The 461373-nt window shown below is 62.9% G+C and carries 395 protein-coding genes, 3 tRNA genes, 3 pseudogenes and 1 riboswitch (2 of these 402 only partly in view); of the genes and pseudogenes, 161 read left to right on the top strand and 240 right to left on the bottom strand.

The window, feature by feature from the left end:
• Positions 1-1850, top strand: partial view of an exo-rhamnogalacturonan lyase family protein gene (locus JM946_RS12980; RefSeq protein WP_203167702.1) — the 3' portion only. The gene continues 889 nt to the left of window position 1, outside the view; only the last 1850 of its 2739 coding nucleotides appear in the window; its start codon lies off the left edge, out of view; it ends in the stop codon at positions 1848-1850.
• Between the two features lie 61 nt (positions 1851-1911).
• Here JM946_RS12980 and JM946_RS12975 read toward each other — a convergent pair whose 3' ends face one another.
• The gene (locus JM946_RS12975; protein WP_203167701.1) at positions 1912-3186 is read right to left on the bottom strand and encodes a PQQ-dependent sugar dehydrogenase; all 1275 of its coding nucleotides are present in this window, start codon (positions 3184-3186) and stop codon (positions 1912-1914) included.
• A gap of 69 nt (positions 3187-3255) precedes the next feature.
• Here JM946_RS12975 and JM946_RS12970 point away from each other — a divergent pair, with 69 nt between their 5' ends.
• Positions 3256-5394 (top strand): spermidine synthase, encoded by a 2139-nt coding sequence (locus JM946_RS12970; RefSeq protein ID WP_218042787.1) that lies wholly within the window; start codon positions 3256-3258, stop codon positions 5392-5394.
• Here the strand turns inward: JM946_RS12970 and JM946_RS12965 are convergent, their stop codons facing one another.
• The 6 genes from JM946_RS12965 to JM946_RS12940 all read right to left on the bottom strand — a co-directional run bounded on the left by JM946_RS12965 (position 5395) and on the right by JM946_RS12940 (position 12724).
• A complete protein-coding gene (locus tag JM946_RS12965) occupies positions 5395-6405 on the bottom strand; it encodes an ATP-grasp domain-containing protein (protein ID WP_203167699.1) in 1011 nt (336 codons plus the stop codon).
• A gap of 180 nt (positions 6406-6585) precedes the next feature.
• Positions 6586-7362: a BON domain-containing protein gene (locus JM946_RS12960; RefSeq protein ID WP_203167698.1), complete on the bottom strand. Its 777-nt coding sequence runs from the start codon at positions 7360-7362 to the stop codon at positions 6586-6588.
• 133 nt (positions 7363-7495) lie between these two features.
• The gene (locus JM946_RS12955) at positions 7496-8662 is read right to left on the bottom strand and encodes a glycosyltransferase family 4 protein (protein WP_203167697.1); all 1167 of its coding nucleotides are present in this window, start codon (positions 8660-8662) and stop codon (positions 7496-7498) included.
• A 28-nt stretch (positions 8663-8690) separates the two neighbouring features.
• The gene (locus tag JM946_RS12950) at positions 8691-9845 is read right to left on the bottom strand and encodes a DegT/DnrJ/EryC1/StrS family aminotransferase (protein WP_218042786.1); all 1155 of its coding nucleotides are present in this window, start codon (positions 9843-9845) and stop codon (positions 8691-8693) included.
• A 149-nt stretch (positions 9846-9994) separates the two neighbouring features.
• Positions 9995-10996 (bottom strand): glycosyltransferase family 2 protein, encoded by a 1002-nt coding sequence (locus JM946_RS12945; RefSeq protein WP_203167695.1) that lies wholly within the window; start codon positions 10994-10996, stop codon positions 9995-9997.
• 108 nt (positions 10997-11104) lie between these two features.
• Positions 11105-12724 (bottom strand): amidase, encoded by a 1620-nt coding sequence (locus JM946_RS12940; RefSeq protein ID WP_203167694.1) that lies wholly within the window; start codon positions 12722-12724, stop codon positions 11105-11107.
• A 228-nt stretch (positions 12725-12952) separates the two neighbouring features.
• On the opposite strand from JM946_RS12940, the gene tfpZ reads away from it, so the two are divergent.
• Positions 12953-13711 carry a TfpX/TfpZ family type IV pilin accessory protein gene (gene tfpZ, locus JM946_RS12935; protein ID WP_203167693.1) on the top strand — a complete coding sequence of 253 codons (759 nt, stop codon included), beginning with the start codon at positions 12953-12955 and terminating at the stop codon, positions 13709-13711.
• An 86-nt stretch (positions 13712-13797) separates the two neighbouring features.
• Here the strand turns inward: tfpZ and JM946_RS12930 are convergent, their stop codons facing one another.
• Complete coding sequence (locus tag JM946_RS12930; protein ID WP_203167692.1) at positions 13798-15237, bottom strand: esterase-like activity of phytase family protein; 1440 nt, start codon at positions 15235-15237, stop codon at positions 13798-13800.
• Between the two features lie 130 nt (positions 15238-15367).
• Positions 15368-16837 carry a porin gene (locus tag JM946_RS12925; protein ID WP_203167691.1) on the bottom strand — a complete coding sequence of 490 codons (1470 nt, stop codon included), beginning with the start codon at positions 16835-16837 and terminating at the stop codon, positions 15368-15370.
• 272 nt (positions 16838-17109) lie between these two features.
• Here JM946_RS12925 and JM946_RS12920 point away from each other — a divergent pair, with 272 nt between their 5' ends.
• A complete protein-coding gene (locus JM946_RS12920) occupies positions 17110-17865 on the top strand; it encodes a TonB-dependent receptor plug domain-containing protein (RefSeq protein ID WP_203167909.1) in 756 nt (251 codons plus the stop codon).
• Positions 17866-17874: 9 nt separating this feature from the next.
• Here the strand turns inward: JM946_RS12920 and JM946_RS12915 are convergent, their stop codons facing one another.
• Positions 17875-19518, bottom strand: coding sequence for a GAF domain-containing sensor histidine kinase (locus JM946_RS12915; RefSeq protein WP_203167690.1), 1644 nt, complete (start codon positions 19516-19518; stop codon positions 17875-17877).
• Positions 19519-19696: 178 nt separating this feature from the next.
• Between JM946_RS12915 and JM946_RS12910 the strand changes: the two genes are divergently transcribed.
• On the top strand, positions 19697-20599 hold the full coding sequence (locus JM946_RS12910; RefSeq protein ID WP_203167689.1) for an ROK family protein: 903 nt from the start codon (positions 19697-19699) through the stop codon (positions 20597-20599).
• A gap of 3 nt (positions 20600-20602) precedes the next feature.
• Here the strand turns inward: JM946_RS12910 and JM946_RS12905 are convergent, their stop codons facing one another.
• Positions 20603-21244 carry a glutathione S-transferase family protein gene (locus JM946_RS12905; RefSeq protein ID WP_203167688.1) on the bottom strand — a complete coding sequence of 214 codons (642 nt, stop codon included), beginning with the start codon at positions 21242-21244 and terminating at the stop codon, positions 20603-20605.
• A 221-nt stretch (positions 21245-21465) separates the two neighbouring features.
• Between JM946_RS12905 and JM946_RS12900 the strand changes: the two genes are divergently transcribed.
• The 13 genes from JM946_RS12900 (at position 21466) to JM946_RS12840 (ending at position 33155) form a co-directional block, all read left to right on the top strand.
• A complete protein-coding gene (locus tag JM946_RS12900) occupies positions 21466-21789 on the top strand; it encodes an STAS domain-containing protein (protein ID WP_203167687.1) in 324 nt (107 codons plus the stop codon).
• A complete protein-coding gene (locus JM946_RS12895; RefSeq protein WP_203167686.1) occupies positions 21786-23774 on the top strand; it encodes a chemotaxis protein CheA in 1989 nt (662 codons plus the stop codon). The genes JM946_RS12900 and JM946_RS12895 overlap by 4 nt, the downstream gene beginning before the upstream one ends.
• A gap of 21 nt (positions 23775-23795) precedes the next feature.
• Positions 23796-25502, top strand: coding sequence for a methyl-accepting chemotaxis protein (locus tag JM946_RS12890; RefSeq protein ID WP_203167685.1), 1707 nt, complete (start codon positions 23796-23798; stop codon positions 25500-25502).
• Positions 25503-25511: 9 nt separating this feature from the next.
• Positions 25512-26033 (top strand): chemotaxis protein CheW, encoded by a 522-nt coding sequence (locus JM946_RS12885; RefSeq protein WP_203167684.1) that lies wholly within the window; start codon positions 25512-25514, stop codon positions 26031-26033.
• 10 nt (positions 26034-26043) lie between these two features.
• Positions 26044-27060 (top strand): methyl-accepting chemotaxis protein, encoded by a 1017-nt coding sequence (locus tag JM946_RS30315; protein ID WP_322110930.1) that lies wholly within the window; start codon positions 26044-26046, stop codon positions 27058-27060.
• 12 nt (positions 27061-27072) lie between these two features.
• Positions 27073-27438, top strand: a complete 366-nt coding sequence (locus JM946_RS12875) for a response regulator (RefSeq protein WP_203167683.1) — start codon at positions 27073-27075, stop codon at positions 27436-27438.
• Positions 27438-28235 carry a CheR family methyltransferase gene (locus JM946_RS12870; protein ID WP_203167682.1) on the top strand — a complete coding sequence of 266 codons (798 nt, stop codon included), beginning with the start codon at positions 27438-27440 and terminating at the stop codon, positions 28233-28235. Before JM946_RS12875 ends, JM946_RS12870 begins: the two co-directional genes overlap by 1 nt.
• Positions 28235-29362: a protein-glutamate methylesterase/protein-glutamine glutaminase gene (locus JM946_RS12865; protein ID WP_230979605.1), complete on the top strand. Its 1128-nt coding sequence runs from the start codon at positions 28235-28237 to the stop codon at positions 29360-29362. Before JM946_RS12870 ends, JM946_RS12865 begins: the two co-directional genes overlap by 1 nt.
• Before the next feature lie 51 nt (positions 29363-29413).
• On the top strand, positions 29414-30442 hold the full coding sequence (locus tag JM946_RS12860; RefSeq protein ID WP_203167681.1) for an ABC transporter substrate-binding protein: 1029 nt from the start codon (positions 29414-29416) through the stop codon (positions 30440-30442).
• A 20-nt stretch (positions 30443-30462) separates the two neighbouring features.
• Positions 30463-31038: an SCO family protein gene (locus JM946_RS12855; protein ID WP_203167680.1), complete on the top strand. Its 576-nt coding sequence runs from the start codon at positions 30463-30465 to the stop codon at positions 31036-31038.
• Between the two features lie 34 nt (positions 31039-31072).
• Positions 31073-31522: a cupredoxin domain-containing protein gene (locus JM946_RS12850; RefSeq protein ID WP_203167679.1), complete on the top strand. Its 450-nt coding sequence runs from the start codon at positions 31073-31075 to the stop codon at positions 31520-31522.
• A 33-nt stretch (positions 31523-31555) separates the two neighbouring features.
• Entirely contained in the window at positions 31556-32314 is a 759-nt protein-coding gene (locus JM946_RS12845) for an ABC transporter permease (protein ID WP_203167678.1), read from the top strand.
• 64 nt (positions 32315-32378) lie between these two features.
• Positions 32379-33155: an ABC transporter ATP-binding protein gene (locus JM946_RS12840; protein ID WP_203167677.1), complete on the top strand. Its 777-nt coding sequence runs from the start codon at positions 32379-32381 to the stop codon at positions 33153-33155.
• Between the two features lie 15 nt (positions 33156-33170).
• Here the strand turns inward: JM946_RS12840 and JM946_RS12835 are convergent, their stop codons facing one another.
• The gene (locus JM946_RS12835) at positions 33171-34547 is read right to left on the bottom strand and encodes a serine hydrolase (protein ID WP_203167676.1); all 1377 of its coding nucleotides are present in this window, start codon (positions 34545-34547) and stop codon (positions 33171-33173) included.
• A gap of 187 nt (positions 34548-34734) precedes the next feature.
• Here JM946_RS12835 and JM946_RS12830 point away from each other — a divergent pair, with 187 nt between their 5' ends.
• On the top strand, positions 34735-36102 hold the full coding sequence (locus JM946_RS12830) for an alpha/beta hydrolase family protein (protein WP_203167675.1): 1368 nt from the start codon (positions 34735-34737) through the stop codon (positions 36100-36102).
• Here JM946_RS12830 and JM946_RS12825 read toward each other — a convergent pair.
• The 3 genes from JM946_RS12825 to JM946_RS29995 all read right to left on the bottom strand — a co-directional run bounded on the left by JM946_RS12825 (position 36099) and on the right by JM946_RS29995 (position 40225).
• Positions 36099-36644 (bottom strand): porin family protein, encoded by a 546-nt coding sequence (locus tag JM946_RS12825; RefSeq protein ID WP_203167674.1) that lies wholly within the window; start codon positions 36642-36644, stop codon positions 36099-36101. The two genes, JM946_RS12830 and JM946_RS12825, sit on opposite strands and share 4 nt — an antisense overlap.
• A gap of 151 nt (positions 36645-36795) precedes the next feature.
• Positions 36796-38772 carry an acyltransferase family protein gene (locus tag JM946_RS12820; protein WP_203167673.1) on the bottom strand — a complete coding sequence of 659 codons (1977 nt, stop codon included), beginning with the start codon at positions 38770-38772 and terminating at the stop codon, positions 36796-36798.
• 175 nt (positions 38773-38947) lie between these two features.
• Complete coding sequence (locus JM946_RS29995; protein ID WP_322110936.1) at positions 38948-40225, bottom strand: HNH endonuclease signature motif containing protein; 1278 nt, start codon at positions 40223-40225, stop codon at positions 38948-38950.
• A 627-nt stretch (positions 40226-40852) separates the two neighbouring features.
• On the opposite strand from JM946_RS29995, the gene ccmA reads away from it, so the two are divergent.
• The 17 genes from ccmA to JM946_RS12725 all read left to right on the top strand — a co-directional run bounded on the left by ccmA (position 40853) and on the right by JM946_RS12725 (position 56171).
• The gene (gene ccmA, locus JM946_RS12805) at positions 40853-41500 is read left to right on the top strand and encodes a cytochrome c biogenesis heme-transporting ATPase CcmA (RefSeq protein WP_203167672.1); all 648 of its coding nucleotides are present in this window, start codon (positions 40853-40855) and stop codon (positions 41498-41500) included.
• Positions 41501-41526: 26 nt separating this feature from the next.
• Positions 41527-42198 (top strand): heme exporter protein CcmB, encoded by a 672-nt coding sequence (ccmB, locus tag JM946_RS12800; RefSeq protein WP_407700543.1) that lies wholly within the window; start codon positions 41527-41529, stop codon positions 42196-42198.
• A 7-nt stretch (positions 42199-42205) separates the two neighbouring features.
• Positions 42206-42943, top strand: a complete 738-nt coding sequence (gene ccmC / locus JM946_RS12795; protein ID WP_203167671.1) for a heme ABC transporter permease CcmC — start codon at positions 42206-42208, stop codon at positions 42941-42943.
• Positions 42940-43125 carry a heme exporter protein CcmD gene (gene ccmD / locus JM946_RS12790; RefSeq protein ID WP_203167670.1) on the top strand — a complete coding sequence of 62 codons (186 nt, stop codon included), beginning with the start codon at positions 42940-42942 and terminating at the stop codon, positions 43123-43125. The genes ccmC and ccmD overlap by 4 nt, the downstream gene beginning before the upstream one ends.
• Positions 43122-43580, top strand: coding sequence for a cytochrome c maturation protein CcmE (gene ccmE / locus JM946_RS12785; protein WP_203167669.1), 459 nt, complete (start codon positions 43122-43124; stop codon positions 43578-43580). The genes ccmD and ccmE overlap by 4 nt, the downstream gene beginning before the upstream one ends.
• Positions 43581-43588: 8 nt before the next feature.
• Positions 43589-45544, top strand: a complete 1956-nt coding sequence (locus JM946_RS12780; RefSeq protein WP_203167668.1) for a heme lyase CcmF/NrfE family subunit — start codon at positions 43589-43591, stop codon at positions 45542-45544.
• Positions 45545-45557: 13 nt separating this feature from the next.
• Positions 45558-46091, top strand: a complete 534-nt coding sequence (locus tag JM946_RS12775) for a DsbE family thiol:disulfide interchange protein (protein ID WP_203167667.1) — start codon at positions 45558-45560, stop codon at positions 46089-46091.
• Positions 46088-46519, top strand: a complete 432-nt coding sequence (locus JM946_RS12770; protein WP_203167666.1) for a cytochrome c-type biogenesis protein — start codon at positions 46088-46090, stop codon at positions 46517-46519. The genes JM946_RS12775 and JM946_RS12770 overlap by 4 nt, the downstream gene beginning before the upstream one ends.
• A complete protein-coding gene (locus tag JM946_RS12765) occupies positions 46516-47607 on the top strand; it encodes a tetratricopeptide repeat protein (protein WP_203167665.1) in 1092 nt (363 codons plus the stop codon). Before JM946_RS12770 ends, JM946_RS12765 begins: the two co-directional genes overlap by 4 nt.
• 78 nt (positions 47608-47685) lie before the next feature.
• The gene (locus tag JM946_RS12760; protein ID WP_203167664.1) at positions 47686-48573 is read left to right on the top strand and encodes a MaoC family dehydratase; all 888 of its coding nucleotides are present in this window, start codon (positions 47686-47688) and stop codon (positions 48571-48573) included.
• 10 nt (positions 48574-48583) lie between these two features.
• Positions 48584-49126, top strand: a complete 543-nt coding sequence (locus JM946_RS12755) for a nitroreductase family protein (RefSeq protein ID WP_203167663.1) — start codon at positions 48584-48586, stop codon at positions 49124-49126.
• A gap of 156 nt (positions 49127-49282) precedes the next feature.
• Positions 49283-51010 (top strand): M61 metallopeptidase family protein, encoded by a 1728-nt coding sequence (locus JM946_RS12750; RefSeq protein WP_203167662.1) that lies wholly within the window; start codon positions 49283-49285, stop codon positions 51008-51010.
• Positions 51011-51273: 263 nt separating this feature from the next.
• On the top strand, positions 51274-52248 hold the full coding sequence (locus tag JM946_RS12745) for a pyridoxal-phosphate dependent enzyme (RefSeq protein WP_203167661.1): 975 nt from the start codon (positions 51274-51276) through the stop codon (positions 52246-52248).
• A 133-nt stretch (positions 52249-52381) separates the two neighbouring features.
• Entirely contained in the window at positions 52382-53095 is a 714-nt protein-coding gene (locus tag JM946_RS12740; RefSeq protein WP_203167660.1) for a class I SAM-dependent methyltransferase, read from the top strand.
• Between the two features lie 264 nt (positions 53096-53359).
• Positions 53360-53650, top strand: a complete 291-nt coding sequence (locus JM946_RS12735) for an MbtH family protein (protein WP_203167659.1) — start codon at positions 53360-53362, stop codon at positions 53648-53650.
• The gene (locus JM946_RS12730) at positions 53647-54402 is read left to right on the top strand and encodes a thioesterase II family protein (RefSeq protein WP_203167658.1); all 756 of its coding nucleotides are present in this window, start codon (positions 53647-53649) and stop codon (positions 54400-54402) included. The genes JM946_RS12735 and JM946_RS12730 overlap by 4 nt, the downstream gene beginning before the upstream one ends.
• A gap of 119 nt (positions 54403-54521) precedes the next feature.
• Positions 54522-56171, top strand: coding sequence for a galactose-binding domain-containing protein (locus JM946_RS12725; protein WP_203167657.1), 1650 nt, complete (start codon positions 54522-54524; stop codon positions 56169-56171).
• Positions 56172-56189: 18 nt separating this feature from the next.
• Here the strand turns inward: JM946_RS12725 and JM946_RS12720 are convergent, their stop codons facing one another.
• A complete protein-coding gene (locus JM946_RS12720) occupies positions 56190-56852 on the bottom strand; it encodes a methyltransferase domain-containing protein (RefSeq protein ID WP_203167656.1) in 663 nt (220 codons plus the stop codon).
• A 45-nt stretch (positions 56853-56897) separates the two neighbouring features.
• Positions 56898-57725 carry a 3-methyl-2-oxobutanoate hydroxymethyltransferase gene (gene panB, locus JM946_RS12715; protein WP_203167655.1) on the bottom strand — a complete coding sequence of 276 codons (828 nt, stop codon included), beginning with the start codon at positions 57723-57725 and terminating at the stop codon, positions 56898-56900.
• A 126-nt stretch (positions 57726-57851) separates the two neighbouring features.
• Between panB and JM946_RS12710 the strand changes: the two genes are divergently transcribed.
• Positions 57852-58781, top strand: coding sequence for a LysR family transcriptional regulator (locus JM946_RS12710; RefSeq protein ID WP_203167654.1), 930 nt, complete (start codon positions 57852-57854; stop codon positions 58779-58781).
• Positions 58782-58789: 8 nt separating this feature from the next.
• Here JM946_RS12710 and JM946_RS12705 read toward each other — a convergent pair whose 3' ends face one another.
• On the bottom strand, positions 58790-59188 hold the full coding sequence (locus JM946_RS12705) for a DCC1-like thiol-disulfide oxidoreductase family protein (RefSeq protein WP_203167653.1): 399 nt from the start codon (positions 59186-59188) through the stop codon (positions 58790-58792).
• A gap of 1 nt (position 59189) precedes the next feature.
• Positions 59190-59348: a hypothetical protein gene (locus JM946_RS12700; protein WP_203167652.1), complete on the bottom strand. Its 159-nt coding sequence runs from the start codon at positions 59346-59348 to the stop codon at positions 59190-59192.
• Positions 59349-59604: 256 nt separating this feature from the next.
• Here JM946_RS12700 and JM946_RS12695 point away from each other — a divergent pair, with 256 nt between their 5' ends.
• The gene (locus JM946_RS12695; RefSeq protein ID WP_203167651.1) at positions 59605-61098 is read left to right on the top strand and encodes a hypothetical protein; all 1494 of its coding nucleotides are present in this window, start codon (positions 59605-59607) and stop codon (positions 61096-61098) included.
• 3 nt (positions 61099-61101) lie between these two features.
• Here the strand turns inward: JM946_RS12695 and JM946_RS12690 are convergent, their stop codons facing one another.
• Positions 61102-61734: a LysE family translocator gene (locus JM946_RS12690; protein ID WP_203167650.1), complete on the bottom strand. Its 633-nt coding sequence runs from the start codon at positions 61732-61734 to the stop codon at positions 61102-61104.
• 531 nt (positions 61735-62265) lie between these two features.
• Between JM946_RS12690 and JM946_RS12685 the strand changes: the two genes are divergently transcribed.
• From JM946_RS12685 to JM946_RS12600, 18 genes are all read left to right on the top strand, one after another.
• Positions 62266-63090, top strand: coding sequence for a formate/nitrite transporter family protein (locus tag JM946_RS12685; protein WP_203167649.1), 825 nt, complete (start codon positions 62266-62268; stop codon positions 63088-63090).
• 9 nt (positions 63091-63099) lie between these two features.
• The gene (locus tag JM946_RS12680; RefSeq protein WP_218042783.1) at positions 63100-64839 is read left to right on the top strand and encodes a bifunctional protein-serine/threonine kinase/phosphatase; all 1740 of its coding nucleotides are present in this window, start codon (positions 63100-63102) and stop codon (positions 64837-64839) included.
• A gap of 611 nt (positions 64840-65450) precedes the next feature.
• Entirely contained in the window at positions 65451-65786 is a 336-nt protein-coding gene (locus JM946_RS12675; RefSeq protein ID WP_203167648.1) for a hypothetical protein, read from the top strand.
• 399 nt (positions 65787-66185) lie between these two features.
• Positions 66186-67544 carry a replication endonuclease gene (locus tag JM946_RS12670; protein WP_203167647.1) on the top strand — a complete coding sequence of 453 codons (1359 nt, stop codon included), beginning with the start codon at positions 66186-66188 and terminating at the stop codon, positions 67542-67544.
• 280 nt (positions 67545-67824) lie between these two features.
• Positions 67825-68193: a hypothetical protein gene (locus JM946_RS12665; protein ID WP_203167646.1), complete on the top strand. Its 369-nt coding sequence runs from the start codon at positions 67825-67827 to the stop codon at positions 68191-68193.
• A 4-nt stretch (positions 68194-68197) separates the two neighbouring features.
• On the top strand, positions 68198-68629 hold the full coding sequence (locus tag JM946_RS12660; RefSeq protein ID WP_203167645.1) for a hypothetical protein: 432 nt from the start codon (positions 68198-68200) through the stop codon (positions 68627-68629).
• A complete protein-coding gene (locus JM946_RS12655) occupies positions 68607-69263 on the top strand; it encodes a hypothetical protein (RefSeq protein WP_203167644.1) in 657 nt (218 codons plus the stop codon). The genes JM946_RS12660 and JM946_RS12655 overlap by 23 nt, the downstream gene beginning before the upstream one ends.
• A gap of 337 nt (positions 69264-69600) precedes the next feature.
• Positions 69601-70449: a major capsid protein P2 gene (locus tag JM946_RS12650; protein ID WP_203167643.1), complete on the top strand. Its 849-nt coding sequence runs from the start codon at positions 69601-69603 to the stop codon at positions 70447-70449.
• Between the two features lie 6 nt (positions 70450-70455).
• The gene (locus JM946_RS12645; protein ID WP_203167642.1) at positions 70456-70743 is read left to right on the top strand and encodes a hypothetical protein; all 288 of its coding nucleotides are present in this window, start codon (positions 70456-70458) and stop codon (positions 70741-70743) included.
• Positions 70740-70982: a hypothetical protein gene (locus JM946_RS12640; RefSeq protein ID WP_203167641.1), complete on the top strand. Its 243-nt coding sequence runs from the start codon at positions 70740-70742 to the stop codon at positions 70980-70982. The genes JM946_RS12645 and JM946_RS12640 overlap by 4 nt, the downstream gene beginning before the upstream one ends.
• Before the next feature lie 3 nt (positions 70983-70985).
• Positions 70986-71357, top strand: coding sequence for a hypothetical protein (locus JM946_RS12635; RefSeq protein WP_203167640.1), 372 nt, complete (start codon positions 70986-70988; stop codon positions 71355-71357).
• Positions 71344-71934 (top strand): hypothetical protein, encoded by a 591-nt coding sequence (locus tag JM946_RS12630; RefSeq protein ID WP_203167639.1) that lies wholly within the window; start codon positions 71344-71346, stop codon positions 71932-71934. The genes JM946_RS12635 and JM946_RS12630 overlap by 14 nt, the downstream gene beginning before the upstream one ends.
• On the top strand, positions 71931-72515 hold the full coding sequence (locus JM946_RS12625) for a hypothetical protein (protein WP_203167638.1): 585 nt from the start codon (positions 71931-71933) through the stop codon (positions 72513-72515). Before JM946_RS12630 ends, JM946_RS12625 begins: the two co-directional genes overlap by 4 nt.
• The gene (locus JM946_RS12620; protein WP_203167637.1) at positions 72515-73060 is read left to right on the top strand and encodes a hypothetical protein; all 546 of its coding nucleotides are present in this window, start codon (positions 72515-72517) and stop codon (positions 73058-73060) included. The genes JM946_RS12625 and JM946_RS12620 overlap by 1 nt, the downstream gene beginning before the upstream one ends.
• A gap of 1 nt (position 73061) precedes the next feature.
• Positions 73062-73658 (top strand): lytic transglycosylase domain-containing protein, encoded by a 597-nt coding sequence (locus tag JM946_RS31250; RefSeq protein ID WP_218042781.1) that lies wholly within the window; start codon positions 73062-73064, stop codon positions 73656-73658.
• 23 nt (positions 73659-73681) lie between these two features.
• Positions 73682-74047: a hypothetical protein gene (locus JM946_RS12610; protein WP_203167635.1), complete on the top strand. Its 366-nt coding sequence runs from the start codon at positions 73682-73684 to the stop codon at positions 74045-74047.
• Positions 74044-74232, top strand: a complete 189-nt coding sequence (locus JM946_RS12605; RefSeq protein ID WP_203167634.1) for a hypothetical protein — start codon at positions 74044-74046, stop codon at positions 74230-74232. Before JM946_RS12610 ends, JM946_RS12605 begins: the two co-directional genes overlap by 4 nt.
• Before the next feature lie 2 nt (positions 74233-74234).
• Positions 74235-74450 (top strand): hypothetical protein, encoded by a 216-nt coding sequence (locus tag JM946_RS12600; protein WP_203167633.1) that lies wholly within the window; start codon positions 74235-74237, stop codon positions 74448-74450.
• Between the two features lie 367 nt (positions 74451-74817).
• Here the strand turns inward: JM946_RS12600 and JM946_RS12595 are convergent, their stop codons facing one another.
• A complete protein-coding gene (locus tag JM946_RS12595) occupies positions 74818-75303 on the bottom strand; it encodes a sigma-70 family RNA polymerase sigma factor (protein WP_203167632.1) in 486 nt (161 codons plus the stop codon).
• Between the two features lie 160 nt (positions 75304-75463).
• On the opposite strand from JM946_RS12595, the gene JM946_RS29990 reads away from it, so the two are divergent.
• On the top strand, positions 75464-75757 hold the full coding sequence (locus JM946_RS29990; protein WP_218042779.1) for a hypothetical protein: 294 nt from the start codon (positions 75464-75466) through the stop codon (positions 75755-75757).
• Here JM946_RS29990 and JM946_RS12590 read toward each other — a convergent pair.
• A complete protein-coding gene (locus JM946_RS12590; RefSeq protein WP_203167631.1) occupies positions 75754-76275 on the bottom strand; it encodes a DUF3653 domain-containing protein in 522 nt (173 codons plus the stop codon). The genes JM946_RS29990 and JM946_RS12590 overlap by 4 nt on opposite strands.
• Before the next feature lie 687 nt (positions 76276-76962).
• On the opposite strand from JM946_RS12590, the gene JM946_RS12585 reads away from it, so the two are divergent.
• Positions 76963-77334, top strand: a complete 372-nt coding sequence (locus JM946_RS12585) for a UrcA family protein (RefSeq protein ID WP_203167630.1) — start codon at positions 76963-76965, stop codon at positions 77332-77334.
• A gap of 91 nt (positions 77335-77425) precedes the next feature.
• Here JM946_RS12585 and JM946_RS12580 read toward each other — a convergent pair whose 3' ends face one another.
• A complete protein-coding gene (locus JM946_RS12580) occupies positions 77426-78181 on the bottom strand; it encodes a glycine zipper 2TM domain-containing protein (RefSeq protein ID WP_203167629.1) in 756 nt (251 codons plus the stop codon).
• A gap of 328 nt (positions 78182-78509) precedes the next feature.
• On the opposite strand from JM946_RS12580, the gene JM946_RS12575 reads away from it, so the two are divergent.
• From JM946_RS12575 to JM946_RS12555, 5 genes are all read left to right on the top strand, one after another.
• A complete protein-coding gene (locus JM946_RS12575; RefSeq protein WP_203167628.1) occupies positions 78510-79235 on the top strand; it encodes a DUF899 family protein in 726 nt (241 codons plus the stop codon).
• A gap of 211 nt (positions 79236-79446) precedes the next feature.
• A complete protein-coding gene (locus tag JM946_RS12570) occupies positions 79447-79956 on the top strand; it encodes a response regulator (protein WP_203167627.1) in 510 nt (169 codons plus the stop codon).
• Positions 79957-80102: 146 nt separating this feature from the next.
• Positions 80103-80750, top strand: coding sequence for a hypothetical protein (locus tag JM946_RS12565; protein ID WP_218042775.1), 648 nt, complete (start codon positions 80103-80105; stop codon positions 80748-80750).
• Positions 80751-80787: 37 nt separating this feature from the next.
• Positions 80788-82482: an OFA family MFS transporter gene (locus tag JM946_RS12560; protein ID WP_203167625.1), complete on the top strand. Its 1695-nt coding sequence runs from the start codon at positions 80788-80790 to the stop codon at positions 82480-82482.
• 170 nt (positions 82483-82652) lie between these two features.
• On the top strand, positions 82653-84008 hold the full coding sequence (locus JM946_RS12555; protein WP_203167624.1) for an alkaline phosphatase family protein: 1356 nt from the start codon (positions 82653-82655) through the stop codon (positions 84006-84008).
• A gap of 32 nt (positions 84009-84040) precedes the next feature.
• On the opposite strand, the gene JM946_RS12550 is transcribed toward JM946_RS12555, so the two are convergent.
• Positions 84041-84307: a DksA/TraR family C4-type zinc finger protein gene (locus JM946_RS12550; protein ID WP_203167623.1), complete on the bottom strand. Its 267-nt coding sequence runs from the start codon at positions 84305-84307 to the stop codon at positions 84041-84043.
• 348 nt (positions 84308-84655) lie between these two features.
• On the opposite strand from JM946_RS12550, the gene JM946_RS12545 reads away from it, so the two are divergent.
• On the top strand, positions 84656-84994 hold the full coding sequence (locus tag JM946_RS12545) for a hypothetical protein (RefSeq protein WP_203167622.1): 339 nt from the start codon (positions 84656-84658) through the stop codon (positions 84992-84994).
• Between the two features lie 25 nt (positions 84995-85019).
• Here the strand turns inward: JM946_RS12545 and JM946_RS12540 are convergent, their stop codons facing one another.
• Positions 85020-85478, bottom strand: coding sequence for a TIR domain-containing protein (locus tag JM946_RS12540; RefSeq protein WP_203167621.1), 459 nt, complete (start codon positions 85476-85478; stop codon positions 85020-85022).
• A gap of 118 nt (positions 85479-85596) precedes the next feature.
• Between JM946_RS12540 and JM946_RS12535 the strand changes: the two genes are divergently transcribed.
• The 3 genes from JM946_RS12535 to JM946_RS12525 all read left to right on the top strand — a co-directional run bounded on the left by JM946_RS12535 (position 85597) and on the right by JM946_RS12525 (position 89571).
• Complete coding sequence (locus tag JM946_RS12535; RefSeq protein ID WP_203167620.1) at positions 85597-86355, top strand: endonuclease/exonuclease/phosphatase family protein; 759 nt, start codon at positions 85597-85599, stop codon at positions 86353-86355.
• Between the two features lie 8 nt (positions 86356-86363).
• On the top strand, positions 86364-88403 hold the full coding sequence (locus tag JM946_RS12530; protein ID WP_203167619.1) for a 3-hydroxyacyl-CoA dehydrogenase NAD-binding domain-containing protein: 2040 nt from the start codon (positions 86364-86366) through the stop codon (positions 88401-88403).
• Between the two features lie 103 nt (positions 88404-88506).
• On the top strand, positions 88507-89571 hold the full coding sequence (locus JM946_RS12525; protein ID WP_203167618.1) for a cyclic nucleotide-binding domain-containing protein: 1065 nt from the start codon (positions 88507-88509) through the stop codon (positions 89569-89571).
• Between the two features lie 40 nt (positions 89572-89611).
• On the opposite strand, the gene JM946_RS12520 is transcribed toward JM946_RS12525, so the two are convergent.
• The 11 genes from JM946_RS12520 to rrtA all read right to left on the bottom strand — a co-directional run bounded on the left by JM946_RS12520 (position 89612) and on the right by rrtA (position 99261).
• Positions 89612-89962: a PilZ domain-containing protein gene (locus JM946_RS12520; RefSeq protein ID WP_129648570.1), complete on the bottom strand. Its 351-nt coding sequence runs from the start codon at positions 89960-89962 to the stop codon at positions 89612-89614.
• A 46-nt stretch (positions 89963-90008) separates the two neighbouring features.
• Complete coding sequence (holB, locus tag JM946_RS12515; RefSeq protein ID WP_203167617.1) at positions 90009-91073, bottom strand: DNA polymerase III subunit delta'; 1065 nt, start codon at positions 91071-91073, stop codon at positions 90009-90011.
• 3 nt (positions 91074-91076) lie between these two features.
• Positions 91077-91727 (bottom strand): dTMP kinase, encoded by a 651-nt coding sequence (tmk, locus tag JM946_RS12510; RefSeq protein WP_203167616.1) that lies wholly within the window; start codon positions 91725-91727, stop codon positions 91077-91079.
• A 7-nt stretch (positions 91728-91734) separates the two neighbouring features.
• Positions 91735-92751: an endolytic transglycosylase MltG gene (mltG, locus tag JM946_RS12505; RefSeq protein ID WP_203167615.1), complete on the bottom strand. Its 1017-nt coding sequence runs from the start codon at positions 92749-92751 to the stop codon at positions 91735-91737.
• Positions 92752-92766: 15 nt separating this feature from the next.
• Positions 92767-93576 carry an aminodeoxychorismate lyase gene (gene pabC / locus JM946_RS12500; RefSeq protein WP_203167614.1) on the bottom strand — a complete coding sequence of 270 codons (810 nt, stop codon included), beginning with the start codon at positions 93574-93576 and terminating at the stop codon, positions 92767-92769.
• Entirely contained in the window at positions 93573-94937 is a 1365-nt protein-coding gene (locus JM946_RS12495) for an aminodeoxychorismate synthase component I (protein ID WP_230979601.1), read from the bottom strand. The genes pabC and JM946_RS12495 overlap by 4 nt, the downstream gene beginning before the upstream one ends.
• 67 nt (positions 94938-95004) lie before the next feature.
• Positions 95005-96249, bottom strand: coding sequence for a beta-ketoacyl-ACP synthase II (gene fabF, locus JM946_RS12490; protein WP_203167613.1), 1245 nt, complete (start codon positions 96247-96249; stop codon positions 95005-95007).
• A 157-nt stretch (positions 96250-96406) separates the two neighbouring features.
• Positions 96407-96649, bottom strand: coding sequence for an acyl carrier protein (gene acpP, locus JM946_RS12485; RefSeq protein WP_066920125.1), 243 nt, complete (start codon positions 96647-96649; stop codon positions 96407-96409).
• 159 nt (positions 96650-96808) lie between these two features.
• The gene (gene fabG / locus JM946_RS12480) at positions 96809-97561 is read right to left on the bottom strand and encodes a 3-oxoacyl-ACP reductase FabG (RefSeq protein ID WP_203167612.1); all 753 of its coding nucleotides are present in this window, start codon (positions 97559-97561) and stop codon (positions 96809-96811) included.
• A complete protein-coding gene (fabD, locus tag JM946_RS12475) occupies positions 97558-98517 on the bottom strand; it encodes an ACP S-malonyltransferase (RefSeq protein ID WP_203167611.1) in 960 nt (319 codons plus the stop codon). Before fabD ends, fabG begins: the two co-directional genes overlap by 4 nt.
• 96 nt (positions 98518-98613) lie before the next feature.
• On the bottom strand, positions 98614-99261 hold the full coding sequence (rrtA, locus tag JM946_RS12470; RefSeq protein WP_203167610.1) for a rhombosortase: 648 nt from the start codon (positions 99259-99261) through the stop codon (positions 98614-98616).
• 19 nt (positions 99262-99280) lie between these two features.
• Between rrtA and gspH the strand changes: the two genes are divergently transcribed.
• The 7 genes from gspH to JM946_RS12435 are packed head-to-tail and all read left to right on the top strand — an operon-like array spanning position 99281 to position 104726.
• Complete coding sequence (gene gspH, locus JM946_RS12465; RefSeq protein WP_230979600.1) at positions 99281-100030, top strand: type II secretion system minor pseudopilin GspH; 750 nt, start codon at positions 99281-99283, stop codon at positions 100028-100030.
• A complete protein-coding gene (gspI, locus tag JM946_RS12460) occupies positions 100017-100571 on the top strand; it encodes a type II secretion system minor pseudopilin GspI (RefSeq protein ID WP_203167608.1) in 555 nt (184 codons plus the stop codon). The genes gspH and gspI overlap by 14 nt, the downstream gene beginning before the upstream one ends.
• Complete coding sequence (gene gspJ, locus JM946_RS12455) at positions 100568-101176, top strand: type II secretion system minor pseudopilin GspJ (RefSeq protein WP_203167607.1); 609 nt, start codon at positions 100568-100570, stop codon at positions 101174-101176. Before gspI ends, gspJ begins: the two co-directional genes overlap by 4 nt.
• Complete coding sequence (gspK, locus tag JM946_RS12450) at positions 101173-102198, top strand: type II secretion system minor pseudopilin GspK (protein WP_203167606.1); 1026 nt, start codon at positions 101173-101175, stop codon at positions 102196-102198. The genes gspJ and gspK overlap by 4 nt, the downstream gene beginning before the upstream one ends.
• Positions 102198-103472 carry a type II secretion system protein GspL gene (gspL, locus tag JM946_RS12445; RefSeq protein WP_203167605.1) on the top strand — a complete coding sequence of 425 codons (1275 nt, stop codon included), beginning with the start codon at positions 102198-102200 and terminating at the stop codon, positions 103470-103472. The genes gspK and gspL overlap by 1 nt, the downstream gene beginning before the upstream one ends.
• Entirely contained in the window at positions 103472-103969 is a 498-nt protein-coding gene (gspM, locus tag JM946_RS12440; protein WP_203167604.1) for a type II secretion system protein GspM, read from the top strand. The genes gspL and gspM overlap by 1 nt, the downstream gene beginning before the upstream one ends.
• Before the next feature lie 7 nt (positions 103970-103976).
• Positions 103977-104726: a type II secretion system protein N gene (locus JM946_RS12435; protein WP_203167603.1), complete on the top strand. Its 750-nt coding sequence runs from the start codon at positions 103977-103979 to the stop codon at positions 104724-104726.
• Positions 104727-104733: 7 nt separating this feature from the next.
• On the opposite strand, the gene JM946_RS12430 is transcribed toward JM946_RS12435, so the two are convergent.
• From JM946_RS12430 to JM946_RS12410, 5 genes are all read right to left on the bottom strand, one after another.
• Entirely contained in the window at positions 104734-105273 is a 540-nt protein-coding gene (locus JM946_RS12430; protein ID WP_203167602.1) for a TerB family tellurite resistance protein, read from the bottom strand.
• 120 nt (positions 105274-105393) lie between these two features.
• Positions 105394-108747 carry a UvrD-helicase domain-containing protein gene (locus JM946_RS12425; protein ID WP_203167601.1) on the bottom strand — a complete coding sequence of 1118 codons (3354 nt, stop codon included), beginning with the start codon at positions 108745-108747 and terminating at the stop codon, positions 105394-105396.
• A complete protein-coding gene (locus JM946_RS12420) occupies positions 108740-111370 on the bottom strand; it encodes a PD-(D/E)XK nuclease family protein (RefSeq protein ID WP_203167600.1) in 2631 nt (876 codons plus the stop codon). The genes JM946_RS12425 and JM946_RS12420 overlap by 8 nt, the downstream gene beginning before the upstream one ends.
• Positions 111371-111417: 47 nt before the next feature.
• Positions 111418-112689 carry an aminotransferase class I/II-fold pyridoxal phosphate-dependent enzyme gene (locus JM946_RS12415; protein ID WP_203167599.1) on the bottom strand — a complete coding sequence of 424 codons (1272 nt, stop codon included), beginning with the start codon at positions 112687-112689 and terminating at the stop codon, positions 111418-111420.
• A gap of 106 nt (positions 112690-112795) precedes the next feature.
• Positions 112796-113542, bottom strand: coding sequence for a maleate cis-trans isomerase family protein (locus tag JM946_RS12410; protein WP_203167598.1), 747 nt, complete (start codon positions 113540-113542; stop codon positions 112796-112798).
• A 272-nt stretch (positions 113543-113814) separates the two neighbouring features.
• Here JM946_RS12410 and JM946_RS12405 point away from each other — a divergent pair, with 272 nt between their 5' ends.
• Both JM946_RS12405 and JM946_RS12400 read left to right on the top strand, forming a co-directional pair.
• Positions 113815-114564: an electron transfer flavoprotein subunit beta/FixA family protein gene (locus JM946_RS12405; RefSeq protein WP_218042771.1), complete on the top strand. Its 750-nt coding sequence runs from the start codon at positions 113815-113817 to the stop codon at positions 114562-114564.
• Positions 114564-115505, top strand: a complete 942-nt coding sequence (locus tag JM946_RS12400) for an electron transfer flavoprotein subunit alpha/FixB family protein (RefSeq protein WP_203167597.1) — start codon at positions 114564-114566, stop codon at positions 115503-115505. Before JM946_RS12405 ends, JM946_RS12400 begins: the two co-directional genes overlap by 1 nt.
• Before the next feature lie 71 nt (positions 115506-115576).
• On the opposite strand, the gene JM946_RS12395 is transcribed toward JM946_RS12400, so the two are convergent.
• From JM946_RS12395 to JM946_RS12345, 11 genes are all read right to left on the bottom strand, one after another.
• Entirely contained in the window at positions 115577-116101 is a 525-nt protein-coding gene (locus JM946_RS12395; RefSeq protein ID WP_230979696.1) for a nucleotidyl transferase AbiEii/AbiGii toxin family protein, read from the bottom strand.
• Positions 116102-116207: 106 nt separating this feature from the next.
• Positions 116208-116711 carry a helix-turn-helix domain-containing protein gene (locus JM946_RS12390; protein ID WP_203167595.1) on the bottom strand — a complete coding sequence of 168 codons (504 nt, stop codon included), beginning with the start codon at positions 116709-116711 and terminating at the stop codon, positions 116208-116210.
• A 57-nt stretch (positions 116712-116768) separates the two neighbouring features.
• Complete coding sequence (locus JM946_RS12385; protein WP_203167594.1) at positions 116769-117938, bottom strand: TIGR02679 family protein; 1170 nt, start codon at positions 117936-117938, stop codon at positions 116769-116771.
• Between the two features lie 106 nt (positions 117939-118044).
• On the bottom strand, positions 118045-122181 hold the full coding sequence (locus tag JM946_RS12380) for a TIGR02680 family protein (protein ID WP_203167593.1): 4137 nt from the start codon (positions 122179-122181) through the stop codon (positions 118045-118047).
• On the bottom strand, positions 122178-123398 hold the full coding sequence (locus JM946_RS12375; RefSeq protein WP_203167592.1) for a TIGR02678 family protein: 1221 nt from the start codon (positions 123396-123398) through the stop codon (positions 122178-122180). The genes JM946_RS12380 and JM946_RS12375 overlap by 4 nt, the downstream gene beginning before the upstream one ends.
• 3 nt (positions 123399-123401) lie before the next feature.
• Positions 123402-124910: a TIGR02677 family protein gene (locus JM946_RS12370; protein ID WP_203167591.1), complete on the bottom strand. Its 1509-nt coding sequence runs from the start codon at positions 124908-124910 to the stop codon at positions 123402-123404.
• An 83-nt stretch (positions 124911-124993) separates the two neighbouring features.
• Entirely contained in the window at positions 124994-125479 is a 486-nt protein-coding gene (locus JM946_RS12365; RefSeq protein ID WP_203167590.1) for a peroxiredoxin, read from the bottom strand.
• A gap of 69 nt (positions 125480-125548) precedes the next feature.
• Positions 125549-126181 carry a GntR family transcriptional regulator gene (locus JM946_RS12360; protein ID WP_203167589.1) on the bottom strand — a complete coding sequence of 211 codons (633 nt, stop codon included), beginning with the start codon at positions 126179-126181 and terminating at the stop codon, positions 125549-125551.
• A gap of 229 nt (positions 126182-126410) precedes the next feature.
• A complete protein-coding gene (locus JM946_RS12355) occupies positions 126411-127331 on the bottom strand; it encodes a hydroxymethylglutaryl-CoA lyase (RefSeq protein ID WP_203167588.1) in 921 nt (306 codons plus the stop codon).
• A gap of 11 nt (positions 127332-127342) precedes the next feature.
• Entirely contained in the window at positions 127343-129067 is a 1725-nt protein-coding gene (gene ilvD, locus JM946_RS12350) for a dihydroxy-acid dehydratase (protein ID WP_203167587.1), read from the bottom strand.
• Positions 129068-129148: 81 nt separating this feature from the next.
• Positions 129149-130534: a class II 3-deoxy-7-phosphoheptulonate synthase gene (locus JM946_RS12345; protein ID WP_203167586.1), complete on the bottom strand. Its 1386-nt coding sequence runs from the start codon at positions 130532-130534 to the stop codon at positions 129149-129151.
• Between the two features lie 202 nt (positions 130535-130736).
• Here JM946_RS12345 and JM946_RS12340 point away from each other — a divergent pair, with 202 nt between their 5' ends.
• The 3 genes from JM946_RS12340 to JM946_RS12330 all read left to right on the top strand — a co-directional run bounded on the left by JM946_RS12340 (position 130737) and on the right by JM946_RS12330 (position 134504).
• Positions 130737-131897, top strand: coding sequence for a saccharopine dehydrogenase family protein (locus JM946_RS12340; protein ID WP_203167585.1), 1161 nt, complete (start codon positions 130737-130739; stop codon positions 131895-131897).
• Positions 131898-131903: 6 nt separating this feature from the next.
• The gene (amaB, locus tag JM946_RS12335) at positions 131904-133427 is read left to right on the top strand and encodes an L-piperidine-6-carboxylate dehydrogenase (RefSeq protein ID WP_407700542.1); all 1524 of its coding nucleotides are present in this window, start codon (positions 131904-131906) and stop codon (positions 133425-133427) included.
• 102 nt (positions 133428-133529) lie between these two features.
• Positions 133530-134504 (top strand): ketopantoate reductase family protein, encoded by a 975-nt coding sequence (locus tag JM946_RS12330; protein WP_203167583.1) that lies wholly within the window; start codon positions 133530-133532, stop codon positions 134502-134504.
• On the opposite strand, the gene JM946_RS12325 is transcribed toward JM946_RS12330, so the two are convergent.
• From JM946_RS12325 to JM946_RS12280, 10 genes are all read right to left on the bottom strand, one after another.
• Positions 134501-134983, bottom strand: a complete 483-nt coding sequence (locus tag JM946_RS12325; protein WP_203167582.1) for an anthrone oxygenase family protein — start codon at positions 134981-134983, stop codon at positions 134501-134503. The genes JM946_RS12330 and JM946_RS12325 overlap by 4 nt on opposite strands.
• Before the next feature lie 303 nt (positions 134984-135286).
• Positions 135287-136657: a serine hydrolase domain-containing protein gene (locus JM946_RS12320; RefSeq protein WP_269140999.1), complete on the bottom strand. Its 1371-nt coding sequence runs from the start codon at positions 136655-136657 to the stop codon at positions 135287-135289.
• A gap of 304 nt (positions 136658-136961) precedes the next feature.
• On the bottom strand, positions 136962-140876 hold the full coding sequence (gene hrpA / locus JM946_RS12315) for an ATP-dependent RNA helicase HrpA (protein ID WP_203167580.1): 3915 nt from the start codon (positions 140874-140876) through the stop codon (positions 136962-136964).
• A 173-nt stretch (positions 140877-141049) separates the two neighbouring features.
• Positions 141050-142414: an ATP-binding protein gene (locus JM946_RS12310; protein ID WP_203167579.1), complete on the bottom strand. Its 1365-nt coding sequence runs from the start codon at positions 142412-142414 to the stop codon at positions 141050-141052.
• A gap of 20 nt (positions 142415-142434) precedes the next feature.
• Positions 142435-143124, bottom strand: a complete 690-nt coding sequence (locus tag JM946_RS12305) for a response regulator transcription factor (RefSeq protein WP_203167578.1) — start codon at positions 143122-143124, stop codon at positions 142435-142437.
• 3 nt (positions 143125-143127) lie between these two features.
• Positions 143128-143424 carry a PepSY domain-containing protein gene (locus JM946_RS12300; protein WP_203167577.1) on the bottom strand — a complete coding sequence of 99 codons (297 nt, stop codon included), beginning with the start codon at positions 143422-143424 and terminating at the stop codon, positions 143128-143130.
• Positions 143425-143526: 102 nt separating this feature from the next.
• Positions 143527-144084: a glycine zipper 2TM domain-containing protein gene (locus JM946_RS12295; protein WP_203167576.1), complete on the bottom strand. Its 558-nt coding sequence runs from the start codon at positions 144082-144084 to the stop codon at positions 143527-143529.
• A 136-nt stretch (positions 144085-144220) separates the two neighbouring features.
• Complete coding sequence (mazG, locus tag JM946_RS12290; RefSeq protein ID WP_203167575.1) at positions 144221-145072, bottom strand: nucleoside triphosphate pyrophosphohydrolase; 852 nt, start codon at positions 145070-145072, stop codon at positions 144221-144223.
• A gap of 17 nt (positions 145073-145089) precedes the next feature.
• Positions 145090-145728, bottom strand: coding sequence for an NUDIX hydrolase (locus tag JM946_RS12285; RefSeq protein ID WP_203167574.1), 639 nt, complete (start codon positions 145726-145728; stop codon positions 145090-145092).
• Positions 145728-147131, bottom strand: a complete 1404-nt coding sequence (locus JM946_RS12280; protein WP_203167573.1) for a class II fumarate hydratase — start codon at positions 147129-147131, stop codon at positions 145728-145730. Before JM946_RS12280 ends, JM946_RS12285 begins: the two co-directional genes overlap by 1 nt.
• A gap of 57 nt (positions 147132-147188) precedes the next feature.
• Between JM946_RS12280 and purB the strand changes: the two genes are divergently transcribed.
• The 5 genes from purB to JM946_RS12255 all read left to right on the top strand — a co-directional run bounded on the left by purB (position 147189) and on the right by JM946_RS12255 (position 154090).
• The gene (gene purB / locus JM946_RS12275; protein ID WP_203167572.1) at positions 147189-148568 is read left to right on the top strand and encodes an adenylosuccinate lyase; all 1380 of its coding nucleotides are present in this window, start codon (positions 147189-147191) and stop codon (positions 148566-148568) included.
• Between the two features lie 103 nt (positions 148569-148671).
• Positions 148672-149187, top strand: coding sequence for an NUDIX hydrolase (locus JM946_RS12270; RefSeq protein ID WP_203167571.1), 516 nt, complete (start codon positions 148672-148674; stop codon positions 149185-149187).
• Between the two features lie 27 nt (positions 149188-149214).
• The gene (mnmA, locus tag JM946_RS12265; RefSeq protein WP_203167570.1) at positions 149215-150303 is read left to right on the top strand and encodes a tRNA 2-thiouridine(34) synthase MnmA; all 1089 of its coding nucleotides are present in this window, start codon (positions 149215-149217) and stop codon (positions 150301-150303) included.
• A 248-nt stretch (positions 150304-150551) separates the two neighbouring features.
• Positions 150552-153245 (top strand): aconitate hydratase AcnA, encoded by a 2694-nt coding sequence (gene acnA / locus JM946_RS12260; RefSeq protein ID WP_203167569.1) that lies wholly within the window; start codon positions 150552-150554, stop codon positions 153243-153245.
• A 68-nt stretch (positions 153246-153313) separates the two neighbouring features.
• A complete protein-coding gene (locus JM946_RS12255; RefSeq protein WP_203167568.1) occupies positions 153314-154090 on the top strand; it encodes an enoyl-CoA hydratase-related protein in 777 nt (258 codons plus the stop codon).
• Positions 154091-154129: 39 nt separating this feature from the next.
• On the opposite strand, the gene JM946_RS12250 is transcribed toward JM946_RS12255, so the two are convergent.
• On the bottom strand, positions 154130-154450 hold the full coding sequence (locus tag JM946_RS12250) for a hypothetical protein (protein ID WP_203167567.1): 321 nt from the start codon (positions 154448-154450) through the stop codon (positions 154130-154132).
• 41 nt (positions 154451-154491) lie between these two features.
• Here JM946_RS12250 and JM946_RS12245 point away from each other — a divergent pair, with 41 nt between their 5' ends.
• Entirely contained in the window at positions 154492-155358 is an 867-nt protein-coding gene (locus JM946_RS12245) for a GFA family protein (RefSeq protein WP_203167566.1), read from the top strand.
• On the opposite strand, the gene creD is transcribed toward JM946_RS12245, so the two are convergent.
• Positions 155324-156649 carry a cell envelope integrity protein CreD gene (creD, locus tag JM946_RS12240; protein ID WP_203167565.1) on the bottom strand — a complete coding sequence of 442 codons (1326 nt, stop codon included), beginning with the start codon at positions 156647-156649 and terminating at the stop codon, positions 155324-155326. The two genes, JM946_RS12245 and creD, sit on opposite strands and share 35 nt — an antisense overlap.
• A 207-nt stretch (positions 156650-156856) precedes the next feature.
• On the opposite strand from creD, the gene msrP reads away from it, so the two are divergent.
• The 3 genes from msrP to JM946_RS12225 all read left to right on the top strand — a co-directional run bounded on the left by msrP (position 156857) and on the right by JM946_RS12225 (position 159532).
• A complete protein-coding gene (msrP, locus tag JM946_RS12235; protein ID WP_203167564.1) occupies positions 156857-157822 on the top strand; it encodes a protein-methionine-sulfoxide reductase catalytic subunit MsrP in 966 nt (321 codons plus the stop codon).
• A gap of 14 nt (positions 157823-157836) precedes the next feature.
• Positions 157837-158526, top strand: a complete 690-nt coding sequence (locus tag JM946_RS12230) for a protein-methionine-sulfoxide reductase heme-binding subunit MsrQ (protein WP_203167563.1) — start codon at positions 157837-157839, stop codon at positions 158524-158526.
• A gap of 88 nt (positions 158527-158614) precedes the next feature.
• A complete protein-coding gene (locus JM946_RS12225; RefSeq protein ID WP_203167562.1) occupies positions 158615-159532 on the top strand; it encodes a class I SAM-dependent methyltransferase in 918 nt (305 codons plus the stop codon).
• Between the two features lie 10 nt (positions 159533-159542).
• Here the strand turns inward: JM946_RS12225 and kynA are convergent, their stop codons facing one another.
• The 3 genes from kynA to JM946_RS12210 are packed head-to-tail and all read right to left on the bottom strand — an operon-like array spanning position 159543 to position 161988.
• On the bottom strand, positions 159543-160412 hold the full coding sequence (gene kynA, locus JM946_RS12220; RefSeq protein WP_203167561.1) for a tryptophan 2,3-dioxygenase: 870 nt from the start codon (positions 160410-160412) through the stop codon (positions 159543-159545).
• A 33-nt stretch (positions 160413-160445) separates the two neighbouring features.
• Positions 160446-161180 (bottom strand): M48 family metallopeptidase, encoded by a 735-nt coding sequence (locus JM946_RS12215; RefSeq protein WP_203167560.1) that lies wholly within the window; start codon positions 161178-161180, stop codon positions 160446-160448.
• A 37-nt stretch (positions 161181-161217) separates the two neighbouring features.
• Positions 161218-161988: a tetratricopeptide repeat protein gene (locus JM946_RS12210; protein WP_203167559.1), complete on the bottom strand. Its 771-nt coding sequence runs from the start codon at positions 161986-161988 to the stop codon at positions 161218-161220.
• Between the two features lie 27 nt (positions 161989-162015).
• Here JM946_RS12210 and JM946_RS12205 point away from each other — a divergent pair, with 27 nt between their 5' ends.
• Both JM946_RS12205 and JM946_RS12200 read left to right on the top strand, forming a co-directional pair.
• Positions 162016-162849, top strand: a complete 834-nt coding sequence (locus tag JM946_RS12205; protein ID WP_203167558.1) for a TatD family hydrolase — start codon at positions 162016-162018, stop codon at positions 162847-162849.
• Between the two features lie 21 nt (positions 162850-162870).
• The gene (locus JM946_RS12200) at positions 162871-164295 is read left to right on the top strand and encodes a M20 family metallopeptidase (RefSeq protein WP_203167557.1); all 1425 of its coding nucleotides are present in this window, start codon (positions 162871-162873) and stop codon (positions 164293-164295) included.
• Positions 164296-164760: 465 nt separating this feature from the next.
• Here the strand turns inward: JM946_RS12200 and JM946_RS12195 are convergent, their stop codons facing one another.
• The 5 genes from JM946_RS12195 to JM946_RS12175 all read right to left on the bottom strand — a co-directional run bounded on the left by JM946_RS12195 (position 164761) and on the right by JM946_RS12175 (position 171611).
• Positions 164761-165342: an NERD domain-containing protein gene (locus JM946_RS12195; RefSeq protein ID WP_203167556.1), complete on the bottom strand. Its 582-nt coding sequence runs from the start codon at positions 165340-165342 to the stop codon at positions 164761-164763.
• 3 nt (positions 165343-165345) lie between these two features.
• Positions 165346-166647, bottom strand: a complete 1302-nt coding sequence (gene thrC, locus JM946_RS12190) for a threonine synthase (RefSeq protein ID WP_203167555.1) — start codon at positions 166645-166647, stop codon at positions 165346-165348.
• Between the two features lie 59 nt (positions 166648-166706).
• The gene (locus JM946_RS12185; RefSeq protein WP_203167554.1) at positions 166707-167639 is read right to left on the bottom strand and encodes a homoserine kinase; all 933 of its coding nucleotides are present in this window, start codon (positions 167637-167639) and stop codon (positions 166707-166709) included.
• Positions 167636-170110 (bottom strand): bifunctional aspartate kinase/homoserine dehydrogenase I, encoded by a 2475-nt coding sequence (thrA, locus tag JM946_RS12180; RefSeq protein ID WP_203167553.1) that lies wholly within the window; start codon positions 170108-170110, stop codon positions 167636-167638. Before thrA ends, JM946_RS12185 begins: the two co-directional genes overlap by 4 nt.
• A 187-nt stretch (positions 170111-170297) precedes the next feature.
• Positions 170298-171611, bottom strand: a complete 1314-nt coding sequence (locus JM946_RS12175) for an AAA family ATPase (protein ID WP_203167552.1) — start codon at positions 171609-171611, stop codon at positions 170298-170300.
• A gap of 220 nt (positions 171612-171831) precedes the next feature.
• Here JM946_RS12175 and JM946_RS12170 point away from each other — a divergent pair, with 220 nt between their 5' ends.
• Both JM946_RS12170 and JM946_RS12165 read left to right on the top strand, forming a co-directional pair.
• Positions 171832-172770: a 2-hydroxyacid dehydrogenase gene (locus JM946_RS12170; RefSeq protein ID WP_203167551.1), complete on the top strand. Its 939-nt coding sequence runs from the start codon at positions 171832-171834 to the stop codon at positions 172768-172770.
• Between the two features lie 71 nt (positions 172771-172841).
• Positions 172842-173096, top strand: a complete 255-nt coding sequence (locus tag JM946_RS12165) for a hypothetical protein (RefSeq protein WP_203167550.1) — start codon at positions 172842-172844, stop codon at positions 173094-173096.
• Positions 173097-173416: 320 nt separating this feature from the next.
• Here the strand turns inward: JM946_RS12165 and JM946_RS12160 are convergent, their stop codons facing one another.
• The 3 genes from JM946_RS12160 to JM946_RS12150 form a co-directional block, all read right to left on the bottom strand.
• Entirely contained in the window at positions 173417-173659 is a 243-nt protein-coding gene (locus JM946_RS12160) for a hypothetical protein (protein WP_218042768.1), read from the bottom strand.
• 144 nt (positions 173660-173803) lie between these two features.
• On the bottom strand, positions 173804-174625 hold the full coding sequence (locus JM946_RS12155; RefSeq protein ID WP_203167548.1) for a metallophosphoesterase family protein: 822 nt from the start codon (positions 174623-174625) through the stop codon (positions 173804-173806).
• Positions 174622-175563: a diacylglycerol/lipid kinase family protein gene (locus tag JM946_RS12150; protein WP_203167547.1), complete on the bottom strand. Its 942-nt coding sequence runs from the start codon at positions 175561-175563 to the stop codon at positions 174622-174624. The genes JM946_RS12155 and JM946_RS12150 overlap by 4 nt, the downstream gene beginning before the upstream one ends.
• A 162-nt stretch (positions 175564-175725) precedes the next feature.
• Here JM946_RS12150 and ligD point away from each other — a divergent pair, with 162 nt between their 5' ends.
• From ligD to JM946_RS12135, 3 genes are all read left to right on the top strand, one after another.
• Positions 175726-178464, top strand: a complete 2739-nt coding sequence (gene ligD / locus JM946_RS12145; protein WP_203167546.1) for a non-homologous end-joining DNA ligase — start codon at positions 175726-175728, stop codon at positions 178462-178464.
• Positions 178465-178534: 70 nt separating this feature from the next.
• Positions 178535-179407: a non-homologous end joining protein Ku gene (gene ku / locus JM946_RS12140; protein ID WP_203167545.1), complete on the top strand. Its 873-nt coding sequence runs from the start codon at positions 178535-178537 to the stop codon at positions 179405-179407.
• A gap of 79 nt (positions 179408-179486) precedes the next feature.
• A complete protein-coding gene (locus JM946_RS12135) occupies positions 179487-180326 on the top strand; it encodes a tetratricopeptide repeat protein (RefSeq protein WP_203167544.1) in 840 nt (279 codons plus the stop codon).
• Positions 180327-180332: 6 nt separating this feature from the next.
• Here the strand turns inward: JM946_RS12135 and JM946_RS12130 are convergent, their stop codons facing one another.
• From JM946_RS12130 to JM946_RS12105, 6 genes are all read right to left on the bottom strand, one after another.
• Complete coding sequence (locus tag JM946_RS12130; RefSeq protein ID WP_203167543.1) at positions 180333-181292, bottom strand: TIGR03885 family FMN-dependent LLM class oxidoreductase; 960 nt, start codon at positions 181290-181292, stop codon at positions 180333-180335.
• A 24-nt stretch (positions 181293-181316) separates the two neighbouring features.
• Entirely contained in the window at positions 181317-182984 is a 1668-nt protein-coding gene (locus JM946_RS12125; RefSeq protein WP_203167542.1) for an alpha-amylase family protein, read from the bottom strand.
• A gap of 18 nt (positions 182985-183002) precedes the next feature.
• Positions 183003-183377, bottom strand: coding sequence for a sensory rhodopsin transducer (locus JM946_RS12120; protein WP_203167541.1), 375 nt, complete (start codon positions 183375-183377; stop codon positions 183003-183005).
• A gap of 2 nt (positions 183378-183379) precedes the next feature.
• Positions 183380-184591 (bottom strand): D-arabinono-1,4-lactone oxidase, encoded by a 1212-nt coding sequence (locus JM946_RS12115; protein ID WP_203167540.1) that lies wholly within the window; start codon positions 184589-184591, stop codon positions 183380-183382.
• 361 nt (positions 184592-184952) lie between these two features.
• Positions 184953-186581: a methyl-accepting chemotaxis protein gene (locus tag JM946_RS31245; protein ID WP_203167539.1), complete on the bottom strand. Its 1629-nt coding sequence runs from the start codon at positions 186579-186581 to the stop codon at positions 184953-184955.
• 104 nt (positions 186582-186685) lie between these two features.
• Positions 186686-187570 carry an NAD(P)-dependent oxidoreductase gene (locus JM946_RS12105; RefSeq protein ID WP_203167538.1) on the bottom strand — a complete coding sequence of 295 codons (885 nt, stop codon included), beginning with the start codon at positions 187568-187570 and terminating at the stop codon, positions 186686-186688.
• Between the two features lie 185 nt (positions 187571-187755).
• Between JM946_RS12105 and JM946_RS12100 the strand changes: the two genes are divergently transcribed.
• The 3 genes from JM946_RS12100 to JM946_RS12090 are packed head-to-tail and all read left to right on the top strand — an operon-like array spanning position 187756 to position 192604.
• Positions 187756-189744 carry a TonB-dependent receptor plug domain-containing protein gene (locus JM946_RS12100; RefSeq protein ID WP_203167537.1) on the top strand — a complete coding sequence of 663 codons (1989 nt, stop codon included), beginning with the start codon at positions 187756-187758 and terminating at the stop codon, positions 189742-189744.
• A gap of 3 nt (positions 189745-189747) precedes the next feature.
• The gene (locus JM946_RS12095; protein WP_203167536.1) at positions 189748-190299 is read left to right on the top strand and encodes a YfiR family protein; all 552 of its coding nucleotides are present in this window, start codon (positions 189748-189750) and stop codon (positions 190297-190299) included.
• A 16-nt stretch (positions 190300-190315) separates the two neighbouring features.
• Positions 190316-192604 (top strand): ATP-binding protein, encoded by a 2289-nt coding sequence (locus tag JM946_RS12090; protein WP_203167535.1) that lies wholly within the window; start codon positions 190316-190318, stop codon positions 192602-192604.
• Positions 192605-192629: 25 nt separating this feature from the next.
• On the opposite strand, the gene JM946_RS12085 is transcribed toward JM946_RS12090, so the two are convergent.
• The 3 genes from JM946_RS12085 to JM946_RS12075 are packed head-to-tail and all read right to left on the bottom strand — an operon-like array spanning position 192630 to position 193552.
• Positions 192630-192902, bottom strand: coding sequence for a DUF5985 family protein (locus tag JM946_RS12085; RefSeq protein WP_203167534.1), 273 nt, complete (start codon positions 192900-192902; stop codon positions 192630-192632).
• Between the two features lie 3 nt (positions 192903-192905).
• A complete protein-coding gene (locus JM946_RS12080) occupies positions 192906-193166 on the bottom strand; it encodes a DUF5985 family protein (RefSeq protein ID WP_203167533.1) in 261 nt (86 codons plus the stop codon).
• Positions 193166-193552 (bottom strand): hypothetical protein, encoded by a 387-nt coding sequence (locus tag JM946_RS12075; protein ID WP_203167532.1) that lies wholly within the window; start codon positions 193550-193552, stop codon positions 193166-193168. Before JM946_RS12075 ends, JM946_RS12080 begins: the two co-directional genes overlap by 1 nt.
• A gap of 532 nt (positions 193553-194084) precedes the next feature.
• On the opposite strand from JM946_RS12075, the gene JM946_RS12070 reads away from it, so the two are divergent.
• The 3 genes from JM946_RS12070 (at position 194085) to JM946_RS12060 (ending at position 203166) form a co-directional block, all read left to right on the top strand.
• The gene (locus JM946_RS12070; protein ID WP_456115331.1) at positions 194085-200696 is read left to right on the top strand and encodes a HAMP domain-containing protein; all 6612 of its coding nucleotides are present in this window, start codon (positions 194085-194087) and stop codon (positions 200694-200696) included.
• 128 nt (positions 200697-200824) lie between these two features.
• Positions 200825-202489 (top strand): response regulator, encoded by a 1665-nt coding sequence (locus tag JM946_RS12065; RefSeq protein ID WP_203167530.1) that lies wholly within the window; start codon positions 200825-200827, stop codon positions 202487-202489.
• Positions 202490-202521: 32 nt separating this feature from the next.
• Positions 202522-203166, top strand: coding sequence for a nitrogen regulation protein NR(II) (locus JM946_RS12060; protein ID WP_203167529.1), 645 nt, complete (start codon positions 202522-202524; stop codon positions 203164-203166).
• Positions 203167-203177: 11 nt separating this feature from the next.
• Here JM946_RS12060 and JM946_RS12055 read toward each other — a convergent pair whose 3' ends face one another.
• From JM946_RS12055 to JM946_RS12045, 3 genes are all read right to left on the bottom strand, one after another.
• Positions 203178-204437 carry a phospholipase D-like domain-containing protein gene (locus tag JM946_RS12055; protein WP_203167528.1) on the bottom strand — a complete coding sequence of 420 codons (1260 nt, stop codon included), beginning with the start codon at positions 204435-204437 and terminating at the stop codon, positions 203178-203180.
• Between the two features lie 6 nt (positions 204438-204443).
• Positions 204444-206015 carry a M48 family metalloprotease gene (locus JM946_RS12050; RefSeq protein ID WP_203167527.1) on the bottom strand — a complete coding sequence of 524 codons (1572 nt, stop codon included), beginning with the start codon at positions 206013-206015 and terminating at the stop codon, positions 204444-204446.
• A gap of 84 nt (positions 206016-206099) precedes the next feature.
• On the bottom strand, positions 206100-209384 hold the full coding sequence (locus JM946_RS12045) for a LamG-like jellyroll fold domain-containing protein (protein ID WP_203167526.1): 3285 nt from the start codon (positions 209382-209384) through the stop codon (positions 206100-206102).
• A gap of 177 nt (positions 209385-209561) precedes the next feature.
• On the opposite strand from JM946_RS12045, the gene JM946_RS12040 reads away from it, so the two are divergent.
• The gene (locus JM946_RS12040) at positions 209562-210122 is read left to right on the top strand and encodes a hypothetical protein (RefSeq protein ID WP_203167525.1); all 561 of its coding nucleotides are present in this window, start codon (positions 209562-209564) and stop codon (positions 210120-210122) included.
• Between the two features lie 8 nt (positions 210123-210130).
• On the opposite strand, the gene JM946_RS12035 is transcribed toward JM946_RS12040, so the two are convergent.
• Positions 210131-210484, bottom strand: coding sequence for a DUF6152 family protein (locus JM946_RS12035; RefSeq protein ID WP_203167524.1), 354 nt, complete (start codon positions 210482-210484; stop codon positions 210131-210133).
• A 54-nt stretch (positions 210485-210538) separates the two neighbouring features.
• The gene (locus tag JM946_RS12030) at positions 210539-211099 is read right to left on the bottom strand and encodes a hypothetical protein (protein ID WP_230979595.1); all 561 of its coding nucleotides are present in this window, start codon (positions 211097-211099) and stop codon (positions 210539-210541) included.
• Positions 211100-211156: 57 nt separating this feature from the next.
• Between JM946_RS12030 and JM946_RS12025 the strand changes: the two genes are divergently transcribed.
• Positions 211157-211306 carry a hypothetical protein gene (locus JM946_RS12025; RefSeq protein ID WP_203167523.1) on the top strand — a complete coding sequence of 50 codons (150 nt, stop codon included), beginning with the start codon at positions 211157-211159 and terminating at the stop codon, positions 211304-211306.
• Between the two features lies 1 nt (position 211307).
• On the opposite strand, the gene JM946_RS12020 is transcribed toward JM946_RS12025, so the two are convergent.
• The 15 genes from JM946_RS12020 to JM946_RS11950 form a co-directional block, all read right to left on the bottom strand.
• Positions 211308-213341 carry a carbon starvation CstA family protein gene (locus JM946_RS12020; protein ID WP_203167522.1) on the bottom strand — a complete coding sequence of 678 codons (2034 nt, stop codon included), beginning with the start codon at positions 213339-213341 and terminating at the stop codon, positions 211308-211310.
• Positions 213342-213375: 34 nt separating this feature from the next.
• Positions 213376-214680, bottom strand: a complete 1305-nt coding sequence (locus tag JM946_RS12015; protein ID WP_203167521.1) for a c-type cytochrome — start codon at positions 214678-214680, stop codon at positions 213376-213378.
• Positions 214681-214741: 61 nt separating this feature from the next.
• Positions 214742-215164: a CHRD domain-containing protein gene (locus JM946_RS12010; protein WP_203167520.1), complete on the bottom strand. Its 423-nt coding sequence runs from the start codon at positions 215162-215164 to the stop codon at positions 214742-214744.
• A 199-nt stretch (positions 215165-215363) separates the two neighbouring features.
• Entirely contained in the window at positions 215364-215834 is a 471-nt protein-coding gene (locus tag JM946_RS12005) for an Lrp/AsnC family transcriptional regulator (protein ID WP_203167519.1), read from the bottom strand.
• A gap of 291 nt (positions 215835-216125) precedes the next feature.
• Positions 216126-216596 (bottom strand): Lrp/AsnC family transcriptional regulator, encoded by a 471-nt coding sequence (locus JM946_RS12000; RefSeq protein ID WP_203167518.1) that lies wholly within the window; start codon positions 216594-216596, stop codon positions 216126-216128.
• 22 nt (positions 216597-216618) lie between these two features.
• Positions 216619-218022 (bottom strand): dihydrolipoyl dehydrogenase, encoded by a 1404-nt coding sequence (lpdA, locus tag JM946_RS11995; RefSeq protein ID WP_203167517.1) that lies wholly within the window; start codon positions 218020-218022, stop codon positions 216619-216621.
• Between the two features lie 3 nt (positions 218023-218025).
• Positions 218026-219474: a dihydrolipoamide acetyltransferase family protein gene (locus JM946_RS11990; protein WP_203167516.1), complete on the bottom strand. Its 1449-nt coding sequence runs from the start codon at positions 219472-219474 to the stop codon at positions 218026-218028.
• 2 nt (positions 219475-219476) lie between these two features.
• Entirely contained in the window at positions 219477-220490 is a 1014-nt protein-coding gene (locus JM946_RS11985) for an alpha-ketoacid dehydrogenase subunit beta (protein ID WP_203167515.1), read from the bottom strand.
• Positions 220491-220492: 2 nt separating this feature from the next.
• Positions 220493-221770 (bottom strand): thiamine pyrophosphate-dependent enzyme, encoded by a 1278-nt coding sequence (locus tag JM946_RS11980; protein ID WP_203167514.1) that lies wholly within the window; start codon positions 221768-221770, stop codon positions 220493-220495.
• 163 nt (positions 221771-221933) lie between these two features.
• Entirely contained in the window at positions 221934-223088 is a 1155-nt protein-coding gene (locus JM946_RS11975; RefSeq protein ID WP_203167513.1) for a hypothetical protein, read from the bottom strand.
• 26 nt (positions 223089-223114) lie between these two features.
• Positions 223115-224518, bottom strand: coding sequence for a COG4315 family predicted lipoprotein (locus JM946_RS11970; RefSeq protein ID WP_203167512.1), 1404 nt, complete (start codon positions 224516-224518; stop codon positions 223115-223117).
• 24 nt (positions 224519-224542) lie between these two features.
• Positions 224543-225880: a DUF1552 domain-containing protein gene (locus JM946_RS11965; RefSeq protein WP_203167511.1), complete on the bottom strand. Its 1338-nt coding sequence runs from the start codon at positions 225878-225880 to the stop codon at positions 224543-224545.
• A gap of 37 nt (positions 225881-225917) precedes the next feature.
• Positions 225918-227672 (bottom strand): DUF1588 domain-containing protein, encoded by a 1755-nt coding sequence (locus tag JM946_RS11960; RefSeq protein WP_203167510.1) that lies wholly within the window; start codon positions 227670-227672, stop codon positions 225918-225920.
• A gap of 247 nt (positions 227673-227919) precedes the next feature.
• Positions 227920-228879: an MBL fold metallo-hydrolase gene (locus tag JM946_RS11955; protein WP_203167509.1), complete on the bottom strand. Its 960-nt coding sequence runs from the start codon at positions 228877-228879 to the stop codon at positions 227920-227922.
• A 57-nt stretch (positions 228880-228936) separates the two neighbouring features.
• Entirely contained in the window at positions 228937-232008 is a 3072-nt protein-coding gene (locus JM946_RS11950) for a TonB-dependent receptor plug domain-containing protein (protein ID WP_203167508.1), read from the bottom strand.
• 444 nt (positions 232009-232452) lie between these two features.
• Here JM946_RS11950 and JM946_RS11945 point away from each other — a divergent pair, with 444 nt between their 5' ends.
• Positions 232453-233439, top strand: a complete 987-nt coding sequence (locus tag JM946_RS11945) for an aldolase/citrate lyase family protein (RefSeq protein WP_203167507.1) — start codon at positions 232453-232455, stop codon at positions 233437-233439.
• Positions 233440-233512: 73 nt separating this feature from the next.
• Here the strand turns inward: JM946_RS11945 and JM946_RS11940 are convergent, their stop codons facing one another.
• The 14 genes from JM946_RS11940 to JM946_RS11875 all read right to left on the bottom strand — a co-directional run bounded on the left by JM946_RS11940 (position 233513) and on the right by JM946_RS11875 (position 248079).
• On the bottom strand, positions 233513-234163 hold the full coding sequence (locus tag JM946_RS11940) for an outer membrane beta-barrel protein (RefSeq protein WP_203167506.1): 651 nt from the start codon (positions 234161-234163) through the stop codon (positions 233513-233515).
• Positions 234164-234177: 14 nt separating this feature from the next.
• Positions 234178-234687 (bottom strand): GNAT family N-acetyltransferase, encoded by a 510-nt coding sequence (locus tag JM946_RS11935; RefSeq protein ID WP_407700540.1) that lies wholly within the window; start codon positions 234685-234687, stop codon positions 234178-234180.
• 47 nt (positions 234688-234734) lie between these two features.
• Positions 234735-237917 carry an efflux RND transporter permease subunit gene (locus JM946_RS11930; protein WP_203167504.1) on the bottom strand — a complete coding sequence of 1061 codons (3183 nt, stop codon included), beginning with the start codon at positions 237915-237917 and terminating at the stop codon, positions 234735-234737.
• Between the two features lie 10 nt (positions 237918-237927).
• On the bottom strand, positions 237928-238923 hold the full coding sequence (locus JM946_RS11925) for an efflux RND transporter periplasmic adaptor subunit (RefSeq protein WP_203167503.1): 996 nt from the start codon (positions 238921-238923) through the stop codon (positions 237928-237930).
• Positions 238920-240206 (bottom strand): TolC family protein, encoded by a 1287-nt coding sequence (locus JM946_RS11920; protein WP_203167502.1) that lies wholly within the window; start codon positions 240204-240206, stop codon positions 238920-238922. The genes JM946_RS11925 and JM946_RS11920 overlap by 4 nt, the downstream gene beginning before the upstream one ends.
• A gap of 72 nt (positions 240207-240278) precedes the next feature.
• On the bottom strand, positions 240279-240626 hold the full coding sequence (locus JM946_RS11915; RefSeq protein WP_218042765.1) for a hypothetical protein: 348 nt from the start codon (positions 240624-240626) through the stop codon (positions 240279-240281).
• A gap of 68 nt (positions 240627-240694) precedes the next feature.
• Positions 240695-244099 (bottom strand): DUF4450 domain-containing protein, encoded by a 3405-nt coding sequence (locus JM946_RS11910; RefSeq protein WP_322110935.1) that lies wholly within the window; start codon positions 244097-244099, stop codon positions 240695-240697.
• Between the two features lie 70 nt (positions 244100-244169).
• On the bottom strand, positions 244170-245738 hold the full coding sequence (locus tag JM946_RS11905) for a S10 family serine carboxypeptidase-like protein (protein WP_203167499.1): 1569 nt from the start codon (positions 245736-245738) through the stop codon (positions 244170-244172).
• A gap of 109 nt (positions 245739-245847) precedes the next feature.
• The gene (locus JM946_RS11900) at positions 245848-246363 is read right to left on the bottom strand and encodes a DUF1801 domain-containing protein (RefSeq protein WP_203167498.1); all 516 of its coding nucleotides are present in this window, start codon (positions 246361-246363) and stop codon (positions 245848-245850) included.
• Between the two features lie 11 nt (positions 246364-246374).
• The gene (locus JM946_RS11895) at positions 246375-246590 is read right to left on the bottom strand and encodes a hypothetical protein (RefSeq protein ID WP_203167497.1); all 216 of its coding nucleotides are present in this window, start codon (positions 246588-246590) and stop codon (positions 246375-246377) included.
• Between the two features lie 11 nt (positions 246591-246601).
• Positions 246602-247033 (bottom strand): SRPBCC family protein, encoded by a 432-nt coding sequence (locus JM946_RS11890; RefSeq protein WP_203167496.1) that lies wholly within the window; start codon positions 247031-247033, stop codon positions 246602-246604.
• On the bottom strand, positions 247030-247359 hold the full coding sequence (locus JM946_RS11885; protein WP_203167495.1) for an ArsR/SmtB family transcription factor: 330 nt from the start codon (positions 247357-247359) through the stop codon (positions 247030-247032). Before JM946_RS11885 ends, JM946_RS11890 begins: the two co-directional genes overlap by 4 nt.
• A 141-nt stretch (positions 247360-247500) precedes the next feature.
• Positions 247501-247692, bottom strand: a complete 192-nt coding sequence (locus tag JM946_RS11880; RefSeq protein WP_203167494.1) for a hypothetical protein — start codon at positions 247690-247692, stop codon at positions 247501-247503.
• 24 nt (positions 247693-247716) lie between these two features.
• Positions 247717-248079 (bottom strand): hypothetical protein, encoded by a 363-nt coding sequence (locus JM946_RS11875; protein ID WP_203167493.1) that lies wholly within the window; start codon positions 248077-248079, stop codon positions 247717-247719.
• 287 nt (positions 248080-248366) lie between these two features.
• Between JM946_RS11875 and JM946_RS11870 the strand changes: the two genes are divergently transcribed.
• On the top strand, positions 248367-251081 hold the full coding sequence (locus tag JM946_RS11870; RefSeq protein WP_203167492.1) for a serine/threonine-protein kinase: 2715 nt from the start codon (positions 248367-248369) through the stop codon (positions 251079-251081).
• 61 nt (positions 251082-251142) lie between these two features.
• Here the strand turns inward: JM946_RS11870 and JM946_RS11865 are convergent, their stop codons facing one another.
• The 6 genes from JM946_RS11865 to JM946_RS11840 all read right to left on the bottom strand — a co-directional run bounded on the left by JM946_RS11865 (position 251143) and on the right by JM946_RS11840 (position 259727).
• Entirely contained in the window at positions 251143-252684 is a 1542-nt protein-coding gene (locus tag JM946_RS11865) for an amidohydrolase (RefSeq protein ID WP_407700518.1), read from the bottom strand.
• A gap of 70 nt (positions 252685-252754) precedes the next feature.
• Positions 252755-255634 (bottom strand): TonB-dependent receptor plug domain-containing protein, encoded by a 2880-nt coding sequence (locus JM946_RS11860; RefSeq protein ID WP_203167490.1) that lies wholly within the window; start codon positions 255632-255634, stop codon positions 252755-252757.
• A 165-nt stretch (positions 255635-255799) separates the two neighbouring features.
• A riboswitch (glycine riboswitch) is annotated at positions 255800-255897 on the bottom strand.
• A gap of 324 nt (positions 255898-256221) precedes the next feature.
• The gene (locus JM946_RS11855) at positions 256222-257532 is read right to left on the bottom strand and encodes a S41 family peptidase (protein WP_203167489.1); all 1311 of its coding nucleotides are present in this window, start codon (positions 257530-257532) and stop codon (positions 256222-256224) included.
• Positions 257532-258029, bottom strand: coding sequence for a MarR family winged helix-turn-helix transcriptional regulator (locus JM946_RS11850; protein WP_203167488.1), 498 nt, complete (start codon positions 258027-258029; stop codon positions 257532-257534). Before JM946_RS11850 ends, JM946_RS11855 begins: the two co-directional genes overlap by 1 nt.
• Before the next feature lie 103 nt (positions 258030-258132).
• Complete coding sequence (locus tag JM946_RS11845; RefSeq protein ID WP_203167487.1) at positions 258133-258777, bottom strand: response regulator; 645 nt, start codon at positions 258775-258777, stop codon at positions 258133-258135.
• Complete coding sequence (locus tag JM946_RS11840) at positions 258774-259727, bottom strand: ATP-binding protein (RefSeq protein ID WP_203167486.1); 954 nt, start codon at positions 259725-259727, stop codon at positions 258774-258776. Before JM946_RS11840 ends, JM946_RS11845 begins: the two co-directional genes overlap by 4 nt.
• 190 nt (positions 259728-259917) lie before the next feature.
• On the opposite strand from JM946_RS11840, the gene JM946_RS11835 reads away from it, so the two are divergent.
• Positions 259918-262296: a TonB-dependent receptor gene (locus JM946_RS11835; protein WP_203167485.1), complete on the top strand. Its 2379-nt coding sequence runs from the start codon at positions 259918-259920 to the stop codon at positions 262294-262296.
• A 9-nt stretch (positions 262297-262305) separates the two neighbouring features.
• Here JM946_RS11835 and JM946_RS11830 read toward each other — a convergent pair whose 3' ends face one another.
• The gene (locus JM946_RS11830; protein ID WP_203167484.1) at positions 262306-262806 is read right to left on the bottom strand and encodes a hypothetical protein; all 501 of its coding nucleotides are present in this window, start codon (positions 262804-262806) and stop codon (positions 262306-262308) included.
• A 425-nt stretch (positions 262807-263231) separates the two neighbouring features.
• On the opposite strand from JM946_RS11830, the gene JM946_RS11825 reads away from it, so the two are divergent.
• Positions 263232-263630: a hypothetical protein gene (locus JM946_RS11825; RefSeq protein WP_203167483.1), complete on the top strand. Its 399-nt coding sequence runs from the start codon at positions 263232-263234 to the stop codon at positions 263628-263630.
• A 14-nt stretch (positions 263631-263644) separates the two neighbouring features.
• Here the strand turns inward: JM946_RS11825 and JM946_RS11820 are convergent, their stop codons facing one another.
• Both JM946_RS11820 and JM946_RS11815 read right to left on the bottom strand, forming a co-directional pair.
• Positions 263645-265012, bottom strand: coding sequence for a BNR repeat-containing protein (locus JM946_RS11820; RefSeq protein ID WP_203167482.1), 1368 nt, complete (start codon positions 265010-265012; stop codon positions 263645-263647).
• Between the two features lies 1 nt (position 265013).
• Positions 265014-265709, bottom strand: coding sequence for a DUF6445 family protein (locus JM946_RS11815; protein ID WP_203167481.1), 696 nt, complete (start codon positions 265707-265709; stop codon positions 265014-265016).
• An 83-nt stretch (positions 265710-265792) separates the two neighbouring features.
• Between JM946_RS11815 and JM946_RS11810 the strand changes: the two genes are divergently transcribed.
• Positions 265793-267310, top strand: a complete 1518-nt coding sequence (locus JM946_RS11810; protein WP_203167480.1) for a phospholipase D family protein — start codon at positions 265793-265795, stop codon at positions 267308-267310.
• Positions 267311-267388: 78 nt separating this feature from the next.
• On the top strand, positions 267389-267826 hold the full coding sequence (locus JM946_RS11805) for a response regulator (protein WP_203167479.1): 438 nt from the start codon (positions 267389-267391) through the stop codon (positions 267824-267826).
• 21 nt (positions 267827-267847) lie between these two features.
• Here the strand turns inward: JM946_RS11805 and JM946_RS11800 are convergent, their stop codons facing one another.
• Positions 267848-268813, bottom strand: coding sequence for an SOS response-associated peptidase family protein (locus JM946_RS11800; RefSeq protein ID WP_203167478.1), 966 nt, complete (start codon positions 268811-268813; stop codon positions 267848-267850).
• A gap of 188 nt (positions 268814-269001) precedes the next feature.
• On the opposite strand from JM946_RS11800, the gene JM946_RS11795 reads away from it, so the two are divergent.
• Genes JM946_RS11795 through JM946_RS11780 form a run of 4 tightly spaced genes read left to right on the top strand, consistent with a single transcriptional unit; the run spans position 269002 to position 274601 of the window.
• Positions 269002-269274: a hypothetical protein gene (locus tag JM946_RS11795; protein ID WP_203167477.1), complete on the top strand. Its 273-nt coding sequence runs from the start codon at positions 269002-269004 to the stop codon at positions 269272-269274.
• A gap of 3 nt (positions 269275-269277) precedes the next feature.
• Positions 269278-269928, top strand: a complete 651-nt coding sequence (imuA, locus tag JM946_RS11790) for a translesion DNA synthesis-associated protein ImuA (RefSeq protein ID WP_203167476.1) — start codon at positions 269278-269280, stop codon at positions 269926-269928.
• Positions 269929-269930: 2 nt separating this feature from the next.
• Positions 269931-271523: a Y-family DNA polymerase gene (locus JM946_RS11785; RefSeq protein WP_203167475.1), complete on the top strand. Its 1593-nt coding sequence runs from the start codon at positions 269931-269933 to the stop codon at positions 271521-271523.
• A 3-nt stretch (positions 271524-271526) separates the two neighbouring features.
• Positions 271527-274601 (top strand): error-prone DNA polymerase, encoded by a 3075-nt coding sequence (locus JM946_RS11780; RefSeq protein WP_203167474.1) that lies wholly within the window; start codon positions 271527-271529, stop codon positions 274599-274601.
• 4 nt (positions 274602-274605) lie between these two features.
• Here JM946_RS11780 and JM946_RS11775 read toward each other — a convergent pair whose 3' ends face one another.
• Together JM946_RS11775 and JM946_RS11770 are read right to left on the bottom strand one after the other, a co-directional pair.
• Positions 274606-275466: an aldo/keto reductase gene (locus JM946_RS11775; protein ID WP_203167473.1), complete on the bottom strand. Its 861-nt coding sequence runs from the start codon at positions 275464-275466 to the stop codon at positions 274606-274608.
• Between the two features lie 97 nt (positions 275467-275563).
• On the bottom strand, positions 275564-275776 hold the full coding sequence (locus JM946_RS11770) for a hypothetical protein (protein ID WP_203167472.1): 213 nt from the start codon (positions 275774-275776) through the stop codon (positions 275564-275566).
• 164 nt (positions 275777-275940) lie between these two features.
• On the opposite strand from JM946_RS11770, the gene JM946_RS11765 reads away from it, so the two are divergent.
• Positions 275941-276435 (top strand): hypothetical protein, encoded by a 495-nt coding sequence (locus JM946_RS11765; RefSeq protein ID WP_203167471.1) that lies wholly within the window; start codon positions 275941-275943, stop codon positions 276433-276435.
• On the opposite strand, the gene JM946_RS11760 is transcribed toward JM946_RS11765, so the two are convergent.
• Positions 276420-278528, bottom strand: coding sequence for a TonB-dependent receptor (locus tag JM946_RS11760; protein WP_203167470.1), 2109 nt, complete (start codon positions 278526-278528; stop codon positions 276420-276422). The two genes, JM946_RS11765 and JM946_RS11760, sit on opposite strands and share 16 nt — an antisense overlap.
• Positions 278529-278552: 24 nt before the next feature.
• Positions 278553-279824, bottom strand: a complete 1272-nt coding sequence (locus JM946_RS11755) for a PepSY-associated TM helix domain-containing protein (RefSeq protein ID WP_203167469.1) — start codon at positions 279822-279824, stop codon at positions 278553-278555.
• A gap of 232 nt (positions 279825-280056) precedes the next feature.
• Here JM946_RS11755 and JM946_RS11750 point away from each other — a divergent pair, with 232 nt between their 5' ends.
• Positions 280057-280260 carry a hypothetical protein gene (locus JM946_RS11750; protein WP_203167468.1) on the top strand — a complete coding sequence of 68 codons (204 nt, stop codon included), beginning with the start codon at positions 280057-280059 and terminating at the stop codon, positions 280258-280260.
• A 152-nt stretch (positions 280261-280412) separates the two neighbouring features.
• Complete coding sequence (locus tag JM946_RS11745) at positions 280413-281549, top strand: mechanosensitive ion channel family protein (RefSeq protein ID WP_203167467.1); 1137 nt, start codon at positions 280413-280415, stop codon at positions 281547-281549.
• Here the strand turns inward: JM946_RS11745 and JM946_RS11740 are convergent.
• From JM946_RS11740 to JM946_RS11735, 3 genes and pseudogenes are all read right to left on the bottom strand, one after another.
• Positions 281524-282135 carry a GyrI-like domain-containing protein gene (locus JM946_RS11740; RefSeq protein WP_203167466.1) on the bottom strand — a complete coding sequence of 204 codons (612 nt, stop codon included), beginning with the start codon at positions 282133-282135 and terminating at the stop codon, positions 281524-281526. The two genes, JM946_RS11745 and JM946_RS11740, sit on opposite strands and share 26 nt — an antisense overlap.
• Before the next feature lie 106 nt (positions 282136-282241).
• A pseudogene (locus JM946_RS31915) lies at positions 282242-282504 on the bottom strand (hypothetical protein); the annotation flags it as partial.
• A 4-nt stretch (positions 282505-282508) separates the two neighbouring features.
• Positions 282509-283984, bottom strand: a complete 1476-nt coding sequence (locus JM946_RS11735; RefSeq protein WP_218042764.1) for a serine hydrolase domain-containing protein — start codon at positions 283982-283984, stop codon at positions 282509-282511.
• Between the two features lie 149 nt (positions 283985-284133).
• On the opposite strand from JM946_RS11735, the gene JM946_RS11730 reads away from it, so the two are divergent.
• Positions 284134-284787 carry a glutathione S-transferase family protein gene (locus tag JM946_RS11730; RefSeq protein ID WP_203167464.1) on the top strand — a complete coding sequence of 218 codons (654 nt, stop codon included), beginning with the start codon at positions 284134-284136 and terminating at the stop codon, positions 284785-284787.
• 87 nt (positions 284788-284874) lie between these two features.
• Here JM946_RS11730 and JM946_RS11725 read toward each other — a convergent pair.
• The 13 genes from JM946_RS11725 to ruvC form a co-directional block, all read right to left on the bottom strand.
• Positions 284875-284950, bottom strand: a tRNA-Lys gene (locus JM946_RS11725).
• A gap of 94 nt (positions 284951-285044) precedes the next feature.
• Positions 285045-285725 (bottom strand): 7-cyano-7-deazaguanine synthase QueC, encoded by a 681-nt coding sequence (queC, locus tag JM946_RS11720; protein WP_203167902.1) that lies wholly within the window; start codon positions 285723-285725, stop codon positions 285045-285047.
• A 75-nt stretch (positions 285726-285800) separates the two neighbouring features.
• Positions 285801-286493 carry a 7-carboxy-7-deazaguanine synthase QueE gene (gene queE / locus JM946_RS11715; protein WP_203167463.1) on the bottom strand — a complete coding sequence of 231 codons (693 nt, stop codon included), beginning with the start codon at positions 286491-286493 and terminating at the stop codon, positions 285801-285803.
• Positions 286494-286567: 74 nt separating this feature from the next.
• Positions 286568-287335 carry a tol-pal system protein YbgF gene (gene ybgF / locus JM946_RS11710; protein ID WP_203167462.1) on the bottom strand — a complete coding sequence of 256 codons (768 nt, stop codon included), beginning with the start codon at positions 287333-287335 and terminating at the stop codon, positions 286568-286570.
• 23 nt (positions 287336-287358) lie between these two features.
• Positions 287359-287883, bottom strand: coding sequence for a peptidoglycan-associated lipoprotein Pal (pal, locus tag JM946_RS11705; RefSeq protein WP_230979594.1), 525 nt, complete (start codon positions 287881-287883; stop codon positions 287359-287361).
• 161 nt (positions 287884-288044) lie between these two features.
• Positions 288045-289346, bottom strand: coding sequence for a Tol-Pal system beta propeller repeat protein TolB (tolB, locus tag JM946_RS11700; RefSeq protein ID WP_203167461.1), 1302 nt, complete (start codon positions 289344-289346; stop codon positions 288045-288047).
• Between the two features lie 41 nt (positions 289347-289387).
• A complete protein-coding gene (gene tolA, locus JM946_RS11695; protein WP_203167460.1) occupies positions 289388-290302 on the bottom strand; it encodes a cell envelope integrity protein TolA in 915 nt (304 codons plus the stop codon).
• Positions 290303-290350: 48 nt separating this feature from the next.
• Positions 290351-290800, bottom strand: coding sequence for a protein TolR (tolR, locus tag JM946_RS11690; RefSeq protein ID WP_218042763.1), 450 nt, complete (start codon positions 290798-290800; stop codon positions 290351-290353).
• A 5-nt stretch (positions 290801-290805) separates the two neighbouring features.
• On the bottom strand, positions 290806-291522 hold the full coding sequence (gene tolQ / locus JM946_RS11685; protein ID WP_203167900.1) for a protein TolQ: 717 nt from the start codon (positions 291520-291522) through the stop codon (positions 290806-290808).
• A gap of 8 nt (positions 291523-291530) precedes the next feature.
• On the bottom strand, positions 291531-292007 hold the full coding sequence (gene ybgC / locus JM946_RS11680) for a tol-pal system-associated acyl-CoA thioesterase (RefSeq protein ID WP_203167458.1): 477 nt from the start codon (positions 292005-292007) through the stop codon (positions 291531-291533).
• An 8-nt stretch (positions 292008-292015) separates the two neighbouring features.
• Positions 292016-293047 (bottom strand): Holliday junction branch migration DNA helicase RuvB, encoded by a 1032-nt coding sequence (gene ruvB, locus JM946_RS11675; protein WP_407700539.1) that lies wholly within the window; start codon positions 293045-293047, stop codon positions 292016-292018.
• 57 nt (positions 293048-293104) lie between these two features.
• The gene (ruvA, locus tag JM946_RS11670) at positions 293105-293710 is read right to left on the bottom strand and encodes a Holliday junction branch migration protein RuvA (protein ID WP_203167456.1); all 606 of its coding nucleotides are present in this window, start codon (positions 293708-293710) and stop codon (positions 293105-293107) included.
• The gene (gene ruvC, locus JM946_RS11665; RefSeq protein WP_203167899.1) at positions 293707-294210 is read right to left on the bottom strand and encodes a crossover junction endodeoxyribonuclease RuvC; all 504 of its coding nucleotides are present in this window, start codon (positions 294208-294210) and stop codon (positions 293707-293709) included. The genes ruvA and ruvC overlap by 4 nt, the downstream gene beginning before the upstream one ends.
• Before the next feature lie 254 nt (positions 294211-294464).
• Between ruvC and JM946_RS11660 the strand changes: the two genes are divergently transcribed.
• Both JM946_RS11660 and JM946_RS11655 read left to right on the top strand, forming a co-directional pair.
• Positions 294465-296627, top strand: a complete 2163-nt coding sequence (locus JM946_RS11660; RefSeq protein WP_203167455.1) for a RelA/SpoT family protein — start codon at positions 294465-294467, stop codon at positions 296625-296627.
• A 44-nt stretch (positions 296628-296671) separates the two neighbouring features.
• Positions 296672-297154 (top strand): WbuC family cupin fold metalloprotein, encoded by a 483-nt coding sequence (locus JM946_RS11655; protein WP_203167454.1) that lies wholly within the window; start codon positions 296672-296674, stop codon positions 297152-297154.
• Between the two features lie 50 nt (positions 297155-297204).
• Here JM946_RS11655 and JM946_RS11650 read toward each other — a convergent pair whose 3' ends face one another.
• The 12 genes from JM946_RS11650 to JM946_RS11595 all read right to left on the bottom strand — a co-directional run bounded on the left by JM946_RS11650 (position 297205) and on the right by JM946_RS11595 (position 313171).
• The gene (locus tag JM946_RS11650) at positions 297205-297963 is read right to left on the bottom strand and encodes an ABC transporter ATP-binding protein (RefSeq protein ID WP_203167453.1); all 759 of its coding nucleotides are present in this window, start codon (positions 297961-297963) and stop codon (positions 297205-297207) included.
• Between the two features lie 8 nt (positions 297964-297971).
• Positions 297972-298388: a type II toxin-antitoxin system VapC family toxin gene (locus JM946_RS11645; protein ID WP_203167452.1), complete on the bottom strand. Its 417-nt coding sequence runs from the start codon at positions 298386-298388 to the stop codon at positions 297972-297974.
• A gap of 2 nt (positions 298389-298390) precedes the next feature.
• Entirely contained in the window at positions 298391-298612 is a 222-nt protein-coding gene (locus JM946_RS11640) for a FitA-like ribbon-helix-helix domain-containing protein (RefSeq protein WP_203167451.1), read from the bottom strand.
• Positions 298613-298680: 68 nt separating this feature from the next.
• Entirely contained in the window at positions 298681-299742 is a 1062-nt protein-coding gene (locus tag JM946_RS11635; RefSeq protein WP_203167450.1) for a hypothetical protein, read from the bottom strand.
• The gene (locus JM946_RS11630; RefSeq protein ID WP_203167449.1) at positions 299715-301052 is read right to left on the bottom strand and encodes an APC family permease; all 1338 of its coding nucleotides are present in this window, start codon (positions 301050-301052) and stop codon (positions 299715-299717) included. Before JM946_RS11630 ends, JM946_RS11635 begins: the two co-directional genes overlap by 28 nt.
• A gap of 127 nt (positions 301053-301179) precedes the next feature.
• Positions 301180-302616 (bottom strand): dihydrolipoyl dehydrogenase, encoded by a 1437-nt coding sequence (gene lpdA, locus JM946_RS11625; protein WP_203167448.1) that lies wholly within the window; start codon positions 302614-302616, stop codon positions 301180-301182.
• A gap of 108 nt (positions 302617-302724) precedes the next feature.
• Positions 302725-303945, bottom strand: coding sequence for a 2-oxoglutarate dehydrogenase complex dihydrolipoyllysine-residue succinyltransferase (gene odhB / locus JM946_RS11620; RefSeq protein ID WP_203167447.1), 1221 nt, complete (start codon positions 303943-303945; stop codon positions 302725-302727).
• A 22-nt stretch (positions 303946-303967) separates the two neighbouring features.
• Positions 303968-306847 (bottom strand): 2-oxoglutarate dehydrogenase E1 component, encoded by a 2880-nt coding sequence (locus tag JM946_RS11615; RefSeq protein ID WP_203167446.1) that lies wholly within the window; start codon positions 306845-306847, stop codon positions 303968-303970.
• A 280-nt stretch (positions 306848-307127) separates the two neighbouring features.
• Complete coding sequence (locus tag JM946_RS11610; RefSeq protein ID WP_203167445.1) at positions 307128-308612, bottom strand: hypothetical protein; 1485 nt, start codon at positions 308610-308612, stop codon at positions 307128-307130.
• 149 nt (positions 308613-308761) lie between these two features.
• Positions 308762-310114 carry an undecaprenyl-phosphate glucose phosphotransferase gene (locus JM946_RS11605; protein ID WP_407700538.1) on the bottom strand — a complete coding sequence of 451 codons (1353 nt, stop codon included), beginning with the start codon at positions 310112-310114 and terminating at the stop codon, positions 308762-308764.
• Positions 310115-310473: 359 nt separating this feature from the next.
• Positions 310474-311331 (bottom strand): IclR family transcriptional regulator, encoded by an 858-nt coding sequence (locus JM946_RS11600; protein WP_218042761.1) that lies wholly within the window; start codon positions 311329-311331, stop codon positions 310474-310476.
• A gap of 160 nt (positions 311332-311491) precedes the next feature.
• Positions 311492-313171 (bottom strand): long-chain fatty acid--CoA ligase, encoded by a 1680-nt coding sequence (locus JM946_RS11595; protein ID WP_203167442.1) that lies wholly within the window; start codon positions 313169-313171, stop codon positions 311492-311494.
• Positions 313172-313474: 303 nt separating this feature from the next.
• Between JM946_RS11595 and JM946_RS11590 the strand changes: the two genes are divergently transcribed.
• Together JM946_RS11590 and JM946_RS11585 are read left to right on the top strand one after the other, a co-directional pair.
• Positions 313475-314674 carry an acyl-CoA dehydrogenase family protein gene (locus tag JM946_RS11590; RefSeq protein WP_203167441.1) on the top strand — a complete coding sequence of 400 codons (1200 nt, stop codon included), beginning with the start codon at positions 313475-313477 and terminating at the stop codon, positions 314672-314674.
• Between the two features lie 180 nt (positions 314675-314854).
• Positions 314855-315997, top strand: a complete 1143-nt coding sequence (locus JM946_RS11585) for an acyl-CoA dehydrogenase family protein (RefSeq protein WP_203167440.1) — start codon at positions 314855-314857, stop codon at positions 315995-315997.
• A 35-nt stretch (positions 315998-316032) separates the two neighbouring features.
• On the opposite strand, the gene JM946_RS11580 is transcribed toward JM946_RS11585, so the two are convergent.
• Positions 316033-316695, bottom strand: coding sequence for a DUF6134 family protein (locus tag JM946_RS11580; RefSeq protein WP_203167439.1), 663 nt, complete (start codon positions 316693-316695; stop codon positions 316033-316035).
• Positions 316696-317303: 608 nt separating this feature from the next.
• On the opposite strand from JM946_RS11580, the gene JM946_RS11575 reads away from it, so the two are divergent.
• The gene (locus JM946_RS11575; protein ID WP_203167438.1) at positions 317304-318050 is read left to right on the top strand and encodes a coiled-coil domain-containing protein; all 747 of its coding nucleotides are present in this window, start codon (positions 317304-317306) and stop codon (positions 318048-318050) included.
• Between the two features lie 264 nt (positions 318051-318314).
• Entirely contained in the window at positions 318315-318611 is a 297-nt protein-coding gene (locus JM946_RS11570; protein ID WP_203167437.1) for a hypothetical protein, read from the top strand.
• Here JM946_RS11570 and aac(3)-IV read toward each other — a convergent pair.
• On the bottom strand, positions 318551-319384 hold the full coding sequence (aac(3)-IV, locus tag JM946_RS11565; RefSeq protein WP_322110929.1) for an AAC(3)-IV family aminoglycoside N-acetyltransferase: 834 nt from the start codon (positions 319382-319384) through the stop codon (positions 318551-318553). The two genes, JM946_RS11570 and aac(3)-IV, sit on opposite strands and share 61 nt — an antisense overlap.
• A 245-nt stretch (positions 319385-319629) precedes the next feature.
• Here aac(3)-IV and JM946_RS11560 point away from each other — a divergent pair, with 245 nt between their 5' ends.
• Positions 319630-320184: a response regulator transcription factor gene (locus JM946_RS11560; protein WP_203167436.1), complete on the top strand. Its 555-nt coding sequence runs from the start codon at positions 319630-319632 to the stop codon at positions 320182-320184.
• A 172-nt stretch (positions 320185-320356) separates the two neighbouring features.
• Positions 320357-321379 (top strand): LacI family DNA-binding transcriptional regulator, encoded by a 1023-nt coding sequence (locus tag JM946_RS11555; protein ID WP_203167435.1) that lies wholly within the window; start codon positions 320357-320359, stop codon positions 321377-321379.
• Between the two features lie 103 nt (positions 321380-321482).
• Here the strand turns inward: JM946_RS11555 and JM946_RS11550 are convergent, their stop codons facing one another.
• Genes JM946_RS11550 through JM946_RS11535 form a run of 4 tightly spaced genes read right to left on the bottom strand, consistent with a single transcriptional unit; the run spans position 321483 to position 325999 of the window.
• Complete coding sequence (locus JM946_RS11550) at positions 321483-322331, bottom strand: MurR/RpiR family transcriptional regulator (RefSeq protein ID WP_218042759.1); 849 nt, start codon at positions 322329-322331, stop codon at positions 321483-321485.
• A 5-nt stretch (positions 322332-322336) separates the two neighbouring features.
• Positions 322337-323428, bottom strand: a complete 1092-nt coding sequence (locus JM946_RS11545) for a dipeptide epimerase (RefSeq protein WP_203167433.1) — start codon at positions 323426-323428, stop codon at positions 322337-322339.
• A gap of 7 nt (positions 323429-323435) precedes the next feature.
• Complete coding sequence (locus JM946_RS11540; protein WP_203167432.1) at positions 323436-324836, bottom strand: C40 family peptidase; 1401 nt, start codon at positions 324834-324836, stop codon at positions 323436-323438.
• On the bottom strand, positions 324833-325999 hold the full coding sequence (locus JM946_RS11535; RefSeq protein ID WP_203167431.1) for a DUF819 family protein: 1167 nt from the start codon (positions 325997-325999) through the stop codon (positions 324833-324835). The genes JM946_RS11540 and JM946_RS11535 overlap by 4 nt, the downstream gene beginning before the upstream one ends.
• A gap of 278 nt (positions 326000-326277) precedes the next feature.
• Here JM946_RS11535 and JM946_RS11530 point away from each other — a divergent pair, with 278 nt between their 5' ends.
• From JM946_RS11530 to JM946_RS31605, 4 genes and pseudogenes are all read left to right on the top strand, one after another.
• A complete protein-coding gene (locus JM946_RS11530; RefSeq protein ID WP_203167430.1) occupies positions 326278-327717 on the top strand; it encodes a transglutaminase-like domain-containing protein in 1440 nt (479 codons plus the stop codon).
• A gap of 46 nt (positions 327718-327763) precedes the next feature.
• Complete coding sequence (locus tag JM946_RS11525; RefSeq protein WP_203167429.1) at positions 327764-330766, top strand: TonB-dependent receptor; 3003 nt, start codon at positions 327764-327766, stop codon at positions 330764-330766.
• 80 nt (positions 330767-330846) lie between these two features.
• Positions 330847-331992, top strand: a pseudogene (locus JM946_RS31610) (serine hydrolase domain-containing protein); the annotation flags it as partial.
• Between the two features lie 390 nt (positions 331993-332382).
• Complete coding sequence (locus JM946_RS31605) at positions 332383-333480, top strand: serine hydrolase domain-containing protein (protein ID WP_456115330.1); 1098 nt, start codon at positions 332383-332385, stop codon at positions 333478-333480.
• Here the strand turns inward: JM946_RS31605 and JM946_RS11515 are convergent.
• Positions 333416-334552 (bottom strand): NAD(P)H-dependent flavin oxidoreductase, encoded by a 1137-nt coding sequence (locus JM946_RS11515; protein WP_203167427.1) that lies wholly within the window; start codon positions 334550-334552, stop codon positions 333416-333418. The two genes, JM946_RS31605 and JM946_RS11515, sit on opposite strands and share 65 nt — an antisense overlap.
• Before the next feature lie 52 nt (positions 334553-334604).
• Positions 334605-334952, bottom strand: a complete 348-nt coding sequence (locus tag JM946_RS11510) for a DUF2200 domain-containing protein (protein ID WP_203167426.1) — start codon at positions 334950-334952, stop codon at positions 334605-334607.
• Positions 334953-335179: 227 nt separating this feature from the next.
• Between JM946_RS11510 and JM946_RS11505 the strand changes: the two genes are divergently transcribed.
• From JM946_RS11505 to JM946_RS11490, 5 genes are all read left to right on the top strand, one after another.
• Positions 335180-335500, top strand: a complete 321-nt coding sequence (locus JM946_RS11505) for an EthD family reductase (RefSeq protein WP_203167425.1) — start codon at positions 335180-335182, stop codon at positions 335498-335500.
• 225 nt (positions 335501-335725) lie between these two features.
• The gene (locus JM946_RS11500) at positions 335726-336985 is read left to right on the top strand and encodes an SGNH/GDSL hydrolase family protein (protein ID WP_203167424.1); all 1260 of its coding nucleotides are present in this window, start codon (positions 335726-335728) and stop codon (positions 336983-336985) included.
• 81 nt (positions 336986-337066) lie between these two features.
• On the top strand, positions 337067-338527 hold the full coding sequence (gene pdxR, locus JM946_RS11495) for a MocR-like pyridoxine biosynthesis transcription factor PdxR (RefSeq protein WP_203167423.1): 1461 nt from the start codon (positions 337067-337069) through the stop codon (positions 338525-338527).
• 32 nt (positions 338528-338559) lie between these two features.
• Positions 338560-338703: a DUF5996 family protein gene (locus JM946_RS31600; protein WP_407700517.1), complete on the top strand. Its 144-nt coding sequence runs from the start codon at positions 338560-338562 to the stop codon at positions 338701-338703.
• A gap of 70 nt (positions 338704-338773) precedes the next feature.
• Positions 338774-338971 carry a hypothetical protein gene (locus tag JM946_RS11490; protein WP_203167422.1) on the top strand — a complete coding sequence of 66 codons (198 nt, stop codon included), beginning with the start codon at positions 338774-338776 and terminating at the stop codon, positions 338969-338971.
• A gap of 2 nt (positions 338972-338973) precedes the next feature.
• Here the strand turns inward: JM946_RS11490 and JM946_RS11485 are convergent, their stop codons facing one another.
• Positions 338974-341811 carry a TonB-dependent receptor gene (locus JM946_RS11485; RefSeq protein ID WP_203167421.1) on the bottom strand — a complete coding sequence of 946 codons (2838 nt, stop codon included), beginning with the start codon at positions 341809-341811 and terminating at the stop codon, positions 338974-338976.
• 222 nt (positions 341812-342033) lie between these two features.
• Here JM946_RS11485 and JM946_RS11480 point away from each other — a divergent pair, with 222 nt between their 5' ends.
• Complete coding sequence (locus JM946_RS11480; RefSeq protein ID WP_203167420.1) at positions 342034-342978, top strand: DUF808 domain-containing protein; 945 nt, start codon at positions 342034-342036, stop codon at positions 342976-342978.
• Positions 342979-342994: 16 nt separating this feature from the next.
• Here JM946_RS11480 and JM946_RS11475 read toward each other — a convergent pair whose 3' ends face one another.
• The 4 genes from JM946_RS11475 to JM946_RS11460 all read right to left on the bottom strand — a co-directional run bounded on the left by JM946_RS11475 (position 342995) and on the right by JM946_RS11460 (position 351617).
• Positions 342995-344623, bottom strand: coding sequence for a cellulase family glycosylhydrolase (locus JM946_RS11475; RefSeq protein ID WP_203167419.1), 1629 nt, complete (start codon positions 344621-344623; stop codon positions 342995-342997).
• 41 nt (positions 344624-344664) lie between these two features.
• Complete coding sequence (locus JM946_RS11470) at positions 344665-346926, bottom strand: rhamnogalacturonan lyase family protein (RefSeq protein WP_203167418.1); 2262 nt, start codon at positions 346924-346926, stop codon at positions 344665-344667.
• A gap of 328 nt (positions 346927-347254) precedes the next feature.
• Positions 347255-348559, bottom strand: coding sequence for a hypothetical protein (locus JM946_RS11465; protein WP_203167417.1), 1305 nt, complete (start codon positions 348557-348559; stop codon positions 347255-347257).
• 82 nt (positions 348560-348641) lie between these two features.
• Positions 348642-351617 (bottom strand): TonB-dependent receptor plug domain-containing protein, encoded by a 2976-nt coding sequence (locus tag JM946_RS11460; RefSeq protein ID WP_203167416.1) that lies wholly within the window; start codon positions 351615-351617, stop codon positions 348642-348644.
• A gap of 294 nt (positions 351618-351911) precedes the next feature.
• Between JM946_RS11460 and JM946_RS11455 the strand changes: the two genes are divergently transcribed.
• Entirely contained in the window at positions 351912-354902 is a 2991-nt protein-coding gene (locus JM946_RS11455) for a TonB-dependent receptor (RefSeq protein WP_203167415.1), read from the top strand.
• A gap of 104 nt (positions 354903-355006) precedes the next feature.
• Here the strand turns inward: JM946_RS11455 and JM946_RS11450 are convergent, their stop codons facing one another.
• From JM946_RS11450 to JM946_RS11435, 4 genes are all read right to left on the bottom strand, one after another.
• Positions 355007-356863: a TonB-dependent receptor plug domain-containing protein gene (locus JM946_RS11450; RefSeq protein ID WP_203167414.1), complete on the bottom strand. Its 1857-nt coding sequence runs from the start codon at positions 356861-356863 to the stop codon at positions 355007-355009.
• Positions 356864-356875: 12 nt separating this feature from the next.
• Positions 356876-357304, bottom strand: coding sequence for a hypothetical protein (locus JM946_RS11445; protein WP_203167413.1), 429 nt, complete (start codon positions 357302-357304; stop codon positions 356876-356878).
• A 119-nt stretch (positions 357305-357423) separates the two neighbouring features.
• Complete coding sequence (locus tag JM946_RS11440) at positions 357424-357864, bottom strand: type II toxin-antitoxin system VapC family toxin (RefSeq protein ID WP_203167412.1); 441 nt, start codon at positions 357862-357864, stop codon at positions 357424-357426.
• On the bottom strand, positions 357861-358181 hold the full coding sequence (locus tag JM946_RS11435) for a type II toxin-antitoxin system Phd/YefM family antitoxin (protein ID WP_203167411.1): 321 nt from the start codon (positions 358179-358181) through the stop codon (positions 357861-357863). The genes JM946_RS11440 and JM946_RS11435 overlap by 4 nt, the downstream gene beginning before the upstream one ends.
• A 151-nt stretch (positions 358182-358332) precedes the next feature.
• On the opposite strand from JM946_RS11435, the gene JM946_RS11430 reads away from it, so the two are divergent.
• Entirely contained in the window at positions 358333-359280 is a 948-nt protein-coding gene (locus tag JM946_RS11430) for a helix-turn-helix domain-containing protein (protein WP_203167897.1), read from the top strand.
• 16 nt (positions 359281-359296) lie between these two features.
• Here JM946_RS11430 and JM946_RS11425 read toward each other — a convergent pair.
• From JM946_RS11425 to JM946_RS11400, 6 genes are all read right to left on the bottom strand, one after another.
• Positions 359297-359372, bottom strand: a tRNA-Arg gene (locus tag JM946_RS11425).
• A 32-nt stretch (positions 359373-359404) separates the two neighbouring features.
• A complete protein-coding gene (locus JM946_RS11420) occupies positions 359405-359644 on the bottom strand; it encodes a hypothetical protein (RefSeq protein WP_230979589.1) in 240 nt (79 codons plus the stop codon).
• 296 nt (positions 359645-359940) lie between these two features.
• On the bottom strand, positions 359941-360957 hold the full coding sequence (mgrA, locus tag JM946_RS11415; protein ID WP_203167410.1) for an L-glyceraldehyde 3-phosphate reductase: 1017 nt from the start codon (positions 360955-360957) through the stop codon (positions 359941-359943).
• Between the two features lie 51 nt (positions 360958-361008).
• Entirely contained in the window at positions 361009-362301 is a 1293-nt protein-coding gene (locus tag JM946_RS11410; RefSeq protein ID WP_203167409.1) for a putative porin, read from the bottom strand.
• A gap of 105 nt (positions 362302-362406) precedes the next feature.
• Positions 362407-362691 (bottom strand): Lrp/AsnC family transcriptional regulator, encoded by a 285-nt coding sequence (locus JM946_RS11405; RefSeq protein WP_203167408.1) that lies wholly within the window; start codon positions 362689-362691, stop codon positions 362407-362409.
• Between the two features lie 42 nt (positions 362692-362733).
• Entirely contained in the window at positions 362734-363189 is a 456-nt protein-coding gene (locus JM946_RS11400; protein WP_203167407.1) for an Lrp/AsnC family transcriptional regulator, read from the bottom strand.
• A 146-nt stretch (positions 363190-363335) separates the two neighbouring features.
• Here JM946_RS11400 and kynU point away from each other — a divergent pair, with 146 nt between their 5' ends.
• Together kynU and JM946_RS11390 are read left to right on the top strand one after the other, a co-directional pair.
• The gene (gene kynU / locus JM946_RS11395) at positions 363336-364610 is read left to right on the top strand and encodes a kynureninase (RefSeq protein WP_203167406.1); all 1275 of its coding nucleotides are present in this window, start codon (positions 363336-363338) and stop codon (positions 364608-364610) included.
• Between the two features lie 10 nt (positions 364611-364620).
• The gene (locus tag JM946_RS11390; RefSeq protein ID WP_203167405.1) at positions 364621-366264 is read left to right on the top strand and encodes an AMP-binding protein; all 1644 of its coding nucleotides are present in this window, start codon (positions 364621-364623) and stop codon (positions 366262-366264) included.
• 65 nt (positions 366265-366329) lie between these two features.
• Here the strand turns inward: JM946_RS11390 and JM946_RS11385 are convergent, their stop codons facing one another.
• The 9 genes from JM946_RS11385 to JM946_RS11345 form a co-directional block, all read right to left on the bottom strand.
• A complete protein-coding gene (locus JM946_RS11385) occupies positions 366330-368144 on the bottom strand; it encodes a bifunctional metallophosphatase/5'-nucleotidase (protein ID WP_203167404.1) in 1815 nt (604 codons plus the stop codon).
• 102 nt (positions 368145-368246) lie between these two features.
• On the bottom strand, positions 368247-369665 hold the full coding sequence (locus tag JM946_RS11380) for an FAD-binding oxidoreductase (protein WP_203167403.1): 1419 nt from the start codon (positions 369663-369665) through the stop codon (positions 368247-368249).
• A 90-nt stretch (positions 369666-369755) separates the two neighbouring features.
• Positions 369756-369941, bottom strand: coding sequence for a hypothetical protein (locus tag JM946_RS11375; protein WP_203167402.1), 186 nt, complete (start codon positions 369939-369941; stop codon positions 369756-369758).
• A gap of 32 nt (positions 369942-369973) precedes the next feature.
• Complete coding sequence (locus JM946_RS11370; RefSeq protein WP_203167401.1) at positions 369974-371884, bottom strand: mechanosensitive ion channel family protein; 1911 nt, start codon at positions 371882-371884, stop codon at positions 369974-369976.
• Between the two features lie 140 nt (positions 371885-372024).
• Positions 372025-372100 (bottom strand) — tRNA-Ala (locus JM946_RS11365).
• A 90-nt stretch (positions 372101-372190) separates the two neighbouring features.
• Positions 372191-372745, bottom strand: coding sequence for a SixA phosphatase family protein (locus tag JM946_RS11360; protein ID WP_203167400.1), 555 nt, complete (start codon positions 372743-372745; stop codon positions 372191-372193).
• Between the two features lie 55 nt (positions 372746-372800).
• Positions 372801-373451, bottom strand: a complete 651-nt coding sequence (locus JM946_RS11355) for a YkgJ family cysteine cluster protein (RefSeq protein WP_203167399.1) — start codon at positions 373449-373451, stop codon at positions 372801-372803.
• 65 nt (positions 373452-373516) lie between these two features.
• A complete protein-coding gene (locus JM946_RS11350) occupies positions 373517-374623 on the bottom strand; it encodes a DUF3187 family protein (RefSeq protein ID WP_203167398.1) in 1107 nt (368 codons plus the stop codon).
• A 178-nt stretch (positions 374624-374801) separates the two neighbouring features.
• Entirely contained in the window at positions 374802-375032 is a 231-nt protein-coding gene (locus tag JM946_RS11345; RefSeq protein ID WP_203167397.1) for a DUF6356 family protein, read from the bottom strand.
• A gap of 104 nt (positions 375033-375136) precedes the next feature.
• On the opposite strand from JM946_RS11345, the gene JM946_RS11340 reads away from it, so the two are divergent.
• Both JM946_RS11340 and JM946_RS11335 read left to right on the top strand, forming a co-directional pair.
• A complete protein-coding gene (locus JM946_RS11340; protein WP_407700536.1) occupies positions 375137-375607 on the top strand; it encodes an Lrp/AsnC family transcriptional regulator in 471 nt (156 codons plus the stop codon).
• Positions 375608-375639: 32 nt separating this feature from the next.
• Entirely contained in the window at positions 375640-377115 is a 1476-nt protein-coding gene (locus JM946_RS11335) for a flavin-containing monooxygenase (RefSeq protein ID WP_203167395.1), read from the top strand.
• On the opposite strand, the gene paaZ is transcribed toward JM946_RS11335, so the two are convergent.
• From paaZ to paaA, 7 genes are read right to left on the bottom strand one after another with little or no spacing between them, the layout of a single operon-like run.
• Positions 377093-379123, bottom strand: a complete 2031-nt coding sequence (paaZ, locus tag JM946_RS11330; protein WP_203167394.1) for a phenylacetic acid degradation bifunctional protein PaaZ — start codon at positions 379121-379123, stop codon at positions 377093-377095. The two genes, JM946_RS11335 and paaZ, sit on opposite strands and share 23 nt — an antisense overlap.
• 20 nt (positions 379124-379143) lie before the next feature.
• Positions 379144-379935 (bottom strand): 2-(1,2-epoxy-1,2-dihydrophenyl)acetyl-CoA isomerase PaaG, encoded by a 792-nt coding sequence (gene paaG / locus JM946_RS11325; RefSeq protein ID WP_203167393.1) that lies wholly within the window; start codon positions 379933-379935, stop codon positions 379144-379146.
• Between the two features lies 1 nt (position 379936).
• Positions 379937-381031 (bottom strand): 2Fe-2S iron-sulfur cluster-binding protein, encoded by a 1095-nt coding sequence (locus tag JM946_RS11320; RefSeq protein WP_203167392.1) that lies wholly within the window; start codon positions 381029-381031, stop codon positions 379937-379939.
• Between the two features lies 1 nt (position 381032).
• Positions 381033-381554, bottom strand: coding sequence for a 1,2-phenylacetyl-CoA epoxidase subunit PaaD (gene paaD, locus JM946_RS11315; protein ID WP_322110928.1), 522 nt, complete (start codon positions 381552-381554; stop codon positions 381033-381035).
• Positions 381555-381557: 3 nt separating this feature from the next.
• A complete protein-coding gene (paaC, locus tag JM946_RS11310) occupies positions 381558-382346 on the bottom strand; it encodes a 1,2-phenylacetyl-CoA epoxidase subunit PaaC (RefSeq protein ID WP_203167391.1) in 789 nt (262 codons plus the stop codon).
• The gene (gene paaB, locus JM946_RS11305; protein ID WP_203167390.1) at positions 382343-382636 is read right to left on the bottom strand and encodes a 1,2-phenylacetyl-CoA epoxidase subunit PaaB; all 294 of its coding nucleotides are present in this window, start codon (positions 382634-382636) and stop codon (positions 382343-382345) included. The genes paaC and paaB overlap by 4 nt, the downstream gene beginning before the upstream one ends.
• Positions 382637-382647: 11 nt before the next feature.
• Positions 382648-383643 carry a 1,2-phenylacetyl-CoA epoxidase subunit PaaA gene (paaA, locus tag JM946_RS11300; protein WP_203167389.1) on the bottom strand — a complete coding sequence of 332 codons (996 nt, stop codon included), beginning with the start codon at positions 383641-383643 and terminating at the stop codon, positions 382648-382650.
• Positions 383644-383757: 114 nt separating this feature from the next.
• On the opposite strand from paaA, the gene paaX reads away from it, so the two are divergent.
• Positions 383758-384729, top strand: coding sequence for a phenylacetic acid degradation operon negative regulatory protein PaaX (gene paaX / locus JM946_RS11295; RefSeq protein WP_203167388.1), 972 nt, complete (start codon positions 383758-383760; stop codon positions 384727-384729).
• Between the two features lie 18 nt (positions 384730-384747).
• On the opposite strand, the gene JM946_RS11290 is transcribed toward paaX, so the two are convergent.
• The gene (locus JM946_RS11290) at positions 384748-386019 is read right to left on the bottom strand and encodes a dihydrolipoamide acetyltransferase family protein (protein ID WP_203167387.1); all 1272 of its coding nucleotides are present in this window, start codon (positions 386017-386019) and stop codon (positions 384748-384750) included.
• A 15-nt stretch (positions 386020-386034) separates the two neighbouring features.
• Positions 386035-388146, bottom strand: a complete 2112-nt coding sequence (locus JM946_RS11285) for a transketolase C-terminal domain-containing protein (protein ID WP_203167386.1) — start codon at positions 388144-388146, stop codon at positions 386035-386037.
• A 161-nt stretch (positions 388147-388307) separates the two neighbouring features.
• On the opposite strand from JM946_RS11285, the gene JM946_RS11280 reads away from it, so the two are divergent.
• A complete protein-coding gene (locus tag JM946_RS11280) occupies positions 388308-388781 on the top strand; it encodes an Lrp/AsnC family transcriptional regulator (RefSeq protein ID WP_203167385.1) in 474 nt (157 codons plus the stop codon).
• 22 nt (positions 388782-388803) lie between these two features.
• Positions 388804-389604, top strand: coding sequence for a DUF72 domain-containing protein (locus JM946_RS11275; protein WP_203167384.1), 801 nt, complete (start codon positions 388804-388806; stop codon positions 389602-389604).
• Position 389605: 1 nt separating this feature from the next.
• Here JM946_RS11275 and JM946_RS11270 read toward each other — a convergent pair whose 3' ends face one another.
• The 9 genes from JM946_RS11270 to JM946_RS11230 are packed head-to-tail and all read right to left on the bottom strand — an operon-like array spanning position 389606 to position 405763.
• Complete coding sequence (locus JM946_RS11270; protein ID WP_203167383.1) at positions 389606-390601, bottom strand: FHA domain-containing protein; 996 nt, start codon at positions 390599-390601, stop codon at positions 389606-389608.
• On the bottom strand, positions 390591-391421 hold the full coding sequence (locus tag JM946_RS11265) for a PP2C family protein-serine/threonine phosphatase (protein ID WP_203167382.1): 831 nt from the start codon (positions 391419-391421) through the stop codon (positions 390591-390593). The genes JM946_RS11270 and JM946_RS11265 overlap by 11 nt, the downstream gene beginning before the upstream one ends.
• A gap of 12 nt (positions 391422-391433) precedes the next feature.
• Positions 391434-392741, bottom strand: a complete 1308-nt coding sequence (locus tag JM946_RS11260; RefSeq protein ID WP_203167381.1) for a multiheme c-type cytochrome — start codon at positions 392739-392741, stop codon at positions 391434-391436.
• An 18-nt stretch (positions 392742-392759) separates the two neighbouring features.
• A complete protein-coding gene (locus JM946_RS11255; RefSeq protein ID WP_203167380.1) occupies positions 392760-396521 on the bottom strand; it encodes an LVIVD repeat-containing protein in 3762 nt (1253 codons plus the stop codon).
• A gap of 24 nt (positions 396522-396545) precedes the next feature.
• Positions 396546-398513 carry a hypothetical protein gene (locus JM946_RS11250; RefSeq protein WP_203167379.1) on the bottom strand — a complete coding sequence of 656 codons (1968 nt, stop codon included), beginning with the start codon at positions 398511-398513 and terminating at the stop codon, positions 396546-396548.
• A gap of 1 nt (position 398514) precedes the next feature.
• On the bottom strand, positions 398515-400581 hold the full coding sequence (locus JM946_RS11245; RefSeq protein WP_218042756.1) for a heme-binding protein: 2067 nt from the start codon (positions 400579-400581) through the stop codon (positions 398515-398517).
• Entirely contained in the window at positions 400578-402347 is a 1770-nt protein-coding gene (locus JM946_RS11240) for a cytochrome c3 family protein (RefSeq protein ID WP_203167377.1), read from the bottom strand. The genes JM946_RS11245 and JM946_RS11240 overlap by 4 nt, the downstream gene beginning before the upstream one ends.
• 15 nt (positions 402348-402362) lie before the next feature.
• Entirely contained in the window at positions 402363-403235 is an 873-nt protein-coding gene (locus JM946_RS11235; RefSeq protein ID WP_203167376.1) for a hypothetical protein, read from the bottom strand.
• Positions 403232-405763, bottom strand: coding sequence for a cyclic nucleotide-binding domain-containing protein (locus JM946_RS11230; protein ID WP_203167375.1), 2532 nt, complete (start codon positions 405761-405763; stop codon positions 403232-403234). Before JM946_RS11230 ends, JM946_RS11235 begins: the two co-directional genes overlap by 4 nt.
• Positions 405764-406122: 359 nt before the next feature.
• Between JM946_RS11230 and JM946_RS11225 the strand changes: the two genes are divergently transcribed.
• Positions 406123-408108 (top strand): S8 family peptidase, encoded by a 1986-nt coding sequence (locus JM946_RS11225; RefSeq protein ID WP_203167374.1) that lies wholly within the window; start codon positions 406123-406125, stop codon positions 408106-408108.
• On the opposite strand, the gene gabT is transcribed toward JM946_RS11225, so the two are convergent.
• From gabT to gyrA, 13 genes are all read right to left on the bottom strand, one after another.
• Positions 408058-409368: a 4-aminobutyrate--2-oxoglutarate transaminase gene (gene gabT, locus JM946_RS11220; RefSeq protein WP_203167373.1), complete on the bottom strand. Its 1311-nt coding sequence runs from the start codon at positions 409366-409368 to the stop codon at positions 408058-408060. The genes JM946_RS11225 and gabT overlap by 51 nt on opposite strands.
• 75 nt (positions 409369-409443) lie before the next feature.
• Complete coding sequence (galU, locus tag JM946_RS11215) at positions 409444-410349, bottom strand: UTP--glucose-1-phosphate uridylyltransferase GalU (RefSeq protein WP_322110927.1); 906 nt, start codon at positions 410347-410349, stop codon at positions 409444-409446.
• Between the two features lie 158 nt (positions 410350-410507).
• On the bottom strand, positions 410508-410834 hold the full coding sequence (locus tag JM946_RS11210) for a ComEA family DNA-binding protein (RefSeq protein WP_203167372.1): 327 nt from the start codon (positions 410832-410834) through the stop codon (positions 410508-410510).
• Positions 410835-410982: 148 nt separating this feature from the next.
• Entirely contained in the window at positions 410983-412182 is a 1200-nt protein-coding gene (locus JM946_RS11205; protein ID WP_203167371.1) for a tetratricopeptide repeat protein, read from the bottom strand.
• The gene (locus tag JM946_RS11200) at positions 412172-412462 is read right to left on the bottom strand and encodes a LapA family protein (RefSeq protein ID WP_203167370.1); all 291 of its coding nucleotides are present in this window, start codon (positions 412460-412462) and stop codon (positions 412172-412174) included. The genes JM946_RS11205 and JM946_RS11200 overlap by 11 nt, the downstream gene beginning before the upstream one ends.
• A 99-nt stretch (positions 412463-412561) precedes the next feature.
• Entirely contained in the window at positions 412562-412912 is a 351-nt protein-coding gene (locus JM946_RS11195; protein ID WP_269140967.1) for an integration host factor subunit beta, read from the bottom strand.
• A gap of 51 nt (positions 412913-412963) precedes the next feature.
• Positions 412964-414640 (bottom strand): 30S ribosomal protein S1, encoded by a 1677-nt coding sequence (gene rpsA / locus JM946_RS11190; protein WP_203167368.1) that lies wholly within the window; start codon positions 414638-414640, stop codon positions 412964-412966.
• A 307-nt stretch (positions 414641-414947) separates the two neighbouring features.
• The gene (gene cmk, locus JM946_RS11185; RefSeq protein ID WP_203167367.1) at positions 414948-415634 is read right to left on the bottom strand and encodes a (d)CMP kinase; all 687 of its coding nucleotides are present in this window, start codon (positions 415632-415634) and stop codon (positions 414948-414950) included.
• On the bottom strand, positions 415627-416970 hold the full coding sequence (gene aroA / locus JM946_RS11180) for a 3-phosphoshikimate 1-carboxyvinyltransferase (protein ID WP_203167366.1): 1344 nt from the start codon (positions 416968-416970) through the stop codon (positions 415627-415629). The genes cmk and aroA overlap by 8 nt, the downstream gene beginning before the upstream one ends.
• Positions 416971-417012: 42 nt before the next feature.
• Positions 417013-418203, bottom strand: a complete 1191-nt coding sequence (gene pheA, locus JM946_RS11175) for a prephenate dehydratase (RefSeq protein ID WP_203167365.1) — start codon at positions 418201-418203, stop codon at positions 417013-417015.
• A 115-nt stretch (positions 418204-418318) separates the two neighbouring features.
• Positions 418319-419485 (bottom strand): phosphoglycerate dehydrogenase, encoded by a 1167-nt coding sequence (locus JM946_RS11170; protein ID WP_203167364.1) that lies wholly within the window; start codon positions 419483-419485, stop codon positions 418319-418321.
• A 46-nt stretch (positions 419486-419531) separates the two neighbouring features.
• A complete protein-coding gene (gene serC / locus JM946_RS11165; protein WP_203167363.1) occupies positions 419532-420611 on the bottom strand; it encodes a 3-phosphoserine/phosphohydroxythreonine transaminase in 1080 nt (359 codons plus the stop codon).
• 35 nt (positions 420612-420646) lie between these two features.
• Entirely contained in the window at positions 420647-423301 is a 2655-nt protein-coding gene (gene gyrA, locus JM946_RS11160; protein WP_203167362.1) for a DNA gyrase subunit A, read from the bottom strand.
• Positions 423302-423380: 79 nt separating this feature from the next.
• On the opposite strand from gyrA, the gene JM946_RS11155 reads away from it, so the two are divergent.
• From JM946_RS11155 to JM946_RS11135, 5 genes are all read left to right on the top strand, one after another.
• A complete protein-coding gene (locus tag JM946_RS11155; RefSeq protein ID WP_203167361.1) occupies positions 423381-424667 on the top strand; it encodes an amidohydrolase family protein in 1287 nt (428 codons plus the stop codon).
• Between the two features lie 83 nt (positions 424668-424750).
• Complete coding sequence (gene ubiG, locus JM946_RS11150; protein WP_203167360.1) at positions 424751-425461, top strand: bifunctional 2-polyprenyl-6-hydroxyphenol methylase/3-demethylubiquinol 3-O-methyltransferase UbiG; 711 nt, start codon at positions 424751-424753, stop codon at positions 425459-425461.
• A 25-nt stretch (positions 425462-425486) separates the two neighbouring features.
• On the top strand, positions 425487-426782 hold the full coding sequence (locus JM946_RS11145) for a DNA recombination protein RmuC (RefSeq protein ID WP_203167359.1): 1296 nt from the start codon (positions 425487-425489) through the stop codon (positions 426780-426782).
• A 5-nt stretch (positions 426783-426787) separates the two neighbouring features.
• On the top strand, positions 426788-427621 hold the full coding sequence (locus JM946_RS11140; RefSeq protein ID WP_203167358.1) for a squalene/phytoene synthase family protein: 834 nt from the start codon (positions 426788-426790) through the stop codon (positions 427619-427621).
• Between the two features lie 49 nt (positions 427622-427670).
• Positions 427671-428420, top strand: coding sequence for a YciK family oxidoreductase (locus tag JM946_RS11135; protein ID WP_203167357.1), 750 nt, complete (start codon positions 427671-427673; stop codon positions 428418-428420).
• Between the two features lie 9 nt (positions 428421-428429).
• Here the strand turns inward: JM946_RS11135 and JM946_RS11130 are convergent, their stop codons facing one another.
• The gene (locus tag JM946_RS11130) at positions 428430-428702 is read right to left on the bottom strand and encodes a hypothetical protein (RefSeq protein WP_203167356.1); all 273 of its coding nucleotides are present in this window, start codon (positions 428700-428702) and stop codon (positions 428430-428432) included.
• A gap of 162 nt (positions 428703-428864) precedes the next feature.
• Here JM946_RS11130 and JM946_RS11125 point away from each other — a divergent pair, with 162 nt between their 5' ends.
• Positions 428865-429284 carry a VOC family protein gene (locus JM946_RS11125; protein ID WP_203167355.1) on the top strand — a complete coding sequence of 140 codons (420 nt, stop codon included), beginning with the start codon at positions 428865-428867 and terminating at the stop codon, positions 429282-429284.
• Between the two features lie 50 nt (positions 429285-429334).
• Here the strand turns inward: JM946_RS11125 and JM946_RS11120 are convergent, their stop codons facing one another.
• From JM946_RS11120 to JM946_RS11100, 5 genes and pseudogenes are all read right to left on the bottom strand, one after another.
• Positions 429335-430189 (bottom strand): S4 domain-containing protein, encoded by an 855-nt coding sequence (locus JM946_RS11120; protein WP_203167354.1) that lies wholly within the window; start codon positions 430187-430189, stop codon positions 429335-429337.
• Positions 430190-430228: 39 nt separating this feature from the next.
• Complete coding sequence (scpB, locus tag JM946_RS11115; RefSeq protein WP_203167353.1) at positions 430229-431293, bottom strand: SMC-Scp complex subunit ScpB; 1065 nt, start codon at positions 431291-431293, stop codon at positions 430229-430231.
• A 1715-nt stretch (positions 431294-433008) separates the two neighbouring features.
• Positions 433009-433782: pseudogene (locus tag JM946_RS31595) on the bottom strand (segregation and condensation protein A); the annotation flags it as partial.
• Between the two features lie 95 nt (positions 433783-433877).
• Positions 433878-435095 carry a tryptophan--tRNA ligase gene (locus tag JM946_RS11105; protein ID WP_203167352.1) on the bottom strand — a complete coding sequence of 406 codons (1218 nt, stop codon included), beginning with the start codon at positions 435093-435095 and terminating at the stop codon, positions 433878-433880.
• Positions 435096-435235: 140 nt separating this feature from the next.
• Positions 435236-435859, bottom strand: coding sequence for an L-threonylcarbamoyladenylate synthase (locus JM946_RS11100; protein WP_203167351.1), 624 nt, complete (start codon positions 435857-435859; stop codon positions 435236-435238).
• A 66-nt stretch (positions 435860-435925) separates the two neighbouring features.
• On the opposite strand from JM946_RS11100, the gene JM946_RS11095 reads away from it, so the two are divergent.
• The 3 genes from JM946_RS11095 to JM946_RS11085 are packed head-to-tail and all read left to right on the top strand — an operon-like array spanning position 435926 to position 437649.
• A complete protein-coding gene (locus tag JM946_RS11095) occupies positions 435926-436504 on the top strand; it encodes a septation protein A (protein WP_203167350.1) in 579 nt (192 codons plus the stop codon).
• Positions 436501-436782: a BolA family protein gene (locus tag JM946_RS11090; protein WP_203167349.1), complete on the top strand. Its 282-nt coding sequence runs from the start codon at positions 436501-436503 to the stop codon at positions 436780-436782. Before JM946_RS11095 ends, JM946_RS11090 begins: the two co-directional genes overlap by 4 nt.
• Before the next feature lie 48 nt (positions 436783-436830).
• The gene (locus tag JM946_RS11085; RefSeq protein WP_203167348.1) at positions 436831-437649 is read left to right on the top strand and encodes a peptidylprolyl isomerase; all 819 of its coding nucleotides are present in this window, start codon (positions 436831-436833) and stop codon (positions 437647-437649) included.
• 86 nt (positions 437650-437735) lie between these two features.
• Here JM946_RS11085 and ligA read toward each other — a convergent pair whose 3' ends face one another.
• From ligA to smc, 3 genes are read right to left on the bottom strand one after another with little or no spacing between them, the layout of a single operon-like run.
• On the bottom strand, positions 437736-439754 hold the full coding sequence (gene ligA / locus JM946_RS11080; RefSeq protein ID WP_203167347.1) for an NAD-dependent DNA ligase LigA: 2019 nt from the start codon (positions 439752-439754) through the stop codon (positions 437736-437738).
• Between the two features lie 6 nt (positions 439755-439760).
• Positions 439761-440738 carry a cell division protein ZipA gene (locus tag JM946_RS11075; protein WP_203167346.1) on the bottom strand — a complete coding sequence of 326 codons (978 nt, stop codon included), beginning with the start codon at positions 440736-440738 and terminating at the stop codon, positions 439761-439763.
• 3 nt (positions 440739-440741) lie between these two features.
• Complete coding sequence (gene smc, locus JM946_RS11070; protein WP_203167345.1) at positions 440742-444245, bottom strand: chromosome segregation protein SMC; 3504 nt, start codon at positions 444243-444245, stop codon at positions 440742-440744.
• Between the two features lie 284 nt (positions 444246-444529).
• Here smc and dksA point away from each other — a divergent pair, with 284 nt between their 5' ends.
• Genes dksA through phaR form a run of 3 tightly spaced genes read left to right on the top strand, consistent with a single transcriptional unit; the run spans position 444530 to position 447115 of the window.
• Positions 444530-445477 carry an RNA polymerase-binding protein DksA gene (gene dksA, locus JM946_RS31240; RefSeq protein WP_322110925.1) on the top strand — a complete coding sequence of 316 codons (948 nt, stop codon included), beginning with the start codon at positions 444530-444532 and terminating at the stop codon, positions 445475-445477.
• 46 nt (positions 445478-445523) lie between these two features.
• Positions 445524-446486 (top strand): tRNA glutamyl-Q(34) synthetase GluQRS, encoded by a 963-nt coding sequence (gene gluQRS / locus JM946_RS11060; protein ID WP_407700535.1) that lies wholly within the window; start codon positions 445524-445526, stop codon positions 446484-446486.
• Between the two features lie 53 nt (positions 446487-446539).
• Positions 446540-447115 carry a polyhydroxyalkanoate synthesis repressor PhaR gene (gene phaR, locus JM946_RS11055; RefSeq protein ID WP_203167343.1) on the top strand — a complete coding sequence of 192 codons (576 nt, stop codon included), beginning with the start codon at positions 446540-446542 and terminating at the stop codon, positions 447113-447115.
• A gap of 83 nt (positions 447116-447198) precedes the next feature.
• On the opposite strand, the gene pnp is transcribed toward phaR, so the two are convergent.
• From pnp to rimP, 7 genes are all read right to left on the bottom strand, one after another.
• The gene (gene pnp / locus JM946_RS11050) at positions 447199-449286 is read right to left on the bottom strand and encodes a polyribonucleotide nucleotidyltransferase (RefSeq protein WP_407700516.1); all 2088 of its coding nucleotides are present in this window, start codon (positions 449284-449286) and stop codon (positions 447199-447201) included.
• A 203-nt stretch (positions 449287-449489) separates the two neighbouring features.
• Positions 449490-449759: a 30S ribosomal protein S15 gene (rpsO, locus tag JM946_RS11045; RefSeq protein WP_203167341.1), complete on the bottom strand. Its 270-nt coding sequence runs from the start codon at positions 449757-449759 to the stop codon at positions 449490-449492.
• A 145-nt stretch (positions 449760-449904) separates the two neighbouring features.
• The gene (truB, locus tag JM946_RS11040) at positions 449905-450852 is read right to left on the bottom strand and encodes a tRNA pseudouridine(55) synthase TruB (protein WP_203167340.1); all 948 of its coding nucleotides are present in this window, start codon (positions 450850-450852) and stop codon (positions 449905-449907) included.
• A gap of 17 nt (positions 450853-450869) precedes the next feature.
• Entirely contained in the window at positions 450870-451520 is a 651-nt protein-coding gene (gene rbfA, locus JM946_RS11035; RefSeq protein WP_203167339.1) for a 30S ribosome-binding factor RbfA, read from the bottom strand.
• A 6-nt stretch (positions 451521-451526) separates the two neighbouring features.
• Entirely contained in the window at positions 451527-454256 is a 2730-nt protein-coding gene (gene infB, locus JM946_RS11030) for a translation initiation factor IF-2 (RefSeq protein WP_203167338.1), read from the bottom strand.
• 37 nt (positions 454257-454293) lie between these two features.
• On the bottom strand, positions 454294-455799 hold the full coding sequence (gene nusA / locus JM946_RS11025; RefSeq protein ID WP_203167337.1) for a transcription termination factor NusA: 1506 nt from the start codon (positions 455797-455799) through the stop codon (positions 454294-454296).
• Positions 455800-455843: 44 nt separating this feature from the next.
• A complete protein-coding gene (gene rimP, locus JM946_RS11020; RefSeq protein ID WP_203167336.1) occupies positions 455844-456293 on the bottom strand; it encodes a ribosome maturation factor RimP in 450 nt (149 codons plus the stop codon).
• Between the two features lie 748 nt (positions 456294-457041).
• Here rimP and JM946_RS11015 point away from each other — a divergent pair.
• From JM946_RS11015 to JM946_RS11005, 3 genes are all read left to right on the top strand, one after another.
• Positions 457042-457767 carry an Abi-alpha family protein gene (locus JM946_RS11015; protein WP_218042754.1) on the top strand — a complete coding sequence of 242 codons (726 nt, stop codon included), beginning with the start codon at positions 457042-457044 and terminating at the stop codon, positions 457765-457767.
• A gap of 746 nt (positions 457768-458513) precedes the next feature.
• Complete coding sequence (locus JM946_RS11010; RefSeq protein ID WP_203167334.1) at positions 458514-459206, top strand: UPF0149 family protein; 693 nt, start codon at positions 458514-458516, stop codon at positions 459204-459206.
• 244 nt (positions 459207-459450) lie between these two features.
• Complete coding sequence (locus JM946_RS11005; RefSeq protein ID WP_203167333.1) at positions 459451-460224, top strand: MerR family transcriptional regulator; 774 nt, start codon at positions 459451-459453, stop codon at positions 460222-460224.
• Positions 460225-460289: 65 nt separating this feature from the next.
• On the opposite strand, the gene JM946_RS11000 is transcribed toward JM946_RS11005, so the two are convergent.
• On the bottom strand, positions 460290-461207 hold the full coding sequence (locus tag JM946_RS11000; protein WP_203167332.1) for an AraC family transcriptional regulator: 918 nt from the start codon (positions 461205-461207) through the stop codon (positions 460290-460292).
• 104 nt (positions 461208-461311) lie between these two features.
• Here JM946_RS11000 and JM946_RS10995 point away from each other — a divergent pair, with 104 nt between their 5' ends.
• Positions 461312-461373 carry the 5' end (the start) of an SDR family oxidoreductase gene (locus JM946_RS10995; protein ID WP_203167331.1) on the top strand. Its footprint extends 763 nt past the window's final position, so the window shows 62 of its 825 coding nt (coding positions 1-62); its start codon is at positions 461312-461314; the stop codon falls past the right edge of the window.

The following is a 461373-nucleotide window of genomic DNA, read 5'->3' as shown; positions in this document are numbered from 1 at the left end:
TTGCCGAAGCGGTGCGCGGCCTCACCGGCTTGCGGCGCAATCCGGGAGCCGAGGCGCGCGCAGCGCAGATCGACGGTCGCGCCGTGACTTCCATCGCGGCGAACGTCGAGAAAGGCCTCGATCTCATCCCTGCCTTTGGCGACTGGACCTTGCTTCAAGCCGGCGCGGACTCGTTTCAGATCCGCAAGCGAACCGCGGCAGGGCATGCCTGGCTGGATTCGGCCCGCGGGCGTCGCGCCTCCGGCTTGGGCTATATCGGCGGACCGGGCGGCGGCGTCGCTTTCGGCATTCAGAACTTCTGGCAAAGCCATCCCGCGCAGATCGACATTCGGGACGCTCGTACAGATCGAGCTGCGGTCACTTTGTGGCTATGGGCGCCGGACGCGCGGCCGATGGATCTGCGCTTCTATCACGATGGTCTGGGTCAGGACACGCACGAGAAGCAGCTGCAGGGCCTCAACATCACCTACGAAGATTATGAGCCCGGATTCGGCACGCCGATGGGCGTCGCGCGGACCAGCGAGATGCGTTTGTGGCTGCTTGAATCCACGCCTGGTCGCGAGCGTCTGGTGCAGCTGGCGGAGGCGGTGCGCGCGCCTGCCGTCATGGCGGCCGTCCCGCAAACGATTCATCGCGCCGGCGTCTTCGGCGGTACGTTTGCATTGCCTGATCGATCGACCCGCCAACGCGCGCGACTGGAACAACAACTGGATTGGTTGTTCGAGTTCTACGAGCAACAGCGCGATCAGCACGGCTGGTACGGCTTCTGGAACTATGGCGACGTCATGCACACCTACGATCCGGATCGCCACACATGGCGCTATGACGTGGGTGGCTATGCCTGGGACAATTCCGAGCTGTCGACCGACATCTGGCTCTGGCTGTATTTCCTGAGAACCGGGCGCGCGGACGTCTATCGATTCGCCGAGGCCATGACGCGTCACACCGGCGAAGTCGACGTGCATCATCTGGGCAGATTTGCGCCGCTGGGCTCCAGGCACAACGTGATGCATTGGGGCTGCAGCGCCAAGCAGCTGCGCATCAGCACGGCGCTGAACCGTCGTTATTACTACTTCCTCACCGCCGATGAGCGCGTGGGCGATCTGTTACGTGAGCAGCTGGAAGCGGCGCGCACGCTGCGCGCTATCGTGCCCGAAAGGAAATTGCCGAAGATGCAGGGCAGGCGAAAAGAAACGCCCGACGGGGAGCACGCGCGGCTCGGCTTCGGCACCGATTGGGGTTCGATCGCGGGCGCCTGGCTCACCGAATGGGAACGCACCAGGTCGCGGCCGATGCGCGATCGGTTGCTCGCCAGCATGCGAACCATCGGTGCGCAGCCCAGAGGCTTCTTCACGGGCGGCGGCCGAATGAATCTGCAGACCGGCGCGTTCGAGATCGCGACCGACCGAGCCATCAACGTCTCTCACCTGAGCGCCGCGTTCGGCTTGCCGGAGGTGTGCGCGGAGTTGATTCAGCTGCTGGATGTGCCGAAGTTCAAGCAGGCGTGGCTGCAATACTGCATCTTGTACAACGCGCCGGCCGAACAGCAGCGCGCCGAGTTGGGAGAGCCGCTTGGCGAGCTCAACTTGCAGCAGGGTCATTCGCGCCTGACGGCTTACGCCGCCAGCATCCTGCGCGATGACGAGCTTGCGCGTCGAGCCTGGAAAGAGTTCTTCGAAGGACGGGCGGGCTTCGCGCCCGATCAACGCTTCGAATCGCAGCGAATCTCTGGACCCGCGGTATTGAATCCGGTAGACGAGGCGGCCTGGGTCTCCACCAACGAGGCCGCGCAGTGGAGCCTCGCTGTCATTCAATGCCTGGCGTTCGCGCCGCAAGGGTTGCAGGGCTAACGTCAATGACTCCCGAAAAGCGTGCGCCGGCAGCGTCACCGCCGGCGCACCGGATCGCTCTTTAGCTCTTGCGAGAGATCTTCAGCAACTCACCGTCCGCCGCTTCGGTGACGACGTAGATCGCGCCATCAGGACCCTGGCGCACGTCGCGAATGCGACGGCCGCGATCCTGCAACAGCCATTCTTCGCCCGCGACTTTGCCGTCCTGCATTTGCAGGCGCACCAGCCTCATGCTGGCCAGACCGCCCACGAAAATATTCCCTTGCCATTCCGGAAACATGCTGCCGTCGTACACGATCATGCCGGAAGGAGCGATCACCGGATCCCAGTAGTACACCGGCTGCTCCATGCCTTCCTGGGCGGTGAGCCCCTCGCCGATCTTCGGGCCCGAGTACTCGATGCCGTAGGTGATGACCGGCCAGCCATAGTTCAAACCGGCTTGCGGCTGATTCAACTCATCGCCACCGCGCGGGCCATGTTCGATGACCCACAGCGTGCCGGACGCATCCAGCGCCGCCGCCTGGATGTTGCGATGACCGTACGACCAGATCTCGGGCTTCGCGTCGTTGCGGCCGACGAACGGGTTGTCCTCGGGCACGCTGCCATCGAGGTTCAGTCGCACGACCTTGCCGAAGTGGCTGTTCAGATCCTGCGACTGCACGCGCGCCTCAGGCACCGAGCGCTCGCCCAAGGCCAGGAACAATTTGCCGTCGGGCGTGAACACGATGCGCGAGCCGAAGTGCAGGTTCGATTCGAACGTGGGCATCTGCCGGAAGATGACCTGCACCTTCTCGACGGCGCTGTCGTCGGCCGACAGCACGCCCTTGGCGAGCGCGGTGCCGTTGCCGCCTTCGCGCGGCTCGGCATAGGTCCAATAGATGGTCCGGTTGCTGGCGAACTGCGGATCGATGGCCACATCGAGCAAGCCGCCCTGGCCTTGGAAATAGACTTTCGGCAGACCTTTGAGCGGCGCCGACACCGCGCCGTCCTTTCCGACGATGCGCAGGTTGCCCTCACGCTCGGTGACCAGAATGCGCTCATCGGGCAGGAACTCGAACGCCCATGCCGACTTCAAATCTTTCGCCACCACGGTCACGTCAATCGCCACGTCGCTCTTCACTCCGGGCGCGCGAGTCTGGCCCGCAAACGCTGGCTTGTAGTCTTTGCCGTTGGCGTCGCGAGTCTCCAATGGCGCGCCGGCCGGTGCGTCGGCGGACGCAGCGCCGTTGCCAGCCGGCGCAGGGGAGGCAGCCTCGCGCGAACAGGCGGCACAAAGAGCGAGCAGCGACAAGGTGGCGACTTTCAGCAGCGATGAGTGCGTGTACGTCAGTTGCATACGATGTCCGTCGAATGTCTCGTGGCGTGGGTAGGTCTGGGCGGCAAGTATATGCGTTATCCTGGCGCGATGAGCGCCCCGTCCCTCGACCCACAGCCCGTCACTGCCGAATCCTGGTCCGTCACGCAGCCGCGCTGGACGCCGCTCTACGCCGTGACAGTGATCGTCGGCGCCTGTCTGTTGTTCCTCGTTCAGCCGCTGATCGCAAAAATCATCTTGCCCTGGTTCGGCGGCACGTCCTCGGTCTGGAGCGCAGCGCTGGTGTTTTTCCAGGCATGCGTGCTGGCTGGCTACAGCTACGCCCATTGGCTCACGACTCGCATTTCGCCGCGGCGGCAAAGTCTGATCCACGTCGCGTTGCTGTTGGGCAGTTGTCTGATGATGCCCATTCTGCCCGCGGATGCCTTGCGGCCGGACGCGACGGACGATCCCACCTGGCAAATCCTGCTGTTGCTGACGGTGACCGTGGGCCTGCCATCGATCGTGCTCAGCTCGACCAGTCCCTTGCTGCAAGTGTGGTACATGCGGCGCACGGGCAGCGAGCCGCCTTATTGGCTGTTCGCACTCTCCAACGCCGGCTCGCTGCTTGCGCTGCTGAGTTTTCCCCTGGCGCTGGAGCCTGCGTTCACCTCGCACGCGCTTGCCATCGGCTGGAGCGCGGTGTTCGTCGTGTTCGCCGTGCTCTGCGCCGGCGCCGCCTATTTGAACAGCAAACAAACGCGCTCGGATGCCGAGCAATCCATGACCGCCACCGCCGAGCAAGGCGCCGCCGCGCCAAGCGTGGGTCACATGGCGCTCTGGCTGTTGTTATCCGCATGCGCCTCAGGGCTGCTGGTCGCGGTGTCCGCCAATCTCAGCGCCAACGTGGCGCCGATTCCGCTGTTGTGGGTGGTGCCGCTCGCGCTGTACCTGCTCACATTCATTCTGGCCTTCGGACATCACCGGGTGTATCACCCGACATGGTTCTTTCCACTGGTGGCGCTGTCGCTCGGCTGCCTTGCGTATCTGTACACGCAACGGATCGAGAATCATCCGATTCAGTACGTGATTCCGTTGTATCTGGCGAGTCTGTTCGTGCTGTGCATGGCCTGCCACGGCGAGTTGGTGCTGCGGCGACCGGCGGGGCCGTATCTGACGCGCTTCTATCTGCTGATCTCGCTCGGTGGCGTCCTGGGCGGCGCTTTCGTGGGGTTGATCGCGCCCGCCGTGTTCACCACCTACATCGAGCTGCCCGTGCTGCTGGTCGTCATCGCGGAGCTGTACGTGCTCTTGCAATGGCACCGGCGCGGCTCGCGCCGGACGTTATGGTTGGTGAGAGCCACCATGATTGCGGGCGTCATCACGCTGTTCATCCATCTCACGCTCTCGGAGATCCAGACCCGCCGGGAGAGCGAGCTGGTACAGAGAAACTTCTATGGCGTGTTGAGCGTGCAGGACGATCCGCCGCTCAGCGAGCTGGCCCGTCGCTATCTGATCCACGGCACCATCAGCCATGGCTATCAATATCTGAACACCAAGCATCGATTCACGCCGGCATCGTACTTCTCCAGGCAATCGGGCGTGGGACTTGCGATCACGGCGCTGCAGTCGGAGAAGCCGGTGAGAATGGGCGTCGTCGGCCTGGGCGTGGGGGTGCTCTCGGGCTATGTGCGTCCGGCCGACTACATGAGGTTGTATGAAATCAATCCCGACGTGGTCAGCATCGCCGAAAGTCACTTCTCCTTCCTGCCGGTGGCCAGACAAACGGGCGCGGACGTGGACGTGCTGCTCGGCGATGCGCGACTCACGCTGGAGCGACAGGCCCCACAGCAGTTCGATCTGCTCGCCATTGACGCCTTTTCGAGCGACGCGATCCCGACGCATCTTTTGACCAAGGAAGCCTTCGATCTGTACTTCAAACACCTGAAGCCCGACGGCGTGCTGGCCGTGCACATCTCGAACCGATTCGTCGATCTGGCGCCGGTATGCGCGCGCTCGGCCGAGCATGTGAATCGAACCGCCCGCGTGGTGCACAGTATGAGCGATGGGACGTACGACACCAGCGTGTGGGTCATCGTCACTTCGAACGACGCGCTGTTGGCCCGGCCGGAATTTCAGAACCGCAACACCTACGAAGCCGTCGCCGACCAGTCGTTTGCCGGCTGGACGGATCAATACAGCAGCATCTGGCCGCTGCTGAACATCGGCGGCTCGGCCAAGGCTCAGTGATCAGCTCGGCTCGCGCACCGTGGTCGGCGCCGCCCGGCTGTCGAGCCTCACGGCATTGCGTAGCGAGTCGAGCAGGCGCTGCCAGGAGGTGCGGCGACGAGTGCTGGCGGGCAGGCCGAGCCGCTCGCGCATGGCGCTGAAGATCGCATCCGGCACGCTGATGCGGCAGGCCCTCTCCAGTCCCTGGAAGCCAGGCGAGGAGTTGGCTTCGCAAATGCGGTAGCCCTCCGCATCGAGCAGGATGTCGACGCCGGCCACGTCCAGCCCGAGCACATTGGCCACGCGCACGGCCAACTCCGCCATCTCCGGCGGGGGTTCGAACGCCACGCCGACGCCGCCCAAAGATATGTTCGATTTGAAGCTGCCATCGCTCGAGCGGCGCTCCATGGCGGCGACAGCGCGGCCGTTGATTACGAGCACGCGCACGTCGCGACCATGACTCGCTTTGATATATTGCTGAAAAATGAAATCGGAGCTGGACTGCGCGCCACCCAACAGGTTGGCCAGATCGTGAAACTGCTCCCGATTCACGCACAACAACACGCCATTGCCGCGAGTACCACGCAAAGTTTTCACGACCACCGGGAAGCCGAGCTCGCGCTCGATCACGCTCACATCCACCGGGAACTTGCCCAGGATGGTTTTGGGAATGGGAATGCCCGCGCCAGAGAGGATCTGCAAAGTTTGCAGCTTGTCGGCCACCGCTTCGACGGCCGCGGGGCTGTTCACCATGGCGATGCCCTGGCGTTCGAAATGGCGCAACACCGCCAGGGTGAAATAGCTGGTCTCACTGCCGGTGCGAGGAATGATCAGATCGGGCTTGGCGAGCTTGCGCCCCTGATACACCGCCGACCAGCCTTCGGTGGAGTCGACGATGAGCTCGAAGTCGCGTGGGTTCAACACCTCGAGGCGAATGCCAGCTTGCGCCGCGGACTGCTGAAAGCGAAACACTTCGGCCGCTTCCGGAACGTCGCGGCGCAATTCCCGATGAAACAGTAGCCAGCAATGCATGCGACGGACCCTCGTCGTTGAGGAGACGAAGGCGCATGCTGCACTCGTGCGCGCGCCATGTCTATTTCGGAGTGGTTATATCAAGGTCGGCGCGGACGAGGGCGGCGCTGTTCTTGATTTAGGTTAGCGAACCCGAGCTGGACGCGCGCTATGCGCGCGCCCAGCTCGCATGCTCATCGCTCAACGGTACGTGCCACCCAACCGCGTGGTCGACTGAGTGCCTTGCGACTGAGCTCCTTGCGTCTCGGTCTGGACACGCAGGCTGTTGATCACATCACGAACGCCAGGCAAGCGCTCGATGATGTCTTCCGCGTGACGCTTCTGCATGCGAGAAGACACTGTGCCCGTCAACATCACTTCGCGATCGTTGACGGTCACTTCGATGTTGCTGGCGTCGATGTGCTCATCGTCAGTGAGGCACTGACACACATCCTCCTTGATACGTTCGTCAGAGCGGCGATAGCCGCGCGGTCCGCGACCGCTGAACTGGCCGCGACGCTGAGTGGAAGAGGCATCGGCGTCGAAGGAGCGGCCGCCGTACACCAGTTCCTCGATCTCCTCGTTCTCGCTCTCGTTGCGCCAGGGCTTCATGGGCAGCCCGTACTTGGAGCCGAAGTAGCTCGAATCATAAGTGGAGCCGGCGTTCATCAGCGGACGATCGCCGTAGAACGGATTGCCGGTCGAGCCACCATAGCGCGTCTCACCGCGGTCCTCCTCGAAGGATCGGCGACCCCGATCCTCATCGGAGAATCTGCCGTGGCCCGCGCCGGAATAGGAATTCTCCCAGCGATCGTTGAACTGCTGCCGCTCGTCGTCGAAGTCCCGATAAGCGTGTGCGCCGTAGCGTGCCTCGGATTCGTCGCGCCATGAGTCCCGCGACAGCGGGTCCAGCGGATAGCGCTGACGGTCTTCGTCGCGCTCGCGGCGTCCGCCTCGAAATAAATCTCTCAGTGCCATGGTTGTACCCTCGCTCTTCGGTGTTTTTCCGACGGCCGCGCCGAGAGCGGCGCGACTGAACAAGGAACAAACGGGTCGGCTTTCCTACAGTTCCGTGCCCGTGCCACCGAGCGAGACGGCGGCGCCGAACGCGTCAGCCCTGGCGAGCGCGAAGCAGCAGCTCTTCGTAGATCTCTTTCAGTCGCGCGGCGCTCACGCGCTCATCGAAGTAGCGCACGACGTGCTTGCGACCTTGCGCCGCCTGAGTATGCAAGCCTTCCAAGTCATTGACCGCCGAAGTCATCGCCGCACTCAGCGCAGGCACCGAGTCTTCGCGGGTGAATTGCAGATAGGGCGCCACGCCATTGGATTGGTACGCCGGCAACGGGTTGGTGATGACCGGCACGCCACACGCGAGGCTCTCCAGAATGGTCACGGGGAATGCGTCCATCTGTGGGAAATTCACCGCGACATCGGCGGCGACATACAAGCCGGGCTGCAACTCGTAGGCCATGCTGTCCACCCAGCGCACACGCGCAGCCACGCCGAGCTCTTCGGTCGCCCGCTGCAGCGACGGCAGAGAAGTTCCTACACTGTGGCCGAAGGTCCTCATGAGCAGATACGAACGCTCACGCGCGCTTGCGGGCATGGCGGCGAAGGCGGCGATGATCTCGCCGGGCCGATAGATCGCGCCCAATTGGCGTGCTGACAGGAAGACGACGGCGTCCGGCTCGATCTGCAGTCGCTCGCGCCATTGACGTCGTTCCTCGGGCAGCTCAGGCCGAAACAATTTCGTATCGATGCCGATGGGCAGCATGGCCGTAGGGATCTGCGTGCCCGCGAGTTGATTCGCGGTTGCGGCGATGTCATCGCAATCGACGATGAGAAGGTCCAGCTCACGCAGCGCTGCGCCAATGCGCCGACGCCCCGGATCCTCGGGCGGCGATTGTGCGGGTACATTCAAGTCGCTACCCCAGGCCGTCGCGATGAGCGGACGGGCGCCGGTTCGACTCACATCGAGGACGCGCTCGTCCAGCCATTGCACATGACACAGATCGGACTGCGCCCGACGCAGCAATGGACCGAGTCGCTGCTTGTGAAGAAACGACAGCACCGTCCCCGTCAACGGACCGTCGAGACGTCGCATGCGACGCGGATATCTCAACTGCACGACGCCCGGAATCGGATCGGATTGAAAGCCGCTGTGCTCGACCAGGGTGATGGCGCAGCCGGCTAGCTGCAGTAACCGGATGTAGCGGCGACAGTGGATGTGCATCTGACCGCCCTGGCCGAAGGGGGCTGCGAACATGGTGACTTTCATGGCCGGGCGCGCTCCTTGCGAGCGTGCGTTACTGGACCGCACGCAGGGTGTGCACGATCTCGTCGACGTGCTCGACGGACAGATTGGGATGCAGCGGCAAAGTGATCGCGCGCCTGGCGAATTGCCGAGTGATCTCCAGGTGCGCGGTGAATCGCTCGCGATAGCCGCTGAACTCCAGAATGGATGGGTAGTGCATGCTCGTTTGCACGCCGATCGCCCGCAATGCCTCGATGCCTGCGCTGCGAGTCTCCGAGCAATCCGCGACCACGACCATCAGGTGCCCGGCGGAATGTTCCACTTGCCCGGCGAAGACCATGGTCCAACGCTCGGCGCCTGCCAGCCCATCACGATAGCGGGCCAGCAACTGGCGGCGACGCGCATTGCCATCGAGCAGTTTGACCAGCTGCGCCCGACCGATCGCGGCATGCAGCTCATCCAGTCGATAGTTGAAGCCGGGCAGGGCGATGTCATAGGAGCCAGCGCGGCCATGCCGCTCCCAGGATGAGCGCGTCATGCCATGACTGCGCAGCATCTGGATGCGCGTCGCGAGATCGTCACGGTCGGTGACCAGCATGCCGCCTTCTCCGCAAGCCAGATTCTTGTTGGCATAGAAGGAGAAGGTGCCGATGTCGCCGATGCTGCCGGCCATCGTTCCATGCGGAGTGCGGCCTTGTCCGTCGTGGTACGAGGCGCCCACCGCGTGACATGAATCTTCGATCATCACGAGGCCGTGGCGTTTGCATATCTCCAGCAGCTCGCTCATGCGAGCGAGATTGCCGCCGTAGTGCATGGGCACGATCGCCTTGGTTCGCGGCGTGATGAGCTGTGCGACGTGCTGTGGATCGATGGTCGGCTCATCGAGGCTGCAGATGTCCGCGAACACGGGCGTCGCGCCGGCGAGCAAGGTCATGTTGGCGGACGCGACGAAGTTGATGGCCGGCTGGATGACTTCATCGCCCGGACCGATGCCGACCGTATGCATCGCCAGGTGCAGGGCGGCTGTGGCGTTGGACACGGCAAAGGCATGTTTCGAGGACTGCAGGGTGGCGAACTCGCGCTCGAACGCCAGCACTTCAGGCCCCATCGACAACCACCGATGGCCGATGACGCGTTGCGCGGCTTCGGCCTCTTCGACGCCGTAATCCAGCACGGACAACGGCACGCGCCAGTCACTCAAAGGCAATGCTCCCCATTATTTGTTCAACCGCCACGGCTCAATGCCGCACCAGCGTGGTTGGTTGCGTCGTCGAGGTCAATTCGAAACAGCCGCGACAATGGATGGGGGCCGCGGCTTGCGGCAACCGGAGGGTGCCTGGCGCTAGTTTGTCGGCCCTAGTTTGTCGGATTGGGGCTGGCAAGACCGCGGGGGAGGCAGAGGGCCATGCGCATCGATCCCTTCAGCTTGCGCCACCGGGAGCCTGGCACGCTGAACGTTTCTCGATAGGTGCGCAGTCCGGCGCGCACCCGGCCATGCCGGGCTTGATAAACGGCGGCGTCGATGTGCGCTCTTATCAGCCGGTCGCGGTACGCGCGCAGGTCGCTTTCGCGCGTCACGTGCGGCGCGAGCGCCTTCAAACCGTTCAGATCATGAATGACCATTTCGTCGGGATGGCGGGTGGCGTTGGCGTCATGACGACGCACGTCGGCCAGCACCACATCGGTGAATATCACGCCGCCCGCGAGATACGCCTTGAGCACGAAATTGGTGTCCTCGCCCAAGCTCAAGGTGGGCTCGAAGCGCAGGTGCTCGATCATGCTTCGTCGAAACATCATCACCTGCGTGTAGGCCGGGATGTCGCTGCAGGCGACCAGGGCGCTGAACGCTTTCTCTCTGGGGATCCGGCCGTGCGCATAGGGCGCGCCCTCGAGCAGCTTCGGACGTTTGATCTCGGGATAGGACCGAAACTGATCGCCCAGCAATTCTCCGCTCGGATGTTGGAAGCGCACGAAATTGCCGAACACCGAGGCGGCGGTCGGATCGTCCGACAGAAACGCATGCATCATCTCGAGGAAGATCGGCCGCCAGCGATCGTCCGCATCGAGAAAGCTGATGTACTCGCAACGCGCGGCGTCCAAGCCGACGTTACGAGCGCTCGCGACGCCGGCGTGCTCGGTTCGGATGTATTGAATGCGTCGATCGTTATGACGCAGGACCACCTCCGCAGTGCCATCGCTCGAGCCGTCGTCGACCACGATGATCTGCTCGGGCTGCAACGTTTGCGCGAGGATGGAATCGAGCGCCTCGCCGATGAAGCGAGCGGCGTTGTAGCTCGGCACGATGACGCTGATGGACGCGCGCGGCGCGTGCGGAACTGACTTGGCAGGGGCGGGCATCCGGGAATTCTGGCGTAGATGCAGCCCGAAAAGAAGATGGGCAGCAAGCCCGGATGGTGCGGGCGCAGGGATGCCCAGGAGCATCCAGGCCGGTGAGCCGCGAGCGCCCTATGGCGAGGCCATCGCCGGCGCGAACGCCTTCTCCTGCGCTTCGATCGAAGGAATGAACTTCGGCGTCACTCGCGCCTTGGCGCGCTGCTCGAACGCATAGCCCGCGGCGAGCAGCACATCCTCCGACCAGGGCGCGCCGATAAAGGAGATGCCGAGCGGCAGGCCCTTCAACTCACCCATCGGGACGGTGAGATGCGGATAACCGGACACGGCCGGCAACGAGCTGAAGGAGCCGGGCGAGCGCGTGCCATTGATGGAGTCGACGCGGGGCGCGACACCCGTGGTCGGCGCGACGATCAGATCGAGCTTATGCTCGGCCAGATTGCGCATGATGCCTTCGACCCCCGCCAGACGTTTGGCGTCGGCTCGCGCCGTAAGGTATTTGGTATCGCTCAGCGGCGGCATGGCGTTGGCTTTCTCGAATGTCTCCTGACCGAACAGCGCCAGCTCCGCGGGCGTACGTCGATTGAACTGGATGAGCTGCTCCAGCGTTCGCGCCGCAATCTTGGCGGGAGTAGCGGCCAGGTAGGCATTGAGATCCGCTTTGAACTCCGCATGCAAAACGATGTCCTCGGCCTCATCGACTCGGGCCACCTTGGGAGTCGGCACTTCGATCAGCGTTGCACCCGCTTCCTTCAGGTGCTTGAGGGCACGTTCGTAGACGGGATCGAGATACGCATTGCGACCCGGCTCGAAGCGCCACACGCCGATGCGCTTGCCATTCAACGCCGTGGGCACGAGACCCTTGGTGTAATCGGATTTGGCGCACCCGGCGGAGGGCGGATCGCACGCTGGCGCTTCGCCCACCAGCGCCGTCAGCAACAACGCCGCGTCTTTTACGTTGCTGGTCATCGGCCCCGCGGTGTCCTGGCTGTGGGCGATGGGAATGATGTACTTGCCCGAGAGCAGGCCCAACGTCGGCTTCAAGCCGACGATGCCGTTCATCGCCGATGGACAGACGATGGAGCCGTCGGTCTCGGTGCCGATGCTCACGGGCGCGAGCCCCGCGGCGACCGCAACGCCGCTGCCTGCGCTCGATCCGCAAGGTGTGCGATCGAGCACGTGCGGATTGCGGGTCAGCCCGCCGATCGCGCTCCAACCGCTGATCGAACTGCGCGAACGGAAGTTCGCCCACTCGCTCAGGTTGGTCTTGCCGAGGATGATTGCGCCGGCCTTGCGCAGATTGGCGATGATGGGGGCGTCGCGCTTGGTCACGTTGCCGATCAGCGCGAGCGAACCGGCGGTGGTCGGCATGGGATCGGCGGACTCGATGTTGTCCTTCACCAGCACTGGGATGCCGTGCAGTGGGCTGCGTGCGCCCTTGCTTTGCAGCTCCTTATCGAGCGCACGCGCTTGATTCAGGGCGTCGGGATTGATGGCGATGACCGAGCGCAGCTGCGGACCGTTGCGATCGATCGCCTCGATCCGTCGGGTCAGCGCCTGGACCAGCTCGACGGACGTGGTTTTCCGGGCATCCAGATCGGCGCGCAGCTCGCTCAACGAGCGCGTGTCCGCCTCGTCGGCGGTGGCCAGCGGTGCTGCCGCCAGCGTCATCGCGATCAACATCCGCAGACAACTGCGTAACGGCGCCCCGAGGTCGTTGGTCGCAGCGAGCATTCTTTATCGTCCCCCAGCGCCTGAATGGGCGTCGCTGGTGTATATCCAACCTGCCGCCTCGGGACAAGTAACCCTCCAGATGTCGGTAAACCGTCCGGAGCCCGGGCGTCCTCGCCTCGGATGTGATCCATCGCACAAGCCGCAGCGCTGCGCGAGGCCGGAAACTTCCCGTGCGCCGCTCGAGCATCGGATAATTCGCGGCTGGCAGGTTATAGGAGCCGATGTCCGATGATTGCCTGGCGCGAAAAATTTCGTGCTGTGCTGTTGCACTTCCTGGTGACCCTGGCGATGGCCGTCGCCGCCGCCGCGCTGATCTTCGTGGTCTGGTACCCCGATCCGTTCCAGGCCATGCTGGGCGGCACGCGCTTCTTTGTGCTCATCACGGTCTGCGACCTGGTGCTCGGACCGCTGACTTCGCTGATCATCTACAACAGCAAGAAGACGCGGCGAGCGCTGATCTTCGATTACACCGTGGTCGGCATCGTGCAGGTGGCGGCGTTCGTTTACGGCGTCATGTCGATTTCGAACGCGCGCCCGGCGTACATCGCGTTCGTGAAGGATCGCTTCGAAGTGGTGATCGCGGAGGACCTGGCCGACAAAGATCTGCAGGACGCTCGGGCGCCGTACCGCACCCGGCCGAAGTGGGGACCGATCCTGATCGGCACACAGCGCCCGACCGATCGGGAAGAGCTGAACAACCTGATCTTCGCCGCCATGGAAGGCAAGGACCTGCAGAATTTCCCGCGCTATTTCGTGCCTTACGAGCAGGTCGCCGCCGCGGTCAAAGAGATCGGCAAGCCCATGGCGGCGCTATACAAACGTCATCCGGAAGCCCGGCGGCTCATCGAGGATGAAAACATCAAGGCGCCGGACGAGCAACTGCGCTGGCTGCCGATCCGCGGCACCCGCTCGTTCTGGACGGTGCTGCTGGACGCCGACACCGGCGAATTGCTCGGCTACATTCCCGTCGATCCATACGAGACGTGAGCCGGCCAGCTGGCAACCTCTGATCGACTGGCTGCCGGGGAGGTTCATCCTCCCGGCAGCCGCCGAGCCGCGCGTGATCGAACGCGCTACTCCTTCGCCGGCCGACACTCCTTATCGTCACGGCCACGACCATCCTTCCAGCCGTACTCGCGATCGGCGCGATCGGGCTTGCGTCCGCCATCGCAGTCGAGCAGCGGCGCCGTGTGAATCACGATGAACTCATTGTTGTCGGGCACGCCGAACTCACGCCCCGCCGAGCCCGGGTAGTTGTTGTCGTTGATGACCAGCAGGCGATTGTTATCGAGCACCAGCACATCTTCGATGGTGGTGAAGGGGAAGGTGAAGACGGTATCGGTCTTGCCGTCACCGGCCACATCCCGCGGATCATAGATGTTCATCAGATCGGCCACTTCTTCCTTGATCAAAAAGCCGTTGCCATCGACGCGCTTCAGGTCGATCTTGTAGATCTTTTTGAAGCGCGCTGGATTGCTGAAGCGGGGGTCGGTGGCCACACCCTGGCCGCTGTCACGCTCGATGATCAGGAACTGCGTGTCGGTTAGCGCGGTGAAATCGCCGATGGCGTGGTTGGCGCTCTCCATGGGATAGGCGAACGTCTTGCCCGTGTACTTACGCTCCTTGAGGCTGAACTCGTTGATGAGCAGACGCTCACGTACGGGATCGCCGGTGACCGCCTTCTCGAGCAACGCATACAGCTTGGTGCGGCTCGCGTTCAATGCCATGCCTTCGAAGCCGCCGGAATCGGCGAGATTCGCCGGCAACGTGCGTTGCGGATTGCTCACCGCCTGGATCAGCGGATTCACCTCGGAGCCGCCGAGCGTGCTGGGCAGCTTGCGGAAATTGGGCAGCGGAATCGGCGCTTCGAGCACGCGCCCCTTGCTGTCGGTGTGAATCAGATACGGGCCGAACTCGTCGCCGAACCAAAGCGTGCCGTCGGCGGCGCGACGGATGGACTCGATGTCGAAGTCCGAGCCGGTCAGCAGACGATGGGCCTTGATCGTGGGATCGACAGGGATCGCGGCGCCACCGCCCACCGGCGTGCTCGGATACACATCGCCGTCCGCGACGATGGCGAAAGGCACCTTGTGCCAAGGGTCGCTCAGCGTGATGTAACTTTCGGAGGTGAAATCGCTCAGTTCTTCGCCCGTGAAGCGATTCACCGGCGTCACCGTGCCTTCCTTGAAGTTCGGCCGAACCGCATACACGCGCAACAGCGCATCGTTGGAATTGGCTTTGTTGCCGAAGCCATTGTCGGACATCACGAGAAAGGTGCCGTCCTGTGCGCCGGGCAGCACGGCCGAGAAGCCCTGCACCGGTTGTTTGTTGATGAACGGTGTGACGACGCCGTTGCCGCCGGTGGCGAACTGCCCCGAGGTGGGGCCGGTGGAGAAGCTGGCGCTCGGCAACACCGCGCGCTCCAGCAGCTCCGCGGCATGCGCTTGCAAGAGCGGAGCGCCAACGGCGAGCATCGCCAGGGCGGACCGCAGCGGGTGGTTCAGACACTTCATCGTTGTTGACTCCGGCACGCTCACGCACCGACCTCGACGCGTTAGGGACGAGCGGCGGGCGACATAATCGTGCCGGGGTATTTCTATTGCATGACTGAAATGCGACGGTTCGTCGCCGGCGCATCCCACATCAGAAGTTCATCTGCAACTGCAGGCGCAACGCCTCGGCATCGAAACGTTCGTAGTCGATCCGGCCGGCGCGGTTGCCGGTGACGAGGTTGTTGCGCTTCATGCGATGGTAGATGGCGGCGAGCTCGAGCGGCGCCGCGATCTGCCATTCGACGCCGATCTCCAGATCGTTCACCTCGTTGATCGGGGCGTTGTTCTCGGCCTTGTTGGCGCCGTCGAAATACTGCCATTTCACGAACGGCAGAAACGTGCCGAACGAGTGATCGAATTTGTACATCGCCTGCACGTAGCCGCCGTTGAGGCTCTTCTCGACGATGCTGTTGCTGGCAAGGTCGAGCGCGGGGGTCGTGCCCCAGTTCCATTCCGCCTGCAGGCCGAAAGGCTGTGGATACCAGATGGCGCTCACACCCACGCGCTCATCTTCGTAACCACGGCGGAATTCACTGGCGATGGTGGGCGTGAGACTCACATCACCCACGGCTCGATACGCGGCGGTGCTGGGCACGTATTCGCCGCTGTAGGCCTGAATGCCGGCCTCGAAGAACTGGCCATTCGACAACTGCCACGGATAGTTCAGGCGGGCCACGACGTGCTGATTGTCGTTGCGATCGCCGCGGTTCGCGCCCTGGCCGTTGTACAGACCAAGTCCGAACATGCCGTAATTGCCGCTGTGCTTGAGGCCGAGCTTGTTGATCTCGCTGAAGCGCTCCTGCACCTGTTCAGGCGTGAAGTAATAGAACACGCCCAGGTCGCGTTCATCGCGCACGCCGCTGTTGATGGCGTCGGCGCGATCGAGCGCGAGTCGATTGGAGCTCGATTGCAGGTTCTCCCAACCGAAGGGCACTTTCGACTGGCCAACGCGCAGGCGGTGCACGCGATCGGTTGTGAGATAGACATCGCCATAAGCGTCGCGCATCTGGACCACGTTGCCCGTGGTGCCGGCAGAGCTTGCAAGGTCGGGTTGGATGTAGAAGGAGAGACGATCGCCCACGTCGCCCTGGAACACCAGACGAGCGCGGCGGATCAGGTAATTTTTATCGGCATCGCCCAGGGAGTTCTGGTCGCCGACCGAGCGGTCCGACCAGAGATTGATGCCGTCATCGCCGCCGAGCATCTCGGTGTAGCGGGTCTGCAGATAACCGCGAATTTCGAATCGATCGGTGAACGGACTGCGTGACTCGTCGTCGTTGTGCTTTTCGAGCTCGGCGAGCTTCGCCTCGCTGCGCTCCAGTCGCTGCTCCAAGGCTTCCGGTCGTGGGGGCGTCTCAGCCGGCGCTTGGGCGGTGGCTTCGGGGGCGGATTCATCGATCGAGCGGAATCTACCCAAGCGGACGCGGTTCGGACCGGGCTCGGCATAGAGCTGCTTGGTCTGCATATCCATGTAGAGCTCGAGCGTCTCGGCCGATTCGGACGGTGTGGCGGCGGCCAGGACCAGCGCCACGATGGGCGCGAGCGGAGCGTGTTTTTTCATCGGGTATCGATCCCCAGGCTTCGACCGGCGGCATCCTATGAAGCTTTTGTTACGTTTTTGTGACGCGAGGCGAAAAAGATTGCAATCTCGTTAAACCGCGCAGCGCCCGACGGCCTTGCGCGCCTGGACGCCAATAGCCCGTCGAACCGCCGGCCGACCCAATAACAGCCCCGCACTCACGAAGTTCCACCACGGTTACGGCGATCGCGCCGAAGGCTTGCAGGTAACGATCCAAGCGGCTTCAGGTCGTCGCCCGGTTAGAAAGCGATCACATCTTTCTCGAGCGCCTATCAGCGCTCCCGTCCCCCATCCAACTGCGTGCCGGCATCATCGCCGCTGCACACGTCGAACAGCTGCGTGAGTCGGGAGCGATCACAACCAACCAGGCATTGTCGAAGCTCCATCCCTCGTTCAACTTTCCCCAAGGCCAGAATGCAGTGAAGGGGCAGGGCGTGCGCTCTGCATCGCTGCGTGGCGTCGGACCCGCATACACCATGGTGCTGGTGAACGGCAAGCGACGTCACCTGTCCGCACAGCTCTCGGGCACCGACCCGTGGCCGGCCGCACAGGTGGTCGACATCAACACCATTCCCGTGAACGCCATCGAGCGCGTCGAGGTGCTGCGCGATGGCGCCGCGGCTCAGTATGGCTCGGACGCCATCGCCGGCGTGATCAACATCGTATTGCGTAAAGATGCGTCGCACAGCGAGCTCGGTGGCCGCTACGGCGGCTACTCCGATGGTGGCGGCGAAACGCATCAGCTACTCGGAAACATCGCGACTGGCCTCGGCGACGACGGTTTCGTGAACGTCAGCATCGACCGCCTGAAGAACGATAACGGTCGATCGCAGCGAAGCCGACTGAAGATGCTGCTGTTGTTCGTGGCCGTCGTACTGCAGCTGTCGCTGTTTCGAGAGACCGCCTCGCAGACTTCGGCGAGCCCGGCGCTCGCCCGCGCCAGCGTGGGCATCTCGCTTGCGATGTGGTTCAGTGTGGCGATGGGCGGGCGGATGATCGGCTTCATCTGAAGCCGATGCTCACAGCACCGGCAGATCGAAATAGAATGTCGAGCCGATGCCGAGCTTGGTATGGAAGGAGAGGGTGCCGCCGTGGTGGGCGATGATGGCTCGGCTGATGTGCAGGCCGAGGCCGGAGCCGCCCTTGGGGTTGGTGGCAGTCCAATTGGCCTGGGCGAACTTCTCGAAAATATGGCGGCGGAACTCTTCCGGGATGCCTTCGCCGTAGTCAGTGACACTCACTCGCAGATGCTGCGCGGTGCGGCTCACGTGCACGTCGACCTTGCCGCCCGGCCGTGAGTATCTCACTGCGTTGGAGAGCAGGTTCGCGAGGACCTGCATCAAGCGATCCGCATCGGCATGCAGATACGCCCGGGGCAGATCGGAGCGAACCTCGATCTGCACCTGGTATTGATCCGCATACGCCTTGAGCTCGAGCGCTGCCTGCGCGACCAGTTGATTCAAATCCAGATCCACATAGCGGAAGGCAAACCCGCCGGCCTCGAGCTTTTCGATATCCACGATGTCGTTCACCAGGCGATGCAACCGCTCGGCATTGCGATCCGCCAATGCGGTCAGCGCCTGGGCCTTGGGAGGCAACTCACCCGCGGCGCCCGCCGTCAGAATTCCGAGCGCGCCGCGCAGCGCCGTCACGGGCGTGCGCAACTCATGGCTCACCATGGTCAGGAACTCCGCCTTGGCCTGCTCCATGGTCTTGCGTTCGTGAATGTCCTGGATCTGCGAAATGAAATACAGCGGCCGCTGTTTGTCCCACACCAGCGACACGCTCAGCTGCGTCCAGACCGGATGGCCGGCCTTGTGCAGATATCTCTTTTCCATCTGATAGCTGCGCAGCTCGCGCGCCAGCATCTGCCGGACCTGCTGCAGATCCTTCTCCAGGTCCTCCGGATGGGTGATGGCCTGAAACGTCGTGCGCGTGAGCTCTTCGGCCGAATAGCCCAGCAGGTCGCACAACGACTGGTTGACCCGCAGCCAGTCACCGTCCGGCGACACCAGCGCAATGCCGATGGGCGCATTCTCATACGCCTCGCGAAACAAAATCTCACTGCGCGTCAGTGCCTGCATCGCCACACGCAGTGCCGTCGACGTCCGGCGCTCTTCGAGCAGCGCCATGACCTGCCGTGACAACGCCTGCAGTGCTTCCGTCTGATGTTTCTTAAGCTGTCGCGGCTCGCGATCGATGACGCACAACGTGCCGAGCGCATGGCCGTCGGGCGAGACCAGCGGTGCGCCGGCGTAAAAGCGCACATGCGGTTCGCCAGTTACGTATGGGTTGGTCGCGAAGCGTGGGTCCAGCCTCGTGTCAGGCACGGTAAGCACTTCATCTGGAACCAGGATGGCGTGCGGACAGAACCCCCAGGCGCGCGGCGCTTCGGAGCCAGTCAGGCCCACCTTGGATTTGAACCACTGCCGGTGCTCATCGACCAGGGTGATCAATGCGATCGGTGCGTCACAGATGCGGGATGCAAGCAGTGTGATGTCGTCGTAGCGCGACTCTGCGTGACTGTCGAGCACTTCATAAGATTGCAACGACAACAGCCGCGCGTGCTCATTGGCCGGATGAGGCGCAGGCGTGCAACCCAGCTCTTGCGCCAGGGCGAGGGGATCCAGATCGGGCGCTGGAGCGGGAATGCGGGCAGACATGCTAACTTTTCGGCAGCAAGGGGCAGCGCTGAAATTGTGGCCGGGCGCGTATTGCTGAACTGAGAGGCTCATCACCTCAAGTGAGGGATTCCCGAAATGCGCCGAGCGCGAGCTTCAGGGACACCCCGAACGCCCCGACACGCTATATTGAGAACGTCAATCTAAGGTGGGACGTGCAGTGTTCTACGGAGCCATCGAAGGCGGCGGAACCAAGTTCGTGTGCGCGGTGGGCACATCGCCTGCCGACGTGCAGGACAGTGTCGTGCTGCCAACCTCGAGCGCTACCGTCACGCTCGCCGCGTGCGTTGAGTTCTTCAGCACCGCGGAGCGTAGATTCGGACCCATCGATGCCTTCGGCTTTGGCTGCTTCGGCCCGATCGATTTGCGCTCACACCAGCCCGGTTACGGGCAGATGCTCGCCACGCCCAAGGCCGGCTGGTCCCGCGTCGATCTGCTCGCACCACTGCGCGCTCGATTCAAGGCGCCGATCCTCCTGGACACTGACGTCGGCGCCGCATCGCTTGCCGAATGGCGATTGGGCGCCGGACGTGGCTTGGGCTCGATCGCGTATGTCACGGTCGGCACCGGAATCGGCGGCGGCGTGGCGCCCAACGATCTGGCGACGCGCCGCCTCATGCACGCTGAGATGGGACATATCTTCGTACGACGCGATGCGCGCGATAAGGACTTCGGTGGCGTGTGTCCATTTCACGGCGACTGTCTGGAAGGACTTGCCAGCGGCCCGGCGATTCAGGCGCGCTGGCGCTGTCAGCTCGATGCCTTGCCGCCGCACCACGAAGCGTGGTCCATCATCGGCGGTTATCTCGGGCAGCTGGCGGCCTCGATCGCACTCATGCTTTCCGTCGAGCGCGTGGTGTTTGGCGGCGGCGTGATGGCGAACGGGCTATTGCTGCCTCACATTCGGGCGGCAGCCGCCAACGCTCTCAAAGGCTATCTGGAGCCGCTCAGCCAACCCGGCGTGCTGGATGAATACATCCGCACGCCGGAGTTGGGCGTCAGTGCGGGCATCACCGGCGCATTCCTCCTGGCCGAGCAAGCCGCGCGCACTTTGCGAGTGTGACGATCAGCCGCTCGCAGGTGGCACTTCCAATTGGTACGGCGTGCGCTGCGCGGACGGCCGGGCAGCAAACGAGCGTACGAACGCCTGCAACGCTGAGTGATGCTCGACCGGCACCGTCTTGCGAAAGTGCAGATGGTCGATCATGCAAAACAACGAAGCCTCGAACAGGCTGAGTCGCCGATTCGCCGGCAGCGCATCCAACGCCTCACCGACGTGCTCGTCCAACCACGCAAGCGCCCCCTCGAAGCCGTTGCGCGCCTTCTCGAAATAAGAATTGTCGTCGGGCAGCTTGCACACCTGCGCGCCGAACACGATCTGCACCTGTGCTGTCATGCAATGCCAGACCATTTCCTGCGCGTTCCTCGATACCGTCGACCGTAACCGCTCCGGCCAGACGATCTCCTCGCCGGCGCCCGCACGGTCGGCGAGGGCGCGACAAATGTTCTCCGTTCCGAAGACGACTTCCTCGCCTGCACGCAGAATCGGCAGCTTGAGCGCCGGGTTGTTGGCATAGATCTGCGGCGTGCGCGCGGTCATGTCGTAGACGGGTTGGATCTCGTAAGCCACGCCGAGCTCCTCGGCGAAGATGCGTGCGAGTCGTGTGAAATGCGAGCTGCGTCGCCCGACGAGTTGCAACTGGGTCATGTGCTGTTCCGTGATCTAGGTCCGGCCAAAGGTACCTCAGCCGACGCCCCGAATAGAAGAACCAACTACAAGCGCAACTCGGCAGCACAGTGCTCGATCAAGCTCAGGGCAATGTCTTAGGCGGACCTACACGACCTGCCCGAGAGACATTCAGGGATTGTCCGCACTTTATATCGCATCGCGCGCAGCCGATACGGGCCGTGCTGACAAAGGAACGATTCATGCTCTCGCAACAAACGAGCTCACCGCGTGGCGAAGTCCGCATCGATGGTGAGATGACCATCTATCGGGCTAGCGAGGTCGCACAGACCTTGTTCGCCGCCGTGCGCACGCAGGACGGCGACGTGCGCCTCGATCTGTCGAATGTCACCGAGTTCGACACGGCGGGTTTGCAGGTGGTGTTGATGGCTCGTCGCATCGCAGCGGCGAGCGGGCATCGCCTCGATGTGGTGCGGCCGAGCGAAGCTGTCATGGACGTGCTGAAGCTGTGCAACGTTCCTCAGCACGCCGAGCAGAGCATGGATTCGGAGCGAGCGACGGCATGACGGATACAGCACTGCCCACTTTCATCGCGGAGAGCCGCGAGTTGCTTGCCGAGATGGAGGTGGCCCTGCTCGAGTGCGAGCAGGGCAACGCCGGCCCGGAAGCGGTGAACGCCATTTTCCGCGCAGCTCACACGATCAAGGGCTCCTCCGGCCTGTTCGGCCTCGACGGCATCGTCGCCTTTACGCATGTGGTGGAAAGCGTGCTGGATCGAGTGCGCGCCGCCGCGCTCCCAATGGACCGAGCGCTTGCAGCCATATTGCTCGAGTGCCGCGATCATATCGAGCGGCTGGTCGGCGTCGTTGCCGATGGCAAGGCGGACGATGGTGATCTCATTGCGGCGGGCGAGCGCCTGTTACAGAAGTTGAATATGCACACCGGCGGCTCGAGCGCTTCGGCTGCAAACACTGATGTCGTGGCGACAGCCGCCTATGCAGCGGCGCCCGGCGAGCGCTGGCACATCTCGGTGATGTTCCACACGGAAGTGCTTCGCAATGGCATGGACCCGCTGTCCTTCATTCGCTATCTGAGCACGCTCGGCGAGATCACGCATCTGCAGCTGAACACCGAGCGGTTGCCGTCGCCGGAAGACTTCGATGCCGAAGCTTGCTATCTCGGTTTTGAAATCGAGTTGGCGAGCCAGGAGGGTCGGCAGCGCATCGAAGGCGCTTTCGAATTCGTGCGTGAAGACTGCACGCTGCAGATCCGTTCCAAGGCTCAGGCCGCCTACGAAGCCACCGCCGGGCGTGAGGCCGAGACCCGGGACGCGAGGAGCGCCAGGGACATCAAAAGCGCCGACAACCGATCGCTGCGCGTCGACGGTGACAAGCTCGACAAGCTCATCGATCTGATCGGCGAGCTGGTGACCGCAGGCGCTGCGACCACGATCACCGCGCGCAAGGCCGGTCTGTCCGAGCTCAACGAATCGACGTTGCGTCTGGCGCGGCTCGTCGAAGAGGTGCGCGATCAAGCGCTGAAGCTGCGCATGGTGCAGATCGGCCCGACGTTCTCGCGCTTCCAGCGCGTCGTTCGCGATGTCGCTCGGGAGATCGGCAAGGAGATCCGCCTGGAGATCGGCGGTGCCGAGACCGAGCTGGACAAGACGCTGATCGAGAGCATCACCGATCCGTTGACCCACCTGGTGCGCAACGCCATCGATCACGGCATCGAGACAGCCGACGTGCGCCGTGCCCGTGGCAAGGGCGCAGAAGGCGTGGTCCGCCTGGAGGCCTATCACGACTCGGGCTCCGTGGTCATCGAAGTCGCCGACGACGGTGGCGGACTCAAGCGTGAGCGGATTCTCGCGAAGGCGATCGAGCGCGGTTTGATCACCGATGGCAGCTCGCTCACCGACAGCCAGGTGTTCGCGCTCATCTTCGAGCCGGGCTTCTCGACCGCCGAGCAGGTCACCAACCTGTCAGGTCGCGGCGTCGGCATGGATGTGGTCAAGCGCAACGTCAATGCATTGCGCGGCACCGTCGAGCTCGACAGCAAAGAAGGCGAAGGCACCACCGTGCGCATTCGCCTGCCGCTCACGCTCGCCATCATCGATGGCTTCCTGGTAGGCGTCGGCGGCTCCTCGTTCGTCATTCCGCTGGAGCTGGTGGAGGAGTGCGTCGAGCTGGGCGACGAGCATCGTTCGACCGACGGCGAGCAGCGTTACATCAACCTGCGCGGCGCGGTCCTGCCGTTCATCCGGCTGCGTGAAATGTTTGCTATTCGATCCACTGCGGCCCGACGCGAAAGCATCGTGGTGATCCGCTGCGCTGGCCAGCGCTTCGGCATCGTCGTCGATGAGCTGCTCGGCGAGCTGCAGACCGTGATCAAGCCCTTGTCGCGGCTGTTCAGTCGCATCCGGGGCATCGGCGGCTCGACCATTCTCGGCACGGGCCAGCTGGCGTTGATTCTGGATGTGCCGAGCCTGCTCGATCTATGCCTGAGTTCGTCTCAGGCGCCAGTTGCGCCGCGCATCGCGCTCGCTGATTAAATCGTTGTCTCTGGAGCACCCATGTTTCGTAATCTGAAGATCGGAGTTCGGCTCGCCATGAGCTTCGGACTCATTCTGGCCCTGCTGGGGGCCGTGACCTATATCGGTATCGACGGTTTCAAGCTCATGAAGGCGAGCACCGACGACATCGTCGAGAATCGCACGCCCAAGATGGAGATGGCGCTCGAGCTGCAACGTAACTCCGAGATCCTGGGCCTGGTGGCGCGCGATCAGCTGCTCGCGAGCGACGCCAAGACGCTCGAGAAGTTCGTGCAGCAGATGAATGCCGTCCGTGAGCGCAACAACCAGATCCTCGACACGTTGACCAAGACCGTCACTACCGAACGCGGCAAGGCCAAGCTTGCGGACGTGCTCAGCGTGCGCGAGAACTACAAGAAGGCGCAGGACACCATGGTCGAGCTGTTGCAGGCGGGCAAAAAAGACGAAGCCCTGCGCTGGCTCCGCAACGAGCAGCGTGAAGCGCGCGAAGCCAGCATCGCAGCCACCGACGCCTATTTCGAGCATGAAAAAGCCTCGGTCGCCGAAGCCGGCCAGATTGCCGAACAGACCTATCTCGACGCACGCAGACTGATGCTGGCCGGCGCGGCCATTGCAGCCGTGCTGGCGCTCATCGCCGGCGTGTGGGTGACGTTGTCCATCACTCGCCCGATCGGTCTTGCGGCGGCCGTCGCCAATCGCATGGCCGAAGGCGATCTGACCGCGCGCGTCACGGCGAATTCGCGTGACGAGGCCGGCATGCTGCTGCTCGCGATCAGCACCATGACCGAGCGGCTGTCGCAGGTGGTCGGTGAAGTGCGCTCCTCGGCCGATACCTTGAGCAGCGCATCGGAAGAAATGTCCGCGACCGCGCAGTCCCTGTCGCAGGCCTCGACCGAGCAGGCCGCCAGCGTCGAGGAAACATCCGCCTCGGTGGAGCAGATGACGGCGTCGATCGGACAGAACACCGACAACTCGAAGATCACCGATCAGATGGCGAGCAAAGCCGCCTCCGAGGCTGCCGAAGGCGGTCAAGCCGTGCGCCAGACGGTGGAGGCGATGAAACAGATCGCGCAGAAGATCTCAATCATCGACGACATCGCCTATCAGACCAACTTGCTGGCGCTGAACGCAGCCATCGAAGCGGCGCGCGCCGGCGAGCATGGCAAGGGATTCGCGGTGGTCGCGGCCGAAGTGCGCAAGCTCGCCGAACGTTCGCAAGTGGCCGCGCAGGAGATCGGCGAAGTCGCCGGCTCCTCGGTGGAGTTGGCCGAGCGCGCGGGCAAATTGCTGGACGAAATCGTCCCTGCGATCCGCAAGACTTCCGAGCTGGTGCAGGAGATCACCGCGGCGAGCCAGGAGCAATCCTCGGGCGTTGGCCAGATCAACACGGCGATGACGCAGCTGTCGCAGCTGACTCAGCAGAACGCCTCATCCAGCGAAGAGCTGGCGGCGACCGCCGAAGAAATGAGCAGTCAGGCGCAACAGCTGCAGTCCGCGATCGGCTTCTTCAAGGTCGAAGGCTCGGGCACGCCCAAGGTCGCTGCGAAGCCAGCGGCGCGTGTGAGCCGCGCGACTGCTAGCTGGTCGCCAAGATCGCAGCCGGAGATGCCGGTGGCGCCCGCGATGCCGATGGCTGCGCATGCTCACTCGCATGGTTCGGGCAACGGCAAGGCGAATGGCAACGGCCACGATCACAGCGTGTCGCTGGATCAGTTCGTGCGCTTCTAGGAGCAGACGATGACGATTCCTGCCGACAACGAACGCCGCCACGACCAGAATCAGTATCTGACTTTCGTGCTGGGCCGGGAAACCTTTGCGCTCGGCATTCTGTCGATCAAAGAGATCCTGGAATATTCGGCGCCCACCGAGATTCCGATGATGCCGGCATTCATTCGTGGCGTCGTCAATCTGCGGGGCGCCGCCGTGCCGGTGGTCGATCTGTCCGCGCGCTTCGGTCGACCGAGCACACCGGTCACCAAGAAAACCTGCGTGGTCATCATCGAAACGACCGTGGCCGAGGAAAGTCACATCATCGGCGTGGTGGTCGATGCCGTGAACGAAGTGCTGGAAATCCCGGACACCGAGATCGAGCCTGCACCGGGTTTCGGCGCCTCGATCCGGGCCGATTTCATCCAGGGCATGGGCAAGGTGCGCGGCAAGTTCGTGATCATCCTCGATGTGAACCGCGTGCTGTGCATCGACGAAATGGAGATGCTGACCCAGGCAGCCACGGGCGATGCCGTGCCGTCGGCTGCATAGGAACCCCGTAGTGCAAAAGGTAGTGAGATTGTTCAAGCGAGTCAGCGTCGACGTTCCGGTCCGGCCGGAAGTGAACGTCGCCGACGCCGTTTGCGTTCAGGCGCTGCCGATCTGGAGCAAACAGATCGAGACGGCGCGCTTGCAGACCGAAGAGGCCATCGTCGCGCTCAGTGCCCGCTTTGCGGGCATCGTGAACAGGCTCGATCTGGCGCTCGACGCATCCCAGCACCACTCCGGCGATGCGGATCTTGCGCAGGCGCTCGAGGCAGGCCGGCGTGAGCTGGCGCGTGTGATGGAGTCGCTCACCGAAATCCATCAGAGCCGCTCCACGCTCGCCACTCAGATCCGTTCTCTGGCCGCGCACAGCAGCGAGCTCGCGAAGATGGCGAGCGAGGTCGAGCAGATCGCGTTTCAGACCAACATGCTGGCGCTCAATGCTGCGATCGAAGCGGCTCACGTCGGCGAGGCTGGGCGTGGATTTGCGGTCGTGGCGCATGAAGTGCGGAATCTTGCGACCGCATCGCGCGAGACCGGCAAGGGCATCACCGAGAAGATCGCACTCGTCAATGAGTCGCTCGCGAAGATCATCGACACCAATGAGACCGTGTCGGTGCGCGAAGGGAAGGCGTTGCACGATTCGGAGAATCGAATCCAGAACGTGCTCGGCCAGTTCGGCGACATGAGCGCGAGTCTGTCACGCTCGTCCGAAGATCTGCGTCGCGAAAGCGGCGTGATCAAGGACGAGATCGCCGAGTCGATGGTTCAGCTGCAATTCCAGGACCGAGTGGGCCAGATCATGTCTCAGGTGGTCGGCAGCATGCGCGATCTCGACCAGCGCGCCAGCGCAGTCGTGCGTGGCGAGCAGCCGGCGCTCGACGCCGAAGCCTACATGACGCAAATGATCAACACGTACACCACCGACGAGCAGCGTCGCAATCACCAATCCGGCATCAGTCACACCGGCCCGGTCAACGAGCCGACCGGCACGCTCAAGGTCCAGGGCGGCTCGGACATAGAATATTTTTGAATGGAGTAACTCATGGCTAAGCGAATTCTGATCGTCGACGACTCCGCCTCGGTGCGGCAGGTGTCGAACATGGCGTTGACCCGCGCGGGCTATGAAGTCATCGAGGCCACCGACGGCCAGGATGCGCTTGGCAAGCTCGCCGGCAAGATCAACCTCATCATCAGCGATGTGAACATGCCACGCATGGACGGCATCTCGTTCCTGAAGGCCGTGAAGGCACACCCGAACTACAAGTTCACGCCGGTCATCATGCTCACCACCGAGGCCGGCGAGGACAAGAAGAACGAGGGCCGCGCCGCCGGCGCCAAGGCGTGGATCGTGAAGCCTTTCCAACCGCAGACCATGCTGGACGCGGTCGCCAAGCTCTGCCTGGCCTGATGATCGGCATCACTGACCAGGAGTTTGCGCTGTTCCAGCGTTTCATCCTGGACGCAGCCGGCATCACGCTGTCCGAGTCCAAGAAGGCGTTGGTCACCAGCCGCCTTTCGCGGCGACTCGACCTGCGCAAGCTGAGCACCTTTGCCGAGTACTTCAAGGTGCTATCGAGCGGCCAGGACGCCGAGGAAGTGCAGATCGCGATCGACCTGTTGACCACCAACGAAACCTATTTCTTCCGCGAGCCCAAGCATTTCGATCTGTTGAGAGAGCAGGCGCAACTGGCGCGCGGCCGCGGCCCATTTCGAGTGTGGAGCGCCGCCTGTTCGTCGGGCGAGGAGACATACAGCATCGCCATGGTGCTGGCCGCGACGTTGCAGGCCACGCCATTCGAGCTGATCGGCTCGGATATCAGTTCGCGCGTGCTTGAACGAGCGCGGACCGGCCACTACCCCGCGTCCCGCACGACTCACATTCCTAAACCCTATCTGCATCAGTTCTGTCTGCGCGGCACACGGGAACAGGAAGGCACGTTGCTGGTCGACCGCGCGCTGCGCGATCGTGTGCGTTTCATGCAGATCAATCTGAACACGACGCTGCCCAGAATCGGACCGTTCGACATGATTTTCCTGCGCAATGTGATGATCTATTTCAGCCCGCAGACCAAGCGTCAGGTGGTGGAGCGGGTGCTGTCGGTGCTCAAGCCCGGCGGCCATCTGCTGATCGGCCATTCGGAGACCTTGAACGAACTTCGGCTCAACGCTGTCGCGGTGGCACCCTCGATCTATCGCAAGCCGTGATGAGCATGCGCGGATATCAAGCGAGCGCCGTGCGGCGGGTACAGGTGCTGATCGTCGATGACTCAGCGGTGGTGCGCCAGACCTTGACCGAGGCGCTCAATGCCGATCCCGGCATCGAAGTGCTGTGCGCCGTGGCCGATCCCATACTCGCCATGGAGCGCATGAAGACGCGCTGGCCGGAAGTCATCGTGCTCGATGTCGAAATGCCGCGCATGGACGGACTGACCTTCCTTCGCAAGATCATGAGCGAGCGGCCGACGCCCGTCGTCATCTGCTCGACGCTCACCGAAGCAGGCGCGGCCACGACGCTTGAAGCGTTGGCGGCGGGCGCGGTGAGCATTGTCACCAAGCCGAAGCTGGGGCTGCGGCGTTTCATCGAAGATGCTTCTGCGGATCTTGCTTCGGCCGTCAAAGCAGCCTCGCTTGCGAACGTGAACAGGTTGCGGCCGGCGGCTCGCCCTGACCCTGCCCTCGGCGTCGCACCGAAACTGACGGCCGATGCCGTGCTAGCGCCCCATGGTCCCAGGGCTTTGCAACAGACGACCGAACGCATCGTTGCGATCGGTACGTCGACCGGTGGCACGCAGGCGCTGGAGCAGGTGTTGACTCGCTTGCCGCGCGTGAGTCCGGGCATCGCCGTCGTACAGCACATGCCAGAAAAGTTCACCGCGGCCTTTGCGAGCCGGTTGAACAGCCTGTGTGAAATCGAAGTGCGCGAGGCGAAGCATGGCGATCGTCTGCTGCCGGGGCAGGCGCTGATCGCACCCGGTGGCAAACATATGATGCTCAAGCGCAGCGGCGCCTACTATTACATGGAAGTTGTCGATGGCCCGCTGGTGAATCGGCATCGCCCGTCGGTCGACGTGTTGTTTCGTTCGGTGGCCAAGTGTGCGGGCGCGAACGCGCTCGGCGTCATCATGACCGGCATGGGTGATGATGGCGCGCGCGGTCTCAGAGAGATGCGCGAGGCGGGTGCCAGCACCATCGCGCAAGATGAAGCGAGCTGTGTCGTGTTTGGGATGCCGAAAGAAGCGATCCGCATGGGTGGGGCACAGCGCGTCCAGCCCCTGCACGAACTGCCACGCGCCTTGCTGGAGTTCAGCGCGGGCAAACGCTTCGAAGGATGATCAGCTCCTGCTTTGAGCTACAATCCGGGCCGCATCTTCACGAGTCAGGCGATGTCCGGTTCCCACTCATTTCAGCGTCGGCAACTGCTCCAAGCCATGGCCGCGGCCGCCATGCCGCTGGGTCTTCTGTCCTGTGCGGACGACTCGGCGTCGGAAGCGCTGGTGGTCGGCGGCCTGCCGGTCACCTGCAACCTGACCTTGCCGGTGGCCTGCGTCGCCCGATCCAAGGCGCTGCCAGCCACCGGCGCGGCGTCGCTCCCATTCGAGTACAGCAAGTACAGCGGCTGGCCGGAGATCAAAGAGTCCCTGATGGCCGGTCGCATTCAGGCGGCGTACATGCTGGCGCCGCTGGTGATGGATCTGGCCGACAAGAAAATCCCGGTGAAAATCGTTTCGCTGGGTCATCGCTCGGGCGCGGTCATCATGGTGCGGACCGATTCGCCCTATCAGAAGTTTCGCCAGCTCGCCGGCAAGCGCATCGCCATTCCCAGTCGTTTCGCCGTGGATTTCCTGTTCCTGCGCAAGATGCTGCAACAGGAGGGCATGACGCCGGACGATATCGAGATCTTCGAAATGCCGCCGCCCGACATGCCGGCCGCGCTGTATGCGAACGCCGTGGATGCTTATTGCACGGGAGAACCTTTCGGAGCGGCGGCCCAGCATGCGGGCTATGCGCGGCCGCTGCGCATGACACGCGATGAGTGGCGCAACTATATTTGCTGTGTGCTCACCGTGCGTGAGGAGCTGATTCAGACGAATCGTCCGCTCGTGCAGGACCTGGTGAACTATGTGCTCGGCGCCGGACGCTGGCTGGACGAGCAGCAGGCCAATCGCGACAAGGCCGTGGCCATTGCCGCCGGGCGGCAATATTTCAATCAGGATCCGAACATCATCCGCTTCGTGATGGAGAATCCGACGGATCGTGTGACGTACGGCGACTTGCGCATGATTCGCAGCGAGTTCGAGGAACTGATGCAATTGTCCATCGAAGCGGGCACCCTCAAGCATCCGGTCTCCTACGAAACGTACATGGATGAGAGCTTCGCGAAGGCGGCCCAACCTGCGGCAATCAATCTCTGATGCGCGCCATGGAATCGTATATGTCGATCGGGTCGGCGATCGCCGCGGCACTACTGTGGTCGATCTGCGCCGTCGCAGCCGATCGACCCGCGCTCAAGGCAGGCGTGTTTGAACCGCCGCGGCCGGCGCCGGAGCTCTCGCTGGAGGCTTCGACGGGTGGCACGCTTTCGCTGGCCGACTATCGCGACAAAGTGGTGCTGCTGGGCTTTGGCTTTACATCGTGCCCCGAGGTTTGCCCCACGACCCTTGCGGTGCTGGCGCAAGCTCGCAAGCGCCTGGGCGCTCAGGCAGATCAAGTTCAGGTGGTGTATGTCACCGTCGATCCGCAGCGTGACACCGCCGAGCGGATGCGCGCCTACCTGAAAGGCTTCGATCCCACTTTCCTCGGCGGCACTGGCACGCCGGCGCAACTCGAAGCGGTCCGCAAGAACTACGGCGTGATGGCCGAGCGCAAGAACATCGGCAACAGCTACACCGTCGGGCATTCTTCTTCGGTGTACCTGATCGATCGCAAAGGGCTGCTGCGCGCGATGATGCCGTACGGGCGGCTGCCCGACGACTATGTGCACGACTTGCGGGTCTTGCTGAGCGAATGAGACTGCTCCACGCCGACGAAGTCCGGTGAGAGGCATGAGCCGGCGTAAGTGGCCATTGATTCCGGCTATCGCCTTGGGCGTCGCCATTGCTTGGGCCGCATTGGCCCCCATGCCAGAATCCCCACGTCGCGAGCAGCCATTCGTCATTCCCGAAGGCACCTGGGCGCGCCGGATGTCAGGGGATCAGGTCGATATCCTGCCGCAGCAGATCCGGCTGACCCTCGGCGTGAACGACGTCCTGTTCCTGAAGAATCTGGATACGGTGCCGCAGACGTTCGGCCCGGCGCTGTTGATGCCCGGGCAGAGTTTTCGTCTGCCGTTCGAGCTGGCCTCGGAATATCAGTTTGCCTGCAGCGCGCACAGCAGCGGACAAATGACTGTGATCGTCGATCCCTATCCTGCGTCGCCGTGGGGCAGGCTGCGCTGGCGGACCTTGAACCTGGTGGAAGCCTTCGGCAATAAAACTCATGAACCGAAGAGTTGAAGATCGCTCCAATCGCAGTGGGAGTTCTGGCGCATGAGCCGGCTGCGGCAATCGCTGCCCGGCATCGCCGTTATCGCCGTGTTGCTCGCCGCCTGGTGGGCGATCGTGACTGCCACTCGCAGCGTCATCTTTCCCACGCCGTGGCAGGTGGTCACCGGCACCCTCGAGCTGATTCGCGACGGCACCTTGTGGCTACACATCGGTGCGTCGTTAGGTCGCGTGGCCGCTGGCTTTTCGCTGGCGGTGCTGGTCGCCGTGCCGCTGGGCTTGTGGATGGGCTGGATGCGCGGCGCTTACGACACGCTCAATCCGTTGTTTCAGATCCTGCGGCCGATCTCGCCCATCGCGTGGATTCCGATCGCCATTCTGTGGTTCGGCGTCGGTAACGCTTCGCCCATCTATCTCATCTTCATCTCTTCGGTGTTCCCGATGATCGTGCAGACCGTGGCCGGCGTGCACACCATCGAGAAGCGTTATCTGCGGGCGGCCGAGAACTTCGGCGTCACCCGTTACAAACTGTTCACGCAGGTGGTCATTCCAGCCGTGCTGCCGCAGATCATCGTCGGCATGCGCATCGGCTTGGGCGTGGCGTGGCTGGTGGTGGTCGCCGCGGAAATGATCGCGCTGCGCTCCGGGCTCGGCTATTTGATCATCGACTCGCGCAATGCCGGCAACCGCTACGACCTGGTGATCGCCGGCATGATCATCATTGGCTTGATCGGGCTGTTGCTGGATGGGCTGATGCGCTTGCTGGAAGGCTTGAAAGTCGTGCGGTGGCGCTATGCTCACTAATGAGGGGCTCACTGAACATGGACTCACTAAACATGGGCCCGCTGAACGGAGGCGCACTGATTCCGTGCTCACCAATGCTCTGCCCACCAAAATCGACGTCGCGAATCTGCGCAAGAGCTTTGCCACCGACAAGGGCACGCTTGCCGTCGTCGACGATGTCAGCTTGCAAGTGGGCGAGGGCGAGTTCATCGCCATCGTGGGGCCCTCGGGCTGCGGCAAGTCCACGTTGATGCGAATGATCGCCGGTTTTATTCCACCCGACTCGGGCCAGGTCGTCATCGACGGCGCCACACGCTTGCAGCCGAGTCCGCAGGGCATCCTGATCTCACAACATGGCTCAGTCTTTCCGTGGCTGACCGTCCAACAGAATCTGATGTTCGGACTCAATGGCACGCAGTCGATGAGCGAGAAGATCGCCATCGCCGACCACTACGCGAACATCGTCGGCCTCAAAGGTTTTGAAGCTGCGTATCCGCATGAGCTGTCCGGCGGCATGTTGAAGCGCGTCGAGATCGCTCGCGCGCTCGCCGTGAAGCCCGCCATTTTGTACATGGACGAGCCGTTCTCGGCGCTCGATGCGCTCATGAGCCTGCGGATGCGCAATGAGTTGCTGAAGATTCTGGGGCAAGAGCGGCACACGGTGCTGTTGATCACGCACGATGTGGAGGAGGCGATTCATCTCGCCGATCGCGTGATGGTGCTGTCGCCGCGTCCCACCCGGATTCAGGCGACGTTCGAAGTGAAGCTGCCGCATCCTCGCAAGCTCACCAGTCCGGAGGTGCAGCGGCTGCGTATGGCGATCTTGAAAGAGCTGGGCGTGGACGCGGACGCTGTGGCCTGATTCGATCCTGGCCGTTTATTTCACACGCTCGGCTTTGAAGCTCAGACCGTTCTGCTCCAGAGTCACGGCGTTGGCCTTGCCTTCGACCGGCAGCTCGAACACCAATCTCGCTTCCACGTCATCGAGATTGAACACGCGCTCGCTTTCGGGATGGATGAGGCTGGCCCCTTGATCCTCATCCTGTTTGGATCGCCATTGGCTGACCATCAGATCCCCGTCGCGTACAATGCGTAGCTTGGCGCCGTCTTCGAAACGGTAGTCGCCCAGATATCGCTCCAGCAGCGACGCCGACAACTCGATACGCGGGTGTCGACGTAACGGTTGCTGGCGCGGATCGAGCACGTGGCGGCCGATGTCATCCGCGCCCGCATTGGTGGCCGCATTGGCCAGCGCCACTACGCCGATGCGCGTCCTCGGGTTGAAACCCATGAAAGCGCGCGAGCCGTCGGAACGACCGTTGCTCCAGACGATCTGCTCATCCTGATCGGTGGTGATGCGCCAGCCGAGGCCCATTTGCGTGCTCGGGTCGTCGCCGGCCCGGCGGGGCGTGAGCATCCTGCTCATGGCCGGCGCCAGCGCCGTTTGTTTGCGGCCGACAAATGATTCGATGAGCACGAGCAGATCGTTTGCTGTGGAAAACAGACCCGCGGCGCCCACCAGCGCTCCCATGTACTGCGGGCCGACGGGCTCGAATTGTTCATTGTGGCCCGTGGCCATGCGCGACTTCATCTGTGCTGAAAGCGCAATCTGCGTATCGCTCATTCGCAAAGGCCCGGTGATGCGCTGCTGAAGCAGGGCCGCGTAGCTCGTGTCTGCGCAGCGAGCGAGCGCGTGGCCGAGCAGACCATAGCCCCAGTTGGAATATTCGAAGCTCGAGCCGATGTCGCGCTCCAGGGTGTACGTGCTCAGCCCCTGGAACATCTGCGTGGTGGTATACGCGGCATATTTGTTCGCGCCTGTTTGTGATGCGAGATTGGTTGGGCGCAGCGGCAATCCAGAGCTATGCGTCGCCAGATCCAGGAACGTGATCTGCTTGCCATGGCGAGATGGCAACATCACGTCATGGAGACAAGTTGTCACCGGCGCATCGATCTTCAGCTTGCCGCGCTCCGCCATGTCCGCGAGCAGCAGCGCCGTAAAGATCTTGGTGAGCGAGGCGACTTCGAATACCGTGTCGCCGCCCACCGGGCGGGCATCGTCGATGCCGAACGTGCCATAACTGAGAAGCCGATTGCCCGTCGGCGCCGTGATGCCGAGGACGACGCCGGTGGCCCAGCGACGGTCATCAACGCGCTCCTTGAGCAGGGCCATGAGGGTTGCGTCGTCCGGCGCGGCGCCCAATGCACCGGAGCAGGCAAGCAAAAACCCGAACAAGACGCGCGCGGCGAACATGGCGAAGATCCTTCTGTGATCGCACGAGTGACGACAGTGTATAGGGATCGCGCACGCATTCCGACTGTTGTCATCGTCATTCGATCCGGCGAGTGAGTCGAATCTCTGGCCGAGTGCAACCTTATTCCCGCCCGGCTCGTCTGAAGTCCTCAGCCCGGTCGAACCACGGAATCTGAAGGTGCACCTGATGAAGTTGATCCAGTGCGCAAGCGTTGCGATTGTCGCCACGCTCGCAAGTGCGTTGCTTGCGGTCGCCGCCCTGGCGGATTCCAAAGCGGCCACACCTTGTGAGATCGGCAGCTACCGCTTGGCCGGCGGCGCATCGCTCGACATCGGGCCGGCGTCGCCCGGACAACTTCGTTGGCGACTCGAAGATGGGCGCACCGGCGCCCTGAAGACTCGAGCAAACGGTCGCTGGGTAAGCACCCTCGGCTGGACGGACCGCCCCGACGGACATCACGTCACGTTCTCCGATTGCGATCGAGGTGAAATTCGTTTCGACAATGTACCGGGCCGACGCGAGGCGTTGGTGCAGGTCGATACGCGCTTTCAAGGGAGCGGGGTCGAGTTGGCAGGGCGGCTGACGATGCCTCCCGGCGATGCCCGTGTTCCGATTGTCGTATTGATTCACGGCGCAGAACATGACTCCGCGCTCGAGACGTACTCATTGCAGCGACAGTTTGCGAGCGCCGGCATCGGCGTGTTTGCCTATGACAAGCGCGGCACGGGCGCTTCAGGCGGACGTTACACGCAAAACTATTTGCTGCTCGCCGCCGACGCGATCCACGCCATGCATGAGGCCCGCCGCCTCGCAGGCGCCCGTGCCGGTCGCGTTGGATATCAAGGCGGCAGCCAGGGCGGGTGGGTCGCGCCCTTGGCCGCGCGCATCGAACCCGTCGACTTCGTCATTGTGAGCTTCGGTCTGGCGGTCTCACCGTTGCAGGAAGACCGCGAGGCCATTGAGTTCGATATGCAGCGCGCCGGCTTCGGGCCGGACATCAAAGCCAAAGCCATGGAAGTGGCCGACGCGACGGCGCGCATCATCGAAACCAATTTCAATGAGGGTTGGGATCAGCTCGAAGCGGTGAAGCGCAAGTACGGCGCCGAGCCGTGGTTCAAATTCGTCCGCGGCAATATCACTTCCTATCTCCTGAGCGGCACACCGGAGCAGTGGCGCAAGGATGGTCCCGTTCTGCTCGACGGCGTGCCGGCCCACTACGACCCGATGCCTGTCCTATCCAATCTCGATGTGCCTCAACTCTGGATCCTCGGCGGCCAAGACCGCGACGCGCCGCCTTTTGAAACTCTGCGACGTTTGACCGCACTCAGAAACAACGGGCGCCCGATCACGACCGCCGTGTTTGCCGATGCCGACCACGGCATGTATGAGTTCGAGACGTTGGCGGATGGGGAGCGCGTCTCGACACGACAGCCGGATGGCTACTTTCAAATGATGCGCGACTTCATCCATGGCAAGCAGCGCGCCTCGAAGTACGGGAGCGCGGAGATGTCGGCCGCCCCCGGCTGGCCAGGGGCGGCCAGACCGGTCGATTAAAACCTGAACAATCCAGCAATCGAGAGCGCCCGCATGTCCGTACCATCCAACTCGGCGCCTTCGAACTCGGCGCGCAGGCCAAACTTGGGCGTGACGTGGACGGCGGCGCCGATACCGTACGCGAAGTCTGTGCCGTCATTCTCTTCGCTGAAGGTGGTCCCGCCGAACGAGAAGGAATTTTCGGATTCCCAGACCAGGAACCCGGCTCGTACGTAGCCCTCGAAGCGATTGCTTATCGGTATCTGCCATAGCGCCGAGGCTTGTATTGCACTCGCGTCGGCCTCGACGAGCACCCCTGAGACCGTGTCATCGGGCGTTCCCGCGTCGATGTAGCCGATCTCGAGTGAGGCGTATTCATTGAAGCGATAGCCACCGAACACCTTGAATCCCGTGTCGCTGCCCTCGACCTCGACGCCCGCGCTATCGTCTTCCAACGTCACCTTACCAACGCCCGCACCGGTATAGAACCCGGCCTCCGACTCCGCCATCGCCGGCACACACGCAAATGCCAGCATTGCCCCAATCGCCAGTTTCTTTTGCATTCTCCCGACTCCGTAGTAGCGTTCTTTGCCCGCGCTCTACACTGCTTGTTTCCGCGAGAGCGCCTATCGAACCCTCGAGAGGGTCGACTCTGCGTAAGACCGGGTCGGGGTGTTTTGTGACCGCTTCTGTGCTGCGCGGTATCGCCGCGCGTCAATGTTTCTGTGCAGCCAGAAATTCGTGTTCTTCAAGCAGCGCGCGAAATGCGGGCACCTGGAGCTTGGCGAAGTCCTCGGTAATGTGATTTGCGTCTTTGTAGACCAGGACGCCTGACTTCACGGCGGGGCAGGTGTGCTCATCGCAGAACCGAGTCGTCAGATCGGCGAAGATGGCGCCTGTCGATGCGGCGACTGCGCTTTCAAGTGCTGTGAGTGCGGGGTCGATCGCAATGGATATCGGAACGTCACAACTGGATTCCGAGGTGCCGCGCCATCGTGCACGACCCACGCAGTGTCCCATGTTTGCTCTGGGTAGCGGGCTGTCTCGGAGGAGGAGCACCGGGACGTTGGCTGCTCGCAGTCGCTGCAGGGAGCGCCGTAGCCCGGCTTCCCACTGCTCATAAGTGACCGCGTATCTGCCTCGGGAAGTCCACGGGCCTTGAATGAAGCCGTTGGACATTTGCGAGAGAATGACCAGATCGGGCTGCAGTTGCTGAATGTCATCGATCGCGCGAGCTCGCCATTCAGCGCATTCGGGCCAGTAGCGCCGCGAGCGAGGGTTGTAGTCGACGATGTCTGCGACCGAGCAGGTGGCTTTGAGAAAGGTTACCAGTCGCCAGCCTTGTTCGCTGGCGAGCTGCGCGAGCGGCGTCGACCATTGATCGGCATGTGAGTCGCCGAACAACACCACCGTCTTTGGCGACTCGCTCGCCCCGAAAGTGCAGCTGACGGGAGCGGCGTACTTGAACATGATCAGGCATCTTTGTGGGCTGCCGCTGGCCAGGGGCTCTTCGCTGATTGAGCGGATCAGCGCCGCGTGGACGGGCTGCGCCGAGAACATGCGCGCGACTTGGCCAGCGCTCACGGCGATCAGAACGCCCGTCGCGATGAGCATTGCGCCAACGGCGATCGCTCGCATTGGTTTGGCCGCGAGCCATGCGCTCGATCTCATGGGACGCTCCAACCATCGAAAGCTGATGGCGGCGCAGATCACTGCCAGCGCGCTGCAGATCGCGATCGTCATTGCGTGGTCGCCAAGGTCCAGCACCCTGGCGAACATCACGATGGGCCAATGCCATAAATAGATCGCATAGGAGCGCTTGCCCAGCCATTGCATCCAGGAGAGCTTGAGAATCTTAGCCGGACCGCCAGGTTGGTCACTCACACCACTAATGAGAATGGCGGCTGTCGCCAGCACCGGCACCAATGCGATCCATCCAGGAAAGCGCGCGTCCGCGGTCAGTAGCAGAACCGTCGCGCACAACACTGCAAGTCCCAGCCAGCCGATCGGTACAGCAACTCTGGAACGTCGCGCCCAGTCCGTCACTGGGCGCAAAGCAGCCAGCGCGCCGACGCCGAACTCCCAGGCGCGAGTGGGCGACGCATAGAAGGCCCACGATTGCTTTCGATAACTCAGCCAAAGGCACAGCGCGAACGACAACAACGTCAATACGGTCATCGCGACCGCCATGTTTCGTACTGATGGCCGCCAACGCCAGAGAAGCAATAGCAGGACCGGCCATACCAGGTAGAACTGCGCCGCGGCTGATAGCGCCCAGGTGTGCAGGAACGGATTGAAGATGCTTTCCGGTGCGAAATAGTCCGGGAGCAACGTCATGAACCAAAGGTTGCTCGCATACAAGGAGGCGGCGAGCGCCCCATTGGCCGCGGACGTTTGCTCGGCCGGAGAGAGAAAGAGCAGCACAAGCAGCAGCGTCACGACCGAAACCACCAGCGCAAGCGGCAACGACCGCTGCGCGCGCCGGCCGTAGAACCGCCACAGATCGACGGTCCTTGTTCGCTCGAGCTCACCGAGCAGCATACCGGTGATCAGATACCCGGCGATGACAAAGAAAATATCAACGCCAACGAAACCGCCTGGAAAGACCTCGACGCCGAAATGAAAAACGACCACCGCCAGAATGGCAAATCCGCGGAGTCCTTCGATGTCTTCACGAAACCGCTTTTCCAAGGCTCACGGTCCCTGCGCCCACCTGCTCAACGCTCAGGCTGGCTGCATTTTGTTGTTTCTGGTATGTCGGCGGATGATGACGGCTCGCCGCCTGGCTGTCTACGCGAGAAGTAACTCAGCGAGATCGCGATCTCGCTGTCAGAGGAGCAGGAGCTGCGTGCTCTGAAAGTGACTCTTACAATTCGACCGGTGGTTCGTCTGGCGGGAGCAATCCTCCACGTGGAGGATTCTTGGCCTTCCGAAAGCGATGGAGGAGACTGCTGACCGCCCTTCCAAAATCCATCGGTCCGCCATCCCACCGGGTGACGGCCGTTCGAGCGTTGATGACGATCTCTTGTTGTTCGTGTTGGCGCGGCAACTCTCGCCAGTCGCCGATCGGCTGGCTGTGGCCGCGCGCTACGCCATCGAATCTCTCGCCGTCCGGTCGCAGGAACCGAACTGCGCCGTCGTCCAGGGTCTGAACGATGACCTTTTCTTCATGAACCGCGCGATGGTGGAACCGACACAACAGCAAAAGATTGGACAGCTTCGTTTCGCCGCCGTGTGCCCAATGGACCACATGGTGCGCGTCTGTATATCGAGTGTTGCAGCATCCCGGAAAGCGACAGCCTTTGTCACGCGCGCGGAGCGCACGTTGTAGAGCAGGTGGGATGGATCGTGTTTTGCGACCGACACTGAGCGGATCGCCGTTCTCATCTTCAACCATGCCGACTACGCTCGCATCACACGCGAGCCGTCGCGCAGTCTCCGCAGCGATATGCGTGCCATCGTCGATCTCGCATCGGCCCGCGCACCCGGTCTGCAGTGTTTCCATATCGACGTGCACAACAATCTGATGTTTGTCGCCACCGCTCATTGTCGCCGCGCCGTTCTGCAGGAAACTTTCAGCCAGCAACTCCAGCGCATCCGCGCGCTTGGTTCGCGTGGGCAGGAATTTAACATTCGGCGCTCCAGCTGGAGTGTCTGTCTCTACGGCTTCCGGCTCGGTCTCCCACAAGTCGTCGACAGCCTTCTCGATTGCCTTCATGAACAGTGCACCCGACTGCGCTGGCAAGCGTGCTTTGATGACTACCGAGCCATCGTGATCGTAGAAGAACTGAAGCATACGATCTTTTTGCTGCCGAGCTTCTCGCGTCAGTTCCTCCGATTCCTTCGCGTTCCGGTAATAACGAACCAGCCGTTCCACATGTTGCGCGGTGCCGTGCGTGGCGATCATCAGAAGATAGTCTTCAGCGGCGGGGCAGGCAACGCGCGTCAACTCTCGCACCTTGGAGTAGCTAAGCTCACCGCGCTCCATGGCCGCGGAAATCTTCGGCAGCTTCTCCAAAGCCCGCGCTGTTCTGACTTTCTCGAGCGCCGCGCAGAAGCTGATGCCGCACTTCCAGTTCAGCCAGTGTGCGCAAGACTGCGTAGATCCGTCCGGCCAACCGCCACGGCGGTCGAACTGGGCGATCAGCGTTAGGAAACGATATAAGGAAGCTACCTTGATCGCCCCTTACTGTACATACGAACAGGATGCACTTAGCGGGCTGGATTTGACAGTGCGCCTCCAGCTGGAGCGTGGCGCGTGCGTGAAGCGCCGCTTTGATGAGGCGCAGAAGAAGATCCAGGAGAAAGCGTCCCCGCGAGAGATGGTGCCCGGGACCGGAATCGAACCGGTACGGAGTTGCCTCCGAGGGATTTTCGTACTCGCTACAGCTTTCGCTGCGACCCACTGACTCTTAATCAGCGGGTCTTTGGAGTCTGGACTTTCTCTTTGTCGTGTCTCGCGGGCTCAAGGCCGAGCGAGAGTTAGACAGGGGCCGTCAAGTCTCTACACTTTCCTCGCGCCACGGGGCGCCAGGCTTAGCTCGGGATTGCAGGCACGCGCGCAGCGAGCGCGAGCGTGAGGCTGGTTCCCCGAATTTGACCCCATTCACGCCGGCCGTTTCCGAACCGGGTGCTCAACTTTTTAAGTCCCTTGCGTCTACCAATTTCGCCACCCGGGCAGGGCGGGCGTGGATTGTAAGCCAGTCCGGGGCAGTCTGCTAAACTGCGCGCGCCAAACAGGCATGACGAACAAGCCGACAACTCCACCAGCATGCTCGCCAAGGACGCTGCGACTTCGACGCAGCCGCAATTAGAAGCGCGCGCCGTCCATCTCTGGCGCGGTGAAAAACACTTGTTGCGCGGCGTGTCCTTCGCGCTTCACGCCGGTGAGCTGTTGCAGGTGGTGGGACCGAACGGCGTGGGCAAGACCAGCCTGCTGCGCTCGGTGGCTGGATTGTTGCCGGTGGAGGCGGGCGAGATCTTCTGGCAGGGGCAGCCGCTGCCCGCTGCCAACGACGACTATCACCGCGAGCTCGCATACCTCGCGCACGTCAACGGGCTCAAGTCGGATCTCACCGCGCTGGAGAACCTCCGCTTCGCGGTCTCGATCCGTCGCGACGTGACGACGGAGGAATTGCGCGACACTCTTCAACTGCTGCGAATCGAGTCATGCTCGGACCTGCCGGTGCGTGCGCTCTCGGCCGGGCAGAAGCGTCGAGTCGCGCTGGCTCGCGTGATGCTGACCCGTGCATCGCTGTGGATTCTGGACGAGCCCATTACCAACCTGGACAAGGCTGGCATCGCGCTGTTCGAAGCGCGCATCGCCGACCACATGCGACAAGGCGGCATGATCCTGACTGCCGCGCATCAGCTGCTGCTGCAAGGTCAGCCGGGCGTGCGCACGCTGGAGTTGCAGTGATGTCGTCGGTTCAGACGACGCCAGGCTTGAGCAAAATCCTGATGCTGGTGATGGCTCGCGACTTGCGGCTGGCCGTGCGGCATTGGGACCAGGTGCTGCAGCCGCTGATATTTTTCGTGATCGTCACGACGCTGTTCCCGCTCGCCATCAGCCCGGCGCTGGATGAGCTGCGCAAGATCTCGCCCGGGGTGCTGTGGGTGGCCGCGATGCTGGCCTCGCTGCTCGCGCTTGAATCGCTATTCAGGCCGGACGTCGAAGACGGCACCATGGAGCAATGGGTTCTGTCGGGCCAGCCGTTGTCGCTGCTGCTGCTGGCCAAGACCGCCACGCACTGGCTGCTGACCGGCCTGCCGCTGGTGTTGATGGCGCCGATCGTGGGAACTGCTTTGGGAATGCCGCAGTCTGTATGGCCGGTGCTGGCCGGAACGCTGGCGCTTGGGACCGGATCGCTGTCGGTGTTGGGGGCTATCGGAGCAGCTCTCACGGTGAGTGTCCGGCGCGGCAGCGTACTGCTAGCGTTGCTGGTGCTGCCGCTGGAGATGCCGGTGCTGATCTTCGGCGCCCGCGCGGTGGATCTGGCGATGCACGGCGAAGCGGTGGCCGGTCCGCTAAACTTGCTGGCAGCGTTACTGTTGTTCTTCGTCAGCCTGGGGCCTTTCGCCATGGCTGCCGCCATGCGGATCAGTGTGGAGTCCTAAACAAGCTATGTGGCTGTGGTTTCACAAGCTCAGCTCGCCGCCTTACGCCTACCGCACGGCCGGGCTGGTGCGCCCGTGGCTGTTCTGGCCGGCGATTGCGCTGATGGCGATCGGCGCGTTCGGCGGGCTGGTGCTCGCGCCCGAGGATTACCAGCAGAAGGACGCATTCCGCATTATTTATGTCCACGTGCCGAGCGCGTCGCTGTCCCTGATGATCTACACGGTGATGGCGGTGGCCGCGGCTGTCGGCGTCATCTGGCGCATCAAGCTGGCCCATGCGGTCGCCGCGGCCTGCGCGCCGATCGGCGCCTGGTTCACGGTCGCAACCCTGGTGACCGGCTCGATCTACGGCAAGCCCATGTGGGGCACCTGGTGGGAGTGGGACCCGAGGCTCACCTCCGAGCTCATTCTTCTCTTCTTATATCTGGGCTACATGGCCTTGCGAGCGTCTTTCGACGACACGCAGCGAGCCGACCGCGCCAGCGCCATCCTGGCGATCGTGGGGGTGGTCAATGTGCCCATCGTCAAATACTCCGTGGTCTGGTGGAACAGCTTGCACCAGGGCCCCAGTATCTCGAAACTTGCCGCCCCCTCCATCGAAGGGTCCATGCTCTGGCCGTTATTGATCATGATGCTGGCCTTCGTGCTGTACTTCGGCGCGGTGCTCTGCGATCGCCTCCGGGGGGAGATCCTGCGACGTGAGCGCAATGCCAGCTGGTTGACCGAAAGCCTTGCCAGATCATGAACTTGAAAGACATGCTTGACATGGGGGATTACGGCGTTTACGTCTGGTCCTGCTATGGGCTGGTGCTGGCCGTGCTGGTGCTCAACGTATGGCTCGGGCGCCGCGCGCTGGCGGAGCAGGTGCTGCACGCCAGGCGCCGGCTGAAAATCTCTGAATCATCCAGTGGGGAGTCCTCCTCATGACACCTCGTCACCGTCGCATGGCGCTGGTCTCGCTGATCGTGCTGGGCGTGGGCGGAGCCGTCGCCTTCGCGCTGACCGCGTTCCAGGACAATCTGCTGTATTTTTATTCGCCCTCGGATGTGACTGCCGGCAAGGCGCCGACCGATCGCGTGTTCCGCGTCGGCGGCATGGTCCCGGAAGGCAGCTTCACGCGCGAGCCGGGCAGTCTGATGGCCCATTTCGAGCTCACCGACTACGCGCACAACGTGAAAGTGAGTTACACCGGCGTGCTGCCCGATTTGTTCCGTGAGGGGCAGGGCGTGATCGCCCGTGGACGCATGGGGCCCGACGGCGTGTTCGTGGCCGAGGAAGTGCTCGCCAAGCACGATGAGAACTACATGCCGCCCGAAGTGGCCAAGTCACTGAAGAAGCAGCACGAGAAACCCACGCCAACCGGGCCGCTGCCCAGCACCTAGGAAACCAGATGGCTGCAGAACTCGGACACTTCGCGCTGATCCTGGCGTTCTGCCTGTCGCTGCCGCAGGCGTTCTTCGGCCTGGCGGGCGCGCATTGGCGGCGGCCGCATTGGATCGCGCTCGCCAATCGCGCGGTGGCCGGTCACTGGGTGTTCACCCTGTTCTCGTTCGCCTGTCTCGCATACGTCTTCAATCAGAACGACTTTTCGGTGCTGTACGTCGCGCAGAACTCCAACTCGGAGTTGCCGACGTTCTATCGCTTCGCCGCCGTTTGGGGCGCGCATGAAGGCTCGCTGTTGTTATGGCTGCTGGTGCAGGCGACCTGGTCGCTGGCAGTCGTCGCGTTCAGCGGCAACATGCCGCAGCAGATGACCAGTCGTGTGCTCGGCGTGCTGGGCCTGATCAGCGCCGGTTTCGCCTTGTTCATCCTGATGACCTCGAACCCGTTCCTGCGCCTGTGGCCGGCCGCGCCCGATGGTCGCGATCTGAATCCACTGCTGCAGGATCCGGCGTTGACGATTCACCCGCCCATGCTCTACACCGGCTACGTCGGTTTCTCCGTGCCGTTCGCCTTCGCGGTCGCCGCGATGTTGGAAGGCAAGCTCGACTCGCTGTGGGCGCGGTGGGTGCGTCCGTGGGCCACGGTTGCGTGGATGTTTCTGACCATCGGCATCGCGCTCGGCAGCTGGTGGGCGTACTACGAACTGGGCTGGGGCGGCTGGTGGTTCTGGGATCCGGTGGAGAACGCGTCGTTCATGCCCTGGCTGATCGGAACCGCCTTGATTCACTCGCTGGCGGCCACGGAAAAGCGCGGCCTGTTCAAGAGCTGGACGCTGCTGCTGTCGATCACGGCGTTCTCGCTGTCGCTGCTCGGCACGTTCCTGGTTCGCTCCGGTGTGATCGAGTCCGTGCACGCATTCGCAAGCGACCCGGGTCGCGGCTTGTTCATCCTGTCGTTCCTGGGCATCTGCGTGGGCGCCGCGTTGGGTCTTTATGCCTGGCGTGCGCCGCTGTTTCGCTCCAATGCCGGCTTCGCGCCAGTGTCCCGCGAAACGTTCCTGCTGTTGAACAACGTGCTGCTGGTGGCCGCCACCGCGCTCATCCTGATTGGCACGACGTACCCCATGTTCATGGATGCCTTCGGCCTCGATAAGGTGTCGGTCGGTCCGCCGTACTTCGAGGCGATGTTCCTGGTCCCCATGCTGCCGCTGGTGTTCCTGCTGGCGCCGGGCATGCACGCGGCCTGGAAAAAAGCCTCGTTCGAATCGACCAAGAAGATCCTGGGCATCCTGCTGATCGTGGCGGTGGTGCTCGGCATCGCCATCCCGGTGGTCGCCTATGGTTGGAATGGCGTAATGACCTGCGTCGGCCTGATCGCCGCGTTCTGGGTGGCCGGCGCAGCGCTGGTCGATCCGATCAGCCGCTGGCGCAAGGGACATTCGCTGCCGGCGAGCATCATCGGCATGAGCGTCGCGCACTTCGGTCTCGCCGTGTTCATCGTGGGCGCGACCACCGTGGAGTCGTACAAGGAAGAAACCGATCTGAGCTTGAAGCCCGGTCAGAGCGCCCAGCACGCCGGCTTCGAATTCACCATGACCAAGATCGAGGACGTGGCTGGTCCGAACTACGAAGCCGTGCAGAGCGAAGTGGTCATCACGCGTGACGGCGAGCAAGTGGCCGTCGTGCACCCACAGAAGCGCGTGTACCGCGTGCAGAAGAACGCAATGACCGAAGCGGGCATCGATGCGCACTGGCATCGCGACCTGTTCGTCGCCATGGGCGAGCCGCTCGGAGAGGGCGCCTGGAGCCTGCGCCTGCAGTACAAGCCCATGGTGCGGTTCATCTGGCTGGGTGCGGCCATCATGGCGCTGGGTGGCATCATCGCGGCGTGCGATCGACGCTATCGCAAGCGCGTCACCGCCAACGAAGGCGTCCCCGACGCCGCCGGCGCGAAAACAGCCTGAGTCTCGCCATCGCATGATCAAGTATCTGGTTCCCATCGGGCTGTTCGCTGCACTCGTCGGTTTTCTGTATTTCGGCCTGGGGCGGGACAAACAAACGTTGCCTTCGCCGCTGATCGGCAAGCCCGCGCCGATTTTCGAGCTCACGCGGCTGGATGATCCTTCGAAGACCTTTTCCAACCGCGAGTTCGCCGGCAAGCCGTATGTATTGAATGTCTGGGGCACGTGGTGCGTCGGCTGCCGACAGGAGCACGGCGCGCTGCTCGAGATCGCCCGGCGCGGCGAAGTGCCGATCGTCGGTTTGAATTGGAACGACGATCGTCAGCAGGCCTTGAGCTGGCTGCAGCAGCTGGGCGATCCATACGTGGTGAGCGCGTTCGACGGCGAAGGCCGCGTCGCCATCGACTGGGGTGTGTACGGTGCGCCGGAAACGTTCCTGATCGGCGCCGACGGCAAGGTCCTCAAGAAACATATCGCGCCGATAACGGTGCAGATCTGGGAACAGGAGTTCGTGCCGCTGTTGGCACAGGCCAGGGCGGTGTCGCCATGAAACATGTTTTGTTAGCAGCGATCGTCACGCTGTTCGGGCTGCAGGCGTTCGCCATCGACAGGGCGCCGGCGTTCGAAGATCCCGCCATGCAAGCTCGCTATGAGCGCCTGGCGCGCGAACTGCGCTGTCTGGTGTGCCGTAGCGAAACCATTGCGGATTCGAACGCGCAACTCGCGGTCGATCTGCGGCGCCAGCTGCGCGAGCTCATGGCTGCCGGCAAGAGCGATCAGGAGATCTTGCAATACATGACGGATCGCTACGGCGACTATGTGCTCTACAAGCCGCCGGTGGCGCCTCGCACCTGGCTCCTGTGGGCCGCCCCGGCGCTGCTCGTCGTTGGCGGCGGCATCGCCGCGGCCATCGTCATCTCGCGCAAATCCAAATTGCCCGACACCGATCCCTCCGATCCCGGCCTGGGTGCCTCGTGACCACCTTCATCATCGTCTGCGTCGCCATGCTGCTGGCGGCGCTGTTGTGGATGGTGCTGCCGCTGTTCCGCGCGCAGACATCGAACGCATCGAGCGATTCGACGGACATCACCGCCTATCGCTCCGAGCGCCGCTTGTCAGGCCTCGCGGTCGGCCTGCTACTGCCGCTGCTGGCCATCCTCATGTACGCCGGGCTCAGCAATTGGGACTGGAAGGCGGCGCAGGTCGCAGCCACTCAGGCGGGCAACATGGAGGAGGCCATCAGCGGTTTGGAGGCGAAGCTCAAGCAGGATCCGAAGAACCTCGAAGGCTGGCTCCTGCTCGGCAACACCTACACCCGCCTGGGACGCTATGCCCGCGCGGCCGACGCGTTTCAGCAGGCCTACGACCTCACGCAAGGTCAGAACGTCGATGCGCTGATCGGCCTCGGCGAGGCGCTCGCGCTCACCGATGAAGCCTCGCTCACCGGTCGCGCCGGCAAGCTCTTCGATACGGCGCTGACCATGGCCCCCAATCATCCCAAGGCGCTCTGGTACGGCAGCGTCGCAGCGTTGCGAGCGGGCGATCTGCGTCGTGGCCGCGATCGCCTGCAACTGCTCATGGCGCAGAACCCGCCGGAGGAATTGCGGGGCGTGCTGGAAAGACAGATTCAGGACCTGGATGAGCAACTCGGCGAAGGCGGGCAGGCGAGCGCAATGCCGCCGACCTCCTCGAGTCCAGCGGCGCCGGCGGCAAGCGGCTCGCGCGCGATCCCGGTCTCGATCTCGATCTCGCCGCAATTGCGGCAGCAGGTCACGGGCGCCATGCCGCTCTTCATCCTGGCCCGCGACCCGAGCGCCGGCGGTCCGCCACTGGCGGTGCAACGGCACAGCGGCACCAATCTGCCGTTGAATGTGACACTCACCGAAAGTGATGCGATGATCCCGGCCCGCTCCATCGCCACCGTGCCGAAGGTGGTAGTTGTTGCACGGTTGTCGCGCTCCGGCGCGCCCCAGCAGCAAAGCGGAGATTTGTATGGCGAGGCCGAATACGAATTCGGCAAGGACAGCGGTCCGTTGACTATCATCATCGACCGCGTCGCGCCTTGAGTGTCGCCGCCTGCGATGAAACAGCGATCATTGTGCCGCGCCATTGCCCCTGACTAGCTTTTGACTAGCCGCTCATTGATGTCATCACCGACCAAGATCTCTTTTGCCCGCCGCCCCTCGATGGTCCCGGCCTATGCGCGCGTGCTGCTCGGCCGCAAGCCTTACAGCGCGCCCGATGGCACGACGATCGAGCCGGTGGAGCTCGAAGCTCGCAAAGTGGTGCTGTCGGCGGCTCACATCCGCAAATATCGCGAGGTGTGCGCGGTGCCGGCGTCGGCGCAAGGGCTCCCGCCGGCCTATCTGCACGTGCTTGCGATGCCGCTGCACATGCAGTTGTTCGTCGTGAAGAATTTCCCGGTGAAGGTGCTCGGGCTGATTCATCTGCGTAACACCATCCGCGTGCTCGCACCGGTCGATGAGCGCGCACCACTGCGGATGCGCGTGTACTTCGACACCATGCGCGTGACCGACTTCGGCCAGGAGTACGACTTCACCACCAGCTTCGAGCAGAACGGCGCGGTCGTGTGGGAAGAGGTGAGCACCATGTTTGCTCGCGGCAACTCAGGACCCAAAGAGGGCAGCAAGCGCCCCGTGATCGAACGCTCCACGCATCCCGAGAACGGGGTGCTGACGGACACGCTCGAGGTCTCGGAGAACACCGGTTGGCGTTACGCCCGCGTCTCCGGCGACTTCAATCCGATCCATCTGACGGCCCGCACGGCGCAGATGTTCGGTTTCAAGCAGGCGGTGGCGCATGGCATGTGGTCCATGGGGCGTTGTCTCGCGTCGGCCTCGCCACGCATTCCCAATGTGAAGATTCAGATCGATACGCAGTTCAAACTGCCGGTCTACATTCCTTCGCAAGCCCTGGCGCGAACATGGGAGGTGCCGGGCGGCGCGGACATTTCGATGTGCACGATGAAGGGCGACCGGCTGCACCTGGCCATGCAGGTCCGTTCGCTGTAGAGGGTACGAGATGGATTTGTTGGAAGGCATTCAGTCGCGGACTTCTCCCAAGAAGCTCGATGCGCCGGCCCCGAATGCGACTCAGCTCGAGCAGATCGTTCGCGCCGGCACGCGTGCGCCGGATCATGGTCGGCTGCGGCCCTGGCGATTCACCGTGTTCGAAGGCGCAGCTCGCGAAAAACTGGGCGATGTGATGGCCAATTGTCTGCGCTCGCGTGTGCCGAACTCGACCGAGGAGCATCTCGCGGCCGAACGAGGCAAAGCGTTGCGCGCGCCGGTCGTAATGGTGGTCGGTGCGAAAATCAGCAAAGGCAAGATCCCGGAGATCGAGCAGGTGTGCGCGGTGAGCGCCGCCATTCAGAACATGCTGCTGGCCGCGCACGGGCTCGGCTTCGGCGCCATGTGGAAGACGGGCGCCGCCGCCTACGACCCTGAGGTCAAAGCGCTGTGCGGACTCGCCCCGGAAGACCACATCGTCGGCATCGTTTATCTCGGCAGCGTGAGCGCCCCCGGTCAGCTGGTTGAAGCGCCGGTCGACATCAACCGCGTTTGAGCCGCGAGCGGCTCGGCTCCGGCGGGCGTGCTCAAAAAATGCGGTCTTGATCACAGATGCATTAACAATTCATAGCCGCACGCCCGACCGCCCGATTTCGAAAGAAAAATTCGGCCTGTCCACCGCAGAATGTCGCCCATGAAAGGGAGGAACCTCATGCGGTTGGCAGGACACGGCCGGTGGCTCAGCGGGGCGCTCGCACTGTTGGTGGGCATATTCCCGGGCCTTGCCACGGCCCAGAGCGAGACGCCGCCGCCGGCGTTGCAGCTCGAGCTCAAGCCGCACGCGACCGACGGCAACTTCGACTATGTCGAAGGCCGCATGACCCTCGAATCACCGAACGTCGCCGCCGGCGCGACGCTGGTGAAGATGCCCGTGGTGGTCGTCTCCATCCCCACCGCCCGATATGACGGCGACGCGCTCAAGGCGCGCGATGCTGCCGGTGATCTGCCACTGACGCTCCAGGATGATCCGCCGACGCCGACCATGGCCGAGCGCCGCTGGCTCGCCGCTCGCGCCACTCAAGGCGACGTCGTCATCACCTTCCGCGCGCCGCCTCGGGAGATCACACCGACGACTCGCAATGGCCCGTTATTCGATCTGCGCGCCAATGGCGGCGGCATGACCGGCGCCGGTGTCACATTCATTCCGATTCCAGATACCACGTTTGCCTATCGCGTCAGTCTGAAGTGGGACTTGTCGGCCGTGGCGCCGGGCTCACGCGGCGTGTGGAGCCTGGGCGAGGGCGATGTCGATGCGACCGTTCCTGCGAGCACGATCGCTTTCAGCTTCTACGCCGCAGGTCCCTTGCAGAGCTACCCGGCGCAGCCCACACCCGAGTTCGGCATGTACTGGCTGTTGCAGCCGCCGGTCGATACCGACGCGCTCGCGCAGGGCATCCAGCACCTTTACGGCTACATGTCCAAGTTCTTCCACGATGAAGGCCAGCCGTATCGCGTCTTCATTCGCAAGAACTTCAACCACGGCAACGGCGGCACCGCGCTCGCACGCTCCTTCACGTTCGGTTGGAGCGAGTCGACCGCGCCCACGCTCGATAGTCTGCAGTCGCTGCTGGCTCACGAGATGACCCACAACTGGCCGGCGATGTCGGGCGACCACGGCGACACGGCTTGGTATTCGGAAGGCGCGGCGGAGTACTACTCCATCCTGTTGTCACATCGCGCGGGTGTCACGAGCCTCGATCAGTTTCAGCACGAGGTGAACGAGCGCGCGGCGGGCTACTACACCAATCCGTATGTGCGACTGACCAACCGGGAAGCCGCCAAGATCTTCTGGAGCGACTGGAGCGCGCAGCGCGTGCCCTATGGCCGCGGCTTCATGTATCTGGCCAAGGTTGATGCGCAGATTCGCGCCAAGTCGGGCGGCAAGCGCAGCCTCGATGACCTGGTCGTGCCGATGTTCGAAAGCAAGCAGTCGGGCGAGCCGCCGTCTATCGAAGATTGGGTGAAGCTCGTCACCGCCGAGATCGGCCCGCGCGCCCAACGCGACTACGACGATATGGTCGCGGGCAAATTGCTGGTGCCGCCGAAAAACAGCTTCGCTCCGTGTTTCAAGGTGGCCAAGCACCAGGAGCGTCCGTACGTGCTGGGCTTCGACAATGCCTCGCTCAATGGCCAGCCGAAGATCGTGAAGGGATTGGTGAAAGGCAGCGCCGCCGCCGTCGCGGGTTTGCGCGATGGCGACGAAGTGCTCGAGTTCGTCGATCCTCTGGAGCTGCAGCGGGAGCGCACCAGGCAAATGGTGTTGACGGTGCGTCGAAATGGCGAGTCGCTGCGTATCGAGTATTTGCCGCGAGGCAAACCCGCCGTCGCTTACAAGTGGGAGCGCGTAAGCGGCGTGCCAGAGACTGAGTGTAGGCTTTAAAACCCGGTCGCGTTGCCGGTCGTTTGAAGGGCCGCTCCTGTGAGCGGCCTTTTTTTATGCGTCATCCATGGGGCGCTCGTTCGTGGGGCGCTCGTTTCTGTGGCACTATGGGGCGCTTGAAGGCCCTGAAGGATCGCGCATCGCCCGGGGCTCATGAAGCTCGGCCTGATCGAAGCCATCGCGCTAGCCAGCCACGGTAATCCGCCGCATCGGCTTATAATCCACCCACGCCGTTGGAAATGGCGCCATCGATGAGGATCCCCATGACTCTGACTCTGGCGGACATCCGGGCCGCGCACACACGCATTCGAGATCGCATTCATCGCACGCCGGTCATGAGCAGCGCGGCGCTCAACGAGAAGGCAGGGGCGCAGCTGTTTTTCAAATGTGAGAATCTGCAGAAGATCGGCGCCTTCAAAGCCCGCGGCGCGACCAATGCGGTTGCCCTGCTTTCCGATGAGCAGGCCCAACGCGGCGTCGTCACGCATTCGTCCGGCAATCACGCCGCCGCACTCGCGCGAGCCGCCAGGTTGCGCGGCATTCCGGCATACATCGTGATGCCTTCGAATTCGCCGCAGGCCAAGCTTGCCTCGGTGCTTCGCTACGGCGCTGAAGTGATCCAGTGCGAGCCCACCCTGGCGTCACGGGAGAAGACCGCCAAGGATGTGGCGGAGCGCACCGGCGCAACATTCATCCATCCCTACAACGATGAGCGGGTGATGGCCGGGCAGGGCACGACCGCCATCGAGCTGCTGGAAGACGTTCCGGACCTCACGGACGTTCTATGTCCGGTGGGCGGGGGTGGACTGATCAGCGGAGTGTCGGTCGCGGTGAAGAGTATCAATCCGGAGATTCGTGTGCTCGGCGTCGAGCCCAAAGGTGCGGACGACGCCGCGCAGTCGCTGGCCGCGGGTCGTATCATTCCGTGCACGTCACCCAACACCATCGCCGATGGTTTGCGCTCCTCGCTCGGTGAGCTCACGTTCGAACAGATACAACTCCACGTCGATGGCATCGTGACAGTGTCCGAAACGGAGATTCTTCACGCCATGCGCGCGATCTGGGAAGTGATGAAGATCATCGTAGAGCCTTCCGGCGCGGTCGCCTATGGCGCATTGGTGGATGGTCAACTCGATCTTCCCGGACGCCGCATCGGAATCATCCTGACCGGCGGCAATCTCGATCTCGACAAGCTGCCGTGGACCCAGTCAACACACACCCAATCGATACAGACTTAGTGTTGCAGCGTTGCTGTTGCTGTCGCGAGTTGCCGTCAGTCACAGCACCTTCATGCGCAAGGAATAGATTGCCTGTACACTTGCCTGGACTTCGGCATGTGTCGTGCAATTCCTTCATGACGGAGGACACTCGTTGAACGCGCTCCAGTCACTGCTTCCGCCTCGCTTCCGTCCGGCCGCCAAACGCGCGTTCTTTGCCGGTCAACGCATCGTGAATCTGCCGCTCACGGTGCTTCACAAGGCGGTGCTGACTCCGGCGCACCTCATCAGCCGTCGCTCGCGACCACATCGCAAACTCGAGATCGGCCCGGGCGCGCAGCGCATCGACGGCTTCGAGACGCTCAACGTGGTTCCCGCTTCCAACGTCGACTATGTGTGGGACGCCGCCAAACGCTTGCCATTCGCCGACGGCGCCTTCGAAGTGGTGTACGCGAGTCACATCCTGGAGCACATCCCCTGGTACAACACTGAAGCCGTGCTCGCCGAGTGGGCGCGCATTGTCTCGCCAGGCGGCCGCCTGGAGATCTGGGTGCCCGATGGGCTGAAGATCTGCAAAGCCTTCGTCGACGCCGAGGAGCGACGCTCCCGTGACTACGAGCAGGATGGCTGGTTTCGCTTCAACGAGCAGAAGGATCCGTGCCGCTGGGCGTCGGGCCGCATCTTCTCCTACGGCGACGGCGTGGGCACGTTGGGCCATCCCAACTGGCATCTGGCCGTGTTTTCGTTTCGATATCTCGAGCAGGCGTTGAAGCGCGCCGGCTGCCGCTCAGTCGAACGTCTGCAGCGCTCACAGGTGCGCGGTCACGATCACGGCTGGATCAATCTGGGCATCGCCGGCGTCAAGTGACCACCGAAGTCACATCCAAGTCCCATCGATGTAGTCATTGTCCGCACCCTCGTCGCGACTGAACCAACCAACAATCCATGCCTGACCGCTCGGCGAGACGACGCCGAGGGCGTCCAGGGTTGCGTCGTTTCATGCGCAATTCCCGGAGACTGCGAGCTCATGCCCTCCTGATGCCGTGATGGGCCTCGATTCGACCGAGCCTCACTCCGACCCTCCCGCTAGCATCGCGCGGCTTATCGCATTGGCAATTTCGAGGAGGGCGCCATGGCCGGTGGGTTCGACGACGAGAATGGCAAGTTCCGCGTGCTGGTGAACGAGGAAGAGCAATATTCCCTGTGGCTGGACGGCATGGAGATTCCGCGCGGCTGGACCGACACGGGCGTAGCCGGCGATAAAAAGACCTGCCTGGACTATGTCGGCAAAGTCTGGACGGACATGCGTCCCAAATCGCTGCGCATCTGGATGGAAGAGCACGCGAAGAAGACCGCGGCAGAGGCCCAGTCCAGCAATGCGCCGAGCGAGGCCGCCACGGCCGAGTCGGCACCCGGAGCATGAAGCAGGGCAGTTCGATCGCACTGCTTTGTCTTCCCTGCGGCGGCGCCAGCGCGGCGATGTACCAGCGCTGGCGCTTGCGGGTGCCGCGCTGGATCGAGGTGATCCCGATCGAATTGCCCGGTCGCGGCGCGCGCGCTGGCGAACGCTTCAGCACTGATTTTGATGCATTGGTGGAGCAGCTGTGTCTGGAGCATGCGCCAGTGCTGGAAAGGCCCTACGCCTTGTTCGGGCATAGCATGGGCGGGCTGCTGGCGTACGGCATGGCGAGCCTGCTGCAGCTACAGCAGCGGCCGCTGCCGCTAGTGATGTTCGCATCGGCCAGTCCGGGTCCGTCTACGGACTGCTGGCGCTTCTCGGGACGTGACGATGACGACGCCTTGATCCGTGATCTGCGTCACTTTGGCGGCGCCCCGGAAGAGGTGTTCGCTTGTCCGGAGATGCTGCGTGCGGCGATCGACGCGCTCGGTGCCGACTATGGGATCTGTAACAGCTTCCGCTATCGCGGCCCGGCGCGCTTGCCCGTTCCATTGCGAGTGCTGGCGGGTCGAGACGATGAAATCAAATTGCAACAACTCGCGGCCTGGCGCGAGGAAACCCTCGCGAGCTTTGCACTACATTGGTTCAACGGCGGACATTTCTATCTTCGTCCCCACGAAAGCGCATTATTGCGTTTGTTAGAAAAAGAATTAGGCAGCTCACTTAGGGCGCTCAAGGAAAACACTGAAGCACCTTCGCCCGCTTTGCCGGTCTGAAATTGGAACTCGCGCTCATCAACAATTTCCTGCACCTCGCGGATCCTGTGCACGCGGACATCTGAACCGCGCCAAGGAGCCCGTGAACGACTTGCGGGCCAGCAGCAAAGGAGATCCCCTTGAGAGCAGCAGCACGGTCGCTGGGATTGTGGATGTTGATGGGCGCGGTGGCGGCCCATGCACAGCAGTTCGACAAGCTCGGCTTTTTCGTTGGCGACGCGACGCCTGCAACGGCGGCGCCGCAGTATCGATCGTTCGTCGATATCGTTCAGCAGATCCCCCATTCCACCAATGTATTCGTCGACTATCGCGAGCCCATCTGGAGTCCCGGGACGTACGATCCGAAGTGGCGCAACAACGCGACCTGGGCGGCGGGCAATCTCGCCAGACTGTGCTCGGCGGAACATTTGAATCGACTCGATGCCCAGGGCCGGCCCGATCTGATTCCCATCGTCAGCGTCGGGCTCACCGACGACCCCACGGTGTTTCAGTTGGACTTGCCCGAGGGCGATCCGAATCGCGGTGTGTATAGCGAGACGGCCGCGGTCGCGATGATGAATGACGTCGCCGCCGGCAAGTACGATCTGGAGAATCCCGCCACCGGCCGCCACCGCGTCTGGCCCGCGATCTTCGACGCCTTCAAGAACCAGGGCTTTGCCAAGATCTACCTGCGTATCGGCTGGGAACAGAACGGCAATTGGTATGGTTGGCGCGTGCGAAGCGAAGCGACTCGCGCCGCCTACATCGCCGCCTGGCGACACGTCGCCAATCTCGCGCACGCCTACGCGAATACGCACGGCATGGTCATAGAGACCATGTGGAGCCCTTCGGCTTCGTATGCGAACTATGGCTTGACCGAGGAGAGCAGCTATCCGGGCGATGAGTACGTCGACATCGTTGCGCCCACGCATTACAGCCCGATCTGGAATCCGACTCGCTCGCGCGATAAGAGCGCGTATCACGATTGGAGCAGCGGACAGAACGTGACGCTCGCCGAATGGCTCGCCAATCCAGCCAATCGTCGCGCGATCTGGGATCACCCGGCCGCCGACTATTGGAATCCAAGGCGCGGCTGGGGCCTGCCGGCCGCCATCGAATTCGCGCTGGCCCGTAGCAAACGTTTCGGGCTCTCTGAAACCGGCACGGGCGCCTTCGGTGTCACTCGCAATGGCGGTGGACCGGTCGATGAGGGCGACTATCCGTTATATCTGGGCGAGCGACTTGCGGCCGGCGTCCAGCGAGGCTTGCAGCTGGAAGTGGTCGAAATCTGGCCGCAGGCGAGCGGCAGCGACCGACTCACGTTCTTGAGTGGCGAACGACCGCTGGAAGCAAGTGGCTGGAGGCAGTTCGGCAGGATGCTTGCGGTGACCGAGGCGCCAGTCAATCTCGCCCGCGGCAGGAGAGCGTATCCGAGCACCACGGAAAGCAGCACATATAGCCCTGTTAACGTTACGGATGGCAGCGCTGCAACTAGCTGGCGCAGCGTCGCTGGTCAGGACAAACAATGGATCTATGTCGACTTGGGCCAGAGCTATGCGATCTCTCGCGTGCGTCTGACTTGGGACAGCGCGCATGCATCCGAGTACATGATCCAGACCATGCTGGCCCCGAACAACTGGGCGACGATCTACCGCACGAGCAGTGGCGACGGCGGCATCGACGACATTCGCGGGTTGGGCGGGGCTAGCCGGTACATTCGCGTGTTTGCGCTCAGGCGAGGCACGACGGCGCGCAATTATGGTCTCAAGGAGTTCGAGATCTATCCTTGATGGAGGCGGCTCTGAGGTTCAAGGGCGCTGGGCCACCACCAACCAGTTGTTGAATGGCGTCCGGCCCCACAGCGGCTTGAACTCGGCCCGCAGACCGTGACGGCGCAGCCCGGCGCGCAACTCCTGCGCGCTGGGTTGCGCCTTGAACGAGGTTTTCATCCAGCCGACCCAATGCCCCAAGCGGTCGGTGGCCCGCGTCATCGCGCTTCGCCAACTGCCATCGGCCAGCCCGGTGCGGATCACCAGCTGGCCCTTCTTGCTGACGCATTCGGCCGCCTGCGACAGCAACGTTCCCTGCGCCGGCAGGGGCAGGTACTGCAGCACGTCCAGCAGCGCCACGCTGCCTCGATGCGCCGGGAATCGAACGCTCAAGTCACAGACTTCGAAGCTCGCATCGTTGTGACAGCCACGGGCTGAGGCGTTGCGCGCGGCTTCGATCTTCACAGCGTCCGTGTCCACGCCCAGATAGGGCAGGTTACGGCCGCTGGCGCGCAGACAATGCAGCAGCAATCCAATTCCGCAGCCCAGATCCAGCACCGGCTCGGACGCGTCGCGAAACGCTCCCGGCGCGGCCGCGTACAGCGGGTCAATGGCGAGTTTGCTCAACGAGTACCAGTAACGATATCGATCGGGCAGAAAATGCGCGGCGATGGCGCGCTTGGGCAGGATCGGGTGCGACACGTCGATTCGACCAGGAAGCCAGGCGGAGACGGGCCCACGAGGTTATCAGACGGTCAGTAAAGCGCGGAAGCGCTCTTTGGCTTCCGCCCCCAGATCGGACGTTTGCTCGGCGCCCGGGAATGTTCCTTCGGAGACATCCCGGATGAACTGACGGGTGGCGGACGCGATGTCCTCCGCCACCTTCAAGTAACGCCGCGTGTGGCGCGGCTTTAAATCGCTGTACAGCCCGAACAGGTCGTGGAATACCTGCACCTCGCCATCGCAGTGGGGGCCGGCGCCGATGCCGATAGTCGGGATCGACACTCGCCGCGAGATCTCCTGAGCGACGGTGGCAGGAACCAGCTCCAGCACGATGGCGAAAGCTCCCGCGGCCTCGAGCGCTTTGGCATCGGCGACCAGGGACGCTGCCGCCGAAGGCTCCTTCCCTTGGATTCGCGGACCGCCCATGGCGTGCACGGATTGCGGCGTGAAGCCGAGATGACCGCACACCGGGATGCCGACGTTGACCAGTCGCTCGATGGTCGGTGCGATCGAAGCGCCGCCTTCGATCTTCACTGCACCCACTTTGCCTTCGGTCAGCAAACGCGCCGAGTTGCGTAGTGCATCCTCTACGGACACTTGATAGCTCATAAAAGGCATATCGCCCACGAGCAGCGCCCGCTGGCTGCCGCGCGCGACCATCTGCGAGTGATAGATGATCTGGTCCAGCGTCACCGGCAGCGTCGTGTCTTGACCTTGCACGACCATCCCCAAGGTGTCGCCGATCAGGATGAACGGCACCCCGGCTGCGTCGATCATCTGCGCGGACGTGTAGTCGTAAGCGGTAAGCGCTGCGATTCGCTCGCCCCGGCGCTTCATGGCGACGATGTCCATCGTCGAAAGTCGTTGACCCTTCACGGAATGCCCCCCGATGACTCGTGGGTCACGATTCCATTTACGTAGCTATTAGTCAACGCTAAGGTGGACGGTATTGATCCAAGCTGCCGCTTATAGCTCGACATGACCCTCGAAGACCTTCGGATCTTGGTTGCCGCCTGCGAAGCCGGCAGCATGAGCTCGCTGGCGCGCGAGCTGCAACGGACGCAGTCCTCGGTGAGCCAGCACATCGCACGGCTGGAAGCAGAGCTCGGCATCCGGCTCTTCGAGCGCCATGCGCGCGGCATCCAACCCACCGCAGCAGGGAGGGTGCTCAAGGACTTCGCGCTGGAAGGTTTGGATGCGATCGAGGTCGGGCTGCAGAGAGTGCGCGCCCTACGGCATGGCGAGTCGGACACGTTGACCATCACCACCGGCGGCACGACGGTCCGGCATTTCATGAGGCACGCCGTCGTGCGCTTTCGCAAAGAGCATCCGGGCGTCAACTTGCGCTTTCTCCCCGCCAGCTCGACGCGCCGATGTTTCGAGATTCTTCGGCTGAGTCGGGCCGACCTGGGCTTCGTCACCACCGGTGAGCCGGCGCGCGGCATCAACGAAAAAACCATCGCCAGGCAGCGGCTGTTCCTGCTGACCACCAAGAACGACGACCTGTCACGCCGACGCAAACTCCGCCTGCAAGATCTCAAAGGCATTCGTTACCTCGGCCTGGCCGGGGGCACCACACATCACAGCGCCATCGAGCAGGCGGCCCTGCATCGTGGCGTGGAGCTGAAGGCGGAAGTGGTGTTCGACGACTTCGATACCGCGAAGCTGTTCGTCGAGCTCGGACTCGGCCAGGCCATCGTGCCCGCGGTGCATGCGTACAACTTCGAAAAGAGCGGCTCGGTGAAAGCGGTGCTCATCAGCGATCTGCCGCCGATCTCGATCGGCTGGGCGTTCCGGCATTGGCATCACTTATCGCCGGCTGCGCGGGACTTCGTCGATATCACCAATCAGGAGATCGGCAAGCTGCATCACGTGCCCGGGCTAGAGCTGGCAGCGGCCTTGCGATGAGCTTGCGATCAAGCGTCCAGCGTGGGCTGAAAGCGTGAACGCCCCAGCAGCTTCAATGTGAGATTTCGTCCGGCTCGCAGGATCGGATACGAAAAGCGTGAGAAGGTGCGGGAACGGAACATGAGTGAATTGATGCGATTGAACCACCCGGCCGGCGTCGTCAGCAGCGCCAGGGCGTGGATGCAATCGGCGCCGTGATAGTAGCGTCCGTTGAGTTTGAGAACCATGCCGGCATCGACGTCGTAGCCGAGTCGACGTACCTCGTCGACGAGCTGGGGACACTCACGTGCATTGGCCAAGGTCACGGGCCCGACTGCTTCTCGCAGGCGCACGTGAACAACGTAACGCGAGCAAAAGGGGCATTCGCCGTCGTACAGCAGCCAGTTATCGGGAGCGCGCTCGGTCACTTCAATCGCGGGCTGCGGCGGTGCCCGTTGCAGAATCGTCGGGGCAGTCGGAGTAGAAATTACAACCACTCAGCACGGGCAAGTTCCGCACTGCGTCGTACGCACCGGCGAGCGCCAGCGCGGCGAGAAACAACAGTGCCCATTTTCTGCGGGAAACCATGCGAACTCCTCCTCAGAGGTGCCGCGAATATTACTCCAAACAAGCGTTGGCATTCATTGTGATCAGGTCGGCACGTTTTTCGCTTCTATCCGACCAGCCCCGATTGCGAGCTTCCACTAGTGGCGCGCCACGATGACGCAGCCTGGTAACAGGTAGCGCCCGCAGTGCGCCGCAGGCAGACTCCGCCAGCCTCGCCATCCAGGGGGCGCGCGCGTCGTTGGTCGATAAACACAGCAAAGAAGGGGAACAGGGGAGAATGAGCGCCCGCGCGGACCGTTCACTCGTCGGCTTCTGGCGTCACTTGCGTCCGGCGGTCAGCCAGGCCGGCGACCACGCCGCCGCCGATGGTTTGATTGCGTTTTCGCCAGTGTGGGCGGCCGCTGCGATTTTCAGCCTGGCCGGCGATCGCGGCATGCTGATCTTTCGCGATGGCGCATTGCTGGGGCTGATGACCTGGGCGGCGATTGCGGTGGCGCTGTTGCTGGTGTGGCGTCCTCGATGGACGCCGCTGCTGTTCCTGCTCGCCGGCGTGATGCTGACGCGATACGCGGTGGCGATGCCCGTGGCAGGGAATAACAAAATGATCGCCGCGTTCATGAACGCGAGCATCCTCGTCATCTGCGCACACGCCCTCCTGCGCTATAGCAGCGCGACCGAGATGCGAGAAAACATTTACGAAAACATGCGGGTCGTGGCGCGAGCGCTGTTGGCCATCATGTATTTCTACGGCATCTTCCACAAGATCAATACGGACTTCCTGGATCCGCGCGTCAGCTGCGCGGTGGCGTTGTATATGCCGCTGGCCGACGGCTTCGGATTGCAGGACAGCCTCACCGGCAAGTATCTGGCGATCTGGAGCACGTTCATCGTCGAGGCCATCGCGATCGTCTCCTTGTATTGGAAACGCTGGTTCGCGGTCGGCCTGATCCTGGCGCTGATGTTTCATTTCGTGATCCCGATTTCCGTGTACTCGTGGTACATGGATTTCTCCAGCCTCGTGCTCGCGCTGTACATCCTGTCCGTGCCGCGCGAGGTGAGCCAGCGGTTCTACGACAGCTGCGCACGGTTGTTCCGGTTCCTGCGCGATCGCTTCGGCGCCCTCGGCCAGGCCCTGCCGTTCGGCGTCGTCATCGGCGGCGCGGTCACCGTCGTGGCGGTTCTGTCCCTGTTCAGCCGGCAGGCGCACATTGCGCCCTCGCATATTTATCAGTCCGTTTGGGTGCTGATGTGGGTCGCTTATGGCGGCATTGGCATGCTGCTGCTGGCGGAAGCGGCGCTCAGTCATTTGCCCTGGCGGGGCACCTCCGCGCCGTCGCGGCCGTTGTGGCTGTATGTGTTGCCGGCCACGCTGTTCATCGTCTGCACTGCGCCTTACATCGGCCTGCGGACAGAAGCGTCGATCGCGATGTTCAGCAACCTGCATACCGAGGCGGGCACGTCGAACCATCTGCTGATTCCGCAGCCGCCGTATCTGTTTCCGTATCTGAACGACGTCGCCATGATCAAGGCCTCATCGGAGCCGGACCTGCAGTATTTCGCCGACCGCAATCAGGGGCTGGTGATGTTTTCTCTGAAGGAGCGGCTTAGAAACAAGCCGGACGCGTGGGTCACGTACGAGCTCAACGGCGTGCGCCACGAACGGGCGACGGCGCAATCGCTAGGCGCTTCGATACATGCGAGCGCCTGGGAGCGCAAGCTGCTCATCTTCAAACATGTGGACTTCGCGCGTCCGAAGGTGTGCACGCACTGAACGCTAACGACGTGATTCGACGGCCATCCGAACAGCGAGGCCGGCGAGCACCGTGCCCATCAGCCAGCGCTGCGCGACCTGCCACGTGGGGCGTGATGCGAAGAACATAGCCACGCTGCCCGCCATGACCACGATGACGGCATTCACGCTCACGCTGATCATGATCTGAGTCAGCCCGAGCACCATCGATTGCAGCAACACGTTGCCGTGTTCGGGCTGAATGAATTGCGGCAGCAGCGAGACGTACAGAATCGCGATCTTCGGATTCAACAAGCTGGTGAACAGGCCCATGCCGAACAGTCGCCGCGGACTGTCCTGGGGCAGATCCCGCACCTCGAACGGCGATCGCCCACCGGGCTTGAGGGCCTGCCACGCCAGATACAGCAGGTAGATGGCTCCGGCGATGCGAAGCACGTCATACGCAAGTGGCACGGACATGAAGATGGCCGTGATGCCTAGCGCCGCGCACAGCAAATAGATCGTGAAGCCGAGCGCGATCCCGCCTAGCGAGATCAGTCCCGCCCACCGGCCCTGACAGATGGCGCGCGATACCAGATAGATCATGTTCGGCCCGGGCGTGAGCACCATGGCCAAAGCCACCAGAGCGAACTGCATGTGATCCGTGGAGGTCGGCATCGGGCGAGCTATGGGTAGCCGGGGAGGGGGGAATGATAGAGCCGCTCGATCAGCCCGAAAAGCACAAACGATTAGAGCTCGCGGGGCAAACGGACTAACGTTGACCCATGTTCGCCAAGCATCCATTCCGCTCCGGGTTTCGCGTCGTGTCCTCCGTGGCCATCGTCGCGGCCGCGCTGATGAATCTCGTCTCGCATCTGGCCGCGGGGGGCTGATCTCGAACGGGGCAGAAGCTTCTATTCACTGCACCGTAACGGCGCACGCGATTGCGTCATCCGTCGATATAAACGTCAATAAGGCGGCTTCAAGTCGCAATCTGCGCCGCCTTTCATCTCGCCATGCCTGTTTCGATCCTTGGCATGGCACTTGCTCCTCGCTGAAGGTTCGATCCAACGACGGGTCGACAGGGCACAGCTGCCATGGCGGGCCATTCCTGATCCCGCCCATCACTCGCTTCGCGTCACGCGCCGAGTGAACCGATCCCAGCCCCGTTATCCCAATCGCGCACATTCAAGAGGCGTTAGAACAACCATGTCTTATCTGGCACCGTCCGAATTCGTCACCAAGATGGTGGACGCGGGAGAATCCAAAGTTTTCATGTCGACCCGCGACACTTTGATTCGCGCCTACATGGCCGGCGCCATTCTGGCGCTGGCGGCGGTGTTCGCGGTTGCGGTCTCTCAGCAGACCGGCTATCCGATCATCGGCGCGATTCTGTTTCCTGTGGGCTTCTGCATGCTGTACCTGCTGGGCTTCGATCTGTTGACCGGCGTCTTCGTGCTGTCGCCATTGGCGCTGATCGACAAACGACCCGGCGTGACGCTCGGCGGCGTGTTGAAGAACTGGGGCCTGGTGTTCACGGGCAACCTCGCCGGTGCGGTGACGGTGGCCGTGATGATGTCGATCGTGTTCACGAACGGATTTTCGACCGAGCCGAACGCAGTCGGCAAAGTCATCGCCGGCATCGGCGAGGCACGCACCCTGGGTTACAAAGAATATGGCGCGGCGGGCATGCTCACGCTGTTCATCCGGGGCGTGCTGTGTAATTGGATGGTCTCCACGGGCGTGGTCGGCGCGATGATTTCCACGTCCGTGAGCGGCAAGGTCATTGCCATGTGGATGCCCATCATGGTGTTCTTCGCCATGACCTTCGAGCACTCGGTCGTGAATATGTTTCTATTTCCGTCCGCGCTGATCATGGGCGGCAACTTTTCCGTGATGGACTACATCGTCTGGAACGAATTGCCCACGGTGATCGGCAATCTGGTCGGCGGGCTCGCCTTTACTGGATTGACGCTCTATTCGACGCACTTGCGCACGGGCGCGAAGAAAAAAGCGTTCCCGCGCGCTGCTTGATCCAACGGCATGCTGCCCACGCGATTGGCAATCACCCTTGGGCAGCATTCCGACCCGGGCCGCAAGGAAACCAATCAGGACTTTCACGGCGCCTGCATCCCTGACGAGCCGCAACTGACCGCCAAAGGGATCGCCGTCGTGTTGGCCGACGGTGTGAGCAGCAGCAACGTCAGCCAGATCGCAAGCGAAGCGGCCGTCAAAGGCTTCCTTGAGGACTATTACTGCACGTCGCCGGCGTGGTCGGTGAAACATTCGGCGCAGCGTGTGCTCACGGCCATCAACTCCTGGCTGTACTCGCAAACACGCCAGAGCCAATATCGATACGATCAGGACCGCGGCTATGTCTGCACGCTGAGCGCGCTGGTGCTCAAGTCCACCACGGCGCACATCTTCCATGTGGGCGATTCGAGAATCTACCGGTTACGGGACCAGTCCCTCGAGCAACTCACCGAAGACCATCGCGTGTGGGTTTCCCAGCACCAGAGCTATCTCGGTCGCGCTCTCGGCGTGAAGCCGCAAGTCGAAATCGAATATCGCGCGGTGAGCGTGGGGCAGGGCGACGTTTTCATTCTGGCTACCGATGGGATTCATGAGCACGTCAGCTCGCGGTTCATCATCGCCGCGTTGTCACAGCCGTCCGACGATTTGGACGCTGTCGCCGAGGCCATCGCGGCTGAAGCGCTTGAGCAAGGCAGCGACGATAACCTCACCATCCAGCTGATTCGTGTCGACAGTCTGCCTGAAACGGACATCGCCGGGATTCATCACAAACTCAGCGAGCTGCCATTGCCTCCGGAGCTCGCGCCACGGATGACATTTGATGGCTATCGAATCGTTCGTGACATCCATATCAGCAGCCGCAGCCACGTCTATCTGGCGATTGACATAACGTCTGATTCACCCGACCCCGAAGTTCCGGTCGTCATCAAGACGCCGTCCGTCGATCTGCGTGGCGATCCGGCTTATCTGGAGCGATTTCTGCTCGAAGATTGGATCGCGCGACGCATCGACAATCCGCATGTGGTTCGCGCCGTCGCGCCGACGCGCAAACGTAACTTTCTCTATACCGTCACCGAATTCATCGACGGCCAGACCCTGACTCAATGGATGATCGACCATCCCAAACCCAAGCTGGCCACCGTACGCGGCATCGTCGAGCAGATTGCCAAGGGCCTGCAGGCGTTTCATCGGCTGGAGATGTTGCATCAGGATTTGCGACCGGAAAACATCATGATCGATAGCACCGGTACGGTGAAGATCGTGGATTTCGGTTCGACTCGCGTCGCCGGCATCGTCGAGAGCGCCGCTGACGTCGACCGTCTGCCGCAAGGGACGTTGCAATACACCGCGCCTGAATGCTTTCTGGGCGACGCGGGCACGTCACGCTCGGATTTGTTTTCCCTCGGCGTCATCGCGTATCAAATGCTTTCCGGCCGGCTGCCATTCGGAACCGAAGTCGCCAAGGCCAGCACCAAGGCCGCACAACGACGATTGCAGTACCGTTCGCTGCTGGACGACGAACGCGACATTCCAGCCTGGTTCGACGAAACCTTGCGCAGAGCCACGCATCCGGACCCAGACAAGCGATACCAGGCGCTGTCGGAGTTTGTGTACGACCTGAGCCATCCCAACGCGGCGTACACGCGCAAGACGCGCCAGCCGTTACTGGAACGCAATCCGTTGGCGTTCTGGAAGGCGCTGACGGCGATCCTGGTGGCCGTGGTGCTGGTGTTGTTGGGCTGGCGGTGAGTTTGAGGCTGATTCTATGATAGCGAGTCGCGCCAGAACAAAGACTTACGAGCGAGTCCAGAGGCATGGGCTTAGGCCTGAGAACGGCAGCTCCATAAGGCGCATAATGTGTAAGTTGTCCGATTGATTTCTCTCGCTCGCGCATGCCTTTCGCGCTGTTTTTTTCGAGAGATGCGCGCGGCATAGAAACATTCGCGTGCGGGCATGGTGCCCGATGAGAATGATTTCGCGAACGTCACAGCGCGTCGAAACACTGGAAAACAAGGCGTTTTCGCGCGCCACCGATCAGGCTGGCGCGAAGCATGCGCCGCTGAAGAAAAAATAACAAGTGTGAGATAGAACACGGTTTCATTCCTCCAATCACAGGACAGGTCGCACGGCAATCATGCCAGCGCCGCCCACGGAAGGGCAGACCCTTAAGCCGCGAGCAAACATTCAGGGAACGTCGCACTCCGGCCCGTTGCGGGCATTGGTGCCCGGCGCGTAGCGTTTTCCACGTGGCGCGGCACCCAAGGACGACAGGAAACATTCCTCTCCCTGTCCTGCTCCGAGGTCGCGCTCACGGGGGCCGCGCCACGTCCAGCGGCGACATCGCGACTGAAGGAATACCTGTGAGAAATCAGCAAACGTTTACGGCTATCGACGCGGCTGCGGAGTCGCTCACCCAAGCATCGCGGCAATTGCTCTCGCCATTGGAACTGGCCTGTCTGGAGCGGATCGGTCGGGCTCCGGCCGATGAACTGCTCACGCCGGAGCAGATGAGAGAGGTCGATGTGATCTTTCACAAGGTGCGCGCTCAGGCGTTGCGTATCGCCATCCGCAAGCGTGCGGATTTGCAGCGTCGGCGAATCGAGAAGGCCCAGGAAGCGTATGACCTTCTGCAGCAGGAGCGCGCTTACGAGCAAGCGATGCGGGATCTGAGTGTGCGGCTGGTGGTGGCGGCGTGATCTGAGACCGGTGTCGGGGGCTCGGGCGCTCGCGTCAGTCGAGTCATCAAGAGAAGCGCGGCGAGCGCCCGCCCCCCGAACCGTTAGGAAACATTCCCTATGGAACTTGCGCCTGATCCGCCGGATCGGTGGGCCGAACGGCTGATCGCACGCTTCCCGGAGGATCTGCAGGGCGACGTGCGCGCGCGGTGGTATTCCATCGCGAGCAGCGGCCCAAAGTATCCGGGCATCCGTCACGCGGATGGCCTGTCGCCGGCCGCGAAAGCCAATCTCGATCTATCGGCGCAGTGGCAGCAAGCCACGCGCGAGCGCATCAATCTCGCGTTTGATGAAGATGCGATCAGGGAACGCGCGCGCAGCGCGGCCGATACCTGTCTGCGCATCAATCGCGTAAGCGCAATGATCGAGCATGCCCGCGCCTTGGGCATCGAACCGCCGCAGGCGCGCACACACGGGGAAGACGGGCCGATGTGCTCCCTGGTCGGCGTCGTGCGTCGTCTGCAGGACGAATACTGGTGGCGGCGGCAGATGCGGCGCGCGTACACGCGCACAGCGGAAACGCATCTGCGGCTGCTCGGTGTCGTGCATCGACAGCGGCAGGTGTACGCCAGCGACCGGGCAGTGATCCATCGGCGCAAAAGAAACAAACGGGCCGAAGCGCTGCTCAAGGAATTGGTTGCGGTCAGCGATGCCGGCGATCAGCTAGAACTCTGGGAGGTGCGGCAAAAAAGTAACGCCAATCCAGAAATCCGGCGCGCGGAGCTGATGACGCGCTTGCGTGGCTTCGAAGAGGTCGCAGCGGTCGCGGGGCATGTCGCCGAGTTCGTCACGCTGACATGTCCATCCGCGTACCACCGGACGCATGCGGACGGAACGCCCAACGAACGATTCGCGGGATTCGCGCCGCGAGATGGCCAGCAGTGGCTGTGCAAAATGTGGGCGCGCGCTCGCGCCAAGCTGGCGCGGCTGAAAATACTCATATACGGATTCAGAGTCGCCGAACCGCATCATGACGGCACGCCACATTGGCATATGGTCCTCTTCATGAAAGAAACAAACGTGGCCACGGTGCGCGCGGTACTCGGTGGTCACTGGCTGTCGGAATATCGGGACGAGCCGGGCGCAAAGAAACATCGCGCGAAGTTCAAGCGCATTGATCCACACAAGGGGTCAGCGTGCGGCTATGTCGCGAAGTACGTGAGCAAAAATATCGATGGCTTCGAAGTAGGAGAGGACTATGAAACGTCAGGTGAAACGGCTGCGGAATCGTGCCATCGGGTGGGCGCTTGGGCGTCTGCGCATGGAATTCGCCAGTTCCAGCAGATCGGGGGTCCACAAGTTACGGTGTGGCGTGAGTTACGACGGCTCCGTGATGTTGTCGTGCCAGATGCAATGGGGGAAGCGCGCGCAGCGGCAGACGCGGGCGAGTGGTCGCAATTTGTCGTTGCCCTTGGAGGAATCGAGCGCGGAAGGAAAGGAAACATTCAGCCATGGACCGAAGTCACCGGCGAGATGAATCAATACGATGAACTGCGCGGCCCGCAGATCGCGGGGGTTCAGTCGGTGGCCGTGCGAGTTAGAACGCGCACGAAGTGCTGGCGGATTCAACGGAAGGCACCGGCCGCGCGTGGACCCGGTTCCTGGGATTCGGAAATGCGCTCTGCTGGTGTAGTTGCGGCGGCTCCGGTGCCTTCCCTTGGACCCGTGTCAATAACTGTACGCGAATCGAGAGGTGAGGATAGATGGCTGATGCATTAGCAGCGGCGCGCGACGCAATCCAACGTCGCGCGTCGGATCCGAGGGCGAAGATGTTCGGGATCGATAAGGATCTGATCGCGATAGGAACGGCGCTCGATGAGTTGGAGGCGCGAATCGATAGGCTCGGCGCGCTGACGTTACGCTTGGCCATTGGATTTTCGCCAACGCGGGCGCAGTTAGAGCGGATCGGCGCATGCGGACCGGAAACGGCGGCGCTACTTAGAACCATGGGAGCGGATGGCACCATGTGCCGATTGCTAACAGTGCAAGGGGGCGAGTGATGAAAGAGCCAGTCGGGGAAATCGATTGCCCGCTGTGCAAGCGCACGGCGGAACTGCATGCATCGGAGGCGCGGACAAAGTTGGATCCCGATGGGGATGGGAAGGGCCGGCCCGCTTATCCGAAGAAACATTTCATCGTCTGTCCGCCGACGACGGGTTATCGGGGCTGCGGAACGTTGCTCATGAATGCGCCCGGCGCACAGCAACGGCTGATGGAGTTGGGTCGACTCTTCGGGCCGGATGGCAAGCCGTCGCCGAAACCAGCGCCCGCGCCCACGCCCGCGCCGGACCCGGAGCCGAAGCCCGCGCAGGCGCCGGAGCCGAAGCCGAAGCGGCCCGAGTCTTCCAATCCTTTCAAGTGGTGGTGAGGCAATGAGCGGTATTCCGATTGATGAAAGCGCTGTGCATGACGAACTGCGCGCGATAGAAGGCGAATACATTGCTGCCGGCGAGCAGCCGCCACCGGGCGACCAGGGCGCACCAGGGCCGCAACCGGAGATGGGCGGGCCAGCGCCGATGGACTGGACCATACCGGCCGGGCTCGTCGTTATGATTCTCGACAAGCTCGTCGCGCCGAATTGGGAGCTGGACGCCGGAGAGAAGCAGATGCTTCACGAGCAGACCGCACAGACGCTGCAGGTGTGCTTCCCGACGATCAATCTAGACCCTCGGTGGGTGGCGCTCGGTTCGCTCGCCGGCGCGTTTACGGCGGTCGCCATGCGGCGCATGGATCTCGAAACGGGCAAGCTGAAGCCGATGCGCGCCGCGCCACCAGAAGACGATGCAGAGCGGCGTGCGGCGTAAAGACGGGGAACTCATCCTCGTCGCGGGCGCGTCCGGTTCCGGGAAGACGCTGTACTCGATGCGGGCCTGTGCGCCGGCCGCGCGCCTCATTGTTTGGGATTCGCATCTCGAATGGTGGGGACGCGGTTGTACACCGGTCCGAAGTATCTCGGAACTGGCGCGCGTCCTGTCGACCAAAGAGCCGGGACAGTGGGCCTACATTGGGCCGGTCGATTCTAGAAGTTTCACGGGTTTTTGCCGGGTTGCGCTGTGCGCGATGAAGCTAGAACCTTGCACAATCGTTGTAGAAGAGTTGGCGGATGTTTCTACACCGGCGAAGGCTCCAAAGGCATGGGGAGAGTTGCTTCGGTGGGCGCGCAAGCTCGGCTGCACTGTGTACGGAATCACGCAGCGCCCGGCCGAATCCGATAAGACCCTCGCGGGCAACGCCACGCGGATCGTTTGTCATGCGTTGGGATCGGATCTAGATGCGGCGTACATGACGCGCTACATGCCAGTGTCCAAGGAACGGCTGCTCGCGCTCGACTATGAACGGATGGAATACCTCGAACGACTGAAGAATCGAACCATGCGGGCCGGATTCAATGCGCCGCCCGCTGGCGGCAAGAAAAAGAAACAATCTAGAAGCCGCTAGACCCTCTTAGACCCGACTAGAAACATTCGTCGCGACGCGCCTAAAAGGCGATTGATTGCCTGTGCAATTGGTCCCTAACGTAATTGAGGTGTGAATCGTGAATAGCGCGTTGAAGTTCATTCTTCCCGTGGCGACGGTGGTGCTCGGTGTGTGGATTGCTACCACGCTTCCGAATCCGATCGCCTCGCTGAAGAAGTAATCCACGGGGGGAATTCCCGTGGAGGGTCTGAAGTATTTCGGAGTTCTGGTGGCTGCGGCAGTGCTCGGCACGCTCGTGGCAACGTATCTAACAAACAACGTTCGCGCTGTGCGTCGGACGGTCGGGAGTCTTTGAGCAATGCCGCGAATCAAACTGGATCCTTTCGAGAACGTCGGCGATGGACGCACGGCCAGCATGATCACCGAAGTGATCTGGCCGAACACGTTGGAGCAGATCGTTTTGCACTTCACGCCGGGCGTCGGCGGTGCGTTCGTGAAGGACGACATCGAAGAGTTGAAGGTGAAGTTCGGCACGAAAACCGTCTGGGATGTCACCGGCGAGCAGTTGGTGAAGATGAACGCGTTCGAAGTGCTGAACGAAGGCGTCACGGTGCTGACCCTGCCGTTCTACAACCAACGCGCGCGCAATCTGGCGCAAGCGTATCTGTCCTGTCCCGATTTCGCCGCGCTCGCGGTTCGCAAGGTGCAGGTGTCGCTGAAGATCACCGGCGCTACTGATCCATTCACCATCGATGCTTGGGCGGATGTGGTGGCACCCGGTCTGCTGGCTCCGGCCGGTCGCATCGTGTTCCGTCAGTTGCTCCGTCAGCAGTTGACGCCATCGGCGGCGGAAGTCGACAAGCCGCAATCGATCAACATCGGGCAAGCCAAGGGCGCGCGGCTGCGCCGGCTGCATTTCTTCAGTCCTCTGGTGACGGATTTATCGATCAAGCGAGACGGTCTCGATTTCTTCGAGAAGCTTCCCCTGTCGGTGCAGAATGACTTGTTGAAAAACAAGGGTTGGGTGCCGCAGACCGACGTTTACAGCTTCGTCGCCGATGAAGACGACAACGCCGATAAGACGCTGACCACCATCCGCGACGACGCCGGCGGCGGCAGTCTCGTGCCCATGCAGATCCTCATGTCGACATCCGGCGCGGGCGCGTTCGACGTGGTGGCCGACGTGTTGGCCGGGCTCGACGGGTAACACGCCATGATTACCGAACCGGATGCCAGCGGCGGCCTCGGCTCCTACAGTCGCGATCTTTGGGGCGTCTTAACCGGCGCTCTGGGGGCCGTCGCGGCTCCGGCGCTCGGTCGGCTGCTGGACGTAAACACCGTGGCCACCGTGGGCACGGATGGCGTCGTGCGATACGCCGCGACGCCAACCCCGGAACCGTCCGTAGCGGATCGCGCTCGCGGTCTGCTCGACAGTCCGGTCGTGCTGATCGGCGTGGCCGTGGTGGTCGGCGGTCTGCTCGTGCTGGCGGTGCGCAAGTGACAAACATTCCTGGGGTGGCGGATATGTTCGCCGGCTACACCGGATGGGGCGGCGGCGGCGGCGGCGGCGGCGGCGGGTATATCTCGGCGAGTTCGTCCGCAAGCTCCGGGCCGGTTGGCTACTCGCCGCAGTACGGCGGGTTCGGTGGCATTCAGACCGGCGGCTCCCAAGGGGTAGATATCACAACGCTGGCGCTGGTCGCCGGCGCGGTGCTGCTTGGGCTGTATCTGCTGCGCTGATCCATGCACATCTGTAAACACACGGCATGGAGCGCGGCGGCAGAAGCCGCGCTCGCCGATACGCTCGGCGAAGATCGCGATGCCATCGTCGCGGGCGTCGAAGCCGGTCGCCTCGAGCTATGGGAAATCGAGCGCGGGCAAGCGTGGCTGGTCACGTGTGTGGACGCCGAATCGCGGGAACTGATCGTCTGCTGTCTTGCCGGTCGCGGCATGGCGGCGGTCGCCGATGTTCTATATCGAACGGCGCAAGGGCAGGGCCTTCGCGGCGTTCGTTTCTTCACTGCGCGGCGTGCGATGGCGCGCGCGCTGCGTTCGTATCCGTTGAAGTTGCTCGGATACGTGTACAGGTGCGAGGTCGCCAATGTCGCACAGTGAAAACAAACCGAAGACGACGCAGACGAGTAGCACGGTTGTCACGAATCTCAACCTGCAAGACACCGAAGGCGTCACGCTCGCGCAGAGCGATGGAAACACCATCACTGTGACGGACCATGGCGCGCTTGCGACGGCGGCGGACATCGCCGTTGAAGCGCTGCAGACGAACGAGGACTCGCAGCGCGGCGCGCGCGAGTTGATATCGCAAGCCGTCGACGATGCATTCTCGTTTGGCTCGGAGGCGTTCCATTACGGCGCGGAAATTGTCGACCGGAGCGGCGAGCGAATCCTGACGGCGGCGGATTCCACACTGAATTTCGGTCGAGATGTGCTGTCCGACTCAAGCTCACTCATTCGCGGAGTCTTTCAAGATTCGCTCGATGCGGTGACGAACGTGTTGGAGCGCGGGCAAGAGCAGGTCGGCGAATCACTAACGAACATCAATGCAATCGCGCGCGAGCAGTCGCGCTCGGATGCGGAGCGCGTTCAAAGCATTGCGAATAATGCGCTGATCGCGGCCGGTGTGATCGTGGCAATTGTGTTTATTTCTCAGGCGTTCAAGGGCGGGATGAGATGAGCAGCGGACTACGGAAAGAAACAATCCCGGCGAACGGCGTCATCGTCGTACCGGATGCGGCAAACTTCCTGCTGCTGGTCGCAACCGGCTCGCCAGTCAATGTGAAATTCACGCGCGATGGGTCGTTCACGACGGCGGATGGCGTGGAGGCGGGTTTCGTCAAAGGTTTGATCAGGCCATGGGATCGGGTCGCGATCAGCGGCACGCCGGGCGCGACGTGTGATTTCTTCATTGGATTCGAAGACATCTCGGAAGATTTCACCGACTACCGGCGGACCACTGGCATATTCGAGCAGCAGTTAGCGTCTTCGCTCGGCGATGCGCCGGCAGATGTGGATGTCGGCGCGTCGGCAGTCGCGGTGCAGCTGATTGGCGAGAATGAGGCTCGCCGAAAAGTCACCGTTGGCTTGTTCGACGATGCCGAAACCTACGTGCGCGTGAGCAGCGCTAGTGTCACGGTGAATCGGGGCGCTCGCCTCGCGCCAGGGCAGACATACACGTTCGAAGGCACAGGCCCGGTGTACGCCATTCGCGTATCAGAGGCCAGTGCGATGATGTGGGTTCAGGAGGATTTGTATTGATGCGCTCCGTTCTCATTGCATTCGCGGCGGTCGCGATCACAGTCACCGTGGGCGCGTTGGCGCAGGTCGGCGGCGTTCCTTCGCGGCTGCGGCTGCAATCGCTCGGCGTCAATGCGCCGGCTCCGTCGACGCCGGGAAACATCACAGCAAGCGGGACGATTTCGGCGGGCGCGCTGTCAGTCGGCGGCGTTGAACTCGATGCATCGGATCTCGCAGTGCTGACGGGTGGGGAGCCGATCGTCACCGGTGTGGGCAATCGGGATAAGGTCATCTCGGGTTGTTGGTCCGGCGGAACCGGCGGCACGTGTTTTTCTGGGTCGTTGCCGACTGGTGTGACTGTGACCAGAACGAACCAGGGCCGATATACGCTGAACTTTGATCCGGGGGTGTGGGCGTCGACGCCGTTCTGCACGTTCACGACTAACGGCGTGTCTGAGGCAACGGTATGGACAAATGGCATCTCGGCAACGTCGTACACGGTGAACGTCAATGCGGCTACGACGGGCTCTGACCGCAATGTGACGTTTATCTGTTTGGGGTCGTGATGTGCGTGCTGTGCTGGTTGTTCCGTTGGCTGCCGTCGCGTCCCTGGGGCTCTGGGTCGTGCTACGTGCGCAGCGCCGGACACCGGGCGGCGTCGTGACCATCGAGCAGATCGGCGAAGAGGCCGGATCACTGCTCGAAGAGGTGGTGGTGACAGTGCGGCGAATCGGTGGGGGTTCCTGGGTGCTGCCGGCCTCGGGGGAGCCATACAGGGCGATGCTAGAGAGCGCATCTCAGAAATACGGTCTACCGTGGCCGTTGCTCGCGCGCGTGGCGTGGCAGGAATCGAGATTCCGGCCGGATGTGATCAGCGGCAAGGTGCGCTCGTCCGCCGGCGCGGTGGGGATCATGCAGATCATTCCGCGATGGCACCCGGAGCTCGGGGAGGCGGGCGCGTTGGATCCTGCGCAAGCGATTCCCTACGCGGCGAAGTTCCTGCGCCGATTGTTCGATAAGTTTGGTTCCTGGGAACTGGCGCTCGCGGCCTATAACTGGGGTGAAGGAAACGTGGCGCGCTCAACCAATGAGAGCGCGTGGCCCAAAGAAACGTTCGCCTATGTGCGCGACGTGACAAGTGACGTATTCGGGGTGGTCGCGTGAATGTTCTAAACACAAAGGCCGGCATGATCGGCGTCGGCGTGCTCGTCGGCGGCGTGCTGCTGTATTACTTCGGGAACCGAACGGTCAAGGCGGCTACCGATGCCATCGGTGGTGCTGTCACCGGAAACAATGCGCTCACCGAGGGCACGGCATACGAGGGCGTTGGATTCGGTATCGGCACGCTGGGCGCGATATTCAATCGCGCATCCGGCGGCGTGCTGGGTGAACTTGGATCGTGGATCGGCGGGACGGCGGCGGATGCCAAGGAGTGGGCACAGGGTCAGATCTATGACGTGTTCAACAAAGCCACACTAGACCCGAATCAACGCGCATTCGACGCGCGCGGTGGGCTGGTGCGGCCGGAAGATCGCCCGAGTAGTCTTCGATGAACGAGGTGGAACTGATAGGCGCGCTCGTCGCCGGGTTGCAGTCCGGCGGAAATGCGGCGCTCATTGGTCTGACGGTCGTGGTGTGGCGCGCAGGCGCGTCCTTGATACATATCGGCCAGCAGATCGGCGAGCGTCTTGCGCGCCTTGAGAAAGCGCTACAGCGGTACATGCAGCAGGAAAAGTGATCATGCCCATTCGAAGTGTGACGATGATGTTAGCGGCGCAGGCGAACGCAAGCGCCGATGCAGCGCGCGCGATGCCGGTGGTGGCGCGGACCATGGCAGCCATGGCGCCCGGGGCGGCGCCGGCGGGGGGTACCAGGTCGAAATCCCGAAAGGGGATCAAGGCCAAAAAGGCGCGGAAAAAGCAGGCAAAAAAAAGCGCGCCGAAAAAGGCGCGCTAGAACTGGTGGCTCCCTCTCAGGCGTCTAGTTGGTCGGCGGTGTCGGCTGCGTCTGCATAACCTCCTTGCAGATTTCGGCGGCCTTCAAGCGGGCCTCCGGGCCGCCGAATCGGAACGGGCCGAACGTCGCCAGCGTGCGGTCCATGCACGTCTCAAACCGTTCTGTCGCGGCCTCATCCGGCGTGGTGGCGCATCCGGTCAGCATAAGCAAGCCAATCACTAGCAGTTTCCGCACTTTGGCAAACCTCCGTGGCAAGGGGGTGCCGATGGTATCCGGGGAGAACGTCTGAGGGTGTGCGCTGGCGCTCAGGCCCGGCAAAAAAAAGCGCGCCGATAGAAGGCGCGCTTGAGGCTGGCTCCCACAGCGTTTACGTGTCGTCTCTGGCGGCCCGCGCTGCGTCGTTGAGAAGCGCAATCGAGCGGACGAGAAGGTTCTGCGCAGTGCTAACGGGAATTCCCAGCTGTCGGGCCACGTCCTGGAGGTCATGCGATTCGTGCCACAGATCGAGTGCCTTTCGTTCCTCTGACGGAAGATCGTCGCGGGCCTGAAGCATTGCGGCAACCTCAGCGGGCGTGGGCTCCGGGTACTCCAGAAGGTCCATGGCCGTGTTTCTCCCCGCGAACGCGTTATGAGCCATGTATGCCAGTGCATCTCGCTCCGTCTGATTGAGCCCAAGAAGGTGCAACCCGGCGACCTCTAGAGGCACATTCCTGTAGATGTCATCGAGAACCCGCTGCGCGGCGCGGATGGCGTTGCGCTCCGCGTTTGCCGCCGCATAAGGCGATGCTTCGTGAAAGTTCCGTCCGCGAATCGCTGCTTGCACGGCCAGCCCAAGGGGTTTAAAGCGTTTCATCGGTAGCCTCCCTTTCCTTTTTCTTTCCGTGGCGCTGGTGGGTCTACTTCGTATGACCGGTCGTCACATCCGCGCCAGCCCCGCGCAGTGTAGTCGTATTTCTCAATACCGCGCTGCGTGCCTAATCCTCGCGACCCCTATGAAAACCAGGGGTCTGAGGATGACCGCCGCTAGAACCAATTATCGTAATTCGCAAGCCCACGTGATCTTGTGTGAAGTGCTGATTGAGGCCCGCGAGAAAGCGGGGAAGTCGCAAGGGGAAGTGTCAGCCGATCTGCAGAGGCCGAGAACGTTCTGCCATCTGGTCGAGCATCGGCGGCGCATGCTGAACGCGGTAGAGCTGATCCCGTATGCGGCCACCCTACGGACCACATCGGCGGCGATCATGGCAGAGGTGGAGCGGCGAATTGTTCTGAGGCGTTCGCCGCTCCAACGTGCGCGGGCTAAGCGCTAATCGTCGTCGCAGGCGCATTCCTGGGCCGCTGGGCGCGGTTCGACGTATTGGCCGCTGACCCAATCGGCCTGAATCTCTACGCGTCGCAGGCGCTCTATCGTTTGCTCCAGTCCCCGGTTGCACTGCTGCAGCAGCGGTAGGGACAGGATCTCACCGGCGCGGAACGCCCAGCCATCCGGGCCGACGAGCATTCCGTCACGCTTGAGATACCAGTCCTTCCATCCCGCGTGAATGGCTCCGAGGTCGCCGTGCAACATGACTTGGGCAAGCCGCCGGGCGATCGGCGGGATCGGCGTCGCGCCCCTGCGCCAGCGCCGGGCCGTGGTGAGGTCAACGCCCATGGCGTCAGCGATCACATCGGTGGGGAATCCACCGAAGAGTTCATCTGCATCGCGCTCGGCCGTGGTCTGTGCCCGGTAAGGCTTCGGTGGCCGTGGTAGTGGTTTGCGCTCCGGTCGCGTCCAGAACGCAACGTCGTCCGCCCCGGCTTGCCCGGCGGCCAGCTTCCCCTGCTTCATCGGGTGGAGCCTACGTAGGGGGCGGGGAGGCTTGGAACCGTCCTGCACCGAAAATCAGGCTTTGTGCGGTGCGGTGAGTAAGGGTCCGTCGTAAGGAAAAACTTAACGTCGGTTTCGGTGCAATTCTTACAATCGGCCAGGGAAAAGCCCTTAAAACAATGCCTTACAAACGGCAGAATATCGGGGTTCCCCCGAGCGCATAATGTGTATTATGTCATTTTCCGAATGACTCCCAAAGCGGTATCGGCTGACTGGCGGCTGATGAGCCTGGCGTCCTAATTGCCAGCTTGCACTCAGCTAGGCCCAAAACTCCGATAAACGCGCTCACCCAATGTGTTCGCTCCTTAAGATCCATGTCCACTTCGATGCACTGACCCCGAAAAAAGCGCCGAAGCCTTCTCAGCCGCAGACGCCGGCGACGCTGAAGGCGTTGGAGTCGATCATCGCTGGGCTCGATTCGTAGATGCCTTCCACTGCACGCTCATCACGAACACTGATGGTCGCTGGCGGGGATCCGGCGCGCTAACGATACGTCCTGGGCATCGGCTGCGCGCTAGCGCCAGCACCTATAAAGACTGCCCATTCGGGACGGTCAGAGATTCACGCTCCTATCACGGCCGGAATCACGCCTTTCGAACGGGCGGACCTGAGAGTACGCGAGCCATCCCAATCTCAGGAGATCTGATCATGAAGCGCCTGTTCGAATCGCTACGAGTTATGTGCCCCGCATCAGCCGCGGTGTTGTTGTTCGCCGTGCAACCTGCGGCGCACGCCTGGCAACCGTCGTCAGCGCTGCGGTTGGTCGGGACAGAGCGCGTGTCATACGCCGATCTCGACCTGTCCCGAAAAGCCGATGCCGAGATCTTGCTCGCGCGGATTAAGAAGGCGGCCTACCGCGCATGCGGCGGCGACCCGCAGCGGCATCCCGCCTATACGTTTTTGTCTCGCCGTGTTGAGAGGGCGTACAAGGACTGCCGCGAGGATGCGATCGCGCGCGCCATTGATTCGGTCGATGCGCCGGTGTTGTCGCTGGCGCGACTCCAGCATGCGGGGCACTGAGTCGAATGGGCTGGCAGCCACGACCAAGCGGTGTGGCTGCCGCCCACAGCAGACGCAATGCTTAGCGCCCGGGCTCGCGCACGATTATCTGCTATTGGATCTCCCAAGCGCCCTTGGAATCCCGGCAAGCCACACCTGATGTGGTTTTCGGGCTGATACCGCCACCGGCTACGGAAACCTTGTAATCACGGCACTCGCGACCGTCTCTACGACGCGCGAGCCGATCAGGAGTAATGCCGTACTCGACCTGAGAATCAGGATTCCGCCAGAAGACTGTTTCACCCGGCGAGGCAAACTCAAACGCCTGATACGCGCAACCGTCGTCGGCACGATCCATGCGGCGGCCGATGTTGCCACCGATCACAGCGCCGATGACGGCGCCGGCCACTGTCGCAACCTTTCTTCCGTCACCACTACCCACGTTCGAGCCGGCGACTCCACCAACAACGCCGCCGATGACGGCGCCAATGACGTCACGATTGCACGCAATCCGTCGTGATGAGCGCGGCACAACGTCATAGTCGTCCTCGTGATACACATCAACGTCCGGGTAGTAGATAGCCCGCCGCGGCGACACTCCACGGCAATCTCCCTTTTGCTCGATCTTCTCTTCACCAGTGCGGTAGTTCAGCTTGTACTCATATTTGCAGCGGCGATCCTTGTACTCGTACTTGTATTCCTTGCCGTTGTCGTGAACCTCCACCTTTGGCTCGCGTCCATGGCCGCGGCCATGTCCAGATTCATGTTTGTGCGGATCGGCGAACACCGGAGGTGTTGCAAACAGTGCTGATGCGAGCGTTGCAATGGCAAGGACGCGCGCTGGCTTGGATGAAGAGATTTGCATCATCAAATAACTCTCTGTTCGGAGTCGACATTACGAACAAGGCCAGAGATCCAATCGTATGGATTCGGAACCGGCTCGGAGACTTACTGAGCACGACCATGGAATGATGCGGCTCACGACGCTCATTGTAGCTGAGCGGCGCCTCTATATACGGTCTGTCAGCGTTGATCCCTCAGCCCGGAACCTTTCGCTGCACATATCCGTGTAGGTGTTGAATTGTCACACCGGAAATCCCGACACGGTTGTCACTCTCGTTCGACCTCACACCTGCTGTACATCTGTTCGTGCAGTCGTTGTGGTCCCTGCCGAGTGAGCTCAAGAGGAGACGAACATGTCGTTACACAAAGTAGATTCCGCGACTCCTGAAGTCGTCGATCGCGCTACGTTTCAAGCACGAGTGGACGCGTTGCGAACCCGGGAGAAGGCGCACACGAAAGAAGGCGACGCAATCGCGGCTGCGCGCCGCCGGCTGCCGATGGTGAAAGTCGATGGCGCCACGCCGCTGGTGGGTGAACGGGGCCTGGTGACGTTGCTCGATGCGTTCGAGGGGCGCCGGTTGCTCATCGCTTACTACTTCATGTGGTACACCGGCCGTCCTGCGTCGAAGCAATGCGAAGGATGCACGTTCTTCACCGCGCAGGTTCGCGAGCTGTCCACCCTGCACGCGAAAGATGTCACTTACGCAACGTTCTGCCAGGGCCCGTACGAAGAGAGCGTGCGATATCGCAACTTCATGGGTTGGGAGCTGCCCTGGTACTCGCCCCCCGAGGCATCGCTCCAGACTCTGTTGGCTGGACGTCCGATGCGCACGATGTATCTCATCTGCTATCTGCGCCGAGGGTCAGAGGTCTTCGAGACGTACTGGACCACGCGCCGCGGTGTTGAAGCCATGGACAACAATTATCGGCTGCTCGACTTGACCGTTTACGGACGACAGCAGGAGTGGGAGGACTCGCCTTCGGGCTGGCCACAAGCGCCGGAAGGAATGAGCACGGATGGACGCCCCACCCCACAGTGGCCCCGTCTGAAGGCCGGGTACTCAGATAACCTGTTCTGATGAAGTATCGAATGGCTCGACGCGCGCACCATCGCAAACCGCGCAGGTGCGCCTGGAACCTTTCCTCACAATCATTCGTGCTCGTGTCAGATGAGCTCGAGCACGCACGAATGCGTCAGCGATCGGCGACACAGATCGAGACTGAATCCGCAGGAACTTCGTCGGGACCCGCTCCATTCTTGAAGCACCCTCTTCCACGCCGGGAAGCGCGATGCTCTCTCACCCTGACATCCTGGTCGTCAATGACCGCCCGCTGGATTCGCAGATCACGATGGTCGCATTGGAGCTGGTCGCGCCGCGCGCACGAGTCTTGTTGCTTCAATCAGGCGCCGAAGCGGTGGAATATCTGTTCGCGACCGGCGAGTATCGGGGTCGAGCACCGGGAAGCCCGAGGCTTACGTTGCTAACGTTGGGGATGAACAACGTGAGCGGCCTGTGTGTGCTCGATCTGATGCGAGCTCATCCTTCCACGTGCAGGATCCCAGTCGTGCTGTTTGGCCTCGAGGCCGATATCCGCAAGTACCGTCGCCACGATCGCTTCGACGCCGACGCGTATCTCACCGAGCCTTGCGACTTTCAACGCTATTGCGCAGTCCTGAGAGGCTGCGTGGGGCATTGGCTGCCGTGGGCTTTACCTCCCGCGAAAGAAGCTCCCATCGTTAGCAATCACGATCGTTGGACGCGACGCCTCTTCCCTGCCGTTCTGCAGGCCGCCGACTGATCGCCCGATCGATCTGTGGAACAAAGCAGCCAGCGACACGTCGCAGGCGGAGCAAAAGTCGCTTTTCGTAGTCCCAGTCCCGGGGATCGCGACATGATGGACGGTGCATGGGATGGAACGAACACGGGAGGCAGGGGCTGGTCATCGTGGCCGTGCTTACCCTGCATGGCTTGTTTCTGCTGGCGCTGCTGATGCGCGATTACGGGCGGGTGATCACGCGAGCGTCGGTGCATCGAAACCCCACGCTGTTCTTCATCGAGGAAGTACCCCGACTTGCTGTCACAGAACCGCAACCCTCGCTCGCACTTCAGCCAGCGGTGGTGCAACCTCCGACCGCCATCGCGCCAATAGATGCGGGTGAGTCTGCGAATACACCCGCGGTCACGCCCTCAACCGAAACGCCCGCGATCGACTGGCGCACCCAGGCGACACAAGCGGCTTCAGATGCTGTGAACAAGGCGATCCGGCAGGAAGCCCGCAAGTGCGATCCGTCTGAGAAACCCGACTCGTTCCTGCCGCCGTGCACGCGTCGAGAGCACAAGTTCGAGTGGAATCCGGAAGAGCCGCGGGTGGGCTTCAGCGGCGGCCTGCCCTACATCCGACTGGGTGAGCGTTGCGCCATCGGTCTGGGATTTTTCGGCTGCGGCTTCGGCGCCAAGCCTCCAGCCAATGGCGACCTGTTCGAGCACATGGACGATCCGGAACGCGACCGCAGCTCGGTGCCGGCACTTGATGATCGGCACTCGCAGCGACAACATGTACCCTCCTTGCCCGAGCCAGACAGCGCTCGTTGAATGACGACGCTTCAGCCATCGACAGCGCGGGGGATCCATGGCCACCACCGTTGGCGCCGACACTCTGCCGGGAGCCGCCAGTCACCCGGCCGGTCTGCTCGATAAACGCAGAACCATCGCGACACCCGGATTCAATCGGTGGCTCGTGCCGCCGGCGGCCCTGGCGATTCATTTATCGATCGGCATGGCCTACGGCTTCAGCGTGTTCTGGCTGCCGCTAGCGCGAGCGGTGGGCATCGATCAGCCGGCGACCTGCGAGAACGTCGGGTTTGTCGCGCTCATCACCTCCACGCGCTGCGACTGGCCGGTCTCGATGCTCGGCTGGACCTACACGCTGTTCTTCGTCCTGCTCGGTTCGTCCGCGGCATTGTTCGGGCATTGGCTGGAACGCGCCGGTCCACGACAGGCCGGCGTGGTCGCGGCCCTGTGCTGGAGCGGCGGATTGTTCGTGGCCGCGCTCGGCGTCTACACCCATCAAATATGGCTGATCTGGCTGGGCTCCGGCGTGATCGGCGGCATCGGCCTGGGATTGGGCTATATCTCTCCGGTCTCGACCCTCATCAAATGGTTTCCGGATCGCCGTGGCATGGCGACGGGCCTTGCCATCATGGGATTCGGCGGCGGCGCCATGATCGGCGCGCCGCTTGCGGATCGGCTGATGAACGTGTTTGCAGGGCCGACCACCGTCGGCGTGTGGCAAACATTCGTGGTGCTGGGAATCATCTATTTCATCGCCATGATGCTCGGCGCGTTCGGCTATCGCCTGCCGCCGCCCGGATGGCGCCCATCCGGCCACGTGCCGGCCGCCGCGAACAATCATCGTCTGATGACATCCCGTCACGTGCACGTCAACGAGGCCGTACGCACGCCGCAGTTCTGGCTGCTGTGGGGACTGTTGTGCCTGAACGTGAGCGCGGGCATCGGCGTGATCGGCATGGCTTCGCCCATGCTCCAGGAAGTCTTCGGCGGAAAACTGATCGGCGCTCCAGAGCGGCTTGCCGATCTGGCGGCGGATCAACGGGCCCAGGTGGCCACGATCGCCGCGGCGTTCGCCGGCCTGTTGTCACTGTTCAACATCGCCGGCCGCATTTTGTGGGCGTCGTTCTCTGACGTGATCGGCCGCAAGTTCACATACATGATCTTCTTCCTGCTCGGCATCGCGCTGTACATCAGCGCGCCGCTCGCGGGAGAAGCGGGGCGGGTTGCGATCTTCGTCACCCTCTTCTGCATCATTCTCACCATGTATGGCGGCGGCTTTGCAACCATTCCGGCATATCTAGCCGATCTGTTCGGGACGCAACACGTGGGCGCGATCCATGGTCGCTTGCTCACCGCGTGGTCGGTGGCGGGCATCGTGGGACCAGTCGTGGTGAACTACATCCGCGAATTCCAGCTGGCGCGCGGTGTGCCTGCAGATCAGGCATATAACATCACCATGTACGTGCTCGCCGCCATGCTGCTCGGCGGATTGATCTGCAATCTGCTGGTGCGACCGGTGAAGGAACATCACTTCATGACCGATGCGCAACTCGCGGCCGAGCGAGCCCAGGCCCACGAGCAAACCCCCACGCACCAACCCACCCCGGCGCAGCCGCACAGCGCCATTCCCGGTGGCGCGGCGATGGCAACGAGTCATCCCGTGTTGCTCGTCATCGCCTGGACGGCGGTGGCGATTCCTCTCGGCTGGGGCGTGTGGATCACGTTGAGCAAGTCGCTCGCACTGTTCCAATAAAAGTTACGAACGAGCCCTCGCGTGTAGGTCCTACAATGTCTCTCCTGAGTGACATGGAGTGACATAGCGGTTTACTGACGTTGCGGTCGAGGACGCATCGTAGTATGTATGCCGCGCCCGAACGGGCACGAGCAAACATTCGATTCCATCCACTGGCCTGGAGGATCTTCATGGCAGCGCCCGCTCAACGTTTGCTGTTGCTCGAGCTGAACGAGCTGTGCCCGAGTCTCATCGATCGATTCATGGCCGAAGGCGCCCTGCCCAACTTCAAACGTCTACGCCAACGCTCCCGCGCTTACATCACGCACACCAACGAATCGGTGCTCGAGCCGTGGATCCAGTGGGTCACGGTGCACACCGGCGTGCCACTGGATCAGCACGGCATTCTCGATCTCGACGAAGCAGGCAAGCTGCAGCACGAGGCGTTCTGGGACCGCATGTCATCGGACAACGTACTGCTGATGTGCCCCATGAATGTGCGGTTCAATCGCACTGACGGCTCCATTTTCATGCCGGATCCCTGGGCTGCCTCACAAACGCCTTCCTCCGAGATCGAGCCGTTCTATCGATTCGTCCGCAGCGCGGTGAACACACATGCCCGCTCATCGGGGTTTGATAGAAAAGTCGCGCTGGACGCGTTGCGTTATCTCGTGGGACACGGGATGAGCGCCGGCACCTGCATCGCGCTGGCGCGGCAACTGATCTCCGAACGCATCGGCAGCCACGATGTGAAATGGCGCCGCGCCAGCCTGCTGGACAAACTGTGTTGGGATGTCTTTGCACACTTCTGGCGCAGCGAGCGTCGGCCGCGCATCGGCGTGTTCTTTTCCAACGCCACGGCTCACTATCAACACAAATATTGGCGACACCACGATCCGGACGCGTTTTCACTGCGACCGGATGCGACCGAGCTGCGCAATTACAGCAAGGCGATCCGTTACGGCTATCAAGGACTGGACGAGTTGATCGGCAAGGCGCTCGCCATCGCCGGCTCCGACACCGCCATCGTGCTATGCACGGCGCTGAGCCAGCAGCCCATGCTCGACTACGAGGAACGCGGTGGCAAAGCCATGTTCCTGCCGAAAGACTTCAAGCGGCTGCTGGACGCGATCGGCGCGCCGGCCAACGCGCGCGTCGAACAGATCATGGCCGAGGAAGCGCGCCTTCATTACAACGATCCGGCGGATGCGGAGCTCGCGCAGGCGGTGCTCAGAGAGGTGAGGACCAGCGAAGGTCACACGCTGTTCAAGCTCCGCGGCTTCGATGGCCGGGCGTTCATCATCGGCTGTGGCGTGTTCTCCGGCGAAGTCAGGCCGCATACGCGCTTCACGTCCGTGAACGGCCTGACTGCGAACTTCCACGATCATTTTCTGCTCATGCCGACCACCACCAGCGCCAAACATCATCCCGACGGCGTGTTGTGGGTGGCGCTGCCTTCAGGCGTGGCGAATGCGGAAGTCGAGCATATCGCGCTCACCCAGGTGCGCACGCAGTTCGACGAGATCCTGGCTTTGCACAGCGCCTGACCCAAGCGCCCTTATGACTTCGATGTTTCCGATCAGCGCAGCTGACTGTCCTTACTGCCGCGCCGGTTGTAGCCGGTGAAGGCTGCGTTGTCTTTGTCTTCGGCTTCCTGGCAGGGAACGCACAGGCGCACGCCGGGCAGCGCCCTGCGCCGGGCTTCAGGAATCCCGGCGCCACAATGCGCGCAATGAGTCAGCCCGGGGCCAGCGGACAGCTGGCTCTTGGCGCGTTCCACCGCGTCTTTGACGGTCGCATCGATCTGATCCTGCACGGCGCCGTCGCCGGCCCAACCCGTCGCCATGGTCACCTCGTTGGCTGGCCCACCACTTCCGATGCACTGATATGAGGGCATAGTCTAAACCGCTCAAGCGGTCCGGTTGCGCATCGTGCTGAGCTGCTGGCGAGCACTACCTAAGCAATGCGACCACATTTGCCGGCAATATCAATCGCATCGCCAAAAAACCGTCGCCGGGCCGTTGCCTTTCGAAGTCGCTGGAGTATATTCCGGCTCTAGTCGCTTGAGCGGACGGGAGAAATGCCGGCGCGGCGACCCACGTATTTCTCAGCTATCGCTCGCCGTTGTTGTTGCACGAACGATCGACGTGATCCTTGGCGCCATCAGCGGCTAACCCATTGCGGAGTCAGTTGAATGAGCAGCGCCTGGGAGCATTTTTTCGCGGCGACACTGGTGCTCGCCTCCGCCGGGCCGATCAAGCATCGCCTGGCCGAGGCCTTCCGGGAGCACCTGGCGGATCTGGAAGAAGACGAGCTGCCGCGGGAGATCCGCGACGAATTCAATTCCCTGTCCAGCAGTATGTGTTGTGTCCGCCCCATGAAGGGCGAGACGGCCATTCAGGCCACGGTGCGCAAGATGTCCGATTCGGAAGCTGGGGGCTGCGCGGTGCGCATCGTCGGCATGCTTGGGGTGCTGGCGCGCCTGCAGGCGGCCCAGCGTGCACCGAAATTGCGCGCGGTCGGCGAGGACTAGCCCGGCGCGACCGCACGGACGCGCCTCAGTCGAGCTTGAAGTCGATCACGTCCCAGCGGGCCGTGTCCTCGTGACGGGCCTGACGCCGGATGGCGTCCGCGATGGAGCGCTCGTTCCATTCGATGATCTCATCGCCGAGCGCCTCCAGCTGCACCGGCACCTTCTCCTTGACCCCGAACTTCTCCAGCACGATCACCGGCTTCTCCAGCCCCTTGGCGCAATTGAGCTGAAAATCGATCAGCTCCCGATGCCGCACGTACAGGGCGGCCGGCACGATCACCACCTCGGCCAGGTTGATCTGCTTGCGCAATTCTTCCTTCATGGCTTCGCGCGAACTGGTGGCGAACTCCGGGTTGCTACAGTTGCGGTAGTAGAAGTTGTGCGAACTCTCCAGGTACTCGAACACCCGGTGATAATCGTCCGAGGGCTCGAACGCATGGCTGACGAACAGCCGCACCGGATCGTGTTGAGAAATGCTGCCCACTCTTGCTGGCTCCCGCCGCGTTGGAGGGGCCATTCTAATCCATAATGCTGCTGTAGAATGCGGCCCCTGCCTTTCGATCATGACGCCCCCATGTCCATGATCTAAGCTGACGAGTTGAGTGCCCGCGAACAAGATGCGCTTCGTCCTGTACAACATCCGGTACGCCACCGGTTTCGGCCCGGCCTTCCACCTGCCGGTGCCAGGCGCGGGCTACCTCCGGAGCAACTCCAAGGTCCTGAACGGCATCACTCAGTGGCTCAAATCGCTCGATCCCGACCTGGTCGGGCTGATCGAGATCGACACCGGCTCGATCCGCTCGGGACTGGTCAACCAGGCCAAGCAGATCGCCGACTCGCTCGGCCACTACTCCACCTACCAGTGCAAATACGGGACGGCCTCGATCAACCAGCTGATGCCCATCGTGCGCAAACAGGGCAACGCGTTCCTCGCCGCCCCGCGCGTCGAGGGCGAGCGCTTCCACTATTTCGAGACCGGCATCAAGCGGCTGATCATCGAGCTGGAGCTAGAGGAGTGCGCCATCTTTCTGGTGCACCTGTCGCTGAAGTTCCGCCATCGCCACGACCAGCTGCGACACCTGCACGAACTGGTGAAGCGGGCCAGCAAGCCGGTGATCGTGGCCGGCGACTTCAACACCTTTTGGGGCGATCATGAGATCTATCTGTTCATGGAAGCTTCGGGCCTGAAGAGCGCCAATCGGCTCGGCCTGCCCTCCTACCCGAGCCACCGGCCCCGCAAGGAGCTGGATTTCGTGCTGTACTCCAACGGCATCGAGGTCACTCAATTCGATGTGCCGGACGTGCGGTTCTCCGACCACCGGCCGCTGATCTGCGATTTCAACATCCGACCGCGAACCTGAAGAACAATATGGATACTCCTTCTGTCGCCGATCACGGCGCCCTGCACTGGCGTTTGCAGACCGAAGCCGATGGCGTCGCCTGGCTGATCATCGACAAAGCCAACGCGGCGGTGAACAGCCTGTCGCGCGAGGTGATGGAGGAGCTCGACGCCATCCTCACCACGCTCACGCGCACGCCGCCCAAGGCGCTGATCGTGACCTCGGCCAAGAACGGATTCATCGCTGGCGCCGACATCAAGGGCTTCGTCGGGCTCGCCTCGCCGGACCAGGCGTATCAGATGATTCGCCAGGGCCAGCACGTGATCGACAAGCTCGCCGCGCTCCGCTGCGTCACCGTCGCGGCCATCAACGGCTTCGCGCTCGGCGGTGGATTGGAAGTCGCGCTCGCCTGCCGCTACCGCGTCGCCGCCGACGATCCGTCGGTGACGCTCGGCTTTCCCGAAGTCCAGCTCGGCGTACATCCGGGGCTGGGCGGAACCGTGCGCGCCGTGCAGCTTGCCGGCCCCATCGCCGCGATGGATCTGATGCTCACGGGCCGCAACGTACGACCCAAGCAGGCACTGCAGATGAACCTGGTCGACAGGCTCGCGCCTGCCGCCGAGTTGCATGCGGTGGCACGACAGGTGGCGTTGAATCCGCCGGCTTTGAAGACACCGTCGCTGAAGGATCGCCTGCTCAACCTGGGCCTCGTCCGGCCGATTCTCGCAGGCCAGATGCGCTCACAGGTCGCGCGTCGCGTGCGCCCGGATCACTACCCCGCTCCATACAAACTGATCGAGCTGTGGCAGGAATACGGCGCCTCCGGCGAGCGCGCGTATGAAGCCGAGGCACGCTCGATGGCGCACCTGCTGTGCACGCCGACCTCGCGCAATCTGGTGCGTGTGTTCTTTTTGCAGGAGCGGCTCAAATCCACCGGCAAAGGCGCCGGCGAGCCGATCAAACATGTGCACGTCATCGGCGCAGGGGTGATGGGCGGAGACATTGCGAGTTGGTGTGCGGCCCGCGGCCTGAGCGTGACATTGCAGGATCGCGAAGAAAAATTCGTCGCGCCCGCGCTGGAGCGGGCTCGCAAGTTCTTCGAGAAACGTTATCCGGATCAAGCCAAGCGCGATGAAGTGCTCGGCCGTCTGAAAGCGGACGTTGCAGGCGAAGGCGTCCCGCGCGCGGATCTGGTGATCGAAGCCATCTTTGAAAACCTCGAGGCCAAGCGCGAGCTGTACGCCCGCATCGAGCCGCAACTGAAACCGAATGCGGTGCTCGCCACCAACACCTCCAGCATCGTGCTGGAACAATTGGCCGAGAAACTCGCGCAACCCGAGCGGCTGGTCGGCTTGCACTTCTTCAATCCCGTTGCGCGCATGCCGTTGGTCGAAGTGATTCAGGCGCAGAACACCGATCCCAAACAGGTGCAGGCGGGCTTGGGCTTCGCGCGACAGATCGACAAGCTGGCGATTCCGTGCCGGAGCGCGCCGGGGTTCCTCGTGAACCGGGTGCTGATGCCCTACCTGAGCGAGGCCGTGCGCGCCGCGCAGGAAGGCATTCCGCTGGCGCTGATCGATCGCGCGGCAGAGGAGTTCGGCATGCCGATGGGGCCGATCGAGCTGGCCGATGTGGTCGGTCTCGATGTGGTCATGAGTGTAGGAAAAGTTTTCTTCGCAACCGGAACCGACGTGCCGCCAGTGCTGGCCACGCCCTTCTCACAGAAAAAATTTGGCAAGAAGACCGGTGAAGGTTTCTACGTCTGGCAGAACGACAAGCCGGTGAAGCCGCCGTACACGGGCCAGAGCGCGCCGGATGATCTGCAGGATCGGCTGCTGCTGCCGCTCATCAACGAAGCCGTGGCCGTGCTGCGGCAACGCATCGTAGAAGATCCGGATCTGATCGATGCCGGCGTGATCTTTGGCGCAGGTTTCGCGCCGTTCCGCGGCGGCCCTCTGCAATACGCCCGCGATCGCGGCATCGACGCCGTCATCGCACGCTTACAAGAGTTACAAAGCGTCCATGGTGACCGCTTTGCTCCGGACGAAGGTTGGGAATTATTGCGCTGATCGCCCCTGGTAGCGCCGCCGTGACGCCAGATCGGCTGTGCTACCATTCCTGGCAGCTCCGAACGTTGTCGGCGCAACTGGTACCCCTCGACACTGGAGACACATGGAGAGCAAGCCGCTCGACATTGGCCTGCTTCGGTCATTTTCCCCCCTCGACGGATTAAAGTCCGAGAATCTGCAGTCGTTGGCGCGCAAGACGGTACTGCGCGAGCTGCCCGGGGGGCGCTATTTATTCAAGGAAGGCGATAGCGACAAACGTACGTATTATCTGGTGAGCGGCGCCCTGGAGCTGCTGCACGAAGATCGCTCTGTCACCATTGTGCGGGGCGGCTCTCCTGAAGCCCGCAATCCCATCGCCCCTTTCACCCCCCGCCGCTACAGCGCCCGCGCCGTCTCCGATCGTGTCGAGTTCATGGCCATGGACAGCGACATGCTGGACATGATGCTCACCTGGGATCAGACCGGCTCGTACGAAGTGAGCGAGCTGAGCTCGAGCGGCGATCAGCCAGCCGCCGACAACGACGACTGGATGACCACGTTGCTGCAGACCAAGGCGTTCCATCGCATTCCGCCGGCCAACATCCAGGCCATCTTCATGCGCATGCAGCGCCTCGACGCCAAGGCCGGCGACATCATCATCAAACAAGGCGACGACGGCGATTATTTCTATGTGATCGTCAAGGGCAAATGCCTGGTGACGCGCGAGACGCCGTTGAACAAAGCCGGCATCAAGCTCGCCGAGCTCGGCATGGGCGACACCTTCGGCGAAGAAGCGCTGATCGCGGACGCCAAGCGCAACGCCACCATCACCATGCTCACCGACGGCGCGCTGATGCGCCTTGCGAAAGACGATTTCCGCAAACTGCTCAACGAGCCGATGCTGCAGTGGGTGACGTTCGAGCAGGCACAGAAGATCATCGTCCAGGGCGGCAAATGGCTGGACGTGCGGCTGCCGAGCGAGTTCGACAACTACCACATGCAAGGCGCGATCAATCTGCCGCTGTATTTCATTCGGCTGAAGTTGAAATCGCTGGATCCGAGCTTGCACTACGTGGTGGTCTGCGACACGGGACGTCGCAGCTCCGCCGCGGCTTACATTCTCGCCGAGCGGGATTTGAATGCGTCTGTATTGAAGGGCGGCCTCAGCGCCGCGGATATCAAACGTTAGCGCTGCGAATGTGAAACGTCAGGGCCGCGCCGATCTTCGACTACATCGTGTGCGTCGGTTTATCGCCGCCTAGCGCGCCGGCCAGATAGCTTTCGATCTTGCGCTGGGTGTTGCCACGATCCTGTTCGCTGAACTGCACGCCGATACCGGCGGTGCGTTTGCCCTGCGCGCCCTTGGGCGTCATCCAGATCACGCGGCCGGCGACCGGCAGCTTCTCGTCCTCGCCCATCAGGTTCAGCAGCATGAACACTTCGTCGCCGAGCCGATAGTTGCTGTTGGTCGGAATGAACAGGCCGCCGTTCTTCACGAACGGCATGTACGCCAGGTACAAGGCGCTCTTGTCCTTGATTGTCAGCGTCAGCAAGCCGGGCTTGCTGCTGGGTTGACGCATTACCATGCGATGTTCCGACGACTCTTTGCGGAGGACTTGGGGTTTTTCATCCGGCGCGTGCCACGGGCGCCCCGCCCCGGTAGGACGGAGCGAGCGCTTCCAGTAACGCGATCAGCCAGGATTCTACGGCCAGCTCGCGCTGGAGCGCCGTGCGAGCCAGTTGCGCCTTCAGGGCCCGCGTGCGATCCACCATGCTGTACAGCGCGCTTATGTTCAACGGCCGCGACGGGCTTGGCAAGTGCGCAGGTCCCCCTGGGAACGTGACCCGTTCGTCAGTTCCGGCAATCGCTGCCCGGGCGAGCGAGCTCAGCCACAGATCGAGCCACACCAGCCGATCGATGAGCGCGTCTTTTTCCCACTCGGCGGCGACTTGCGTCACATCCGCCTCCCCGCTCAGCAAATCCCGTAGGGATTTCAGCATGTGTTGATTCAACGCCTCGAACTGGCCGTCGGCGTACGCCAGCGCTCGCAGCGGCGCCCCGCCACTGAAAGTCAGCAGCGCGGGCGACACGGTTTTGCCTGACAGCTGCTGGAGCCATGCCATCGCTTCGGATTCCGAGGGCCGCGCGATGGTCAACTTCTGGCACCGGCTGCGCACGGTGGGCAGCAAGCTCGACGGGCGCGAAGTGAGCAGCACCAACAAGCTGCCGGGCGTCGGCTCTTCCAGCGTCTTGAGCACGCTGTTGGCGGCGCCCGGCGTCATCTGATGCGCCGGCTCGATGATCGCGACTTTGTAGCCTTGGCGGAAACTGGTCTTGGACAGCTTCTCGCATGCCGCTCGCACCTGATCGACGGACAGCTGCGTCTTGTCTTCTTCGGGCGCCACCCATAGCAGGTCGGGATGCGAGCCGGCTTTGATGAGCGCGCAACTCGCGCACGAGCCACACACATCGAGCGACTCGGGCGTCGATCGCTCGCACAGCACGGCTGCGGCCAGCCAGGCAGCAAACGAGCTCTTCCCTAAACCTTCCGCGCCCTGCACGAGAATGGCGTGCGGCAAACGATTCGCCGACCACGCCTGGCGCAGTTGTGAGATCGCCGCCGAGTGCCACGGCAGCAAGCGCGGACTTGGCAACGGCTGCGGTGCGGGTTGTTCGTCTTTCTTTGCCATGGATCAACTTGCTGACGAGTTGAGCAGGCGCTCACCGAGCGCGTGCTGAATGGCGGCCGTCACTGCATCCATACTCTGCGTGGCATCGATCACGATGAAACGCTCAGGCTCCTGGCGTGCACGCGCCAAATAGGCCGCACGCACACGCTCGAAGAAATCGCGACGCTCTTGCTCGAAACGATCGCTCGTTCCCGCCGCCGCGTTGCGCGCATTTGCTCGCGCGGCGCTCACTTCTAGCGGCGCATCGAGCAATAAAGTGATATCGGGTCGCAACGTCCCCTGCACCATGGTTTCAAGCGTCGAGATGTTATCGATCGGCAGATTGCGACCGCCGCCTTGATACGCGTAAGTGGCATCCGTGAATCGATCGCAGATCACCCAAGCGCCGCGCGCAAGCGCGGGCCGAATCACATTCTCGATGTGAGTGGCGCGCGCGGCGAACATCAGCAGCAACTCACAAGTGCTCGGCATGGCCTCATCGCTGTGCTCCAACAGCAGCTCACGAATGCGCTCGGCGCGGCGCGTGCCGCCAGGCTCGCGAGTCACGATGACTTCGTGGCCCTGGCCGGCGACGAAATCACGCAGGCGACCGATCTGCGTGGACTTACCCACGCCCTCGCCGCCTTCGATGGTGATGAACTTGCCTCGTGTCATGTGGAGATCATTTGCGCAGCGTCTTCAGATAACGTTTCACCGCTGCATTGTGCTCCGACAGCGTACGCGAGAAATAGTGGCTGCCGTCTCCCTTGCCAGTGGCCACGAAAAACAGTGCGCCGGTGGTCTCGGGCTGCACAGCCGCGCGTAACGATTCCAGCCCCGGCAAGGCAATGGGCGTGGGCGGCAGGCCCGCGCGCGTGTATGTGTTGTACGGGGTATCGCGCAGCAAGTCTTTGCGACGGATGTTGCCGTCGTACGTGGCCATCATGCCATAGATGACGGTGGGATCGGTCTGCAAGCGCATCCCTCGACGCAGGCGCTCGATGAACACCCCGGCGATCTGCGCCCGCTCGGAATCGAGCGCAGTTTCCTTCTCCACGATGGAGGCGAGAATCAAGGCTTCGTAGGGCCCGGACAACGGTAGATCCTTGGCGCGCGACTCCCAGGCCGTCGTGAGCTCCTGCTGCATGCGTCGGAACGCCATGCCGAGCAGTTCGATGTCCGTGGTATTGCGTGGAAATCGATAGGTGTCCGGAAAGAATTGCCCCTCCGGATGCACATCCGGCTGCCCCAGCGCCCGCATCACCTCTTCAGGCGTGCGAGCGCCGTATTCGTTGCGAACCGAGGGCGATTGCGCCAGCGCCTTGCGGATATCCGCGAAGGTCGAGCCTTCGATGAAAGTTATGCTGTGCAGGAGCACCTGGCCCGAGTTGAGCCGCTCGAGCAAATCGCTGGGCGTGAGCCCGGGCGTGAGCTGATACTCGCCCGCCTTGAGCGAGTGCGCCCGCTTGGTGATGCGGGCCCAGGCGGTCCAGATCTGCGGCTGGTCGAGCAGGTTCTGATCGTTGAGACTGCTCGCGACGGTGCGCAACGACGCGCCCTTGGGCACTTCGAACACGGTCGGCTCGGTGAGCGTCGCAATCGGCGTCTGCAGCCAGCGATGCCCCCACCAGGCGAGCGCGCCCAAAGCGATCGCTCCCAATACGATCAACACACCGAACAGACGCAGCAGCGTTCGCATTCCCGGGCAGATCCTTTACGTGTCGCTCAGCGACAGAGCATTCGCGAGGCGTGTCGCCACGCGGGTCTCGCTCCATTGCAACGAATCGAGCGAGGCGACCGATCGGATGCCACGCACGGCGTTGGTGATGAACACTTCGCTTGCAGTCTCGAGGTCATGCGGCCACAGCGGCTCTTCACTCACCGTGAGTCGCAGCGTGGCGGCGGCTTTCAAGACCTGGGCGCGCATCACGCCACGCACTCCGCAGAAGCGCAGATCGGGCGTGATCAACGCGCCATCACGCACGGCGAACAGATTGGCGGAAGTCGCGCAGACCACTTCGCCTTCCGTGTCCAGCATCACGCCTTCGTCGGCCTCGCCTTCGCGCCACTCGCTCTGGGCCAGCACCTGCTCGAGACGATTCAGATGCTTGATACCTGCCAGACGCGGGTTGCGACCGAGACGGATATCACACCATCGCAAACGCAGCGGTGTTTTGGGCGCGGGATTGAACGGATGAAGCCCCACCACGCGCGTGCTCTGCATCGAACCGCTCGGTCGATAGCCGCGACCGCCGGCACCGCGCGTCACGGTGATCTTGAGCACGCCACGCTCGGCGCCGGCCGTGACCTTCGCGACTTCCGTCCTCAACGTCTGCTCTTCAGGCGGCGCGATGCCAAGGCGCTCACAGCCGCTGAACAAACGATTCAGATGATCGTCGAAATATCGCACGCGGCCGCCGACCAGCAGCGCCGTTTCGAACAGTCCGTCGCCGTATTGCAGGCCGCGATCATCGGCACGGACGAGCGGCGAGCTCTCGCCATTGACGAGCATTGCGACGCTCATGAGCTTGTACCGGCGTCAGTGCCCGTGACATCACCCAGGGCGCGCAATACGCCGCGAGCCTTCGCGCGCGTCTCCGCTAATTCCCGCTCGGGCACGGAGTCGGCGACAATGCCCGCCCCGGCTCGCAACGTCAGTTGATCTCCAGCGATCTCGAGCGAGCGGATCAGGATGTTCAAATCCATGCTGCCGTCACGATTGAGATATCCGAACGAGCCCGTGTATGCGCCGCGCGCCACGCCTTCGAGCTCGGCGATGATTTCCATGCAGCGGACCTTCGGACAGCCCGTGATCGTGCCGCCGGGAAAGACTGCGGCCAGCACGTCGCCCGGCGTCGCATCGGCGCGCAGCTGTCCGCTCACGTTGGAGACGATGTGATGGACGTGCGCGTACGACTCAATAGTCATGAACTCGTCGACCTTCACGGTGCCCGCTTCGCAGATTCGTCCGAGGTCATTGCGCTCCAGATCGATGAGCATCACATGCTCGGCCCGTTCCTTCGGATGAGCGTGCAGCTCGCGCGCAAGATCGTCATCTGCCGCGGCAGTCTGGCCTCGCGGCCGCGTCCCTGCAATGGGTCGCGTCGACACCCGGCCGTCGCGCACGGACACCAGGCGCTCGGGCGAGGAGCTGACCACCGTGATGCCATCCAGCCGCACCATGCCGCTGAAGGGAGCGGGATTGGTCTCGCGCAATCGTTGGTACAGGTGTTGGGGAGCAATCCCTGCCGACAATCGCGCCTGCCAGGCTCGCGATAGATTCGCCTGGTAGATATCGCCCGCGGCGATGTACGTCAACGCGCGCTCGACGCTTGTCAGAAATCTCGCAGGCTCCTCTTCCTTGACGCCGCCCATCACGAGCGGCACGCCTGGCGCAGTCAGTGCCGGCGCATGTGCGATGTCACTTGCCATCCGAGGCAGCAGCAATTCGAAGCCCGCCTCGGCCATCGCCCATGACTTGCCGCTGTTACGCTCGTGGATGATGGCGGCGGGAATGCGAATGGCTGAAGCGATCGGCCCCGCGGCGGGCCCTGGCAGCTTCAAGCGAGGCTCGACCTGCCCGGCCAGCTCGTAACCCAGATAGAGCAGCCAGCCGCCGCTGAAGGGCAGCTCATAGTCCGCAATGGGCGAGCGGCGCTCGCTGCGCCACCAGCGGTCCAGGCCAGAAAGGAAACGTTCGTCCGATGCGACGGCGTGACCACTCAGCCTGCCATCACGAAGCAGCGACAGTCGGGCCTGCGGGTACGCGAACAGAATGTCGAAGCGCGTCGCCGACGCACCGGCCGCGGCGCTTTCGAACAGGGCGGGATAGCGATCCGGAAACGCGGCGTGCAACGCCAGAAGCGCCGACGAATCGGCGCTCAAGGGTTGCAGTAACGGCGTTCGATCGATCGATAAAGACGTGGGCGACTCCTGGCCGCGCACTTGCAAGTCAGTCGAGCTTCTTGAAAATCAGGCTGCCATTGGTGCCGCCGAAGCCGAACGAATTCGACAACGCCACCTTGATCGGCATCTGGCGTGCGACGTTCGGCACGTAATCGAGATCGCAGCCCTCGCCGGGATTGTCGAGGTTGATGGTCGGCGGGGCCACCTGATCGCGGATTGCGAGGATCGAGAAGATGGCCTCGACCGCACCGGCCGCGCCGAGCAGATGACCCGTCATCGACTTGGTGGAGCTGACGGCCAGCTTGCTCGCGTGCTCGCCGAAGGCGCGCTTCAACGCGAACGTCTCCGCAAGATCGCCCAATTCAGTGGAGGTGGCGTGCGCGTTGATGTACTGCACGTCGCTCGGATTCAACTGCGCATCGTTCAGCGCATTGGCCATCGCCAGGCGCGCGCCCTCGCCGTCTTCCGGCGGCGCCGTCATGTGATGCGCATCGCCGCTCATGCCGAAGCCGACCAGCTCTGCATAGATGCGAGCGCCGCGCTTCTTGGCATGCTCGTACTCTTCGAGCACGACGGAGCCTGCGCCGTCGGACAGCACGAAGCCGTCGCGATCTTTGTCCCACGGGCGGCTGGCCGCCTGCGGATCGTCATTGCGAGTCGACAACGCACGCGCCTGGCAGAAGCTGCCGAGGCCGAGCGGCGTGGTTGCCATTTCACCGGCGCCGGCGATCATCACATCGGCGTCGCCGTATTGAATCAAACGCATGGCAAGACCGATCGAGTGCGTTGAGGTCGTGCACGCGGTGACCGTCGCGATGTTCGGTCCCTTGAGTTTGAAATCGATGGAAACGTGGCCGGAGATCATGTTGATGATGCTGCCGGGCACGAAGAATGGAGAGATGCGCTTGGGGCTCTTGGTCTCCATCCACTTGGTGTGATTCTCCTCGATGGTGTCGAGGCCGCCGATGCCCGCACCCATCGCCACGCCGATGCGCTGCTCGTTCTCCGGTGTGACTTGCAGGCCGGCGTCCTTGATGGCGTCGGCCGCCGCGGCGTAGCCATAGTGCATGAACGGATCCATGTTCCGCAGCCGTTTCGCCGGCAGATATTTCTCAGCATCGAACTCCGCCACCGCGCCGTGGAAGCGCACGGGAAATGCGCTCGCATCGAAACGGGTGATCGGCACGATGCCGCTCTTGCCTTCGAGCACGTTGCGCCACGCCGAATCGATTGTTGAGCCGACGGGAGAAACGATGCCCAGACCAGTGATGACGACGCGTCGCTTGGACAAGCGGTTACCTCACAAGCGTGACTTCGAACGGTAGACGGGACATTGGGGGCGGATTGGCGAGGGGCAATTGGCGGAAGACCGTGGATGTGCGGCCTTCCTTATGCTTCAGCGGTGGCGCTCACGTCTATATCGGGAAGCGCCGGCAGCTCGCGTGGCCTCAGGCCTGGTTGCGGCGCTCGGTGATGTAATCGATCGCCTGCTGCACGGTGGTGATCTTCTCCGCGTCCTCGTCCGGGATCTCGGTCTCGAACTCCTCTTCCAGCGCCATCACCAGCTCGACCGTATCGAGCGAGTCGGCGCCCAGGTCGTCGACGAAGGAAGCGTCGTTGGTGACTTCTTCCTCTTTCACCCCCAGTTGTTCGGCGACGATGGCTTTGACCTGCTGTTCAATACTGCTCATTTGATTACGAGTCCTCTATGAGGTGCTTAAACCCTTCGCTCGAGACCGACCCTTTTTGTTCATGGGTGGGGTCGCACGGGGGGCGTATTCTAAGTTAAAGGCCCGGTGGGGCCAACATTTGCGAAACTTTGACTGACAATTGCGACTGACCTGGCACGGTCAGACCATGTACATGCCACCGTTGACGTGCAGCGTTTCGCCGGTGATATAGCCGGCCTGTGGCGACGCAAGAAACGCCACAGCATGGGCAATATCCTCGACAGAACCCAGTCGTCCCAACGCAACGTGAGCGCTCAGCGCTTGTTGCTGTTCGGCGGGCAGCTTGGCGGTCATGTCAGTGGCGATGAAGCCGGGCGCCACCACGTTTACGGTGATGCCGCGCGAACCGACTTCGCGTGCCAGAGATTTGGAGAAACCGATGATGCCGGCCTTGGCGGCGGCATAGTTGGTCTGCCCGGCGTTGCCCATCACACCGACCACCGAGGCGATGTTGATGATGCGGCCCCGGCGCGCTTTCATCATGCCGCGCAAGACCGCTTTGGAGAGCCGAAACACCGAAGCCAGGTTGGTGTTCATGATGTCGTCCCACTCCTCCTGCTTCATTCGTAGCAGCAGGTTGTCGCGGGTGATTCCGGCGTTGTTCACCAGGATGGTGAGCGCGCCTTCGTTCGCTTCGATGTCCTTTAACGCGGCTTCCGTCGAGGCTGCGTCGGCCACGTTCAGCACCACGCCGCGGCCTTTGAAGTTGCCGGCGGCGAGCCATTCGGTAATGCCTTGAGCACCCGCTTCCGTGGTCGCCGTGCCGATCACTGTTGCGCCGTTGCGCGCCAGCTGTTCAGCGATTGCTCGCCCGATGCCGCGCGAAGCGCCAGTGACCAGCGCGAGTTCCTGAGCCAACACCGACTCACTCATGACTGACTCCGACAGGCGGCAAGCGCCTGTTGCAACGACTCGGGATCCTCGATGGCCAGCATCCCGATGTCCTTGTTCTTGTCGATGCGACGATTCAGGCCCGTCAGCACTTTACCGGGACCGCACTCCACCAGCGTCCTGGCGCCGCCGGCGAGCATGGCGCGCACTGTTTCAGTCCAGCGCACCGGCTTCACCAACTGCTGCACCAGGGCCTGACGGATGCTGTCCGGACCTTGATGGGTCTTCACATCGACGGTGTAGATATCGCGCACTTCGGGCTGCGCGAAGCTGATGCTTTGTAACTTCTCCGCAAGTCGATCGGCCGCAGGCTGCATCAACGCAGTATGCGAAGGTACGCTCACTGGCAGCTTGATGGCGCGCTTGGCGCCCTTGGCCTTCAACAGCTCGATGGCGCGATCGACGGCGTCCGCGCTGCCTGCGATCACCACCTGGCCGGGAGAATTGAAGTTGGCGGCCTGCACGATCTCGCCAGCGGGCCCTGCCTGGGTGGCTTCGGAGCACGCAGCTTCCACTTCGGCATCTTCGACGCCGAGGATGGCGGCCATCGCGCCTCGGCCGGCTGGGACAGCCGCCTGCATGGCCTGACCGCGAAACTGTACGAGCGCGACCGCGGTCTTGAAATCCAATGCGCCGGAGCACACCAGCGCGGAGTACTCACCGAGGCTGTGCCCCGCCATCGCCGACGGCAACGGACCGCCATGCTTGCGCCAGACGCGCCAGGTGGCGACGCCGGCCGTCAACATCGCCGGCTGCGTGCGCTCGGTGGCGCCCAATTGATCTTCCGGGCCCTGCTGGCACAGCTGCCACAGGTCGTAGCCCAGCACGGACGACGCTTCGGCGAAGGTCTCCTGAACCAGCGGCTCGGCGCTGGCCAAGGCCGCCAGCATGCCCACCGACTGGGATCCCTGCCCGGGGAATACAAAAGCAAAACTCAAATGCGCTCCTGATTGACCTTCAGACCGTTGACGGTCCCGATACCTGCATGCCCAAGTTCATGCGGCGCGCGATTATATCCATCCGCCTCGGGACGGCTAGCTCCTTGACTTATCGGCAACTTGCGTGTGGGCAACGACCCACAGCAGCGCCGCGGCCACCGCGCCGCCCAACGCGCCATAGAGGTGCGCATCTACAACGACCGGCAGATCGCCCGACAGGGGCAGCGCGCCCTGCCACTGCTCCCAGGCCAGTTTGCCCACGAAAATGGCGCTCAACACCAGCGCCAGCCGCGTCGATTCGTGGCGCCACCAGGCCACCGCGCCGGCCGCCAACGCACCATGCAGAACGCCCGACAAGCCCACGTACCAGTGCAGTTGTGGCTCCCAGGAGACAAAAGCCACATCGATGGCGACCATGCTGAACAGCGCGATCAGCAGCCAGGCGCGCCAGGAGTAATCGCCGCTGAACAGCGCCGCGATCAGCCCCAGCCCCGCGGCGTTCAGCACCATGTGCATTGGCGTGCCGTGCACGAGGTGCCCGGTGATCAACCGCCAGTATTCTCCCTGCAGCACGGCGTCGCGCTGGTAGCGCAGAGCGAGTTGCCCGCCTTCGCCAGTCAGCGACAACAGAACCAGCGTGAGCCAGGCGAGTCCAAGCAGCCACGACCCTGGTCGGCGATCCGGCATCCATTGACGAAAGCGGCGCGAACTCGCGGGTGCGGGCCGGGACAAGCCGTCACTCATTGGTACGATCTGCTTTGTTATGATCCGGCGCCTTACGCATATCGGTAGTTCTCTTATTATCCACACCTGCCCCCCCTCCGGCCGGAACCACCGCGGCTTTACGCTGCTGGAAGTGCTCGTGGTGATCGTGGTGGTCGGCGTGATGATATCCATGGCCATGCTGTCGTTCGGCGTGCTTGGCCGCGACCGGCAGGCCGAGGAAGAGGCGCGGCGCTTCTGGGTGGTGTTGCAGCAGGCTCGCGAGGAAGCGGAGCTGCAGGTCGAGGACTTCGGCATCTACATCGGGCAGGACGCTTATGAATTCCTTCGCCTCGACTCGCGCATGAACCGCTGGGAGCTGATCGAGTACGACGAGCTGTTCGCGCAACGCGAATTGCCCGAAGGGCTGCGTTTCCGGCTGCGCCTGGAGTCGCGCGAGATCGTGCTGAAGCCCGGCCTGCCCGAGCGCATTCCGCCCAAAGACAAGATCGACGATGAGGACGACGAAGACATTCCGGCCGCGCTGCGCGAGCGCAAGCAGGACGACGATGAGAGTCAGAAGTTCCCACCCCACATCATGGTTCTCTCCAGCGGTGAAGTGATGCCGTTCGAGCTGGAGATCGAACGCGACAATCAGCCGGCGTTGTGGCGCGTGACCGCGCTCGCCAACAACGATCTGCGCGTCGAGAATCGCGACGAGCGCAATCAGTGGGGCCCGCTGCTGCAAACCAAGCCGCCGCCGGACAACGAACGAGACCGACCGACGCGGGTGTCCAGTGCGCGTCCATAGCAATCGCAAAAAAGGTTTCACGCTGATCGAAGTGCTGGTGGCGCTGGTCGTCGTCGGCCTCGGAATGCTGGCCGTCATCCAGACGGTGAGTCAGACGGCCAACAACAGCTCCTATATGCGAGAGAAGACCATCGCGCACTGGATCGCGATGAATCAGCTCACGCAGGTGCGGCTGCAGCCCAGCGCTCCACCCATCGACAAGAGCTCCGATGAAGTGGAAATGGCCGGGCGCGACTGGCGCTGGACCATGGTCGTGACGCAGACGCCAGTGGAATCGATCCGCCGCATCGAAGTGCGGGTGCGGCCGTCGGAGGCGCCGGAGAACAGCTCGCTCGCATTCGTCAGCGGCTTCTATGGCACGGCCGTGGCTCCGGCCGGGACGGTGAGCTTGAACTGGTCGGCGGCCCAGGACCAAGGCCCGGGCCCCGGTGGTCAGGATCAGCGCGGCGGCGATCGGCAGGACTCGGATAACAATGAGCCGCAGCCCGACCTCGAGCCGGGCGAAGTGGTGCCTCCGGAGCCGGAGAACCCCGAAACATGAACCGGGCGCGCGGCATCACATTGGTCGAACTGCTCGTGGCGATATTCATTTTCGCCATCGTGGCCGCCATTGCCATGGGCGGCTACAACGAGATGATGAAACAAAGCGACATCGTCAACGCGGGCGCGGGGCGCACGCGCGAGATCCAAGCGGCGATGCAACGTCTGAATCTCGATTTCACATCGCTCGAGCCGCGACCGGTGCGCGAGCCGCTGGGAGACTCGCTGCAGCCGGCGCTGCGCGCCGATACGCGCCGGGAGACGATTGCAGAGCTCACTCATTCGAGCTGGAGCAATCCGATCGGCATGCCCCGCTCCACTTTGCAGCGTGTGGCGTACCGACTCGAAGACACCCGACTGATCCGCGAATACTGGCTGGCGCTCGATCGCACCATGGACAGCGAGCCTGAAAGCGCCGTGCTGCTCGAACGCGTCAAGCGTGTGGAGATGCGCTTCATGGATTCCAATCGGGCCTGGCACGAGCAGTGGCCGCCGCTCGGCTACTCGGCGCCGGATGCGCCGCGACTGCGTCCCATCGCCGTCGAGGTCACGCTCGAGCTGGAGGACTGGGGCGAGATCAAACGTCTGATGGAGGTGTCGGGATGAGCCGCTCCTGCGCATCCATGCGCTCGCGACGTTCGGGCGGCCTGCGCAGCAGGCGTCCGCCCGGCAAACAACGCGGCGTCGCGCTGATCATGGCCGTGCTGATCGTGGCGCTGGCCACGATGCTAGCCGCCGAGGTGGGCTTTCGGGGCTATCTCGATCAGCGTCGCACCGCGAACATGTTCTCGCTGGATCAGTCCTTCGAGATCGCGCTCGGCGGCGAAGCCTGGGCGTCCGATGCGCTCCGCCGCGACAAGATGCAAAGCTCCAAGCAGGACGATTTCACCGAAGAATGGGCCACGCCCATTCCGCCGATTCCGCTCGAAGACGTCGGCGGCGAATTCGAAGGCCAGCTGGAAGACCTGCAGGGTCGGTTCAATCTCAACAGCCTGGTGAGCTTCGACAATGCCGGCATCGGCCAGGTGAATCAGCCGGCGGTGGAGCGCTTTCAGCGGCTGCTGGAGATCCTGGAGCTGGAGCCGAAATGGGCCAGCCTGATCGCCGACTGGATCGACTCGGACAACAATCCCGGCTTTCCCGATGGCGCCGAGGATCCGGTTTACACCAATCTGCAGCCGGCGTATCGCACCGCGAACATGCCGATCACTCGCGCCAGCGAGCTGCTCGCGTTGCCGGAATTCGGCATCGAGCGTTATCGCAGGCTGGCGCCGTATGTCACCGCGCTGCCCTCGGACGCCAAGATCAATCTGTGTACCGCCTCGCCTGAATTGCTGGATGCGCTGGTGGGCGGCAGCAGACAATTCACACTCGCGCGCGAGAGCACCAAACAATCCCGCATGCAACGCTGCTTTCCGAACAAACAAGACTTCGAACCCAGCCTGAGCGGACTGCCGCCCGACCAGAGACAAGCCGTGCAGGACATCATCGATGAAAGCAGCGATTACTTTCTGGCCACCATCTGGGTCACGCTTGGCACTCAACGGTTCACGCTGTACAGTCTGTTGTATCGCAGCGACGGCGCCAACCAGGTCCGTCCCATTCTAAGAAGCTACGGAACGCTCTGATGCCGGAACTCCTCGTCGTCCGATTGCATCCTGTGTCGGCTGCCCCCAACGCCGGCGCTCAGCCTGCGCCGCAAGCCGAATGGCTCATCGTCGATGGCACGGGCGCGCGCCGGGGCAATGTGTCGTGGGGCTCGCTCAGCGATGCCGCCGCACAGGCTGGCGGCCGCAAGACGATCGTGCTCGTGCCCGGCACCGATGTGCTGCTGGCGAAGCCGGTGCTGCCGCTCAAGAGCGGCGCCAAGCTCGCGCAGGTCGTCCCGTTCGCGCTCGAAGAACAACTGGCGGCGGATGTGGAAGATCTGCACTTTGCTGTCGGCAAGCGAGGCTCGAGCGCCGGCACGCCCGTGGCCGCGGTCGCCCGAGAGCGCATGGAAGATTGGATCGCCACGCTGCGCGCAGCTGGCTTGTCCACCGATACGATGTACGCCGAAACCAGCGTGCTGCCAACCGTCACCGGCGCGGTCGCGGTGCTGATCGATGGCAAACGTCTGTTCGTGCACCGTGAGAATCAGCCGGGCACGGTGATCGAAGTCGAGCCGTTGCTGGAAGCCTTGCAGCTCGCGCTGGCAAGCGGCGATGAGTCGCGCGAGCATGTCACGATCTTCGTTTCCGAAGAGGACTACGAACGCGAGCGTGAGATGCTCGAAGAGCTGCGCGAATTCACCGCCAGCCTGCAGCTGAAGCTGTTGCCCGACGGTCCCCTGCCCTTGCTGGCCGCGAACATTCCTTTCGGCATGAAGGGCAGCGCGGTCAACTTGTTGCAAGGCCCATATGCGGCCAAGACCAAGTTGAATGTTTCTTTTGCGCCGTGGCGCTACGCCGCCGTGCTCGCCGCGGTGTTCGTGGCTGCGCACGTCGGCGTGAAGAGCTGGCAGTACGTTCATTACAAGAAAGTCGAAAGTCAGCTCGATGCGCAGATCGCCGAGACGTTCCAGCAAGCGTTGCCCGGCGCGCCCGTGCCCGATCCACTGGAGGCGCGACGCCAGGTCGAGATGGTCCTGGGTCAGCTGCGGGGCACCGGTCCCACCAGCGGCATGTTGACCACGCTTGCGATGCTGAGTGAGGCGATGGCGCAGGCGCCGAACACCGATATCGAAGCGCTCTCCTATCGTGACAACGTCACCGATCTGCGCGTGCTCAGCCCATCGGTGGATGCGCTCGATCGCATCCGGCAGGTCGCTGGCGAGCGCGGCGTCAACGCGGAAATCCAGTCCACCAATCCGCGCGACTCCAAGGTCGAAGGTCGGCTGCAGTTCAAGAAGGCGGGCGCCTGATGCAAGCACTCAAAGATCGATTCAATACGCTGCAGCCACGCGAGCGCATCGTTGTCATCGGCGGCGCCATCCTGGTGCTGGTGACTGCCATCTATTTTCTGGCGCTCGCACCACTCTACGGCGCCGTCGACGCGCAAGCCAAGCGCGTCGCGCAGAAGGAAGGCGATCTCGCCTGGATGCGCAGTGTCGCCGGCGAAGTCGCGGTGCTGAGCGCGGCGGCGCCCAGCCGTCCCGGTCCGAGCAACGAGTCGCTGGTGGTGTTGATCGATCGCGCCGCTCGCGAATGCGGCCTGAGCAACTCGCTCACCGGCCAGACGCCCAATGGCGAGCGCGGCATTCGCGTGCGACTGGAGTCGGCCGAATTCGACAAGCTGATGGTGTGCCTGGGCACGCTCCAGCAGGTGCATTCGATCGATGTCGAATCCGCCACCATCGATCGCACCGCCAAGCCCGGCCTCGTGAACGCGAACCTGGTGCTGACCCGGGTCGGCGCATAAGTCACCTATGAAGCGACTCTGGCCGCTGATTGCGCTCGGCGTATGCGCATTCCTCATCTTCGCCGTGACCACGCTGCCTGCCGCCGTGGTGGTGTCATGGCTCGGTTCATCCGGCATCTCAGCCGGCGGCGTTTCCGGCACCATCTGGAACGGCCGCGCGCAGGTGCTGCAAATTCAGGGCGCCAACATCGGTGGCGTCGAATGGAAGCTGCACGCCCTTCCCCTGCTCGCCGCGCGCATCAGCGCCGATGTAAAAGTGACGCGCATCGACGGCTTTGCGACCACGAAGGTGAGCGCCACACCCACCGGCACCGTGAGCCTGACGGATCTCACGGCTTCACTACCGCTCAGCGCGCTGCCGCCCGGCGTGGTGCCGGGTGGCTGGGCCGGCACGCTCAACGGCAAGTTCGCTCTGCTCACCTTGAAAGACGGCTGGCCGGTCGAGGTGGACGGCACGTTGGATGTGGTCGATCTCACCGGTCCCGCCCGGCGTCCGGACAAGCTGGGCGGCTACCGTGTGAGCTTCGATCCGGCCTCGGCCGATGCGGAAGGACTCAAGGGCATGCTGGCCGATGGCGGCGACGGGCCACTGCAAATCAATGGCACCGTCGAGCTGAAAGCCGACCGCAGTTACGCCGTCGATGCGCTGGTGGCGGCGCGGCCGAATGCGCCTCGCAACCTCGTTACCACGCTTGAATTCCTCGGCCCGCCCGACGAGCAGGGCCGACGCAACTTCTCGATGGCGGGCACGCTGTAGCGCTGTTTCAGGCCCACTTGCCGCCCGCCACCTTGTGGCGGGCCGCGAAGTAGCTTTCGGTGGCGTCGATCAGTTTCTGTTGCTCGGTGTTGATCGAACCGTCGAGCGCCGCGATCTTGCGCATCATCCCGAGCAACGAGCCGACCGCGGCGGGCTCGAAACGCTCGGCGCTCCGCTCCAGAATCTTGTCGAGATGATCGACGATATAGATCTGATCGCGGATCAGATGGGCGCTCGCCAGCAACAGATCGGCCGCCTCGTCGCGCGACAGCTCGAACTCGCTCTGAAACATCGCCTGCAGCTCACGCTTCTGATCCGAGGTGATGTCGCCGTCGGCCTTGGCGATGCCCAGCAACAGCACGGCCGCGACATCCATGGGCCGCTCCAGTCGATAGATGGGTTTGCCGCCATAGGTGCTGCGCCATTTCCAGCGACGGTAGGCCAGGAACGGGTTCAGCGAGTTCAGATCGAACCCGGAACGCTGCAGCGAATTGAGCGCCCAGATCAAGCCGGCGAGCGCGGTAATCGCGGCGATGATGATGTGCACGAGTGCTCCTGCCGGTGCGAGTCCTGATGAAAGGCCGCTAATATAGCCAGCCGCGCAGCGTGGAAGCGATGTTTGCTACGGCCAAATGTGAGCCAGGTCGCGACTCGACGCGCTGGGGGCTCAGCTCACCGGCACTTCACGCCACTGCTTCATCAGCGGGAAGTACAGTGCCGCACGCACCGGCTGGTCCGGGCGGAACAGCCGCATCAGCCGGGCGTAGCGCTGCAGCTGATCGCGATAACGATGCACTTCCTCGGCGAGGAACTGCTCGAGTCCACCGCCTTCGTGCGTGCCGGTTTTGAAATCGACGATCCAGCGGACGCCGCGCTCATCCACGAACGTGCGGTCGATTACACCCGAAACGATCTCGCCCTGGAAGACGCCGCTCAATGCCAGTTCCGACTCCGCTTCGCTCAATGGCGAGGACAAGCCGAGCAACCATCGACCACGCTCGTCCGCGAGCGTCTGGGCGATCGCCGAGACCACGCGCTCGGCCGCGGCGTCACATCGATCCGGCGGCACGCCCAACTCGGCCAGCTCGGTGCACAGGCGCGCGCGATCGGTCGATACCTGCGCACGACCTGCTCGAACCAGGCGATCGAGCTCGCGATGCACCAGGGTACCGATGTGACGAGCCGTCTGCGACGCCCAGTCGAATTCGAGCTTCGCTTCCAGATCGCTGACGTTGACCGCCTTGGCCGTCACGGCTACGTCCGCCGCCGGCGGCTGCCATTGCAGCGGCAATCGACGCACGCGCAAATGAGGCGCCGGCGCGGCTGCAAACAAATCCTGCTGTGGCTTCGACTGCACGACGGACTCGAAATGCGTCTTCACTTCGGGCCACAACAGACGCAGCATCGAACCGTGGCGTGGCTCCTGCACCACCGTGCCTGCGTCCGTTTCCTTGACTCGCACCGTGCCGAGCAGGTGCAGGACGCGCTTGGCTCGCGTGGCAGCCACATACAACAACCGGCCGCGCTCGCGAGCGCTGCGCTCACGCTCCAGCAACTCGATCCATCGATACATCGGATCGGGATCGGCGCCTTCGGCTTTGATGGGCGCAAATACGATGCCGCCGTCATCGCCGGGAATACGCGTCCAGCGCATCAGCTCGCGACCTTCGCCACGGATCCACCGATTCAAGGCGGGCAGGATGACGACATCGAACTCCAGGCCCTTGGCCTTGTGAATGGTCATCACTTCCACGCGCGCCCGATTCTCCGGCCGCGGGCGAGCAAACAACCGATCGAGTTGCTCCTCCAGGCGCGCCACATCCTCGAGATCGCCGGCGCTTTCGATCTGATCCAGCCGGCGCAAGTAAGCGTCGGCATCGTCCAGATCCTGCGGTCTGTGCAGCGTGGCCGGGCCGCCCAACGCATTCCAAGTGCGCTCCACCCAATCGCGCAGTGACAATCGCCCTCGTTGCGCCAAGGCTGCCTGCAGGATCGAGCGCACGCGCCCCACTCGCTCGCGCCCCTCGGGGCTCAAGTTCTCACCCGACTCCAATGCCTTGGTCAGCAGTTCGTTGATGGTCGAGGCGCGATTGTTATCTACGATCGCATGCAGATCGTTCAGCGTCAGACCACACCAGGGGGCGCGCAATACGGCGAGCCACGCCGTGCGATCCGCCAGATGCACCAGTGCGCGCGTCAACGCAGTGAGATCCTGCACGACCGGTCGATCCAACAGCGCCTCGATCTCGATCGCCTGGAAATCGATGGAGGCCGCATGCAACTCGGTCGCAATCAAACCGACATGCGAACGGGCCGTCACGAGCACCGCGACCGTCGCCTGTGGATCTTCGGCGAGACTCTTGCGCACCAATTTCACGACCTGGCGCGCCTCCGCCATCTCGTCGTTGTCGAAGGACGCATGCACCTTCACTCCGCCTCGAGTGCTTGGCAGCGCGGCGACGCTCGGGCTGTAACGAACCGCGCCGTGCTCGGCGTTGTCGGTGGGTGACAGCACGTTGGGAAACACACGGTTGACCCATTCGATGATGGGTCGCGTCGAACGGAAGTTGCTGGTGAGCTGCAACGGTTCGAGCCGCACGTTGCGCAGCCCCTGCCGCTGCAGTTGCAGGAACAATCCGACCTCGGCCTGACGGAATCGATAGATCGACTGCATGGGATCGCCCACGCAGAACAACGTGCGTCCGTCGCCTTCGGTCCAGCCGGCCGTCAGACGCTCCAGCAGATCGAGCTGTCCGAAAGAGGTGTCCTGGAACTCATCCACCAGCAGATGCTGCAGGCGATAGTCAAAAGCCAACGCCAGATCGGTGGGCTCTTCACTCGTGCCCAACGCCTGCAGCGCGCGCAACGCCGCCTCGATGTAGTCAGCCTGCCCTTGCGCCTGGAACACCAGTTGCAATTCGGCCACCGCGACGGGCAGCACACCCAGCAGCGCATCCAGAATCGCCCATTGTTCCTGCGAGTACGCGGCGCGCGGCAATGTGCGAAGCGCCCCGAGCTGCGCGATCAGATCGGTCTGCTGCGCCAGATCGGCCAGCACCGCCAGCATTTGCTGTTTCTGTTCAGGATGCGTGGTGGGAAAGCCGCTCTTCTTGGTGACGGTCTGATACGGCGATCCATCCTTCTTCAGGAACACGCTGGCGAGCGCGAGCCATGCGTCCAGGCTGCCGCTGTCCGGGCCAGGCACAGCCGCGGCGTCGGTGCAGGCATCGAGCAGCAGGCGCCGCTCCTCGTTGAGCCCGCCCGCCTCGCGCAGATTCGATGCCGCGAACACCGTGAGCTCCCAAAGGTCACGCCGGCGCACGTGGTCGAGCAGCCCGCACAGTGTTTCGAGATGACGCTTGATCACGCCCTGCAATGTTTGTTCGAGCACGGCTCGCAGATTCTGGTGCGCGCCCGCACTGACGATCTGATGCAGCCACTGATCGCGCTTGGCGAGCAACTCGCAGATCAACTCCGCCAGCATGTCGGTGCGATTGCCCAGATGGACGATCAAGGATTCCAACTGTTGCGCGACCTTCGAGCCTTCGCCGAGCCGCTCGATCAGACGGCGCACCGCCGTTCCATACAAAGGCCATGGGTCTTCAGACGGCTCCAGGGCAGAACCCGTGCCGGCGAGAATCGGCAGACGACGCGCCAACGTCGAATTGAGCGCATCGATGGTCTGGATGCGAAGACGCGATGGATGCTCGGAGAGTCTCCAGTTGCGCTCGACGTCGGCCGCTCTGACGGCGCGAGCAAGCTCCCACGTGGTGAGCTTATGCGGCGAATCCGGCGGTGGCGCCGCCGCGGCCTCGATCGAGAGCAGGATGCGATTGCGCATTTCGGCCGCGGCCTTGCGGGTGAACGTGATCGCCAGGATCTGTTCCGGATGCTCCACCGTCGCCAGCAATCGCAGATAGCGCTGCGTGAGCAGCTCGGTCTTGCCCGAGCCGGCCGGCGCCTGAACGATGAACGAGCGCGTGGGGTCGAGCGCGCGTTTGCGGGCTGCCGCGTCACTCATCGTGATGCTCCAGCTCTTCTTCCTGGGTCTGCTCCCTGATCCGGCAGAACGCGCTCAGGTGACAGTTCGCGCATTCACCCGGCAATGGATCCACCATGGCCTGACCTGTCACGAAACTCTCTGCGAGATTCGTCAGCGTCTTGCGCCAATGTTCGACGAGCGACGGCCAATCGGCGGGATGGTCCACTCTCAGACGCACGCCTGCCGGATATTGCAGCACACCCTCCCCCACGAATGTTCCATCGGTCCAGCCGCGATATTCCACCGTGCCGGCTGCCAACACGACGTAGGCCAGGCCGCGCAGCGTTTCTGCGTGCGCGAGTCCATACAACGGAAGCTGTGGACGGCGCGGCCGTCCCGGCAGAGTGTCGAGCCATTGCCTCGGCGTATGTGAGTCGCCGAGCTTGTAATCGATCAACAGGTGCCCGCCGTTGCTCAGCGCGTCGATGCGATCCGGCTGCAACGTGATCGACAGTCCACCGATTGCGTACGGCTCGGAAGTTTCGGTGAAACGCAGCGAGAATGGCGGCCGCTGCTTCTCCACCGCGAGCAGTAGCAAGACCAGCTTCGCGATATTGCTTGCTTCGAGCGCCGCGAGTCGCTCGCGATATCGAACGGTCGGCTGCAACGCCTGCAGCGTGTGACGCTCAGCGCTATCGCGGACGCGCTGGGCCAATGTTTGCTCATCAAGCGCGACCAGCGCGGCATGCGTGCGCAAACCGCCCCAGATTTCTTCGAGCACCCGATGCAGGATGATGCCGCGATCGATGGGCTCGACGCCCAGACTCACCGTGGGCAAGTCCTCCGCTCCCAGGCGGATCTGCGCTTGAGCGCGGAATGGACATCGCGATTGCAACTCCAGTGTCATCGCGCCACCGCGTGCGCTTCGCACCTTCAGTCGAGGCGCGAGCTCATCTCTCATCTGCTCGAGCAGCGGACGGTGCTCGAACAGCGTTCGCCGTAACGGCCGCACGGCCGCCATGGCAATGTCACTGCCTTTGATCGTCGGCCACGTCGCCAGCATGGGGCTGGGCTGCAACTCCGCCTCGCCTTCCTGGCGCGGCCAGCTCAGCACGACTTCAGGTGCGCTGCTGGTCCAGCGCGCGAGCCTCGCACGCGACAATTGCATCACGCCTTCCGCCGTCGCTTCCGGAATCTTCGCGGCACGTTGCAAGGCGACGGGCAACAAAGGATCGGGATTCACCGGCTCGGGCAAGCGCGCGGCATCCAGACCGGTCACCCACGTCGCATCGAATGTCATTCCGGCGACGGTGGCCGGATCGATGACGGTGATTGATGTCGCCTGCGTCTCGGGCTCGAACGGCGTCTCTCGAAGCAGTTCCTGCAATCGTGACAAAGCAGCGGACGCAGACAGCGGCGGCGTCACCGCATCGAGCGTGCCGAACTCCGAGAGCGCGGCGTGGAACTTGAGCACGGTCTGATGTTCGACGCTGCTCAGCGAACGCTCGCCCGGCCAGCCGATCGCGCGCAGCCAGGCATGAAAGCGTTCGGCCCAGACGCTGGCGCCAGTGGCGCTCGTCTGACCGCGAAGCTGTTCGCTGATGCGTCGGGCTGCAAGCGCCAGTTGATCGCAACCCGTCGCGCTCGCCCAGCGCTCAAGCTCGAACCAATCCCAACGATCGCGCTGCTCCTCACGCAAACGGAAATCCGCCATGGCGCGGCGATCCTTTTCCGACTCGCCACCGGCGATGAATGGCGTGCGTAACAAACGGCCCGCATGCGTTGCCGGACGATCATGCAAGGCGAACTGCAGCACCAGCAACGCCGCATCGACGATGGGATAGGACGCCAATGGAGATGGCGCCGCGATCACCACAGGGATCCGGGTCGCTTCGGCATGAATGTTTCTCTGGCCTGGCGCGAACACGTCTTCGAACACGCGCTGCACTTCGGCACGGCGCGTCTGCAGCGCGGCGACCACGACGCCGACCGTGCTCTTGCCGGTCGCGATCTGCGCTCTTGCCCACCGAGCGGCCAGCTCCAGCTCATCATCGGCGTCGCGCGCAGTGACGACTACCACGGAGCGCGATGTTCGTTCCTCGGCCTCGATGTCAACGACTTTGCCCAGCGCGCGCCAGCGCTCGATCAAGCGAGCGATCGACGGCGGGATCGTGTCGAAGCCCGCGAGGGCCAATGTATCCTCAGGAACGAAGTTCGCGTCATGCGCCCAGTGCGGCAACCGTGTCTCGTCGATCGCCTGCAGTTTCTCGCAGCGTTTGAGGAAGTCACTGCACCAGGCATGCAGCGCATGGCCCTCGCTGCTGTCGCTATTTTGCAGGGCCGGGAGCGGAATCAGATATTCCTGCATCCTTCGCCAACTGCGAGCGGCCAGACGCGCGGCGTTGGAGGGATTCAGCAAGTGCTCGCCCCACTCGCTGTCGTTCACCAGAGCGTCCCAGAGAACTCTCGCCTGCGCGTTGGTCAGCAAACGAGCGTGATGCGAATGAGCGCCGATGGCGCGCGCTTCCAGCCATTGCTGGGCGAGCCAGGTCGACCAGGGCAGGATGCGTGGTGTGCGCCAGACGGTTTGTCCCCGGCTCTGCGCATGCTGGGCATAGCCCAGCCGCAGCGCATGCGCGAGCCTGCGGCTCGCGGTGAGCACTGTGACGCCCTGGTCTAAAAGGGAATGGAGCCGCAATGCCCCTTAACTCATGAAGTCGTGCGGACGACCTTCAGATCCGGCGCCGCGCGTGACACAGGTTCGGCCCCGACGGCATAGCTGTCCAGCAGTTCCTCCATGCGGCGGAACACGTCGGCCAGCACTTCGGGGCGCGGCAGATTGGTGATGCGGAAGTGCGTCTTGTAGGGCGTGTTGAAGCTGGTGCCCGGCGCCAGCAGCACGTGCTTGTGCTCCAGCAGATCCATGGCGAAACGCTGATCGTCGAAGCCCGGCAGCACGCCGTCCTTCACGCCGATGAAAGCATAGATCGCGCCGCGCGGCGCATGGACCTGCAGATATTTGCTCTTCGCCACGCCATCGAGGATGGCCTGACGCGATTCATACAAACGACCGCCGGGGCGCACCAGCTCCTGAATGCTCTGATAGCCACCGAGCGCGGTCTGCACGGCCCACTGACCCGGCACGTTGCTGCACAAACGCAGCGACGACAGCTTGTCCAGCGCGCTCAGATATTCGCGGGCGCTGTCGACATCGCCCGAGAACGACACCCAGCCGACACGATAGCCGCACGCGCGATACACCTTCGACAAGCCCGACATGGTGGCGCACAGCGTGCCGTGCACGAGCGTGGCCATTGGCACGAACTTGGCGTCGTCATAAACGATCTGGTCGTAGATCTCGTCGGAGAACACCACCAGGTGGTGTCGCTCTGCGATGCGAGCGATGGCCTCCAGCGTGGCGTGCGAATACACCGCGCCGGTGGGATTGTTTGGATTGATGACCACGATCGCGCGCGTCCGGCTGGTGATCAGCGCCTCGATCTCTTTCGGATCGGGCTCGAAGCCGTTCTCGGCGTGACAGGGATAGTGCACGGCGCGACCGCGATTGAGATTCACCGCCGCCGTCCACAGCGGATAATTCGGCATCGGCACCAGCACTTCGTCGTCGGTGGACAGCAGCGCCCGCAGCACCAGATCGATCAGCTCGCTGACGCCATTGCCCATGAACACTTCATCGGCGCTCACGCCCCGCACGCCGCGGCTCTGCTGTTGCATCACCACCGCTTCGCGCGCCGGGAAGATGCCCTTCTGATGGCTGTAGGCTTCGCTGGACTTCAAGTTCTCGATCATCGCCAGCCGCATGGTCTCGGGCGTGCGAAACCCGAACACCCCGGGATTGCCGATGTTCAGCGGAATGATGTCGTAGCCCCGCCGCTCCATCTCGTGGGCGCGCCGCGCCAGATCGCCGCGAATCTCATATTTCACGTTGGCGAGGCCGGCGCTGGGACGGATGGTGCGCATACGAAGTGACTGCTGACGGGTGACTACTGACTGGTCAGAAAGATAACAGAATACCGGCGGCAGAAGTGCGTACAGGTTCAAAGCACCGCCGGCATCACAGCGCCGCTCAATGCTCCGCCAGCAGCGACCCGAACCCCTCAATCTTGTCCTCGATGCCCGCGCTGCGCAGCGCGTGCCAGTAGGTGCAGGTATTCACCGCCAGCACCGGCTTGCCGAGCCAGCGCTCGGCCTCCGCCGCCACCTGCGTGAACGCCAGGTTGGTGCCCACCTGCAGGATCAGCTCGACGCTGCTGTCATCGACCTCCCGCACGGCGCGGCGCAGACGTTCGGGCGGCTCGTGCGCCATGAGCAATGGGCTGTTCGACTTCAAGCCCAGCAGGTTGATCACTTCGAAGCCGCTGTCGGTGAACGATCGGCGCACCTGGGCGTCGCCCGAAGGCATGTACGGTGTGATGACGCTGATGCGTCGGATGCCGCCATAACGCTGGATCGCGGCCAGACAGGCCTGGACGCCGAGAATCACCTTCACGCCGGCGCGTGCCTCGAGGTGGGCCTGCAGCGCGTTGGTGTCGAGCACGCCCTCCCAGAAGGTCTCGGCCGACATGCCGAAGATCACGGCCGACGGTGAACAAGCCATGACCGCATCCAGCGCGCCTTCGATGGAGCTGCGCACCTGCCCCATCATGGCCGCAAACTCGCTGTCGGTGCCGACCGGCGAGTCGGGAATGACAACGCGGGCCATCTGGTTCGTGATGCCGCGCGGACGCATGGCGTCGTACTCCGGCTGCACGATTGTGTTGGTGGCCGGGGCAATCACACCGAACTTCAGGCGCGGGGCAAGGGCATCAGGCATGGTGTATTGGGGATGTCGTCGGGGATCGATATCGAATGGAGGCGGAGTTTAGCCGGTCGCGCCCGATGGCTGCGGTGACCCTATTCCACTTCTGACGACACGAACCGCACCGCTCGCGCCCCGATGTCCGACAATCCATGTTTTTCCCCTGCAGAACGCGGCCGAACGCAACACCATGTCGATTGACTCGCAGGCTTGCATACAGTAGCGTGCCCGGCCGCTGCTGCGGCCTGCGGCGGTGAATTAAGCGATCAATTAAATCGGAGTCGACGTTGAGCAAGATTCTGGTGGGATTAAAGCGCGTGGTGGACTACAACGTCCGCGTTCGCGTCAAACCCGACGGCACGGGTGTCGTGACCGACGGCGTCAAAATGAGCATCAATCCCTTCGATGAGATCGCGCTGGAAGAAGCGCTGCGCATCAAGGAGAAAGGTGGCGCCACCGAGATCGTCGTGGTGAGCATCGGTCCTGCCGACACTCAACAGCAGCTTCGCACCGGCCTCGCCATGGGCGCCGACCGCGCCATCCTCGTGCAGGCCGACGCGCCGGTCGAGCCGCTGGCCGCCGCGAAAATTTTTCTCAAGCTGATCGAGAAGGAAAGCCCGCAGATCGTTCTGCTCGGCAAACAAGGCATCGACGACGACAACAACCAGACCGGCCAGATGCTGGCCGCGTTGTGGGACCGTCCGCAGGCGACCTTCGCCTCCAAGGTCGAGCTCGATGGCGGCAAGGCCAAGGTCACCCGTGAAGTCGACGCGGGCCTCGAGACCATCGAAGTCGACCTGCCCGCCGTGCTCACCACCGACCTGCGCCTGAACGAGCCGCGCTACGTGAAGCTGCCGGACATCATGAAGGCCAAAAAGAAGCCGCTCGACACCATCGCCATCGCTTCGCTGGGCGTGGACATCGCGCCGCAGTTCAAGGTCACCAGGTACGAGCCGCCCGCGGCCCGTTCCAGGGGCGTGATGGTGAAGGATGTGGGCGAGCTGGTCGCCGCTCTGAAGAACAAGGGGCTCGTCTGATGGCCAAGATTCTTATCGTTGCCGAACACTCTGGCGGCAAGCTCAATCCGTCCACTGCCAAGTGCGTGGCCTGCGCCAGGACCATCGAAGGCGCTGAAATCGACATCGCCGTGTTTGCGACCGACGGCGCTGCCGTCGCCGCCGAAGCTGCGAAGATCCAGGGCGTGAAAACCGTGCTGAAGGTCGACAACGCCGCCAACGCCGAGCCGATCGCGGCCGTGCTCGCTCCGCAGGTTGCCGCGGTCGCCGCCAACTACACGCACGTGTTTGGTCCTTCCACGACCTTCGGGAAGGACTTGATGCCGCGAGTCGCTGCGCTGCTCGGCGTCGGTCAGTTGAGCGACATCATGGCGGCCGAAGGCGCTTATAAGTTCCGGCGCCCCGTGTACGCGGGCAACGCGATCATCACCGTCGAAGCGCCGCAGGATAAGAAGCTGGTCGCGACCGTGCGCACCGCTTCGTTCCAGGCTGCGCCTGAAGGCGGCAACGCCGGTGTGGAAGCGGCGAATGTTTCTGCTTCACTGCCCTCTCACACTCGCTTCGTCGAACGCTCCGCTGCTGCAACCGGCCGTCCGGATCTGCAGACCGCGCCTCGCGTCGTCTCTGGCGGCCGTGCGCTCGGCAGCGCCGACAACTTCAAAATCATCTTCAGCCTCGCCGACAAGCTCGGCGCCGCCGTGGGCGCATCGCGCGCCGCGGTGGACGCAGGCTACGCCGCGAACGACCTGCAGGTCGGCCAGACCGGCAAGATCATCGCACCGGAACTGTACGTCGCGGTCGGCATCTCAGGCGCCATCCAGCACCTGACCGGCATCAAGGACGCGCGCACCATCGTGGCGATCAACAAGGACGCCGAAGCGCCGATCTTCGAGGTCGCCGACATCGGCCTGGTGGGCGATCTGTTCACCATCCTGCCGGAACTGGAAAAAGCGCTCGGCTGAGCGCCCCTTCCAACCACATCGAGAAAGGCGAGCGCTGCAAGCTTTGCAGCGCTCGCCGACATTCGAGACAGTCACCCTGCGTTGATCAAGGCCGTCCGGACGATGTCAACGCACTCATCGTAACTTCGCCGATACTCAAGGATCGCCAGCTGCGAGAATACCGCTCGCAGACGCGCGTGGTCGGCGTCGATTCGCGCGAGCATCGCCTCACGCCGTTCGCGCAGAATTGTGCGAATGCCGACCAAGGCTTCAGGCAGCTTTTCAATCAGCAACGCTAAATCCAGTATGTCGCGTGCGGTGAAATCCTTCCCGCGGTGATAGATCTTCTTGGCGATGATCTCCACGGAAGTCTCGACCTGCACCTGCCGACCCAATATGTGTTCCATGCGCGCAGCAGGTTGCGTCAGCGGACTGGCCACGACGAAGTCGATCTCCCCTTCGGGCAGGTACAGCTTGAGAAAATTCGCCTGCTCGTTGAAATGCATCGTCAGACCGTCGGCGATGTCATTCAGCCGCGGACTGAGATGCCCCAGGTACTGAGGATCCGGTACGAAGATGTCGATGTCTTTGCTGAAGCGATGACGATAACGTCGCATCAGCACCGTACCGCCGCCAAACGTCCATCGGTCCGGTGGCAATGCCGACTCGCCCGCTGAGTCGATGATCGTCAGCGCGCCTTGCGAAATAGCGCTTCCCAGAGATCTAGACGAAGCGCTGCCACTGACCCACCTCGGGGCTGACGCCCAGTTGCTCGGCCAGCTTGCGAATGTTTCTTTGCACCCTGCCCGCCTTGCTCAAGGAGCCGATCTGCCTCACCAATCCTTCCAACAACCAGCCGGGTGCTTCTTCCAACAGCGTGATCAAGTGCGCGCGTCTATTCGCGGGGATCTTTCCCGAAAGCAGCGCGTACTCGAGCTCATCGGGATGCAGCGGCTCTTTCAAGCTGACGCTGGCGGAGCTGGCCGCCATGCTCAGGAAATCCTTCGTTCCTGCGCGAGGTTCGGCCGGCTGCACTTGCAACTCCAGCCCCAACGCATCCAGCACGGCGCCGACCTTGCGAACGCCCAAATCCGGGATGACGCCATTTTCGAGCTGATTGAGTGTCAGCCGGGACAAGCCGGTTCGCAGCGCCAACTCGCGTTGAGTCAGCCGGCGGGCCCGGCGCGCCTGACGGATCATTTGGCCGAACGCAGCGATTCGCATCATTCCAAAAGTATAGTATATCTATCTTTTAGATGTCCCCGATGATATAAGACATTGATTTTAGCTACATTTCAGATCACCCAACAGCAGCTCGATCACTCGCTCCTCGTGCAGGACAAAGCCCCGCGACGTCATGGTCGGAGCAAGTTGCGCGTCCCAGTCGGCGAGGACCTGCCCCTCGGCTGGCAGGGGAAGTCCGCTGGCCGCGGCCGCGAGGTAGTCAGTGACGCCAAATCGCCAGGGCTGCGCAGAGAATTCACGCATCACGAAGTTGCCGATGCGAATTCCTGGCCAATCGAAATCGCCGTGATAAAGCAGCCGCGCGCCGGCTGCCGCGAGCTGCTGTAGCAAAACCTGCTGGGCGGCGCCCGGCATTCCGTCAGTGCAGACCAGCGGCGCACAGCGGTGTTGCAACCGGTCTGCGGCGGCCGCAACGATGGACGCGTTCTCGCAAATAGAAACAACGACGCCGGCGACATCCCATATAGGCGGGTCGCGCAGCAGGGCTCGTAAGCTCAAATGGAAGGGTTCGGCCGTCTCTTTAGCCGCGCGCACCAACTGTGCGCCAGCAGAAGCGCCCAGCGCTGAAAGATTCAGGCATAGGGCGGGTGCTGCGAGCTCACTGACAACGACGCCCACGCGCGCCCACTGATCGCGAACCGACAATCCGCGCGCTTCGGCTGAAGAATCACCGCGGGCTGCGCTGCCCTCTGCAATGTCATCGGCTTCCGCATCCTCAGTTCCGATCCGCAGCGGATGTTTGCTGACTCGGCACGCTCGCAACACCAGCGATGCAACAGGCTGCCCGACATCAAGAGCATGCGAATCGCCAAGAGCGTGAGCGGCGAGCTGAGCGCGCGAAGTTCCAGATGCCGGCAGCAATGCGAGAACCCGCTCCGCCTGGACAATCAAGCTCACCGCATGGGCTGGATCGCCGCCAGCACATCGCTTCAGCAACGCGACACCCGCACTGTCCGAAAATGACGCGATCAACCTTTGGTCGTTTACGTTGGCGAGCACCGCTCGCCACGCCTCCTGCATGCGGATCTGCTCGCTGCGACGGTCGACAATCGGTCCGTCGAGAGTTTCCAATGCCGAACGCAGATCCGTCGCAAGACCTGCGCGTGCAACGGCGCGATCCAATTCGGTATGGCTGAGCTGAATCGACCTGGCCAGCTTCGGTGGGCGTCCCAGCAAACCCTCGAGCGCCTGACGCTCTGCTGGAGACACGTCGTGCAGTGTGAACTCATCGCGAAGCTCACTGCGCTCGAAGCGAGCGCGCAGTCGCCCGCGAAGGGCCGCAAGGTCCGGCCCTCCGAGTAAACGAAGCAGACGCTCATCCCTCACTGCTGAGGGCTTCCGGAAAACGCCGCTCTGGATCAGGCTGCTCGCGCCGCTCGCGTCCATCCCACGCCCATCGCGTGACATAGACGGCATCCATTCCCTCGCGACGAATCAGCTGACAGATCGATAGGCCAGGCAGCGCAGGATAGCAGCCCCATTCACGTTCGCTGGTCATGACGAAATCGAGGTCGAACTCGCGGATCAGCGCCATGCAATTCGCTCGGGCTTCATCGTCGATGCCAGCGAACGCTTCGTCCATCAAGACCAGCCGCGGAGCGTGCGCATGCGCGCTTTCGTAATGGCTGCTCGCCGCCGCGAACAAGGGCACTGTGAGCCCGAGCGCTCGCTCACCGCTCGAGGCCGGACCGGAGAGCGGCTTCCATGCACCGTCCTGCAAACGCTGCACGCGGAACCGGTGCCAACGTCGGTAATCGAGTGCTCGCGCCAGGTTGTCCGAAAGCGAGGCTTGTTCGTCACGCAAACGCTCGGCATCAATTCTTGCGCGCAGGAATTCGCCCACCTGCTGGCGATCTTCGGCCGACCAAGCGTCCGCGCGAGTGCGCAAGAGCCGCTTGCGAGCTTCGGCAAGCCCAGCGACGGCATTGGGGTCTTCATCCGGAACCACCTGCCAGTCGAGCTTGTATCGCACGCCCGTCGAAGTGGGCCGCCGGTAGAGCTCCGCGTTGATGGCCGCGACGCGTTGCTCTGTATCTTGAATCATGCGCTGCAGGTTCGCGGCGATCTCCTTCTCCAGGTGCTGCTCCAGAACCGCTCGCTCTTGTGCGGACAGCAGCATGCGCCGCTCCTGCAGATCGGCATCGATGCGCAGCTCGAGAGTATCGGGGCGCTGCAATTGCTGTTGATAGGTGATGCGCACAATCAGACCGAAGTCGCTGAGCTCGGCTTCAACCGCGTGCGCCTGCGCGGACATGGCCGATTGCAATTCAGTGAGATCCCGACTGATCGTAGCTTGAATACGGCTCCAATCCGCATCCTCCGCAGCCACCTCGACCAATATCTGTTCCGCGCGCCTGGCGACAATCAGCGCCGCTTCGATGCCCCACTCCGCATCAGCGCTCGGCAACTGCACGCCCGGTACGGCGACTTCGAGCAGCCCGGTGCGTGCTGCGAAAGTCTGCAACTCATCGATGGCACGACGGCGATGCTCGACTCTCTCGGTCAAGCGCTCGGTGAGAGCGCTGCACTTTGCCTCGGCGGTACCTCGGTTGCTGCTGGCCACGATCAATTCGGCACGTGCCCGCTGCAGCGATGTCTCGTGCTCACGCTTGGACGTCTCGGTCGCGCGGATCTCCTGCAGAAGCTCGCTCACCTGCTTGCCGACGGTTGCCTCGAGCGTTGCAAGCAATTCATCCGCCACTCGCTGAGCGCGCCGATTTTCCGCCTCCTCCAGAACGGCCGCCTCAACATCGGCCAGCGCCGTCTGCTCGCGCTCTTGTTGCGCATTCCATTCCCGCAGCGAGTTACGATGCGCTTGGATCGCGCCGCTCAGCTCCGTGGCTCCCGCTCGAAAATCGGAGAGCGCAAGCTCTACCGATAGGATCTGATCTTCCACGACGGGAAGCGACAAGTCGCGCGCGTCGGCTTCAAGTCTGCTGTTGGCTAGCGACATGTTTTCTTCGACCTGCAACACACGAGCGTCCGCATGGCCAAGGCGTGCTTGCGCTCCTCGTCGCTGTTCTTCCGCTGTTATGCGATGCGAGTGAGCTCGCAGCAGACGATCGTCGGAAGGCGCTTCGTCGACTTCTCCGCGAGCGAAGCGCCGCCTTTCAGAAAGTTCGTCGAGTGCAGCGGCGATGTCTGCGAACGCCAGGTCCAACTGCGCCAACTGTTGCTTGATTGCCGCAAGCCGCGCCTGTCTTGCCGCCTCACGCGCCGCGTGTCCGATGTACTCCGCGCTCGGTTTTTCCCAGAAGCCACGCAGCGCGCCCACACGAAACTCGCCTGCTGGCGAGATCCAAGCTTCCGCTTCGATGGGTTCGTCATCAGAGCATGCAATGGCATCCATGATCTTCAACAGCATCGCCTCGCTCAGCGAAGCTCCTGGGCCGGACTGTGGAATCGTCGGCTTCAACCACTCGCGCAACGATGGCCCAACGCACGCGCGCCGCGGTGTGAGCATCACATCCTGCGTGCGGCGATTCGTCAGAACTCCTTCGGACGACACCCATGCATCGAGCAACCCCGAGGCTTCGAGCGCAGCCTCGAGCACCGCACGCTGCTCTGAGGCAACGTGATCGGCGAAATCCACGACCTGCCATAGCGGCGCACCGGACTTTTGCATTCGCACGTCCACGGCACGAGTGTAAGGCGCCGGCGGCGTCTTATCCTCACCGCGCAGTAACAGACTCTGCTCATCCTTCAAAGACGACTGCTCAGCCTGAAGCTTCTTGCGCTGTTCGCCGAGTTCGGCCTCGCGCGCGGCGAACTGTGTTTGCTGACTCTCCCACGCGCGCTCCAGGGCGACGCGTAGCGGATTGGGTCCTGCCTGGTTCTCGACCCATGTTTCCAACTCACCCAGCAATTCGTCGCTGCCGGCGAGATCCAACTCGTGCAGCCTCGCGCAATGATCGCGCCACTGCTGCAACAACTCCGCCGAGGCGGCACGCAACTCCGCAATCGATGACTGCAATGCCTGCTCGGCGCGATCGAAAGCCTCTGCATGCACGGCGCGCGAATCCTTGGCCCGGACCAGCAACTGCCGTGCTTCTTCCAGCTCCACCCTGCGTCTGCGAACAATGGCGATTTGCTCCCGACGCCGCCTCTCGGCATCCCGACTGACTTGAAGCACTTTGTCGGCGAGGTCGTTGGGCGCGTGCTGGAGGCCATCGGGCAGCAGAGCGGGTTCGAGTACGCGGTCCATTGCCGTGACCACACCGCTGGTCGTTGCAAGCTCCGTCACACTGCGAAAGGTGCGGACCAGCTTCTCGCGAGTCGTTTCGCAGACCGATCGCCGCTCGGCGGCCAGCCGTGATTCCCGATCGGCGCGAGCACGCGCGCCGTGAGCTCGCTGGTCGGCGTCGGCGACGCTGCGACGACAGCGATCAGCATCGCGTCTCGCCTCCTCGATGCGGAATGCATCTCGCATCAATGGATCCTGGTTCAGCGCCGCCAGGCGCGCCGTGGCCATCGCGACCAGATCCTCCGATTCGCGTTGCCGCTCCTGTGACCTCGACACCAGCTCACGCGCTCGCTCCAGCGCCGCTTTGGCATCGTTCAGCTCGCGGCTGGTTTGATCGAACTCGGTCTGAGACTGCCGGACGAGCCGCGCCCGCCGACGTGTGGCGATCTGCGCATAGCGGCGATAACGCCCGGTGAACGAGGCGATCGCTGCCCGCATTGCCTCGAGCTCCTGCAGCTCACGACGCATGTCTTCGAGCTGACTCATCGCCTCCGCGACATCTTCCAACGCCGCGCGGTCGAGGGGCGGCAGTGCCTCGGTCAACGCTTCCGACAAACGCCGTTCGTCCGGTTGTTTGGAAAGCTGCGGCTGTCGCAGTTGGATCAATGTGTCCACCAGCGCGCCATAGCGCTGCTGGCCCATGCGGAACAACCGTTCATCCACGGCTCTACGGTAGGCGGATGCGGTGGGAAAGATCTGGCCGTGTGAGCCGAGCGCTTCCTCCAGCCGCTCACGCGACAGCGCCATGCGTTCATGCGTGGTCAGCCACAGGTCCATGCCTATGCGCTGCTGAGTGATGAAGAACCATGTGTCGACCGTCGATCGGCCGGCAATCGCCTTCATGCCGCAGCCGAGCGTCAGTATCTGCGTCTCGTCATGGGACGTCTTGCGCCCGAACTCGAGCCACGTGTAACCGATGCGACGCTGATGCCGGCCGTTCATCAGCAGATTCCAGTCCATCCGCTTGGTGCGGTCGCCATCCGGCTCGACGCGCGAAGAGCTCAGATTCGCATCGAGCAGAAATGGCAGCGTGAGCGACAGCACCTTGGATTTGCCAGTGCCGTTGTTGCCGCGTAGCAGCAGATGTCCGTCGCGAAACCAGAACTCTTCGACATCGTAGTGGTACATCTCCACCAAGCCGAGGCGAAGTGGTTGCCAACGCTCGCGCGTGGGCTCCGGCAACGGAATCTTCGAGGGCGTATCCTTCACCGCGCCACCTCCGGCGCTACTCGCACCTCAGGCGGACCCACCGCGAAGCGCAACAAAGCAGCACGAACCTTCACGCCCTCGCCGGATACGCGCCACACGAGTTTCAACGCTTCGAGCCGGTCGATCGCCTGCTCCACGAGGCCGCGCACCGCGCCGTGTTCACGCGCGTCCTTGCGCCAGTACTTGCCATATTGGTCCACTGCCTCGCGCAGGAATGTCTCGAGCTCGTGCATCGAATGAATGCGCTCTGCATCGATGCGCGCAGCTGCCGCCAGACGCTCGGCGATGATCAATGTGATGTGAGCTTCGGTCCCGACGGCGGGCATGCGCTCGTCCGACAGCTCGCCTTCGGGGTCGATCAGAGCGAGACCTTCGGCGCGCAACTCCGGCGTCAGGCCAGCGCCCTGCGCCAGACGCGCCGACATGGGTCCACGCTGAGTGGCCAGATAGGCCCGTTCTTCCTCGACCAGCTCATCGTAGTAAGTCACCGGATCATCCAACAACCGACGCGCAATCCGGTGCCTCGCGGCCGTGCGACGCGCCTCTGGACTGTCCGCAACGAACTCTTCGGTGAGCGCACGGATGCGCTCCTCCAGCGTGCCAGGAGCGTTCTCACCTGCGGCGATCAAGCTCGCACCGCGCGTGCTCGCAGGCAGCGACGCAAGAACGCGGCGATGGATGTCGTACAGCGCGTCACCTGCTTGCGTGACGTAACCCTCTTCATCTCCGGCCACGCGCGTGATGACGCCGAACTCGAGCAAGAATCGGCACACATTGACCAACACCCGTCGCTCCCGCGTCGTCTCCAATGTGAAACTGAAGTTTCGCGCTGCAAGCTCCGTGTCGAGGACGGCCTCCAACAACCGCTCCCCTAACGCTCTCAACGTGATTTGCGTGTCGGCGCGCTCGAGCACCGCGCACGTCAGACACAGCAGGACGTAGTGCTCACGGTCGAACTTCCGTAAACCTCGGGTTGCATCCTCATGCGATGCCGGTCGCTTGTAGAGTCGCGCGCATTCGCGCTCCACGTGGAGTACCCAGCCGGTCTCACGCTGGAACCACTCCCGTAAATATTCGCCGTGCCGGCGAACCAGCGGCATTTCGGGGTTGCCTTCGGTCAGCAACGGCCGCATCAGCAGCGCGCGGATGGCTTGTTCGCGCTCTTCCTCGATCTGGTGCGCCAGGACATCGGCGAGTCGGCGGTCGGCATGGCTCATCGACTAAACCCGTCGGATCAACAGGCGATGGTCGCGCCCGGAAAACATACCTGAAGGCGTCTGAATATGAGCTTGGCTCGTGGGCTCCAGCGGCTCGAGCCGAATCTGCAGGGAGCCATCCGCGGTGAATCGCTCCACGGCTTGATCGGGATGATGTTGAGCGGCAAGCGCGTCGCCGAGCAGTGCCAGGAACAGCTTGAATGACGGTGCGTCCAATGTTCCCAAATCGGAGAGTCGCATTTCCCGGCCGGTCGCCAGGCGTTGACGGGCAGCGTCCGTCTGCGCGGCCTCGTGTGCGATTTGGGACGCGAGCCATTCACGCTCCTTCGACCGATCTTTGATTCGGGGCGCGGCGCCCCGCGTGGGCAGCTGGCCGCGCTCGCGCAAGAGCGGCATGACGCCGACGGCGGGGGCCACCATCCACGATGCGCCACTACTCGCTTCAGCCTCCGGCGGCACGAGCGCCAGGTGCCTCGCCGGCGACAAGCCGAACGCCGCTCGCCAGAGGCGATGTGCATCGCGGTCCGTCCCGCATTCAGTGAACCACAACGCTAGCCTCCGGAAATCCGCCGCGCGATCGCTGCGTCCAGCGCGGCGTTCGTTGAGCGTCGCGATCGCTTGCAACAGCCGCGGGATGGCAGAAAGGGCACTGGCCCGCAGCAGCTCCGATTGAGAGCTCTTGCCGTGGTTCGCAATAAACCATTCACGAAGACCTCGCCAACGTTCGCGCCAGGCGCTCAGTCGCAACGTTCGTGCCTGCGCCATCTCCTCCTCGTGCCCCGGGGCCGCGTCATGCGCCTCGCGCTCGGAGGCAATCAGGAGCAGTTGCTCAACGTTGGGCTCGAGTTCCTCGAGTCGCGAGCCGATCTGGGTGGAACGAGTGACCAGATCGCCGATGAACCGTTGTAGATAGTCGATCAGCCGGGTCTTGAAGGTCATGACCGCCGCCGGCTCGCCCCGCTGCAGCTCGATGGTGCGCGCCAGCGAGACCATGAATGCCTGCGCGTTATCCGAAAGCCCCTGGAAGACGTGCATGAGATCACGCAGGGCCTCGTGAATCTTGGCCGCGTCGTGCGGGGTTTCAGCCATCAGCTGCCCGAGCGAGGTGAGGCGAGCGTGAATATCGTCGAGGGCAACGGATTGCAACTCCCCTCGTCGAGCCAGCGTTTGCGCGAACACTTCGAGGCTCGCCTCGACGGCCTCCCCGCCGGCCGTGATCCGGTACAGCAGGCGCTTGCGATAAAAGTCTTCGATGCTGGCGACGCGCGCCGTATCGGGCTGGGCCTGCAGATTGCCCCACGCGGTCAGCTGTGCAAGCACGGCTTGCACGTCGTCCAGCGTCGGCCTCTCGCCAGGCCATCGGACTTCCGCAAGCACCTCATCGGGCCGCAGGTGCAGACGGAACTGCCGCTTCGCCGCCGAAAAGACGTCCATCACGGCGCGGTAGATTGCCGCCTTGTCGGCGGTGATGTGGTTGAAGAGTTCGGCCGCGGCTGCAGTGAGTGCCGTCACGTTCAGTCCTGCAGGTTCAGCGCCTGCATCGATGGCCGCCGCGATACCGAATCGCGGCGGCCTTTATCTTTATTTTGCCCGTCTTACAGCTGCGTCAGCACGTGCTCCGCGCTGGACACCTTGAACTCGCCCTTCTGTTCGACGTTCACTTGTTTGACGACGCCGTTGTCCACGACCAGCGAGAAGCGCTGACCGCGAGTGCCCATGCCGTAGCCGCTCGCGTCCATGTCGAGGCCCAGCGCCTTGGTGTACTCGGCGTTGCCGTCGGCAAGCATCTCCACCTTGCCATCGGTGTTCTGGGATTTGCCCCAGGCTTTCATGACGAACGCATCGTTCACCGCCATGCAGGCGATGGTGTCGATGCCCTTGCCTTTGATCTCTCCGGCCCTTTCCACGAAGCCCGGCAGATGTTTGGCGTCGCAGGTGGGAGTGAACGCGCCGGGCACCGAGAACAGCACGACCTTGCGGCCTTTGAAGAACTCCTCGGCGCTGATCTTTTGCGGCCCTTCCGCGGTGATCTGCGTGAGTGTGCCCGCAGGCATCTTGTCGCCGACTTTGATCATGACCATCCCCTCGCTTGTGACTTGAACTGGAGCCCGCCATTCTAGACAGCGGGCGCCGGTCCGGTACAGCTCAAGTCAGATCTGCAATGTGCCGCGAGCCCCGAGAATGTGGGATCGCATCAGCGCGGAGCTCCAGTCGCCATCGCGCGCTTCGAGCGCACGCACGATTTCGAGGTGGTGCGACGCGCTACGGATCAAGTCCTCGTCCTGATAGGTCGCGAACGTTCGCAACATCATCGGCGCCTCGATCAGCGACGCCAGCGCCGTCACCAGTCGCGGGCTGCCCGCGAACTCGTGAATGCGTCGGTGAAACTGACTGTTCAGGACGCCGACTCGTTCGAGATAGCCCTCCGGCTTCGCCAGCGTTTCGTGATATTGATCCTCGGCGAGCTGCCGCAACTCGGCGATGCCCTCCGCGGTGATCCGACGCGCCGCCCGACCCGCTCCATACGACTCGAGCATGGCGCGCAACTCATAAACGTCGTCGCGATCCTCGACCGTCCACTCGGTGACGATGGCGCCCTGGTGGGGGATGAATTCCAGCAGTCCTTCGGCGTGGAGTTTTCGCAACGCCTCCCGTACCGGGGTGCGACTCACCCCCGCGACGGCTGCCACTTCCTGTTCGGTGATGCGAGAGGAAGCTGGATACACGCCGCGCACGATGCGTTCACGTACGGTGTGATACGCCTTGTCCACTGCTTTGGCCATGGTGCTCCTTCATACAATTCGGTGATGGAGGCCCGCCTGCGCCGCTGCATGAAAATGGGGATGAACGGGCCTCGTATAACGCCAGTGTATACGCGCCCCAGGGTGTGAACACAGCAATATGAGCAAGCCCCCGAGGCAAATTTCCGGGGGACTAACTTAGGTTAGGGAGGGCTAGCTAACGTCCGACAGGAGCGTCGGAACCTTTCGCTCGCTGGGCTAGAAAGCAGCGCTATCCGGCTGATGCTCTTGAAGTTCCGACCGGGAAGCCGCCGGCTTTGGAGACCATGCTCGGCACCACCTTGCCGCGCTGCTCTCCGAGCCACTTGGCGGTCTCGATCAGGCGGTCCAGATCGATGCCGGTGTCGTACCCCGCCCGGGCCAACATGTACACCAAATCCTCGGTGCCGACGTTGCCGGTCGCGTTCGGAGCGAACGGACAGCCGCCGACGCCGCCGACACTCGCATCGAGCGTGTTCACACCGGCGAGCACGGCAGCGTATGCATTTGCCACCGCTGTATTCCGTGTGTTGTGGAAATGACAGCGGATGGCGACATCGCCGACGACCGCACGCACCTGTTCCACCAGCGATGTGACCTGACTCGGAACCGCAACACCGATGGTGTCGGCCAGTGCAATCTCGAGCGGATGAGTCGCGGCCAGGCGTCGGCAAATATCTACAACTCGAGAGACCGGCACTTCACCTTCAAACGGACACCCGAACGCCGTCGACACCGTCACCTGCATTCGCACACCCGCCTCGCGCGCGAGCGGCGCGATTTCTTCGACGGTGCGAATGAGCTCCTCCGTGGTCGCGCCCTGGTTACGCTCGCTGAAACTGTCAGTCGCGGCAGTGACCAGACCCATCTCGGTGCAGCCAGCGGCGAGCGCCCGATCGAAACCTTTCTTGTTGAGCACCAGGCCGACGTATTGCACCCCCGGCACCTTGGGCAGGCCCGCCATGACCGCCTCCGCATCGGCCATCTGCGGCACGCGCTTGGGATTGACGAAGCTTGCAACTTCAATGCGTCGCAGACCTGCCGCGACCAGGCGGCCGATCAACTCCAGCTTGGTCGCCGTGGGCAGAACTTCGGGCTCACTCTGCAATCCGTCGCGCGGCCCCACTTCAACGATTTCGATCGCTCGCGCCATGTCCCGCTACCTCAATGACTCTCGCAGGCATCGCCGTCGGTGATCGCGCCCAATGACGCGCTGCTGACCGAGCGAGCATATTTCGCGAGCACGCCGCGACGGGTGTAAGGCTCTGGAGCCTGCCACTGCGCGCGACGCTTCGACAACTCATCTTCACTCAGCGCGACCTGAATCTCGCGCGACTCCGCATCGATGGTGATCGAGTCGCCATCGCGAATCAGGCCGATCGGGCCGCCCACCGCAGCCTCCGGCGCAATGTGACCGACCACGAAGCCGCGGCTGCCGCCAGAGAAGCGACCGTCGGTGATCAATGCGACTTTATCGGCCAGCCCCGCGCCAGCGATGGCGCTGGTCGGGCTCAACATCTCGCGCATACCAGGCCCACCCTTGGGGCCTTCGTAGCGAATCACAACCACGTCGCCCGCCTGAACCTTGCCGTCGAGAATGGCCTGCACGGACGCTTCCTCGCCATCGAACACGCGCGCGCGACCGGTGAACGACAAGCCTTCCTTGCCGGTGATCTTGGCCACCGAGCCTTCCGGCGCGAGGTTGCCATAGAGCACCACTAGGTGGCTGTCCGGCTTGATAGGGTTGTTGAAGGCGTAAATGATGTCCTGATTCTTGGGATAGGGCTTCACGCTCTTCAGATTCTGCGCGAGCGTCTTGCCGGTGACGGTCAGACAGTCTCCGTGCAGCAGGCCTTCCTTCAGCAGGATCTTCATCAACGGCTGGATGCCGCCGATGCGCACCAGCTCCGACATCATGTATTTGCCGCTCGGACGCAGGTCCGCGAGCACCGGCACCTTCTTGCCGATGCGAGTGAAATCATCGAGCTCGAGCGGCACATTGGCGGCGTGCGCGATCGCGAGCAGATGCAAAACCGCATTGGTCGAGCCGCCGAGCGCGATCACCGTGGTGATCGCATTCTCGAATGCTTCACGCGTCATGATCATGGACGGCGTGATGCCCTGCTTGGCGAGCTTCACCACCGCTTTGCCGGCGTTCTGGCAATCGAGAATCTTTTGCCTCGACACGGCGTCCTGCGCCGAGCTGTTCGGCAGGCTCATGCCCATCGCTTCGATGGCCGAGGCCATGGTGTTCGCGGTGTACATGCCTGCGCAGCTGCCCGGGCCCGGAATGGCTTTGCGCTCGATCTCGTCCATTTGCTTCTTGGTGATCTTGCCGCTGGTGAACGCACCGCGCGCTTCGAACACCGAAATCACATCGAGATGGCCCGGGCCCGGCCGGATGGTGCCGCCATAGACGAACACCGATGGGCGATCCAGGCGCGCCAGCGCAATCATGCAGCCGGGCATGTTCTTGTCGCAGCCGCCGATCGCGACCACGCCGTCGAAGCCCTGCGCGCCGGATACCGTCTCGATCGAGTCGGCGATCACTTCGCGGGACACGAGCGAATAGCGCATGCCGGGCGCACCGTTGGAAATGCCGTCGGACACGGTGATCGTGCCGAACGTGGTGCTCTTGCCGCCAGAGGCGTCGACCGCGGCCGCGGCGGCTTTGGCGAGCTTGTCGATGTGCATATTGCACGGCGTGAGATTGCTCCAGGTGGAGGCAATGCCGATCGCCGGCTTCTTGAAATCCGCGTCTTTGTAGCCGACCGCCCGCAGCATGGCGCGGCTGGGCGCCTGCTTCAGACCATCGACGACTTCGCTGGAGTAGCGACGGAAATTGACGGCAGTCTTGCCGTTGGAGGCTGACTTTTTCCTGGTGGCCATGGATTGAGCTGCGATGAACGTGGCAACAAGATGAAAGCGACGGCCCCTATTGTAGAGGCCGCCGCCGAATGCGAGGCAATTTTATATATTGATAACAGCGCTCTTCTGCGCGCCTTTTTTCGCGTGCAAACCGGCGATACGCATGGCCAGCTCCAGCGCCTGCTCGTAATTCAGGCGTGGATCGACCTGCGATTTATAAGCACGCGCGAGGTCCGCATCCGTAAGACCCCGTGCGCCGCCGGTGCATTCGGTGACGTCTTCGCCCGTCAGCTCGAAATGCACTCCCCCGAGCCAAGAACCCAGTTCGCGATGGATGCGGAACGCCGCCTCCGTCTCGCTCAAGATGTTTTCGAAGCGTCGCGTCTTCAGCCCTGAAGTCGCGGTCTCGGTATTGCCGTGCATGGGATCGCAGATCCACAGCACCGGGCTGCCGGTGGCGCGCACCGCCTGAATCAGCGGCGGCAGACGCTTGTCGATGTCCTTCGCGCCCATGCGATGGATCAGCACGATCCGGCCAGGCTCGTTGTTGGGATTGAGCGCGGCGATCAAGCCCTGCACCCACTCCGCACTCATCGACGGGCCGACTTTGATGCCCATCGGATTGGAAATGCCACGGAAGAATTCCACGTGCGCGCCGTCGAGCGCGGCGGTGCGCATGCCGATCCAGGGCATGTGCGTCGACAGGTTGTACCAGCGCTGCGAGCGCGGGATGAACCGCGTCTGCGCCTGTTCGAGCATCAGATGCAGCGCTTCGTGGCTGGTATAGAAACGCGTGGTGGTGCTTTCGTGAATCGGTTGACCGGAGGTCGCCTCGAAGAAATCGAGCGATTCGGAGATCGACTGCACGACCTTCTCGTACGTTTCTTTCAACGGCGAGTGCCGCACGAAGTCCAGATCCCAGTATTCGGGGTGATGCAGATCGGCGAAGCCGCCGTCGATCAGCGAGCGCACGAAGTTCAACGTCAGCGCCGAGCGCTCATAGCCACGCAGCAGGAGCTGGGGATCGGGCACACGCTCCGCGGCGGTGAAGCCGGGACGATTGACGTTCGCCCCCCGGTAGCTCGGCAGCGTCACGCCGTCGCGGGTTTCGGTGTCCGCCGAACGGGGTTTTGCATACTGTCCTGCCATGCGGCCGACGCGGATCACCGGCTTCTTCAAGCCATAGACCAGCACCAGGCTCATCTGCAGTAGGATCTTGAGCTTCTTGGCGATCTTGTCGGACTCGCAGTCCTCGAAGGTCTCGGCGCAATCGCCGCCCTGGAGCAGGAAGCGCTCGCCACGCTGGGCCGAGGCGATCTGCTCTTTCAAGGCTTCGATTTCCCAGGAAACCACCAGCGGCGGCAGCCGCGACAGCTCCGCCACCACCTGCTCCAGGGCCGCCTGATCGGGATAGGTGGCCTGCTGCTGCGCCTGCTTGGACTGCCAGCTCGAGGGATGCCACTGCAGAAGGTCGGGATTTCGCGTCATAGCGGCACGGAGACTAGCACTCGATCGGTGCGAAGCAAACGGACTTGGGAGCAAATTGCATACAGTCGGGGCGGAATCGCGGCGTCGAGCGCCGCTGAAGTTTACAGTTTGAGGCCTGCGGCCTATTAATGAGCCTGTTTGCACCATCGCGGCCCACTGGTGCGTTCGGCCAGGTTCGCGGTGTTTTGCCACAGGAGCGAGCATGCCGAAGGTTCTGATCCTCGGCGCCGGCAAGATCGGCGCACTGATTTCCGGGCTGCTGGCGGAGTCCGGTTCGTATGAGGTGCATCTCGGCGATGTCAGCGCCGAGGCGGCCAACGCGGTGGTCGGTGCACATCGTTTTGGCAATCTGCATGCGCACCAGGTCGATGCGACCGATGCCGGCGCGCTCCGGGCGCAGCTACAGAAGCAGCCGGTGGATGCGGTGATCTCGAGCCTGCCCTACTACTGCAATCCGGGCGTCGCCGAAGCGGCGCGCGCGGCCGGGGCACACTACTTCGATCTCACCGAAGACGTTGAAGTCACCCGGGAGGTTCGCCGGATCTCCCAGGGCGCCACTCAGGCGTTCGTGCCACAGTGTGGCCTCGCGCCCGGCTTCATTTCGATCGCGGCCAACGAGCTGATCGGCCACTTCGATGAGCTGCGCGCGGTGAAGCTGCGCGTGGGCGCCCTGCCCCAGCATCCCAACAACGTCCTGAAATATTCCCTGACCTGGTCCACCGAAGGACTGATCAACGAATACGGCAATCCGTGCGAAGCCATCGTCGACGGACGACGCATCGAAGCGGCGCCCCTTGAGGGCCTCGAAGAGATCGAGATCGACGGCACGCTGTACGAGGCGTTCAACACTTCCGGCGGCCTGGGCTCGCTCGCCGAGACCTACGGTGCGCGGGTGCAGAGCATGGACTACAAGACCATGCGCTATCCGGGCCATTGCGAGCAGATGCGGCTACTGATGAACGATCTGAAGCTCAATCACGATCGTGGCACGCTCAAACGCATTCTCGAAAACGCCGTGCCGCAGACGCTGCAGGACGTGGTGGTGATCTACGTCGCGGTCACAGGCAAGCAGGATGGCGAGCTGCGCGAAGAAAACTACGTCAACAAGGTTTATCCTCAGGTGATCGCGGGCCGGCTGTGGTCGGCGATTCAAGTCACCACCGCATCGGGCATTTGCGCCGTGGTCGATCTGGTCATCAATGGCCGCGGCCAGCATCACGGTTTCGTTCGCCAGGAAGATTTCCGTCTGCAGGACGTGCTGCAGAATCGATTCGGCAAGCACTACGCCGCCACCGGCGGCAAGGAAGTCTCCGCGCACATCGTGGTGAGCGGTCAGGGCGGACATCAACGCCGCAACTCTTGAGTGAACATCATGCGCGAACTATTTACCGCTCTGGATCTGAAGGACAGCAACTCCGGCGCCTGGTCCGGCGACGGCGGCTGGTCCAACGACACCTCCGGTCCCGTGATCGAATCCGTGAATCCCACCACCGGCGAGTTGCTGGCCCGCGTGCACAGCGCGACCGCGGCGGATTACGAGCGCATTCTCGTGTCCTCGCGCCGCGTGTTCGATCAATGGAAGATCGTGCCCGCGCCCAAGCGTGGCGAAGCCGTTCGATTGGTCGCCGATGAGCTGCGCAAACACAAAGATGCGCTCGGCAGCCTGGTCACGCTGGAGGTCGGCAAGATCAAGCCCGAGGGCGACGGCGAGGTGCAGGAGATGATCGATATCGGCGACTTCGCCGTCGGTCAGTCCCGCATGCTCTACGGGCAGACCATGCATTCGGAGCGGCCCTTGCATCGCATGTATGAGCAGTGGCATCCGCTCGGCGTGGTCGGGATCATCAGCGCTTTCAACTTTCCGGTCGCGGTGTGGTCGTGGAATTCGTTTCTGGCGGCGATCTGCGGCGATGTGAGTATCTGGAAGCCGTCGCTCAAAGCGCCGCTGTGCGCAATCGCAGTTCAGAAGCTGGTCAATCGAGTGTTGGAGCGGCACGGGTTCCCGGCGATTTTTCAGCTGCTGATCGGCGGCAATGAGCTCGCCGAGAAGCTGGTCGACGATCGTCGCGCCGATCTGATTTCGTTCACCGGTTCCACGCCGGTGGGGCGCAAAGTGGGTGAGCGCGTGGCAGCTCGCCTCGGCAAGAGTCTGCTCGAGCTCGGTGGCAACAACGGCATCATCGTCGATGAGTTCGCCAATCTCGATCTTGCCGTGCCGTCCATCGTGTTCGGCGCGGTGGGAACGGCAGGTCAACGTTGCACCAGCACGCGCCGCGTCTTCGTGCACGAGTCGCGCTCCAAGGAGTTGGAACAGCGCTTGTTGCGCGCCTATTCGCAGGTGCGGATCGGCGATCCTTTGAAGCCCGAGACGTTGATGGGGCCGCTCATCGACGAGGCGTCAGTGCAGCGCTATCTGCAAGCGGTCGAGAAAGCGCAGCGTGCGGGCGGCACGGTGCTCTGTGGCGGCAAGGCCCGCCCTCCCGGCAATTTCGTCGAGCCCACCATCATTCGCGCGCGGCACGATTGGGAGATCGTGCAGACTGAAACGTTCGCGCCCATCCTGTATCTCATCGAGTATCGATCGCTGGACGATGCCATCGCCATGCATAACTCGTCGCATCACGGGCTCTCCTCGGCGATCTTCACCGACAACTTGCGGCATGCCGAGAGATTCCTGTCGGCGATGGGCAGCGACTGTGGCATCGCCAACGTCAACATCGGCACATCTGGCGCCGAGATCGGCGGCGCGTTCGGCGGCGAGAAAGACACCGGCGGAGGCCGCGAGTCCGGCTCGGATAGCTGGAAGGCGTACATGCGCCGGCAGACCAACACGATCAACTGGAGTCGCGAGTTGCCGCTCGCTCAGGGCATCGATTTCAAGGTGATGGGTTGAACGGCGCCCTTGGCTGCGCTCGCCCTTTCAATGTCGATGGCGTCGCTTTGGACGTGATGCGTTAAGCTGCCGGTTCGATGCGTCGATTTGCCGGAGATTTCAGTGTCACGTAGCGAGTTTGCAATTGTCGGGGCCGGTGCGCTCGGCTCCATCCTGGCCGCCCATCTGGTTCGTAACGGCCGTTCCGTCACCCTGCTCGCTCGCGGTCAGCGTGCGCGGCACGTTCAAGAGCACGGCCTGCGCGTGAAGGGGCTGAGCGAGATCGCCACTCCTGTCGACGTGCTCACCGATCCTGCACAGCTGCGCGAAGCCGGCACGCTCATCATCGCGACCAAGACACCGGGCTCGGAGCAGACGATGGCGTCGCTCAAGCACGTACAGGTCGACCGCGCGCTGTCGATTCAGAATGGCGTGATGAAGGACGAGTTGCTATCGCAAACTTACGGACGCGAGCGCACGCTGGGCGCACTCGCCGACACCAGCGGTGAGCTGCTCGCATCCGGTGACGTGCTCTTCACTCGCAATGTGAATTTGTTCGTCGGCGAGTTGGATGGCGCCATGAGCGGGACGGCTCGCGGCATCGTCAAAGCCATCGACGATGCGGGCGTGCGCGCCACACTGGTGCCTGACATCGTTTCTCGCGAGTGGAGCAAATTTGTTTGCTGGGTAGGTTTCGTGAGTCTGTCGCTCACGACGCGAGCGCTGACCTGGCGCTTCGCCTCCGATCCCGACTCGGCGCTGCTGATGGTGAGACTCACACGCGAGGTTTGTTCGCTCGCCGCCGCTCTCGGCGTTCCTTTGACCGAAGATCGCGCCCTGCTGCCCATCAACACCCTCCTCAACGGCTCGGATGCCGAGGCCGTAGAAGCCGTACGTAAAGTCGGCGTGGACTATCAGACCAAGGCGCCGGAGCACCGCATGTCCGCCTTACAGGATCTCCTTGCCGGTCGCCCTCTGGAGATCCACGAAACCCTCGGCTACGCCCTGCGCAAAGCTTCCGATCTGAATCTGTCGCTGCCGCTGCTGGGCAGCTTCTATTCTCTGGTCAGCGCCATCGATCGCACTCGCGGCCGTTAACCCACCAGCGCGTGCGCAAACGCCGCGGCTGCCAGCAAACAAGCGACCGCGCGGACGTGATTCCATCGCGTCCACGGTCCTCGGTAAGCCGGCCACTGCGTTTCCATATCGCTGGCGGCAGGCGTCAATGACGCCAGCTTGTTGTTCAGCGGCACGTTGAAGACCATCGTCACTCCGATCGAGCCGACCAGATACAAGACCGCGCCCGCGAGCGCCATCGCCCCACTCCTTCCACCCGTCTGTGACGGCTGGCCGATCAATATCACCACGCACAACAACGCCGTCCCAAAGAACACCAGGAAGAACCCTGGATTCAGGATCACGCGATTGATGCTGTTCATGGCCGCCACCGCATGCGCCGCGGGCAGCCGATCGAACGCTCGCATCACGGTGTTTGAGAAAACAAAAAACAACCCACCCACGAGCCCGCTCCCCACCGTCGCCAGCACGAGCAACGCGATCCAGACATGATCCGTCACGGGTTTCTCTCCGGTGCGATCCTGACCGGAACTTACTGCAATCCCAGCCTCGCGACCACGGTCTCACGCATCAAGCAACGTTAGCTACAATTGCTGAGTTCTTGGTCAAGATGGATGCCCCCGCGTTGTGGCGTTCCAGCTGGAACGTCAAGGACAAATCCAGGCATTGGCGAAGGGGAATTGAGAAGAGATGGAACGGCGCGTTTCTGCAGAAACGTCGAGTGTTAAATTCCGTTGCGCCGCCACCTGGCCGGTTTCATTTCGCGCGCCCGCCTGAGACGCGACAGCACGGGATTGCATCGACTATTGAACCTTCTGCGCCGTCAATACCGCGGGCCCGAGCGATCCGGCAGTGCCATTACGGACCTCCATCTGCTTCACGGTGCTCCCTTCGCGAATAAATACATAACTCTCGCTTTTGGAGATGAAGAACACTGATGAGGTCTCCGGCAGCATGCGGAACTGGCTGGATCCCGTGCTCGACTGGATGCTCAGTCCTGGTCCGTCGACTGCAATCGTGAGAACCTCGGCTTCGCTTACCCGATACTGCCCGGCGTACGCCGTGAGCGCACTCGGCGAGAGTGCAATGATTTCACGTTCGGGGCTGAGGCCGGGAATGAAATGACCCGCCACCACTACGGCGATTTCGTCCGTGCGAGCACTCTCCCCATTGGCCAGAACGATGACGTCAAGCTTCTCATCGACGAAACGCGCGTACTCGGCGCGAAAGCCGGGATTGGTACCGCCGTGCCTCACCCGTCGATGCCCAGCAACTTGATCGATCCACCACCCGAACCCGTAGTTCGTTGACGAGCCGTCCGTCAGCAGCGCCGCTGTCCACATCTGTTCCTGCATGGCATTCGGTATCAGCGTGCCCGCAGTTACTGCGGCATCCCACTTGACCAGGTCTCGGAGTGTCGACAGAAAAGCCCCGCTAGGGCGCAGCGCAAGCAGCGGCGGTACGTTCCTTTGCCGGTTGTCACGAAATTGATAGCCAGATGCGCGATTCGGCACGATCTCGATGAAATCGGTGGTTCGCGTCGCTGTCATCCCCAGAGGTGCGAAGATGCGCTCGGCAATGAAGTCGGACCAGGACTTTCCCGAAGTATGACTGATGATCTGCGCGAGCACCGAATAGCCGAGATTGCTGTAAGACCATTGGTCGCCGGGCTTTGACAGTGTTGGCGCCGCGAATGCTCTGCGGATCACGTCCATATCCGACTCGACCTTGAACGGGCTGTTGCCAGGCGCCTCGCGGCTGAGCCCCGACGTGTGCGTAAGAACATGTCTGATCCGGATCGGCTGCCAGCTCTCGGGGCAACCTGCTATGTATCGGCAGATCGGATCATCCAGATCGAGCTTGCCCTCGCTCGCGAGCAACATCACGGCGGTGGCCATGATCTGCTTGCTGACGGATGCGATCCTGAACACAGTATCTGGCGTTGCAGGCACGGCCAGCTCGATATTCGCAAGCCCGTAGCCTGTGACCTTGACAGGCCGCCCCTCTCGGATAACGGCCAGTGCCAGCCCTGGAATCCGCTGGTTTCGCATCTCCGCATGGATGTACTCATCGATCGAGTCCGCAGTTGCACTTGCGCAGTATGCGAGCCACAACAGGCAGGTGGTTGCGAATGAGAAGGCGCGTCTCACTTTTTCATTTCTCTGGATCGACATTCGTAGCACGGCGATGCTACATGAAACATGAGCGCATCGATGCCACACATTACCGAAATGACTGCATGCTGAGCAGAATGCCCATGGCCAACATTTTGGGTCACTTCGTGACCTTCTATGTCCCGGGTGACGACCGGCGCAAAATGCTTCACTCGGCGCGGCCTCACCAGCCACCATGCGTGATCTTCAAATCCTTGACTTCGGTTCTTTGAAAAGCTCGCGGAGGAACTGCTGGAGGTCGCTTGCGCCATGGCGGGCCACGAGAGGCCGACTTATGAATGAGAGCCCAGCATGACCGAGCGTGTCAGGCGGCGCGCTGGACTTCGACGCGAGCGCGTTCGATCTGGTCGGCGATGCGTTTGTCCGAGACGGGCAGCGAAGTTTTGAGATCTTGGGCGAAAAGAGAGACGCGGAACTCTTCGATCATCCATTGCAGGCGATCGAGCTCGGGGTGGGTTTCGCCGCGAGGGGCCAGGGTGAGCAGGCGTTGGTAGGCCTGGGTTGCAGGCGTGACCTGGCGCATCAGTTCAGCATCGCGCTTCTGATTGCCGGGGGCTTTGTCGAGGCGGCGAGTCAAGGCGCGGAAATATTTGGGCAAGTGCGGCCACAGGGCGGTCGGCACGCTGGCCGGGAAGTCGCCAGGAACCAGCATTTGTAGCTGAGCTTGCACATCCGAGCGCAGGGCCTGGAAGGCGGGACCCTCGAGAGCCGCGAGTTTCAGACGGGCATTTCGCAGCTCACGAAGCGCCGCGGATGTATGTTCGATCACCCGATCCGTCACGTCGCCGAAGCGAGAACGATGGCGGTCCAGCAGTGCGTCGAATTGCGCCGCCGAGCGAGGCAACCCACCCTCCTCGTTCAAGAAACATTCGACGAAACATTTCTCGGCCAACGCATCGGCAATGGGCCGTGAGTTGTTCAAGCCCTGCGCCAGCAACATCAGCTCGCTGCGCTCCGAACACCGCTTGCGGGCATATTTGAACTGCTCAGGCAGCGCGAGAATGGCAAGCCGAAGCACGCCCGCTCGAAGCATGCCTTCAGCATCGACCAACGTGGCCGCCTCGGCGACCTCGACGGCGTCACCGCGATCTCGCAACGTGGGATACACCGAGAAACGCAAGCCGCGCCGCTGCACCGACTCCTCGACAGCAAGCTCGCCGAAATCCCAACGTCGATGCAGCCCGCCCTGCTGAGCTGGCTTTTGATCGCTCGGCCTGCCCTGGCTCTGCGCCTCTTTCTCCCGGACGACACGTTTGAGCGCGGTAAGATCGCGGCCCTCCGCCAATGTCTTGCCATCGAGATCCGCGACCCGAAAATTCACCCGGAGGTGATCCGGCAAAGGCAGCGAAGCCACCTCCTCGGCCGTCACCGTCGTACCGCCAACGCGAGTGATCCACTCAGCGACCGCGGCATTGAACTCCTTCGCTTCGTCGATCTCGGCCGCTGCGCGTGCAGCGTGCTCGGGCACGGGAACAAACGATTTACGAATCTGCTTCGGCAGACTGCGAAGCATCTGCGTGATGGTCTCGACGCGCCAGCCAGGAATCGGACGAGAGAAGTCGCCGATGACGGCCCCACTCAGCAGCGGCTTCGGCAGAACGACCGTCACGCCGTCGCTCGCCGCGCCGGGCTCGAAACGATACTCCAGCGGCAGCTCATTGCCCGTAACCTCGAGCACCGGCGGAAACTCCTGCGGCGTGATCTCGGAGGCGTCGCGCCGGGTGATATCGGCCATCGTCATGTGCAACTGCTGCGCATGGCCTGGCGTGCGCAGCCACTTCTCCAGCGCCGACACGGAGTTCACCTGCTGCGGCAGCCGCGACAGATAGAAGTCACAAAGCGCCTGCTCGTCGGCAAGAATGTCACGACGACGCACCTTCGCCTCCATGACCTCGACCTGCTGGCGCAACCGGCGATTGTGCTTCAGAAAATCAGCTTTCAGCCGTGAGCGCCCTTCGACCAGAGCCTCGCGCACGAAAATCTCCTGAGCCTCGCGGGGGGAAACATTGCCGAGGTTGATACGACGGCGCGAGGACAAGGTCAGTCCGTACAAAGCCACCGACTCGAACGCCGCCACGAAGCCACGATCTTCGACCCAATGCGGCTCGCTGTAGCTGCGCTTGATCAGATGCGCGCCAGCCGATTCGATCCACTGCGGCTCCACCGCAGCAACCGTCCGGGCATACAGCCGCGTCGTCTCCATCAGGTTCGCAGCCACGACCCACTTTGGCGGCTTGCTCGCCAGAGGCGTGCCCGGCGCAACGACGAAACGTGTGCCGCGAGCACCATCGTACTCACGCTTCTCATCGAGCGCACCGATGTTTCCAAGGAAGCCCGTGAGGATGGCCTGGTGCAGATTGGCGTAATCGGCGGGCGTGGTGTTGGGCTTCAGATCGAGCTCTTTGACCGTCTCGCTGAGCTGGCGATGCAGCTCCTGCCATTCGCGAGCGCGCATGAACGCGATGAAGTTCTCACGACACCACTTGCGCAGCTGGCTGCCGGAACCCGTCGTGGCCTGCGTCGTATAGGCATTCCACAGATTCAGGATGGCGATGAAATCGGAGCGCGGGTCGGCAAACACCGCATGTTTCTGATCGGCCTGCTGTTGAGCATCGGATGGCCGCTCACGCGGATCCTGCGCCGACAGGAACGCGGCGATGATGAGCATCTCGGCGAGACAGCCGTGATGGCTCGCCGCGAGCAGCATGCGCCCAAGACGTGGATCGACAGGCAGCGAGGACAGCTGCCGCCCGAGGCTCGTGACGCGTCGATCGTCATCGACCGCCTTCAACTCCTGCAGCAGTCGGTAGCCATCGTTGATCAGGCGCGTATCGGGCGGATCGACGAACGGGAAGTCTTCCGGTTCGCCCAGCTCCAGGGCCGCCATCTGCAGGATGACGCTGGCCAGATTGGTGCGCAGGATCTCCGGCGGCGTGAACGCCGGCCGCAAATTGAAATCGTCCTCCGCGTACAGCCGGATGCAGATGCCGGGCGCCTCGCGACCGGAACGACCTTTACGCTGATCGGCGCTGGCTTGTGAGATCGGCTCGATGGGCAGGCGCTGCACTTTGCCGCGCACGCTGTAACGACTGATGCGCGCAAGACCCGAGTCGACTACATGCCGAATACCCGGCACCGTCAGCGAAGTCTCCGCGACGTTGGTCGCGAGCACGACACGACGCGCGCCGTGCTTCTCGAAGATCTTCTCCTGATCGCGCGTCGAGAGCCGCGCATACAACGGCAGCACTTCAAGATTGTGCAGGCGAGCTTTGGACAGCGCATCGGCCGCGTCGCGAATTTGTTTCTCGCCCGGCAGGAATACGAGCACGTCGCCGCGATCCACTCTATCCAGCTCTTGAACGGCGGCGACGATGCCTTCGTCCAGCGACAGCTCGTCATCGTCCTCGTCCGTGCCGGTCAGGGGCCGATAACGGACCTCGACCGGATAGCTGCGGCCAGACACTTCGATGATGGGCGCGCCGCCGAAGAACTCAGCGAAGCGCTGCGGATCGATCGTCGCCGATGTGATGACCACGCGCAGCTCGGGCCGCTTCGGCAGCAGCCGCTTCAGCACGCCCAGCAGGAAATCGATGTTGAGACTGCGCTCGTGCGCTTCGTCGATGATCAGCGTGTCGTAACGACGCAGCAGCCGATCGTTCTCGAGCTCACGGAGCAGGATGCCATCGGTCATCAGCTTGATGCGACAGTCCGGGCCGGTGCGATCGTTGAAGCGCACCTGGTAGCCCACTGCGCCACCTACCGTCGTCTGTAACTCTTCGGCGAGGCGATTTGCGATGGCGCGCGCGGCGATACGACGAGGCTGGGTATGACCGATGACACCGAAGGTGCCGAAGCCCGCTTCCATGCAGATCTTGGGCAGCTGCGTGGTTTTGCCCGAGCCGGTCGCGCCGCAGACCACGACGACCTGGTTTGCTTGCAACGCCTTGGCGATCTCTTCGCGATGCGCGCTGATCGGCAGCGCGGGGTCGTACTCGAGGCGCAACGGCAGAGCTTTCAAACGCGCGACAGTCGCAACCGACGCATCGATCGACTGATGTAGGTTGTTGACGGCGCCGTCCGGCTCGGCTGGCGGCGTACGACGCGCGAACAGGCGATCCAACTCCCGCGACAAACGCGGCCTGTCGGCGAATCGCGTGTTCGGAAGCTGATCGCGCAACGCCAGCAGCGCCGCGGTGTAGGAATTGGTCGGGGTACTCATTGGGCAGCCGACTTTTATGCGATTGCCAGGCCCGCTTTCAAGAGCCACCGACGTGATTGAATCGGGTACACGATGTACCCCGCTGCCGATGGTGGCGGCGATCGACAAAAATCACACTGTTTGGCGATCGCGCGCGGGTCGTGACACGCAGTCCAATCCCTCGCTTCGAAGAGTCAGATGGGCGCGATTTTGACCTCGATGCGCGCGCCGCCGAGCGCCGACTGGTCGATATCGATGACGCCGCCATTGAGTTCGACCAGTTCTCGCACCACCGACAAGCCGATGCCCTGGCCGGAGACGCGCTCATCCAGGCGAGCGCCACGCTCCAGGACCTTGGCGCGCGATTCGAGCGGGATGCCCGGGCCGTCGTCTTCAATGACCAGGCGCAGGCCGTCGCGGCGAGCGGCCGGGCTCACCACCCGATCGGCCGTGACACGCACGGTGCTTCGCGCCCACTTGAAGGAATTGTCGAGCAAGTTGCCCGCGATCTCGGTGAGATCTTCGCGATCGCCGTTGAAGGTGCAGCCATCCCCGACGCTCAGCTCGCACGTCAGACGACGCTCGACGTACACCTTCAACAACGCGCCGCGTAATGCATCGAGCGCTTCTCGAACATCGACCGGCGCGGTGCCCAGCCCCGTGCCGCCGGACGCAGCGGCGCGACGCAATTGATATTTGACGATGTCGTCCATGCGCCCGACCTGTTCGTCGAGCTGACGCGCGACGGGCAGCTCGCGCCCTTGTCCGCTGAGCAGATTGCGCATCACCGCCAGAGGCGTCTTGAAACTGTGCGCGAGATTGCCGAGGGTATTTCGATAGCGCGCCAGACGCTCGCGCTCGCTTCGAAGCAGCGCGTTCAAGTTGGTGGTGATGCCCAGCAGCTCACGCGGATAGCCCGTGCCCAGCTCGGTGAGATCGCCCGCTTCAATCGCCTCGATCTCGTGCTCCACACGACGCAGCGGCGCGAGCAAACGTCTCAACAGCACCGCGAACGCGGCCAGCAGCAAGATCATCAACGCGCCGAACCAGCCGAACAGCCGGCCGCGCAGACGATTCAGCTGCGCGTAATACGGATCGAGACTTTCGGCGACGCTGTAGACGAACGGCCGCATCACGCCGTTTCGGAACTGCCACTCGATGCCCATGCTGAGCGACAGCACGGTCGAGCCGTCGGCGCGTTGCAGCTCGCCGAAGCGCCGTTCGCCCACCGCGACTTCTGGGAACACGATGCCCGTCCCGATGACGGACTTCGAGCGCCAGCTCGGCAGCCCGTCATTGCGCAGGATCTCGCCGTACAACCCCGAACCCGGGTGGTCGAAACGCGGTTCGGCGAGCTGGTCGGGCCGCAGCCCGCCGCTCGAGTCCTCTTCCGAGGCCGACAGCAGGGCCAGCACCTGCACCTCCAGCCGATCCTGGATGGCGCGCCGGGCCAGGTCCTGGAACACGAAGTCCAGGGCCAGGATGGTGACGCCAAAGAACAGGATCAGCAGGATGCTGACCGAGACGAGCAGTCGTGTGCTTAACGAACGCGGCTGCATCGTCCTCGCGAATCAGTTCCTCACGCGGCTGCCGTGTCCCGCTGGAGCGCGAAACGATAACCCCGGCCACGCAGCGTCTCGATCGGCTTGATGGTCTCGTCCGGATCGAGCTTGCGGCGCAGACGACCGATGAACACCTCGATGGTGTTGCTGTCGCGGTCGAAGTCCTGGGCGTACAGCCGCTCGGTCAGCTCGCTCTTGGAAATCACTTCGCCCGCCCGGTGGATCAGGTGATCCAGGATGCGGTACTCGAAGCTGGTCAGGTCGACCTTGCGGCCGTTGACCGTGACTTCCTGGGTGCGAGGATCGAGCGACACCGGCCCACAACGCAGCACCGGCTGCGCCCAACCGCCCGAGCGACGCAGTAGCGCCTGCACGCGCGCCAGCAGCTCCTCGAAGTGAAACGGTTTGGCCACGTAGTCGTCGGCACCGGCCTGCAGCCCTTCCACCTTGTCCTGCCAGCGATCGCGCGCCGTCAGGATCAAAATGGGAAAGCTCTTGCCCTCGCCGCGGAGCGTCTTGATCAGCTCCAGCCCGGGCAGCTTGGGCAACCCGAGATCGACGATGGCCAGGTCCAGGGCATATTCCCGCCCGCAGTAGAGTCCTTCTTCGCCATCCGCGGCGGCATCGACCGTGAAGCCGTGCTGCTGCAGCTGTTCGACGATGGATTCACGCAGGGTCTGTTCGTCTTCCACAATTAGAACGCGCATGGATCAGTTCATTGCTCCCGATTCTGCATCCACGCTCACGTTCCACACCTTGCCGTCGGCGCTCAGCAGACGAATGCGATGCACCCGCTTGTCGCCGTTACGAACGGTCTCGGCTCTGACGGCCTTGGCCCGGTAACGACGCTGTACCATCTCGACGGCCTGGTCGAGCGACATGCCCGAGGGCTCGATGCGGTACTCGCGCCGCTGCCGGCGATCGATCAGTTCCTGAGCATTGGCGCTCGGCACCGCCGCGATGAGCGGCAGTAGCAGAACCAACGCAAGGTGCCAGGAAGTGCGCATGGGGTCTAAGTGTACGCACGGCGAGACAGTTGTTCACGTCCCGCCGCACAACCTTTCAAGAAACTCCTGTCGAAGATGGAAATCGTGTGACCGCTCCCCACCTCATTCGGCCACGGCGACAGCCACCCTGACCCGAATGCGTTCACCGGGGTCATACGGCAGGCGGGTCGTGTATTCACGCCCGTGGTACTCGTATGTCACCCGGTACCCGTCAACACGCTCTTCGTACCGTTTCTCATATCGGGTTTCGCAACGCTGAACTATTTCTTCATGGACGGAAGCTGAACGGCGGGCGGCGGCGTCGTAACCGACCGCCGCGCCGATGGTGGCGCCGGCCACGGTGGCCGCATCCCGGCCCCGGCCACTGCCGAACTGATGACCGACCACGCCGCCGATGATGGCGCCGACCAGGGTCCGGCCGCCGACGGCCGGATCGGAAATGTGCGGGCGGGACTCGACGTAGCGCACGTCGTCATAGCACTCGCGGGTGGGGGTTTCGACGCGGACCTGCCGGACGATGGGCTCGACGCGCGTGACGGGCGCGTAGTCGTATCCGGCCGAGGCGCTGCGCTCGTGGCGGGCATAGTGAGGCGGCGTCGCCGAGGCAACACCCGCGAGCAGCAGACCCATGACAGCCATCGAAACCTGAGCGACTTTCATCTTGATCTCTCCAGGAACCCGGCGTGGTTCATGCCGAGCGTGGAAGTCAAGGTAGGTCCGAAGCCATGAATGCTCCCTGAACCCCGTCAGGCAACTTGTTACCAAGTGTATGCAGTGAGCAACAGGTGGCGGCGGCTCAAGAATCGCGCCGTTCCTGGCTTTTACCCTCGTCCCAGAGCTGATCCATCTCCTCCAGGGTGGCCTGCTGGGGCGTCTTGCCCCGAGCCGCAAGGCCGCGTTCGACATAACGGAAGCGACGCTCGAAACTGGCGTTGGTGCGCTTGAGCGCCAGCTCCGGATCGATTTTCAGATAGCGACACACGTTGACCACACAGAACAGCACGTCGCCGAGCTCGGCGGCAAGCCTTTCGTGCTGGCGGCTCTCGTGCTTCGCCCGGGCTTCTTCCGCATCGGCTTGCAGACAGAGGTGCTGACGCACCTCGGCTTTGAATTCCGCGATCTCCTCATCGAGCTTGTCGATGGCGCCGTGCACGTCCGACCATTCGAAGCCGACCTGCGCGGCGCGTTTGCCGAGCTTGTTGGCGCGAGTGAGCGCGGGCAGCGCGAGCGGCACGTCGTCGAGCACGCTTGCGTGTTCGACGCCTGCGCTCTTGTGCGCACGCTCGCGACGCTTCTGCTCTTCCCAGGCGATGGTCTGAGCGTCGGCCGAATCGATCGAAGCATCGCCGAACACGTGCGGATGACGTCGTTCCATCTTGTCGCAGATTGCGTTCACCACGTCATCGAAGTCGAAGGCGCCCTGCTCCTTCGCCATCTGCGAATGAAACACCACCTGGAACAGCAGGTCGCCCAGCTCATCGCGCAGCGATGCGAGATCGTCGCGCTCGATGGCGTCCGCCACTTCATACGCTTCTTCCACCGTGTAGGGCGCGATGGTCTTGAAGCTCTGTTGCAGATCCCACGGACAGCCGCGTTGCGGATCGCGCAAGCGCGCCATGATGTCGAGCAGACGCTGAATGCTGGCCATGTACTTACTCGGGGTGCTTACTCGGTTCGTAGCAAACGATACAGGCTCATCAACATGCCGGCAGTGGCGCCCCAGATGTTGTAATCCCGATAAGGAATATCGAACACCTGCACCGTCACCGCGCCAAGCTCGCGCTGGCGGGAACGATGATTCACCGGATCGAGGATGAACGACAGCGGCACCTCGAACGCCGACTCCACCTCACGGCAGTCGAGGCGCAATTCGAATCCGGGCTGCACGAACGCCACCACCGGCGTCACCCAATATCCCGACAGCACCAGCTGCGGCTCGAGATAGCCGGCGAATGTGATGTGCTGACGCGTGATGCCGATCTCCTCCTCGGTCTCGCGTAGCGCGGCTTCCAACGGATTGAGATCGGTCGGCTCGATGCGCCCGCCCGGGAAGCTGATCTGACCGCCGTGATTTTTCAGATGCGAAGCGCGCTGGGTCAGTAACACGGTGAGGCCGGTGTCGTGCTCCACGAGAGGCACGAGCACCGCGGCCGCAATCGGTGCAGCGGGAAAGTAGGCGCGTATCGATTCGTAGTCCCCGGGAGCGAAGCCCGCGGGAACGGCGTTGGTGGGATCGGGAACCGCGCGCGAGTCCTTCAGCCGCTCTTCGATGAGCCGCCGCAAGGCGATGCGATCGTTCGACATCAACCGCCGCCGCCTTCCACCTTGCCGCCCGGCTTGGTCAGCTCGCGCGGATCGAGATGCTTCGCCAGTTCTTCGGCAGACAGCTGGGTATGCTCGGCGGCTACTTCTTTGATGGGCCGTCCGCTCGCATAGGCTTGCTTGGCGATCCTGGCGCCCGCCTCGTAACCGATGATCGGATTGAGCGCCGTCACCAGAATCGGATTGCGATTCAACGCCTCCTCGATGCGCGGCTGATTCACCGTGAAGCCGGCGAGCGCGGAGTCGCCAAGCGCGCGGGCCGCATTCGACAGCAGATCGATGCTCTGTAACAAGTTGTATGCGATCACCGGCAGCATCACGTTCAGCTGGAAGTTGCCCGACTGGCCGGCGATGGCGACGGTCGCATCGTTGCCCATCACCTGCGCGGCCACCATGGTCACGGCCTCGGGAATCACGGGATTCACCTTGCCTGGCATGATGCTGCTGCCCGGCTGCAACGCCGGCAACGCAATCTCGCCCAGCCCGGCGAGCGGGCCGCTGTTCATCCAGCGCAGATCGTTGGCGATCTTCATCATCGAGACCGCGAGCGTACGCAGCTGGCCCGACAACTCGACCGCTGCATCCTGTGACGACAATGCTTCGAAGTAGTTGTTGCTCGGCTTCAATTCGAGGCCGCTTTTCACAGACAGGTAGCGCGAGGCTCGCAACGCGAAACGCGGATGCGCATTCACTCCCGTCCCCACCGCCGTGCCGCCGAGCGCGATCGCCTGCAACCGCACCCGAGACTCCATGATGCGGGCGCTGCCATGGTCGATCTGAGTGCGCCAGCCGCTCATCTCCTGACCCAAGGTCACCGGCATGGCGTCCATCAGATGGGTCCGGCCGGTCTTCACCACCTCGCCGACCTCGCCGATGCGCCGGCTGATGATCGCCGAGAGATACGCCAATGCGGGCAGCAGGTGCTGCTCCACGCCGAGCAACGCGCTGACATGGATGGCGGTGGGAATCACATCGTTGGAGCTCTGGCTCATATTGACGTGATCGTTGGGATGCACCGTGACGCCGGCGAACTGAGTGGCCAGCCGCGCAATCACCTCGTTGGCATTCATATTGCTGCTGGTGCCGGAGCCGGTCTGAAACACATCGACCGGAAAGTGCCGGTCGTGCCGGCCGTCGGCGACTTCCAGCGCCGCCTTCTGGATGGCCGCGGCGCGCTTGGCGTCCAGGCCGTTGAGCTCGACATTGGCGGTGGCGGCCGCCCACTTGATCAGGCCCAGTGCGCGAATGAAATCGCGCGGCATGCGCAGCCCGCTGATCGGAAAATTTTCCACCGCGCGCTGCGTCTGTGCGCCCCACAGGGCATCGCCCGGCACTTTCAGCTCCCCCAAGCTGTCCCGCTCGATGCGAAAGTCGTCGTTCGCCACAAACACCTCGTCGACAGCGCGCCGGTACGTACGCGCGTACTGAGCTATGATTCTACGATGAACACCAGTCCCTTGAACGCCCCACTCAATGCTATCTCTCCGATCGATGGCCGCTATGCCGACAAAGCGGCGGAGCTGCGACCGCTTTTCAGCGAGCGCGGCCTGATCCGTCAGCGCGTCCGCGTCGAGGCGCTGTGGCTCAAAGCGCTGGCCGCCGAGCCCGGTATCGACGAGCTGCGCGGCCTGCCGGCTGCGGCGCTCACCGTGCTGGATGCGCTGGCCGCCGAGCTGACCGACGCCGAGGCGGCCGAAGTCAAGAAGCTGGAGCGTGAGACCAATCACGATGTGAAGGCCGTCGAGTACTTCGTCAAGTCCCGACTGGACGCCGTGCCCGCCTGGCGCACGCGTCGGGAGTTCGTCCACTTCGCCTGCACCTCGGAAGACATCAACAATCTCAGCTACGCCCTGATGCTCCGGGAGGCGCGCGATCTGGTGTTGCTGCCGCGGATCGATGCCCTCATCGCCCGACTGCGCTCCCTGGCGCATTTGCATGCCGCGACTCCGATGATGTCCCGCACACACGGTCAGCCGGCAACGCCGACCACCTTGGGCAAGGAAGTCGCGAACTTCACCTATCGCTTGCGCGAACAACGCACACGTCTGGCTGCTGTCACCATCAGCGGCAAAATCAACGGCGCGGTGGGCAACTTCAATGCTCACATCGTTGCGTATCCGCAGGTCGATTGGCCGCGACTCGGCCAGCGCTTCGTCGAATCGTTGGGCCTGGCCTGGAATCCTTACACCACGCAGATCGAACCGCACGACTGGATGGCGGAATATTTCGATGCGGTGGCACGCATCAACACCGTGCTGGTGGACCTGTGCCGTGACATGTGGGGCTATATCTCCATCGGCTATTTCCGGCAGCGCGTGGTCGCCGGGGAAACCGGCTCATCGACCATGCCGCACAAAGTGAATCCCATCGATTTCGAAAATGCCGAAGGCAATCTCACCCTGTCGAACTCGATGCTGCGCTATCTGGCGGACAAGCTGCCTGTGTCGCGCTGGCAGCGCGACCTCACCGATTCGACGGTGCTGCGTAATGTCGGCGTGGCGGTCAGTCATGCGTTGATTGCCTGGCGCTCCATCGAGCGCGGCCTGGAGCGGGTCGATGTGGACGCCAATCGTCTGGCCGAAGATCTGGATGCGAATTGGGAATTGCTGGCGGAGCCCATTCAAACGGTGATGCGTCGCTATGGTGTCGAGAACGCCTATGAGCAACTCAAGTCGCTCACTCGCGGCCAGCGCGTCGATGCCGCTTCGTTGCGACAGTTCATTGCGGGATTGGCGCTGCCTGAATCCGCCAAGCAGGCGCTGCTGGAACTATCCCCGGCACGTTACGTTGGCTATGCAGAGCAGTTGGCCAAGCAGGTGTAAGCCGTTCCGACAGGTGCGTCGAATACGACGCGGCATCATCTCTGTGGTCCAATAGCTTGAAAAACATCACGATTTGTTCGTTGAGGATGGCTATACTGCCATTATGACCTTGCGCCCCGACCTGACCGTAGCCGCCGTCGTCGAACGCGACGGCCAGTTCCTGCTCGTGGAAGAGCGCGTCGGCAATCGCATGGTGTTCAATCAGCCCGCGGGACACGTCGAGCGCGGCGAGCAATTCGTCGAGGCGGTGGTCCGCGAGACACTCGAAGAAACCGCCTGGACCTTCCGCCCGCACGCGTTGATCGGCATCTATCTCTGGGAGCAGACCGAAAAACAGCGCAGCTTCCTGCGCGTGGCGTACTCCGGTGAAGTGATTCATCACGATCCGGCCCGACCGCTGGATCGGGGCATCGAACGCGCCGTGTGGCTGGATCGAGATCAGATCGTGGCCCGCTCGGCGCGCCTGCGCAGTCCGATGGTGCTCCGGTGCATCGACGACTATCTGGACGGCGCTCGCTACCCTCTTGATGTGGCCAAACATGTCCTCAAAGATGGGCTGCTCGCTCCGGAAGTGCGCGCCCGCACTTTGGAACATCCGGCCATCAATCGTCTGATCTGATCGGTTTCGTCTGATTCGATTCATCCAGTGACCGCTCCGCTCGTGATCGTCGGCATGTCCGGCGGCGTCGACTCGTCCGTCGCCGCGCATCTGCTGCTGCAGCAGGGTTACGACGTCCAGGGGCTGTTCATGAGCAACTGGGACGAGGACGAAGACGGCTACTGCACCGCTGCCGAGGATTATCAAGACGCCCGTCACGTCTGCGAGCAGCTTGGGATTCCTTTGCACAAGGTTAGCTTCGCCGGCGAGTACCGCGAGCGCGTCTTCAGTTATTTCCTGGACGAGTATCGTCATGGCCGCACGCCGAACCCGGACGTGCTGTGCAATCGTGAGATCAAGTTTGGCGTTTGTTACGACTACGCCCGCCGGCTCGGCGCCGAATGGGTGGCGACCGGACATTACGCGCGCGTCGAGCACGATCCTTCACAGACGCGCGCCAAGCTGTTGCGCGGGCTCGATCCAAACAAAGATCAAAGTTATTTCCTGCACGCGATGCCGGGCGACGCCCTGGCTCGCACGCTGTTTCCGATCGGCGATCTGCAGAAGAGCGAAGTGCGACAGCTGGCGCGCGAACTCACGTTGCCGGTGTTCGACAAGAAAGACAGCACCGGCATCTGTTTCATAGGTGAACGACCTTTCGCGCAGTTTCTGGAAACGTATCTGCCGGCGCAGCCTGGCGACATCGAAACGCTGGACGGCCGCCGTCTCGGCCAGCATCGCGGCCTGATGTACTACACGCTCGGTCAGCGCCAGGGGCTCGGCATCGGGGGGCGTCACGATGCGAACGAGGAGCCCTGGTACGTCGCCGACAAGGATCTCGCACGCAACGTACTGATCGTAGTCCAAGGGCACGATCATCCAGCCATGCAGCGGACCGAAGCCTGGGCCTCGCAACTCGCATGGGTCGCAGGCGAAGCGCCGGCCACTCATTTCGAGTGCACCGCCAAGGTGCGCTATCGCCAGGCGGATCAGTCGTGCAGCGTGGAAGTGTTCGCTGACGGGCGCTGTCATGTCCGGTTCCACCAGCCGCAACGCGCCGTCACGCCAGGTCAGTACGTGGTCTTTTATGTCGGCGAAGTCTGTCTCGGCGGTGGCGTGGTCGACCGCACCGCTTAACCTTTTGCGAAGGGCTCCTATTCCGGCAACGAAATAGCGCCGCGCCAAGAATCGCATGGCAATCCCACGCGAAGCCCCCATAAACAGCTGGCGACCGTTATAATCCCGCCGATTTGTCCCGGGGGTATGAGGGCCTTACCTTCGCGCCACGGGCTAAGAAGCAATGGGGCCGCCCTTGTCGAGGTGGCGCCCCTGGCGCTGCCAGCGCTCGAGCCAGCCGCGCCACTCCCTATCCTCGCGGAGGACGCATGAAAGACTCGTTTAAGGCGCGCACCACGCTCGCTTGCGGCAATCAGAATTTCGAGATCGCCAGCCTTGCAGCCCTGAAAGACCGCAACGTCGCGCGCCTGCCCTACTCGCTCAAAATCCTGTTGGAAAATCTGCTGCGCTTCGAAGACGGCGTCAACGTGACGCGCGATGACGTCGAAGCGCTGATCAACTGGGATCCGAAGGCTGCGCCTTCCTACGAGATTTCTTTCACGCCCAGCCGCGTGATCATGCAGGACTTCACCGGCGTGCCGGCCATCGTCGATCTGGCCGCGATGCGCGAGGCCATGATCAAGCTCGGCGGCAATCCCGACGAAATCAATCCGCTGTCGCCGGCCGAGCTGGTGATCGATCACTCGGTGCAGGTCGACGCCTACGGCTCGGCGCAGGCCCAGGCCGAAAACAATCGCATCGACTTCAGCCGCAACACCGAGCGCTACGCGTTCCTGCGTTGGGGCCAGAGCGCGTTCCAGAATTTCAAAGTGGTGCCGCCGAACACCGGCATCGTGCACCAGGTGAACGTCGAGCATCTGGCTCGCGTCGTGTTCGACACCGAAAAGGAAGGCGTGCGCTGGGCCTACCCGGACACGCTGGTCGGCACCGACTCGCACACCACCATGGTCAACGGCCTCGGAGTCCTGGGCTGGGGCGTGGGCGGCATCGAAGCCGAGGCGGCCATGCTCGGTCAGCCGATCACCATGCTGATTCCGAATGTCATCGGCTTCAAGCTCACCGGCACCTTGCCGGCCGGCTCGACCGCCACCGATCTCGTGCTCACCGTCACTGAAATGCTGCGCAAGAAGGGCGTGGTCGACAAGTTCGTCGAGTTCTTCGGCGACGGCCTCGCCAACCTGCCGCTGGCAGATCGCGCCACCATCGGCAACATGTCGCCGGAATTCGGCAGCACCTGCGCCATCTTCCCGATCGACGAAGAAACATTGCGCTATCTGGAGCTCACCGGCCGCAGCCCCGAGCAGATCGCGCTGGTCAAGGCGTACGCCCAGCACCAGGGCATGTGGCGTAACAATGGCGATCCGCAAGCCGATTACACCGACGTGCTCGAGCTGGATCTGAGCACCGTCGAGCCTTCCCTCGCCGGCCCGAAGCGTCCGCAGGATCGCGTGCCGCTGCGTACCGCAAAGCAGGTCTATACGGCCGCTCACAAGAAGATGGCCGAGGAGCGCGCCGCCAAGAATCCGGGCGCCCAGGGCCTGGCGACGGCGACGGTCGACGGCAGATCGTTCGAAGTCGCCGATGGCGCGGTGCTGATCGCCGCGATCACCAGTTGCACCAACACTTCGAATCCCGCCGTGCTGATCGCTGCTGGCCTGCTCGCTCGCAATGCTCGCAAGCGCGGCCTTACTTCCAAGCCCTGGGTGAAGACCTCGCTCGCCCCCGGCTCGCGCGTGGTGACGGACTATCTCAACAAGGCCGGTCTGAGCGACGATCTCGATGCGCTCGGCTTCTACACCGTCGGCTACGGCTGCACGACCTGCATCGGCAACTCCGGTCCGCTGAAGCCCGAGATCAGCGACGCCGTGAAGGCTGGCGATGTGATCGCCGCGTCGGTGCTGTCCGGCAATCGGAACTTCGAAGGCCGCGTGCATCCGGAAGTGAAGATGAACTTCCTCGCCTCGCCGCCGCTGGTGGTCGCGTACGCGCTCGCCGGCTCCATGACCATCGATCTGACCACTGAGCCGCTGGCCACCGGCAGCGACGGCAAGCCGGTCTATCTCAAGGACATCTGGCCGAGCCCGGCTGAGATCCAGGAGTTCATCGCCAGATCGGTGGACGCGGCGATGTTCAAGAAGAGCTACTCGAGCGTGTTCTCGGGCGACGAGAATTGGAATGCGATCGGCCTGCCGAGCGGCAAGATCTATTCGTGGGACGAGAAGTCCACCTACGTGAAGAACCCGCCGTACTTCGTGGGCATGACCATGAAGCCGGGCGCGGTGGCCGACGTGCGTGGCGCTCGCGCCCTCGCCGTGCTCGGCGACTCGGTGACGACCGACCACATCTCGCCCGCCGGCAACATCTCCAAGACCAGCCCTGCCGCGAAGTACCTGATGTCGCTCGGCGTCGAGCCGAAGGACTTCAACTCGTACGGCGCGCGTCGTGGCAACCATGAAGTGATGATGCGCGGCACGTTTGCGAACATCCGTCTGCGCAACCTGCTGGCGCCGGGCACCGAAGGTGGCGTGACCATCCACGTGCCGAGCGGCGAGCAGATGAGCATCTACGACGCCGCCATGCGCTACAAGCAGGAAGGCACGCCGCTGGTCATCCTGGCCGGCAAGGAGTATGGCACCGGCTCCTCGCGCGACTGGGCAGCCAAGGGCACCATGCTGTTGGGCGTGAAGGCCGTGATCGCCGAGAGCTTCGAGCGCATCCACCGCTCCAACCTGATCGGCATGGGCGTGCTGCCGCTGATGTTCAAGGAAGGTCAGAACGCTGCCTCGCTGGGCCTCACCGGCAAGGAAAGCTTCGAGATCATCGGCCTGAACGGCGGCGCTGCGAAGGTGGTGACCGTGGTCGCCACGCCGCCTACCGGCGCGCCGATCAAGTTCGAAGTGCGTGTGCGTATCGACACGCCGAAGGAGCGCGAGTACTTCCAGCACGGCGGCATCCTGCACTACGTGCTGCGTCAGCTGGCGTCCTCGAGCAAGGCTGCTTAACTCCCCCACCCTGGGGTCTCGCCGTCGTCTGGCGGTGAGACCTCTCGTGGCGCTCTTAAGGAAGTCACATGACCGAGCACGTACGCATCGCATTGGAAGAGGGTGTTCTTCGGCTCACGCTCGCGCGCGCCGACAAGAAGAACGCGTTGACTCAGGCGATGTATGCGGCGCTCGGCAATGCACTGGCTCGCGCCGAGACTGACTCATCGGTTCGGGCCGTGCTGCTCGAAGCGGACGGTGATGCATTCACCGCAGGCAACGACCTCGGCGACTTCGCCGCGGTCGCGGCCGGCAAGCTCGCTCGAGAGGACATGACGACGCATCTGTTCCTGGATGCGCTCGCCACGGCTCGCAAGCCGATCGTGGCTGCGGTTCAGGGACTCGCGGTCGGCATCGGCGTCACCATGCTGTTGCATTGTGATCTGGTGTTCGTCGCCGACGATGCCAAGCTGTCCACCCCTTTCGTGAATCTCGCACTCGTGCCGGAAGCGGCGTCCAGCGCGCTGCTCCAGGCGCGCATCGGTTATGCGCGGGCGTACGCGATGTTTGCTTTGGGTGAGCCCATTGATGGTCGCACGGCCGCCTCGATCGGCCTGGCGAACGCTGCGTTGCCTGCAACTGAGGTGCGGACCAAGGCCCTCGCCGCCGCCAGGCTGCTCGCCACCAAGCCCATGGGCGCTCTGCAAGCCACCAAGCAACTGATGCGCGATGGCGCGGCGATTGCCGCGTTGATGGCGAAGGAAAGTGAAATTTTCGGTGCGCGACTGAAGTCGCCCGAGACGGCCGAGGCGCTACGCGCCTTCGCCGAGCGCCGCCCGCCCGATTTTTCTAAGTTTTCGGGCTGAGGCCGCGCCGATCTCTACATACCCCGGAGGGGCATGTCATCAATAACTCGGCTTGGGCTTTTTCTTGAACGGCTTGCGCGGCGTCGGATGACGCTGCAAACGAATCGGCAGCTGCGGCTCCTCCGGCTCGTCCTCCACCGCCCACTTCTCCTTGAACATCTGAATCGCTTCGCTCTGCACCGCCGCGTGACGGTTCGACAGCATCAGCGAAGACGGCGCGCACACTCGCGCCCGAATCAATCCCAGGTCCGACGCGGCGTCGAACAGGCTGGGATACCAGCTGCGCCAGGTGGGCAGCAGGTCCTCCACTTGCTCTCGCAGGCTGCGGCGATCGGATTTTTCAGGTACGGTGGCGGTCACAGCGACCCCTTTTACCACAAAGTTTTTTCGCGGAACCAATCATGTCGCACGCAGCAAGCCATCTGCAGGGAAGATGTCTATGCGGCGCCGTCACTTATCAGGTGAATGGGCCGTTCAACATGATGATCCATTGCCATTGTTCGATGTGCCGCAAGCACCATGGTTCCGCGTTCGCCACCTTTGTCGGGGCGCCGCTGATGGGCTTCAAGTGGTTGCGCGGCGAAGACCAGATCGTGAGTTATGCGTCCTCGGAAAAAGGCCGACGCTATTTCTGCGCTCACTGCGGCTCGGTCACGCCGACTTTGATCAAAGAGATGGATCTGGCGCTGATTCCCGCGGGCAATCTCGATGGCGATCCGGGCATTCGACCTCAGGGCCACGTGTTCGTCGGCTCCAAGGCGCCGTGGTACACGATCACCGACGACTTGCCTCAACATGAAGAATATCCGCCCGAATTCGGCGTCGGCGGCATTACGCGCCCGGTGGTCGAGCCGCGCGAAGGCGTGGTTCTCGGTAGCTGTCTTTGTAACAGCATCCAATACGAGATCACGGGCAAGCCGCGGCTCGCGGCCAATTGTCATTGCTCTCGTTGCCGTCGCGGACGAAGCGCCGCGCACGCTTCGAATGCGTTTTACAACCTCGATGACTTCCGCTTCACGCGCCAGGAAGTTCCTATCTGCGAATACCGCGTGCCCGACGCAAAATATTTCGGCGTGGCGTTCTGCACGAAGTGCGGCGGCGCCGTGCCTCGTATCTCCAAAGAGCGCAACGCCGTGGTCGTGGCATTTGGGCCCCTGGACACCGATCCAGGGGCCCAACCTTCGATGCACATCTACGTCGCCAACAAAGCCTGCTGGTTCGAGATCACCGACTCTATCCCTCAGTATCAGACGCTTCCTCAGACCTGAGCCGATACCAGTCGACGCGACGCGTGGTGAGCATCACGCCCGCCAGCGCCACAAACAGGATGATCGAACCGAGCAGCAAGCTGTAGTCCTCGGACAGCATCAGCATATAGAGCAGACCGTAAACGAGGGTCATCGCTCCGCCGGCGATCACGCCGCGTTGCGTGCTACGAAGCGCGCCTGCGAGGTACGATCCGATCAAGAGCACCAGCGCGGCGGCGGCCACCACATAGGCAAGCGCGAACGCAATGTGCTCCGACAGCGCGATCAGCAACAAATAAAACATGCTGAGCGCGAGGCCCACCAGCAGGTACTGCAGCGGATGCAGTCGATTGCGCGTCACCTGCTCCCACGCGAAGAACGTCAGGAACGTGAGTGCAATGAACAGCACCGCATATTTCACAGCGCGCTCGCCGCGTTGATAGATATCGACGGGCTGAAACAAACTCACGCCGAACGCCGACTGCATCAGCGTGGCTTCCTTCACCTCGTCCTCGTGCCACACCTGGCCATAGGAGCGATTCAACTCGAGCACTTGCCAGCGAGCTTGAAAACCCCGATCGCTGATGTTGCGCTCGACCGGCAGAAACGCACCCTGAAACGAAGGATGCGGCCAGTCCGAGTTCAAGCTCACCGTAGTGACGCTGCCCAGGGGCAGGATGGAGACTGCGCGGCTGCCGGCGATGATGGTCGCAAGATCGAACGCGGCGCTCGCCCTCTGATGCAGCTGAGTCAGATCGACGAGTGCTTCGATGCCGCCATGCAGACCGGGCGTCGCCGGGCCGAGTTTCATCGGCTGTCCGGCAAAATTCGCGTGCCGAATCTCCCGCAGGCTGCGCACCGATGAGATCGGCAATCGCAGCCGGCTCTGCGACCAAAGATAGGTGACGTCGGACTGTTCGGCGTGCGCCCGCAATGTCGACAAATCGAACTCGCCTTGCAGACGCAGTGTCGACAGAAACACCGGCACGGCGTAGATGCCTACATGCCGCGGCTGTGGCTCGAGCTTCACATCCACGTCGGCCGAGAGCGTAGCTGGCAGCAGATAAACATCTCTGCGCATCAGGCGCTCCTTGTCGTCAACGATCACCCTGCGCTCGGTAGGCACCACGAGCATCGGGCCGCCGGCTGTCAACTCGCCGCCCCATCCTTCCGCCACGCGCTGATACGCCTGCTCGCGCAGCCCGGCGCGCTCGGTGACGACGCCTCTAAGCATCGTCAGCGGAATCAGCAGCACCAACACGATCACGCCGATCAACGCGGCCTTGGCCGTGACCGACCCCAAGATTTGCATAGCCCTCACTCCCATGTAGTTGCTTCACTGCTTACACTGGCGGGGAGCGTGGCTCGGCCGGCGGGCAATCCGCCGACGCAATTCAGGCGAATTGTGGCGGGCCGGAGCGTACTTACGGCGATGTAATGGCCGCCGCGAAACTCCGGTCTCCTGCACGAGTCTTTAGGTATTGGCAATGCGCCGGCGTTGGCTGGCCGCGAGGCAACCATGTTGATCCGACGTTTCCGCCCCGGCGACAGCGCCGACATCCGTCCTTCGGAAATCACTTCGGAGAGCGTGTATTTGAATCGCCGCAAGCTGCTGCAGGCGGCGCTCGCGACGGGCGTTACGGGCATCGGTGCGGCCTGGACGCACGATGCGGCGGCAGTCACAGACTTGAAAGCTCAGCGCAACGCCAAGTACAGCCTCAGCGATCCGCCCAACAGTTACGAAGACATCACCACCTACAACAATTTCTACGAGTTCGGCTTGGACAAAGGCGCGCCCGCGGCCAACTCGGGCCGATTCAAGCCCGCGCCGTGGACCGTGACCGTCAAGGGCGAGGCCGAGAACACCGGCACCTTCGCCTTCGAGGACCTGATCAAACCGCATCCCATCGAGGAGCGCGTCTATCGCTTGCGCTGTGTGGAAGCATGGTCGATGGTGATCCCGTGGGACGGCGTGCCGCTCGCCGCCGCGCTCAAACAATTCAAGCCCACGTCCAAGGCGAAGTATGTCGCGTTCAAGACGGTGTATCGCCCCGATGAGATGCCAGGACAGCGAGGCCGATCGCTGCAATGGCCGTACGTCGAAGGTCTGCGCATCGACGAGGCCATGCACCCGCTGTCATTCCTCGCGATCGGTCTTTACGGCAGGACCCTGCCGAATCAGAACGGCGCGCCGCTGCGCCTCGTCACTCCTTGGAAATACGGTTTCAAAGGCATCAAGTCCATCGTCGAGATCAACTTCACCCAGAAGCAGCCGCCGACGACTTGGAATATCTCGGCGCCGCACGAATATGGCTTCTATGCCAACGTGAATCCCAAGGTCGATCATCCGCGCTGGAGCCAGGCGCGTGAGCGGAAGATCGGCAGCGGCTTGTTCGGCTCGCGCGTGCCGACCTTGATGTTCAACGGCTATGAGCAGGAAGTCGCGTCGCTGTACCGAGGCATGGACTTGAAGAAGTACTACTGAGCGCGAGCGATTCGATGCCCTCGCCCACCGTCATCCGTCGCGTCTTCAAGCCTGCACTTTTCGTGCTCTGCGCTGTGCCGCTGCTGTCAGTGGTGTGGGCGGCATTCGAAATCGGCGGCGCGAGTTTGGGCACGAATCCTGTCGAAAAGATCCAGGATACGTTCGGTCAATGGGGACTGCGCCTGCTGGTGATCACGCTGGCGGTGACGCCGCTGCGCGATTGGTTCGGGCTGCCCTGGCTGGTGCAGCTACGACGCATGCTGGGGCTGTTTGCATTCTTCTATGTGGTCATGCATTTCCTGACCTGGCTGCTGCTCGATCAGGGCCTGTACTGGTCCGGCATTCTCGAGGACATTGCCAAGCGTCCCTTCATCACCATCGGCTTCACCGCGCTGCTGCTGCTCGTGCCGCTCGCCGTGACCTCAACCAACAAGATGATGCGGCGGCTGGGCAAACGCTGGAAATCGCTGCATCGATCGATCTACGTGATCTGCCTGCTCGCGGTCTGGCACTACTACTGGCAAGTGAAGGCCGACACCACCGAGCCGCTCATCTATCTCGCCATCGTGCTCGTGCTGCTCGGCTGGCGCGCGTGGCAGGCCCGCCCCGGGCGAGCACGCACCGTTTTGAGCCGCCCGGTATCGAATCCCGAGAAACATAATCTTGCCGCGAACGTCACTGGAAATGTTTCCGACAATCCTTGATCGGATTGCAAAATAATCCGACACGCTCAAACACTTACGAAATCGCCGGCCGCTGGGTAGACTCCTCAACAAACGAGGGGGAGTCGGAATGTTACGCGTCGTCGAAACTCAGTGCGCCCAGTGCCGCACTGCCACGTCAGAAACAGTGCTTGCCGACCGATTGATTCGCACGCTCCCCGAGAACGAAGTCTTTGGCGGCAAGCTGCGCATCGTCGAATGCAACGAGTGCGGCCTGCGTTATCTTAATCCCACCCCCGACGTGCGCGACCTCGGCCATATCTACGACTATGACGTGTACGAGGACTCCACCAATAACAATCCGGTGCTGATGGAGCATTTCTATCGCACCCTCACCCGGTATGTTCCCAAGCCGCAGCGGCTGATCGAAATCGGCTGCGGCACCGGGGATTTTCTGGCCTGGCTGCAAAGCCAGGGCATCCCCAACGTCGAGGGCGTCGAGTTCGCCGACTCCGCCAATCGGGTCAAATACAATGGGCCGTTGCACGTAGGGCGCATGGAAGATATCGATCTACCCGACGCGTCCTACGACGTCGTGCTGCTCCTCAATGTCATCGAGCATCTTTCGGATCCGCAGGCCGTGCTGGTGAAGATCCGCCGCATGTTGAAGCCCGGCGGCGTACTGCTGCTACGGCATCCGAACTCGGATTTGTTTTTCTTCAAGCCGTACTGGCTGTGCGTGGAAGTGCCGAAGTACCTGATGCATCGCCGGCTGATGAAACGCGGCAAGCGCACCGGGTTCACCATCGCCGGTTTCCAGAACCAACACCTGTTTTATTTCCATCGTCGAGCGATCACCAGGATGCTGAACTCGGCGGGATTGCATATGCAGCACTTCTCCACCACCGATCCCTACAACCGTCTGCGTATCGGCAAGTCGCTCAAGAAGGGCAAGCCGATCGAAGCTGGCATCGCCGGCGTCCGCCACGTGCTGGGCAGCATCGGCCTCGGTCCCGAATGCCTCTCGGTCGCCACGCCCCAGCAGTAGGACGGTCCTTTTACATCGACGTCCGAATGGTCCAAAGCTCGGGGAAGAACCGCAGCTCGAGCGCCTTGTTCAAATAAGAAACACCGCCCGTCCCGCCCGTGCCCCGCTTGTAGCCAATGATCCGCTCGACAGTCTTCATGTGACTGAAGCGCCACAACTGGAATTTGTGATCGAGATCGACCAGCTTCTCCGCCAGATCGTAAAGATCCCAGTTGTCCTCGACGCTGTGATACACCGCCAGCCACGCAGCGGCGACCTGCTTGCTCGGCTGATACGGCTGTGACCAGTCACGATCCAAATATTCCTGCGGGATCTCGAAGCCGCGACGACTCAGCAAACGCAGTGTCTCGTCATAGATGCTCGGGCTGTGCAACGCCCGCTGCAACTCGTCGTAGGATGCCGCGTCACGACGATGCACCTCGATGGCGTCCGCGTTCTTGTTGCCGATGATGAACTCCAGCGTCCGGTACTGCACCGACTGGAATCCCGACGCGCGCCCCAGCTGATTGCGAAACAGCGAATATTCCGCCGGCGTCATGGTCGCGAGCACATCCCAGGACTGCACCAGCTGCTGCTGGATTCGCGACACGCGCGCCAGCATCTTGAAGGACGGCCCGAGGTCATCGCGCCGGATGTGCTCGCGAGCCGCGGTGAGCTCGTGCAGACACAGCTTCATCCACAGCTCCGAGGCCTGATGAATGATGATGAACAGCATCTCGTCGTGCTCGAACGAGACCGGCCGCTGCGCACTCAGGATCTGGCTCAACCCGAGGTATTCGCCGTAACTCTGCGATTCGCCAAGGTCCCAATGGACCTGCTCGTCGGAAAAATCGACCGGGCGGCGGTTGGGCTCAGGCGCGGGAGGGTTTGGATTGCTCATGCCCCATTCTACTCGAACCCCCAGAGGCCCGGGCTACTCGAACATCCAGGCCGGCACCGCCTGCCAGCCTCGCAGCAGCTCTCGATCCAAGCGCCGATAGTCAGGCTCGTGATGCTCCACCAGCGCCCAGAAGCGCGGCGAATGATTCATATGCCGGGTGTGGCACAGCTCGTGAACGAACAGATATCGCACCACTGCCGGCTCCAGAAACATCAGACACACATTGAGACTGATGGTGCCGGTGGCCGAACAGCTGCCCCAGCGCGTGCGCTGACGACGAACTTGTATACGACTGAAGCTCAATCCCAGCTGGCGCGCCACCATGCCCAACTGCTTGCCCAACTCGTCGTAGGCCAGGTCGGACAGCCACTGACGCAGGGCGGTGCCGATCGCCGCCTCGTCGTGGATGGGGCCGAAGATCTTCAGCACGTCGTTGTCGAACAGTTGCGGCCGGATCGAGGTGGAGCGCGTGTGCTCATATTCGACTTTGAACTGGCGCCCGAGGGCCGGCACACGAATCTCGGTGGGGGGACCCGCGTGGAGCGGTACGCCCACCGCACTCAAATCTTCGACGCGCCGGGAAATCCATTGGCTGTGCGTGCCGACGAAACGTTGCACGGTGGTCGGCGGCACGCCAGGAGGCACGACCACCTCGACTCGCCCCCCGGGATACACACGCACCGACATGCGCCGCGCACGACGACTCACGCGCACGGTCCAGCGCTCGGACGAGTCACGCGATTCAAACAGCTGCAGTTGTGCGGACATGAATCGGGACGACAACTCGACTATCGGGACCGGACCATCACTTCGGACGATTGGCCGCCGTCTGCAAGAGCTTCTGCGCCTCTCGATAGTCTGGCGCAAGCACCAACGCTCTTTCCAGCACATCGCGCGCCGCGACCATCTCGCCGCGCTTGACGTAGCTTTGGCCCAACATCAGCAGCGCTTCAGCGTGGCCCCAGTCCGGCTTGCCGGGCTGGGATGGCGGCGCGGCCTCGAATCTCGCCACCACCTTCCGCCAGCGATCGAGCGCGGCCGGATCGCCCTCCACGTCCGGAATGCACAAGGCTTGGATGAACTGAACGCGGGGATTGTCGGCGCCCAGGGTCAACGCCGTGCGCATGGATTTACTACGCGTACAGGCCGACGAGCCGTTTCTGGCCGGCCCTGGCGAGAAGGTGTCGCATACCGCCTCGATGGCATAGATGTCGGCGATTCGGGAATCTTTGCTGATCGCCTCGCGCGCATGCTGAACGCAGCTCTTCGCCGCCTTGCCCGCGGTCGTCTTGCTCGAGGAGCGTGCGCGCTCGCCCTGAGGATTGCCCAGGAGCTCCGCGAGCTTCCAATTGCCATACGCGAGCTGATACGACTTGGCCGCAATCAATCCGGCGTCGGCCTCGAATTCGGCCAGCTCGCCGAGCACTTCTTCGAGCGCGCGGCTGTCGCCGGTGTAAAACGCAAACTGCAGCCGCGCCACTGCATCGTCGAACTCGGCAGTGGATTGGGCGCCCGCGGACACCGCCGCAAGCCCCAACAGCAGCAGTAAGCGGCGGAGCCATGCACTACAATTCATGGCTGGAAGATAGCACAGACGTACACGATGACGATTGATCCAGCTCGACATTCCAGCACTTCGCCACCAGCGCTGCTGGACATCGGCATCAACCTGGCTCACGACAGCTTCGATCCCGACCGCGACGCCGTCATCGAGCGCGCTCGCGATGTCGGCGTGACGCGCATGGTGATCACGGGAAGTTCGCTCGATAGCACGCATGCCGCCATCGATCTCGTGCAGCGTTATCCCGAGCAGATGCGTTGCACGGCGGGCGTCCATCCCCATCACGCGGTCGATCTCGATTCAGCGCAATTGCAAGCGTTTGGCGAACTGGCGCGACGCCCCGAGGTGGTCGCGGTGGGCGAATGCGGTCTGGATTATTTCCGCAACTTCTCGCCGCATGCTGCGCAGACCAAAGCGTTCGAAGAGCAGCTGGAATTGGCGGCTGACGTGCGCAAGCCGGTTTTTCTGCATCAACGCGATGCGCACCAAGATTTCATGACCATCATGCGCAAGCATCGCGCGCAACTGGCGGGCGGCGTCGCACATTGCTTCACCGCCGGGCTGGAGGAAGCCCGCGCCTATCTCGATCTGGACTTGTATATCGGCATCACCGGCTGGATCTGCGACGAACGGCGCGGTCATCATTTGCGCGAGGTCGTGCGACACATACCGGCCGAGCGGCTGCTGATCGAAACCGACGGACCTTATCTGCTTCCGCGCGACCTGCACCCCAAGCCACAAAGCCGTCGCAACGAGCCCATGTATCTTCCGCATGTGCTGGCCGCCATTGCCAAGGCGCGCGGCGAAACGGTGGAAATGCTGGCGGAAATCACCACGGCGAATGCGTTACGTCTGTTCAACTGGCAAACTGCCTGACCCGAACCGGAGACTTCAGGAATGAATACCGAGCAACTGTTGCGCTATGTGGGCGAGGTTTGGGACCAGTCCATCGTGCCGACGCTGTGCGAATACATTCGGATTCCCAACAAGTCGGCGCACTTCGACAAGGAGTGGGAAAAACACGGTCACATGGACGCCGCGGCGGAGCTGATGCGCCAGTGGTGCGAGGCCAATGCGCTGCCTGGGATGAAAACCGAAATCGTGCGCCTGCCCGGCCGCACGCCGCTGCTATTCATCGATGTGCCCGCCACGGGCGATGCCGGCTCGAGCAACGATTGTGTGCTCATGTATGGCCACATGGACAAGCAGCCGGAATTTACCGGTTGGAACGAGGGCCTCGGCCCTTGGACGCCGGTGATTCGCAACGGACGCTTGTATGGTCGTGGCGGCGCTGACGACGGTTATGCAGTGTTCGGTTCACTGCTGGCGTTGAAGGCGCTCGCCGAACAGAAGATCCCTCATGCGCGCTGTGTGATCCTCATCGAGGGCAGCGAAGAAAGCGGCAGTCCGGATCTGCCGGCTTATATCGATGCGCTTGCTGCGCGCATCGGTGAGCCGTCGCTGGTGGTGTGTCTGGATGCGGAGTGCGGCAACTACGATCAGTTCTGGTGCACCACTTCGCTGCGCGGCAATCTCACTGGGACGTTGCGAGTGGATGTGTTGCGTGAAGGCGTGCACTCGGGCATGGCGAGCGGCATTGCGGCTTCGAGCATGCGAATCGCTCGTAACGTGCTCGAGCGCGTGGAAGATGCCGCAACGGGGCGGATCAAACTCGACGCCTTGCATACAAAGACTCCTGAGGACCGTGTGCAGCAGGCGAAGGCTGCGGCCGCGGCCTTGGGCGCCGAGGTCTATCGCAAGCTGCCGCTGGTGGATGGCATGCAACCCATGGACAAGGATCCCGCGGAACTGCTGCTCAATAGCACCTGGCGCCCGACCTTGTCCGTGACCGGTGTCGATGGCATTCCGAGCCTGCCCAATGCCGGCAATGTGTTGCGGCCGTATACGGCGTTCAAGCTGTCGTTTCGTCTGCCGCCGGGCGTCGATCCCGAGCGCGCTTCGCTCGCGGTCAAAGAAACATTGGAGCAGGATCCGCCGTACGGGGCGAAAGTCACATTCGAGCCCGATCCCGCGGCCGAAGGCTGGAATGCGCCCTCCACCGCGCCCTGGCTCGCTTCCGCCATGTCGGCTGCGTCCAAGAACTTCTTCGGACGTGATGCGATGTATATGGGCGTGGGTGGCACCATTCCGTTCATGGGGATGCTGAGCGCCAAGTTCCCCAAGACCCAATTTCTCGTCACCGGCGTGCTCGGCCCGCAGTCAAACGCTCACGGCCCCAACGAGTTTCTGGAGATCGAAACCGGCAAGAAGGTCACCGCCTGCGTCGCCCAGGTCGTCGCCGAGCACCATCGACGCGCGTAGTTCGTCGCGCCTGATAACGCAGCCAGTTTTTTTTTGGCGCGCTTCGCGCGCTACAGGAAAGATCAGTTGCCTGCCAGCGCCCGAGACCGCGATGGCTCGATCTTCCGCGCGCCAAGCGCGCAAAGAACCATCGATTTCACTCCTGGTCGCAGGGGGGATGTAGGGTCGGTCTACCGCGCGCGAAGCGCGCAAGAACGATCGATTTCACTCCCGATCGTCGGTGGGGATGTAGGGTCGGTCTTCCGCGCGCGAAGCGCACAAGAACGATCGATTTCACTCCCGGTCGTCGGTGGGGATGTAGGGTCGGTCTTCCGCGCGCGAAGCGCACAAGAACGATCGATTTCACTCCCGGTCGTCGGGGGGATGCAGGGTCAATCTTTCGCGCGCGAAGCGCGCAAAGAAATAAAAAACTATTTCCCCCTCCCGTTCACGGAGGGGGTCAGGGGTGGGTCTTCCGGCGTGAAGCTACGCGATCGGATTCGACTCCGCGTGCCGCTTCACATTCGCCCAAACATCACCAAATGCCGCCGTGATATTGCCTCGCGCCTTGTCCACCGGGGGAAAATCATCCGTGAGGTCATCGATTCGTAACACATTGCGCGGCTTGCCCTTCGGGAAATCGCTGCGCAAGGTAAACAGCAACCTCCCCTCCACCGGCACCTCACCGGTCAGCAGCTTCACCGCCGCCATGCGGTCATACAAAGCATGCTGGGGATTGGGAAAGGTGTAGCGCTGTTTCTTGCCGATAGCCGTCCATTCCAGCATCTGATCGCCGCCGAAGATCGCGCCCGGGCGATCCAGCAGGTCGGCGACCAGCAGCCCGCGCTGGGTGAGCAGCAGATAATGCACGTGGATCTGCCCGCCGTTGCCGTTCGGGATCAGCACGTTCTTGAGCATCTCGTACGCCACGTTGCCGATCGCCGCGTCGATGGCCTTGCGATATCGATACTGGCGGATCAGCCAATACACCCAGACGCACAGAGCCACGACTGCCGCGGCGATGGCGGCAGGGATCGCCCAGAACGGAATCTGCTCGGGAAGCTGCATGACTTATGTGTGTTGCAATTGCGTCCGTAACGCCTGCAGCGAGGGCTCCAGTTCCGTCTCCTGACGTGGCAACGATAGCAGCGTCGCGAGCGCCGGCGGCACCGGCACTTCGCGCCCGGTCTGCGGTTCGACGATATCGTTGAACTTCGCCGGATGCGCGGTGGAGACGATCACCCAATGGCCTCGCGCACCTCGTGACAACATGCGCCGATAGACCTTGGCGGCCGTGGCCGTATGCGGGCACCAGACACGATCGAGCTCGTGCGAGTCACGACGCAACGTGCCGCGGATCTCGATGTCGTCGACGCTGGAGGCGCCGACCTGGCCCTGCAGCTCTTCGAACTCCGGATGCAGCGCGCGCAGCCGCTCCATGTTGCTCGGATTGCCGACGTCCATCGCCGACGCCAGGGTCGGCACGCTGGCACGCGGCTGCCACTCGCCCGAGCGCAGGTAATCGGTCACCGTCTGATTGGCATTGGTCGCGAGCACGATCTCCCCGATGGGCAACCCGACATGGCGCGCCCACACGCAAGCCATGGCGTTGCCGAGGTTGCCGGTGGGAATGATGTAGTTCGGACGCCGCCCCAGCTGTCGCCACAGCTCCAGACTGGACTTGGCGTAGTACACCATCTGCGGCAGCAACCGGCCGATGTTGATGCTGTTCGCGGAAGACAGCTGATGCGATTCCTTGAGCGCCGGATCGAGGAACGCCTCCTTCACCATGCGCTGGCAGTCATCGAAGCTGCCCTTGACGGCGAAGGTGCGCACGTTGCCGCCCCAGCAGGACAGCTGCTGCGCCTGGCGCTCGGACACGAGGCCCTTGGGATACAGCACCGCAACTTCGACCCACGGCTTGTTGTGAAACGCCGCGGCCACCGCGCCGCCAGTGTCGCCGGAAGTCGCGACCAGAATCGTCAGCTTGCGCGGCGCGTTGCGACGGATGCGCTCCAGACAGGCCGCCAGGAAGCGGGCGCCAAAATCCTTGAACGCGCAAGTGGGGCCATGGAACAGCTCCAGCACCGATGCCGGCGCGGGCGCCTGATCCAATGGCACGAGCGGCGCCGGGAAGTTGAATGCCTCGCGGCAAATCGCCTCCAATTCGCCCGCCAGCGGATCGCCTTCAGCGAACGGCGCCAGCAGCCGTGCGCCGATCTCCGGCAATTCGGTGACGCCTTCGAACTGGCGCGTGGTGAAGTGCGGGAATTCGCCGGGCACATAGAGGCCGCCGTCGGGCGCGATGCCACGGGCGATGGCTTCGCTCAGCGAAGCCTTGTGAGATGCGTCTCGCGTACTAATGTAGTGCATGGAACGAAAGTGAGATTTGTTGGGTGTCCGCTGCTTCGGCGTTCCGTCAGTTCACTACGCTAGTCAACTATCCTGGCACCCACCGCGTCGAGCGTGGAAATCCACGCATCGCTCTGCATCTTCTGCGCGGCGAAGCCTGCGACCATCGCGTCGCGCACGGCTTCGGCGTTTTGTTGTTCGCACCACGCAAAAACGGTCGGACCGGCGCCGGAAATCGAGCAGCCCAAGGCCCCGTTGCCCAGCGCTCCCTGCTTCACCGCCGGGAAGCCCGGGATCAAGACCTGTCGCTGCGGCTCGATGATCACGTCCTCGAGCGATTCGCGAATCAGTTGCAGATCGCTGGTGAAACAGCCGGTGAGAAAGCCGGCGATGTTGGCGGTCTGCCAGATCACGTTGGACAGATCGACGGTGCGGCTCAGGATCGACCGCGCCTCGCGCGTCGAGAGCACCATGTGCGGGTGAACCAGCACGCAGCGCACCGTCGGCGGCACCGGAATCTGTTTGACGTTGGGGTTGTCGATGCCGACGGTCAGCACCAGCCCCCCGAACAAGGACGGCGCGATGTTGTCGACGTGCCGCGAGCCGCTGGCCACCTGCTCGCCCTTCAACGCGAACTGCAGCTGCTCCAGCAGCGTCAGCGGCTTCGCAAGCAGCGCATTGGCCGCCACCACGCCCGCCACTGCCGAGGCAGCGGAGCCGCCCAGGCCCGAGCCGAGCGGAATGCCTTTTTCGATCTCGAGCTCGATGCCGAAGTCCAGTTGCAGATCCCGCACCATGCTCAACACCGCCATGCCAGCGGTGTTCTTCTCGGTCTCGAGCGGCAGGTCCACCGTGGTGCCGGTGATGCGCTTGATGGTGACGCCAGGCGTCGCAACGCGACGCGCGGTCACCTTGTCCCCAATCGTCTGGAAGCTGTGACCGAGCACATCGAACCCGACCGCGACGTTACCAATGCTCGCCGGCGCGAATGCCGTCGCCGATTGCCTGCTCAAAGCCTTGCTCCAAGATACGCGCACACGCGCAACAGATCGCCGAACACGCCACCTGCGGTGACTTCGGGCCCGGCGCCGGGCCCTTGCACTACCAGTGGATTCTGGTTGTAGCGCGCGGTCAGGAAGCGAACCACGTTGTCGGTGAGGTTGATGTTCGCGAAGGTATGCGAGCGCTCCAGCTCGACCAGCCCGACCGAGGCCTTGCCCGTGGCCGCATCCAAGGAGCCCACATAGCGCAACACGCGATCGCGGCTGCGGGCCGATCTCAAACGCCCCGCCATGGTCGCATCGAATTCGGGCAAGCGATCCAGGAACTCTTCAGGCGCGCACTGGGCGAGCGCCGGCGGCACCAGGCCTTCCAGCTGCACGTCTCCAAGCTCCAGACGCAGTCCCATTTCGCGACCAAGAATGATGAGCTTGCGCGCGAAATCCAGGCCCGACAGGTCATCGCGCGGATCGGGCTCGGTGTAGCCCTTCGCCTTCGCGGTGCGCACCACGGCCGAGAACGGCTCCGAGCCGTCCCACACGTTGAACAGATACGCCAAGGTGCCGGAAAGGATGCCTTCGATGCGGTGGATCACGTCTCCGGTATCGCGCAGGTCACGCAGGGTTTGAATGACCGGCAGGCCCGCGCCCACGGTCGCTTCATACAAATAATGCGCGTTGCCCTGGCGACGAGCCTCGTGCAGGCGACCGTACAGCTCCAGCTCGGAGCTGTTGCCTTTCTTGTTCGGCGTCACGATGTGAATGCCGCTGGCCAGCCACGCAGGATAGCGCGCGGCCACCTCGGAGCTCGCCGAACAATCGATGATGATGGCGTGCGGCAGATGATCAGCCCGCACATGCTCGGCGAAGCGAGTGAGATCGGCCTCCTCGCTCTGGCCGGCGATCGCCTCGCGCCAGCGATGCAGTGGCACTTCGGTATTGGCCAGGTGCATGCGCTTGGTGGTCATGATGCCGCGTACGCGCAGATCCAGTTTCAGATCGCGCGACAGGCGCTCGACTTGCGAGGCCATCTGATCGAGCAGCACGCCGCCGACCGTGCCCGGGCCGATCAAGCCGATCGACACCGTGTGCGGCGACAGATAGAAGCTCGAATGCACGGAGCGTAGCGCGCGCGATGACTGCTTGCCGTCGATCACCGCAGATATGTTTCTTTCCGAAGCGCCCTGCGCGATGGCGCGCACGCTGACGCCCGCCGAGCCCAGCGCACCGAACACCTTGGCGGCGACGCCGTGCGAGCCGGCCATGCCATCGCCGACCACCGCGAGAATGCTGCAACCGGGATCGACTTCGACGCTCTGGATCTGCCCTTCACGCAGCTCGCGATCGAACGCCTGGCGCACCACCGTCTCGGCGCGCGACGCCTCGGCTTCCGGGATGGCAAAGCAGATGGAATGTTCCGAACTGCCTTGCGAGATCAGGATCACCGAGATGCCGTGATCGCGCAGCGCGCCGAACAAACGATGCGCCGTGCCGGGCACGCCGATCATGCCGGCGCCTTCCAGATTGATCAGCGCGATGCGATCGATGCAGGTGATGCCTTTGACGGCGAGTTGTGAACTGGGCTTTTCGCAAATCAGCGTGCCGGCCTTCTCGGGCGCGAACGTGTTGCGGATCCAGATCGGTATGCTCTTGCGGACCGCTGGCGCCATGGTCTGCGGATGGATCACCTTGGCGCCGAAATACGCCAGCTCCATGGCTTCGCTATAGGAAAGCGCGTCGATGACTTTCGCGTCCGGCACCAGGCGCGGATCGGCGCTGAGCACGCCATCGACGTCGGTCCAGATGTGAATTTCCTCCGCGTCCAGCAGCGCGCCGAAAATCGAGCCGGAGAAATCGCTGCCGTTGCGGCCGAGCGTGGTCTGCAAACCGTTGCCGTCACGCGCGACGAAGCCAGTAATGATCAGCGTCGCCGGCTCGGAGGGCTTGATGCGATCCATATTGGCCTGCGAGGCGTCCCAGCGCACCGCGGGCCCGAGCGGACCCCACTCGACCGAGACGACGTCGCGAGCATCGACCCACTGCACGTTGCCCGGGCGACGCCCGCGATGGCGCAAGTAAGCACTGAACAGGCGCGTCGACCAAATCTCGCCGTAGCCGGCGATCAGGTCACGCACGGTTTGCGAGGCGGAGCGAATCAGTTGCACGGTCTGCAGGATGCCGGCGATATCGCGGCATTCCTGTTCGAGCTTGGCCATATATTCGACGCGTGCGCCGTCCGGTAGCAGCGTGTCGGCAATGACCTGGTGACGATGGCGCAGTTGTTCGATGCGCTCGGCGAGCGTCGTCTCCTGCTTCTCGGCGGCAATGACCAGGTTCAGCAGGCCGTCGGTCACACCGCGGCAGGCCGACAGAACCACACCCAGGCGGGGATGCGGATCCTGCTCCAGGATCCGGGCCACGCGCTCCATGCAAACCGCATCGGCAACGCTCGAGCCGCCGAATTTATGTACGCGCCAGCGCTCCACTTGTCTGATCTCTTCTAGCCAGGGGATACCCGCGCACACAACCATCCCGTCTGCCTGACCGGCACAGGATCAGTCGACTGAAGGGAGCGGCGCTTGGGAAGCCGACACTCTACTGACCGCGACGAAATGGCGCAAGCTGCGGTGTCAGCGCGATTTTTTTGCGTCGAACCCCGCTTGGGAAAGGGCCTTAAGCCGACGGGTCCAGGCGCCCGAAAGCCAGCAATGTCGAGGGTTCTTCGTCGCCGGCGGCGGCCGGCAGGCCTGGCCGGGCCAGCAGCAGGGTCTCGCCCGAATCCGGCTGCACGCTGTTGGCTTGTTCGTTGATGTACATGACTCGCGCGGGACCGACCTGGATCAGGTCGCGATGCCGCAGGGCCCTGCGCAGAATACGGCGCGAATTCACCAGCAGACCGTTGGTGCTGCCCAGGTCGAGCAGCAAGTCCCGGTTGCCATCCCGCACGATCAACGCGTGATAGCGGCTGATGAACACCGAGTCGATGCGCACATCGGCTTCCTCGCCGCGCCCGACCAGCATGCGGTCGGATTTCAGCAACACTTCGCGCTCCGGCTCGCCTTGCATGGTGATGACCAGTTTGCCCTGGCTCGGGCTCGAGCCGAGCGAGGCCACTTGCTCCAGCACCGCGTTTTCCAGTCGCAAGCGCCGGCGCATCCAGCCGAGATCCTCGATAGCTTTGTCGAGCGCCGACTCGGTCACCAGCGAGGCGCCCTCTTCGCGCGCATGAACGAAAGCTCGCGTGCACAGCTTGTTGATGTTGGCCGGCACACCCAGGCTGCAGGCATGAATCTGCGGCAATAACACCGAGGGCATCAGCGCATCCGGATTCGGCGCGCCCGCGGCTCGCAGCCGATGCGCCACGTAGGCGGCGGTTTGATCCTCACTGAACGCACTCAGCGAGAAGCGGGAGACATTACCTGACATCAGCTCGACCATGCGCGGCGATTCGAGCACCAGGTTCAGGGCGGGTTGCCCAAGCAACAGCATCTTCAGCACGCGCACGCCGTCGTGCTCGATGGCTGCGAGACAGCGCAGTTCCTCCAGCACCGAAGGATGCATGCTTTGCGCATTCTCCACGATCAACAGACATAGGCGGCCCGTGCCCGCTTGATGCGCAAGAAAGCGCTCGAGCAGGCGGCGCCGATCGGTTTTGTCGTCGTCGCCGAGCGCGAAACCGAACTGACGCAGGATTTCGAGCAGAAACTCGCGTGGGCCGATGTGCTCACGCTGCACGCTCGCGACCGTCACACGCTCATCCAGATCCTTCAGCAACCGCTTGATCAGCAGGCTTTTGCCGCAGCCATGATCGGCCGTGACCACGCCCAGGCGCGATCTGGTCCACAACGAGTGGCCCATGAACTCCAGCGCGCGCAGGTGCTGGTCGCTAGGGAAGAAAAAGGCTTCATCCGCGGTATCGGCGAACGGCTCGGTCGCCAGACCGAAGCCAATGGAAATGGGCAGAACGGACAAGTCGGATGCAGTCATGTACCGGGGCTGGAAGTGTCCGTAACTCGCTGACTTAGTTAAGGTTGAGTGGCACACATCCTTGCGCGCGTCGGACTGGACAATAATCGCTGTGTGGCCGCAGTACAAGCGATCTGGAGGTCTATAGCGGGCGGCGCCTTTCCTGAAATTACTCCTGCCGCGTTGCTGCGCCGTTACCATCGGGGGTTCACATCGGTTCGTGTGGTGATGGGAGATGAGCATGCGCATCGTGATCGTGTACGGCAGCGACAAAGCGCAGGCGTGGCGTGACGCCATTGCCGCCCATTTGCGTGACGCTCAGGTCGATATCTGGCAACCCGGCTTCACGCAGCCCGCCGACTACGCGGTCGGCTGGACTCCGCCGCCACAGTTCTTCATCGATCAACCTCGCCTGCGCGCGTTCTTTTCCACCGGCGCCGGCGTGGAGCACGTGCTCAATAATCCGAATCTGCCGGCGGAGCTGCCCATCGTTCGCGTCGAGGATGCAGGCATGGGCGAGCAGATGGTGGATTACTGCCGCTACGAAGTGTTGCGCTGGATGCAGCGTCGCGACGACTACGCTGCTCAACAAGCCGCTGGGATCTGGCGCCCGCTGCCTGCGTCATCGCGCGATGAGTGGCCCATCGGTGTGTTCGGGCTCGGCGTGTTGGGGCGGCAGGTGGCCAAGGCATTTGCTGCCGACGGCTTTCCAGTGAATGGCTTCTCTCGTTCGAGCACGGTGGGCGAGCAGAACGTTCGATTGTTTTGTGAAGCGACGGGTTCTGATCGATTCGAGGCGTTCATGCGAGCGAGTCGAGTGCTCATGATCTTCGCTCCGCTCACGCCGTCGACGTTGAACAGATTCGATCGCAAGGCGCTGCGGCTGCTGCCTCAGGGCGCGTACGTGATCAACGTTGCCCGCGGGGGGTTGATGGTTGACGATGCGTTGCTGGAGTTGCTCGACAGCGGGCATCTGAGTGGGGCCGCGCTCGATGTGTTTCATCAGGAGCCCTTGCCTCGGCAGCATCGCTATTGGACCCATCCGAAGGTTCGCATCACGCCTCACACTGCAGCGGTGACGCCGATTCGGCCGGCAGCGAAGCAGATTGCGGAGAAGATTCGACAGGTCGCGAACAACCAACCCACGTCTGGCATCGTCGAGCGCAGCCGCGGCTATTGAGTACTGCCGCCGTGGAACCCACGGCGCAGCCCTCGCGTCTGGGAATATCGCCGCTCGAGGAGGCCGCTCCCATGACGCAACTACGACACGACGCCGCCTACATCCGCACGGAATCTCGCGGTGGCCGATCAATGTCACTGACTTCGTTCGACGAGCAAGTCTACGAAACGCTCTCCTCCGCTCACACCGTTACCTCCGCCGCCAAGGCCCTCGCCGGCCGCTCCTCTGATAACGTCAACTCCGCCGAAGACCTCGAGGCTCGCGTCGCGGATTCGATGCTCCGACTGCTCGAAGCCGAGCGAATCGAGTTGTCGCCGGATAGCTGAGATTGGGATGTCTGCCAGTACGAACAGAATGACGAGACAAAATCGAGCGCTGCCGCGCGATCACCGCAGCATGCCTCTGGCATCCGCGCTCACCGTACCTGCCACGCATCGGCGTCTGCCGGGAAGGGGTTTTCTCCTTCCGGCAGCGTCGAAAGAGAGGGACCTTTTCGCCGCAGTGCGCCCAGGGACGGGACCCTCGGCCGCGTTTGCGCGGACGAAGGGAGGCACGGGGCCGGAAGGAGAAAACCCCTTCCCGGCAGGCGCGAGCCACGAGGTCCTCCTCTCCATTAGCAACTCAACCTTCACCAATCCAACGAGGTTCAGATCTCATCTTCGTTCGCTTCAGCTGGTGTGTGGGCAACCCGCTCCAGCGCGGCACGCTGCTGAGAGAGGCGAATGTCACGTGGGGTGTTGGGATCCACGACATCGGGTTTGAAGGTGTGATAGCCAGCCACACCCACCGGCGTGACCAACGCGTGCGTGTTGCCGTAGCTCACGCACCCGCTCAGAGCGGCGACCAAAGAAACAACGGCGACAGTTTTGAACAAGCGTACTTTCATCACGCGGACCCTCACGGGTGACCTGACTACTAATAGAACGCATCAAGCGCACCGATGGGTGATGTAAAGTGCGGTTTTTATGCTGAATTCTGCCTGAATTGTGGGCAACGCGCCCACAAGGGACGTCGGCCTTGAGCCACAGCCCCCTTAAAGTTCCCCAGCCTTCCGCGATCGATCCAGATTTAATTGTTCCGTGTTTACACGGTGGAACTCATCGCGCTCAGCGCTGTAGTCCCAACGTTCCACGCACGCCGTACTCGCATCCGCGCGCCTGATTACATTCACTGAATTCGGATGCCTCGAACGCACGCGGCTGGATACCGACGTGCCCGCCTGCACCACCCAGCAGCGCCGATGCAAGCTCTCGAACAGCTCATGCAACGCCGCGATGTACGGCAAGTGAATGTGCCCGCCCATGATGATGTCCGCGCCCGCCGTCGACCACGCATTCACTGCCTGTCTATAGCCATGCAAGCGATTGTGAATTTCGCTGTCGCGCAGAACGTGAACTGGCTGATGAGTCACCACGATGCGGATCTGGTGATCATTCGCTCTCGCCAGACGTTTCGAGACACGCACGATCTGCTCCGGCGACACCTCGCCATCCTTGTGTCGCGCAGGACGCGTGGTGTTCACGCAGACGACCAGAAAGTCACTGCTCTCCCACTCGGGCTCGAGATCGGCGCCGAACGCGCGCACGAAGCCTGCATACGGATAAAACATTCGGGCGAACACGTTGAACAACGGGATGTCGTGATTGCCCGGAATCGCCACCACGCCTCGCGCAGGAATCTTCGTGACGAACTGCCGCGCCGCCTCGAACTGAGCCCGGCGCGCACGTTGAGTGACATCGCCTGAAAGCACGACCACGTCGGGCCGCAGTTCGCTTGCAAGACGCAGCAGCGCTGCGACGACTGGGGGCTGTTCCGTGCCAAAGTGAGTGTCCGAAAGTTGCAGCAGCACCGTCATCGTTCTGGCGCCGGCGCCAGCAACATCAGCGGTTGCGGAGCCACCCTGAACGTCAACGGCGGCTGACACCAGAAAACCTCACCGTCGACCGCCACCTTGATGCCGCGTCGGCCTGTGCGGCTCAAGACCCTCACCGTCATGGTCTCGAAGGAAAAGTCACGCACCCGCTCCTCTTCCTCCAACTGACCCAGCATGCCTCGCACCGCCAGCCACAACAGCTCGAGCGTCGAGACGGGCTTGACGATCACGCCGGCCAGACGTCCTCGATGTTTCACATCCTCGGCTTCATCCAGACCCACCAGCTCGAGTTGAAATACATTGTTGCCAACGAAGATAGACGGTGTGACCACGCGCTCCCGACCTTGCTCGTGCTCCACTTCCACGACCCACTGCCGGTGCTCGCGCATCAGCGTCCTCAATCCCGACCAGAGCGCCACGGAACGATGCCGACCGTACTGACGTTTGTATGCTTCGCGATCCTGCAACAGCTCGGGATACAGCCCCAGGCTGGCATTCACCAGGAACGCACGATCGTTGACCAGCCCGACCTGCACCGGCTTCAATCGTGCTGTCAGCAACGACTTCGCGGCTTCGGGGATGTCCAGCGGAATGCCGTGCGCGCGGCTCGAGTAGTTGAACGTGCCCTGCGGGATGATGCCGAACGGCCGACGACTCGGCAGCGCGGCTTGCACGACTGCATTGATGGTGCCGTCGCCGCCCGCCACGACAACCGCGCCCCCGCTGCGCTGTGCCGCCTCCACTGCCTTTGTGGCCACCGCCCCGAGTTGCTCCGGGTTCTCAATCAGAATGAATTCGTGGGGGCGCCCGGCGGCCTGGAACACGGCCTCGATCTGCTGCCGGGCTTCGTGTGCATCCTTGGAGCCGGAGCCTGCGTTGCTCACGATGTGAAACGGCGCGTCCGGAGACAAAACATCCATGAGGGCTGGGTCACGTGGCCGGGACGCCGGTTCAATGCGCGATCAGCCCGGTAAGTTCAAGTAGTAGGCCCAAGTTGCAGGCTCGCACAGGAAAGTTCCCGTCGTCTGTCGGAACCGGCGGCGCTTCCGCGTCTTGACTGAACAGGCCAGAATGCATCTCGAATGAAACGCACCTCCGACAGATCGCTCGCCAAGCCGCTCGAGAAGTACGGGCAGAAGCGCTCCTTCACCCGGACGCCCGAGCCCGAGCCCGCCGTGCCGGCGCAGCGACGCGGACCGCTGCTGTTCATCGTGCAAAAGCACGCTGCGCGACGCCTGCACTACGACTTCCGGCTGGAGCTGGACGGCGTGCTCAAGTCCTGGGCCATCCCCAAAGGACCCTCGCTGCAGGCCGGCGAGCGCCGGCTGGCGGTCGAGGTCGAGGACCATCCCTACGACTACGCCTCGTTCGAAGGCGTGATCCCCGAAAAGAACTATGGCGCCGGCAACGTGATCGTCTGGGACTGTGGCGTGTACTCGCCGGATGAAGGCGGCGAGTATTCATTCGATGATCGCGCCGAGGCCGAAGAACGTCTGCGTCGTGAGCTCAAGCAAGGCAAACTCAGCATCTTTCTCCGCGGCATCAAGCTCAAAGGCTCGTTCGCACTGGTGCGCACCAGCACCGACAACCAGTGGCTGCTGATCAAGCACAAAGATCGCTTCGTTGGCGGCGACGATCTGCTGGCGCACAACACCTCGGTGCTCACTGGCGATACGTTGGATGATGTGGCCGAGAGCGATAATCGCGAACGGCTGGCGGCCATGGAGCTGGCGCCCGCTGGGCCGAATGAGAGGCTCCCCAACGAGCTCGCGCCCATGCTGGCCGAACCCGGCCAGAATCTCGAATCCGACCCGCGCTGGAGCTTCGAGCCCAAGCTCGACGGCTATCGCATCATCGCGTTCATCGACGGCGAATCGGTGTACCTGCAGTCGCGACGCGGCCAGGACTACACGAAGTTATTTCCCGAGGTGGTGGCGGAACTCAAAGCGCAATGCATCGGCTCGATGATTCTGGACGGCGAGATCGTCGCCCTGGACGCGGACGGTCGGCCGTCCTTCAATGCCATGCAGAATCGCGCTCAGGTCAAGAGCCCGAAGGAGCTGGCCGAGGCGCAACGTCAATCGCCGGTGATCTATATTTGTTTCGACCTGCTGCATTTCGCCGGTATCAATCTGCGCGGCGCCACCTATGAGCAACGGCGGCGCTACCTTTCGCAATGTTTGCTGACCGGCCCCCACCTGCAGCTGATCCATTCCTCGGACGACGCCGAGCAATTGCACGAGGCCTCGTTGGCTGCCGGATTTGAAGGCACCGTGGCCAAACGCAAGGACAGCGTTTATCAAGCCGGCCGACGCTCGCCGCACTGGCTGAAATACAAGTCCGTCACGACCACCGAGTTCGTAGTCGGCGGTTTCACCAAAGGCAAAGGTCGCCGCGTCGCGCTGGGTGCGCTGGTGCTCGGCTTCTGGAACAAGGATCGACTGCAGTACGTGGGCCACGTTGGCTCGGGCTTCAATGAAGCAAGCTTGAACGATGTGTATCGCAAGCTCACGGCGCTGGTCTCAAAGACCAATCCGTTCTCCACCAAGCCGCCGCTCAATGGCCCCGCGACGTGGCTCGAGCCCAAGCTGGTCGCCGAAGTCAGCTTCGAGGCCTGGACCGAAGAAGGTTATCTGCGTGCGCCGGTATTCCTGCGTTTGCGCGATGACATCGATCCCGAGAGTGTCACCAACGGCCCGACGAAGAAGAAGGCGCGCGCCAAGGCCACGCCGAAGAATGACATCCAATCGGTGCTCGAGCAGCTGGAAACGAAATCCAACCGGCTGGACCTCAGCGTCAGTCACGGCACTGGCACGACCAGGATCAAGCTCACCAACCTGGATCGCGAATATTGGCCGGCGGATCCCGAGGCGCGCACGCCCGCCGTCACCAAACGCGAGTATCTTCGTTACCTCGCAGGCATCTCGCCGTACATGCTGCCGCACCTACGCGATCGGCCGCTTACGCTGATTCGCATGCCCGAAGGCATCGGCGGCGAACGTTTCTTCCAGAAACATTGGGATCAGGAGCGTCCCGAGTTCGTCGACGTCGTCACCACGTTCTCCGAGCACGTCGGCGGCGCGCACGACTACATCCTGGCGCACAACCTGCCCACCTTGCTGTGGCTGGGACAGCTCGGGACGTTGGAATTCCATGTCTGGCACTCGCGCGCGCAAGTGGCCAGGGATTCGATTAGCAAAAGCGAGGACTATTCGAGCTCGCTCGAGGCCATGCAAGCCTCAGTGCTGAACTACCCCGACTATCTGGTGTTCGACATCGATCCCTATATCTATTCGGGGCTGGAAGCCAAGGGCGCGGAGCCCGAGTACAACAAGAAAGGCTTTGCGATGGGCAAGCGCGTGGCGTTCTGGATCAACGACCTGCTCAAGCAGATGTCGTTGCGTGCGGTGGTGAAGACCTCCGGCAAGACCGGCCTGCATGTGTTCGTGCCGATCGAGCGCACCGTGACGTTCGATGAGGCGCGCAGCATCTGTGAGATGGTTGGGCGCCACATTCTGCAGCAGCATCCCCGCGATGTGACCATGGAATGGGCCACACAGAAACGCACCGGAAAAATTTTCATCGACTACAACATGAACGTGCGTGGTAAGACGCTGAACGTGGCCTACTCGCCTCGGGGGGTACCGGGGGCGCCGGTGTCCATGCCGCTCACCTGGGAGGAGCTGGAAGCCGCCGAGCCGGGCCATTTCACGTTGCGAAATGTGCTGGCGCGCTTGGAAAAGACCGGAGACCGGTGGCATGATGTTCTCTCGGCGAAACAGAGCCTTGCGAAAGCCTTCGGAAGTAAAGGCCGAAACTGAACATCGGTCCCGTGAACATCGCCCCCCTGAACATCGAACTCAGGCCGCACCGGTAGAAAAGGTACCCCTCATGGCCATGCGCTCCATCGGTTCTTTGACGATTTCGTTCGGACTGGTCGCGATTCCGGTCAAGCTTTACACCGCGACCCAGACGGCGAACTCCATTTCGTTCAACCTGTTACACAAGGGTTGTGGGTCGCGCCTGAAGCAGCAGTACATCTGTCTGAAAGACGGCCAGGTGGTCGAGCGCGACGACATGGTGAAGGGCTACGAGTTCGCCAAGGACCAGTACGTCCAGTTCAGCAACGAAGAAATCAAAGCCATGGAAGAAATCGGCACCCACTCGATCGACATCGCCGAGTTCGTGCCCATCGAATCCATCGATCCGGTGTATTTCGACAAGACCTACTATCTCGCGCCCGACAAAGGCGGCGCCAAACCCTACGGCTTGTTGAACGAAGCGTTGAAGGACACAAAACGTTGTGCCGTCGCGCGTTGGGCCGCACGCGGCAAGTCATACCTGGTGGCGCTCCGCCCGGTCGGCGATGTGCTCACCATGCAACAGCTGCACTTCGCCACCGAAGTGCGCTCCGCCACCGAAGTGGACGTCGCCAAGCCCGACGTGAAAGCGCAGGAACTGAAGCTGGCCAAGCAATTGATCGAACAGCAGACCGCCGACAGCTTCGATCCCACCGCGTACGTCGACGATGTGCGCGCCCGCGTCGAGGCGGCGATTCAGAAAAAGGTCGAAGGCCAGGAGATTTCCGTGGCCGAAGGCCCGGTGGAGACCGGTGGCAAGGTCATCGACCTGATGGAAGCGTTACGGGCCAGTCTCACCAAGACCGAGACCGCCAAGGCCAATGTCGCCAAACTCGGACCACGGAAGGCGCCCAAGAGAGTCGAACAGGCGGAGAAGCCTGCTCGCAAAGCCAGCAAGCGCTGAGGGCTGAGGTGGCCAGCGCGGCCGGTCGTCCGTAACGGGACGTCCACTTGCCGCAGCCACCGCCTTCGCTCGCTCTGCCGTGCAGACATTCAGCGTTCAAGACGTAGAACGGGTGTTGCGCCTGTCGCGCAGTACCATTCGTGGCCTGATCAAAACCGGCTTCGTGCAGCCCTCGCGCGGACCGAAGCGACAGCTGCAGTTCTCTTTCCAGGATCTCATCGTGCTGCGCGCCGCTCGTGCGCTGCTGGAAGCCAAGATCTCACGACGGCGCATCAATCGCTCGCTGGAGGATCTGCGTCGTCGCCTGCCCGAGCAGATGCCGCTGTCGGGTCTGAGCATCAGCGCCATCGGCGATCGCGTCGTGGTTCGCGACGGCAAGAATCATTTCCAGGTCGACGATGGTCAGTACGTGCTCGGCCTGGATGTGAGCGTCGAGAACGGCGTCATCCGCGTGGTCGAGCACAAGGAAGCACCCGCGCCCGCCGCGCCATCTGCTGAAACCGCGGATGATTGGTTCGACAAAGGGCTGCGTCTCGAAGATGCGGACGCCAAAGCCGCGCAGGCTGCATATGAGCGTGCCGTGGAGCTCGAACCGGACTGCGTCGCAGCCTGGATCAATCTCGGCCGGCTGCACCACGCGCGGCATGACGAAAAGAAAGCAGAGATCGTATATCGCCGCGGCATCCAGGAATGCGGGCCCAATCCCACGCTGATGTTCAATCTGGGCGTGGTGCTCGAAGATCTCGGCCGTATCGACGATGCCATCGAGGCGTATCAGGCCGCGCTCAGCGAAGATCCGAATATGGCGGACGGACACTTCAATCTGGCGCGCCTGTATGAAGCGCAGGGCAAGGAGCAGCACGCCATTCGGCACCTGGGCCAGTACCGCCGCCTGATGAGCTCATCCGAGAGCCGCTAACGACGCTCATCCTCTGAGCTGCGGCAACACCTTCGCGGCGAATGTTTCGATGAACGTCTGCTGATTCAAGTCGACCTGATGCAAATACACCGTGTCGACGCCGAGTTCGGCGTACTCCTGCAGCCAGGCTGCGTGCTGCGAGAGGTCCGATGACACCAGCACGCTGTCGCGCACGTCTTCGGGCCTCACGAAGCGCGTGGCGGTCTCGAAATCTTCCGGCGAACGCAGCTCCCAACCGATGTCGCCGCCGAGCGTGACGAACCGCCAGTGATCGAATGCGCCCTGCAACGCTTCGGACTCGGTGCGCGCCCAGTTCAACGCCACCTGTACATAGATCGGCTTGCCTTCACCGCCGCCGCGGCGATACGCCTGAATCACGTTCTTCACGTTGTCGGGTTTGCCTGCGACCGTAAGCAAGCCGTCGCTCCAGGCCCCGATGAACTCAGCCGTCGATTCGGTGACGGCGGCGGCCAACAAAGGCGGTGGCGTGTGCGGTCGAGAATACAATTCGGCATCCACCACCGTGACCGTTCCCCGGTGCGTCACTCGTTCGCCGGCGAACATTGCGCGAAGGATGCCGGCGCATTCCTTCATCTTTGCATTGCGCTCGGGTTTGGAGGGCCACGCCAATCCCGTGATGTCTTCGTTGATCCGCTCGCCGCTGCCGAGCGCCAGCCAGAATCGGTCAGGGAACATTTCCGCCAGCGTAGCGGCTGCCTGCGCCATCACCGCCGGGTGATAGCGATAGCCCGCTGCGGCGATCATGCCGATGGGGAATCGAGTGCTCGCCAGTGCCGCCCCGACCCATGACCAGGAATGTCCCGAATGCCCCTGCGAGCGGCTCCACGGCTTGAAGTGATCCGACGACATGGCGCAATCGAAGCCCGCCTGTTCGGCGGCGATGGTGTACTTCAGCAGCTGCGAAGGAGCGAACTGCTCGTGCGAGGCATGAAAACCGATACGCATGTGGAACCTCGCCCAGTAATCTGATCAGTGACTCTCGTCGGGCGCAGCCGGTTCCCGCCGTAGCGCGTAGTTGAGGCCGCCCACGCGGAACCATTTGTAACCGAACGCCGTGAGCGCGATGTCGTGATGTCCCTTGCGATTCGCCTTACTGTCATCCGTGTCCAACAAACTCACGAGTCGCTCGCACCCCTCGCCCTCCATCACCAGTCGCACCTGTTGCGGCTGTCGATTGAAGTTGTGGAGCACCACCACCTGATTGCCGCGCCACGAGTAACACATGGCGAGCACCCCGGGGACCCCGGTGTGCAGCAACGCCCATTCGCCCCAGCCGATCTCGGGACATTCCTTGCGCACCCGGATCATTTTGATCATCCAGTTCAACAACGATCCCGGATCGCGTCGTTGCGCGTCGACGTTGATGCTTTGGTAGCCATACGGCCCTTCCGAGATCACCGGATGAACGGTCTTGCGGGCCGTCGAAAAACCGCCGTTACGCTCGCTCGACCACTGCATCGGAGTGCGCACGGCGTCGCGCTCCTTGAGCGACAAGTCCTCGCCCATGCCGATCTCGTCGCCATAGCGCATCACCGGCGAACCGGGCAGCCCGAACAGCATGCTGTTGGCAAGCTCCAGGTGCCGCCGATCGCCCAGCATCGACGCGAGTCTGCGCCGGATGCCGCGGTGATACAGCTGCATGCCGGGCTCGGGACCGAAACGCTTGAAAACCTTGTCGCGGCGCTGCTTGGGCAGCCGGTCGATGTCCAGCTCGTCGTGATTGCGTAGAAACATCGCCCACTGGGTGGCATCGGGAATCTGGCGCGTGGCCTCGAGCGCATCTTCCAGCGGCTTGGTGTCGCCCGAGGCGAGCGCATAGAACAGGTGCTGATTCACCCAGAAGTTGAACATCATGTTCAAACCGTCGCGGCCGTCGCCGAAATAGCGCCGTGTATCTTTCGGCGCGACGTTGGCCTCGCCGAGCAGCGCTGCATGGCCGGCGCGCCATTGCAGGAACTGACGCATCTCCGCCAGGTACTCGAAGTTCAACTCGCCCTTGGGCTCCTGCGAAGGCTCGAGAATGAAAGGCACCGCATCGACTCTGAATCCATCGACGCCAAGCTGCAGCCAGTACCCCATGATGCGTCGAATCTCGGCGCGCACATGGGGATTGTCCATGTTGAGATCGGGCTGGAACTCGTAGAACCGATGATGGTAGTACGCCTTGGCCTTGGGATGGCGCGTCCACACCGCCTTCTGCACGCCCGGAAAGACCATGCCTTTGTTCCAGCCGCTCGGCCGCTTCTTGGACCAGAGGTACCAGTCTCGATACTCGGACTGCGGATCGCGACATGCCTGCTTGAACCAGGGATGCTGGTCGGAGGTGTGATTGACGACCAGATCCAGAATGATGCGCATGCCGCGCTTGCGGGCGTGATTCATGAATTCGACGAAGTCGCCGCTCGAGCCGTAGCGGCGATCGACGCCGTAGTAGTCGGTGATGTCATAGCCGTTGTCACGATTCGGCGAAGGCTGAAACGGCGCCAGCCACAGCACGTCGACGCCGAGCGAGTGGAGATAGTCCAGGCGATTGATCAGCCCGGGCAAATCGCCCACGCCGTCGCCGTTGCCGTCCATGAACGTGTCCAGATCCAGACTGTAGATGATGGAATTCTTGTACCAGAGGTCTTCGATCATGGCGGCTTCCGATGGTGCTCAGCCCGGATAGGCGAGCGTGGTGGCGATTGCATTGGCGGCCTGACTGGTGTCACGCCGCGTGAATTGCACGACAACGGGATGATCCGCCACGACCAGCACCGCATAAGGCGTGTCGAGCGGCAGCGCCTGCGGATCGATCAGATCGTTGAACCGCACGTGACGCACGCGCTGGGCGGCAACCTTCAACGGATATGGTCCGACCGGCTCGTGATCTTCGTAGTAGATGGTCAGCTGCAGATGGGCATCGAGATGCCCGGCGTTCAGCACACAGAGCTCATCGCGACTGGTGTCGCGCGGCTCGGCGCCGGAGCTGAGCAACGGCATGTGACCGCCTGGAATCGCCCATACTTTGGCGCCGATGGTTTTCAGCACATTCACTCCTCGCCCAACAGCCGGGCCATGGGCTCGGACAGGAACACACCGTCAGGATCCAGCTGGCGCCGCAACGTCATGAAATCGTCCCAGCGCGGATACAGCATCGCGAGCTGCTCGGCGCGCAGCGAATGTTTCTTTCCCCAGTGCGGACGGCCGTCGAAGGCGCGCAGGATGAACTCGATATCCTCGAAATATTCCTGGTACGGCAGACTGGCGTTCTGGTGCACGGAGATCGCCACCGAGTCGCGCCCGTGCACCGGACTCAGGAAGGCGTCGTCCCTGGCGATCAATCGATACAACACGCGCCAGCCGACGTGCTTTCGATGGCGCTGCAGGATCCGTTGCCGCACCTCGCGGAAACATTCCGGGCCCGCCTCCGCCGGCACGAAATATTCGAGCTCTTCGAACTTCAACTCACGCTCGCGCGCAATGACCTCGTGGCTGAAGCCCTCCTGGTCCTTGATACAGCGCGCAAACGGCAGCGCGGGCGGCGGGGTCTCGGGCGGATTGAGCGTACGAATCTTCACTTCATCTCGACGGGGATACCAGTAGAAGTCGAAGTTACGATGCGCATCCGCCAGCTGGTCCAGATGCTCCAGACAATCCTCGGTGCGCGAGCAATATTCACGACGCCTGAGACGATACGTGGGTTCGAGCTGCAGACGCACGGCGGTGAAAATTCCCAACAGCCCCATGGACACGCGCACGGCATTGATCAGATCGGGCTGCTGCTCGCTGGACCATTCGACGATTTCCGCCTGACCGGTAATGGCGCGGACGCCGACCAGAGTGGCGGAGATGTTCTGAAGCTTCCGGCCCGAGCCGTGCGTGCCTGTGGCGATGACGCCCGCGATGGTTTGCGTATCGACATCGCCGAGGTTCTGCATGCCCAGCCCGACGCCATGCAGGATCTGTCCGAGATCGTGGAGCACCGTGCCTGCGCCGACCGTCGCCTGATGATGCTGCAGGTCGTAGTCGATCAGCCCTCGGTGATCGCGCATCGACATCAGTATGTCGGGTGTCTGCACCAGCGGCGATGAAGAGTGCCCGGAGCCGGCCACTCTGACCGTACGGCCGCGCGCCGCCGCGTCGCGCACATAGACGCAAACGGCCTGCTCAGTCGACGGCCACACCTGCGAACGTGGCGTAAAGCGCAGGCTGCCCGACCAGTTGATGAATTCGTCCGCGGAATGGGTGCGCAAGATCTTCACGTACGACTGCATGCCCCGGTAGCAAACTCACCGGCGTCACGCAGTAGAACGGGAGCGCCAAGCCGTAGGTTCCTGGCCGACGTGATAAGCCACTACCGCGGCGAACCATCCAAAACGAATCCGTCACGGAACCTTGCGGCGCTCCCAGGCGTCACACGCATCGGAAGCAGCTAAGTTATCGGTGGAATGAACCAGGGCAATCGTGCTCTAACATCAGGAACCGGAAACCGAGGCTCTTCCATCGCTGCAGTCTTTGCGAGGGTCATCCTAGATTGAGATAGGGTCATCCTCAGGTTCGATCGGGATTGCAGCAACGAAGCCCCGCCCTTTGCGGGGCTTCGGCTTATCCGGACCTTGGAAGCTAAGCCGCCGCGCGATAGGGCGACGTTTCGTCGTACGACGCAGCCGCCAACGAAGAACCCGACGAGTAGCTCGCGACTATGCCGGTCGAACTGCCGGCGATGCGAAAGAACGCGATGGAATCGATCAGCTGACGGGCCTGCATCTGCATGGCCTTGCTCGCCGCCGCCGCCTCTTCCACCAGCGCCGCGTTCTGCTGGGTGGTGGTGTCCATCTGGGTCACCGAGTGATTGACCTGCTGAATACCGGAGGACTGCGCTTCGCTCGCCGCGGAAATCTCCGCAACGATGTCGCTGACGCGCTTGATGCTGGTGGTGATCCGTTGCAGCGTCTGGCCGGACTTTTCGACCAGATCGGAGCCCGCTTTGACCTTGCCCACCGAGTCATTGATGAGATCCTTGATCTCTTTCGCGGCCGTGGCGCTTCGCTGCGCCAGGGAGCGAACTTCGGAAGCCACGACAGCAAAGCCGCGACCCTGTTCGCCAGCGCGCGCAGCCTCGACGGCAGCGTTGAGCGCCAGCAGATTGGTCTGAAACGCGATCTCGTCGATCACGCCGATGATGTCCGCAATCTGGCGACTGGACGCGTTGATCTCGGCCATCGCGGACACCGCCTGCGTCACCACCGTGCCACCCGACTCCGCCTGATTGCGCGCGTCGAGCGCCAGGGCATTGGCCTGTCGGGCGCTGTCGGCATTGCGTCGCACGGTCGCCGTCATCTGCTCCATGTTCGAAGCCGTTTCTTCCAGCGCCGCCGCCTGTTCCTGCGTGCGCTGAGACAAGTCATCATTGCCCTGAGTCAGCTGATCGGCCGCGCCGCCCACGGCATGCGCCGAAGTGCGCACGCCGCTGACGATCTCGCTGAGCTTGCCATCCATCGACTGCAACGACTCGAGCAACAAGCCCAACTCATCGCGCCGCTCGATGCGCACTTCACCGCCGAGCTCGCCATCGGCAATCCGGCGAGCCACCAGCACGGCGGTGTTCAGCGAGTTCATGATGGACTTCACCAGGAACACCGCCAGGGTCGCCGCCACCACGATGCCCAGACCGGCCAGCAGGGTCACCAGAATGCGATTGCTTTGATACATCTCCTGCGACTCGTCGCGCATCTTCGCGGCGTTGTCGAACTGGTACTTCTGCGAAGCCTGGATGTTTTCGCTGAACGCGGCGAAGGCCGGCTCGAGCTGCTCCATGCGCAGCCGGTTGGCGCGATCCATGTCGCCCGCGCGTACCGCGGCGCGAATGGCTTCGATGGCGGCGAGCACCGGTTTACGCAGATCCATGGTCTCGTTGTGCAGCTTGCGAGCGCCTTCGGTGGTGATCAGCGCTTCGCGATCCACGATGCGCTGTTCGATCTGACGCAGATCCGCTTCGATCTGCCGCTCGGCGGCCGCGAACGCGGCGGGTGTCCGTTGCGCCAACGACAAATCCAGCACTTGCACCGTATGCAGCTGCAGGGAATAAATCTCACCGATCCAGGCGACCGGCTGAGTGCGACGCTCGAACATGTAGTTCACGTTGTAATTGATCTTGCTCAACGCCATCAGGCTCATGAGCAGGACCGCCGCCAGCACGCCCACCAGGATGCCGGTGGTGGCGATCAGGCGGGCTTTGATACTCAAATTCATGGACAGGACACCGAGTCGAACACTCGGAGGGTATCGGCGCGCTGGGTCCTTACTGGAGGCGGCAGCGCCGCGATCAGGGTTTGCCTGCTCGCGGCGCGCGGGATTCAATGCGATCGCTGCGCTCGGGCGACTTCGACGATCTTGCTTTCGTTGCTGTTCGCGTGACCCAGTTCGCATAACTGCCGGTACGCCGCGTCGGCCAACGCTCCGAACGGCGCACCGATGCCGAGCTTGCGCGCCAGGCGCAGCGCGTAGTCCACGTCCTTCACGCGTAGCTGCGGCGTGAACTGAATGTTTCGATCGTGCTCGCCATCGACGATGCGCCATGCATTGCGTACGACCTGCGGGCTCGCGGCCTGGCCGGTGGCAATGGCTTCCGCAACGGTGTGCAGATTCAAGCCGGCGCGCTCTGCGAGCGCCATGCCTTCGGCGATCGCGGCGATCTGGATCGCGCCTTGCAGATTGATCATCAATTTGTACGCGGTCCCGGCGCCGATCGCGCCGAAGTGGACAGTTCGTTTCGCGATCGCCTCGAGCACCGGCTGCGCGCGCGCCAGATCTTCGGTGCTCGCACCTACTAATAATGTGAGCTCGCCTGCGGCCGCCATGTCAGGCAAGCCGGTCACCGGGCAATCGATGTAACTCAGCGAGCGTTGTTGCGCTTCGGCGGCCAGCTCCAGCACCCAGTCATGCGATAACGTGGAACACTCGATGGCGAGCGTGCCGGCGGGCACCGTGTCGCTGAGCAGGCCTTTTTTCCCCAGCCAGACCTCGCGTGAGGCCGCATCATCGGCGACCATCGAGATGATGACTTCAGCGCCCTCCGCCGCTTCTCTCGGCGAAGCGCACAGCGTCGCGCCCTGCGCCACCAAGGCTGCCGCCCGCTCGGGCGTGCGGTTGTATATGCGAAGCCGGTGCCCCGCCGCGCCCAGCCGCTGCGCCATGCCGATGCCCATGCGACCCAAGCCAATGAACGTCACGTTCGCCATGCCATCCTCGGTTGATCCCTTCGCGAGGGCCGGCCGGCGTTAGCGAATTTGTACTAAACGTCTTTGCCCGCCCCAAGTGCCCCACACCGTACCACGGTTTGTCCCTAATTCCGTGCCCCCCATTGCCTGGCGTACGGTCCCCGGGCTTTGCCAACGAACTCGATATCAGCCACGCAGCACAGCTTGTGAACGCCCGCAAAACAACGGCGCGTCTGGTCGTCGCGGTGGCCGTGATCGCAAGCTTCAGCGCGGTCGCCGACAACGTGATCATTCGCGATCCGACGTTCGAAGAGCTTGCAAGTCTTACGGTCACCTCGGTAACCGGCACCGCGCGACCGCACTTCACCTCGCCGGCCGCCACCCACATCCTGACCGCCGAGGAGTTGCATCAACTCGGCCTCAGAAGCATTCCGGATGCCTTGCGTTACGCCCCCGGCATGCAGGTGTCGCAGTTGGACTCATACCGGTGGTCCGTTTCGGCGCGCGGCTTCAACTCGATCGCAGTAGACAAGCTGCTGGTGCTGGTCGACGGACGCTCGGTGTATACGCCGCTCTCGTCGGGCGTGTACTGGGAGCAGAATGCGGGCGTCCATCACGACCTCGATCGCATCGAGGTGATTCGCGGGCCAGCCGGCTCCGTGTGGGGCGCCAACGCCGTGAATGGCGTGGTGAACATCCTTTCCAAATCCGCACGCGAGACTCAAGGCACGGCGCTCACGGTGGGCACCGGCACGGAAGAACAAGCCTTCGGCAGCTTCAGATACGGCGGCGCCGCTGGTGAAAATGCCTGGTATCGCGCCTATGTCAATTACAGCCGACATGACGACTCCGAATTGGGCAATGGCCGAGCCACCGGCGACGGCTGGGAAATCGGCCATGTCGGTGTGCGTTACGACCGCGAGGGCCCGGGCAGCCGCCTCTTCTTCAAGGCTGAAGCCCACTCCGGAGATTTCGAGGAGCCCGGGCAGACACCCGCACCCACCCCGCCCTACGAAACATCCATCCGCGATGGTTTCAATCGGGGTGGCTTCGTGCAAGCCAGTTGGTCGCAGCGCCTGACCAACGGCGCGGAGTTTGCGATCGGCGCGTGGTACGAGCGGCTCGAACGGCGCTTGCAGCCGATCGACGAACGCAGCGACACGGTCGATCTCGGCGTTCGCTACGGCACGCAGCTGGGCGATCACACCGTCAACGCCGGCGCGCTCTATCGTTACGTCGATCACCAGACGAGCCCCAGTTTTGCGCTGACGTTCTCGCCGCCGGATCACACGCTGCATCAATGGTCCGGGTACTTGCAGGACGAGATCCAGTTCGCGCCTCGCTTCAGCGCCACGCTCGGCGTTCGCTTGGAAGACGCGCCGTTCACCGGACGCGAATGGCAGCCCAATGTGCGATTGAGATGGAGCATCGCCGACGAACATTCGCTGTGGGCAGCAGTCGGGCGCGCGGTGCGCACGCCTGGCATCGCCGACGAATCCCGCAACTACACCATTCGTGTGTTTCCGCCAGGAAGGTTCGGCCCAGGCTCGCCTCCGGTGCGACAGCAGGTGCTCGGCAGTCCGGGGCTGAAATCGGAAGTATTGCTGGCCTATGAAGTCGGCTGGCGCGGACGCTGGAGCAATGACGCAATGTTCAGCGTATCGGCGTTTTACAACGACTACGACCGCCTGATGCTGTTCGCGCCACAGGCGCTGGACACGGTGACGCTCGCCCCGGAGTTCTGGCGACTGCCGCTCACGCCGAACAACGCCGGTTCGGGTCAAGCGCTCGGCGCGGAATTCACCGCAATGTGGCGACCGACATTGCACTGGCGGCTGTTCAGCGAAGTTTCCTATCTGGATCTGAAAGTGCTGCCGTCCGAGTATGAGCTGGCGCGCGTGCTCACCGGTTCGTCGGCGCAGCTGCAGGCCTCGGTGCGCTCCTATATCGATCTCGGCCAGGATTGGGAGATCGGCCTCGGGCTGCGCTATGTCGATGAGTTACCCGCCCTCAACGTGGACAGCTTCATGGACGCGGAGTTGCGCGTAGCGAAGCAACTGAGTCAGGGCGTGAAGCTGGCGCTGGTCGGTAAGAACCTCTGGCAATCGCGCCATGCGGAGTTCCGTTCCGGCTCTTTTCCGCTCGACAGCTATATCGAGCGCAGTGTGTATCTCGCCCTGACCTGGCGCAGGTAACGAATGCGTTGGCTAGCCTGGCTGATGTTTGTTTCCGCGGCGGCGCTCGCAGCGAATGTGAGCACCGCGCCGGAGTACAGCATCAAGGCCGGTTACATCCTGCTGTTCACCCGCTATGTCGAGTGGCCGAAGGGCGCCTTCACCAGCGCCGATGCCCCGCTCGAGATCTGTCTGCTGGGCACGGATCCCTTTGGCTCGGTGCTGGACAAGACGATGGCGGGCCAGCGAAGCCAGCACCGTGCCTTGAACGTCCGTCGCCTCCCGGACGTGCAGGCAGCACAAGGTTGTCATGTGTTGTTCCTTGGCAGCGCCACCTTGGAACAAACCAGGCAGTGGCTCGATGCGCTCGCCGGCGAACCGGTGCTTACCATCACCGAGGATCCCGACGCCTTGGGACACGGCGCGGCGCTGTGTTTCGTACGCGAAATCGCTGACGGAAAGGCACGCATTCGCTTCGACGCCAGCCTCCCCTCCATGCAACGAGCCGGCTTGAGCGCAAGCTCGCAGATGCTGGTGGCGGCGCGCAAAGTCCATCGCGACAACCCTGGCATCTGAAGCCGCAGGAAATACCATGACGCCCTTCGCCTTCAACAACCAGCCGCTCCAGCGCAGGTTGTTGCTGCTCGTGGCGCTGGCTGCGGCAGGAGCATTGTTGCTGGCGGTCGCCGTTGCCGCCGTTTACGAATCGACCACGTATCGGCCTCGGACCATCGCGGAGGCGCACGAGCAGGTACAAAGCATTGCCTCCATCGTGACCGCGGCCGTGGAGTTCGAAGATGCACGCACCGCCAATCAATATCTGAACGCGCTCGGACGCGATCCGGACATCGAAGCCCTGGCGATCCTGCTGGAAGGCGGTGTGTTGTTTGCCGAGTATCGGCGCCCGGGCACGCAGCCGGTAGACTTCGCCGATCCGACAGTCCGGGATCAACTGGTCGCCGCCGGACACATCCTCACGTCTTACAACATCGGCTCGCAAGGCAGGCCGCGCGCGGAGTTGTGGATGGCCATGCTGCCTCGGCCGCTCGCCCATCGCCTGTTGGAATATGCAGCGCTGCTCGGCGCGGTGGCGTTATCGCTGTTGGCGCTGGCCATCATGTTGTCGATCACGCTGCGGCGTGCGTTCTCCGAACCGGTGCAAGCGCTGGCCACCACTGCGCGTGACGTCACTCGGCTGCGGGATTATCGGCGGCGAGTCGCCATCACGAGCAACGACGAGGTCGGCCAGCTTGCGCGCGACTTCAACGCCATGCTCGACGCGGTCGAAGAACGCGAACGCGCGCTCGAGCACAGCGAGGAAACGGCGCGTCGCCAGCTGATCGAGATCGAAGCGATCTACGCCAATGCGCAGGTCGGTCTATGCGTGATCGATCGAGAGCTGCGCTACGTGCGCGCCAACAAGCACATGGGAGAACTGACCGGTCAGCCGATCACGGCGTTGATCGGCCGCACGCTCGAGGAAGCGACACCTGCGCTGGCCATCACGCTCGCGCCGATATGCCGGCAGGTGCTCGAAACCGGCGAGCCAGTGGCGGACGTCGAGTTCCAGACCGGGGCCGCTACGGATGGTTTCTCACAATGCTGGATCGGCAACCATCACGCCCTGCTTGATGAACTCGGCAACATCATCGGCGTCAACGTCGTGTTCCACGACATCACCGAGCGCAAACGAGCCGATAAGCAGCGTGCCGTGCTGGAAGCTCAGCTGCGTCAAGCGCAGAAAATGGAAGCGCTCGGCACGCTGGCCGGCGGCATCGCGCACGATTTCAACAACGTGCTCACCGCCATCTCCGGCAATGCCCAGCTCGCCATCGAGGATCTCTCGCCGAATCATCCGGCTGCGGTGTCGCTGCACGAAATCAAGCGAGCGACCTCGCGCGCCAGGGATCTGGTGCGCGGGATCCTGGCGTTCAGCCGCCCGGAACAGAACATTCAGCACCTCATCGATCTGCGGCCGGTGGTGGAGGAAGCGCTGCGCCTGTTGCGGGCGGCCGTGCCGAGGATGATCGAGATGCGTCTGGAAGCCGAGCCCGACCTGCCCGCCGTCATGGCCGACGCCACGCAGGTCCATCAGGTGTTGATGAACCTCGGCAAAAACGCATGCGACGCTATGCAGGCGCATGGCGGCACACTGACGATTCGACTGGCGAGCGCACGCATCGAGTCGCTGCTCGACAGTCCGTCACCCGATGTGCATCCAGGCCATTACCTGCGCATCTCGGTGGCGGACACGGGCACGGGAATTCCGCCTGAAGCGCTCGAGCGCGTGTTCGAGCCGTTCTTCACCACCAAGGCGCACGGCGAAGGCACGGGACTCGGGCTGTCGGTCGTGCATGGCATCGTGAGGGGCCACCGCGGCGCCATCCTGGTCCGAAGCGAGCCCGGCGCGGGCACTGTATTTGACGTCTATCTTCCAGCCGCGGACCGCAAAGCGGCCGAAGTCTCTCAAGCAACCGCGCCGGCCGCCGTGACATCAGGCCGCGGCGAACGCGTGCTGTATGTCGATGACGAAGACCAGCTGGTGCATCTGGTGACCCGAATGATGGAACGCATGGGCTACAAGGTCACCGGCATGACGCGGCCGATGGACGCCATCGACGCCGTGCGGGCCGATCCCCGCCGCTTCGATCTGGTCTTGTCCGATCTCGGCATGCCCGGCATGAGCGGCATGGATCTGGCGGAAGAACTGCTGCAGATCCGCCCCGATCTGCCCATCATCATCACCTCCGGCTACGTCCGCAGCGAAGATGAACGACGCGCCGAACAGATCGGCGTGCGGGACGTCGTCATGAAGCCGAATACGGTGGCCGAGATCGGTCAGCTGATTCGCGATCGACTGGATGCGCTTCGCAGGCCGTGAGTCCTTTACCTCTAGTTACCTCTTGTTACCTCTTGTTGCTGGGGGTCTCGCGGTTCTTGGCCACGATGGCGCCGAGCAGCAGCAGGAACGCCACCAGCCGTACCGAATAGATGACGGGACTGCCTTCGCTGGGCTTGTCCACCATCAAAAACGCAATGCGATTGATGCCTTCGATGGCGAACGCCGCCGCGAACGCCAGGAACAGAGTGTCTCGGGTCTGCCGATAGAAGCGCCAGAAAAAACCGGCGGCGGTCAGCGACGCGGTGACGATCACTCCCAGGAAGAAGCCCTCAATCATGACTCACTCGCTCTCGAAGACCAGGCCGTAAACCAGCAACAGCATCGCCGCGGCGGCCGTGCCGAGTCGCCACATGTACAGGCTCTGCTCGGGGCCCAGCACTCCAAGGTCGATGAACAGCAGCGCATTCGAAATGGTGAGACCGCCGAAGCACAGTCCGCTCCACAGCAACAGGCGGCTGCGCGACCGGGCGAAGCCACGCAACAACAGGATGCAGCACGTGGCCGTAACGAGGGCACCTAGCAGATAAACGAGGCTGGCCATCAGTCGTTGTCCTTGAGTCGGAATGCCCGCGCGAAATCGCGCACCGACGCCGAGGCATTCGAGTGGATGAATCGTGTCACTTGCACCAGCTGCGTGCGATAGGACTGGGCCACCTTGTGCAGCGATTGGGTCTGCGCCTCCGATCGCTCGGCGTATTGATACTTCAGTGGCGACTGCTCGACGCGCGCGATCAGCGAACGGCGCGTCAGATCTTCCAGGATGCCTCCGGCTTGTTTCTCGTTGACATAGATGCGCGCGGCCAGCTCTCCCACCGTCCACACGGTGGTGGGCGACTGGAAGATCAGCAACAAGGCCTCGAGGTGAGGCACCGTGTCGATGTAGTCGAGGATGAATCGCTCGACCTCTGGGTCAATCGCTCCCGTCATCTCACCCGCTCGTTCGACCTTGGATGCTCATGCTCGTTATAATCACTGTCCTGCTGAACCTTGTAAAATGTCTACCTACGCTGAAAGTTCCTTCGCGACCCAATTTTTGTCGTGAAGTTTCTACCCGGGGTCGGAAGACTGATGTAAGGGTTGCACGTGCAGCGACGAATGGATAGCTTCCTTCCGCTCGTGAAGCAACAACAACCGCTTGGTCCAGCCAGCCTGCCATTTCGCGCCCGCCTCCTCCCGCCGCCGCCGGGCCGCCTGTCGTATTGATCCGGAGCTTTGAATGCAAACCCCCGCGAGAGTCCGTCGTCGCATCGCCAAAGCGCCCGTGAAAAAAATACCCGCTGGCCGCTCCACGGCCAAGGCGCCGTTGCCGTTCGATCTGAAGAATCTGCTGCTCACCCTGCAAGCGGTACGCGATGGCGACTTTTCGGTGCGCATCCAGGGGGACTACGAAGGTCTCGAAGGCAAGATCGCCGAGACCTTGAACGAGATTATCGCCTCCAATCAGCGCCTGGCCCAGGAAATGTCGCGGGCCGGCCAGGTGGTGGGCAAGGAAGGCAAGACCCGGCACCGCGTCGCCTTCGATCGCCGTTCGGGCGCCTGGGGCGACATGGAGGGCTCCTTCAATACGCTCATCGACGACCTGCTCTGGCCAACCGCCGAAGTGACTCGCACCATCACCGCGGTCGCCAAGGGCGATCTGTCGCAGACCGTGCGGCTCGAGGTCGATGGCCGGCCGTTGAAAGGTGAGTTCCTGCGCTCGGCGACCATCGTCAACACGATGATCGAACAGATGGGCCTGTTCACATCCGAAGTGACGCGCGTGGCCCGCGAGGTCGGCACCGAAGGCAAGCTCGGTGGTCAGGCTTCGGTGCCCGGCGCCGCCGGCACCTGGAAGGATCTCACCGACAATGTGAATTCGATGGCCGGCAATCTCACCGGTCAGGTGCGCAACATCGCCGAGGTGGCCACCGCCATCGCCAGCGGCGACTTGTCTCGCAAGATCACCGTCAACGTGCGCGGCGAAATCCAGCAGTTGAAAGAAGCCATCAACACGATGGTGGACCAGCTGCGCTCCTTCGCTTCCGAGGTCACGCGCGTGGCGCGTGAAGTGGGCTCCGAAGGCAAGCTCGGCGGCCAGGCCGTGGTGCCCGGCGTCGCAGGCACCTGGAAAGACTTGACCGACTCGGTGAACTCCATGGCCGCGAACCTCACCGGCCAGGTGAGAAACATCGCCGAGGTGACCACCGCGGTGGCGCGAGGCGACCTGTCTCGCAAGATCACCGTGGACGTGAAAGGCGAAATCCTGCAGCTGAAGGAAACCATCAACACGATGGTAGACCAGCTGAACGGCTTCGCTGCCGAAGTGACTCGTGTGGCGCGTGAAGTGGGCACCGAAGGCAAGCTCGGTGGCCAGGCCGAAGTGAAAGACGTGTCGGGCGTGTGGAAAGACCTCACCGACAACGTGAACTCGATGGCCTCCAACCTCACCGGCCAGGTCCGAAACATTTCCGAAGTGACCATCGCGGTGGCCAACGGCGACTTGTCGCGCAAGATCACGGTGGACGTGCGCGGCGAAATTCTGCAGCTGAAGGAAGCCATCAACACGATGGTGGACCAGCTGCGCTCGTTCGCCTCCGAGGTCACGCGCGTGGCGCGTGAAGTGGGCTCTGAAGGCGAGCTCGGCGGCCAGGCGATCGTGCCGGGCGTCGCAGGCACCTGGAAAGACCTGACCGACTCGGTCAACGCCATGGCCAAGAACCTCACCGGCCAGGTTCGTAACATCGCTGAAGTGACCACCGCGGTGGCCCGTGGCGACTTGTCTCGCAAGATCACGGTAGACGTGAAAGGCGAGATTCTGGAGCTGAAAGAAACCATCAACACGATGGTCGACCAGCTCAACGGCTTCGCCGCCGAAGTGACGCGCGTGGCGCGCGAAGTGGGCACCGAAGGCAAGCTCGGCGGCCAGGCCATCGTGCCGGGCATCAGCGGCGTGTGGAAGGATCTCACCGATAACGTGAACTCCATGGCCGGCAACCTCACCGGCCAGGTCCGAAACATTTCCGAAGTGACCATCGCCGTGGCCAACGGCGACCTGTCGCGCAAGATCACGGTGGACGTGCGCGGCGAGATTCTGCAGCTGAAGGAAGCCATCAACACGATGGTGGATCAGCTGCGCTCCTTCGCTTCCGAAGTGACGCGCGTGGCGCGTGAAGTGGGCTCCGAAGGCAAGCTCGGCGGCCAGGCCATCGTGCCTGGCGTCGCAGGCACCTGGAAAGACCTGACCGACTCGGTCAACGCCATGGCCACCAACCTCACCGGCCAGGTGAGAAACATTGCCGAGGTGACCACCGCGGTGGCGCGTGGCGACTTGTCTCGCAAGATCACCGTGGACGTGAAAGGCGAAATCCTGCAGCTGAAAGAAACCATCAACACGATGGTCGACCAGCTCAACGGCTTCGCCGCCGAAGTAACGCGCGTGGCGCGTGAAGTGGGCACCGAAGGCAAGCTCGGTGGCCAGGCCGAAGTGAAAGACGTGTCGGGTGTGTGGAAGGACCTCACCGACAACGTGAATTCCATGGCCTCGAACCTCACCGGCCAGGTGCGCAACATCGCCGACGTAGCCGCCGCTATCGCCAGCGGCGACTTGTCGCGCAAGATCACGGTGGACGTGCGCGGCGAGATTCTGCAGCTGAAAGAAACCATCAATACCATGGTGGATCAGCTGCGCTCGTTCGCCTCCGAAGTGACCCGCGTGGCGCGTGAGGTGGGCTCCGAAGGCAAGCTCGGCGGTCAGGCTTTCGTGCCAGGCGCCGCGGGCACCTGGAAAGATCTCACCGACAATGTGAACTCGATGGCCTCGAACCTCACCGGCCAGGTGAGAAACATTGCCGAAGTCTCCACCGCCATCGCGCGCGGCGACCTGTCGCGCAAGATCACCGTGGATGTGAAAGGCGAAATCCTCCAGCTGAAGGAAACCATCAATACGATGGTCGACCAGCTCAACGGCTTCGCCGCCGAAGTGACGCGCGTGGCGCGCGAAGTGGGCACCGAAGGCAAGCTCGGTGGCCAGGCCGAAGTCAAAGGCATCAGCGGCGTCTGGAAAGATCTCACCGACAACGTGAATTCCATGGCCGGCAACCTCACTGGCCAGGTGCGTAACATCGCTGAAGTGGCCACGGCCATCGCCAACGGCGACTTGTCTCGCAAGATCACGGCGGACGTGAAAGGCGAAATCCTGCAGCTGAAGGAAACCATCAACACGATGGTCGACCAGCTCAACGGCTTCGCCGCCGAAGTGACGCGCGTGGCGCGTGAAGTGGGCACCGAAGGCAAGCTCGGCGGCCAGGCCGAAGTGAAGGACGTGTCGGGTGTGTGGAAGGACCTCACCGACAACGTGAACTCCATGGCCTCGAACCTCACCGGCCAGGTGCGCAACATCGCCGAAGTAGCGACGGCCATCGCCAAAGGTGACTTGTCTCGCAAGATCACAGTGGACGTGCGTGGCGAAATCCTGCAGCTGAAAGAGACCATCAACACGATGGTCGACCAGCTCAACGGCTTCGCCGCCGAAGTAACGCGCGTGGCGCGTGAGGTGGGCACCGAAGGCAAGCTCGGCGGTCAGGCCATCGTGCCGGGCGTCGCGGGCACCTGGAAAGATCTCACCGACAACGTGAACTCCATGGCGTCGAATCTCACTGGCCAGGTGAGAAACATCGCCGAGGTGTCGACGGCCATTGCGCGTGGCGACTTGTCACGCAAGATCACGGTAGACGTGAAAGGCGAGATTCTGCAGTTGAAAGAAACCATCAACACGATGGTGGACCAGCTCAACTCGTTCGCCGCCGAAGTGACGCGCGTGGCGCGTGAGGTGGGCACCGAAGGCAAACTCGGCGGTCAGGCCGCGGTGCCGGGCGTCGCCGGCATCTGGAAAGACCTCACCGACAACGTCAACACGATGGCCAACAACCTCACCAACCAGGTGCGCGGCATCGTGAAAGTGGTGACGGCCGTGGCCAACGGCGATTTGCGTCAGCGCCTCACCGTGGAATCCAAGGGTGAAGTCGCGGCGCTCGCGGAAACCATCAACAGCATGACCACCACTCTCGCCACCTTCGCCGACCAGGTGACCAGCGTGGCGCGCGAAGTGGGCGTGGAAGGTCGACTCGGCGGACAAGCCAACGTGCCCGGCGCGGCCGGCACCTGGAGAGATCTGACTGCAAACGTGAACTTGCTGGCCGCGAATCTCACCACGCAGGTGCGCGCCATCGCCGAAGTGGCCACCGCCGTCACCAAGGGCGACCTCACCCGCTCCATTCAGGTCGACGCGCGTGGCGAAGTGTCCGAGCTGAAGGACAACATCAACGCGATGATCGGCAACTTGCGCGAGACCACCGAGCGCAACACCGAGCAGGACTGGCTGAAGACCAACCTCGCAAAGTTCAGCCGCATGATGCAAGGTCAACGCGACCTCGTGACCATGGGCGAGATGCTGCTCGCGGAGCTTGCGCCACTGGTCGGCGCGCAACAGGCGATTTTGTATATCGCCGAGCTCGATGGCGGACAGAAGGTGCTGAAGGAATTCGCCACCTACGCTGACGCCAATCGCGGCGAACGCCGGCAATGGGCCTTGCGCGAAGGTCTGGTCGGCCAGGCGGCCGCCGACGGCCGTCGCATCCTGCTCGAGAACGTGCCGCCCGATTCCATCCATGTCCGCAGCGGCTTGATCGCCGCGCGTGCGCGTAACGTCATCGCCCTGCCGATTCTGTACGAAGGCCAGGCGAAGGCGGTCATCGAGCTTGCATCGCTGCACGAGTACACCGCCTCGCAGCTGGCCTTTCTCGAGCAGCTCGCCGGCAGTATCGGCGTGGTGCTCAACACCATCGAAGCCACGATGCGCACCGAAGGCCTGTTGAAACAATCGCAGGAGCTCGCCGGCGAGTTGCAGACTCAGCAGAAAGAGCTGCAGCAGACCAACGAAGAGCTGGCCAACAAGGCCATGCTGCTGGCCGAGCAGAACGCGGAAGTGGAGCGCAAGAACGAAGAGATCGAGCTGGCGCGGCGCGCGCTGGAAGAAAAGGCGACCGAGCTCGCCCTCACCTCGCGTTACAAATCCGAGTTCCTGGCCAACATGTCGCACGAGCTGCGCACGCCGCTCAACAGCATTCTGATTCTGGGCCAGCAGCTGGCCGAGAATGCCGATGAGAATCTGACGCCGCGGCAGATCGAATTCGCCAAGACCATCCATGGCGCCGGCACCGACCTTTTGAATCTGATCAGCGACATTCTGGATCTGTCCAAGATCGAGTCCGGCACGGTCACCGTCGAGTCGGAAGAGCTGTTGTTCTCGCATCTGCGCGAGACCATCGAGCGAAACTTCCGGCATGAAGCCGAAGCGCGCACGCTGCAGTTCACCACCGACTTCGATCCGGCGCTCGGCCGACAGATCTCGACCGATCCGAAGCGACTGCTGCAGGTGCTGAAGAACCTGCTGTCGAACGCGTTCAAGTTCACCGCCCAAGGCGGCGTAACCTTGCGCGTGCGGCTGGCCGAGTCTGGCTGGAGCTCCGATCACCCGGTGCTGAATCAGGTCGCCGCGGTGGTGGCCTTCTCGGTGAGCGATACGGGCATCGGCATCGCGCCCGAGAAACAAAAGATCATCTTCGAAGCGTTCCAGCAGGCCGACGCGGGCACGTCACGCAAATACGGCGGCACCGGCCTCGGCCTCGCCATCAGTCGCGAGCTCGCTCATCTGCTCGGCGGCGAGCTGCGCCTGGTCAGCGTGCCCAATCAGGGCAGCACCTTCACGCTGTATCTGCCGCTGGCCTACGTGGGCTCGGCTTATCGGCAGCGGAGCGCTCAGCCGGGAGCGGCGCCCGTGCCGAGCACGCCGTTCCAACCGCTGGCCCTGCCGTTGCGAGCCGAAGAGCTGGTGGACGATCGCAACGAGCTGCAGGCCGACGATCGGATTCTGTTGATCATCGAAGACGATCCTCACTACGGCAAGGTGCTGCTGAACCTGGCGCGCGACAATGGCTTCAAGGCCCTGGTCGCCAAGACTGGCGCCGACGGCCTCGCGCTGGCGCGCAAGTATCGACCCACCGCCATCTCCCTCGACGTGTTCCTGCCCGACATGCTCGGTTGGACGGTATTGAATCAGCTCAAGCAGAACCCGGCCACCCGACACATTCCAGTGCAGATCCTCACCGTCGAGGAAGAGCGGCAGTACAGCCTCGAGCGCGGCGCATACGCGTTCATGAACAAGCCCGCCACTACTGATGAGCTCGCGGCGGCGCTGCAGAAGATTCGCAAATTCGCGGCCGCCAACGTGCGCGATCTGCTGGTGGTGGAAGACGATCCGGCCGAGCAGCTCAGCATCGCCGAGCTGATCGGCTTCGACGACGTGACCATCACCGCGGTCGGCAGCGGGCAGGAAGCCCTGCAGGCCATGCGCAGCCGGCAATTCGACTGCGTGGTGCTCGACCTGCGTCTGCCCGACGTCTCCGGCTTCGATCTGCTCACAGAGATCCAGACAGATCCGAAGCTGCGCGACACCCCGATCGTGGTGTTCACCGGCCGCGACTTGTCGGCCTCCGAAGAACAGGAGCTGCGCACCAAGGCCAAGAGCATCGTGCTCAAGGGCGTGCGCTCGCCGGAACGGCTGCTGGATGAGACTGCCCTGTTCCTGCACCGGGTGGTCACCAATCTGCCGCCGGCCAAGCAGAAAATGATCGAGGCGCTGCACGAGGGCGACGAGCCCCTGCACGGCCGCAAGGTGCTGGTGGTCGACGACGACGTGCGCAACATCTTCGCCTTGAACAGCGTGCTGGAGCGGCGCGGCATGCAAGTGATCAACGCCAGCAACGGCATGGACGCGATCAAGCTGGTGGAATCCACCGAGGACCTGTCGCTGGTGCTGATGGACGTGATGATGCCGGAGATGGACGGTTACGAAACCATGCGCCGGATCCGCGGCAACGCCAAGTTCCGCCTGCTGCCGATTATCGCTTTGACCGCCAAGGCCATGAAGGGCGACCGGGAGAAATGCCTGGAAGCCGGCGCGTCCGACTACGTTGCGAAACCCGTCGATACAGCGCAGTTGCTGTCTCTGGTAAGAATGTGGCTTCAACCTTAGGCCATGAACCCGCCACCGGACGCATCGACTATCCTGACCATGACGCAACCGATGATCGTAAGACCAAGTCGATTGGACCTGCCCGGCAAAGTGCCAGGCCTGACCTTTGGAAGTCGCAGCTGAAGCAAGTGAACGCCGCCGCGTCCATCACCGAGCGAGTCAACATCCTGCTGGTCGACGACCAGCCGAGCAGGCTGCTCTCGTACGAGTCCGTCCTGGCGGGCCTCGGGCAAAACCTGATCAGCGCCCGCTCGGGCGAGCAGGCTCTGCAGCGCCTGCTGGAGGACGACTTCGCCGTCATCCTGCTCGACGTGAGCATGCCGGGCATGGACGGCTTCGAGACCGCGGCCATGATCCACGATCATCCGCGCTTCGAGAGCATCCCGATCATTTTCGTCACCGGCGTGCACGACTCCGAGTTCGACGCCTTGAAAGGCTATCGGCTGGGCGCGGTGGACTACGTCTCCATTCCCATCGTGCCGGAGATCCTGCGCAGCAAGGTCTCGGTGCTGGTGGAGCTGTACGTGCAGCGCCGCGAGCTGCAACGTTTGAATCGCAGCCTCGCCGAAGCCAACGCCACGTTGCAGAACGAGAAGGCTCGCGAGCTGGAGCGCGTCAATCGCAATCTCGAACAGGCGAACGCCGCCCTGCGCGACGCCGATCGTCACAAGGACGAGTTCATCGCCATTCTCGCGCACGAGCTGCGAAATCCGCTCGCCCCGATCCGCGCGGCAGTCGATGTGATGTCGCTGATGCCGCTGGAACATCCACAGTTGCGCTGGGCTCGCGAAGTGATCGATCGGCAGACCACGCACCTGAGCCGGCTGGTCGATGACCTGCTGGACGTGTCCCGCATCTCCCGCGGCACCATCAAGCTCAACAAGGAGCTGCTGACCTTGCGCACCATCCTCGATCGCTCGATCGAGGCGGCACAGCCCATCATCTCGGCCCATCAGCACCAGCTGCAGATCGACAGCGCCGGCGACCACGAGATGGTCGAGGGCGATCCGACGCGACTGGTGCAGATCCTGAGCAACCTGCTCAACAACGCCGCCAAGTACATGCAGACCAGCGGCACCATCCAGCTGCGCGCCAGGGTCGAAGGCTCGTATGCGGTGTTCTCGGTGAAGGACTCGGGCATCGGCCTCACCTCCGAGGCGCTGCCGAAGCTGTTCAATCTGTTCTCTCGCGTGCACGAGGACTCGGGCCATCTGCCCAGCGGCCTCGGCATCGGCCTCGCGTTGGTGCGCCAACTGGTCGAGCTGCATGGAGGCACAGTCACCGCGACCAGCCCCGGTCCGAATCTCGGTAGCGAATTCACCGTGCGCCTGCCTTTGATGTCGGGCATCGCCCCGCCTGCGCCCGTCGAGCCCGAGCCCGCCGCTATCCCGGCCGCGGCGCAGCGCCTGCGAGTGCTGGTCGCCGACGACAACGCCGATGCGCTGGAAAGCCTTGCCATGCTGCTCGAGATCTGTGGCCACGAAGTGCGCAAGGCGTCCGACGGCGCTGAAACGCTGCAAGCGTTGAGCGCCTGGCGTCCCGATGTCGCGCTGCTCGACATCGGCATGCCGATTCTCGACGGCTACGAAGTGGCGCGTCGCATCCGCAGCGAGCCGTGGGGCTCGCGATTGTTCCTGGTCGCCGTGAGCGGCTGGGGCCAGAGCGAAGATCTGCAACGCGCCAGCGATGCCGGCTTCGATCTACACTTCCGCAAACCCATCGGCCTGCCCGCGCTGGAAGACATTCTGGATAAAGCGCAAAGACTGCAGGCCGAAACCACCGTCAGGTCGTAGCGCTCGCGCCGACCCGGGACAGAAACACTACCGTGAAAGACACTGCCCTGCTGGAAGACGCACTGCGCACCTACATCAACCGTCGCTGTCGACGAGCCTATGCGCATGACTTGCGCAATGGTCTGCAGGGCCTGTTCGGCGGCGTCGATGCGCTGACGCGAGCAGCCCGCGCTACCAAGCCGCTCGCGGTGCCGCTCGATCAGCTGACCAGCTTCGTGCAACAGGCCATCACCAATCACGAGCGCGGTCTCGAGCGCGTGCTGGACAGCCTGGCTCCGGAGCCGCAGTCGCCAGTGGCGGTATCGATGCGAGAGCTGCTGATGGATCTGGCGAAGTTCCTGACCAACGATGCGGCTCGCAACAACATCCGCATACGGCAGGACTTCAGCGACGATCTCAGAGTGACCGCGCCGCCCTGCCGGCTGCGATTGCTTGGTCTTGCGCTGTTGACCGAAAGCATCGATGCGCAACCGAGCGGCGGTGAAACTCGCATCGCGGGCCGCACCGTGCAAGGCCGCGTGCAGTTCGAGATCATCGATTCGCGCACCCAAGCCCGCCCATCGTCGTTCATCGAGGAGGCGGTGACAGGCATCGTGGCGGAGCTCTCCGGCGTCATCGAGAGCAAGCCTGGCGCGAATGGCGGACACGAAGTCCGCGTGCAGCTGCCTGCTTCTTAGAGGGCGGCTGGCTAGAGCTGATCGTGTACCCGGTACGCGATCCAGTCGAACGCCCGGCTACGCCACGGCCGTCGTCGCCACTGTTCCAGCGTCAACTCGCGACTACGGCGCAAGTCGTTCTCGAACGCTCCCTTGAGCTCTCGCGCGAGGTTCGCATCTCGGATGCCGATGCCTGCCTCTTCGTTCAACGACAGCGAGCGCGCATCGAAATTGGTGGAGCCGATGTGCGACCAGATCTCATCCACGATGACGATCTTCTGATGCAGCAAGGTGGGCTCGAACTCATATAACCGCACGCCGCCGGCGAGCAATCGGCCGTACAAGTGACAGCCCGCGCGACGCACGAACGGACTGTCGGTATGCTTGCCGGGAACCATCAGATGAACCGCCACGCCGCGCTTGGCCATCATTGCCAGCAGATCGCACATGCCGTCGTCCGGCGCGAAATAGGGATTCTGAATGATGACTTCGCGGCGCGCACAGGCGATGGCGACGGTGTAGAGCAACGCCACGGAAGAAATCGCATCTCCCGATGCGCTGCTGACCACGTGCGCATCGCTGTCGCCTTTGGCCTCGAGCTGCGGAAAGCAGCCCTCGCCCGTCGGCACGCAATGGCTCTCCTCGATCCAGTTCTCGACGAACACCGCCTGCAATCCCTGCACCGCCGGCCCTTCGACGCGCACGGCAGTGTCGCGCCAATGTTTCTCATCCTCGCCATTGCCCAGCCATTGGTCGGCAATGCCATGTCCGAACGTGTAGCCGACCAGGCCGTCGACGATCAGCAGCTTGCGATGCGTGCGGTGATTGAAGCGGCGCAGATTCCACCAGTGGGGCTTGCAGTAGAGCGACAGCTCCACACCCGCCGCGGCGGCGCGCTTCAAGTTCTCGTCATCGCTGCCGATGCCGCCCATCGCATCGATGAGCAGCCGGACCTTGACCCCTTCGCGCGCTTTGCGACTGAGCAGCTCGACAAAACGACGCTCGAGCGTGCCCGCGGTCCAGACGAATGTTTCCAGATGGATGCAATGCCGTGCGGCGGCGATGTCCGCTTCCATCGCAGGAAATAATGCGCCATTCTGCAGGATCCGACAGTCGTTGCCGGCGCTCACCACGCCGTCCGTCAGCCCGGCGAGCGTCTGCAGGTCTTCGTTCAGCGCCGGTAGCGCCTCCAGATCGAGATTCAGATAGGGTGTGTGGCGGCGATTCTTCAGCAGGAAATAAACGGCCGACAGCAGCGCGCCGGCCACAAACGCCAGCAACGCGTTCCACACGCGGGCTTACTCGGCCACCTTGGCGCCATCGACGCGGAATCTCAGGTACGGCAACTGCGCCTGAGCGATGCTGGCGATGCCTGTCTGAGCCGCGGCTTGCTGCCCGGGTTGCACGACCGAGCGGATCACGACCGGCGCGCCTTGCTGCGCAACCCGCCCTGCACCGTCGACGAGCACCGGCGTCACTTGAATGCCGACCAGCGGCGCCGGCGAGCGATTTTGAATGACCACGACGACGCGACCCTGCGCATCGATCTGCCCTTGCGTGGCCACGTAATTGCCCGGGTTCTGCGGCAAGTCCATGCGCACGAACTCAGCCGCGGCGCGCTGCCCGATCTGGCTCTGCGAGGTCGCAGCCGCTCGGAAATATTCCATCGCCTTGCCGCGATCGCCGCGGTCGCGCGCGATCGTTCCCAGGTAATAAGCCGCCGGGGCGGTGGGTAGCAGCTCGACGCTCTTGGTCAGCCACTCTTCGGCCCGCGCTTTATTGCCGGTCTGAAACTGCGCGACGCCCGCGCCGAGATACGAACCGAAATAATCGGGATTCAGATCGATGGCCTTTTGATAGTGCGCGATGGCCTGTTCGGGCTTCTTCTGCGCCAGCTGCATCTCGCCCAGGAACTCGTGGAAGCGGCCTTCCTTCGGCTCGATCTTGATGGCCTCCTCCACCAGCGACTGCGCCTTGCTGTACTCCTTGGCACGGGCCGCCACCATGGCTTGCTCGAACTTGTCATAGGCGGGTTCGATCTTGCGGAACGGCTGCAACCGGGCCTGGTAGCGCTCCTGACCGAGATCGCCACCGGCGCCAAGGCGCGCGGCGGTTTCCTTGTTCTTGGCGACGCGCTCTTCCGACGGCGGATGCGAAGCAAACAAGCCTTCCAGCCAGCCGCGGGCCTTGGCGCCTTCCTGTTGCGACAGCCGCACGAATGTTTCCTGCAAGGTGATGGCGCCCTGCGGATCATAGCCGGCCGCCTTCATGTACTTCATGCCGTACTCGTCGCTCTCCAGCTCCTGATCCCGACCGTACTTCTGTTGGATCAGCTGCGCGCCGACGCCCGCCCCGCTGAGCGCCAGATTGGCGACGGTGGCGTCGACGTCGCTGATGGCTGCACCGATCTGCGCCGCGGCCAGCCCGACCTGCATGAGGGTGCCGCGTTCCTGCGCCTTGGCGCCGTGCCTTGCGGCCGCATGCACGATCTCGTGCCCGAGCACGGCGGCGAGCTCGGCCTCGTTCTTCAGCTCCGACAACAAACCGACGTTGATCGCGATCTTGCCGCCCGGCAGCGCCCAGGCATTGGGCACGGGATTGTTCAGCACCACGAACTCGTACGGCAGCTGACGATCCGCCACCGCGGCCAGCTTCTGCCCCACTTCCTGCACGTAGGCGGTGAGATCCGGCAGCACGTCGAAATCGCCGCCCTCGCTCTGTTGGGTGGGTGCGTAGTGCTGCTCGCCGAGCTTTATCTCCTGGGCCTCGGAGATGAACTGAATCTCCTTTTTGCCCGTGACCGGGTTGACGCCGCACGCGCTCAGCCAGACAGCCAGAAGCGGTAAGCACAGCAGCTTTGCGATACGCATGGGCGTGACCCGTGTCAGTGGAGTTGGAAGAGTTTACGGCCCTCCGGATTGATGAGCGATAGCGGCGATTTGTTCCGTCAGCCCTCAGCCGCCTTCGGCGTACAACTGCGCCACCTGTTCGGCGCCCACCGGTTCATCGTAGATCTTCAGCTGATCGATCAGCCCCTGGTACGGCGTATCCCAGAAGTTCACGCCGAGCGCGAACTGCCGCTGCGCGGCGGGCGTGAACACATCCGGGAAACCCGTCATCGTGTTGACCAGCGCGCCATTCAGATACAGCCGCAACGTGCCCTGATCGACCGTCATGACCAGATGCGACCAGGCGCCCACTGGGATCGATGTGTTGAACGAGCCGTCGAACCAGGCGGTGCCCGACCACAGCATGGTCGGTTGTGTCGAGCCCGGGCCACGCGGCAACACGCTGATCCAGCTCGAATCGCTGGCCCAGCCGAACAGCGCGGGCGTGAACTGCGACACCGCCGTGGGCTGCAGCCAGAGCGAAATGGAATAGCTGTGATCGTCGATGAGCCCGTCCGGCAAGCGCACGCCCGAGGCGCCGTTCAGCACCAGAGCGCGGCCTGCCGCGCCCGCTGCAAACGAAACGTCGCCGCCGCCCTGATCGGGCCGACTGCCGACCACGACACCCGGTCCAAATGCTCCGGCCGATGCATTCAGATCGTTCTCGAAGTCATACGCGGCAACCGGCGACGGCGGCGCGAGCGAACGCACTGTCACGTTGAACGTCTTGGTGGCCTGCATCCCGTTCAAGGTAAGGGTGGCCGTCAATGTCACGTCCACATCGGGCGAGTCGCGTCCCGGACGCGTCACCTCACCGGTCGGGCTCACCACCTCCGGGCGCGAAGATTGCCAGCTCACCGCCGACGCGTAAGGCCCGGTACGCAACAGCGGCAGATCGTCCTGCACGGCGCTCACATTGCCCAGATCGAGAATCTGCACCGCCGACTGCAACAACTGCGGGCCGGACAAACCATCGATGTCCAGGCCGCGAATTTCGGCGGCCGACAAGCTTGCCTCATAGATCTTCAACTCATCGATCAGGCCGTTGAACGGCGCATCCCAGTAGTTCACGCCGAGCGCGAACTTGCCGGCGCGCGTGCTGAAGAAATCGCTGAGCGTTCCAGCGGAGAACTTGCGCACGCCGTTCAAGTACACGGACACGACGCCGCGATTCACCGAGAACGCCACGTGCGTCCAGGCATTCGCCGGGATTCGTTCGCCGGCGCTACCGTCGAACCACGCTTCGCTGCCACTCCACAGCATGGTGTTGCCGTCCCAGCTCTGCGGCACCAGGCTGATCCAACGGTTCGAGGACGGCATGCCGGCGGCGTCGGTTTGCTCATCGACCGCGCCGAAAAACGCCGGCGTAAATCCAGTCAGCGTCCGTGGATGCGCCCAGAACGACACGGTGTATTCGTAGTTGTCGATCACTCCCTCGGGCAGCAACACACCTGAAGCGCCATCCAGATCCACCGCCTGTCCTTGCTGACCGGCGCCGAACCCCACCGCGCCCACATTCCAGATGCGATCGCCAGTGGCGGTGGCGGCGGTAAAGCGCCCGAGCTGCTCGCCCAACGAATTCTCGAAACCGAAATGCGCCACGCGATTGAACGGCAGCCGCGCCGGCACCGTGACCTGAAACTCACGCCGCGTGGTGACGCCATTCAATGTGATGGTCGCCGTGAGCGTGACGGTGCGGTCGCCCTCACCCACGTTGGGCCGATTGACCGTGCCATCGGCCTGAATGACCGAGGTATCGCTCGAGCTCCACACGATAGTGGCCGCACGCGTGCCGCGCGTCGGCAGATCCAATGTGCCGCCCTTGATCGTCTCGGGCAGCGTCAAACTGGCGGCCACGTCCTTGAGCGCCTGGCGTGTGGTGCGCTTTTCGAGCTTCGAGCCCCAGATCGACACGCCTTCGCTGTTCACCGCCGTGAACACCGGCACGAGGCGACCCGCCGCTTCGTTCCATTGCCACGCGAGCCGGCCCTCGAAGCTCTGCGCCACGCCGTCCAGCTGGATGCTGATGCGGCTCGGGTCGGCGAAATAACGCCGATACTGGCCGGTGACTTCGCCGCTGATGGTGTAGTCGGCGTTCAAGGAAACATAGACCGACTGCTTGGGTTGCCGGTTGATGTCCTTGCCCAGATCGATGAACTTGTAATCGCCCAGCGCATCGTTGGCGTCGACGATGTTGTTGCCCTGAATGGGCACATAGCGATGCGGGGAGGCGACCAGCCAGCCATCGGCATTGACGAACAGCTCGTGCACCCGGATCGAATGCGCTTCGCCCCGGTTCGGAAATCGTGTGTGAGTGATGAGGAAATGTTTCTTGGTTGCAGGATCGTAATACGCGGAGTTGTGGCCTGGCGAAACATAGCCGCGCGAGCTTTCCCGGTCGCCCGGTGCGGCCGCGAAGTTGAAGCCGCCCATCAGCTTCACTCCATACGGCGCGATGCTGTCCCAATTGCCACGGGCCTGCGCCAGATCGCGCCCTGCCGCGTCGAGATAGGGCCCATCGGGATTGCGCGAGCGTGCGATGCGAATGTTGTAACCGTCGGTGGAAACAAAGCCGCCGAACGATGCGAACAGGTAGTAATAGCCGGTCTGCGGGCTGTAAAGAATGTAGCTGCCTTCGATGGCGCTGTGGTCGCCGCCCGCCAGGTGTTTGCCGTAGCCTTGTCCGGGCAGCGGCTTGCCGGTGGTTTCGTCCATTCGCAGGATGAAGATGCCGCCGGAGTACGAGCCGTAGGTCATCCACAAGCGGCCCTGCCGATCGTAGAAAACATCCGGGTCGATGGTATTGGGATGAATGGTCGCGTCGTAACGTTCGATGCCTTCGGGCCCATACCCCGCGGCAATCTCGGCCGCCGACATGCCCGAGCGCAGAAAGATGCCTTGATCGACGTATGGCCCGTCGATGTGATCCGACGTGGCCAGGCCGAGATAGGAGCGCGGCCCGGTGCACTCGCCGTCCGGCGGAATGCCGCAGAAGCTGTAGTAGAAGTGATATTTGCCGTTCTTGAGCTTGATGACATCGGCGGCCCAGGAGCCTGGCGCTCCGGTCCACTCGTTGCCCGCGGCAGGAATCGTGCTGTACAGCGGATTGGTCGGGTCCACGCCATTGGCGACGTACTGCCAGTTCATCAGATCGGTGCTGCGCGCCGCCGCCAGATGCGAGCCGAATACATAGAAACTGCCGTCGTCGGCGCGAATCACCGATGGATCGTGAACCGCCAGGTCGTTGTGAGTGATGGCGTTGGCGTCGACCGTCGGATCGGGCGCATCGAGCAGACAGCCGCCCACGATCAGCAGCACGCCCGCGGCGAGCGCCGTTCTTATTGCTTGCATGTTGTTCCCCCGTCTGAGGAGGGCTTTATAACTCAGACAAATCAGGAATGGCAACCGTCATCGCGGCGAGGCGGCGGAACGATCCCTGCCGGCATGGCGTTGGGCAGGTGAACCGCCAGGAGCGATCCCGCAGCAAACATCTCCCAATCCTCTCCCGATCATCTTCATGGGGGGCCTATGACGCCTTCGATTGGCAATGCAGCGATGGTGACGGCATTGTTCACAGACGCGGCCGGCGTGGAGCGCGCCTACGGAGCGGCGTTGTCGCGCGGCTACACGCGTGACGACATCAACCTGGTGCTGTCGGAGGAAACCCGCCGTCGCCATTTCAAAGTCGATCAGGTCGAAACCGAGCTGGCCGACAAGGCCGCCGAGAGCACCGAAAAGAAACAACCGTCGCAACAACCCGCCGCGGACAAGGTGGGTGGTCCGCCGGGCGGCACGGCCGCAACCATCGGTACCGCGCTTGCTGCCGTAGGCACGGCAGCTTTGCTTCCGGGTGTGATCTTCGCAGGTCCGATCGCAGTTGCATTGGCGGCCGGCGCAGCGGCGGGCGTGGCCGGTGGACTGGTCGGCCTGCTCACCAATTGGGGCATTCCCAAGGGACGCATCGAGGAATACGAAAGTCACATCCGCGGGGGCGGCGTGCTGATCGGCGTGCAAGCGCGTTCCGACGCGGACACTGCCTATCTGCAAAACGAATGGCAGGCCGCGGGCGGAACGCTGGTGCGCGCTTAGGACAGGAACTAGCGCAGTTCGACAGTCTTGCCTGCGACGGTGATGCGCTCGGCGCGCATCTCCTGCTCATCGCTGGTGCTCCGATAGCCTTCGACCGTCGCGGTCGTGCCGACCTTGAGCATTGCTTCGGTGAGACCGCGATTGGTCATGCGCGAAGGCGGCGCCAGGATGACCTCCCAGCTCTTGTCGGCGGTCTTCAACTGAATCGAGCCATGCGGATTGGCATAGCTGGTCTGCTCGATGACGCCCGACACCTTCTGCAGCTCCGACTCGTAACCGCTCCAGCCATGGTGAGCCAGCGCGGTGCCGGCGAGCGCTCCGGTGACAACGGCGGTGACGATCAGCGTGCGTAAGCGATACATGGTTCCTCCTGGACGCCTTGGGAGACTGGGGAACTTGGACGCCCGGATCTTACTTCAGACCGCGCTCTTTTGATCCAGCCGCCGTAGCACGTGTGGCGCGAGTTTTTCTTCCATGGCGCTGGTGCGTACTCCGTTCCGCTGTGGCATGAACACCGAAAGACCGAAGCTCACATCGCCCCGGCGCACCGCCAGGCCATCGCCCCACCATAAAGCTTCGTCGCCGAACTTTCGCGGCGAGGGCTTGGAGGCGATGATGCCCTTCTCGGCCGAATCGTGAAACGCCTGCAGGAATTTCCTGGCCATGTCGCGGCCGGCCGGCCACTGCATGGCGTTGAGGATAACGAAGCGTCGTCCCCGCGCCGGCGCGGTTGCATCCGGCGCCTTGCCGGGCTCGATCATCCAGATGCAGGACGATGAATACTGCCCATCGCGCGACATGCCCTCGTCCTGTCGACGGCCGTTATCGACGGGCAGCCCGATGGCTGCGCTGATCTCCGCCGGCGTCAGCAACTCACATGCGTTGATTTCGAGCGGGCTCTGCGCCGCGTGAGCGACACAGAGCGACCCGCCGTACAGCGTCGCGATTGCAAGCGCCGCGCGGAGAGTCCGTTTCATGCGCTGACGGCTTCCGAAGTCAAGCTCTCGCCGCAGCGTCTGAGGGAGATGCCATGCATGGTCGCCTTGTTTCTGATCGCCGAGGGCGTCCGGCGCAGCGTGACGGCCATCGTCTCGAGCGATGCGCCGCTCGTGGCCAGTTGGCGCAGCAATCGGATGTCCTCGGTGGACCAGGTGTTAGCGGGAAGAGATCTGCGAATCGAATGAATCATGCCGCTCCTCGAGCCGGCGCCTCCGAGCTGGGCGGCACCGGCAACCCTTGCACGACTCGCAAGCACACGCGGGCGGTATCGGCGATCACGATCCAGAGGATCAGGGTCAGCACGATCGCCAGCACGGCATCGAGACGTTGATTGAAGATCAGCTGTGGCGCGACCGCCGCTTGTTCGGGCGGCAGCGTGCCAGCAGCCAGTTTCGATGCGATCTGATCGGCAGCGGCCAGAAAGCCGATACGCACATCGTCGGAGACGACCTTTTCCCAGGTCGCCGTGGTGGTCACGAGCGTGAGCCATGCCAGCGGCACGCCCGTTACCCACGAATAACGCACCTTACCCTGCTTCACCAGGATGCCCGTGCAGATACACAGAGCGATGCCGGCCAGCAACTGGTTGGAGATACCGAACAACGGCCACAGAATATTGATGCCGCCGTTCGGATCGATGACTCCGATATACAGGAAGTAGCCCCAGCCCGCCACGATCAACGCGCTCGAAATCAGCACCGAGGGGTACCACGAGGTCTGCCCCATCTTGGGCCACACGTGCCCGAGCGCATCCTGGAGCATGAAGCGACCGACGCGCGTGCCCGCGTCGAGCGTGGTCAGGATGAACACCGCTTCGAACATGATCGCGAAGTGGTACCACAGCGCCATCATGTGCTGACCGAAGGTCGAGGCGAAAATGCTGGCCATGCCGACCGCAAGCGACGGCGCGCCGCCGGTGCGAGCAAACAAGGTGCTCTCGCCCATCTCGGCCGCGAGCGCCTGCATCTGCTCGACCGTCACCGGGAAGCCCCAGCTGGTGATGGTCGCGACCGCCGCTTCCGGCGTCGCGCCGACCGCGCCGGGCCCGCTGTTGATGGCGAAGAACACCCCTGGATCGAGCATGGTCGCGGCGATCATCGCCATGATGGCGACCCCCGACTCCAGCATCATGCTGCCGTAACCGATCATGCGCACATCGGCTTCGTTGCCGATCAACTTCGGCGTGGTGCCGCTGGACACCAGCGCGTGAAAACCCGAGATGGCGCCACACGCAATCGTGATGAACACGAACGGAAACAGCGTGCCGCCGAAGATCGGGCCCGTGCCATCGATGAATTGCGTCAACGCCGGCATTTGAATGTCGGGCCGCATCACGATGACCGAGACGGCGAGCAGCACCACCGTGCCGAGCTTTAGAAACGTCGAGAGATAGTCGCGCGGCGCGAGCAGCAGCCAGACCGGCAGCACCGCGGCGATGAAGCCGTAGCCGATGACGAACCACGCCAGCGTGATGGCGTCGAGATCGAAGAACGTCCGCAAGGTCGGATGACTGTCGATCCAGCCGCCGCCGACCACCGCGAACAACAGCAGCGCGACGCCCAGCACCGATGCCTCGAGCACGCGGCCCGGACGAATGTCTCGCATGTAGATGCCGATCAGCAGCGCGATGGGAATGGTCGCGAATACGGTCGACGTGCCCCACGGGCTGTGGCGCATGGCGTTGACCACCACGAGGCCCAGCACGGCGATGAGGATCACCATGATCACCAGCGTGCCGAGCATGGCCGCATAACCGCCGATCGGCCCGAGCTCGTCGCGCGCCATCTGTCCCAAGCTGCGTCCGTTGCGTCGTGTGGACAGGAACAACACCGTCATGTCCTGCACGCAGCCGCCGAGCACCGCGCCGACCAGGATCCACAACGTGCCAGGCAAGTAACCGAACTGCGCGGCCAGGGTCGGGCCGATCAACGGACCCGGGCCGGCGATGGCGGCGAAGTGATGACCGAACACGATCCATTTGTTGGTCGGCACGAAGTCACGGCCGTCATTGATGCGCACCGCAGGGGTTGCGCGGGCTGCATCCAGCACCAGCACCTTCGCCGCTACCCACTTGCTATATAGCCGATAGCCGATGGCATAGACGCAGCCGGCCGCGACGATGATCCACATCGCATTGATGGACTCGCCCCGATGCACGGCGAGCCCGCCGATGGCGAACGCGCCGACCACGGCGATCAGCAACCAAACCAGTTTATTCATTCAACCCCCGCCGCTGGCTGTAGGACCGGACAGCTTAGCGCTGCTTGGCCACTTGTTCTTCGGTGACCGCCCCGCCGACGTTGCCCCAGGCAGCGCGCATGTAGCTGGCGATGGCGGCGATCTCCTCGTCGGCCAGCTTGCTGCCGAACTCCGGCATGTCCTTCCAGCGCTTCGGGCCCGGCAGCTTCGCCAGGTGCGGTCCATACAGAATCACGTTGATCAGCGAGGCGGGATTGCTCGCTTGCACCATGGGATTGCCGACCAGCTTGGCGCCGGCGTCGGCGCTCAACGCGCCCAGACCGTCGGGTTGGTGACACGTGCCGCAGTTGACGTTGTAGAGCGTCTCGCCGTCCTTGAGCACTTGCGCGCTGGCCGGCTTGCCGATGTTTCCTACGTTGCCCGGCAGACTCTTCAGGTACACCGCCATGGCCTTCACATCGGCGTCGCTCAGATGCCGCGTGCTGTTCAAGATGACTTCGTTCATCGGCCCATGGGTCTCGCTGAACGCGTTGCGGCCGGTCTTCAGATAGGCGGCCACCTCTTCCACCGGCCACGACCCCAGGCCGTTCGGCACATCGGTAAGATTGGGCGCGGACCACTCGCGGTACTCGCCGCTCGGCACTTTGTCGGTGTACTCGCCGCCGGTCATGGCCATGCTGGTCTTTTCCGCGCCCATGAAATTGCGCGGCGAATGACAGGCCGAGCAGTGGCCCAGGCCTTCGACCAGGTAAGCGCCGCGATTCCACTCGGGAGTTTGTTTGCTGTCCGCCTGGAAACGGCCTTCCTCGAAGAACAGCGCCTTCCACAGGCCGAGCGCCCAGCGCTGATTGGCCGGGAAACCCATTTCGTTCTCCGGCGGCGTGAAGTTCACCGGCTTGACGATCTTCAGATACGCGAACAACGCCGAGACATCTTCGTCGCTGATCTTGGTATAGGCGGTGTATGGGAATGCAGGATACAGATGCGCGCCGTCGGGCCGCACGCCTTCGCGCACCGCGCGCTCGAACTGTTGCTCGGTCCACTTGCCGATGCCGGTCTCCGGATCGGGCGTGATATTGGTCGAATACAACTTGCCGAACGGCGTCTGGAACGCGAGGCCACCGGCGAATGCGGGGCCGTCCGGCGCGGTGTGACAGCTGACGCAGTTGCCGGCGCGCGCCAGGTATCGCCCACGCTCGATCAATGAATTGGCTTGATCGCCCGAGGTGGGCAGTGAACTGTCCGCCTGGCTCGAATTGGCGAATGACAGCGCTGCGAGCAGCGCCATTCCAAACGTGAGACCGAGCGTGACCCAGGTGGCGGCGACGCGCACGCCACCGTCGAATTTGCGTTTGCTCATGTTCTGTGCAGCTGCCGATGCGGCCCGTGATGGATCTGGTACCCCCCGCGCCACGACTGGCTTACGGTTTCAGCTGACCGCGGATCTCGCCGCTCTTGTGTTTCGCGCTGTGCACGTTCACATACAGATTGCCGGCCTTGAACGCCTGATACTGCTCATCGGTGAGCCTGGCGCCCTCGGGCGTGCTCCAGGTGTTGTCCGCCGACTTGACGAGTGTGATCACTGGCGGCCCATTTTTCCCGGGCTCCGCGAGATGGATATGAGCTGCGACGCCTTCCACGCCGGTGGTGGTCACTTTGCCCGTCACGCTCTTGTCGGCGGCGACGGAGATCGTGCCTTCGCCCTTGGCGGCCGTGGTCACCGCCGGCACTTCCTGATCGCCACTCAATGTGACTTGCACGTCTTCGGCGTGCACCGTCAGGCTGACGGCGAACATGCTCATTGCAAGCAGAGTGCCGCCGAAAAGCTTGGAAGCTCGATTCATCGCCGTATCCCCCGAGCAGTGCTGCTCTAGTGAGCCCTTGCGGGCCGTTTGTGACCGCTACGTCGAGCGCAGCGGTTCGTTGCTACAGAAGCCTACTCCTGCGCTTGGGCAGGAACTTCGCGGAAATGCCTCCGCCATTCGCGTGTTGCGCATGATGTATGCGCAACCTCTAGCGCCAACAGCGGACGGCATGCGCGCGTCAGACCTTCAGGGGCAGCGAGGTCGTCGACTTCACTTCCCAGGCAGCCACGAACGAATTCACTTCGCGGATGTTGGGCACGGTGGACAGCTTGCCGAAATAAAACTTCTCGTAGGCTTCCATGTCGCGCACCACCACGCGCAACAGGAAATCGTAGGCGCCCAGGATCACGTGACATTCGAGCACTTCCGGGAAGCTGCGAATGTAATCGGTGAACTCCTGCAGACTTTGCTGGTCGTTGCGAATAACCTTCACCTGCACGAACAGCTGGGTGAGCAGGTTGAGTTTGCGCCGATCCAGCATGGCCACGATCCGGGTGATATAGCCCTCTTCCTTCAGGCGCTGGATGCGCCGGTAACAGGGCGACTGCGACAGGCCTACCGAATCGGCGATTTCGGCGGCCGAGTGCGACGCATCCTCCTGAAGCGCGCGCAAGATTTTCAGATCGATCTTGTCCAGACCTTCCATCATTCCCCCTAACAAATTTGGAAGCCTCGATGTGCTGGTCGGGCTTTCCTGTCTTCAAGGCATGTCTTAGGACGATTTTGTGCGTTGGGCTTGTTCGCTGGCTTTAAATATCAACCTCGGTGCGTTTGGTAGCGTAGTGATGCATGTAATGGCATGTAATCTTGTCGGACGCAAGACGCTAACGAAATTCCCGGGAATTTATGAAAAAGGTTTCAGGTATTGGAGGAACGGGCGAGCGCCTCGCACGGCATGCGCCTTGCGAGGGTGGTGGTGCGTTCGATGCGCGGCCCGTTGCTAGATCTGCAACGGCCACGCGGTGGTGGTCTTGATCTCCGAAGCCGCCACGTAGGAAGTCACTTCGAGGATGTGCGGCACGCGGGACAGCTTTTCGAAGTAGAAGGTTTCGTAAGCGTCCATGTCCTTGGCCACCACGCGCAGCAGGAAGTCGAACACGCCCAACACCACGTGGCACTCCATGACTTCGGGAAAAGCCCGGATCGCCTCGGAGAATTCGGCGAGGCTGGCGCGGTCGTTCTTGACCACCTTGACCTGCACGAACAGTTGCGCGCGCAGGCCGAGCTTCTGGCGATCGAGCAGCGCCACGATCTTGGTGATGTAGCCGTCGTCCTTCAGGCGTTGGATGCGTCGCCAGCAGGGGGATTGCGACAGGCCGACCGACTCGGCGACTTCGGCCGCCGACAATGACGCATCCTGCTGCAGGACCGACAGGATCTTGTAGTCGATTTTGTCGAGGCCGCCGCTCATCTCGCTTTGTCCTCCTGTTGGCTCACACGTGCAGGGCATGGCCGAGACCCGCCAGCGCGGTCTCGAAGAATGCTTCGGACAGTGTGGGGTGTGCGTGAATGACGCCGGCGATGTCCTCGAGCGTCGCGCCCATCTCGAGCGCCAGCGCAAACTCGCCTGAAAGCTCGGAGACGTGCGCACCCACCGCTTGAATCCCAAGCAAGCGCCGATCGTGTTTGCGCGCCACCACGCGAACGAAGCCGCCGGTGTCGCTTGCTTCCATCGACAGCGCACGACCGTTGGCCGCGAACGGGAACTGCGCGTTGATGACTTCGATGTCGCCCGCGCCGGCATCGCCCGGCGACAGGCCCACGCTGACGATCTCGGGCTCGGTGAAACACACCGCGGGGATCGCGACCGGATTGAAGCGCCGGCGCTGACCCGCGATGAGCTCCGCCACCATCTCGCCTTGCGCGGCCGCCTTGTGTTCGAGCATGGGCTCGCCCACCAGATCGCCGATGGCCCACACATTTCGCATCGAGGTGCGGCATTGATCGTCGACGTAAACAAACCGGCCGCTCATGTCCACGCCCATGTTCTCCAGACCCCAGCCCTGTGTGCGTGGCCGGCGACCGACGGTGACCAGCACTTGCTCCGCCTTCACTGCCAGCGTCTTGCCGTCCTGACTGCGAGCGAACAGCGAGCCTGCTTCGAAGCCCATCACCGTCGCGCCCAGATGGACGGCCACCCCGGCCCGCTCCAGCCAGCGTGCGACCGGCTTGACCAAGGCGCTGTCATAAAGCGGCAGGATGCGATCCTGGGCTTCGAGCACGGTCACATCGACACCCAGCTTCCGGAACGCCGACCCCAGCTCGAGGCCGATGTAGCCAGCACCGATCACGGCGAGGCTGCGAGGCAAGCTTTGCAGCGACAGCGCTTCGGTCGAGGAAATGATGGGACCGCCAAACGGCAGGCCCGGCAACGCCACCGGCTCGGAGCCGGTTGCCAGCACAACGTGCTCGGCGGTGATGGTCACCGCCCCCGATGCGGTCTGCACGACACAGGATCTGGCATCGTTGAAGCTGGCCCAGCCGGAGATCACTTGCACCTTGGCGCGACGGAGCAACCCGGCCACGCCTTCGTTGAGACGATTCACCACCCCGTCTTTCCAGCGCACGGTCTCGCTCAGGTTCAGGGTCGGCTCGACGCTCAGGGAGATGCCCAAGCTGCCGCCCTGCTTCGCGGCCTCACGCACGCTGCTGAATTTGGCCGCCGCGTGAATCAGCGCCTTCGACGGAATGCAGCCGCGGATCAGGCAGGTGCCGCCGAGCCGGTCGCCTTCCACCAACGTGACTTGCAAGCCGAGTTGAGCCGCGCGCAGCGCCGTGACATAGCCGCCGGGGCCGCCGCCTACTACCAACACTCGCGTCTTGATGGTTTCGCTCATGAGTCACCGGACGAAAATGGTGGCGGGTTGCTCGAGCACCGAGCGCAGCCGTTGAATGAACTCGGCGGCCTCGGCGCCGTCGATGACCCGATGATCGAACGAGGACGACAGGTTCATCATTTTGCGGATCACGATCTGACCGTCGCGCACCACGGGGCGCTCGACGATCTTGTTCGGGCCGATGATGGCCACCTCGGGGCGGTTGATGACCGGTGTCGCCGACACGCCGCCGAGCGGGCCGAGGCTGGTGATCGTGATGGTCGAGCCCGTCAGTTGCTCTCGCGATGCTTTGCCGTCGCGTGCGACGGTTGCCAGTTGCGAAACTTCCGTTGCGCAGTCCCAAACATCACGCGCTTCGGCGTGCTTGATGACGGCGACGAGCAGGCCACGAGTTGTTTGTACTGCCATGCCGATGTGCACTGGAGCGCTGCGATGGATGATGCCCGCTTCGTCGTCGTACGTGGCATTCATCTGTGGGAACTCACGCAGCACTCGGACCAGAGCGCGCATGAGGAACGGAAGCAAGGTCAGTTTTGGCTGACCCGGAGCGCGCGTGGCGTTCAGATGCGCGCGCAGCTGTTCGAGCTCGGTGACGTCGACTTCTTCCACATAGGTGAAGTGGGGAATGTGACGTTTCGCCGCCTGCATGCGTTCGGCGATTTGTCGTCGCAGGCCGATGACTGCGACATCTTCGCCGCCAGTGAGCTTGGCATACAGATAGTTCGGGGCTTCGCCCAGGCTGCTATCGTTCGCCGCGCTGCCGACTGTTTCTCCTGCCGCCTCGCTGGCGAGAAACGCATCCAGATCCGAGTGCATGATGCGACCACTCGGACCGCTGCCACGAACGTACTGCAGCTTGATCCCGAGCTCATCCGCTCGCCGTCGGACGGCAGGCGACGCCGCCGGCCGCTGGCCACGCAGTGGACGCGCCTGCTGTTCGCCGCCGCGTTTGAAAGTAACGTCCGACAACGCCACCGGCCCGGTGCCCGTGCGGCGCTGTTCCACAGCCGCTTGCGCGACCGCATTGATCGGGGCTGGCTTCGCCGCCGCTGCCGCTGATCTGCTTTGACCGGCCGACGTTTGTTCCCTCTGAACAGCGGCAATGCGAGAACTCTGATCGACGGCCAAGGAATGTTTGTCCTCGACGGCGGCGACCGGACTGCTTTGCTCGGCGGCGACTTGCTTTGTCGGCTCAGGGGCCGAGTCGGAGCCAGCGGTTTCCAGCACGACCAGCACCGATCCCACAGCCGCCTTCTCGCCGGCCTTGCCGGCGATGCTTTGCACGACGCCGGCGACCGGCGAGGTCAGCTCGACGGTGGCCTTGTCGGTCATCATGTCGACCAGCGGCTGATCTTCCTCGACGCGGTCGCCCACTTTCACGCGCCACTCGGCGATCTCGGCCTCGGCCGTGCCCTCGCCCACGTCGGGCAGCTTGAAGCTGTACTGACCCATCGTTATGCCTCCAGCGCCTGGCGCAGCGCCGCCCCGACGCGCGCCGGGCCGGGGAAGTACTGCCATTCGAAGGCGTGCGGATAAGGAATATCCCAACCCGTCACGCGCTCCACCGGCGCCTCCAGCTGATAGAAACATTCACGCTGCACCAACGCCGCCAGCTCCGCGCCGAAGCCGCTGGTCTTGGTCGCCTCGTGAACCACGATGCAGCGACCGGTCTTGTTGACCGAATCCGCGATCGTCTCCATGTCGAGTGGAATCAGGCTGCGCAGATCGATGACCTCGGCGTCCACGCCGCTCTCCTTCGCAGCGGCGAGCGCGACATGCACCATCGTTCCGTAAGCCAGCACGGTCACCTCGTCGCCTTCGCGCACCACCGACGCTTTGCCGAGCGGCACCTTGTAGTAATCCTCGGGCACCTCGCTGGCCGGGTGCACCGACCAGGGTTTCACGGCCACATCGTGGCGGCCGTCGAACGGCCCGGTGTACAGGCGCTTGGGTTCGAAGAACATCACCGGATCGTCATCTTCGATGGCGCTGATCAGCAGCCCCTTGGCGTCATACGGGGTCGAAGGGATCACCACCTTCAAGCCCACCACGTGCGTGAACAACGCCTCCGGGCTCTGGCTGTGCGTCTGGCCGCCGAAGATGCCGCCGCCATAGGGCGAGCGCACCACGATGGGCACACCGAACTCGCCGGCCGAGCGATAGCGGATGCGCGCCGCCTCGGACGTGATCTGATCGAACGCCGGATAGATGTAGTCCGCGAACTGGATCTCCACCACCGGCCGCATGCCGTAAGCCCCCATGCCGATGGCTGCACCGACGATGCCGCCCTCGGCGATCGGCGTATCGAAACAGCGGTGCCTGCCAAATTTCTTTTGCAAACCGTCGGTGGCGCGAAACACGCCGCCGAAATAGCCCACGTCCTCGCCGAACACCACCACCTTCGGATCGCGCGTCATCATGGTGGCCATGGCCGAGTTCAGGGCCTGAATCATGTTCATCGTCGCCATGCTCAGTATCCCGCCTCCTGGCGCTGCTTCAGCAGTCTCGGATCGGGATCCTTGAACACGCCGTCGAACATGGTCTTCGGACTGTGAGTTTTGTTGTTGCCGTGAATGCCGTTCGCCTCCGCTTCTTTCTGCACGGCGCGAACCTCCTGCGTCACTTCCTCCAGCAGCGCAGCGTGCTTCTGCTCGCTCCAATCGCCCCGCTCGATCAGGTGCTGCTTCAAACGCGCGATCGGATCGCCCAGCGGCCACTTCGCGCTTTCGTCCGCCGGCCGATAGCGACTTGGATCGTCGCTGGTCGAATGAGCCTCGGCTCGATAAGTAAACAACTCGATCAGCGTCGCGCCATGATTGGAGCGTGCGCGCTGTGCAGCCCACCTGGTCGCTGCGTACACGGCAAGAAAATCGTTGCCATCGACGCGCAAGGCCGGCAGGCCATAGCCGATGGCGCGCGCGGCGAACGGCGCTTCATCGCCGCCGGCGATGCCCTGGAAAGACGAGATCGCCCACTGATTGTTGACGACGTTCAAGAGCACCGGGGCGCGATACACTGAAGCGAACGTCAGCGCGTAGTGGAAGTCGCCTTCAGCGGTCGTGCCATCGCCCACCCAACTCGCCGCGATGCGCGTATCGCCACTCAAGGCAGAGCCCATCGCCCAGCCCACGGCCTGGATGAACTGCGTGCCGAGATTGCCCGAGACGGTGAAGAAATTGTGCTCGCGACTGGAGTACATCACCGGCATCTGCCGGCCGAGCAGCGGATCGAGCGTGTTGGAATAAACCTGCCCCATCATTTTGAGGATGGGATAGCCACGCGCGATCAGCAGCCCCTGCTGACGATAGCTCGGAAAGCACATGTCGCTGCTTTCGAGCGCCGCGGCCTGCGCGGCCGTCACCGCTTCCTCGCCGGTGCTTCTCACGTAAAAGGAACATTTGCCCTGACGCTGCGCCCGATACATGCGCTCGTCGAACACACGGGTCAGCAACATCGTGCGAAGACCAGCGAGCAGCGTCGCCGTGGAAAGATCGGGCGCCCACGGTCCGACCGCGTTGCCACGGTCGTCGAGCACGCGAATCAGCTCGTACGCGAGGTCGTGCATCGAGCGGGCTTCGGTGTCCAGCGCGGGGCGTCGCACCGCGCCCGGCGCCGACAGGCGCAATTGACTGAAGTTGGCCGGTTCGCCCGGTCGGGCGGCGGGCTCGGGAATTCGCAGCGTCAGCGGCGCGTTACGCGCCGGCTTGAGCGCCACCGCCTGACGATCCAGGCGGGGTGAATGCAGCATGACGGCCCCCTAACAACGTTTGTTGTCTGCATGTTGTAGCGGGAGCAGTCTAGCTAGCGCATCGCGGTCATTTCTTCGCCAAATTCACGCCGCGAAGGCGTCTCTCTGCATGATCGTGGCAAGCATGGGTGCGCAGGCTGAAATTTCCTGCGCACCCGGAATATCACTTCTTCGACACCAGCTCCCGCTGTTCGGGCTGGCGCACATAGACCTGCGTGAACTTGACGCGCACCGCCGAGGAGATGGCGGTGTTCTTGCCGGTCTTGGGATCGGGATAGCCGTCGGCCAGGCGCATCATCGCCTTGTATTGCGAGGGCGAGGACAGCTGACCGTAGCTGTGATGATGCGTGGACCAGGAAGTATTCAGATGATGATTGAATGCCTTCACGTCCACGTAGCCGGCCATCAGGCCCTCGGCCGCCTGCGGATCGAGCTTCAGGCTGAGCTGAAAGCCGCGGAAGATATGATGACCGCTGGTGCCGAATGTCACACCCCAAGGCAGCATCACGCGATCGGCCGGCTCGGTGGTGAGCACGCCGTCGACGATCTTGCCCTTCAGCTGGCTCACGTATTCCTTGCCCCAGCGCAGGTCGATACGTTGTGTGCCGCCGGGGATGAAGCCTTCGCCGGTCGCGTCCTGTAACAAACCGTCGCTGCCGCGATAGGTCGTCACCACCACGGCATCGTCATTCTTCAAGTCATCCACTTCGGTCAGCTCGATCACGATGCGGGCATCGTCGTAGCTGCGCATGAACAGATTCTCGAAGTGATTGATGGTGCCCATGGTGCGGTAGTGGCCGATGCAGCCGATCACGCGATACAGCTGATTATCGATGCCCTTTTCGCCTTCGGGGCTCAGGAAATCCTCGGGGCCGATCCTGCCGTCCAGGTTCAGGCCGTAGGAGGTGTTGCCCTGGGCTTCGAGGAACTTGAACGACTCGGGCTCGGTGGTCGGATGCCACTGCTCGCCTTCGCGCTTCAACTGCGCCTCGACGATGGAACGTTTCTTACCGTCGCCGTAGAGCTTCTTGAACTGCTCGCGCGGCCCGTCGTTGAAGCCTTGCGGACATTCGGTCTTGGCGCCTTCGGTCTCGTACACGGCCCAGTACTTGTGGGTCAGCGCATAACCGATCTTGCGATCCTTCAAGATCGCCTGGCCTTCCTCCTGCAGCGGCTGCGCGGCGGCCGTGGACAACACGATGCTCGCCGATGCTGCGAGCAGCGCGGCGGCGCCGCGCACCTTACGCTTCCGAAGCGCGGCGGCGCCGCGCAGGGTCAGCTTCCGAGATGCATTCCTGGAGATATCAGGCTTGGTCATATCAGCCCCCTCGAGTCGCCGAACCGTTAACGATCGTTCGCCAGTCGGCCCAGCGAATTGTTTCGATAGTCGTCACGCAGCCAGAACGCACGGAAGCCGTTGCGCTGGCCGTTGAACTCGCCGTAATTGTCGCCGTTCGCGTCGCCCGGCTTCAAATCGTCGCCATAGGTGTAAACGGGACGGCCGCGATACGCCCACACGTTGAGCGCGCCGGCATCGCCGGGCTTGGCCCACTTGCCGGTCTTCGGATCGATGGTGACCACCGTCCACAGACTGCTGTCGCTTTTCGCGCCGGGCGAGGCCTGCACGTACGGAAAGGTCTTGTTACACACCTCGGGATCGAAGTTGCCGCAGATCGCCATCCGATACACCTGCGGCGCATCGGGATGATCGCAGGTCTGCTGATCCATGGCGTCGTCGTTGCACTGGTAGAGATAGATGGTCTTGCCATTCTTGTCCGCCAGCACCTGGCCGATGCGCGAATCCTGCACGGTGAAGTCCGCCGGCGGCGGTAGCGCGCGCTGCGTGTACACGTTGTTCCAGCCCGGAATATCACTTCCAGTCACGGCGCGCGTCTTCTTCTCGTGCACATAGGTATACAGCGGCTTGCCGCGATACGCCCATTGCTTGATACCAGGCGAGCGTTCGACCACGCTCCAATCGCCTTTGGAACGCGCGGTCTGCGGCGCCAGCACCGGATTCCAATCCGACAGGCACTTGCCGGTGCAGTTCGACTTGCCGGGCTCGTCGGCGTCGGAGGCGTACACCGAGTAACCCTTGGAGGTGGTGATCATGTGTCCGGTACGAAACGGCGCAATCGCCAGTTCCGGTGGCACATCGGGCGGCGGACCGATCGGCTCGCGCACGATGCCCTCCGCGCCGCCATTCAACGCATTGGTACCGCCGAACACATCGCCGGTCTTGCGGTCGAGATGTGACGTGTACACGGGATAGCCGTCATACGCCCACTGGCTCTTGCCATCCTTGCGCTTCACCAAGGTCCATTTGCCCACGGGCTTCGCGTCCGCCGGCGCGAGCACCGGTGGCCACAGATCCTGGCAGCTCTTGCGCTTGTCCAGCTCGGGCAGCAGGAAGCCGCCCGGATAAGGACTCATGTAGCCGGTCGTTTCTTTGTAGATCGTGTCGTCGCAGGTGGATTCGCCGCTGTTGCGACGGTCGCCGGCGTTGCCGTTGCGCAGATTGCCCAGCGGCCAGATGTACAGCGTCTTGCCTTCGGCGGTGGCGTACAGCGGCCCTTCCAGCTCGGTCTGGACCACCTGGATGCCCGGCGGCGTCGGCTCCTTCACATACGCTTCGCTGTAGTTGGCGTCTTTCGGCTGCCAGTACGGCCCGGTCGCAGCCAGCGTTGTCTGACTCACGCCGGCGCCGATCAGCAGCGCGCCCGCCAGCAACGATCTCAATCTTGTCATCACGTCCCCCAGCTCGAGCCCAAGTCAAACGAGGATCTCGCCGACCTCTTGCGAAGTATTGTTGCTGTTCACGCCCCAGGACGGCTTGTCGACGCCGAACAGGCGCAACGCCGTGTAACCCATGCGTGTACCCGCCGTGCCCTTGCCGTCGATGTGCAGGCCGGTCTTCACCTTGCCGCCGGCGCGACCGGCCGTGAAGATCGGAATGTGGTCGAGGCTGTGCACGCGGGCGTAGCCGTGATCGGTGGTGCCGTAAATGAACACGTTGTCGAGCAGCGTGCCGTCGCCCTCCTTCACCTTGGTGAAGGCTTCGACGAAGTAGGCCCACGACTCCATCGCCCGACGCGTGAACCACGAGGCCACCGGCTGATAGCCGAGCTTCATGTCGACCGGCTCTTCGTGCGTGGTGGTGTGATGCGGCTTCTCGTAGCCCGGCTTGATGGTCGAGGAGTTCGCGTTGGTGTACGCCATGTTGAAGACGCGCGTCTGATCGCAAGCCAGCGCCATCACCAGCAGGTCGGTCATCATGCGATGACGAAGCGCGATGGCTTCCTGTTCCTGACCCATGGCCGGATCGACCGTGATCTCGCCCGGCCGCACGCAGGCGGCGATCGGCTCGGGTTTCTCCAGGCGCTGCTGGAACTGCTGCTCCAGATGTCGCAGGCCGGTGAAGTACTGATCCAGGCGGGCGCGATCGTCGGCCGGCACCGCCTGCATCAACTTCTTGGTCTGATCCATCACGCCGGAGAGCACGCTCTCACGCACCATGATGCGCGGATTCGGTTTGAACGTCGGTGCATTCGGGTCCGGGAAATCGGGACCGAACAGCCGGGTGTAGAACTGCAGCGGCGACCACTCCGGCGCGTTCGGCGTGTTGCTGTTCTCGTAGCTGTAGGTGTTGCGCACGTCGCCCGTGGCGGTTGCAGTCAGCGACTTGAAGCGCGTCGCGCCGCCGATCTGGTTGGCGATGGTGACGTCGATGGTCTCGCCCGGGATGTCGTTTCGATCCTTGGGCGCGGCGCCAGTGCGCGCGATCACCCAGCCGGTGTAATGGCACAGGTTCTGGTAGTTGTCGCGGAAGGCCTGCGTGTTGGTGATCAGGTTCATGTGCTGCTTGATCGGCGCCAGCGACACGATCTCTTCGGGCAGATCGAAATCCGGACCGTACTTCTTCGGCACGAAGATGTCCTTGTTCATGCCCAGTCCCCAGCCCCAGGTGCCGAAGCGCACGGGCATGGGCGCACCCGAAGCCAGAGCGGTGCCGTTGGTGTTGAGGAAACAATTCAACAACGGCAGCGCCACGTTCACAGCGGCGCCACCCACCAAACCTCGCAGCACTGTCCGTCGGGTCAATTTGCTCATTGGGTGCCCTCTTTCGCAAACGTCAAATCAGTTCTTCTCACCGAGCCTTCGCAATCGAGGCGACGGTCTGTTTTGTTTCCTGCGCCGCGCCGGCGGCATCCACCGTGGTGGTGGCCGGCAGCTGCTCGTCGATGACAATCTCTTCGGTGGGCTCGTGCGCCTTCGACGGCCCCGACTTCTTCGCCGGCGTGACGTGCTGGAACGCCTCCGACAGCGCGATAGTGCGCAACAGATCCGGCAGCTTGTAGCCGCTCTCGGCGAACTCGGCCGTGAAATATTTCATCAGCGGACGATCGGTGGGCTTGGCGGCGCCGCCCGAACCGTAGCTGTACAGACGATCGACCAGGCAGCTTGGCAGGCTCGGGTTGTCACGCAGCGCCTGGCCGAGACCGATCACGTCGTCGAAGGGCACGCCGTCCAGATCGCCCGAGGTGTCGATGGTCGCGCCGTTCTCCGTGGTGCGGAAGCGACCCGCGCCATCGAAGCTCTCCAGCGCGAGGCCCATCGGATCGGTGATCTTGTGGCAGCCGGCGCACGCCGGATCTTCCAGGTGCACGGCCACGCGCTCACGTTGAGTCTTGTAGTGAGCATCCGGATTTTCGAGCTTGCCGAAGTCCACGTTCGGCGGCGGCGGCGGCACGATCTGACACAACAAATGTTCGCGCAGCGCCTTGCCACGCAAGGTCGGCGAGCTGCGGCCCGGATGCGAGCGCAGAGCGACGAAGCTGATCTGGGTCAGCAGGCCCTGGCGCGGGCTGCCTTCGGGAAATTCGTATTCGGTCCAGCCGCGCGAGGCCGGGATCTGATACAGCGGCGCCAGCGCCGGCGACATGAAGGTCTCGCGCGTGACGAACAGATCGCGATAGTCCTTTTGATCCACGATCAGGTGATCGATGATGGTGCGCAGAGTCTGCTCGCGAGCATCGGTCGCCGTGGCGCCGGTGAAGAATGGATACACCAGCGGATCCTTCGACAATGAATCGAAGTCGTCGAAGCCGAGCATGTCGTCGAAGAACGCGCGCATGCCGTCTTCGAGGCGCGGGCTGGCAATCATCGACTCGACCACGCGCTTCAGGCCGCGCTCGGTATTCAGCTCGCCGCTCTCGGCGGCCTTCAACACCATGTCGTCGGGCCCGGCGTTCCACAGGAAGAAGCTCAGGCGCGAGGCCAGCGACAGGGCATCGAGGCGACGACGGCCTTGATCGTCCACGTCGCCTTCGGTGGTCTCGATGATGAACAACACCTCGGGGCTGATCAGCATGGACTCGAGCACCAGCTCGATGCCGGCGTAGAAGTCCTGCAACCGGTCCGCCGCCTGGTTGGCCGCCGTGACGTAGCTGCTCAACTCCTCGTCGGTCAACGCACGGCGATGCAGGAGCCGGCCGGTCTGCGAGAAGAACTGCTTGGCGCACTCGGCGTCCGGCTTGGTCTCCGACGCAGGCGTGCATGGGATGAGGTAGCTGCGCCGCTCGGGCGAGACCACCTGGCCTGCGATGCTGCTCGCGGCGCGCTGGAACGTTTCGATTTTGCCCGAGGTGACGCCGGCCAACGCGGCGCCGTTCGCCAGCAGGCCGTCGACCCGGCGCAGCGGCGGAAACTTCATGTCCATGTTCACGCTCGAGCCAAACACGTTTTCGATGGTGTTCAGATACTGCTCGGTGGTGATCACGCGCACGCGCGGCGGTGTGCCGGGATTTTCAGGCTCGTTCTTACCCGCGCAACCGGCAAGCAAGAGAGTGGTCAACGCGGCGGTGGCGCTGCCGAGGAGAGCTTTACGGAGACTCGAATTCACTCAACTTCCCCCTACCGATCGTCACGCGGATAAAAAACGGCTTCGCTTGACTAGACCTGTTCTATCCGCAATACAGAATGTAACCCTACCGGCTGGTATGAACTTTGTTTTTTTGGCTGCGAAAGTAGAAATTTTCCGTCCGGTGTCAGGTGTTTACCCCGGTTTTCACAGTCGGGCCGCAGCGCTTCGCGACGGGCCGCGTTGGACCGCGTGACTGGCCGGCTGGTTCCACGATGCGGCTCGATCGTCACGATTCCGGCAGCTTGCCCTCGAGCTCCTGGTAGACGCGCCAGACCGCGATCGGCGCCTGGGAGCTGCGTAACGCCCAATCGTGGTACTCGCCCCAGTTGGCGTGCTCGAGCGCCGGACAGTTCGCGGCGGACTCGCACTTGTGGCCGGCGGCATGCAGCCGCTCGGCCTCGTCGATCACCGAGGCGAGCGCCAGCCGGGCTTCGTCCAGCTCGCGTCTCATGATGGGTGCCTCGTCGATGAAGCCATGACCGGGAATGTAGTACGAGGCATTCATGGTCGCCGCCTTGCGCAGCGTGGCCAGCCATTCGGTCGGATACGCCGAGCGCATGGCTGGAAACACATCGCGCAGGAACACCTCGCCGAGGAACAGCACATTGCTCTCCGGCAGCCACGCAACCAGATCGCCGCCGGTGTGCGCGCGACCCAGATTCAGAATCTCGATTTGAATCGCGCCCAGTCGCAGCGAGCGCTGCTCCGACACCAGCATGGTGGGCGGATTGGGGTCTTTCGCCAGCCGCTTCTGCGAGGCCGGCGAGCCGATGAATACGACGTTGGGATAGGCCTCTTTAAACGCGCTGTTGCCGCCGACGTGATCGGTGTGGTCGGAGGCGATCACCACGTACTTGATCGGCTCGGGCGTGAGCTTGCGAATGTTCTCGATCATCAGGCGGGTCTGCGGCACATCGCCCTGCCCGTCCACCACCACCACGCCGTCGCCGGTCGCGACGATCAGGCTCACCGTGTTGACGATCACGCCCTGCTTGTCGGGCGAATGCAGCCCTTCATAGGCGTACACGTCCGGCGCGATGCGCTGCCAACGGGGGAAATCCTGCGGTGTGAGATTGCGTTTGGAAATATCCGCCGAATGCGGCGGCTCCGCGCTGAAGGCGGCCGAAGTCAGCAGCATCGCGCCGGCCGAACACACGACCCGCGCGAGCGTACTCGCTCTTCTCATCGTCATCCCCCACGCGGGACGGGCCTGCTTCGGCCCGTCCCGCTGGCGTTTGTTTTTTTAGAACTTGAAGCGCACGCCGCCGTGGAACATGGTGCCGAAGCGATCGTACAGCTCCACGTTCGACTGGCCCTGGTAGAAGCCCGCGCCACGACCGCCCGCCACCTTGGCCGGATCTTCGTCGGTCAGGTTCTCGATCACCAGGTACAGCTCGCCAAACTCCTCGAGCTGATAGTTGACCGCCAGATCGAAGTAGTGCGCGGCATCGATGTGGTTGTCGTTGATGGAGTTGGTGTACCCCATCGCCGCCAGCTCGCTCGAAGACGGACAGCTACCCACGGCGCACTCGAAGAACGCGTTGTTGTACACGCCGGAGCTGATGCCGCGCATGGTCAACGTCACCGAGAACGGATTCAGGTCGTAACCGGCCGACAGCAGATAGCGATACTTCGGTCCGGACAGCTCCGCGCCCAGGCCGATGCCGGCGTCGTCGGAGTTCACGCCCTTGCCGTCGATCTTTTGACCGAGCGTGTTGATCGTCTCCAACTTGTCGACGAACGTACCCATCGCACGCAGCGTCAGGTCGCCAGGGCCGACCGGCAGCCGGTAGGTGGCGTCCACGTCCACGCCGCTGGCCGTCTCGCCGACGATGTTCTCCGGATAGCTGGTGACCACGTCGATGAAGCCGGCCGCATTACGATGGATCTGCGAGCACATCTGCGCATCGCCGCGCTGATAGCAGTTCTCGATGATCTCGCGCGTGGTGCGCACGGCGATCGTGCCGTCCACTTCGATCTTGTAGTAGTCGATCGACATGGTGAAGCCCGGCAGGAAGCGCGGTGTCAGCACCACGCCGATACCGGTGGTGTCGGCCTCTTCCGGCTTGAGATTCAGGTTGCCGATGGTCTGGCTCTGCATGAAATAGGTCGGGTTGCCCGGCAGGCCCAGATCGATGTTGTTGCCGGTGCCGCCCGAGCCTTGATTGAACAACTCGCCCAGACCCGGGGCGCGAATGTCGCGCGAACGGGTGAAGCGGAAGCGCATATCTTCGAGTGGCGACCACACCAGGCCGGCCTTCCAGGTCGTGACCTCGCCGGACACGCTGTAGTCGGTGTAGCGAACCGCGCCGTTGAAATCCAGCTGATCGGCGCCCGGCACGTCGCTCAACAACGGGAACACGGTTTCCACGAAGCCTTCGGTCACATCGTACTCGCCGATGGTGGCCTTGTAGTTGCCGGCGAAGAAGGCGCTGGCCTGGTCCAGATCGCTCACCCAGCCATCGGAAGACTCCTTGCGATGTTCGGCGCCGAACGCCAGCGACACCGGGCCGGCCCAGTTGTCGAACGGCTCGCCGCTCATGCTGGCGGCGAGGACCTGCTGTTTCAGCGTGATATCCGAATGACCCATGTCGGTGATGTAGTCGAGGGCCTGCGGCGAGTTCACGCCCAAACCCATCGGATTGTAGGGACGGCAGTTCGGATCGACGACGATGTTCAAGAACTGGTCACGCGGACCGCACACGATGTTGCCGGTGGCCGGATCGCGGACGGCGTTGATCGCCGCGCTGTAGCGCGAATTGACGCGGTTGGTCGGCGTCAGCGACACGATGTTCTGCTCGCCGTGCACATAGGCAGCATCCCAGTTCCATTCCCGGCCGCCGAGATCGAAGTTGCCTTCGAAGCCGAACACGCCGCGCTTCAACTCACGCTCGTTGATACCCTGCAGGTAATGCATGTCGCCGTTGAACGTGCCGATTTCGATGGCGTCGATGTCGTTGGCCACCATCACGTCGCGAATCTCGGGCGCGAGGAATGCGTTGTCCTGGTAGACGTAGACGCTGCCGCCGTTGTTCAGGATCGGCACCACCTGCGTGTTGTGCGACCAGGTCTTGCCCCACTGCAGATCGACGAACGTGGTGACGTTGTCGGTGATGTCGAAGCTGGCGCGGCCGAACAGCGTCTTACGCTGCAACGGCAGAGCGATGGTCGTGGCGCGATCGACACGAGAGGCTTCCCAGTCGCCGCCTCTCATGGTCGGACCGTTCACCAGGTCGCCGAACTGGAACGGGATCGCGGCGCCGCCGGTCACGAACTGGGTGCCACGCAGACCGCATGCGCCCGGAGCGGCGGTCAGTCGGTTGCCGGGCTGGCCGGTGACCAGATCGACGTACGGCGTGATGTTTCGACAGCTCAAGGTCAAGCCACCGTAGGTGCCGTTGGCAACGCCGGCGTTATGCACCGTGAGCAGCGTCGGCTGGCCCGGCTGCGACGCCAGCGGATTGTTCATCAGCTGGAACGAATCGTCCGCCCAATCGCGATTGTTGCCGATGATGCCCTTGTCGTCCGAGTACTCGCCGCTGAACAACAGGTGGCCACGATCGTCGGCGAAGCCCGTGCCCGCCGTCAGCGAGACTTTGTAGTTCTCGCCGTCGCCCATGGTGGTTGCGCCGTAATCGACGTTACCTTTGACGCCAGTGAATTCTTTGTCGAGGACGAAGTTCACCACGCCCGCGAGCGCGTCCGAGCCGTACACGGCCGAGGCGCCACCGGTCACCACGTCCACTCGCTGCACCAGGCCGCTCGGAATCATGTTCACGTCGACCGCGCCGGACAGCGTGCCGGTGGCAATCGTCGAACCGACCATGCGCTTGCCGTCCTGGAGCACCAGCGTACGGTTGGCGCCGAGGCCGCGCAGATTGAGGATGTTGGTGCCGGCGGTGCCGGAGCTGATGTTCGAAGAACGATTGCGCGGCGTCTGGCTGTTGGTGAACGCAGGCAGTCGGTTCACCGAGTCGGCGATGGTCACGGTCGCCATCTTGTTCAAGTCTTCCGCACCGAGCACGGAAACAGGTGTCGGCGCCTCATAGCCGTCGGCGCGCGCAATACGCGAACCGGTGACGGTGATCGCTTCGAGAGTGTCGCTGGAGATATTGGAAGATGAGCCGCCGGTTGCAGACTGAGGGGCTGGCGAGGGACTCGCCTGCGCCACCTGCTCGGCGGTTTCCTGAGCCATTGCGCCGGTCGCGACGAAACTGGTGAGCGCGAGCAGCGTTACGCTGGCCGGTCCCAATGCGCGTTTGATGGCCGCAGAAACCGGGCGCTCGCCCGAACGTGCCGCGCTTCGATCGTGCATCGTCATATTCCCCCTTTAGGAAAATTTATTCTGTGCGAGGCTCACGCCGGGTTGTCCGGCATTGACTCGCATCTGATGAATCGCCTCTGGGTCACGCGCTGAAGGCTTGCGCCGTCATCGCTGCCGAATGCTTCATTACGCGGCACAGCCTACACGCGTCGGGTCGCACGAATTTACTGATAATGTGTGTCGCCAGTCGGGGTCACCGCATGATTTGGGCGTCGAAGCGCGAATTGGCAGCATTAGTTTGCGCAGGCCGCCTCGAGGCTGCTGCGGCAGGCGTTAACGGCGCTGCGAACGCCTGGTATTGCGGTTGAAGTCGCCGCCTGCGACGGCTACTTTGAAGAAGGAGGCGCGTCGCGCAACGCGCCTCGGCACTTCGAATCAATGTCCGAAATCAAATCGGTGACGAGCGCTCGCGTTCGTCGCGGGGGATTCCAAACCATGCGTTCCAAGTCGATTGCCCGAGCTGCTGTGTTGTTGAGTATCGCGATCTCGAGCAGCGTCGCGCTGGCCGATGCAGCCCAAAGAATCAATCCACTCATCGACCTGATCGAGCAGGGCAAGCCCGTGATGGGTCTGTACGCGCCCAGCAATCGTGCGCCCTACGGCGCCAAGGAAGTCGAACCGGCGGCGCGCAAGACGCCTGCCCAGCTCGCGAAAGAGACGGTTGCGTACCAACTTTCCGATTTCGTTTTCGACGGCAGCATGGAGCATGACTACGACAAGGCGTTGCCGGTGTTCACCGCTTACGCCAAGGCGCTCGGCGCGGAGCAACGCCTGCGCGACGCGCCTCATCCTCGCATCGCCTATCCGATGATCGTGAAGATGCACGAGATCGCGCCCGACCCAGCGCTGGCCGCCCGTCACATCTCTCAGCAGCTGGACCTCGGCGTCAGCGGCATCATGTTCGTCGATGTGCAAAGCGCCGAGGAAGTGAAGCAAGGCATCGCCGCCATGCGCTACCCCGCTCATGGCGGCACGCGCGCCAACAGCGTCGGCTCAGCGCCGAAGTATTGGGGTCTTTCGGAACAGGAATATCGGCGCAAGGCCGACGTGTGGCCACTCAACCCGCAGGGCGAGCTGATCAACTGGGTCGTGGTGGAGAGCAAGGAAGGACTGAAAAACGTCCGGGAGATCGCCGCCGTCAAAGGCGTCGGCGTGCTCTGGCCGGGCGCCGGCACGCTGCGTCGTGTGTTCTCGACGCCTGGCCCCGATGGCAAGCCGGTGGTGGATGAAGCCGCCTGGGAAGGCGCCATTCAACAGGTGTTGTCCGCCTGCAAGGAGTTCAAAGTCACTTGCGGCATTCCGACCAGCCCGGATCAGATCGAGATGCGCATGAAACAAGGCTTCAGCGTATTCGTGATGAACTGGGGCGAGAGCGGCTTCAAGACCATCGAGGTCGGTCGCAAGGCCGCCGGCAGGAGTTGACTCGCCAACGGGTGAGTTGCCTGGCGCCTGCCGGGTCCCAATGGCCCGCGGGCGCCTTTCATCAAGGTGTCTATCAGAAATAGCCGAAGCCGTACAACACGCCGACCGTCCACAGCGCGACCGGGTCGCCGCCGACTCGGTACCGCGTCCAGCCGGCGGTGGCGGTGAGATCGTCCATCACCCCGACTTCGAGACCTGCGCCATAAAAATTGTCCGTGCCGCTGCGCGAAGTGCGCGCCGACTCGAACTCCCAGGTCTCGGAGACGCGCGTGCTCGACTTCCAGAAATATTTGCCGCCACGGAACGCCACCGCGACCCGCTCGCTCAACGGCAGCTTCACCTGCATTCCTACGTCCACGCCTCGAATCTTCTGTGTGAGCTGGCGCTCCGAATTCAACAGCCGCTCGGGGATCGGACCGCTGAAGTGCGCCGTGCGCTTGCCGAGGTCGGTGTAACCGACATGCACCGCCAGCAAGTCGGTGAACTGATAGCCCGTGAACACACGCCACCCGAGCCGCTTATCGTCGCCCCAAGTGGCGGACACGTCGTAGCTCATGGTGCTGAGCTCGCTCGACGCCGGCACCGAACCGCTCGAGCTTTGCACCTGGCCGAGTTGCGATCCGAAGCTCCAGCGGGACGCCGCGTCTTCAGCCGCCGCCGTGCTGGCCGCCCCGGCCCCGAGCGCAATCGATAACGCGCACAACATCGTCCTGATCGAGTGCATGAAGACTCCTGACGCTAGCGCTTGAGAATGAACTCCCGATCGACCGTCTTGCCGACCGGGAAACCATATTCGCCGACCTTGCTGAATCCGTAGCGCTGGTAGAAACGTTGCGCGCCGTAATTCTCCGACCAGACGCCGATATACAGCGGCGTCCGGCCCTGCGACTCCAGCCATTCGAACCCCGCCGCCATCAAGCGGGCGCCGAGGCGCAGGTTGTGAAATTCGGCCAGCACGTACAGCTGCTGGACCTCGCCGGCAGTGGGCTCCAGTTGCTCGACCGGCAGCTTGCAAGCGCCCACCACGATGAAGCCGATGTGGCGGGAGCTTGGGTGCACGGCCAGCCAGACGGCTTTGTTCGGATCGCTCAGCGAGCGGCGCCAGCTGTCTGTCGAGTGGCTCTTGCCCAGAAAATCCTGCAAATCCTCGGGCGGATACAGGTGCCCGAAGGTTTCCGTAAAGGTCGTCGCCCCCAGCTCGGCCAGGACGGCGGCGTCATCCACGGTGGCGCGGCGGATGGTTGCGATGTCGGCTGTAGAAGACATTTTCGGACCAGAACCCTGGCAAGTGGCCGCTATTCTACAGCGGCCCGCTGTTCCGCGCTCGCCACGGCCGTGGCCTCCCGCGAATGGGCCAGGCGATACAGCGCGGGCAACACAAATAAGGTCAGCAGCGTACTGGACAGAATGCCGCCCACCACCACGGTGGCCAGAGGCCGCTGGACTTCGGATCCGGTGCCGACATTGAACGCCATGGGCACGAAACCGAGACTTGCGACCAGCGCCGTCATCAGCACCGGACGCAGCCGCGTGGCGGCGCCATTCATGATGGCTTCGTCGAGCTTCGCTCCACGCTCGCGCAGATCCCGAATGAATGTGAGCATGACCACGCCGTTCAGCACGGCGATGCCCGATAGCGCGATGAAGCCGACCCCCGCCGAAATCGACAGCGACATGCCACGCATCAGCAAGGCCAGGATGCCGCCGGTCAACGCCAGTGGTACGCCCGTGAACACAATCAGCGTGTCCCGGCTCGAGCCGAACACGGCATAGAGCAGCCCTAGCACCATCGCCAACGTGAGCGGCACGGCGACGCCGAGCCGCCGTGTCGCCGACTCGAATTGCTCGAAGGTCCCGCCATACTCGATCCAGTACCCCGCCGGCAGCCGGAGTTCGGCACTGATGACCTGCCGTGCCTGCTCGACGAATGAGCCAAGATCCCGGTCGCCGACGTTGGCCGTTACGAGCGCGCGACGTTTGCCGTTTTCTCGGCTGATCTGATTCGGCCCGAGCGTCACCGCCACGCGAGCCACTTCGCCCAACGGCACATATTCCGGTGGCCCCGCGGAGCCGCCCAAGCTGTCGGCGTCACCGACGATCTCTCTCGACTCGTTCGGCAGCGGCACCGGCAGGCGCATCAACACTTGGGGGTCGGCCCTGTCGATATCGCCGAGTCGCACCAGAATGCTGAAACGGCGATCTCCATCGAACATCTGACCCGCGCTTTGGCCGCCGAGCCCGATCCTCACGACTCGCTGCACATCGGCGACGGCCAGACCGTATCGGGGGAGCCGCTCACGATCCGGTGTGATCGTGAGTAACGGCAGACCCGTCATCTGTTCCATCTTCACATCGCGCGCGCCCTGGACGCCGCCGAGCAAAGCTTCGACGCGCTCGCCCAGTTCGTGCAGACGCTCCAGATCGTCACCGTGAATTTTTACGGCGACATCCGAGCGCACGCCGGAGATCAGCTCGTTGAATCGCATCTGGATGGGCTGCGTGAATTCGTAGTTGTTGCCGGGAATCTCTGCGGCCGCGACCCGCAGCTCGCTCAGCAACTGCTGCTTCGACTTGCGCGGGTCCGGCCATTCAGAGCGCGGTTTCATCATCACAAACGTGTCGGACACCGAGGGCGGCATCGGATCGTTCGCGACCTCGGCAGTGCCGATCTTGCCGAACACGTGCGAGACCTCGGGCAGTTGCTTGAGCCTCGCCTCCAACGCCATCTGCATGTCCACGGACTGGCTCAAGCTCGTGCCGGGAATCCGTAGCGCATGCAATGCAACGTCTCCTTCATCCAGCGTCGGGACGAACTCGCGCCCCATTCTGAGCGCCAGCAACAGCGCCACCAGAACCAGCGCCGCTGCCCCGCTCACCACCAGCCAACGCCGCTCGATCGCTCGACCAAGCATTGGCTGATAGGCGCGTCTGATGCTCGCCATGACGCGTATCTCGTCATCTCGAAGTTTGCCGCGCACGAACAACGCCACCGCCGCCGGCACGAATGTGAGCGCCAGAATCAATGCCGCGGTCAGCGCAATGACGACCGTGATCGCCATCGGATGGAACATCTTGCCTTCGATGCCGGTGAGCGTGAATACCGGCAGGTACACCACCAGTATGATGATCACGCCGAACGTGCTCGGGCGCACCACCTCTTTGGTGGCCTGTTGCACGATGGCCAGCCGCTCGAGCAGCGTCGGCAAGCGCTGCGCTTTGGCTTGCTCCTCGCCCAACCGACGCAGGCAGTTCTCCACGATGATGACCGCGCCGTCGACGATCAAACCGAAATCCAGCGCGCCGAGACTCATCAGATTGCCGGAGACTCGCGAGCTGACCATGCCGGTGATCGTGCAGAGCATGGCGATCGGAATGACTGCCGCCGTAACCAGCGCCGCACGAATGTTTCCCAGCAAAGCAAACAGCACGGCGATCACCAGCAACGCACCCTCGACCAGATTCTTGGTCACGGTGTCGATGGTGGCGTCTACCAGCGACGTCCGGTCGTACATCACCTCAGCTCGCATTCCCTCGGGCAAAGACGCCTGAACACGCTCGAGACGCTCCGCCGTGGCTCGCGCCACCGCGCGGCTGTTCTCGCCGACCAGCATGAACACGGTTCCCAGCACCACCTCCTTGCCGTCCAGGGTAGCGGCGCCAGCCCGCAGCTCATGGCCCACTTCAATGTTTGCTACTTGCGCCAGTCGGATCGCCACGCCTTGGCGTTGCGCCACCACCACGTCTCGAAGCTCCTCGATGGTCGTGAGCTGGCCTGGCGCCCGGATCAGGTACTGCGCGCCACTGCGCTCGATGTATCCTGCGCCGACGTTCTCATTGTTTCTTGCGATGGCGGCGAGGATGTCGTCGAAGGTGAGATCGTACGCCAGCAACCGGTTCGGCTTGGGAGCGACGATATAGGCACGCTCGTATCCGCCGACCGTGTTCACTTCCACCGCGCCCGGCGTTTGCCGCAGCTGGGGTCGGATGATCCAGTCCTGCGCCGTCCGCAGGTCTGTCGGCGTCCAACGTGAGCCCTGCTCGGCCGTAACGGTGTACATGAAGATTTCACCCAGACCGGTGGCGATCGGCCCCAGCGTCGGTTCCAGTCCCGGCGGAAGCTGCGATCTCACTTCGGCGACACGCTCGGCGACCAGCTGACGCGCGAAGTAGATATCCGTGCCGTCTTTGAACACGACGGTCACTTGCGACAACCCGTATCTCGACAACGAGCGCGTATATTCAAGGCGCGGCAATCCGGCCATGGCCGTTTCGATAGCGAACGTCACTCGCTGCTCGGCCTCCAGCGGCGAATAACCGGGCGCTGCGGTGTTGATCTGCACCTGGACGTTGGTGATATCCGGGACTGCGTCGATGGGCAGCCGCTGATAGTTATAGACGCCGATGGCGCAGATCAGCAGCACCGCCGCGAGCACGAGCCAGCGATGGCGCAACGAGAATTCGATGATCTTGTTCAGCATGGCGGCGCGCTCAGTGATCGTGGCCGGCGCCGGCCTTTTCGATGTCGGCCTTGATCAGGTAGCTGTTCCCGGTGACGTAACGAGCGCCTTGCCGCAGACCTTCGAGCACCTCGACGTGATCCGCATCGGCGCGTCCCAGTTCGAGCTTGCGCACTTCATACGTGTCGCCAATCTGCTCGAACACCACGTCGGAATCGCGGTATCTCTGCAACGCCTCACGTCGTACGGCAAGCGGCACCTTCGTTTCGGCAACCGTCACATTCGCGGTGACAAACTGCCCGGGCCGGAGATCTCTCTTGGCGTTGTCTATCACTACGCGCGCCCTGACACTCTGACTGCCGTGAACGGCCAACGGCGCGATCCGGGAAAGATGCCCGTCCGCGAGCTCGCGGCCATCCAGATCCAGGATCTGCACCGGCTGCTGTTCGCTGATCCGCGCAAGGTCGGTTTGAAACACGTCGAGCTCGGCCCACACCTTGCTGAGATCGACGATGGTGAACAGCGCCTCCTCGGCCGTGGCCTCCCCCACCTGAGCGCGATGCTCCACCAGCACGCCACCGATGGGCGCAGCGATCGAGTAGTTCTGCAGACTTTCGTTGCTCTGTACTTGCGCGAGGACAGCGCCGCGCTTCACGGTTGACCAAGGTTGCACCGCCACCTCGCGGACCACACCCGGGAACCTTGCTCGTACTCTGGAAACGCGCGCAGGATCGGCCTGGATCACGCCGGAGAGAGACAATGTTTCTTTAAGTGTTGCGGGGCCCGCCTGGCCGGTCGCCACACCCATGGATTGCGCCACGGCCGCGGCGATGGTGGTGCGGCCTTCCCGCCCCTCTTCGGCGCCGTCGTCGTGCCCGACCTCGTGGCCATTGCCATGGTCGTGCTCGTTTCCGCGCTCGCCGTCCTGTTCGTGGCCGTGCTCGTCGCGCGCGCTGGCAGGCTCGTTCGAGGAGCCACAGCCGGCGATCAGCAGGGCCGCCAGCAAAACTGCGAATGATCTGATCATGGCGCGCTCCTTTCGAATGCGCGAACGGGCGCACCCGTCACGCGTCGGATCTCTATGAGTAAAGTATGAAACTGCGCGGCAGCCTCGATTGCCTGGCGCTCGATTTCGAGCAACTGCGCCTGCGCATCCGCCAGCTCCAGCAGAGAAAAGCGACCGGCGCGGTATCCCTGGTCGGTGGTGGCCAGCATGGCCTCCGCCTGAGGTCGGATGTTTGTATGCAGCGCCTGCGCCTCGGTCCGGGCGTGACTGATCTCCTGATACAACTGGAACAGCTTCGCTTGCGCATCCAGCTGACGCGCCTCGCGCTCTGCATCGATACGCGCGCGCTCGGCACGCGCTGATTTCTCGTGCAAGGCAGCCCTTTGCCGCGTTCCCAACGGAACAGAGAACGATGCGATCAACGCATGGTCGTCGAACGATTCGAGCCTGCGCACGCCGGCGGCAACGGATACATCGGCGGCTCTGCCTGCCTCAGCCAGCTGAATGCGCGCATCCTGCGCCCTCGCCTCCGACGCAAATCGTGACAACTCTGGGCTCGATTCAAGCCGCTGTGCGTACGCTTCGAGCGGTTCGATCGCAGGCAAGTCGAACAGATTGCCCGCGGCGGTTCCGAACGAAGCGCTGGCATCGCCCCACAACACGGCAAGACTCACCCGTGAGCTCGCCAGCTCGTGCTCGGCATGCTCCTCTTCGATACCCGCCCGGGCGAGCGCGATCTCCGCCTTGCTGAGCATCGCCGGCGATGACGCGCCCGCCTGAACGCGCTGTTTCACCACATCTCGCGTGGTGCGAGCCAGCGCCGTCGCGCGTCGCGCTGTCAGCAGCGCTTGCTGGTCGGACACGACATGAATGAAACGTCGAGCGACCTCGGCGAGCAGATCGCCGCTCCGAACCTGGTGATCAGCGGCAAGCGCATCGATCTGTCTTGCTCCGAGCTCCCTGCGGAGCGATGACTTGCCGCCGCGCTCGAAAACACGGGACAACTGCACCGTCGATTCGAGCGCGTCGATGCCCGAGAGTTCTCCGGTCCCGCCGAAGTTCTCGAATTCGGTTTGTACGCTCCATGCGGGCCCCAATGCCTCGAACTCGGAGCGGCCCGCCAGACTCTCGGCTTCCAACTTGAAGCTGCGAATCTGCGGATTGCGCTCAGCTGCAAGCGTCAGCGCCTGTTCGAGCGTCAGTTCATTCTGCGCACGCGACGCGGCGCCGTGCGCCCCGATCATCCAGCCAAGCGCGCACACGACTACACCCGCACGCCAGGCGGGCGCCATGCTTGTTCTCATTGAAATGCCTCCGCAAGCGACGTCCTCGCGGAACGACGCTCAGTCACTCAGAACTTGAGAATGCGAAGAGGCTTAAGCCGGCGGCCCGCGCAGCGGCGGTCGCCAATAGAAGGAGTCGTCGGTGGGAAGCGAATCGGGTTCAGCGGCAGGCACCCCCGTTTTTGCAACGGGCAGCTCCCAGCTCAGAACGGTCAGCGCAACAGCAAGTGCAACATCAAACTCGGGCCCGCCCTTCTTGGCCAGCGTCCCGACCAGCGGATTCACATCCTTGTCCGCCTGGCCTTCATCCTGATGATGTTCATCGTCATGAAGATCCGCGATATGCACCGCCGCCGGCGGCTCCTGGCCATCCATGCACAAATGAACATGCGCGCCACTGACTTTCACAGTCAGCACTGCCAGGACCAAGGTCCACAGCAACAAACGAGCTATGCGCGGCGTACACCACATGGAGGCGAATCATATCTCAATTCGCGGCTTACTGCTCTCTACTCCCGGACTAGCGTCACCGCCATGAGGCCAACAACCACATCATTGGCCAAAGCGCGAACCGTGATCGACTGAAGCGTGCGCGAACGTTCCAGGGGAAAGTCGAGCACAGTAGCGGCGCCGCCGTCGATGACGCCCCCGTACGACGCTTCCTCGGAAGAGCCTCCAACTCGAACCTGCCCCGACTTCAAATCAACCCGCGTGGGCCGCGGTGCTCGTAGCGGGAACTGATAGGCATCGGTGAGATAGTCCTGTTCGATGGGCCACCAGGTCGACGGGTTGCGCAGGGCAAAGCGAGTGAGCGTCCCGTCCGTATAACGGACCACCACCTCACCGTTGTCGATGCGACTTTGCATGTGATTCGTCGACCCCGCCATCAACAGGTGCACGTGCCCCGCCCGCCCCGACAAAGGAATCGAAACCTCGCTCGGGTAATTATCCCACTGCGACGTGAACACGATGTTGGGCTCACCAACCGCACCCGGCGTCCGAAACATCACCCCATCCGGCAGCAACAACCGATCGTTCGCTGCCGCCGCCACACGCCGCAACCCGGCATCGTCGATGTTGGCCATCGCATTCACGTGCCCCGCCCACGCCCCAATCCCCTGCGCAGGCAACGCGAGCGATACATGAGGCGACCGGGGACTGCGATACTTCCCATGGCGGAATATCTCCGTCACCCGATCGTTGAAATAGACATTCAAGTCGACCGGTTCGAGCCGCATTCGAGCGGAACGCTCATAAGGGCTCGTAGGCGAAGGCTCCTGAGCAACCCGCGTCTGCAGTGAAGGCTGCCACCATTCAAACATCCCCTGCCGAGCCCGAACGAACCGATTCCCCGGAACATCGCCCGCACGCAACGGCTCGCCAGCCCAATGAATCTCCACCACGGCCTCGGTCGACGACCATGGCGCAACGATCTCCAGCAAAGGCCGCCCCACCGCTTCGGCCCCAGCGCGCCATTCGACCTCCAATCCATCGATCGTGACCCGCGCCACATCCTCATGCGTCGCCGGCACAACCAGCCGCAACGATTCAAAACGATGCACGGCAGACTGCCCGACGATCCAGCGATCCAATCTACCCTCACGCTCGAACGCCACGGTGACATCGGGGTGCGTGAGACGCGCCCTATCCCATTCCAGCGGCAATCCCGGCCGAAGCTCCAGCTCACCATCCAACGCGCGAGGCTTCAAACCGAACAAACCCTCGACAATGGTCCGCGACATCACCCCCGAGCCGTCCGCGAAATCTCGCTGCGCTTCGCGCCGATAGACGTCGAGGTAGTTCATCGAGCCGACATTCCCGGGCGAGATGCCCATGTACATGCTCGCCAGCAACGAGCTTTTGGTGAGCCGATAAGCCGCCTCGGCCCGCCCTGCCTGCCAGAAGCCAAGCGCCGTATGCAGGTTCTCACCCATCACGACGTTGTTGATCGACCAGGAATAAGGCATCCAGTCCGTGGTCGAGAACATTTGATAGCGCCGATCGCCCGGCACGCCCGGCCCTGCAATCGGCAGACGCGGATTGTTACGCTCGACCGCGCTCGCCATCGACCACGCCTCGCGCGGCGTCGGCACGCCTGAATCGACGGTGTGATAAAAGCTCCACAGCCCGGCGCTGGGATGCACCATCTGCAGGCCCAGCAGATCTTTGTATTCAGCGAACGCGCCTTCATCCGCCTGCCACAAGTAACGCCGCATGGCTTTGCCGATCGCCTCTGCTTCCGCCTCGTACGCGCTCGGATCGTGACCGAGCAATCCGGCAATCTTCGCAGCCATGCGATTGTGATAAAGATTGTAGGCTGAGGCATAAGCCACGCCGCCCCCGCTGTATTGCAGATCGTCGCTCGCCCAGATCTGCGCATACGCCTCATATAACGGCAGCTCGCGAGCGCCTGCGAACTCGCGGCGAAACAATCGTCTTTCCCAAGCAAGATGGCGTTCGATCACCGGCCACGCCTGGCGCGCGAACTCGAGATCGCCAGTCCATTCGAGATGCCGAAACAGCGCATCGATGAACACGGCGTTCATATCATAATGCGCGTTCGCCATATCGCCGTTCGAATGCAGTCCCGCCTCGCTGCGCGCCAGATTGGATTCCTTGTCCGCCGGCGGGATCTTCTCGGGCACAGGATCGACGTTCTGTCGCCCGAACCAATACTTGAAGTTCGCCTGCGCTCGCTCATGCAGACCAAGCGCATCGAGCGCGTAAGGCCCACGCCAGCCCAACAACTTGGCGCGCCACGCAATCGCGCCGTGCATGATGGCCTGCTGAGGTTCGTCCCACACAGCATCCGCGGCCACATTGAGTGCGCCGACCGCCGCGTTCAGGAAAGGATCGGGCGTGTCGATCGTTACGCGGCTTCGTAGGGCTGCAAAATGCTCGCGCGCCGCATTGAACTGTGCAGCGAGCGAATCGCGGGAGAATTCTGCTGCGAGCCTGGGGCCACTGACCTGCTCCGCGCCTCCGCTCCGGTTTGCAGTCACGGCGCTGTAAACGTCGAGCTCCTTGTTCGCTGCTTCATCGACGCCGCTGCGTTGAAGCGAAAGATAGGTGGCGCCTTTGTCGAGCGGCAACGCGCCAACGACGAGCGGGCGTTCCGCCGTCGCTGCGCTTCGACTCCGCAGTGGTGCAAACAATTCGGCAGGACGATCCCACTGATCCGCACTGGCAATCCGCATGGGCAGCGTCGCCGAGGTCAATCCCACCAATGTGGCCGCCTTCGATGTCAGCACGAAACGACCTGCGCCCTTCAGTTCGATCCGGTTGTCAGCGGCGAACTCGGGCTTGGGCTGAAACCATTCGCTGATCGGCGCCGCTTCGGTGCCGATGTCACCGTCGCGCTTGCCTCGCTGACCGTTCACTCCACCGAATGCCCAGAGCAACTCCACGCCGCGCGCAACACCTTCAGGCGTGAGCTGCAGGATCAGCCCTTCCGTGTTGGCGTATGCGAGCGCCGTCAGGCGTACGACGGCGTCCTCTCCAAGCAACGGATCACGAATCGTGTAGAACAATTCGCCGGGACGATAGCCAGTCTCGATGTCCGCGGCGTCATGCAGCCATCGAATGTCGCCTTTCGAGCGTAAGGCAAAGCGCAGATTTCCGCCGCGGCCCGGCAAGTAGAGAACGAATTCCGGCTTGTCTCCACCATCGACGCGGAACGCCGTGTTGCCGCCATACAGGGGCCGATTGAATCGCTCGGCGCCGTTCTGAATGACAAACGCCTCGCCCACCGGCCGATAGCGCAACGGCCGCTCGATGCGCGAAGCGGTGTTCGGATGAATTCCTCCGACGGCCGAGGGCGCCTGCGCATGCAACGCCGCAGGAACCAGAAACGCCAGGCAGACTGTAACGACGGTGGCCGCGCGCTGCGCGGCCCATGACACACCGATAGACACCAACAACACTCTCCGGTCGAGCAGCCCCCGACCGGATTGTAATCAGAGATGAGCGGTGTGGCTCATCGCCTCACGATGTGGGACGCTCTTCGGAAACGGTCGCGCGCTGAATGAAGTCGGCGAACGCGCGTTTGGCCTGCTGCCGAGCGAGGCGATCCGTGTAGAACATGTGTCCGCCCGGCACGCATACATTGCTGACTCGGGTGCGCAGCTCGGGCTCCGTGCGAGCCACTGCTTCGTCGAGCAATGTGCACGAGCCATCGTACAGTCCCTTGAAATTGAGGACGCGCAGCTTGGGATTGAGTGTCATCGCCCGATGCAAGGGCGGCTCCGACGCCTTGTCATCCCCCATCTTGAACCGAGCCGTCATCCAGTCGGGAGCGAAGCCGGTCAGCGGATCGATAGCCAGCGGTTCGGGATGGAACGCGCCACCGAACGGGCCTTGATAGAGCAGATCGCTCTGGAAACCCAGCACGTCGCGAACGTAGCTGTTGAACACACGCGATGTGCCGGTCAATAAATCCATGGTACGCGACAGGCTGGGATCGGGCGTGTGACCGAATGGCATCCACGGCTGCCCGGAGGGCCGCGCCTTGCGAAACATCCGTCCATCGTATCGTCCGAGCTCGAGCCCCTGGTCCGCAAGCAACGCATCGGCAAAGACATCTCGCGTGAGGCGAAGCGTCTCTGCATTCGCGCGGCTGCCGTCCACGCCCGTGTAGTGCTTCAACTCCGTAAGAACCTTCGAGCGCTCCTCAGCCGTCAACTCGGCGGGACGAGCGAGGGCTGGCGCATACGTGTTGCGCGCCCACTCTTCCGACCGCCTGAGCGCGTGTTCCAGCGGCAACGCTTGCAGCTCCGACGAGAGCCGCTTGTGATAATGCGCAGTGGCGGTGAACTCAGTGATGGCCAGCGCATCCTTCAGGTTCTGTGGCACTTGCTGTCCGGCTTCATAACTGCCGGAGATGAGGAGCACGCCATTGAGATGAGTGCGGCGGCGCTCGAGCGCCGCGGAGACGAGCATCGCGCGTGTCGTGCCATAGCTTTCGCCCCCGATGAACAGCGGCGCGTCCCATAAATTGAAACGCGTCAGGTAGACGCGAATCATCTCGGCCACGGCCTCGGCATCGCCGTGTCCGGTGAACAGCGTCGCTCGATACGCTTCGGACGTCGCCCGACTGAAACCCGTGCCCACCGGATCGACAAACACCAGATCGCTGTGCTCCAGCCAGGTCTCCGGATGATCCACCAGGGGACGTTCGACGTTGGCACCGTACTCAGGATAGGTCTCGGGCGTCTGTGGCCGTTTGGGCCCGAAGCCCAGCACATGAACTTGCGCCGAATTGGCGCCCGGCCCGCCGTTCCATAGGAATGTCACGGGCCGCTTCGGCTGGCCCGCTGCGCGCTCGACGGTGTACGCGATGAAAAAGATCGAGGCCATGCGCTCGCCCGTATCGTTCACATAGAGCGGCAGCAGTCCGGTGTGCGCTGTGTAACGCAGTGTCTTGCCACCCTCCAGACGGACCGAGTTCTTGGTCGTGACGATGGTGTCTGCATGCGGCTCGACGGGCGCCGCCTCGCTCACACTCGAAAATGCCCAAGCCATGGCGCAGACGGCCGCAACGATCGCTCTCAACATCCATTCCTCCTCGTTGGCCGCCGCAATCTAGCACCGCGCGCGTGCAGATGATGCGCGCTATTGCGCGTTTCCCATCGCACACACGATCCGCGCCGGCAACCCGGCTGCGCTACATTTTTTCGCCGGGTAAGCGGCTGGCCTGTTGGATCCAGTCGATGAATTGCGCTTCATCGAATGGCTTGTCTGGGTAGATGTCGAGGTAACGCACGTAAGGATACTTGGATTGCCCGGGAGGCTGCGGCTGCAGCGAACCGCCATTGAGGAACGTCACTTTCACGTACTTGTTGAAGCAGTGGAAGCTGAGAAACCACACGTCGTCCTGCATGCCATAGAACGGCGAGTTCCACTTGACGGCTTTGCGCACCTTGGGCACGGTGCGCGTCACCAGGCGATCCAGCTTGCGACCGATGTCTTTCTTCCAATCGGGCATGGCGGCGATGTAGGCCTGCACCGGCTCGTCGCCATAGCCCTTGGGAATCTGCGGATTGCCGCCGGAGAGCAGGACGGGCTGCCCGGCGCCGCCGGATTTCGAGCTGGCCTGCTTCGCCACCTTCACCTTGGCTTTTTTCGTGACCGTTTTCGTGGACGATTTTCGGGCCGACTTCCTGGCGCTGTGACTGGCCATCGCGTCCGTTCCTATTCGCGGGCGAGTCGCTGACTGCGCCACCTGGCGGCATAAGGCAGCACGAACATGTACAGGCCGGTGAACAGGAGCAAGAACAGCGGGATCAGGGTCAGGCTACCGACCCAGAACGCCAGCTGCTCACGCCCCATGACCGCGAAATTGGCGAGCACCGCCAGAGTGAAAACGACGGCCAGACAGCGATGAATCTGTCGGATCCACTTGCTCATGAATCCCTCCTTCAGGCTGGCCGCGCCAGCAGCTGCTCGAGTTTTTCCAGGAACTGTTGCCAGCCCGCCTTGGCGCCGCCGAGAGCCTGCTTCTGCTCGGGACGGAAGCCCACCTGTTCCACACGCAGATGCGTGCCTGCGCTGCTTGGCGTGAGCGTGAACGTCACCACGCTGTGCAGATTGAAGGCCGCGTCGTCGTGTTCGAAGTTCCAGGTGTACGACAGCGTCTTGTTCGGCTCGATGGTCAGCACTTCGCAGTCCAACACGCCGCCCCACTCGCCCCGCAGCTGGAAGCGATGGCCCACGGCGGGCACGAAGTCGTTCTTCATCAGCCACTCTTCGATCAGATGCGGCTGTGTGAGCGCGCGCCAGAGTTTCTCCGGCGGATGCGGAATGTCACGTTCGACGACGACGGAGCGCGTTTCGGCTGCGGCGTGGCTCATTGGTCCATCCTTTTGAGTAAATCTTCGAGTTGATCGAAACGGCGTTCCCAGAAGCCGCCCATCTCGCGTGTCCAGTCGATCAGCGGCGCCAATGCGCCGAGTTGCGCCCGGTAGTGCGTCTGCCGACCTTCATGGCGATCGCGCACCAGGCCGGCCTGCTTCAACACACCCAGATGCTTGGAGACCGCCGGCTGCGAAATCCCGGCATGGGTGGTCAACGTTCCGACCGTCTGCTCACCCTCGCGACACAATTGCTCGAAGATCGCCCGCCGCGTGGGATCGGCAAGCGTTCTGAAGAGCACGTCGCGGACGTCTGGCTTAGGCAATTGATAACCCGTTGGCTATGGATCGATATATAACCACCGGGCTATGTTTGATGTCAAGGTGCGATACACGAGGCTGGAGGGAGGGGTTGGATTCAGGCTGGATTGGGGCTGAAAGGTCCGTCGATCAGCCCCGCCCCTGCATCAGAACGGCCGACGCAAGGTGGAATCCGAGAAGGTCGGCGCGGAGTTCAGCTGGACCAGCAGGTCGGTATCTGCCGACGCTGACTGCTGAACCGTGCTGCTCGGCGTCGCAACGTCGCTGCCGACCGCACCTACCACCGTCGTCATCAGGACCACCAGAACGCTGCAAGAGACCAGATATGCGGTTTTCATGAGGATGATCATCTCGTGTGGGGGTTAGACGAACAGCGGCCGCTTGCCACCGGCCGTTCCGTCAGCAAACAAAGGCCGCTTGCCGCCAGCCGTTTCATCAGCAAACAAAGGTCGCTTGCCACCGGCCGTTTCGTCAGCAAACAAAGGTCGCTTGCCGCCAGCCGTTTCGTCAGCAAACAAGGGCCGCTTGCCGCCAGCCGTTTCGTCAGCAAACAAAGGTCGCTTGCCGCCCGCCGTTTCGTCGGCAAACAAGGGCCGCTTGCCGCCAGCCGTTTCATCCGCGAACAGCGGGCGCTTCCCGCCTGCAGTCTCGTCTGCCGCGGCCACCGTTCCAACCAACATGCCCGCAGCAAACACCAACGAAGCAGCAATAGATACGATACGCATTCGAGTGACTCCCGTAGAAAAGTGAAAGGCCCGCGCCTTCGCGGCTCGGCTCATAGGTCATAGCGACACCCTCTTCCGAAGGGCATCACGGGCATGGGCGCATCCGTGCCCCAGTTATGTCACACTGGCCCGGTAATCAGGGGATTGCTGTACTCTCGGTGCGGAGAAACCCTCGCTGCGGGTCGCAAGGCTGAGGGCTCATGGATCTGCGGACCGGTGGGACGCGGCCCGCTTGCGTTCGCATCTAAACTTCGCGGCGGTCGTTGCAACGGCCGCATGCCCTGGTTATGACAATTTCGAGAGTGACGAACGAGCAGCGCTGGAAACGATTGGAGGAGCTTTGGGGGCAGGCCCTGAAGCTCGACCGTGCTGTACGCGAATCATTTGTGCTGCGCGAGGCCATCGACGAAGAAGAACGCCGGGATCTGCTCGAGTTGCTGGCGCAGGATGAGACGCGTCACGGCGCCGGCCCCCTCTCTCGCGCTATCGGCGACGCCATCGATCAGACCTCGGTGGATCGCCAGCGCGCGATGCTCGACAAGGTGATCGGCCGCTACCGCATCGTTGCCATCCTCGGCCACGGCGGCTCCGGCACGGTGTATCTGGGCGAGCGCGCCGACAAAGCGTATTCGGCCCAGGTCGCGGTCAAGATCATCGATGAAAGCGCGGCCTCGAGTTTCGGTCTGCGTTTCCAGGCCGAGCGGCAGATCCTCGCGAGCCTGAATCATCCCAACATCGCCCGCCTGGTGGACGCCGGCGAGACCGAGAATCATCAGCCCTATCTGATCATGGAGTACATCCACGGCGTGGCCGTGGACCGCTACTGCGACAGCAAACAACTCGACGTGCGTGGACGCCTGGAGCTGTTTCTGAGCATCTGCAACGCCGTGCAGTTCGCGCACCAGCACCTGATCGTGCATCGTGACATCAAGCCAGCCAACATCCTCGTGACCGCGGATGGAACGCCGAAGCTGCTGGATTTCGGCATCGCCAAGCTGCTCAACGCCTCGGATCTGACGCTGGCGGAACTGACCCGCATGAACGACCGGCTGCTCACGCCCGAGTACGCGAGCCCGGAACAGATCCTTGGCGAGCGCGTGACGACCGCGAGCGACGTCTACTCGCTGGGCGTCGTGCTGTATCAATTGCTCACGGGCTTGCGCCCATACACGTTGTCATCGCCCGCGGCGAGCCAGCTGGAGCTGGAACGTTCGATCTGTGTGAACGATCCATTGCGCCCGAGCGCCGCGGTGCAAGCGGCACGCTACGCCTCGCCTACCGATGGACAGATTACGATCGACGATCTGTGCCGAGCCAGGTCGACCACGCCTGAGCGGCTGGAACGCCAGCTCGCCGGCGACATCGACGCGATCATCATGCGCGCGATGCGTAAGGAGCCGCAGCACCGCTATGGCTCCATCGACCAACTCATGGCGGACATTCGACGCCATCTGGGTAACGAGCCGGTCCTGGCGCGACAAGGCAATTGGGTTTATCACTCGCAACGTTTCATTCGGCGCCATCGCTGGCCGGTCGCCGCCGGCGCCAGCTTCGTCGTGTTCCTGATCGCCACGACCACCATGCTGTCCATCTCGCGATCGGCCACTCAGCGCGCGTTGGAAGTGGCCACGCGTGAATATGAACGTGCCGAAGCCGTGTCGGATTTCATGGGCGGCGTGTTCGAGGCGGCCGATCCATTTGTGAACTATGGCCAGGAGCTCACGGCGCGTGAGGTGCTCGACCAGGCCAGTCGCAACATAGAGATGAATCTGGACCAGCAGCCGGCGGTTCGAGCGCGAGTGCTGCGAGCCGTGGGCAATTCATATCGACGCATGGGCCTGCCCAACCAGGCCGCCGAGCAACTGCAGAAGGCGCTCGATATCGAGCAGGCGCTGGAGCCTGGCGGCACCCCGCGGCTCGCCTCCACCCTCCTCGATCTGGCCATGGCCGAGCGCGAGGCGGGCCTGGTCGAGCAAGCTGCCCAGCACTTCGAGCAGGCGCGTCGGATCGACTTCATCCGCCCCGAGCTCAAAGCCCGGCTGCTCGCGGAGACCGGCAAGCTCCAGGTCGTGCGCAGCCAATCCGCGCTGGCACTGCAATCCTTCACCGAGGCGCTGCAGTTGATGCGGGCGGCGAAGGGACGGCGCGATCCGCAGGTGGGCAGCATCTTGAGCGAGATCGCCAACATTCACACGTGGTCCGACAATCTCGTGGCCGCGGAAGCGGCCGCCCGCGAAGCCGTCGATATCTACAGTCACGTCGACGCTCGTCAGCCCGATCGCGTCAAAGCGGACGGCATCCTCGCCGAAATCCTGTTCCTTCAGGGTCGCATCGCCGAGGCTGCGCCCATCTTCGATCGCGTGCTGGCCGCGCAGCGCCTGCTCTACAAGAACAACAGCAAGGTCGCCGATACCCTGGCGTCGCTGGCGCAGGTGCGGCTGGCGCAAGGCGATAGCCAGGAAGCAGAAAAACTGGCGCGAGAGGCGCTGGACTCGCATCGCCTGTCCGGCAGCACGGCGTCCGAGAAGATCGCTTATCTGCAAGTGCTGTTGAGCACGGTGCTATTGAAACAATCCCGACCGGAGGAAGCCGCCGCGCTGCTCGGCGACACGTTGGAAACATTCGCCAAGACCTTGCCGCCGGACCATCAGTACATCGCCTCGACCGAACATTATCTCGGCGAAGCGTTGGCCGAGATCGGCAAGCTCGTCGATGCGGAAGCTCATCTCACCGCGGCCGCCAACCGGTGGAAGCGCACCGACGCGCCGGCCTGGCGCTCCGCCCGGTCGGCGAACGCGTTGGGCGAGGTCCTGTATCGCCAGGGCAAGCTTGCGGAAGCCGAAGCTCACTTGACCAGCAGCTATATGATCCTGGAAAGCGCTCCGGGTGTGGACGATGAAACCCGCACCAAGGCTCGCGAACGCGTAACGCGTTTCTACACGGACACGAAGCAGCGCGAAAAACTCGACGCACTGATGCACGAGGCGCGCCCCACCGCTTGAGCCACGATTCGCCAGCTGTGGTGGCGAACTTCTGCCACCACAGCCTTCACAGTCCGTCCTCCTACGGCGCTTCGCCTGCCGCCGGCGACACACTGGCGCCCGGCACGCCGGGATAGGCGACGCCGAGCTGCTCGAGATAGGTTCGATACTTCTTCGGATCGTAGTAGAACTTGGCCATTTGCGGCCGGATACGCTCCATCAACTCTTTGTTGAGGTGAACGGCTGGCTGATCTTCAGCGCTCAGCACCGGATCGTACTTGGCGTCCTTCAATTGCACGTTGTTGAAGTAATCCTTGGCGCTCGCCAGCAACTCTGGCGTCGTCATCAGGTCGAGCACGGTCAGCGCCACGGCCTTCGCTCCCGTCACCGCGCCCTTGTGCGCGATCGGTGTCGCCATCGCCATCGCCGCGGTGACGTTATGGCCGATGGTATTGGGAATGTTCGATGGGAACCGAATGGTGATGGTCGGCACCGTCCACATGATGTCGCCGATATCGTCCGAGCCGCCTCCCATGGGCCTGTCGCGACTGTCCGGCGTGCTCAGCGGCGCCAGTTCGGTGGCCAGCGGCTCCACCTTGAATCCGTTCGCCTCCTGCACGGCCTTGGCGAAGGCCTGATCGTCCTCGCTCCACTGCGGCATGCCGATGGCTTTCATGTTCTCGTAGGCGGCCTCCGCGATCGGTTTGTTTCCAAAGTTGGGCGCCGCATAGCCCAGCACACGGCGTTTGACGGTCGTGCCGGTGGCCTGCGCCGCCGCTTCGGATATCGTGTTGCCCAGCTCGTAGAGCTCGCGAATCGCCGGAAAGGTCTGGTCCCGGAAGTAGTACCAGACGGTGCCCTCGCCGGGCACGACGTTCGGCTGGCCGCCGCCATTGGTGATCACGTAATGCGAGCGTTGCGTCAGCGGCAGATGCTCGCGTCGCATGTTCCATGCGATGTTCATCAGTTCGACGCCGTCGAGCGCGCTGCGCCCCGACCAGGGCGAGCCCGCCGAATGCGCGGTCTTGCCGCTGAACGTATATTCGACCGACACCATGCCGTTGTTGCCGGCCGGGCCCCACGATGTGCTCAGATCCTTGCTGACATGCGTGAAGATGGAGGCATCGACGCCTTCGAACAGGCCGGCGCGCACGTAGAACGCCTTGGTGGCGAGCAACTCCTCCGCCACGCCCGGCCAGAGCATCAGCCGGCCCTGGATCTTGTTCTTCTGCATCACTTCCTTGACCGACAGCGCCGCGGCGACCACGGCCGGCATGCCGGAGTTGTGACCCTCACCATGGCCCGGCGCACCAACCAGCTGCGGTTTGATGGTGGCCGAGCCTGGCACTTGCGAGAGGCCCAACAGCGCATCGATGTCGCTGCCGAGGGCGATCAACGGACCGCTCTCGCCCCACGTCGCGGTCCAGGCGGTGGGAATGCCCGCCACCCCACGCTGCACCTTGAAGCCGTTCTTCTCCAGAATGCCGGTGATGTATTCGGAGGTGCGGAACTCCTGGAAGCCCGGCTCGGCGAAACTGAAAATCGAATCCACCATCTCCTGAACCAGCTTGGCGCGCTTGTCGACGCCGGCTAGCGTCGCCTGCTTCAATTCCGGGCTGCGCAAACACGGCGGGAGCGAACAACGCGGCGAGGACTGCAATGCTCGTCTTGATCACTTGTGGGTCTCCTTCGGATTAGAACGACATGCGCACGCCGAGCCGGAACACCCGGCCCATGGTGTCATAGAGGATGCGGTTGGTCTGCGGATAGGCAGGAATGTTGTTGCCATCCGGGCCGTTGCCGACCCGCTCCGGATCGGTATTGAACAGATTGCGAATCGATAGGAACGCTTCGGCCTCGGCCGGCCCCATGGCAAACGAGTACGTTGCCGATGCGTCCACGTAGAACGCGCCGCCGATATCGTTGTCGTTGATGGTGCGATGTTCGACGGTCGAGGTCGGGCAGTCGCTGACGCATTCGATGAACGAGTTGTTATAAACGCCGCCGCTGACTCCGCGCCCGATCAGCGACAACGACAGCACGTCGAGCACGTAAGTCGCGCTCAGTCGATAACTCCAGTCGGGCGTGGCATTGCCACCCTGGTTCACGCCGGCGTAGTCGACCGGGAAATCGATACCGTTGTCGATGCTGTTCTCGAGGTAGTGCGTCGCCAGTGCGCGCAGCGACAGGTCGCCGTGTCCCAACGGCAACCGGTAGCTGGCTTCGATATCGAGCCCCTTGGTTCGCTGGCTGGCGAAGTTGAACGGTACCAGCAGGATCTCCGAGATTTGCTGCACATCGCCCGAGGTAACATAGCTGATGTTGTCACAGAACGCTTGCACGCCCTGCTCGAAGCACAGGTCGACGGTGTTCTGCGCGGTCACCGTGCCGATCGCGTCCTGGATCTCGATGTCGAAATAATCGATCGAAAAGGCCAGCCCCGGCACGAACGACGGCGTCACGACCATGCCGATGCCGAGCGACTCGGCTTCTTCGGGCTGCAGCGCCAGGCTGCCGGTCTGCTTCTGCACGAACTGCACGGCCTGGTTGCTCGGCGGCACATTCACCGTGTTGGTGCGCGCCGTGCCCGCGGCGAACAGTTCGTTGAGATTCGGGGCACGAATGTCTTTGGAACTGGTGACCCGGAACTTCAGGTCCTGGATGGGCTGATACGTCAGGCCCGCCTTCCAGGTCTCGACGTTGCCGGAGATACTGTAATCCGTCAGGCGCAGCGCGCCGTTGAAATCCAGTCCCTCCCACAACGGCACCACCGTTTCGACATAGCCTTCGGTGACGTGATAGTCGCCCTGGGTGACCAGATAATTGCCGTACAGCCAGCCGGCCTGATACTGCGTCTCGACGAAGCCGTCGATCTTCTCCTTGCGCCACTCGGCGCCGAACGCCAGCGACACCGGGCCGGCCCACGTGCTGACGACATCGTTGGTCGCGAAGTTGAATGCCGCGACATCCTGCGTCAGCTCCTGCTCGCGGTACGGATTGCCCGGAATGATGTAATCGAGCGCCGCTTGCGTCACCCCGCCGATGCCGATGCGATTGATGGGCACGCAGCCATTGCCCGGATCGGCGATCGACGAGCGACACACGATTTCGCCGGTCGTCGGATGCACGACTGCGTCCTGCGCCAGCGCCATGCGGGCGTTATTCCAGGTGTTGATGAGCCTTTCATCGAGCTTCGCGACGCCGCGCTGGAAATAGGTATCCCAATGCCAATCGCGGCCGAGCAAAGCGAAGTCGCCGTCGGCGCCGAGCAGATAACGATTCACCTCGCGCTCGTTGTCGCTGCCGGCAGCGGGAATACCCGCGTTGGTCGTGCCCATCACGAACGAAGCGATATCGGGATCGTTGGCAGCATTGTACTGCGCGATCTGCTGTCGCACCGAGTCGGGCAGAAAGGCGTTGTCGGCGCGAATCGTGACATTGCCGACGTTGGGCGTCTGCTGGTAATAGCTCAACCCTTGATACTCGTTGTGCGACACCTGCGCGAACAAGGTCACGGTCGGCGTGAGCTCGAAGCTCGCCCGACCGAAGATCGTGCGCCGCTCCTCGTCCGGGGCCAGCGAATTGCTGCTTGCATGTCCGAGGCTCGTGTATTCCCAGTCGCCGCCGATCATCCATGGATTGCTCGCGCTGGTGACGCCATACGCCAGCTGGCCCACGGTCGCCCGCCCGGTCGCCGCATCGATCGTGCCGAAGTAAGTGCCCCGCAGCGGGCCGCTGACGATCAGACCGCCCGGCGTGTGCTGGCTCGGCGCCATGTTCGGGCCCACCAAGCGGAACGGTTCGCCGTTGGTCGGCGTGTAGTTCGGATTGTTGATCTGGAAAACGCCCCGGTCGTTCCAGTCGCGGTCGATGGTGTGCACTCCGTCCTGGGTGAAATATTCGCTGCTGAACAGCACATGGCCGCGACCACCCGCGAACGGCCCGCCTGCCGCCAGCGTGAAGGTGTGGTTGGGATTGTCGTCGTACGTCGTGACGCCGTATTGATAATCGGTCTTCACGCCGGTGAAGCCGCGATCCAAAATGAAGTTGACCACGCCACCGACAGCGTCCGATCCGTACGCCGCGGATGCGCCGCCCGTGACGATTTCCACCCGCTCGATGAGTGCTTGCGGGAATGTATTGATATCGACGGCGCCGGTGGACGCCGAGGCCACCGAGCGCTGGCCGTCGAGCAGCACCAGCGTTCGATTCGTGCCCAGTGAGCGCAGGTTCAGCGCAGCGATGCCCGCCAGACCGTTGCTCAACGAGCCGGATGAGTTGGATGCGGTCGAGCTACCGAGCACGGAAGGCAGCGTATTCACGAAATCGGCGACGTTCGCCGTGCCTGAAGTCTGGATCTCTTCCGCACCGAGCACGCTCACCGGCGTGGGCGCATCGTAGCCGTCACGCGCGATGCGACTGCCTGTGACGGTGACTGAATCGATGGGACCTTCTGCGATCGACGCTTCTTGCGCATCGACACTGAGCGAGGTCAGCGAGGCGCATGCCAGCGCAGTCCCCAAACGCTTGGAGATAGCGACGCGCAGCGACCGACGAGACGTGAGATTCGACATGTTGCAACTCCCTCAGCACGGACGATGCAGCGCGGCCCTTGTCGCAAGGGTGTTTCGCGCCGCTCCCGCTGTCCTGGTACCTGAGAGTTTCCGCACGGCTCGAGCCGTGCTTGCCCCGACGGTGGAGACGCGTGCCTAGATCGCGCCTCGCTCTTCAGACGGCATGTCGGATCCGCAGTACTGTAGCCTGAGAGTTCATGGGAGATTGCTCCTTCGGCGGAGCGTCGACGTCGCCGCCGCGCTCACTCTCCTGCCAATCCGGTCACCTGTTGGAACGTTGTTTGTTTTGTGCTCGATGCTCCTCATCGCGTTACCGCCGCGCGAACCGTGCGCGGTCAGTGCGTATCTGTATACAAGCATCTTGTGTGCCAGCCTGTTTGTAATTCTTTGCACTGCCGTGGAGCGCGAATCGCGGCGCGAAGGTTGCGCCCGAATTGCATCGAGAATTTCAGGTGATTACGCAGCGCGGAGAACGCTGTGTGTCATGCGGGTTGCTCGCAAAGAGGGCAATCACGATGCTGCACGCGAGAGCGACGCACGGACGCGTCTGCCTCGCGATTGTGCGGAGTGATCGTTCAGCGCAGGTTTTACGCCCGCGGCAGCACTTGAGGCTGAGGCTGCCCGGGACGGAACACTTCCATCGTTTTGCCAGTCAGCTTCACACGCACGCCGTTGATCCGCTCGACCGCGAACAAACCATCTGCGGTCATCGGTGACAAGCGAGCGGGCGCGCGATCGCGCCGGATCAGCCACAAGGTTCCATCACGAAACTCGACCTTGTAGGAGCCGTAGCTTCCCGCCAGCCGCTGCAATCGATCTTTCGTGAATGTCACTGGATGCAGGCTGGCCTCGACTGCGGCCCTGGCCCACGTGTACTCGAGCAGATTCTCCTCGCTCACCCCGTCCCGCTCGCTGAGCCGCTTGAGCGCGAGCGAATGCGCCACTTCGAGCGCCTGCGCCGGATCGGCGGCGACGCTCGGAGTGACGCCGACACCTTCCCAGTTGGTGTTGCTGACCGGATGCACCGGCCGACCATACGAGATGCTGAGGATGAAATTCGGAGCCACTGGCAGCAACGTGTTGTTGTTGGCCGCGCCCACGGTTTTGCCGCCCACCAGCTCGCCCAGTTTGAATTGCTGGACGTCATAGGCAAACGCTTCGGCCGCCGACGCCGAACTGAGATCGATCAGCACATACAGCGGCATGCCTTTGAGCCGCCCGGCCGGAAGATGTTCGTGGGTGCGCGACTGCACGGGTGGCTTGGAGCCTTCCAGAAAGGTCATCTCCAGCACGTCGCCGTCCATGAAATGACTTACCAGGTGACGAACCGCCGAATGCGAGCCGCCGCCGTTGCCGCGCAGGTCGATGATGACCGCGTCACCGTCTTTCAGAAAACTCATTGCCCGGTCGTAGGCCGCGCCGCTCTGGTCGTTGAGCCAGTCGAACCGACTGATGCGCAGATAGCGAACATTGCCACCGAGCACCTTCATCTCCGTCAAGCCATGATGCTCCCGTAGCGCCAGTCGCTGCCACATGGCCTGCACACGCTCGTCATCGTTGTCAGTCTCCATCGCCGCGGCATAGCCGGCAGGATCCACTGACAACCACAGATGTTTGTCGCCGCTGACCTGCTGCAAATCTGCCGTGACTCGTTCGGCGAACTCGGCCGCGTCCTGCGTGTCGTAACGACCGCTGCGCTCTGCTTCTTTCAGATGCTGGGCAATGCGAGGCCGCATCTCGGGGAAGACATACTGTTCCTCGAACGCCGCGATGATGGCTTGCAAGGCTGCCTCGTGCTCTGGCGGCGTCGCCGCCTGCGATGCGCCGAACATCGACATGCAAAACAGCGACAACGTCGCGGACGCGACGCGCAGGCGAGTGGGCAACATGGCTGGCATCAATTTTTCTTCCTGGTTCGAGCCCGTTTGTGTTTGACCGCGGCTGTTTCTATCCGTTGCGCGAAGGACGCCCGATCGAGCGCTTCGATGGCCTCGCGCAGCAGTTTCGACAGCGGCATCGACAGTTCCGAATCCAACGTCGCCGCCGCGTCGTTGGTCGCGCTCCAGTGCTGTTGAAGCTTGGGGATCATGGCCTCCGCGGCCGGCGTCAGCGTCACGATTCGCTCGCGCCCATCGCTTCCCGCCCGGAATTTCAACAGCCCGCGCTCCACCATCTGCGCAACCGTCTGGCTCGCGGCGGAGTGTGTGATGCCGGCGCTGCGCGAGATGCTTCGGATGGACGCCGGCCCCGACGCCATCAATGCGCGGACCACCGGCGTGTAACGTGCACGATAGTCCAGCCCCGCCTGCGCATAGCTCTGCTCCACCGCTCCATCGAGCTTCTCGATGAGATGTCTGAGCAAGGTGCCAAGAGTGGCGCTGGCGGTAGCAGGCATGCCGGTAATGTATAAGCGCTGTTACAGTTGCGCAAGCAAACTCTGCCAACAGCGCAAGCGCTGCTCCGTCATCGACAGACGAGCGCCTCACGATCGAGGCGCCTCAGAGCGGCGGGATCAGACCGAGTCGCAGGGCTGCACGCAGCAACTGAGTCGCCGTCTCGGCGCCGAGTTTCTGGCGGATCGAGGACTGATGGTTCGATACCGTCTTGGGATTCACGCCCAGCTGTTGCGCGATCTGATTGACCGAACAGCCTTCCGCCAGCAGCTTCAGAACCTCGAACTCTCGCGCAGACAAAACATCGGGGGTCGCTCTCTCCGCGCCGACCGGCCGCAACGCCAGCGCCTGCGCGACATCGGGACTCAGGAATCGCCGGCCGGAAGCGACGGTGGCGACGGCTTCCACCATCACGCGGGGCGCGGCGGCCTTGGTCAGATAGCCGGCGGCGCCGGCATCCAGCGCTCGCCGTACGAAGATCGCATCCTCGTACATACTGAACATCAACACTCGCGCCTTGGGCTGATGCGTCAGGATGCGACGTAACGCCTCGATACCGCTGACGCCGGGCAGTGAGATGTCCATGACGGCGACATCCGGCGTCAAGATGCAAAACATTTGATACGCCTCGGCGGCGCTGCAGGCCTCGCCAACCACGGTGATCCCACCGCTCACTTCCAGCAAGCGCCGATATCCCTCGCGCACCACGGCGTGATCGTCGACCAACAGCACTGTCACCCGAGCGCTCATGCCGTTGCACCCTTCTGATCGCCGACTGGAATGCGCGCCAGCAAGCTGAAGCCCTGATCCCGGCCGGTCGTGACTTGCCACTGCCCGCCAAGCATTTCGACACGCTCACGCATGCCGATCAAGCCCAGTCCGCCGTTGCTCTGGCTCGGATCGGCGCCGCGACCAGCGTCGACGACACTGAAGGTCACTGCATCGGAACCATCGGCGGCAGACCCGGTGCGCGCCACACGAACACTCACGTGCTTAGCCCGTGAATGCCGCGACACATTGGTCAGCGCTTCCTGCGTCAGACGGTAAAGGGTCAGACTCAGCGTCTCGCCGAGCGTATCCAGATCGCCTTCCAACGCGACCTCGAATCGCACCGTCGGCATGCGCTGCTGACGTTGCTCCAGGAGGTATTCCAGCGCGGCTTGCAGGCCGAGCTCATCCAAGGCGACCGGACGCAGCTCCCTGATCAAATCCCGCACCACGGCGTGCAGATGATCGATGTGCCGGATGATGGCCGACACCACGGTGGCCTGCGGCTCGCTCACCTGCTCCTGGATGGAGACGGCGTCGGTCTTGATGGCGTTCAGATATTGGCCGAGCTCATCGTGCAACTCGCGCGCTACGGATTTGCGCTCGGCTTCCTGCGCGTCCAGGTACTGTTGAGCGAGGCGGCGATTCTCGAGCAACAGGAGCGCGAGCCGCTGTTCGGCCGCTTGCCGCTTGCCGAGTTCCGTGCGCGCCTCTCGGTACCTTCGCCATGCGAACCAGCTCATGCCTGTGGCCAGTACGAACAAGGTGGCGGGCGCCTCATCGACTTGCAGCGCCTCCAGGTGGCGGGTGCGCTCGAACAACCATTCGTTCAACTCCACCTGGGTGAACAACACGGCCGCCGCAAGCACCAGCAGCGCCACGACGCCCAGGTCGAGAGCGGACCTCGAACTCGCGGTTGGCTCTGACTCCACTGCCCCCTCCCCCTGAGCGTTGGTCATGTGTCACACGTGTATCGGGAAGAATTCCCAGGCACATCGGGAACCGTTCCCTGTCATCGCACGCAGACCCTATGGGAAATTCTACGGCAAGCGCCGCTGCGCAACCGAATCATATAGTCGGAGATGTTCCGATCCGACCGCACACCCGTTGGGAGCTTCGAACATGTCGGCATGTCACTCGCGCGCGGCGCGCCTTTCGCTTTTTGCCAGCTGTATCGCGGTTATTCCCTACGTTACCGTAGCCGCCGCAGCCGAGCCCGGCCGTCCGCTGGAAGAGATCGTCGTCACCGCGCCTTACGGCATCGGCATCGATCCAGCGCTGGTTCCCGCCCATGTCCAGCGAGCGACGGCGGAGCAACTCGAGCGTTCGCACGCCCTCGATCTCACCGACTTCCTCAATCGAGGCTTTTCCAGCGTGAACATCAATCACGCGCAGAACAACCCGCTGCAGCCGGATTTCAACTTCCGTGGCTTCACGGCGTCGCCGCTGCTCGGTCTGCCGCAGGGCCTCGCCGTGTATCAGAACGGCGTGCGGATCAACGAGCCATTCGGCGACACCATCAACTGGGACCTGGTGCCGATCTCCGCGCTCGAGTCGGTGCAGCTGATGGCCGGCACGCAGCCGGTGTTCGGCTTGAATACCTTAGGGGGCGCGCTGTCGCTTCGGATGAAAAACGGCTTCACCCATGAAGGCACTCAGGCCGAACTGTATGGCGGCTCCTTCGCACGCCGCGCCGGGTCCATTCAATCCGGCGGCAATAACGGGCGTTGGGGCTATTACGGCAACATCGACTACTTCGAGGAAGACGGCTGGCGGGACTACTCGAAATCCGATGCGCTCCGCGTGTTCACGACGCTGAGCGGCCGAGGCGATGACTGGACGCTCGACTTGAGCGGCGCCTACGGCAAAACCGAGCTGCGCGGCAACGGCTCCTCGCCGGTCGAGCTGCTGGCGATCGACCGGGAGCAGGTGTTCACCCATCCGGACCTGACCGAGAACACCCAGGTGCAGCTGATCCTGGAAGGCTCGCGCAAGCTTTCCGATCGTTTGCAGATCGCGGGCAACGTGTTCTATCGGGACATCGACACCGACACGTTCAACGGCGACGGCACCATCTTCGAAGAGTGCGAAGTGGATGGCGAAGAATTGCTGGTCGAGGAGGAGTTCACCGACGTGGACGGAAACGGAGAATGCTCCTCCGGCGCGGATGCGGACATCGAGCTGGTGCTGGATCTGAACGGCGCGCCCATCGAAGCGGAACTGGACGATGAAGAGCTCGATGCGGTCAACAATATCGGCCGGCGGCGCCAGCAGAGCCATGGCGCCTCCGCTCAGCTGGCCCTCAACTCCACTTTGTTCGGCGGCGAGAACGATCTGACGCTGGGCTTCGCATTCAGCGAGGGCCGCTCTTCGTTCGACTCCATGATGGAAGTCGCGCGACTGCTGGAGAATCGCGCCACCTCGCGCACCGGCATCTTCGCCGAGGAGTTCATCACCGACGTGAGCAGCGAGGTGACCAGCGCCAGCCTCTACTTCGCGGATACTTTGAGTTTATCCAAGCGCGTCGCCGTCACCGTCTCGGGTCGCTTCGACAATACCCGCATCCGGCTCGAGGATGAGACGGGACAGAGTCCGGAGCTCAATGGCAGCCACGAGTTTCAGCGGTTCAACCCGGCCGCGGGCATCACGTTTCAACCGACCTCCGCACTGACGCTGTACGCGAGCTATGGACAATCGACGCGTGCGCCCTCGCCCGTCGAGCTGGCGTGCGCCAGTGAAGATGCGCCCTGCAATCTTCCCAACGCCTTTCTCGCCGACCCGCCGCTGGATGAGGTGGTCGCCAAGAGTTGGGAAGCCGGGCTGCGTGGCACGCTCGGCCGGGAGATCCGTTGGCATCTCGGCGGCTTTCACACCGTCAACAACGACGACATCCTGTTTCAGACGACCGGCGGCGCGCAGGCGAACGTGGGATTCTTCGATAACGTGAGCGACACGCGCCGCGCCGGCCTCGAGCTCAGCCTGTCACAACGTTGGTCGCGACTGCATTGGTTCATCGACTACAGCCTGGTCGACGCCACCTTCGAAGACACCTTCATCGTCAACAGCCCCAATCATCCCATCTTCGACGACCCGCCGGACTCGGGTGCGATCGTCGGCGACGACAAATTGCTGGTCCGCTCGGGTGCGACCATTCCCGGCATTCCCGAGCATCAAGCGAACCTCGGCCTGGATTTCCGGTTCACCGATCGCTTCAGCCTCGGCGCCGACGTCGTGGTGCGCTCGGGCGTTTATCTGCGGGGCGACGAAGCCAACCTGCTCGGCAAGACGGATTCCTATTCGATTCTGAATCTGCGCGGCGAGTATCGGATCGGCGACGCGGTCACCGTGTTTGCACGAGTCGAGAACGTGTTCGACGAGGATTACGAAACGTTCGGCCTGCTGGGCGAGCCCGATGAAGTGTTCGAAGACTTCGAGGATCCGCGCTTCTTCGGCGCCGGCCCGCCGTTGGGCGCGTGGCTGGGAGTCAAGATCAAGCTCTAGATTCCACAGTCACGGTTTGCCCATCGACTCGAACAGATCGCCGCGGGCCTTGCGCTCGCCGATCGATCGCATGCATTTGGGCGGGTTCGGCGCACCGACCAGCGCGTTCGGATCCTTGATGGTAGGAAAGCGCAGCTCGGTAAAGCAGTTCTCGTTGTGCCAGATCAGCGTGCGGCCACTCACTGGATCGTGGTCGATGTCGCCCGCTTTTCGCCGCGGCGTCTCGAAGACCGACGGCGCCATCGTGGAGCCCGCCCGTTCGCGCTCGACCGGCCCGAGCGGATGATAGCTACCATCTTTGATCGCCTTCGCCACCACCGCAGTCGCCGCGGCATCCAGTGAGCCACGCCAGTCCCTAATGGGAGCCGTGGGCGCGACGCTTTCGGTCGGCGGCAATGCCGGTGCGGGTGGCGCTTCGATGAGACGCGGCATGCGCATCGTCGGCTCGGGCATGGTCTGCAGCGTTGAGATTGCAGGCTCCGTTCGGTCAGTCTCGTCGACCTCGACCAATGTGAGCGCGCGTGGTTCAGCGCCGGTTTCCCGGCGAGTGAACCGCGCGTTGAGAGCAAACAAGAGCACTATCACATGCAGTGTGACAACGAGCGCGCCCACGCATACGCGTGCAGCGGTGTTGCCCACTGTCATCCCCATGCAACATCTCCGTGTGTTCTGAGCACCCGTGCAGCGAGCGCGCCGCGAGTCTCTATACGATTGTGACTTCGGCGGAGAGTTCCCTCCTCCTATCAAATGTTAAGCACGGCGCGGCTTTGACTCTGGAACTGTTTACCCTCACCAAGCGCTACAAAAAGCGAGAGTTGCCATTCGCACTCCAAGCGCTGTATCCCTTTTTCTCGTCGAGGTCTTCAGTGAAACGCCCTCTTTCCCTGGCTGCCATCGCCGCAGCTACCTTGTTGCAGGGATTTGCCCCATCGTCCGTGTCGTCCCGGACTACCGAAGCGACCGGCTCCGATCCAACTTCCTCCAATGCGACAGCGGGTCTCAATCCCGTCACCGCAGTGACGATCTGCCCGACGCCTGGCGGTTGTGGAAGCAACGGTGAGGGCCTGGCCAGAGGTGAAGAGATCGGCGTCGAGAAGAATGCCCCGCAAGTGGAAGGACATCCGCTCACATCCGTGGTGGTCACTCAGTGCAACCTGGTCGTGGCCGTGTACATGACCATGCCCGACGGTCGTCTGCTGCGCTTCGACAGCAAGGCGGATGTCGAGGCGGAGCAGTTGGTCAACATGGCTTATACCGCGACCCGAAGCGAACGCGTCGAAGTGTCCTGCCAGGGCCTGGGGCCCTCGGGCTTCGAAACTCACGAGCCGGTTTAACGCCCCGGCTCGCGTCAGCGCGCCTGATCGACACGTGGATCGATCATCAACGTGGCTATCTCGGCTGCGGCGGTGCCAGCATCCTCGGCATCGTTGCCATCGCGCTGTTCGACGCTCTGCATGAGCAGATGGAGCTGCTGGTAACGCTGCCATTGCACCGGATCGAGGGTCGGCTCCCAAGCGCCCGGTGACGTGCGCGTCAGCTGGCGCTGTCGCCACTCGGCCGAACCCAATCGATCCGTCGACATCAGAAGAGCGCCGCCCGCGGCATCATCTCGATAGACGAGATGAGCAGCGGGAGCGCTGTCGATGGTGTTTTCAACCACCAGAACGCCGCGTGAGATCGGCGGGCGACGCGTGCCGGCGCCGGCGAGCGCAAATGTTTCCGTGCGGCGCGTGATTGTTTCTGTCTGCCAGGAGTCTTTGGAGCGGTAGACGACGCGAAACTGCGCAGGAGAATCCGGCGCGTCCGACCAGTAACTCACGATGTACGGCTGCCCGCGCGCGTCCGTGGCAATCCAGGGAGGGTTCATCAAATTGTGCCGCATCGGAATCTTCGCAACGTAAGCGTCCGCGGCAACGGTGATGGGCATGGTCAAGGCGGCGCGCTCGCTCGAACGCCAGCTCGCTCCGCCGTCGGCGGAGAATGCATAGGCGAGATCATGATTCGTGGCGACATCCGGCGTGTCGCGCCATAGCCAGGCGAGGTGCACGCCTCCACCGCTGTCGACGGTCAAGTTCCAGTACGGACTCCGCTGGCCCTCACCGTCGATGAGATTCGATTGCACCGTTCGCCAAGCGCGCTGCCTCACCGAGTATCGATTGAGCACCAGGCGACCACGCCCCGACTGCCCGTCGCGATACAAGAACAGCAAGTCACCATCGCCCAGCAGATGGAATTCCGGATAACTGACTCGCGTTTCGGCGACACCCGTCATGTACGGCACACGCGCAAGCTCCAGCTCGAGTGGCCGCACACCGCGCGCGTAGTTCAGAGGATTGTCGTGCTGATCCCAGCCGACATGCAGAATGCCGGCGCCATCGACCGCAATGCTGATGGAGTTATGCGCGTCCTTGACGTTTCCCTTGAAGGCAGTGCGCTGAGTGATCCACTCACCGCCGTCCAATGAGCGTCGCCCCAGGACCAGATGATGATCGTTGTCGTAGTACGCAGCGAACTGCATGCGGCCATGGGTGAACAACGAGTGCCTGCGATTCGCGACGACATTCACCGAGCTGCCGGAATACGCAGGGCCGATGGTGAGCAAGCGCGCGTGGACTTCGTCTGCTCGCGCGTGCACCGCCATCGATGCGGCCACGAAGCAGGCCACCACCGCGAGAAGCCGCGAACGGCTGACGCTGCGCCGAGTCCTGCTGTCCATGCTATTCCGGATCGATGAAGCTGTTGATCGACAGTCGTCCGGTGCGAGGATCGGGATTCGGCACGAAGCTGCGATCGATGGATCCAGAATGCAGTGAGTTACGCCGATACACGAGCATGCGATTGAACACGCTCTCCGCGCGCGCCACCTGCTCGAAGATCGCGGTGTCCCCGTTGATGTACTCCGCGGCGGGCCGGTCGAGCCCGCCGCACTCGGCCTCGAGGGCCTGCGAATAGGCGGGCCGGCGCGATTCGTCCAGGTATTCATATCCGGTGGCGCGATGACGATAAAATGCCGTGCCGCCCAGATTCTGTTTGAAAAGATAATGAATGGTCGCCACCCCTTCGGGCGCGAACGAATCCACATGAGGCAGACGCTGCGGCAAGCTCAGCTCGGCGGGCGGCGTCGTCACCAGCGAGTAGTGACACATGCTGAGCCGCAGGGACTCACAGACCATGCCGAAATGCTCGGCCAGCAGCGGCCGCAGCCGGGTCGCCAGAAAATGTTCATAGGACGGCGGCGCCTTGGCCCGGATTCCCGGATAGAAGCGACCGCCCGGCCCGAACTGCGTCTTGGCCGCCCGGCTGACGAGCCGCTCCGGCTCGGCCACGAAGTTGTCGATCACCAGCAGCGGCGCCTGCTCGCGGCCAATGGCGAGCCTTTCGATCCGAATGTCTGGGTGGAGCTCCAGAATCACGCGTCCTTCCCCTTCCCTCGAGGTGCCGCTACCCTGGCATTTTAAGATCATCGCGGCAACACCCGAGTCCATCGTTCTTCATCATGACCGCAACCAGAGGGCCCTCGACAGCACGGCGTCCGCTGTGGCGACTGCGCAGGCCCGAACATCGCCCGCCCTCGCCGCTGCCCGATTTCTCCGCTACGCGACTGCTCCAATCCGTTTCGCCACGGGTGCGTCTGCATCCTGGCAAGTCGGGCATCGTCGAGCTTCGTGATGGCCGCGATGCATTCGCGGCCCGAGCGCTCCTGGCGGATGCAGCCGAGCGCACCCTCGATATCCAGTACTACATCTGGCGCAACGATATGTCGGGCATCTTGCTGTTCGACGCCCTGCGCCGCGCTGCCGACCGCGGGGTGCGAGTTCGGCTGCTGCTCGATGACAACAACACGGCCGGGCTCGATCCGCTGCTCAGCGCGCTCAACGCGCATCCGAAAATCGAGGTGCGCCTGTTCAATCCGTTCGGGTTGCGCCGCTGGCGAGTGCTCAACTACTTCACGGATTTCGCGCGCCTCAATCGCCGCATGCACAACAAGACGTTCACGGCAGACAACCAGGTCACCATCGTCGGCGGCCGCAATATCGGGGATGAATATTTCGACGCACATCAGGACTTCGCCTTCGTGGATCTGGATGTGCTGGCGATCGGCCCAGTGGTCGAGGATGTGTCCAAGGATTTCGAGCGCTACTGGCACAGCGCCTCGTCCTATCCCGCCGAGTCGATCTTGCCCAATGTCGACACCGCCGCGATTCGCGAGATCAGCGCTGCGGCCGAGGCCGTCGTGGCAAGCCCAGCATCGCAAACGTACATGCGTGCATTGGAGACCTCGCGCTTCGTGCACGACCTGCTGGCCGGCACGCTCGGCTATCGATGGGCAGTGACTCACATGGTGAGCGACGATCCGGCCAAAGGTTTGGGGCGACGTGGACCGCGTGGCACGCTCCTGCAGCGGCTCGAAGAAGTTCTGGGAACGCCGCGGCACGAACTTCAACTCATCTCGCCGTACCTCGTGCCTACCGCGGAAGGCGCCAAAATGCTCGCGAGCCTCGCGCAACGAGGCGTCAAGATCACGATCCTGACCAATTCGCTCGACGCCACCGACGTGACGGCGGTGCATGCGGGATACGCGAAACGCCGGCGCCGGATGCTCCAAAGCGGCATCACGATCTACGAGCTGATGCGAACCACCTGGCATCGCGCGCGGGGCGATCGCAGGATTACCGGCAGCTCCGGCTCGAGCTTGCACGCCAAGACTTTCTCGGTCGATCGCACGCGTGTGTTCATCGGCTCGTTCAATCTGGATCCGCGCTCGGCTGCGCTAAACACCGAGATCGGATTCATCATGGAATGTCCCGAGCTGGCCGAAGACATCGCCTCGGGCCTCGCCAGTCGCTTCCCGGAACGTTGTTATCAGGTGCAATTGCGCACCGGCGGCCGGCTCGCATGGATCGAGCCGCGCGAGGATCTGAAGATCGTTCATCACCACGAGCCCAACGCACCGTGGTGGCGTAGAGCTTTCGTGTCGCTGCTTGCCCTACTGCCGATCGAATGGCTGCTCTGAAGCAAGTAGGAGTTGCGCGCTGCAACTCTTTGCGCGGCTCGTTCGTGTTCAGAAGTAGCAGCCACAACAAGAGCGCGTATGAGTTACAACGTACTCGTCGCGGAACCCCGCGACAGCCACTGGGCGTCGATCGCCAACGGCGTGCGTCGGCGCCAGCCCGAAGCCGAGATCCTGCGAGTGAAAGATGGCGAGCAAGCCGTGCGCTTCCTGTTTCAGCGAGGCTTGCTGACCGAGGAGCCCGATACACCGGATCTGATCGTGCTCGCGGCGGACCTGCCGCTCGTCCCGGTGAACGCCATCCTTGCCCGCCTGCGCCAGCATCCCAGAACCCGCACCGTGCCGGTGATCTTCATGTGGCCCGACTGCGGCGACGATGACTCGGACGACGGCCCGCCAGAAAGCCAGCAGTGGCTGCATCCGCAGCCGGACGTGCTCGTCATCCTAGGCACGCACCGACTCGACAAGGAAGTCGCCGACGCAATCCATCAGCTCAGCGCGAAGCGCTCGCTCGGCTGAGCAAAACAAACATTCCGAAGCTCAGGCCGCCTCGGCGATGCGATGTTCGTAATAAGGCCGGTGACGCTGGCTCAGGATCTCAAACAGATCCTTGGCGGTGCGTCCGCGCGGTGCGAGCCACGCGAGCGCCGCTTCCCGGGTGAGATTGATGGGACAGCGGTTGTGGCCGGCCTGGGCGACCTCGGATGGCGGCTCGTCGGTGATGAGCGCCATGGAATACAGCTCTTCGGGACCGCGCTGCCATCGGGACCAGATGCAGGGGACCAGCATTTGCGTGGCGTCCTGAGGATTGAACTGGAGCACGACGTTCTCCGGTCGCTCGCCCTCCTTCAGCTCGCGTCCCTGCATGTCGTGGAGTTTGACGTTCTCTCGGAACCCGTCGAGAACCAGCAAGCCGTGATACTTGCCGAACACGGGACGCCACCAATCCTCGAGTGAGTCGATGCGCGCGTTGTAATTTCCTTGCAGGCGCTTGTCCATGTCCGGCGCATGACCGGGCAGTCGGCAGTGATAGCGCATGGGCGCGATCTGCCGTTGCCCGTCGGCCTCGACGATCAACGGGCCATAGTGCATCGGATACATGACCGCGTCTTCCTCGGTCGGCTCGGCACCGCGAAAATCGTTCAGCCATTTCAAGCGCTGCTCGATCTTGTCCGCCGACACCTGCAGATCCTTCTGCGCGGCCTTGGTGACCTTCTGCGCCAGCTTGCGTTGCGCGTCGGCATGTCGCCGACGCTGCTCGAAAATCTCGGTCTGCCATTCAGTGGTGCGCTGCTGGCGATAAGTCTCGATCGCGGCAACGATGGGCGCGGCCGCTGGGTCGTTCATGCCGAGAAATTGCCGATCCACGGCGATCGGCAGCTTGAACGCCTTCGGATCGCCCACCCGAGCCTCGTAGACGCGCTGAAAGGCGGCCATGTCGAGGCGAGCGCCCAACTCGCGTTCCAGACGACGTAAGTCCGCGGCGACCAGCGCTGCGTAACACATGAGAGAACACCTGACACAACGACTTGCTGTAGATCAAGATCATGCCATGAGCGCCTGAACCTCGACCCAAAAAAAATTCAACGCGCGATCAGCCGCTTACCCCACCACGGGGGATCGACGACGCATTTATGCCGGTCTAGCTTCTTCCACCGCCGGCCAAAGCGATCTAGGATCTGTACATCCGTACAGTGCAACGCTTCGTCATGCCGGACCGGCCCGATCACATTTGTTGTCCCACTTGCAATGGCACCGTGTTCCAGCGCGTGGTGTTCACGCGCGCGGACGGATCGCGAGTGACGACGGCCCTGTTCTCCTGCGCCAATTGCACGATCGTGTGTCTGGATCCCGTCGCGTTGACGCGCGCGTTCGAAGATCGACCCAAAGCGCGGCGGCCGCCATCGAGCAGCCCGGCCATACAAGCGTGGTCGAAGATCAATCAGCGCCGCCGGGAACGGGAGTGAGCGATGAACACCGTCACGCTCGCCGACATTCCGCTGCTGTGGCGTGCAGAGTCGCTCGCGCCCGTTCAATCTCAATGCGTCTCGACCGGCTACCAGCCCTTGGATCGAGCCCTCGGCGGCGGCTGGCCGCTGCCCTCGCTCATCGAATTGCTGTGTGACGATCATGGCATTGGCGAGCTGAGACTGCTCGTCGGCCTGCTGCGCACGGCGCAGGGCGCCTCGGCGCTTACGGCCCCCAAAATCGTGTTGTGGTTGTCGCCTCCATTCGAATTGCACGCGATCGCACTCACTCAATACGGCCTCGCGCCCAACGACCATTGGGTGTGTTCGATATCGCAACCCGCCGACCTGCAATGGGCGATGACTCAGGCGCTGCGCTCGGGCGCGTGTCTCGCAGTCATCGCATGGACGCGGCACTTGAAGCCTGCGGCGTTACGAACGCTCAAGCTCGCCGCCATGACGGGCCGGAGCGTGGGCGTGTTGTTTCGACCGACGAGTGAGACTCGTCTCGCCTCGCCAGCCACGCTGCGAATCGCGCTCCGGCCGCAAGTGGACGAGCTCGAGCTTGCGATTCTGAAGATGCAAGGCCGCCGACCCAGCATCGTGCGCATTGCGCCTTCCGATGTGGATCGCGTCACGCGCGAGGCGAGATAGCGATGGCCGCCTCCGCTCAACTGCTGCTGTTCGAAGTGCCGGCTCGGCCGGTGACGCCGCCGCCGCGGCTCACGGAATCTTTGCCGGCGCCCCCCCCTGCGCCCTCTGCCTCACGGCGCCGATCGCAGGCGTGGCTGGCCTTGCACTTTGCCAATCTGTCACTCGCAGCGGCCTATAACGCGGCGCCGTTGGATCGACGTGCGATGCTCGATGGTTCAGCGTGGGCCGTGATCGACGACGATCGGTTGAAACATGTGGTGGCTTGCAATGAGCAGGCTTGGAACCAGGGCGTTCGCCCCGGTCATCGCATGAATGCCGCGATCGCCTTGTGCAGCTCGCTCACGCTGATCTCACGCGATGCTTCAGCCGAGGCACGCCTGCTCGAACGTATCGCGGACGAATGCCTGAAGTACACCTCGGCGGTCAGCATGCAGCCGCCGAATGAAGTGTTGCTGGAAGTGCGCGGCAGTTTTCGTTTGTTTGGCGGACACGCCGCACTCATGGAGCGCATACAAGCCGATCTCAGCGGGCTCAATGCAGGTCTGCAACTCGCTCTCGCCCCCACCGCTCGAAGCGCGCAGTGGCTTGCTCGAGCCTACAGCGCGCCGCGCGTCTGCCTGCCACGCGAGCTCGCGGAGGCGCTCGGCTCGCTGCCGATCGCAAGCCTGCAATGGCCTTTGCCGATCGAACTGCAATTGACGCGCTTCGGCGTGACGACGCTTGCGGATCTGATGCGATTGTCGCGCAAGGATCTGGCCCGGCGTATCGGCGCCGGGCCGGTTCGCGAGCTGCAACAGGCCATGGGCCGCACGGCCTGGCTGCATCATGGGTGGTCGACACCGCCCAGTTATCACGATCGGATTCTGCTGGACTTCGAGATTGAAACGACGGCGCTGCTCGAGAAACTGTTGGAACGTCCGCTGGCTCGCTTGAAACGCACACTGATTGGCTCGGCCCGCAGCATCGACGAGCTTCTGATCACGTTGAAACACCGCGAAGGCTCCACGCCCGTAGCGATTCGTCTACAGCAGGCAACGGCCGATACGGCGCATGTGGCCACCTTGCTGCGCGAACACCTCGATCGATTGGTGCTGCGTGCGCCAGTGCGTGAAGTGTTGATCGACGCGCCTCGATTGCTCGTGGCCCATCCCCGCAATCAGTCGCTTGCCATGGACCCGGCCACGCGCACGGATGTTCCCTCTGCGTCCGAGCTCAAAGCTCGTCTGCTCGAGCAGTTGCAGAGTCGTTTTGGTGTGAATGCGATTCGCGCATTGACCGTCCGCGCTCATCATCTGCCGGAACGAGCGCAGTGCGCGGAGCCGCCGTCGCAAACATTGACGGCCATCTCCACCCCGCCCCGTTTGCCCCGGCGACCGCTGTGGCTGTTTCGCGAGCCGAGACCTGCAACACGCGAATATCGTCAGGGGATGTTTCGGATCGAATCGAGCCCGGAGACGATCGAGACCGAGGCTTGGGAAGGCGCGAGCGTGCGGCGCGCGTATTACCGAGCGCGCAGGCGAGACGGCGTGGCTTGCTGGATCTTCCGCGACTTGATGTCCCCTCATCAATGGTTCGTGCACGGGCTGTTTGGATGAGCGATGTACGCCGAGCTGCACGCCTTGAGCAACTTCTCATTCCTGAGAGGCGCGTCGTTTCCTGAGGAACTGGTCGAGCGCGCGGCGGAACTGGGCTATCGCGCCATCGCCATCACCGACGAGTGCAGCGTCGCGGGCGTAGTGCGCGCCCATGAGGCCGCTAAAAAACACAACCTTCCTCTGATCGTGGGCGCGACGCTCACGTGCGCCGACGGGTTGACCGTCATCGCGCTTGCGCAGTCCCGTCGTGGTTACGGCCACCTGTGTCGCCTGATCACAAAGGCGCGGCGCGCGGCCGTCAAAGGCACATACACACTCGAGCGCGCCTGGCTGGACGGCGCGCTCGATGAGTGTTGTTTGATATGGCTGCCCGGCGATGACGACGCGGAAGGCGATGGCGACTGGCTGCGGACGAAATTTCCAGGCCGCCTCTGGATTGGCGTGGAGCTGCATCACGACGGCCATGATCGCGAGCACGTCGATCGCGCACGCCACCTGTCGCAAACACTGAACCTGCCCGTGACTGCCTGCGGCGGCGTACTGATGCACGTACGCGATCGCAAGCCGCTCCTGGATGTGCTGACCGCGATCCGTCTGCGCACTCCGTTGTCACAGTGCGGGTATGCGCTCGAACCCAACCGCGATCGGCACCTCCACGCCATCAAGACGCTGGCGGCGCGCTATCCCGCCGAGTGGCTGGTTGAAAGCGTCCGCGTGGCCGAGCAATGTCAATTTTCGTTGGATGAGATCAAATATCAGTTCCCCGCCGAGTTGGTCCCGGCAGGACATACGGCCGCGAGCTGGCTGCGCAAGCTGTCGTACGAAGGCGCGGCTGAGCGCTGGCCCGAGCAGATTCCCGAGCACGTGCAGACACTGCTCGAACACGAGCTCTCGCTGGTCGCCGAACTGCGCTACGAACATTTCTTCTTGACCGTCCATGACCTGGTGAGATTCGCCAGAAGCCGCGGCATCCTGTGCCAGGGACGCGGCTCGGCCGCCAACTCCGTCATCTGCTACTGCCTCGGCATCACCATCGTCGATCCGTCGCGGCAGTCGGTGCTGTTCGAGCGCTTCATCAGCAAGGAGCGCCACGAGCCGCCCGATATCGACGTGGACTTCGAACACGAACGCCGCGAAGAAGTCATGCAGTATCTATACGAGCGCTATGGCCGTCATCGCGCCGGCATCGCCGCGACCGTCATCACGTATCGATTGAAGAGCGCACTTCGGGACGTTGGCAAAGCGCTCGGCTTCGACCTGCTGCAGATCGAACGCTTGATTGGCGCGTTGGCTCGACGCGAAACCGACGACCCGCAGGAGCTGCCGAACTGGCTTGCCGAAGCCGGTTTCGATGCCGGCAATCCCATGGTGGAACGGTTGATGCAACTGGTGGCCGAGATCGTGCGGTTCCCGCGCCATCTCTCCCAACACGTGGGCGGATTTGTGATCGCTGCGCAGCGGTTGGATGAGCTGGTGCCCATCGAGAACGCCAGCATGCCGAATCGAACTGTCATTCAGTGGGACAAGGACGATCTCGAATCGCTGGGATTGCTGAAGGTGGACGTGCTTGCCTTGGGGATGCTGACGGCCATTCGCCGGACGCTCGAACTGCACAATCGCGCCACCGGCGACTCACTGACCATGAGAACGATCCCGAGCGAGGATCCGCAGACCTACGAAATGTTTTGTCGCGCGGATACAGTCGGCGTGTTTCAGATCGAATCGCGTGCTCAGATGTCGATGCTGCCTCGACTGCAGCCGCGGCAATTCTACGATCTGGTGATCGAGATCGGTCTGGTGCGCCCCGGTCCCATCGTCGGCGACATGGTGCATCCCTACTTGCGCCGACGCATGGGCCTGGAGCCCACCACCTATCCGAGCGAAGCGGTGCGCAGGGTGCTCGAACGCACCAATGGCGTTCCTATCTGGCAGGAACAAGCCATGGAGCTGGCGGTCGTGGCCGCGGGCTTTACGCTGGGCGAAGCCGATGCGCTTCGTCGAGCGATGGCCGCATGGCGCCGCCACGGCAACCTGGCGGGGTTTCACGAGAAGCTGCTACGAGGATTGCGAGAGCGCGGCTACAGCGAGCAGTTCGCCGATCAACTATGGCGACAGCTGCAAGGATTTTCGGCCTATGGCTTTCCCGAAAGTCACGCCGCCAGTTTCGCCGCCATCGCCTATGCCAGCGGCTGGCTGAAATGCCATTCGCCGGCGGCGTTCGCCGCGGGCCTGATCAACAGTCAGCCGATGGGCTTCTACACGCCGTCGCAGATCGTTCGTGACGTTCGGGAACACGGCGTCGAGGTTCGCGCCATCGATGTGACCCGAAGCGAATGGGACTGCACGCTCGAAGTCGATTCGCCGGGACGAGCACCAGCGTTGCGACTCGGGCTGCGGCTGGTCAAGGGCTTGGGCGAAGCGGCAGTCGCGCAGTTGCTGAGCGCACGCAACGCTCGCCCATTCTCCGACACGGGCGATCTGGTTCACCGCAGTCAGTTGTCTCGCCGCGATCTGGAATTATTGGCCGGCGCGAATGCGCTGTCTGCGCTGGCGGGCAACCGTCATCACGCTGCTTGGACGCTTGCCGGCGTGGAAACCGACTATGCGCTGTTGGCCGATGCGCCGCCGAACGAAGCCACTCCCCTGCTGCGCTCTCCCAGCGAAGGTCAAAACATCCTGGCGGATTTCCGCAGCACGGGGCTATCGCTACGTCGCCATCCGGTGGCGCTGCTGCGCGACCGTCTGATTCGACGGCGCATCCAATCCACTCGGGAGGTGCTGGACTCCGAACATGGCGCCGAGGTTCGCTTCGTCGGGCTGGTCACGCTGCGTCAGACCCCGAGCACCGCCAACCACACGACTTTCATGACTGTCGAAGATGAAACCGGCATCGTGCAAATCATTGTCTGGAATCGAGTCGCGCAAGCGTTTCGCGCGGCCTTTCTGGGCGCTTCGCTACTGGAGGTTCGCGGCACGTTCCAGCACGAGAGCGGCGTCAAAACCGTCGTGGCGCAGGCGTTATTCGACCACAGCCACTGGCTGGGCGTCCTGCGTGTGCCGTCACGCGACTTTCATTGACGCGTTAGGAGTTGAGTTTATCCAGTGTCGCCAGCTCGCCGGCTTCGAGCTTGATCTGCACCGCGGCGACGTTCTGCTCCAGATGTTTTACTTTGGAAGTGCCCGGAATCGGCAGCATCACCGGACTGCGCTCCAGCAGCCACGCCAACGCGATTTGACTCGGCGCCACGCGATATTTCCTGGCGATGTCATCGAGGGCGGAGCCGGGCCGCGCGAGTTCGCCGGCGGCGAGCGGATTCCATGGGATGAAGCCGATGCCTTGCTGCTCGCAATAGTTCAGGACGGCTTCGGCGCTCCGATCGGTGAGGTTGTAAAGGTTCTGCACCGTGGCGACGGGAAATACCTTCGCGGCGGCTTGGATCTCCTCGACGGAGACTTCGCTCAAGCCCGCGAATCGAATCACGCCTTGGTCGAGCAACTGTTTGACGGCGCCGAACTGTTCGTCGCGCGGCACTTTCGAATCGATACGATGCAACTGCCACAGGTCGATGCGCTCCACGCCCAGCTTCTGCAAGCTGTCGCGGGCCTGCTTGATCAGATGGTCGGGTCGGCCATTGGGCACCCACCGGTCCGGACCGGGACGGGTCAGGCCGCCCTTGGTCGCGACCACCAACCCTTGATACGGATGTAGCGCCTCGCGCAGCAACTGCTCCGAGACGTCCGGCCCGTACGAGTCCGCGGTATCGATGAAGTTGATGCCGAGCTCGGGCAAGCGCTTCAACACTCGCAACGCTTCGGCCTGGTCGGCTGGCGGCCCCCAGATTCCCTCGCCGGTGATGCGCATCGCGCCGAAGCCCAGGCGGTTCACTTCGAGTTCGCCGCCGATCCGGAAAGTGCCTGCGTGTGCCGCGGTCAAAGTTGCCATGGTGGTCTCCGCTGGAAAGCCCACAGCCTCCGCCTCTGCCGTCGACCCGTCAATCGCCGCCTGGCGTCGGTGATTCCTTCGTACGCTGTCGAACGAATCAGCGCTTCCTCAGCCCCACGATCACCAGCACCAATCCCGCGCCCAACGCAACCCCGCCGATCCATTCCGGCACCCGATGTTTCTGCTGCATCTTGGCCTCGAGGCTGCCGAATTTGATCACGCTTTCCTCGCGCGTGTAGCTCACGCCTTTGAAGACGACGAACGCACCGGCCAGTGCAACTACCATTCCCGAAATCAAGGCGCCCTTCATGGATCCTCCGGTTCTTTGAAGCTCGCGCCATTATGAATGTGCATTTGTCATATCGCGGCGAGGTGCGGGGTATTGTGATTCCGGTCACGTTTCTCCGTGATCCGAATGGTGGTGAGGAACTCATCCGGTCCACTCTACGTGTAGTTCCGAAAGGGAGGAACTTCATGAGCGAATCGACCCAGGTCATTCCGCAGATCGAAGCGGCAGACACGGAGGTGGAACTGAGCGCACAGGAGCTGCTGGCGCTGTCCGATGCGATGCCGATCGACCCGCCCAAGGCGGCGCAGGCTTTGCAGCCGTCGAAACCGACAGCGATCGTGTTGTCGCTCGAACCGGATGCTTTGCCAGCATCCACACACCGCCCCTCGCGTCTGCCCGTCGCAATCATTGCGATCGTAGCGATCGCCGGCGCCGCGCACGTGCTCAAGCCGTCCGAGCGCAACGACTCGTCGTCCACGGCGCCCACGGCACAGCAAACATCCTCATCGCAGTGGTCCGACTCGGGTCAACTCGCCCGCGGCGAGCCGGTGCGATTCACCAATCCGTTCGATAGCCAGGAGGTGTTCGAGTTTCCTCCTGGAACCACCGAGACCGAAGCTCGCGAGGCCGTCGCCGCGGTACTCAAGGAACGAGCGCTGTCGCGTCAGAACCCCACCTGATATTGCAGCCGGAAGGTCCGGCCGATGCCCTTGAAGTAGCGCACGTCGATGGCGTTGGTCTGCGAGTGATAGGTGAAATAATCCTCGTTGGTCAGATTCTGGACCGCCGCGCTCACCGTGCCGCCGAAGGCGGCGATGTCGGCGCTCACATCGACCGTGGTGTAGCCGTCGAACTCGACCGTCGTGACGCCGGCGCTGTTTTCGAAGTCGCGATCCAGCAGATGATTGACCTGCAGGCGCGAGCTCACGGCCGGTGACCAGGCTCGGTCCCAACTCACATTGACGCGGTCCGGCGCGACGTTCGCGCCGCCGAGATCCGCATCGACGCGGCCATCGGCGTTGGAGTCGTAGCGACCGTCGGTGTGTGCATATCGGATACCGAATGTGTCGGCGTCGGTGGCATGCCAGGCGGTGCGAAACTCGACGCCATCGATCTGCGTTTTCTCCCGCTGCACCGAATAGATTCCGTCGCTGCCCCGCTGCAGACGCTGGCCCAGATCGGAGCTGGAACGGAAGTACGCGACCTGCGCATCCAGCACGGCGTTTTTGAACTCGAGGCCGACCTCGGTGTTCTCGGTGAGCACGGGCTGGAGATCGAGGAAGCTCTCGACGCTCTGATTGGGAATGTTGATGCCGCGTAACACGCGCCCGACATCGGGCATCGAGAACGCCTCGGCCCGGTTGGCGAACACGCGCCATGCATCGGTCAGGCGGTAAGTCGCCCCGATGTTGTACAGCGTCTCCGAGAATGACGGCTCGCCGCCTCTGACGAACCGGCTGCCGGCTGAAGCGAGCGTGGTGAAGTCATCGACTTCGAGCTTGGCGTCCTCGTAACGCAAGCCGCCGGTGAGCGTCAGACGGTCGATGCCGGTGTAATCCAGTTGCAGGAACGACGCGTAATTCTCATAACGCGACTTCGGCACCCAGCTGCGCCCCGTTTGAATCAGCTCCTGCCAGGTCTCATCGATCAGCACGTCGAAGCCGTACACCACGGTGACCGGCAGTCCGGCGATGTCGCGCTTGGACAGCGTCAGCTTGACGCCCTGCTTCTCCGAGTTGTTCTGCGACTGATCGATCAGATTGGGGCCGTACGCCGGATCCTGGAAGGTATCCAGCGGCGTCGCCTCGGCGCCGTAGGTCGCTTCCAGATCCTGACTGAAGATCTGCGCGCGCAGGTTCTGACCAAGGAACACTTCGTTCGTATAGGTGAGCGCCAGATTCGTGACTTTGTTACGTGCGCCCTCGCCTTCGATGAAGCCCCTCACCGCGCTGCTCGGCGTGCCGGTCGCGACGTTGCCGGGAATCGAGATCCAGTCGTTGTTGCCCTCGATGTCGTATCGGTTGAACATCACTTCGACGCGCTGATCGTCCCACTCGTAGCCGGTCTTGATGAACGCATTGATCGTGCGCGAGTCCATGGTGTCGCCCTGCGTGTTGTCGGAGCCGATGACGTCGCCGTTGGCGTCGTAGGCAATGCCCGCCTCGCGATAGCTCAAGCTCGCCAGCACATCGGCGTTGCCGAAGCGATTCGAGATGCTGTACGTCACGCCGTAATCGGCGCTCTCGCCCACATCCTCGGTCTGGAACGTGCTGTCGACACGGACACTCTGCTCGAACTTCTCGGATGGGCGCCTGGTAATCAGGTTGATGATGCCGCCGGACGCACCAAGGCCGTGAATCGCGTTCGCTCCGTGCAGGACTTCCACCCGCGACAGCACGGCGGAGTCGATGATGTGCCCATCGCGACCGCCCTCGCGCAATGGGCTCGACTGCGGCACACCGTCGATCATGTAAAGCGGCTTGCGACCGCGCAGGCTCTCGCCGGCGTTGGTCATCTTCTGACGGCTGGGCGAAAAGCTGGGAATCAAGTTGCCCAGCACGGTCGAGATGTCGTTGTGAATCGCCAGCTGCTGTTCCAGTTCCGCCGAGCTGATGACCGTCACGGTGTTGGGAATGGTGCTCAGCGGGCGATCGATGCGGCTGGAGGTCACCATCACCTCTTCGAGTCCGCGCGCCGAATCGGCCGCATTGGCGTTTCCAGCAAGAACCGTGACGACCAGCGCGGACACGGCGACGCATTCTTTTTTGATCATGAGGTCAACTCCCAACAGATTCGATTACTGAGCGACGGCGCTGCGAACGCGGCCGAGCTTGAGCGCGGCGAGACTGCGAGCCTCGCGCTTTTTCATCCAGATGAGCACACCCGTGACGGACAGCATCGTGACCAGCAGGCCGAGCGCGCTGACGGCGATGCGGTATGGCAGCCCCCAGACCGAGCCCATGTGCAGAGCGAGGATCCAGTTGGTGAAGGTGTTGGCCCCGTTCTGGCCTTGAGGCAGGCGCACTTTGCGCAGCTCTCCAGTGTTGCCGTCGAACAGCACCATGGTCCTGCCGCCGCGATTGGTGAAATCACGATCCGTAGTGAAGTAGTACACGTACACACCTTGCTTCGGGCGATACAGCAGCGCGCTGAACCCTTCCGGATTGAGCGTGAGCCCGCGATGCTCAGCTTCGCGACGCGCGTGTTCACGCCCACGCTCGACGGCTGCGCGAAAATCCAGCGTAGGCGCATGCAAAGCCTTCGCCAGCGCAGGCACCCCGTCCAGCAACTGCTCCTGGCCGAACAGCTTCATGACCGGGTCATACACTTCGTCGAGGTTGAACGATACGCTCGACCACGCGAACACGAACAACAGCGGCCACAGCCACAAGCCACCGGCGCGATGCAAATCGAATGTGACTTTGTGCTTGCCGCCGCGCCAGCGGACCAGCCAGCTCGGCTTCCAGCGCGGCCACCACGGTCGGGCGCTTTGCTCGGCGCAGCTCGCTTCTCGTCTACGTCGCTGAGGCAAGGTCAGAAAGAAGCCGATGAAACAATCCACGGTCCAGACGAGCGCCGCGATTCCGAGCACGTAGCGGCCGATCTTTCCTGAAGCCAGGGTGTAATGCAGCCGATACAGGAACGTCATCAGCGTGATCGCGCCCTGAGTGGGATCGCCCCACAGTCGCTCGGCCACGATCTTGCCGGTGTACGGATCGACGAACACCTCATCCATGGTCGGCGACCATGGAGCGATTGCACCGGACACCGGATCGAGCCGGTCCACCCCCAACTTCAGGGTGTGGCCGGGCTCGACATGCAGCGGCAAATAGTTGATGACCGCGCCGGGATAGAGCGCCTGTATGCGCTCGCGCAGCTCGACGGAATCCAACGGCTTCGAATCAGCTGTGGGCGCGCTGACGAGGTGCGCCTGTGGGGCCAGCCATGCTTCGAGCTCGTGCATGAACGCGAGCAGCGCGCCGGTGATTCCGGCGACCGCCAGAAACAATGCGATGGTCAGCCCGGCCCAGCGGTGCGCGATCACCCAGAATTGCCGACCCATCGACATGGTTGCGTTCACGGAGCAGTGAAGCGACGGGCCGGCGGGGGTCGCTTAGAGAGTAGTCTCGACGCGAATCATTATCATTTTCTCGGCCTGCGAATGCAATCCACCTCGCCGCTGACGATTCGCCTCATGCCCTCATCGGGGGTTGTCTGAAGGCGCTCGCCGTCATCGTCTCACTTTCCCTCACCAGGACGGCGTGTATCTTCATTGTAGAACCGCGCTACATAATGCCCCCATGATCTCCAAGCTGTTCCGCAAACAACCCGATTCGCGCCCACGCTTCGAACAGGATGCTTCGCTGGCCGAAGCGCTTCAACGCCGCGTCAAGGCCATCGAGTTTCAGCCGAGCAGAGGCTTTCTCAAGGATCAGCAACAGCCCAAGCGGTCCGTGTCGCGGCCTGCGTGGGCCGAAGAACTGCGTGACGCAGACAGCAAATAGGCCGCTCCAACCGGCTTCCCTATCAAGCAGCGCTGGCGGGGGCCCCTGCCGCCACTGAGCAGCTCGGTTCAACGCATCCCCCTCGGGCGATATACTTCACCGTTTCGCGCCGCGTGCGTGCGCGTGCTCGTCGTTATTGCTGGGAGTGCCTGATGACCGATTACGAGAGCCTGTCTCGCTTACCCATCTTCGACAACACGCTGCTCGACTGGAGCATTGCACTCGGCGTGGCCGCGGTCGCGCTGTTCGTGCTGCTGTTCGTCAGACGCACCGTGCGTACGTATCACAGCAAGATGCAAGCGACGACAGAAAAAGAGCTGCTGGAGATTCCGATTCAGGTGCTGAGCCGCACCACGCTGCTGCTGCTCGTCGTGGTCGCCCTGTTCATCGGCTCGCAGTGGCTGGTGAAGGGTCCTGCCGTGCAGCGCGTACTGCAGTCCGCAGTGACCATCGCATTGTTCTGGCAGGCCGGCATCTGGATGGTCGCCGCGGTGGCGATCTGGCTGGACCGCAAGCGGCAACGCAGCCTCGCCACCGACCGCGCGGCGGTGGGCTCGCTCGGCATCATCGGCTTCGTGCTCAACGTCGTCATCTGGGCGATGGTGTTGCTGCTGACCCTCGACAACCTGGGCATCGACATCACGGCGCTGATCGCCGGCCTGGGCATCGGCGGCATCGCGGTGGCTTTGGCCGTCCAGAACGTGCTGGGCGATTTGTTTGCTTCGCTGTCCATCACCCTGGATCGCCCGTTCGTGGTCGGGGACTTTCTGATCGTCGGCGACTTCATGGGCAGCGTGGAGTACATCGGCATCAAGAGCACGCGGCTGCGCAGCTTGAGCGGCGAACAGATCGTCATCGCCAACAGCGATCTGCTCTCCAGCCGCGTGCGCAACTACGGCCGCATGAACGAGCGCCGGGTGGTGTTCGGCACGAGCATCACCTACGAGACCGATCCAGCGCACATCGAGCGCATCCCGAGCCTCATTCGCGAGATCGTAGAATCTCAGCCGGACACGCGCTTCGATCGCAGCCACTTCGCCAAGCACGCCGCCGCCTCGCTCGACTTCGAGACGGTCTATTACGTGCTATCCGCCGATTTCAACAAGTACATGGATATTCAGCAGCAGATCAACCTGCGCCTGCACCGCGAGCTGTTGGCAATGGGCGTGGAGTTTGCTTACCCCACGCAGAAGCTGTATCTCGTGGATCAGACGCCCGCCCCGGCGGGCGCCGTCAAACAACGGCGCGACAGCCCGCTCGATGCTACTTCTTCAAAGGCTGACGAATGATGGTCTTCCACTTGGCCGGTGCGGCCCGGCGGATGTCGCTCAGATAGATCTCGTGATGCTTGCCCGCGAGGCTCGCATCGCTCTCTTCGATGAAGCGGTGCAGCCTCGCAATCGTCGGCCCCTCTTCACTGAAAGGGCCGATGTGCAGGATCTGCGCCGCCTTTCCTTCCGCGAATGCCGCGAACTCCACCTTGGCCAGCGCCACCAGATCCTTCTTCGCAAGCTTCTCGCGGCACGCCTGCACGAGAGGCTCAGTCACTGGCGGTGGCTGCATGATCATCAGTGTCCATTTCCACTCGTCCTTGCGAGCGACACTGAACTGACTCATGTCGTCGACCCACCACTGCCCCTGCAGCGGCATCACCGCATAGTCGGTGGCCGCGGCACCCTTCTTGATCGCGAACTTGATCGTGTACGCCAGGCTGAATAGAGCCTGCACCGCTTGCTGATATTCGCTCGACGTATTCGGATCGCCCGCGCCGTCGATGCTCAGATAGTTGAGCGTCGGCACGTCGACTAGTGTCGGCTGTTTGGCGGAGGCGGAATAGAGGTGCTTCAGTACTTTCTTGAAGTCGATCTTGCTCATGCCTCACCGCGTGCCCGCCTCGAATGGTCCGGTCGTTCGCCAGCGCTGGAATGTTCACGAACATACCGCCCCGCTCATGATATCAGGTGAGCTCCCGATCCACTGGTCATGACGATGCTTGGGAATTTGTATTCCGTGGCGCCGGACTGCCCTTCGATCCAGCACGCGCATATTTTCTTGGCGAATGCCCCATCACGCGCTTGAAAGCGGTGTTGAAGGCGTGCTCGGATTCGTAGCCAAGCTGATCGATGCGCACAATTGCGGATCGGCGAGAGCTGCGAACCAACCGATGCCGGTATGGGGAGGCTCTGCCAGATACAGGCGAAGCGCTTGTACCAACATCATGTTTAAACGGATCGAAGTCCCCGGACCGTCAACGACGCTCGCTTTTCCCCATCTCGACCCAATACGAAAGCGCATCCCCCATCCGATGCGACAATGTCTCCAACGAGTTCGAAGTGATCGCACCGGTCAACCGATCCGAGCCTCTGAGCCGTAGTGACAGCTGCAGAGGTCCCGGATGGCGCCGGGCATCGGGAGTGCCCAGGTCGCCGACGATGTCACCGAGCTGGAGTGTGGACGTCCGGGGATCCAGCTTCACCTTGATGACTTCCTGGGCGGGCGCCGAATCGATGGAGAGGAGGACTCTGCCGCTGGGCTGAAGATCGAGATCCAAAGCGATGCGCCCGGTGTACGTGTCGATATGTCCTCGCCAGCGACCAGCCATCTCTGGAGTCGGCTTGTAGCCGTGGTCGGCGCGGATGGTGTCCGGCAGCAGGGCATGGATGAGATCGGCTTCGAGGAGATGAACGGCGCCGACGCGCGATACGCCATTGCCGAGCACGACGATGACTGCCTCGGCTTCAGGGTAGATCGCGAGCACGGTGGCGCTGCCGGCCTTGCCGCCGTTGTGGCCGAAATAATCCAAGCCATGTCGTCGGCCGACCACCCAACCGATCCCATAGTCCACCTTCGAGCCATCGACGAGTGGCCGCGTTTCCCGCATCGACTGGAGCCTGGCGCGAGACAACACGGTCCGCTTCTGGCCTGGCAGTTCCCCGTGCAGATGGAACATTCCGAATCGGACCAGATCATGCGCGCTCATGAATGCGCCGCTGCTGCCCTTCGTGACGCTATCGTTCGGCGGAACGACGCGATCGCCCCAGTAGCCGGTCGCCGAGCCGTCGAGACCGATGGATTCGGGGATGACACTCTCGTGTAACCCTAGTGGAGCCAACACTTGCTCAGTGACGAACTGAGCATACGTCTTCCCCGAGACACGCTCGATCGCGTATCCAAGCAGTCCGTAGTTCATGTTGCTATAGACATGCGCTTCACCGGGTGGCGCTGTCAGCACGGCGTATCGCCGGATCATCTCCTCCATGGGTGAGCGCGAGGCGAGCTCGTCGCGGTAAACAAACATGGCATGCAGGGGCAGCCCCGAGGTGTGATCGGCCACGCGGCGGACCGTGGCGTCTTTTGGGTCGCCTATTTTTGCCGTGATTTTCTGCGTACCGAGATAGCCGTCAATGGGATTGTCGAGATCGATACGGCCCTGCTCCACCAGCACCATCAGCGCAGTGGCCGTGATCGGCTTGGTGATCGATGCCAGAGGGTACAAAGTATGCGAAGTGGCGGCAACGCGGCGCTGCACGTTGGCCCAGCCGAAGCCTTCTTCCCAGACGATTTGCCCTTTGTGAGCGATGGCCACCGAAACAGACGGAATGTTGTGCGCCGTCATGACGCTTCTAATGCGCACACGAGCTGGCTCGAACCGGTCCGCGCTGAGCGCCGCAGGCGGCGAAATCGCGAACAACATCATGCTCAATCCGTAGCACCACGTGCTCATCGTCATTCACCGCTCCCTCGTTCGGCCCGCAACAGCCAAGTTGCGACGTTGCGCGTGCGAAGAAGGTTGCAGCAGAGTGTCGGAAGGCGGAGCCTTGGTTCGTCCTCTGGATACCCAACGGCGAGACATCCAGAACCAGGAGCGATTCCATGATCCCCACCATCACTTCTTTCGAAAAATCGCCCGATCGCGGCCAGGGGCTGGCGCGTGACATGCGCGTGCGCTGGGCTTTCGAGGAAGTGGGGCAGCAGTATGACGTTCGGCTGGTTTCGTTCCAGCAGATGAAGGAGCCGGCGCACCTTGATCTGCATCCTTTCGGCCAGATTCCCACGTATGAAGAAGGCGACCTCACACTGTTCGAGTCGGGCGCGATCGTGCTCCACATCGCGCAGCGCCATGCAGGTCTGCTGCCGAAAGATGCCAATGCGCGAGCGCGCGCCATCTCATGGATGTTTGCAGCGCTCAATACCGTGGAGCCGCCGATCGTCGAGCGCGAGATGGGGATGTACTTCGATCGAGACAAGCGCTGGCATCAAGAGCGTCTGGCGATGCTGAATGATCGAGTGCGCGCACGTCTGAGCGAACTCTCCCGTCGACTCGGCGACAACGACTGGCTCGACGGCGAGTTCAGCGCCGGCGATCTGCTGATGGTGACGGTGCTGCGCAGACTGGATGGGTCGGGTGAGGTGGAGAAATATCCGAACCTCGCCGCTTACGTCGCCCGAGGCGAAGCGCGGCCCGCCTATCAGCGCGCCTTCGCCGATCAGCTGGCGGTCTTCACCGCCGCCACATCGAAAGGATGATGAGCGTTCGGCTCGAACAAACATCGCACTCGGTGCGAGGACGAGCCCATCGGTGCAAGAGTGAACGCGGCGTTGGCGAAGTGGAAATGGTGGGTCGGCTGGGACTCGAACCCAGGACCAATGGATTAAAAGTCCAGTGCTCTACCAACTGAGCTACCGACCCACTGGGGACTTGGCGTCGGCTCGGGCGCCGACGGGGCGCGCATCATACCTAAATGAGCGCCGGAATTCACCGCTTGGCGTTCTCGAAATCGGGCTCATCGAAAGTACCGCGTCGGGTCAGGCACGCCGGCGGCGGCGAAGCCGGCGCGGCGCAGGCGGCAGGAATCGCAGCTGCCACAGGCCCGGCCGGCGTCGTCGGCCTGGTAGCAGGAGACTGTCAGCGAATAGTCCACACCCAGCGCCACGCCGCGCTGGATGATCTGAGCCTTGGTGAGGTCGATCAGCGGCGTCACGATCTTGAACGCCACCGTGCCCTCCACGCCCGCTTTGGTAGCCAGGTTCGCGACGCGCTCGAAGGCGGCCACGAAGGCTGGCCGGCAGTCCGGATAGCCTGAATAGTCCACTGCGTTCACGCCGATGAAAATGCGCGGCGCTTCGAGCACCTCGGCCCAGCCCAAGGCAAAAGACAGCATCACGGTGTTGCGCGCCGGGACATAAGTCACCGGGATGCCGACCTGCGGGGATTCGGGCACGGCGATGCTCGAATCCGTCAACGCAGAGCCGCCGATGCCGCCGAGATCGATGCGCAGCGTGCGATGCTCGACCACACCCTGAGAGTCGGCCACGCGTTTCGCGGCATCGAGCTCGGCCCGATGCCGCTGACCATAATCCACGCTCAGCGCATAACACTCGAAGCCCTGCTCGCGAGCGATCGCCAGCACGGTGGCCGAATCGAGGCCACCGGATAAAAGCACGACAGCGCGAGTACCAGACATAGATTTCATTGCCTGCCGCCATCGCGGCCCTTCGACACAAGAGCACTGGACTTGCCATCCAGCGGTCCACCGTTGCTATTTCCCGGGTGTATCGCCCCACAACACCTTGTGCAGCTGAATCTGCAGCCGCACCGGCAGGCGCTCGTCGATGACCCATTCAGCCAGATCGCGCGGGGACACCTGACCGTAGCCAGGACTGAACAGCACCATGCAGCGCTCGTGCAGCCGCCGCTCGCGAACGAAATCGCGCGCCCACTCGAAATCGGCGCGGCTGCAGAGCACGAACTTCACCTGCTCTTCCGGCCGCAGCACATCGAGATTCTCGTAGCGATTGCGAGCCACCTCGCCGCTGCCCGGCGTTTTCACATCGACCACACGCACCACGCGCGCATCGACATTACTCACATCGATCGCGCCGCTGGTTTCCAGCGAAACGCGATAACCGGCGTCGCACAGCCGTTGCAACAGCGGGAAACATCCCTTCTGCGCGAGTGGCTCACCGCCAGTGACGCAGACATGGCGCGTATCGAACGACGCCACCCGCTCCAGCACCTGATCGAGCGAGAACCACTCCCCGCCATAGAAGGCATAAGCGGTGTCGCAGTACTGACAGCGCAACGGACAACCGGTGAGACGCACGAACACGGTGGGCCAGCCCACGCTGTCCGCTTCGCCCTGAATCGATACAAAGATCTCGGTGAGTTTGACGCGCGCGGCGCCGGTGGCGGCCGCGCCGGGATCGACAGTGGTTGAGTCAGCGACGTTCATGACAAGACTGATCGAACCACCCGGCAGCGGCAGCAGCACCGCCCGCATGCGACGGGCGGCGCCGAACTGTGCGGCTACCTGCCCTCGCTATCCAGTTTCGCCAGTCGTTGGCTGGCGAGGCGCGCGGCGGTGGTATCGCCAAAACGCTGCACGACCTGGTTGAGCGCCGAACGCGCCTCGCCCCAGTTCTTCAGCTCGTAGTTGCAATAGCCGATCTTCAACAAGGCATCCGGGATCTTGCGCGACTCCGGGTATTTCTCGATCACGGTCCGAAAGTCGCGCAGCGCGTCCGGATACTGCTTGGTCACATAGTGCGCCTCACCCAGCCAGTACTGCGCGTTGTCGGCCAGCGGGCCGTTCGGGAAGTTGGTGAGGTACTGTTTGAACGCGTTGATCGCTTCCGGATATTTTGCGTCCTTGAGCAGATCGAAGGCGGCCTGATAGTTGGCGCGATCGTCACCCGACGGAATCGGCAAGCCGCCCATGGCCGGCGCAGCGCCAGCGGCGGCGGCAGCGCCGGGATTGCCTTCGAGCGCCGACAATCGACGATCGACATCGCCGTACATCTCACGCTGTTGCGTCTGGCTCTGGTTCAGTGCGTGCTGCACTTCATCCAGCTGACCACGCAGCACGCGCGTCTCGTTCTGGGCCGCCTCGATCCGTTGCGACAGATCGAGCAGGCTCTGATTGGCGAGCACGCGCTCCAGACGCAGCAGGCGGCTGTCGAGCTCGGAAAGTTTCTGCACCACCGGATCGGCTTCCGGCGGCGTGGTGACGCAGCCGGACAGCATCGCTGCCGCGGCCGCGATCAGCCCGACACGCACGCTTGTGATGTTTGGCATGAAACTCATTGCAACGGCTCTGCTCATCGACCGTAAACCAGTTCCACCCGGCGGTTCTTACCGTACGCGGACTCGTCACTGCCCTGCACGGCCGGACGCTCTTCGCCGTAGCTCACCGTGGTGATCTGGTTTTCAGTCACACCCTGGAGCATCAGCGCCCGGCGCACGGCCTGCGCACGACGCTCGCCCAGACCGATGTTGTACTCACGCGAGCCGCGCTCGTCGGAATGACCTTCCAGGCGAACCTTGCGCTGCGCGTTGCCATTCAGGAATTTGGCGTGGGCCGCGACGACCGGCACGAACTCCGGCTTGATCTCGGCGCGGTCATAGTCGAAGTAGACGATGACGCCGGCCTGCCTGGCCGCTTCCATCGCCTGCTGTTCCGCCGACAGCTCGCTGCTGCCGACCGAGCCGCTGCTCGCGCCTTCGGTGCTGGTCGTCGGCTCGACCGGCTCGGACGACGGCCCCGCCTCGGGCAGCGGCTTATTGCCACAGGCTGCCAGCATCAGACCACTCGCCGCGATCAGCATCAGCTGCGTTACACGCATCTACTTCTCCTGAAAGGTTGGTTGTTACGACCGACCAAGCCGCGGAAAAATTCCGCTGTCGCCGTTCGCAGACCAAAACTGCGGCGGATTTTGCCACAACTTCGGCCGCTTCAAGGCCTTTCGCGGGACTTTTTCCAGCCTGATGGCGACCATTTTCGCGCTCAACGCTGCGGAAACGGCGCCCAGACCGGCTCGCGGACTTCGCCGGCGGTGTTGGTGAATCGCTCCGCCGTGCGCCCATCCGTGGAGACCGTCGCCAGCACGCCCCGGCCCTTTTCCTGGGTGGCGTAGATGAGCACCGCGCCGTTGGGCGCGAAGCTCGGGCTTTCGTCCTGACGCCCTTCCGACAACACTTGCAGCCCCTTCGAGGCGAGGTCGATGATGGCAATCCGGTAATTGCCGCGATCCAGGTGCACCACGGCCAGCTGCTTGCCATCGGGCGACACGCGCGGGCGGGCGTTGTAATTGCCTTCGAAGCTGACACGCGTCGGACGCTTCGGATTGGCGACATCGACCTCGTAGATCTGCGGACCGCCGGCGCGATCGGACATGAAGTACAGCTTCTTGCCATCCGAGCTCCAGCTCGGCTCGGTGTCGATGCTCGGATCGAACGTCATGCGCGTCAGCACCTGCGAGTTCAACTCCAGCGTGTAAACATCCACATCGCCGTCCTTGCGCGAGAGGGTCAGCGCCAGGGTCTTGCCGTCAGGCGACCAGGCCGGAGCGCCGTTGATGCCCGCGCGTGCCGAGACGCGCTTGCGCTCACCGGTGCGCAATGTTTGCACGTAGATGGCAGAGGCTTTGCTCTCGAACGAGACATACGCGAGGCTCTGGCCGTCGGGCGACCACGCCGGCGACATCAAGGGCTCGTCCGAGGTGGTGATGGTCTGCTGATTCTCGCCGTCGTAGTCCGAGACGATGAGCTTGTAACGCTGCTTGGGCGGCGTGCCTTCGACGTTGATGAAGGCCACGCGCGTCGAGAACGCGCCACGCACGCCGGTAAGTTGCTCGAAGATGATGTCGGAGATCCGATGCGACAGCGCGCGCATGGAATTGGCGCTGGCGGTCAAACGCTGGCCTGCCAGACGCTGGCCGGTGAGCACGTTATACAGCTCGAATTGCGCGGCGAAGCCCTGGCCCTCGGGCATCAGCTTGCCGACGGTGATGAAGTCGGTCTTGAAATAGCGCCAGTCCTGGAAACGAATCTGATCGCCCTGGGTCGGGCGGTCGATCATGGATTTACGATCCAGCGGCTCGAAGCGGCCACTGCGACGCAGATCGGCGGCCACCACTTCGGCCACGTCAAACGGCGCGGCGCCGGTGGATTCCCAACCGAACGGCACGATGGCGATCGGCACCGCGTCCTCGGCGGATTTGGTGATCTCGATGACCAGTTGCGCATTGGCCGTGGCAGCGAACCACGTGAGCGCCCAGCAAGCGAGAAGGATGACGGTTTTTTTCATCAGTAACGGCTCCTTCGAGCAAAATCGGATGGCCGCACGCGCTAGCCGGCGGGCCTGAAGACGAAAGTGAGATTCGCGTCGAACAGACGCGGATTGGACGGCAGCGGCAGGGGCGACGCGCTCTGCACCGCGTTCTGGATCGATTGCTTCACGGCCGCGTCGCCGTTGCAGGTGCCGATCTGCACCGATAGCACGACACCCGCGGGCGTCTGCCGCACGCGGACCTCGCATTGCAAGTCGTCTCGTGCCGAAAGCGGCCGCTTCCACCGGCGCTCCACCTGCTGCCGGATCATCGCAATGTATTGCGCCATCTCCGGCGAGCTACGCGCGGCCGCGGCGGCCTCCTCTTCCTCCAGCTGACGCATCAGGTCGGACTCGCGAGCTTGTTGCAAACGGGCTTCCTCGGCGGCTCGGCGTCGTTCGGCTTCTTCCTGTTGCTTGCGCTGGATCTCGGCCAGGCGCTTGGCCTCCGCCTCGGCCTGTCGCTTGCGTTCGGCCTCCTCGGCGGCGCGCTTCTTTTCCGCCTCCTGCCGTTCGCGCAATTGTTGCTCTTCCGCCAGGCGGCGCTGTTCAGCCTCCTGGCGCTGCTTCAATTCGATCTGACGCTCCTGCTCGGCCCGTTGTTCCACTTCCCGCCGAGCAGTCTCTTCCTGCTGCTTGCGCGCAGTCTCTTCCTGTTCGCGACGCTGCTGTTCAGCCTGTTGTTCGCGCTGACGCTGCGCCTCGGCCTCGCGCTGCTGTTGCAGGGCGCGATCGCGTTCGCGCCGCTGGCGCTGCTGACGAGCCGCGTCGTTGAGGGTCGCCGGATCGACCACCACCGCTTGGATCGCCAGCTGCACCGGCGGCGGCGAGCGCTGCATGTTCAGCATGGTGAGTCCGAAGATACCGGCGAACACGGCGTGCAGCAGCAACGCGCCGATGAAGTACTGCCAGTGTTGTTTGATGAAATCGACCATGAGGCCCTGTTGATGAACGGGTCTGATGTGACGCTCGGCCAGGGTGGTTCAGCGCTGCTTCGGATCCCGCACGTCGGCCGGGTCGGTAATGAACCCCACCTTCTCCGCGCCGGCTTCCTGGAGCAACACCATGCCGGTGACCACGCGTCCATAAGGAACGTTGGTATCGGCTTTGACCAGCACCGGTGTCTGCGGCTCACGGCCCAGCACGGCCGACACTCGCTCGATCACCGCGCTCTCCTCGAGAGGGGATTCCTCGTTGGAGCCGATGTTCAAGTAGTACTGACCGCCGGCATCGACGCTCAGGATCAGCGGCTGATGCTGACGCATCAGCTCCTCGGGCAGCGGCTCGGCGCCGGCCTTCGGCAGATCCACCTTGATGCCCTGGGTGAGCATGGGGGCGGTGATCATGAAAATGATCAGCAACACGAGCATCACGTCGATGTAAGGCACGACGTTGATCTCGGCCATCATCCGTTTGCCGCGGCGGGCATTCATCGGGCTCATCCGTGCGCCTCGGCGCCGAGGCCGCGCTGCGTCTCACGCGGAGCCGCCGCGTGTCGCTGCAGAATGGTCGAGAGCTCTTCGACGAAGGTGTCGTAACGAACCTCCACGCGGCTGACCTGGTCGGCATAACGGTTGTATGCGACGACCGCCGGAATGGCGGCAAACAGACCCATCGCGGTCGCGATCAAAGCTTCGGTGATGCCCGGCGCGACCATGGCGAGCGTCGCCTGCTGCACGTTACCCAGCCCATGGAACGCATTCATGATGCCCCACACCGTGCCGAACAGGCCGATGTACGGGCTGGTCGAGCCGATGGTGGCGAGCATCGACAGGCCCAGCTCCAGTCGATCGCTCTCTTTCAACAAGGCGACGCGCATGCCGCGACGAGCGCCTTCGATCAGCTGCGCGGAGGCGATGCCGCCCTGCTGGCGCAAGCGCGAAAACTCGCGAAAGCCCTGCTCGAAAATCGCCTCCATGCCCTTGGTGACCCGGCGGCTCTGATCGATGGAACGAAACATCGCGGTGAGATCGCCGCCCGACCAGAACGTTTCCTCGAAGCGATCGGCATCGGCGCGCGCGCGATTCAGCTCGGCGCGTTTGCGCAGCATGATGGACCACGACACCAGCGAGGCCAGCAGCAGCAGAGCCATCACGATCTGCACCACGATGCTGGCGTTCAGCACCAGCTCCAGAGGATTCAGGTTCTCTGACATCATTCCCATCACTCCCGAATTAGATTCTTTGGCATCGCCGTCGGCCGCAAGCTCACCGCATCGAGGCTCGCCACGCGCACCTTGCCTTCGACCAGCAGCTCGCCGTCGAGGCCGCCGCGAAACACCTGCTGCTGAAAGGTGAAGCTGGCGCGAGTGCGATCCGCGACCTCGCATGTCACCAGCAATTCGTCGCCATAACGAGCCGGCTTGCGATAGTGCGCCTCGATGTCGACCACCACGAACATCAGTCCGTGCTGCTCCTTCAACGGCAGCTGCTCGATGCCGGCGGCGCGCAGCCATTCAGTGCGCGCGCGTTCCATGAACTTCAGATAGTTGGCGTAATACACGATGCCGCCGGCATCGGTGTCTTCCCAATAGATACGAATCGGCCAGGCGAACGGCCGCGCCGCATCCGACGCCGACGACCCTGAAGACGACGTGGAGGAAACATTCATCGCCGATGGAATATCCGATCTCGCAGCCATGCGCCCCGTCAATCTCCAAACAGCTCGCCGGTGCCCGGCCGCTCGGGCGACTTCAGGCCGAAATGCTGATACGCCATGCGCGTGGCCACCCGACCGCGCGCGGTGCGCATGATGAAACCTTGCTGGATCAGATACGGCTCGATCACATCTTCGATGGTGCCGCGCTCTTCTCCGAGCGCCGCCGACAGGCTTTCCACGCCCACCGGGCCGCCGTCGAATTTTTCGATGATGGTCAGCAGCAGCTTGCGATCCATGAGATCGAACCCCAGCGGATCCACGTCCAGCATATCGAGCGCCGCCTGGGCGACTTCATCGGTAATCCGCCCGCCGGCGCGCACCTCGGCATAGTCGCGCACGCGCCGGAGCAATCGATTGGCGATGCGGGGAGTTCCCCGCGACCGCTGCGCAATCCGGCTCGAGCCGGCTTCCTCCGCCGGCACGCCGAGCAGCCCGGCCGAGCGCTTCACGATGCGCGTCAGCTCGGCATGATCGTAGAACTCGAGCCGCTGCACGATGCCGAAACGATCGCGCAACGGCGAGGTCAGCAAGCCCGCCCGCGTGGTCGCGCCGATCAGCGTGAACGGCGGCAGGTCCAGCTTGATCGAGCGCGCGCCGGGCCCTTCGCCGATCATGATGTCCAGCTGAAAGTCTTCCATCGCCGGATACAGGATCTCCTCGACCACCGGGCTCAAACGATGGATCTCGTCCACGAACAGCACGTCGTTGGCCTGCAGATTGGTGAGCAGCGCCGCCAGGTCGCCGGCGCGCTCGATCACCGGGCCCGAGGTCTGGCGCAGATTCACGCCGAGCTCGTTGGCGACGATGTTGGCCAGCGTGGTCTTGCCCAGGCCGGGTGGACCGAAGATCAGCACGTGATCCAGCGCTTCCTTACGATTGCGGGCCGCCTGGATGAATATTTCCATCTGCGTCTTGACCGCCGACTGACCGACGTAGTCGGCCAGCTTCTTCGGCCGCACGGCGCGGTCGAAGGCTGCTTCATCGCCCTGCGAGGCGGCGGAAACGATGCGGTCCTGCTCGATCATGCCCTGGTCGGTCGTTGCCCGGTCGGTGGTTGCTGATTGGTCGTTGCTAGGGGCTTACCGGGTGGCCGCGGCCTGCAGTGCCCGGCGAATGATTTCCTCGGTGGTCTGCACCGAGGCGTCCACCGCCTTCAGCAGACGGGTCACCTCGGCGGGCTTGTAGCCCAGCGCCACCAGCGCACTGAAAGCCTCCGCCTGTGGACCAATCGTAGCCTCGGCGGTTCCACCGGTGGGCAACACCGCCAGGCCGGTGTCGCCAAAACCCTTCACCCGGTCGCGCATCTCGACCACCAGGCGTTCGGCGGTCTTGCGGCCGACGCCGGGCGTGCGCACCAGGGTGTCCACATCCTGCGCCTCGATGCACATGAGAAACGCATCGACCGTCATGCCCGATAACAGGGCGAGCGCCAGCTTCGGCCCCACATTGGAAACTTTCAGCAGCTCGCGAAACAGGCGGCGTTCGCGCTCGGTGCCGAAGCCGAACAGGATGTGCGCATCCTCCCGCACCACCAGGTGGGTGAACAGATGAACGTCCGCGCCAGTCGCCGGCAGGCCGTAGAACGTGGACATGGGCGCTTCCAGCTCGTAGCCGACGCCGCCCACATCGATCACCAGCTGCGGAGGAGCCTTGGCGGTCAGCCGACCGCGCAGAAAACCGATCATCGCGCCGAGCCTGCTGCGAGCCGGTGCAGCTGACCGCTGAGATTGCGCGAATGCGCATGACAGAGCGCGATCGCCAGCGCGTCGGCGGCGTCGGCGCCCATCGGGCCGGTGAGATTCAACAAACGTCGCACCATCAGCTGTACTTGTTCCTTCTGCGCTCCACCCGTGCCCACCACCGCCAGCTTCACCTCGCGCGGAGCGTACTCAAAAACACGCGGGCGCACGGCAAAAGTCGCACTCAGCGCCGCGCCTCGAGCCTGGCCGAGTTTCAATGCGCTGTCGGCATTGCGATGCATGAACACGCGCTCGATGGCCACTTCGTCCGGCTGATACTCGTTGGCGAGCTTATCCACGCCGGCAAAAATTTCCTGAAGCCGATCCGACAGCGCCGCCCCCCTGGCCCGGATCGAGCCGCTCACCAGATAGGTCACCCGGGGACCGGTTTCGATGACGGCGTAACCCGTGCACAACGAGCCGGGGTCCAGGCCCAGAATTCGCACTCGTGCAGGCGGCGTCGCCGACGGTTGCTGAACCCTCACGAACGCGGCAGGTAACGTCACGTCGCCTCGAGCGAGATTGAGCTCAGCAAGACTTTTCGGGCGCCTGACTCTGCGCAAGGACTCCCTCCGCTTGTAACCGGCGGGCCTGACCGCAGGTTGTGGGTTTCGAAGCCGGTATGATACCGGCAACGGCTACAAACCGACACGATCCACGTTCTTCGACCCGATTTTCCGGACCCGAGCCGATTTGAGTCATGCCTTCCGTCGACGTTGCCGCCTCCGATACCGAACAAACTGCGAACGCCCGCCGGCGCGCCCGCGAGTTGTTGGGCACGCTGGCCGGCGTCATCGGCGACGGCTCGCTCCAGGCAGCGGCACTGGCCCGCGCACAGTCCATCGTCGATATCCTGGTCGGCCTGACCGATGACGACGACATCCTCGGCGGCGCCCTGCTCCTGCCGCTGCTCGAAGCCAACGTGATCACGCCCGATCAGGCCGTCGCCACGGTGAGCGGCCCGGCGAATCGGATCGCCTCCGAGTTGCAGCGACTCGGCTCGCTCAACATCAGCATGCCCACGGGCGGCCGCCGGTCCACTCCTTCGCTCTCGGGCAATCAGGCCGAAGGCTTGCGCAAAATGCTGCTCGCCATCGTCACCGATCCGCGTCTGGTGTTGGTGAAGCTCGCGGCTCAATTGCAGCAACTGCGCGATAGCAAGGATGCGCCGGAACCCGAACGCGAACGCCTGGCGTACGAAACGCGCGAGGTCTATGCGCCGCTCGCCAATCGACTCGGCGTGTGGCAACTGAAGTGGGAGCTGGAGGATCTGAGCTTTCGCTATCTCGATCCCGACAACTACAAGCGCATCGCCGGCTGGCTCGCGTCCAAGCGCGTGGATCGCGAACGTTACATCGGCGAGGTGATCGAGATATTACGCGGCGAGCTGGCCAAGGCGAACATTCACGACGCCGACATCGCCGGCCGTCCAAAGCACATCTACAGCATCTGGCGCAAGATGCAGCGCAAGGGGCTGCAGTTCGAGCAGCTGTACGACGTGCGCGCCGTTCGCGTGCTCGTCGACGGCATCGCGGACTGCTACGCCGTGCTCGGCATCGTGCATGGAATGTGGCCGTACATCCCGGGCGAGTTCGACGACTACATCGCCACCCCCAAAGACAACTTGTATCGATCGCTGCACACCGCGGTGATTGGCCCCGGCAAGCTGCCGCTGGAAGTGCAGATCCGCACGCGGGAGATGCATGCGCATGCCGAGCTGGGTGTCGCGGCTCACTGGCGTTACAAGGAAGGCGGTCGCGCCAATCCGGCTTACGAGCAGAAGATCGTGTGGCTTCGGCAGGTGCTCGAGCCGAGCGAGCGCGGTGAAGAAACCGAAGGCGAGTTTCTCGATCGCGTGCGGTCCGAGCTGTTCGAGGATCGCGTCTACGCCATCTCCCCTCGCGGCGAAGTCGTCGATCTGCCGCGAGGCGCAACCCCGCTCGACTTTGCTTATCACGTGCACACCGATCTAGGCCATCGCTGCCGGGGCGCGAAGGTCAACGGCCGCATGGTGCCGCTCAATCAGGTGCTCGCCAACGGCGACCAGGTGGAGATCATCACCGCCAAGCAGTTGAACCCGAGTCGGGACTGGCTGGTGCCCTCGCTCGGCTATCTCGCCTCGCCGCGCAATCGAAACAAAGTCCGCTCGTACTTTCGCAAGCTGGACGAGCAGCAGAACATTCAACAGGGCCGGCAGATCCTGGAGCGCGAGCTGCAGCGGCTCGCCGTTCACTCGGTGACGCTGCCGGAGTTGATCAGCGAGTTCAAGGTCGACAACGCGGAGCAGTTGTATCGCGCGATCGGTGAAGGCGAGATCAACGTGGCGCAGATCGGCGGCGCCGTGCAACGTCGCGCCAAGCCGCAGGAACTGCCCACGCCCGTGGTTCGCCGGCCAGCGGCCGAGCCGAAGAAGGCATCCGGCATTACCATCGACGGCGTGGACGATCTGTTGTCGAACTTCGCCGGCTGCTGCAGCCCTGTGCCGCCCGAGCCGATTCATGGCTACATCACCTTGGGCCGCGGCGTCAGCATTCATCGCGACGACTGCATCAACTTCAAGCGGCTGGCGGCCGGAAATCCCGAGCGTGTGATTCCGGTTGAGTGGGGCTCGGGCGGCGATCGCTCGTTTCCCGTGGACATCAACGTGCGAGCATACGACCGTCGTGGTCTGCTGCGGGACGTGAGCGCAGTGCTCGCCGATTCCAGGATCAACATTCACGCCATGAATACGATCACGCACGAAATGGACGGCGTCGCCGACATGAACCTGAAGATCACGGTGCATGATCTGGAAGAGCTGTCTCGGGTGCTGGCCCGCATCCAAGGACTGCCGAATGTGCTCAGCGCTCGTCGCAAGGTTTGATGACGGGCTGATTCGTCAAGATTCGTTTCATCAAGGTTGATTTCATGAAGCTGGTCTCGATCTCCCTGCTCGATGAAATGGCGGCCAAGGCCGCTACCAGCCCGCGGCGTCGCGCACACTACAATCTGCACTCGTCCTCGAGCGATCCCGTACAGCGCTTCGTCGTCGTCGCCCGGTCCGACTCGTATTTTCGGCCGCACCGGCATCTGACCAAATCGGAGTTGTGCAGCGTCCTGCGCGGCCGCTTCGAAGTCGTGGTATTCGACGCTGCGGGCACGATCACTGCTCGGGATGTGGTCGGCGAAGGCACATCGAATCTCGCCTTCGAGCTGCCTGCACAAACGTGGCACACGCTGCTCCCGCTGAGCGATGGCGCCGCGTTCGTCGAAGTCAAGGAAGGTCCCTACGACGCGGCTACCGCTGCCGAGTTCGCCACCTGGGCGCCGGCGGAAGGCGATCCCGCCACGCCTGAGTTTCAGCGCTGGCTTCGCACCGCTTCTGTCGGCGCTCGCGCGCCGCAGGCATGACGCAACGGACTCGCTGATTAGCGCGCCAGCGATTTCAGGTTCTGCTCGTCTCAGTCGCGAAACGGCTGGGCCGATGCGGCGGCTAGCGCGGTTTCCATCGCACTATCTCCTTGCACGCGGTACGCTGCAATCTCGCTTTCGTTCCACTCGCGGACGATGCGGCCATCGATGAGCAGCGCCGCCTTGTCCGCATAGTGCTCCACGATGTCGAGTGAATGCGTCGCCAGCAACACCGCGCATTGTTTGCTGGACAGCCGCTGTTGCAGATGATGCTTTACGACCAGTGCGCTGGCCGGATCGAGCCCGTTGAACGCCTCATCCAGCACGATCAATGCCGGCTCACCTACCAGCGCCAGCAGAATGCACAGCTTCTGTCTCGTGCCCAGCGAATAGGTATCGACGAAGCCGTCCAGATAACTGTCGAAGCGCAATTCCTGCGCCAACGTCAGGACCGCTTCGTCCATTGCTTGCAGCCCCTTGGCGTGCGCATACACCTCCAGACATTGCCGTCCCGTCAACAGCTGCGGCAACTGCTCGGGCGCGCACGCATAACCCAGATGTCGCTTAGCCGCGAGCGGCTCCGAGATCACCGAATGCCCCGCCACGAGCAAGTCTCCCGCTGACGGCAAGAGCGCACCGCTGATACAACGTAACAACGTGCTCTTCCCCACCCCGTTCGGCCCGAGCAGACAAAACCACTCCCCCTCCGGCACCTGCAAACTCACCCCGCTCAGCACCTCACGCTTGCCATACTTCGCGCGCACGTCTCTAATTTCGAGGGGCACAGGGGTCAGGCTCTTGTCCGACATGCGGCAAGTCAGCGCAACGGATCGAGGATACGCACGCCCGTAGGTTGGCAGTGGGCGCTATTGCGAGTCACGACCGTCAGATCATAAATCAACGCCGTGGCTGCTATCTGCTTGTCCAGCGGGTTTTCGGGATGCGGAGAACGCAGCCGCCCCCAGACCTGCGCCGCTTCCTCATCGAAGGATAGGATTGCCTCCGAGAACTCGGTGGTAACTTTGTCCAGCCAGCGTTCCAGGCAGTCGGCCTGCGGCTTGTCGCCACGGCGACGGATGTTTTCGACACCTTGACGCATTTCACCGATCGTGACGACCGAAAGAAACAAAGTGACGTCATCGCGGGCGGCGTTCCGGAAGAACTCATGAACGCCTGCATTGGCCTTGTCGCCTTTGCGCGCCTCCCTGATGACATCCGTATCGACTAGGTACATCGTCAACCTCGGCGATCGACTTGCTCGCGCACGAAGTCGTCGTCCTCACCGACGTTCGGCATAGAAGCCAGCACGTCGGCCAAATGACGGCGCCGTGGACCCCGCAGCGCTGCAGTCAGGATCTCGCGGTGTTCCTGTTCGGCGCTTCGGTTAGTTTTTGCCGCGCGCTGCTTCAAAGCCTTGACCAGCTCTTCCGGCAGATTGCGGACCATCAATTGAGCCATCTCATGGTCTCCGTAAAGTTTCTATTGCTAGCAATGCCAGCAGTCCCATCGCCTTGATGCAAGCAATGCTAGCACCCGTGACCGCGATAGCGCTGGATCAATGCAGCGCCGGACACGAGGATCACCAAACCGAGCCACAAGGCAGCGGCCTGCAATGACATGGCTACTGGCGCGCCGAGCAGACACATGAGAATGGCCGCAAGCGCGGTTCCTGCGAGTTGATGCAGGAATGCGTGACAACAAAGGCACCAGACGAAATCGCCGAGGGTCATCGGGGTGGGCCGGAGCCAGGAGGCGGCCGCTTTGGCGACCGTGGCGATCGCCAATAACAGAGCACCGAGATAGCTCGCGAGGAAATACATCGCCACGACCGATAAGCCAGCCATGGCGGATGAGCCCCCTTGCACGGCGAGCAGCGCGATGATCAACACATAGCGGGAGTTTTCTGGCCGGCTCCAGGAGAGCACTTGGGCGATCGGCCAGCGAGCCAAACCATCGGCGCCTGGCCGCATGGGCAAGTCCTTCGTGCGAAGGCGCGGCGCAGGGACATAGCGAGAGGCAACGACTGCGCCGAGCTTGGATCCACGGCCGACCAGCGACCAGCCGGCGATGCAGCCGATGAGCGCTCCGGCGCTCAGCGCGGCGACAAGCCTGCCGAGATCGGAGCCAGCAGCACCGCCAGGCAGAGCGCCCGCAATCAAACAAACGGCAACGGCAACAAACGAAACAACAAGGGGCAGAAACGTACGAATCGCGATCGACAACCGAACGCTCGAGGCAGAGATGGGTGCGGCGATGAGCCAGGACTGAGACTGTGCTTCTTCGAAGCGCCGACGGCGACGGCTCACGGTGGTCCACGAAGCAATCGCGGCCACGGCGGCGATCAGCATCCAATACGGAGCCACTCTCCCGATGAGCTCGGAAGCATGCAAGGAAAATGTGACCAAAAGAAGACCGGCCACGACCGCGACGCTGCCGGCAAGCACTGCCGCGCGGGCGCCCTTCTCTCGCCAGCGCGACAGCCAACTCAGCAGTTGCAGCCACTCGGCCAGCAGGACCGGATGGGTGCGAAGGAATGCCGACGCAACCGCCGGCAAGTGCGTCAGGCTGGCCGGGCTTTGAGTCGCCATGCGCGCAGGAAATAAAGCGCGAACACCACGCCCAGCACGATCAGCAACGCCACGAATTGTTCTCTAGTGACCGTTTCATAGAACAGCCACGCAAGGGACAGGCAGGCGGCGATGGGCACGAGCGGGCCGCCGGGGGCGAGAAAGGGCTCGCCGTCGGTACGAACATCTTTCTTACGAAGCACGAACGCCGCGATGGCGCAGAGGAAGTACAACGTCAGCGCCGACAGATTGGCGAAGATGGCCAGCGTCTCGAAGGTGCCGGACAGCGCGATGGAAGCAACGACCACGCCGTAGACCACGATCGCGATGTGAGGCGTATGGAAGCTCGGATGCACGGTCGTCAGAATGCGTGGCAGGAAGCCGTCGCGACTCATCGCGAACAGGCCGCGCGGCTCGGATAGAACATTGGCGCTGAGATATCCAAACATCGAAATCACCGCGCCGACCACGAGCACGGTACGCCCGATCGGCCCGACCACCGCGCCGGCGGCGCTGGCGAGCGGCGTGGTGCGATCCTCGGCAAGTCCCGTTCCGAGAATGCCGAGCGCGACGAACTGGATCGCGAGGTACAGCAAGGTCGCAGCTCCCAAGGCCAGGAACGCGGCGCGTGGCACAGTCCTCGACGGGTTCTTCACCTCGCCGCTCGGGATCAGCGAACCCTCGATGCCGGAGAACGCGAATATCACGATGCCCGCCGTGCCCAGCACGGCGCCCGCCTCCGGCACGGCAGTCCAAACGAGATTGGACGGCTCGATGAAAAACACACCGATGCCGACAAACGCGAGCAACGGTACCAATTTGGCCAAGGTCACGGCTTCGATGACGCGAGCGCCCGTCTTCACGCCCCGATAGTTGATCGCGACCAGCGTACTGACGAGCACCAGGATCATGGCGCGAGAAACCCAGACGGACGAGCCCGGCGCAAGTGTGAGAATCGATCGGGCCAGCACGCTCGATACACCCGCCGCTGCCGACGTTCCCGTGGCCAGCACGAGGCAACCTGCGACAAAGCCCCACATGGGACCGAGCGCCGTTTCCACATAAGCGTACGGCCCGCCCGTCGCCGAAACCCGGCTGCCCGCCTCGGCGAAACACATCACGACCAGTCCAATGATGATCGCGCAGGCCACATACGCCATCGGCGCAGCGCTGCCGAGTTGCAGGACCGCGAAGGCGGGCAATACAAAAATGCCGCTGCCGACGGTGTAGTTGAAGATGGTGGCCGCCAGCTGCCGGGTGCCGAGCTCGCGGGACAACAATGCGTCGGGATTGCCGGTGTGGCCGGCGGGAGTGTTATTCGTATGCTGCATCGGCCGGAGAATAGCCGATTCGGACGGAAGACCCATCCCCTGGGCCCGCGTCGTGCGGTGGGAAGGCCCGCGACCGACAGCAACCGGCCCGAACGAGACCGGTGCTGCCGTTCAGCGAGCTTGCGACTTACCGATTCGGGAAGTCGATGGCGATCTTGTCCGCGTTCAGGGCCGCCTCATGCACCGCCTCGGACAGGGTCGGATGCGCATGAATGGTCCGCTGCAGGTCCTCGGTGGACGCCGAGTATTCCATCGCGAGCACCGCTTCGGCGATCAGCTCGCCGGCCATCGGCCCGATGATGTGCACGCCGAGGATCTCATCGTCATCCTGCGCGGCCACAATCTTGACGAAGCCGGCCGTGTTTTCCATCGCGCGGGCGCGACCGCTGGCGAGGAACGGGAACGAACCGACCTTGTAAGCGCGGCCGCTCTTTTTCACTTCCTCTTCCGTCAAACCGACCCAGGCGATTTCGGGATGGGTGTAGATGACCGAAGGAATGGTCCGGTAATTCACTTCGGCGATCTTGCCGGCGATCAGGTCGGCGACCATCACGCCCTCTTCCTTGCCCTTGTGCGCCAGCATCGGGCCGCGCACCACGTCGCCCACGGCCCAAACATTCGGCACGTCGGTCTTGCAGTCGTGATCGACCTTGATGAAGCCGCGCTCGTCGATCTGCACGCCGGTGCCCTCACCCAGCAGATCCTTGGTGAACGGACGGCGGCCGATGGCGACCACCACCTTGTCGACTTCGACGCTCTGCTCGCCCTTGGCGTCGGTGTACTTCAGCTTCACGCCGTTGGCCGACTTGTCGGCGCCGCTGACCTTCGCGCCCAGACGAATATCGAGCCCCAGCTTCTTGAAGTGCTTGAGCGCTTCTTTCGAAACCGCGCCATCGGCGGCGGGCAGGAAAGTATCGAGCGCTTCGAGCACCACGACCTCCGCGCCCAGACGGCGCCACACGCTGCCAAGCTCGAGACCGATGATGCCCGCGCCGATCACGCCGAGACGCTTCGGCACGGCGTCGAATTCGAGCGCACCCCACGAATCGACGATCTGCTTGCCGTCGAACGGCAGGCTCTTCAATTCGGTCGGGGCCGAGCCGGAGGCGAGAATGACGTGCTTGGCGGTCAGCTCTTCTTTCGTGCCGTCCTTGTTCGTGTACTCGACCTTGTTGCCCGCATTGTCGACCCGGAGCAGCTTGCCGTGGCCCTGCAGACCAGTGACGCCCGCGGCCTTGAACAGCGCGCTGATGCCCTGCGTGGACGCCTTGACGATGCCGGCGCGACGCTTCTGCATCGTCGCCAGGTCGACCTTCACCTCGCCCACCTTGATGCCGTGCGTGGCGAACTCGTGCTGCGCCCGGTGCACCAGCTCCGAGGATTCGAGCATGGCCTTGGAAGGAATACAGCCGGCGTTCAAGCAGGTGCCGCCGAAGGCATACGAGCCATCCTTGTTCACCCACTCATCGATGCAGGCCACTTTCAACTTGTTCTGACCGGCACGGATGGCGGCGGGATAACCGGCGGGACCTCCGCCGATGACGATGACGTCGTATTGAGACATGAGAACTCCGCAGCGAGTTTTTCTTTGGAACCAAATGGAGACGACGACGGGCGCTGCAAGGCGCAGCGCCCTAGTCAGTAGTCATTAGTCAGCAGTCACTTCGAAGAGTTACAGCTGCAGCAGCAGGCGCGCCGGATCTTCCAGCGCTTCCTTGATCGCCACCAGGAACTGCACCGACTCGCGGCCGTCGACGATGCGATGGTCGTAAGTGAGCGCCAGGTACATCATCGGGCGGACCTTGATCTCGCCGTCGACCACCATCGGACGCTCCTGGATCTTGTGCATGCCGAGGATAGCGACCTGCGGCGGATTCAGGATCGGCGTCGACATCAACGAGCCGAACACGCCGCCGTTGGTGATGGTGAAGGTGCCGCCGGTGAGCTCTTCCAGAGAGATCGAACCGTCGCGCGCCTTCTTGGCGTACTCGCCCACCGCGACTTCCAGCTCGGCGAAGCTCAAGCTTTCCGCGTTACGAATGACCGGCACCATCAAACCACGATCAGTGGAAACGGCGACGCCCACGTCGTAGAACTCGTGATACACGATGTCGTTGCCGTCGATGGACGCATTTACCGCCGGGAACTTGCGCAGCGCTTCGATGGACGCCTTGATGAAAAACGAGCTGAAACCCAGCTTCACGCCGTGCGCCTTCTCGAACTTGTCCTTGTAGCGGGCGCGGATCTCGTTCACAGCGGTCAGATCGACTTCGTTGAACGTCGTCAGCATCGCAGCGGTGGACTGCGCCTGGATCAAACGTTCGGCGATGCGAGCGCGCAGACGAGTCATCGGCACGCGCTGTTCGCTACGCGAACCGACGGCCGCCGGCAACTTCACAGCCGGCGCCTGCTTGGCCGGCGCCTTCGCTTCCGCCGGCGCGGACGACTTGCCCGCCATGTGTTGAATCACATCGCCCTTGCTCACGCGGCCGTCGCGGCCGCTGCCGGCGATCTGCGTGGCGTCGAGCTTGTGCTCTTCGACCATGCGCTTGGCGGCGGGCGCCAGCTTGCCGCCGGCCTTGCTCTCGGCGGCAGCCGCCGGAGCTTCGGTTTTCTCTTCGGTCTTCGCCGCGGGAGCAGCCGCAGCGGCGGCCTCGCCGGCTTCCAGAATCGCCAGCACCTGGCCACTGGTGACCGTGGCGCCGTTCTCGACCTTGAGCTCCTTGATCACGCCCGCCGACGGCGCGGGCACTTCGAGCACCACCTTGTCGGTTTCCAGATCGACCAGGTTTTCATCGCGGCTGACGGCTTCGCCCGGCTTCTTGTGCCAGGACACCAAGGTGGCGTCGGAAACGGACTCGGGCAGTTGGGGAACCTTGATTTCGATTGTCATCACTTGATCCTGTTATGCGGCGTTACTTGTTCGCGGCCTTGAGGCGCGTGGTATGCCGCAGCGACTCTTCGGTGCTGGTGGAGCGCAGCGCCGCGTCGACCAGCGCCTGCTGTTGTTCCTGATGCATCTGGGCAATGCCGGTGGCGGGAGCGGCCGCCGGCGCGCGGCCTGCGTACAGCAGCTGATGATCCTTGGTCAGCGACTCCTGCAGACGATGGCGGATCTGGTACCAGGCGCCCTGATTCTGCGGCTCCTCCTGACACCAGACGATTTCCTTCGCGTTGGAATATTTCCTGATGATCGAGGCGTATTCCTCGGCCGGGAACGGATACAGCTGTTCGACCCGAACGATGGCGATGTTGTGCAAGCCGTCGCCGCGCCGCGAATCCAGCAGATCGAAGTAGACCTTGCCCGAGCAGAACACCACGCGGCTGACCTTGTTCGCCTGGATATCGTCGACCTCGTCGATGACGGTGCGGAACGAACCCTGGCTGAGATCCTCCAGCTGCGACACCGACAGTTTGTGACGCAGCAGGCTCTTGGGCGACATGATGATCAGCGGCTTGCGGAAGCTTTGTTTCATCTGCCGACGCAGCATGTGGAACATCTGCGCCGGGGTCGAGGGCACGCACACCTGCATGTTCTGCTCGGCGCACAACTGCAGGAAGCGCTCCAGCCGCGCCGAGGAATGTTCCGGACCCTGGCCTTCGTAGCCATGCGGCAGCATCAGGGTCAGGCCGCACAGCCGGCCCCACTTGGCTTCGCCGGAGCTGATGAACTGATCGATGATGACCTGCGCGCCGTTGGCGAAATCGCCGAACTGCGCTTCCCAGATGTTGAGGCTGTTCGGCTCGGTGGTCGAGAAGCCGTACTCGAAGCCGAGCACCGCCTCTTCCGACAGAAACGAGTCGAACACATCGAAGCGCGGCTGGCTCGGCGCCAGGTGCTGCAGCGGGATGTAGCTGTCGCCGCGGTTCTGGTCGTGCCACACGGCGTGACGGTGGAAGAACGTGCCACGGCCGCTGTCCTGACCGATCAGACGCACTTCGTAACCTTCGGTGAGCAGCGAGGCATACGCCAGGTTCTCGGCGAAGCCCCAATCGAGCGGCAGCTGGCCCGCGGTCATCTTCTGGCGATCCTGCACGATCTTCGCGACCTGCCGGTGCAGCGTCAGATCGGCCGGCAAGGTCGTGAGCTTGCCGGCGAGCTCGCGCAGCTGTTCGATGCGCACGCCGGTCTTCACCACTTCGGTGAGATCGACGTTGTGATACTTGGTCCAGTCGACGGTGTGCTTGTTGCCGATCAGGCCCAGCGACTGCTTGGCCTGCGACACGCCTTCGTCCATCTCGCGACGGTACTGATCGACCATCGCATCGGCATCCGCCATGGTGATCACCTTCTCGGCGACCAGACGCTCGGCGTAGATCTGACGCGGCGTTTTCTGCGCGCGGATCTTCGAATACATCACCGGCTGCGTGGCCGACGGCTCGTCCGACTCGTTGTGACCGAGACGGCGATAGCAGACCAGATCGATCACCACGTCCTTGTGGAACGTCATGCGGTAGTCGAGCGCGAGCCGCGTGGCGAAAGCGACCGCTTCGACGTCGTCGCCGTTCACGTGGAAGATCGGCGCTTCGATCATCTTGGCGACGTCGCTGCAGTACATGGTCGAGCGCGCATCTTCGGGCTTCGAGATGGTGAAACCGACCTGGTTGTTCACGATCACGTGCACGGTGCCGCCGGTATAGAAGCCGCGGACCTGCGACATCTGCAATGTTTCCATCACGACGCCCTGCCCCGCGAACGCGGCGTCGCCGTGAATCAGCAGCGGCATCACCTTGTCGCCCTTCACGTCGGAGCGGCGCTGCTGACGGGCACGCACCGAGCCTTCGACCACCGGGTTCACCACTTCCAGATGCGAGGGGTTGAACGCCATCGCGACGTGCACGTTGCCACCCGGGGTCTTGATGTCGGTCGAGAAGCCCTTGTGGTACTTCACGTCGCCCGAACCCTGCATGTGGTTCACGTCGTAGTGGCCTTCGAACTCCGAGAACAGCTTCTGCGGCGACTTGCCGACCACGTTGACCAGCAGGTTGAGCCGGCCGCGGTGAGCCATGCCGATGACCATCTCTTCGATGCCGCGCAAGCCGCCCTGCTGGATCAGATCGTCCACCAGCGGCACCAGCGCATCGCCGCCTTCCAGGGAGAAGCGCTTCTGCGCCGGATATTTGGTGGCGAGGTAGCGCTCGAGACCTTCGGCCGCGGTCAGATGCCGCAGGAATGTCTTGCGCTCATCGCTCGAGAAACGATGCGTGACCCGGCCTTCCTGGAAGCGATTCTGCAGCCACAGCCGCTCGGTCGAATTGGATACGTGTGCGAATTCGGCGCCGATGGTGCCGCAATAGATCTGGCGCAGCTGAGCGACGATGTCTTTCAGCTTCATGCGCTTGGCGATCGAGTCGCTGCGGCTGCCGGTGAAGAACTCGGTCTCCAGATCCGCATTGCTCAGACCGAAGTGCGACAGCTCGAGCACTTCAGGCACCGGCCGCTTCATCAATCCGAGCGGATCGATATCGGCGAGCAGATGGCCGCGGTTCGCGTACACCTGCACCAGTCGCGATACCGCGCCCTGCTTGGCGGCCGCATCGTTGCTGACGGCGCCCGCCGGGGCCGCCGCAGCCGGAGCACCGATCGAATAGGCACGCTTGGCCAGCGCATCGCGAATCGGGCCGTGCGCCACATCGGCGGCGCCGCCCTTTCCAAGCCCGGCAAAGTAGTCGCGCCATTTCGGCTCGACCGATGCGGGATCAGCGAGGAACTGTTCGTAGAGGGATTCGATATAGGGGGCGTTGCCAGCCCCGAGAGGCGTAGAGTCGAGCAAAGCTCGCAAAGAGTCGCTCATTGCGCTCGCAAGTTCCTGTTCGGACGAGGGAAGAGTGGGCCTGCACCGGCCGTATACAACCGCATAGAGGGCCGATAGTGTAGCCGAACCACGCCGTCATTGAGAAACGCCGTGTGATCACTCGCGTGCTTAGCGAGATCGATTTCACACACCGCGGGCCTCGCAGCTACACAACATGCTGTCCAACATGCTCACATGATGGGGGCAAGCCGCAGGAATTTCACTGCCCACGCGACAGCGTTCGTGTTGCGATAAAGCAGTCGTCGTCGGCGACGAAGGCTCAGGCGGCGCTGTTGCGGCGTGAGCTGACGGGAAACCGGGTGAGCTTGGCCGACTCCTCGGCCTCGTCCGTCGGCGAATTGCGACGGCGAGAGATGATCCGATCGGCGCCCACCACGGTGGCGCCCGGAGGGATATCGCGAGTGACGACAGCGTTTGCGCCGATCGTCGCGCCATTGCCGATGCGAACGTCACCGAGCACGCGCGCACCCGCGCCGATGGTGACATCGTCGCCGATGACCGGAGCGATGTTCTGGTCGTGATCGCGCCCGCCGATCATCACCTGCTGCATGATGGTCACGCGGTGTCCAATCACCGCCTGTCGATGCAACACGATGCCGTAGGGATGCGGCATGTGAACGTCGACAGGCAGACGACAGTGAATGTCACTGTTGAACAGCACGCGCACCAGCTTGCTCAGCAATGGCACATGTCGACGGCAGAAGAACAACAGCACGTCGGTGGACGTGGGATTGTCCTTGCTGGTATCGGGCAAGCCGAGACGTCGAGCCGTTCGTCGCGCCAGTTGAGCGACGATGGCGCGCTCGGCCTCCGCGCTGATCTCATCGAAGGGCTGGCCGGCATCGAGCACGACCACGTCTTCGCGACGGCGCAGAACCTTGCGGTATTCACTGCGCAGACGGGCGGCCTCCTCGGCTGCCACTTCGCGGGTTCGTTTCTGCAAGACCTCGGAAGGAACATCGAACACCAGCCACAGCTCGGGCCGCGGGATCCATGGCAACAGCCATCGCGCCAGGCTGCGGAATCGATCGATGCGGTAGTAGCTCGGATCGACCAGGATGTCGTCGAAGTAACGATCGGACACCACCATGGTGGCGGCGACCAGCTTGGGCCGGATCTGCAGCCAGTAGCCCAGCCAGTAGTCGGCCACGAACATCATCAGCTTGGCCAGGGTGCCGAGCGGGCCGCGCGGCACTCTGGAATTGGGGACCACGGGCTGTTTGCGCATGATGTGCGGCCGTAGATCCATGACGTGAGCGCTGTCGAAGGGCGCAAGTGGTCGAGCCCCCAGGTGCTCCACGATATTGGTTCGACCGCTGCCCACCGGGCCCAGACAGGCGATGAGCATTCCGCAGGGATCGCGCCAGCGTCGCAGATGTTCCGACTTGCGTTGCCACCAGCCGCCAGGCCTGGCGTTGGGATGTTTGACTCGTAGCGAGATGAACTGCGGCCGCTGCTGCTCGCTCAACCAGCTGAGCATGAAAACCTGATCGGCCGCGCGATGACAGTGATACACCAGGCTCATCTCGTTGCGCCGGCAGAACTCGTTTAACAGGCGCGGCAGCTGTGGCAGAGATTCCGCGGCCACCAGGATGGTCGCGACTGGATGCGTCGACTCGCCAGCCTCGCCCTCCTCCTCGGCGATCACATGCTCCAGCTGCTCGGACTGCAAGTGACGCAGCAAGGCGGCCAGACGCGTCGTTCCCGCGTTTTGAGGCTTCGCTTGGGCAACCGCTTCCGACATGCTGGAGCGCCGTCTTCAGAACGGCAGATGAATGGCGCCGGTCTGCACTGCCTGCGCCGCCATCGCCAGCGCGCAGAACATCATCGTGATCCAGACATGGAGTTGAGTCTTACGCATGCGTGCTACCTTCGATACTCGTCAAACAGTCGTCAATATGCATTCCGATCGCGCCACACCAGCGAGGCGGTTCGCAGCAGGATCACCAGGTCCAGCCCCAGGGACCAGTTGCGCAGATAGTCGAGGTCGTATTCGACCCGACGCTGCATCTTGTCCACTGTGTCCGTCTCGCCGCGCAGCCCGTTCACCTGCGCCCAACCGGTGATGCCGGGGCGCACTTTATGACGCAGCATGTAGCCTTCGATGATGCGCCGATATTCCTCGTTGTGAGCCACCGCGTGCGGACGCGGCCCCACCAGACTCATCGAGCCGAGGAACACGTTGAACAGCTGCGGCAGCTCATCGAGCGATGTCCGTCGCAGGAACGCGCCGAAGCGCGTCACGCGAGGATCGTTGCGCTGTGCCTGGGTGACCGTGTCGCCGTTCTCGCACACCGTCATGCTGCGAAACTTATAAACGTTGATGGCTTCGCCATACATGCCGTAGCGGCGCTGGCGAAACAGAATCGGTCCCGGCGAGCTCAATCGCACGCCGATGGCGATGAGCAGCAGCAACGGCCACAACATCAGCAGCAGCACCGAGGAGAACACGATGTCGCTGGCGCGCTTGATGACGCCGTCGAGACCGGCGAACGGCGTCTCGCACACCGCCAGCATCGGAATGCCGTCGATGTCGCAGACCCTCGCCTGCATCAGATCGAACATGAAGATGTCCGGAACGAAGTACACCGAGGCGGTGGTGTCCTTGAGCTCTTCGAGCAACTTCGTGACCCGCTCGTCCGCGCGCATCGGCAGACAGATGTAGATATTGCTGACCGCATTCAGACGCACGTAGTTGACGACATCGGACATGTCGCCGAGCAACTGCTCCATGGGCATGTCGGGCAGTCGCTCAGTGTCGCGATCGTCGAAGAAGCCCTTGAACAAGCCCAGATGCGGATTGGCCATCAGGCGCCGAGCCAGGCGCGAGCCGGCCTCGTTCGCGCCGATGATCACGTGGCTCTGCTGGATCTTGCCGCGCAGAGCCGAGAAGGCGGCATAGCGCCGCAGCCCTGCTTCTGCGGCCACCACCACGAAGGGCGTAATCGCAAACCACGTAAGAATTACCCGACGCGAAAACGTCTCGGTGACCTTGAACGCGAACGCCATCAACAGCAGCGCCGCCGAGACCAGCAGCCACTCGGCGAAAATGCGATGCTGGAGCAGACCCAAGAGACCGTTCCGGGCGGAGCAATCCATCACCGGCTCGCTCACCACTTGCGAGGCGACCAGAAACGCCAGCGCCGCCAGCGCGAAGTACGGCGGCGTGAGCTCCTGCGAGTACAGGAACACACAGAACATCAACGAGAGCACGATGAGCGCCGGGTTTAGCACGTGTCTAAGCAGCGCCACAGTCGGCCGCTCGGAAGTGCCGAGATGAACGCGTTGATTGCGACGGCGGAATGCGGCGGTATCCGAGGCATGCACAGACGCACCCCGCGAATCTGCGCGGCTGCCGTCTGCTTGAAGTGATTCGCGCATGACTCGTTGATCGACTAGAAAAAATGCGTGGTGGCTGGCCCTTTAACTGGCGTTGTACCTCAAAAGTTCCAGTTCGCATCGGCGTCTGCTTGCAGCTACGTCTGACATTGATGACAGATTGTCGAGCCGTGCTTGCGCTGTTGGCCGCCCACTGCAAAAAAACAACGGCGCGCACCTTGGCGATGCGCGCCGTCGTTAGAAACGAAATGCGGGAGGTTGTTAAATCACGCGCGCGCCTGACCCAAACCTTCTTCGATGCGGCGGACCAGCTCCACCAGGCGCGGGCGGACGTCGTTGAGCAGATATTCCTGCGAGACCTTGAAAGCCGGCGCGCCGCAGTTGATCGACATGGGCGGCAAACCGTTGCCGGGTCGGAAGCCCACGGCGATGCCGTTCACATCCGGCTGCCATTCGCCGAACGAGCTGCACACGCCCAGCTCCTGATACAGGGCGAGCGACTTGTCGATGCCTTGCTTCAATGCCGGCCACGCGAGGTGATCGAGCTCTTTCAGTTGATCGAGCAAGTCGGCGCGCTCGGTGTCGCTGCAAACCGCGAGATACGCGCGGCCGATCGCCGCCGTCCCGAGCGGCAGACGCATGCCGACTTCCATGTTCAACGACAGCACCGCGTTGCCTTTGCAGACCTCGACGCACACCATGCTCAGCCGCTGGCGCGCGCCCAGCGCCACCGAGGTGCCGGTCGCATCCGCCAGTTCCTGCATCAACGGGCGCGCCAGATCGCGCACTTCGAAGCGACCCAGCACCGCGCTCCCCAATGCGAGCGTGGCCGTGCCGAGGCGATACTTGCCCGACTCTTTCACGTAGTGCAGATAGCCCAGCTTGGTGAGCGTGTAGGTCAGTCGCGAGACGGTCGACTTGGGCAGCTTGCAGCGCTCGGAGATGTCCTGGTTACCGAGCAGCCGGCTGCCGCTGCGGAAGCAGGACAAAACGTCCAGCCCGCGCGATAGCGCGGTGACGAAATGCCGGTCCTGCTTGCCCACGTGAGGTTTGGGCGCCGTCGCCGCGGCCGGGGCCGGTGTCGTCTCGATCATGCGAGTCGTTTCTGATGCTCTGGTAGCCATATTAAATGTGTCCCGCTTTATGCCACTGCCCTGTTTGATTGCGAGGGATCGGGCCTCCTGCCATGACCCTCGCGTCACTTCGGAAAAACGTGGTTTTTCCCTCGCGGCCGCCGCCTGTGGCGGCGGGCTACATCCATGTACCCATGGTTGACATTCCGCCTCAATTCGAAACGGGCGCCGCTGAGCGCGCCAGCTCCGCTTCCTGCAGCAAACGCCACTGTACTTTGCCGGTCGCCGACTTGGGCAGCGACTCGACGAACTCGACGATGCGAGGATGTTTGTAGGTCGCCATGTTCTGGCGCGTCCACTCGATGATGTCCGCTTCGCTGACCTTGCCCTTGTGAGCGGCCCTCAGCACCACCACCGCCTTCACGGTCTCGCCGCGATGAGCGTCCTTGGCCGCGATCACGCAGGCTTCCTGGATGGCCGGATGTTGATACATCAGCGCCTCGACCTCAGCCGGCCACACCTTGAAGCCCGAGCAGTTGATCATCCGTTTGAGCCGGTCGACCAGGAAGAAGTAACCGTCCTCGTCGACATAGCCCAGATCGCCAGTGCGGAAGAACTTCTTGCCGTCGAGATGGATGAAGGCCGCCTCGGTCGCCTCCGGATTGCGCCAGTAGCCCTGGAACACCTGCGGACCGTGCGTGACGATCTCGCCCACCGTTCCCTGCGGCACTTCCTGCAGGGTGTCCGGATCGATGATGCGCGAGTCGGTGTTGAAAATCGGAATGCCCAGGCACTGGCGCTTGGGCCGGTCCGGTGGATTGACGTGGGTCGGCGCGATGGTCTCGGTGAGACCATAGCCTTCGATGTACGGCGAGCCGACCAGCTGCTGCAACCGTTCGCCCACCGCCGCCGGCATGGCCGCACCGCCGCCCGAGACCCGAACCAGCGACGACAGGTCATATTCATTCAGGCGCGGGTTGGCGAGGAAGTCGATGACCATGGTCGAGATGGCGGTCCAGGACATGAGCTTGTATCGCTGAATCAGCTCGGCGGCGACCTCGCGATCCCAACGACACATCAACACGATGGTGCCGCCCTGGTACATCGGTGCGTTCATGCCGCCTTGCATGCTGGTCACATGGAAGAACGGCAACACCACCAGCTGGCTGGTGTCCGCGTTGCCGCTGAACCAGTAACTGTTGGTGATCAACGTATGCATCACGTTGTGATGCGTGAGCATGCAGCCCTTCGGCCGGCCGGTCGTGCCCGAGCTATAAGGGATGACGCACAGATCCTCCGAGCCCATGGTCAACGGACCCGGCGTGCGCTTGGCCTCCAGTGCATTCACCCATAGCGTCACGTTCCGATCGGCAATCGCTTGCCGGGGCGCGCTGACGATGTCCGGCATGCGCAGCGTGGTGGAAGGATTGATGTAATCGCTGTATGCCGCGAGCACGACGTGCTGGAGCTGCTTGCCGATCAGCGGCTGCAACTGCGGATAAACTTCTTGCGTGACCAGCGCCACCTTCGCGCCGCTGTCCTCCACGTAGTGTTCCAGCTCCGCCGTGACGCTCATCGGGTTCACCGGCACCACCACCGCGTTCGCTCGCAGGATGCCGTAGTAACCCAGGATGAATTGCGGGCTGTTCTGCATCACCAGCAACACGCGATCGCCGGCCTGCACACCGAGATCGTTCTGCAGATAACCCGCCAGTCGCTCGGCTTCGTCCTTGAAGCGCGCAAAGGTCAGGGGGGCCTCGAAATAAATCACATAAGGTTTGTTCGGATAACGGCTCGCCGAGACTTCCACGTTGTAAAACACGTTGGTCGCTGGCGCCGTGAGATTGCGTGGCAGGCCCACCGGCCAGAAATCGAAATGCTTCTGGGACATGCTCCCCATCCCCCCGCTGGTCTTCCAAGGCTGTTCTTCCAAGACACCGCACATTTGATTCCACAATGCGGGCGCCGGTTCTGCCGAAAAATTATCACATCTCGCACTGCGCAACCAAGCCGCCCGTCCGTCAAGGTATGTGAGCATCCAGGATCGGGCAAGGGGCGAATGTCGGGAACTCGGAGCGATGCGTGCGGGTCTGCCCGGGTGTCCGAGGTTGCGGACGCGCCGTGCGCGCCCCTATGATCACAGCCTGCATCGAGAACTATCATTCTGCACAGCAGCCAGACAAAGGCAGTTTCCATGGATTTGAATTTCACGCCCGCGGAGCTAGCGTTCCGCGACGAAGTCCGCCAGTTCCTGCGAGATCAGCTCCCGCAAGACATTGCCGAGCGCGTCAAAAATGGTCTGGCGTTACGAGCGCAGGACTACACCCGCTGGCAAAAGATCCTGTATCAGCGCGGCTGGGGTGCGCCGGGCTGGCCGAAACAATTCGGCGGTCCGGGCTGGGGTCCGGTGGAGATGCATATATTCGATGAGGAAGCGGCAGCGGCCGGTGCTCCTCGGACCATTCCCTTTGGATTGAAGATGGTTGCGCCCGTGATCATGGCGTTCGGCTCGCCCGCCCAGCAGCAACGCTTTTTGCCGGGAATCATCAGTGGCGACGTGTGGTGGTGCCAGGGCTATTCCGAGCCGGGCGCGGGCTCCGACCTCGCCTCGCTCAAAACCCGGGCGGAACGACAGGGGGACCACTACATCGTCAACGGCCAGAAAACCTGGAACACGCTCGGCCAGTACGCCGACTGGATCTTCTGCCTGGTGCGCACCGATCCCAATGCGCCCAAGCAGCAGCAGGGCATCTCGTTTCTGTTGATCGACATGAAGACGCCGGGCATCACCGTGCGGCCCATCATCACCATGGACGGGGCGCACGAAGTCAACGAAGTCTGGTTCGAGAATGTGAAAGTGCCGGTCGAGAATCGCATCGGCGAAGAAAACAAAGGCTGGACCTACGCCAAGTTCCTGCTCGGCCATGAGCGCACCAACATCGCCGGCGTCGGCGCCTCCAAGCGCGAACTCGCCCGCTTGAAAAACATCGCGCGCAAGGAAACCAAGAACGGCCGCCCGCTGCTCGAGGACCCGTTGTTCGCGGCGCGCGTGGCGCAGGTCGAGATGGATCTGATGGCGCTGGAGATCACCAATCTGCGCGCCCTGTCGGCCGAATCGGAGAAGCGTGCGCCGGGACCCGAAGCCTCCATTCTCAAGATCAAAGGCACCGAGATTCAGCAGGCCATCTCCGAGCTGATGATGTATGCGGTGGGCCCGTACGCCCTGCCCTTCGAGCGCGCCTCGATCGAAGAAGGCGACCTGCACAGCGTCGCCGGCCCCGACTATGCCGCGCCGCTGGCTGCGAACTATTGCAATGTTCGCAAGGTCACCATCTACGGCGGCTCGAACGAGATCCAGCGCAACATCATTGCCCAGATGATCCTGGGGCTTTGATGAAACAGCGACTCGGGCATCCTGCCACTCGCGCTGTGGCGCAGGAGAAAGGCGCGACTTGTCCCCTGCGCTCGCCGCCGGAGGCGGCGGGCACATCCGTGTGCCTGGGGTGGCCCTAGCCAGGTTTTGTGGTTCCGTGTTCGGCTCGCAGCCGATGGAAAAGTAGCAAGAGTAGGTTCCATGGATTTCAATTTCAGCGAAGAACAGCAACTGCTGGTGGATACCGTGCAGCGCTACGTGCGCGATGAGTATTCGTTCGAAGCCCGGCGCGACATCCTCAAGAGCCCGGCGGGTTGGAGCCGCGAGAAATGGCAGGCCCTGGCGGGCCTCGGACTCACGGCGCTCAATGTACCGGAGGAACATGGCGGCCTGGGCAGCGGCCCGGTGGAAACCATGCTGGTGATGAATGCGCTCGGCGAGGGCCTGGTGGTCGAACCTTTCCTCCCCGCGGCTGTGATGACGCCGGTACTGCTCACTCGGATCGACGACAAGGCCGCGGCCGAACAACTGCTGCCGGACGTCGCTTCGGGCGAGCGCATCGTCATCGTTGCCCATCAGGAGCCGCAGACGCGCGGTGAGATCAATCACGTCGCCACTCGCGCCGAAAAAACGTCCAGCGGCTATGTCCTGGATGGTGTGAAGAACGTCATCTTGGGCGGCGGCGCGGCCGACGAGTTGCTGGTGAGCGCGCGGACCGCCGGTCGAGTGGGCGACACAGACGGCATCAGCATCTTTCGCGTCGATCCCAAAGCCGCGGGCGTGACCGTCAAAGACTACGGCACCATCGACGGTCAGCGCGCCGCCGATATCGAATTGAAAAAAGTCGCAGTGCCCGCCTCCAGCCTCGTGGGCGCCGAAGGCAAGGCGTTCGCGGCCATCGAAGCTGCGCACGATCAGGCCCTCAGCGCGCTGTGCGCCGAAGCGGTGGGCATCATGAAGGCGGTCAACGCCACCACCCTCGACTACACCAAGAACCGCAAGCAGTTCGGACAGCCGATCGCACGCTTCCAGGTGTTGCAGCATCGGATGGCGGACATGTTCCTGCACAGCGAACAGGCCCGCTCCATGAGCTACCTCGCGGCGATCAGGTGTGTCGATAGCGATGCCGGAGAACGCCGCCGCGCGTTGTCGGCCGCCAAGGCGATCGTCGGCCAGGCGGGCCGGTTCATCGCCCAGCAGGCAGTGCAACTCCATGGCGGCATGGGCATGACCGAGGAGTTGATGGTGAGCCACTACTTCAAGCGGCTGACGGCCATCGATCTGACCCTGGGCGACGCGGACTTCCATACCCAGCAGTTCATCGCGGCATCGAACGCAGCATAGCCGAGTCACGACCCGGGACGAGCGTCCCGGGTCGCTCACTTCAACCTGTAGATCAGCTTCTGGCCGCGCTCGGTGGTCGACTCCAGCGCCAGCCATTGCTTCTGCTCCGAATACCACAGATCGATCGACAGCTTCTGGCTGCGCAGCTGGTAGCGCCGCGCCGGCGTCTTCACGCCACGCACGACGATGGGGTCGAGCCCGGCGTCCGTGATCTTCACGTCGACGTAATCGCCATTCTGCGAGTTCAACAAGCGCGACTGCTGCAGCATCGCCGGATTCCAGTAGGCAAAGGTCAGCACGCATTCGCTCAGCCGCTGCACGGCCTGGTCGGCGCCTTCGAGCCGTTTCACCTCGGTGTGGCGATCAGGTGCCTCGCGACTGGCGCGCTTCACCTCGACGCGATATTTCTTACCATTGTCGTCGGTGCTCGAGGACAGCGAGTCCAGGCAATCGCCATCCCACTGCTCGACGTCGTGGTGATCGTACGAGTAGGCGGTCACGAACAGGATCTTGACCGTCATGCGCGCCTGACTGGTGAGCTGACGCCGAGCTCCCTGCTCGATCAGCTCGAAGCGATGCGTGCCGATCTCCTTGTCGTCCAGGAACACGCGGAAGTCCCAGGTCTGATTGGCGCCTGCCGCCGACGCCCAGCTCGAGGCCAGCAGCGCCAGCAAGCTGCGTCCCAGGATTCTGCTCATCGAGGCCATGCTGCCCGCCTTGTCCGTGACAACCTGAACGGATTTCGGTGCACGAGCGGCTTTGGATGTGAGCTCGAGCGTCGGCTTGGCGTCGGAGCAGCTGCGCGGACGGTGCTGTCGAGAGCCAAAATGTCGGGTCGGAACCGCGTTCGGATGACCGGGCCTTGAAGAATCGCCGGTGTGCCCCGACACCCGAGCCGAGCGCGCGGCAAAGCCAGGCGAGAGCCAACGCACCATGCCAATTTGTGGTCGTAAGCCTTGGATTTTACTGGCCTGACTCCATATCAGGACCACCTCCGGAAGCGCCTGAGGCGGATCCAGGGCGCGCGTGTAGAGCGAACCGAGTGCGAAATCGAGCCCAGTTTGAGTTGAATTCTGCGTGAAATGCGCGTTACAGGCGGTCCCAGCGGCCGTGTTTTGGCATACAATCCGCGCCCCGAAAATTCCCGCGCCTTGTCTAACCGAAATCGGCCCCGACCCATGGGACCCTGAAGACCTTTTAGAGACCGGTTTGCATTGACCCGATTGGCTCGATACCGAAACGATTTTTGGCTTTGCCGGCGAGTTTAGTTTTGTCTACCCCCCGTAACCAACCCCAGGAAGTGAATGTGGAACAAGCGCAACTTGAGCTGCAGTTGAAAGTTTGGAAAGAGCTTGCGATCAGCAAGCAGATTTTGATGCGGTCGGCGACCGACGCCTTGAAGCTGGATCCCAACTGCTCTCAGGATGAACTCAAAGTAGCGCTTGACGCAGTCATCAAGAAGATTGCCGAGGCCGACTCGAGCGTTGCCATCGCGCGCCAGGAAGCCAAGCAGGCGATCGCCGAGATGGAGAAGAAGCTGCAGGCCGCCGAGAAAGCTCGCACTGTCGCCGAGAACACCTCCGCTGAAGTGCGCGCCGCGCACGAAAACGCCACGCGCCAGATCGAGATCGAGCGCGCCAACTTCACCAAAGAGATGCAGCAGATGAAGGCTGTGGTCGCCGAGAAGGACAAGGCGGTTAAGGCGATCAACGCCGCGCTCGCGGACACGCCCGAGAACGTGGTGAAGAAGCTCAAGGCGCTGCGCAAGGAGAAGCAGGACGAGGCCGACGGCCGCCGTCAGGCCGAAGCCAATATGGCCACCCTGCGCAAGGAAAAGCAGCAGACCGAAGAGCAGCTCAACAAGGCCAACGAAAAGAACGCCAAGCTGGTCACGGCTTACACCGATACGCACCAGCTGGCGAGCAAGCTGCACGAGCAGCTCAAGCCGCTGGTGAGCGATGAGAAGGATCTGCCGGCGCTGCCCGAGCTCGACAAGAGCCTGACCGAAGAAGCCAAGGACGAGCCCACCAAGGGCAAGAACGGTAAGAAGTGACTTTGCGTACGCGTCATTCGGTGCGGATGACGCGCGCATGCAACGACAGGCGCGAGCAATAGCGATATAACATACGTTACTTCGCACGTAACATAGGTTATTCCCAGGTGATCTCGCGTCCTGTCAGCAGCCTCGATGTAGCGCTGACGAGCGCGGCGGTCACACAACTGTCGCCGTTCTTATACGCAAATGGCATTGTAAAATGGGCTGCACCCGGCATATGGTGAGCCTCCAACCCGAAGAGATTAGCGGACGGAGGTTCCCATGTACGCCACTGCCATCCCTGCGGGCACGCTGACCATTCGCGCGGCGCGCGACAACAACAGCTGCGAGCTTTGGTTCAACGATCATTTCGTCGGCTCGTTTCCATCGGCCGCGGCCGCCGCTCAAAGCGTGAGCCGGCACAACAGCGGCTGCCGCCCCATCGACGAGGGTGGCGCCCAGCTGCCCGAGAGCATCGATGCCTGGCAATGGATCAGCGTATCGTCCAAAGCGACCAGTCAGCCGATGTTTCTGGTGAGAGATCCCGCGCCCGCGGCGTCGAGGGTCTCGACGGTTTGACGAGCTTCTTCGCATTCACCACATCCCGCACCGACGGGATGCAAGAACAACAGCCGGTCAGTGGACAGGTGTTCGACGGTCACGCTAACGACGTCGCGCGATTTCGCCAGCCTGGCGTGAGCGTGACCCACCTGCCCCTCCAACTGCAGCCCGCGCGCTCGTAGCCAGTCGTCCGCCAATGCGAAGCGAGAGCAACAGTGATTGTTCTCGCCATAGTCGATGCGCTTGCGACGACCATTCTCCAGCACCGTGCAGTAACTTGGCGTGCGATAGGGAACTCCCGCGACCACCTCGGCCAGATGCAAGGTGGTATTCGCGTCGTGCCCCACGCCGAGCAGCAATACCTGGCCATCGAGGTCATGCACTCGGCCGACCGGGCTTGCTGGAATGTGCGGAGGCAGTGGCAGCGGGTCCGAGGTGATGAATCGCGCCTGCGGCCCGAGCGCTGCGAACGCATGGAAGTGATCGCTTCGAACCACGCCCGGCAAACGCCAGAACGTCTGCGGAAGCACGCCAAGGTCATGAGCGCTCGGCGTGACCAGCGCGTCGAACGGCTCGTCGTCGCGATCGCTCCACGAGGGCATCACCAAAGTGCCCTCGGGGCCGAGCGCCGCGCGTAACGCTTCGATCAACCCCAAGGGCCCGCGCTCGACCGGACGAACCGCGCGAAACGACGTATGCACCAGCAATACGCCGCCCGGCCTGACTCCCAGGCGGCGCAGCTGTGACGTCACGTCGGCCACGCTCAACTCGTTTTTCACTGCTGCAGTCACTAGCAACTCCACTTAGAAACAAATGCGAATCGTTCCTGCGCAAGAACCTGCTGTGCGCAGAGCATCGGACACCGGTGGCGGAAATTTTTCTGCGACTCCGCTCATCCGTACTTACAACGCTTCCCTTCTTGAAAATGCATGTAATCGCGAGGAATCGCGCTTTTGACCTGCCTGTGCTGCGTATTGAGCTTTACTGCCGAAATATTTTAGCCTCCATTCGACCTCCTGGCCCGAGCACTCGACTCATGCAGTCATTCGAACAAGAGATGAAGTCGCTGCGTCGCGCAATCCGACATTTCTTCGAACGCATCGGTTGGCGAAGCGCGCCACCGAGCAAGCCCGTCGCGCCCGAAGTCAGCAGCCCGCCCGACCTCGTGAGCAGCATCCTGGATCGCACGGCGACGGATCTGCGCCAGCTCGCGACCTCCGGTGAGCAGGAGTTCGACGCTCGACTCATCATCGAGCGCGCGGTCCGGGAGCTGAGCCAGCTCGGCTATCAGTCGCCGCCCTTCGAGGAACAGCTCATGGATCGTTATCTGGCGACGTTGCCCAAGCCCGATCATGACATCCTGTGTCTGTTCAAGGAGGGCAAGAAACACAACGAGATCGCCGCGTTGATGAACACCGACTTGCGGTCGGTGCGCGCTTCGCTGATCAAAACCTATGCGGACCTGCGCATGAACATGATCGGCCCGGACGACGGCGGTGGCGGTCTGCCGACGGAAGCCCCGGCGACAGCGCCCCCGACATCGACATCGACCCACAAGCCGATGAAGCGCAGCTTGCTTCACCACGTCTGAGAGTCCGCCGCGCGTCGGATAAAACATTCCGCAGACGGGCTCGAAGCCCTCGACCCTCAATCTTGACGCCCTGCCGAACCGCAGCGCATTCTCGCGCTCGGGGTCATTCGAGGCGGAGGCACAGCTGGCTACGCGAACGGAGAAGCGGCGACCTCGCCGCCAGGTACAGGAAGTGACCATCGACGATGTCGCGGCTGCGGCCGGCGTCTCACGTATGACGGTGTCGCGGGTCTTGCGTGGCGGTCACCTGGTGCGGGCGCCGTTGCAGGAACGGGTGTTCGCCGCCGTCAAGAAGCTCAATTACCGCCTCAACGTTTCGGCTCGCGCCCTCGCCGGCTCCGGTCCGTCGCGCGTCGGCCTGGTGTATTCGAACCCCAGCCAGGCGTTCCTGAGCGAACTGCTGACCGGCGCGCTCAAGGAGTCTAGCAAGCTCGGCATGCAGCTGACACTCACGGCCGATGCGGAAACGCACGACCGCACCGCCGAGATCGACGCGCTCCTGCGCAGCGGCGTACAGGCGTTCGTGCTGCCTTCGCCTGCCTGCGACGCGCCCGATGTGCTGAAGTTGCTGCGTGAGGCGCAGGCGCGCTGGGTCGCCATTTCGCCGGCCAACCTGGAGATTCATCGCTTCAGCGTCTCGGCCGATCACTTCGACATCGCCGGCCGGATGACGACCCGACTCATCGAGCTCGGCCATCGTCATATCGGTTTCATCGCCGGCTCTGCCACATCCAAAGGCGCGGCCGAGCGCTTGCGAGGCCACTTGCGGGCGATGGCTGCGGCAGGCATCAAGAAGTGTCCCGTCGAGCAGGGTGCTTTCACCTTTCAATCGGGTCTCGAGGCCACGGAGAAGATGCTGGCTTCCTTTCCTGAATGCACGGCCATCATCGCCTGCAACGACGACATGGCCGCGGCGGCCATCTCCGTGGCTCATCGCCATCACCTCGACGTGCCGAGGGACCTCACCGTCGTCGGCTTCGACGACACGCCGATCGCGTCCATCGTGTCCCCCGCGATCACCACGGCTCGCCAACCCATCGCCGAGATGGCCCAGAGCGCGATCCGCCTGCTTCACACGGCATCCAACTTGACGAGCGAGGATGACAACAAGCGCACCCAGAAGGTGCTGCCCTGTACGCTGATTGAACGGGAGTCCAGCGGCCCGCCTAGGGTCGCCGCTCGCTTGCGAGCCTGACAAGTTCGAGAAGACCCACCCCCTGGGCCCCGTCCCGTTCCGGGGGGAACAAACGTTTGTATTTTCGCTTGCGGCAGGCGTTTCCCGGAGGATCTGCCGCTACTCAAAGCTTGGGGTCCAGCAGGTGCTGGATGTGTTCCAGGTTGGTGTTCAGCTGTTCCAGGCGATCGCCGTCGCACATCAGCACGAAGACCTGATCCAGCAGGTGTTGCAGCGCTGACTGATACAGCAGCGGCTGGATGTGAGAGCGCTCGTCATGCGCCGAGACCAGCAGCGTCGCATCCGCATGGGCACGCAGCGGATTCGAGGTGTGGCGAGTCACCGAGATCACCTTGCCATGGCGCTCGCGAAATTGTCGTGACAGCTGATTGAGCGCCGCCTGCTGGCCCTGCTCCGAGAACACCATCAGGACATCGCCTCGCTCCGCACTCGAGATGCTCGCGGTCATCCGCACCGGATCGTCATGATGCACCGTAAACGTCCCGAGTAGCGCCAGGCGCTGCGCGAACGTCTGAGCCGCGCTCCCGTCATCTCCCAAACCGATGCAGTACACCTTGCCAGCGCGGCTCAGCAGTGCCGCGATCTCACCCAATGTTTCCGGATCGTTGATGAGCCGCGTCTCCTCCTCCGCCCGCGACTTGCTCTGCCACAGCGTCTCGGCAAGAGACTCACGAGTGGCCGCTCGAGGCGACCTGGCCGTCGTCTTCACCTGCCCGTCGCTGGCCCGGGCAACCGCCTCTCCGACCGAATACTTGAGATCCGGATATCCCTTGAAGCCCAGCTTCTGGCTGAACTTGACCACACTCGACTGACTGATCTGCAAGGCATCGGCCAGCTGCTGGGAGGAGTAGTCGCGCAGCAGGTGCGCATTGTCGAGCATGAAATCGGCGATGCGGCGTTCGATCGCCGACATCTGATCCCGTTCCGCGCGAATTTTCACGAGGGGCGACATTTATCTCACAACCTCTCCAGCCCGCGAATCTCACGGATGCCCAGGCCCGGCGCATCGGTGATCGAGATTTCGGATTCGTTGAAGATCACGCCGCCATCGACCGGATTGAACGCACACAGCGACGGCCCGTCGAGGTCCACCTTGGTGATCACATTGGCCTTGGCAGCGGCCAGGTGCACCGCCGCCGCCACGCTGATGCTGGTCTCGAGCATGCAGCCGATCATGCACTCCACCCCATAGAGCGCCGCGATATCGGCAATATGGATGGCGCTGGAGATGCCGCCGGTCTTCATGAGTTTGATATTGATGATATCGGCGGCGCGCATCCGGATCAGCTCGATCACCTGGGTCGGGCCGAACACGCTTTCATCCGCCATAATGGGCGTATGCACTCGCTCGGTGACATAGCGCAGACCGTCGAGGTCCTGCGCTTTGACCGGCTGCTCCACCAGCTCCAGCCGCACCCCCGCGTCTTCTAGCGTCTGCAGCGCGTATACCGCCTGCTTCGCCGTCCAGCCCTGATTCGCATCCAGCCGCAGCAAGGCGCGATCCTCCACCGCCGCGTAGATCGCTTTGACGCGCTCGATATCGACCCCGATGTCCTTGCCGACCTTGATCTTGAGCGCCTCGAAGCCGCGCTCCACGGCCGCGATGGAGTCCGCGACCATCTTGTCGATGTAATCCACGCTGATGGTGATATCGGTGGTCACCACCGGATCGCCGCCGCCGAGCATCTTGTAGAGCGGCGCGTTGTACAGCTGCCCGAACAGGTCGTAGATCGCGATCTCGACCGCCGCTTTGGCGCTGGAGTTTTTTTCCAACGACGTCTGGATCAGTTGAGTGATGCGATTGAGATTGGCGATGTCCTGCCCGATCAGCCTTGGCGCGATGAACTTGGCGATGGCCTCGACGATGGAGCCATGCGTGTCGCCAGTGATCACCGCAGTGGCCGGCGCTTCGCCATAGCCCACGTGACCGGTGTCGGTGTGAATCTCGACGACGATGTCTTCGACGATATCCACGGTGCGCAGCGCTGTCTTGAAGGGGGTCTTCAACGGCACGCGCAACATGCCATACCGAATAGCCGTGATCTTCATGATGGTCTCAGTAGCGAATCCGCTGAATGCTGTAGATGCGGTCGATCATGGGCTGCCCCTCGCTCAGCAACAGTGGCAGCAAGGGTGTGACCGAGACGCCGTTCAATCGGGCCCGCTCGATGTCACCCTCGCCGCGACGAAAGCTAATGCCGGTGGTGTCGTGAATCACGTAAGGACCGCCCTGGTCCTGACCGATGACCATCATCACGTGGCCGGGGATGTAAATGAGATCCCCAACCTGCGCCTGCCGCAGCAGCGCCTCGCGCTGGTCATGATCGTCGGCCGCCGTGAGCTCGATACGATTGAACGCCGGGCTCACGCCCTGATCGCGAGTGTTGCGGGGCAACTGCACACCGAAGCTGCGATACACCTCGGACACGAAGCCGCTGCAATCGCGCGCATTGTATGAATGACCCCAGCCGTAGCGCTCGCCCAGGAACTTGAAGCTCTGTCGCAGAATGTTTGCGCGAGTCAGCGGCAGATACCGGTCCTGCACATCCTGGGTCTTGGGCAGGAGCGCCGGCGAGAATTGCAGAGAGCCATCGGCCGCACGATACGGCAGCTCGATGACATGCGCCGTGTAAGGATGCTGACCGTTGACGGGCGTCTCGATCGGCCAATCCGCCAGCAACGGCACACGCGCGCCCATTTCGAGCTGCACGCTGGAAACCTCTGGCCGCTCGGGCGTGAAGACGGTGTGCACCTTCGCGCCAGTGACGACCAGATACGGCGCCTTGCGCGGATAAGCAAAGACCGCCTCACGATTCCCTTCTGCAACCGCGTCCTTCTCTATCCATGCACTGTAGAGCGCGCTCACGACAAACAGCCATTTCCCACCGCGGCTGGCATGCGCGATCACGACCGGCGTTCCCGGAAACAACGCATTCTCCTGGAATCGATCGATATCCGTATCGTCGGTAGCCGAGAACACGCGTGCCCGCGTTGGGAACGTGCGCAAGTCCGCGCGTCGCACGACCATTCCGTATCGAGTCGGTTGAGTTGCAGGGATGGCGTCGAGCCCCAACGCCGCCAGCCAGTCATCCACGCGCGCCGCGGTCACCTCGCGTCCTTGCTCATCGTACAGCGTCCGTTGCGGCCGAGCCGACATCGCCTCGATCCACTGACGCACATCGGTTGCGGTCAGCGAGGTCGGCAGAGCTTCGATATCGCGTACCGATTTGTCGGTTTGTTTCAGTCGCTGGTTCTGTTCAGCAATGGCGGCTGAATCGAGCACGACCGCGTTCGCAGCTGGTGCGCGTCGGGTCCAATACTCAGCGGTGAGATGCGCAGGGTCCACGCCGATGACGCCAGTGGTTGATCCAACACTGCCAGACTGCTCGCCGCGCACGCCTGCGCAGCCCGCGATCAGAATGACGAGCGACAACAATAGCGAATGTTTGAACATCATGCGGCTCCCGCCGGCGCCAGCGCGGACAGCACGCTCGCCATGAACAAGCCCATCCCGGTGCCGAGAATCAGTCCCAGCATGGCGAGCAGAATCGCGATGGGCACGAGTACCGGCGAATACGTTGCTGCGAGCACAGGCGCCGAGGCCACGCCACCGATCTGCGCGAGCGAGGAGATGCCACACAGGAACATGTCGAACCGAAACATCCGCGCCAGCATCGCGAGGAGCCCGATATGCAACAGCATCGTGACGAAAGCGCACAGAATAAAGAGCGGCGCCGAGGCGAGCCCTCGGAAATTGGATTGCGATGCGAGCACGGCCACCAGCAGCGCCAACAGCGCTGCACCTGTGGACGCCGGACCTGGAATGCGAGCGAGCGGCGTGCGCGCGACGACCAGCCCGGCGACGGTCGAGAACAACACGGTCCAGGACGTCTGAGTGAGCATCGTCGAAGTGGGCATCATGGCGGCAATTCGACCGGCCCCCAGGCCGACCAGCATCGCCAGGCCCAGCCACAACAGAACGTTTCCTGCATCCGCCGGACCCGCCGAGGCCACCGGCGCCAGCTGCGGATACTCGCGACCGTTCTGATCGGCTCGCGTCCAACGATTGAAGACCGGCGCCAACGCGCCAGTGGAGAACAACACGAGCACCCACACCGAATAGCAGAGTGCGTCGGCCAGCAGCACGGCGGGCAATGCGCTCTCCGACAAGCCGATGACCTGTTTGACCGCCACCAGATTGGCCGAGCCGCCGGTCCAGGTGGCGCTCAACGCAGCCAGCATCTTCCACCCTTCCGCCGGCAGCAGCGATCGGAACAGCAGATAGGTCAGCACGATGGCCACGAGAATGCTGAACATCGCGCAGACGAATACAGCCAGCACACGCGGTCCGACCGCGAGGATGGCTCGCAAGTCGCAGGTGACCATCAACAGAAACAACAATGCCGGCAACAACTGGCCGGTGAGCGCTCGCTGCGCTCCCTGAATCTCCGGCGTCGCCGTCCAAACGCCCGCCACCGCCAGCGCCGTCACGAACAGATAAGTCCAGACAATCGGCGGCAGCACGTGGAATACGCGCCATTGAAAGCGCTTTTCCAACGACGGGAACACTCCGGCGGCCAGCGGCATGAGCGCGAGATACGGCCAGACCGTCTCGATCATCGCGGCACTTCGTATGGGTTGGAGTCGGTGTCGGCGCGCGAGCTTCGCATGGCTCAGAATATTCGCTTCTTCTTAGTTTCGAAGCAAGAATAAATTATTGACCGCGACTTCGGCGTCGTGTTACACCATGACTACACCGCGCCCGAGCCAACCTTCGCCGACGTGGACGCACTCAAGTGACTGCTCGACCGCCTCTGCCGTGCCACCGGGAAGCCACCATCCATCAGGCGAGCCAAACGCGTCGCCGATCGAATCGTGCGGCTTCACTGACCGCGTGCTTGCTGTTGGCCGGGGCCATCGCGAGCCCTGCCTACGGCAGCACTCCCGTCAGCGCCATAGTACAGCTCGTGGACGCCGGCGCGTTCAATGATGCCGAGCGCGCCATCGACGACGCGCTTCGCTCCTCTTCTCTTTCTCTCGAGCACAGACAGGCTTACGAATTCGAGCGTGAGCGCATGCGGCGCATTCTGCTCGATTTCAGTCTGACGGCGGCGGATGCACAAGCGCGCGTTCGCAAACAGATTCCCGATCTGACGGACGAAGAGTTCGCCACCTGGGATGCGGCCGGACTACTCGAATCGCGCGTGATCGATGGCAAGAAGCTGTATTTCAAGCGTGCGCCTTCGAATCTGTTTCGGCTGAGCGCAGAAGCTCGCGGCCGGCGAGCGAATCCCGCTCCATTCAACGACAGTCCGCTCGAGAAGCCACACGCGCATCATCGAGAAGTGCTGGCTGAAGCGAAGAGGACCGGCCGTGGCGCGGTCGCGCCTCGTCGCGTGCGCATCACGCAATCGATCTCAGTAAAGGCCGATGCCGTGCCGGCGGGAGAAACGATCCGGGCGTGGATCCCCTACCCTCGCGCCATCCCTGGCCAGCAAGAAAACATTCAGTTCATCGACAGCCGTCCCGCCAAACATCAGATCGCGCCCGAGTCGACGCTGCAGCGGACGGTGTATTTCGAACAAGCCGCCGTCGCCGCCCAGCCGACGCAGTTTTCCGTGACCTACGAGCTGACCATCTATGGTCAGCACAGGCAAATCGATCCGGACAAGGTCGTCCCCGTGAATCCATCCCCGGACCTGGCGCTTCACCTGGGCGAACGTCCACCGCACATCGTATTCACAGAGGACCTGCGGAAGTTTTCGCGCGAAGTGGTCGGGGACGAGAAGAATCCCTATCGAATCGCCCAGAAGCTGTTCGATGCCGTGGATCGCATTCCGTGGGCCGGCGCGCTGGAATATTCGACGATCAGCAACATCAGCGATTATGCATTGCGCGCCGGGCATGCGGATTGCGGCCAGCAGACGCTGCTGCTGATGACGCTGTTGCGCTTGAATGGCATCCCCGCCCGCTGGCAGTCGGGCTGGATCTTCTCCGACGGCGCCTACAACAACATGCACGACTGGGGCTGGCTGTACCTTGCACCGTACGGCTGGCTGCCCATGGATGTGACTTTCGGCCGGATGCAAGCCGGCGAGCCGGCGCTCCAGAACTTTTATCTCGGCTCGTTCGACGCCTATCGCGTGGTCTTCAACGACGACTACAGCCAGCCGTTCGTGCCGGCCAAACAGCATTTCCGCTCCGAGACCGTCGACCTGCAACGAGGTGAGGTGGAATGGCGCGGCGGCAATCTGTATTTCGACCGCTGGGATTACGACTTCAAGGCGACGCTGCTGCCGTTGCCGAGGGATGCACCGACAGCCACGGCGCTGCCGTGAGCCGCCGAAGAATGGGCTAACACCACAACACTGGCCGGGAGGGTGTATGAAAAAAAATAAATCGCTCGGAGCTGCGCTGAAGACGGCGCTGAGACTGGGTGCGGGCGCTGCAATCCTGGCAACGCTGCCACTGCACGTGTCGCATGCCGCTGGCAGCGACGGCTCGCTGGTCGGCAAGATCATCGCTGGCGACCAGGGCTCACTCGAGGGCATCGAGATCACGGCGCGCAATCCCGAGACAGGATTCACGCGCACGGTGAAGGCCGAAGCCGACGGCTCCTATCGCTTTCCGTTTCTGCCCGTCGGCACTTATATCGTCGAAGGCTCTCGCAATGGCGCCCCGCTCGGCAAGCTCACCGAGGTGACTGTGGGCCTGGGCGCGGCGACCACCGCCGACGTGACAGTGAATCTCTCCAACCTGGAAGAAATATTCGTGGTCGGCACACGCGTGGTGCGCGCTGTCGACGTGAGATCGACCGAGTCCGCCACCAACTTCACGCGTGAGGATCTGGAGCGTCTGCCGGTGGCGCGCGATATCCAGTCCGTGGCGTTGCTGGCCCCAGGCCTCGCCAAAGGCGACGATGGCTTGTGCCAGGGTGACAACTGCGGCGTGTCGTTCGGCGGCTCGTCCATCGCCGAGAACACCATCTACATCAACGGTCTCAACGTCACCGACTTCTACAACCGCGTGGGCGCATCGGCCGTGCCCTATGCGTTCTACAAGGAGTTTCAGGTCAAGACTGGCGGCTACTCGGTCGAGTTCGGCCGCACCACCGGCGGCGTGATCAACGCCGTGACCCGCTCGGGCACCAACGAGTTCGAGTACGGCACCGAGGTAGCCTGGGAGCCAAGCTGGTTGCAGAGCGAGCGAAAGAACCGCTTCAATCCGGACGGCTCGCCTCGCATCATCGGCTCCTATGACGATTACGACCGCACCAGTGCGACCTTCTACGCCTCCGGTCCCATCGTCAAGGACAAACTGTTCTTCTTCGCATTGTATGAGGCGCGCGATTATCAGCCCAACAACACCACGGACCGGGGCGACAGCTTGTACGAAGCCAAGGAGGACGACGGTTTCTGGGGCGCCAAGATCGACTGGCAGATCAACGATCGACACCTGCTTGAACTGCTGGCGTTCTCGGACGAGAACGAACAGGTGCGCGATGCCTACGCCTTCGACTTCGCCGCCGGCGCCCGAGGGCCCTATCAGCAAACGCGCTATACCAACAACGGCGGCTTGAACTGGTCGAGCACCTACACCGCCTATCTCACCGACAACTTCTCTGCCAAAGCGCTGTACGGAGAAAACAACAGAGAGTACTCGCGTTTCAGCCAGAACGATCTGGAATGCTCGCGCATCCGCGACCGGCGTGTCAGTCCCGCCGACGATCTGGGTTGCACCGAATCGTCGAACATCACTTCTCGCGACGATACGCGCGAAGCCGCGCGGCTCGACTTCGAGTGGGTGCTCGGCGACCATCAACTGCGTTTCGGCCTGGATCGCGAGATCAACACCTCCAAGTACGTGCAGTACTACCCGGGGCCCGACCGCCTGCTATACGAGATCTACGTCACCGACGAGCCGGAGACGATCGAAGGAGTCTTCCTGCCCGCCGGCACCGAGTACGTGTGGACCCGGCAGAACGAAGTGGACGGCGAGTTCGAGACCGAAAACTCGGCGTACTATCTCGAAGACAACTGGCAGATCACGCCCAGTCTGCTGTTGAACGCCGGCGTGCGCGTCGAAGCGTTCGACAACAAGAACTCCGACGGCGACTCCTATATCAAGATGGATGACATGGTCGCGCCGCGTTTCGGCTTCTCCTGGGACGTGAAAGGCGACAATCGCACCAAGCTGTTCGGCAACGCCGGGCGTTACTTCCTGCCGGTGGCGAACGTCATCAACATCAAACAGGCGGGCGGCTTTCTCGATCGCCGCACTTACTACTGGTTCGGCGGCCTGGAAGACTTCGAGTACAACGGCGTGATCAAGCAGCGGCCGATCCTGGGCGAGCAGTTCGCGGTGGACGACTCGCAGGGCGACGGCACGGTTGGCGATCTGCGCGGCGAAGTCGACGCCGACATGGATCCGGTCTACCAGGACGAGTTGATCCTGGGCTTGCAATCCATGATCGACGATAAGTGGTCCTGGGGCGTGCGCGGCATCTATCGCAAGCTCACCAACGCCATCGACGACATGGAGATCACGTCCACCGGGATCATCTGCGATGGCGCGCCGGTCGGCGCCGGCTACGTGATGGCCAATCCGGGCCGGCCGGTGACCATCTATTCCGACACCGACTGCGACGGCGAGAGCGACGGCTGGGTGACCATCGACACCGCCCGAGCCGGCTGGGCCCTGTACGACGACGACGGCAATTACGTCGGCGAAGTCGGCTATCCCAAACCCCGGCGCAATTACAAAGCGCTGGAGTTCATGATCGATCGCGCCTGGGACGATCGCTGGTCGTTCAATGCCACTTACACCCTGTCCTATGCCAAGGGCAACGCCGAAGGCCCCATCAACTCGGACACCGATTTCGGCGATACCGGGCGCACCGAGGCCTTCGACAATCCCTGGGTGAACTACGGCTCGTACGGCTATCTGCCCAACGATCATCGTCATCAGATCAAGATGCGCGGCGGGTTGGCGCTGGGCGAGCACTGGGAGATTGGCGGCACCCTTACCGCACAATCCGGCCGGCCGATCAATGCGACCGGCCGGTGCAATCCCTTCGACGACGTTTGCTTCTTCAGCTTTTTCGTGTTCAACGACAGCACTGGCGAATACGAACTGCGTCCGCGCGGCTCGGGCGGCAGGACGCCCTGGATCTTCGACCTCGGCGCCAATGTGACTTACCGACACTCCTTCGCCGCGGCCGACCTGAAGGTCACGCTGGCAGGTTACAACCTGCTGGACCAGCAGCGTGTGGTGGAAGTCAACGAGAGCCTGGGATCCACCGGCGCGCAGCGCAATCAGTTTTACGGTTTCGGCACCGGTTATCAGGCCCCGCGCTATGGCATGCTAACGGTGAAGCTCGATTTCTAAGGATCGAGGGCTCGAGCTCGATACAGGCGGCCCGCTCATGCGGGCCGCCTGTCATTGCCATCCTGCCCATGACGTAACGCATGAAAGTGAAGTTTTGCTCGTTGGCCGCCGCGCTGCTGGTTGTCAGCGGGCTCGTAGCGCTGAGCTCATGCTCCCTCCCGGAGAGGCGCGCCTCCGCTGCGACACCAGAACTGGTCGCGTCGGTCGACCGCATCTTTGACGACGTGGTCGCTCGCTATCGCCTGCCGGGCATGGCGCTCGGCGTAATCGTCGACGGGCAGATCGTTCACACTCGCACGGCTGGCGAACTCATCGCCGATTCGAAACAGGCCGTCGATAACGACACGTTGTTCAAGATCGCCTCCAATAGCAAGGCCATGACCACCGCCCTGCTCGCTCGGCTGGTGGATGCCGGCAAGCTGCGCTGGGACGATCCTGTCATCCGGCATTTGCCGCTATTCAAGATGTACGACCCCTGGGTCACTCAGCAGATACAAGTGCGTGACTTGTTGATCCACAACTCGGGGCTGCGTGAAGGCGCCGGCGATCTGATGCTCTGGCCCACGCCCAATCGATTCACCCGGCCGGATATCCTTTCGGGTCTCGCGTTCCTGAAGCCGCAGCAGAGCTTTCGTTCGCAATACGCCTACGACAATCTCCTGTATGTCGTTGCCGGCGAAGTGGCCGCGGCTGCCGGAGGCGCGACCTATGAAGAGCTCATGCGTCGCGAACTGTTCGAGCCTCTCGGCCTGAATCGCTGCCAGGTGGGCGAGTGGGATCGTGACGTCGTCGGCAACGTGGCCCAACCGCACATGCGGCGCGGCGATGACAATATCGTCATTCGTGCCGACCCTCGCACCATCTCCGTCGACACGGCGGCGGCGGCAGGTGGAATTCGCTGCAGCCTGAATGACATGCTGACCTGGATGCGCGTGTGGCTGAGCCCCGAGATGCGAGCGAAGGACGGCACGCTGTGGCTCTCGTCCGCGCAGCGCGATGCGCTCTGGAGCGCACACACGCCCATGCCTCTAGGTCAGCGCCAACGATCATGGGACGGCAGTCATATCAACGCCTATGGTTATGGCTGGCGCCTATCAGATGTCGACGGCGTCTGGCGCGTCGCTCACACTGGCACGCTCGCCGGCATGTATTCGGCACTGAACCTGTTCCCCGACAAACGCGCGGGCTTCGTCTTCATGATCAACGGCGAAGGCTCACAGGCACGGATCGTGCTCAACAGCGCGCTGGCCAAGCTGATCACCGCGCCTCGCAGACTTCGCAGCGTCGCGTCTTATGCCGACGAGTTGGCTAGCGGACGCGCCGACTCATCAGTGAACCGCGTGCCAGACACTTCGTCTCGAATGCCCGTCGCGTTGGCGACCATCGAATCCTGGTTGGGCGTCTATCGAGACCCGTGGTTCGGCGAGGTCTCGATCTGTCATCGCGATGGCGCAGTGGTCTTCGCCTCGATGAAATCACCGCAGCTCACCGGCAAGGTGATGCAAGTCGGGCCACGACTGCTGGTCGATTGGTCGCAGGAGGATATCGACACCGAAGCGTGGCTGGTCTTCACGCGCGATGGCCTGCCGGGCGCGCCGAGCACACCGACACTGACCATGAGCAAGGTGGACCCTGACGCGGATTTCAGTTATGACTTCGAAGATCTGGCCTTCACTCGCACAGGTGGATGTCCAGCGCCATCTTCCACGGAGGGCGTCGCTATGCAATCTCGAGTCGATCAACTGATGAGCCGCTATGACGGCACCGTGCCGGGCGCTTCACTGTTGGTTGTGCGCGATGGTAAGCCGCTCGTGCGCCGCTCCTACGGATTGGCGAATCTCGAAGAGCAGACGGTCGCTACGCCCGAGACGAACTACCGGCTCGCTTCGGTGACCAAGCAGTTCACCGCCGCGGCCATCCTGTTACTGGCTGAGGATGGCAAGCTGGACCTCGACGATTCGCTGCGCAAATGGTTTCCAGGATTGCCGGAGGTGGCCACCAAGATGACGCTTCGGCATGTGCTCACTCACACGTCCGGGCTCATCGATTACGAAGACGTGATTCCGCCGGCCATGACCGGGCAACTGCACGATGCAGATGTGCTCGCGATTCTCGAAACTCAAAACCGCACTCACTTCACGCCCGGAACTGCTTACCGGTACAGCAACAGTGGCTATGCGTTACTGGCGCTGACCGTTGGCAGAGCCTCGGGGCAGGACTTCGCTCGCTTTCTTCGCGAGCGCATCTTCCTTCCGTTGGGCATGACCGACACGGTCGCCTTCGAGGAAGGGATTTCGACGGTCCATCATCGCGCGTTCGGTTACAGCGAGGAGAGCGGCCGCTGGACTCGAACCGATCAGAGTCAGACCAGTGCGGTGCTGGGCGATGGCGGCATCTACTCGTCCATCGACGATCTCGCCAGATGGGATGCCGCCCTCTATGGCGATCGCCTGCTCAGCGCCCGCTCGCGACAGCTGGCGTTCACGCCGGCAACCGACTCCGACGATCCCGCGGTTCGCTACGGCATGGGATGGCGCATCACCGAGGAACAGATCGGCGGCGGCACACTATGGCATTCCGGTGAGACCATCGGCTTTCGCAACGTCATCGTCCGGTATCCCGAGCAACGCCTCACTGTGGTGCTGTTGACTAACAGGAACGATCCCGAGCCTTACCAGACGGCGCGGCAAATTGCGCAGTTGTTTCTGAAGTAGTAGGCGCGCGGGCCGCTCGCCATTCTTCAACCAACGTCGCCATCAATTGGCTGGCCGGCAGCTCACGCGCCAGCGGCGCGCCCTGCCCGGCCCAGTATGCGGCAAACTCATGATTACCCTTCGCGCTCGCCGCGGCGTGTAAAGCCTTGGCCGCGTCGTACGCGATCGGGTAGTCCGGCAGAGGTGGCGCGCCATTCTCCTGCGACATCTCATACATGCGATTCGGTAGCCCGCGCGCCGGCCTGCCCGAGATGGCCGGGGTGATTCGAGTGTGATGCGCGCGGTCGCTTTTCATTTGCGCTCGATACGCCGCATTCGCCGACGACTCCGGGCATAGAACGAACGCCGTGCCCAGCTGCACACCCGCTGCGCCTAACGCCATCGCCGCCGCGATCCCCCGCCCATCCATGATTCCACCCGCCGCAATGACGGGTAGCCGACATTGCTGTACCAACGTCCGGACCAGCGCGAACGTACCCATCCCATCATCGCCCAGCTCTGGGTCGAACACACCTCGATGCCCGCCCGCTTCCATGCCCTGCGCCACGATCGCATCGACTCCCGCCCGCTCACATGCCGCCGCCTCGGCCGCGCTCGTTGCACACGCCAGCGTCACCATGCCAGCTTCGCGCAACCTGCCGATCCACTCCAGCGCAGGCAATCCAAAATGAAAGCTCACCACCGCCGGCCGTTCCTCCGACAGCATCGCCAGCATGGCGCCGTTGTCGACGAAGGTTTCATAGATCTCTTTCAGACTCTCCGGCGGCGTCGCCCCGTACTCCGCAAAGAATGGCTGCAGATACGCCAGCCACTTCCCTTCTCGCTGCGCATCCGCCATCGCTCGCCGATGGCAGAACAGATTCACATTGATCGGCCGCGAAGTCAGCTTCCGCGTAGCACGAAGCGTCGCCCTCGCCTGCTCGACACTGCTCGCACCCAATCCCAACGACCCCAAGCCACCCGCGTTCGAAACGGCCGCCGCCAACTCCGGCGTCGACACGCCCGCCATCGGCGCCTGAATGATGGGATGCTCGATGCCTAGCAGATCGAGTAGCGCTTTGACTTCACTCATGGGTTTGATAGTAGCGCTTTACGTGAACGACCACGAAGCACGCCGGCGCGAGTCACTGCCGCAGAATCTTGTCCATCGCTTTGCCCCTGGCGAGCTCATCGATCAGCTTGTCCAGATAACGGATCTTCCGCATCAGCGGATCTTCGATATCCTCCACGCGGACACCACACACCACGCCTTTGATCAGGGCGCTGTTTGGATGCAGGGCAGGCGCGTTGGCGAAAAAAGTCCGGAAATCGGTTTCCTGATCGATTTGCTGTAGCTGCGCCGGGCTATAGCCGGTCAGCCAGCAGATGATCCGATCCACTTCCTCCTTGGTGCGATTCTTACGCTCGGCCTTCTGAACGTACATCGGATAAACCTTCGCGAATTTGATCGCAAACACTCGATCGTTGGCCATCTTCAATCCTCCGACGGTGGACCCAACGCCTAGGCCGCGCTGCTGATTCGTATGTTGCAGCGATACCCAGACACCGTCCAGCGGCTGGCGGAGATCTGAGATCCAGGCACGCCACATCCGGCGCGCCCTGACTCTGCAGCCCATCGAGGCGTTGCGATAACGGTGGACGAACGCGCGCCGCGGGCGCAGGATCGAACATCGGGGCCGCATGATAAAGGAGACGGACGATGATCAAGGTCAGCGTGATGTATCCGCACAAGCCAGAGGCTCGGTTCGACCACGCCTACTATCGCGACAAGCACATGCCGCTGGTGCAGGAGCGACTGGGGCACGTATGCCGTTTCTATACAGTAGACAAAGGGCTCGCGGGCGGCAGTCCGGGCGAAGCGCCGACGTATGTGGCCATGTGTCACATCTATTGCGACTCGGTCGACGCCTTCAACACCGCGTTCGCTCCGCACGCCCAGGAGATTTTGGGCGATATTCCCAACTACACCGACCTCACGCCGGTGTTGCAAATCAGTGAAGTGGTCGTAGGGCAGCCGTAGTGGCACGGCGTGTCCACGTAGATCCCTGGTAGTCGGCCTACTCCACACCGATTGGCCAGCGCCTGCGCTGTTGGCGCTGGCGATCTGGACCTGGAACCCACCCGATTCGAACGCAATGGCCTGACAACTGGCTTTATTCAACTGCGTCGAAGTGGAGCTACCACGCAGCGCTCCCGCGTCCTCACACTGCAGCGCCTGATAGCGGGCCTGCAGGAGACATGAGACATGGATAAGCTGATCACGTGGTCGCGCCGCTACGTCCTCGCAGCGGCCGCAAGTATTCTGATGGTGGCGGCGAGTTGCGGTCCGGCCATCGCACAGACGAACGAGTTGGGCGGCGCGCGATGGGTCGCAACCTGGAGCGTGCCGCTGATGGCGCCCGGCACGTCACTCGGTGACAGCTCTGTCGCCTTCGATCATCAAACCGTGCGGCAGATCGTGCCCATCAGCGCGGGCGGCTCGCGAGTACGCGTGCGATTGTCCAACGAGTACGGCCAGGCGCCGCTGGTCGTTGGAACCGCGAGCGTGGCCGTTCCCGCCGCCGGTGCGTCGATTGTTCCCAACTCAGCTCGAGCGTTGAGCTTCCAGGGACAAGCATCGATCGTGATTCCGCAAGGCTCGGTGGCGGTGAGCGATCCGATCCAGATGCACCTGCCTTCCAACTCGCGTCTCGCGATCAGCCTCTACGTCGCGCAAAACACCGAGCTGGCCGCCTATCACCCGAACGGCAACCAGACCGCCTACATTTCCACGCCGGGTGACTTCAGCGCTGCCGTCGACTTCCCCACCCAGCTCACCACACGCTCGCGTTACTGGCTGAGTTTTGTCGAAGTGTTACCTTCACATCGGGTGGGCGCACTGGCGCTGTTCGGCGATTCGATCAGCGAAGGCTCCACCACGACCCAAGACGCGAATCTGCGGGTCAGCGATGTCTTGTCGCGGATGATCAATCCCACATTCGGCCCGGCGCGGCTCGCCATTATCAATCAATCCACGGGTTGCGCCCGGCTGCTGTGGGATGTTTGCGGGCCGAGCGGTGTATCCCGCTTCGAGCGCGAGGTGCTGAACGCCACGGGCGTCACCCAGATTCTGATCGAGCTCGGTTATGTCGACATTATCTACTCCACGGTCTTCGGCGCGCCGGCGGAAACCACCAGCGCCGACCAGATCATCGCCGGCTTGCGACAACTGATCCGTCGCGCGAAGCTCCGGGGCCTGCGCGTCTATGGCGCCACATTGCTACCGAACGGCAGCAGCATCTTCGAGAACGTCTATACACCTGAGAACGAGGCCAAGCGTCAGGCAGTCAATCATTGGATCCGGACCACGCGTGAGTTCGACGCGGTGGTCGACTACGACCTGGCTCTGCGAGACCCCGCCGATCCCACCAGAATGTTGCCAGCCTATGATACCGGCGATGGCCTGCATCCGAACGACGCGGGCCACGCCGCCCTGGCTCGCGCAATCGCTCATACATTGCGATGATTGCTCTGTTCGACTCACGGCCGCGCCGCTTCGTTTTGGAGCCGGCGCGGCTTTTGGCATGGAACGCTGCAGGGAAGAGTCATGGCCAAGACGGTCACACTGCCGATCCGCATCGAACCGGCGTGCGGTCAGACGCTGCAGGATCAGATCTACCTCTGTATTCGCAGATCCATCATCGAAGGGGTGCTGAGCGCCGACAGCCGTCTGCCTTCCACGCGCGCGCTGGCGGCCGATCTTGGGGTTTCTCGGACCACGGTGCTGCTGGCTTTCGAGCAATTGAAAGCGGAAGGTTACATCGTGCCGAAGCCAGGATCGGGCATTTATATCGCCAGGGATCTGCCGGATCGGCGGCCTGATCTGCACATGGTCTCCGCCACATCGACCACGAAACATCCACTGCTTTCGTGCCGTGGACAATCGCTGGCGCGAGCGCGAGCCATCGATCGTCGCACCCCGTCGCCTCCGCGGCCGTTCCGACTTGGCACTCCGGCCGTCGATATGTTCCCTGTTCGATTGTGGTCGCACATCGCCCGGCAGTGCGTGCGGTCCCTGTCGCCGGCGCGACTCGATTACTCCCGACTCGCCGGCCTCAATCGCTTGCGCCAGGCCATCGCCGAGCAGATGCGCTCGCGCGGCACCAGTTGCGACCCGGAGCAAGTACTGGTCGTGGCCGGCGCCCAGCGCGGCATCGACCTGGTGTTTCATTTGCTGCTCGACATCGGAGACAACGTCTGGATCGAAGATCCCGGCTATCCCGGTGCGCACAGCGCGCTGCTCTCGGCAGGCGCCAAAGCGGTGTGTATGCCGGTGGATGCAGAAGGAATGATCGTCACTCGACAGTCTCCCGCGCGCCTCGCCTACGTCACGCCGTCGCATCAATTTCCACTCGGCGTGCCGATGAGCCTGGAACGACGACACAGTCTGCTCGCCTGGGCGAGCGAGTCGCTCGCGTGGATTCTGGAAGACGACTATGACTGCATCTTCCGCTACGACGCGGTCCCACTGCCCTGCCTCCATGCGCTCGATCCGGACGGCCGCGTGATCTACCTCGGCTCCTTCAGCAAAACCTTGTTTCCAGCGCTGCGCCTGGGGTTCTTGATCGTGCCCAGCGATCTGGTGGACGGATTCAGCCGCGCGCGCATGGCGAGCGATGTGCATCCACCGCTGCTGGATCAAATGATCCTGTCGGAGTTCATCACGCGCGGTCACTACCAGCGACACGTTCGCCGCATGCAACTCGAATATGCGGAAAGACTCGCGGCGCTGAGAACGGCCATCGATCGCACCGGCGCGCCGCTATGCCTTCGACCGGTGCATTCGGGCCTGCACGCCGTGGCCGATCTGGAAGGAGCCGACGCCGAGCGCGTCTTCTCCCAGGCTGCCGCCCGCCACATCGAAGTCACACCGCTATCTGCATACAACTACGGCAGCGGGCAGAGTCAAAACGCACTGGTGATGGGATTCGGGGCGTGTCGACCGGCGGCGATTCGCGCGGGGATGTGGCAACTTGCCGCCGCGATCGATGCAGCCCGACGGTCTTGACGTAGGAAGAGCGCCCCCTTCCATCTCCAGCGGTGCGCGCATGCTGGCACTTTCCCCAATGCGCCGCAGCCCCGGAGCAGGCGCTGCGGGAATTTTTGCAGAGCACGTACCAGGCCGCCGCCCGCCTCGGAGGTTGGGGTAGCAAGGCACCGGAGCGTGAATCTGTTCAGCAATAGTTACAACGGCATGGAGCTTGAACGCCCCGCGAGGCATTATGGGGTGTCGTCACTCAAGATCAGAGGTCCCATGAGCACCAAAGCTGCCGCGAAAAAAGCTCCGTCGAGAACCAAGCCGTCGAGCGCCAAGACCGCCGCCCGCAAGCCCAAGGCCAGCTGGGCGGAGACCATGAAAAAGGCGCTGGAGAAAAAACAGCCGCCCGGCGGCTTCCCGGATCAGCCGAAGCCGCGCGACTCGGCTCAGAAGATCCGCAAGAACGCCTACTGAGCTCAAAAGCTATAACGAAACCCGGCCGTGTACTGGCGGCCGAAATTTCGGTAGTACTCGTTACGCTCGGCTCGAGTATCGTTATAGAGATGCTCGTACGTGTCGCCGAGATTCTGGCCCTCCAGCGAGACCTGATAATGCTCGCCGAAGGAGTAGCTCAGCGAGGCGTCCAGATACACGCTGCCTTCGGTCGCGTCGGCATCTTGACCGTTCAGCCCCGGGACGATGCGCAGGTAGTCGTCCCGATACGAGGCTGACACTCGCGCCTCGAATCCGCCCGCGCCGTAGTACAGCGTGGCGTTGGCCGATTCTTCAGACAGATTGATCAAGGGCAGCACCGCGGTCCTGCCCGGCGCGCCAACGGGCACGCTTGGATCCACCACATACGTGATATCGGAGCTCACTCGGGTGTAGTTGGCGAGCACGCCGAAGTTCTGCAGCCAACCGGGCAGGAAGCTGAGCGGCATTTGCACATTCAGCTCGACGCCGCGCAACGGCCCGCCGTCGCTGTTGACCGGACGCGAATACACGAAGTCGTCAGTCGGCGTGACGCCGGTGCCGATCAGCACTGCCTCGGGAATGCCGAGCGTGTTGAACGGCTGGGTGGTGCGCAGGGTGGCGATATACGTTTTCACATCCTTGTAGAAGAAGCCCAGAGACACCACGGATTCCGGTGCGAAATACCACTCGATGCCGGCGTCGAACGCGTCGGCCTCGATCGGATCCAGGTTGGGATTGCCTTGATTGACCTGGCGCGTGCCGCCAAACACGTTGACCGAACCGCCCGGCGTCAATTGCGCCAACGGCGGACGCGTCATCACCCGCGACACGGCGAACCGCGCGACGACATCGTCGCGAAGCTCCAGCGCCAGGTTCGCAGCGGGCAGCCAATCGTCGTAGCTGCGCGAAACTCGCAGGAGCTGCGTGTTCACACCGGCTTCGGCGAAGCCCACTGAATCCTGATCGGTGCGCACGAAGCGCACGCCGACATCGCCTCGCACCGGCAAGCCCAGCAGCTCAGCGTTGAAGTCACCTTGCACATAGGCCGCGGTGTCTTTCTCATCGACGGAGTAGATGTTACTGCGCGCCGATGCAACATCCCGCCGCAACTCGAACACACCGGTGTTACTGTAGATATCAAAGATGTCGATGAAAGCCTGTTCGCTCGGCAGCACCCAGGCAGTGGCCGTGTCGGACGGCACTCCGAAACCAACGAAGCCGGAGAACTGCCCTACCAGGTCCGCCACCGTGACTCCGGCTGGAAGCGCCGGGATGCTGCGCTCATTGGCCATACGGCGCGAATCGGAGTCGAATGTATATTTCCTGACGTTGACGCCAGTCTTCAACTTCCAGCTTCGTGACAGGTCGAACTCGACGTCCAGCGCGCCTTGGCGGAACGTATTCTCCACCGCCTGCGGCCGCAGCCGGATCTCAGGGCCGGTCGAGCCGCCGGTGAAGCCGGGCTGCGCCGGCCCGTAGTAATAATTGGCGGGATCGGTGGTATCGAAACCCCACACGATGCGCGGCCGCGTCTGGCTCTGACGAAAATCGTAGATGAAACCATCGGTGTTGAGCCGGTCCACCTGTAGCGTGGTCTCGCGTGGCTCGTCGAAGTCTGAATCGGAAGCGCCCAGCTGCAAGCTTGCCCGCCAGCGCTCGCTGAGCTCCTGATCGATGGTCAAACCGGCCTGCTTGAACACGGTGTTGAAATCGAAGATGGAGTTCTCGGCGCGCAGATCCACGTTATCAAGGCGTGCGTAAATGAGATCGTTGCCGCGGATTTCGGCTTCGCGCACGATGGTTTCGGGCTTGCCCTGCTGAGACTGCCCGCGAAACAAACCGATCGGCGTCAGCAAGCTTTCCTGACGCAAGCCCTCATGCCGCGAGTACAGCAGATCCAGCGTCACCTCCGTTCCTGCCGCTGGTCGCCACTGGATCGCGGATGTGACGCCAAGCCTCTCATTGTCCACGGCGAACTGCGCCAGGCGCGGTATGCGCGGGTGATAGATGCTCGCGGAGCGCAACTGTTCGTAGCTGATGCCTTCTGGATACTCCCCGTAGCACACGCCGGCGGGATTGGCGGGGTCGCACCAGCCGCCGTTCTCGGTCATGCGATCCCAATTCAGGTTGTGACTTGCCTGGCTGATCTTGCGGCTCTTCGAATAAGCTGCCGAAACCAGCACGCCCACGGTGTCTTCGAAGAATGTATTGGATGCCAGCAACGCAAAGCGTGGATCGGTCTTTTCGCTCAGGTCGTTGTAGCTCACCTTGGAGGAGAACGCGAACTGCGTGCCGGTCTTGTCGAAGGGCCGCGCCGTCTGCAAATCGACAGTCGCGCCGAGCGAGCCTTCTTCGGTCGCGGCCGAGGGCGTCTTGCGCACCGTCAAACTGTTGAACAGTTCGGATGCGAACACGTTGAAGTCGAAGCCGCGGGTGCGATTGATCCCTTCGAAACCGTTGGAAGTGGTTTGCGCCTCCAGTCCGTTCAGGCGCACCCGCGTGTAATCGGGCCCCAGACCGCGTACCGAGATGCTGCGGCCCTCGCCGCCATCGCGCGCCACGACGACACCGGGCAAACGTTGCAAAGATTCGGCGAGATTGGCGTCAGGAAACTTGGCCACGTCTTCAGCTTTGATGACGTCGACCACACCGCTTTGCTCGCGCTTCTCCTCGAGCGCCACGGCGAGACTGCCTCGGTAGCCGGTGACCACCACTTCTTCTACCGGTGGCGCTGCGGTCGAACTGGATGATTGTTGTGGCTCGGCGATCGCCGAGCACGAGAGCAGAACGCCGACCGCCGACACGACGGCAGGAATACCCCTCGAATCCCCTCGCGGCATGGCTGTCTTCCTTGATTTTTATCGGACGCAGGGCGCCGCAGTCACGGCGTCGACTTCATCCGTGAGTCCGTTGATTCGCCGGCGGAGTCGCTGAAATGCGCAATTGCCACCGGTGTCATCGAGAATGACGCGGCGGCTCGGGGCTGTCAAGAAGCTTGCTCGCGAGGAATGCGCATCGTTTAGACTGCGCCCCCAAGTCGAACAACACGAAAGATGTGAACGATGGCTTCCGGACTCGCTGCCCTACTGGATGACGTCGCGGCCATCGCCAAGATGGCGGCCGCCTCCCTCGATGATGTGACTGCCGCGGCAGGCAAGGCCGGCTCCAAAGCGATCGGCGTGGTGGTCGACGACGCCGCGGTGACGCCGGGCTATGCGATGGGCTTCACGCCCGAACGCGAACTGCCCATCGTGTGGAAGATCGCGAAGGGTTCGCTGCGCAATAAGTTTTTGTTCCTGTTACCCGGCGCGCTGCTGCTGAGCGCGTTCGCTCCCTGGGCCGTGACCCCGATCCTGATGCTCGGCGGCGCCTACCTGTGTTTCGAAGCCACCGAGAAAATCATCGAAGCCATCGCCCGAGTGACCGGCAAGGTCGACAAGACACCGCACGTCGAAGAGCTCGCGCTGAGCTCGGCCGAGATGGAAGCGCACAAGATCTCCGGCGCCATTCGCACCGATCTGATCCTGTCCGGCGAGATCATGGCGATTGCGCTGGCCACCGTGGCCGATCGCCCGTTCGCGATCCAAGCTGCCGCCCTGGTGGTGGTGAGCTTCTTCATCACAGTCGCGGTGTATGGCGTCGTCGGCTTGATCGTGAAGATGGACGATGTCGGCGTGCATCTGGCGCAACGCTCCTCGGCTGCGACCGCGTCCTTCGGCCGCGGCCTGGTGAAGTCGATGCCTCACCTGCTCAAGACGCTGAGCTTCGTCGGCACCGCCGCCATGCTGTGGGTGGGCGGCGGCATCATCGTCCACGGCCTCGAACACTTTCACCTGAACGCGCTACCGCACTTCATCCATCACCTCTCCGAACTGGCCGGACACACCCCCGCCCTGGGCGGCGTCGCATCCTGGCTGACCTTCGCCGCAGGCTCCGCCGTCGTCGGCCTGATCATCGGCGGCGTCATCGTCGCCCTCGTGCACATGGTGTCGAAGGGCAAGCACTGAGGCTTGCCCTCCTCCGTTAGAACGTTCCGTTCAACGCGAACGCCTGTCCGCCGGCGGTGCCGGTGACGGTGTAGGTGTCGCCGCTGGACGGATGCACGGTGCCGTTGCCACTCATTTGCACGGCGAAGACGCGGTTGGTCGATGGTGACAGCGACTGGCCGGAGTTCAGCGAGAACGAGTAAGTAATGGCACTCGATGTGCTGCTATGACTTTGCGAGATGATGCCGCCGACGGTGTTGTATTGACCCGAAGCGCTCACGCCGGTGGTGCGTTGTACGGTGATGGTGATGGACAGCGCGGTGATCGTCGCGGTGTTTGAAAGGCGAAGTTGTTGTTCGGTGAACCAGCCACTGCTGCTGGTCACGACGCCGCTGGCAGTCACTGAACCGATCGGTGAGCTCTGCCCCGCTTGGGTCACGGCGATCGGGCGCGAGATGCCGCCGCCGCTCACAGTGACGGTGCCGGTGCGAGCGGTCGATGCGGAATTGGCCGTTGCAGTGACGGTGAAGCTGCCGTTGTTGTTGCCCGATGCAGGCGCGACGGTCAGCCAGGACTGATCGTCGGTGGCGCTCCAAGCGACGTTGGATGTCACAGCCACGGGTGCGGAAGACGCGCCTGCACTGAACGACAGCGATGCCGGCGCGACGCTCAGGTTGTTGCCGCCGTTCGGGAATACGCTCGCTCGCACCGAGGTCGCCCGAATGCCATTCGGGCCGTTGACGATGCGCTCACCCCAGGAAGTGAACGTGGTGCTGAAGTTCTGCACCATGTCCAGCACCACGCCACCACTGCCATTGCCTGACCAGGACCAGCCGATGTAACCATTGCCGCGCTGCTGGGCTTGAGCGAACACGGTTTCCACATCCACCGGTTGACCGTTGTTCTGTGGTCCGAACTCGCCGATCACGAGTGGCAGCCCCATGTCGTCGAAGGCTTGCATGTACGCGATGATGGGCGCGGCGGTTTGATATACCTCGTACATGTGCACGCTGAACAGCAGATTGCGACGCGAATCTGCATTCCACAGCTGCATGGCGTTGTCGCGCATGGTGTTGGACCAGTCCTGCCCCCAGTTCGCCGCGTCGATCATGATCGTGTGCGTGAGGCCCGCCGCGCGCAGCGCCTGAATTGCCGCCGTCGTGTCGGGAACATAGTTGGCGCTGGTAGTGTTGCCGAACGGCTCATTCGCGATGTTGATGATCACGAAGTTTTCCTGGCCGTTGATCGCCGCGCGGATATCGGCGCTGGTCCAGTACGCCACCGCATCGGAGATCGGCACTGCGGTGGTCTGCTCGCTCCAGCCGGTGGAATCGTGCACCTCGAGCACCGCGATCATGCGGTTGTCCTTCGCCCATTGGATGACCTGGCTGACCTGCGCGCCGGGCACGCGGGCCCACTGGCCGCCCGTCGACAGCACGATACGCACTGTGTTTGCGCCGGTCGCCGCCATGGCGGCGAAGTCCTGCTGAGTCGGTCGCGATTGAAACCAGGTGTAGGGATAGTTGATCCCGCGCATGATGAACGGCACGCCGTTGTCGTCCACCAGCTGACCGCCCTGAATCGAAAAACCCGCGAGGCTGATGCCGGGCGCGATCAGCCAGCCCAGCAGCACCAGCCGCGCAAGGTACTGAACAGCCGTTTTCATCGCTCTGCCTCCTTGGTCTCTGACACGGATCGATGACGAAGCTATTGCACGGTCACTTGATCGATGTTGCCCAGATCCTGCCCGGTCGATTCGAACCGCAGAACATTGCTGCCGTTGTTGAGCGTGACCGGCACATTCAGCGTCGACCACGCAGTCCACGAGCCGGTCGGATTGAATGTGATGTTCTGAGCCGCGCCGTTCACCAACAAACGTCCGGTGCGGCTCGAGGTCACGCCCAGTGCAAAGCGAATGGCGAGCGTCTTGCTGCCGCCGCCGCGACCATCGACATCACGAATCTCCAGATAGCCGCCGTTGGCCGACGAATTCACATACGCATTGCCGAGGTATCCTGCATTGGTGTTCTCGGTGACGGTTCCCCCGCCCACCAGACCATTCTCGGCCTGATAGGTGTGCTCCGTCCCCGGATTGCCGCCACCGACGATCGTGATGTTCGGCGTCGGCGGCGCGGACATGCCGGCGCCGACAAAGAAGCTCGGATGCGGCGGCTGGTTGTAAGCCACGTTCTGCCACGCCAGCGCCACTCGATACTGAGGATCGTGCAGGAAGGTATAGAGACGATTGGTTGCGACGTTGGTGGTTGTGTAGATACGCAAGTAAGCGTTATCGGTGGTGCGCCAGATGACCTCCTCGCGCCAGTCGCCAAGAACATCGCCGCTCAAGGCGGGCGTAGCCTTGGTGCCGTTGTTCGACGTGACGCCCGAGCCCGTCAGCAGCCGCGTGTCCGAGGACGTTCCATACTTATCGATGTGATTGCTATCGAGCAATTCACGGACCGTGTCCGAGTCCCACCACACGAGGAAGTTCGCCGAACTCGGCGTGCGCCCCACCGAACCGCCGGAGGCGTTGAACAGACTCGTCATTCCCGGCCCCGAACCCCAGAACTCCGCGCCGGCGTTGCCCGCATAAATATCTCCGGCCACGCCGCGCCCTGGCCCCTCGCTTCCCGAGGTGTTGTTGATTGCGAATATGCGAGCGCCCGTGCGCGCATCGCGAAGGTCGGCGCCTGGCACGGAGCTCGATTCGTGAATGCCCCAAATCTCCAGCCCGGCGCGCGACGGGATGAAATCGCCGACGTGCAACGCATCGCCGTGCCCCAGGCCGCTAACATACAGCCCGCGTCCGTTGTCATCGATGGTCGCGGCGCCGAAGATGACTTCCTGCCGACCATCGGCATCGACGTCGGCGATGGAGAGATTATGGTTGCCCTGCCCGGCATAGGCGGAGTTGCCGGATGCGTTGCTGTCGAACGTCCAGCGCTGGGTGAGCTGCCCGTTGCGCCAGTCCCAGGCGACGATCACGGCACGCGTGTAATAACCGCGGGACATGATCAAACTGGGTCGTTGGCCATCGAGATACGCGACCCCGGCGAGAAAACGGTCGACACGATTGCCGTAAGTGTCGCCCCAAGAGCCGACGTTGCCGCGAGCGGGAATATAGTCGGTGGTGGCGAGAATCGCCCCGTTCTGTCCGTTGAAGATCGTCAGGTACTCTGGCCCGGCCAGAATGTAGCCGCTGCTGTTGCGATGATCCGCGCTGGCGCTGCCAATGACCTGCCCGGTGCCGCTGCGCGTGCCGTCGGCCGTCTTGGCGGCCACTTCGGCGCGACCGTCACCGTCCAGGTCGTACACGATGAACTGCGTGTAGTGCGCGCCCGCGCGAATGTTTCTTCCCAGATCGATGCGCCACAAGCGTGTGCCGTTGAGCTCATACGCATCCAGATACACGTTGCCGGTGTAGCCGGATTGCGAGTTGTCCTTGGCGTTGCTCGGATCCCACTTGAGCACGTACTCATACTCGCCATCGCCATCCAGATCGCCCACGCTCATGTCATTCGCCGTGTAGGTGTACGACTCGCCGCTGGGTGTCGTGCCGCCGGCTGGAACCTGTAAAGGAATCTGCAGGTACTGCGCGGTGGCGGCGTTGGCCGGCAATGTGAACGACGCACTGTTGGCCTGCTCCACGCCGTTCAGCACAGGCCTCACGAAATAAGTATTTGCCTGAGAGGTGGGCGCCGAGTTGTCGACGAAGTTGGTGCTCGTCGTGATCGGCGTGCCATTGAGCAGCGTGGCCGAGCCACCCGCGGTGGAGCGATACAGATTGAAGGCGATGCCGGCGGGGTCGTTGCCGAACAAGCGCCAGCCGACGTAAACGGAAGAACTGCCGCTACGAACCGCCACCACGCCGCGTGACAGCCGTTCCATTTGCGCCTGTGAGTACGCCTGCGTTGCCACCAGCAACAACGGCACAAACAGCCAACCCCGCATCCATCCTTGATGTTTCATGACTGCTCCTTTGCATCATGTTCAGCGCTGTCGGCGATGAGGTCGGGCACGGCCCAGCACGCAAGGCCCGCGCCAAGCGTGGTGATAGTCGAACCTCAACCGGCTGGGCCGCGCCCTCAACGCCGGTGTATTTCCCTGCACGCGCTCACACTAGCGTAACCGGTGTCATATTCCAATCATATTCGCTCATATAGTTTACGAAGCGATCAGCATCGCTAAACAGCGCTGATCTTGTTTCTATATGCGCAAGGATCGGCGAGCCATGTCGGCGCCGATGGAACGAAGGTACTCGAAGCATCGAACGATGCTCGGTGTCACACGCGTGCGATCATGGCGCAGCGACGTTCGTCGGGATCACGATCAGCGACAGGCGTTGGCCATCGGTCAGCATGCCCGATTGGATCAACAGCCGCGAGCCATCGGCACTGAAGCTGGGATGCCCGTGATCGGGCCGCATGCGATGGCCCGTGCTGAGCAGGGTGCGACCGCCGGTCTTGCGATCGATCAGATGGATGTTGCCGTCGAAATCGTCACCGGCCGCGAAGCGGCGATCGTAAGTGACTGCGTTGTGCCAGAAGCCGCCGCGATTCTCGTTACCGGCCGGAATGTTCGGATCGGAATACAGTTCAGGCCGTTGCGAATTGTAGTAACTGTCCGGCTGGCCGAGATTTTCGACCGTACCGTCGCGCAGGTTGACGACCATGATCCCGGTCGGCCGCTGACGCAGCTTCGCGGTGTGGCCCATCAAGTTGAAGATCACATGATCGGCGTCCGCGAACTGTTCGTGCGTGACCCAGTCGTCCGGCTGTTCGGGAAACACCGGGCGATTGCCCGTGCCATCCGCATTGACGAGCCACATGCGCTGGGGCGCATCGCCGCCGGTCTCGTGGCAATACAGGATCTCACCGGGCTTCAATGGATTGGCCTGCACATGACCCATGCGAAACGGCACTTCGAGCACGGTTCGCGTGCGACCGCTGGCCAGCTCCATCGCCAGGATTCCGCCCGGAACCTGCGGGACGGGTTGACCACGCTCGCGAGCCGGCGCGCGGCGCTGATCGAAGCCGAAATACGCGGCCTTTTCATCGGCATCCAGCGTGAAGCCACCAGCGCCGATGAAGCCCTTGGGCAAAGCGCCGATGTTTCTTTCGGCATTGCCGGCACGCGCTCCCGAGTCCGTCACCAAAGCAGTGAGATCGACCTCGATCAGACTCGCTGGCGCATCGCCCCGGCCGCGACGTATGTAGTACACCTTGTTCGACAGCCGAGCGACGTTGATGCTGCCGGTCTCGACACCCTCGCCGGCGCTGACCTGCGTGATGCGGCCGGTGATCTCATTCACGGCGAAAATCTGCGAATGCCCGTCGGCGCTGCGACCCGTCGAACGAAACAGGATGTGCACGCCGTCGGCGGCCCATTGCGGGTGAGTGGGATAGATCTTTGCGTCGTTGAAAGCGCCCGAGGTGAGCAAGGTGAGCGGCCGACCCGTGATCCGGTCGAGCACGAGCTGTTTTTCGGATGGAAACTGCCGCCCCACCTGGGCGAGCGCTGACGTACCCAGGCTGACGAGAGTGACGAACAGCAGCGCCGCGATGTACCGGCGCTGCATCGGTCCGATGATCGAATGAAACAATCGAGATCCCCCGACGCCGGCGAGGTGCCGGCTTTCGGTGAGCGATCTTGATCTATTTCGATCGATTTTGCACTAGTCGTCGTCAGCGATTGCCGAACGACACGGTCAACCCCGCATAGTAGAAGCGGCCAACCGGGCTCACCGGAAAGATCGTGGTGAAGTCCGGATGCTGGTCGGTCAGGTTGTTCACGCCGGCGTAGATGCGATAGGCGTCCAGGAAGTCGAACGACGCCGACAGATCGTGCGTCTCCTGTGCGTCGTAGTAGATGTTGGCGCGCGACGCCTGGTCCGGATTGCCCGCCAATGTGAGCAATGTATAGCGGGAGGTCTTGCTGAAATAATTGAATCCATAGTTCACGGTCAGGCCGCCGAACTCCCAGGTCGTATCGAACGTGGTCGTCCACTTCGGCGCATAGGTGCCGCTTTGCAAGTCGGCGGTGGTGCGCTCGTCGATCTGCTCGGCGCCCAACGTCGGAATCGTCGTGAGCCGATCGAGCCGGCTGCCGACCAGCGCGAACCGGAACGTGCCGATGTCGGCGTCCAAGCCAAGGCGCGAGGGGTCGAGCAAGTAGTTCAAGTTGAAATCGATGCCTCGCGTACGGAACGAGGCGACGTTTTCCGGCTGCACCACGAAGCTCGTGATGGCGCCAGTGCCCGACGCGCGCGTCAGCGAGTCGCAGAACACATTGTCTATCGTCGGCTGGTCCACGCAGTTGTTGGCGACATCCTGGGCATCGGCGGTGCTGATGGCCTGCTTGATGTTGATGTCGTAGTAGTCGATGGACAACGCCAGCCCTTCGATGAACTGCGGTCGGAACACTGCGCCGAAGGTGTAGCTGCGCGCAGTTTCTTCGCTCAACCCCGAGTTGCCGGTGCCCACGCCAGGGATGGTGTCGGAGTTCGGATCTATGTAGCCCACCGGATCGACGCCCAATGCACCAAGGATGGCAGCACAGTTCGCGGCGCGGTAGCTGGTGCCGTTGGCGAGCTCGGAGACGTCGCAAGGATCGAAGATCGCTTCGAACGTCTGACTCTGCGGACTGAACAACTCGGCGATGTTCGGCGCGCGCACCGATTCAGCAACGGTGCCCCGGAAACTCACATCGCGCACCGGCGCCCACAGCAAACCCGTGTTCCAGGTCGTCGTGCTGCCGACGGTCGAATAATCCGAAACACGGACCGCACCGGAGACCTGCAGCATCTCGGCAAACGGCAGATCCGCGAGGATGGGCACGCGCAGCTCGGCGAAGGCTTCCTTGACATTGAAGGTGCCGTCGGTGGGCAGAATGACGTTACCGAACGTCAGTCCCATCTGATCCTCCATCGGCGGCACCGAGCGGCTGCCCTCGCGACGCCACTCCACACCCACCACGGCATCGATGTCACCGGCCGGCAGCGTGATGCCCGGCACCGGGCCGGACACGAATGCGTTGAAAACGTTCTGGGTCACGCGCGAGGATGCTTCGTTATTGAGCATGATCCACGCAAGGGCAGCCGGATCGGCCACCCCTTCGCCGTAGATGTTCAACGGCCGGCAGCCGCTGTTGGCGCCGGGCGTGAATGACAGCGGGCCAGAGAAGTCGAAGCCATGAAAGGGCTGGTATGGCAACGCGGTCGGATCCAGATTGGAACGGCACGTCGGCTGGCCCGTGGATGGATCGGTCACGACATCGATGGCGGCCAGGAAGCGATCGTTGTAACGATTGTTGAGCGCGAGCGCATCGATCTCGGACTGGCCGTAGGTGTACGAGACTTCGTAGTTGTAACGATCCGCGAAAGAGCCGTTCACGCCGGTGACGAACCGCATGGTGTCGCGGGTGGCTTCTTCGCCCCGCACGCCGAAGTCGAAGTGATCGCGACTGACGAGCACGCCGTCGGGCGCGGTGTCATCCTCAAGAGCCTCGGCGGCGGCTCCCGGAATGATCTGCGCGGCCACGGCGGCCGGCAGATAAGGATTGTCCGCGCTCTGGAACAGAGAGAAGTCGAAGGTCGGCTGCATGTACGCCTTGGCCTTGCCGCGCACGAACTTGGCCTCACCGAAAAAATTCACCGTGTCGCTGAGCTCGAACTGGCCGAACACGCTGGCCACGGTGGTTTTGGCATCCGGCAACAGATCGCCGATGTAATCCGCGAGCGGCGTGCCGCTGCCGCCTTGCGCATAGAACGGCGAAACGAACGTCGGGATCTCGAACGCGCTGCCATCGGGCAACGTGTCTGGCGCGCCGTCGAAGTCCACGTCGATGGCGCCTGCGCGAGCGCTGTCGAAGAAGCGGATGTCGTTCAGCGGCACCTCGTCCGGGACCGCCGGATCGTCGTCACGATCATTGGGATTGCGCTTCATGCTGGTGTAGTTGGCGCCGCGCAGATAACTACGATCGCTCGCCTGCAACCGTCCGCGCTCGGTGTGCTGAATGGAGCCGGAGATATTGCCGCGCCCATCGGCGAAGTTCATGCCGCCGGTAATCGAAGCATACGAATCGCGAGCGCCGCCAGCGTCTGCACCACCGTACTGCACGCGACCGAGCAGCCCTTCGAAATCCTTTTTCATCACGAAGTTCACGACGCCCGACACCGCATCCGCGCCGTAGACGGCCGAGACACCGCCAGTCACGATGTCCACGCGCTCGATCAGATCCATTGGAATCGTGTTGATGTCGACGGCCGCGGTTTCGGGCAGCTGCGCGACATGGCGTCGACCGTCCACCAGCACCAGAGTGCGCTCCTCGCCGAGGCTGCGCAGGTTGAGCAGATTCAAACCAGTGCTGCCGATGTAGCCCTGCGAACCGGTGTTCTGCAGATCGTCCTGCGAGGAGACGAGCGCCGGCATGGTGCGCAGGAAATCGGTGAGATTGGTGCTGCCCGAACGTTGAATCGCCTCGATCGGAACGGCCACCGTCGGCGTCGGCGCATCGAACTGGTTCTGCTTGATGCGCGAACCGGTCACGACGACTTCGGTGATCCCAGCGTCCTCTTGGCCGGATGCGGCGCCGAAAGCGAACACGCTGACACACGCCGTCACAACCGCCACGCTGCGGTCGATCCGTGATCGATGACTCACGAGCAAACTCCTGCAAAGCCAGTCTGGGGAAAAAGCGGGGCGCACTTTACCAGCGGCAGGGTCGATCCAGCATGCGGCTTCCACCAAGCCGCACGGCAAATTTTTCGCAAAAACCGCTACTTAGCGGCCGATCGTGCTCGCCAGAGCTGGGCGGCCATCATTTTGCGTCAAAATATTTCACTTTCGATCAAGAACTGTCATGATGAGGTTACTCGGACAAATGCTGCGTGCTACCGGTGTCAGCTGACTCCGAGGCGAAGCTAAATAACGAAGCCGATTGGGGGACCTATGTCGATGTCGAAGTACAGTCGATCGATGGTTTGCGTCGCTGTGTCCGCGGCGCTGGGCAGCGCGCTCATCGCACCACTGGCGGCCAGCGCCGCCGAAACGCAGGGCGGCGAAACAGGCGGCGGCCAGCTCGAAGAAGTGGTGGTCACCGGATTCCGAGGCTCGCTGAACACTGCGCTCGCCGAGAAGCGCGCAGAAACTGCGGCCATCGATGTCATCGCCGCCGAGGACATCGGCAAATTCCCAGACAGCAATCTCGCCGAGTCCATGCAACGCATTCCAGGTGTGACGTTGTCCCGAGGCGATGGCGGCGAAGGTCGCAACATCTCGGTGCGCGGTTTGGGACCTTTGTTCACCCGTGTACGAATCAACGGTATGGAAGCCGCTGCGCAGACCGGCTCGAGCGACATCTACGGTGCCGGCAATAACGGCCGCAGCTTCGACTTCAACGTGTTCCCCACCGAAATCTTTTCCCAGCTGGCGGTCCGCAAGACGCCTTCGGCCGATGTCGAAGAAGGCTCGCTGGGCGCGACCGTCGATTTGCAGGCCCCTCGCCCCTTCGACTTCGCCGAAGACCGCGTGCTCACCCTGACCGGTCGCGGAGTGTTCAACACCATCAGCGAGGATCTCGATCCGCGCGCGTCCATGCTGTTCTCGCAGAAGTTCTTCGACAACACCTTCGGCGTGCTCGCCTCCGCCGCGTTCCAGAAGCGCAACATCCGCGAGGTCGGTTATTCGGCCGTGGATGTTCTTTCGGCCAACACCAACGCCAACAACATCGGCACCAGCCAGAACCCGATCTGGTTGCCCTTCTGCACGCCCATCGGTTGGACCGAGACCGCGCCGAGCCCGACGCCGGGCACGCGCGGCGCCAGCGAAGAGAACTGCAGCAGTGGCTACGTGACCAATCCGCGCTCCAGCGATCTGGCTGCTTACCAGACCGTGTACAACTTGCGGCGTGACAGTCTGCCGAACGTGCCCGGCAGCGGCGCGTTCCTGCCGCGCCTGCCGCGCTACGTGAACTCGGAGCAAGACACCGAGCGCACCGGCGGCACACTGACGCTGCAATGGATGCCCACCGAGAATACCAACATCGTGCTCGACGGTCTGTTGTCGCGCTTTCAGGTCGAGCGCCGCGACAACTACATCCTCGGTCTGTCGTTCGGTCGCAATCTGACCAACAACGGTCAGCCGATGGTGTCGGTGCGAGATATTTCGTTCGACGAGCACGGCTCGGTGCAATACGCGGTGTTCGATGGCGTCGACGTTCGTTCCGAAGGCCTGGTGGATCAGTTCGTGTCGACCTTCGAGCAGGTCAACCTGAGTTTCGAACACGCCTTCACGGATCGCTTCAAGCTGACCGGCCTGGCCGGACGCTCGAATTCGATCTGGGACGGTCCGATGCGCCTGCAGACTTTCCTGGACGCCATCGACACGCGCAATTTCACGCTCGACTTTCGCGGCGGCCGCGAAACGCCGCTGATCGGCTTTGGCATCGACGTGAACGATCCGGGAGCGTTCGCGTACCAGCCCAGCCCGGACGGCAATCAGACCGTGCTCGGCGGCTTCTCGACCCAGGGCAAGCCGTCGCGCAACGTGACACAGATCGCCACCTTCGATCTCGCCGCCGAATGGCAGGCCAACGACATGTTCGCTTTCACTTGGGGCGGCCAGTATCGCGAGAACGATTTCCACTCCAGAAATTCGAACCTCGTGCCTTCGCAAGTGCCGGTGCAGGCATTGCCGGACGGCGTGACCGTCGCCGATATCTCGCGCCGGATCACGGGCCTGGACGATTTGTTCGGCTCGGGCGCGCCGGCCAGCTGGGTGGCCGTCGATCCGAAAAAGTGGCGCGATGTGTTCGCCTTCGGGGACATGGATTTCTGCGGCGTCGAATGCGGCGCGGCTCAATCGGAGATTCTGGAGAAGGTCACGAGCGGCTATTTCATGGTGTCGTTCGACAGCGGCAGCGACTGGACCATTCCAATTCGAGGCGACATCGGTGTGCGCTACGTGCAGACGGACCAGCGCGCCGTGGGCCACATTCCCGTCAACGCCCCGGCCGGCGCGCCATTCCCCACCGTCGGCCAGCGCAATCAGGTCGATCGCGACTACAGCGACACTCTGCCGTCGTTGAACGTGGTGTTCGAGCTGACGCCCGACCTCCTGGCGCGCTTCTCGGCCGCCAAAGTCATGTCGAGGCCCGAGCTCGGCAATCTGACGCCCACGGCGAGCATCACGGCGACCACCCGAACCGGCACCGTCAACAATCCGTTCCTGGATCCGATTCGCGCCAAGACCGCCGATCTGAGTCTGGAATGGTATTTCCGCCCGGGCTCGCTGCTCTCGGTCGCCTACTTCTACAAGGACATCGAGACTTATATCCAGCGCATCACCAGCCCGGTCGTTTACACCGAGCTGGGGCTGCCCAATGCGCTGCTCGATGGCACGCCCGCCTCGCCCACCGATGTGTTCAACGTCAGCCGGCTGGAGAACACCGACGGCGGGCCGCTCAAGGGTTTCGAGCTCAACGCGCAGGTGCAGCTCGACATGTTGCCGGGCTTCTGGAGCAACTTCGGCGTGCTCGGCAACTACACCCGTGTGGAATCGGAGATCGAGTACATCCTGACCAGCAGCGGCGGCGTGGTGACTTCCTCGACCACCGCCGACCTGGTCGGTCTGTCCAAGAACTCCGCCAGCGGCACGCTGTTCTACGACGACGGTCGCTTCAGCATCCGCACCACGGGGACCTATCGGGACAAATACATTCGCGGCATTCCGGCCTCGGCCGGCAGCGATCTGCAAGGCAATAGCGACACGTTCTACGTCGACGCCGCCGCGTCCTGGAACTTCAACGACCACCTGACGCTGATCCTGGAGGCGCAGAATCTCACCGAGGAACGCAACACCTTGTTCATCGACAGCGTGCGTGAAGACACGTTGTTCCAGACGGACATTGGTCGCACGTACACGGTGGGCGCGACGTACAAGTTCTGAGTCTCGCTTGAGTCGAGAGCATCGGTGTCACGGCGACTGGCTGTCAGTCGCCGTGACTTCTCACCGCTGCTCGATGCATCCGGCGGAAGCGGACCCGCGACTTGTTACAAACGCCAGCGCACGCCGGCCCGAGGCAGGATGCCTCGCGTTTCGAAGCCGACGAACTGCTCGTAGCGCCGGTCGGTGAGATTGTCGATCGAAACATACGTCTCGATGTGATCGGAGACCTCCCACACTGCATCGAAATCCGCACGGGTGTAGCCCGGCAAACGCACATCGCCCGTTGCAATCGACGAATCGAAAGACGATCCAACGTAGGTCGCCGCCAGCGACAGCGTGAGTGCTTGGGTCGGCGCCCAGCGCATGCCCAACGAACCGCTCCAGTCCGGTCGGTTACGAAGCTCGTTGTCGGTGGCAGTGATTCGGCTGCGAGCGTGAGTGATGCTTGCGTCGAAGGACCATTGCGCGCCGGCCTTCAAGCGTCCGGCCAGCTCGACGCCCCGTGAACGAACGCGATTGCGATTGACCAGTTGCGGCGGAGGACCGGAATCGAAATCGATGGCGTCGCGATATTCGCTATCGAACCAGGTGGCGCTCCAGCGGGCGGCGCCCCGCTCCTGCGACAGCTCGATTTCATACGAACGGCTGCGCTCCGGCGCGAGCGTCGTGTTTCCTACCAGCGGGTGCCCGAGCGCATACAGACTCGGCAGCTTGAATGCCTTGCCCCAGCTGACTGCAATTGTTACGTCTTCGGGCATCGCGTAGGCGACGCGCAGACGCGGGCTTGTCACCGAGCTCTCACTCTCAGGCATGTCCACGCGCGCGCCGGCTTGTGCGGACAGGCCCAGCGAAGTTTGGACGCGCATCTCGGCGAAGGCCGCCCAGTATGAGCGCGTCAACTCGAACGACGTCGGCGCGAGAAAGCCGCCGAGATCGATTACGCCGTCACTGGAACCTGCCTCGCGCTGCCAGTCGACGCCGTAGGCCACCGACACGGCGTTCGAGAGGGGTTGCGTGGCTGATAACGTCGCCGTGTATCGTTCGAGATTTGTATCGACGAGGCTCGCGGGTACGCCGAATGGATCACGAACCCCTGGCGCAACGCCTGGGGAATCGATGTTTTCGCCGCGTTCGACATAGCCCAACGTGAGCGAGACCGTGGCATCGCTCAGGCGTTGTACCAGTCCTGCGCTGAACAGCGTTTCCTGCGATTCGCGATGCTCCGGGTCGCGCAAGGCGGCGTATTGGAATCCGCCGCTGTCGTCCGGAAATCCCTCGCGGGTCGCTTCGGAATAGCGGCCGAAGACACTCAGATCGGTGGTCTCTCCGAGCGATGCCGCGACGCCGCCCGAGATCCGCCGCACTTCGAAATCGTTCCCTCGAACGCGTTCCCCTTCGTTCGACTCACCGACGCCGAAATGCCAGCGTGCATCGTCGGTCGGCAAAACCGCCCGCAGCGACAGATCGCTCGTATCGTACGCGCCTGCGGCTGCATCTACGGTGATGGTGGACATCGATTCAGGACGCGTCACGATGTTGATCACACCGGCCAGTGCGTCTCCGCCATAGATGGCGGAGTACGGGCCGCGCGCAATCTCGATGCGTTCTATATCGGCGATATCCAGCGCCGACCAATCGAACGATCCACCGCGTGAGTTCGTCGGATCGTTGACCCGTACGCCGTTCACCAGCACCAGCGTGTAGTTCGGGTCGGCGCCGCGCACGTAAATCGAACCCGTGCCTCCTCGACCGCCGACAGTATCGACATGCATGCCCGCCACTCGTCGCAACAGATCGGCGAGTTCCACCGGTTTCTCTATGTCGAACTCATCCCGCCTGAGCACCGTGATGCTCGCCGCCAGATCCTCATCCGTTATGGGCACTCTGGAGCCAATGACGGTAACTTCAGGCGGTTCAGTGGCAGCGGCGGCGGCCGCCGCCATCAAAAGAACAAATTCCACAGCTTTCCTTCGCTACGCGGCCGGCCGATACACCAGCTCGTACTTCAACGGCTGGGGCAGTTGCGGGCTCGACACTTCCACCTGCAGATGCAGCGCCCCATCCGCAGCCTTGAAAAACGTGTTCACGCGCTGGCCGTCCTCCGCTTTGTACGTCTGCAACAGCCTGTCGCCCTCGACCCTCGCCGAGACATCGAACGTCTCGCCATCCTCACGTTTCCATCTGATCGGCTGCCCGTTCCCCGGCATCCGAATCGGCTCCCGCCCATCAAACCCGACCGCCACCTCACTCTGGCCGATCTCGATGCTCACGCGCTTGTACGGCACATTTGTTTTACTCAACCGCCCTCTGGCAATCGGCCGCTTGATGAACCCCATCTTCTCGACCGCCTGTTCGATCGCCCGCTCAATATTTCCACTCTGCTCCGGCATCAACTCGAACACTCCCGCCACATCGGCCGCCCTCGCTCCTGCCGCGTTCAGCGCGGCTGCGAGAGATAGCAACACGAGCAAACAGCGCGCTCGCACACTCGATCGGATATTCCAGTGCATTTCGCCTCCTCTCACGATTCCGGCAACGGATCGACCCAAGGATTGAACACCGGCACACGCGCTTTCACATATTCTCGGGTATCACGCGAGACAACCGTGAGGCCGTGATGCTGCCCCGTTGCAGCGATGATCAAATCGGGCTGCGAGAAGGTGTGCCCGATCTTGCGTCCGTTCTCCACCATGAGTCGCCACTTGAACATGATGTCTTCGGTGACTCCGAGTGCGCGCTGCTCGAACATGGGCCGGACCTTGTGGGTGAGCCAATCCATCAACTCGGAGCGGCGGGTGGCATCAGGAACAAGCTCGATGCCTAATCGGATCTCGGCCAGCGTAACGGTACTGATATGGAGCAGATCGAGAGCCTGACTCGCAACAAACGCAACAACCTTGCGCTCCGGTCGGGGCCGCCTCAGCTCCGAGAGGATGTTTGTGTCCAGCAGCCAGCCGGTCACAGCGGGACATCTCGTACGGGCATCGGCTCTCGCAGCGGTTCGATCTCCTCGTCGCGATAGGGCGATGCCTGCATCGCTTCGATGAGCGCCGTTCCCGTGATGTCACCCTTCAGTCGCCGGAAATCCTCGGCAGCTATTACCACCACCTCATCCCGTCCATGCACAGTCACATGCTGGGGCCCTTCGCTCCTAACCTTACGCACCAGTTCGCTGAACCGTGCCTTGGCGTCCTGCAGGAGCCAATATCCGCGACGATTCTTGGCGACCGCACGCTGCTGCCGCTTCTTTGGTCCGGTGTTGGATTTGGCTCTAGTCATGCTGACCAGATTATCACGCTTTCGCGGCAGCACCTCTCCTGCAGCCATGCAGCCATTTAGTAAACCATATTGCAAATTCACTAAACCGTCGCTAGAGTTCAATTTCGTAAACCGAACTCTGACTTTACTAAATAATCGGGAGAAGGCACCGATGGACAGCGAAGCGCTCGTACAACTGGCTCTCAACGCCCTATCCGGTACACAAAAAGATCTGGCGACCAAGCTCAATGTTTCGCCCGCCCAGATCAGCAAATGGAAAAAGGGCGAACACATGTCGCAAGAGATGGAGCAGAGACTTCGGGCCATAGCAAACATTGGCGACCAGGACGCCGCGTTTGTTCTGACGGCGGGGTCGCTCGAGGACGCCGCCAAGTGGGAACGACTCATGCACTATCTGGCTGAGCGCGCCGCAGAGAGCGCCGAAACCGGGTACAACACGTCGCCCCTGACGGACGAGATGGAGCTTCTTTGCGGCGAGACCTTCAGGGTGCTCAAGGAGATGGGCGTATCCATTCCCGATAAGTTTCCGCGCGCGCTCGATCTGGACTATGACGACATCAATGATGAAAGTTGGGAGTTGCTGGAGCAAGATCCACACTCCGATGCGATCTACAAGATCTACAAATCGCTCAACGACGTCTACGGCTTCTATGCCGCCTACGTCAGTGAACTCGTTCATGACGACGATCTGGACCTGTCGAACACGCCTGCCGACAACATCGAACCCTGCCTGCTGTCCCTCGCGGCCTGCAAGATCGAGGTGAACACGCAGTTCGCACCCAGGTTCGCTCAATTCAAATATCAGGTGAAAAAAGACTACGCGGAATGGCTGACCTTCGTGAAGGACAGAGCGTTCCGCGCTGGAGTGCCGTTGCGAGCTGAGCTGCTCGATCTGGTCTACGACTCCAGCGATGCGCTCGGACATACAGCCGAAGCCGAGAGTCTCGGATTCAACAAATCACAGCTGCATCCCGATATCTATATGAATGAGCTGTTGGTCGGGATGCGGATGATACATCAGGTTCTGCCCGCCATCATGAAGAAGCTCGGCATCGACCAGGAGTTCGAGCTGGACGAGTCGAAGCTTCGGATCGGATAGATGAGCTGGCTGGGGATGGCGCCCCCGGCAGGAGTTGAACCTGCGACCTACCGCTTAGGAGGCGGTCGCTCTATCCACTGAGCTACGGGGGCGACGGCGCGCATTCTAGCAGTTCTCATCGAGATCACGACGTCGCGGGGTCATTCTTGCGGGCGCCGCGCAGGTTGAGGATGAACAGGCCGACTTGCAGCACGATCAAGGCGACAGCGTCCTCGTGCCAGCCCCAGAGAATCCAGAGCACGTTGCTGGCGATGAAGGTCCAGAAGCCCCAGTTGCGGCGGACTTTGGATTGGGAGGCGACCAGCCAGGCGGCGGTCAGGGTGACGACCATCGCGGGCCATTGCAGTAACGACAACACATCCATGAAAGCCTCGGGGCGGCGGAGTTGACGGGGACGAGCGTCGAGAGCAACCGCCGGATGACGCGGTGAGTTCCCGGCCGGCGGCGCTCTGTCGGGAAAGCACGCGCTTTGATGGATTGCGCGCTTTGCCAGGGGGATCGTCGGCTCTCGCGGGGACGCCATGCTCGTACGACGCATCCGAAGGTGGCACCAACCGACGCAGTTTCTGCGTGAGCACAGCCGGCTCGGCTATGCCTTCGCCTTGCTCACTCACCAGCATGTGGCGCGATGGATCTGCGCGTGCGTGGATCGGTAATGAGTCAAACGGGCCCGGGAGCGATGCGGTCGATGGCCGCGAGCTCTTCGCTGCTGAAGCTCAGCTGATTCAAGGCGCCGAGATTCTCCCTCACCTGCGCCGCGCTGCTCGCACCGATGATGGTCGACGTCATGCGGCGATCGCGCAACACCCACGCAATCGCCATCTGAGCGAGCGACTGGCCGCGCGCCTTGGCGATTTCATTCAGCGCGCTGGCCTTCTCGACAACCACCTCGGATACATTCTCCGGCCGCAGGAAACGAGTGCCGCGCCCCACGCGTGAGTCGGCAGGAATGCCCTGCAGATAGCGATCGGTCAGCAACCCCTGGGCGAGCGGCGAGAACGCGATCATGCCCGCCCCCGCCTGCTCCACGGCTTGAAACAAGCCACCTTCGATGGTCCGGTTGAAAATGCTGTACGAGGGCTGGTGGATCAGCAGGGGCACCTGCCAGCGACGCAGCAGCGCTGCGAACTCGAGGGTGTGCTCAGGCGAGTACGCCGAGACCCCGACATACAACGCCTTGCCCTGCTGCACGGCTGTGGCCAGCGCCGACGCCGTTTCCTCCATGGGCGTTTCCGGATCGAACCGGTGCGAATAAAAGATATCGACGTAGTCGAGGCCCATCCGCCGCAGGCTTTGATCGAGGCTGGCGAGCACATATTTGCGCGAGCCGCCGCCCTGCCCGTAGGGCCCGGGCCACATGTCCCAGCCGGCCTTGGTGGAGATGATCAGCTCGTCACGATGAGCGTGGAAGTCCTCTTTCAACAGGCGACCGAAGTTGCTCTCGGCGCTGCCATACGGCGTGCCGTAGTTGTTGGCCAGATCGAAATGAGTGATGCCCAGATCGAACGCGGTTCGAAGAATCTCACGCTGCCGATCCAGCGGCGTGTCGTTGCCGAAGTTGTGCCACAGCCCGAGCGACAGCGGCGGCAACTTCAGGCCGCTGCGGCCGACCGGGCGATAGGCGAACCGATCGTAGCGGTCGCTCGCGGCGACATAGGAGCTGGCGGGTTGGGTCATCGGCCCAATGTAACGGCCCTCGTGACGTTGCCACAAGGCCGGCGTGCGCACTCAGAACGAAACGAGAAAGGCGATGCGCAGACGATCCAGCCAGTCGCCCACCGCGTTGGCGCCCGCATCGAACGCATTCTCGGGCTTGTAGTGGTACCACCAGGCGGTGAGCAACGTCTTGGGCAGGGGCACGTAGTCGAGCGTCAGCGCATGCAACTCGTAATTGGTGCCGATGCCGATATTGTCGTGGGAGAACGCTGCGAACACCGCGTCCGTTTCGGCCACCGAGTACCCATACGTCACACGCCAATCGTGCGGCTGCGTGACGCGCCCGATGCTGAGATCCATGCTGTAACCCGTGTCCTCCGAAGTCTCGGCGCCGAAGTTCTTCACATAGTCGCCGACGAAGCGCACCGGCCAACGCGAGCCGAGACCCGACCAGGTGCCTTCCACGATGAGATCGCCCAGATCGAAATCGGATAGATAGTTGCCGTCTGCACGCCGCAGGTTGGTGCGAAAGTCGCCGTCGTCCGCGCCGACGATGCTGCCCAGCGTGTAGTCGTAGTAAGCCGCGGACGCACCGAACTTGAAATCGCCGAGCTCCGCGGTGTCATAGCCGAGCTGCGCGCCCATCAGGGTGCTGTCCGCCCCGCCCGCATCTTCATCGACGATGAAGAACAAGCCATTGGCTCGAAGCGTCGCGCCGCTACCGAGCTTATGTTGGTACATGGCGCTCACGCCGTCCGGATTCACATCGCCGTCCCACACCAGATCGGTGCGTGTGAAAGGCTGCGGAATCTTGCCGCCATACACGCTGACGTCGCCGAAGTCGAGCCGCGCATACACCTGATCGAGGCTCACCTCGAAGTCATCGTCGAAGTTCGACAGCTGCACGTCGGTGCTGTTCGGATCGTCCGAATCGCCCGTGGCCAGGCGGGCGCCCAGCGTGAGGCGATCGTTCACGGCGTAAGTTGCACCGAGCCGGCCCCGCACCTGGCCGCTCTTACGAGCGCGAGCGTCCTCATCGGAGTAGTCGCCCTGATAACGCAGACGCAGATCGCCGGTGACATTCAACTTCGGCTCGCCATCGGCGATCATCGGCGCCGGTGCAGTGGGCGCAACATCTGGTGCCGTCTGCGCGGAAGGGCTGGTTACCCCGACGCTCGCTTCCAACGCCCGAATCTTCGCTTCGGTTTGACGCTGCATCTCGGCGATGCGCGCCTGCTCGACGCGCAGCGCTTCGATCTGCGCGCGAATGGCGATCGAATCGGCACTGTCCGCAGCGAAGGCGCCGGAGCTCGCCGTGGCAAGTAATATCGCCACGACGGCGGCGGTGCGGACTTCGGAACTCATGAACTCTCCCGGTGAACTCGGCGCGAAATCATCTTCGCGCGACCGGGACTCATGATGCCGAAGCTGTCCTGACGTTAACCTGACACGTGGTCAGTATGAGATCGCTCAGCTGCCGAGATCGAACATGCCTTCGACCGCCGCTTTGGTGAACACGCGAAACGCGATCATGGTCTCGGTGAGCTGCACGCCCGGCAGCTTGCGAATCCTGTCGCTCACCACTTCGGCGAGCTCCTCGTTCTCCTTGACGCGAACGATGGCGACCAGGTCGTACTGACCGGCCACCGAGAACACTTCGGCGACCCCTTTGACTCCCACGAGCTGTTGCGCGAGCTCGTTGACCGAGGAAGTTTCGGCCTTGATGAGGACCACTGCACTGACGCCGCCGATCATGATGTTCTCCTGAAACGATTGTCACATTGCAAACTTCGCGCGCTATCGCAGACACGCCATCACCGAACCGCGATGCTTGATGGTCTTCATGCACACGGTGGTCTCGACTTTTTGCACGCCTGGCAGGCGCGAGATCTCCGCACGCAGCAGCTCGTCCAGCTCGCCGATGCCTCGAACCAGAACGTGCAGCAGGTAGTCCGCCTGCCCGGCGGTGGTGAAGCACTCGAGCACCGAAGGATGACGATTCACCGCCGCTTCGAAATCGGTGTGCCGGGCGGAGTTGATGGTCACCTGCACGAACGCGTGCAGCTCCAGCCCGACCGCCGCGGCATCGATGTCCGCCCGATAACGCCGGATCACGCCCTGGCGCTCCAGTTCGCGCACCCGGGACCAGCACGGACTCTTCGACAGGCCGACCTTCTCGCCCAGCTCGGCGTACGAGAGTCGTCCGTCGTCCTCGAGCAATTTCAGGATAGCGGTTTCGGTTTTGTCCAGCATCAGGACGTTTTCCTCGAAAAGACCTTGATCTTACCAGTATCGTTCTTTCCGAGGCTTTGCAAGGCCGGGCATTCGGAACAATGTCTTGCCGCCCCGGCGCGACACTTTCGGGCAACGGAAGTCTGACGGCGTTTGGGGGCCGGCCGATGCATCGCAAATTCGACAAGGTGACCACGTTCGAGCGACGAGATGCGATTACCTACCCGGCGATCCGCCGCTGGGACCAGGAAGATCCCCTGCGTCACCGGCGCGAAGAGTTCGAATTGCCGGGTGGCATCATCTACATGGACGGCAACTCGCTGGGCCCGCTGCCCAAGGCGACGCGCGCTCGCATCGACGAAGTGGTCGCCAGGGAATGGGGCCAGGGGCTGATCCGTAGCTGGAACGATCATCATTGGATCGATGCGCCACTGCGTGTGGGCGACAAGATCGCCAAGCTGATTGGTGCGCGCAGCGGCGAAGTCGTGGTCGCCGACTCCACCTCGGTGAATCTATTCAAGTTGCTGGGCGCCGCGCTCGCCGTGCGTCCTGACCGCTCGGTCGTGTTGTCCGAGCCGGGCAACTTCCCTACCGATCTTTACATGGCCGAAGGCGCCATCGGCATGCGCAACTGCCCGATGCAGCTGCGGCTGGAACCGTCCGGGCGCATCATCGACGCCATCGATGCCAACACCGCGGTGGTCATGCTCACGCATGTCCACTACAAGACCGCCGCCATCCACGACATGCGAGCCATCACCGCGAAGGCGCACGAGCATGGCGCGCTGGTCATCTGGGATTTGAGTCATAGCGTCGGCGCGATCGAGGTCGATCTGAACGGCTGCGAAGCCGATATGGCCGTGGGGTGCGGCTATAAATATCTGAATGGCGGGCCGGGCGCGCCGGCGTTTCTATTCGTGGCGGAGCGCTTGCAAGCCGAGCTGGCCTCGCCGTTGCGCGGCTGGATGGGTCACAACCGTCCGTTCGAGTTCATCGACAACTACGAGCCTGCGATCGGCATCCGCCGGTTCCTGTGCGGCACGCCCTCCATCCTGGGCGTGCTCAGTCTGGAAGTGGGCGTCGATCTCATGCTTCGCAGTCGCATGCAGGACATCGTGCAGAAGTCGCGCTGGCTGAGCGAGTTGTTCGTCGATTTGCTGGCCGACATCTGCCCGTCGCTACAGCTGGTGAGTCCGGCCAATGTGAGCGAGCGCGGCAGTCATGTTTCTTTCTCGCACCCGGACGGCTACGCCATCATGCAGGCGCTGATCGAGCGCGGCGTGATCGGCGATTTCCGTGCGCCCGACCTGCTCCGGTTCGGCTTCACACCTCTTTATCTGCGTTACCAGGATGTCTGGGACGCGGCCTACACCATCGCCGATGTGGTTCATAGCGGCTGCTGGGCGGATCCACGTTACGCAGTTCGGGCCGCGGTGACTTGAGGACGCTTTGATGCTCGCGCAAACCCTCCACATGCCTTACTCCTCGCACGTGGATGGATTTGCGCGAGAGCGGCTGCCGCCCCCGCATCTGTGGCCGGAGTTTCGTTTCGATCTGCCGGAGCTGCAGTATCCCGAGCGCATCAATTGCGGCGTCGTGTTGCTCGACGACGCCGTTCGCGAAGGTCACGGCGATCGCGTCGCGCTCTACTCGGACAACGGTGTGTTGACCTACGCGCAGTTGCTCGAACGCAGCAATCGCATCGCCAATGTGCTGGTGAAAGACATGGGCGTCGTGCCCGGCAATCGCGTGCTGCTGCGAGGGCCGAACAATCCCACGCTGGTCGCGTGCTGGCTCGCCGTGATGAAGGCCGGCGCCATCGCGGTCACGACGATGCCGCTGCTGCGTGCTCACGAACTGTCCGTCATAGCCGAGCGAGCGCGAGTCGATCACGCCTTGTGCGATTCACGTTTCGCACAGGAACTCGAGCACGCAGCCGCATTGAGCGGCCAGCTGAACAACATCGTCTATTACGAAGCGGATCGCGGGGGTGGGCGGCTGGAGAAAATGATGAACGGGCAGGCTTCGACATTCGACAATGTCGACACTGCCCGTGACGATGTCTGCCTGCTCGCCTTCACCTCCGGCACCACCGGCACGCCCAAAGCGACGATGCACTTCCACCGCGACGTGCTCGCCATGCGAGCGGTGGTGGCGGACCATCTTCTCGAAACCTCGCCTGAAGATATCTACGTCGGCAGCCCGCCACTGGGATTCACGTTCGGCTTGGGCGCCCTGCTGGTATTTCCACTGGGCCGGCGCGGCGCCAGCGTCCTGGTGGAGCAGCCCAGCGGCGAGAACCTGCTGTCGGCCGTGCAGCGCTGTCGCGCGACCGCCTTGTTCACTTCGCCGACCGCATACCGCGCGCTGCTCCCGCTCGTGTCGAAGTTCGAGATCTCCAGTCTCAAGCGCTGCATCTCAGCCGGCGAAGCCTTGCCCAAAGCCACCTCGGACGCCTGGCATGCGGCGACTGGCATCCGCATCATCGACGGCATCGGCGCCACCGAGCTCATTCATATATTCATTTCAGCCAAGGGCGAGGAGATCCGCCCGGGCACGACGGGCAAGCCCCTGCCCGGCTATCAGGCCTGCATCCTCGATCCGGAGGGTCTGCCGCTGCCGCCGGGCAAGATCGGGCGGCTCGCGATCAAGGGCCCCACCGGCTGCCGGTATCTCGACGATGCGCGCCAACGCGATTACGTGTATCAAGGCTGGAACATCACCGGCGATCTGTATTCGCGGGACGAAGCCGGCTATTACCGTTTCGAAGCGCGAGCGGACGACATGATCATTTCGGCCGGCTACAACATCGCCGGGCCGGAAGTCGAAGCCGCTCTGCTCGAACATCCAGCCGTCAAGGAATGCGCGGTCGTCGGCGTTCCGGATGAGGCGCGCGGCCAGATCGTCAAAGCCTTCGTGGTGCTCAACGACGGCAACGAGGGCTCGGCGGAGCTCGCGCAAACGCTGAAGCAGTTCGTCAAACAGAACATTGCGCCGTACAAATATCCGCGCGTGATCGAATTCCGAACGGCCTTGCCCAAGACCGCCACGGGGAAGTTACAGCGCCACGCGCTGCGGGTGCCCCCAAAAAGCTGAGTCACAAGCACGTGACGCCAGGTGGGAACGTCCCTGTTCCCTATCCTTCCGTGGTACCTACGACTTCAGTTGGTGCGCGTGATGCGCCCTTCAATCGCCGCATTGAACGGCTGTGGGAGCGATTCCACGTACTCGACCAAGGCATCCAGATCGACGGGGCCGACCACCCGGTTCGTCCCCTCGGGGAGGACCAGGAAGTTGTCGCCACCGGCAGCAATGAAGCTGTTCACAGTCACACGATAGATCGCCGTCGGCTCGAGCGGCGTGGCCTCGGCGGTGAGGATCTGCGTGACGCGATCACCGACCGGGCGGGCGTTGTCCCAGGTGTATGTCAGGCCCGACGTTTTGAGGATCCGCGGGAAGGTCTGTCCCTGCCACTGCTGTTCGAGCAACGTTTTGATCTGCGCGCCGGTGAGATCCATCGACACCAGATCGTTGCCGAAAGGCTGGATGGTGAACAAGTCGCCCCACGTCACCTCACCCGCCGCCAGATCGGCGCGGATGCCGCCCGGGTTCATGAAGGCGAAGTCCGCATTGGTCGTGACGCGCTGTGCGTCCGCGATCAGATTGCCCAGCGAGGATTCGCCAGCGCTGCTTTCAGTGCGCGTCAAAGCAGTTGTCACAGTCCCGACGACGCGATTCACCAAAGGCGCGACGCGCTCATCGGCTTGCGCCACCAGCTGGGCCATTTTCACATCCGGCACCAGACCCGGGCCTTCATCGCCCCAGGTCGTGACGATAGCGGCGGACTTCTCCACCACATCGGCGCTCTTGCGGCTGATCGACAGGTCGATGTCGCCGTAGGCCGTGCTGGCCGAGAATGCCTGCGTCAGCAGGATCTGCTTGCCCTTGGTATTGGCGACCAGCGCATTGGTGAAGCCGTGCGCGTGTCCTGAGATCACCACGTCCACTTCGCTATCGAGGCGCTTGACGATCTCGGCGATGGGCCCGGCAGGCGGCGCCACTTCCGGATCGGTGGGGCCGGTGTAGCTGGTCTGGCCCGTACCCTGATGGATGGTGACCACGATGGTTTTCACGCCCTGGCGTTTCAGCTGCTTCACCGAGGCATTGATTGCGTCGGCCTCATCGATGAACTCGAGCCCGGCGACACCCGTCGGAGTCACGATGCTGGGCGTTTCCTTGAGCACCGCGCCGATGAAGCCGATGCGCACGCCGTCCACGAGCTTTACGGTATGAGGCGGGAGCACCGAACGGCCAGTGCGCTCATCGATCACGTTGGCGCTGATGTATGGAAACCGCGCGCCCTGCCAGCGCTCCTCGATGAAGGGCCCTTGCTCATGATTGCCGCCATAGACCAGGCGCAGCGCCTCGTCGATTCCTTCATCGAACTCGTGATTGCCGAAAGTACCAATGATGTTGCAGCGTGGCTGAGTATGAGCCTGGACATCGTGCGGCAGCTTGCGGAACAGCCGCACCGGCAGGCAATGTTTGTTGGCCAATTGGTTCAGCACGCTGATGGCAGGCTCATCCTGCAACAGCGCCGAGTTCGGCGGCGACGCTCCGACGTGATCTCCCGCGTGCACGATGATCGCGCCATCCTTCGCAGACTCAGAGGCCGCACGAAGATATGAGGCAAGCACGGCGGCGCCGCCTGCGGGCCGCGAACCCACCGTACGTGGCGACAGCTGACCGTGGAAGTCATTGATGCCGAGCAGCTTGATCTTCACCACTGGATCGTACTTCCAGCGTGAATCGCGCCATGTCAGTCGCTGAGCCGCTTTGGCGCGCGCCTCCCTGCCCTCGAGGCGTTCTTCGAACCGATCGGCTTCGTTGGAATGCGAATATTGATTGTGCGAGTGAGCGGCGACGGAAAACGTCGTCGCGACCGCGACAGCCAGCCACATGGACCGCGAACGCATGGCAACTCCCTGCAATGGCATGAGGCCGAGGAATATGCCGGGCCCGTTTTACAGAATCGTCGCCGCCAGATTGCAGTCTTATGGCACTGCGGCCGCTTGGGCTCAATCGAAGATCTTGCCCGGATTGAGGATGTTGTTCGGATCCAGCGTCCGCTTCAGCGCCCGCATGACGTCGACGGCCGGCTTGCCATGTTCGGCTTCCAGAAAGCGCTTCTTGTGCAGACCCACGCCATGCTCGCCCGTACAGGTGCCTCCCATGGCGATGGCCCGATGGACCAGCCGCTCGTTGAAAGCTTCGGCGAGCTGCCACTCTTTCTGGCTGGTTGGATCGATCACCAGCGAGACGTGGAAATTGCCGTCTCCCACATGACCCAGCACAGTGGCCGTCAAGCCGCTGGCGGACAGGTCGGTGCGCGTTTCGGCGATGCACTGGGCGAGCTTGGACATCGGCACGCAGGCGTCCGTTGAGAACACGCGACAGCCTGGCCGCAGTTGCATGGTCGCGAAGTACGCATTGTGACGCGCGCTCCAGAGCTTGGTGCGCTCCTCGGGCAGCTGCGTCCAGCGGAAATCCTCGCCGCCATTTTGTTTGGCAATCTCTTCGGCCGCGGTTGCCTGTTCGGCCACGGATGTTTCGCTCCCGTGGAATTCCATCAACAGCATCGGCCGCTCCAGCAACGTGAGCTTGCTGTGGCGATTCAGCGCCACTACCGTCATCTCATCCAGCAGCTCGCAACGTGCGATCGGCAGGCCGAACTGGATGATCTCGCTGGCGGTGCGCACGGCGGCATCCACGTCGGGGAAATGTCCCACCGCCACGCTCGATGCTTCAGGCACCGGCCGCAACTTCACCACCGCCTCGGTCACGATGGCGAGCGTGCCTTCGCTGCCAATCAAAAGATGTGTGAGGTCATAACCCGCGGAAGATTTACGAGCACGAGTTCCGGTGTGAATGATCTCACCGGAGGCTGTCACCGCCGTCAGTGACAAAACATTCTCTCGCATCGTGCCGTAGCGAACGGCATTGGTGCCGCTGGCGCGCGTCGCAACCATACCGCCGATCGTCGCATCGGCGCCCGGGTCGACCGAGAAGAACACGCCTTCTTGGCGCAGACGTTCGTTCAACTGCTTGCGCGTGACTCCCGCTTCCACGACAGCGATGCCTTCGGCGGCATCGACTTCGAGGATGTTGTTCATCCGTGACAGGTCGAGGCAAACACCCCCTTGCACGGCGAGCAGCTGCCCTTCCAGCGATGAGCCGGCGCCATAAGCGATGACGGGCACGCTGTGTCGATTGGCCAGCGCGAGAACGAACGCGACTTCTTCGGTCGTCAACGGATAGACGACCGCATCCGGCGGAGTGACATCGAAGGCGGATTCGTCACGACCGTGATGCTCCCGCACGGCCGTCGATGTGACGTAGCGTTCAGCGAAGCGCTCGCTCAATCCAGCAGCGACGGCGGGCGCCAAGGGCCGGCGCACACCCGCCACCACCGCACCGGCTGCACTCGTCGAGGCCATAAATCCTCCGCGATCAAAGCTTGCGGAGGATCATACCCGGCTATGCCTTCCTGGTCTTGCACCGCCGTCCCTGGCCTGGAGCACCGCGCCTCAGTGCGCTTTACGCTTGCGGTCAGCGTCCTTGACGCGCTGATGTGGCGAACGCTTCGCCTCCGGCGGACTGGCGGTCGCGTTGGCGCGGCTCTGCTGGTGACGGACGTTGGCTGACAGCACATCCTTCATCGTGCCGGGCGTCTTGGTCTTGCGAGTCAAATGGCTCTGCTTGTGAGTCGCCATGACGTCTCTCCTCGCTGCTGTCGATGCTGAGGTTAAGCAGCCGGAGCCGTCGCGGGTTCCGCCGAAATCACATTCAACACTTCGCGGGACACACGCTCATCGATCTCCGCCGCATGTTGCCGTTCGACCGGGTAGCGAACTACGGCGTCCACGCCTTCGGCAGAGAAGCGCAACTGGACCTGCGGCTGGGCATCGCCAGCGCCATGCGACGAACCAGCGCGTTGGATTTCCTGGGTCTGCCGCAGGATGTCGTCGCGATAGTCGTTGAGCGCGCTGCTGACCGCTTCGATGAGCCGCGTCTTGAGCGCGGCATGATCGGCGCTCAAGGGCAGGCGCACCGTGATCTCGTGCCAGGCCAGATCGATGCCCGGGATTTGTTTGAACAAGCCGCCGGAGGCTTGAAAGATGACGGAGTTGGCGAAGGCCACGACCCGCCCCGTGGGGCTCATGGCGCCACCCTGCCCGCTCAGCTCCATCAGATGCACGCGCACCAGCCCGAGATCGATGACCTCGCCGGTCACGCTGCCGATCTGTATGCGGTCGCCGACCCGAATGCCGTACTTGCCGATCAGGAAGAAATAACCGACCACCGACACCAGCACGCTCTGCATGGCCACGGCGAGACCGGCGGTGATGAGGCCCGCGAAGGTGGCCAACGAACCGAGCTCGGTGGCAAACGTGGCCGCCGCGATGGCGACGACCAGCGCCCACAGCACGATCTTTCTCAACAACAACAGACGGGAACGGCGCCGGGCGTCGGACACATAGCGAAAGACGGCGCGACGCCACACCTCCGCGGCAGTAAACACCAACGCCAGCAACGCCGCGAAAATCGCCAGGCGAATCACCAGCACGCGCCATGCTTCGCGAGACTGTCTTTGCGTGGCCTCACGCCAATTGTCGAGATTGTTCCGATACTGGGTGAGCAGCACCTCGGCCTTGCTGAGCGGCGTCACGATCGAGGAGGTTTGTTGAAACAACCAGGCGATGGTGTCGTACTGATCGCGCACTCGCTTCAAGCTGGCCTGATCTTGCGCCCGCGTTTCGGCCGCCAGCGCATCGCCGCGTGCGGCCAGCGCTTGCAGCTGTTGCAAAGGCGCGTCGCGAATCTGAGTGAAGACCTCCTGCAACTCGGCCGTGCGTCGATCGACGGTTTCGATGGTGCGCGCCTTGGCCGACAGCCGCAGCACCGTTGCGGTCAGATCCCAGATGCCGAACTGACTCAACGACGTGCTAACGGCTGCGCTCACCGACGTCGCCGCAGCGGGTGTTGTGCTCGTCGCCGGCGTCGTCAGGGGCGCCGCGCTGGCGGACGGAATGGAAGCGGCGATGGCGTCGATGTGCGTCTTGAGCGCATTCGCACCGACGTTTTCATTGGCGTACTGGGCCATGTTGGCGAACAGATTGCGCTGCGCGTTGATCAGATCCAGCTCCCCTTGCAGCACCTCGAGTCTGGCCCGCAAATCGCCTCGCTGCTGCGCCGTGGCCGCGCCAAGCTGACGCCGCACGCTTTCGATCTCGGCTTGCAGTTGCGAGCGCTGCTCATCGAGCTTTTGCTTGATACGCACCATCGAGCGCGACTCGGATGCGTCTGGATCTTGCCGCTCTTGCTGAGCGCCCGCTTCGCTGCTGATCAGTTCGGCATTGGCCCGCGCGATTTCGAAGGCCAGCGCGATGACCTTGTCGGCGGTCTGCCGGTTGGCATAGAGGATCAGCAGGTCGCTGGGCTGCGTGGCCGCCTGTTGCTGGGTGCCCAGCGTGCGATACCAATCGACGGTCTCGTCGAGGATCTGCACCACCTGCTCGCCAGTCATGATGGCGCGGGACGCGATGGGATCGGGCTTCGCATCGCTGGCAGCGCCCTCAGCGCCGTAGGACGGCATCCCAAAGGCCCCCAAGAACACCCCGCAGAACGCCAACCACAGCAGGAATCGAGCGAGCATGGAGACTCTCGTGCCATCCGTAGAGCCGGACGCCGCGAGACTATAGAGACGCGCAGATTCCGCCAAGAGCTCGCGGTTTCAGGTCGCCGAACACCGACGGTCGCGGCGTTCGGACATCGGGCGGGTCAAAAGGGGGAAGTTGGTGGACCCGAGGAGGATCGAACTCCTGACCTCCTCATTGCGAACGAGGCGCTCTCCCAGCTGAGCTACGGGCCCACCGAAGGGCGCGAATTGTAGCACCGGCCCCGCGCCTGGCAAGGGCGGCGTCGCATCAATAGCCCGTCGATAGCCCCATCAATAGCCCTATCAATAGCGAAGTCTCACCACTTTGGTCTTCGACACCTGCGGCACGAACACGACGAACATGGTGTCGTACTCGTCTTCGCCCAGGGTCACGGTCTCCCCGCTCAGCGCCTGGACCAGCGATGGGATGTTCGCGGTGCTGCCGGCGACCAGCACATACTCACCGCGATGCTCGCGCGTGATGCGCCGGGCCAGCTCCGACCAGGTCGCCGACGGTACGACGTTCACCGGCAGCGCCAGGGTCTCCGACAAGGGCGTGACCGTCTGATGGGCACGTCGGAACTCGGAGGCAAAAATCGCATCCAGGCCACGCACCGGGCGGGCCTTGGAAAGCATGGTGGCCAGTCGCGCCGCACGCTCGCGGCCCTGCAGACTCAGCGGCGGATCCGGATCGTTGCCCGTTTCCACTTCAGCATGGCGGACCACGAACACGACGGTGGTGGCGCGGGCATCGAACAACCAGGCCGCGGCGGCGACCAGAACGATGAACAACAGTACCGGGAGCACCAGCGGGAAAAAGAACGGCCGCCGGCGCATCTTGTCGAGATCTCGTTGCATGGCCGGATCATAGCATCCGAGCGCGGACGGCCTGGTGAACCATCCCAGGACTGCTTCAAGCCGACGTGTCGAAGTTCCGGACGGCTTCGAGAACGGCGCGAGCCACCTCCGCGCCGTTCTTGTTCACGACCGCAGGATCCAGAAACACTTCATAGGACTTGATGGCGAATACCGCGATTCCCATGGGCCCAGCAGGAACGCGCACGCTGAAACTGTCGCGGCGGTCCCGGATGAAGGCGGCGGCGGCACGGACCGCTTCATGTTCCCGACGATCCATCGGTTCAGGATACGAAAACCGCCATTCCCGCACTCGCTGGTTGATGACGGCCTTGTCCTCGCCGCCCGCGTCCATGCCCGCTGCGGCAAAGATCCGGCAATCGTAGTCGAGGCAGGTTTGCGGGCGATCGGCGTAGATAGAACATCGCCCGCCTTCCAACATCGGACACAGTCCGCTCGACAACGGCCGCACCGTGAGATGGCCTTGGGCGAAGCCCGGCGCGTTGACGATGAAAGTCGCTGGAATTCGGGCCGCGGCGCGCTGGTCCTCGGGGCGAAGCTGCAGCGAATAGCCGGACACGCAGCAGCCGACGCAGTCCCCGCAGGGCACGTCCATTCCTTCTTTGCCGAGCAGGGAGCGTCGCATTCGTCGCAGCCAGGCGCTGAAAGGGCCCGCGGCGACGGTGGATTCGGGGAGCGGCTGAGCCATGAGGGGCGGCTAGATAGCACCGCCCCGCCCCATGACGCAAGATCGGGCGCAAGTTTGGTGCGCGGTCAGCGCGCCGGCATGGACGACAGCGGCACCCAGGCGAGGCCGAGCTGGAAGCCGATGTCGGGCGTGTTGTTGATGTTCTGCAGGTTCTCGGTGATGCCGAACGTGACCAGGAAGTTATTGCGCCGATGACGCAGGCCCAAGCTGAGCTGGTATTTCTGCCCCAGCAACTCGTCGAGGTCGGTCTCCTCGCGCGAATACACGCTCGGGCTGATATAGCCCTGCAAATTCACATTGGTGCGCGAGGTGAGCATGCGCTCATAGCCGACGATCAGCGTCGGGATGATCTGCGCGTCGGTGGGCGACACCTGGCTCGCGCCGTCGTAATACACGGCTGCGGCGTCGACATAGAACGCATGATGTTGGCCCTTGCGTTGTAACGAGACCTGCACGCCGTAATCGGTGCGCCCCGTGGACAACAGCTCGCGACGCCCTGCGATCGGCACCTTCACCGCCACTTCGGTCGCCATGTGCCATTTGCCTGGCAAGGTCCAACCGGTGTAACGCAGACCGATGGTGGGATCGAGCAGACCGCCGTCGGTGGGCGCGCCGAGGCTCGCATATTGAGTCGACTTCAGATCGTAGATCAGGTTGGTCTGGTTGCGCGTCACCGCCGGCCGACCGAAGCTGCTAAAGCCGAAGGTGTCGTGAAAGCCTTCGATGGTGCTGTCGAGAAAGCCGCCTTGATACGAGACGCCGCTGGCGATGAGATACGCCGTCCAGATGTTCGAGATCTTGTAATGGAAGGTGACGTCGAGCAACGCCAGCTCCAGATCGATCAGATAATTCTCGCCGGGCAGATCGCGAATGGCCTGCAGCTCCGCCGGGCCCAGGTCGCGCCGGCCGCTGCCCTCCAGGGCGGTGAGATAGTCCTCGACCTCCGGGCTCAACGCCCAGGTGTTCTGATACGCCACTTCGGTTTCGATGGCGAAACTGCCGGGCTTGATCGACACCGCGTGCGCCGGCCGCATGTCCAGGCGCAGGAAGCCGAAAGGCGTGAGATCACGACTTCGTAACAAACCGTAGAGTTGACCGTCCTCGGCATGCGCCGGCATGCCACAGGCTACGCCCGCGAGCGCGCACAGCATTGCGGCTGGCAATTTTTTCACTTTGATTCCTTCAGATGACGATTCGAGCTTGCACTGAACGCGCGAGGAGCGTCTTGGATCGCAGTGCTGCGCACTTATAGTCGATTTGGCGTGCGCGAATAAAGTTGTCGCCGCCGGTCGTCGTCCAGGTTGACGGCCGGATTCGTCATCGAGAAACAGAAACTTCGGGCGGCGCGACTTATCGCGAACGGGACGCTTGACGACGCGCGAGCATCCGTTCGTGCAAGCGACAGATGCAATCGCTACCGGTGCGCACGAACAGGAATGGCAGCAACGCGTGCACCAGACAGGCCAGCCCGGCGGCGATCATCTGCAAACCAAAGCCGGCCGCCGTGCGCAAATGGGCCAGGTACGTTTCCCCCGCGGAGGCGGGATGCTCGGTAAACGGATTGGCGCGCAGAGTGCTCATGACGTGAGCCTACCGAAGCGCGGCGGCGACCCGATTGCGAAATCGTGGACATGCGACCCGCCGGACGCAACAATGTTGCGCAATCTCCGCTGCTCAGCGCTCGCATGGACCGACTGGATCGCCGCATTCTCGACCTGCTGCAACACGACGGTTCCCTGACCGCCGCCGACATCGCCGAGCGGGTGGGATTGTCCAAGGCCCCCTGCTGGCGACGGATCCAGCGGCTGCAGGAGACCGGCGTGATCCAGCGCACCGTGGCGCTGATCGATCCCAAAGCCGTGAATGTCGGCACCACCGTATTCGTCACGGTCAAGACCTCGAACCACAGCGCCGCCTGGTTCGAACAATTCGTACGCACGGTGCGCGATATTCCGGAAGTGACCGAGATCCATCGGGTCAGCGGCGAGGTGGACTATCTGCTGCGCATCGTGGTGCCGAACATCGACGCCTACGACGTCGTATACAAACGACTCATTGCCGGCTGTGCGTTCCTCGACGTGAGCGCCAGCTTTTCATTGGAAACCATCAAGCAGACCACCGCGATACCGCTCAATTACGCCGCCTTCGACGACTGAGGAGCGCGCCCGTGACGATCAGGACGACCAGGATGTCACCCGTATCTTCCGCGGAACATCTCGATGTGTTGGTGGTGGGCGCGGGTTTGTCGGGCATCGGCGCGGGATATCACCTGCAACGGCGTTGTCCCGGCAAGCATTACGCCATCCTCGAGGGCCGCAACTGCATTGGCGGCACCTGGGATCTGTTTCGCTATCCGGGCATCCGATCCGATTCCGACATGTACACGCTCGGTTATTCGTTTCGGCCTTGGCGGCACGACAGAGCCATCGCCGACGGCCCCACCATCCTCAAATACGTCCGCGACACGGCTCGCGATTACGGCATCGATCAAAAGATCCGTTTCAATCATCGAGTGAAGCGTGCGACGTGGTCATCGGAGACTGCGCTGTGGACGGTTGAAGCCGAGCAAGCCTCCGGCGACCTCGTGCGCTTCACCTGCAATTTCCTGTTCATGTGCAGCGGCTATTACAACTATGAGGCCGGCTACACCCCTGCGTTTCCTGGAGCCGAGCGCTTCCAAGGCCGCATCGTGCATCCACAGAAATGGACTGAAGATATCGACTACGCCGGCAAGCGCGTTGTGGTGATCGGCAGCGGCGCAACGGCAGTGACTCTCGTGCCAGAGCTGGCGAAAACAGCCGCGCACGTAACCATGCTGCAACGTTCGCCCACTTACATCGTGGCCCGACCGCAGGAGGACGCGATCGCCAATTGGCTGCGTCGGCACTTTCCGGCGAGCTTCGCTTACGGAGTCACTCGCTGGAAGAACGTGCTGCTCGGCATGCTGTTCTACAACCTGTGTCGGCGCGCGCCTGAGCGCATGAAACAGAAAATCATTCAGCTCGTGAAGCAGGAGCTCGGCGGCGCATGCGATGTGGAACGACACTTCACGCCGCGTTACAACCCTTGGGATCAACGCTTGTGCCTGGTGCCCAACGGCGATCTGTTCGTCGCATTGAAACAAGGCAAGGCTGCGGTGGTGACCGACCAGATCGAAACATTCACCGAGCGCGGCTTGCAACTGTCTTCGGGCGCGGAGCTCGAAGCGGACCTGATCGTCACTGCAACCGGTTTGAACCTGCAGGTACTCGGCGACTTGCAGCTGAGTGTCGACGGCAGGCAGATCGAGCCGGCGCGCACCATGAGCTACAAGGGGATGATGTTCAGCGACGTGCCGAACTTCGCCGCGGCGTTCGGCTACACCAATGCGTCATGGACCTTGAAGTGCGATCTCACCTGCGAGTATGTGTGCCGGCTGCTGAACTACATGGAGCAGCACGGCTATCGGCAATGCACCCCGCACAACGACGATCCTGCCATCGCCGCCACGCCGTGGATCGACTTCACTTCTGGCTACGTGCAACGCTCCATCGACCGCTTCCCAAAGCAGGGCTCCAAAGCGCCGTGGCGGCTGTATCAGAACTATGCGCTCGACCTGCTGAACCTGCGCTTCGCCGCCGTCGACGACGGGGTCATGCGGTTCAGCTCACCGGCTGCTCGCTGACCATCGTCAGCACGTCGTAGCTGGCCACGATCTCGCCGTTCTGATTGGTGATCTCGGTGTCCCAGGCGACTTCTCCATAGCCTTTGTCCGCGCGCAGCGACTTGGATTTGCAGGTGAGCCGCACCTTGATGCGATCGCCAGGTTTGACCGGTTTCACGAAGCGCAGCCGATCGAGGCCGTAGTTGGCAAGCACCGGCCCATACGGCGGATCGACAAACAATCCGGCCGCGGCCGAGATCAGGAAATAACCATGCGCCACGCGACCGCCGAACAGCGGATTGCGAGCCGCCGCCGCTTCATCCATGTGAGCATAGAATGTATCGCCCGTGAGCGCGGCGAATTTCTCGATGTCGTCCAGCGTCACTTCACGTTCGGCCGAGTTCAAGCTGTCGCCGACCTGCAGCTCATGGAAAGCCTTGCGGAACGGATGCCGTCCGGGCTCCTTCTGCACGGCGCCGCGAGTCCAACGCCCCGTGACCGCCGCGATGGTTTGCGGGCTGCCCTGAATCGCGGTGCGCTGCATGTAATGCATCAGCCCGCGAATGCCACCCATCTCTTCGCCGCCGCCGGCGCGGCCTGGACCGCCGTGCACCAGCATCGGCAGCGGAGAACCATGTCCGGTTGATTCCTTTGCGCAGTCGCGATTCACGACCAGCAGGCGGCCATGCATCGGAGCGAGACCGAGCACGAGCTCGGTGGCCAACGCGTCGTCCGCGGTGAACACGGACGAAACCAAACTGCCCTCGCCCAGGCGCGCGAACGAAATCGCCTCTTGCGCCGATTCATAAGGCACGACTGTGCATACCGGGCCGAACGCTTCGATGTGATGCAGGGCCTTGGCCTTCCTCGGCTCGCGACAATAAAGCAACGCCGGCGGCACGAATGCGCCGCGCTCATGCTCGGCGCCAGCCAGCTCGACGTGTTCCGATGTGATCAATTCAGCTTCGCGTCGCAACTCGGCGATGCGACCCAGGACCTCACGACGTTGTGACAAAGCGGCCAGCGGCCCCATGCGAACATTCTCGAGCCGGGGATCGCCGACCACGACTTTGCCGAGCGATGCACGCAAAGCTTCGGCCACGGCGTCCGCATGCGCGGCAGGGACAATGGCCTTGCGAATGGCAGTGCACTTTTGACCGGCCTTCGTGGTCATCTCACGCGTGACTTCGCGCACGAACAGATCGAACTCGGGCTGGCCCGGTTTCGCATCCTCGGCCAGCACACAGCTGTTGATCGAATCCGTCTCGCTGATGAACCGTACCGAGTGGGCAACGATGTTGTGATGAGTTCGCAGCTTCTGCGCCGTGCTCGCAGAGCCGGTGAAAGAGACCACGTCCTGGCAAGTCAAATGATCGAACAAGTCACCTACGCTGCCGCACACGAGTTGCAGTGAGCCTTCCGGTAAGATCCCGGATTCGATGATGCGCCGGACCACGAGCTCGGTGAGATAGGCAGTCGTGGTTGCCGGCTTGACGATGGCCGGCACACCGGCCAGCAAGGTGGGTGACAGTTTTTCCAACATGCCCCACACGGGGAAGTTGAACGCGTTGATGTGCACGGCCGCCCCTTCCAGGGGCACGCAGATGTGCTGGCCGACGAACGTGCCGGTCTTGGACAACATCTCCAGATCGCCATCGACGTAAACGCGACTGTTCGGCAGCTCGCGTGTCCCGCGGCTCGCGTAAGCAAACAAAGTGCCGAAGCCACCGTCGATATCGATCCACGAATCTGTCTTGGTCGCGCCCGTTGCATACGAGAGCGCGTAGAACTCGTCCTTATACTCACCGAGTTTCTTGGCCAACTGTTTCAGCAGCGCGGCGCGCTCATGAAACGTCAGCGTGCGCAGCGCCGGACCGCCAACTTCGCGTGCGTATCGCAGCGTCGCTCGGAAATCGATGCCGCTCGAAGACGCTGATGCGATCACCTGGCCTGTGGTCGCATCGCGCAGCTGCTGCGCCTCGCCTTCCCCCGCAAACCAACGACCTTGGATGTAGCTCTTCAATTGCATGTTCGTGCCCTCCCCGTCGGCTAGCGACCGGTGAATTTCGGCGTGCGCTTCTCGGTGAAGGCGGCGACGCCTTCGGCGTAATCCTGCGAACGGCCCAACTCGCGTTGGAAGTCGCGCTCCTGATCCAGCTGCTGCTCGAGCGAGTGGCTCCAGGATTCGTAGATGGCTTGCTTGGTTCGCGCCAGTCCGCGAGTCGGCGCTGCCGCAAGCTGCGCGGCCAATTGATCGACGGTGTTCTTGAACTCAGCATCCTCAACACAGCGCCAGATCAATCCCCACTGCGCCGCCTGCTCCGCCGGCAACTTGTCTCCCAGCAGCGCGAGGCCCATGGCGCGAGCGTTGCCAAGCAGTCTCGGCAAGAACCACGTGCCGCCCGAGTCCGGTACGAGCCCAAGCTTGCTGAATGCTTGCACGAAGCTCGCCGACTTCGTGGCGATCACCAGGTCGCAGGCCAGTGCAATGTTTGCTCCGGCGCCGGCTGCGACGCCGTTGACGGCCGCGATCACCGGCATGGGCAGGGTCCGAAACGCGAGGACGAGCGGCTTGTAGTACGTGTCGATGGAGTCGCCGAGATCAACGCCCTGCCCGCCTGGTGCGACGGCGCGATCGCCCAGATCCTGGCCGGCACAGAAGCCGCGACCGGCGCCGGTAAGTACCAGCACGCGCGCTTCGCTGTTTTCGCTCAACTGCGACAGCGCCTCCCGCACTTCCTTATGCATCTGCACGTTGAAGCTGTTGAGCCGATCCGGACGATTCAAGGTCAGCCGCGCGACACCGCCCGACACCTCGAACAAGATGGTTTGATAGCTCATATCACCGCTCGTCGTAGGTTAGCTCGAGCTCGCCACTGGTCGGGCGCGCCTGACAGCAAAGCACGAAACCGGCCTCCACTTCCCAAGGCTCGAGTGCGTAGTTCACTTCCATCGCCGCGCTTCCCGCCGTGACTTTGACACGGCACGTCGAGCACACGCCGGCGCGACAGGAGTAAGGCAGCTCCATGCCGACGCGCTCCGCGGCGTCGAGGATGGTGGCATCGTCGTCCAGCATGGCGAAGGTTCGTTGGCGGCCATCCATCGTGATGGTGATCTTGGCAACCGCTTCCGCTGCTGCGCGCCGAGTCTTCGGGATCCCCACTTGAGGCGCAGCTTGCGCGGCGCCGGCCGGCATGTCGCTCGCGAAGCGCTCGGTATGAATGCGAGTGGCATCGACACCCAAATCGAGCAACGTGTCGCGCACGCTCTCGATCATGTTGCCCGGCCCGCACAGGAAGAATGCATCGGTCTCGAGCGGATCGAACACTTCACGACTCAACAAGGTGACTTTGTCGCGATCCAATCGACCGTTGAACAGCTCGACTTCCTGCGGCTCCCGGCTCAACAAAAAATACAATGACAGTCGAGCGGGGTAGCGATCCTTCAGCGCCAGCAACTCCTCGGCGAACATGATGGTCGAGGTGGTGCGGTTGCTATAGAAGAGGATGAATCGACTCTGCGGCTCGCTCGCCAGCAGATTCTTCACGATGCCCAGAATAGGCGTGATCCCGCTGCCGCCTGCGAATGCACAGTACGTGCGCGCTGTCGACGGCTGTGGCTCGGCGAAGAAGCGCCCTGTCGGCGTCAGCACATCGATGCTGTCACCCGCGCGCAGCTGACTCGCCAGGTACTGCGACATGCTGCCGTTGTCGTGCAGGCGCACGCCGATTCGCAGGTGACTTTCGTCAGCCGCGCTGCAGATCGAATAGGTCCGTCGCACTTCGTGCCCGCCAATCTGCGCGCGCACGCCCACGTGCTGCCCCGGAAGAAATCGATACGCCTCACGCAGCGGCTCCGGCACTTCAAACGAAATGCACAGCGCGTCGCTGCCTTCGGGTCGTACCTCAGCCACTTTGAGCGGATGAAAGGTCAGCATGTCAGATGCACTTGAAATATTCGAACGGCTCCAAGCAACTGGAGCAACGATACAGCGCCTTGCAGGGCGTCGAGGCGAACTCGCTGACCTTGGCGGTCTGCATCGACGAGCAACGCGGGCATGCCACCTTCGGCTCGCGAAACAGATGCTTCGGATTGCTCACCGCATGCGCTGGCGGCGCGATCCCATATTCCTCGAGCTTGATGCGCGCGCTCTCAGTGAGCCAGTCGCTGGTCCACGGCGGCGACAGCACCGGCTCGACCTTCGAGTTCTCGTAGCCTTCGGCTTGCAGCCGCGCCTCGATGGAGCGCGCGATCACCTCTGTCGCAGGGCAGCCGGTATAAGTCGGCGACACGCCCACCGTCACCCTGCCCTCCGCAATGCGCACATGGCGGATGATCCCCAGCTCGACGACGCTGAGCACGGGAATCTCTGGATCAGGCACGTCGGCGAGAATCCGCCATACCGCCCGCTCCACGGGGGCGGCGACGCGATCGGCGAAATTGGCGGACGCGGAGTTCACGAGTTACCACTGCGCGCCGGGATAAGTCCGCTGCATGAATTGCATCTCGGCCAGCAGATGACTCAGATGATCGGTGTGCTGGTGACGCTTGCCGAACCAGCGAAACGGAACATCGGCCGGCCTTTTCAAAGTCGCTGTTTGCAGCACCTGCTCGACATTGGCGAGCCACGCCGCACGAAGTGACGCCGGATCCGGTCCCAATCCCGCGGCAGCGGCTTCTTCATCCGCGGCGCCGGGCGCAAACATTTCGCTCGTGAATCTCCACAGCGCATCGAGGCCCGCTTGCACGCGGTTGTGACTTTCCTCTGTGCCATCGCCAAGTCGTACCACCCAACCGGCGCTGAAGCGATAGTGATAGCGCGTCTCCTTCAGCGCCTTCGCGGCCAGCTCGGCGAACCGTGGCTCGGACGAGGCTTGCAGCTTTTCGAACAGCTCCAGCTGCCAGGCGTCCAGCAGGAACTGACGGACGATGGTGTGACCGAAATCCACGTTGGGCTGCTCGACCAGCGCCAGATTGCTGAAGTCGGACGGATCGCGCAGGAACGCAAGGTCGTCTTCGCTGCGACCTTTGCCCTCGATCTCGCCTGCGTAGGACAGCAGGTAACGCGCCTGACCCAACAGATCCAGCGCGATGTTAGCCAGCGCCAGATCTTCCTCCAGCGCCGGCGCATGACCGACCCACTCGCCGAGGCGCTGCGCGAGGATCAGGCTCGTGTCGCCCAGGTACGTGGCGTAACGGAAGCGCAACTCTGCCGAGGCTGAATGGGTCACGATGGCTGGCGAGGCGCTCATAGATTCTTCACCTCATCCGGAATCGCATAGAACGTCGGATGCCGGTAGATCTTGTCCTTCGCCGGCTCGAACAGCGCTTCGGCCTCGCCCGGATCGGAGGCTGTGATGTCGGACGAGCGCACTACCCAGATGCTGACGCCTTCCTGCCGGCGCGTGTACAGGTCACGAGCATGCTCGATGGCCATGCGCGCATCGACTGCATGGATGCTGCCGACATGCTTGTGCTCCAGACCCGAGCGCGCCCGGATGAAGACTTCCCATAGTGGCCACTGTTTGCGTTGCTGACTCATGTTCGTCTCTCTCAAGCCGCCTGCGTGTCCCGAGCGCGCTGTTTCTCCGCATATGCGAGCGCAGCCTCGCGCACCCATCGGCCTTCGTCGTGCGCGCGCCGCCGTGTTTCCAGGCGCTCGCGATTGCACGGACCGTTGCCCTTCAGCACATCCTCGAATTCTTTCCAGTCAATGGGGCCATGGATGTAGTGCTGAGTTTGTTCATCCCAGCGCAGGTCGGGATCCGGCACTTTGAGGCCGAGGTATTCGGCCTGCGGCACGGTGATGTCGATGAACTTCTGTCGCAACTCATCGTTGGTGAAGCGCTTGATCTTCCACCGCATCGACTGCGCGGTGTGCTTGGAAGTCGCATCGTTCGGGCCGAACATCATGAGCGACGGCCACCACCACCGATTCAGCGCATCCTGCGCCATGCGCTTTTGCTCGGCCGTGCCGCGAGCCAGGGTCATCATGATTTCGAAGCCCTGCCGCTGATGGAAGCTTTCTTCCTTGCAGATGCGCACCATGGCGCGTGCATACGGGCCGTACGAGCAACGGCAGATCGGAATCTGATTCATGATGGCCGCGCCATCGACCAGCCAGCCGATCGCGCCCACGTCGGCCCACGTTGGCGTGGGATAGTTGAAGATGCTCGAATACTTCGCGGTGCCGGCGAGCAGTTGCTCGATCAGTTCGTCACGGGAGATGCCCAAGGTCTCGGCGGCGCTGTACAGATACATGCCGTGCCCACCCTCGTCCTGCACCTTTGCGATCAACACCGCCTTACGCCGCAGCGACGGCGCGCGCGTGATCCAGTTGCCCTCGGGCAGCATGCCGACGATCTCCGAATGCGCATGCTGAGAGATCTGGCGGATCAGCGTCTGCCGATAGGCATCGGGCATCCAGTCCTTCGGCTCGATGCGTTCGTCCGCATCCACTTTGCTCTGAAAGCGCTGCTCCAGCGTGACTGCGTCCGTGGCCTGATGCAGGCAATCGGCGCCCAGCGAGTCCAACCCTTGCGTGTACATAGTGCCCCCACGATCCAGGCCACAACTTGACACAGAATGGCGCTTTTATCAATTTTTTCTGTGTCAGATTAGGCTGGCGTACCGATTACGCCGGCTGCGCTAACATCGCTACCCATGGCCGCCAAATCGAACTCCGCTTTCGTCACTCGCACCCACGCCCTCGTGGCTCGCTTCCGCCGGCAGCGGCCGCTGCGGGCGGGGTCGCTCCTGGTAACCATCCTGGGCGATGCCATCGCACCGCGCGGCGGGACCATCGCCCTTGCGAGTTTGATCAAGCTGGCGATGCCTTTCGGCTTGACCGAACGGCTGGTACGGACGTCGATCGGACGGCTCGCCAACGAAGATTGGGTAAGCTTCGAGCGCAGCGGTCGCGCGAGCTTCTATAGCCTGACTGTGAATGGCCGCGCTCGCTTCGCCGAAGCGACTCAGCGCATCTACGGGGCGCCTCCGCAGGATTGGGATGGACTGTGGACGATGGCCATCGTGCCGCCCACGCTCAAAACCCGGCGCGATAATTTGCGGGACGAGCTGCTTTGGCTGGGCTTCGGGCAGATTACCCCGGGTGTGTTCGCGCACCCGACTTACAAACAATCTGCGATCAACGCCCGCCTCGATGAGTTGCAGTCGTCCGGTCAGCTGATCGTGATGAGAGGTTCGATTCTTTCGGAAGCGGCGAGCGCGAATCTGGTCGCCATGGGTTGGGACCTCGACGACCTTGCGCGTCGCTACAAGCGCTTCATCGAGATGTTCTCGCCTGTCGCCGCCGCCTTGAACGACGCGGGCCACGCTCCGCTCGCAGGAGACGTTGCGTTCATCCTGCGCACGCTGCTGCTGCACGAGTACCGCAAGATTCACTTGCGCGACCCGCTGCTGCCCGTGGCGCTCTTACCGGAGGGATGGGCAGGCTGCGACGCCCAGGAACTCTGCCGCAACCTGTACGCAAAGGTGTTTCCCGCCTCGGAGCACTATCTGTCCGCCACCGTGCAAACCCAAGCCGGCGCGCTTCCCGCCCCCGCCGCGGAAATCTTCCAACGCTTCGGTGGCCTGCCCAGCGCCGACCCAAACACCGACGCCCGCGTGGCGTAGGACCGCGGCGCCAGACAACTAGCTCCAGCTCTCCAGCCGATCCACCAACACCTGCAGGAACCGGTTGGCGCGGTGGCCATCCATCACCCGATGATCCAACGTCAGCGTGATGAAACATCGTGGCTGAATCACGATCCGATCCTCGCCGCTCTCAGTCACAACGACCGCCCGCTTCTCCAACTTGCCCACGCCGAGAATCGCCGACTGCGGTTGATTGATGATGATGGGCGTCGCCACCAAGCTCCCGCTCACGCCGTGATTCGAAATCGTGAAGGTGCCATCTCGAACATCATTGGGCGTGAGCTTATCCAGCCGTGCCCGCTCGACGACCTCACCCAACTCACGGGCGATACCAAACAAATCCAAGCCCTGCACGTTGCGCACGACAGGCACCACCAGCCCCTCGCCTTCCAACGCCGTGGCCACACCGATATTGACCGTGTCCGGAACAATCAGCGCATCTTCCGTCCACCGGCTGTTCGCCTCCGGCACTTCGCGAATCGCATCCACGCATGCAGCGAGGAAATAAGCCGTGAACGTCAGTGAAACGCCCTGACGCTGAAACTCCTCCTTGTGAGCCGCCCGATGCGCCATGACCGCCGACATGTTCGCTTCGAACACCGTCGTCACATGAGGCGCCGTGTGCAACAAGCTCTCGACCATGCGCTCGGCAATGCGCTTGCGCATGGTTGAATGCGGAACCTTGCGGCCGGCGACCGCCGCCTCCGCTTCCGTTGGCATCGGACGTTCTTGGCGCTGACTCGCGGACCGCTGAGCCGCGACGTAAGCGAGCACATCATCGACGGTGACCCGACCACCCGCCCCCGTGCCTCGAATCGGCGCCGACTCCAACCCATGCTCGGCGATCAAACGACGCACGGCCGGGCTGCTACGCCCCGTCGACAAAGCCTCGGCATGCGCTGCGAAGGCCGCCATGCGAACCTCGGCGCCTGGCGCCGGAGGCCGGCTCCCAGCAGCAGCGGCCGGCGCCGAATCAGCAGAATCTGCGGAAGCAGCGGAATCATCAGAAGGCGACGCGCTGTCAGCCGCCGACTGGATCGTTCCAAGCAACTCGCCCGGCTCGATCTCCTCCTGCTCATGCTTGAGAATCTCGCGCAACACGCCGCCGGCCGGCGCGGGAATCTCGATGGTCACCTTGTCCGTTTCGACTTCGATGAGCGGCTCGTTCTCGGCCACCGTCTCGCCGATATTCTTCAACCAACGCTGGACCTGCGAGCGCGTGCCTTCGGATTGTTCGCTGGGCGCGCGCACTTCGATCGTTGTCGTCATTCCTCAGCCTCTCGATTAGATACTGGCGATCTGGCGGATGGCGTCCGTGATGCGAGCAACGCTCGGCACCACCGAATCGAGCAACAACGGACTGTGCGGGCTCGGCACATCCGGCATGGTGACGCGCTCGATCGGCGCATCGAGATCGAAGAATGCTTCCTTCGCCAACACCGCCGCAATCTCAGCACCGAAGCCCGCTGTGAGGTTGTCTTCGTGCACGATCACGCAGCGACGCGTCTTGCGCACCGAGGCCAGCACTGCCTCTCGATCCCAAGGCATCAAGGTGCGCAGGTCGAGCAGTTCGACATCGACGCTCGACTGTTCCGCGGCCTGCTCGCAACGCTCGACCATGGCGCCCCAGCTGATGATGGTCAGCTCCGATCCTGCGCGCAACAGCTTCGCCTTGCCAAACGGCACGACGAAATCGTCGCCCGGATAGGGCCGCCGGGCCCACGCGCCATCGAGCATGGCCCGATGCTCGAAGAAAATCGTCGGATCGTTCCCACGCAGAGCACTTCGCAACAATCCGACTGCGTCTTCTGCGTTCGACGGCATCGCCACTCGCCAACCGATGGCGTGTACGAACTGCACCTCGTTGCTCTGGCTGTGCCAGGGATCGCCGCATTTGAAGAAACCGCCCGGCATGCGCACCACCATCGGCGCGGCGAAACGATTGGCCGTACGCCACCGCATCGTGCCGCAATCGTTCAGCTGCTCGACCGCCGGATCGGCGTATTTACGGAACTGAATTTCCGGGACCGGCATCAGGCCGGCCAGCGCCATACCCACCGCACGACCGATGATGCCCTCCTCGGACAGACTCGTGTCGAACACGCGAGAAGCGCCAAATTTCTCCTGCAATCCCAAGGTGGCCGCGTGCACGCCGCCCTTGCGGCCCACGTCTTCACCAAACACCACGACGCGCTGATTGATGGCCAGCTCGTGCTCCAGGGTGCGGCGAATCGCCGTGACCATGTTGATGCGCGGGCCTTCGGAGCGCGGCGACTCGTTGCCGGCAGGCAGATTCATACCGGCATCCGGCAAGCCACCCTGCTGCTGCAGATCCAGCGTGCCGTCTTCGTTGCGTTCGGAGAAAACATGTCGGGTCGAGCGCGTCACATCGGGAACGGCGCTCGCTTCGACGGCCGCCAGCGCAGCCTGCACATCTTCGTGAGCGCGCTGTTCCAACGCGCTCCACGCCTGCTCCGACATCACACCTGGCACGAGCTGCGCCCGCAACTTCACCAGCGGGTCGCGAGCACGCTCGGCGCTGATTTCTTCGGACGACTTATAGGTCTGCGTATCCTGACCGGAATGTCCCGAGAGACGCGGCACCACCACGCGCAACAACACCGGACCTTGACCCGCTCGCACCGCTTCGACGCCTCGAGCGATCGACACTGCCGCTTCCACGGGCATGGCGCTGTCGGTCTCGAGGATGCGCAGATTCTTGAAGCCCGACAGATTGGCGGCGATGTTGCCACCCGGGGTCTGGAAATCGGACTTCACCGAGATGCCGTAACCATTGTCCTCGATAAAGAACAGGATCGGCAGGCGCTGCGTGGTGGCAATCGTCAATGCCGACCAGAAACCATTGGTGGCGGCGGACGCATCGCCGCCGTGAGCTACTGCAATGCTGCCGTTCGCCTCCGCTTCGCCCAGCACCTGCGAGCGATATTGCAATGATTGCGCCCAGCCGACCGCCGGCGTGTACTGAGCGCCGACGCCACCGCAGGCAGGCAACACGCAGACGCCGTCACGATTGGGAAGATTGAACACCACGCCAATGTCGCGGCCGTCGCTGACGGAGCCTGAGCGCATCATGGTGGAAGCCAACGCATCCTTGAGTGGCAAGCCTACTGACAACATCAAGGGCCGGGAACGGTAATAAACACCGATGCCGTCGCGAGCGCCCGTCAACAATTGGCCAAGCAAGACTTGCGTGACATCGTGGCCACGCGCGGTGAACTGATAGAGCACTTTGCGAGCCGGCAGCAGCTGGGTTTCTTCCAACTCATCCAGCGCACGCGACACCAGAATTGTATGCACCACGCGCTGCCAGTCGGGCTGCGGCAACTTCGGACTGCCCACTCCGGTGCCGAATAGCGAATGTCGTTCTGCGCTCATGTAGCTCGGTGTCTTTGGCAAGCGGCGTGGCGCCGCATACGCCAGCCTACGCCGCTCCGCGGAGCGGAAATCAACAAAGTACGGCGCCATTTCGCCACCGATTGGTGATAACCTCCACGCCAGCCATTCAAATTAGCCGATTCCACTCCAAAGGGGGTGCCATGGATCTAGACCGCTACGACGCTGCCATCCTCAACGAGCTGCAACGCGACGGCCGCCTGCCCATCGTCGAACTCGCCGAGCAGGTCGGCCTTTCGAGTACGCCGTGCGCCCGACGCCTCAAGCTCATGGAGCACGACGGCATCATTCAGGGTTACACCGCCGTCATCGATCCCAGCCGGCTCGGTTTGAAGGTGCAGGCATTCGTGCAGGTCCGCCTTACTCGTCATACCGACGAGAACATCGAGCAGTTCCGTCGCGCCGTGGACAGCATGGAAGAAGTGGTGAGCTGTCACGCCATGACCGGCGCGTATGACCTGCTGCTGCAGGTGGTGGTCACCGACCTGGAACAGCTGAGCAACGTGGTGTTGAAGAAGCTCATGCATATTCGCGCTGTGCGCGACGTGCATTCGAGCATCGTGCTCAATACCATCAAGCGCTCGTCGCGCCTCCCGGTGCGACACCTGGTGCGCTGAAGATAGCTGCGTCGAGGAAAGCATGAGCAAGACCGCGGGCAGAATTCGCGCCGGCATCGGCGGCTGGACCTACGAACCCTGGGAAGAGACCTTCTACCCGGCCGACCTGCCGAAGAAATCGCAGCTCAACTATGCGAGCCGCCAGGTCACGGCCATCGAAATCAACGGCACGTTCTATCGGCTGCAAAAGCCGGACGTGTTCGCCAAGTGGCGCGACGATGCGCCGGAGGACTTCGTATTCTCCATCAAGGCGCCGCGCTATCTCACTTATCGCAAGGTGCTCTCCGAAGCGCTGCCGTCCGTGCCGCGCTTTTTGGACAGCGGCCTGTCATCGCTGCAGCAAAAGCTCGGCCCCATCCTGTGGCAATTGCCGCCCACGCTGCATTTCGACGGCGCCGACATCGACGCCTTCCTGGCGGGGGTGCCCCGTGAGTTGGATGGCCGGCCTCTGAGACACGTGCTCGAGGTGCGCCACAAAACCTTCATGGACCCCGCGTATGTGGAGCTGGCGAGGAAACATTCGGTCGCCACCGTATTCGCGCACACCGACGAATTTCCGAACTTCGCCGATGTCACGGCCGACTTCGTGTACGCCCGGCTGCGCAAGGCCGAAGCGTCGGAGCCGACCGGCTACTCCAAGCGAGACCTCAAAGCGTGGAGCGAACGCGCCAGACTGTGGGCCTCGGGCGGCGCGCCGGACGATCTGCCGTATGTGACCGACGCCGTGCCGGCCAAGCAGCCGCGGGACGTGTTCATCTTTTTCATCAACGGCGCAAAACAAAGAGCGCCGGCCGCCGCCAAGCATCTGTTGACGCTGATCTGAGCTACTTCGACAACAGGAACTTGTAGACCACGAACAGCACGGCAATGGTCGCCAGGAAGGCGATGGTCGCGACCACCAGGCTCCTGCCCTTGGTTTCCTCGCCCTCGCCGAGGCCGGGGTCGAGCATCCGTTGCGAGGCCGTGATTCGTGCCGCGCCGCTGCCGTCGGTATGGAACACGCATTCGACCGGGCCGAAGCGCACACGATCGCCCGAGGCGAGATAGCTCACATTGGCGCGTTTGCCATTCACGAACGTGCCGTTGGCGGACATCTGATCGAGCACCTTCCAGCGCTCGCCTTCGTTGACGATCTTGGCGTGCAACGCCGACACGCCGCTGTCCATGAACTGCACCTCGCGATCGGCCTGACTGCCGATGGTCCACTCGGCATTGCCCGAATCGCCCACCGCGAGACGAATGTTCAATCCTGCCCGGCTGCCGGACACCACCTGCAGATGCGGGCCGTCGACCGCGCTCGGATTGGCGAGGATGGGCGAGGCGCTCGCCATCTGTTTCATCTGCGCCGGATCGATGAACTGGGTCTTGTTGACGCCGCCGTCGCCGAGCGCATCCGGATCCGCCCACGCGCCAGGCCGCTTGAACACGCCGCTGCTCTCGGCCACGACGGCAGCCGACTCGGGAGCGCGATAGGCGGTCGCCTCCTCTCGAGCGACCGTGGGCAGCGTTCGTGCCACCGGCGCCTGCGAGTGGATTCGAAAATCAAACTCCTCCACATCGAAACGCAACCGATCGCCGGACGCGATACGCACCCGGCCGGTGATGCGCTTGCCGTTGAGAAAGGTGCCGTTGGAGGAGCCCAGATCTTCCAGCCAATAGCTGCCCTCGGCCAGCAGCACCTTGGCGTGCCGGCGCGAAGCATGGCCTTCGGTGAGCAATACGTCGCACTCGGCCTGACGGCCCAGCACGGTCTCCGGCTTCAGCGCGATCTCGCGACTGTTGCCGACTTTTATCAGGACTGCGTTGGACTCAGCGACCATAGAACCACCACCACATGACTGCCACCAGCGTAGCCGCCGCCATGCCGCCGATAATAGGTAACATTGCCCGGAGTTTCTGCGACCCCGCGCTCGAAAAGTCGCTCGCGCTCGGGCCGTCATATTCCACCACCAGGGCGCTGACGTTGTCCCGCCCGCCCTTGGCCAGCGCCGCTTCGATCAACGCCTCGGTGGCCCGCTCCGGCTGCGGATGGGTGCGCAACACCTCGGCGATCTCCCGATCCTCCAACTCGTCGTTGAGCCCGTCGCTGCACAGGAGCAACCAATCCCGCCGCTGCAGCGCCAGCGTCGCGACGGAAGGCTCCGGCGTGCCGATCCCCAGGGTACGCGTCACCAGATTTCGATTCGGATGGCCGCGCAACTGCTCTTCAGAAAGGTTCTCCTGCGTCCGCAGCACTTCCAGATAGGAATGATCGCGCGTGATTGCGCTCAGCGAGCCATCTCGCCAGAGATAGGCCCTGCTGTCGCCCACCCAGGCGATCTCCGCCTTTCGCTCACCGATGCGCGTCGCCACCACCGTCGAGCCCATGTTGTCGTAGGCGGTGTTGGTCTTGGCGGTCGCGGCCACCGTCTCGTGCGCCTTGCGGATCGCCTCGACCAGCGGCAGCGTCAACCCTTCGCCGAGCAATGTTTCTTTCACGACCCGGCTGGCGACATCGCCGCTGGCGTGGCCGCCCATGCCGTCGGCCACGAACCAGAAGTTGCTCGCCTCGTCCCAACCGACCACGTCTTCGTTGGGCCCGTCGCGGCGGCCGGGATGGGTGCGACCCGAGAATCGTTTGTGGGTTGCTCTGAAGCGCACGGTGAGGCTCGTTCAGAAAGAGCGCTGCGCGTTGGCCGCGGCAGCAGCGAACTGTTGCGGGCTGAACGTGTTGTCGTTCTTGACCGCGTTGTACAGCGCATCCAGCGCTGCTTTTTTGCTGGCGCGATCGCCGATCGTATAGCTCAGGCTCTCCAGGCCCAGCACGATCTGCTCCGCGGCCGCGTAATCGCCGGCTTTGTCGCTGGCTGCGTAACGTGCGAGCGTCTTGCGCATCTTAATCACGTCCGCGCTCGAATATTGTTTTCGAGCGAGCGCATCGCGCGGCGCCAGCCAGTTCAGCAACGCCTTGGCAGCCTCGTTCACCGCGGCGCGATCGCGCTGCCCGGCGCGAATCAGCGCGTTGGTCAGCTCCGCGAGTTGTTTGGTCGCGGTCGGCTCGAAGGTGTCCATGAGGGCTTGCAACACGATGAGATTCTGGGTCTGCAAACGCACCGATCCCGGCTTGATGCCGGCGCCGGCGCGCGCGGAATTCCAGCGGATCTTGTCCATCGGATGATGGCAGCTGTGGCAGTCGTAGAACGCCAGCTCCGGGAACATGCCGCCGCCATGGAACATGTTTGTTTGCAACAGCGACAGGTAGCGGCGCGTGGTTTCGAGCTGGCCGGTGACCCACAGGTTCATGCCTTCGATCTTGCCCTTGCGCCGATCGTAGTCTTCGTCGACGATGAAATGCGCCGGTTGATTGGTGGTGTAGGCCTCCAGCTCGAAGCTCAGCCGCGGATGACCGGCGCCCATGATGGCATGCGTGGCGAATTGATCCTTGGTACCGAGGTGACATCCCAGGCACACCTGAACACGTCGCAACGGCTGTTCGGTGGGATACATGCCGCGCGCCAGGTTGTCTTTGTGGGTCGCGTTCTCCGCTGCGTGACTCTCCAGCCATTTTTCCGAGCCGCCATGGCAGGCCTCGCAGCCCACGCCGTCGCTGATCTGAAACTTCGGGCCGCGCTTGTCCGAGGGCACATTGTCCGCATGGCAATCCAGGCAGATCTTCGCCGCCGTCGCATTCGGCAAGCCCAGATTGGCGGCAATGCGCCTGGACTCCGGCAGTTCGAGAGTGCGATAGGCCTGCGCGTGCCGGTCTTCCTGCTGCCAGATCCGATACTCGTTCAACGCCACGTCTTTATCTGACTGCGGAGCAAGCTTGCCGTGGCAGACGCTGGTGGCGCAGCTCGCCACTCCCATGTGTTTGTAATCGGCAATACCCGGCTCGAGCGCGAGCGCCGGTACGCTCGCTCCCAAGGCCACCATCAGCCACAGCGCTCTTGTTTTCGAGAAGGCGCCTCGCCTCCGTCCCATAGAGTTCTCCGAGACCCGTTACTGCCGAGACATCTGCTGTTCCACCTGATCGCTGACGTACCAGGGCTGCCCATTGTCGTTCAGGAACAGCTTGCGCATCTCTTCGAGACTCAACGGACGCGAGCCGCGCCGGCCGAACACCGCGATCTGCCCGCCCGTCTCGTCGACGCCGCGGTCGCGCTCCAGCCCCTTGGACAGGCTCAGCGCGGGCTTGCTCGTTTCATACATCGCGATCAGCTCCGGCTTGGGCTCGGGACTGAAGCCGTAGAACTTGGGCTGCGAAGCCGGCGAGGTGAGCTGCACGACCTTCAGTCCGTTCTCGCCATCGGCGACATACATGAACAGAGAAGCGTTGGTGGTCGCGACGATCACGTCGCGTGCATCGGTGATCTTGCCGCCCGCGCTGAAGCGCTGATATTCGAACATTCGCTCCGGACGTTCGACGTCCACGATCACGACGCCATCGCTGCCCGCCGCCACGTACGCGTAGGTTCGCGCCACGAACACACGCTGCGCGTTCTTCATGCGGATGGTGTTGTTCGGCACCAGTCGCGGCGCTCTGGGGTCGGTCACGTCGATGGTCTTCAGGCCTTCCGCATCGGTCACGAACAGATAGCGGAACTGCAACGCCGACGAGTGCGCGTTCTGGAGCGGCACTTCCGCAACCATCATCGGCTTCAGCGGATCATCGACACTGACGATCGCCAGCCCCTTGTCGGTGGTGATGTACAGATAGTAGCCGCCGACCGTAATGTGCCGCGCGCCATTGAGTACGCCGCCCGGATTCCACGTCACCGCACGCTTGAGGAAGTTATTGCGCGGCTCGCCGTCGGCCATGGTGTTGACGTCGACCAGGATCAATCCTTCCTTCGAGTCGGTGACATACGCGTAGTTGTAGAGCGGATGAAATGGCTGCTCCATATTCGCCACGCGCATCTTCTCGCCCTGATTCCGCGGCGGATGAATCGGCTGGTTGGTCGGCAGCGCCACGCAGGTCGCATCTTTGGTATTGACCTGGGTATCGTGACCCAGCGGACTGAAGGGCGCCGTGATCAGGCGTTGCGACACGCCCTTGTTGCCCTGGCTCGCAACGTCGTACACCTGCAGGCCACCGCGGCCTTCGGCCACATACAGATACTCGCCGCGCAGTTGCAGACAGCGCACCTCACCTGCGTTGTGGCTGTAACCATTCTGCAGCTCGCGGCCTTTGTCGTTGTGCTTGTTGAACCAGTCGGGATAGGCGTATCGGTGCAGATAGCTGCCGATGACGGCCTGCGGCTCATCCCACTCGGTCACAGTTACGGCGCTGATCTGACCGGCGCCGCCGACGTATGCGTTGTAGCCGACGAAGTTGATGAAGTTGGTTCCCTGCGCCAGCAACTGCGCCATGATGGCGTTGTTGTCGTTTTCCTTCGACAAGTGACAGTCGCTGCAGGTCTTGGTCTCGGTCTTGCGCTCGGTGTGCGGATAGTGAGGATTGAACGCCTGTGAGCTGTAGCCGCTCGCCGCGATGGGCGGCTGCTGGATATAGATCTTTTCGCGGTTGGCATTGGTCGACGACAGCACCAGCGCCGAGCTCGATCGCACGGGAGCGATCTTGCCGCCAGCGGCCGGCTCGCGACGGCCCAGCAGGAACATCTCATCGCGCGCCACCTGCGGATTGTAGGTGGCGAAGTTGCGGGTTTCGCCGCCCTCGTAGTGATTGCGCGTGGTCTTGGCGTTCGCCTCGATCGGCAAGTGACAGCCGCCGCAGCTCGTGGTCCACGAGGTATGGCACATGTAACACTCGACGTTCTCGTCGGCGTGGGCGAGCTCGTTGGCTCCCACACCCTTGCCCCAGACCTGCGTCGTGGTGTTCTTGCTCATCAGCTTGGCGCGCGCCGCCTTCGGGTTGTACTCGGCGCTTTTCGGATCGACGGTGCGCTTGACCAGGCTCATGCGCCACTCGACACCGGGCTCCATCATCGAGCGCTGATACAACGTATCGCCCACCCATTCGAAGCGACGCCGACCGTCCGGCGTACGCAGCGTGGTCATGTCGACGCCGCCGCCCAATGCGGCCGGGCCCGACGTGTAGAGATTCGGCAGTTGCAACGCGGTGCCGTGGCAGTCCTTACAGTCGATCTCCACCGCAGCGGCGACTTCACCGTAGATGTAGCCATTGCCGTGATTATCTTGCGCGAAGTGGCAGTCTACGCACTGCATGCCGACATCCACGTGGATGGACGACATGTGCACCGCCTTCTTGAACTTCTGCGGATCGTCATCGCTCACGATGCGATTGTTGGCGTCGAGCAGATTGCCCTTACGATCGCGCTTGAACACCGCACGGAAGTTCCAGCCGTGACCGTGATAGTCCGCGAACTGCGTATCCTTGAGCTGCGGATTCAACTCGGACACCTGCTTCAGGAACTCCACATCCGCCCATTTGCCGCGCGTGGCCGCGCCCTCCGGATTGCGATCCAGCACCTTGCGAATCGTTTCGCTGTCCGGGTACTGCTGCTTCTCGGGCCACATGAACGGCGCGTCGGACTCATAGTCCCACATGGTGTAGCCGAGGAAGCTGTTCATGAACATGTTCGGCTGGTGCATGTGGCAGACCATGCACTGGCTGCTCGGCACGGAGCGCGTCAGCGTGTGAGTCAACGGGTGCCCCGGCTCGGTTTTGCTGATGGTGGGATCGACGGTGCGCGTCAGGCCTTCATGGCCGAACTTGGCGTAAATGCTCGAGTGACGCTTGTCGCGATCGTTCGCATACACCACGTGACACGACGCGCAGCCCGAATGGCGATAGTCGCCGGGCTGATCGTTGGTGCCGATGAACCACGGCAGCGGGTCGTTCAAGCGCGTCTTGGTGATGTTGATGACCGGCACGGCGATGCGAGCGCCGGTGCCCGGTCCACGATTCGACTGACGGAAATCCGGCCGCCCCGGCTCCTCGATACGTTGCAGCTGGCCGAGCGCATTCGGCAGGCCCGTCTCTGCAAACAAGTTGCCGATGTTTCGTCCGCCGCGTTCGAACACGCGGAAGATGTCGCCGGGATAGATCGTCTCCCACGACGGCAGCGGATACAGCTGCGGCAGGATGCCAGCGATGGCGGCCTGATCGATCAGGTGATCGGGGATTTTGGGCCCTTTGAGCAGCACGCCTTTGCCGTCGCGATCGTACGATTCGCCGAGGATGTACTGTTTGAAATCCAGGATGCCGTTGTTATATGCCGCGCCACCCCACAGCATCGCGCCCGTGGTATGCATGCTGCGCGAGGTCGCTTCGATGATCTCCATGTGACAGGCGCCGCACGACTCGCGCACGATGCGGTAGTCGGAGGGATTGATGAAGCGAATGAATTCGGGGCTTTCCCGGTTGAGCAACGTGTAGCTGCGCTCGGGATTGGCGCTGGACGGATAGTTCCATTCCTTGGGGAACCGCGGCAGCACGTGAGCGAGCTCTTGCTGCTTCATATAAGCGTCGGTCCCACGCGTGACGCCAGGCGCCAGGCGCACGCTCGCATCGCCGCCGTGACAGTCGGTGCAACCCAGCTTCACCGCCGGGTTCAAGTGCATGGTGTTGGAATCAGTTTGTGTGTGACAGGTCTGGCAGCCTTCGGTCTTGGCTCGCACCATGTCGTCGGTCTGGCTTTTCGGCGCCGGCGGCGCCGTCACGTATTTCGGCTCGTCGCTGCCGAACAAACCGGCGGAGGCCACGCCGCTGAACGCGCACAGCACGAGCAGCGCCTGCCCCGCCGTGCGGGCGATGTGACCGAGTTTCCCTGTTGGCATCTTTCGCATCATCGGGTCGCAAGCTCAGTAGGCGAAAATGGCGTTGAGCAGGAAGTAGCCCGGATCCTCGTCCGGGAACAGCGCATCGAAGCCATCCCCGGCAATCAGGGTCGCGTACGACGCCCGCACCACGATGTTCTGCGACATCAGCGGGCGATAGATCAATGAAGCCGACACGTCGTAGCCGATGTGCTTGTCGATGGGCCCCTGATTGCGCGCCACCTCGAGCACCGCCGTATCGTCGAAGTACAGCGAGTTGGCATTGAGCGAGACGCGCAGGGTCGGCATCAGGTCCATGTCGACGCCCAGTCCCGCCAGCAGCACGCCGGGATTGGTGAAGTTCGACTGCCCCTGCTCCTTCGACGAGCGCAAGTTGTTCAACACGCCGTTACGAGTCGCCAGCGCCACCCGGCCGCCGCCGATCAAAGGCACGGCCTGGCGAATGAAGTAGCTGGTGTCCGCGCCGGCGAACTGTGGATTCTCGAACACCGCGTCGAAGCCATTGGCCTCGTCGTCGAACGGATTGTCGTCGCCGCTGCCATAGAGCAGCGACAGGCGTGGACGGATCCAATCGAAATCCACCGACAACTCAGCGGCCGCGAACACGGCGCTGATATCCACCTCCTGGTTGACGAACACGCTCGGCGTTTCGTCGCCGAACGCGTAATACACCGAAGTCGTCAGATTGAGCCGGCCGAAGTGACCGTCGCCGTTATAACCGACATAGGTCACATCGTACTCGCGCAGGTTCTCCAGCCCGAGCGACGACGGCCGCTCGATGAAACCGTTGGCGTTGTAGAAAATCTCGTCGTCGCGATTGCGGTTGTGGAGCACCGTGGCTTGCGAGGTGAAGCCCAGCACCGGGAAATCCTGCCGATACAGGTTCACCACGAACACGTCATCCTCACGCGGCGTCTCACCCACGTCGTTCAAGCCGCTGTTGGTGTCCTTTTCCAGGCGACGGAAGTACGCGATGTTGTACTGCCACTTGTTGTTGTCGCGCGTGCCGAACAGGCGCGCGCCAAGCTGATTGTCCTGGAACAAGAAGCCACGGAAGTCCGACGAGAACGGCTGGATGCCGATCCGGAAACTGTCGAAATCGTAGTTGTCCGAAACATTGCGAATGTGGCGATCCACGAACGCCGCCTGCAAGCCGACGAAGGTGTCGTCACGGTCCAGGCCGCGTCGGGCATCGGCATTCACGCCCTGCACTTCTTCCAGCTCGGTGTAGTTGTACGAAAACACCGGCGTGACACGGAATTCCCAGTCAGGTGGCTTGAAGACCGTGTTGCCCTTGTAATAGACCAGCTCGGCGCTGACGTTCTGGGACATCGACCATTGATCGAAGCTGCCGAACACGTCGATGCCGCCCGGCTGATCGGTGGAGATCGCGCCCACGGGTGTCGGCACTTCGCGCAGCTCGTACACGGTGTCGGAGATCAGGCCGAGATTGAAGAACCAATCCTCGCCGACCACCGGCTTGTCCGCTTTCAGCACGTTGCGGTTGTATGGATCCCACCAACGTTCCTTGTAACCCAGCGTGTCGACGATGCGCCAGCGATCGGGCATGGGCACCGAGTCCACGAAATCAGCAAGCCCGGGACGCGGGATTGGCGAAATGGATGCTGGCGGCGCACGCTCGATCGTTCGCCGACGAGGCGCGCGGCCGGTGTCTTCAACGGAAGCTGGCACGTCGGGTTGCGCTTCACGCGGCGGCAACGGCACGACTCGCTGCGGCGTGGGCACGGGCACGACCTGCTGTGTCTCCGGCGGCGGCACGCCTTCACTTGGGATCGGCGCTTGAGGCGCGGCGCCCTCCTGCGGACAAGGCACTTCCGTGTAACCGGGACGACGGCGCTTCACGATGCGCCCGACGTCGTCCTGATAGCAAACTTCCTGCGCACTCGCCGTCGTCGACCACGCAGTGGCAGTGACAACGAAAGTGCTGAGGGTCAGCAACGAGGTCGTTAGTGGTCGACGTCTTTTCCTCACGTCACATCCCTCCACACACGTTGTCGTCCGTGACGTCGATGAACGGCGCTTGCGGACACTGCACGTAGCGAAGACGCACACCCATCGGCGTCAGCGTGTCGGCGCGCATCTCGGGGGGCGCATTGTTGATCGCGCCATTGAGCGCCTGACCGGCATTCTGCAAGCCCAGGAACGCGATCATGTCGTCCTGATCGACACCATCGCCCGACACGCCGATGCCACCGATCAACGTATTGCCACGATAAATCGGCACGCTGCCCGGGAAGATCTGCAAGCCGTTGCCCAGTCGCACTCCGGCGATGGTCTGTCCGACGCTGCTCAGATCGTTGGCCAGTTGCACGCCGGCGCAGCCGGGCGCCACGTCGGGCACCGGCAAGCCGGAGACGAACAATACGTGTTGCAGGATCGCGTTGATCGACAGATCCAGCTGCATGCCGGTGGAGAACGGACTCCACTCGCCCCTGGGCTTGCTCAGCGGCCCCTGGTTTTCATAGTTGATGCCGTCCGGAAAGAACGGCCGCGCCAGATTGCCGAACGCGCGATCGGTGTACGCGATCGATCCGTCCGCCAGGGCATTCGGATTGTTCATGAACGCCTGGAACTGAGCGACGTAGCTATTCAATGGAATGGCGCGGACCACGCTGGCGCCGGCGTCGGTCGTGGCAAGATATTTCGCATCGGGCAGCGTGGCGACGAACGCCGCAGCTGTGTTCGAGGACATGAACGCTGCCGTTCGCGCCTTCTGCAAAGAAACATCCGTGCCGAACAGTGGCGCATCGCGCGTGCGTGCGATGCCGAGAATCGCACCTTGAGTGTCGACCACCGAGATCGTGACACGAGCCTGCGAACCTGTCGGACGGCGGATCTGCGCACGCGCGCGATTTGCTACATCGAGTGCTGATTGTAACAACGTGCGAACTTCGCTCTCGGAAAGCACTGCCCCACCGACCACAGCGGCGTCAGTGCCGGTGCGCGGCGGAAAACGCAACGTATTGGTCTCATCGACCAGCACGAAAGCATCGCGTCCTGGGAAATTCTGATCCGCATCGGGTCGAATGCCGGAGCCCGGCTGACCGAACACGGTGCCGTCGCGAATCACACCGTCGGTGTAACCCAACACCGGGATCACCTGTCCCACCGTCGGCGCGAGCGATGCGAAACCCGGCGCCAGCTGCGGGTTCGTGCTCAGCTCCGCGAACTCCACGTCGGTGAAGCGCAAGATTTTGCCATCGACCGTGATGCGGTCGGCGCGTCGATCGACCGGCGCGCTGAACCCGAATGTCGCGGCAAGCGCGATCGCCTCATCGATATCTACGTCGCGGTCGAGAATGCTCTTGTCGATGGTGTAGAAACCATCGGCCAACACACCCACGCCACCGACGACGGTGCCACCCTTGTACAGTGGGAAGCCGCCCGGATCGGCTGACAATCCCAGCGGTGTGCGTTGTGGCCCGATGCTCGGGGCGGTGCCGTTGAACTGACGGACCAGATCCGAGCACGCGAGCGAGCTGAACTGCACTCCGAACAGCGGGCCGGCCGGCTGCAGCTGTTCACCCGGGTTGAAGTTCTCCTGTACGATCTGGCTGGCGACACGCGTCGAGAAGGCGTTGCCTTCCGAAGACAGATACGCGCCCGTCACTGCCTTGGCGATGGCGGCGGCATGATCGATGAACAGCTGCAACGCCTGCGTCGGCAGGCGAATTCCTTCCAGCCCACCCGAAATCGGCGCGTCACCCGCGGGTGACGTCGTGACCGTCACCGAGCGTGTCGACGCGTCACCCATGCGATACACGGCGAGCACATTGCCGACGCGATCCACGACCGCGATCGTTGCGTTCACGCCGCGGGCCTGCGCTTCAGCCACGCCCTGCGCGATCACTTGTTGCACGTCGGCGACGGTGAGATTGAAGCCCGTGTTCAAACAGCTGCCGTTACAGCCCGGATTGCTCACGTCGGTGCCGGTGTCTGGAGTCACTGACGAGCCGCCGGAACAGGCAACCAGGAGCGCCGCCATGAACGGCAGCAGCAACAGTCGCCTCGCACGCGATGGGGTGGAAACGTCTTTCATAATCCAGCGAGTTCGGCGCGAGGCGCGGTTTCGGTTTCGCGATTCCTCGTCTGCGTGCCGATAGCATCCAGCAGCGAGGGTTGACGCGGGTGATATTCGTGGCAGCTCACGCATTGCACGGTGACTCTTTCGGCGGCGGCTTTGTCGCCATGACACTCCGTGCATTTCGCAATTCCGGGCACCATCAGATCACTGCTGTCGGTGGATTTTTTGGCGGCGTGACACGACAGGCACGCGTCGTCGCCCGTCAGCTTTCCCTGAATCTGATGACTGCGATGGTCGAAGCGGTTGGCCGGGAAATAGTCGCGCGCGAACCGGATGGGCACGACCTGGAACCGGTCGAACACATTGGCGACCTTGGTGTCGATGACGGCGTGACAGCCGACGCAGCCGCGCCGTGTGAACTGACTTTCGATCTCCTTCTTCGCGCTGCGCATGGCGCAGTCGAACGGCTCGCCGTCGCAGGTCTCCTCTTCCCGATCCTGTCCTGGCAAGCGGCGACGCTCACGCGTGGCGACGCGACCGAAGTTCGGGTCAGAAAACTTGCGCGTGAAGTAGTCCTGCAACGTGAGCACCACTTCGCGCGGCCTGCCATGCGGCAGCTGTCGATCGGGCGCGCCCGGATCGAACGTCAGCTCGTGACATTGCGCGCACTGCTTCTCCTGAGTGATCGGTTCGAAGTGCTCGCCATCCGGCTCGAGGCGGTGACAATCCGCGCAGTTCATGGGTTTGCTATCGCCACGTCGCAGCACCCGGTTCGGATCGAGATGCTGACGATGCGAGAACTTCAGGTTGGATTGCTCCACGGCCTTGTCCAACTCGGCGACCACGGTCTTCCAGTCGTAGCTGAAGCCGCGTCCCGCCGCCTGTCCGGCGACCGATGCCAGCAGATGCGCTTTGAATTCGGGATGCCGGTCGAGAGCGAACCCGTTCACCGGATCCATCTTGATCTCACCGAAGCCGTGCTGCGGCTTGCCATGGCAATCGATGCAGCTGCTGTCGCTGCGGTTGACCAGGAACGTTTGCGGTTCGTTGTGTTCGCGATGACAGGTGGCACAGCGCGGCGTCGGCCCGAGCTCGGTGAGCGCGAGACGCGCCGGCATGATGTGATCGTGCGTGGTGCGATGACAGGTCTCGCACGCCGAGTCCTGCACGCGTTGGAACAACTTCTCGTGGCACGTCTCGCAGCGGTCGCCGATCGCTTGCTGATGCACCTGATGCAGCGGTCCCGAATTCCAGAACTCATCGCCAGGAAACCACGAGGGCACGGGATTGTCGGCGCGATGCGCCTTGTACACCATCAATGGCAATATCAAACCGAACAGCATCACCACGGCCACACCTGCCCACGCCATAGTGCGCTTGCCGAGCCAGGTCTGCGACAGGTCGGTGCGAAACGCGCTTTCGAACGTGCTGGCGTCGATCTGATCGTTCGGCTGCAGCTCGATGGCGACGGAGAATCCCGGTGGCGGCTGCGCGATACGCAGCCGATGCCCCGCCAGCTCGATGACATCGCCGATGGAGAGTCTCGCGGTCGCTTTTTTCTTGCCGTTGAGGCGCACGTACTCGCCTCGCCGGCATTCCAGCTCGAGCTGTGCGCCGGCCTGGCGGATCACGGCGTGCTCGGCCGCGATGCCACGGCCCAACAGCTGGATGTTGCGATCGGCGGAGCTGCCGATGGTCAGCTCTTTGCTGGAGATCTCGGTATCGTAGTATTCGGCGATCCCGTCGGGACCTTCTCGAAGCTCGCGTAGTAGTGCGTCCATATCCTTGAGCCCGCGCTACCAGTAGAAGAACGTCACGATGATGTGCAGCACCAGCGCCACGAGCAGCGCGATGGTGACCGGCACATGGAAGTACAGCCAGATCTTCAGCCAACCATACAAACGAATGTCGCGGCGGATTCGGCGCAACACCGCCTGCCGTCGGCACAACAACACGATGAGCTGTTGCAAGTTGGCGGCTTCGGCGCCCTTTGCGGCGCGCGGCAAACGCGCGCCCACGAAGTCGATGACTTGCTGCTGGTCGGTGTTGCGCACGGGTTTGCCGGCGCCGCGAACGAAGTACGAGTCGTCACGACTGAACAACTGCGAATAAATCCCGCCGCCCAGCGTGGTGCGTTCGATGCTGCTGTCGACGGCGATCGCCACATCGGGCGCGCAGCGACTCGCTACGGCGCGCGCGTTGCGGTCCAGCTCGAACAACTCCGCAAACAACTCGGCTCGCGCTCCACCCTCGCGATTCTTCGAGATGAGCTGCGGATAACTCATGTAGGTGTACAAACCAAAGAAGCCGCTCAGAATCACCACGCACATGAGCACATACGCAAACGTGTGCAGATTCCAGCCAATCTGCAGTCCCGAATGCAGCGTCGCGACCACGATCAGCGCCGAGCCCAGATACACATGCGCCGAAGTCCAGCCTTGCACCGTTCCCATAGTGGAGCTGTAGCGGCGCTTGCGGATGCCCAGGAGCGTGAGCCACACGATGAGCAGCGCTCCGACCGTGCCCAGCACATAGCCTTGCCAGGTGCCGCCATTGGGCGGCTGGGCGTCGCCCTGCGTCACATACAAAATGCAGGAAGCCACGATCAGTCCCAGCGACCACCACAGGTAGCGGGCTCCGCGATAGGAAAGCAGATTGCGGTGAATCACCGCTTCCGCTCCTCGACCAGGTCGACGAACTGCTCCGGACCGATGCGAATGGCCGCACCGGTCGGGCAGGCGCGCACGCACGCCGGGCCGCCCTTGATGCCGACGCAGGCATCGCACTTGGTGGCCTTCTTGCCTTTTTCCTTGGACTTGGCCGAGGGCTTGTAGTCGGGCTGCTCGCCGGGGCCACTGCCCATGGCGAAGATCATCCACGACACCAGGCCGGGCTTTTTCGGCGCGTCGTACACCATGCGAATCACGCCGTACGGACAGTTCGCCTCGCAATTGCCGCAGCCGATGCAGGTTTCGTTGATGTAAACCTCGCCAGTTTCCGATCGACGCAACGCGTTCGGCGGGCAATCCTTCATGCAATGAGGCTGCTCGCAGTGCCGGCAGGAAATCGGGATGTGAATGTTGCCAAAGGTGGCGCCGGCCTCGCGATCCAGTCGCGACACGCCTTGATGCGTTTCGGCGCAGGCCTTCTCGCAGTTGTCACAACCGACGCACAGCGCCTCGTCGATGACCAGGACGTTGGTCGCCTCGCCCAGCCCCTCGTCCATCAGGAAGTTCATCAGCGTGCCCGCTTCGGGCCGCACTTGCATGCGTGCCTTGTCGACCACGCGCCGACTCACATCTTTCTGCAACGGGTCCAGGCGTGCGTCGTCGCGCCGTGTGAGCTCGAGGAATTCGCGACGCTTGATCTCGATCAACTCCGCCGCCACGTTGGCGGTGGCGGTTTCGCGCCGGATCGGATCGCCCATCAGCGCCATCTCGCCGATCAGCTGGCCGGAGCGAACCTGCGAGACGAGCTGGTCGGCCTCGCCCTGGCGACGTAGCAACGTGATCGCACCCGAGCGCAGCACGAAGAGCGAGTCGCCCGTCTCGCCTTCCGCAAACAACACTTCGCCCGCCTTGAGCTTTCGCAACGTCACGCGGGTCGCGATGTTGCGTAGCTCCCTCAGCGAGGCGAACGGCGCGAAATGCCGCTGCAACTCGCGCACGATGAAAATCCAGTCGATGCCGCTGCGAACCTCCTCGTTGGAGTTCATCAGCTTCAGCATGGTCCGGCGCGGCGTTTCCACCAGGATGCAACCGGGACCCGCGATGGCCTTTTCCAGACGCGGCCTGCCGGAGAGCAGACTCATCTCGCCGAAAAACTCGCCGCGCCCCAGGCGCGTGCGAATCTTCTGTGGCCCGGTGGCTTCGAGCAGCACTTCGCCGTCCACGATGGTGAAGAAGGAGGTGCCGAACTCACCGGGCTGATAGATTACCTCGCCTTCGCGGATGACGCGGGTCATGCGCGGCTGCGGATCTTTCTTGGCGAGCTTCTTCTGCAGCTGCGCCATGCGCCGGCGCGCATCCTCGAACTCCGCGCCCGGCGGAAACGCCACCATCAGATCGCTCTCGATCACCAGCTCCCGAAATGCGAGCGCATTCATCTCACGAAACATCGGGATCAGCGTCTGGAAGCGCTCCACGATCTCGTCCACGGTGCGCTCGAACGGCAGCCCGAAAAACTGATATTCGAGCAATGGATGATCGGCCGGCTTCACGTCGTTGCCGTTGATGAACTCGACCACGTCGTAGCCCTGGTTCATCGCCTGCTTGATCAGCGGAAAGCCGGCCAGCGAGCCGATGATGTAGACGCCGGGCACGTTGCTCTCGTAGTGGCGCGACAGGGCCGGGATCGCATCCGCCCGCTCGTTCGGGAACTTGATGCCGATCGACTCCACGAACTTGCGCGGTGGGATCGCGCCCAGGCGCGCGATGATGCGATGACACTGCACCGTCTTCTCGCCCGCGGGCGTCTGCATCACCACCGTGAGCGGCACCGCCCCGCCGGTCTGAGTCACGCTCTTGATGCTGGTCTCGTAGTAACAATTGAGCCGCCGGCGCGGATCGGTGATGGCCGCCACGACTGCGTTGAGATTCGCATCCTTGGCGCGGCTGAATTCCTTGCCGCGATTCAGGATCCAGACGTCGTTCTGCTCGGCCAGCGCCAGCGCGTTTTCGATGGCCGAGTCGCCCGCGCCCACCACCAGGATGGTCTCGTTGCTGAATTCCTTGGGATCGTCCAGCTGATATTGAACGCGCGCCAGGTCCTCGCCGGGCGTGCCGAGCTTGCGCGGGTTGCCTTCCAGGCCGATGGCCAGCACCACGAAGGCGGCCTGGATGACTTCGCCGCTGACCAGCTGGATCGAGAACGCGCCCTTGCCGCCGCCGATCTTGCGCACCTCGGCGTTGTATCGAATGTTGACGTTGAGCTGGCTGAGACCGTCGCTCCACGCCGACAGAATTTTTTCGCGGCTGCCGGCGCCGAAGCCCAGATCGCTGCGCAGATCCAGGAATCCCGGCTCGGCCATCACATGCTTGCCCTTCTGGTAGCGCTGGATGGTCTTGGCGTGGGCGCTGAAGCCTTCGAGCAGTATGTAGCTGGGGCTACTGCGCCTCGCCTGTCGATCACGCGCAGCGGCGCGTGCGGCTGCGCTCAGGCCCGCGGGGCCGGCGCCGATGATTGCGATTTGGTACATGCAGAAACAAATGCGCCCGCACTTGCTCCTCCCTGCGATTGCTTGCGACTGCCTGCCATCCCGGAATGTTTCGCGCTGAGTATTGTTAAATTCGCGATGGATGCTACCGGCCCGGCAACGGCGCTCGCAAGGTGTTCATCGTGCGCTACGTCACGGAATCCAGGACGTTTGTGAGGGCGAATGGGTGGATGACCGAATGTATGACCTCGAGTCGATTCGCACGCCGCGTCCAATTGGATGTGGATGATGGAGGCGCCTCGAGGCGGGTCGCAAACATTCATCCGCCGTACACCAAGCGCATGCTTACCTTATGTTCAGGCGCGACGTACACTCGTCGAGGGCTTGCAAGGAATCGCTCAATGAAATCGCTGTTCGCCATCGTCCTGTCCGCTGTGCTCGCCGTGCCGGCGTGGGCGCAGGACTATCGAGGTCCGCTGCGGCCGCAGGGCCAGGATGCGACCGACCAGATCATCGTGAAGTGGCGCAGCGGCGCGAAGCAGACGCTGTCGGCCAGCACCTCTCAGCGCGCCAGCAAGCTGTCGACCCGCTCGGGCCAGTCGATGCGGCACAAACGGCGCAGTACCCCCACCACCGAAGTCTTCAAGCTGGACCGCCGCATGAGCGGCGCCGAGCTGCAGGCGGTGCTCGATCGGCTCAATGCCGATCCGGACGTGGAATTCGCCGTCGCCGACAAGCGACGCCAGATCCAGGCGCTGCCCTCCGATCCGCTGTTCGACAATCAGTGGTACTTCAAGAGCATCGAGGTCGCCGCCACGCGCACCGATCAGGCCTGGGACATCGTCACCGGCCGACCCGAGGTCGACACCGTCGTGGCCGTGCTCGATACCGGCGTGCTGCCCGACCATCCCGATCTGATGGGCAAGGTGCTCGAGGGTTTTGACTTCATTTCCAATGAGCTCAACGCCAACGACAGCGACGGCTGGGACAGCGACGCGACCGATCCGGGCGACTGGCTGGAGCAGGCCGACCGCACCCAGAATCCGTCGGTCTTCGGCGGCTGCGCGCTTCGATCGAGCTCCTCCTGGCACGGCACCCGAGTCTCCGGCTTGATCGCCGCCGCCTCAAACGAGGGCGCGGGCATGGCCGGCGCCGCCTGGGATGCGCGCATTCTGCCGGTGCGCGTGTTGGGCAAATGTGGCGGCGACGATTCGGACATCATCGACGGGATGCGCTGGGCGGCCGGCCTGCCGGTGGACGGCGCTCCACTGAATCCCACGCCCGCCAGCATCATCAACATGAGCCTGGGCGGCAATGAGGAATGCAACGCCGCTTATCAGAGCGCGGTCGATGAAATCACGGCGGCCGGCACATTGATCGTCGCCTCGGTCGGCAACGAGGGTATTCCCGTCGGCGTTCCGGCCAACTGCAACGGCGTGCTGGGCGTCAGCGGCGTCCGTCACGCAGGCACCAAGGTGGGCTACAGCAATCTCGGCACGGGTGCGGACATCGCCGCGCCGGCTGGCAATTGCATCAACGAGGGTCCGCCCTTCAGCAACGACGCGCCGTGTGTGTATCACGTCCAGGTGCCGATCAACAGCAGCACCCGTGGCCCCGATCCGGCGGGCAACGGTCATACAGACGCGGTGTCTCGGGTCAACTTCGGCACCAGCTTCGCCGCGCCGATGGTGGCGGGCGCGGCGGCGTTGATGCACGAGGTGAATCCGGCGCTGACGCCGGCCCAGTTCACGACACTATTGAGAGAATCGGCCACGCCCTTCCCCACCTCGAGCGATGCGACGACTTTGATTTGCCGTGTGCCGACCACGTTCGTGCAGGGCTACGAGTGCATCTGTACCACGCTGACTTGCGGCGCCGGCATGCTCAACACCTTCGCCGCCGTACAGGCTGCGCTCAAACCTTTCGGCATCGTGCAATCGACTGCCACCATCGAACCGAACGTGGCCGTGAATATCAGCGGCAGCACCAGCTTCGGTGCGCCGGGGCGCACCGTCAGCTCGTATCAGTGGAGTGTGCTCGACGTGACGGGCGCCACGCCAACCATCGTCGACACGACAGCCGCGTCGACGACCCTGCAAGTCAGTGGCAACAGTCGCTTCACCTTGCGACTGCGGGTGACCGATGACGTCGGCACGATCGACGACACCGACTTCGCGATGGTCACCAGCACTCCGCCAGAGCCACAGACGCCGCCGGCGAGCACGCCGATCGGCACTGGCGACGGCGGCGGCGGCAACTTCGACTGGTGGTTGCTGGTCCTGGGTCTGTTGCCGCTTGCCCTACCGGGCCCGCGCCGCCGGAAGGTCGCCAACAGCTCAACCGGTCGCGGCCACCGGCGTCGCCGCCGCAACCACTTCCCGGAGTGATCTTTCGATGATGTCCAGGCCTTCGGTGATGATGGCATCGGAGGCCGTGAGCGGCACCAGCAGACGAATGACGTTGGCGTAGATCCCGCAAGACAACAGCACCAGTCCGTTGGCCGCCGCGCGCTGAACCAGCGACTTGGCAAGATCCGCATCGGGCGCATGCGGGTCGCGATTGCGCACCAACTCCATCGCCACCATCGCGCCCAGGCCCCGCACTTCACCCACGCAGCTGAACTCGGCCTGCAGCTTGCGCAGCCGCTGCATGAGAACTTCACCGACCTGCACGGCGCGCGCCGGCAGCTTTTCTTTTTCCATCACCTCGATGACGGCGAGCGCGGCGGCACAGCTCACCGCCGAGCCAGCGTAGGTTCCGCCGAGACCGCCGGTGATCGGCGCATCCATGATCTGCTGCTTGCCGACCACCGCCGCGAGCGGAAAGCCGCCGGCAAGGCTCTTCGCCATGGTCATCAGGTCCGGCTCGACGCCGTAGTGTTCGATAGCAAACATTTTGCCGGTGCGCGCGAAGCCGGTCTGGATCTCATCGGCGATGAACACGATGCCATGCTTGTCACAAAGCGCGCGCAGCGCCTTGAGAAACTCGGGCGGCGCGGCGTAGAAACCGCCCTCGCCCAGCACCGGCTCGATGATGATCGCCGCGACGCGCGAGGGCTCGACGTCGAACTTGAACAACTGCTCGATCGCAGCGAGGCTGTCCTCGGTCGTCACGCCGTGATACGTCACCGGGAACGGCACGTGATAAACATCGCCAGGGAACGGACCGAAGCCCACCTTGTACGGCGACACTTTGCCGGTCAGCGCCATCGCCATATAAGTACGGCCGTGGAAGCTGCCGCCGAAGGCGATCACAGCAGAGCGGCCAGTGTGAGCACGGGCGATCTTGACCGCGTTCTCCACCGCTTCGGCGCCCGTCGTCACCAGCATCGTCTTCTTGGGCGTGGGACCCGGTGCAATCGCATTGAGCTTCTCAGCCAGCTCGACGGCGACACGATACGGCGTGATCATCACGCACGTATGGGTGAAGCCCGCGTCGAGTTGTTTGATCACGGCGGCCTTCACATGCGGATGCAAGTGGCCGGTGTTCAACACCGCGATGCCGCCCGCGAAATCCACGTAACGACGTCCGTCCGCGTCCCAAACCTCGGCGTTCTGCCCCTTTTCGATATAGACGGGCAGCATGGTGGACATGCCCTTGGTGAGCGCAGCGTTGCGCCGATTGTGCAGGTCTGAGTTGGCTGACATGAGTTTCTCGAAAGAGACCGATGGATACGCAATGGCCGCGAGCCCGCGAGGACCCGCGGCCATGAAAGTTACGAATTAGTCTTTGGGCGCGAGTGTGGTCGAGGTGAGGTTGCGCAGATAGTCGTGGAACTTGGTGCCGAGGCTTTCATGCTTCAGGCCGTATTCCACGGTCGCCTGCAGATAACCCAGCTTGCTGCCGCAGTCGTAGCGCTTGCCCTCGAACTCATAGGCGTACACCGACTCCTCGCCGAGCAGATCGGCGATCGCGTCGGTCAGCTGAATCTCGCCGCCCGCGCCACGGCCGGTGTTCTCGAGCTTGCCGAAAATGGTCGGCGACAGCAGATAACGGCCCACCACCGCCAGGGTCGAGGGGGCATTGGAAGGACGCGGCTTCTCCACGATCTGTTTGACCGTGCTGATGCGACCTTCGCGCTCTTCGGTGGCCACGATGCCGTACTTGTCGGTTTCGGCGCGCGGCACTGTCTCTACGCCGAGCACGCTGCCGCCGCGCTCCGCATGCACCTGCGCCATCTGTCGCAAGCAGGGGGTCGGCGCGTCGATCAAATCGTCCGCGAGGTGCACGAAGAAAGGTTCATCGCCCACCACCGGCTTGGCGCACAACACCGCATGGCCCAGTCCCAACGGCGAAGGCTGACGGATATAGATACAGCTGGCCCACGACGGCACGATGTCCTTGAGCGACTTGAGCAACTCCTTCTTGCCCTGCTCTTCCAGCGCTTCCTCCAGCTCGTGATCGGTGTCGAAATGATCTTCGATGGCGCGCTTGGAGCTGCCGGTGATGAACACCAGCTTGCGCGCTCCGGCGGCCAGCGCCTCTTCGGCGGCATATTGGATCAGCGGCTTGTCGACGATCGGCAACATCTCCTTGGGGCTGGCCTTGGTGGCCGGCAGGAAGCGCGTGCCGCGCCCCGCCACGGGAAACACCGCCGTCCTGATTTCTGTCGTCGATACTTTCGCCACTGCAGATCTCCGCGTTAACGCTTTAAGGGAGCGACGCCGATGATATCGCAAGCCGATTGCAGGCTGGGGGTGCCAAGTTGCCCGGTCGGTGGTGACCGGGCATGCCTGTGGTGGTTTTGCCCCGGAAATCGACTTTTCGAGATCCGAGGTAGACCGGATCAGCCGCCCTTGCGAGACTCACCTGTCGCCGAATCCATACGGATGTTGGCGCGGTTTCGTTCCAAGGTTTTGGCGCCGATGCCTTTGATCTTGCGCAATTCGTCGGCGCTCTTGAAGGCGCCGTTCTTTTCGCGGTAGGCGACGATGTCCTCGGCCTTGCTGAGCCCGATGCCCTGCAGCTCCCGGGCGATGGTGGCGGCGTCGGCGCTGTTGATATCCACCGGGCCGGCCCAGACCGCGGCTGGCAACAGGCTGCAGATCAACAGCTGCACCGTGTAGCGCACCGAACCGATGCCGCGGGCGCGTCCCGAACGATGAGTCGACATGCTTCTCTCCTTGAAACACATGAACTGAACAGTGATCTATTGGGAATCGCGGATGCGCTCGCATCCGTGGGGGGCATTCTCCAGCGGGAGGGCGCGCGCAAAGCGACCGATTACTGGGCGAATGCCCAATTAATCGCCGACAGAACCGTCAGCGGCGATGCATGCCGGGGGTGAGATCGAGCAGCGCGACCGGCGCGAAGGCGTCCCAGCTGCGGCAACCCGGGCATTGCCAGAAATGCGAGGCGCTCGCGAAGCCGCAGTCCACACAGCGATAGCGCTGCGTTCGGCGGAGGATACGTCCGAGCGCGGTGGCCAATGCCGCGCGCTGCTCGGCCGTCAGGTGCGCCGGATCGCCGCTGGTCGCACTGACGATTTCACCGAGCGTCGGATCTTCGCGCAGCAGGTCAGGTAAACATTCGATAACGAACGGCTCTTGCTCCAGGCCCGCCACGATGGCCGCGTATGCCAGTTCGGCGCGCGCCACCGGATCGGGCCGTATCCAGGCACGAAAGCGCCGCTCGATTTCGACGGCGTCGGTGCCACGCATCGCGCGCATCACTCGGGGCAATGCCAGTGTGAGCAGTTTCGGATGTAACTCCACCGCGCGCTGGCACAACAATGCCGCAAGCTCCGGCTGATTCATGTCGAGCGCGATATCGGCTCGAATCAGCGCGCCTCGAGGAAAGTTACGTTGCGCGTCACGCGCCGAGTGCAGTTGCTGTCGCGCGCCGTCGAAGTCGCCTTGGGCTCGCAACTGCTCCGCAATCTCGCAGTGATAGTGAGCGATGGCCGTCGGATGTTCGGGAGAGGCGACTGCGACCAGGCGCCGATGCACGGCGATGGCTTGTTCCCAATCGCGCTGCTGCTCGTAGATCCGTAACAGATAACGCAGCGCCGCCACGTGCCGCCCGCCGCCGTCGGCCAGCTGCAGAAACAAACGTTCGGCGCGATCGAACAGGCCGGCGCGAAAATAATCCTCGCCCAGGGCGAACATCGCGTGCACGCGATGCTCATCCCGCAGCGACGATCGCGACATGATGCTTTCGTGCACGCGAATCGCGCGCTCCACTTCACCGCGACGTCGATACAGATAGCCCAGCGCGAAGTGCGTCTCGACGGTGTCGTTATCGACATCGACCATGCGCAGAAACACTTCGAGCGCCTTGTCGGGCTCTTCATCGAGCAGGAACCCCAAGCCGCGGAAGTAATCTTCGGAGAGTTGCTGGGAATTCTGACGGGAGGCGGCGTCGGGACGAGCGCCGGAACGATATCGAGCCAACAGCCAGCCGGCGGCTGCGGCGACGAACAGCGCGGCGATCAACAATAAGGACGGCGGATCAGCCGGCATTTTCCCCTGCTGCCGCGGCGGCGCGGGCCTTCTGCTCGGCCAGCCGCAACGCGCGTCGCAGACGACCGCGCTCGTTGAGCAGCTCGGCCACCCAGTAGACGCGCCAGATCAGGCCCGCCACCAGCCCGGCGACGAACGCCACCACCAGCGCCAGCCCCAAAGGCGTGGCAATGCGCAGGAACGCCAGCTCCACCTCGACCCGATCGAGGTTCATGGCGCTGATGAACAGCGCGACCAGGGCCGCCAGAGCCACGGAAAAGAAAAAGACCACGCGAGACATGCGCTCAAGAATACCGCAGTTGTGTGGTGTTCGAACTCGAGGCGCGGCGTGCTGCCGCGCTGAAGTCGGTCGCGAGAATCGCGACCTGGAGGAAGTAGCTCAGTCCCGGATGGGACTGCCGGCGCCGTCGTTGACCCGCTCGCGCAGATCCTTGCCGGGCTTGAAGTGCGGCACGTACTTGCCAGACAGCGCCACCGTCTCGCCGGTCTTGGGATTGCGGCCCTGGCGCGGCGGACGGAAATGCAACGAGAAGCTGCCGAAGCCGCGGATCTCGATGCGACCGCCTTGCGCGAGCGCATCGCTCATGATTTCCAGCACCTGCTTCACTGCCAGCTCCACGTCCTTGGCTGGCAAATGTTTCTGCTTGGCTGCAATGAGCTCGATGAGTTCCGATTTGGTCATGCTCGGGCCCGTTGTTGTTCTTCCACGGAACCTGCTTTGGGGCGGCAAGCACGGCGGTGATTGCTCACCGCCGTGCCGCTGAGTGCCGCCGGAGGCAGGTTAATTGTCCTGGCTTCCGATGTGCTCCTTCAGCAGATCGCCCAGGCTGGTGCCACTGGAGGTCTCGCCAGTGCGGTAATTGGACACCGCCTCGGCTTCCTCGTGGATCTCCTTCGCCTTGATCGACAGTGCGATCGTGCGGCTCTTGCGGTCGACGTTGGTGAAGCGGGCTTCCACTTCCTGGTCGACCTTCAGCACCGTACGAGCGTCTTCCACGCGATCACGCGACAGCTCGGATGCGCGCAGGTGGCCTTCCACGCCGCCGCCCAGGTCGATGATCGCGCCCTTGGCGTCGACTTCGCGCACCGTGCCCTTGACGATAGTGCCCTTCGGATGCTCGGCAATCCAGGTCGAGAACGGATCCTTCGCCAGCTGCTTGATGCCCAGCGAGATGCGCTCGCGCTCCGGGTCGATCGACAGCACCATGGCTTCGACCTGCTGGCCCTTCTGATAGTTGCGCACCGCCTCCTCGCCCGGAATATCCCAGGAGATATCCGAGAGGTGCACCAGGCCGTCGATGCCGCCCGACAGACCGATGAAGATACCGAAATCGGTGATCGACTTGATCTGGCCGCTGACCTTGTCGCCGCGGTTGAAGTTGTCGCCGAAGTCCTTCCACGGGTTCGACTGACACTGCTTGATGCCGAGGGAAATACGACGACGCTCCTCGTCGATGTCCAGCACCATGACTTCCACTTCCTGGCCGATGTGCACGACCTTGGAGGGATTCACGTTCTTGTTGGTCCAGTCCATCTCGGAGACGTGCACCAGGCCTTCCACGCCCTCTTCGATTTCCACGAAGCAGCCGTAGTCGGCGATGTTGGTGACCTTGCCGAACAGACGCGAGCCGGTCGGGTAACGACGGGCGATGTTCTGCCACGGATCGTTGCCGAGCTGCTTGATGCCGAGGCTGACGCGCTGACGCTCGCGATCGAACTTCAGGATGCGCACGTCGATCTCGTCACCCACGGTGACGACTTCCGACGGATGCTTGACGCGCTTCCACGCCATGTCGGTGATGTGCAGCAGGCCGTCGATGCCGCCGAGGTCCACGAACGCACCGTAGTCGGTGAGGTTCTTGACCGTGCCCTTGACCACCGCGCCTTCCTGCAGCTTCTCCAGCAGCTCGGAACGCTCGGCGCTGTACTCCTGCTCGACCACGGCGCGGCGCGAGACCACGACGTTGTTGCGCTTCTGGTCCAGCTTGATGACCTTGAATTCGAGGGTCTTGCCTTCGAGGTACGAGGGATCGCGCACCGGACGAACATCGACCAGCGAGCCCGGCAGGAACGCGCGGACGAAATCGATCTCGACCGTGAAGCCGCCCTTGACGCGGCCATTGATGATGCCCTTGACGATCTCCTGCTTCTCGAACGCCTGTTCGAGACGCGACCAGGTGCGGGCGCGCTTGGCTTTTTCGCGCGACAGGCGCGTTTCGCCATTGCCGTCCTCGACACTGTCGAGGGCAACTTCAACGTCGTCGCCGACGCTGACTTCGATCTCACCGCGGTCGTTCTTGAATTGCTCGACCGGGATCACGGCCTCGCTCTTCAAGCCAGCGTTGACGAGCACCACGTCGGGCCCGACTTCCACCACCCGGCCAGTGAGGATGGCGCCTGGTTTGATCCGCTGGGAGGCCAGGCTTTCTTCGAACAGTTGCGCAAAACTTTCGGTCATGAGTACTTCCGGGGCCACGTTGAGCCCGCATGGGTTGTCCTGACGGCATCCGCTCCGAGCAGGGGTTGTTGCATCGAGCCGCGCATCCGGCGCGGCGTTCACATCGTCGGTCGAAAGCGGCCAAGGCCCTTTCGACGATCATTCCACTGGTCGAAAGCGGCCAAGGCCCTTTCGACGATCATTCCTCTGGTCGAAAGCGGCCAAGGCCCTTTCGACGATTATTCCACTGGTCGAAAGCGGCCCAGGCCCTTTCGACGAAAACCAACCAAACAGAAACGTCCTTCGAACGGGAAATCGACGGCGCGAATCAACCACGCCGGAAGCGAGCGGCGGCCAGCTCCAGAACTCTGGCCAGGACGGCGTCAATCGTCATCGAGGTGGAGTCCACGATCAGCGCGTCATCCGCGGGCTTAAGCGGGGCGATCGGGCGGCTTGCGTCGCGTCGGTCACGCTCGGCGATGTCCAGCGAAAGGGCGGCGAGGTTAGCATCGAGGCCCTTGTCTTTCAACTGGTTATAGCGGCGACGCGCGCGCTCTTCGGCGCTCGCCGTCAGGTATATCTTCAATGTCGCTGACGGAAAAACCACGGTGCCCATGTCCCGGCCGTCCGCCACCAGCCCCGGTGCCCGGGCAAACGCACGCTGGCGCTCCAATAGGGCCGCACGGACGCCCGGCATAGCGCCGACCCGGGAGGCGCCCTCGCCCACCTGCTCGGTCCTGATGGCCTTGCTGACCTCCTCGCCTTCCAGCCAGATCTGCTCGCCGCCGTCCGGGGCGAGGCCGAATCTGACATCCAGCTGCTCGGCCACCCGTTCATGCGCGGCCTGATCGGCGGGATCCAGCCCTCGGCGCCCGGCTGAATACGCCACCAGCCGGTACAGTGCCCCGCTATCCAGCAGGTGCCAGCCCAACTGGTCGGCGACCCGGCGGGCGATGGTGCCCTTGCCCGAGCCGCTCGGCCCGTCGATGGTCAGAATAGGAACGCTGTTACTCATGCACGGTAACGTGCAGACCGGCGGCGCCCGCCGTGCCTGGGAAATCCGGGAACGACGTGGCCACGTTGGCCACATCGAGGATCTTGATCGGCGCGGCGGCGCGCAGGCTGGCCACCGAGAACGACATGGCGATGCGATGATCGCCGTGACTGTCGACCGTGCCGCCGGAGAACACCTTCGCTCCCGGATCCTGCTGATTGCGCCCTTCCGGGCGACCCTGAATGCGAATGCCGTCGGGCAGCACTTCGCAGGTGACGCCCAGGGCCTTCAGGCCTTCCGCCATCACAGCGATGCGATCGCTCTCTTTCACACGCAGCTCTTCTGCGCCGGTGACGATGGTCTCGCCCTGCGCGCAGGCCGCGGCCACGAACAGCACGGGGAATTCGTCGATGGCCAACGGCACCAGATGTTCGGGCACATGAATGCCTTTCAACTGCGCCGGACGCACCTCGATATCCGCCACCGGCTCGGCGCCCGCCGAGCGGTGATTCACTACGCGCAGGTCCGCACCCATCAAAGCAAGGATGTCCAGCAAGCCGGTGCGCGTCGGATTCACGCCGACGCCGCTGATGGTCAGCACCGCATCCTGCCTGGGATTGATGGAGCCTGCGACCATGAAGAACGCCGACGAAGAAAAATCGCCGGGCACTTCCAGGGTGCAAGCCTTCAACGAGGTCGGCGGCGTCAATGCGACTTCGCCATGGGCCGCGTCCACCTGGCAGCCGAAGCTCAGCAACATGCGCTCGGTGTGATCGCGCGTGATCGCCGGCTCGATCACCGTGGTCGGCGTGTTTGCATATAAACCGGCCAGCAGCACCGCGGATTTCACTTGCGCGCTGGCCACCGGCAATTCGTAACGAATGCCTTTGAGCGCCGCGCCGCCTTTGATCTTGACCGGCGGCTTGCCCTCGAGCGTCTCGATGCGTGCGCCCATTTCGCGCAGCGGCTTGGCCGCGCGCTCCATCGGCCGTTTCATCAGCGAGGAGTCGCCGATCAATTCGCTATCGAACGACTGGCCCGACAGCAGGCCGGTCATCAGCCGCATGGCCGTTCCGGAATTGCCCATATCCAAAGCATGACTCGCCGGCTTCAAGCCTCGCAGGCCCACGCCATGCACGCGCACCGCCTGCGGACCGATCTGCTCGATGCGCACGCCCAGCGCACGCATCGCCTTCATGGTCGACAGGCAGTCTTCGCTTTCCAGGAATCCGCTCACCTCGGTCACGCCGTCGGCAATACTTCCGAGCATCAGGGAACGATGTGAAACGGACTTGTCGCCCGGCACGCGGACGGTACCGGAGACGCCAGAAACAGGCTCGACTATGTAATGCGGCATCGAATTCTTACGAGGGAGGTGGGCCAGTCCGGCTAGGTTAACTCACAGCACCGCGGCCGGATACGAGCCCAGCACGCGGAACAGGGTGGAAGCCTCTTTCAACTGTTCCAGCGCGGTCTGCAGCGGCGGCTGCTCGGCGTGACCGATCACGTCGATGAAGAACACATAGTCCCACTTGCGTTTGCGGGACGGGCGCGACTCGATGCGCGTCATGGTGATGCTGTTGGCGGCCAGCGGACCGAGCAGGCGATGCAATGCGCCGGGCGATTGCGTGTCGCCGGCCGACACCAGCAACGTCGTCTTGTCCTGGCCGCTGGCGCTGAACAGCTTGCGGCCGATGACCAGGAAGCGCGTGGTGTTGTCGGCCGTGTCCTCGATCTCAGGCACCAGCACGCTCAGCCCGTAGACTTCGGCGGCGGCTTCGCCGGCAATCGCAGCGGTTCCTTCTTCGTCCCGCGCGCGCCGCGCCGCTTCGGCGTTGCTGGTGACCGGCACGCGCTCGATGTTTGGCAGGTGCTCGTCAAGCCACTGCCGGCACTGCGCCAGGGACTGCGGATGCGAGCATACGCGCGCGATCTTCTGCAGGCCCCTCATCTTGCCCAGCAGGTGCTGGCGGATGCGCAGTTCGATCTCGCCGCAGATCTTCAGCGGCGAGTTCAAAAACATGTCCAGGGTGTGATTGACGGTGCCTTCGGTGGAGTTCTCGATCGGCACCACGCCGAAGTCCGCATGACCGGCCTGCACTTCCTCGAACACTTCGCTGATCGCCGGTAACGGCAACGCCCGCACCGAATGGCCGAAATGCTTCAGCACAGCCTGCTGTGAGAAGGTGCCTTCCGGCCCCAGGAAGGCGATTTTCAACGGCTCCTGCTGAGCGAGGCATGCGGACATGATCTCGCGAAACAGCCGCACGATTTCTTCGTTGCGCAGCGGCCCTTGGTTGCGCTCGATGGCCTTGCGCAACACCTGCGCCTCACGCTCGGGCTTATAAAAGTCCGCGGTGCTGAGCCCTTCACCCCGTTTGGACAGACCCACTTGCTGGGCCCAACGCGCCCGCTCGTTCAACAGATCGTGGATGCGTTGATCGATGTCGTCGATCTGCTCGCGGATGGAGCTCAGCGGCGGTGGCGACGCGACCGAAGCCTGCTTCGGGGCAGCTGGCGCGGACGCCTTGGTCTGCTTGCCGCGGGCGGCGCCGGCTCTGGCTTTGCCGGCCTTGGATTTGTGCTTCATTGTGGGGCTGCGGGGACGCTGATCGGTGTGGAATCGAGTTCAGCCCGGCATTTTGCCAGTCGCGTCGGTCCTGCGCATCCATGCGCTCCCGGCCTCGGGCTTCCGGCCCAGCCGGCTACAGAGCGCGTACGTTCAGTACACCCTCGATCTTGCGGATCTGTTCCAGGACCGGAGTCGCCACGCTGCCATCGACATCGATCAGGGTATAGGCCAGGCCGCCGCGCGACTTGTTCAGCAGGTCGGCGATGTTGAGGCTGGCCTGGGCCAGCGCCGTGGAAATCTGGCCGACCATGTTGGGCACGTTTTCATTCGCGATGGACAGCCGCGTCGCATTCGGCGTCCGGGGCAGCACCGCTTCGGGGAAATTGACCGAATGGCGGATGTTGCCGTTCTCGAGGAAGTCCTTGAGCGTGTCGGCGACCATGATGGCGCAGTTCTCCTCGGCCTCGCCGGTCGAGGCGCCCAGGTGCGGCAGCGCCACGACCTTCGGATGGTTCTTCAGCAGACGGGTCGGGAAGTCGCAAATGTAGGCGCCGAGCTTGCCAGCCTCGAGCGCCTCCAGAATGGCGCTCTCGTCCACGATGCCGGCGCGCGAGAAGTTCAGCACCACGCCCTTCTCTTTCAGCAACCGAAGTCGGGCGGCGCTCACGAAGCCGCGCGTTCCTTCCAGCAACGGCACGTGCACCGTCACCATGTCGCAGCGTGAGAACAGATCGTCCAGCGACAGTGCCTGCTCGACGCCCGAGGACAACTGCCACGCACGCTGCACAGTGATCTGAGGATCGAAGCCGAGCACACGCATGCCGAGCAGATGTGCCGCATTCGCGACTTCAACACCCACCGCGCCGAGCCCGATGACGCCCAGGGTTCGGCCCGGCAATTCGTAGCCGACGAATTTTTTCTTGCCCTGCTCGACCGCGACGTCGATCTCTTCGTCCGAACCTGTCAGTTGGCGCGCGTAATCCCATGCCTGACAGATATTGCGGGCGGCAAGAAACAAACCGGCGATGACCAGTTCCTTCACGGCATTGGCGTTCGCGCCCGGCGCGTTGAACACCGGCACGCCGAGCTCGGACAGGCGAGCGACGGGAATGTTGTTGGTGCCGGCCCCGGCCCGGCCGACGGCAATGACACTGGAGGGAATATCGATCGAGTGCATGTCCGCCGAGCGGACCAGCACCGCGTCCGGATCGCTCAGCGCCGAGGCGACCTCGTAACGATCTCGCGGCAGACGCTCGAGGCCGCGCACCGAGATATTGTTCAGCGTAAGGACTCGAAACATCGACGACAGCTCCCCTCAACTTCAGTCGGCGGGGCTGACGCCCCGCTCACGCATGCTTACGCTCGAACTCCTTCATGAAGCTCACCAGCGCTTCGACGCCCGCCAGCGGCATGGCGTTATAGATACTGGCCCGCATGCCGCCCACCGAGCGGTGACCTTCCAACGTCACCAGCCCTGCGTCCTTCGCTTCGGCGGTGAAGGTCTTGTCCAGCTCCGGTCGCGCCAGCGTGAACGGAATATTCATCCACGAGCGCGCATCCTTCGCCACCGGGTTCTTGTAGAACGACGAGTTGTCGATGGTCGAGTACAGCAGCTCGGCCTTGCGACGATTGATCTCGCCCATGGCTTTGACACCGCCCTGCCGCTTCAACCACTGGAACACCAGGCCCGCCATATACCACGCGTAGGTCGGCGGCGTGTTCAGCATCGAGCCTTCTTTGGCCATGGCGGCATAGTCCATGAACGCGGGAGTGCCCGGCCGTGCGTGACCGAGCAGGTCTTCTCGCACTATGACCAGGGTGAGGCCGGCGGGACCGACATTTTTCTGCGCGCCGCCGTAGATGAGCCCGAACTTGGAAACATCGATGGGCCGCGACAGCAGGGTCGAGGACATATCGGCAACCAGCGGCGTGCCGCTCTTGAGCTCGGGCACGAAATGGAATTCCACGCCGCCGATGGTCTCGTTGGGCGTGTAGTGCAGATATGCCGCGTTGTCGCTGACCTGCCAGCCCGACAGCGCGGGAATCGAGGTGTACGGCTCGCCGGCGTCGGCGGCCACATTCACCTTGGCGTAATGTTTGGCTTCGCCGATGGCCTTCTTCGACCAGGCGCCCGTGTTCACGTAGTCCACGACATCGCCGGGTTTGGAAAGATTCATCGGCACCGCCGCGAACTGACCAAACGCGCCGCCTTGCAGGAACAGCACTTTGTAGTTCTTCGGCACCGACAGCAGCTCGCGCAGATCCGCCTCGGCGGTTTCCGCGATGGAAATGAACGCCTTGCCACGATGGCTCATTTCCATGACCGACATGCCGGTGCCGCGCCAGTCGAGCATTTCCTCGCGGGCCTGCTCGAGCACTTCCTGAGGCAACACCGCCGGGCCAGGAGAGAAATTGAACACTCTCATATTGAAGTGACTACTGACTAATGACTAATGACCGGTCAGAGAGCCTCAGGCGCGTCGCCGCCGTCGTCGCCCTCGCCACCTTCGCTCGCCCCACCTTCGGCGCCCTCGCCAGCCTCGCCGGCGGCGCCATCGGAAACGATGCGCTCCAGGCCCACCAGACGATCGCCTTCATCGAGGCGAATCAGGCGCACGCCTTGCGTGTTACGACCCTGCACGGAGATTTCGCCGACCTGGGTGCGCACCAGCGTGCCGCCGGAGCTGATCAGCATGATCTCGTCTTCCGGCCTCACCAGCAGCGCGCCCACCATCCGACCATTTCGCTCGCTGATTTGCAATGCGATCACGCCCTGGCCGCCGCGGCCGTGCACCGGGAAGTCCTCGATGGCGGTGCGCTTGCCATAGCCGTTTTCGGACGCGGTGAGCACCATGCCCTGCTCGTCGACGATGATGAGCGAGATGACCTCTTCCTTGGTGGGCACCACCCCCTCGGTGGGAGCTGGCGGTTCCGGCAAGCGAATGCCGCGCACGCCGGCCGCGGTGCGGCCCATCGGACGCACATCGTTCTCGTCGAAGCGGATGGCCTTGCCGCTGCTCGAGCACAGGATGATCTGTTTGGTGCCGTCGGTGATGTCGACGCCCACCAGCCGATCGCCCTGTTCCAGTTCGATGGCGATGATGCCGGCCTGGCGCGGCCGCGAGAACGCTTCCAGTGAGGTCTTCTTCACCGTGCCCGCCGCGGTCACCATGAATACGAACTTGTTCGGCTCGAATTCGTGGATGGGCAGCACGGCGTTGATACGCTCGCCTTCCTGCAGCGGCAGCAGATTCACGATCGGCTTGCCGCGTGAGCCTCGGCTCGCCTGCGGCAGCTGGTACACCTTCAGCCAATACATCTTGCCGGTGCTGGAGAAGCACAACAGCGTGTCGTGGGTGTTGGCGATGAACAGCTTGTCGACGAAGTCCTCGTCCTTCATCGCAGTGGCCGCCTTACCGCGACCGCCGCGCCGCTGGGCGCGATATTCGGTGACGGGCTGCGCCTTCGCGTAGCCACCGTGCGACAACGTGACCACCACGTCCTGCTGTTCGATCAGATCTTCGAGCGTCAGATCCGAATGATCGGCATTGATCTCGGTACGACGCGGATCGGCGTACTTGGTCTTGATCTCTTCCAGCTCGGTGCGGATCACCTGCAGCAGGCGCTCGGGGCGCGCGAGGATGTCGCTGAGGTCCTTGATCAGCTCCAGCAGCTCGGCGAACTCGGCAATGATCTTGTCCTGCTCGAGGCCGGTGAGCCGATGCAGCCGCATGTCCAGGATGGCTTGCGCCTGAGCGTCGGATAGACGATAGCCGCCCTCGACCAGGCCGAACTCGGCCGACAGTCCATCGACGCGCGAATTCACGCCGCCAGCGCGTTCCAACATTGACGGCACCGCACCCGACGTCCACAACCGGCCCATCAACGCGGTCTTGGCTTCGGCCGCATTCGGCGAGGCCTTGATGAGCGCGATGATCTCGTCGATGTTGGCCAGCGCCACCGCGAGGCCTTCCAAGATGTGCGCCCGCTCGCGCGCCTTGCGCAGATCGAAAATGGTCCGGCGAGTGACCACTTCGCGCCGATGCCGCACGAAGGCCTCGAGCATCTCCTTCAGGTTGAACAGCTTGGGCTGACCATCCTGCAAGGCCACCATGTTCATGCCGAACACCGTTTCCATCGGCGTGTGCTTGAACAGCTTGTTGAGCACGATGTCGGCGACCTCGCCGCGCTTCAACTCGATGACCACGCGCATGCCGTCCTTATCGGACTCGTCTCGCAGGCCGTCAGAAGCGATGCCGTCGATGATCTTCTCGCGCACCAGCTCGGCGATGCGCTCGAGCAGCCGCGCCTTGTTCACCTGGTACGGCAGCTCGGTGATGATGATGGCCTGCCGGCCTTTGTCGTCTTCTTCGATCTCGGTGCGGGCGCGCACATACACGCGGCCGCGGCCAGTCAGATAAGCCTGGGCGATTTCGGCCGAGCCGTTGATGATGCCCGCGGTCGGAAAATCCGGGCCCGGAATGAGCTGCATCAGCGCGGCGATCGAGACGTTCGGATCGTCGATGAGTGCGATACAGGCGCTGATCACTTCGCCCAGGTTGTGCGGCGGAATGTTGGTGGCCATGCCGACCGCGATGCCGGCCGAGCCGTTCACCAGCAGATTCGGCACGCGCGTCGGCAGCACGACCGGTTCTTTTTCCTTGCCGTCGTAGTTGTCGACGAAATCCACCGTCTCGCGGTCGATGTCGGCGAGCAGCTCGCTCGCCAGTGCGGTCATGCGGCACTCGGTGTATCGGTACGCCGCCGGCGGATCGCCGTCCACCGAGCCGAAGTTGCCCTGGCCGTCGACCAGCTGGTAGCGCATCGAGAAGTTCTGCGCCATGCGCACCAGCGCGTCGTAGGCCGACGAGTCGCCGTGCGGGTGATATTTACCGAGCACGTCACCGACCACGCGCGCGCACTTCACATACGGGCGGGAGTAGACGTTATTGCTCTCATGCATCGCGAACAGGATGCGACGATGGACCGGCTTCAAGCCGTCGCGCACGTCGGGCAGAGCGCGCCCGACGATGACGCTCATCGCATAGTCGAGATACGACTGACGCATCTCGTCTTCTAGGTTGACGTGCAGAATTTCGCGCGCGATTTCAGCCATGCGGAGCTCGACGAAGGAAGTGCCGAATCTTATCACATTACGCATCCAAAACAGGGCGCTCCGTTATACTTCCGGCCGCATGGAACCTATCGACACGCTGCTCACGGCCCGCTGGATCATTCCGATCGAACCGGCGGGCTCGGTGCTGGAAGCACATTCGCTGGCGATTCATCAGGGACGCATCGTCGCGCTGCTGCCCACCGCCGAGGCAAAACAGCGTTTTTCGCCGCGGGAAGAGATCGAACGGCCAGCGCACGCGCTGCTGCCGGGCTTCGTGAACGCGCATACCCATGCCGCCAGCAGCCTGTTGCACGGGGCCGTCGGCACCAGCTCCTTCGAGCACTGGACGCATGCCCTGCGACAGCTGCAGCAGCGCTGGGTCGATGCTGAATACGTCCGCGACGGCACCGAGCTTGCGATTGCCGCGGCGTTGTCGAGCGGCACGACATGTTTTGCCGACCAGCACCTGTTTCCCGAAGTCGTCGCGCAGACCGCCGCCGACGCACGCATGCGCGTCTGCGTTGGCCTGCCCGTACAGGATGCGCCTTCGGTGTGGGCCGGCTCGGCCAGCGAATGCCTGGCCAAGGGGCTGCAGTTGCGGGATGAGTATCGCGACGATCCGTTGATCACGACCGCGCTGGCACCCGTGGAGCCGGCGCTACTCAGCGACGAAACGCTGGAGCGCGTGCGGCGTCTGGCCGACGAGCTGGAATTGCCCATCTGCATGCACGTGAACGAAAGCCGCGGCAGCGCGCCTTCGCTCGAGCGGCTGGAGCAACTCGGGTTGCTCTCGCCGCTGCTCGCCGCCGTTCACATGGTCAAGCTCGACTCGGCGGATGTGGAGCGCGTCGCCGCCGCGGGCGCGAGCGTCGTGCATTGCCCGCAATCCAACCTCAAGCTCGGCAGCGGCTTGTGCCCCGTTCCGTTGTTCAAGGATCGCGGCGTCAACGTCGCGCTCGGCAGCGGCGGAGTGAGCAACAACGATCTGCTCGCCGAACTGCGCAGCGCTGCGCTGATCGCCAACAGCATGTTCCCGAACGCCACGCCGGTCGATGCTCACGAGTGGCTGCAAACAGCGACGCTCAACGGCGCCCGCGCTCTGGGTCTGGCCGAGTCGATCGGTTCGCTGACGCCTGGCAAGTGGGCCGACCTCTGTTGCATCGGCCTCGCCCACCCCAATACCCAGCCGACTTATGATCCGGCCGCGCAAATTGTGTTTGCCGCGTCGCGCGAGCAAATCAGTGACGTGTGGGTCGCCGGCCGCATGCTGATGCGCGATCGCGAGCTGACGCATCTGGACACGATCGCGGTGCTGAATCGCGCCGAGCTTTGGCGCGCGCGTATCGCCGCACAGGCGATCCAATAGACCAGATGCCGCACAGGCGATCCGATAGACCAGATGCCGCACAGGCGCTCCGATAAACCAGGTGCGGCCGGAATGGACAAATCATGAACGCAACCGCCTCCAATCACGACCCCGCGGAAATCGCCCGCTTCGATGACATCGCGCAGCGCTGGTGGGATCCACGCGGCGAGTTTCGTCCGCTGCACGAACTGAATCCGGTCCGCCTCGACTACATCGACGAAGGCGCATCCTTGCGCGGCAAGCGCGTGCTCGACGTCGGCTGCGGCGGCGGCATTCTCAGCGAAGCGATGGCCAGGCGTGGGGCCGATGTCACTGGCATCGATCTCGCGCCCCAAACTATCGAGGTCGCCGAGCTGCATGCGCTCGAAAGTCAGGTCACCATTCGTTACATGCGCGAGTCGGCCGAGACTCACGCGTCTCATTCGCCTGGCGCTTACGATGTGGTGACCTGCATGGAGATGCTGGAGCACGTGCCGGAACCGGCCAGCGTGTTGCAAGCCTTGCATGATCTGGTGCGCCCGGGCGGCGACATTTTCGTCTCCACGTTGAATCGCAATCTGAAGGCTTATCTGCTGGCGGTCGTCGGCGCGGAATATGTGCTCAATCTCCTGCCTCGCGGCACGCACAGCTACGAGCGTTTCATCAAGCCATCCGAGCTGAGCCGTTGGGCGCGCGCAGCGCAGCTGTCGGTCATCGACGTTGCCGGCCTGTCCTACGATCCCTTCTCACACCTTGCACGTCGCAGCAGCGACGTGAGCGTGAATTACATGATGCACCTGAAGCGAGACTCCTGAGTTGGTTGGCCCTGAATCAAACAGCATGGCGATTTGGTTGATTGGATCGGTCGCGCTCGTGGTCGGCGTGGCCTTTGGCGCGCTCATCGCCAGTCTGCGTAGCCGCCAGCGCGCGCAATCGCTGCACGTCGAGCTCGCAGTGCTGAAAGCGCAGATCAAGGGCGAAGAGCAGCTGGAGCGTGAGCGGCACGCCGCGCTCGAACGCTCGATGGAGCGGCTCAAGTCGTCGTTCGACAGCATCGCCAATCAGTCGCTGCACTCGAACAGCGAATTGTTCCTGAAGCTTGCGCGGGAGCATTTGACCCAGCATCAGCAGTATGCTGTCTCCGCGTTGACCGAGCGCGAGAAAGCGATCGAGTCCATGCTCGCGCCGATCCGTGAGGCGCTCGGCAAGACCGAACAACAGATCCTGCGGATCGAAAAGGAGCGGGCCGAAACCTTCGGCAGCCTGAAGTCGTCGCTCGAGTCGGTGGCGCTCGGTCAGCAGGCATTACAGAAAGAAACGCGGACGCTGGTGAACGCGCTGCGTCGGCCGGAAGTGCGGGGCCAGTGGGGCGAGATGACGCTGCGCCGGCTCGCCGAGCTGGCCGGCATGGTTGAGCACTGCGACTTCAAGGAACAAGTGCACGTGCGTGTCGGGGACAGCAACCTGCGCCCCGACATGATCGTGCACATGCCCGACGGGCGTGACCTGGTGGTCGATGTGAAGACGCCGCTCGATGCGTATCTCGAAGCGGTGGACGCGGCGACCGACGAGCAGCGCGCGATGGCCATGCGCCGGCACGCCAACGCCATCGCCGAACGCGTCAAACAACTCGGCGCCAAGAGCTACTGGGCGCAGTTCGAGCGCAGCCCGGACTTTGTGATTCTGTTCATCCCGGGCGATCAGTTCCTGTCCGCGGCGCTGGCCGAACAACCCAACCTGCTCGAAGACGCCATTCGCCAGGATGTGATCATCGCGACGCCTTCGAGCTTCGTCGCGCTGCTCAAGGCCGTGGCCTACGGCTGGCGCCAGATGGCGCTGGCGCAAAACGCCGAGACCATTCGCACGCTGGCCGAAGACTTGTACAAGCGCCTGGCCGTGTTCACCACGCATCTGGGCAAGCTCGGTCGCAACCTGGGCAATAGCGTCGATCATTTCAACGCGGCCATCGGTTCGCTGGAACGTCAGGTGCTGCCCGGCGCGCGCAAGTTCACCGAGTTGGGGGTCCGTCCCGATCGCGAGATGGAGACATTGGAGCCCATCGACAAGCTGGTGCGCGAGCCTGCGGAGAACGGCGAACGCAAGCTGACCGGCACCAGCGATGCGGGCCCCAATTGAACCCCATGAGCGCCATCGACAACGAACTGGTCAATCGCACCGCCCCGCCGGGCTCGATGCGTTATTTCTCCCTGCTGTACTCGCCGGAGGAACGACGCGAGGTCGTGCTCGCGTTGTATGTGATCGACGCCGAGATCCGTGAGTCGGCCAAGAGCGCCAGTCACGATGTCGCCCACACGAGGCTCACATGGTGGCGCGCCGAGACGGATCGGCTGATCAATGGCAATCCCCAACATCCCGCCACTCGCTTGCTGCACGAACGTGCGTCAGGCGATCGCGCCGTGTTCGCCAAGCTTCACGAAATGCTCGCCGCGGCGGACATGGACCTGGCCCGAATGACGTTCACGAATCAGCAGGAGTTGCGAGCGTATTGCTCGCGCAGCGGTGGCGCGATTCAAGAGCTCATCGCTTCCCAGCTGGTGGCCCCGGGCGCTCTGGATGAAGCGGTCCGCGCCGCGGCCAACAAACTTGGCGTCGGCATTCGAATGACAGAAGTGGTGCGCGATCTGCGCCAGGACGCTTACGACGGCAATGTTTATTTGCCACTCGATTTACTCGACAAGCACGAGCTCAAGACCGAGCATCTACGAGCCCGCGAGGTCGATTCGAAGTTGAAAGACGCTCTGCGCGTCGTTCGCGAAACGGCCATCGCCGAGCTCGCCCTTCCCTCGCGCGGCTCACAGACCGAGCATCTGCGCCCCGTGTTTGTACTCGCTGCCCTACATCGCAAGCTGCTCGACCGCATCGCCGCCCGCAACTACGATGTCGCGACCGAGCGCATCGAGCTCGGCCCGCTGCAAAAGCCCTGGACGGCGTGGCTCGCGGCGCGCAAAGCGTAGAACACCGGGCATAAAACACTGAGCATAAGGCACTGGAATTCAATCCCTCATGACCGACCCCCGCAGTTATCGACCTTCCAAGGACGCGCTCAAAGATCGCGTCATCCTCATCACCGGCGCGAGCGACGGCATCGGTAAAGCGGTGGCTATCGCCGCCGCGGCTCACGGCGCGCAGGTCGTGCTGCACGGTCGCAATGTTCGCAAACTGGAAGGCGTGTACGACACCATCGTCGCGTCCGGCGGCCCACGTCCTTCCATCCTGCCGCTGGATTTCGAGAAGGCGGGGCCGGAGGAATATGAAAAGCTGGTCGCCGCGCTCGATCAGGAGTTCGGTCGACTCGATGGCCTGCTCCACAATGCCTCCATGCTCGGCGAGCGCGCGCCCATCGAACATCACGACGTCGCCAAGTGGATGCGGACCATGCACGTCAATGTGAATGCGCCTTTCATTCTCACGCGCAGCTGTCTGCCGTTGCTCAAGCGCTCGCCCGATCCTGTGATTTTGTTTACTTCGAGCGGCGTGGTGTCCAATCCCCGCGCGTTCTGGGGTTCCTATCTGGTGTCCAAGTGGGCGAGCGACGGACTCATGCACATGCTCGCGCAGGAGCTGGAGAATCAGCCGGCAATGCGCGTCAACAGCATCAACCCGGGTGGCGTCAAAACCAACATGCGTCTGCAGGCCTACCCGGCCGAAGACCGCAGCAAGCTGCCAGAGCCCGAGGCCATCACCGCTGCCTATCTGTTCCTGCTCGGCCCGGACAGCCGCGGCGTGCAGGGCCAGACGATCAACGCCCAATAACGTCCAACGCTACTTCTCGCCGAACTCCCTGTCGTGCACCGGCGCATCGGGACGCTGTCGATCCAGCGACTCCCGATAGCGCACACAGCCCCGCAGGAACTTCGGCCAAGGCGGCACGGCGATCTGCGGATCGATGGGTTCGGGCAGCAGCCCCCACAGCTGCGGGTGGTGCCAGCACAACTCGTGAGCGCTGCTGTCGCGATGCTCGCGAATGCCGGCCCGCAGTTTCTTGACCTCGGCCAGCAGTTGCTCCCGGCTCATGGCTTCCAAGTCCTCGTCCATCGCACTCTCCTGTGTTCCCACCACGGCGCATCATGGCAACGCCCGTCGCCCCGAGCCAGTTCGCAAGATTTTTCGACGAGGCGTTGTCGGGTAGGCCGGGCTTGCCGCGTCCTTGCTACGGACCCTGCTGATTTCGCACCACTACACGGTCGAGGACCCACAATGAGCGCAGCACAGAACGAAACCACCTATCCCAATCCCGCGGTCAAAGGCGGCCTGGTCGCTTATCTTTGCGTGGACGGCGCCAGCAAGGCGGCGGATTTCTACATCAAAGCCTTCGGGGCCGAGGAAGCGTTCCGCTACCCCGTCGATGAGCAGGGCCGCACCATGCATGTCCACCTGTATGTGAACGGCTCGTCGCTGATGCTGAGCGACGGTTACCCGGAACACGGCTGCCCGGCCGAGAAGCCGCAAGGCTTCAACCTGACGCTACAGGTGAAGGATATCGACAAGTGGTGGCAGCGAGCCGTCGACGCCGGCGCAGAAGTCGTGTTGCCGCTGCAGGATATGTTCTGGGGCGCGCGCTACGGTCAGCTGAAGGATCCGTTCGGCGTGATGTGGTCGATGAACGAGCCGAAATAGTTCTCTTCCGGTCGAAAGCGGCCGAGGCTCTTTCGACGCGGCGTCGGGACTTACCGCCGTTTCGGCTTTTTGCGCCGATCCGGCGGTGGCCGGCGGCGCGTTTGCTGCTGACGGCCCGCTTCGGTCTTGGGCTTCTGCGGCGGCGCTGGCATGGCGAGCTCGACGCTCGCATACAACTCCGCCACGTCATCTTCCGATAGCTCGCGATGCTTGCCGCGGGGCAGATCTCGCGGCAGCTCGAAATCGCCGAACTTCACTTGAATGACGCGGCTCACTTTCAAGCCGCGACTGTCGAACAAAGCGCGAACCGCCGCACGACGATGTGCGCGATGCGACTCGACGCGGAACCAGCGATTCGTGCCCTCACCGCCCGCGGGCTCGATCTTTTCGAACTCGATCGTTTCGTTGTCGTATTGAACGACGCGAGGAATGGATTCCACGTCGTAGTCGGGTGTGGGCACCAGCACACGGGCGACGTAGGCCGACGGCGTCGTTTCGGCCCGCCGGCGCAAGGCGTCGGCCAATCTTCCATCGCTCGTCAGTAACAACAATCCGCTGTCCCCTGCCTGCATGGTGTTCACCACCAGCCAGCGCGAGCCGCGCAACGACGGCAGCGATTCCATCACGGACTTGGCCGCCACCTCGCCGCTTTCATCTTCCGCGGTCGGGGTAATCGGCTGGCCTTGCGGCTTGTGATACAGGATGACCTTCGGGGCGGCGAAAACTTGCAGCCGCGCGCTCACATCCTTGCCGTCGATGCTGACGCGATCGCCCGGGTTATAACGATCCCCCGGCTGCGCCGGCTGATTGTTCAGCTTGACGCGACCTTCCAGCATCCACTTCTCGATCTCGCGCCGCGAGCCGAGGCCGTGCTGGGCCAAAAGTTTGTGAAGGCGTTCGGACATGATGCGGGCGCCGCGGCTGAGGCTCGCGGCGCCGTGGTGTTATTGGCTTTCGCTCGGCGGCTCTTCGATACGGGTGCGGTCGTTCTGTTCGTCATCGTCGGACGCCACCATGGGGGGCGAGGCGTCGGAGTCTTCGTCGCCGTCGTCCGCGTCGGCGGAGAGTTCGTTCTCGTCGTCGGCGTCGTCGATGTTGCCGTCGTCGTCATCGTCATCGGAGTCCTCCGATGAGTCATCGGCGTCGGCGGACAGCTCGGTCTGTTGATCGATCTCCTCATCCGCATCGTCCGAATCATCGTCATCGCTGTCGTGGTCGGCCGCTTCGGCGCTGCCTTCAGCTTCGGCGAGGATCTGCTCTTCAGACTCGGACGCGAGCTCCGCTTCGGCGTCGCCCGACACCTCCCCCGATTCGCTCGATTCGGTGGACTCGCTCGCGTCGGTCGATTCGCCTTCGGCGCTGGCGACTGTTTCCTCCGTCGCGGCAGCTTCGGCGCCTGCCGCGCTTTCAGCGGTTGCACCTTCGCCGCCTTCCGCGGCCGGGGCCTGGTCGGCAGGCAGCTCGAGCTGCACGCCGATGGTTTCCACATCCTTCAGCTCGGCCAGCGTCGGCAGCTGATCCAGGCTCTTCAATCCGAAATAATCCAGGAAGTCACGCGTGGTGCCGAGCAATTCCGGGCGGCCCGGAACTTCGCGATGGCCGACGGTGCGAATCCAGCCGCGCTCCTGCAGGGTGCGCATGATGGTCGAGCTGATCGATACGCCGCGGATTTCTTCGATCTCGCTGCGGGTGATCGGCTGGCGGTAGGCGATGAGCGCCAATGTTTCCAACAGCGCACGCGAGTACTTGGCCGGACGCTCCGACCACAGGCGCGAGACCACCTCGGCGGCACGCGGCCGCACCTGGATGCGCCAGCCACTCGCCACTTCGACCAGTTCGATGCCACGCGGCTCGTAGTCGACCATGAGCATGCCGATCGCGGTCTGCAACATCTCGGGCGTGGGTCGCTCGCGTTCCTCGAACAGGTCCAGCAGTTGCTGCGTGGTGACCGGTTTGCCGGCCGCCAGCAGCGTCGCTTCGATGATGTGCTTGAGATCTTGTTCGTTCATCTCGATGGTTCCGCGTCCGAATTGTCGGCCTCGCTGGAGGACCCGGTCACTGTGTCGTCGTCGACGGACAGCTCGCCGTCCTGCTCTGGTGTGAGCTCGGCCGACTGCTCGCTCAACTCAGCTGCATCGCTCGTCGCCGATTGCGCTTCGTCGTCGATCACGACATTGGTCATCTCCACCGCCGCCGCCCCCTCTACCGCGACTTCAATCGTCTCCAACGGCTGCGCATCCTCAGCCGAGATTTCGATAGGCTGCTCGGGCTGCGCATGCTCGGCCGAGGTTTCGATTGGCTGCTCGGGCTGCGCATGCTCGGCCGCGATTTCGATTGGCTGCTCGGGCTGCGCATCCTCGGCCCAGGTTTCGATTTGCTGCTCGGGGTGCGCATCCTCGGCCACTACGTCGGTCGCAGGTAAGTCGTCAGATGCGACGTCCACGTCGGCGATCTCTGCCATCTCGCCTTCGGCCACCAACGTATCGACCGGCTGCTCTGTCTCCAGCGTCGCGCGCGAGGCGCTTTCCTCGTTCGCCACTGGCTCGGGCACGACGTGCTCTTCGATCACGTGTTCGTGAACGACATGTTCCTCGACCTCGTGCTCCTCGACCTCATGCTCCTCGATCACATGCTCTTCGACGACGTGCGTCTCAGCCGCTTCCGTCGCCGCGCTCGCTTCAACATCCGCGTCCGCTTCGGCCACATCGTCCACAACTGCGTTGTCGACCACTGCTTCAGCGCCGGCGAGATCGTCGCCAGCCTCATCAGCTTCGACGACCTCGTCGGCAACGGCATCCGTAGCCTCATCCGCTACAACGACCTCGTCGGCAACGGCATCCGTAGCCTCATTCGCTACGACCTCGTCGGCAACAGCATCCGTAGCCTCATCCGCTACGACGACCTCATCGGCAACAGCATCCGTAGCCTCATCCGCTACGACGACCTCGTCGGCAGCGGCATCCGTAGCCTCATTCGCTACGATGGCTTCGACGGCGGCTGCATCACCAGGAACCTCTTCGACGACGTCAGTGGCGGCATCATCACCAGTCTCGGCCGCATCGATGGCAGCGGAGACTTCGTCGACTGCGGGGTCGGCAGCAATTTCCTCGGCGTCAACGAGAACTGCGCTTGCTGGCGCGGTCTCGGCTAACGCTTCGGCATCGACCACATGCTCGGGAACGGCGTGTTCCTCGACCGTGTGTTGCTCGACGACATGCCCCGTAGCGACGTGCTCTTCGACGATGCCCGAACCGGGGGCTTCGGCAGCCTCGAAGTTCACCTCTTCGTCCGCGACAGCTCCAGCGATCGCGATAGTTTCATCGGCCGCGGTAGCCGCATCAGCCGCGACAGCGTCATCGATGACCGCTTCAGCCTCACGGGCCGGCGCTTCGATCACCGCGCTCTCTTCGATCTCAGCCGCTTCTTCCGTGGCGATCGTATCGACCGCAGTCTCGGTCGACGCAAGTGCCTCCGACACAGCAGCTTCAACAAACCCGGCATCGGCAATGGCCGCGTCCGACTCGACGCTGTCGACCGCAATCGACGACGCCGCAGCGACGTCGGCGACGGCCGCCTGAACCGCCATGGCGGCTTCATCGGCGACCGGCTCGTCGTCGAGCTCGTCGGGAATATCGTTCTCGCCCGCAAGCTCAGGCTGCGACAAAGCCGCAACGTTTTCAGCGTCGGCTTGTTCGGCGGCGGCGCCGCCCTGGACCACCTTCAGGTGCCGCTGAGCGGTGCGCACGTGAATCGGCGCATAAGCCTCAGCTTGCACGATTTCGATCAGGCCTTCCTTCATCAACTCCAGAATGGCGATGAACGTCACAGTGACGCCCATGCGTCCTTCTTCGATCTTGAACAGTTGCGTGAACTCGAAAAACGCAACCGTCTGCAATCGCGAAAGAATCTCGGACATGCGCTCACGCTGCGACAAGCGCTCGCGAGAGATGTGGTGATGCGCGAACTTCTCCGCCCGCGACAGCACATCGCGGAACGCATCGAGCATCTCCTTCAGCGTCACATCGGGGGGACGAACGACGACCTTGCGCTCCTCGAGCTCCGCCGACGCCGGCATCGTGTCTCGCTCCAGGCGAGCCAGACGATCGATGTCTTCAGCCGCTTTCTTGAAGCGCTCGTACTCCTGCAGGCGCCGCACCAGCTCGGCGCGCGGATCTTCCTCTTCCTGACCTTCCGCTACCGGCGGCCGTGGCAGCAGCATGCGCGACTTGATCTCCGCGAGCATCGCAGCCATCAGCAGATACTCGCCAGCGAGCTCCAGCTGCATCTCCGCCATCACCTCGATGTACTGCATGTACTGACGAGTGATCTCGGCGATCGGAATGTTCAGGATGTCGAGGTTCTGCTTGCGGATCAGATACAGCAGCAGATCGAGCGGACCTTCGAACGCGGTCAGGAACACCTGCAGCGCATCCGGCGGGATATACAAATCCCGCGGCAGCTGCGTCATCGGCTCGCCTTCGACGACGGCGAACGGCATCTCGCTCTGCTGCGGCGGCAGCTCGATGCTCAGGTCCTCGTCCTGCAGCTGCGAGCCGGTGTCTTCCACCAGCTTCAGTTCGGGCTTGGACTTGCTCACCGGTAGTTCATCCCCATCGCCTGGTGCACCTCATCGAGCGTCTGGCGCGCGACATCTCGCGCCTTCTCGTTGCCCTCGGCGATGATGCCGCGGACCAGGTCGCGATTCTCTTCGAATTCCTTGGCGCGCGCGCGGATGGTGGTGATCTCGCTCACCACCGCATCGATCACCGGCTTCTTGCAATCCAGACAACCGATGCCAGCGCTGCGGCAGCCTTGCGCCGCCCACGCCTGCGTGTCGCTGCTCGAATAAATCTTGTGCAGATCGAACACCGGACACTTGTCCGGATCGCCCGGGTCGGTGCGCCGCTGGCGCGCCGGGTCGGTCATCATGCCGCGCAGTTTCTTCGCGACCGCATCAGGATCCTCGCGCAAGCCGATGGTGTTGCCGTAAGACTTGGACATCTTGCGGCCGTCGAGGCCCGGCACTTTCGGCGTCGCCGTCAGCAACACGTCGGGCTCGACCAGATAACTGCGGCCGGTGCCTTCGAGATAACCGATCAAGCGCTCGCGATCGGCGAGCGTCAGACGCGCGGTTCCCTCCAGCAGCGAGTGTGCTTTCGCAATGGCTTCCTGATCGCCTTTCTCTTGATAAAGACGCCGCAACTCGTTGTAGCGAGTGCTGTTGCGATTGCCCAAAGCTTTGAGTGCTTTCTCAACTTTGGCCTCGAAGTCAGGCTCGCGGCCGTAGATGTGGTTGAAGCGGCGCGCCACCTCGCGAGTGATTTCGACGTGCGCGATCTGATCCTCGCCCACCGGCACGAACGCGGCCTTGTACAGCAGGATGTCGGCGGCCTGCAGCAACGGATAGCCGAGGAAGCCATAGGTCGCGAGGTCTTTGTCCTTGAGCTGCTCCTGCTGATCCTTGTAGGTCGGCACACGTTCCAGCCAGCCCAGCGGCGTCACCATCGACAACAACAAGTGCAGCTCCGAGTGCTCGGGCACTCGCGACTGAATGAACATGGTCGCCGACGCCGGATTGAGCCCCGCCGCCAGCCAGTCGATCAGCACGTCGGTGACGTTGCTTTCCAACTTCGAGGTGTCTTCGTAACCCGTGGTCAGCGCATGGATATCGGCGATGAAAAAGTAGCACTCGTACTGGTACTGCAGCTCCACCCAGTTCTTGAGCGCGCCGTGATAGTTGCCGAGATGCAGGGCGCCCGTCGGTCGCATGCCGGACAGGACGCGTCGGTTGGTAGCAGGAGTGGCGCTCAATGCTTGGCCTCAGGCCCGATAAAACAAGGCGTTAGCGGGTATTGTTGATACGAAGAATCAGCAGCTTGCAAAGCTGGGCGCATTATACGCAGCTTGACAGCCAAGCTTGATAGCCCGCGTAAGACCCGCCGCGAGGTTGTTCACTCGAAGGCGCTCACATCGCCCTTGCCCCGTCGCACGAGCACCGGCGCGGGCCCCGCCAGATCGATGACGCTGCTCGGCTCCAAGCCGCAGTTGCCGCTGTCGATCACGGCGTCCACGAAGTGGTACAGCCGCTCCTGGATCTCGCGCCCGTCCGTCATCGGGTGCTCATCTCCGGGCAGGATCAGGGTCGAACTCATGATGGGCTCACCCAGCTCATCGAGAATGGCCATCGGCACGGCATGGTCGGGCACGCGAATGCCGATGGTCTTGCGCCGCTCGTTCTGCAGTCGTCGCGGCGTCTCCTTGGTGGCCTGCAGGATGAAGGTGTATGGCCCCGGCGTGAACGCCTTGAGAGTGCGGTACTGCGTGTTGCTCACGCGGGCGTAATTGGAGATCTCGGACAGATCGCTGCAGACCAGCGTGAAGTGGTGGTGCTTGTCGGTCTGACGGATGCGGGAGATGCGCTCCATCGCGGCCTTGTCGCCAATGTGACAGCCCAGCGCGTAGCACGAGTCGGTCGGGTAAACGACCACCCCGCCCTCGCGAATGATCTCGACCGCCTGGCGAATCAGGCGGAGCTGCGGATCCTGCGGGTGAATCTCCAGATAGCGGCTGGTCATCCCGGTATGATAGCGGGCCTGTCAACTCCGCCGGGGTCTTCGGTCCGGCAAGGTCTGCGCCGTAGCATGCAGTTGTTGTTCGATTTCTTTCCGGTCATCGCGTTCTATCTCACCTATCAGGTCACCCGCGACATGTTCGTGGCCACCGGGGTGATCATCGTCGCGGTGATAGCGCAGACGGCCTGGCAATGGTTCCGTCACCGCAAGGTCAGCAAGATGGCGTTGACCTCGGGCGCGCTGGTATTGGTGTTTGGCGGCCTGACCCTGCTGATCCACGACAAGGCGTTCATCCAGTGGAAGGTCTCGGTGGTCAACTGGCTGTTCGCGGCGGCGTTCCTCGCCAGCCGCTTCTTCGGCGACAAGGTGCTGATCGAGCGCATCATGGGCCCGAACTTTCAGCTGGAACGGCCGGTGTGGCTCACGCTCAACTGGATCTGGATCGTGTTTTTCACCGCGCTCGGCGTCATCAACCTGTACGTCGCCTATAACTTCTCCGAGGCGTTCTGGGTGTCGTTCAAGCTCTACGGCATGCTCGGGCTGACGGCGGCATTTGCCATCGGCCAGGCGTTCTGGCTGTCATCCAAGCTGCCGGCCGAGGACGCGGCGGACCCGGACAAGTCGCAGATGCCGGGGAAGCCGCAATGAGCGCCGTTCCCTCGCGCGCCGAGCGCATCGTCAGCGAGCTGCGCCAGGCATTGCACACCGACCAGGTCGAGCTGATCGACGACAGTCATTTGCACGCGGGCCATGCAGGCGCACGCGACGGTAGAGGGCACTTCCGTGTTCGCGTGGTGTCGCAGGACTTTGCCGGTCTGCGCACTCTGCAGCGCCATCAGCTGGTGTATCGCTCGCTGGGCGAGCTGATGCAGACCGACATCCACGCTTTGAGCATCACCGCGCTGACACCGGACGAAGCGCGCTGACGAATGCTCCTATTCCCGGGTCTTACTCCCTACTTTTCAAGGAACGCCATGAACCGCCATCTTCTCGTCGGCCTGCTGCTGCCTCTCACGCTGCTGGCCGGCTGCGGCAAAGCCGCCGACACCGCCCAGCAACCCGCCGCCAAGGGACCGGAGGTGGCGGTCGTCAACGGCAAGCCGATCAGCAAGTCCGAATTCGATCTGTACGTCGAGAACGTCGAGCGTCAGTCCAAGCGGCAGGTCGCCGAGGCCGAGAAATCGCAGCTGCTGGATCAGTTCATCAGCATGCGGCTCGCTGCTGAAGTGGCGCAGCAGGAAGGCGTCGACAAGGACCAGAAGGTGCAGGATCAGCTGGCGCTGGCGCGCTTGAACGTGCTGGTCGATTCGGGCCTGCAGAAATGGCTGGAAAACAATCCGGTCACCGACGAAGAGCTGCGTCCGGAGTACGACGCGCAAGTGTCACAGATGCCCCGTGAGTATCACGCGCGGCACATCCTGGTCGACGATCAGGCCAAGGCCGAGGCGCTCACCAAGCAACTCAAAGCCGGCGGCGATTTCGCCAAGCTGGCGGAAAAGAACTCCAAAGATCCTTCCGGTAAGAACGGGGGCGACCTTGGCTGGTTCACGCTCGAGAGCATGGTCAAGCCGTTCTCCGACGCCGTGGCGGCACTGCAGCCTGGGCAGATGACGGAACAGCCTGTGCAGAGCCAGTACGGGTGGCACGTCATCAAACTCGAAGAGTCGCGCGCGACGGAAGCGCCTCCGTTTGAGGAAGTGAAGGATCGCGTGAAGATGCTGGTTCAGCGCAAGAAGCTGCAGACTTATCTCGAGGAGCTTCGCAAGAACGCTCAGATCGAGAAGAAGATCTAAGAGTTCTTGCGTCGGCTCGCGCGGCGGCTGTCGGGGGGAGGACCTCCCCCGACAGGGGCTAGGGGCGTGGGTCTTCTGGCGGGAAATTACTGCTCGCCCAGCAGCTTCAGAAACGCAGCCTCATCGAGAATCTCGATTCCCAACTCCTGCGCCTTGGTCAACTTCGACCCCGCCTCCGCGCCGGCAACGACATAGTGCGTCTTCTTCGACACACTGCCTGTCACCTTCCCTCCGAGCGCCGTGATGCGATCACCCGCCTGATCGCGACTCATGCTCTCCAACGTGCCGGTCAAAACGAACGTTTTCCCCGTGAGCGGCCCTTCGGCCGCAGCGGCGCGGCGAGTCTGGGCCGGCCAATGAACGCCCGCGTCACGCAAGGCTTGAATCACTTCTCGATTGTGCGGCTGTTGGAAAAACATATGCACGTGCGCCGCGACCACCGGCCCGACGTCGGGCACTTCCTGGATCGCAGCCTCGTCAGCCTCCTGCAGCGCCTCCACCGACGCGAAATGACTGGCGAGCGCCGTGGCGGTCGCCTCACCGACATCTCGAATGCCAAGCGCGTACAGGAAGCGAGCGAGCGTGGTCTTCTTGCTCTTCTGCAAAGCCGACACCAGATTCCTGGCCGACTTTTCCCCGAGCCGTTCCAGATTGGAAAATTGCTCCACGGTGAGCTTGTAAAGATCCGCCGGGCTGCGAACCAGTTTGCTTTCGATCAACTGATCGACGATCTTCTCACCCAGCCCATCGATATCCATGGCGCGGCGACCCGCGAAGTGCAGCAGCGCGCCCTTGAGCTGAGCGGCGCAAGACAAGCTGCCGCTGCAGCGGGCGACGGCCTCGCCCTCCTCGCGCTCCACCGCTGAACCGCAGATGGGGCAGTTCTTGGGCAGCGTGACCGGCCGGGCATTTTTCGGTCGACGCTCCAGCACCACTTTGACGACTTCGGGAATCACATCGCCGGCGCGACGGATCACGACGGTGTCGCCGATGTGAACATCTTTGCGCTGCACTTCATCCATGTTGTGAAGCGTGGCGTTACTCACCGTCACGCCGCCGACGAACACCGGCTCGAGCCGAGCCACCGGCGTCAGCGCGCCTGTGCGCCCCACTTGAAACTCCACATCACGAACGATGGTGTTCTCCTCATGCGCCGGAAACTTGTGCGCGATAGCCCAGCGCGGCGCGCGTGAGACAAAGCCAAGCTCGCGCTGCTGATTGAAACGATTGACCTTGTAGACAACGCCGTCGATCTCATATTTGAGCGAAGCGCGCTTCTCGCCGATATCTCGGTAATACGCGAGGCAACCTTCGGCGCCCTGCACGACCTTGGTCAGCGGCGACACCTTCAGGCCCCATTCGCGGAAATGTTCGAGCACTTCGCTGTGCTTGGCCGGCAGCTTCCAATCGCCGTGCTCGCCCACAGCGTAAAAGAAAGCATCGAGCGGGCGATTGGCGGCCAATCGCGGATCGAGCTGGCGAATGGTGCCGGCCGCGGCGTTGCGCGGATTCACGAACACCTTCTCGCCCTTCTCCAGCGCGCGCTGATTCATCGCCTTGAAGCCAGCGAGCGTCATGAACACTTCGCCGCGCACATCGAGCACATCCGGCGCCTTGCCACGCAACTGCGTCGGCACCGCCTTGATGGTGCGCACGTTGTGAGTCACGTCCTCGCCCTTCATGCCATCGCCACGGGTCGCGGCGCGCACCAGGCGACCATTCTCATAGCGAAAGCTCACGGCAAGCCCGTCGAGCTTGGGCTCGGCGACATATTCGATCTGCTGCGACGTCTCGAGCCGCTCACGCACGCGACGATCGAAAGCAATCAGATCTTCTTCGGTGAACGCGTTGTCGAGCGACAGCATCGGCGTGGTGTGCGCCACTTCCTGCAGCTCGCTCACCGGTGTGGCGCCGACACGCTGCGTCGGCGAGTCCGGCGTGATCAGGTCGGGGTTGTCGGCCTCGATCTGCTTGAGCTCGTTCAACAGGCGGTCGTACTCGGCGTCGGAGACTTCCGGATCGTCGAGCACGTAATAACGATAGTTGTGATGCTCCAGCTGGCGGCGCAGATCCGCTGCGCGCGCCGCAGGCGAAGGCTTGGTCACGCCCGATTACTCCTGAAGACTGCGTGCGCCCGGCGGTCGCTCGAAGTCACGAACTTCCTGCCGCATGCGTTCGATACGGTGCACCGTCAGCGGCACGCCGCGATCGTCCTGGAGCACACCGCCGAGGGACTGATGCAAGCGACGCGCGCACGCCACCATCTCGTTGAGCGCATGCATGCCCGGGACCGGCCCCGGCAATTGCGCGAACAAAGTGATGCCCGGATACAGCGTCTCGCCCATCTTCTCCAGATCGAAGCTGCCGGGCTCGACCATGCTGGCAATGCTGAACAGGCTTTGGCCGTCGCTGTGCAGGCGATGAAAGATTTCGTACTTGCCGTGAGTGAGCAGCTCTTCCTGCAACACTTCCAGCAGCTTTGCGCCTTCCACCCGCTGCGGTGCCAGGCTCAGGCGCAGCGACAGAATCTTGCGGACGCTGGAGCGCCGCGGCGGCGGTGATTCGCTCGAGGACAATGTCGGCGCCGGCGTGATCACCGTGCTCGGCGTCTCTCCTGTCGCCGGTTCCACTCGCAGCTCTTCCGTCACGATGTCGGCGCCGATGGTGGGCTCGAGGCGGCCGCGACGGAAGTCCGGCAAGGGTCGCGGCGCCTCGCCGCTGGTGTTCGCCGGCGGCACGATCTCTTTGTAGGCCGGCTCTTTGTAGATCGGACGGGGCGCCTCAGCACGTGCAAGGCGGGCCTCAGTGCGCGGGCTGACCGGACGCACCGCCGTGACTTCGAAGTCAGCCGCGCGTTCCAGAGCGCGCGCCGCTGGCGCAGGCGGCTCCTCTTCCTCATACGAGTGTGCAGCGGGCGATTCATACGAAGGCGGTTCCGCAAACCCCTGCGGCTGCAACGCCGGGTCGGCGCGCCCGCCACGCAGCGCCACGTCCTCGGCGACGGCAGCCGTGCCCCGTCGCCCCCACAGGTAAATGCCTGCGAGCAGGACGATGCCGAACCCGATCAGAATCCAACGCAACTCATTCATGAATTACATTGCCGCCAGCCGCACCGCTTCGTCGACATCGACCGCCACCAGGCGCGACACGCCCGGCTCGTTCATGGTCACGCCCACCAGCTGCGAAGCCAGCTCCATGGTGGTCTTGTTGTGAGTGATGAAGATGAACTGCACGCGCTCCGACATTTCCTTGACGGTGTTGCAGAAGCGGCCGACGTTGGCTTCGTCGAGCGGCGCGTCCACCTCGTCCAGCAGACAGAACGGCGCGGGATTCAACTCGAAGATCGAGAACACCAGCGCCACCGCGGTCAGCGCCTTTTCACCGCCCGACAGCTGATTGATGGTGCTGTTCCGCTTGCCCGGCGGGCGCGCCATGATGGACACGCCGGCGTTCAGAATGTCCTCGCCCGCAAGCTCCAGATACGCGTGGCCACCGCCGAACAGACGCGGGAAACGCTCCTTCAGGCCGGCGTTGACGCGATCGAACGTATCCTGGAAGCGCTGCCGGGTTTCCTTGTCGATCTTCTGGATGGCCGTCTCCAGCGTCTCGAGCGCTTCGGTCAGGTCCTTGAACTGGCTGTCCAGATATTCCTTGCGCTGGGACTGTTCCTGGAACTCCTCGATGGCCGCCAGGTTCACCGCGCCCAGCTTCTGGATCTTCTCGGACAGGTCCTCCAACGTTTCTTCCCACGCGCCCACTTCGGCTTCGGGCGGCATTTCCTGATACACCGTCGCGAGATCGAACTGCGTGGCTGCGAACTGTTCCTGCAGCGTCTCACGCCGCACCTTCAAGCCCTCGGCAGCCATGCGTAGGTCGTCGAGACCCGCGCGCGCCTTTTCGATGGCCTGCTCGCGATCCTGGCGCTGCTGATCCATGGTGCGCATCAGATGTTCGGCGCCTTCCAGCGCCTCGCGCGCCACCGACAGCTCCTGCTCGACTTCGATGCGCTGTTCGAGCTTGGCTTCCAGCTCCATCTCCAGGGCGTTCAACGGCTCCTCGCCATCGGCGAGCTGCTGCGTCAGCCGGTCGCGACGCTGCTGATACTGCTCCAACTGATTGCGCAGACGATCCAGGCCCGCCGAGATGGATGCCAGCGACGAGCGCCGCGACTCCACCTTGATGGCCACTTCCTGCGCGTTATCGCGATCCTGCTGCGCCTGTGCGCGCGTCGAGGACAGCGCCTGACGACGTTCCTCGCGCTCGTTTTCGAGGCCGACGCGGGCGTCCTCGAACTGCCCCATCGCCTCCAGGCCTTCCTGCAAGCGGGCGCGCGCTTCGGCGATCGCTTCGGAGCGGCCTTCGTAATCGCGGTCGAGCTCTTCGATCTCGCCAGTGACGCGACGCATGCGCTCCGCGGTCTGCTCGGCCTTCGCGCGCAGCGCGCTGACCTGCGAGCTGAACTCGCTGTTGGAGCGATGCAGGCGGTTGACTTCGGCCTGCAACTGGTCGCGACGATGCTCGAGCGAGCTGACGGACTCGCGGCACTCGGCGAGCTGCAACTGGATGGACTCACGCTGCTCTTCGGCGGCGCTCACGCGCTCACGCAGCTCGCCCATCTCCTTTTCACGCTCGATGACGCCGGCGTGAACGTCTTTGTCACGGCTGACTCGCAGCCAGTCGCGGCCGATCCATACGCCGTCGCGAGTGATGATGGACTGACCATCGGCCAGCGAATGACGACGCTCCAGCGCCTCGGGCAGCGAGTCGACGGCGACGATGCCGGTCAACAGCGCCGAGATCGCGGACGGCCCCTGCACGCGCGACAACAGGCTGCTGCCATCGCTGCTATGAGCCGTGCTTGCGCCTGCGGAGAAGAACGAAACCGTGCCGACCTGCAGCGAGTCGATACGCTGAGCGATGTCATCGAGCGTGTCGACCGAGACCGCTTCGAGATACGAACCGAGCACCGTTTCGACGGCGCGCTCCCAACCTGGCTCCACCACCAGCTGCTGACCGAGGCGCGGCCGCTCGGTCAGCGCGTTGGACGAGAGCCACTCGGTGACCTTGCCTTGAGCGAGACCCAGCGCGGCCTGCTGCAAAGCCTGCAGCGACATCAATCGTCCCTGCGCTTCCTGCAATTGTTTGCGACCGTTGTCGTCGGCGCTCACCAGCTCACGCTCGCGCTCACGCAGGCGCTGCAACTCTTCGGTCGCCTCGCGCAGCTGAGTTTCCGCCGCTTCGCTTTGAGCGGCGGCGTCGTCCAGCTGAGCCTGGAGCATGGCGATCCGTTCTTCGACATCGCCCATGTCGAGCTGGCCGAGCTCGGTGCTCAGACGCTCACGCCGCGACTGCAAGGCCGTCAGCTGATGTTCCAGCTGCTCGATGCGCGCGCGCTCCACCTGCGTTTTTTCGCTGGCGGCGCGTGAGTCGCGGTTGAACTCTTCCCACCGCTCCTGCCACTCCTGCATGGCCTCTTCGGCCTGCGACAACGCCTCAGCCGAGGCGCGCTCGCGCTCGCGAGCCATGTCCAGACCGGGCTCCAGCTCTTCCAGCTCGGTGCGGAACTGATCGATCTGCGTCTGGTCGCGCGTCAGATGCATCTCGGCTTCAGCCGCGCCCTCCTCGGCCTGCTCCAGATCCTGGCGCTGGCGCTGGCGCAGCTCGCGGGTGTGCTGGATCTGCTGCTCGGTGCGCGAGATCTCGGAACCGATCTGATAGAAGCGGCCCTGCACGGCGTTCAGCGCTTCCGACTTTTCCGTGAAGTCCTCGCGCGAGGTTTCGATCGACGACTCGATGGCGCGCAGCTCGGCGATCAGGCCCTGCAGGGCGGTGTCGCGCTCGCTCAGGATGCTTTCTTTGGACTGCGAGTCGTTCTCGATGGCCTTCAGGCGCAGGGCGATCAGCTCGGCGCTGATCTTGCGCTCGTCCTGCTTCAAGGCCTGATAGCGACGGGCGGTCGCCGCCTGACGCTGCAGGTGGCGCAGCTGCTTGTCGACTTCCTCGCGGACGTCGTTCAAGCGTTCCAGATTCTCCTTGGTGGCGGAGATGCGATTGGCGGTCTCACGGCGGCGCTCCTTGTACTTGGAGATGCCGGCCGCCTCTTCGATGAAGCCACGCAGTTCCTCCGGGCGCGCCTCGATGACGCGGCCGATCATGCCCTGCTCGATGATGGCGTAGCTGCGCGAGCCCAGGCCGGTGCCCAGGAACAGCTGCGTGATGTCCTTGCGGCGGCAGCGCGCGCCGTTCAGGAAGTACGCCGAGGTTCCGTCGCGGGACACCACGCGCTTCAGCGACACCTCGTTGAAGTTGGCGTACTGGCCGCCCAGCTTGCCGTCCGAATTGTCGAACACCAGCTCCACCGAGGCCGTGCCCACGGGCTTGCGGGAGCTGGAGCCGTTGAACACCACGTCCGCCATGGAGTCGCCGCGCAGGTGCTTGGCGGAGATCTCACCCATCACCCAGCGGACCGCGTCGATGATGTTGGACTTGCCGCAACCGTTCGGCCCCACGACGCCGATCAGGTTGCTAGGGAAATTCACCGCGGTCGGGTCCACAAAGGACTTGAACCCGGCCAGCTTGATCTTATTGAGTCGCATCGCGCCTCGAGCAAAAGGGGGTGTGAAAACGGGCGGTAGTGTATGTGAAACATTCTCGCCTGTGGACGCGTTGACGCAGGCTGAGCAGGCCCAAAAATCGACTTCGAGCGGGACTATGAATGGGACTCTGTACGCCTCAGGCGCGGTCTGTATAATCGCGCCCCTCTTTGGCGAGCGATTGTCCGGAACTTGTTCAAGGGTTGGGTCCAAGCTGTTGTTTGGGCTCGAGCCTCGCCCCGGCGAGGGTTGAGCTCCAGCGCGAGGTAATCGCGGAGGCATAGTAGATGGCCGCAAAAAAACCGTCGGCGAAAGCGACGAAGGCCAAGCAACCGGTAGTCAAAAAGACAGTTTCGGCTCGAGAGACTGCCAGGAAAGCGGCGCCGGCCAAGAAACCGCCTGTCGCCGCGCCTCGCCCCAAGCCTGCGGCCACCGCTGCCGCGCCCCGCTCGACGCCCGCCGCCAAAGCGGACAAACCACTGGATAAAGTCGTTTCCCTAGAAAAGTCCGCCGAGAAATCGGCGCACGACAAGCCAGCCGAACGATCCGCCGCCAAACCGGCCGCGGTCGCTGCGGCGGCCAAGCCGGCCCACAAGCCGGCCCCGAGCCACGAGCCCAAAGCCGCACCGGCGCAACCGGACGACGAATCGTCGGACGACTCCGCGCCGGCCCTTGCAACCTCTGCGAAGACCACGAATTCCAGACCCGTGACTGCCCACACGATGACTCAATCTCAAGACATTGACGCTGCCGGCGACAATGAGGACGGCGAAGGCCAGGACCTTTCCAGCATCAATCTGCTGGCCGGCCCTCGGAATGTAAAACCCTACATTCCGCGGCGTGGCGAGCAGTACATGAACAAGGAGCAGCTCGAGCACTTCCGCCAGATCCTCAACACCTGGAAGCGCGACCTGATGCAGGAAGTGGATCGCACCGTGCTTCACATGAAGGACGAGGCTGCCAACTTCCCCGATCCCAACGACCGCGCCACCCAGGAATCGGAGTTCAGCCTCGAGCTGCGCACGCGCGACCGCGAGCGCAAGCTGATCCGCAAGATCGAAGAAGCGATCAAGCGCATCGAGGACGGCAGCTACGGCTACTGCGTGGAAACCGGCGAGGAGATCGGCATCAAGCGCCTGGAAGCCCGCCCGGTCGCCACCCTGTGCGTGGAAGCCCAGGAGCGCCGTGAGCGCCGCGAGAAGCAGTACGGCGACCGCGACGACCGCTACCGCTAGTGCTTTAGTTGGCTGACAGGGGTTGGTTGTTCGTTCAGAGGCGCAACTGCACTCGTCCAACCCCCAACTACCCCCAGCTGATCCCTATCGGGGCCGGTTCGCACCCTCGCCGACCGGCCCCCTGCATTTCGGCTCCCTGGTCGCCGCCGTTGGCAGCTACTTGTATACGCGCCAGGCCGGCGGCGAATGGTTGCTGCGCATCGAAGATCTGGACACGCCCCGCGAGGTCCCCGGCAGCGCCGACCTGATCATCCGCACCCTCGACGCGTTCGGCTTCGAGTGGACTGGGTCCATCTTGCGCCAGAGTTCACGACGCGAAGCCTACGAGGCAGCAACCCAACAGCTGCTCAATAACGGTCAAGCATTTGTTTGTTCGTGTTCTCGCAGTGAACTGCAAGCCGCGCAATCTACTGCGAAGGGTTTGTTTGATACTGACGAGTTGCGCTATCCGGGCTGGTGTCGGAGCGGTCCGCGTGCACCGGAGAGAAAGACCGCCGTTCGTTTGTTCGTACCCCTGGGGGAAACCGCAGTTACGGATTTGCTGCAAGGACGCTTCACTGTTGATGTGTCAGCAGAAGTTGGAGACTTCGTCATTCGGCGCCGCGACGGTATACATGCATATCAGCTGGCGGTGGTGGTTGACGATGCTTTTCAAGGGATTTCCGCGGTCGTGCGCGGCGCCGATCTGCTACACAGCACGCCTCGACAGGTGATATTGCAACGCATGTTAAATCTGCCAACACCGGTGTACGCACATTTGCCGGTAGCAACAGATGTTAATGGGATCAAACTGTCGAAGTCGGCAGGCGCTGCAGCAATCGACATAACCCGTCCCACGTACGAATTATGGCGGGCGCTGGAGTTTCTGCAGCAAGCGCCGCCTCCCGAACTGCGTCGCGCCGGATTGGCGACGTTGTGGGAGTGGTCAATAAAACACTGGCAACCGCAACGTTTGAACGGACTGCGTCAGGCAGCGATCCGGGCCGGGCGCGAGGATGGATTAACATGAATGCGCTAGAAACAAGATTGGCTTCTAGCTCGGAACTGCATCGGGGAGCAGTGATGGGCGAGCCCACGATCGACAAGATCGACAGCAAACAGGAGAACGTACTCAAAGACAACGGACCCAGAGAGAATCAGCCCCAACCCAGGGTTGTAAAGAAATATCCCAACCGCCGCCTCTACGACACCGTCGAAAGCCGTTACATCACCCTGGCCGACATCCGGCGCCTGGTGATGGACAAGATCGACTTCGTGGTGATCGACAAAAAATCTCAGGAAGACATCACCCGCTCGATTCTGCTGCAGGTGATTGCCGAGCAGGAGCATGCCGGCGAGCCGCTCATGAGCCAGGATTTCCTGTCGCAGGTGATCCGCTCGTATGGCGGCGCCATGCAATGCCTGGTGGGCAGCTATCTGGAGCAGAGCCTGAAGCTGCTGTCGAGCCAACAGCAGCAGATGCGGGACCAGATGCGAGGCGTGATCGGCAACGATGCCTACGACAGCATTGCCACGCTGACGCAGCAGAACATCGAGCGATGGCGCTCGGTGCAGGACGATATCTTCAAGGTGATGTGCGGAGCCGCCACCCGCAAGGACCAGCGCGCCGAGAATACGGAAGCCGACTCGCGCGCCTGAGTCAAGCCAACCAGTCTTTCGACCGGAGGCAGTGGCCACTGCCCCCGGTCCGATTCAGTGCGACTTCGAGCGAATGACTTTAGTTAGGCGGCGTCGACATTGCGCATGCTCAGACGCACGCGGCCCTGACGATCGACTTCCAGCACCTTCACGCGCACCACGTCGCCTTCCTTGAGCTTATCGCTGACGCGCTCGACGCGCTCCTCGGAGATCTGCGAGATGTGCACCAGGCCGTCCTTGCCCGGCAGGATGGTGACGAACGCGCCGAAGTCCATCAGGCGCGCCACGCGGCCTTCGTAGACGCGACCCACTTCGACCTCGGCCGTGATCAGCTCGATGCGACGCTGCGCCTCGCGGCCCGATACGCCGTCCACGGACGCGATCTTCACGGTACCGTCGTTCTCGATGTCGATCGTGGTGCCGGTCTCCTCGGTGATGGCGCGAATGACCGCACCGCCCTTGCCGATGACTTCGCGGATCTTCTCCGGATCGATCTTGATGGTGATGATGGACGGCGCCCACTCCGACATCTGCGGGCGAGCCTGCGGGAGGATCTTGTCCATCTGCTCCAGGATGTGCAGCCGGCCGGCCTTCGCCTGCTCCAGCGCCGTCTGCATGATCTCCTTGGTGATGCCGTTGATCTTGATGTCCATCTGCAGCGCCGTCACGCCGTCGCGGGTGCCGGCCACTTTGAAGTCCATGTCGCCGAGGTGATCTTCGTCACCGAGGATGTCGGTGAGCACCTGGAACTTGTCGCCTTCTTTCACCAGGCCCATCGCGACGCCCGCGACCGAGGCCTTGATCGGCACGCCGGCATCCATCAGCGCGAGGCTCGAGCCGCACACGCTGGCCATGGAGCTCGAGCCGTTCGACTCGAGAATTTCCGAGACCACGCGAATCACGTACGGGAACGTGGTCATGTCCGGCATCACGGCATTGATGCCGCGACGAGCCAGGTTGCCGTGGCCGATTTCGCGGCGCTTGGGCGAACCCATCATGCCGGTCTCGCCGACGCTGAACGGCGGGAAGTTGTAATGGAACATGAACGGCTCTTTGCGCTCGCCGGTGAGCGCATCGATGATCTGCGCATCGCGGCCGGTGCCGAGCGTCGTGGTGACGAGCGCTTGCGTCTCGCCGCGAGTAAACAACGCAGAGCCGTGAGTACGCGGCAGCACGCCGGTCTTGATGGTGATCGGACGCACCGTCTTCATGTCACGGCCGTCGATGCGCGGCTGGCCGGCGATCACGCGATCGCGCACGATGTGATATTCGAGGTTGGCGAATTCCTTGGAAACGTCGGCCGCGGTGAACTGCGGGGCCTCGCCGGTCGCCAGCGCGGTCAGCGCGGCGGTCTTGATCTCTTGAATGCGATTGCGACGCTGCTGCTTGTCGAAGATCTGATAGGCCTCGGTCAGCGCGCTCTTGGCGTTAGCAGCCACGGCGGCTTCCAGCGCGGAGTTGGCCGGCGCCGGCGCCCAATCCCAGGCCGGCTTGCCCGCCTCGGCCTTCAGCTCGTTGATCGCCTTGATGGCGACCTGCATCTGCTCGTGGCCGAACACCACGGCGCCGAGCATCACGTCTTCCGGCAGACGATCGGCTTCGGATTCCACCATCAGCACCGCTTCGGCGGTGCCCGCAACCACCAGGTCGAGCTTGGAGGTCTTGAGCTGCTTGCCGGTCGGGTTGAGCACGTACTGGCCATCGATGTAACCGACCTTGGCGGCGCCGATCGGGCCCATGAACGGCACGCCGGAGAGCGCCAGCGCCGCGGAGGCGCCCAGCATGGCGGGAATGTCGGCATCGATTTCGGGGTTCAGCGAGACCACGGTGGCGACCACCTGGATCTCGTTGAAGAAGCCTTCGGGGAACAGCGGACGGATGGGGCGATCGATCAGGCGCGAGGTCAACGTTTCTTTTTCGGAGGGGCGACCTTCGCGTTTGAAGAAGCCGCCGGGGATGCGGCCCGCGGCATAGGTCTTCTCGACGTAGTTGACGGTCAGCGGGAAGAAATCCTTGTTCGGATCGGCCTGCTTGCGGCCCACCGCGGTGACCAGCACCACTGTGTCGCCCATCGTCACCACGACCGCGCCGTCGGCCTGGCGGGCCATCTCTCCGGTTTCCAACGTGACTTGATGCTGACCGAAGGCGAAAGATTTTTTGATAGCGCTCACGATGGTTCCCACGTACTGAATGGATGGCTCAGCAGCTCATCGCGCAACACGAGGGCGCAAATTGGCCGAGACACGAAGTTGGATCGAAGACTGCAGGCGGCGAACGGAACGACATGACGGGTCTGCTTGCGACTGGGGCCACGGTTCGTGCGCGATCGGGCGAGGAGCCGCCAGGCTGGAGTGCGGCTCCTCACTCTTACGGCTTAGCGCCGCAGACCGAGGCTGGCGACGACGGCGGTATAGCGCTCCGGCGCAGTCGCTTTGAGATAATCCAGCAGCTTGCGGCGCTGGTTCACCATCTTCAGCAGACCGCGGCGGGACGCGTGGTCGCGCTTGTGAGCGCTGAAGTGCTCGCCCAGGCCGTTGATACGCGCGGACAACAGCGCGATCTGGACTTCCGGCGAACCGGTGTCGTTGGCGTTACGGCGGTATTGGGCGACGATTCCGCCCTTCTGATCGGTCGACAATGACATCTGCAGTACCTCAGGTGCGGCGTACGAATCGCCGCGTGAAGAAACTCTGGCCGGGCCGGCAACCGCGCCGATAGCCCTTTTGAGAGGCGCGCATTGTACCCGCGCGGCCCGGAATCTCAACCAGAATCTCAAGTAAAACCACGAATTAGCCCCGTCCGCGGCGACTGCGGCCGGTCCCCTCGGGCACCGTGATGAACAGGCGCGAGGGTTTGATCCGGCCACCCGGCAGGCCTTCGCCCAGGCCCAGGAAACGCCCGGGTCCGCCATAAAGTCTCACTTCTGCCGCGGGCGCCGGCGTTTCCGCGGCAATGGTCTGACCCAACAGCAGGGCTTTGACGGCGGAGGCGTCCAGATCCATGCGCGGCAGGTCGGCAAATGCCGTATCCACGCCCAGCAAGCGGCCGTCGAGTTGCTCCTGCGATTCACCTGTCAACGCGTCGAGGGTGAACATCGGCAGGTCGCCGAATGGATCCACCGACAAGCGGCGCAGGCCTTTCACATAGCCCAGCGTGCCAAGCTTCACGGCGATGTCCGCGGCCAGCGTTCGGATGTAGGTGCCCTTGGAGCAGTACACATCGAACTCGAGCTGATTGGCGGCGAGGGTCTCCTCGTTGCTCACCCGCGCGATCCTGTGGATCACGATGTCGCGAGGCGGACGCTCGACCGACTCGCCCTTGCGAGCCAGCTCGTACAGGCGCTTGCCTTCGAATTTCAGCGCCGAGTGCATCGGCGGGATCTGCTGCTGGTTGCCCAGGAATCCTGCGAGCACGGCGTCCACGCCTGCCACGGTCAGCGGCGGTACGGGCGCGCGTTCGACGACTTCGGTTTCGCCATCGCCGGAGGGCGTCAGCTCGCCGAGCTGGACCAGCACGCGATAGGTCTTGCCAGAGTTCAGCAGACGGCCGCACACCTTCGTCGCCTGGCCGAAGCACACCGGCAGCAGGCCCGATGCGAGCGGGTCCAGGCTGCCCGCATGGCCCGCCTTGAGCGCGCCATACAGCACACGCACCTGTTGGAGCGCGGCGTTCGAAGACACGCCGAGGGCCTTGTCGAGCAGCAGGATGCCGTCGACTTCACGATAGAAGCGCTTCACGAGAGTCCTTTGAGGTGCTAACGCTTCCGGGGCGACGAGGGGTCGTCAGCGTCGTCGGGTAACGCATCCGGGCCGGGATCGGGATCGGCGTCGTCCTCGCCCGGAACGGAGTCGTCATCGTCGTCCGAGTTGTAATGGGCGTCGTCGTCCTCGTCCGAGTCGTAGTGCCCGTCGTCGTCCTCGTCCGAATCGTAGTGCCCGTCGTCGTCCTCGTCCGAATCGTAGTGCCCGTCGTCGTCCGAATCGGATTGGGCGCCGTCGTCGGAGTCGGCGGCGTTCTCAGACTTCGTTGCGGGCTCGTCCTCGACGTGCCGCGCCTGGTCGTCCTTTACGGCCTGATTGATCAGGGCCGACAGGCGCGCCCCGCTCTCGATCAGTTCGTCCGGGACGAAGCGCAATTCCGGGCTATGGCGAATGCCAAGCGCACGGCCCAGCGGGCCGCGGAGGATGTCCGCGGCCTGGGTGAGGATCTGCTGCGCCAGGTGCGGGTCCGCACCCAGCACCGAGTAATAGACCTTCGCGTAGCTCAGGTCGCTCGACATGCGCACGTCGGTCAACGTGATCATGCCGAGCCGCGGGTCGCGCAGCTCGCGTCGAATCAACTCGCTCAAGGCGCGCTGAATCTGCTGACCGACCCGCTTGGCGCGGGGATAGGACTTCGTCGACATCTAACCTCAAACGTCCAACGTGCGAGCCACTTCGACGCGCGAGAAGCACTCGATCTGGTCGCCCACCTGCACGTCGTTGTAGTTCTTGACGCCGATACCGCACTCGGTGCCGGCGCGAACTTCGTTGACGTCGTCCTTGAAGCGGCGCAGCGACTCGAGGCCGCCCTCGAAGATCACCACGTTATTACGCAGCACGCGTATCGGATTGTTCCGACGTACGTAGCCATCCGCGACGATACAGCCCGCCACCGTGCCGAACTTGCTGGAGCGGAACACTTCGCGCACCTCGGCGAGGCCTACGATCTGCTCCTTCACTTCCGGCGCCAGCATGCCCGTCAGCAGCGCGCGCATGTCGTCGATGGCTTCGTAGATGATGCTGTAGTAACGAACGTCGATACCCGCTTCCTTGATCAGATTGCGAGCCGAGCTGTCCGCGCGCACGTTGAAGCCGATGACGCGGGCGTTCGATGCCTGCGCCATGGTGATATCGGACTCGGTGATGCCGCCGACGCCGCTGCCGATGACCTTGACCGCCACCTCGTCGGTGGACAGCTTGGTGAGCGAGTCGCGCAACGCTTCCGCCGAACCCTGCACGTCCGCCTTGATGACGACGTGCACGGTCGCGACCTTGCCGTCGCCCATCTGGGACAGCATGTCCTCGAGCTTCGCCGGGCCCTGCTTCGCGAGCTTGGTATCGCGGAACTTGCCCTGACGATACAACGCGACTTCGCGAGCCTTGCGTTCGCTCTCGACCACCAGCAGCTCATCGCCCGCATTCGGCGCGCCGGACAAGCCGAGCACGACGACTGGCAACGACGGACCTGCTTCGGTGACCTGCGCGCCGGTCTCGTCGAACATCGCGCGCACGCGACCGAACTCGGTGCCGGCAATGATCGGATCGCCCGGCTTCAGCAAGCCGCGCTTCACCAGCACGGTGGCCACGGCGCCGCGACCCTTCTCCATGCTGGACTCGACCACGACGCCGGCCGCGAGGCCCGACTTGGTGGCCTTCAGATCCAACACTTCCGCCTGCAGCAGAATGGTGTCGAGCAGCTCGTCGATGCCCGCGCCGGTGTGCGCCGACACGTTTACAAACATCGTGTCGCCGCCCCACGCTTCGGGCAGCACTTCGTACCTGGAGAGGTCGTTTCTCACTTTCTCCGGATCGGCGGTCGGTTTGTCGACCTTGGTGATCGCCACGACCATGGGCACTTCAGCCGCTTTCGCATGCTGAATCGCTTCGATGGTCTGCGGCATGACGCTGTCGTCAGCCGCGACGACCAGCACGACCACGTCCGTCACTTGAGCGCCACGAGCACGCATCGCGGTGAACGCGGCGTGACCCGGGGTATCAAGGAACGTGATGACGCCCTTCGGCGTCTCGACGTGATACGCACCAATGTGCTGCGTGATGCCACCCGCTTCGCCCGCCGCCACTTTGGTGCGACGGATGTAGTCGAGCAGCGAGGTCTTGCCGTGGTCGACGTGACCCATGATGGTGACGACCGGCGGCCGCGGCTCGAGCTCGTGCGAGGCGTCAGTGGCCTGCAACTCGTCTTCGATCGCGCTCTCTTTGTGAATGACCGGGTTGTGGCCCAGCTCTTCCACCACCAGCACCGCGGTGTCCTGATCGATGGGCTGGTTGATGGTGGCCATCACGCCCATGTTCATCATCACCTTGATGACTTCGTTGGCCTTCACGGCCATGCGCTGGGCCAGCTCGCCGACAGTGATGGTCTCGCCGATCTGCACGTCGCGCTTGACCGGCGCGGCGGGTCGCTCGAAACCATGCTGAGTGCCGACGTTGATTTGCGTCGCACGGCCACGCGTGCGAGCCGAGGTCGCCTGCTGTTTCTTCTTCTTGAAACGAGCGCTGGCGTCGCTCGACATGTGCAGCTCGGCGCGCTGCGGACGGCCGTCGCCGTCGCCACCGCGCTTGCCACGTTCCGCCGCACGCGCTGGGGCTGCGGCAGCCGCGGTCTCCTGCTGTTTGCGTTCGGCTTCGGCGCGCGCAGCGGCTTCAGCCATGCGACGAGTCTCGTCTTCGGCGGAACGACGAGCTTCCTCGTCCGCCATCCGACGCACTTCGTCTTCGAGTTGCTTCTGCTCGCGAGCCGCGGCTTCACGCGCTTCGGCTTCGGCCTGCTCTTGCTGCAGGCGAGCGGCTTCTTTGCGCGCCTCTTCGGCCGCAGCTTCAGCGGCCGCTTGAGCGGCACGCTCGGCTTCGGTCTGCGCAGCCGTCTGAGCTGCGGCAGCCGCTGCCTGAGCAGCCTGTTCAGCCGCCTGGGCTGCGTTCTGAGCTGCCAGGGCAGCACTTTGAGCTGCAGCTCGCGCCGCCGCTTCTTCGGCCGCCGCTGCGCTCTGCCGGTCGTTGGCCCGCTCCTCGGCAGCAGCAGGCGTCGCCGGACCGCGCGCCTGCTCTTCGAGCACGCTGCGATTCAGATACGTCTTCTTGCTGCGAACCTCGACGTTGACCAGGCGCGCACGACCCTGCGCCGAGGCGACTTTGATTTCGCCCTGGGACTTGCGCTTCAAAGTGATCTTGCGAGGCGCAGTGGCTTCCTGCGTACGCCCGTGCGCACGACGCAGGAACGTCAACAGCTCCATCTTGGCATCGTCGCTGATCGTGTCATTCGCGCCGGAGACTTGAATCCCGGCTTCATCGAGCTGCGTCAGCAGCCGCTCGACCGGTACCTTCAGTACCTCGGCAAACTGGCTTACCGTCACATCCGCCATATACGCCCTCCCGACCCGCTACTCGTTCCGACCCCGCTCATGCCTGTTGCCCCGCTGAGTCGAACCAGTGCTTACGCGCCGCCATGATGAGCGCGCCCGCGCGCTCGTTATCCACGCCTTCGATCTCCGTCAGGTCATCGATCGCCTGTTCGGCGAGATCCTCACGCGTCACGATGCCTCTGCTGGCGAGCTTCCGCGCCAGGTCGTCGTCCATGCCGTCCACCTCCAGCAGATCCGCCGCAGGCTCGGCACTGTCGATTTCTTCCTCGCTCGCGATCGCCTGCGTCAGCAGCACGTCGCGCGCCCGATTGCGCAGCTCCTTGATGATCTCTTCATCGAATTCCTCGATGTTGGCCAGCTCCGAAGCCGGCACATAGGCGATTTCTTCAATGGTCGAGAAGCCTTCCTGCACCAGGATCTGCGCCACGTCTTCGTCCACGTCCAGCTGCTGCTTGAACAAGTCGATGAGCTTCTGCGACTCGCCTTCGCTCTTGGCTTCGGCGGCCTGCTGCGTCATCACGTTCAATTCCCAGCCGGTGAGCTCGCTGGCGAGCCGGATGTTCTGACCGCCGCGGCCGATGGCCTGGGACAGCTTCTCCTCGGTCACCGCGATGTCCATGGAATGCGAGTCCTCGTCGACGACGATGGACACCACTTCCGCCGGCGCCATGGCGTTGATCACGAACTGCGCCGGGTTGTCGTCATAAGGGATGATGTCGACGCGCTCGCCCGCGATCTCGTTGGAAACCGCCTGCACGCGCGAGCCACGCATACCCACGCAGGCACCGACCGGGTCGATGCGGCTGTCGTTGCTCTTCACCGCGATCTTGGCGCGCACGCCCGGATCACGAGCGGCGCCGAGGATCTGGATCAAGCCCTGGCCGACTTCCGGCACTTCGAGCTTGAACAGTTCGATCAGGAATTCTGGCGCGGTGCGCGTCAGGAACAACTGCGGGCCGCGCTGCTCGTTGCGCACGTCCGCCAGGTAAGCCTTGACGCGATCCTGCGAGCGGATCGGCTCGCGAGGAATCATCTGATCGCGGGCGATGAAGCCTTCGGCGTTGCCGCCCAGGTCCACGAACACGCCGTTGCGATCGACGCGCTTGACGATGCCGGACACCAGCGTGCCCTGCCGCACCTTGAATTCATCGACCACCTGCGCACGCTCGGCCTCGCGCACCTTCTGCACGATGACCTGCTTGGCGGTCTGAGCAGCGATACGGCCGAACGCGACGGACTCCATCGGCACCTCGACATAGCCGCCGACTTCCGCGTCCGGGCTGATGTCCTTGGCGTCTTCCAGGCGCAGCTCGCTGTCCGGAAATTCCAGCTCGGTGGAGTCGTCCGCGAATACTTTCCAACGGCGCCACGTATCGTAGTCGCCGCTCTTGCGGTTGATGGAGACGCGCACGTCGATGCCTTCGCCGTGACGTTTGCGGGTCGCGGACGCGAGCGCGGCTTCGAGCGCCTCGAAGATGATTTCCTTGTCGACGCCCTTCTCGTTGGAGACGGCATCCACAACCATCAGAATCTCTTTGTTCATCGTGCGAACTCCGCTATACGCCTGGCCTGCGACTCCCGTCGCGCCTACACATCCGGGACCAACCGAGCCCGGTGAATGTCCTCGATCGGCAAGCTCACCTCGCCGCCGTCCATCTCGAGCGTGATCTCGCTCTCCCCTACCTGTTTCAACCGCCCCTGGAAGCGCTTGCGGCCGTTGATCTGTTGGATCATCTCGACCTTGACCCGCTCGCCGTTGAAGCGCTCGAAATGGGCCCGGGTACGCAGCACCCGATCCAGCCCCGGCGAGGACACCTCCAACGTGTACTCATTGGGAATGGGGTCGGCCTCGTCCAGCACGGCGCTGACGGCCCGACTCACCCGCTCGCAATCGTCCAGAGAAATGCCGTCCGGGCTGTCGATATACAGCCTCAGGAGGCCACCGCCGGCGCGCGGCGCGTACTCGATTTCCCACAGCTCGTAACCGAGATTGGCCACGACCGGGCCGAGCAGCTCGCCCAGCTGTTCTCGCAGCATCGGTCACCTCCGGTTTGACTGTGGGGCTCCAACCGCCGTGGCGGGCCCTTGATCCGGCGCTGCTTTTTTGCCCGCGCCGGAAGAGCTCCGCCGGGCCGGTTTTTACCGTCGCCGAAACGAAAAATGGGCCCCAAGGCCCATTCTCACTCTCCGTCCCTTCCTGCCGGGCCGCCTTAGGTACCGCCCGAACTCCCCTAATCTTCGTCTCTAGGTCATCGCGCCGGGGCGGTCCCAACCGCCTCCAGAAGCGAAAAAGGCCCTTCGAATCGGGCCCTTTCGTACCCGGACACCTTATATATGCCCGGAAGCGCTACCTACAACCCCTGCCTTCCGCCCTCTCCCTGTTTCCAGGAGGAGACGCTTGCCAGGGGCCGCGGAGTTTAAGGGGGTTGGAGGGGGGATGGCAAGCGGTGCAGGTGAGTCGTGCCCGCCGCTCCCGCTTGACGACGTTGCTTGGCGCGCAGAACGACCTTGCGTTGGTATGAACCTTGATCGCACGGAAGCTCCCGGCGTAACGATCGCTGTTGCCACAAAGATCGAAGCCATCGAGCAGCTGCCCCATGTTCGTTGGGCCAGCTAACGATGTATCTCACAACATACGGCCGCCAGACGACCGTTGCTTGCCGGCGTCTTTTTCGGAGACCTCAGGTCAGGTTGAAACCACGGCTCAATCCGGCCTGTCACTGTGAGGTAACGACCAAAACTCGCGAACATCCCATGTGCCTGGAACCGGCCGGGTAAGGACCCAATGATCATGACAGATGGAATCGGAAAGATCGTCGATTCGAAGCTGATCCACAGATCCTACCAAGACCTTGCCTCTCCAGCTGCGAAGCAGCTGGGCGAGCTGGCCGGCGACACCATCAAGGCGTTCAGGCTGTTCACTGCGCCCATTCAGTTGCTCGCAGCTGGACAGGAAAGATTTGGAAGATGGCTGGATGCTGTGCGCGACTCGGTTCCCAGGGAGAGGCAGCGAGAAGCACCCCCAGAGATCGCAGGTCCGGTGCTCATGAATCTTCGATTCATGGACGAGTCAAGCAAGCTACACCATCTCTATCTGAATCTTCTAAGGGCCGCCATCGATCAAGAGAATGTTGCCAATGCCCATCCCGGATTCATCAAAGCCATCGAGCAGATGGCACCGAGTGATGCCCTACTGCTGAACATTCTGTTTGAGACCGTGCCGTTCCAGTGGGTTGTATCGCGAGACGATGTGAGGCCCCGTGCTCTCTCGTGGATGCTTCACAAAGAAGTGTCAAAGCTCATGCATTGGCAAGAAGAAGACATTCAAACGGGCTTGGAAGTCTTTGTCGGGGCTGCGGCTGATAGGTTACGAGGAGTACGATGTTCGAGAAACGCCCGAGAGTCGCATCAGTTATCAGTCTCTTACGTGTTGGCTGACAGAGTATGGTCAGCGATTCATCCAGGTCTGCATGCCCGAAGGGATTCGCAGCTCAACACCGCCATCCGGTAAAGGCGGGACCATGCACGCACGAGATGGCCAACCCCAACCTCGCTGATGGTGGTGGCGAGTTGCTCGATCGAGAAGCGGCTGGCCAGCCTCTGGCCTGACCGCAATGCTCTAAGCGTCGCGAGCTTCGAGCCCACCTTCCCCTCTCTCCACCGAACCCACGGCAGCTCAAAGTCAGTTCCAGTTATCACGGAGTCCACACTCGTCAGTGGCCACTGCCATCAGCGCGAGCGAATGAATACATGGTTCATTTGCTCGCACTCCAGCTGGAGTGCGTGCTGTGAAACCTCAGCTGAGCCTTACGCAACGGTCACCGTTTCCGCGGAAGGCGAATGTCTCATCTACGAAATGATCGACCGTGACGCGCGATCATCTCTTTCGATCAACAGATCGAAGCAGGACTACATACGGCCGTTGCAACATCATCCGCCGAGACTCGCGCGGAGCGTAGAAGCAACAAAGGCCCAGAGAAATGTCCGAGCCTTTGGAGGGGCCTCCATACGAGGACCACGGGCCGATACCCGGCTTCCATCTTACGCAGTGCCGTCGACCTGTCCAAAACAAACATTCGTCGCGAGGCAGTCGCTGCCGGAAAGTCAATGAATCGTGACCAACAGTGCTTGGGACGGCCACGCGGCGATACGCGCGCAGCTCAGCGCGGCAAGTAAGCAGTGGATCAGATTTGGCCCACATACGCGGGAGTGCGCGCGCACTCAACGTCCGCGCCCAGATGCCGTACACTCGCACCCATGACCTCACTCACTACCCCCCTCTCCGACGACGAGCTCGACAAGCTCGCCGACTTCCTCGACGCCCTCCCGAGCCCGGAGGCGATGAACATCGAGCAAATGGACGGGTTCTTTTGCGCGCTGATTGTCGGGCCCGAGCTCGTCATGCCCAGCGAGTATTGGCCGCGCGTGTTGGGCGCCGATGCGGAAGGGGCTGCGTTCGAGACGATGACGCAGGCGCAGTCGATCATGGAACTGGCCACGCGACACTGGAACACGATCGCCAGAACACTAAATGAAGGTGACATCCATCTGCCGCTGTTTCTCGGGGATGAAGGTGGCGAAGTGCGAGGTAACGACTGGGCAAAGGGCTTCATGGACGGCGTCATGATGCGGCTCGACGCGTGGCAGTCATTTATGGAAGACGAAGAAGAAGCCGCCGCTATCGTGCCGATCATGGCGCTCGCGCACGAGGACAATCCCGAGCTGAAGTCAGAGTTCGAGGAGTTGCTGCGCGAGGATCGTGAGGATCTACTGGAATTGATGGCGGAAGGCGTCGCGGAGATGTACGACTACTTTCTCCCGATGCGCGCGCAACCAGCGCCACCTGCTCAGCCCTTCGTGCGTGATCAGCCGAAGGTCGGCCGTAACGAACCCTGCCCGTGCGGCAGTGGGAAGAAGTACAAGCAGTGCTGCATGACGCAAGCGCACTGACTGAGCTGCAAACACGTCCTCGCACTCCGGCTGGAGTGTTCACTCTCAGATTCCAGGGATGGCGGTCCGATGCATTCGGAGGGCGCCGCGCCCGGCCGCAAGCTCCGCGCGGCTCGCTGCGTTTCCGCGGCTGCTGTGCTTATGGGGCCCATGTGGCCGCGTGACGCACACCGCGACAAAGAATCAACATTGACTCTCACGCTACGTGATGCCTTAACTTTCCCACCCGCGGAAGGACAGGCGAATGCAGCGATACACCGTCAAACAGTTGGCCAAGCTCTCGGGCGTTTCCGTCCGAACGCTGCATCACTATGACGCCATCGGTCTGCTGAAACCCGCCCGTCTCGGCGACAACCGCTATCGCTATTACGAGGAACCGGAGGTTCTGCGCTTGCAGCAGATCCTGTTCCATCGGGAGCTCGGATTCTCATTGCAGGAGATCGCCGAGCTGCTCGATCGGCCCGACTTCGATCGCCTCGCGGCGTTACGCGCCCATCGGGTGCGGCTCGAGCGGCAGGCGCAGCGGTATGCCGAACTCGTCATGACGATCGACCGCACGATCGCCGACCTCAACGGAAAACGAACCATGCAGCACGATGAATTATTCAAAGGCTTCTCACCGGAGAAGCAGGCTGGATACGAGCAATGGCTGATTGAACGCTATGGCGGCGAGATGCAGGCGGGCGTCGATGCAAGCAAGCGCAAGCTTGAATCCCTTACCGACGCGGAGAAGGCGCGACTATTGGAGGAGCTCGCGGAGATCGAAGCCAGCCTTGCTGAAGCTTGTCGACAGCAAGTGCCCAGCGATTCAACAGCGATCGATGTTGTTATCAACCGTCATCGCAGCTGGGTAGGCGTCATGTGGAACCGCGCCTGCCCGCCCGACGCTTACGCCGGCCTCGCCGATCTTTATCTATCGCATCCTGATTTCCGCGCACGGTACGAAGCGCTCGCACCAGGCTTCACTGAGTATCTGGCCGCAGCGATGAAAGCGCATGCTTCGCGCGTCAGATCTTGATGGGCTGCAACCCATCAGCCGGTTCGAGCCCGAGTTGCCGCGATCTCGACGCTTGTCATCCTCTCTCAAGCACCTGCGCGATGTGCATCCACGAATTCTTTGGGCGACCGCCCCGTCTCGCGACTGAAGGCGGTGCTGAACGCACTGGCGGATCGATAACCCACGGCGAACGCGGCTTCCGCGATGGTTGTTTGTTCGTGAGCCAGCATGTTCTTGGCGACGGCGATCCGCCACTGAAGCAGATAGTTGAGTGGGGTGATGCCGATGACGCGGGCGAAGCGATCGGCGAAAGACGAGCGCGACATGCCCGACTCACGAGCAAGAGTCTCGAGCGTCCACGGGTGTGATGTTTTCATGTGGATGCCACGCAAGGCAGCAGCGAGCTGCGCGTCACGCAAGCCTGCGAGCAAGCCAGTGGATTGCACTTCTGGCGGCGCGGATCGCAGCGCTTCGACGAGGATGATCTCGATCAGCCGAGTCAGCACCAGCGCCTGCCCTGCCCGCTTCGCGCGCATCTCACGTTTGATGAGCTCGACGACGGGCGCGATGCCGTCGATTGCCGGGTCGGTCGCGCGGATGTGCATCATCTTCGGCAGCAGATCCACGAGCACCGACGCATTGATCGGATCGAACGCGAAGCCACCGCCAATCAAAGTCACCGCGGGTTCCAGCATCGGGTCGCCGTGAACGACCTCGTCCGCGTGATCCTCCGGGCGCGGAATTACCATCGCCTTGGGCTTGGTCTTCAGATCGCTCGCCAGGCTAAAACCCGGCGTCGCCGAGAACAGAATGAAATCGCCCGAATGCAACGTGGTCGCCGGAATGCCCTCGGCCGCCAGCCAGCACGAGCCGCTGAGCACGAGCGCGAAGCTTGGCTGCCCATACGGCGGATAACGAACGCCCCATCGCCCACCCGCTCGAACGATCTTCGACAGCAGGGTTTGCGGCTTGAGCAAAGTGACGACGGCAGCCAGGGCATCCATGTTCAGGGGCGCAGGTTCGGACGATCTCGAACGAATCTTGGACGGGCTCTTATAGCTCGTCCCAGACGCCGCAGCTACTGTTTCGGTCACCAAGGAGAAACGATATGACCTCAACAGTGCTCATCACCGGCTGCTCGTCTGGCTTCGGGCTGGCCACCGCCAAACT

The organism is Steroidobacter gossypii, from assembly GCF_016801985.1.
In the GTDB taxonomy this organism is placed as follows: Bacteria; Pseudomonadota; Gammaproteobacteria; order Steroidobacterales; family Steroidobacteraceae; genus Steroidobacter; species Steroidobacter gossypii.
Note: the sequence above shows the minus strand (reverse complement) of the source record. Positions and strands in the feature narration are given on the sequence as shown.

What these genes read in the sequence shown, in the direction of transcription:
- JM946_RS12845 (WP_203167678.1), top strand. Translation starts at nt 31,556, where the DNA reads ATGAGCCGGCTGCGGCAATCGCTGCCCGGCATCGCCGTTATCGCCGTG.
- JM946_RS11100 (WP_203167351.1), bottom strand. Translation starts at nt 435,859, where the DNA reads ATGACCAGCCGCTATCTGGAGATTCACCCGCAGGATCCGCAGCTCCGC.
- JM946_RS12365 (WP_203167590.1), bottom strand. Translation starts at nt 125,479, where the DNA reads ATGGTCATGATCAAAGTCGGCGACAAGATGCCTGCGGGCACACTCACG.
- imuA (WP_203167476.1), top strand. Translation starts at nt 269,278, where the DNA reads ATGAACACCGTCACGCTCGCCGACATTCCGCTGCTGTGGCGTGCAGAG.
- lpdA (WP_203167448.1), bottom strand. Translation starts at nt 302,616, where the DNA reads ATGTCTCAATACGACGTCATCGTCATCGGCGGAGGTCCCGCCGGTTAT.
- JM946_RS12255 (WP_203167568.1), top strand. Translation starts at nt 153,314, where the DNA reads ATGACCGAGCACGTACGCATCGCATTGGAAGAGGGTGTTCTTCGGCTC.
- JM946_RS12050 (WP_203167527.1), bottom strand. Translation starts at nt 206,015, where the DNA reads ATGCGTATCGCAAAGCTGCTGTGCTTACCGCTTCTGGCTGTCTGGCTG.
- JM946_RS12070 (WP_456115331.1), top strand. Translation starts at nt 194,085, where the DNA reads ATGTCGCGGGCCGGCCAGGTGGTGGGCAAGGAAGGCAAGACCCGGCAC.
- JM946_RS12825 (WP_203167674.1), bottom strand. Translation starts at nt 36,644, where the DNA reads ATGCAAAAGAAACTGGCGATTGGGGCAATGCTGGCATTTGCGTGTGTG.
- JM946_RS11920 (WP_203167502.1), bottom strand. Translation starts at nt 240,206, where the DNA reads ATGAGAACAAGCATGGCGCCCGCCTGGCGTGCGGGTGTAGTCGTGTGC.
- JM946_RS11210 (WP_203167372.1), bottom strand. Translation starts at nt 410,834, where the DNA reads ATGTCGACTCATCGTTCGGGACGCGCCCGCGGCATCGGTTCGGTGCGC.
- JM946_RS12205 (WP_203167558.1), top strand. Translation starts at nt 162,016, where the DNA reads ATGACGATTGATCCAGCTCGACATTCCAGCACTTCGCCACCAGCGCTG.
- JM946_RS12080 (WP_203167533.1), bottom strand. Translation starts at nt 193,166, where the DNA reads ATGGCCAGCCTCGTTTATCTGCTAGGTGCCCTCGTTACGGCCACGTGC.
- kynA (WP_203167561.1), bottom strand. Translation starts at nt 160,412, where the DNA reads ATGAGCAATCCAAACCCTCCCGCGCCTGAGCCCAACCGCCGCCCGGTC.
- JM946_RS11955 (WP_203167509.1), bottom strand. Translation starts at nt 228,879, where the DNA reads ATGAGAAGAGCGAGTACGCTCGCGCGGGTCGTGTGTTCGGCCGGCGCG.
- JM946_RS12090 (WP_203167535.1), top strand. Translation starts at nt 190,316, where the DNA reads ATGACGCCCTTCGCCTTCAACAACCAGCCGCTCCAGCGCAGGTTGTTG.
- rbfA (WP_203167339.1), bottom strand. Translation starts at nt 451,520, where the DNA reads ATGTCGACGAAGTCCTATCCCCGCGCCAAGCGGGTCGGTCAGCAGATT.
- JM946_RS12150 (WP_203167547.1), bottom strand. Translation starts at nt 175,563, where the DNA reads ATGGATGTTTTGTCTCCGGACGCGCCGTTTCACATCGTGAGCAACGCA.
- msrP (WP_203167564.1), top strand. Translation starts at nt 156,857, where the DNA reads ATGTTGATCCGACGTTTCCGCCCCGGCGACAGCGCCGACATCCGTCCT.
- tmk (WP_203167616.1), bottom strand. Translation starts at nt 91,727, where the DNA reads ATGACACGAGGCAAGTTCATCACCATCGAAGGCGGCGAGGGCGTGGGT.
- tolQ (WP_203167900.1), bottom strand. Translation starts at nt 291,522, where the DNA reads ATGTCAGAGAACCTGAATCCTCTGGAGCTGGTGCTGAACGCCAGCATC.
- JM946_RS12320 (WP_269140999.1), bottom strand. Translation starts at nt 136,657, where the DNA reads ATGTCGATCCAGAGAAATGAAAAAGTGAGACGCGCCTTCTCATTCGCA.
- pabC (WP_203167614.1), bottom strand. Translation starts at nt 93,576, where the DNA reads ATGAGCGTCGCAATGCTCGTCAATGGCGAGAGCTCGCCGCTCGTCCGT.
- cmk (WP_203167367.1), bottom strand. Translation starts at nt 415,634, where the DNA reads ATGAGTAACAGCGTTCCTATTCTGACCATCGACGGGCCGAGCGGCTCG.
- JM946_RS12010 (WP_203167520.1), bottom strand. Translation starts at nt 215,164, where the DNA reads ATGAATCGAGCTTCCAAGCTTTTCGGCGGCACTCTGCTTGCAATGAGC.
- JM946_RS11170 (WP_203167364.1), bottom strand. Translation starts at nt 419,485, where the DNA reads ATGTTTCGAGTCCTTACGCTGAACAATATCTCGGTGCGCGGCCTCGAG.
- JM946_RS11640 (WP_203167451.1), bottom strand. Translation starts at nt 298,612, where the DNA reads ATGGCTCAATTGATGGTCCGCAATCTGCCGGAAGAGCTGGTCAAGGCT.
- phaR (WP_203167343.1), top strand. Translation starts at nt 446,540, where the DNA reads ATGGGCGAGCCCACGATCGACAAGATCGACAGCAAACAGGAGAACGTA.
- JM946_RS12915 (WP_203167690.1), bottom strand. Translation starts at nt 19,518, where the DNA reads ATGTCTGCCCGCATTCCCGCTCCAGCGCCCGATCTGGATCCCCTCGCC.
- JM946_RS12570 (WP_203167627.1), top strand. Translation starts at nt 79,447, where the DNA reads ATGCTCTCTCACCCTGACATCCTGGTCGTCAATGACCGCCCGCTGGAT.
- JM946_RS11490 (WP_203167422.1), top strand. Translation starts at nt 338,774, where the DNA reads ATGAGCACCAAAGCTGCCGCGAAAAAAGCTCCGTCGAGAACCAAGCCG.
- acpP (WP_066920125.1), bottom strand. Translation starts at nt 96,649, where the DNA reads ATGAGCAGTATTGAACAGCAGGTCAAAGCCATCGTCGCCGAACAACTG.
- ccmA (WP_203167672.1), top strand. Translation starts at nt 40,853, where the DNA reads ATGCTCGCCAAGGACGCTGCGACTTCGACGCAGCCGCAATTAGAAGCG.
- JM946_RS11890 (WP_203167496.1), bottom strand. Translation starts at nt 247,033, where the DNA reads ATGAGCCACGCCGCAGCCGAAACGCGCTCCGTCGTCGTCGAACGTGAC.
- JM946_RS11525 (WP_203167429.1), top strand. Translation starts at nt 327,764, where the DNA reads ATGAAAAAAAATAAATCGCTCGGAGCTGCGCTGAAGACGGCGCTGAGA.
- JM946_RS11550 (WP_218042759.1), bottom strand. Translation starts at nt 322,331, where the DNA reads ATGTCGCCCCTCGTGAAAATTCGCGCGGAACGGGATCAGATGTCGGCG.
- JM946_RS11430 (WP_203167897.1), top strand. Translation starts at nt 358,333, where the DNA reads ATGGACAGCGAAGCGCTCGTACAACTGGCTCTCAACGCCCTATCCGGT.
- ccmC (WP_203167671.1), top strand. Translation starts at nt 42,206, where the DNA reads ATGTGGCTGTGGTTTCACAAGCTCAGCTCGCCGCCTTACGCCTACCGC.
- JM946_RS11950 (WP_203167508.1), bottom strand. Translation starts at nt 232,008, where the DNA reads ATGCACGATCGAAGCGCGGCACGTTCGGGCGAGCGCCCGGTTTCTGCG.
- JM946_RS11335 (WP_203167395.1), top strand. Translation starts at nt 375,640, where the DNA reads ATGTCACCCGTATCTTCCGCGGAACATCTCGATGTGTTGGTGGTGGGC.
- JM946_RS11345 (WP_203167397.1), bottom strand. Translation starts at nt 375,032, where the DNA reads ATGAGCACTCTGCGCGCCAATCCGTTTACCGAGCATCCCGCCTCCGCG.
- paaG (WP_203167393.1), bottom strand. Translation starts at nt 379,935, where the DNA reads ATGAGCTATCAAACCATCTTGTTCGAGGTGTCGGGCGGTGTCGCGCGG.
- JM946_RS11965 (WP_203167511.1), bottom strand. Translation starts at nt 225,880, where the DNA reads ATGAGCAAATTGACCCGACGGACAGTGCTGCGAGGTTTGGTGGGTGGC.
- JM946_RS11015 (WP_218042754.1), top strand. Translation starts at nt 457,042, where the DNA reads ATGATCATGACAGATGGAATCGGAAAGATCGTCGATTCGAAGCTGATC.
- ccmD (WP_203167670.1), top strand. Translation starts at nt 42,940, where the DNA reads ATGAACTTGAAAGACATGCTTGACATGGGGGATTACGGCGTTTACGTC.
- JM946_RS12775 (WP_203167667.1), top strand. Translation starts at nt 45,558, where the DNA reads ATGATCAAGTATCTGGTTCCCATCGGGCTGTTCGCTGCACTCGTCGGT.
- rrtA (WP_203167610.1), bottom strand. Translation starts at nt 99,261, where the DNA reads ATGAGTGACGGCTTGTCCCGGCCCGCACCCGCGAGTTCGCGCCGCTTT.
- JM946_RS11515 (WP_203167427.1), bottom strand. Translation starts at nt 334,552, where the DNA reads ATGAGTGAAGTCAAAGCGCTACTCGATCTGCTAGGCATCGAGCATCCC.
- JM946_RS12730 (WP_203167658.1), top strand. Translation starts at nt 53,647, where the DNA reads ATGAAGCAGGGCAGTTCGATCGCACTGCTTTGTCTTCCCTGCGGCGGC.
- purB (WP_203167572.1), top strand. Translation starts at nt 147,189, where the DNA reads ATGAACACCAGTCCCTTGAACGCCCCACTCAATGCTATCTCTCCGATC.
- JM946_RS12170 (WP_203167551.1), top strand. Translation starts at nt 171,832, where the DNA reads ATGCGCATCGTGATCGTGTACGGCAGCGACAAAGCGCAGGCGTGGCGT.
- JM946_RS31245 (WP_203167539.1), bottom strand. Translation starts at nt 186,581, where the DNA reads ATGAATTTGAGTATCAAAGCCCGCCTGATCGCCACCACCGGCATCCTG.
- creD (WP_203167565.1), bottom strand. Translation starts at nt 156,649, where the DNA reads ATGCAAATCTTGGGGTCGGTCACGGCCAAGGCCGCGTTGATCGGCGTG.
- JM946_RS11560 (WP_203167436.1), top strand. Translation starts at nt 319,630, where the DNA reads ATGCAGTCATTCGAACAAGAGATGAAGTCGCTGCGTCGCGCAATCCGA.
- JM946_RS12390 (WP_203167595.1), bottom strand. Translation starts at nt 116,711, where the DNA reads ATGATGCGAATCGCTGCGTTCGGCCAAATGATCCGTCAGGCGCGCCGG.
- JM946_RS11860 (WP_203167490.1), bottom strand. Translation starts at nt 255,634, where the DNA reads ATGTCGAATCTCACGTCTCGTCGGTCGCTGCGCGTCGCTATCTCCAAG.
- tolB (WP_203167461.1), bottom strand. Translation starts at nt 289,346, where the DNA reads ATGAAAAAAACCGTCATCCTTCTCGCTTGCTGGGCGCTCACGTGGTTC.
- JM946_RS11260 (WP_203167381.1), bottom strand. Translation starts at nt 392,741, where the DNA reads ATGGGACGGAGGCGAGGCGCCTTCTCGAAAACAAGAGCGCTGTGGCTG.
- JM946_RS12560 (WP_203167625.1), top strand. Translation starts at nt 80,788, where the DNA reads ATGGCCACCACCGTTGGCGCCGACACTCTGCCGGGAGCCGCCAGTCAC.
- JM946_RS12970 (WP_218042787.1), top strand. Translation starts at nt 3,256, where the DNA reads ATGAGCGCCCCGTCCCTCGACCCACAGCCCGTCACTGCCGAATCCTGG.
- gspH (WP_230979600.1), top strand. Translation starts at nt 99,281, where the DNA reads ATGATCCGGCGCCTTACGCATATCGGTAGTTCTCTTATTATCCACACC.
- JM946_RS11930 (WP_203167504.1), bottom strand. Translation starts at nt 237,917, where the DNA reads ATGCTGAACAAGATCATCGAATTCTCGTTGCGCCATCGCTGGCTCGTG.
- JM946_RS11770 (WP_203167472.1), bottom strand. Translation starts at nt 275,776, where the DNA reads ATGAAGGGCGCCTTGATTTCGGGAATGGTAGTTGCACTGGCCGGTGCG.
- JM946_RS11655 (WP_203167454.1), top strand. Translation starts at nt 296,672, where the DNA reads ATGAAGCTGGTCTCGATCTCCCTGCTCGATGAAATGGCGGCCAAGGCC.
- JM946_RS11385 (WP_203167404.1), bottom strand. Translation starts at nt 368,144, where the DNA reads ATGCGTTCGCGGTCCATGTGGCTGGCTGTCGCGGTCGCGACGACGTTT.
- JM946_RS11470 (WP_203167418.1), bottom strand. Translation starts at nt 346,926, where the DNA reads ATGAAACATCAAGGATGGATGCGGGGTTGGCTGTTTGTGCCGTTGTTG.
- JM946_RS12015 (WP_203167521.1), bottom strand. Translation starts at nt 214,680, where the DNA reads ATGAGCAAACGCAAATTCGACGGTGGCGTGCGCGTCGCCGCCACCTGG.
- JM946_RS12200 (WP_203167557.1), top strand. Translation starts at nt 162,871, where the DNA reads ATGAATACCGAGCAACTGTTGCGCTATGTGGGCGAGGTTTGGGACCAG.
- JM946_RS11805 (WP_203167479.1), top strand. Translation starts at nt 267,389, where the DNA reads ATGAGTTACAACGTACTCGTCGCGGAACCCCGCGACAGCCACTGGGCG.
- JM946_RS12770 (WP_203167666.1), top strand. Translation starts at nt 46,088, where the DNA reads ATGAAACATGTTTTGTTAGCAGCGATCGTCACGCTGTTCGGGCTGCAG.
- paaA (WP_203167389.1), bottom strand. Translation starts at nt 383,643, where the DNA reads ATGTACACGCAAGGGTTGGACTCGCTGGGCGCCGATTGCCTGCATCAG.
- JM946_RS11285 (WP_203167386.1), bottom strand. Translation starts at nt 388,146, where the DNA reads ATGAGCGCAGAACGACATTCGCTATTCGGCACCGGAGTGGGCAGTCCG.
- gyrA (WP_203167362.1), bottom strand. Translation starts at nt 423,301, where the DNA reads ATGGCTGAAATCGCGCGCGAAATTCTGCACGTCAACCTAGAAGACGAG.
- JM946_RS11630 (WP_203167449.1), bottom strand. Translation starts at nt 301,052, where the DNA reads ATGCAGCATACGAATAACACTCCCGCCGGCCACACCGGCAATCCCGAC.
- JM946_RS11980 (WP_203167514.1), bottom strand. Translation starts at nt 221,770, where the DNA reads ATGCTGCATTCACCCCGCCTGGATCGTCAGGCGGTGGCGCTCAAGCCG.
- JM946_RS11740 (WP_203167466.1), bottom strand. Translation starts at nt 282,135, where the DNA reads ATGAGCAAGATCGACTTCAAGAAAGTACTGAAGCACCTCTATTCCGCC.
- JM946_RS12270 (WP_203167571.1), top strand. Translation starts at nt 148,672, where the DNA reads ATGACCTTGCGCCCCGACCTGACCGTAGCCGCCGTCGTCGAACGCGAC.
- ybgC (WP_203167458.1), bottom strand. Translation starts at nt 292,007, where the DNA reads ATGGCTGCGAGATCGGATATTCCATCGGCGATGAATGTTTCCTCCACG.
- JM946_RS11540 (WP_203167432.1), bottom strand. Translation starts at nt 324,836, where the DNA reads ATGATGTTCAAACATTCGCTATTGTTGTCGCTCGTCATTCTGATCGCG.
- mgrA (WP_203167410.1), bottom strand. Translation starts at nt 360,957, where the DNA reads ATGACCCAACCCGCCAGCTCCTATGTCGCCGCGAGCGACCGCTACGAT.
- JM946_RS12905 (WP_203167688.1), bottom strand. Translation starts at nt 21,244, where the DNA reads ATGACCCAGTTGCAACTCGTCGGGCGACGCAGCTCGCATTTCACACGA.
- JM946_RS12305 (WP_203167578.1), bottom strand. Translation starts at nt 143,124, where the DNA reads ATGCGCGTTCTAATTGTGGAAGACGAACAGACCCTGCGTGAATCCATC.
- JM946_RS12295 (WP_203167576.1), bottom strand. Translation starts at nt 144,084, where the DNA reads ATGAAAGTCGCTCAGGTTTCGATGGCTGTCATGGGTCTGCTGCTCGCG.
- JM946_RS12625 (WP_203167638.1), top strand. Translation starts at nt 71,931, where the DNA reads ATGAGCAGCGGACTACGGAAAGAAACAATCCCGGCGAACGGCGTCATC.
- JM946_RS12830 (WP_203167675.1), top strand. Translation starts at nt 34,735, where the DNA reads ATGAAGTTGATCCAGTGCGCAAGCGTTGCGATTGTCGCCACGCTCGCA.
- JM946_RS11505 (WP_203167425.1), top strand. Translation starts at nt 335,180, where the DNA reads ATGATCAAGGTCAGCGTGATGTATCCGCACAAGCCAGAGGCTCGGTTC.
- JM946_RS12635 (WP_203167640.1), top strand. Translation starts at nt 70,986, where the DNA reads ATGCACATCTGTAAACACACGGCATGGAGCGCGGCGGCAGAAGCCGCG.
- JM946_RS11750 (WP_203167468.1), top strand. Translation starts at nt 280,057, where the DNA reads ATGATCTCCAAGCTGTTCCGCAAACAACCCGATTCGCGCCCACGCTTC.
- JM946_RS12590 (WP_203167631.1), bottom strand. Translation starts at nt 76,275, where the DNA reads ATGAAGCAGGGGAAGCTGGCCGCCGGGCAAGCCGGGGCGGACGACGTT.
- serC (WP_203167363.1), bottom strand. Translation starts at nt 420,611, where the DNA reads ATGAGAGTGTTCAATTTCTCTCCTGGCCCGGCGGTGTTGCCTCAGGAA.
- nusA (WP_203167337.1), bottom strand. Translation starts at nt 455,799, where the DNA reads ATGAACAAAGAGATTCTGATGGTTGTGGATGCCGTCTCCAACGAGAAG.
- JM946_RS12340 (WP_203167585.1), top strand. Translation starts at nt 130,737, where the DNA reads ATGCCGAAGGTTCTGATCCTCGGCGCCGGCAAGATCGGCGCACTGATT.
- JM946_RS11510 (WP_203167426.1), bottom strand. Translation starts at nt 334,952, where the DNA reads ATGGCCAACGATCGAGTGTTTGCGATCAAATTCGCGAAGGTTTATCCG.
- dksA (WP_322110925.1), top strand. Translation starts at nt 444,530, where the DNA reads ATGGCCGCAAAAAAACCGTCGGCGAAAGCGACGAAGGCCAAGCAACCG.
- JM946_RS11000 (WP_203167332.1), bottom strand. Translation starts at nt 461,207, where the DNA reads ATGGATGCCCTGGCTGCCGTCGTCACTTTGCTCAAGCCGCAAACCCTG.
- JM946_RS12395 (WP_230979696.1), bottom strand. Translation starts at nt 116,101, where the DNA reads ATGCGACGTTATCGTCATCGCTTCAGCAAAGACATCGACATCTTCGTA.
- JM946_RS12130 (WP_203167543.1), bottom strand. Translation starts at nt 181,292, where the DNA reads ATGCGTATCGGTTTTCATGCCTCGCACGAGCAGTTCGCTCCTTCGCAG.
- JM946_RS11820 (WP_203167482.1), bottom strand. Translation starts at nt 265,012, where the DNA reads ATGGACAGCAGGACTCGGCGCAGCGTCAGCCGTTCGCGGCTTCTCGCG.
- JM946_RS11845 (WP_203167487.1), bottom strand. Translation starts at nt 258,777, where the DNA reads ATGAGCGCTCGGGTGACAGTGCTGTTGGTCGACGATCACGCCGTGGTG.
- JM946_RS11615 (WP_203167446.1), bottom strand. Translation starts at nt 306,847, where the DNA reads ATGAGCGACTCTTTGCGAGCTTTGCTCGACTCTACGCCTCTCGGGGCT.
- JM946_RS11375 (WP_203167402.1), bottom strand. Translation starts at nt 369,941, where the DNA reads ATGGCGACTCACAAGCAGAGCCATTTGACTCGCAAGACCAAGACGCCC.
- JM946_RS12925 (WP_203167691.1), bottom strand. Translation starts at nt 16,837, where the DNA reads ATGAAAAAACACGCTCCGCTCGCGCCCATCGTGGCGCTGGTCCTGGCC.
- JM946_RS11090 (WP_203167349.1), top strand. Translation starts at nt 436,501, where the DNA reads ATGAGCGCCGTTCCCTCGCGCGCCGAGCGCATCGTCAGCGAGCTGCGC.
- JM946_RS12975 (WP_203167701.1), bottom strand. Translation starts at nt 3,186, where the DNA reads ATGCAACTGACGTACACGCACTCATCGCTGCTGAAAGTCGCCACCTTG.
- tolA (WP_203167460.1), bottom strand. Translation starts at nt 290,302, where the DNA reads ATGGTCGATTTCATCAAACAACACTGGCAGTACTTCATCGGCGCGTTG.
- JM946_RS12735 (WP_203167659.1), top strand. Translation starts at nt 53,360, where the DNA reads ATGGCCGGTGGGTTCGACGACGAGAATGGCAAGTTCCGCGTGCTGGTG.
- JM946_RS11975 (WP_203167513.1), bottom strand. Translation starts at nt 223,088, where the DNA reads ATGACCAAGCCTGATATCTCCAGGAATGCATCTCGGAAGCTGACCCTG.
- JM946_RS11405 (WP_203167408.1), bottom strand. Translation starts at nt 362,691, where the DNA reads ATGATCGGCGGCGTCAGTGCAGTGGTCCTCATCAAGGCCGAAACTTCC.
- JM946_RS12965 (WP_203167699.1), bottom strand. Translation starts at nt 6,405, where the DNA reads ATGCATTGCTGGCTACTGTTTCATCGGGAATTGCGCCGCGACGTTCCG.
- JM946_RS12530 (WP_203167619.1), top strand. Translation starts at nt 86,364, where the DNA reads ATGGATACTCCTTCTGTCGCCGATCACGGCGCCCTGCACTGGCGTTTG.
- JM946_RS11580 (WP_203167439.1), bottom strand. Translation starts at nt 316,695, where the DNA reads ATGAGCAGAATCCTGGGACGCAGCTTGCTGGCGCTGCTGGCCTCGAGC.
- JM946_RS11800 (WP_203167478.1), bottom strand. Translation starts at nt 268,813, where the DNA reads ATGTGTTACGCAGCGCTGGTCGCCGCGGACTTACGTCGTCTGGAACGC.
- JM946_RS11435 (WP_203167411.1), bottom strand. Translation starts at nt 358,181, where the DNA reads ATGACTAGAGCCAAATCCAACACCGGACCAAAGAAGCGGCAGCAGCGT.
- JM946_RS11900 (WP_203167498.1), bottom strand. Translation starts at nt 246,363, where the DNA reads ATGGCCAGTCACAGCGCCAGGAAGTCGGCCCGAAAATCGTCCACGAAA.
- JM946_RS11990 (WP_203167516.1), bottom strand. Translation starts at nt 219,474, where the DNA reads ATGGGTCAGTACAGCTTCAAGCTGCCCGACGTGGGCGAGGGCACGGCC.
- odhB (WP_203167447.1), bottom strand. Translation starts at nt 303,945, where the DNA reads ATGACAATCGAAATCAAGGTTCCCCAACTGCCCGAGTCCGTTTCCGAC.
- JM946_RS12435 (WP_203167603.1), top strand. Translation starts at nt 103,977, where the DNA reads ATGAAGCGACTCTGGCCGCTGATTGCGCTCGGCGTATGCGCATTCCTC.
- JM946_RS12695 (WP_203167651.1), top strand. Translation starts at nt 59,605, where the DNA reads ATGAGCGCCCGCGCGGACCGTTCACTCGTCGGCTTCTGGCGTCACTTG.
- paaZ (WP_203167394.1), bottom strand. Translation starts at nt 379,123, where the DNA reads ATGCAATTGAAGAGCTACATCCAAGGTCGTTGGTTTGCGGGGGAAGGC.
- JM946_RS12855 (WP_203167680.1), top strand. Translation starts at nt 30,463, where the DNA reads ATGTCGATCGGGTCGGCGATCGCCGCGGCACTACTGTGGTCGATCTGC.
- JM946_RS11590 (WP_203167441.1), top strand. Translation starts at nt 313,475, where the DNA reads ATGGATTTGAATTTCACGCCCGCGGAGCTAGCGTTCCGCGACGAAGTC.
- JM946_RS12655 (WP_203167644.1), top strand. Translation starts at nt 68,607, where the DNA reads ATGCAGAGCGGCGTGCGGCGTAAAGACGGGGAACTCATCCTCGTCGCG.
- JM946_RS11485 (WP_203167421.1), bottom strand. Translation starts at nt 341,811, where the DNA reads ATGCCGCGAGGGGATTCGAGGGGTATTCCTGCCGTCGTGTCGGCGGTC.
- JM946_RS11940 (WP_203167506.1), bottom strand. Translation starts at nt 234,163, where the DNA reads ATGCACTCGATCAGGACGATGTTGTGCGCGTTATCGATTGCGCTCGGG.
- JM946_RS12685 (WP_203167649.1), top strand. Translation starts at nt 62,266, where the DNA reads ATGTCTTATCTGGCACCGTCCGAATTCGTCACCAAGATGGTGGACGCG.
- JM946_RS12875 (WP_203167683.1), top strand. Translation starts at nt 27,073, where the DNA reads ATGGCTAAGCGAATTCTGATCGTCGACGACTCCGCCTCGGTGCGGCAG.
- JM946_RS11390 (WP_203167405.1), top strand. Translation starts at nt 364,621, where the DNA reads ATGCTCGCGCAAACCCTCCACATGCCTTACTCCTCGCACGTGGATGGA.
- JM946_RS11455 (WP_203167415.1), top strand. Translation starts at nt 351,912, where the DNA reads ATGTCGAAGTACAGTCGATCGATGGTTTGCGTCGCTGTGTCCGCGGCG.
- JM946_RS11570 (WP_203167437.1), top strand. Translation starts at nt 318,315, where the DNA reads ATGTACGCCACTGCCATCCCTGCGGGCACGCTGACCATTCGCGCGGCG.
- tfpZ (WP_203167693.1), top strand. Translation starts at nt 12,953, where the DNA reads ATGATTGCCTGGCGCGAAAAATTTCGTGCTGTGCTGTTGCACTTCCTG.
- JM946_RS11120 (WP_203167354.1), bottom strand. Translation starts at nt 430,189, where the DNA reads ATGTCCGAACGCCTTCACAAACTTTTGGCCCAGCACGGCCTCGGCTCG.
- lpdA (WP_203167517.1), bottom strand. Translation starts at nt 218,022, where the DNA reads ATGAGCGAAACCATCAAGACGCGAGTGTTGGTAGTAGGCGGCGGCCCC.
- JM946_RS12955 (WP_203167697.1), bottom strand. Translation starts at nt 8,662, where the DNA reads ATGAAAGTCACCATGTTCGCAGCCCCCTTCGGCCAGGGCGGTCAGATG.
- holB (WP_203167617.1), bottom strand. Translation starts at nt 91,073, where the DNA reads ATGGCAAAGAAAGACGAACAACCCGCACCGCAGCCGTTGCCAAGTCCG.
- JM946_RS11880 (WP_203167494.1), bottom strand. Translation starts at nt 247,692, where the DNA reads ATGAAAACCGCATATCTGGTCTCTTGCAGCGTTCTGGTGGTCCTGATG.
- JM946_RS11135 (WP_203167357.1), top strand. Translation starts at nt 427,671, where the DNA reads ATGACCGACCCCCGCAGTTATCGACCTTCCAAGGACGCGCTCAAAGAT.
- JM946_RS12670 (WP_203167647.1), top strand. Translation starts at nt 66,186, where the DNA reads ATGATCGAGCATGCCCGCGCCTTGGGCATCGAACCGCCGCAGGCGCGC.
- JM946_RS12285 (WP_203167574.1), bottom strand. Translation starts at nt 145,728, where the DNA reads ATGTCGAACGATCGCATCGCCTTGCGGCGGCTCATCGAAGAGCGGCTG.
- JM946_RS12000 (WP_203167518.1), bottom strand. Translation starts at nt 216,596, where the DNA reads ATGAGCGGCGGCCTCGACAAAATCGACTACAAGATCCTGTCGGTCCTG.
- pheA (WP_203167365.1), bottom strand. Translation starts at nt 418,203, where the DNA reads ATGAAGCACAAATCCAAGGCCGGCAAAGCCAGAGCCGGCGCCGCCCGC.
- JM946_RS12410 (WP_203167598.1), bottom strand. Translation starts at nt 113,542, where the DNA reads ATGCCTGATGCCCTTGCCCCGCGCCTGAAGTTCGGTGTGATTGCCCCG.
- JM946_RS12195 (WP_203167556.1), bottom strand. Translation starts at nt 165,342, where the DNA reads ATGCAGCTTCCCGAGCAGATTCCGTTCTGGGCGATCCCTGCCGCCATC.
- JM946_RS11905 (WP_203167499.1), bottom strand. Translation starts at nt 245,738, where the DNA reads ATGTTGAGAGCGATCGTTGCGGCCGTCTGCGCCATGGCTTGGGCATTT.
- aroA (WP_203167366.1), bottom strand. Translation starts at nt 416,970, where the DNA reads ATGCCGCATTACATAGTCGAGCCTGTTTCTGGCGTCTCCGGTACCGTC.
- JM946_RS12085 (WP_203167534.1), bottom strand. Translation starts at nt 192,902, where the DNA reads ATGATTGAGGGCTTCTTCCTGGGAGTGATCGTCACCGCGTCGCTGACC.
- JM946_RS12545 (WP_203167622.1), top strand. Translation starts at nt 84,656, where the DNA reads ATGAGCAGCGCCTGGGAGCATTTTTTCGCGGCGACACTGGTGCTCGCC.
- pal (WP_230979594.1), bottom strand. Translation starts at nt 287,883, where the DNA reads ATGCGTGTAACGCAGCTGATGCTGATCGCGGCGAGTGGTCTGATGCTG.
- gspK (WP_203167606.1), top strand. Translation starts at nt 101,173, where the DNA reads ATGAGCCGCTCCTGCGCATCCATGCGCTCGCGACGTTCGGGCGGCCTG.
- JM946_RS11355 (WP_203167399.1), bottom strand. Translation starts at nt 373,451, where the DNA reads ATGGCTCAGCCGCTCCCCGAATCCACCGTCGCCGCGGGCCCTTTCAGC.
- JM946_RS12300 (WP_203167577.1), bottom strand. Translation starts at nt 143,424, where the DNA reads ATGCGCACTTCCTGGCACCTTGCGTTGGTTCTGCTACTGCCGCTCATC.
- JM946_RS12870 (WP_203167682.1), top strand. Translation starts at nt 27,438, where the DNA reads ATGATCGGCATCACTGACCAGGAGTTTGCGCTGTTCCAGCGTTTCATC.
- fabG (WP_203167612.1), bottom strand. Translation starts at nt 97,561, where the DNA reads ATGAGTGAGTCGGTGTTGGCTCAGGAACTCGCGCTGGTCACTGGCGCT.
- gspJ (WP_203167607.1), top strand. Translation starts at nt 100,568, where the DNA reads ATGAACCGGGCGCGCGGCATCACATTGGTCGAACTGCTCGTGGCGATA.
- JM946_RS12020 (WP_203167522.1), bottom strand. Translation starts at nt 213,341, where the DNA reads ATGAATAAACTGGTTTGGTTGCTGATCGCCGTGGTCGGCGCGTTCGCC.
- JM946_RS12550 (WP_203167623.1), bottom strand. Translation starts at nt 84,307, where the DNA reads ATGGCGACGGGTTGGGCCGGCGACGGCGCCGTGCAGGATCAGATCGAT.
- smc (WP_203167345.1), bottom strand. Translation starts at nt 444,245, where the DNA reads ATGCGACTCAATAAGATCAAGCTGGCCGGGTTCAAGTCCTTTGTGGAC.
- JM946_RS12940 (WP_203167694.1), bottom strand. Translation starts at nt 12,724, where the DNA reads ATGCTCGCTGCGACCAACGACCTCGGGGCGCCGTTACGCAGTTGTCTG.
- JM946_RS11765 (WP_203167471.1), top strand. Translation starts at nt 275,941, where the DNA reads ATGAGCGAATCGACCCAGGTCATTCCGCAGATCGAAGCGGCAGACACG.
- JM946_RS12700 (WP_203167652.1), bottom strand. Translation starts at nt 59,348, where the DNA reads ATGGTTTCCCGCAGAAAATGGGCACTGTTGTTTCTCGCCGCGCTGGCG.
- infB (WP_203167338.1), bottom strand. Translation starts at nt 454,256, where the DNA reads ATGGCGGATGTGACGGTAAGCCAGTTTGCCGAGGTACTGAAGGTACCG.
- scpB (WP_203167353.1), bottom strand. Translation starts at nt 431,293, where the DNA reads ATGAACGAACAAGATCTCAAGCACATCATCGAAGCGACGCTGCTGGCG.
- JM946_RS11775 (WP_203167473.1), bottom strand. Translation starts at nt 275,466, where the DNA reads ATGGCAACTTTGACCGCGGCACACGCAGGCACTTTCCGGATCGGCGGC.
- JM946_RS12035 (WP_203167524.1), bottom strand. Translation starts at nt 210,484, where the DNA reads ATGTATCGCTTACGCACGCTGATCGTCACCGCCGTTGTCACCGGAGCG.
- JM946_RS12425 (WP_203167601.1), bottom strand. Translation starts at nt 108,747, where the DNA reads ATGAGTGACGCGGCAGCCCGCAAACGCGCGCTCGACCCCACGCGCTCG.
- acnA (WP_203167569.1), top strand. Translation starts at nt 150,552, where the DNA reads ATGAAAGACTCGTTTAAGGCGCGCACCACGCTCGCTTGCGGCAATCAG.
- JM946_RS11155 (WP_203167361.1), top strand. Translation starts at nt 423,381, where the DNA reads ATGGAACCTATCGACACGCTGCTCACGGCCCGCTGGATCATTCCGATC.
- JM946_RS11320 (WP_203167392.1), bottom strand. Translation starts at nt 381,031, where the DNA reads ATGCTGACCTTTCATCCGCTCAAAGTGGCTGAGGTACGACCCGAAGGC.
- paaX (WP_203167388.1), top strand. Translation starts at nt 383,758, where the DNA reads ATGGCCGCCAAATCGAACTCCGCTTTCGTCACTCGCACCCACGCCCTC.
- JM946_RS11595 (WP_203167442.1), bottom strand. Translation starts at nt 313,171, where the DNA reads ATGTCCCAGAAGCATTTCGATTTCTGGCCGGTGGGCCTGCCACGCAAT.
- JM946_RS11730 (WP_203167464.1), top strand. Translation starts at nt 284,134, where the DNA reads ATGATCCCCACCATCACTTCTTTCGAAAAATCGCCCGATCGCGGCCAG.
- JM946_RS11380 (WP_203167403.1), bottom strand. Translation starts at nt 369,665, where the DNA reads ATGGCCTCGACGAGTGCAGCCGGTGCGGTGGTGGCGGGTGTGCGCCGG.
- rimP (WP_203167336.1), bottom strand. Translation starts at nt 456,293, where the DNA reads ATGCTGCGAGAACAGCTGGGCGAGCTGCTCGGCCCGGTCGTGGCCAAT.
- JM946_RS11810 (WP_203167480.1), top strand. Translation starts at nt 265,793, where the DNA reads ATGACCGCAACCAGAGGGCCCTCGACAGCACGGCGTCCGCTGTGGCGA.
- JM946_RS11970 (WP_203167512.1), bottom strand. Translation starts at nt 224,518, where the DNA reads ATGACAAGATTGAGATCGTTGCTGGCGGGCGCGCTGCTGATCGGCGCC.
- JM946_RS11645 (WP_203167452.1), bottom strand. Translation starts at nt 298,388, where the DNA reads ATGTACCTAGTCGATACGGATGTCATCAGGGAGGCGCGCAAAGGCGAC.
- JM946_RS11610 (WP_203167445.1), bottom strand. Translation starts at nt 308,612, where the DNA reads ATGTCGGAAGCGGTTGCCCAAGCGAAGCCTCAAAACGCGGGAACGACG.
- JM946_RS11245 (WP_218042756.1), bottom strand. Translation starts at nt 400,581, where the DNA reads ATGAAAGACGTTTCCACCCCATCGCGTGCGAGGCGACTGTTGCTGCTG.
- JM946_RS11400 (WP_203167407.1), bottom strand. Translation starts at nt 363,189, where the DNA reads ATGCTGGACAAAACCGAAACCGCTATCCTGAAATTGCTCGAGGACGAC.
- JM946_RS11895 (WP_203167497.1), bottom strand. Translation starts at nt 246,590, where the DNA reads ATGAGCAAGTGGATCCGACAGATTCATCGCTGTCTGGCCGTCGTTTTC.
- JM946_RS12865 (WP_230979605.1), top strand. Translation starts at nt 28,235, where the DNA reads ATGAGCATGCGCGGATATCAAGCGAGCGCCGTGCGGCGGGTACAGGTG.
- JM946_RS11130 (WP_203167356.1), bottom strand. Translation starts at nt 428,702, where the DNA reads ATGGACGAGGACTTGGAAGCCATGAGCCGGGAGCAACTGCTGGCCGAG.
- thrC (WP_203167555.1), bottom strand. Translation starts at nt 166,647, where the DNA reads ATGCACTACATTAGTACGCGAGACGCATCTCACAAGGCTTCGCTGAGC.
- JM946_RS12400 (WP_203167597.1), top strand. Translation starts at nt 114,564, where the DNA reads ATGGCCAAGATTCTTATCGTTGCCGAACACTCTGGCGGCAAGCTCAAT.
- JM946_RS12900 (WP_203167687.1), top strand. Translation starts at nt 21,466, where the DNA reads ATGCTCTCGCAACAAACGAGCTCACCGCGTGGCGAAGTCCGCATCGAT.
- JM946_RS12555 (WP_203167624.1), top strand. Translation starts at nt 82,653, where the DNA reads ATGGCAGCGCCCGCTCAACGTTTGCTGTTGCTCGAGCTGAACGAGCTG.
- JM946_RS11660 (WP_203167455.1), top strand. Translation starts at nt 294,465, where the DNA reads ATGCCTTCCGTCGACGTTGCCGCCTCCGATACCGAACAAACTGCGAAC.
- JM946_RS12890 (WP_203167685.1), top strand. Translation starts at nt 23,796, where the DNA reads ATGTTTCGTAATCTGAAGATCGGAGTTCGGCTCGCCATGAGCTTCGGA.
- ruvA (WP_203167456.1), bottom strand. Translation starts at nt 293,710, where the DNA reads ATGATCGGTTTTCTGCGCGGTCGGCTGACCGCCAAGGCTCCTCCGCAG.
- JM946_RS11945 (WP_203167507.1), top strand. Translation starts at nt 232,453, where the DNA reads ATGCGTTCCAAGTCGATTGCCCGAGCTGCTGTGTTGTTGAGTATCGCG.
- gspL (WP_203167605.1), top strand. Translation starts at nt 102,198, where the DNA reads ATGCCGGAACTCCTCGTCGTCCGATTGCATCCTGTGTCGGCTGCCCCC.
- JM946_RS12310 (WP_203167579.1), bottom strand. Translation starts at nt 142,414, where the DNA reads ATGCAGCCGCGTTCGTTAAGCACACGACTGCTCGTCTCGGTCAGCATC.
- JM946_RS12600 (WP_203167633.1), top strand. Translation starts at nt 74,235, where the DNA reads ATGCCCATTCGAAGTGTGACGATGATGTTAGCGGCGCAGGCGAACGCA.
- JM946_RS12360 (WP_203167589.1), bottom strand. Translation starts at nt 126,181, where the DNA reads ATGGCCAAAGCAGTGGACAAGGCGTATCACACCGTACGTGAACGCATC.
- JM946_RS12525 (WP_203167618.1), top strand. Translation starts at nt 88,507, where the DNA reads ATGGAGAGCAAGCCGCTCGACATTGGCCTGCTTCGGTCATTTTCCCCC.
- kynU (WP_203167406.1), top strand. Translation starts at nt 363,336, where the DNA reads ATGCATCGCAAATTCGACAAGGTGACCACGTTCGAGCGACGAGATGCG.
- JM946_RS11835 (WP_203167485.1), top strand. Translation starts at nt 259,918, where the DNA reads ATGTCGGCATGTCACTCGCGCGCGGCGCGCCTTTCGCTTTTTGCCAGC.
- JM946_RS11985 (WP_203167515.1), bottom strand. Translation starts at nt 220,490, where the DNA reads ATGGCGACGATGAACATGATTCAGGCCCTGAACTCGGCCATGGCCACC.
- ku (WP_203167545.1), top strand. Translation starts at nt 178,535, where the DNA reads ATGGCCATGCGCTCCATCGGTTCTTTGACGATTTCGTTCGGACTGGTC.
- JM946_RS12045 (WP_203167526.1), bottom strand. Translation starts at nt 209,384, where the DNA reads ATGCAAGCAATAAGAACGGCGCTCGCCGCGGGCGTGCTGCTGATCGTG.
- JM946_RS11760 (WP_203167470.1), bottom strand. Translation starts at nt 278,528, where the DNA reads ATGATCAAAAAAGAATGCGTCGCCGTGTCCGCGCTGGTCGTCACGGTT.
- JM946_RS11480 (WP_203167420.1), top strand. Translation starts at nt 342,034, where the DNA reads ATGGCTTCCGGACTCGCTGCCCTACTGGATGACGTCGCGGCCATCGCC.
- JM946_RS11230 (WP_203167375.1), bottom strand. Translation starts at nt 405,763, where the DNA reads ATGTACCAAATCGCAATCATCGGCGCCGGCCCCGCGGGCCTGAGCGCA.
- JM946_RS11735 (WP_218042764.1), bottom strand. Translation starts at nt 283,984, where the DNA reads ATGAGCACGTGGTGCTACGGATTGAGCATGATGTTGTTCGCGATTTCG.
- JM946_RS11370 (WP_203167401.1), bottom strand. Translation starts at nt 371,884, where the DNA reads ATGCTCGCTCGATTCCTGCTGTGGTTGGCGTTCTGCGGGGTGTTCTTG.
- JM946_RS12030 (WP_230979595.1), bottom strand. Translation starts at nt 211,099, where the DNA reads ATGAAACGGACTCTCCGCGCGGCGCTTGCAATCGCGACGCTGTACGGC.
- JM946_RS12665 (WP_203167646.1), top strand. Translation starts at nt 67,825, where the DNA reads ATGAAAGAGCCAGTCGGGGAAATCGATTGCCCGCTGTGCAAGCGCACG.
- queE (WP_203167463.1), bottom strand. Translation starts at nt 286,493, where the DNA reads ATGAACGTCGCTGACTCAACCACTGTCGATCCCGGCGCGGCCGCCACC.
- JM946_RS11275 (WP_203167384.1), top strand. Translation starts at nt 388,804, where the DNA reads ATGAGCAAGACCGCGGGCAGAATTCGCGCCGGCATCGGCGGCTGGACC.
- JM946_RS11005 (WP_203167333.1), top strand. Translation starts at nt 459,451, where the DNA reads ATGCAGCGATACACCGTCAAACAGTTGGCCAAGCTCTCGGGCGTTTCC.
- JM946_RS11600 (WP_218042761.1), bottom strand. Translation starts at nt 311,331, where the DNA reads ATGGCTACCAGAGCATCAGAAACGACTCGCATGATCGAGACGACACCG.
- JM946_RS11780 (WP_203167474.1), top strand. Translation starts at nt 271,527, where the DNA reads ATGTACGCCGAGCTGCACGCCTTGAGCAACTTCTCATTCCTGAGAGGC.
- tolR (WP_218042763.1), bottom strand. Translation starts at nt 290,800, where the DNA reads ATGAATGCCCGCCGCGGCAAACGGATGATGGCCGAGATCAACGTCGTG.
- JM946_RS12095 (WP_203167536.1), top strand. Translation starts at nt 189,748, where the DNA reads ATGCGTTGGCTAGCCTGGCTGATGTTTGTTTCCGCGGCGGCGCTCGCA.
- JM946_RS12025 (WP_203167523.1), top strand. Translation starts at nt 211,157, where the DNA reads ATGGTCGCCTTGTTTCTGATCGCCGAGGGCGTCCGGCGCAGCGTGACG.
- JM946_RS12610 (WP_203167635.1), top strand. Translation starts at nt 73,682, where the DNA reads ATGATCGGCGTCGGCGTGCTCGTCGGCGGCGTGCTGCTGTATTACTTC.
- JM946_RS12215 (WP_203167560.1), bottom strand. Translation starts at nt 161,180, where the DNA reads ATGTCCGCACAACTGCAGCTGTTTGAATCGCGTGACTCGTCCGAGCGC.
- gabT (WP_203167373.1), bottom strand. Translation starts at nt 409,368, where the DNA reads ATGTCAGCCAACTCAGACCTGCACAATCGGCGCAACGCTGCGCTCACC.
- JM946_RS11535 (WP_203167431.1), bottom strand. Translation starts at nt 325,999, where the DNA reads ATGATCGAGACGGTCTGGCCGTATCTCGCGCTCATGCCGCTGGCCGCC.
- JM946_RS12650 (WP_203167643.1), top strand. Translation starts at nt 69,601, where the DNA reads ATGCCGCGAATCAAACTGGATCCTTTCGAGAACGTCGGCGATGGACGC.
- JM946_RS11010 (WP_203167334.1), top strand. Translation starts at nt 458,514, where the DNA reads ATGACCTCACTCACTACCCCCCTCTCCGACGACGAGCTCGACAAGCTC.
- JM946_RS12355 (WP_203167588.1), bottom strand. Translation starts at nt 127,331, where the DNA reads ATGGCGCGAGCGATCGAAATCGTTGAAGTGGGGCCGCGCGACGGATTG.
- JM946_RS12175 (WP_203167552.1), bottom strand. Translation starts at nt 171,611, where the DNA reads ATGACTGCATCCGACTTGTCCGTTCTGCCCATTTCCATTGGCTTCGGT.
- rpsA (WP_203167368.1), bottom strand. Translation starts at nt 414,640, where the DNA reads ATGACCGAAAGTTTTGCGCAACTGTTCGAAGAAAGCCTGGCCTCCCAG.
- JM946_RS11360 (WP_203167400.1), bottom strand. Translation starts at nt 372,745, where the DNA reads ATGCAACGAGATCTCGACAAGATGCGCCGGCGGCCGTTCTTTTTCCCG.
- queC (WP_203167902.1), bottom strand. Translation starts at nt 285,725, where the DNA reads ATGTCTGGTACTCGCGCTGTCGTGCTTTTATCCGGTGGCCTCGATTCG.
- JM946_RS12630 (WP_203167639.1), top strand. Translation starts at nt 71,344, where the DNA reads ATGTCGCACAGTGAAAACAAACCGAAGACGACGCAGACGAGTAGCACG.
- JM946_RS11125 (WP_203167355.1), top strand. Translation starts at nt 428,865, where the DNA reads ATGAGCGCAGCACAGAACGAAACCACCTATCCCAATCCCGCGGTCAAA.
- JM946_RS12885 (WP_203167684.1), top strand. Translation starts at nt 25,512, where the DNA reads ATGACGATTCCTGCCGACAACGAACGCCGCCACGACCAGAATCAGTAT.
- JM946_RS12930 (WP_203167692.1), bottom strand. Translation starts at nt 15,237, where the DNA reads ATGAAGTGTCTGAACCACCCGCTGCGGTCCGCCCTGGCGATGCTCGCC.
- JM946_RS11410 (WP_203167409.1), bottom strand. Translation starts at nt 362,301, where the DNA reads ATGAGTTCCGAAGTCCGCACCGCCGCCGTCGTGGCGATATTACTTGCC.
- JM946_RS11240 (WP_203167377.1), bottom strand. Translation starts at nt 402,347, where the DNA reads ATGGACGCACTACTACGCGAGCTTCGAGAAGGTCCCGACGGGATCGCC.
- JM946_RS11270 (WP_203167383.1), bottom strand. Translation starts at nt 390,601, where the DNA reads ATGGTCGCTGAGTCCAACGCAGTCCTGATAAAAGTCGGCAACAGTCGC.
- JM946_RS31605 (WP_456115330.1), top strand. Translation starts at nt 332,383, where the DNA reads ATGAGCAAGGTGGACCCTGACGCGGATTTCAGTTATGACTTCGAAGAT.
- ligD (WP_203167546.1), top strand. Translation starts at nt 175,726, where the DNA reads ATGAAACGCACCTCCGACAGATCGCTCGCCAAGCCGCTCGAGAAGTAC.
- JM946_RS12620 (WP_203167637.1), top strand. Translation starts at nt 72,515, where the DNA reads ATGCGCTCCGTTCTCATTGCATTCGCGGCGGTCGCGATCACAGTCACC.
- JM946_RS11420 (WP_230979589.1), bottom strand. Translation starts at nt 359,644, where the DNA reads ATGGATGTGTTGTCGTTACTGCAATGGCCCGCGATGGTCGTCACCCTG.
- mazG (WP_203167575.1), bottom strand. Translation starts at nt 145,072, where the DNA reads ATGGCCAGCATTCAGCGTCTGCTCGACATCATGGCGCGCTTGCGCGAT.
- JM946_RS12780 (WP_203167668.1), top strand. Translation starts at nt 43,589, where the DNA reads ATGGCTGCAGAACTCGGACACTTCGCGCTGATCCTGGCGTTCTGCCTG.
- JM946_RS11500 (WP_203167424.1), top strand. Translation starts at nt 335,726, where the DNA reads ATGGATAAGCTGATCACGTGGTCGCGCCGCTACGTCCTCGCAGCGGCC.
- JM946_RS12595 (WP_203167632.1), bottom strand. Translation starts at nt 75,303, where the DNA reads ATGAAACGCTTTAAACCCCTTGGGCTGGCCGTGCAAGCAGCGATTCGC.
- JM946_RS12850 (WP_203167679.1), top strand. Translation starts at nt 31,073, where the DNA reads ATGAGCCGGCGTAAGTGGCCATTGATTCCGGCTATCGCCTTGGGCGTC.
- JM946_RS12645 (WP_203167642.1), top strand. Translation starts at nt 70,456, where the DNA reads ATGATTACCGAACCGGATGCCAGCGGCGGCCTCGGCTCCTACAGTCGC.
- JM946_RS11870 (WP_203167492.1), top strand. Translation starts at nt 248,367, where the DNA reads ATGACAATTTCGAGAGTGACGAACGAGCAGCGCTGGAAACGATTGGAG.
- JM946_RS12075 (WP_203167532.1), bottom strand. Translation starts at nt 193,552, where the DNA reads ATGACGGGAGCGATTGACCCAGAGGTCGAGCGATTCATCCTCGACTAC.
- JM946_RS11875 (WP_203167493.1), bottom strand. Translation starts at nt 248,079, where the DNA reads ATGCGTATCGTATCTATTGCTGCTTCGTTGGTGTTTGCTGCGGGCATG.
- JM946_RS11585 (WP_203167440.1), top strand. Translation starts at nt 314,855, where the DNA reads ATGGATTTCAATTTCAGCGAAGAACAGCAACTGCTGGTGGATACCGTG.
- JM946_RS12710 (WP_203167654.1), top strand. Translation starts at nt 57,852, where the DNA reads ATGACCCTCGAAGACCTTCGGATCTTGGTTGCCGCCTGCGAAGCCGGC.
- JM946_RS12125 (WP_203167542.1), bottom strand. Translation starts at nt 182,984, where the DNA reads ATGATCGAAGACCTCTGGTACAAGAATTCCATCATCTACAGTCTGGAT.
- JM946_RS11255 (WP_203167380.1), bottom strand. Translation starts at nt 396,521, where the DNA reads ATGCCAACAGGGAAACTCGGTCACATCGCCCGCACGGCGGGGCAGGCG.
- JM946_RS12690 (WP_203167650.1), bottom strand. Translation starts at nt 61,734, where the DNA reads ATGCCGACCTCCACGGATCACATGCAGTTCGCTCTGGTGGCTTTGGCC.
- JM946_RS11785 (WP_203167475.1), top strand. Translation starts at nt 269,931, where the DNA reads ATGGCCGCCTCCGCTCAACTGCTGCTGTTCGAAGTGCCGGCTCGGCCG.
- JM946_RS12585 (WP_203167630.1), top strand. Translation starts at nt 76,963, where the DNA reads ATGAAGCGCCTGTTCGAATCGCTACGAGTTATGTGCCCCGCATCAGCC.
- JM946_RS11280 (WP_203167385.1), top strand. Translation starts at nt 388,308, where the DNA reads ATGGATCTAGACCGCTACGACGCTGCCATCCTCAACGAGCTGCAACGC.
- JM946_RS12575 (WP_203167628.1), top strand. Translation starts at nt 78,510, where the DNA reads ATGTCGTTACACAAAGTAGATTCCGCGACTCCTGAAGTCGTCGATCGC.
- JM946_RS29990 (WP_218042779.1), top strand. Translation starts at nt 75,464, where the DNA reads ATGACCGCCGCTAGAACCAATTATCGTAATTCGCAAGCCCACGTGATC.
- JM946_RS12960 (WP_203167698.1), bottom strand. Translation starts at nt 7,362, where the DNA reads ATGGCACTGAGAGATTTATTTCGAGGCGGACGCCGCGAGCGCGACGAA.
- JM946_RS12040 (WP_203167525.1), top strand. Translation starts at nt 209,562, where the DNA reads ATGACGCCTTCGATTGGCAATGCAGCGATGGTGACGGCATTGTTCACA.
- JM946_RS11635 (WP_203167450.1), bottom strand. Translation starts at nt 299,742, where the DNA reads ATGGCGACTCAAAGCCCGGCCAGCCTGACGCACTTGCCGGCGGTTGCG.
- JM946_RS11200 (WP_203167370.1), bottom strand. Translation starts at nt 412,462, where the DNA reads ATGTCTCGCGTGGTCTTTTTCTTTTCCGTGGCTCTGGCGGCCCTGGTC.
- JM946_RS11745 (WP_203167467.1), top strand. Translation starts at nt 280,413, where the DNA reads ATGACCGATTACGAGAGCCTGTCTCGCTTACCCATCTTCGACAACACG.
- JM946_RS11650 (WP_203167453.1), bottom strand. Translation starts at nt 297,963, where the DNA reads ATGTCGGACAAGAGCCTGACCCCTGTGCCCCTCGAAATTAGAGACGTG.
- JM946_RS11085 (WP_203167348.1), top strand. Translation starts at nt 436,831, where the DNA reads ATGAACCGCCATCTTCTCGTCGGCCTGCTGCTGCCTCTCACGCTGCTG.
- JM946_RS12230 (WP_203167563.1), top strand. Translation starts at nt 157,837, where the DNA reads ATGCCCTCGCCCACCGTCATCCGTCGCGTCTTCAAGCCTGCACTTTTC.
- pdxR (WP_203167423.1), top strand. Translation starts at nt 337,067, where the DNA reads ATGGCCAAGACGGTCACACTGCCGATCCGCATCGAACCGGCGTGCGGT.
- ilvD (WP_203167587.1), bottom strand. Translation starts at nt 129,067, where the DNA reads ATGGCCACCAGGAAAAAGTCAGCCTCCAACGGCAAGACTGCCGTCAAT.
- JM946_RS12680 (WP_218042783.1), top strand. Translation starts at nt 63,100, where the DNA reads ATGCTGCCCACGCGATTGGCAATCACCCTTGGGCAGCATTCCGACCCG.
- JM946_RS12155 (WP_203167548.1), bottom strand. Translation starts at nt 174,625, where the DNA reads ATGACGGTGCTGCTGCAACTTTCGGACACTCACTTTGGCACGGAACAG.
- JM946_RS12225 (WP_203167562.1), top strand. Translation starts at nt 158,615, where the DNA reads ATGTTACGCGTCGTCGAAACTCAGTGCGCCCAGTGCCGCACTGCCACG.
- panB (WP_203167655.1), bottom strand. Translation starts at nt 57,725, where the DNA reads ATGGACATCGTCGCCATGAAGCGCCGGGGCGAGCGAATCGCAGCGCTT.
- ubiG (WP_203167360.1), top strand. Translation starts at nt 424,751, where the DNA reads ATGAACGCAACCGCCTCCAATCACGACCCCGCGGAAATCGCCCGCTTC.
- JM946_RS12005 (WP_203167519.1), bottom strand. Translation starts at nt 215,834, where the DNA reads ATGATGGAAGGTCTGGACAAGATCGATCTGAAAATCTTGCGCGCGCTT.
- JM946_RS11925 (WP_203167503.1), bottom strand. Translation starts at nt 238,923, where the DNA reads ATGATCAGATCATTCGCAGTTTTGCTGGCGGCCCTGCTGATCGCCGGC.
- hrpA (WP_203167580.1), bottom strand. Translation starts at nt 140,876, where the DNA reads ATGAGTACCCCGACCAATTCCTACACCGCGGCGCTGCTGGCGTTGCGC.
- JM946_RS11340 (WP_407700536.1), top strand. Translation starts at nt 375,137, where the DNA reads ATGGACCGACTGGATCGCCGCATTCTCGACCTGCTGCAACACGACGGT.
- JM946_RS12580 (WP_203167629.1), bottom strand. Translation starts at nt 78,181, where the DNA reads ATGATGCAAATCTCTTCATCCAAGCCAGCGCGCGTCCTTGCCATTGCA.
- JM946_RS11290 (WP_203167387.1), bottom strand. Translation starts at nt 386,019, where the DNA reads ATGACGACAACGATCGAAGTGCGCGCGCCCAGCGAACAATCCGAAGGC.
- JM946_RS12750 (WP_203167662.1), top strand. Translation starts at nt 49,283, where the DNA reads ATGCGGTTGGCAGGACACGGCCGGTGGCTCAGCGGGGCGCTCGCACTG.
- JM946_RS12245 (WP_203167566.1), top strand. Translation starts at nt 154,492, where the DNA reads ATGTCGCACGCAGCAAGCCATCTGCAGGGAAGATGTCTATGCGGCGCC.
- mltG (WP_203167615.1), bottom strand. Translation starts at nt 92,751, where the DNA reads ATGCGAACGCTGCTGCGTCTGTTCGGTGTGTTGATCGTATTGGGAGCG.
- JM946_RS12660 (WP_203167645.1), top strand. Translation starts at nt 68,198, where the DNA reads ATGAGCGGTATTCCGATTGATGAAAGCGCTGTGCATGACGAACTGCGC.
- JM946_RS12945 (WP_203167695.1), bottom strand. Translation starts at nt 10,996, where the DNA reads ATGCCCGCCCCTGCCAAGTCAGTTCCGCACGCGCCGCGCGCGTCCATC.
- JM946_RS11075 (WP_203167346.1), bottom strand. Translation starts at nt 440,738, where the DNA reads ATGAATGAGTTGCGTTGGATTCTGATCGGGTTCGGCATCGTCCTGCTC.
- JM946_RS11545 (WP_203167433.1), bottom strand. Translation starts at nt 323,428, where the DNA reads ATGAAGATCACGGCTATTCGGTATGGCATGTTGCGCGTGCCGTTGAAG.
- JM946_RS11475 (WP_203167419.1), bottom strand. Translation starts at nt 344,623, where the DNA reads ATGAAAACGGCTGTTCAGTACCTTGCGCGGCTGGTGCTGCTGGGCTGG.
- JM946_RS12605 (WP_203167634.1), top strand. Translation starts at nt 74,044, where the DNA reads ATGAACGAGGTGGAACTGATAGGCGCGCTCGTCGCCGGGTTGCAGTCC.
- JM946_RS12375 (WP_203167592.1), bottom strand. Translation starts at nt 123,398, where the DNA reads ATGAGCCATGCCGACCGCCGACTCGCCGATGTCCTGGCGCACCAGATC.
- JM946_RS11205 (WP_203167371.1), bottom strand. Translation starts at nt 412,182, where the DNA reads ATGCCGGCTGATCCGCCGTCCTTATTGTTGATCGCCGCGCTGTTCGTC.
- paaC (WP_203167391.1), bottom strand. Translation starts at nt 382,346, where the DNA reads ATGAGCGCCTCGCCAGCCATCGTGACCCATTCAGCCTCGGCAGAGTTG.
- ccmE (WP_203167669.1), top strand. Translation starts at nt 43,122, where the DNA reads ATGACACCTCGTCACCGTCGCATGGCGCTGGTCTCGCTGATCGTGCTG.
- JM946_RS12835 (WP_203167676.1), bottom strand. Translation starts at nt 34,547, where the DNA reads ATGTTCGCCGCGCGCGTCTTGTTCGGGTTTTTGCTTGCCTGCTCCGGT.
- JM946_RS12520 (WP_129648570.1), bottom strand. Translation starts at nt 89,962, where the DNA reads ATGCGTCAACCCAGCAGCAAGCCCGGCTTGCTGACGCTGACAATCAAG.
- JM946_RS12860 (WP_203167681.1), top strand. Translation starts at nt 29,414, where the DNA reads ATGTCCGGTTCCCACTCATTTCAGCGTCGGCAACTGCTCCAAGCCATG.
- JM946_RS12760 (WP_203167664.1), top strand. Translation starts at nt 47,686, where the DNA reads ATGTCATCACCGACCAAGATCTCTTTTGCCCGCCGCCCCTCGATGGTC.
- JM946_RS11225 (WP_203167374.1), top strand. Translation starts at nt 406,123, where the DNA reads ATGAAATCGCTGTTCGCCATCGTCCTGTCCGCTGTGCTCGCCGTGCCG.
- JM946_RS12895 (WP_203167686.1), top strand. Translation starts at nt 21,786, where the DNA reads ATGACGGATACAGCACTGCCCACTTTCATCGCGGAGAGCCGCGAGTTG.
- JM946_RS12345 (WP_203167586.1), bottom strand. Translation starts at nt 130,534, where the DNA reads ATGACGCGAAATCCCGACCTTCTGCAGTGGCATCCCTCGAGCTGGCAG.
- JM946_RS12745 (WP_203167661.1), top strand. Translation starts at nt 51,274, where the DNA reads ATGACTCTGACTCTGGCGGACATCCGGGCCGCGCACACACGCATTCGA.
- ybgF (WP_203167462.1), bottom strand. Translation starts at nt 287,335, where the DNA reads ATGCCAAACATCACAAGCGTGCGTGTCGGGCTGATCGCGGCCGCGGCA.
- rpsO (WP_203167341.1), bottom strand. Translation starts at nt 449,759, where the DNA reads ATGTCATTGTCGACCGATCAGAAGGGCGGAATCGTCGCCCAATACCGC.
- JM946_RS12755 (WP_203167663.1), top strand. Translation starts at nt 48,584, where the DNA reads ATGGATTTGTTGGAAGGCATTCAGTCGCGGACTTCTCCCAAGAAGCTC.
- JM946_RS12415 (WP_203167599.1), bottom strand. Translation starts at nt 112,689, where the DNA reads ATGCGCACCATCCGTCCCAGCGCCGGCCTCGCCAACGTGAAATATGAG.
- JM946_RS11850 (WP_203167488.1), bottom strand. Translation starts at nt 258,029, where the DNA reads ATGCCTGCTACCGCCAGCGCCACTCTTGGCACCTTGCTCAGACATCTC.
- JM946_RS11140 (WP_203167358.1), top strand. Translation starts at nt 426,788, where the DNA reads ATGAGCGCCATCGACAACGAACTGGTCAATCGCACCGCCCCGCCGGGC.
- JM946_RS12210 (WP_203167559.1), bottom strand. Translation starts at nt 161,988, where the DNA reads ATGAATTGTAGTGCATGGCTCCGCCGCTTACTGCTGCTGTTGGGGCTT.
- gspM (WP_203167604.1), top strand. Translation starts at nt 103,472, where the DNA reads ATGCAAGCACTCAAAGATCGATTCAATACGCTGCAGCCACGCGAGCGC.
- JM946_RS11755 (WP_203167469.1), bottom strand. Translation starts at nt 279,824, where the DNA reads ATGTCGATGGGTCGGCAATTCTGGGTGATCGCGCACCGCTGGGCCGGG.
- JM946_RS11855 (WP_203167489.1), bottom strand. Translation starts at nt 257,532, where the DNA reads ATGCCAGCCATGTTGCCCACTCGCCTGCGCGTCGCGTCCGCGACGTTG.
- JM946_RS11145 (WP_203167359.1), top strand. Translation starts at nt 425,487, where the DNA reads ATGGCGATTTGGTTGATTGGATCGGTCGCGCTCGTGGTCGGCGTGGCC.
- JM946_RS12165 (WP_203167550.1), top strand. Translation starts at nt 172,842, where the DNA reads ATGACGCAACTACGACACGACGCCGCCTACATCCGCACGGAATCTCGC.
- JM946_RS12105 (WP_203167538.1), bottom strand. Translation starts at nt 187,570, where the DNA reads ATGGCGAACGTGACGTTCATTGGCTTGGGTCGCATGGGCATCGGCATG.
- JM946_RS11095 (WP_203167350.1), top strand. Translation starts at nt 435,926, where the DNA reads ATGCAGTTGTTGTTCGATTTCTTTCCGGTCATCGCGTTCTATCTCACC.
- paaB (WP_203167390.1), bottom strand. Translation starts at nt 382,636, where the DNA reads ATGAGTCAGCAACGCAAACAGTGGCCACTATGGGAAGTCTTCATCCGG.